Below are 402,660 nucleotides of genomic sequence, written 5' to 3' on the forward strand. Positions count from 1 at the left end.
AGATGTGTATAAGAGACAGCGCCACGTGAGGCGGCGGCGAACGCGGGGACCGACGCAACGTCGGAGCCCGGAGGTGTCAACTGATGGTTACAGCATTCATTATGATCAAAGCGAACACGGGCGAGGCGGATCGACTCCGAGACAGTATCGAAGCGATCGACGGCGTCCAGTCGGCGCATATCGTCGCCGGCGACGTCGACATCATCGCGAAAGCACAGGTCGAAACACCGGCTGCAGTCAAAGACATCGCTGCGACTCAGATTCAGGGAATCAACGGCATCGAGAGTACACAGACGTACATCGCAATGGACTAACAGCCAGCCGCGCGCCCGATCAGAAACACAAACGCACCCAAGTCGTCCTCAGACTGTCGGACAGCAGTCAGTGAGAAGCCGGTCGCGAATTCGCGGCCGATCTTCGAATCGTGCTGGCCGACAGTATCACTCGTCAGCAACCGCGTCGGCGACCACACCTGTGACCGCCTCGAGCACCGCCTCGGGCGGCTGGGTTGCGTCGATGCGGACGAACCGGGCGGGCTCACGCGCGATCAGGCGTTCGTAGTTCTCGGCCACTGACTCGAGGTAGTCGGCTCGCTCGAACTTGTTCGTTGCGCCGGCTCGTTTCGCGGCCGTCTCGGGGTCGATGTCGAGATAGATCGTCAGATCCGGGTCGATCGAGAACGGCTCGTGGATATCGACGACGTACTCGAGGGGGTCGTCGACGTCGAGTCGTGGCGACACCTCGAGGGTCGCCCCCTGATAGGCGAACCGAGAGTCCGAGTAGCGATCCGAGATCACGAGGTCGCCGGCCTCGAGTGCCGGTTCGATCACGCGCGAGAGGTGGGCGGCGTGGTCGGCAGTGTAGAGAAACAGTTCGGCGAGCGAGTCGGCGTCGTCGTCTCCGATCGATCGGTAGACGGCCTCGCCGTACCACGAGTCGTTCGTCGGTTCACGCGTGAACGTGGCGTCGGGATAGGCCGCCTGCAACCCCTCTCGAACCGTCGTCTTGCCGCTCCCATCGAGTCCCTCGAGTGTGACCAGCATGCTCGCACCTGCGGACGTGAGCTATTACAATCTGTCGAGAGTCGGCGGGGCCAAACCACGAAGGCGATCAGCTATTTATCGTTGTAGCGGCATGTTATTGGTATGAAGATCCTCGTCGCCGGCGGTACCGGGTTTATCGGCACAGCTCTCTGTTCGGAACTGCACGAGCGCGGCTACGAGGTGACGGCGCTCGCTCGCGACCCGCGCGGCAGTGACCTCCCAGCGGGCGTCGAGACGGCGACGGGTGATGTCAGTGCGTACGACTCCATCGCGGGGACGGTCGCCGACCACGACGCCGTCGTCAACCTCGTCGCACTGTCGCCGCTGTACAAGCCACCGGCCGGCGTCGATCACGAGACGGTCCATCTCGGCGGCACGGTCAACCTCGTCCGAGCCGCCGAAGACGGCGACGTCGACCGCTTCGTCCAGATGAGTGCACTCGGCGCGGACCCAAACGGCGACACCGACTACATCCGCGCGAAGGGGGACGCCGAAGCCGTCGTCAGAGACTCCCACCTCGAGTGGACGATCTTTCGGCCCTCCGTGGTCTTCGGCGAGGGAGCCGAGTTCGTCGAGTTCACCAAACAGCTGACGACGCCGTACGTGACGGGGCTGCCAGGTGGGGGAAAGACCAGATTCCAGCCGATCTGGGTCGGCGATCTGGTTCCGATGCTCGCGGACGCACTCGAGGACCCAACGCACGTCGGCGAGATCTACGAGATCGCCGGTCCACAGATCGTTACGCTCGCGGATGCGACGGAACTCGCGTACGCCGCCGAGGGCAAATCCGTCAGCATCGTCTCGGTCCCGATGGCGCTGGCGAAATTCGGGCTGACAGCGGCCGACCCGTTGCCGTTCGTCCCCTTCGGCGCTGATCAGGCCCGATCGCTCGAACAACACAACACCGTCGTCACCAACGACGTGACCGCATTTGGTCTGTCCGAAGACGACTTGTTGACACTCGGCTCGTATCTCGGCGTCGACGCCGACAGCGTACACGAGCCACGCCAGCAGTCCGTCTGACTCCCGTCTCGATTCGAGCCGTCTCGCCTGTCTTTTTCCTCCTCGAGTGCCCACAACACAGGCGTTTCTCGGTCAGTAGAACAACATAAAGCGCGGTTTCGCTACGGACAACAGTCCCGGGAACGGCCGAGTCGAGTCACGGGATCTCGGCCCCTGCTGTCAGTTCGATACACACAACATGAACGGTGACATTCACGGCAACAAAAGACTTATGTCCTTGATAACACTCGTTTCAATCCAACGGAGCCCCCTAACAAACAATGAAGCTGGCGATGATCGGATTCGGACAGGCTGGTGGGAAGATCGTCGATCGATTTCTCGACTACGACGATCGAACGAACAGCGGAATCGTCCGTGCGGCGATCGCTGTTAACTCCGCGAAAGCGGATCTCATGGGTCTCGAGAATATTCCACAGGAGAATCGCGTACTCATCGGCCAAGCCCGCGTAAAGGGCCATGGCGTGGGTGCAGACAACGAACTCGGCGCGGAAGTCGCCGAGGAAGACATCGATGAAGTCCAGAACGCCATCGATGCGATTCCGACCCACGAGGTCGACGCATTTCTGGTCGTCGCCGGCATGGGTGGCGGGACCGGCTCGGGCGGTGCGCCCGTGCTCGCAAAGCACTTAAAACGGATCTACACGATCCCCGTTTACGGACTCGGCGTGTTGCCGGGAACCGACGAGGGTGGTATCTACACGCTCAACGCGGCGCGGTCGTTCCAGACGTTCGTCCGTGAAGTCGACAACCTGCTCGTCTTCGACAACGACTCGTGGCGCCAAACCGGCGAGTCCGTCGAGGGCGGCTACGACCAGATCAACGAGGAGATCGTCCGCCGATTTGGTATTCTCTTCGGTGCTGGCGAGGTCGGCGACGGTCAGGAGGTCGCCGAAAGCGTCGTCGACTCCTCCGAGATCATCAACACGCTCTCGGGCGGCGGCGTCTCGACGGTTGGCTTCGCGAGCGAGGAAGTCGATCTGAACACGAGCGGTGGACTACTCTCGCGGTTTACCGGCGACGACGGCGGCAACGACAACTTAGACGCCGCGAACACGACCAACCGCATCACGAGCCTCGTCCGCAAGGCCGCACTCGGCCGACTGACGCTGCCGTGTGAGATCGAAGGCACCGAACGGGCCCTGCTCGTGCTCTCCGGTCCATCGGAGTACCTGAACCGGAAAGGCATCGAACGCGGCCGCAAGTGGCTCGAGGAAGAAACCGGCAGCATGGAAGTCCGTGGTGGGGACTTCCCCCGACAGGAGCCAGAAGTCGCCGCAGCCATCCTGCTCTCGGGCGTCACGAACGTCCCGCGGATCAAACGCCTCCAGCAGGTCGCCATCGAAGCCCAAGACAACATCGACGACATCCAACAGGAAAGCGAGGAGAACTTAGAGAGCCTCGTCGAAGACGACGAGGACGAACTCGAGCCACTCTTTTAGGCTCGAGGAGTCGTCCACGACTGACAACGCCAGCAACCGCAGTTGGGGGACCGATGCGAGCGCAGCCATTGAGACGGGGTCCTGGAGTCACGTCCCGCCGATCGCCGACCCATGCTGGCGACCGGCGAGACATCGTGACAACAGTCCGTCTGACAGTTGGTCCGACGTGTTTTTGCCTGCACCCTTGTTACACCTGATCGATGCACGCCGTCGTCCCGTTTGCTGCCACCGACCCGAAAACGCGGCTCGCGTCAGTGCTGTCACCCGCTGAACGGTCGACAGTCGCTCGAGCCATGCTCGCGGACGTTCTCACCGCAATCGTGGAGGCAGGGGCGGAGCCGACGGTGGTGTCGACGGCCCCGCTCGACCTCGACACACTGTCACTCGAGGCCACCATCCGAGACGCCGTCTCGGTGACAGTCGACGACCGACCGCTGACCGAAGCCGTCAACGCACGACTGCCGGCCAGTCACGATGCTGCGCCCACCGCCGTTATCATGGCCGATCTTGCGCTCGCGACGCCCGACACGCTCGAGCGCTGCTTTTCGCACGATACTGACGTAACCATCGCACCGGGACGAAGCGGTGGCACGAACGCGCTCGTCGTTTCCCACCCCGATTTTCGGGTGGACTACCACGGGGCGTCGTATTTGGACCACTGCGAAATCGCTCGCGACGTCGGGACGAGCCTCGAGACGGTCGACTCCTTCCGGCTGAGCACGGACATCGACGAACCGGACGACCTCGTCGAGGTGCTCATCCACGGTACCGAGGCCGACCGCGCGCCCGCTTGTCTTCGGGAGTTGGGATTCGCCCTCGAGACGCGGGACGGCCGCGTCGGCGTTGCTCGACTCGAGGAGACGAGACGCGAGTAGGGTGGCCCGACCGAAGTGAAGCGCTTATCTGCTATGCGGTACCACTCCGACGTAATGATTGCCGGGGCGAGCGAGTACGGTGTCGACGTTTCGATCGACGACGCAGCGGTCGCTGACCTGCTTTCGGTCACGCCCGACGACGTCGACGCGCCCGAGGCGTTGACGTTCGCCCGGAACGTCTTCGTCCCGCTGACGACGGCGTGTCGCTACACCTGTACCTACTGCACCTACTTCGACGCGCCCGGACAGGCCTCGCTGCTTAGCCTCGAGGAGGTCCGCGACATCTGCAAACGGGGAGCCGACGCGGGCTGTACGGAAGCCCTGTTTACGTTCGGCGACGACCCCGACGACCGCTACACCGAAATCTACGATCAGCTCGCCAAGTGGGGCCACGACTCGATTCACACCTATTTGCGCGACGCCTGTGAGGTCGCCCTCGAGGAAGGACTGCTTCCCCACGCCAATCCGGGCGACCAGACCCGCGAACAGCTGGCCACTGTGGCCGACGTCAACGCCAGCATGGGCGTGATGCTCGAGACGACCGCCGAGGTCGGTGCCCATGCTGGTCCCCGAAAGAAAGAACCGGGCCAACGGGTGCGAACTATCCAGAATGCGGGCGAACTCGACGTCGCCTTCACCACCGGGATCCTCGTGGGCATCGGCGAGTCCTGGCGCGACCGCGCGGAGAGTCTGCTCGCAATCCGCGACCTCCACGAGCGCTACGACCACATTCAGGAGGTGATCGTCCAGCCGGTCGTGAACAACGAGCGCTGGGATGAGGGCTCGCCCGCCTTCGAGACGATGCGTCGGGTGACGGCGATGGCCCGCGTGGCGCTGCCCGAGGAAGTGTCGGTGCAGGTGCCGCCGAATCTCGCGCCCGCCCGCGACCTGATCGACTGCGGCGTCGACGACCTGGGCGGTGTCTCGCCGGTTACGGACGACCACATCAATCCCGACTACAAATGGCCCGCACTACGCGAACTCGAGGAGATCGCCGATTCCGCGGAGCTACCACTCAGCGAGCGACTGCCGGTCTACGAGCGGTTTCTGCCGGCCGACCTGCGAACCGACGCGTTCGACGGCGTGGCGGCCGACGGCACAGCCGGCGCGAGTGGTGGCCGGAACCCGGATACAGATCGCGAGTGGATCTCACCGACGATTCGCGAGGCGCTCGAGGCCGACGACGCCGCCGGCGAGCGGTACCGAACGGTGCTGCGCGGCGAGTAGACGTTAAAAATAGTCTTCGTGAACCGCGAGTCCCTCGCTCTCGAGCACCGGTCCCTCGACGGTCGTCGTCGCGTCAGACCGAGCGACTACTTCCTCGCAGGCAATCTCGATCACGCCGTCGTCTCGAATGTCTGCGAGCGAGTCGACGGAGACACTGTAGACGACACGGTCGAGTCCCGCATAGGCGATCGCGCTCGCACACATCGGGCACGGCTCCGTGCTGGTGTACATCGTACACGCCGCGCGCTCGTCGGCCTCGAGTTCGCGTGCGGCCCATCGGGCCAGTTTGAACTCCGGATGGGCGGCGATGTCGTCGTCTGTGAGCGTCGTGTTCTCGGCCGTCCGAACGACGTCGTCGTCGACGACGAGCAGTGAGCCGAAGGGGGTGTTGCCGTTGTCGACTGCGGTCCGTGCGAGGTCGATCGCCCGTCGAACGCCGGCTTCGTCCGTGGTCATAGCTCATCGAACGTCACCAATGGGCTTCGACGCTCCGGTTTTGCGACACCGCCTCCAGCAGCGTCCGGCCCGACAATCACACAGCGTTATCCCCTTTCGAGCGCGGAGAGTCGCGTATGCACGTCGATCTGAGCCACCCGATCGAAACCGGGATGCAGACCTACCCCAACGACCCGCCGGTCGTCGTCCAGCCACACGCGACCCACGAGGAACACGGCGCCAGCGTCGCTGCCCTCGAGTGTGGCAGCCACACCGGAACGCACGTCGACGCCCCGGCACACATCGACCCCGACGGGAACACGCTCGAGGCCTACTCGCTCGAGCGGTTCGTCTTCGACGCCATCAGAATCGACTGTCGCGATCTCGGGGCTCGCGAGCCGATTCCGGCGAGTCGGATTCCCGACGTCGACGCCGATCTCGTGGTGTGTTGGACGGGGTGGGATGTCCACTGGGGGACCGAGCAGTATCTCGAGCATCCGTATCTCTCGCCGGCCGCGGCAGAGACGTGTGTCGAGCGCGGCTTCGACGTCGCTGTGGACACACTCAACCCTGATCCAACGCCGACGGCCACCGCCAGCGTGGCCGAACCCAACGGCTTCGTCGCACACCACACGCTGCTGGGCAACGGACAGTTGATCCTCGAAAACATAACGAACCTCGAGGCCGTCGATGATCGGTTCGAACTTCGGGCGTACCCGCTCGCGCTCGACAGCGACGGCGCACCGGTGCGGGCTGTCGGCGTGACGGACGGAACATGACCAGCTAGGACCGGACGATCCGGAACTGATCCGGCGCGGCTTCCTCGAGCGTGGCATCTGCTCGGAGTTTCACGATCCTGCCCGTCGGCTGGGGTTCGACCTCGGCGGGAGCGTCGACCGACTCGAGGGTACCGAGTAACTGCGCTTTCGGCGGTTTCTGGGCGGCGCCACAGTCATAGATCGTGAGCAGGCCGCGATCGCTGTCCTCGCGTTCGTAGACGACTACGTGGGCGTGGTTGGGGAGTCGCCAGCTGGCGTCGTCGGTCTGAAAGAGGTGGTTCATGTCGGTGGCAATGGGTGGCAGTCACAAAAAATGCTCCTACCGCCGTCGTGATCGAGCGCCGACAGCGACGATCAGTCGTCGGCCGGCGGCGCGCGCTCCTCGGGCGTCAGAATGGGTGTTCCGTCGGATTTCGGCCCCAGTCGCGGGCCGAACGGCGGCTCGTCGGGGTCGATAATACGGCGCGTCTCGTAATCCGTCGAGCGCTCGACCGGCACCCGACCGATCGAGGAGATGAGGTCGACGTAGTCTGCAAACGAGCGATACTCGCCGTACTCGCCGCCGGCGCGTTTGGTAATCTCCTCGGAGAGGATCGTCCCCATAAAGTCGTCGGCCCCACAGGAGAGCATCTTTAGCCCCTGCTCGTCGCCGTATTTGACCCATGACGACTGGATGTGGTCGATGTTGTCGAGGAACAGTCTCGAGACGGCGATCAGGAGTTCGTCCTCGTCGATGCTCGCGCCGCCGGAGACGACGTCGTGTTCGTAAAGCGGTGTGTTCTGGTGGACAAACGAGAGCGGAACGAACTCCGTGATCGCGCCGTCGACGCGCTCTTGAAGCTCACGGACTCGTTGTAGGTGCATCGCGCGGTGAGCCTCGTTCTCGACGTGACCGTACATGATCGTCGCCGTCAAGCCCAGACCGACGTTGGCGGCGGCTTCCATCGCCTCGAGCCACCCTTCTGTACTGATCTTGCCGGGACAGATCACCTCACGGACCTCTTCGACGAGGATTTCGGCAGCCGTGCCGGGCACCGTATCGAGGCCGGCCGCTTTGAGTCGGCCGTAGACCACCTCGTAGGACCAGTCGGTCCCCCGCCGGGCGTGATAGGCCTCTTCGGGCGTCATCGAGTGGACGTGGACGCCGTCGACGCTCATCGCCGAAATCTGGTCCGTGTAGGTGCCGGGATCGATTTCGTACGCTTCGGGCGGCTTGTAGTTGACTGCCTTCGGCTCGGGGTGGGCCTCGAGGACTTCCAAGTGTTCGTCATCGAGTGCGAACGCGGGGTGAAGTCCGGAGACCGACGTCACCTCGTAAACCCCTCGATCGACGGCGTCGGCGACGATTTCGCGAGACTCCTCGGGCGTTTTCGTGAACCCTGCGCTTTGCAGTTCGGTATCGCGTTCGAACGTGTGGGCGGCGTCTTTGAAGTTACAGAACAGACAGCCCACGTTACAGGCCGTCGTGACGTTGTTGTTCAAGTTGGCGACGAAGGTGACCTCCTCGCCGACGACGTCGGCACGTCGGCGGTCGGCAGCCTCGAGCACCTGCTCTTTGCGCGTCTGGTCGATACCGTCGACATCCGTCCCGGTCGTGAGTAACTCGATCGCGTCGTCGACCGTGAGTCGGTCGCTAGCACGAGCCTTCGTGAGTGCGTTCTCGAACGACTGGTCGGTTTCGGGGACGTGGTCGAACGTGAGGTCTGCCTCGGTCACCGGTCGCTCCATCGGCGTATCAATACCAGTACAGCGAGAAAAGCGTGATGGATCGCCGGGTCGGGCGTCGAACTCCGTTGTTCGGGTGGGCGAACCGATACTGAAACCTTCTTAGGGTCCGGCCACGGCAACTCGGGTATGAACTGCGGCGGCGGCGACAGCCGAAGGTGTCCCGTATGACGAGTGTCAAAGAGTTTCGCATCGACGAGGCAGCGACTGACGACGAACTCGGCCGCGGCTCGTTCGTTTTCACCGACGCCTACTCGGTGTTCGACTGGGGCCAGATGCCCGATTCGATCCCCGAGAAGGGCGCGAGCCTCTGTACGATGGGCGCGTTCAACTTCGAACGCCTCGAGTCCGAAGGCGTCCCGACCCACTACCGCGGTGTTGTCGAGCATAGCTCGACAGACCGTCGGACGCGGTCCGACGATGTTGTCGAAAACGGCGACGTCGTCCCCCTCGAGGACGCCTCGAGTCCGCCCTGGGAGATGGCGATCGACCTCACGCAGGTTCCTGATCTCCCCCACGAGGGTCGCGAGTACGATTACGACCACTACCACGAGGCGGCTGGCGAGAACTACCTGATCCCGCTCGAGGTCGTCTTCCGCAATCGCGTCCCCGTTGGCTCGAGTCTGCGACGCCGAACCGATCCCGACGACCACGGCCTCGCGTTCGACAGCTGGCCCGAGGAAGCCGTCGACCTCGAGGAGCCGATCGTCGAGTTCTCGACGAAATACGAGGAAGGCGACCGCTATCTCGACCGCGCGGAGGCCGACGAAATCTCCGGCATCGCATCGATCGACGACCTCGAGTCGGTCGCACTCGAGGTCAACCGAATCATCACCGAGCAGGCCGACTCCGCCGGGCTGGTTCACGAAGACGGCAAGATCGAGTGTCTGTACTATCAGGGCGAGATCCGCGTCGCGGACGTCGTCGGCACGTTCGACGAGAACCGCTTTAGCTACGAAGGCACGCAGCTCTCGAAGGAAGTGCTCCGACAGTACCACAAGCGCACACAGCCCGACTGGGTGCAGGCCGTCGAAGCGGCGAAAGCCGAGGCTAAACGAGAGGATATCGCTGACTGGAAATCGCTCTGTGACGTCGAGCCCGAGCCGCTCGAGGACGATGTCATCGAGACCGCTCGCGACCTCTACTGTGCGGGTGCCAACGCCTACATGGACATGGAGCTGTTCGACGCGCCGCCGCTCTCGAGTGCGATCGGTGCCGTCCAGCGGCTCTGATACGGAGTGCTGTCCCTGTCCTGCCGACCGCCACACGGGTCGGCGACCGGCGGTCAGTGACGACAGTAACCCGTATGAGACGACACTCCAGCCGACGACTTTTCGGTCGCTCCGAACCGGGCGACGATATTTGGGTGCTCGAGTCGAGTACCGTCTATGCAAGTCACAGTGTACGGGCCGCTTCGAAGCGCGACCGGCGAGAAAACGGTGGGCCTCGAGTTCACGGGGGTAACCGTTTCGGATGCACTAGCCGAGTTCACCGCTGTGTACCCGCGGGCAACACCGTACCTCTACGACGGCGACGAGGTGCGCTCGAGCGTGCGGGTGACGGTCAACGGCGAGCGCGCGGCCCTCGAGGCCCCGGTGTCGAACGACGCCGAACTGACGCTGATGCCGGCCGTGCAGGGGGGCTCTGCCGCCAGCTAAGCCGACTTAGAGATCGTACTGCTCGCGAACTAGGTGGTCGATCCCACGCTCCTCGAGGACGGCCATCGGGGCGAGCAGGTCGAGTTGGACGACGCCGGGGAGGCGACCGATCTGGACGCCGCCGGTGAACGTACACCGCGAGCGAACCTCGCCTTCGCTCATCTCGAGCAGTTTCGTCGCCCGGTCGAAGGCGTTTTGGGTCGCGTCGTTGACCGTCGCGCCGGAGCCGATGACCTGAATCGGGCCCATATCGTCCTCGAGGTCGACGCCGTGCTGGTCGGCGAGGTCGTGGCCCGCCTCGCGTTCCTCGTCGCTATAGGGTTTACTGATGAAGGGCAGATCCTCCTCGGGTGGTAGCAAGACCGGGCCATCGAGTTCGAGGCCGTCGATGACCTCGACGTCCATGCGGACGGTGCCGCTGACGTCGGTCGTGTGCAAGGAGAGTTCGCCGTCGCCCTGATTGGCGTGGAGGTCGCCGACGTAGATCCCGGCCCCGTCGACTTTGACGGGACAGATGAGTGTCGCGCCGGCCCGAACCTGCGGGATGTCCATGTGGCCATCGGTTCGGTCCTCGAGGTCGGCCTCGCTCTCGATCCCGTAGTCGTGGTCGGCCCCGATGAGGAACTGGCCGAAGTCGCCGGCGTTGTGCGAGTCGGGCATCGTGACCGGCGGCGTCGTCCCGACGTTGCCGATAAACGGCCGCAGGCGCCCAAGCGTGCCGGGCATCTCGCCGGGTTCGTACAGCAAGATGGGATGCTGACGTGAGTTCTCGGGGATGTCCATCACCTCGTCGGCGTTCTCGGCGAGGTCGTGGGCCGCGTCCTCGTCGAGCGTGATGCCGACGGTGCCGTCGTCGTCGAAGGCGACGGTGTAGCCGTACTCGAAGCCAAAGGAGGAGGCGTTCGCGCCACACTCGGCGCACTTGATCGCCTCCTCGCCAGTGCCCTCGACGATCGTCTCGGGCCACGTGGTTCCACATTCAGGACAGCGGTGGTCGACGAACGGATCGTCACCGAACGCGCCCTCGCGTTCGGCCATCGAGCCCGTACTCGTCGCCATGCTCGTGACCTCGACGTCGTGGATGTGGAGCGCGACGGCGTCACCGACGGTCGCCCCCTCGACTCGGATCGGTCGCGTTACCTCGTGGCCGCCGCGGAACTCAGGGGTGATCATCGGCCCCCAACAGCCCGGCGGCGTATACGTCTCGATCGTCCCGCCGTCCGCGACGGTTCCCGCCCACTCCTGATCGGGGCCGACGAGGCCGAGCGTGTACTGATCGACGAATAGCTCCTCTTCGATTTCTCGTTGTGCCATACCATACCAAAATATGCCACCGACGTCGATAAGCCTACTGTCACCGAGGCGGAATGATCTGTGGACAATGGTAACGATAGATTCGTTCAAGTGTGATGCGTGCATCCAGTCGGATAATGGTTGACCTCACGGACGACGACCCACCCGAGTGTCGACAGTGTGGCGATTCCGTTGCATCGGCGTCCGAACAACGCGTCGTCAGCACCGTCGAGGACGGCACGGCGATCCACCAGTATTTCTGTAGCGACGCCTGCCTCGAGCTCTGGGAGGCGTAGCCAACGCGACACGGGTCCGAAAAAACGCTCGCCGACTGGCCCAGCTACTGGTCGTTCGCGACGACGCTGCCGATCCCGTCGACCGGCCGATCCGGCGTGAACTGTTCGATCTCGTCGGGCAGGCCGAGCTGGTAGCCAGTGCCGTTCTCTCGAACCGACGTTCGGCCACGGTGGACCGAGACATCGCCGTTTAAGTGGAGTTTGACGGCCTCGAGCAGCGCGTCTGCCTCGAGTGGCTGGCCGCGGCGTTTCATCTCCTCGAGATCGGCGTCGTCGGGGACGTCGAACGCGCGCTGGGTGATGATCGGTCCCTGATCGAGGTCGGTCGTCACGTAGTGGGCGGTCACGCCGGCCACGCGGACGCCTTCTTCGACGGCCTGTCGGTACGCCTCCGCGCCGGGGAAGGCGGGCAGCAGGCTCGGGTGGACGTTGATGATGCGGTCCTCGTAGCGGAAGACGACGTTCGGGCTGAGAATGCGCATGTATCGCGCCAGTACGATCAGATCGACGTCGTACTCACCGAGGAGGTCGAGCAGCGCGTCTTCGTTCTGCTGGCCGCCATCGTCACCGATGTCGTGAAACGGCACGTCGTAATGTTCGGCAAGCGGCTGCAGGTCGTCGTGGTTACCGATGACGACGCCGATATCCGCCCCAAGCTCGTCGTTCGCCCACGCCTCGAACAGCGCCTCGAGGCAGTGGCTCTCTTTCGTGACGAGGACGGCGATCTGTTGGGTCTCGCGGTCGGCGGGGAACCGAACCTGTACGTCGAGGCCGAGTTCGTTGCCGAGGTCGTGGAGGTCCTCGCGCAGTGTTGCTTCCGTACAGACCATCTCGGAAGTGTCGACGGCGAGATACATCCGGAAGACGCCGTCGCGAACCGCCTGATCGAGGTCTTCGATATTGATCCCGCGCTCGAACAGGAGACTGGTCACGCCGGCGACCAGCCCGGTATCGTCGTCTCCGATAACGGTAATCTCTGTTACGTTCGTCGTCATCGCAACCACCTCCGCTCGAGCGAAATCTGGTCCATCAGTACGAGTTTCAGTCTACGTGTGGTCAAAAGTCCTGCTTTCTGCCGATGATTCTGCGAGCAGACCAGTAGCAAGATAGCACCATCTGGCAGTCTCTCCACTCGATAATCGTTCAGGTTGGCCGAAAACGAACCACTGGGTGACGGTTCCCGGCAGTCTGTGCGGGGCCGACTTAGGCGAGATCGCGTGCGCGACGGCGCAACGCCGACTCGAGGGTCGGCTCATCGGCGAGTGCCTCGAGTTCGGCGGTCGCCCGACAGTCGGCAAGCCCCTCGAGTGCCTGTCGACGGAATTCACCGCGGAGCCCGTCTAGCTGGACGATAACCGAGAGGGTCAGTCGCTCGTCGCTCTCGATCAGTCGGTCGATCGCGTCGCGACGGTGGGTGTGGTGGACAGTCGATTTGACGGCGGTCTGGAATGGGGTGGACATGGTGTGGGGAAACTGCTGGCTGGTCGTACGACGGGGCGTCTGTGCGTCGACCGCGGCGGGTTAGCGCATCGCGTCTCGAGAGACGAACGCCGAGCCGGTCGCTTTGATCCACGTCTCCTCGATGGAGCCGGCGGTCACGGTCGAATAGATCGTACAGACGTCCGGGCGGTGGTCGTTGCGCTCGAGATACGCCTGATAGCACGGCGAGATGTCGCTAGGCGAGGTGTCACCAGCGGCCGGTGGCTCGGCTGCATCCGCTTGGTGTTCGCCGTCGGTGTTCCGCTCAGTCATTGGCGAACGGTGTCAGTCTGCAATGCCGAGTTCCTCCGTCTGCTCTTGCTGGTCGTCGACGTCGGCGTCGTCGGCCGCGTCCTCGGCCTCGGACTCCGGCGGTTCGAACGTTGGGAACCGATCCGCGAACGCCGACCAGTCGGCCTCGAGTTCGTCGTCGGTCAGCAGACAGTCGGCGAGGTCGTCTCGCAGCGACTCGTGGTCCATCTCGGTACCGATCACGACGAGCCGAACGTTGCGGTCGCCCCATCGGTCGTGCCACAACTCCTCGAGTTGGGGGGTTGCCTCGAGGTGGTCGCGTCGCTCGTCGGCCGGCAGCGTGTCGATCCACTGGCCACCGGGGCCGACACGAACTGATTGGCCGGCGACGTTGAACGTCAGCGCTTCGTCTTCTCGGGTTGCGAGCCAGAAGTGGCCTTTCGCGCGAACGACTGCATCGGGGAACGCATCGAGCAGGTCGGCAAAGCGCTCGGGGTGGAACGGTCGACGCGCCTCGAAAACGAACGAGGTGACGCCGTGTTCGTCTTCGGCCGACTCGTGGGGCTCTTGTAGTTCCTTGATCCAGCCTGCAGACTGGCTCGCGTCCTCGAAGTCGAAGCGATCGGTCTCGAGGATGTTGTCGGGGTCGATCCGGCCGTGTTCGGTGCGAACGATCTCGGCACGGGGCTGGAGCACCTCGAGCGTGGATTCGACCTTCTCGAGGGTTTCCTCGTCGACCAGATCACACTTGTTCAGCACTAAGACGTCGCAGAACTCGACCTGCTCGACCAGCAGGTCGCCGAGGTGCTTTTTGGTTCCATCGTCGTCGAGGATCTCGTCGGACTCCATCGCGGTGTGGAACTGGTGGGCGTCGACGACTGTGACGGTCGTATCGAGGTGACAGCCCTCGAGCGGCTCGATGCCGGTCTCCTCGTAGAACTCGGTGGGATCGAGATCGGACTGGTCGAAGCCGAGCGTCAGGGTCTGGGCGACGGGCAGCGGCTCGGCGACGCCGGTCGATTCGACGATGATGCCGTCGAACGCGCGGCGCTGGGTAAGTTCGCCGATGGCATCGAGCAGATCGCCGCGGAGTTCACAGCAGATGCAGCCGTTGGAGAGTTCGACTAGCTCCTCGTCTTCGTCGGCGATATCAGAGGATTCGGCGACGAGGTCGGCATCGACGTTGACCTCACCCATGTCGTTGACGAGCACGGCGAGGTCCCGATCGTCGCTCTCGTGCAGTACGTGGTTGAGAACGGTCGTCTTACCGGCGCCGAGGATACCGGACAGCACCGTGACGGGAATCGAGTTGTCGGACATTCAGTTAACAACACGAACTCGGTGCTAATAGTAGTTATTATCCTATTCGGTATAGTTATTAAGACGGCGACGGAACATCCGTCCGATGTTCGAGTGCGTTATCGTCGGCGGTGGCATCCACGGCACGTACGTCTGTCAGCGACTGCTCGAGGACACGCCCCTCGAGCGCGACGATTTACTGATAGTTGACCCGCACGAGCGCCTGCTCGAGTCGTTCCGCCGGAAAGCTGACGCCTGCGAGATGGACGAACTCCGGTCGACGTTCGTCCACCATATCGGTACGGAGCCGTTCGGCCTCGAGAGCTTCGCCGAAAGCCGGTGCCGGACGGACGAACTCCTGCCGACGCCGGGCTATCCACAGCGGCCGACGCTGTCGCTGTTTCTCGACTACGCCGACTACGTGATCGAGGGCTCCGACCTCGAGCGGCTCCACCGTCAGGCGAGCGTCGACGCAATCCGTCGGACCGAACGCGGCGATGGGCTCGTTCTCGAGACGACAGCAGCCGACGGCGCTGGCTCGAGCGAGGCGATCCGGACCCGAAACTGCGTGCTGGCGATCGGCCATGGCGGCCGCTACCGGAAGCCAGCGTGGGCAGATGGTGTCGACTCGGTCACCCACGTCTGGGACGGGTTCGACCCTGAGACGCCTGCCGAGGAGACGATCGTCGTCGGCGGCGGGATCACGGCCGCCCAGCTTGCGACCTGTCTCGCCGAACGCGAGCGCGAAGCGGTGACGCTCTGTTCGCGCCACGAACTTGAGACTGCGACCAGCGAGGCGGACCCGCGCTGGATCAACTGGAACCACATCGAGAGCCAGCTTCATCGCCATCCGCCGGGTTCGAAGGCCCGTTCCGACATCGTCCGCGAGGCGCGCAACGACGCCACCGTTCCGCAGACACTGCTCGAGCGCCTCGAGACGGTGGCCGACGACGGACCCCTGTCGGTTCGCTACGGGGACGTCCGCTCCGCCCGCGAAGTGGACGGCCAGGTTCGCCTGCTGCTCGAGACCGGGGGCTGTCTCTCGGCCGACCGCGCCGTGCTGGCGACGGGGTTTGCACCCGTCTTCGACCATCCGTTCGTCGACCGCCTCGCCGACGAGCTGGGCCTCGAGCGCGGCTATCGCGGGATGCCAGTGCTCGACGACGAGACGTTGGTGTGGTCGCGAGCCGACGGTGGCGAGTCGTCGCTGTTTGTCACCGGCGCGCTGGCGGCCGGCACTGTCGGCCCCTTCGCGGGAAACATTGCCGGCGCGCGGCGTGCGGCCGACCGGCTGACGGACGCGGTCGCGACGACGGACAGGCTTCCGCTGGCTGCCGACTGACCCTGCGGATCGGTCGATGCGCACTCGAGTCATCGACTGTGAGACGACTCGATCGTCACGCGCTGTGCGACGTAGTATCCGTACCGTTTTGTACGCGTGTGTAGTATTGTGCTCCATGAGCAAGATCAGGCCGCCCGAACTCGAGGAGCGACTGGAAAACGGTGAGTCGCTGTACGTCCTCGACATTCGCCCGCGCAAGACCCACCAGCGCGACCGCATCGACGGCAGCCAGAACATCCCCGTGTACGACGACCTCCGACGTGGCGACGAGACTGAGTTTCGACAGTCCCTGTCGAAGGTTCCGAACGGAAAGCCGGTTGTCACGGTCTGTAAGGCCGGTGTCGTCGCAAAGAAGGCGACGTCGATACTCGAGGCGGAAGGCTACGACGCCGTGACGCTTGCTGGCGGGATGCGCGGCTGGAACGGCTACCAGAACGGCTCGATCGGCTATCGGCTCTCGTCGCTGCTCAGGGGGCTGCTCCCGTAACGACCGTTATGCCACCCGGAGTCGAATCGTGATGCCATCGGGGTCCGTCAGTTCGATTCCCGCTGCAGCGTCGTCGACCGCCACGGTCGTGTCTGCGAGCGCCTCTCGAACCGTCGTGAGCGTCGATTCGTCCGGGACGACGAACTCGAACCAGGCCAGTCCACGACCGCCTGCCGGCTGTGACCGACCGTTCCACGTGTTCACGCCGAGATGATGGTGGTACGTCCCGGCCGCGAGAAACACCGCTGACCGTGCTTCCGTCTGGACGGTGAGTCCCAACGTGTCGACGTAAAACTCCCGTGCCGCCTCGAGCGACGACGTTTCCAGATGGATGTGGCCGACCGTCGTCCCGGGAGGGGCGTCTGTGCGTCCGTCCGATTGTGCAGCAACTTCGGCGAGGTCGAGGCCCACGGTCCCGATCTGGACCGTGCCGTCGTCTGCACGTGGCCACTCCTCCGCTGGTCGGTCCGTGTAGATCTCGATGCCGTTGTCTTCGGGGTCGGTGAGATACAGCGCTTCGCTCACGTAGTGGTCGGACGCGCCGTCTAATTGCCAGTGTTCCCGGATTCGATCGAGTGCGGCACCCAACGCGGTGCGCGAGGGAACCTTGAACGCGTTGTGAAAGAGCCCTGCCTGCTCCCGACGACGAGGTGGTGCGTCCTCGTCCTGTTCCAAGACGAGCAACGGCGTCTCGCCAGCACCGAGTATTGCTGTCGTTTCCTGTCGTGTCTGCACCGCGAGGCCGACGACGTCTCGGTAGAACTCGATCATCGCCTCGAGATCAGTGACGACTAGCGCGGTGCGCCCGATCCGTGCCGTATCGGGAATAAGCGGGGACGTAGTCATTGACAGATACGATGTTGGTGCGTGGCCCATATGGTCCTTTGTGGACAGTGCGTTTACCAGCTATAGTAGCCACTGTACGTCACTGCACACCTGATCGCACGACGCTGTGCGATCAGTGTGTACATCGGTTCAGTTGTTACTATAACAGCCATGTTATCGGCTCGAGGGCTCGAGCACTGTCGACTGCCCGGCCCGGAGCGCACGAGCACTGGGTTCGACTCGCGTGGGTATCCACGAACGTGCATGACAGACGCAAGGCGAAAGCGTTTTTGAGCACGGTTACGGGGTATCAGGTAATGACTGGCTATACCGCGACGGTGACCGTCCGACTCAAACACGGCGTGTTAGATCCCGAAGCCGAGACCACACAGCAGGCCTTAGAGCGGCTGGGCTTCGAACTCGAGGATCTGCGCGCTGCGGACCGCTTCGAGGTCGACCTCGAGGCCGAGTCGGCCGACGCCGCGAGCGAGCGCGCAAGCGAGATGGCAGAACGACTGCTCGCGAACCCGACCATCCACGACTACGACGTGGAGGTCGACGAGCGGTAGATGACGGTTTCGATCATCCGTTTCGGCGGCTCGAACTGCGACCGGGACGCCGAACGCGCCCTCGAGCACCTCGACATCGACGCCGAAATCGTCTGGCACGAGGACGGCCTCCCCGAAGACCCCTCGGGGATCATGCTGCCCGGCGGGTTCTCCTACGGTGACTACCTGCGCGCGGGAGCGATGGCTGCACGTTCGCCGATCATGGAAGAGGTCCGCGAGGCCGCCGCCGACGGCGTCCCCGTCCTCGGCGTCTGTAACGGGGCTCAGATCGGCTGTGAGTCCGGCCTGACCGAGGGTGCGTTTACGACCAACGAGAGCGCGCGCTTCCAGTGTGAGCACGTCTACCTGCGCGTCGAACGCGACGACACGCCGTGGACGGCTGCCTACGAGGAAGGCGACGTCATCGAGATCCCAATCGCCCACGGCGAAGGGCGTTACGAGATCGACGACGACCGACTGGCCGAACTCGAGGACGAGGACCGCATCATCTTCCGCTACTGCGACGAGAACGGCGAGACGGGGCCCGATGTGAACCCGAACGGCTCGAAACACAACGTCGCCGGCGTCATCGGCGACCGCGAGACCGTCGCGGTGTTGATGCCCCACCCCGAGCGCGTGACGCTGCCCGACGTCGGCCCAACCGACGGACAGGGCGTCCTGCAGGGCTTCGAGTCGGCGTAGAACACTCTCATCGACGGCGGACGGTTTTTTGTCGCTGATCGCTCGAGCGACAGCGATCGCGTCTCGAGTCGAGGACACACTCGAGAGACGACTCCGAGCCACAGTAGGGAGAAACACGGGGCCAATCCGATGACTCCGAGCAGCAACGGGGAGAAAGATGGGATTGGCTCGACGGCTCGAGCGCCCTACCGCGTCAGCGGCTGGTTGAAGCTGCGTTCGCGTTCAAGCACGACCTCCCAGGTGCCTTCGCACTCACAGGAGACCTGTTCGAAGACGGTGGGGTCCTGTCGGAGGTCGAAATCCTTGATCGCCTTCTGGACGCGGTCGTCACACTCCGTGCAGTTGTGTGGGCCACGGTCGGAGCCGTGGCCGACGGGGTCCGAGACGACGATGGCGTCGACGTCGGCTGTCTGCTCTAAGACGTGGGCGACCGACCAGAGCCACGGCGGCCGGTAGCCGTCGCGGAAGTAGAGTTCGTCGACCATCGTGTAGCGCTGGACGTTACACGGGTTCATCGAGACGGTGTGACAGCCGTCGACGTCGGCACAGCGCTCGACCGAGCTGATCATGTCTTCGACGGCCTCGGATTCGGTAAGAAACGGCGGCTTCATCAGGAGATAGGCTTTGATCCCCGCGTCGGCGTCGTCGCCCGCCTCCGCGTCAGCCTCGGCGGCTTCCGCGCAAGCATCTTCGAAGTCCGCGAAATCGAAGTACTTGTTCACGCAGTCGTGGCGCACACGGTCGGTCGCCGTCTCGAGGCCGATCGCGATGTCCGTATCGATGCCGTGGCGGGTGAAGTCGCCGATCTTCTCGCGGTCGACGAAGTCCGGCAACGACTCGAGGACGATGCGCTCGCGGTCGGCGAACGTCTCGCCGATGGCGCGGCGGGTGTCAGCACCGACCTCGCGTTCGTCGAGGAAGGAACCCGAGGTGTAGATCTTGATGAGTTCGGCTGGCTCGTCTGCGTTGTCGGCTTCGTGCTCGAGACAGACGTCGATCTGGTTCATCAGGGCCTCGTGGGAGACGGAGCCGCCGTCAACGCTTTCGGCGACGTAGCCACACATCGTACAGCCGCCGGCGCGAGCCCAGCGACAGCCGCCGGTGTTGAGGATGATCGTCAGGCTGCGTTTGACACCGCCGGGGGTGTTGTCTTCGTCGAGCCAGACGCGGGTTGGCTCGTGGGGATCGTAGCTCGCCTCCTTGCGCGAGCGGATCTCCCGCATGACCTTGTTGTGGGCGTCCATGCCCTTGCCCTGCTCGTAGACGTCGGGCGTGGGTTTACTCATTGTGGGGAGAAAGCGGTCCAGCGCCTAAAGCGCCTTCGTCTAGGGCCGACAGCGGTCGTTTCGGTCGGACCCCGCTCCGACTGGGTCTCGTTGAGACGCGATCAGTTTCGGGTGTTCTCCACACGCCCGTCGCTCGTCAGCCGTTGTTTCGTGGCCGACCCACTCTCGAGTGGGCGCGGCTAGAGGCGCATCTCGCGCGTTTCGACGGCGTCGCAGGTCGGACACATGAACTGGTACGTGACGCGGCTGCCCGTGGTGCTGACACGCCAACTCCCGTCGGCATCGATGTAGCCACACGCCGAACATTCGAGGTCGGTTTCGTTGAATCGGTCTCGGAGTTGCTCGAACGGTGATCTTGCGCTGGACATGTGTCATCATATGTCATGGAATATCATAATTGTTTGGGACAACTAACGGACAGGTCCCAAACCCGAACGATCCCCGTGGTTCTTAGGATGATGCCGCGCGAAAGGCAGGACATGGAACACGCCGATACGGAGTATGGGGGTGGCGGTCGTCCGACGGCTGCGGCCAGCGCGCTCGAGGCAGTCGTCGACCCCGTCGTCGCCGTCGCTGATGGGACGATCACGTACGCGAACGCGGCTGCGCGAGATGCGTTCGAACTGCCGACCGACGAGCGAACGGGCGAGTGGGAGCCGACGGCTGTTCTCGAGTCGTGGTCCCGACTCGAACCGGAAGTCGACGAGACGACGGTCGGCACAGTTCGGACGGTTTCGCTGGAGCGTTACGACGTGCGTATCCACCGTTCCGTCGACGGGGCGACGATCACGTTCGAGCACAGCGAGCGCGAGGCTGGCGAGTCGAGTCATGCGATGGACGAGTTCACACCCGTTGGCGAGAGCGACCGCGCGGTCAAAGATCGCGCGATCAACGAGGCCCCCGTCGGGATCACCATCTCCGATCCGGATCTCGAGGACAACCCGTTGGTCTACGTCAACGACGCCTATCAGGAAATGACTGGGTACAGCTTCGACGAGGTCGTCGGCCGGAACTGCCGATTCCTGCAGGGCGACGACTCGAGCGAGACGGCGATCGCCGAGATGGCAGCCGCAATCGACGAGGAGCGTCCGGTCACCGTCGAACTCGAGAACTACCGGAAAGACGGGACCTCGTTTTGGAACGAGGTCACGATCGCGCCCGTCCGTGACGCGGACGGAACGGTGACACACTACGTCGGCTTCCAGAACGACGTGACGGCCCGCAAACGAGCCGAGTTCGAACTCGAACGACGGACCGCGGAACTCGAGTACATCTTAGATCGCGTCGAGGGCCTGATTCAGGACGTCACCGACGTCGTCGCGGGGTCGACCACCCGCTCCGAGCTCGAGGCCGAAGTCTGTGATCGGATCACGGCGGAGCCGGCCTACGACGGCGCGTGGATCGGCGAACGCAACCCCGCGACGGGGACCATCGACGTTCGCTCGAGCGCGGGCGGCTGTCCCGAAACGGGCGTGTCGGTCGACGCCGACCATCCCGCCGCGGCCACGCTCGAGGAGGGCGTTGCCACGACCGAGACGGTCGAAGACGCGTCGTACGCGTCGTTCCCGCTGGCGTACAACGACATCGAGTACGGCGTCCTCTCGGTCTGTACCGGCGACGACCGGGAGATCGGCGACCGAGAGACGGTCATCCTCTCCGCGCTCGCCCGCGCGGTCGCAAGCGGCGTCAACGCCCGTGAAACCAGTCGCGTGCTCGAGACGGACGCCGTCGTCGCCGTCGAACTCACCCTCACTGATTCGTCCGTCGCGTCGGCGGCCCTCTCGGCTGCGGCCGACTGTCGACTCGAGTACCGCCGCTCGGTCCACCGCACAGACGACGAGACGGCGTCGCTGTTTACCGTCACCGGCCCCGACGCCACCGCCACCGCGCTCACCGACGCTGTCGCGGAGATCCCCGATCTGAACTGTCGCATCATCGTCGAACGCGACGCCGAATGTCTGATTGAACTCTCCGGTGGCGACGACCTCGTCGGCTGGCTCTCCGAACGCGGCGTTCGCACGCAGTCGATCGAAAGCGAAGACGGGCGGACCGAACTCACCCTCGAGATCCCTCGCTCGGCGAACGTTCGCTCGGTCGTCGAAGCTGTCGAAGACCGGTATCCTGGCACCGATATCGTCTCGTTCCAACAGCGCGACCGCGACCACGAGACTCGCCAGGAGTTCGCCGCCCGTCTCGAGAGCGACCTCACCGAGCGTCAGTTCGCCGCGTTACAGCGGGCGTACCTGAGCGGCTACTTCGAGTGGCCCCGCCCGACGACGGGCGAGGAACTCGCCCAGTCGATGGACGTTTCGCGACCGACGTTCCACGAACACCTGCGAACGGCCGAGTCGAAGCTGTGTCAGGCCTTTTTCAACGATACCCAATCTTCGGGCTGAATATGCAGGCTGAATGCCCGTCTTAACCGGCTGTAGTGCGGAGTTATGCCGCTGGACGGTCGCCGGCGTTTATTTACTGGCCGGTGATAGCCCGCGGCATGCTCGAGAACACGTCGTCGATGCCACTGCAAGTCGGTGGCGGGAGTTTCCTGTACTGGGCGTTGATTTTTTTCATACTCGCGATCGTCGCCGCGGCGGTCGGCGCTCGCGGTGTCGCGGGTATCTCGATGGAGATCGCTCGCATCTTCGTGTTGATTTTCATCATCCTCGCGATCGTCGCCCTGTTGTTGTGACGCCCATCGGCGGCGACCACCCTGTCGCCCGCTCGAGACTGCACGCAGTTACGACTCGGCGACCCCCCGCTCGCTGCTCGCTCGACGGAACCCCCGGTAGCCGTCCCGGTCTCGCACGAGGCCGCCGCCGACCGATGTAACGGTATGTGGTTACGCAGGGGTGGGAACGACTAACAGGATGGAGGCCGAATTAACGAACGAGGAGTTACCATGACTGAACTCGGCGGTTTCCAAGATAGGGTTGCTCGCGTCGATCTTTCGGACGGGTCGGTCGCCTACGAGTCGATCGACGACGAGGACGCACGGAAGTATATCGGCGCGCGCGGGCTGGGTGTAAAGTACGTCTTCGAACAGGGGCCGGACGTCGACCCGCTCGGTCCCGAGAACCTGCTTGCGTTTATGAACGGGCCGCTCTCGGGCACACAGGTGACGATGAGCGGTCGAATCGCCGTCTGTACGAAGTCGCCACTGACCGGCACCGTCACCGACAGCCACCACGGCGGCTGGTCGGGCGCACGCCTCAAATGGGCCGGCTTCGACGGCCTGTTGTTCGAGGGCGAAGCCGACGAGCCAGTCTACGCCGTCGTCGAGGATGGCGAACTCGAGCTTCGTGACGCCTCCCATCTCTGGGGCAACGGCGTCCACGAGACGCGTGATACGATCGAAGAAGAGGTCGACGGCTCCTACGGCAAGAACCTCTCGATTATGGCGATCGGCCCCGGTGGCGAGAACGAGGTCAAATACGCCTGTATCATCAACGAAGACGATCGGGCATCGGGCCGCGGTGGCACGGGCTGTGTGATGGGGTCGAAGAACCTCAAAGCGATCGTCATCAAGTCCACGACGAAGATGCCCCAGCCTGCCGATCCCGAGACGTTCAAAGAGGGCCACCAGCAGGCGATGCAGGCGATCACGGAATCCGACGTTACCGCACCCAACGAGGGCGGGCTCTCGATGTACGGGACGAACGTCCTGATGAACATCGGTGAGGAGATGGACGGTCTCCCGACGAAAAACGGCCGGTACACCTCGACCGAAGCCATGCGCGACGCGGAGGGCGCCGATATCGACGCCGAACGCGTCTCCGGGGAGAACGTCCGCGAGAACATCCTCGTCGACGAGCCGACCTGTCACTCCTGTCCGGTCGCCTGCAAGAAGGAAGTCGAAGTCCAGACGATGCACAAAGGCGAGGAGATGAACGTTCGGATGGAGTCCTACGAGTACGAATCGGCATACGCCCTCGGCCCGAACTCCGGTCACACCGACCGCGACGCCGTTGCGCTCATGATCGACCGCTGTAACGACATGGGTATTGACACCATCGAGACGGGCAACATGATGGCGATGGCGATGGAGATGTCCGAGGAGGGCAAACTCGAGGAAGGCGACCTCGAGTGGGGCGACGCCGAGACCATGGTCGACATGATCGAACGCATCGGCCGCCGCGAGGACGACCTTGCCGACCTGCTCGCGGAGGGACCACGCCGGGTCGCCGACCGGAAGGAGGCTCACGACAACTCGCTGGCCGTCAAAGGACAGACGATCGCCGCCTACGATCCGCGCTGTATGAAAGGCATGGGAATCGGCTACGCCACCTCGAACCGCGGGGCCTGCCACCTGCGTGGCTACACGCCGGCGGCCGAAATCCTCGGTATTCCTGAGAAAGTCGATCCCTACGAGTGGGAAGGGAAAGGCGAACTCACCGCCGCCTTCCAGGACCTCCACGCGATCTCGGACAGCTTCGACATCTGTAAGTTCAACGCCTTCGCCGAAGGCATCGAAGAGTACGTCCTCCAGTACAACGGGATGACTGGCCTCGACGTCGGCGAAGACGAACTCATGCAGGCCGGCGAGCGCGTCTACAACCTCGAACGCTACTACAACAACCTCGTCGGCTTCGACGGTGCGGACGACTCGCTGCCGGCACGCTTCCTCGAGGGCGGCATCCCCGGGCAGGGCGCAAGCGAAGGCGAGTACTGCGAACTCGAGGAGATGAAAGCCGAGTACTACGACCATCGTGGCTGGGTCGACGGCGTCGTTCCCGACGAGAAACTCGAGGAACTCGAGATCGATATCGGGCCGGGAACGGGTGTCAGCGCCGGTGACTCGCCAGCACCAGCCGACGACTGATCGCCGCCACCGGATCGAAACGTCCTTTTTCTCGACGCCTGTCGGTTGTGCTAGATGTCTCCGAGCCGGCTCCTTCGCCTCCAGCTGGTCGTCTCGATCGTCCTCCTCGTCGGCCTCACACTCGCGTTTCTCTGTGGAATCTGGCTCGTCAGTTACGGCCTCCTCGAACTGCTCGAGACCGGCGCACTCGAGGTGGTGACGATTGGGGCTGCCGCCTCGCTGACCGTGGCCGCCGTTGCTGGGCTCGGAGCGGTCCGAGGTCGCCGTGGGTCCGATCGTCTTCCCCGTCGACGCCTGACGGAACTCGGTGGCGTACTCCTTCCCAGTACTGCCGTCCACGCGGTGTGGATCTTTCCCGTCGTGTGGTTCCTCATCTACATGACTGTCGTGTTCGTCGCCCCCAACTCGCAGGTACTCGCGACGATCGGAAGCGCCAGCTTGCTCGCCGCGATTGCCGCCCTCGAGTACAGACACGTCGGGACGATCGAACAGGCCGCCGGTGCCGTCCCCATCGCGCCCGACGACGCGCCACGGGTCCATCAGATTGCGACCCGGGTTGCGACGCTGTACGACGTTCCCGTCCCAACGATTGCGGTGTCCGACCGTGAGGCTCCCGAGGCGATGGCCGTTGGGCTCCGCCCCGGAACCGTCCACCTCGTGCTCTCGCTCGGGACACTTCGGGCACTCTCGGACGACGAACTCGAGGCCGTGATCGCCCACGAACTCGCTCACGTCGCCAACCGAGACGCGATGGTGATGACGGCCGCCTCGGTGCCGGTCGTCCTCGCCGAGGGGATTCGGACGCGTCTCGACGACGACAGTTCAGGAGCGGTCGTGACCGTCCCACTGGCTGCCGTCGCCAGCGCAACGGCGCTGCTCGGTCGGGTCGTCACCGCGGGTCTCTCGCGAGCCAGAGAGCGAGCGGCCGACCGGGCCGCGGCCGAGGCGACAGGTTCTCCCGCGGCACTTGCGAGTGCCCTTCAGACCCTCGACGATCGGATCGACGAGCTTCCATCGCAGGATCTTCGAGCGGTCTCGAGTGTCTCCTCGCTGTCGATCCTGTCGCTCGAGGAGGAGACGGGCGAGAAACTGATGCTCGGCCCCGACGGCGACGTCGAACCGTCTTACTGGTGGCTCAGGACGCGACTACAGCGGCTGTCGAACTGGCTCTTTCGAACGCATCCGTCGACGCCCTCTCGGATCGAGTCCCTGAAAACGCTCGCTGGCGAGTCCCGATAATCGTCGCAGCCAGCACCTGTTACGAGTGTGAAACGGGACGGAAAAACGGGTAGCCGATCTAGAACGTGAGAGAAACAGTGTCACATGTGACGTGTGGCCGGTTGGCCGTCCGCTGTGACGGAACTCGAGCAGTGCCGTGGAACGAATCAGTCGTCGGCAACGGCGAACCCGCCGTTGTCCGCCTCGGCATCGGGTTTCGTGATCTCGATTTCGACGTCGCCGCCGTCGACGGAGACGAGCACGTCGTCGAAACACTTGCGATACTCGGTCGCGTGTTTGCCGGAGGTGTTGATCCGGACTCGCTCTTCGACGAGGTCAGCCTCGGTCAGCTTCTCGACTTTCCGGTAGGCCGTCGACATCGGGATTTCACACTGCTCCGAGAGCTCTGTCGCAGTCAGCGACTCCTCGCTCGTCGCTTCGAGAATGTCCCGGCAGGCGTCGTCGTCCAGTGCAGCGAGTACCGCATGGGCGTCGATGGATCGGTCATCTGCGAGCAGACCTCGCTTGGATGGAGAGTTCGTCGCGGACATTGTGTTCACTCCAAGAGAGTAACGCGACCCTCTCGAAATAACGCCCAATAAATACAGGGTGCTTTATATGGGGTTCCGAAAATATGCGCTCCGAGCGGGCGTCTCGAGCGGGCAGGCGGCGCGGGCGACGTGCCGGCACTCGTCGATGATCCGTCCCGGGGGTTTAGGAGGTTCCGTTCCCAACATTGGGTGATGGTTTCGGGGATCCGCGCGGAGATCAAGATCGACGACCCGGCTGGTTGTGCCGTGACAGCTGCCTCTTCGGCTGCACAGGGACGCGTCCAGTCGGTCTCGAAGAGTGCGAATCCGGACGCACCAGCGCGTGTTTCCGAGGAGTTCATGCTCGAGGCCGAGACGTACCCGGACACCTTCGACACCGACGTCGAACTGTCACCGGTCTTTTCGTATGGCTCGAGTACCGTGTATCGGTTCAGTCGCGACCTCGACCGCGGCTGTCCGTGTGACTGTATCGAACGCCACGACTCGCCGGTGATCGATGTTCGGACCCGTGGCTCGTCGCTGTTTCTGACGTTTCACGCGACGGATATGGCGAGCTTACAGGCGATTATCGGCGATCTACAGGACCGATACTCGAACCTCGACGTGCAGCGCCTCCTGCAGTCACAACAAGAGCACAGCGAACAACACCTCGTTTTCGTCGATCGAAGCGAACTGACCGCCCGCCAACTCGAGGTGCTCGAGACGGCCCACCGGATGGGCTATTTCGAACATCCGAAACGGGCGAACGCCGGGGAGGTCGCCGACGCACTCGGGATCACCGGGACGACGTTCACCGAGCACCTCGCGGCCGCACAGACGAAACTGCTCGATGCGATCCTCCAGTACGACGAGTCTTGATCGACGGGGCTCGTCGGCTACGCCCCTATCGCCACGATGATCGACAGACGCCGAGGTCGCGTCGTCGAACGGAGGCGCACCCAGCCCGGGCGTTCAACTCCCAAGTAAAGAACCCTTCGGCTACTACTGGATTTCGACGGCGAACCGCAACCCTATATATAGGTACCGCACAGCTATGTATGTAGACATTCACCGTTTCACACGATCTTGACCCCTCATGAGCAGATACGAATTTACCTGTCCCGACTGCACACAAGCGATCGAGGTCAACGAGGCGATGCGAGAGGCCACGTTGGAACACGGCTGTCCGGTCTGTGGTGCCGATGTCACGGCCGGAGACTTCGCCGCCGAACAACCGACGAACTGAGCACTCGAGACCCGATGGCTGTCGTCGTTACTCTTCGCGATCGATCGCCGTCCGTCGTCCGTTAAGCGACTCCGGCACGAGTCGGTAGAGTTCGATATCGAGTTCGTCTTTCTGCTGGGCCCATATTTCGAACAGTGGCCGCTTCGTTTCGCCGTACTGGGCGATCTGGTCCGGCGTCAACTCCGCCGGTGGGATGTTCTCGAGTGCCCCCGTCGCGATGATGCTTCGGTAGGACGACTCCTGCTCGTCGTAAACGACGATCCGGGCCGCCGGAGAGGCGTCGAGAAACGCCCGCTTTTCGCTTTCCGGTGTCGACACCAGTCGGATGTAGAACTCCCGGTCCTCGTCGTTGTATCCGTACGAAATCGGGATCGCGTACGGCTCGTCGGTGCGTGCAAGCGAGAGGACGCCGGTCTCGTGGTGGCCGAGGAACTCGTCTATCGCCGCATCGGTCATATCGGTCTCCTGGTCGATAGCCATCGTCTCAGTGCATCGAGAAAGGGTAAACATGCTCTTTATAGTTGCCATCGACTTCGGTATCCGCCTGCCCTCCGGCATTCGGGACGTGAGACAGCCTACGAATCGTGCGGCTGGCCGCTGTCGGTTCCGATACAGACCGCTTCGCGGATCTCGAGGGCCGTCTCGAACGTCGCCTCGCGGTCGGTTCGCCGGCCGATCCGCAACAGCTGTTCCTCGTGGGCACGACGGATCGCCGACAACTCGCGGTCGGTGACCTCGAGGTCGTCCGCCAGCGACTCCCAGTGGCCCCATTCGACCAAAAACAGCTCGCGGTCGTCGTCCGCCTCGAGCCGTTCGTACGCCCGACGATACTGCTCGAGTCGTGGGCTCAGCAGCTCTTGGGCTCGGTCAACGAGCGCCGGTAGGCGGGACGGAGGCACGCTCGCTTTCGCCGCCGTGAGGACGAGCACCTGCCCGTCGATCGGGTCGCCCGTGCCTGCCATCTAGCCACCCGCCCGCATCGCCTTCTGTGCGAACGCATCGACGAGGTCCTCGAGCACCTCTGATTCGCCGGTGAACTCGATGGTGATCTCGGTCAGCGTTAACGACGGCCCGACGGCGACCGTCTCCGAGGCGAACGTCGCCGTCCAGCCGTCGCCGGAGACGGTGTCGTCTGCGACCTGCTCGCCGCCAAGGCCCGTCAGGTACCGAACCGTGAGCCGTTCGGAGATACCGCGAAACGATCGCTCGACACGTGCTGTCATACCTTCGATATGGCTCTCGACACCGATAAATTCGAGCCTGCTGTAACACTCGAGCCCCCGGGGACGAAAACACTCAGACGGTCTGCGCTCGATCTCGGGTGGCGGGATCGGGACTCGGCGGGCCGTGACCAGCAGTCCGTCTCAGACGACCGCTCGGAACGCCACGACGGCGGCGACGCCCGCACACAGCGCCAGCAGAATGCTCTTGGTGCGCCACATGACGACCAGTACGACCGCTGCCCCACCCCACTCCGCGGGGCCGCCGGCTGCGAGTTCCGGGCCGAGGATCGCGATGACGATCGCCCCCGGGAGGACGTCGAGTCCGGCCTGTACGCGGTCGCTCACGTCGACGCGGCGGACGAGCCAGATGCCGCCCGTCTTCGCGACGACGGTGACGACGGCCATCGCGAAGATGACGGCCACGACGAGCGGGTCGAGCGAGAGCGCGCCGTCGAACGGTGTCTCGAGTGCGAGCAGGCCCACCGTCTCACTACCCGTCATGCCGGATCACCTCGAGCAGCGCCGCGGTGAGTCCGCCGAGCAGGATGTACCACTGCCCCGAGAGGAGTTCGGCGGCGACGACGCTCGTTGCGAGGGCGACGATCCACGGGGCCAGCGTCGATCGGCCGTCCCAGAGTTCGACCACGAGTGCGACGAAGACGGCGACGAGGATGAAGTCGACGCCGTAGCGGTTCGGGTCGCCGACCGAGCCGCCGGCGACGGTGCCGAGGATCGTCGAGACGACCCAGAACAGCCAGAGTGCGATGCCGCTGCCGAGCAAGAACGCGCCGCGTCCGTTGCCGGCTCTGAACTCGCGCATCGTCAGCGCCCAGTTCTCGTCGGCCATCAGACAGAGGCTGCTGTAGATCTTCGTCGGCGAGAGGCGGCCGAGCCACGGCTGTAACGCCGCGCCCATCAGCGAATACCGCAGGTTGACGGCGAAGGTCGTCACGACGAGTGCAGCGATCGGGATCGGCTCCGTCCAGAGTTCGACGGCGATGATCTGAGCCGCGCCGGCGAACACCGTTGCGCTCATCAGCGTCGCTTCCGCGACGCTCAGTCCGGCCTGACTCGCGAGGACGCCGAAGGCGACCCCGTAGCCGGCGACGCCGAACGCGATCGGAACACAGGTGAGAAAGCCGGCACGAAGTCCCGACAGCCCGAACGTCACGGGTTCGGACTCCGGCTCCGTCGGCTCCTCGCCACGCTCGCCGCTCGTCGCATCCGACTCTCGAGGGGACTCCCCACGCTGCGTTTGCTCCATTACGACGCTCTAGGTCACTCTCGGAGCGTCGGTGCCTAAATCGTTCTCGGAATCGCCCTCAGGCGGGCGGATTTCGAGCCCAGCGGTATCACCGTTCGGTCGCCGGCTCCCGCCGGCGTGCTGCCGAACGGCCACGGAAACGCGCCCGACCAACCGTCGACTCGAGGCTTGCCTTACCCACCCGCAACCGGCGGAAACACCGACAGCGTATCGCCGTCTTCGAGTCCTGTCTCGGGGCCGGCCATATGCACCACGTCGCGGCCGTTTTTCAGCACGCTCAACTGTGGTTTGATCGCCAGTCCCTCTGGACCGTCCTCGAGCAACTGCCCCTCGAGGCCCGCGTACTCGGTCTCGAGGGTGGCGAGGACGTCACCGACGGTCTTCGCGTCGTCGAACGCACGCCGCTGTGTCTTCTCCCCGACAGCCTCGCGAAAGGTCGCGAAAAACCGCAACTCGAGTTCCATACTGGATGGATGGGGGCAATTGGCATAAGTTCGGGTGCCACCGTGTGCTCACGCCGTCGACGCCGCCGGCGCGGTGGTGTACGTGACGGATTTGACATCGGCGCGCTCGAGCGTGTCGTCGATCACGTCGGCACCGAACGCCGCCGCTGCGTCGGCATCGTCGGCCTCGACGACGACGGTAATCGAGAACTCGAGGGTAATCGTGTACGGATCGAACGGCGCGGTCGGATGTTCGTACACCGCCGCGTCGTCGACCGTCCACGCGGTGACGGTGCCGTCGTCCTCGAGGCGCTCGAGCGTCGCGGCGAGTTGCTCGGTGGCGTCGTCGCGAGCGGTCGTATCGCTCCCGCCGTGTAAGGTGATGAGCGTCGTGCCCTCCCGCGAAACTGCAAACTCCATACCCAACTCTATCAACTGAAGGGATTTGAACGCTTGGGATAAACTCACACTGCGCAGCAGAACTTGCGAGGCGGTGTTTCGATCTCGGTATCACTCTCGAAGGTCGTCGTAGAGCTCCCCCAACTGCTCGAGGGAGTGGTCGACCGACAGCATCGACCGCCGCCGGCGACAGAGATCCGAGAGCCGGTCGTGTTCGGCGAGGGTGCGATGGATCGCCCATCGGAACGCCTCGAGATCACCGGGGGCGTACCGGTAGCCGGTTTCGCCCTCGATGACGCTGTCAGTGAGCGCGCCCGCATCGACGGCGACGACCGGCGTGGCACACGCGGTCGCCTCGAGGGCGACCAGCCCCTGCGTTTCGACCGGGCTCGGGAAGACGAAGACGTCGAGCGCCGAGTAGAACGCCGGCAGCTCCTCGCGCTCGAGAAAGCCGAGGAACCGAACGTCGGCGTCGACCGTCACGGCATGGGCCTCGAGGGCGGCTCTGTCGGGGCCGTCGCCGGCGAGCACGAGCGTGTAGTCGGTTCCGTCGACGGCGTCGATCGCCACTGTGAGGTTCTTCTCGGGTCCGTGGCGGCCGGTGTAACCGAGCAGTGGCCCTTCAGGGAGGGCGTACGCGTCGCGAAACGCCGTCGGATCGACCGGGCGAAACAACTCGGTGTCGATACCGTTCGAAATGACTGTGACATCGACATCCGGCGCGATGTACTCGAGCAGTCGGCGTCGGGCGAACGACGTCGGGGCGACGACGTGATCGACGCGCTCGAGGAACGTCCGCTCGTAGGCGCGGTGTGCTCGCTTGCCGATGTCGACGAAAGCCGGCGGGACGTGCTGTTCGATACGGTCGTCGAGGAGGGTGTGATAGGAGGCGACGACGGGGATGTCACGCTGTCGAGCGAAGCGAACGCCCGTCGCCCCGACGGTGTAGGGCGTGTGGACGTGGACGATATCCGGCGTCTCGAGGCCGTCGTGGATCGCCGGGAGTCCGAGTCGGTACCGTGGATACAGCGGCGCGCCGACGCTCGGGACCGCGTACTCGTCGGTGTCGGAGTCGTACCCCTCCATTTCGGGGAAGACGACGGCCATCGAGCCCCGGCGACGGCCCCACCGCTCACGCCAGAGCGTGATCGTGTAGGTGACGCCGTTGACCGTCGGCAGATAGAGATCGGTAAACGCGGCGACGGTTCGGGTCCCAGCCATCGGCTGCCGTTCCACGGGGTCGTGCAAATCGGTTGTGGAACCGATAGAGACTGCCTCGAGTGCCACACACCCGGGGCATGTCGCCTCTCACAGTGGGCTGTCGATCCGAAACGCGACGTCGTGATCCGAGAGCAGCGATCGCATTCGCCGCACGCCGCCGTGGGTATCCCACCCTTCGGAGGTGTAGTGTTTGTACGGATGGCGCAGCCACGAGTACTCGCGATGGGCGAACACGTCCACCGCATCAGTGTCGGCGACGAACAGCGCGACGTGAAGTTGCCACGTCGCAAACGGTGATGCCCGCCGTACCCAACTGCCGGCCGACTGTCGGCCATCCCGGTGGACTTTCAGCGAGGCGACCGGTTCCGGCGCAAACGACATCGTCTCGAGGTCGGATCGAAACTCGCCGAGGCCGTACTCGATCGTGCCGACGTACTCGTCGGGGTGTTGGAGACACTGGGCGAAGCCCCCGAGCGGTTCTTTGATTCGGTGCAGTGTCGGCAACACGCGACGGCGCACGCGCGTGGTCAGATCGATCGCGTGGGTGTGATCGGACCGGCAAGTGCCGTCGCGTTCGTCTGTCGAAGCCACGATACTCCTATCGAGTATGGGCCCAAAACCATTGTGGTCCGGGGTTAGAGGTCCTGCATCCGGATTCCGTCTTCGACCAGTCGTGCGTTTCGCTCTCGGTCGAGGCGCTCGCCGAGGCCGTCGTGGGCGTACAGTTGGGCGATCACGTCAGCGTAGAGCGTCCGCCACGCGATGGCGTAGATCGGCGACTGGCCCCACGCCCGTAGCTCCGGCACCAGCTCGTCGTAGGTCTCGTGGCGCTGTTCGAACCGGTCGATCGCCTCGAGCACGCGAGCCGCGGCTTCACGGTCGTCCTCGGCGTTTTCGATCGCCTGATTCAGTCGCTGCTCCCAGCCGGCGACCGCTTCTTGCATGTCCGTTCCAGCAACCTCGTCGTCGGCTGGCAGGCGTTCGAGCACCGGTTTTGGCACGCCGAGTGAGATGTCGTCCATACCTCGAGGTATGGCGCCGGCTGTCAAGAAACTACGGCCACGTCGCGAGCATGATCTCGTCGACGAACGCGTCGTCGATGCGGTACTGCGCTTTGTGCTCGCCCTCGCGTTGCCAGCCGTTTGCTTCGAGGAACTCGATCGCACCCTCGTTCGTCGCGGGCACGTTCTGGTAGACCTTCCGGTAGCCGGCGCTGTCGGCCCACTCGAGGCCGTACTCGAGCAGTCTCGACCCAATCCCGTGCTGGCGCAGATCGGGTGCGATGCCAACAGTGAGTTCGGCGGTGTGCGACAGCGACGGCAGTTCGTTGGCATCGAGATGCAGCCAGCCGACGACGCTCGCGTCGTCGGTTGCGAACGGAGTTTCGTCGTCGGTTTCGTCGTCAGTGTCCGTCTCCGGCTCGAACACCGCGACGAACACGACCCGCGAACGATCCTCGTTCGCCCGTACGAGCGCCGAATCGCCCTCGAGTTGGGTCGCGACGTTCTCGGCGACGATGTATGTCCCCTCGGCTGCGACCTCGCGCATCGTCTCGATAACGCCCCGTCGGTCTTCTTCCCGTGCCGCCCTGATCGTTACCGTTCCGTCCTCGAGTTCGACAGTAATCGGCGTCGTCGAAAGCGCAACCCGGTACTTACCGCCGGATTCGGTCAGATACCCCTGCGTCTGCAGTGCCTCGAGACAGGACTCGAGGCTGTCCATCGGGGGACAGATCGGTTCGGTGTACGACCTCGAGCGGGCGGGTTTCGAGTGGGCCGGCTCCGACTCGAGTCGGATCGATCGCGCCAGTTCGTCGGCGGTGACGGCCCCGTGTCGCTCGACGTACTCGTAGACTGCTCGCTGGACCTCGGTGTCGAACGACAGCGTCGGGTGAACGCTCATACGACCCCCACCGCCGACGACCATCTTTAGTATGGGCACTGTATCCGCAAGCACGGGGTCGACGACGGGCCTCGAGAGGCGGCTCTCCGTCCCCATCCGCCTGTTGTGACCACAATCGACAGCGATCCGGCAACCGAGCAATCCCGTGACACCGAGGAAAAACGGGCTAGAACCGGCATCTGTGCCCATCAGAACCGCGTTCCCTGATACGAATCTTTTTACTCAGCGCCAGCATTGAGATTCGTGGACAACCATCATGTTAGTAGCCATCGGCGTTTTCGTTGACAATTACCACGCCACTCGAGGGCTGTATCGATGACCGAACACGACATCACGCTGTCGGTCAACGGCACCGAACACGACCTGACCGTCGAGCCGCGAACGCTGCTCGTCACCGCGCTCCGGGAGGACCTCGGCTACACCGGCGCGAACGTGGGCTGTGAGACCGCCCGCTGTGGCGCGTGTACCGTCCGCGTCGACGGCGAGGCGATCAAATCCTGTATGCGGTTTGCCGTCCAATCGGACGGCGCGGAGGTCGAAACCGTCGAAGGACTCGCCGAGAACGGCGACCTCGCGCCGTTACAGGAGCAGTTCCAGGAGAACCACGGGCTCCAGTGTGGGTTCTGTACGCCCGGGATGCTCATGACGGCGGATACGTACCTGAAAGACGCCGACGACCCCTCTCGAGAGGAGATCCGGGAGGCGATCGAGGGGAACCTCTGTCGCTGTACCGGCTATCACAACATCGTCGACGCGATCGAGGCGACGCTCGAGCAACGGGAGGCGAGCCATGAGTGAGAGCGACCACCCTGCGGAAAAGCGCGGCTTCGGCGACCCGATCGAACGCGACGAGGACGTCCCGCTGCTGACGGGCGAGGCGACGTACACCGACGACATCCAGCTCCGGGGGACGGCGCATCTGGCGATCCGCCGCTCCGATCACGCACACGCCCGCATTCTCGAGGTCGATACGAGCGCGGCCGAAGCGATGGACGACGTCGTCGCGGTTTACACCGGTTCGGACGTCGAGGACAGCGGCGTGCCAAACACCATCCCGACAGCGTGGATGCTCCCCGGGCTCGTGACGCCACAGTATCGCATGCTCGCCGTGGATAAAGTCCGCCACGAGGGCGACGGGATCGCCGCCGTCGTCGCCGAAACGCCACAGGCGGCCCGCGACGCGCTCGCAGCCATCGACGTCGAGTACGAGGTGCTCGAGCACGTCACGGACCCTGTCGAGTCGGTCGAGCGCGACGTGGCGCCGGTCCACGAGGAGGCCGAGGACAACGTCGCCTTCGACTTCGAACTCGGCGACGCGGACGCCGTCGACGAGGCCTTCGCTGACGCCGACCGGATCGCGAGCGTCGACCTCCGACAGCCGCGGCTCATTCCGAACGCGATGGAACCGCGGTCGGCACTGGCCGACTGGGACGTCGCGACCGAGAAACTGCGCCTCTGGATGACGAGCCAGAACCCCCATCTGCACCGAATGCTGCTGTCGGCCGGTACGCTCGGGGTTCCAGAGAACAAGATCCAGGTGATCGCCCCCGAGGTCGGCGGGGGATTCGGCAGCAAGATCTACCACTATCCCGACGAGGCCGTCACGGCCTGGTGTTCGATGCAACTCGGCCGACCGGTGAAGTGGAAAGCCAGCCGGATGGAGGGCTACGTCACCGACTGCCACGGCCGCGACCACACGACGAGCGCCGAAATCGCCGTCGACGACGACGGAACCGTCCGCGGGATTCGCGTCGAGACCCACGCCGGGCTGGGCGCACAGCTCTCGCAGTTCGCCACCGCCACGCCGTCGTATCTGTACGCGACGATCCTCTCCGGCGAGTACGCCATTCCGGCGATCCACTGCCGGGTCATCGGCGCGTTCACCAACACGACGCCGGTCGACGCCTACCGCGGGGCCGGCCGCTCGGAAGGCATCTACGTGATCGAACGGCTCATGGACGTCGCCGCGCGGGAACTCGAGATGGACCCCGCCGAACTCCGGCGGACGAATCTCGTCCCGCCCGACGAGTTCCCCTACGAGACCGCCGCGGCCGTCGTCTACGACAGCGGCGAGTACGAGCGGGCGATGGACAAGGCACTCGAGCACGTCGGCTACGACGACCTGCGAGAGCGACAGGCCGAACTCCGCGAGGAGGGCCGCTATCTCGGCATCGGCGTCGCCAACTTCGTCGAGTCGGCCGGGCTCTCGCCGTCGGGACTCGCCGGCGACCTCGGCGCGCAGGCCGGTGGCTGGGAGAGTTCGATCGTACGCTTCGATTCGACGGGAACCGTCACGGTCCTCGTCGGGACGGCCGATCAGGGACAGGGCCACCGCACGACGTTCGCCCAGATCGCCGCCGAGGAACTCGGCGTCCTGTCTCTTATACACATCNGCCGAAGCGCCTCCGTCGGCGGCGGGGCCATCGCTCGCGGCGCACGCGAGGTGCGCGAGAAAGCCCGCGAGATCGCCGCCCACCAACTCGAGGCCAGCGTCGACGACATCGAGTTCGACGACGGCGAGTTCCACGTCGCGGGTGCACCCGACCGCTCGTATCACATCCAGGAGATCGCCGCGGAGGCGTATCTGGGCCACGACCTGCCCGAGGAGATGGACCCCGGCCTCGAGGCGACGAACTTCTACGACCCGGAGAACTTCACGTTCCCCTTCGGCACGCACGTCGCCGTCGTCGAGGTCGACCCCGAAACGGGTGGGATCGACCTCGAGCGTTACGTCGCGGTCGACGACTGCGGCGAGATCATCAACCCGATGATCGTCGAGGGACAGGTCCACGGCGGCATCGCACAGGGGATCGGCGCGGCGCTGTACGAGGGAGCCGCCTACGACGACGACGGCCACCTCCTGACCCGCCGGATGGACGAGTACGCCGTCCCACACTCGACGTACGTGCCGGACTTCGAGACCGACTACACGGTCACGCCGAGCCCGCACAATCCCATCGGCGTCAAAGGCGTCGGCGAGTCGGCGACCATCGCTGCCGCGCCGACCGTCGTCTCCGCCGTCGTCGACGCCCTCGAGCCGTTCGACGTCGATCACCTTGATATGCCGATCACACCGGAAGCGGTCTGGCAAGCCATGGGAGGTGAGGAGTGATGTACGCGAACGACTTCGAGTACTACCACGCCGAAAGCGTCGCCGAGGCTGTCGACCTCCTCGAAGAGCACGAGGGGGCCGAACTGCTCGCCGGCTCACACGGCTTGCTCCCCCGGATGCGGACCGGAGAGGAGGCCCCGCCGGTACTCGTCGACATCAACGCAGTCGACGGACTCTCGAGTATCGAGGTCACCGACGGCGACCTTTCGGTCGGCGCGCTCGTGACCCACGCGGAACTCGCCGACTCTGACCTCGTTCGGGAACACGCACCAGCACTCGCCGACGCGGCAGGCGAGGTTGGCGACATTCAGGTCCGAAACGGGGGAACCATCGGCGGTAACCTCGCCCACGGCGACGCGCGAACGGACCACCCCGCCGCCGTCCTCGCACTCGGCAGTTCCCTCGACGTGACAGGCTCCGACGGCGACCGCTCGATCGACGCCGCCGACCTCTTTACCGGCCACTTCGAGACCGCCGTCGGGGAGCACGAGCTCGTGACCGCGCTTCGGATTCCGATCGAAGACGGTGCCTCGAGTACGTATCACAAACATCGCAACCCCCTCTCGGGCTACCCGCTCATCGGGGTTGGTGCGTGGGCACGGATCGACGGCGAAACGATCGAACGCGTTCGCGTCGCTGCCACGGGTAACCTCTCTCACCCCCGACGGCTGTCCGCCGTCGAGGCGGCGCTCGAGGGCGAAGCGCTCGAGCCGGCATCGATCACGGCTGCGGCAGAACAGACGACGGCGCTCGATGACGACGAGTTCCGACCGGATGTGCAGGCGTCGCCAGCCTACTGCCGCCACCTGCTGTCGGTCAACACCGAACACGCCCTCCGGGACGTCCTCGACGTCGACGGGGAGTAACGGCACCGAACGACCGCGGCGCGTCACTCGAAGCCGTTTTCGAGAGTGACTCGAGGAACCGAGATCGTTAGCAGCCACGCTGTTCTGCCCGGATGACAACTGTCCGATGAGTGTCCACGACGGGATCGCTGGCGCAGCAGTCGATTCTATATCTCAGTATATCGTTTATCGATGGGGATTGTCGAGCGATTCGACCTGAACCGCGGCTCGAGGCCTTGCTGGAGCTGCCATCCGTCCTGATCGCTTGCCAGCCATCCGCTGTGCCACCAGCGTCTCTCACGCTAGCGACCGACCGGACATCGGTGTTCGGTCGAGACACAGAATCGGGTTCGACCTCCCGATCGCGTGGTCGCACATCCACAAACGGTTCGGCGTAGGCAGTGTCGTCGCCACTGTCCACAGTGCATACTCGGTCACACGACGGGAGCGCGGGTCGGAGCGAACGACGTGAGCGAGACCCGCGGACAGATGCGTGAGGACATCGTATTATCGTACGCACGCGCCAGCCGGTGAAGACGTACACTGCGGGGTACTCGCCGTTTTTCGCTTCGAACTGGGTTACGACCGTGCGTCGCTGCCGTGGAACGTGTTGATCCTGTCGGACAGAACTATTCATACATCGATCGCGTCTCACGGCTCGTCGCCTTCGGCGACGACCGTTCGCATGCGATCGAGCAGTCACTGGCTTCTGTCCGATAATATGAATAGCACCACTTCGACCCTCGATGAGCGACCGCGTCGAGACCTGTTTTCGTGCCTCGAGTCCGGGTAAGGGGTGCCGTAAGTACCGCTCCAGCCGGTCGGTCGATCGAGACTCGGTAATAAATCCTATAGTGCGATACAAAATTCCCAGTCATCGGCAGCGAGTCCTCTCCCGTAGTTCGGTAGTTTGGGGGACATATCCGCTCTAAAGAGGGTTCAGAATCGATTGTCGCCACTACCTTTATACCCGCCAATCGACTTGTGAATAGCAATCGGTCATGGTAGCCCCCGAAAACAATGAGTAATTCGAGACAGTTCGGGCCAGAACCTGCACAGCTCCTGTTAGTCGAGGATAACCCGGGAGACGTTCGCCTGACTAAAGAAGCCTTCAAACAGGGTCGTATCGAAAACGACCTCTATGTCGTCTCCGACGGCAACGAGGCACTCGAGTTTCTCCACAGGCGCGGCGAGTACGCCGACGCACCGCGGCCGGATCTCATCCTGCTGGATCTCAACTTGCCACGAAAAGACGGTGAAGACGTGCTCGAGGAACTCAAAGACCATCCGGAACTGCGCTCGATCCCGGTGATCGTCTTGACGAGTTCGCGTGCCGAAGAGGATGTCGTCAGATCCTACGAACTGCACGCCAACGCGTATCTCACGAAGCCAGTCGATCCGGACGAGTTTATCGAAACCGTCCGTGCGTTCGAAAAGTTCTGGTTCTCGGTCGTTCGACTTCCGCCAGAGGATGAGCGTTCATGAGTGGGACGAATACCCGATCCGAGTCGACCGTCGACGCCGACACTCTGGAGATCCTTCTCATCGAGGATAACCCCGGCGATGCACGCCTGATTCAGGAGATGCTTCAGGGAACTGAAGAACTCGCACAGCGTCTCAGTTCGGACGAGACTGCGGGGCGAACACCGGAACTCACCTGTACGTCCCGCCTCGAGGACGGCCTCGAGTTGCTCGAGGAGTCGACCGTCGACGTCGTGTTGCTCGATCTGAACCTGCCAGACAGCGAGGGACTCAGAACGCTCGAGACGGTCCATACGGAGCGCGAGGAGATACCCATCGTCGTCTTGACTGGTGTTCGTGACCAACAGGTCGGCGTGCAGGCCATCCAGCGTGGGGCACAGGATTTCCTCGTCAAAGACGAGGTGACAAGCGAGTTGCTCGTGCGGACGATCCACCACGCGATCGAGCGGGCCCGTCAGGAGCGTGAACGCCGTCGCCAACGCGAGCAACTCGAGGCCCTGAATCGTCTCAACCGGATCGGCCACGATATCACGCACGCGATGATCACGACGGAGACACGGGCGGACTTAGAACAGCGAGTCTGTGATCGACTCGCCGAATCCGACGCCTACCGGTTCGCGTGGATCGGCGGCGTCAACCCGGGGAGCGATCGCATCGTTCCGAAAGCCGCTGCCGGCGTCGAAGACGGCTATCTCGATTCCGTCTCGATCAGTATCGACGAAGACGACGAAACCGGGCAAGGGCCGACTGGAACGGCGCTCCGAACCGGCACAGTACAGGTGATGAACGACGTCCAGATGGACCCCGAGTTCGAGCCGTGGCGTGATGCGGCGCTCGAGCGAGGGTACCAATCGTCGGTTTCGATTCCGATCACCTACGAAGACCTCGTCTACGGCGTGTTGAACGTCTACTCGGCGTCGCCGCGTGCGTTTGAGGGAGCGGAAACCACGATCCTTGCTCGAATCGGTGATGTGATCGCCCACGCGATCACGGCGATCGAACGAAAAGACGCCCTCGTCAGCGACGCCGTGATCGAACTCGAGTTCCGCATCGATACGCTGGCCGAGCCGTTGATCGGGTTGTCGGAGGGCGACTCGAGTCGGATCAAACTCGAACAACTGATCAGTGGCGACGAGACGCTGCTCGCCTACGGATCGGCACAGGGCGTCGATCAAGAGGCGTTCCGCGACGCGGTTGGAGACACTGAGGGGTTCAGCGAGGTTCGATTCCTCACCGTCAGGCGTGACGAGTTCGAGTTCGAACTCGTCGCCCCGGCTGCGGTCTCGTTGTTCGAGACGATCGCGACCCACGGCGGCCGGGTGCAATCTGCGACGATCGACGACGGCGAGTTCCGCTTCGTCGTCGAACTCCCCCGAGGCCGGGACACCCGCCAGATGATCGAACTCATCAACGAACAGCGCGACGACGTGACGTACCTCGCCCAACGAACCAGCGAGCGCAGCGAGCGTGACGAGTCGGGGTCGGCCTCGGTCCTCGAGGAAGACCTCACCGAGAAACAGCGTGCAGCCCTCGAGACGGCCTACTTCGCGGGCTATTTCGACTGGCCCCGCGAGAGCACCGGCGAGGAGATCGCCGACCGACTCGGTATCGCGCCGGCGACGTTCAACCAGCATCTCCGGACGGCCGAACGGAAGTTCTTCGATTCGGTGCTGGGCGAGTAGTTCGGACGCGGCTTCGAGGATCGACACTGTGTTGTGGCGGGTCGAGTGATGCAGCCGGCAGTAGTCCTTTCAACGGCTCTTTTCTGGTTTGATCGTCGAATTAATTCGACAACAGTACCAGATGTGATTTACAATACCCCTTCGTTAGCTGACGTATGGTGAATCCAACCACGCCGGTGTACAGGCGACGAGCCGTGTTGAGTTCGATCGGAGTCGGCACCGCAGTCGGCCTTGCGGGCTGTCTCGGCGGCGACGATTCGGAGTCCGGTGATGACACCGACAACACGGCTGACGGCAACGGTGATGGGGACGATACGAACGGCACTGGAACCGATGACCTCGACCTCGAGGCTGCGGAGTTCCCGGCCGATCAGGAGTGTGCGGTGTGTAGTATGACTGCTGCCGACCACCCGGACTGGAACGCACAGGCGGTCCACGACGACGGCCATCGGGAGTACTTCTGTTCGTCGGGCTGTCTGGCCGCCTACTACGCCGCACCCGAGGAGTTCGGCGGCCCCGACAGCGAGATCGAGGGCGTCTGGGTCACCGAGTACGAGACGGGCGAGTTGATCGACGGGACGGAGGCGTCTTTCGTGCGGGTGACCGACCCCGACGACGTCGACGACATCATGATGCGGAATCCGACGCCGTTTGCCGATCGTGCGGACGCCGAAGCGTTTATCGACGAGTTCGACGCCTACGACGAGGACGACATTATCACCCTCGAGGAGTTCGACATGGAACTGGCGGAACTGTACCGAAGTCAGTTCTTCGAGGATGACGATGGTAACGGCCATAACCAGAGTCTACGCGCCGTTTAGCCCGGCTACGAAGTCCAAAGACACAACCGTTCGACGACCCCGAGACGATACCCGTGTCTTCCCACAAGCCATCCAGTTCCGGCCCGCTCGAGACGTGGAACACGCCACAGGAGACGACCGTCTGTCTCGTTTCGTTCGGTGACTGGTTGGCCCCCTCGCTGGCGCCGGTCCTCGTTGGGGTGATCGTCCTTGCTGTCTCGGGAACGCTGGTCCTCTTTTTCATCGGGCTGTTCGGATACCTGCAGCGACGGACGACACAGTATCTCGTGTTGCTGGTCGTTCTCGGGGCACTCGTCGTCCGGTCGATCGTCGGTATGGGAACCGTACTGGGACTCGTCCCGATGACGGCCCATCACCTTATCGAACACAGCTCCGACGTGTTCATCGCGGCGCTGTTGCTCTCCTTGATCATCTGGTCCCGACCGACCGATCGTTCCTCGAGGGAGACAACGTCCGGCGACGAAAACCAGTGATCCCTATCGACGATTGCACCAGACGCTACTTGGGGATCTGCTCCATACCGTCCACCAATGACCCGACGCAGCGTTTCTGGGGGCGAGGCCACGGGTACACTGGCCGCCGCGATGGCTGTCCGGCACAGTTGGGCGGGGCCGAACCGAACTGAGACGTGGCGTCCTCGCCGCGAAACGGGTATCGACCGCGACGACTCGCCGACGATGACGTCAGTCGGTGACCAGCTCACGGTTAACCGATGAACGGTCCGTTCTCGACCGCGAGCCTCGAGCCTGTGGTCTTCCAGCAGTGTTACGACCCGTCGCTTGACCCGGCGGTGATCGAGCCGGTGGGACTGGCCGTCTTCGGGCTCATCGGACTCCTCGGCGGTGCTCACTGTCTCGGGATGTGTGGGCCGCTCGTGACGACGTACTCGGATCGGATGCGAGCACAAAACGACACCTCGACGAGGCGAAACGAGGTGACACTCGGGATGGTTCGCCAACACGCGCTGTTTAACCTCGGGCGAGCGGGGAGCTACGCCGTCCTCGGTGCGGTATTCGGGCTTGCCGGCTCGGTCGTCTTCATCACGCCACAGACCGTGACGGTAGTCGCCACCGATGTCCACGCGATCGCCGGCATCCTCGTCGGGGCAGTGATCATTGCGATGGGCGTTCACTACCTGTTCGGCCGCGGCTTACTCGGCGGCTCGGTCAGCATTCCGTTCCTCGAGCCCGTGCTCAACCGCGTTCACGGGTGGCTGATCGAACACGTCGACTCGTGGGTTGGCGACACCAGAATCGCCGGACTCGGCGCAGCCCACGGGCTGTTGCCCTGTCCGTTGCTGTACCCGGCATTTCTGTACGCGTTCGTGCAAGGCTCTGCGACCGGCGGCTTTCTGGCGCTGGCTGCACTCGGACTCGGGACCGTGCCGTCGCTGTTCATTTATGGCACCCTGTTTCAGTCGCTCAGCGTCGAGACCAGAATTAAACTCCATCGCGTTCTCGGGGTCGCCTTCCTCGCGCTCGGGTACATCCCGCTCCAACACGGCCTCGCGACGCTCGGCGTGTTCCTGCCCGCGATCCCGCTTCCGCACTACCAGCCGCTGTAGGGACGCCGACTCGAGCGACTACGGAAGCCGAGCGCTCCGATAGATTCTCGCGACATCCGTATCGACCGCCGAGAGCGAGACGATGTCGTCCTCGGAGAGGTCGTCGTACTCGTCGACGTACTCGAGTGCAGTTGACCGATTGCCGTACGGTCGCGGATCGATGCGCATCGGATCGTCGGCCCGTTGTTCGTTGTGCTCGAGGACGTAGACGGCGTCGAAGCCGTCGATAAGCCGTTGCATCTCGAACTCGGTGACCCAGACGCCGACGATCTCGGCTTCGGAGCCGCCGAAATGCGTCGGCTCGGCGTAGTAGGCGAACATACAGCCGGGGCTACAACACATCATGCCGACGCCGTCCTCGTGGGCGACTTGACAGTTTCGCTCGGGGTAATCGGTCACGGTCATCGAACAGACGCCACACATTTGATCGTCGCTGAACTCCTTTGGCTCGTCGACTGGGTGCTCAACGGTGAAATCGAAGCCAGCGTCCGGATCGGCGACGTTCGGGTCGCCGCCATCGTCGTCGGAACAGCCGGCGAGCACGCCCCCAACGCCGGTGGCACACGCTGCGAGCAGGCGTCGGCGACTCCGTGAGACTCCGTGGGATCGTCTCATCGGTCGGTCAGGTCACGTCCCGAGGCTGTCGATCAGTTCCCGCGTCACCGAGTCGTGGTCGAATCGCTCTCCGCCGTGGGCCTCGGCGAACGCATCGGCATCCTCGGCCGACGTGAAGCCAATGAGTGACTCGCCCATCGCGCCGAAGACGTCGCTGTCGACGACGAACTCGAGGTCCGTTGCCGAGGCGTTGGCCTCGGCCTCGAGGTGGGCGCTGATGAACTCGATGCCCTGTTCGTCGGTGAGCTCCCAGTCGACCGCCGAGTAGTCGGTCAGGTACAACACGATCGGTTCGTAGCCGGCCTCGAGTTGATCGAAGTAGTACTCGTAGGCACAGGCGCTGCTGCAGTAGTGGACGACGCCGTCTTCCGCACTGGGAAGGTCGTCATCGTCGTAGAACGCGTGTCCGGACGGGCCGGGATGGCTCTCGATCACCATGCTACAGACCGCACAGTCGTGGTCGCTTTCGATCGCAATCGGATCGGGTGCATCGTCGGCGTCGTCGTCACCAATACAGCCGGCGACGACAACGGTGCCCGCGACGCCGGCCGTCCGAAGGAACTGTCGCCGATGCGTGTCGACCGTCGTTTTCGTCCACCGGTCGAGCCGTTTCATACCCGCGAGTTCGAACGCCGTCGCATTAGTGAATCTGGTACGATTGCCGTATCGAGCCCCGCCAAATCCTTCGATAACCGAACCAGATTTCCTATTGTTCGGTGGCACCCACAACCGGGTATGGCCGGGACTACGCGGTATCTCTTGCTCTCACTCGCACTCGGCGTGTTGCTGGTCGGCGGTGCCGGACTGTTCGTCGTCGATACCGGGTCGACATCCCCTGATCCGGTGCTGTTCGAAGATACGGTCAGAATGGGCGTCACCCTCGAGAACGACCCCGACGGTGGCGACGACATCGAGGTCCCGAAAGCGCAGGTGTTCTACTCGCAGTACGAGTACGTCGTCGGCTATCAGGGCCTCGAGCGCTTCGTCGACGACCGCCAGCAACCGGGCCATCAGGAGCGCTTTGGGTATCCGATCGCCGTCCACGTCTCCGATTTCAGCGAGACGGATATCGAACTCACGGACGACGGCTATCCGACTGCCGACGGACGGGTCGGCTGGACTGACGCCGAATCGGCCGCGTTCGTCGTCGGCAGCGACGCCGCGACGCCCGCCGGCGAAACGGTGGTTCCGTTTTCCGAGCGCGACGACGCCGAGACGTTCGCCGAAGCCCACGGCGGCGAGGTACGAAGCTGGGAGCAACTGCTCGAGTCCGACTTCGAGATCGACGACGCCGGAGCCGTCCGCGACCGGGTCGACGACCGTCACGACCGCGCCGACGGACAGGCCGCGGCCTCGAGGGAACTGCTCGACCGACCCGAAGCCGTCGTCGTCGGCGAGGACGCGGAGACGATTCAGGACGCCGTCGAGATGGCTCCGGCGAACACGACGGTCGTCGTCCCCGCGGGAACCTACGAGGAACACGTCGACCTCGATCGCCCGCTCACGCTCGCCGGTGAGGGGAACGCGACGATTCAGGGTGACGGAACTGGGACGGTCGTCTCCGTCAGCGCCGATCAGGCCGCCGTCACGGACCTCCAGATCACCGGCGTCGGAAATGCGACCCGTCCTGCGGACCGAGAGACGACCACAGACAGCAGCGAAGACGTCCTCGAGATGGCTTACGGACAGGGCGACGCCGGCATCGAGGTCGACGGCGCAACCGAGACGCTGGTCGAGAACGTGACGATCGAGACGCCGGCCAACGGGGTGTTGCTCCGAGACAGCCCCGAGGCCGTCGTTCGAAACGTCTCGGTCTACGGCAGCGACAACTGGAGCGACGGCTACATGGGCGTGATGACGATGCGTTCGCCGGACGGCGTCGTCGAGAACTCACAGTTCGTCGACGGCCGTGACGGCATCTACACCCACCGATCACACGGCCTCGTCTACCGGAACAACACGCTCGAGCGAAACCGGATCGGCGTCCACCTGATGTACACCTCGAACGTGTTGATCGCCGACAATCGGATCAGAAACGCGGGCTCGACCGGAATCGACGTCATGACCAACCCCGAGCACAACGCGATCGTCGGCAACGAGATCCAGCATACCTCTCGAGGCCTCCTGATGGCGGGCTCGCGATCGTCCGTCGCGGAGAACCTCATCACGGATACGGACGTTGGGGTCGCGGCCGGCGCGGGTAACTCGATCTACGAGGACAACGTCATCGCCGGCAACGTCGACGGGATGCAGGCGAATCACCTGCTGCCGACCAATCAGGTCGTCGGCAACGACTTCGTCGGCAACTACCGCCACGCGACCGCTCGAGTGGGTGTCCTTCGTATCTGGACGGAAGACGGCGCGGGCAACTACTGGCACGGCGCGGTCGGACAGCCAGACGAGACGGTCCTCGATCGGTCGTACTCGCCGACCGATCCCGTCGACGAACGGCTCCACCGCGTCGGCGGAACACCCACGCTCGCTCAGGCACCCGCATCCAACGCCCTCGCCGCGCTGGAAGGCTCCGTCTCCGGGATGCGAACGCAGAGCATCATCGACACGGCCCCGCTCTGTGCGCCGTCGAATCCCGAGTTGCTCGAGCGAACCGAGTGGGACGCACCCGAGCGCGAGTGTGGCGAGTCGGCCGCGGAATAAGTGGCTGTACGGGATCAGGCCCCGCGCGGTTCGACTGCCGACGGACTCTCCTTCTCGAGCGACCGGTTCGAGGCGGCGACGACGCCCATCGAGATCCCGGTCGCCAGGAGACTGATGCCGACGAGCAGACCGATCGCCCACGCCGCGCTGGCCGGGAAGCCAGCCCAGAGCAGCCCCGCGAGCACGAGCGAGAGCACGCCGCTTGCGGCGACTGCTGCGCGTCCGGGTCGGTTTGCCATTCGAAACGACAGCCACAGCTCTGCGATGCCGTCGACGAACAGGTATGCAACGAGCAAGAGTGTCAGGCTCGCGAGCGCAACGACGGGATTGACGAGCAAGAGGAGGCCGGCGACGACCGACACAACCCCCAGCGCCAACTGCCAGAGCGCCCCCGTCCAGCCACGGACGGTGAATGCGTGAGCGCCGTGGACGATCCCCCCGAGAACGAGCAACGCCCCGAGCCCGAGGGTAATCGAGATCCCGGTGGCAAACGGGAACACGATCGCGAACACGCCGATCAGCGCGATCACCCCGCCGGCGATCGCAAGCATCTGCCAGCCTTGCTCGGGCTGGTACTCATCGGCTACACTGTCATCTGCTGTTGCTGAACTCATCTCCTGTCACCGCTGATACAATGGTCGTGAGAGTAGATAACGGATTTCTACGGGTTGACAGTAGTTCACGGTGGAAGATCAGTCACGAAACGGACTGAACTCGGCTCCTCGAGGCCGTCTCGACGAGCGTGGGGGACTCGAGACGCGCGTGGTCAGTCCGAGAGCCCGGACGACAGATCGGTCGTTTCGGTCGGCGCGTCTCGACGGCCGACCCACCGCCGGGCCCGTCCGGTGAGGTTCTTTGCCAGCACTCGACCCGCAAACGAGGGGGTCCGCCGCTGGCGTCGATAGTAGAACTCGCCGAGTTGCGCATCGGGCACGGTCTGTGGCTCGAACGTCGGATCTCGCAGGCTGTTGATTCCCTCGACCAACAGCGTTATCTGAAGCGCGACGAGCCGATCGAAGACGTCCCAGAGAGTGTCACATCCCTCGAGTGAGACCTCGTCGTAGGCGACGATCTCACCGCCATCGATCGACTCGTTCAATCGCTGTAACGTCGCGCCCGCGCGGTTCTGTCCGTCGTGGAAGATGGCCGGCGGGCCCATGCCGCGATATCGACGAATGTCTGCTGGATGGAAACTCAACACGCCGTACTCGGGGGCGGTCAACACTGCTCCACGAACGAGCCCGAACCCGAACCGGACCACGACATCACAGTCGGCGGCGAGCCGGTCGACGACATCGTCGGGAAGTTCGGTCCAGCCGTCTTCGGTCTTCGGGACACACGGGACGTACTCGGCATCGGCGAGACAGTCGACGGTTTCAATCGAGTGTCGGTGCCAGAGTCGTTGTTCGTCTCCGAGCACCCGGCCGAGACTGCGTTCGGCGAGGACGAACGTCCACGCTTTCTCCCGTCGGAAGACATCGACAAACTGGACGACATCCTCGAGCCCGATCCGTTGTTTCGTGTTCCACGATTCGGCTTCGGACTCCGTGTCGACGTCGTTGTGAACGACCAGCGAAACGGTGACATCGGTTTCGTTTTGCAGGCGTTCGATGGCACGCACCTGCCACTTGTAGAGAAACGGTTCGGTCAGAATACCAACCGTCGCTGGCTCGGCCTCGGACATATGTGTGCCCGGATGCGGATCGGCGGTTTAGTTATCGATTGCATTTGCCATCGCTCTGTATACAAAACCGATAGCCTACGGATCGTTTACACCAGCCGTTTCGACAAAACAGAACGTTATCCGTCACTCGCACACTCGAGCAGTCGCCCGTTCGAGTGGCCTCGAGAGACGCTCGTTGTTACTTCTCTTCGACGTGGCGAATCTCACAGGCGATGCCACGCGTGCTTTCGGCCATCTCACGGCCGAACATCTCCGCGCGGCCGACGGCGAACGCGTTCGGCCCCTCGACGACGACCTCGTCGCCGACACGAATCTCCTCGTCGGCATCGACGACACCTGGTGCAAGCACGCTGCCGTGGGGAACGAAGCCGTCGATCTCGACGCGTTTGGTCGGCGCGTCGCTGTCAACCCACCGTTTCGCTCCCTCGAGCGTGAACGAAAGCGTCCCGTACTGGGGCACCATCGTCGCGAGCTGGGTGTCTTCGCGGTCGCGAACCTGAATCTTCGGGTAGCGACTCGTCGTCTGAATGTCGGTAAAGAGGTCGTCGCCCGCGCCGTCGCCGAGCAGATAGTCCGCGATGGCACGGACGGTGTTGTGCTCGCGTTCGCGCTTGGCGTACTTCAACTCGCCCGACAGCGCCGACGAGAGATTCGCGAGCGACTCGTCGTCGGTCGGGTGGCCGCCCTCGGGGACGGTGTAGGTAATCTCGAGGTCGAGTGCCTTTTCGACGCGGGAAACGATATCGCGGTAGCCTTCGTCGGGGACGTGGGCGATAATCTTCGGGTACTCGTTACGTTCAAGATAGCGCTCGAGGACGGTACTCACGAACTCCTTTTCGTCTTCGGACCAGCGGCCCGTGACGACGGTGTCGTACTGTTGGGCCGGGTAGGTCGTCTCGAGTTCCTGTGGGACGACGCCGATTGGACTCGTCATCGAGACCAGATGGCCGCGCCACTGGACGGCGTCGTGGAACTGGCGATGGCTCTGGGACTCGCTGTAGGGTTTCGTTGCCGAGCAGGGGACCAACACGAGCGGGTTCGAAAACCGGTTGCGATAGCGGGTCGTCACGCGGTCGGCGAAGCGCTGGATCTCCACGCGACGGATCGTGTCCTCGGTCGCCGCCGAAATCTGGGCGTCCCGGAGGATCGGCGTGCGTTCCTCGAGATACCCCCACTGGGCGTCGAGTTCGCGCATGGCGGCGGTGAGCCACTGGTCGTGGCGGGCCTGTCCCTCGACGTAATCGCGGAGGCGACCGTCTCGGATGCGCCGGCGGACAATGGCGAGTTCGGCAGCGAGGGCGTTTCGGTTGTGTTCGGCACAGTCCTCGCGAGTGAACTCCTCGCGGGGCTGCTGGCAGGCCGGACACGAGCAGGGCAGTTCCTCGAGGTCCTCGAGGAAGTAGGCCTCGTCGGTGGTCAGATAGCGGCCTTCCATTCCCTTCACAACGGCTGCGGTCTCGTCGAAGCAGTCGACGCCAGCGTAGGCGAGTACGGCGACGTTGCGCGGCGTGGCGACGCCGGAAAACAGCAGTGCGGTGTCGGCGGGGATCGCCTTGCGGGTGTTGACGACGGCCTCGACGAGCGCCGCACCGTGGCCCGTGATCGACTGGACGTCGGAGACGGCGTAGGCGTCCGTGTCGTGGTCGTCAGCGTGCTCGCTCGAGATGACGGCGACGCTCGGGTAGTCGACGTCGGGGTAGTCGACGGCGAACGACTCCTGGACCTCCGGGGCCGTGCCGCCGGGGAACGCCCGGTGGGGAAGGACGGTCAGCGTCGACTCGTCGCCTTCGGGAACGTCCCGATCGGCGCTCCAGAGCGAGCCCGCATCCTCGAGGACGTCGTCGACGAGTGCGGGGGTCGTCAGGGGCGACTCGAGGCGGAGTTCGCCCACGCGCGCGGCCCCGTCGCGTGCGTGTACTTCGAAGTAGTCGGTCATACCCGATATGACCGGGGAGCGCGAAAGAGACTGTCGATAGCGAGCGAGCGCGAGCGGGCGCTGGCGACGGCTTCGAGAGGTAAACCAGACCGCATACGATAGCCGACCTCCGACTGTTCGTATGCTCGCGATTTCACGGACGGGATGGCTGGTCGTCGCCATCACCGTCGTCCTGTTCGGGTCTGGCGCGCTCTTTGCCGCCGATGCCGGAGCCTCCTCGCCCGATCCGGTCGAGTTTGACGACACCGTTCAGGTCGGCCTCTCGCTCGAGGACCAGTACGCACTCGAGGAGGACGTCAGGCTTCCGCGCGCGCAGGTATTCTATTCGAAATACTCGTACGTCGTCGGCTATCAGGGGGTCGAACGGTTCGTCGACGACCACCAGCAGACGACACACACCGAACGGTTTGGCTATCCGTTGGCGGTGTACGTCTCCGACTACAGCGCCGTCGATGTCGAACTGCGCGAGGACGGCTATCCGGTCGCCGACGAGAACCCGCCGTGGATCGACGCGGAGACAGCCTGGTTCGTCACTGGCGGTGACGCGCGCTCACCGGCCGGCGAGACGGTCCTGGCGTTTGCAGACCGCGACGACGCGACGGCGTTTGCAGACCGCTCCGGCGGCGAGGTGCACACGTGGGACGACGTGCTCGAGTCCGACTTCGAGATCGACGACGCCGAGGTCGTCCGCGACCGACTCGATGATCGACTGGCCGAAGCCGACGACACGGGCACACAGGCCGAGTCGCTTCGTGACCGCCCCGTTTCGACCGTCGTCGGCGAGGACGCGGAGACGATTCAGGACGCCGTCGACGACGCGCCGGCGAACACGACCGTCGTCGTCCCGGAGGGACGCTACGAGGAACAGATCGAACTCGACAAACCGCTCACGCTCGCCGGAGAGGGGGACGTGACGATCGCCGGCCCGGGCTGGGGGACCGTCGTGACGGCGACGGCCGATCGGACCGCAGTTACCGGCCTCGAGATCACCGGCGTTGGAGACGAAACGTCCGGGGTAGACGGCGTGCCAGATCATGCACCCGAGGAGCGAGGCGACGGCTGGGACGACGAACTGACGACCCACTACACTGGCGGCGATGCCGGGATCGCCATCACCGAGGGGGCCGACAGTCTGGTCGCCGACGTCACCATCCGGACGCCGTCGACGGGCGTGTTGCTTCACGACAGTCCGGAGACGGTCGTCCGGAACGTCACCGTTGAGGGGAACGAGGTCTCGAGTGACGGACGGGCCGGAATCAACGCGATCTACTCGGCGGCGGTCATCGAAGACTCGACGATCCGTGACGGTCGTGACGGGATCTACACCCACGAATCACAGGAGATCGTGATCCGAAACAACACGCTCGACGGAAACCGACTCGGTGTCCACCTGATGCACACTTCTGATGCAGTGGTCGCTGGCAACGAGTTCCGCGAGCAGGACACGACGGGGATCTACGTCATGACCGGCCCCGAACGGATCGCGATCGTCGAGAACACGATCCGAGACACCGAGGTCGGGATTATTCCCGATAGCGACGACGCCTACGTCGCCTCGAACATCGTCGAGGGCAATGACGTCGGTATCCGACAGAACACGGCCGCCTCACTGATCGAGCACAACGTCATCGCCGGCAACATCGTCGGTGTCGAGGAACGGTCGGTGTTGCCGACGAACCGGATCGTTCACAACGATTTCGTCGGCAACTACGACCACGTTCGCTCGTCGGGTGGCCCACTTCGTATCTGGAGTCACGACGGCGTCGGCAACTACTGGCAGGGGGCGACGATGCTGTCGTCCATTGGTGAACACCCACCGTCGTACTCGCCCACAGACACCGTCGACGAACGCCTCCATCTGACCGATGGAACCGCGATGATCGCTCGCGCGCCGGCACTCCAAGCCGCCTCCGGCCTCGAGGGCATGGTTCCCGGCCTGCGAACCGGTGCGGTAACCGATTCGACACCGGCCTGCGAACCGAACAACCCCGACCTGCTCGAGCGAACGGCGTGGGCCGAGCAGGCATGGACCTGCGCGCAATAGTCCACACCGAATCTACGATACTGAGTTCCCGGTCACGCCGGAACTGACGGACTGCAGACCGTCTCAGACACGCTCGAGGGCGGTCGCCGTTGCGGAGGTGTGACCGCGGTTGAACGAGAGAACTTTGATCTCGAGGACGTCACCGACGTCGAGCCCGTCAGGGAGGTCTTCGACGAAGACCACGAAGCCCTCGATCTTGCAGACGGCCTGTCGCTGGCCGGAGTGGTGTTCGGTGAACTCCTGTACGGCGACCTGCCTGACGTCGCCGATCTCGACCGGTGGCTGTCGCTTTTGGGCCGCCTTGTGGCGTTCGTATGACGCCTGTTGTGCCGCCGACTGGCTGCGACCCCGGAACCGCTTGAATAGCCACGATCCGAACACGACGATAACGATCATCCCGAGCAACAGCGACGTTACCCCAAGCATACTCGAACCAGACGCCGCCCACGCCTTTGGTGTTCTGGTGTGGGGCGGCTCGATCGCTGCTCGGAATCGTCGCAGTTCTCGTCGCCACTGAGACGGATTGCTGTCCCGACGTCCCGCCGACCACCGACCCGTGCTGGCGATCAGCGGGACGTGACTCCAGTAAACCGTCTGACAGTCGAGAGAGAACACTGATGAACGATCGTGCAAATTTCGCCGCTACCCTTTTAGGCGTTCATCCGTTGGAATACGACGTGACTGACCCTCTCATCGGTTCGACTGACGGCGAGTTCGATAGCTCCGTGAGTATGGCGATCGTGACTGCGGTCGCGTCCGAGCGCGGCGTTTCCCCAACCGAGTTGCCACCGTTATACGAGTGGATCAACCCCGACGCGCTGGATGCGCTTTTCGAGCCGACACGATCCAGCGGGCCGCGCCACGGCCATCTCGAGTTTACGTACGACGGCCACGAGATCGTCCTCGAGTGTGATGGCACGCTCGAGATTACGATCGATGGAACGCGAGTCATCCACCAGCGGCGTCCCACGACAGCCGAGTCGGCCGGTGTCTGAGACAGGCTGTCAGGGGTAGCCCGCAGGACGGTCGGGACACACCGACATGACGAACGCCAGCCCGTATGACGGACGTCCCATCTGAAGAAGAACTCAAACGGCACCGTCGCTGTGATGTGCCGTCTGTTCACGCTGAACCGGGCGTCGACACGGTTTCTCGCGACTGGCTGCCCGTTCAGTTCGTGGCGTCGACGACGGTCTCCAGATCCGAACTGATTCGGTTGATATCCGGGTCCTCGCCCCGGTAGCTCCGTTCGACGTAGCCGTCTGGATTGACGAGAAACGTCACCGTGATATGGGCGAACTCCGCCATTGGCCCCTCTCCCTCTTTTTGGAAGCGGATTCCCAACTCCTCGTTGACGACTGCATCAGCTTCCTCGTCGTCTTCCGGCCGGAGATAGTGCCAGTTGCCCGCCTCGAGGTCGACGCCGACCATGTCGGCGTGTTCGCTGAGTTCCTCGGGCGTGTCTCGCTCCGGATCGAACGTGATCGCCAGAAACCGGACCGAATCGCTGATTCCGCGCTCGAGGCTCCGGGCTTGTACCGATGCCATGGCGTTCATCAGCGGAATACATTCGGCCGGACAGGTCGCATAAAAGGCCGTGCAGACGAAACATTCGTCCTCGATCGTCGCGGTGTCGACGACCGTCTCCGCGAGCGGGTCCGGAAGTTCGAACGACGGGAACGCGTTTCCGTACGTCGGATACGCGAAGTCGTCACCGTACTCGAGTTCGTTTTCCGGCGGCTCGAGGACGGCGTGTTCTGCTGTGTCGTCACCGCTGATTCGCTCGGTCAGACAGCCGGCGACGAGTGCGGTGGTGAGAGCCCCTCCAGTAGCGAGAACGTCTCGGCGATGCATCGGTCGAACGTAGGGGCGAGGCCGTGAAGTAGCGTCTGGTGCAACCGTCGAAGAGTCTCACGAAACGAGGCGAATCCGGCCCGTGTGATACGGATACCCATCCGCCAGTACCACCGGAATTGCACCCGTTTTGCGGGCCTACCGGGTGTTCGAGGTTACGGGTGGTCTGCGTGGTCTTTCTCTCTCCTCGTCGGCTGTCGAGGCGACGAAACGATACGGAGAACAGACCTAAACTGTACTCGAGTTTTCTCGAAGTGGATCACGAACGGTCTCGAGAGTGACCGAACGAACGAGGACCACATCCGTTGTAGCGTTCAAATCGCCCGTGTAGAAAGTTACTGTCGGTTAAAATATCAAATTATCTATGAAAAGAGTAATGGACTCTTTGTGTCTCAAAACGAGATGTAGATGCCTTCTGCAACAGACCAAACGCTTCGACCGTTTTTGTGGCGCGCAGCCAACCTGTATTCCGACACGGAGATCGTCTCCCGAAACCACGACGGCATGCAGCGATACACCTACAGCGAGTACGACGATCGGACGGCCCAACTCGCGAACGCACTCGAGGAGTACGGGATCGAGGACGGCGACCGCGTCGGAACGTTCTGCTGGAACCACTCGCGGCACTTCGAGACGTACTTCGCCGTCCCCTCGATGGGGGCACAACTCCATACGATCAATCCGCTGCTCCCCGACGCACACATTCAGTACATCGTCGACAACGCGGACGATCAGCTGATCTTCGTCGACCAGTCGCTCGCGCCGAAACTCGCAGGTGCGGTCGCTGACGCCGACGACGAGTTCGACGGTGTCGAGTTCGTCGTCATGGGCAGCGAGGAGTCCGACGACCTCGAGTCGACTGCCTACGAGTCGTTCATCGACGGCCACTCGAGTGACTACGACTGGCCCGACATCTCCGAGGAACAGCCCGCAGGGATGTGTTACACCTCGGGGACGACGGGGAACCCGAAAGGCGTCGAGTACACCCAGCAGATGCTCTGGAGCCACACGATGGCCTCCCAGACGCCACAGGGGATTCCGATGGCCGACGACGACGTTGTCATGCCCGTCGTGCCGATGTTCCACGTCAACGCCTGGGGGATGCCGTTTACGGCGACGGCAGGCGGTGCCAAGCAGGTCTTCCCCGGTCCCTCTCCCGATCCGGAAGACCTCGCGGGCCTGATCGAAAACGAGGGCGTGACGATCAGCGCCGGCGTCCCGACCGTCTGGTTGGGTCTGATGGAGTACTGCTCGGAGAATCAGGTCGACCTCTCGACGCTCGAGACCGTGATTGTCGGCGGGTCGGCAGCCCCGAAGTCGATGATCGAGTGGTTCGACGATCAAGGCGTCGAAGTGCTCCATGCCTGGGGGATGACCGAGATGGCACCGATCGGCTCGGTTTCGCATCTCAAAGCCGACCTGCAGGACGCAGACTACGAGACGCAGGTCAACAAGCGCAGCAAGCAGGGACTGATGGTCCCCGGCCTCGAGTTCAAGGTCATCGACGAAAACGACGAGGAAGTCGACTGGGACGGCGAAGCGTTCGGGGAACTGTGGATGCGCGGCCCGTGGGTGACGACGGAGTACTTCAAACGGCCCGAGGCGAACGAAGCGGAGTTCGAGGACGGCTGGCTCAAAACCGGTGACGTCGTCACCGTCGACGAAGACGGCTACATCGAGATCGTCGACCGCGAGAAGGACGTGATCAAATCCGGCGGCGAGTGGATCTCCTCGGTCGCCCTCGAGAACGCGATCATGGCCCACGACGACGTCTCGGAGGCAGCCGTCGTCGGTGTCCCCCACGAGCGCTGGCAGGAGCGACCAGTCGCGTTTGTCGTCCCGACGGAGGACGCCGACCGCGAGGCACTCGTCGACGAAGTCACCGAGATGCTCGCCGACGAGTATCCCAAGTGGTGGCTGCCGGACGAAATCGAGTTCATCAAGAACGTGCCGAAGACGGCGACGGGCAAGTTCTCGAAGAAAGATATCCGCGACGAGTACGCCGACCAGTCGCTCGTCGACGGACAGGTGCCGGAAGACGCCGCGCCGGATCGCGACTAACGACGCGAACCGAGACAGGAGTTCGTCTTACTCGAGGTCGTCGACGAGGTCGCTCGCGACGCCGGTGTAGCCCGCCGGCGTCAGGGCGTGAAGTTCCTCGCGGACGGTCTCGTCGACCTCGAGGTCGTCGAACATGTCACGGAAGTCCTCGATCGAGACGTCTTTGCCGCGTGTGACGGCTTTGACGCGCTCGTAGGCGTCCTCTTGGCCCTCGCGTCGGAGGATCGTCTGGACGGCCTCGCCGATAATTTCGGGGGTCGACTCGAGGTCTTCGCGCATGACCTGCTCGGTCGGGACGACTTTCGAGAGTCCCGCCGACGTTTTGCCGTAGCCGATCAGACAGTGGGCGAACGCGGCACCGATGTTTCGTTTGACCGTCGAATCGGAGAGGTCACGCTGGAGTCGGGACGTGGTGATGTAGTCCGCGAGGAAGGTCAGATCGGAGTTGGCCTTCGAGAGGTTGCCCTCGCTGTTCTCGAAGTCGATCGGGTTGACCTTGTGAGGCATCGTCGACGACCCTGTTTCGCCCTCGACGGCCTCCTGTCCGAGGTAGCGATCGGAGACGTAGAGCCACACGTCCAGATCGAGGTCGAGGAGCACGTCGTTTGCGCCACGGAAGGCGTCGAAGACGGCGGCGAGGTCGTCACACGGGTTGACCTGCGTCGTGAGGGATTCGAACTCGAGGCCAAGTCCCGTCACGAACGCCTCGGCGAACGCCGACCAGTCGACGTCGGGGTAGGCGGCGACGTGGGCCGCGTAGGTTCCGGAGGCCCCGCCGAGTTTGCCGCTGAGTTCGTCGGTCGCGCGTCGAATCCGACCCGTTGCACGACCGAGGCGGGCCGCGTAGACGGCCATCTCCTTGCCGAACGTCGTCGGCGTCGCGGGCTGGCCGTGAGTGCGGGCGAGCATCGGGAGGTCGCGATACTCACGGGCCATCTCGGCGAGTGTCTCACGGACGTCGTACAGCGCCGGCAGGAGGACCTCGTCGACGGCGTCCCGGACGAGCAGCCGGTGGGCGAGGTTGTTGACGTCCTCACTCGTGAGTCCGAAGTGGATCCACGCCGAGGCGTCGCTGTCCTCGGGCAGGCGGTGGCGAACGAAGTACTCGACGGCTTTGACGTCGTGGTTCGTCGCGTCGAAGCCGGCGTGGCCCTCAGTCTCGAGTTTCTTGATCAGTTGGGCGTCCTCCTCGGCGAAGTGTTTGTAGAGCCCGCGGAGGTGTTCGCGCGCCTCGAGGCCGAGTTCCAGCGGCGTCGCCTCGAGGTCGGCCAGCGCGATCAGGTACTCGACTTCGACGCGAACGCGGGCTCGCATGAGCGCGGCCTCGCTCGCATACGGCGAGAGTGGTGCAGTCCGACTGCCGTAGCGACCATCCAGCGGCGAGACGGCGTACAGGGCGTCAGTCTCAGTCATTGTGCGAGTCTTTCCAGCGCGGTCCAAAAGCGTATCGAAACGCCGAGCCCGAAGGGACCACGAGTATGCATATCTCGAGTGAACAGTGGGGAAATGGTGCCGTTGTAATACATAAACGTGGATAGATTAGTGATCCAGACCGCAACCACTTTGTCGCTTGCAGGCGGGAGTCCGACCATGACGCGAATCGCCGGGATGGCCGGCAACCGAGGGCGCAACCTGTTGAACATCGCCGATAGACAGCCGGGCGGAGCCGAACTCGCTGTGATCCTCACCAACAGCGAGGACGCACCGGTACTCGAGGCCGCCACAGAGCGCGGGATTCCGACCGAGGTCGTCCCGCTCGAGGATGACATGAGCCGCGCCGAACACGAGGAAGCCGTGCTCGAGGCACTGGCCGACTACGAGTTCGACCTCGTCTGTCTCGACGGCTACATGCGCATCCTCTCGGAGACGTTCCTCTCCGAGACGCCGACGACGCTGAACGTCCACCCATCGCTGCTGCCGTCGTTCCCCGGCATGGACGCTTGGGGCGACGCACTCGAGGCGGACGTCTCGGTGACGGGCTGTACGGTCCACGTCGTCACTGACGCGACCGATGACGACGGCGCGGTCGTCGACAGCGAGGTCGACGGCGGCCCGATCGTTACACAGGAGCCGATTCCGGTCTACGAGGGCGACGACGCCGACAGCCTGAAAGAGCGCGTCCTCTACGAGGGTGAGTTCCGCGCGTACCCGCGTGCGGTGAAGTGGTTCGCCGAGGATGCCGTCGACGTGGACCTCGAGGCCGGTGCGGTTACGGTCGACGCCGACGTGGCGAGCACAGAGAGCGACGACCACGACGGCCTGGCCGCACGTCGACTCGTCTCCGACGACCGCGCGGACACGCTTCGCTACGGGGAGAACCCACATCAGGACGCCGCGGTCTACGCCGACTACACCTGCGACGAGGCCAGCGTCGTCCACGCCGACCAGCTCAACGAGGGCGCGAAGGCGCTGTCATACAACAACTACAACGACGCCGACGGCGCGCTCAACCTGATCAAGGAGTTCGACGAGCCCGCCGCCGCGGTGATCAAACACACCAACCCCGCCGGCTGTGCGACCGCCGACTCGCTGGCCGACGCCTACGAGAAGGCCCTTTCGACCGACCCGATGAGCGCTTTCGGCGGCATCGTCGCAGTGAATCGCGAGTGTGACGCCGACACCGCCGAACTGATCATCGACTCGTTCAAGGAAGTCGTCGTCGCACCGGGCTACACCGACGACGCCCTCGAGGTACTTTTTGAAAAGGATAACCTGCGCGTCCTCGACGTCGGCGAACTCGGCGAGCGAACCGAACGCTTCACCGAGAAGCCACTCGTCGGCGGTCGACTCGTGCAGGAACGCGACCTGCAGTCGATTTCGGTCGACGACTTAGAGGTCGTCACCGAACGCGAGCCAACCGACGAGGAACTCGAGTCGATGGTGTTCGCGTGGCAGACACTCAAACACGTCAAGTCGAACGGCATTCTCTTCACGAAAGGCACTGAGACGGTCGGTGTCGGGATGGGACAGGTCTCACGCGTCGACGCGGTGCGACTCGCGGCGATGAAAGCCGACGAGCACGCAGAGGGCAAGGACGCTGAGGGCGCGGTCATGGCTTCGGACGCCTTTTTCCCCTTCCCGGACGGTATCGAGGAGGCCGCGAAGGCGGGTATCGAGGCGGTCGTCCAGCCCGGTGGCTCGGTCAACGACGACGACGTGATCGAGGCTGCGAACGAACACGACATCGCGATGGCGTTTACCGGCCAGCGGAGCTTTAGACACGACTGAACCGAGTGAGGGCATGTGTAAGCTCGACGGACGAACGAAGTGATGTCCGTCGGTGCTTTAGACACGACTGAATCGAGTGCTTGTCTGCTCGAACTCCGAAACAGCCGACTCGATCAGGTGTGGCGTCGTCGCTCGAGCGCGAGTCGGTGGCGGGCGAATCGCGAGCCGTGGACGATCGCAACGCTGAGCGCGTAGTAAAACCCGAGCAGCGTGAGAAACACGACAGTCTGGTTGAGACCCGGAATCGAGAACAGGACGCCTAATCCGAGCGGCTCGAACAGCACTGCTCTGACCGCGGCCACGGGCGCGTAGACGAACAGCCGAAACACGACCTCGAGCGCGGAGAACACGGTCGCCGGAAGCGGGATCACCTGCTTAAACGAGAGCACGGCGATCGTCGCTGGAACAGCGACGAGTGCCAAAAAGACGGCACCGACGGGGTGGGCGGACAGCCAGTGCCGTGTGGACTCGAGTCGACTCACACCCGGTTGTAGTTCGTTGACAGCAAAACGGTTTCTATGCAGGTCACCAGTCTGTGGACCGATACAGACACCGCTCCGGCCGGTGTTGGAGCTGCAGTGTGTGCCACTTGCGACGCAACTGCAGACGGTCGCGGCCTGCTACCGTGGGTGACGCGACTGCAGACGATCGAGACACGGTACCGTAGGTGACGGGTGGGTAGAAAGTTCATATAGCCGGCCCATCCAGTACCATCTATGTCACAGCGCATTCGCTCGGCAGTCTCTCGACGGCAACTGCTCGCCGGCGTGGGGACCGGACTGTCGACAGTGGCCATCTGGGGGCTTGCCCCGCTGGTCACGAGCGGGGCGCTCCCGGACAGGCGACCGGAAATTATCGGTCATCGGGGTGCGGAGGGGCTTGCCCCACCCAACACGCTTGCGGCGATCCAGCAGGCACTCGAGGTCGGCGTCGACGGGGTGGAACTCGACGTCCGACAGACAAGTGATGGGGAGCTTCTTTTGTTTCATGATCCCGTCCTCGACTGGAACTCGACCGCCCAGGGCTGGGTTCAGAACACGCCGTGGAGTGAGATTCAGGGCGCACAGATCGATGGCGAGTCGCTCGTGACGCTCCCGGACGCACTCGAGATGCTCGTCGACGCCGATGTCTCGCTATATCTCGAACTCAAAGACGTGGGGTACACCGACGCCGTCCTCGAGACGGTCGCGGAGTACGAACTGCTCGAACGACTCACGGTTATCGCCTTCGAGACGGCTGCGCTCGATCCAGCACAGCGACGTGGCGTCTCGACGGGACTGATCGGCTCGGCACCGACGGCGCAGCTGGCAACCGACGCCGCCGACTACGGAGCCGACGGCGCGTTCTGTCATTACGCGCCGCATCTCGCATCGGAGTTCGTCGACGATGTCCGTGCCCAAGGGCAGACGGCCGGCATCTGGAAACTCGTTGATACGAAAGAAACCGTCCGCGATGCGCTCGAGGTTGGCCCCGACGTGTTCGTCACGAACCGTCCCGATTACGCGTTCGACGAACTCGAACAGCGCTGAGTCGACGGCGTCGCTCTCGAGTTCGGTGTCGATACCGTGAGTGATCTCACAGTCAGCGAAGCCGCTTGTCGATGAGGAACGAAAGAACGGCGCGAAGCGGATCGCTGTTAGTCGTCAGCAGGAACGGCTCGCTGATTCTGCGGATCGGCCATCGCGAGCACGTCGTCGAAGAAGTCGAGGGTGTCCTGTGGGCCGGGGTTGGCTTCGGGGTGGTACTGGCGGGTGATGATGTCGTGTTCGACACCGTCGAGGCCTTCGGGTGTGTCGTCGTTGACGTTGATCTGCGTGACCTCGAGATAGTCGCCGGGGTCGGCAACCGTGTAGCCGTGGTTCTGCGTCGTCATGACGACGCGGCCGGACTCGAGATCCATCACAGGCTGGTTGACGCCGCGGTGACCGAACGTCATCTTCTCGGTCGTACCGCCAAGCGCCTCGGCGACGATCTGCTGGCCGAGACAGATGCCGGCAACGGGGGTGTCTTCGACGAACGCGTCGACGAGGTCGATCGCCGCCTCGTAGTTCGCAGGATCGCCGGGGCCGTTCGAGATGAACAGGATGTCGGGGTCGACGGCCTCGATGTCTGCCTCGGTCGCGTCGTGGGGCAGGACGTGGACCGTTGCGTTGCGCTCGACCAGCGAGTCGACGATCGAGCCTTTCGCGCCACAGTCGACCAGCGCGACCGTGTCGCCGTCGTTGTCCTCGCCGTGGACGACCGTCTCGTCGACGCTGACCTGTGCGCCGATCTCCGTGTGGTCGCTCATGGCCTTGCACTGTTCGAGTTGCTCGAGTGCGTCTTCCTCGGTGACGTCGTCGCCGACGGCGATGCCACATTTCATCGCGCCGCCGTCACGGATGTCGGTGACGATCTCACGGGTGTCGAGATGGTCGACGGCGGGGACGTCCTCGCTCTCGAGCCACTCGGTGACGTCGTCGGTGAGTTCCTTTGCGAGCACGGCGCGTGGGTGAACGCGGTCGGACTCGAATCGTTCTTCACGGACGCCGTAGTTGCCGATCAACGGGTACGAGAAGGTCAGGATCTGTTCCTCGTACGATGGGTCGGTCAGACTTTCTTCGTAGCCGGTGTATGCCGTCGTGAAAACGAGTTCGCCACGAGCTGTGCCGGAAGCACGACCACGCCCCTCGAGTACGTGGCCTCCCTCCAGTGCAACGTAGGCTGCTGTCATTACGATCTACGTATTGGAGCAACAGCCATAAGTGTTGTCTTCGAAGCTGAGTTACGAAATTCGTAATCGGTAAGTGCGTGTCCGGCATAGTCACGCATCTCAATGGACGAGCTGGACCGACAGATTCTCGATATCCTCCGGCGAGATGCCCGGACACCGTACACCGAGATCGCCGACGAGGTCGAGACGAGCGAAGGGACCGTTCGCAACCGTGTCGAGCGGATGATGGACGACGACATCATCGAGCGGTTTACGATCTCGACGCGGACGGGTAACGTCAAGGCGATGCTCGAGATCGGTGTTGCGGTCGACGTCGACACCAAAGCCGTTTCCGAACGGATGGCCGAATGGGAAGAGGTCGATTTCGTCTGGATGGTCTCTGGCGAACAGGATATCGTCCTCGTCGTCGACGCGGCGGACACACGCGGCGTCAACGATCTCATCACGCAGGCTCGCGATCAGGAGGAGGTCGTGAGCACGAAGACGCGACTCATTCTCGACGAAGAGTTGGGTTAGTCGGAGCCGGCGTTCGATTCGGTCTCGATTTCGGTTTTCTCCTCGCCCGGTGGCGTCCCCACTCCCGGTGTCGGCCGCTCGAGTGCGTCGATCACCTGCTTTCGGTTGTGGATCGCCCGATAGCCCCGGCGCAGTGCGCGGTCGGGCCACGAGCGGGAGACACGTGCGCGCACCCGCCCGTCGCGGATCGCGTCGACGATTGCCTCGGGTGTGAGTCGGTCGGCTTCGACGACCGTGTACGCCCGGCCCACCTCGAACGGGTAGTGGGCGTCGCTGCCGCCGATCAGCGGGAGGTCACGTTCGGCCGCCAACTCCTCGACGAGCGGTCGTGAACGGGGATGTTTGCCGTTGACCTCGATCGCGTCGAAGGGAACGTCGGCGAGTTCTCGCACGGTACTGTTTCGAAACGGATGCGCGACGATCGCGGCGCAGTCGCGGTCGTGTGCCAGTGCGACCGCCTCCGCTGGGGAGAGCGCGCCGGGTTTCGTCGCCGCTGGCGGCTCGGGCCCGACGACGAGGACGTGGCCGCGATCGGTCGTGATCTCGATTCCGGGCAGCGTCTCGACGTTCGGGGACGGATCGAACGCCGTGTAGTAATCGTGATTGGTCGTCACAACCCCATCGAGACCGCGTTGGTCGGCCATCGCGGTGAGCAGACGAACGCCCAGCGGGTCGAACCGATCGCCGAGCGCCCGATGACCGTGGAAAAAACGCGTGTGGGCGTGCAGATCGACGGTGTACACGGGAACGCAGACGCCGGACAGACCCTTTTATCCTCGGCCGGCGTTTCCCGGAGTATGCAACCGGAGGGATCGACCGGCGCTCGAGCGGCCGATCGCATGCTCATCCTGAATCCCGAAAGTGGGAGCCAGAATCACGTCGACGACGTGGTCGAACTCGGCGGCGAACACGGATTCGACATTCGAAAGACCGAGGAGAGCGGCGACGCGAAGCGACTGGCCCGCGACGCCGCCCCCACCGCCGACCTCATCGCCGCAGTCGGCGGCGATGGAACGGTCAACGGCGTGGTCAACGGTATCGCTGCCGCCGACGAACTCGAGACGACGACGCTCGCCGTCGTGCCCGCCGGAACGGGAAACAACTTCGCGACGAACATCGGCATTCAGGGGATCGAGCACGCGTTTACGGTACTCGAGGAGGGACGACGCCGGTCGATCGACGTCGGAGCGGCGAATGATCGACGCTTCGTCAACTCCTGTGTCGGCGGCATCACCGCTGAAGCGAGCCGCAAGACGACCGCCGAGAGCAAGGCAGATCTGGGCGTACTCGCGTACGTGAAAAACACGCTCGAGACGGTGGGATCGTTCGATTCACTTCCGCTTCGGGTGGAGACTGCGGCGGGGCCGAACGGGAGACGAACACAGGCCTGGACGGGAAACGCCACGTTCGTCCTCATCGGAAACTGCCGACGGTTTACGGGCGCACGAACGGCTCAGGCCAACGTCGAGGACGGCCTGCTCGAGGTGACGATCGTCGAAGACGTCCCGGCCGTGAACTTGCTCGGCGAGGCGGCGCTCAAGCGACTGTTCGGCGGGGATAGCTCGTATATCGTTCGTCGGCGAACCCCGTCGCTCGTGATCGAGAGCACTCGGGACGCGATCACGTACAGTCTCGACGGTGAGATGCTCGAAACCGAAACGCTCTACCTCGAGACGAATCCGCGGACACTCAGGGTCGCCGTCGGCGACGGCTACGAACCAGATCCGGACGACGGCGTCCTGTAGGTGCTGTCGTGTTCCAGTACGGCCAGCACACTCGGTCTGACAGAATCAGTCACAGTCCGTTCATCGGTCTTGGGGTGCGTTCGACTGACGACGGACGCTCAGTTTTCGAGTTCCGTGTGGAGAGCCGATACTGGTTTCAGGAGTCGACGTAATTGGAAGAGTATGAGCACGCCCCGAGAGGATATAGCACACGACAATGCAAGACAGGACGTGATCGCCGTCGACGAAGACGACACCGAACTCGAGTTGGTCAACCGACTCGAGGCACACACCGGCGAGGGCATTCGCCACCGGGCGTTTACGTCGCTCGTCTTCGACGGCGACGGGAACGTCTTGCTCGCCCAGCGAGCGCCCGAGAAACGCCTCTGGGGGACGTACTGGGACGGGACCGTCGCCTCCCACCCAGTCGCAGGCCAGAGCCAGACGGAAGCGACCCGGCAGCGACTCGAGGAAGAACTGGGGATCACACCCGACCAGTACGACGACCTGCGGTTGACCGACCGCTTCGAGTACAAACGCTATTTCGAGAACGCAGGCGTCGAACACGAGGTCTGTGCCGTCTTGAAGCTCACGCTGTCGGACCGCAGTCTCGACCCCAACGAAGACGAGGTGGCCGGACTGCTGTGGGTGCCCTACGAGCGCCTCCACGACAACCCGGAGTGGTATCGCCAGCTTCGACTCTGTCCGTGGTTCGAAATCGCGATGCGGCGTGACTTCCGCGACGACGAGTAACGACCCGACCGACCGCCCCCGGCTGTGGTGAATCGAGTCCGGGGTGTGCTGCCAGTCTACAGAACGCAAGGCAGCGTGTCTCGAGGCAGGCTCACTGGGTGGTGTCCTCGTCTCATCGGGACCCAATCGCTTCTCCCTCGAGTCGTACTGTCGACGGCCCCGAAGCACGCTCTGTGATAACGAGTGACAAGCCTTATTACATCGCCCTCCGTAGCGTTGGGTGAGGGCCGACAGAATCGGTCCGTGTGACGAAATGAGTTCCCCACAACCGGAGAAAACCGAGACGCACGAAGTCACGCTCTCTAGAGACGAGCAATGGGTCACCCACCACATGCTCGCGAGCTATCTCGACGAGTCGATCGACGAGGGCGAATCCGCCCCCGAATGGATCCTCGAGTCGATCGACGCCGTCGAGGCTGGTGACCGAACAACGGTACTCACCAGCGCGCAGGCCCGGAACCTCTACGATGCGATGACTTCGTATGTCGATGATGGGGCGATCCCCGAGCGAGACGCCGTCCACGGATCGACCGTCGCGGACCGACTCGAGACGCGTCTCGAGTCGGTCGAGCCGACGAGCCAGTAACAGTCTGCGTTTTTAGGGTCGGGTTGTCGCCCAGACAGCCGTCAGGGCAAGGAACAGCGCTGGAATCAGCGGCAAGATCAACAGTGCAAAGCGGTAGCCAACGCCCGGTGGCCACAGGTGAATCGCGACCGGGGCGATAAAGAAGGCGACGACGATCATCCCGACGACGACCCAGCCCCGCCAGTCGAACTCTCGGTCAGCGGTCTCGGGATGGGCTGGGCCATCGCTCCAGTCGTCGTCCGGTGATTCCGCTCGCGCTCCATCGTCGTCGAATGCGGACGGATCGTGGACGTAGCCGTCGTCGCTCGAGCTCACAGACGTCTTTTCGAGCCCGTGGTCAAAGCCCTCACGGTTCCGGAACGAACCGACTTACTCGAGTTCGCTGTCGGGGCGGACGACGACTTTGCCGAACCCTTCGCGGTTCTCGATGATCTCGTGGGCGCGTTTACTCTCGCTCATCGGCAGCTCCTCGCGGATCGCCGGCTCGAAGGTACCGTCCCAGACGAGTTCCATCACGTCGTCGACCTGACCCGGTGTGGCCATCGTCGAGCCGATGATCTCGAGTTGATTCCAGAAGATCCGTGGGATGTCCGTCTCGGGGTTGCCGCCGCCGGTGCCGCCACAGGTGACGAGCCGCCCGCCTTTGGTGAGACTCTTCAGAGAGTCCTGCCACGTGGGTGCACCGACGTGTTCGACGACGACGTCGACGCCGCGCCCGCCGGTCTCCGAGCGGACCCAGTCCGCGAAGTTCTCCTCTTCGTAATTACAGACGTGGTCTGCGCCGTGTTCTTTGGCGTACTGCAACTTCTCTTCGGTGCTGCCGGTGGCGTACACTTCCGCGCCCGCGTAATCCGCGATCTGCAAGGCAGCGTGGCCGACCCCACCGCTGGCGCCGAGGACGAGTACCGACTCGCCGGCCTCGAGGTCCGCGCGGTCGATCAGCATCCGCCAAGCGGTCTGGAAGACGAGACAGCTCGAGCCGGCGACTGCCCAGTCGACGTGGTCGGGAACCGGGATGAGGTTGTCCTCGGAGATTGCAGCGTACTCGGAGTGGATGCCGGTGACGTGCTCGCCGATGATGTGATAGCGTGGATCGAGCGTCGGGTCGTCCATTCGGAGATCGCCAACGCCGGCCGAGAGGGCGACGTGGTCGCCTTCCTCGAACCGGGTGACGTCCTCGCCGACCTCTGCGACGACGCCGGCCCCGTCACTGCCCGGAATGTGAGGCATCTCGAGGTCGATGCCCGGCATTCCTCGACGGGTCCAGATATCGAGGTGGTTGAGTGCCGCCGCCTTTACGTCGACCAACACTTCGTCGCGGTCGATTTCCGGGTCGGGGTACTCGCCGTACTCGATAACGTCCGTGTCACCGTGTTCCGTGACTTTGACTGCTTGCATACACGAGGGGCAACGCAAACCCGCGTCATAATACTTGGGCTATGCTGTCGGGCAGCACGATTTCCTCGGTGCGTTTTACAGGCCGGCCTGTGAACGCCATGGTATGAACGAACGGGACGAGCGTGCAGACGACGAGACGACGCCGTCGAACGACGAGCCACCGGCGCAAACGGACCACGACGAGACCGACGAAACGGATGCGGATGCCGACGGCGACAGTCGCTCGCTCGGCGTTGGCGTCGTCACCGTCGCGACGGACCGAGCCATCGGAAACGATGTCGCCGGCGAGACGATCATGACACTGTTGAAAAAGGACGGCCACGAGATCGTTATTCGAGAGCACGTCGAAACCGAGCACGATCAGGTCCAGTCTGTCGTCTCGCGGCTGCTCGACCGCGACGACGTCGACATGATCGTCACCGGCGGCGCAACCAGTGTCGAACCCGACGACATCACCATCGAAGCCGTCGAACCACTGCTCGAGAAGGAGCTGACGGCGTTTAGCGAGCTGTTTACCACGCTGTCGTACGACGAGGTCGGTACTCGCGTTATCGGCGCACGAACGATCGCGGGCGTCGCCGATGGCATCCCGGTCTTCTGTCTTCCCGGCAACGAGCCTGCGGTTCGGCTCGGTCTCGAGGGCATCATCTTACCCGAGATCCACCATCTCCTCACGCTCGCTCGAGCAACGGATGACGACGCCGACCCCGGATCGGACGGTGAGGGGGACGATCTCGAAGTGGAGGGTGCCAACGGAGACGAAGCCGATGTGAGCGCCGACGAGTCGGAATCGAAGTCGGAGCCGGTGGACGACGAGGGAGACCGAGACGATCTCGAGACCGAGACCGAACGCGAGGGGAACTGAGATGGGCGCTGCTGACGATGGCCAAGATGAGCCCGCCGACAAAGCGGCCGTTCGTGAGCGTCTTTGGGACGACCTTGAGGACAGCGGCGAGGCCCGGTTTCCGTTCCCGCCACACGGCCGGATTCCGAACTTCGCCGGCGCGGCCGAGGCGGCCGACCGACTCGCCGCCCACCCCGAATGGCAGGCAGCGTCGACGATCAAGGCCAACCCCGACGCCCCACAGCTGCCGGTTCGACGGCAAGCGCTTCGGGACGGAAAGACGGTCTACATGGCCGTCCCGCGGCTCGCAGACGAGCAGTGTTTCCTAAAACTCGATCCCGACGAACTCGAGGATTACGACGCCGCCACCACGGTCTCGGGGTCGTCGAAACACGGCGAGCAGGTCGGTCCGGACGCACTCGAGGAGATCGAACTGATCGTCTCCGGCAGTGTCGGCGTCACCGACGACGGGGGACGAATCGGGAAAGGCGAAGGCTACAGCGACCTCGAGTACGCGATTTTGCGCGGCCTCGAGCTCGTCGATTCGGAGACGCCGGTTGCGACGATGATCCACGAGCGCCAGCTGATCGACGAGCCGGTTTCGATTGGCGACCACGACGTCTCGATGGATCTGGTCGTCACTCCCGAGCGGACGATTCGGCCCGACGGCCACGAGCAGCCGACCGGGATCGACTGGGAATTGCTTTCGGACGACCGACTCGAGGAAATTCCGGTGTTACAGCGGCTCCGAGACGGTTACTGACTGGTGAACGAATCGGTCCGAGACGCGAAAAACGTTCGCGCCTCGGGTGCCACCCGCGGGGTCCGACACGGGCCGGTGCAGGAAGCCCGCGTCGGGACCGGGAAACGGAAACGGTGTGGCAATGGTGGGGGAAGGGTGCTGTGGTGGGGTTGCTGGAAGTCACGGGAACAGGCAGTGGATGCCTTGGTGGGGTCTGCCCGTCGACCTCCATCCATCGCTACCGCCGGGTACTATTTTAACGGGGGCGACGGTATACGACCCTTGTCCCGGATTCCATCGAATTCAATCCGTGTTTACTCGACGTAATATCGGCTCGAGAGCGTTCACCGCTGGCATATAACCGATAAGAACGGATTTCGGCGGCTGATACTGTCGGACAGCACTATTCGAAGATCGGTCGCGCGACTGCGTTCGTCACCCTCGGAGACGGCCGCGAATTCACGACCGACGTCTTATTGACTGCTGTCCGACAGTATGAACAGCCGATCAGCTGGTCAGTTCGTCGGCCACGACCGCGGCGTCCATCAGCTGTGGATCGACGGCGAGGTCGAGCTGTCCTTTGATGAAATCCGGAATCGTCTCTCGTGCGTAGACGACCGTTCGAATCTCGTCGTTGAGATCGCAGACGATCGGGATCGTCGTCGCCTCGCTGACATCGGTCAGGACGTACAGCTCAGCCTCGAGGACACCGGCCTCCTCGAGCGTGGGTCGCGAGAGGACGCCCGTAACACGAGCGACATCGGCACCCGCGGCCTCGAGCGCCTCGCCGATGTCGTCTTCGTCCGGGCCGGCGACGATAGCGTCCATGCTCATTCGTACTCGATCGTTGCGGGCGGTTTGTGGGTTACGTCGTAGACGACGCGGGCGACGTTCTCGTGGCCGCCGGTGATTCGAGACTGGATGCGCTGGAGGGTCTCCCAGTCGATCTCCTGTGCGCGCGCGGTCATCCCATCTCGCGATTCGACGGAGCGAACGGAGACGACCCAGCCGTGGACACGGTTGTCGCCTTTGACGCCCGTCGCCTTGCCGATGACGGCCGCGAGGGCTTGCCACGGCTCGTACTCCTCGAGTTCCTCCTCGACGACGTGACAGGCGAGGCGCGCGACCTCGAGTTTCTCCTCGGTCACTTCGCCGATGACGCGCACGGCGAGGCCGGGGCCGGGGAACGGCATCCGCTCGGCGACGATTTCGTCGAGTCCGAGATGGCGGGCGACCTCGCGGACTTCGTCCTTGTAGAGGTCACGGACGGGTTCGACGATGCCATCGAAGTCGACAACGTCCGGCAGGCCACCGACGTTGTGGTGGGACTTGATGCCGCCTTCGCTCTCGATGCGGTCGGGGTAGATCGTCCCCTGGACGAGGTAGTCGGCGTCGGCGTCTTTGGCTTCGCGCTCGAACTCGCGGATGAACTGCTCGCCGATCACCGCGCGTTTCTCCTCAGGGTCGGTGACGCCGGCGAGGGCCTCGAGGAAGCGGTCTTTGGCGTCGACGATCCGCAGCGACTCCATGTAGTCGAACGTCTCGCGGATCTGGTCTGTCTCGCCTTTGCGCATCAGACCCGTGTCGACGTAGACTGGGGTGAGCTGGTCGCCGATGGACTCGTAGGCCAGCGCGGCGGCGACCGAGGAGTCGACACCGCCCGAGAGGGCGATGACGGCGTTTGCGTCGCCGATTTCGTCTTCGATCTCTGCAACTGCCTCTGGAACGAACGTCTCAGTGTCTACCATCAGTGGGTTACCTCGGTTTCGGTGTCTGCGGCTGCGGATTCCTGTTCGGTGTCGTCGGCGCTGGTTGCCCGCTCGAGGACGGCATCAACGAGGCCGACAAAGGGTGGGCTCGGCTGGCCGGGGCGGGACGTGTACTCGGGGTGGAACTGCGTCCCGAGGAAGTAGGGATGGTCCTCGAGTTCGAGGATCTCCATCCGGTTGCCCGCCGTGCCGGAGAACGTCAGCGGCTCGTCGTCGAACTGGTCGAAGTACTCGGGGTTGACCTCGTAGCGGTGACGGTGGCGCTCGGTACAGGAGGTGTCATCGTAGAGGTCGTAGGCCAGCGTTTCCGGTTCGATGACGGTCGTGTGCTCGCCGAGGCGCATCGTGCCGCCCATGTCCTCGACTTCGTACTGTTCTGGAAGGATGTCGATGACCGGGTGTGGGGTGTCTTCGACCATCTCGGCCGAGTGGGCCCCCTCGAGTCCCAGTACGTGGCGGGCGTACTCGACGACGGCCATCTGGAAGCCAAGACAGAGACCCAAAAACGGCACGTCGTTCTCGCGGGCGTAGCGCACGGCTTCGATCTTGCCCTCGGAGCCGCGCATCCCGAAGCCGCCGGGGACGATGACCCCATCGACGTCCTCGAGTTGGCCGTCGTGACCGTCGGCCATCTCGTCGGCTGACACCCAGTGGACGTTCACGTCAGCGCCGAGTTCGAAGCCAGCGTGTTTGAGCGACTCGTGGATCGACATATACGCGTCCTCTAAGTCGTACTTGCCGACCAGCGCGACGTCGACCGACTCGTCTTTCTCGGACGTGACGATGTCGCGCCACTCGTTGGCGCGCTCGCCCGGTGGCAGTGCCTCATCGTCGAGGCCGAAGTGCTCGAGCACGTACTGATCTAAGCCTTCCTCCTCGACCATCAGTGGGACGTGATAGACGTCCTCGACGTCCGGGTTCGAGAACACCGCCTCGGTGGGGATGTCACAGAACAGCGCGATCTTCTCTTTGGTCTCGGGGTCGAGTCGGTCTTCACACCGGCCGACGATGATGTCGGGCTGGAGACCGATCGAACGGACCTCCTTGACGCTGTGTTGGGTCGGTTTGGTCTTCTGTTCGCCGTTTTTCGAGTACGGGACGAGGGTGACGTGCGTAAAGAGGACGTTCTCCTCGGGTTCCTCGTGGGCGAACTGGCGCAGGGCCTCGAGGTAGGGCATCCCCTCGATGTCGCCGACCGTGCCACCGACTTCGATGATACAGACGTCGGTGCCTTCGGCGGCCTCGCGAATGCGCCGTTTGATGTCGTTGGTGATATGCGGGATGATCTGGACCGTCTTCCCGAGATAGTCGCCGGCACGTTCTTTTTCGATGACGTGCTGATAGGTTTTCCCGGTGGTGATGTTGTGGTCCGAGGTCATGTCGATATCGAGGAACCGTTCGTAGTTCCCCAGATCGAGGTCGACCTCCCCGCCGTCTTCTAAGACGTAGACCTCGCCGTGCTGGTAGGGATTCATCGTCCCTGCGTCCACGTTGAGGTACGGATCGATCTTGACCGCGGTGACGTCGAACCCGGCGTTTTTCAGGAGTCTGCCAGTGCTTGCGGCTGTAATCCCTTTGCCCAGTCCCGACATCACACCGCCGGTGACGAAGATGAACTTGCTCCCCAGATCGGGGTCATAATGAGTGTCCGATTCCGTCGGCATACCGAGTGTCCGTGTGAACGGTTGAAAACGATTTCGGGACCGGTCCGTCACCGGCAATCGCTGTCATTCTTGAGTGTGACAGGTTCGCCGGCCGTCTCGTTCGCCCGAACTGTTTTGTGCGCTGATAGCAACGGGTCGTCTGTGGCTACGCACGACCGCCAGCCAGAGCCAGCGCCCACCGTCGCCGACCCCGACCTCGCGTTCAAAGCCGGCTTTGGGTTCTATCTCGGGGTGCTCGTCGCCGGCCTGACCGCGATCGTCGGGGTCCTCACAGACGCAGCGACGGCGACGATCCTCGCCACCGCACCGAGTACGCTGACGGCCGTCCTCCTGCTCGTCTTTATTTTCGGTCATCGGCTGCGTGGCCTCCCCGAACGAATCGGCCAGTCTCGCCGTCGACGGCTCGTGTGCTATCTCCCCGCGGTCGCGTTCGCGGGCGTATTCGTCGTTCCTGCCGTCACGTCACTCGAGTCCACAGCTCGACTCGGGACACTCGCGATCGCACTCAGCCTGCTCAGTGGGGCCGTCGCCGTCGGCGTTTCACGAATGGCCCGAAATCGGTACGTCGCCGCGATGACGCCCGACGAGTCGGTCACAACGTGGACGTACCACCACGCCGGCTACCGAACGAGTGAGTGGGTCGTCACCGGCGGGATGGCGCTGCTGGTCGTCGCCGGCCTCGCACTGGTCTGGAACGGAAGCTGGATCGGCCTGCTCTGGGCGGGGTATGGACTCGTGTTCGTCCTCTCGAGTCGCTTCGGCTGGTTCGATACCTGGTACGACATCGACCCGAGCGGTCGCTGGGGCGCGCCGTCGATCCACGCCCACGTGGCCGGCCTCGTCCTCGAGCAGTCGTTTGCCACGAAACTCATCCCCTGGGCTGCGATCACCGACGTCTCCCTTACCGACGACGAACTCGTCCTCGAGCGCCGCTGGCTCGACATCCGCTGTGACCGCGCGGCGATCGACGATCCCGAAGCCGTCCTCGATGGAATCAAACGCGCACGCGATGGACGCGAGCCATCGACCGACGCTCGAGTCGCACGAACAGATAACACGAAGTAGTGTCCGTGTGACGGCAGCGATATGACGGATCTTCGTGTCACCGTTGGTGAGCGGGAACTGGTAGCGACCTGGACCGACGACGCGCCAGCGACGAGGGCCGCACTCGAGGCCGCGTTGCCCGTCGGGGGCGATGGCATCCGCTGGGGCGACGAACTCTATTTCGATCTCACACTCGACGTCCCGCTCGAGAACGCCAGCGACGTGGTTCCGGAGGGAGCGATCGCCTACTGGCCCAGCGGCAACAAACTCTGTCTGTTCTGGGGCGAGACGCCAGCCAGCGTCGACGGCGAACCGCGCGCTGCTGTGCCCGTTACTGTCGTCGCCCGACTCGAGGCCGTCTCGGCGCTCGAGACACTCGACGGTGGTGCACAGGTGCGACTCGAGCAAGTAGGGTAAAAAGAACCCGCTGCGGGTGGTGCGTTATTTGCCCCAGAACGGGTCACGACTGCGCTGGTTGTCAAGATACATGTTCAGCGCCTCGAGTTCGTCACCGGGAATCTCGCTCGCCAGTTCCTGCTCTAAGATCTTCGCGTGTTTCTCGGGGATCTCGGCCCAGAGTTCGTCGTCCTCTTCGATCTGGCGGCCGACAGTTGGGCCGTCGATGGCGACTGAGACGCGGTTGCCGGCACGGGCTTCGTCGACGTCCTCACCCTGTTCTTGAATCCCTTTGACCTGTCCGACGCGTTCGGGTTCGTTGCCGTCGAACTTGACGACGTTCGTGTTGTTCTGGATCGTCCCCGAGTTCACCTCGACGCCAACGACCGCCGGATCGTTCTGGCGGAAGGTATGGTCGGGCAGAATGCGAAACCGGGCGGGCCGAACGATGTTGTCGAGGATCGTATCCTGCTGGGCGCGCTCGAGTTCCTCGATGTGCTGTTCGTACTCCTCGATGAGCTGATAGATGACTTCATCGGTGAACAGTTTCACGTCCTCGATCTCGGCGCGCTGTTCGGCGTCGCTGAGCACGTCGACGTTGAAACCAAGGATCGCCTGCTGTTTCGAGTCTTCAGCCGTCGAGGCGACCGAGATATCACGTGGGGCGATGTCGCCGACCTCCGCGCGGACGATGGGGACTTCGGCCTCGTCCAGGGCGTCGGCCATCGCCTCGAGGCTGCCGAGCGTGTCGGCTTTGACGACGACGCCTTGCTCTTCGGTGTCGACGGCGATGTCGGCGAGTTCGGCTTCGACTTCCGCGATGACTTCCTCGAGGTCGCGGTCGCGGACGACTCGAACCGGCGCGCCGGCCATCGCGTCGGCGAGTTCGGGCGCGGCGACTTTGATCCCCGAGGCGGCCGACACCTCGTCGACTTTCTCGAACCGACTTTCGGTTCGGATCTCGGCGAGCGGCCGGGGCTGGAGCAGCGCCCGAACCTCGGTGACGATGGGCTTGTTCATTCCGCCGACGACGATCGTGTCGTCGGCTCTGATCGTTCCGTCGTAGAGGACGGTGTCGATCGTCGTCCCGAATCCTTTCTCCTCTTTGACCTCGAGGACGGTACCGACGCCGGGGCCAGCGACGTCGATCTCCATCTCCTCTTTCATGTAGCGCTGGGAGAGCCCCATCATCACGGTTAGCAGGTCGGGGACGCCCTCGCCGGTCATCGCCGAGACGGGGACGACGCCGACGTTGCGCTGGAAATTCTGGACGCGCCAGTAGAGGTCGGCGGAAAATCCCTCATCCGAGAGGTTGCCGATGATCTCATAGAGGTTTTCGTCGAGTCGCTTGCGAACGCGGTCCGACTGGGATTCGTAGGTGTCGTTGATCGGCGAGTCCTCGTTGACGTTCCAGCCCGGGACAGTGTCGATCTTGTTCGCCGCGACGATAAACGGCGTCTGTGAACGTTTGAGAATTTCTAAGGCCTCGAGCGTCTGAGGCTGGAAGCCGTCGTTGACGTCGACGACGAGGATCGCGATGTCGGCGAGGGCCCCACCCCGGGAGCGAAGCGTCGTAAAGGAGTGGTGTCCTGGCGTATCGATAAACAGCAGGCCGGGCAGGTCGAAATCGTCCGGGTCGACGAGATCGCCCGCGATGGTGGAGATGATATCCAGCGGCACGGCCGTCGCGCCGATATGCTGGGTAATCGCTCCTGCTTCACCCTCGATAACCGCAGAGCCGCGTATTTTATCGAGGAGACTGGTCTTACCGTGATCGACGTGTCCGAGCACAGCGACGATCGGTGTTCTGAGAGATGTGGGGTCGCGCGTATCCGTATTCGACATGATGAACCACCCGAGAAGGTCTTGTCTAAAGCGTCCGCAGGACGGTAGTTAAACCCATCGTCATCCGCGTTTGTCGACTGACAGGGAAACTGAGGAACACGACTGTACTCACTGGCGACAACCGATGACGTCCGTCATACGGACCCCGTGGTTTTTAATACCGATTAGTAAATACGGGTATGCATGAGCGATATACTCGCTGAAAACCTCTCGGGCAAATCAGTCATGGGTTCCGACGGCGTCGAACTCGGACTCCTCTACAACATCACGATGGACATCAAATCGGGCAAGCTCCACGACCTCGTCATCGACCCCGACGAGGAACTCCCAACCCGATCTGTCGACTTCGACGTTGACGAACGCGGCCGGTTCCGCGTGCCCGTCAACCGTGTGCAGGCAGTGAAAGACTACATCGTCGTCCAGCGCTAACGGTATGTACGTTCTCGACTCCTCGGCGTTTATTCACGATTTTCACACGACAGAACAGACTGCAACGATTCCACTCGTCCGCGAAGAACTCGAGGACGAGAGTGCCTATCGCTACGATGCGATGGAAGGCTCGGGGATGCACATTCACATCCCGAACGGCGACACCACCGAAAAGGTCGAACGCGCAGCCAGAGAGTCGGGTGATCTCGACGTGCTCTCGAAGACCGACATCCGACTCGTTGCGGCGAGTTTCGAACTGGATGCGACGCTCGTCACGGACGACTACGCGATGCAAAACGTCGCCGAAAAGCTCAACGTCACCGTCGACGTGATCGCTCGAGAGGGAATCGACGAACAGCGCCACTGGCAGTATCAGTGTCAAGGCTGTGGACGCGAGTTCGACGAGCAAAAAGATCGGTGTCCGATCTGTGGCTCGGGGCTGTCACGAAAGAACCCGTCATAACCGCACCGAGTCGACTGTTTTCCGGCGTTAGAGATACATCGGCAGAAAGATCACCGCGTTGTAGCAGCCGTGGACCAGCGCTGGCACCAGCAGGTTCTCCGTTCGCTCGTAGATCGCGCCGAGAATCAACGAGAGTACGAACAGCAACGACAGGCTTGCAAGCAGTTGCCCCGCACCCGCGGTGGCATACGCTGAGATGTGGACGAGCGTGAAGACGACGCTCGCGACGACGATAGCACCGGGCCGGGAGAACCGTTCGTACAGCGACTTCTGGATCAGGTTTCGGTAGAGCAGTTCTTCGAACGGGCCGACGAACAGGATCATCGAGGGGATGATCACGAGCAACAGGTCGGGGTTTTCAGCGACTCGCTGGGTCGTGGTGTGGTCGGAGCCTTCGATGCCGACGGCCGTCATCAGCGACGAAATCCCCAGATTCGCCGCGAGTATCAAGAGCAGTCCACCAACAACCCAGCCAACCGTCCACAGCGTCGGGGCCTCGAGGTCGATAAACGAGCGCTCCCGGCCACGAAACGCGAGATAGCCAGCCGCGACGCCACCGAGCCCGACGGCAAAGGAGAGGTACTCGACGACGGTCCACTGCAACTCGGTCGGCTCGCCGGCGAGCAGTTGCACTGGGAGCGACAGGAACACGGCTGCGATCGAAATCCCGATGAGGCCGACGAACGCAAGCACCAGCATCTCGCCGGTCAGTCCGAGCCGGCGTTTCACACCCCGACTCGAGAGGCCAGCAGCGTCGGCGACGGCGATACCAACGGTTCCAGCCGCCACGAAAAAGGCCGCAAACAGCAACGAAATCGACCAGCCAAGCCCCGGTAGGACGACCGAGGCGAGCACTCCTTGCGTGATCACGTACCCCGACAGAAGCACGACGAGGAGACTCGAGCCGGCAGCGGCCGGCCCGGCGAGACGACGCTCGAGGAGTTCGTGCCGGCGTGTGAGGAACAGCCCTGTCGTGAGCAGAGCCCCGGCCGCGGCGATCCAGAGCGCCGGTTCGTCGATCCCGTCGCGGGCGGGAATCAACAGTGCGGCGGCAGTGAGGGCGGCGAGGACGGTGCCGACTGTCGGAACGACGGCCGACGGTAGTGGGTCGCCATCGTCCTCGCCCTCGACGGCCTGTGCGGTGTCGCTCATACGTTGGTGTTCGCGTGCGTGTTCATAGGCCCACCGCAACCGAGCGACCGGCCGCCGCCGGGCACGTCACCCGTCGCCACTCGAGGCTCGCTTACCGTTCGACGCGGAGCGACGTCTTTTCGGCGACGGCCTCGGCTTCCTCGAACTCGCCGCCACCGAGCAGGCCGCGGGTCGCCTTCTTGGCCCACTCGACGGCGGGCTGTTCGAACGTGTTGACGGCGTAGAGTTCGCCTGCGAGCACACAGGCGGCCTCCAGCCCGTAGAGCAGTCCGCCCAGTTCGTACTCGTCGACGCGCTCGAGTTCGAGCCGGACGTTTGGGCGGCCGGCCGCCGCGAGGCTGGCTTCGGTCGCGTCGAACTCGGCCTCGAGCAGCTCGCCGAGTGTCGAATCGCCGAGATAGGCGAGGTCCTCGACGTCGGTCTCGGGGATCGCTCGATCCGCGGTCTCGCCCGGCGAGACGAACGTGACGAGCTTGTCCCGCGGCCCGGCACGATACAGCTGCAGTTGGGAGTGTTGGTCGGTGACGCCGAGGGCGCGCACCGGCGTCTGGCCGAGGTCGTCCTTGCCGAGGCTCTCGGCCCACAGCTGTGCGAACCACTCGGCGGCGGTCTCGAGCGACTCCGCGTACGGCACCATCGCGTTGATCCCGGCACCGCGCTGGTCTAAGGCGTAGGTCGTCGCGCCGTAGGCGTAGGCCGGACACTCGAACAGCGAGCCCGACAGCGTCTCGGCTTCCGCAGCGGCCCCCTCGAGAAGCGCCTCGAGGTCGTGGCCACAGACTTCTGCGGCGACCATGCCGACCGCCGACAGCGCCGAGAACCGACCCGGCACCCCGTCGGGGACCTTTAGCGAGGGGAGGTCGTGGCGGTCGGAGAGATCACGCAGCGGGCCGGCGTCGCCGGTCGTGACGATCGTTCGCTCGGTCCAGTCGACACCGGCCGACTCGAATTCGTCCCGAACCACGAGGAAGTTCGCCAGCGTCTCCGCCGTCGTCCCCGACCGCGAGACCACGTTGATCGCCGTGTTTTCGAGGTCGAGTCGATCGAGCTGGCTCGAGACCCATTCGGGATCGACGTTGTCGAGGTAGACGGCCTCGGTGTCGCTTTGGTCAGCGAGTGCGTTCGTGATCGTCGCCGCACCGAGTGCGCTGCCGCCGATGCCGACCGTAATGAGGGTGTCAGCGTCGGCGACCGGCTCGACAGCGGTACGGATCTCGTCGGGGTCCGTTCGCTGTGGGAGGTTCAGCGCTTCGTAGCCGTGTTCGTGATCGTCCATGCCGCGCTCGATGCGCTCGTGGGCGTCTGCAACCTGTGTGTCCAGTCGCTCGAGGGCGGCTCTCGAGACGCCCGGCGAGGCGACCGATGCCAGTGCGTTGCCGATATCGACGTGCATACGAGAGCAGGCGACCGCCGGTGCTAAAGGCGTTCCGTCACGCAGTCGGCAACGGCAAAAAAACGATCCGAAACGTCGGTGGGTTAGTCGTCCGATTCGTCGCCGTCGACGTCGACTTCCACGATGTCGACTTCCGAGTCGGCGTCGGCTGTCGCAGCCGCCCCACGAGCACGCTCCTCGAGCGCGAATCCGGCAAGGCCAGCAGCGACCATGCCGATTCCGACCGCGCGAGTACTGCGGACGTACCACGGCTTCGGCTCTAGTTCGGAGACGTTCTCGAAGCCACGGTGCCAGCATTTCAGCGACAACGACAGGCTTCGTTTCGGAGCCAGTGCCGTGAGGAGTCCGTACAGGGCACTCGAGGCGTAACAGAGTTTCAGCAGTTTCGAACAGACCATACAGGGGATACTCAGACCCGACCCATAAGAGTGGTTTCGGTCCCCGTCGGCTGGGAACCGGATCGCGGACGAGACAATCGAAAGGCGAAACCCGGAAACCAGTCCTGTGCGTACGACCCAGCATGACCGAAACAACGGGCACGTTTGTCGTCACCCACGCCGAGGCCGATTCGGCCGTCGTCCGTGACGTCGAGACCGCACAGGTACACACGCTGTCGTCGAACCCCGGCCTCGAGATCCACGACATCCTCGAGGCGACCATCGCGCCGGAGCCACCGCTCGAGGTGACATGGCAGCTCGTCGACGTCGAGGACAGACGCACAATCGAGTTGGTCGACAGCGACCTCGAGCCGACCCAGCACGCAAAAGAACTGGCAGCAGACGCCGAGATCGGCGATCTGATTCAGGAAGAGCGAGCCGGGACCGGCGAGATTCATATCTTTTGTGTCCCAGCTGCCGACGTGGAGGCGGCGGCGACGGACGTCCTCGAGGACGAGGAGACGATCGCTCGAGCGGCACGTCTCGAGGCGGTCCGCGTCGAGGTCCGTCGAGCAGTCGACGATGGTGTGTTGAGCGTCCGCTATCTGCCGGATTGAGTGTGACAGGCCCGACAGGTACACGCACTGTCGGATCGGGAGTTCCGACTCGACTGTCGTTTCGATCCGATTCGACCGAGAAACCCCCGGACTCGGGCTCAACGGGCAGCAACCCGTCGTAAATCCTGATATAATTCTGTTCAGGACATGCTGTAGAAATTGAGAAGGCTTACACGGGCTGACAGCCAGTGGTCGGATATATGGGGTATTTCGACGTACCGGAGATCAATTACACCCGGTACAGCAACCGCCAACTCGCGGCGGTACCGCTTGCGGTTCTTGCGGTTGCACTGCTCGTCCTCACTGGCTCGTTTCTCATGACGGGAACGCCAGTCCAGTTGGGGATGGACTTCGCTGGCGGCTCGGAACTGACCGTCCAGACGACTTCCTCGGAGGAGGAAATCGCGAACGCGTTCGACGAAGAGCCCGAGTCGGTGCAGGCGGTTACAGCGCCTGAGACGGACAACCAGTACATCGTTCAGTTCACCTCGACCGATCTCTCGAGTCTTACTGAACAAGCCGAACAGAACCTCGAGCAAGACGGCGATGCTGATATCGTCCAGCTCGAGTCGACGGTCTCCGAAAGCTTCGGTGCACAGACCCAGCAAACAGCCCTACTGGGGATCGCTGTTGCGTTCCTCGGCATGAGCGTCCTCGCGTTCTTGCTGTTTCGGACGTTCGTCCCGTCGATCGCGATCGTTGCCTCGGCGTTTTCGGACCTCGTGATTCCGCTCGCCTTCATGTCGATTACGGGCATCTCGCTGTCGCTGGGGACCGTCGCCGCCCTGTTGATGTTGATCGGCTACTCGGTCGACTCGGACATCCTCTTAAACAACCACATCTTGCGGCGTGGTGGGAGCTTTTATGAAAGCACCAATCGCGCGATGGAGACCGGTGTCACGATGACGGTGACGTCGATGGCGGCGATGCTCGTGATGGGTATTTCGGCGTGGTTGTTCGGCGTCGAACTGCTGGCATCGATCGGGATCATCCTCTTCGTTGGGCTCGCAGCCGACCTGATGAACACCTACATGCTTAACCTGAGTTTGCTTCGCTGGTACAAGTTCGAGGGGATCAGATCATGATGGGGCCAGTGAGTTTCATCAAGGAGTACTGGCGAATCCTCCTGTTGGTGACCTTCGTCGCCGGTGCACTCCTCGCCCTGTTCATTCCGGGCGGCATCATGGCCGACGACAGTCTCGTCGAAGATAACGAGATCAACGACAATCCGACGAACCTCGAGTACGGGCTCGGTCTCGACGGCGGGACACGAATTAGCGCGCCCGTTGTCGGGATGACCGCCGAAGACATCGACGCAGGTGCCGTCAACGAAGAAGACGGCTCCGTCGATCGAGAACGGCTCACCGAGATCGAGAATACGTTGTACGACAACGATGAGTTCGAACTCGAGACGGGTGACGCACGCGTCAGCGTCGACGACAGCGGCACCGTCCACGCCGAAATCTTCGACCCCGACGTCACTGAAGCGCAGTTCGCTGCGGCACTCGGCGAAGCGGGCGTCGACGTCGACCCCGACGACATCCGCAACGGGGTCACCGAGGAGACACGAAACCAGATCATCGAGACGATCGACTCGAGGATCAACGCGGCCGGACTCTCGGGTGGTTCCGTCTACGACTCGGCCAGACTCGGCGGCGAGTACTACATCGTCACCGAAGTGCCGGACATGGACCCCGACGAACTTCGCGAGTTGCTCTCCGAACGAGGGATCGTCGAAGTGGTCGCGTATCATCCAGATGAAAACGGCACACAGCAAAACGAGACGGTGCTGACCGGCGCCGATATCGCAACGGTCGATCCGCCACAGCCCGACGAGCAAGGTCCCGGGTATGTCGTCCCAGTCGCCGTCGACAGCAACGCCGCGCCCGGATACCAAGACCGGATGAACGAACTCGGCTTCACCGGTGAGGGAGTCCAACAGTGTTCACTGCGTGGTGACGGCGAGACGATCGACTTCGATCACGAGGGCGAACAGTACTGTCTGCTCACCGTCGTCGACGGCGAGGTCGTCGACGCCCACAGCATGGGGCCGTCGCTTGCGAGTAACATGGCCGACGGAAGCTGGGCGAACGATCCGAGCTTCCAGATGGGTGCCCAGACTCAACCACAGGCCCAGTCACTCTCCGTGAACCTCCAGTCCGGCGCGATGCCAGCGACGCTCGATTTCAGTCAGGACGAGACCTACTCGCTGTCGCCCGCGCTCGCCGACCAGTTCAAGCTCTACTCGCTGCTGATCGGCGTGCTGTCGGTGTTAACCGTCAGCGGAATGGTCTTCCTGCGCTACCGGGACATCCGGGTCGCCTCACCCATGATCGTCACCGCGATGGCAGAGGTGGTGATCCTGCTCGGCTTCGCGGCGCTGATACGCATGCCGCTTGATCTCTCCCACGTCGCCGGGTTCATCGCGGTCGTCGGAACGGGGGTGGACGACCTCATCATCATCGCCGACGAGGTGATGGACGACGGCGACGTCAACTCCAAGCGGGTGTTCGAATCCCGTTTCCGCAAGGCGTTCTGGATCATCGGCGCGGCCGCCGCGACGACGATCATCGCCATGTCGCCACTGGCCGTGTTGGGCCTCGGTGACTTGCGTGGCTTTGCCATCATCACCATCCTCGGCGTGCTGATCGGGGTGCTCATCACCCGGCCCGCCTACGGTGACATCCTCCAGCGGCTGATGACCGACAAATAACCGCGTTCGACTGCCGCTTTTCCTACCTCTCGAGTCAGGTTGGGACGACGTTCGTCACGCCGATGCTCTCGAGGAGCAGCCAGCCAATGAACAGACCGTACAAGACGAGCAACAGCCAAGCTTCCCGCCGTGAGAGCAACATATCCGTCCGGGCGATGGTAAAGAAGACGATCGTCGCGAGGATCAGAAACGCCATCATCGGAACGATGTGGGCGAACGTGATCGCCAGCGTGCCGGCGACCAACACCCCCACCGGCACCGCAACGAGCAGATCGAAGACGTTGCTGCCCAACACGTTCGCGAGACTGACCGCCGGCCGATCTGCCCGGGCGGCAGCGACACTGACGAACGCATCCGGCACGCTCGAGCCGGCAGCGACGACGGTCATTCCCCAGAGAAACGCGGGCGTCCCGAACGCCTCGCCGAGCCCGATCGCGGATCGAACGAGTCCTTCGACGCCGACGATGATTACTACCAGCCCGAGGCCGAACCACAGCCAGGCAGCGACCAGATCGACGTCGGAATCGGCCCTGATCGTGTGTTCGGCGGTGTCGAGATACTGGGTGAACACGTACAGTCCGTACAGCAACAGCGGGAACAACGCCAGCGACCGGGTGATGTTCCCCTGAAGCCCTGCTCCCTCGAGTGGGTTGTAGATCACGGCCAGCGAAAACGTCAACAACAGCGCAGCGACCGCGAGCATGTAGAACAGCGCCTCCTTATAGACCAGATCCCGACCCGTCGCCATCGTCCCGCTACCGACGAGCACTGCCGCGGCCGGGATAACCAGCAGGTTGAACACGGCGGAGCCGACGATCGCACCGACGCCCAGTTCGAACTCGCCGTGGAGCAGCGTGGCGAGGATGACGCTGACCAGTTCCGGCATACTCGAGCCCGCAGCGGCGATGACCGCACCCTGCACGACCGGCGGCACGCCGTAGCCCGCGGCGAGCCGGTTGGCCGCGGTCTCGAGCCACGTGCTTCCCTTCCAGACGACGGCCGTCGCGACCACGGCAAGGCCAAGGAGCGCGATCACGTCGAGCATATTTCAGAAGTGTGTCGAGTGAGCGTATAAAACGGTCGCCAAGAGAGATCCACGAGTTAGAACTGTTCGAGGCCCGTCTGCTGGGCCTCGGCGAGTGCGCGCTCGCAGGTCGACCACGACGCGCGGGCACACGGCGGGAGGTCGCCGTGTTCGTCGACGTAGGACTCGAGGAACGTCTGTGTCGTTGGATCGCTGGGATAGCCGCTGCCAACGGGACCGTACTCGTCGGCGAGCGCCGCCACGTGGGCGTCGCGTTCGACTTTCGCGATGATACTGGCGGCACCGACGAGTGTCGAGTCGTCGTCAGCGCCGTGGCGGGCGTCGATCTCGAGGTCGTTCGGGGTCGAACAGGCGTCGGCCACCCGGCGAGCAAAGCGGTCGGCGTCGGTGTCACAGGCGTCACAGAGCCCCGAAACCGAGTCGTCACGGACTCCCGAAAGCACCTCGTCGATCGCCTCGGCGTGGGCCGTGACCGCAAGCGAGTTCATGTCCGTCTCCGGGTCGTCGATTCGCGTCGTCGTAATCTCGGCGACGCCGACGGCGATCTCGTCGGCCTCGCGGATGAGTGTCGCTAACTCCTCACGTCGGGCGGGTGTGAGGCGCTTTGAGTCTGCGATGCCGTCGGGAAGCACTGTTCGATCCTCGAGGAAGACGGCTGCAGCGAACATCGAACCGAGCGCCGGCCCCTTACCTGCCTCGTCGACGCCGAATGGCATACGACATGGCTCAGCGGCGGCGATAAAAACCGTTGTGACTCGTGGGTCACACAGCCGGACTCCTGTCCGTGAGTGCTGGTGTGCCCACAGGACGGTCGCGGGCACACCGGGATGCGTTTCGCCAGCCCGTCTTACTCAGCGGCCTGCGCGGTGTCGTCCGAGTCGTCGGCTCGCGGCTCGTCGTGGAAGTACGCCTCGAGTTCGAACGGCTCGTCTTCACCTTCGACGCCGAGTACGTCCAGCGCCGTCACCTCGGCGTCAGTCTCGAGCAGGCCGGCCAGACTCGGTACCGTCCGGCCCTCGTCGCTGCTGATGAGTTCCTTGATGTAGAGGCCGCCCTCGCCATGAACCCGGACCTCGGCCCGTGTCGGCTCGAGCAGTTCGCCGTCGATGTCGTAGACGGTTCGTTCGCGCGTGAGCGAGGCTCGCCGGTGGTCGACGCGCTGTGGTGTGTCCTGATCGACCGTCGTTCCCGTGAGTTTCTCGAGTACCGCCTCGAAGTCGGCTTCCTCGATGGGGTCGGCGAACTCGACATCGGCCCGGTACTGTTTGCTCGCGTCGTGTTCTTTGACACGCTCGACCATCTCGTACGTTGCCAGTCGCAGTCCCTCGACTTCGACCGCGCCCGCCGCGGCCGCGTTGATCTCGCGCTCGAGTTCGGCCGGGTCGGGGTCGCGCACGTTCGGACGCGTGACCTCGAGGACGAACGGCCGCCCACCCTCGAGCATCAGGGCGTCGACGTCCTCGCGGCCCGCGCCGTGGAAGGTGCCTTCCTCGCCGTCCATCGCCTCGACCACGTGTGGCCGGACGACCTGCTCGACGCTCGTCTCGTACATATAGCCCGAGCCACCGCAGTAGTCACAGGGCTCCTCACCGTCGTCGCCCAGTTGAACGCCGCTGCCGCCACACTCTCGACACGGCCACTCAGTCTGTGGAATGTCGCGCTCGAGTTTGCGATAACGGCCGTAGACGAACGCGGGATTGACCTGCACGTCGACGGCGTGGCTCGTCACCGAGTCGGATTCGATCGCTTCGAGCGGGTCGAACGCCTCGAGGTCGATGACTGCGAGCACATCTGGGCGGTCGAAGTCGACGTCGGTGCCCGTTTTCGCGCCGACGCGGCGGCCGACCTCGCGGTTGCACTCCTGTTTGAGCATCTCGCCGACATCTGGCTCGAGGCCGGCATCCTCCCGAAGGAGGCGTTCGTTTTCTTCGACCAGCGGCGGCACACGGGTGCCGACCTGATAGGTGGCGAAGTCGACGCCCTCGAGGGCGTCGACGATCGTTTCGGCGATGGCATCGAACGTCCCACAGTATCCCTCACAGACCCAACACTCCTCTGGGGTGGCGGGATCGAAGTCGTCGTCGTCGGCCATCGCGACCGTCGTCCGGAGCGCCCGGCCGCGTTCGGCGTTGGTCAGTCCGAAACTCCGCTCGGCAACGGGTCGACCGAGACAGGAGTCACAGACCGCACCCGTCTCGAGTAATTCGCGGGCGTCTTCGGTGATCATAGACGGGAGTCGGGCGGCCGCGGGTAACACGTTTTCCCTTCGGACGGGCCGGCTATCCCGGACGTTCAAATGGTGTGGGTCCTATCACAGGACATGAACGACTCTCGACTTGACCGGCGTGGCTTTCTCGCACTCGCCGGGAGCGGTCTCGCTGGGGCCATCGCTGGCTGTTCTGAACCCCGGGTCGACAACTCCATGGAGGGCAGTTCCTCCGCCTCGATCGACCGGGACACCGTCGCCGAGGGCTCGGTCTACACCGAGGTCTATCGCACAGTCATCGACTCGGTCACACAGGTCCAGGTCGCCGGCATCAGCGACCCGGAAAGCGGGAGCCAGCGCCGTGGACAGGGCTCCGGCTTTCTCATCGACGACTCCCACGTCGTGACGAACGACCACGTGATCGACGGCGGCGAGTCGATCGATCTGCAGTACATCAACGGCGACTGGACGGGGACCCGACTCCTCGGGACTGACCGCTACAGCGATCTGGCTGTCCTCGAGGTCGACCACAGTCCTGAGACGGCAACTCCGCTGTCGCTGGCCACGGAACGGCCCGTTGTTGGCCAGAACGTGCTCGCGATCGGCAACCCCTACGGCCTCGAGGGCTCGATGACGAAAGGCATCGTCAGCGGAGTCGATCGAACGATCAATCCGCCCGACCGCGAGTTCTCCTTTTCGAACGTCGTCCAGACCGATGCCGCGGTCAACCCCGGGAACAGCGGCGGCCCCCTCGTCGACATGAACGGGAACGTCATCGGCGTCATCAACGCCGGCGGCGGGAACAACATCGGCTTTGCAATCTCGGCAGCGATCACCAGCCGGGTCGTCCCCGCGCTCATCGAGAACGGGTCGTACGACCACCCGTACATGGGTATCGGGATCATGACCGTCGATCGCCATATCGCGGAGGCGAACCACCTGCCGGAAGCGACCGGCGTCATCGTCACGCACGTCGCCGACGGTGAAGCCGCAGATGGCGTGCTCGAGGCGGCGACACCGCCACGGCCTGACACCCCCGTTCCGACCGGTGGTGACGTGATCTTCGCGATCGACGGCGAGCCGATCCCCGACAGACACGCGCTCTCGACGTATCTCGAACTCGAGACCAGTCCGGGCGAGACGATCGAGATCGACCTCTGGCGCGACGGCAGTGAAACTACGGTCTCGTTGACACTCGGCGTTCGACCCCCGCTCGAGTAGGCAACGGTCGTCTTGTGACCGTGCTCGAACTCTCCTGGGGCGGCCATCCCGTCGACAGCCGTGTCGATCCCGGTCGAAACCCTCACCTACACCGACCAGTGACACGACGCCGTTGGGGACCTCAATCGTAGTCCTCCCGTACACGTCGTCACCGATTTCGTTCACAGATCCGTGACTGAACGATCTGAACTGGGACGGAATCGGATGCTACCGTTGCTGTCGCCCGGATTATCGTGACGATAACAATAGGTGAAAGACTGGTAGCTGAATCCGGAGCGATCACCCATCGCCTGAGACAGATGAACACTGACGCCGATAGCTTCCCCCGCACTGACGAACCGGCGATCGAACTCGACCATGCGACCATCGAGAACGAGAACGCACCCGATGAGTGTGCGATCTTCCCGCGGGAGGCAACTGAAGACGAACTGATGACCCACTGGATCACCGCCCACGACGAGTCGTTCGTCTCGCTCGAATCAATGCGCTAGTTGATAATGCACCTGGAGAACTCCGTTACCGCTGTCGGGTTCTGGCTCGGCACTCTCCTGCCGGTCGCCTACTTCCCCGTCTTTCTCTCCGGGATCGACTCGACCGGCTCGCTCTCGGTCTTCCTCGCGCTCCTTGCACTCCACGTGACCGCCCTCGTCATCGGCCACGACTACCCCGGTTCGCGCTCACAGTGACCGACACACTCCTCTCGGTCGTGACTCGGTCGGGTGACGTCTCGCTACCACAACTGTACGTGTGGCGTCTCGCAGTTGGCACAGACCATCGCCAGATTCTCCTTGTACGTATCCCGCGTCAACTCGCCCTCGGCGCAGTACGGACAGGGTCGCCCCTCGAGCAGTCTGAGGAGTCGTGGCTCGTCGCGGCTCGCCCGGGACGACTGTGATTTCGCCATATAGGTACCCCATACCCGACCGACGGGAAACGGTTGGCCATGCCTATGCAATGTTCGTTCTCGTGACTATGCCCACAGTCGCTGTCGCAGGATCGCCTGCGAAACCGGCGCTGTTTGCGAGTTTTCACAGTATGGTGTTCGTACACGCGACCCGGACGCCGGCTCGAGAAATCGTGGCGGCTATCCCACTCGTTGTCCTCTCTTCGGTATGCGCCAGTTCGTACTCATCGCTCACGACGTGCCGACGACACCCGACTTCTCACTCGACGACCTCGCCGGCGGGGCCGGTCGCCTCGACGCGCTCTGTCGGTCGATCACCGCCTCGTTTGTCACCTCCCACGGCATTCGGGACAACGTCCGTACACATCTCATCGTGCAGGACGAACTCACGATCACGTTCGACGGCAGCGAGCTGCGGCGGCTCAATCCCGACGAACGCAGCACCGCGGCGCTCGTGCGCAAAGCCCTCGAGCACCGCGAGGACGCCATCGGCGCGCTCCCCGCCGAGCCGAGTCCCGGCATCGAACTCTACCGCCGCGGCTTCGAAGCCACCCTCGAGGCCATCGCTGCCGACGGGCCCGTCGTCCAACTGCACGAGGACGGCGACGCCGTGGTAGACGCTGATGGGCTCGAGGACCCAATCTTCGTCCTCTCGGACCACCACGATTTCACCGCCGAGGAAGAACGGGTGCTCGAGGGGGCCGTCGACCAGCGGATTCGACTCGGCCCGGAGCTGTTACACGCCGATCAGGCGATCACGGTGGCCCATCACTATCTGGATACGGACGGCTACGAGCGATTCTGAGCGGTGTAAATCGCCAGCAAGCGCCCCGATTAGAGAGGGCGAAAGCGTTATACAAATCGGTGGCGTGACTTCGACTGCGGGCCGGTGGGGTAGCTTGGTATCCTTCGGCCTTCGGGTGGCCGTAACCGCAGTTCGAATCTGCGCCGGCCCATTTCTGCCCGCGAATTCTAACCGACGAGCGAAGCGAGTCGCGTTCGTGAGTGGGCAGAAATGCAGCCAAGCAGATTCGAACACGCGAGTCGCAGCGCGCGAACGAAGTGAGCGCGACCGTCTCGCATCTGTTCGAGTCTGCACCGACGTCTTCTGCTGCGCGAGATCGAGGCGAGCGTCCCGAAACCCTGCAGTCACGACTCGTCACGTGCTGTTTCGACCCAGTCGGGAGCCACAGGATCGACATCCGTTGTCTCGAACTCGTACGTAATCTCGTGTGGTTCCGTCTCGTCAGCGACGACGCTGGTCAGCAGATATTGCAGATACGTCTCAGCACGGGTGGTGACCTCCCACGAGACGGCTGCGGACGTCACCGCGTGCGTGTCGTTGTCGACCGCGACGGTGCCCGACGCGTCCGTAATCCGATACGCCTTCGCCTCGTCGAACCAGCCTCCTTGTGGCTCGTAGATTGCCGTCTCGTCGGTTTCTTCGACTCGGTCGTACGCCGCGACGTGCAGACTCCGGGTGAACACCGAGGCCGATCCTGAAATATCGTCTGCCAGATCTTCGGACGCGTTCTCTCGCACCACGAGAACGACACTGTCACCGTCTCGTTCCGTGGAGATGAGCGCTCGAGTCTCGTCGCGTTCGATGGACTCGAGTCGACGGTCGACGGTCGAGTCGTCATCGAGCACTATTCGACCGTACGTCGCTTCACCGGGTGTTTCCTGATAGGATTCCGAGCGAACACCGTCTTGCGTCAGAGACTGGTACCGAGCCCCGTCGCCGGTCACGACGCCCTCGAGTTCGAGCGTCGACGTCCCATCGACACGTAGCGCTGCGGAGACGTGGTACTCGTCAGCATCGGAGACCGAAAACCGCTCACTCGAGGCCAGCGCCGCGTGGGATTCGTCCGTCGAAACGGGATACACCGCCGTAAAAACGAGCCCGAGACAGACGAGTGCCAGCACGCCGATCACGACACCAGCGGTTCGCCAATCCATATTTCGATCATTTTCGGGGAGGTAAAAAAGATAGCGAAGTCATGCACCCGGGTCAGCGCACACTGAGACGGACTCGAGCGAGCGACTTACGACTTGCTGACAGCGCCAAAAACCGTGGACGGTGTCTACACCGACTCACACGAAGCCGCACTCGAGTTCCTAGCTATAGATCCCCATCGCGTCGATCTGCTCTTGATACCGGTTTCGGATGGTGACTTCGGTCACTTGTGCGACGTCGGCGACCTCGCGTTGGGTCTTTTTCTCGTTACAGAGCAGCGCGCTCGCGTAGATCGCCGCGGCGGCGTAGCCGGTGGGTGACTTGCCCGAGAGCATCCCCTGTTCGGCCGTGGTGTCGATGATCTCGTTGGCTTTGGCCTGCACCTCTTCGGAGAGGTCGAGTTCGGAACAGAACCGCGGCACGTACTTTTTCGGATCGACGGGTTCCATCTCGAGGCTCAGTTCTTGGGAGATGTACCGATACGTGCGGCCGATCTCCATGCGGTCGACACGCGAGACGGCCGAGACCTCGTCGAGCGAGCGTGGGATGCCCTCCATCCGGCAGGCGGCATACAGCGTGCTCGTGGCGACGCCTTCGATCGAGCGCCCGCGGATGAGGTCCTCGCTGAGCGCGCGCCGGTAGAGGACGCTGGCGACCTCGCGCACCGAGCGCGGGACGCCGAGTGCGGAGGCCATCCGGTCGGTCTCGGAGAGGGCGAACTGGAGGTTGCGCTCGCCCGCGTCTTTCGTTCGGATGCGCTCTTGCCATTTGCGCAGCCGGTTCATCTGGTTTCGTTTGTCGGAGGACAGCGAGCGACCGTAGGCGTCTTTGTTCTTCCAGTCGATCGTCGTCGTCAACCCCTTGTCGTGCATCGTCTGAGTCGTCGGCGCGCCGACGCGGGACTTGCTGTTACGTTCGGAGTGGTTGAACGCGCGCCATTCCGGCCCGCGGTCGATGGCCTCTTCCTCGAGGATCAGCCCACAATCTTCACAGCTAACCTCGCTTTCGTCGGAGCTTCGGATGAGTGAACTCGAATCACACTCAGGACAGGTCCGAGCGCCCTCCTGCGCAGTTGTTTCGTGCTCTGTCTCATCGTCACGCGTTTTCTGGCGAGTCGGGCGCTTCATCGGTTATGTAGAGACAGTCGCCGGAGAGGGTTAAATACTGTGAGCGCTCCCAGCCACCCGAACCCGTCGTCTCCCAAGTGCCGAATCGGCGTTACACTCCTTCAAATACCTAATATCGGCTTATTAGCTGTGTAGGAACGGCCGTCAGATCGTGTCACGTGTCACGAACGGTCCAAGACGGCTGACTGTCATCTCTAGTCCACGGGCACCGACCGCGCGAGTGTCGACTCTCGGGGTGTTGGTTTCGAGACGAAACTGGTCTGGTGGCCGAGCGGACAGACGGCGACCACGGGTGCGCCGCGAGCACAACTGTTACCGGCCTTCGGTCCGTCTCGCGACCAATGGCCGATGGAGTTGACACTGCAGTCGACGAGCTTGGCGATGTCGCCGAACGACGGAACGAACTCGCAGCCCGCGTGCGAACACACGCGGGAACGATCGCTCGAGAGCTCGCCGTCTTCGAAGGTGGCGACTACGGACAGCAGACGTTCGAGACCGATGACGGCAGCTGGACGCTCAAATACGAGGCCGGCGATGTCCAGTATCTCCGATACGACCCGAACTCGGGCTCTGCGGTCTACGTCGTCTCGAGCAAGCAGCCACCGGACCCGGAGGACCTCGAGAGAGCGATGGCCGACTACGAGGCGTTCGTCGTGGCCTACAACGAGTACGCCCGATCCGCTGCCGGACTGCTCGAGGACGTCCCCGACGAGTTCCCCGCCGTCGAGTCGACAGCCGAACTGGTCGCCGAGCGCGACCGGATCGTTGACCGGATTCGGGACGTCGGAGATGCGATGGCGAGCGAGCTCTATCGGTTCGAAGGCGAGTACGGCACGTACGCGACGACGGTGTCGGGAACCCGCTGGGAGCTCAAGTGGGACGGCGATATCGCTGCCTATCTCCGAGTCGGTGGCTCGGACGGCGTCTACTTACTCTCACAGTACAGCCCGCCGGCTGCCACCGACGTACGTCGGTTCGCTGGTGACGTGGTCGCGTTCGTCGAGGCGTTCAACGACCACGTCGACGACCTCGAGGCGGACCTCTCTCACGTGTCATTCGACGACCATACATAAACGGCGCGGCTGTTCGATGACCATACGCGGGTGTAGGGTAGCGTTACGATCTGTTATGGGCGTTCTACACTGCGACGACCCGAGTAAACGAGAGGACAATCAGGGCAACTGACTGAGCTGTTTTTCGGTGTTTGGCTCCCCGTTCGATTCGTAGCATGACGCTATCACGACGCTCAACAATCAAGGCGATCGGTGTTATTGGCGCGGGAGCAACGCTCAGTGGGACAGCACTGGCCGTCAGCGAGCACGAGGACGACGAACGGGACCCCGAGGAGATGCCCGAGGACGAAGATGTCGGCGCGCTTCGCGTCGGTCACTTCTCGCCGGATGCGCCCAACGTCGACGTGTTGATCGACGGCGAACAGATCCTCGCGGACGTCGCATACGATGAGCTCTCGCCGTATCTCGAAGTCGCACCCGGAACGTACACGGTAACGATTACGGCGGCCGGCGATCCGGAGGCCGTCGTCTACGAGGAATCCGTCTCGGTCGATGCCGAGTACTATACGGCTGCCGCAATCGGCGAACTCGAGGGCGACGAGAACGGCGACGAGACTGCTCTCGACGAGAACGGCAACGGTTACGAGAACGGCGACGAGACCGCCCTCGACGAGAACGGCAACGGCTACGAGAACGGCGACGAGTACGACGACGAGGTCAGCGACTGCGAAACGGGTAACGGCTACGACGACGAGCCGAACGGCGACGAATACGACGGCGCTGACGACGAGACGGCTGCCGAAACGGAGCCAGCAGACGACGCCGACGAGATGGACGAACCTCTCGAAACCGGGACGTTCGATGTCTTGTTGCTCGTGGATGCCAGTCCGGACGACGTCGAAGAGGGAACCTCACAGGTTCGAGTCGTCCACGCATCGCCCGACGCGCCGACCGTGGACGTGCGTAACGCGGCAGATGGGGCACCACTCTTCGAGGACGTCTCGTTCGGCGAGCCATCCGGCTACCTGCCGCTCGAGCCCGGATCGTACACCGTCGACATCGCGCCGGCCGAAGCAGACGACGCCGAGGCTGATGAGACCGGCGTCGACGACGCGGGCGTCGACGACACTGAAGCCGACGAGACGGAGGCTGCGGACACAGCCACAGACGAGGACGGCGTCGACGACGCCGAACAGACCGACGCGGTCGCCTCGGCCGATCTCGAGCTCGAGGAGAACACGGCGTACACGGCGTACGCGATCGGCTACCTCGAGGACGCGGCTGCCGATGCGGACGAGCCAGTGACTGACGAGGAGGACGGGCTCGCTGCTGAGGATGAGATGGGCGACGACGACGAGATGTCCACCGATGACACTGAGATGGACGACGACGAGATGGGCGAAGACGACGAGGTTGGCGAGGACGAGCGACCGTTTACCGTCCGTGTCGCTGTCGACGGCATGATGGCCGACGACGAGCCGGAACTGGAGGAAGACGTCGGTGTGGACGACGAACCGGACGATGAACCCGGCGTGGACGACGAACCCGACCTCGAGGACGAAGCGGACGAACCGGTGGACGACACCGAGCCGACAGACGAGTCAGCTGAAGACGACATGACCGACGACGCGAGTGACGAGCCGGTCGCGGCTGACGACTAATCTCGGACGGCCACGCAGAAATCAGCCACTTCGAACCGTTTTTTCGACGCGATCGGTGGCGAGTAGCCGCTGTTTTGGCTAGTGACCCACGTGACTGTCGCGTGCTCCCCAGCAGTGTCCTCTCGAACCCGGTAGCCACCGCTCAGACGGCCTGCTGTCCCGAATACGCTGTGATGGGTCGGGAATCGGCGGGCTATGCCGACAGCAGTCCGTATCTGGCACACAGGCGGTCGATCGCGCGACAGCGAGTACGCTCCGCTGGCCGAGAGCTGAAGTCGAGAACGGTCAGGAGTAGGCGTGTTAGACGTCGACGTACTGATCGACCCACTCCTGTCGGCGCTGGAGTTCACGTCTGCCTTTCGGCGTCAGCGCGTAGTAGTTCGTCCGCCGATCGAGTTGCCCTTTCTCGACGAGCTCTTTTTCGACGAGCGTGTCGAGATTGGGGTACAGCCGGCCATGGGTGACCGGCTGATCGATATAGTGGTTGATGTCGTCAAGAATCTCCTGCCCTGACGGACGGTCTTTTCCTGCGATTACGTACAGCAAGTCTCGTTGGAACCCAGTTAGCTGATCCATGGATCACCCTCTGAGTAACGACCTTCACCGATCCGTGGCTTTGTTATAGAGCAGGTACGAACGGTCCGTCGGCCAGAACGCACCACATAGGACGGAAACCGACCGCCTTCACTGGGTTCTGCTCACACACGCCCGTATGACACGGCGCTTTTGCCGATGACCCCCGTACGAGCCGGTATGCCACCCGAAGATCCACTCGCCTGGAAAACCCTCGATCGGCAGGTAGCCTACACCTGTCCGGGCTTCGATGTCGTTAACGAGTCCGTTCAGTTGCCCGACGGCACCGAAACCGAGTACGACTATCTCTCGGAGCCGGCGAGCGTCTGCATTCTCCCCTTTACCCCCGAGGGCGACGTCGTCTGTATCGAAGAATGGCGACAGGCCGTCTCCCGCATCAACCGTGGCCTCCCCGTCGGCGGTATCGAACCCGACGACGACGATCTCGAGGCCGCTGCCCGTCGCGAACTCGCCGAAGAGACCGGCCACGAAGCCGGCCGTCTCGAGCCGCTGGTGACTGTCGAGCCGGCAAACGGGATCGCCGACGCCGTGTTGCATGTCTTCGTCGCCGACGGCTGTCGACCGACGGCCGACCAACAGCTGGATCACAACGAGAGCATTCGCGTGACGCCACTCGAGTTCGAGACGGTACTCGAGGCCGTCCGAAACGGCGAGATTCGGGACGGACGGGCCGTCCTCGCGATGTCGTACTATCAGCTGTTCGAGGGCGACACGCACGAGCCGGAGCGGTCGCCCTGAGCACGGCTGCGACGGAGACGGTGGCTGTCGGCGACGTCGGCCACTCGAGTCGCTGGCAGTCGAAATCTTCACTGACTTACGTCAGACGGCCCAAGCAGCGAGCAATGCGCGAGTATTTCGAACTCCGGGACACCGACGTTGGCGGTCGAATCGGCGAACTCACCGTCCCACGGGCCGGTGTCACCGTCGAGACACCGGCGCTGTTGCCCGTTATCAATCCGAATCTGGACACGATCGCTCCCCGTCGGCTCGCCGATGAGTTCGGCGCTGAAATCCTGATCACGAACTCGTATATCATCCACGGCACGGACGACGTCCGCGAGCAGGCGCTCGAGGACGGCCTCCACGACCTGCTCGATTTCCCGGGCGCGATCATGACCGACTCGGGCTCGTTTCAGCTCTCCGAGTACGGCGAGATCGACGTCACGACCGAGGAGATCCTCGAGTTCCAACACGCGATCGGCTCCGATATCGCAACGCCGGTGGACATCCCGACGCCGCCGGACGTCTCCCGCGAGCGCGCCGAGGCGGAACTGGCGACCACACAGGACCGCCTCGAGATCGCCGACGAGATTGACACGGGCGAGATGCTCGTCAGCGCCCCCGTGCAGGGCTCGACGTATCCGGACCTCCGCGAGGCCGCGGGGCGACACGCCGACAGCACCGACCTCGACGTCTTCCCGGTCGGCGCGGTCGTCCCCCTGATGAACGACTACCGCTACGACGACATGATCGACGCCGTCGCGGCCGCCAAACGCGGACTGGGGGCCGACGCCCCCGTTCACCTCTTCGGGGCCGGCCATCCCATGATGTTCGCCCTCGCCGCGGCGATGGGCTGTGATCTGTTCGACTCGGCCGCCTACGCCCTCTACGCTCGAGACGATCGCTATCTCACGGTTCGAGGGACACGCCACCTCGAGGATCTGGATTACCTCCCGTGTTCGTGTCCCGTCTGCACGAGCCATTCGCCCGACGAGTTGCGCGCGCTGCCCGACGACGAACGCGAGACGGAACTCGGCGCGCACAACCTCCACGTCACCTTCGAGGAGATCCGCCGGATCAAACAGGCCATCCGCGCGGGCAATCTGCTCGAACTCGTCGAACAGCGCGCCCGCGCCCATCCGACGATGCTTGACGGCTACCGAACCCTGCTCGACCACGCTGCCCAACTCGAGCGTGCCGACCCCGTCTCGAAAGGATCCTTTTTCTACACCTCTCACGAGAGTGCCCGCAGACCCGAAGTCCTGCGCCACCACCAGCGTCTCGACCGACTGTCGGTCCCCGACTCGCTGTTTCTTACCGAGGGCGACGCCGCTGGCGGCGACGAGTTCGACGACTCCTGGCGGGTCGAGCCACCGTTTGGCCCGTTCCCGCGGGCGCTCTCGAAGAGCTATCCGTTGACTGCCGAGTTGCCCGACCGAACGGATCGTGCCGCACTCGAAGCCGCCGCGGACGGTGTGGCCCGACTCGCTGCAGCGAATCCGGACGCCGAGTTGACACTGGGGCATACGGGATGGCCAGCGGGCGTCCTCGAGGCGCTCCCGGACGGCGTCGAGCGAATCGATCTGACGGCCGGTCGATCGTAACCACACGTCACAGACAGGGTACAGCACTCCGTCTCACTGTTCGAGGTGTGAACCAAACTGTATATTCCGTACAGGACCTAACGCTCACCTGTGCTCGATCTCTCTCCGACGAACGTCTTTTTGGGCGTCTTTCTTCTCGCCGTACTCGGTGGGCTCGGGCTGTTCGTCGTCGATGCGGGATCGACGACCCCTGACCCCGTTGCGTTCGACGACACGGTCCCCGTCGGCCTCACGCTCGAAGACGAACGTGGCCTCGACGCTGCCGTCGAACTACCGCGTTCACAGGTGTTTTACTCCCAGTATCAGTACGTCGTGGGCTACTACGGCGTCGAGACGTTCGTCGAGACCCACCGACAGACGGAACACGAACAGCGGTTCGGTCATCCACTGGTGGTGTACGTCTCCGACTACAGCGACACCGGGATCGAGCTAACGGACGAGGGCTACCCGACGACCGATCGACAGCCCGCGTGGACCGACGCCGAAGAGGCGTGGTTCGTCGTTGACAGTGAAGCCCGAACACCGGGCGGCGAGACCGTTATTCCGTTTACGAACCGAGACGACGCGACGGCATTCGCCGAGGCACACGACGGGACCGTCTACGACTGGGAGGCCGTCCTCGAGACTTCATTCGAGCGTGACGACGCGACGGTCGCCCGCGACCGCGTCGACGACGACCAACAGCGTGCGGACGACCGTATCGATGCCACTGCAGCGTACTCCGAACGACCGACATCGGTCGTCGTCGGCGAGGACGCAGACACCGTCCAAGAGGCCATCGACGCCGCACCGGCGAACACGACGGTCGTCGTCCCGGACGGAACGTACGCGGAGACGATCGAGATCGATCGACCGATCACGCTGACCGGCGAGGGCACCGCGACGCTTGACGGCGGCGGAAACGGCACGGTCGTCACGGTCACCGCCGAGCGAGTCGCCCTCGAGAACCTCGAACTCACTGGCGTCGGGGACGTCACGAGACAGGGCGAGGACCTGCCTGTCGAGATCGATGAGGATGAGTGGGATTCGACGTTTACGCAGTACTACGCCGGTACGGATGCCGGAATCGCAGCCTACACCGCCGATGAACTTCTCATTCGGGATATCCACATCGAAACGCCCGCGAGCGGGGTGATCGCCTACGACAGCACCGACGCCGTCGCTCAGAACATCACGGTCGACGGTCCCGATGATCCCACCGACGGACTCGCCGGCATGTTGCTGTTTCAGTCGCCAAGCGTGATCGAGGACTCGACGTATCAGGGCGGGCAAAACGGGATCTACCTCTACCGCTCTCCGTCCACGGTCGTTCGGTCGAGTTCGTTCGATGGCCACCGACTGGGAATCCATCTGATGCATACGGATGATACCCTCATGACGGACAACGACCTGCAAAATCAACACAGCGCCGGTATCTACGTCATGACGGGGCCCGAGCGAAACGCGATCGTCGGCAACACGATCACCGAGTCGGCAATCGGGATCAGCGTCGGCGGCAGCGATACGTACATCGCCGACAACCTCGTCGCCGACTCCGAACTCGGCATGCGTATCGATACGACCACATCGATCTACGAAGCAAACGTGTTCGCCGGCAACGATGTCGGCGCAGACATCTCCGCCATGTTGCCGACGAACCGCGTCGTCGGCAACGACTTCGTCGCCAACGGCGACCATGCAAGCGCAACGTCGGGGCCGCTTCGGATCTGGAGTCAGGACGGCGTCGGCAACTACTGGCAGGGCGCGGCGACCATCGCCGACGACGGCCATGCTGATCTCTCGTATTCGCCGACCAACGACATCGACAAGCGACTCCACCTGACCGACGGCGTCCAGACACTCACTCGAGCACCGGCACTCCGGGCCCTTGCTGGCCTCGAGGGATCGGTGCCCGGGATGCGGACTGGCAGTATCGTCGATCAGACACCGACCTGCGAACCGAACAACCCCGACCTGCTCGACCGAACGGCGTGGGCCGATCAGGCCTGGACTTGTTATGAAACGACATACCACGAGCCATGACTGACGACACAGCGATACTCGAGGCGACTGGCATCGACCACGACTACGGAACGGTCTCCGTGCTTCAGGACGTCTCAGCGACCATCCAGAGCGGAGCCGTCACCGCACTTATTGGCCCGAACGGCTCTGGCAAGACGACGTTTATTCGTGGCCTTGCCGGCCTTCACGAGCCGACGGGTGGCGAGTTCACGTATCACGGCCCCGACACGGCACGGCAGATCGGCTATCTTCCCCAGCACCCGTCGTTTCGACCCGGCTTCACCGTCATCGAAACGCTGCAGTTTTACACTGCACTCGTCGGCGCAGATGAGGCGGATGCGATGGGGTATCTCGAGCGCGTCGGTCTCGCAGACGCGGCTGACCGCCCCGTTGAGGCGCTTTCGGGCGGAATGACGCGGCTGCTCGGAATCGCACAAGCGACGGTCGGCGATCCGCCGGTCGTCATCCTCGACGAACCCGGCAGCGGACTCGATCCGGGAATGAGTATGCACGTCTTCGATATCGCGGCGGATCTGGCCGACGACGGGATCGCAGTCTTGCTGAGCTCACACTATCTGGAACTCGTCGAACGAGTCGCAGACCACGTGTTGGTCCTCTCGAACGGCCAACTCGTCGAGCAGGGCTCGATCGAACAGCTCCACTCGAAGTTGGATGCCGACTCGCTGCGATCGGTCTACGAGACCGCGGTCGGCGGCGATCTCAGCACGGTCCACGTACAGGGTGAGCGCGCATGAGCGGCGACGTTCAATCGACGACCACCGGCACGGCTGTTCAAGACGGCGAGACGGGTGGCGAACACGCCCACCCAACGGCACCCGGCTCGAGCCAACTCTTCAAGACGATCGTCGGCCGCGAGCTTCGGACGATCGCTCGGACGCGGATGTTCTTCGTGCTCGGGATCGCGTTCGCCGCCGTCTTGCTGGGGGTCGCCTGGGTCGGCGGCAGCGTCGAGGCCGGCTACGTCCCGACCGTCGTCGACCTGCTTACCCCACTCGAGTTAGTCGTCCCGGTCGTCGCCATCGCCTTCGGCTACCGGGCGATCCTCGGCGACGAACAGCGCGGCGAACTCGACGTCCTCGAGACGTATCCCGTCTCGAACCGCGAGATCGTACTGGGCGTCTACGCCGGGAGGGCGGTCGGCCTGCTGACCACGATCATCGTGCCGCTTGTGATCGTTGCGGCCATGGTCGTGGTGTTCGAAGACGACGGACTCTCGATCTACGCGACACACTCCGGTGCCGACTCGCCGATCCTGTTCGGTCGATTTATTGTCCTGACGCTGCTGTTCGCGCTGACGATTCTCGCCGTTGCGATCGCGATCTCGGCGCTCGTCAGCGGCACCCGGAGTGCGCTGGCGCTTTCGGCCGTTGCCCTCGTCGGGCTGGTGATCGGGCTGGACCTGCTGTTGGTCTATGGGTTCTCGATCGGGTTGATCGGTGACTCGGCGTTGATCCAGTCGCTCGCGATCAGTCCACTCAGCGCCTATCGCGGGCTCGTCTTCGAGAGCGTCGTTGTCGTCGCGGCGGGGACCGGGCCGGCGGTCGCCTCACCGATCGCGAGCATCGTCGGTCTCGTCGTCTGGCTCGCAGCGTCGCTCGGTATTGCGACGTGGGCGATCGGTCGGTAGCGACCGAGCGCCCTCAAACTGACAATTGTAGACGAGTTGGGCTCAGTATACCTCGAGTGAACGACTCCATCCTACTCACTCGCGGCTATCGCTGCTCGTTCGTTGAGGAAGGGAAACTCTGTTTATTGGTGAAAATAGCGACAGCGACTACATCAGAGACATGACGAACTCCTGTGTGATGTCGTCGTGGTCGTACACTTCACCGCCGTACTCCTCCTGAAACGACTCGGCCTCGTCGGCGTCGCTGAACGGAAGAATCGACGCCCCCATCGCCCCCTCAACGTCGCTGTCCGCGACGAGGGTGAGCCCCGTGACATCCGCAAAGGCGTCGGCCTCGAGGTGGCGACTGATCGTCTCGTTTTCATCGCTCGGGTCGATTGTGTAGTCGACTGATGAGTAGTCCGTCAGGTGGATGCCTTCGGGGTCGGCGGTGGACTCGTTGTCGAAGGTGAACGCGTACGTACACAGCGAGCTACAGAACTGTGCCGGACGGTCCTCGTCGAATACCTCTGTTGGGTCCTCGTAGTGAGCCTGTCCAGCCGGGCCGGGATGGTTCCCAATGACCATCGTACACTGATCACAGCTCTGGTCCTCGTCGATACTGATCGGGTCGGGAGCGCTCGCTTCGTCACCGTCGAGACAGCCGGCGATCGAACCGAGACAGACGGCCCCCACGCCACCCAAGACGGCTCGCCGAGTCGTTTTCCGATCCGTACCGAGCGCTGTTGTCGGGTCGTTCATACCGGTTTTTGGAGGGGTCAGAGTAAACCAGATGTGGTCTAGTTCACGAAACGTCGGCTCCCCCAATGTTATTTGACCGGTGAAAGCCGACCGATAGGTATGTCCTCGAACCAGCGGCTGCCTGTCGCGGTCCCACCGAGCGTTCGTGCGCTTGGTCTCTGTCTCGTCCTCGGGGGTGCCGGCTGGCTCACCGGATTTGCGGCGACACTCGCCGTCGAGGGACACCTGCTCGTCGTCGGCTACCGTGCACAGACCGTCACACAGCTCGCGTCGTCGGTCGCGTTCAACGTCGTCGGTGCTGGCGGGCTTGCCCTGACGTATCTGCTAGTTCGTCGCAGTGGATTCGATCGTGAGTTCATCCTCGAGTTTATCCGGCTTCGCAAACCCGATCGCTGGGTGCTGGTGTGGGTTCTCGCCGGGCTGTTCGGTGCGTTCGTCGTCGCGATCGGCTATCAACTGCTCATCGACGTCATCGACCCGTTCGGTGCAGGGAGCGAGGGCACGACTCACTCTGGCATCGAACAGGGACGTGAGTATCCGTTCCTGTTGGTACTCGGGATTCCGATCGCGATCTTGCTGACTGGGCCCGGCGAGGAACTCCTCTACCGTGGCATCATCCAGTCACGCCTCAGTGAGACGTTCCCCACGGCACTGGCAGTCGTGCTCGCCGCAGTCGTGTTCGCAGTCGTCCATTTCCCCGTGTATCTGGGGAGCGATCTCGGTGCCGTCCTCATCAGTCTCGGAACCGTCACGACGCTTGGCCTCTATCTCGGCGTCCTCTATGAACTGTCGGACAACCTCATCGTTCCAGCCCTGATTCACGGTGGGTTCAACGCTGTCGTCTACCTGCAGAACTTCCTTCAGTACGTCTGACGTTTTCCAGCGCCTAACGACGCGGGACGCGGCGTCTCGAGACGAGCCGCGGTCACTTCTTCGAGTCTCGCTCCCGTCCGTCGGGCTCTCGCTCGACAGTCACTCTATCGCCGCTTGCCGGAGCGGTCGTCGACGCCGCCGGCTCGCTGCCACTGTTGGAGACTGACCGACCGCCGCGGTCAGCACCGAGGCGTCGTCGCACGACGGCTCCGGTTCCGATCGTTGCAACGCCCAGTATCACGACTGCGCCGAGGACTGGGACGAGCTGGCTCGAGCCGACGACGAGCGTTCCGACGACGAGGGCCGGCCACGGCGACGGCGTGTCGACACTGAGCCGCGAGGGGAGCCAGTCGCCGACGGCGATGACGCCGTAACACCCACCGACGACGACCAGCACGCTCCAGAGGAGCACACTCGGGATGGCGACGATCGCGCTGAGCGCCTGCCCAACCGGCGAGACGAGCACGGTCGTAAAAAACAGCGGCATCGAAGCGATGATGAGCGCGCCGAAGAAGACGACGAAGCCGGCCGGAAACGCACGCATCGGCCGAGTGGCGAGTTCGTCGCGGATCGAGCGCGTACTCGAGGGAGATCGCTCGAGCAGGAGCCAGCCAACGCCGAGTGTCAGCACCATCCAGCCGCCCGTCACCCCGAGTGCTCGAGTGATGTCGGGGACGGCAACCGCGAACACGCTGTCGCTTACGAGTGCTGTGGTGAGCGAGAGGGACGTGGCTGGGTCGCCAGCGCCGGGGACAACGGGAGACACGGAGTGGTGTATACGTACTTCAGGACCGATAAAAGCGGTGCGGTCGTCGCGACCGACGACCGAGTCGGCGGTCGAACGGGTGAACGAACGGGGCCAAGCACAGTGGAGCGGATCAACACCGATTTGGTCGGCGACAGCCAACGACCGGTATGAGCGATGCGATGATCGACTATCTCTATCCGGAAATCGCAACGACCGTGCTGTTCGTGCTGGCGATCCTCGGGATGATCGCACTGCTGTATATTTCTACCCGGTGGTAGGTGCCACACGGCAAACGCCGGCCCGCTGCCCCGACCGTGACGTGGCAGATCAGGCCTCGAAGTGGCTGACTCGCTCGGGACTGATCGAGATGATGACCCGTTCGGTTTCGATCGGGTTCGGATACTCGTCTTCACCCATGTATCGGTGCGCGAGGTCGTCGATGTGCTCTCGTGCGCCGTCCGTGGTGAGGTCGTCGACCTCGCCCGTAACCGAGAGCATCCGATACGGGTTGTCCGGGTCCGTCATGCTGACGGCGACGCGCGGGTCGTTGCGGACGTTCTTTTCCTTTCGCCGATCCCGTTCGGTGTTCACCAGCAACCGCTCGGCGTCGGCGTCGTAATCGATCCAGACGGGGGTCACATGCGGCGCACCGTTCGGCAACAGCGTCGCGACGTGGGCAAATGTTTGCTTTTCGAACAGGTCCTGAAACTCGGTTGGAATCGATGCCATGCTCGTCGTACGCGAGCCTGTTACTAATTCACACTCCCTGAAGCACAGGCATACACAGCGATCACCGTCTCTCATCGGGGTGAATCGATCCGATACAGATAACTCACTCGCTCGTTGTCACTCGGAGTATGGAGTACCTCCTGTGGGTTGCCATCGCGCTCGTCGCCTACGGACTCATTCCGCCGCTGACGAGCGTCGTCACGACGGCTGTGCCGCCAGCAGTCGCCCTGTTTTTTTCCACGGCGATCTTTCTGACCCTGACACTCGGCGTCCTCGTCGTGACCGACACTGCTGATCCTGCGTACGCGACGACGACGGCCGCGGGATACGTCTACGTTGCCGGCCTCTTTCTCGCCGTCGGCATTCTCGCGTACTACTCCGCCCTCGAGGCCGGGCCGGTCAGCGTCGTCGTGCCGATCTATGGGCTGTTCATCGTCGGCAGCTCCGTCGTCGGCATCGTCTTTCTCGGCGAGGAGTTGACCGGCACCCGCGCTGCCGGCATCGCGGTCGCCGTCCTCGCGATCTATCTGGCGGCGAGTGGTGATCGCTGATGCGACGGTATCTTGCGCTCTCGGTGGTTGCCTGTCTCACGTACAGTCTCGTCGCACCGCTGCTCTCGATCGCGATGACTGACATTCCGAGTACGACCGCCGTCTTCCTCTCGAACTCGGTGATGCTCGTCACCGTCGGAGCCGTGATCGCCGTCCGGCGGCTTCCAGTTCGTCCCTACCTCACCCACCGATACAGCCCGCATATCCTCGCGATGGGGTGTCTGCTGGCTGTTGGCCTGTTGAGTTACTATCGCGCGCTTGCACTTGGCCCCGTCAGCGTCGTCGTGCCGATTTTCGGGCTGTTCATCGTAATCAGTTCGTTCGTCGGCATCCTCGCGTTCGAAGAGGCGGTGACGCCCCGAAAGGTCGCCGCCATCGCAGCGAGCGTGCTCGCGATCGTGTTGATGGCGATCTAAAGACCAGTCGCGGCGTCGAAAAGCGTCTCGTTACTCGAGCAACGCCGCGAGCGTCGTCTCGAGCGCCGCAGCGGCCGCTCGAACCGCCTCGACGCGGACGTACTCCCGCGGTGCGTGGGCGACGGCCCCGTTGTCGTCGGCGAGCACGCCGGGGCCGAAGACGACCGTCGGCGCGTCCGCCGCGAAGTACGACGCTTCCGTCGCCGCGGTGAACGGTCGCACGTCGCCGCCGGCGGCGTCGGCGAGCAGGTCGACGACCCGCGCGTCGGGGTCGGTCTCCCAGGCCTCGAGAAACGGCGTTGGCCGGTCGGTAAACCGGAACTCGACGCCGATGTCGTCGGGCACGGCCGCCTGCAACTGGTCGGTCAGCGCCTCGTGGAACCCCGCAGCCGTTTCCGGGGGCACGCTTCGGCGGTCGACCGTCAGCGCGCAGTCGGCCGGCACCTGATTGGTCGCTTCGCCACCCGTGACGACCGTCGGCGTCAGCGTCGCCGCGCCGAGTTGGGGATGCGTCGGTGGCGCGTCCTCGCGCTCGCCGAACGTCCGGATCGCCTCGAGGACGCCCTCGAGGGCGGCGACGGCGTTGATTCCCGTCTCTGGCTCGGCCGCGTGGGCGTTGGCACCTGTCAGGTGGATCGTGCCCTGAAAGCGACCTTTCGCCGCCGTGCAGACGTCGAGGTTCGTGGGTTCGCCGACGATCACGGCGTCGGCGTCACGCGTGGGGCAGTCGTCGCCTGTCACGAGTTCGTACGCGCCCGTCGAGAGCACTTCCTCGTCAGGGGTGATCGCGAGCGTGACGCGGCTGTCGGCGGGCTCGACGGCGAAAAACGCAGCTAACAGCGCCGCGAGTGGCCCTTTCGCATCACAGGAGCCCCGCCCACGGATCACGTCGTTTCCGCCGGCTTCCGTCCCCGCTCGGTCGCGTTCGAAGGGGACGTGTGGCGAGACAGTGTCGATGTGGGTGTTCAACACGACGTGGGTGTCGGCGTCGGCCGGACCGCGGGTCGCGAGCACGTTCCCGCCGTCGTCGACGCGAGGGTCGATGCCGTGGACCTCGAGCGTCTCACAGAGGTACTCCCGCATCGGGGAGACGTCCTCGTGGGAGGCCGTCTGGACGGCTGTCTCGAGGAAGTCGACGGGGTCGAACTGGTGACTGCTGTCGGTGGCCGCCGCGTCGGGTCGGTCCCCAGTCACTGTTCGGCCGGCGACTCGAGGGCGACTTCGCCGTCGAACTCGTGTTCGACAGGGCCGGCGAGCGTTGCCCGCCCGCGGTCGTTGAAGCTTACCTTGAGTTCGCCACCCGGCGGCGAGACGGCGACCGGATCGGCGTCGGTGCGCCCGAGTCGGCGCGCGATGACGGCGATGGCGACCGCGCCGGTGCCACAGGAGTCGGTTTCGCCTTCGACGCCGCGCTCGAAGGTCCGTTGGCGGAAGTGACCCTCGCCGTCGGGGCTGGCGATTGTGACGTTCGTGCCCTTCGGGAAGACGTCAGCGTGGCGAACAGGTGGGGCGACCGACTCGAGATCGACGTCGTCGACGTCGTCGACGAACGCGACGGCGTGGGGAACGCCGGTGTTGACGACGGAGACCTCGAGGCCTTCGATCGACTCCTCGAGGACGGGGTCGTCGGCGTCGATGGGGATGTCTTCGGGCGCAAACGTGGGTGTCCCCATCTCGACGGTGATGCCGTCGGGAGTTCGATCCGCGCGGAGGGTGCCTGCCTGCGTGTCGATCATGACGCTGTCGGTGTCAGTGCGTTGCATGGCCCACTCGGCGGCACAGCGGGCGCCGTTGCCACACATCGGTGCCGTCGAGCCGTCGGGCTGGACTAGCGTCATGACGACGCGTGGTGGGTTGAACTGCTCTTCTAAGGCGAGATAGAGGATCCCATCGGCACCGACGCCGGTGTCGCGGTCACACTCGCGTTTGGCGAGTGCGGCCCGATCGGGGACGTATTCGGCCGCGTGGATGATCAGAAAGTCGTTGCCGGTGCCGTGGTATTTTTGGAATGGAACGGTCATCGTTCGGATACGCTGTATTGCTGTCGGGGTCGGAGCCGATTCAGGGTCGGCTGTCTGCTTTGCATGTTCTCGCTCGTCGTGGTGGGTGAGCGCGTCATCTGCCACCGTCGAGACGATCGAGATGAATCATCTCTCGCGTTCGACGCTGGTAACGTCGTCGATCGTTTCGCGTCGGCGAGCGAGTCGCGCGACGCCGTCGTCGATGACGACGGAGGCGGGCCGGGGCCGGGAGTTGTACTGATTGGCCATCTCGTAGCCGTACGCGCCGGCGTTGCCGATCGCGAGGAGGTCTCCGCGTTCGCTCTCGGGGAGTTTGCGGTCCGTACAGAAAACGTCCCCGCTCTCGCAGATCGGGCCGGCGATGGTCTGTGCCGTCTCCTCGCGGCTGCGTTCGGTGTCACTCGAGTCGGCAGTGAGATTTCGAATGGGATGGTACGCGTCGTACATCGCGGGCCGCAAGAGCGTCGTCATGCCGGCGTCGACGCCGACGAGCGTCGTCTCGCGTGCGTCTTTGACCGTATTGACTGTAGTCAACAGGACGCCAGCGTCGGCGACGAAGTAGCGCCCGGGTTCGATCGTCAGTTGCACATCCACCTCGCCGACTGCCTCGCGGGTCGCGTCGGCGACCGCCTCGAGATCCAGCGGCTGTTCGTCCTCGCGGTAGGGGACGCCGAAGCCGCCACCGATGTCGAGGAACTCGAGGTCACCAACGGCCGCCGTGACTGATCGGGCCAGCTCACCCATCCGCGAAACGAACTCCCGGTGGGCGTCGAGCTGGTCGCTCGAGACACCAGAGCCGACGTGGGCGTGGATACCGACGACGTCGAAGCCACGGTCGGCAGCATCCGCAAGCACGTCGACGGCGCGTTCGGCTGGGACACCGAACTTCGCGTTCGCACCCGTCTGGACCTTCTCGTGGTGGCCGGCCCCGATCCCGGGGTTGACTCGGAGACAGAGTCGTCCGTCGTAGCCGCGCTCTTCGAGGCGGTCGATCGTGTCCTCGGCACCAGCAGTGATCGTCAGCTCGGGGTGCGCTTCCCAGGCCTCGACAGCGATATCGAGATCACGGGCCGGCGGGTTGACGGCCGTGTAATGGACCTCGGCCCCGCTGTCGGTAACGGCGAGTGCACGCGTGAGTTCGCCCGCAGACGCACACTCGAGGCCGACTCCCTCCCCGTGAAGCGTCTCGAGGACATCCTTAAGCGCGTTTGCCTTCACCGCGTAGAGAATCTCGGCGTCGGGAAACGCTGATTCGAGTCGGCGTGCATTTTCTCTGACTCGATCGAGATCGAGAACGTACAACGGCGTCCCGTACTCCCCCGCAAGGGACTCGAGTCTCGTCGGCTCCCACGCTGTCAGCCGGCGAACCGCCGGCGATCCCTCGAGTGTCGTCATTACCGCGTGTACGCAACCGCTCGACCTCAAGGCTTTGGATTCACGAGCGGTGAGCGCGGTCCCCCTCTCTCGCTTACTCGGCCGGCTGTGGTTCCGAGACCGGCACCTCGTCCTCGATGACCGTTCCGTCGGGTAACTCGAGTTCGGGCTCTCGGCCGACGGTGAACAGCCGTTCGGTGAGGGTGAGTTCCTCGGCTTTCGGGCTCGGCTTCTCGACGGCCTCGTAGTCGACGACAATGCCGCCAGCCTCGGGTTCGGCGGCGATACGGACCGTACACAGCTGGTAGGACGGGTAAAACACTGGCGGGAGGATGCCGGTGATCCCGTCGCGTCGATGAAGACGTTTGAGCCACGTCCCGGTGTTGACGGCCACGCCGCCCTCGAGTTCCTGCAGTCGCGGGCGGTGGGTGTGGCCGTAACAGAAAATGGCCGTCTCCGGGTCATCCTCGAAGACTTCGCGGGCTGCCTCCGCGTAAGGCGTCTCGGCATCGACGGTGAGTTCGGTCTCGAAGATCCCGAACCGGCTGACGGTCTTCCTGACGTCTCGTCGGATGAAATACAACGGGATCCCGACGAGCATCACCAACCCGGTGATCGTGACGTTGATGGCGAGCAGGAACCAGACTGCCGTGCCAGCCGTGCCGAACTGGCTGAGGAAGCCGGTCGTTCGCTCGACCGGCATCGACCAGATGCCTGCAAGGTCAAGGCTCGTCAGAATGACGAGGAGGATGCTGATGTTGAACAGCAACAGAAACGGGACCAGCGCGTACCGAAGCAGCGGGTTCATTTCGCGATAGAAGTACTTCGAGAGGAGCCACACCGGCATCCGTTCGGTCGGCGTCACTGCCTGAACGTCTTTCAGCCAGTTGTATCGGCCCCGATCCGAAAGCTGTCCCGCCCGACTGGTGACGAGCGTGTTGTAAAAGTACCCGAGCGGCGTGGCGTACGGATTCCCCCAGTCCTCGATCCGGTTGTTGGGGTCTTGCTGGTGGCCATGTTCGAAGTGGATCGTCCGGCTGCCGACCGGCCGCGTGATCGACTGCTCCTGGACGAGGTCGACGTTGTACTCGGCAAAGCGCTCGACGTACTCGTCGTAGGCGGCCAACTCGTGGTCGTGATTTCCCGGGAGCATCGTGATCGGGATGTTTTCCCCGGTCGCCCGGAACTGCTCGAACAGCTCCGGATACGTCTCCTCGAGCGCGTCGAACTTCTCGATTCCCGAAATCGTGGTAAACTCCCAGAGGCCGAACGCGTCGCCGTTGATCACCAACTCGGCCGGTTCGTCGGTCTGCTCGAGTCGCTCGAGAAACGCCAGCAACTCATCGAGAAACTCGACGTGCTCGAGTTGCTCGTCGCCACCGATGTGGAGATCGCTGATGACGTAGTAGACCCGGTCCTCATCGGTCGTTCCCATTGGGCCAGCCTTTCACTCAGGTGTAAAAACGGTTTCGTGTCGTCCCGCGCTGTCGCACAGTCGGTGCTGGTCCGACGGCTGTGAGCGGTTGGGGTTACTCTCGGAGCGTGTCTTCGCGCTCGGTCGCCTCGAGAGTCTCCGTCTGAAGGTCGGTCGCGACGACGGCGGGCTTGTACGCGCCACCCTCGAAGAGGTCGTGGTCGCTGATCGAGGACTCGACGAAGCGGGTAAAGGCGCGTCGGTCGGCGGGCAGTTCGCCGTAGAGCACTTCCTCCTCGACGAGGTCGTACACCGGAATGCGCGGCGTCAGCAGCGTGTTCTCGCCGACGACGCTGTTCTCGCCGACGACGAAGCCGCTCGTGACGCGACAGCCAGCGCCCAGCGAGACGTTGTCCTCGATGATGACTGGTGCGTTCTCGACTGGCTCGAGCACGCCACCGATCAGGGTGTTCGCGCCGAGTTTGACGTTCGCGCCGATCTGTGCACACGAACCCACCGTATCACAGGAGTCGACCAGCGTGCCGTCGCCGATGTGCGCGCCGATGTTGACGAACGCGGGACTCATCAGGATGCAGTCCGAGCCGATGTGGGCACCGCGGCGGACGACGGTCCCGTCGGGCGTGTTGCGGCTCCCCCGGTCGCCGTAGTCGCTCGAGTCCGCAAGTGGAAGGACGTCGTTGTACGTGACGCCGCCGTACTCGCGGGGCTCGGTCGCGCGCAGGCCGAAGTTGAGCAGAATGCCCTGCTTGACCCACTCGTTTGCCTCCCACGTGTCGCCGTGTTTCTCGGCGGCGCGGATCTCGCCCGCCTCGAGGGAATCGAGGAAAGCGTCGAGGGTGGCATACGCGTCCTCGCCGGCGGAGTCGGCGCTGACGTCGTCGTTCTGGTACTGTTCCCACAGCTCCGTGAGTTCGCTCTCGAGTGCGCTCATTCGGCAATCACGTCCGCAAAGTCGTACCAGCCTGCCTTTTGTCCAGCGATCCACACCGCCGCGTCGACGGCACCCGCCGCGAAGACACCTCGATCCTCGGCGCGGTGGGTGAGGCGTAGTTCCTCGTGGTTGCCCGCGAGGAGCACTTCGTGTTCGCCCGTGATGTTCCCGCCACGGAGCGCGTGGACACCGATTTCGCCGGCCTCGCGTGGCTGTTCACCTTCCCGGCCGTGCGTTCGCTCAGTGAACTCACCGTTGGCTTCGATCTCTGAGAGCAGGCGGTTTGCCGTACCACTGGGCGCATCCCGTTTCGCGTTGTGATGCGTCTCGACCAGTTCGACGTCGTACCCCGGCAGGTTCTGGACGGCCTCGCCGACGACGTTCAGCAGGGCCTGGACCCCGCGGGCGAAGTTCGGCGCATGAAGAACGGCGATCTCCTCGCTTGCCTCCTCGAGGGCCTCGAGGTGGGCGTCGTCGAAGCCGGTCGTACCAGTGACGAACGCGACGTCGGCCCCAGCGCAGGCCGCCGCGTACTCGACGGCCGACTCGGGACCAGTGAAATCGATGACGGCCGTCGGCTCGCGCTCGGCGAGCAGCGAGTCGAACTCGTCTGCGGACTCGATCTCGACGCCGTCGACTGTCTCCCCGTCGGGGCTTCGGGAGACGGCGAAGACGACCTCACAGTCGGCGTGGTCGTCGACGGCGGCGATCACTTCTCGCCCCATCCGGCCCGTTGCGCCGGTGACACCGACTCGGACCGTCATCGATCGGCCTCTCCGCTCCCGTCAGCTACCGCAGTCGGTTCGGCCTCGAGATCAGCGAGAACGGCCTCGAGGTCGGCGCGGTACTCCTCGGAAAGACGGGTCAGCGGCGACCGCATTCGGGCCGGGCCGTAGCCGCGAATCTCCATCGCTTCCTTGACCGGGATCGGGTTGGTCTCGACGAACAGCCCCCGGAACAGCGGGCCGAGTTCGTGGTGAATCGCTCGAGCGCGGTCGTAATCGCCGTCGAGGGCCGCACCGACCATCGCACACGTGCGCTCGGGTTCGATGTTCGCGGCAACGCTGATGGTGCCCGTGCCGCCGACGGAGATGGTCGGCAGGGTGAGTGCGTCGTCGCCCGAGAGCACGGCGAACTCCTCGTCGACCGTCCGCTCTGCGATCTCGCCGATCTGGCCGAGATCGCCGCTTGCTGCCTTGAACCCGGCGATGTTCTCGTGGCTCGCGAGTTCGACGGCGGTGTCGGGTTCGATGTTCTGGCCCGTCCGCGAGGGGACGTTGTAGACGATCTGTGGGAGATCGACCGCGTCGGCGATCGTTCGATAGTGCTCGATGAACCCGCGCTGTTCTGGCTTGTTGTAGTACGGCGAGATCAGGAGCAGGCCGTCAGCGCCGGCCTCGGCGGATCGCTCGGAGAGTTCGAGCGCTTCGCGGGTGTTGTTCGAACCGGAGCCCGCGATGACGGGAACGTCGTCGACGGCCTCGATGACCGCTTCGACGACCTCGACGTGTTCGTCGTGGGTCAGCGTCGCGGATTCGCCCGTCGAGCCGACGGGAACGAGTCCGTCGACGCCGGCTTCCTCGAGTCGCTGTGCGTCGGCCTGCAGGGTTTCGAAGTCGATACTCTCGTCGTCGTTGAACGGCGTACACATCGCGGGGAAGACGCCGGTGAAGTCGATAGTGGATGTCATCTATTGCTGTGTGGGTCGGTCGTTGGATACTTGATTATGATGGTTCACGCGTGGGGTGTCCGACTCGAGGGCGCTCGAGTCAGACTGGCTCCGGCTCGCACCCGGGACGGGGTTGCTACGCCCGCCTCGAGCACACCTCAGGCGTGTTTACGTTTCGAAAAGTGAGAAACGGCGTCGCTCACGACGGAGCTGTCGGTTCGGCGAGCGACGTGACGCATGATTGCTCCGTCGTCCTGAACAACCTTAGCCGTTGTGTCTTTTATCGACCCGTGTGTGTTGCAGTATCGTGTCACCTGCGCCCGGTTTTCGGGCCGATTCCCGCTTCATTTATACTTCTCGATTACTTACCGCTGGGTATGCGAAATACACAGCTGAAACTCAGGATGGCAATCGTCGGGACCATCCTCTTTGCCCTCTACTTCGGCGCTGCCCTGTTCTTCTCGGCAGCATGGGGCGTCCCGCTGATTCCCGTCCTCCTCATCAGTATCGTCGTCCTGCCCGCCGCCCAGTATAAGTTCGGCAAGTGGATGGCGCTCCGTGGCACCGAGGAAATGCCCAACGAGGGTCGCTATCGCGAGGTCCACCAGATGACTGAATCGCTCTCGCGAGATATGGGACTGGACAAGCCCAAACTCGTCGTGCAGGATATGGGCGTTCCGAACGCGTTCGCGACCGGGCGCAAAGGCGCTGGCGTCGTCTGTGTCTCGACCGAGCTCATGCAGTTGCTCGACCGCGACGAACTCGAGGGCGTCATCGCCCACGAGCTGGCCCACCTGAACAACCGCGACACCATCACGATGATCCTCGGCCAGTCAGTTGGGATGGTCGTGAGCTACGCGGTGTTCTTCCTCGTCCGCGACGACAACAACTTCTTCGTCGCCTACGCCGCCTCGATCGCCGCCCAGATGCTGACGCTGATCTTCGTGATGGCGATCTCGCGCTACCGCGAGTACGTCGCCGACGCCGACGCTCGCCAGCACATCGGCAGCGGTGATCCCCTCGCACGCGCACTCGAGAAGATATCCCGAGGTTCTGAAGGCCGCGAGTCGACGGTCGACGACAACGTCAACGCGCTCTGTATCTTCAACTCCGACAAAAGCCTGTTAGCACAGCTGTTTGCGACCCACCCGCCGACCGAAAAGCGCATCGAGCGCCTCCGCCGCTAACAGCCGACCCGTCTCGTTTGTCGGCTGGCCCAACGCAGTGACCGCAGTTCGGTCGCATCGACCGACGTAATTTTTTACACCCACCGATAACAGTATATCACGTGACGGAAATTCATCCCGGTCAGCGCGTCGCCGTTCTCGTCGACGCCCAGAACCTCTACCATACGGCACAGAGCATCTACAGCCGCAATATCGACTACTCTGCGCTTCTCGACAAAGCCGTTCAGGATCGCCAGCTCACTCGCGCCATCGCGTACGTGATCCGCGCGGAAGCGCCCGACGAGGAGAGTTTCTTCGAGGCACTCGTCGATATCGGCTTCGAGCCCAAAATTAAGGATATCAAAACGTTCGCCGACGGCACCAAAAAAGCGGACTGGGACGTCGGCATGAGCCTCGACGCAGTCACACTCGCCAACCACGTCGACACGATCGTCCTCTGTACCGGCGACGGTGACTTCTCGCGGCTCTGTTCGCACCTGCGCCACGAGGGCGTCCGCGTCGAAGTGATGGCGTTCGAATCGTCAACCGCCGACGAACTCATCGACGCGACCGACTCGTTTCTCGACCTCGGCGAGCGCCACGAAACGTTCCTGCTCTGAGCTCGCCTCGAGTCTCAGGAGCGATTCGAGTACCGGCGCTGTGAGATGCCGATCAACAATGCGTAGCCCGCAATAAAGAGGGTCACACCCGTCAAGAGATACATCATCGTCCCCGAGACGAGGGTGGCCGGGCCGGCCAGCGTCAGGGTGCCAAACGCAAGCAACACCACCCCGAGCACGATTTGCGTCACATCCATGCGATACTGTAACTCCGTGATCGAGTATTATAATAGTCGCTATCTTGTTTTTGTTACGCAGCGTAGACGTTCAATCTGTCTGGACGGTTCGATCACATCCGCATACAGCCTCCTGTCTCGATCACCCGCGGCGGGATCGGTGATCGACGGGCCGTACCGACAGCAGACGAGGTCGAAGGGCTTTCGACGGCCCGCATCGAACTCCTCCCAATGAGCGAGCCAGCCGACGGGAACGGGCAGACGGGACTGCCGAACCTCCGGACGATCGCGGACTACCAGTTCGGTGCCGGCGCGGGCGAGGCACTGTTTCCACCCACCGAATCACTGACGATCAAACGCACCACGTCGGGCCGTCCCCAGCAGGTCCACGCCGACGCCGGTCGCCTCGTGTCTTTCGGCACCGACGGCCGATTCACCCTCGGTCTCGAGGGCGGCCGCCGACTCCACGACGCCCTCGAGCACCCGGCCTATCGTGTCGTCGTCGACGACGAGAGCGAACCGTTCGTCCGCGACGAAAAGAACGTCTTCGCGAAATTCGTTCTCGAGGTCGGCGAGGAGATTCGGCCGGGCGACGAGGTGCTGGTGGTCCACGAACGCGGCGAACTGATCGCGGTCGGGACGGCACAGCTCGGAGCCGACGCCATCGAGGACTTCGACACTGGGGTTGCCGTGGCCGTGCGCGAAGGCGCGCCTGCAGAGTAGTCCTCACATAGCGGACCTGTAATCGAGATCTCGAACAGGTAGTCCGTGGACTGCAGTATTATATAGTATTGGGACTATTACACAATACATGTCCGAGTCAGTAGATAGTGGCGACGTAGAGACGTTAGGAATCGTGCTCGAAACCAGTGATCCCGAGCGCGCATGGAACGCCTTCCGTCTCGGAATTACTGCATTAGAAGCCGGAAAAGACGTCTCCGTGTTCCTCCTCGGTGAAGGCGTTGAAGCTGAGGAGAGTACCGACGACCAGTTCGACGTACGAGATCGAATGGACGTGTTTGCGGATTCCGGAGGGGAGTTGCTGGCGTGTGGGACGTGCTTAGAGATCCGAAACAGTGAGGAGAGTGAGCGCTGCCCAATCTCGACTATGGGAGATCTACTCGAGGTCGTTACGACTGCTGACCGGGTGCTGACTATCGGCTGAGCATCGTCACGGACCAGAGGCGTCGCAAAGCACTCGTCGAAGGTCTCGAGCGGCACGTGTGTCTCAGTTCGGACGCCGAACGACAAAGTAAAAGGTCGCGGGTGGCGACGTGTCGGGTATGTTTGGAGGAGGCGGCGGACTGAACCCGCGCAAGATGGAACAGATGATGAAACAGATGGGGATCGACGTCGAGGACATCGAGGCCGAAGAGGTCATTATCCGAACCGACGAGTACGATCTCGTCTTCGACAACGCTGAGGTCACGAAGATGGACGCCCGCGGGCAGGAAACGTATCAGGTCATCGGCTCGCCGGAACAGGTCGAATCCGGCACGGCCGGTGCCATCGCTGGTGCCGACAGCGACGATGACGCCTCGAGTGCGATCCCTGACGAGGACGTCGAACTCGTCGCGACCCGGACCGGCGTCAGCGAGGACGAAGCTCGCGAGGCACTCGAGGACAACGACGGCGACCTCGCCGCAGCAGTCGGTTCTCTCGAGTGACGATCGCGTGAGTAGCGATCCAGATACCGACGAGACAGCCGAGGCGGACCCAGCGAGCGAGGACGTAGGCGACCGCGTGCCCGTCTTGCTCGTCCGGGGCGATCGCGAGTATCTCGTCCAACCCGGCGGCGAGCAGGGAACCGACCTCGGCGTGCTCGAGGTGCCCGCGGACGTCCAGCCGGGGGAGACGATCGAGACGCATCTCGGCGATGCGTTCCAGGTGCGTCGGCTTCGCGGCCCGGACCTGTTTCACCACTTCGAGCGCACGGGTGCACCGATGGTGCCCCGCGATATCGGCCTCGTGATCGGCGAGACGGGAATCTCCCGTGGCGACCGCGTGCTCGACACCGGAACCGGCACGGGCGTGCTGTCGGCGTCGATGGCACGCGCTGGAGCCTCGGTCGTCACCTACGAACGCAACCCGGAGTTCGCCGAGGTCGCCCGCGAGAACATGGCACTTGGCGGTGTCGCCGACGCCGTCGATGTCCGGACGGGCGATCTAACGGAGGAACTCGAGGAACTCGAGGACGAGTCGTTCGACGTCCTCACGCTCGATACGGGCGATGCGGCGTCGATCGTCGCCCACGCACCAGAGCTGCTGGTCGAGGGTGGCTTCGTCGCGGTCTACAGCCCCTTCATCGAATCGACTCGAGCGGTCGTCGAGGCGGCTCACGAAGCTGGCCTCTCGAACGTCCGCACGCGCGAGACAATCCAGCGAGAGATGCAGTTCGACGATCGGGGCTCCCGACCGTCGACCGCGCCGGTCGGCCACACGGGGTATCTAACGATCGCCCGGAACGTCTAGTCCAGTTCGATACCGGCATCCGTTTTGGACGCGAGTCGGCAGTCGACGAGTGGCTCGAGAACGGCGACCAGTCCGAACGGAGAGACAGCTAAGCCACACCTTCGGCGGTGTGACTCCGCTGTACGCCGGGACTAGTGGCGTATCCGAAGCGTACTGCAGATACTCATTCGAATACGAGTTCTGAATCGTGGCGACTGTTCGCAACCTTCTTTATTCGCTCGCCTGTCTGCGAACATAGAGATGGCTGTACTCTGGCTGGACGAGATCAGTGCCGGCGACTTAGAGAAAGTCGGCGGCAAAGGCGCCTCCCTGGGCGAACTTACGGGTGCTGGGCTGCCCGTGCCGCCGGGATTCGTAGTAACTGCCGGAACCTATCGATCGTTTATCGAAGAGGCCGAAATCGACGACGAACTGTTCGACGCCGTCGATGTCGACGTCGACGACTCGAGCGCGCTCGCCGAGGCGGCCGACCGCGCACAGGAACTCATTCTCGAGACACCGTTCCCTGACGACCTGCGCGAGGAGATCCTCGAGTCCTACAGCGAGGTCGGTGACGGCGAGGCGTTCGTCGCCGTTCGGTCCTCGGCGACGGCCGAGGACTTGCCCGACGCGTCGTTTGCGGGCCAGCAGGATACGTACCTCAACGTCACCGAGGAGGCACTGCTCGATCGCGTCCGCGAGTGCTGGGCGTCGTTGTTCACCCAGCGGGCGATCTACTACCGACAGGAACAGGGCTTCGATCACTCGGTGGTCAACATCGCCGTCGTCGTCCAACAGATGGTCGACGCCGAGAAGTCGGGTGTGATGTTCACGAGTCATCCCTCGACCGGCGATCCGACGATGATCATCGAGGCCGCGTGGGGACTCGGCGAAGCCGTCGTCTCCGGTGCCGTCTCACCGGACAACTACATCATCTCCCGCGATGACCGCGACATCGACGTTACCGTCGCCGAGAAGAAGGTGATGCACGAAAAAGACGAGGAGACCGGACAGACCGTCGAGCGAGCGGTGCCCGAGGCGAAACGGAACGAACGCGTCCTCAGCGACGAGGAGATCGAACAGCTCGTCGAACTCGGCGAACGGGTCGAGACCCACTACGACAATCCACAGGACGTCGAGTGGGCAATCGTCGAGGACGAGGTGTTCATGCTCCAGTCCCGTCCGATCACGACGATCAGCGAGAGCAACGGTGAGGCGACAGCCACTGGCGCCGCCATCGACGTCTCGGAAGGCGTCACCGACGGCAGCGGGACGGCAGCCGCCAGCGGCGGTGAGTCCTCGAGTGTGAGTGCAACCGGCAGCGTCCTCGTCGACGGACTGGGCTCGAGTCCGGGCACGGTCAGCGGTGCAGCACGGATCGTCAAAAAGCTCGACGACCTCGCTAAAGTCGACGACGGAGACGTCATCGTGACCGAGATGACGATGCCGGATATGGTGCCAGCGATGAAACGAGCCGCCGGGATCGTCACCGACGAGGGCGGGATGACCAGCCACGCCGCGATCGTCTCCCGTGAACTGGGCGTCCCGGCGATCGTCGGGACGACCAACGCCACAACGGTCTTAGAGGACGGACAGCTCGTCACGCTCGACGGCGACAAGGGTGCGGTCCTCGAGGGGAAGACGGTCGACGACGACGAGGAGACCGAGCCAGTCGAGGAGGTTCGCCCGCAGTCGCCGGTCAAGCCGATGACCGCGACCGAAGTCAAGGTCAACGTTTCGATCCCCGAAGCCGCAGAGCGTGCGGCCGCGACGGGTGCCGACGGCGTTGGTCTCCTGCGGACCGAGCACATGATCCTCTCGCTGAACCAGACGCCGGAGAAGTTCATCGAGGAACACAGCGTCGACGCCTACATCAAAGAGCTTATCCAGGGGATTCGCACCGTCGCCGACGAGTTCTATCCACGACCCGTTCGCGTGCGGACACTCGACGCGCCGACCGACGAGTTCCGACAGCTCGAGGGTGGCGAGGACGAGCCCGAAGAGCACAACCCGATGCTTGGCTACCGCGGCATCCGGCGATCGCTCGACCGGCCTGACGTCTTCGCTCACGAACTCGAGGCGTTCCGCCGGCTCTACGAGATGGGGTATGACAACGTCGAGATCATGCTCCCGCTGGTCAACGACGCCGAGGACGTCTACCGCGCAAAGGAGCTGATGAAAGACGCCGGCATCGACCCCGACAAACGAAAGTGGGGTGCGATGATCGAGACGCCGGCCGCCGCCCTGTCGATCGAGGGAATGGCCGAGGCTGGCATCGACTTCGCCTCGTTCGGCACGAACGATCTCACCCAGTATACGCTTGCAGTCGACCGGAACAATGAGAACGTCGCCGATCGGTTCGATGAACTCCACCCCGCAATCTTGCGGCTCATCGGCACCGTCATCGAGACCTGCCGTGAACACGATGTCGACACGAGCATCTGTGGGCAGGCCGGCTCCAAACCGGAGATGGTCCAGTTCCTCGTCGACGAAGGCGTGAGTTCGATTTCGGCGAACATCGACGCCGTTCGCGACGTCCAGCACGAAGTCAAACGGACCGAGCAGAAGCTGTTGCTCGACTCGGTTCGCTAATCCCGGCCACACCTCCGATTCCGGGTTGAATCGAGCCACGACACGTCGTTTTTTCGCGGCACCGTACTCGACAAACAGAACGCATAAATCGGCCCGAACCAACGTACGTGATATGCAAATCGAGCCGCAGGCGTTCGATCGGGTGCTCTCGTCGATGTGTACGGAGCCACACCCGGACGCACGCGAGGCGGCCGAGCGGTTTCTCGCGACGAATCCCGGCGATCCCGGCACGTATCCGACGATCGCGACCCTCGAGGACGAGGCGGTCGCGATGCTCGGCGAACTCACCGGCCTCGAGGAGCCGGCCGGCTACATCGCAAGTGGCGGGACGGAGGCGAACATTCAGGCCGTTCGGATCGCTCGTGAGCGGGCCGAGACACGGACGCCGAACGTCGTCATGCCGGAGTCGGGTCATTTCAGCTTTCGAAAGGCCGCCGACGTCCTCGGCGTCGACCTCCGAATCGTCCCCACGGACGAGACGTATCGGGCCGACCTCGAGGCCGTCCGCTCGTGCGTCGACGAACAGACGGCGCTGGTGGTCGGCGTCGCGGGAACGACCGAGTACGGCCGCGTCGACCCAATCTCTGAACTCGGCGACATTGCGGCGTCGGTCGATGCCATGCTCCACGTCGACGCCGCGTGGGGTGGGTTCGTTCTGCCGTTTACCGACTTCGAGTGGCATTTCGGCCACGCCGCGGTCGACACGATGACGATCGATCCGCACAAGATGGGACAGGCCGCCGTTCCCGCCGGTGGGCTGCTTGCTCGCTCGGATGAGTTGCTCGATGCGCTCGCCGTCGACACGCCGTATCTCGAGTCGACGTCGCAGGCGACGCTGACCGGCACTCGATCGGGCGCTGGCGTCGCGAGTGCGGTTGCAGCGATGGAGACACTGTGGCCCGAGGGGTATCGCAATCAGTACGTTCGGTCCCAGCGAAACGCCGACTGGCTCGCCGACGCGTTTGAACAGCGCGGCTACGATGTCGTTGCGCCGACGCTGCCGCTCGTGGCGGTCGACGTGCCCCGATCGACGTTCGATGCATTGCGCGCGAACGGGTGGCGCATCTCCCGGACTGCAACCGGCGAACTCCGGATCGTCTGTATGCCCCACGTCACTCGCGAAATGCTCTCTTCGTTTCTCGCCGACCTCGACCGGCTCGAGGCCCCTGTGAGTGTCCCGAAACCGGGCGACGACTGAGATGGCGATGGACCGATTCGATCTCGTCTCGACGCTCGGATTCGTGGTGTTGATCGCGTCGTCCGTCGTTCTCGAGGGCGTCGTGGTGGCGGCCGCACTCGGTGGGTTTGCGCTCTCGCTCTCGAGTTGGCGGCTGTACGCCGGCCACCCTTGGGAGGCACTCGCCTGGCTGGTCTGGGTCGGTGCGGCCGTCGTGCTCGTTATTGCCCCCGGTGGCGCGGTGTTCCTGATCGCGTTTTTTGGCTGCCTGCTCACTGGACTCGGGCTCTTGTTCGGGAGTCGACTGGGACTGTTGCCGGCGATCTGGGATGGAGACCGCGGCGGCCGGGACCGCGCTGAGTAGCCTCGAGCGACGCCGGTCGAAAACCGGCGGGTTTTACGCCTGCCGCCGATTCAGCATGAGTATGCACAACGACGAGTTTCCGACGGACAGGCCTGCGGTTGTGACCTGTGGGTTACCCTACGCCAACGGTGACTTGCATATCGGTCATCTGCGCGGCTATATCGGTGCGGACACGTTCACCCGCGCACTCGAGACGCTCGGTCAGACAACCGCCTACGTCTGTGGCTCGGACATGCACGGCACGCCGGTCGCCGTCAACGCCGAGAAAGAGGGTATCGACCCCGAGGAGTTCGCTCTCGAGTGGCACCACCAGTACGAGGAGACGTTCCCCAAGTTCAACGTCGAGTTCGACAACTACGGTCACACCCACGACGAGACGAACGTCGAGACCACCCAAGAGATCGTCCGCACGCTGGACGAGGAAGGCCACATCTACGAGAAGGAGATTCAGGTCGCCTACGACCCCGACGCCGACCAGTATCTCCCCGACCGCTACGTCGAGGGGACCTGTCCCTACTGTGGCGAGAAAGCCCGCGGCGACGAGTGTGACGAGGGCTGTCAGCGCCACCTCGAACCGGGTGAAGTCGAGAACCCGACGAGTACGATCACGGGCAACCCCGCGGAGTACCGCGAACGGACACACAAGTTCTTCGAGGTCTCCGAGTTCGCTGACTACCTCACCGACTTTCTGGACGGCCTCGAGGGCACCTCGAACGCGCGCAACCAGCCCCGTCAGTGGATCGAAGACGGCCTGCAAGACTGGTGTATCACGCGGGATATGGACTGGGGGATCAATTATCCCGACGGTGACGACGAGGAAAGCGACCTCGTGCTCTACGTCTGGGTCGACGCCCCGATCGAGTACATCTCCTCGACCAAACAGTACACCGACCGCGTCGGCGCTGCAGAGTACGACTGGGAGGACGTCTGGCGGGCAGACGGGGACATCGTCCACTTCATCGGCCGAGACATCATCCAGCACCACGCGATCTTCTGGCCGGCGATGCTCGAGGGCGCAGGCTACAACGCGCCGCGTGGGATCGCCGCCACCGGCTTCATTACGATTAACGGCAAGGGACTCTCGACCAGCCGCAACCGGGCGATCTGGGCCAAAGAGTACCTCGAGGAAGGCTTCCACCCCGATCTGCTGCGCTACTACCTGATGACGACGGGCGGCCTCCAGCAGGACGTCGACTTCTCGTGGGACGCTTTCCAGGAGAAGGTCAACGGCGAACTCGTCGGTACCGTCGGCAACTTCTGGTACCGCTCGCTGCTGTTTGCCTACCGCAACTACGAGGGGACACCCGACACCGAGGTCTCCGACGACGTTGCCGAGCGCATCGAGGGTGCCATCGGCGAGGTTCGCGAGTCGGTCACCGACTACTCGCTTCGCGGCATCGGCCAGGCGGCGACGCGACTCGCCCAGTTCGGCAACGAGTACATCCAGCGCAACGAGCCCTGGAAGCTCACCGACGACGACCCCGAGCAAGCGGCACAGGTCATCCGCGACTGCGTCCAGATCGCCAAGGCCGTCGGGGTCCTCTTAGAGCCAATCGCTCCCGAGAAGGCCCAAAAGCTGTGGGAACAGCTGGGTGAGGACGGTGCGGTCGCCGACGCTCACCTCGAGGCCGCCCTCGAGGCCCCGCCCCGAACCTTCGATGAGCCCGGCGAACTCTTCGAAAAGATCGAGGACGAGCGCGTCGAGGAACTCACCGAAAAACTCGAGGCCCGCGTCGAGGCCGCGACGGACGACGGTGACGACGAAGCCGAAACCGAAAGCGACGACACCGACGCGGACGAAGCCACGGATATGGCAGACACAGACGACCTCGAGCCACTCCTCGAGGACCGCATCGGATTCGACGACTTCCAGGACCTCGACATCCGCGTCGGCCAGATCGAGGCGGCCGAAGGAATCGAGGGCGCAGACGACCTCGCACGCCTCGAGGTCGACATCGGCTTCGAGACGCGACAGGTCGTCGCGGGCATCAAACAGCTGCACGACCTCGAGGAACTCCCCGGCGAGAAATGCATTCTGCTGGCGAACATGGAGCCGGCGGAACTGTTCGGCGTCGAATCGAACGGGATGATCCTCGCTGCTGGCGATGAAGCCGACCTGCTGACGACCCACGGCGACGCCGTGGTCGGCGAGAAGGTCCAGTAAGCGACCCATCATTCCGAAGACACTGTCTTCGATACACGACGGTCGCTGTCCGGGTGATCCGTGGCTGTCAAACAGCACCGCAGCAACGGTAAAGAAAAGAACTCGGATGTGAGTTAATCACCCATCTTTTTTACCGTGCTCGCGCTACGTCGAGCTATGAGAAACGCAAAAATCGTCTGCACGCTCGGGCCTGCCTCGAGCGATCGGAAGACGATCGGGAACCTCGCGGACGCAGGGATGTCAGTCGCTCGGCTCAACGCGAGCCACGGTACGCGTGCGGATCGAGCCGACCTGATCGACCGCGTTCGTACTGTCGACGGGAACCGGGCGGAACCGGTCGCGGTGATGCTCGACATGCAGGGGCCGGAAGTCCGAACTGCGCCGCTTCCCGAAGGAGAGACCGTCACCCTCGAGACGGGCTCGGAGATCCGATTCGTCGAGGGTGAAGACGCCTCGTCCGAGGAGATCGGCCTCTCGTTGTCGATCGACGCCGTCGAAGCGGGTGATCGGATTCTGCTCGATGACGGACTGATCGAGACGACCGTACTCGAACACGACGGCGACGCGATTCGCGCTCGAGTCGATACCGGCGGCGAGTTAGCCGGCCGCAAGGGCGTGAACGTCCCGGGCGTCGATCTCGATCTGGATATCGTCACCGAGGACGATCGCAAGGACCTCGAGTTGGCCGCCGAGAAAGAGGTCGACTTCGTCGCGGCGAGTTTCGTCCGTGACGCCGAGGACGTCTACGAAGTCAGTGAGGTCCTAGAGGAACTGGGGGCCGAAATTCCGCTGATCGCGAAGATCGAACGCGCGGGTGCAGTCGACAACCTCGATGAGATTATCGACGCCTCCTACGGCGTCATGGTCGCCCGCGGCGATCTGGGCGTCGAGTGTCCGATGGAGGACGTCCCGATGATCCAGAAACGGATCATCCGCAAGTGTCGCAACACGGGCTCGCCGGTGATCACGGCGACGGAGATGCTCGACTCGATGGTCCACGCTCGCCGACCGACGCGGGCGGAGGCGTCGGACGTCGCCAACGCCGTCCTCGACGGCACCGACGGCGTCATGCTGTCTGCCGAGACCGCGATCGGCGACCATCCGGTGGCCGTCGTCGAGGCGATGGACAGCATCGTCCGCGAAGTCGAAAACTCCGACGAGTACGCCGAGTTGCTCGAGCAACGCGTCCCCGCCGCGGGCGAAGCGCGGACGGATGCACTGGCTCGGTCGGCGCGATTCCTTGCGCGTGACATCGGTGCGGACGCGGTCGTGGCCGCGACGGAGTCCGGCTACACGGCGCTCAAGACGGCGAAGTACCGTCCCGGCGTCCCGGTCGTCGCCTCGACACAGAGCCACGGCGTTCGCCGCCAGCTCGCGCTGTCGTGGGGTGTGACGCCGCTGTACGCGAACGTCTCGGATCAGGGGGCCGATGCCGTCGTCGAAAAGGCCGTGCAAGCGGCGCTCGATGCCGGCGTCGCCGAAAGCGGCGACACCGTCGTCGTCCTTTGTGGGATGATGACCGAACTCGAGGGTGCGAACACGACGAACATGATGAAAGTCCACGTCGCAGCAGAGGCGCTGACGACTGGGCGCGTCGTCGTCGAAGGTCGGGCAACCGGGCCGCTGGTGCGGCTCACCGACGGCGACATCACCGAGATCCCTGACGGGGCGATTCTCTCGTTGCCGGCCGATTTCGACGAGCAGTTCGAGGGCGACCCGACGAGGATCGGCGGGATCATCGACGCCCAGCGGGGGCTGACCGGCTATCCGGCGCTGGTCGCTCGAGAGATGGGGATTCCAATGATCAGCGGTGCCGATCCCGCCGGGCCAGCCGATGGTGATATCGTGACACTCGATGCCGAACGCGGTGTCGTTTACGGCGGCGATATCGGTCACCGAGCCGACCGACGCTAAGCGGGGGCGACTCGAGCCGACCGCTCGGACCGCGGGTTTTTGATGCCGGGCCGACTACACCCGGGTATGGCAGACGACACGTCCGGAGCCGGCAATGCCGACGACGGCTCTCGGGACCCGTCACCGGACTCCCCGGACGTCCACGACTCGAGCACGGGACGGGACGGGACGACGGAACGCTGGGACGAACGCGAGTTCGATGACCGAACAGGCCACGACGGACGGATCAGCGTCGACACGAGCCGTTCGTCCACCGAAGTCGGCGGCCCCGACGACGAGTATCGAATCCCGCTTGACCTCTCGGAGACCTCGGACGACGACCCCGACGACGCCGAAGCCGACCCGTACGGTCCGGAGCCCAGTTCGACGCCGGTCGAAGCCGGCGACCCCGAACTCGAGAACGTCCTCTTCGTGGTTCTCGGTGCGCTGGCGATGCTGCTCGTCATCTTTCAGGTCGTCTCGATCCCGCTGTAATCTCGCCAGGTGGTCAGTCGATCCGTCGCATTCGCGATTTGTGGGTTCGACTGTCATCCCAACGAGATGCCTCGGCAACCTTTAATTCGGGTGAGAACTTAGCTCGGCACATGCTCGAACTCCTCTTCGAGAATCTGCCCCTCGTGCTCCTGATCGCCGGGCTCATCCTGATGGGACTCGAGGCGCTCTCACCCGGGGCCCACCTCATCGTTATCGGCGTCGCACTGGTCGGTGCCGGGTTGATCGGTGTGCTCTTTCCGTCTCCGCTGAGTCCATTCATCTTGGCGGCGCTCACGCTCGTCATCGGACTCGCTGCGGCGTACGTCTACCACGAGTTCGACTTCTACGGCGGCAAAGGCACCGCCCAGACGACCGACTCGAGTTCGCTTGCCGGCTCGACGGGCTACGTCACCGAGACCGTGACGACCCGAAGCGGTGAGGTCAAACTCGACCACGGCGGATTCGCGCCGTACTACAGCGCCCGGTCGACCAGCGGCACGATCGAGGAGGGTGACGAGATTATCGTCCTCGATCCCGGCGGTGGGAACGTAGTTACGGTTGAATCGCTCGGCGCGATCGGCGAGGACGAAATCGATCGCGCGCTCGCGGAAGGGGCTGCCGACTCGAGTTCACGAACCGACGATCAGGTCGATGACCAGACCACAGCCGAGACTGACACAGCGGCCGAAACTGAGACGGAGAAATCGAGCTAACGAGTCAGAATCAGCCCGATATGTTGCTAAAATAAGGGAACGCTTTTCCCGTCACCGCCGTAAGACCGGGATATGGTCCTGGAACTACCATTGCAAACTGGTGCCGGTGGTGCCTTGCTGTTCGTCGGTGCCCTTGTCCTCCTCGTTGTTATCGCCGCACTGCTCAGTGCAGTCGAGATCGTCGACGCATACGAGAAGCGAGCGCTGACCGTCTTCGGTGAGTACCGCAAACTCCTCGAGCCGGGTATCAACTTCGTCCCGCCGTTCGTCTCGAACACCTACCGGTTCGATATGCGAACGCAGACACTCGACGTTCCCCGACAGGAAGCGATTACGCGTGACAACTCGCCAGTGACGGCCGACGCCGTCGTCTACATCAAAGTGATGGACGCCAAGAAGGCGTTCCTGCAGGTCGATGACTACAAGCGAGCAACCTCGAACCTCGCGCAGACGACCCTGCGTGCCGTGCTGGGTGACATGGAACTCGACGACACGCTGAACAAACGCCAGGAGATCAACGCCCGCATCCGCCAAGAACTCGACGAACCCACCGACGAGTGGGGGATTCGCGTCGAGAGCGTCGAGGTCCGTGAAGTCAACCCCTCGAAAGACGTCCAGCGTGCGATGGAACAACAGACCTCCGCAGAGCGCAAACGCCGCGCCATGATTCTCGAGGCACAGGGTGAACGCCGCAGTGCCGTCGAGAAGGCCGAAGGTGACAAACAGAGTGAGATCATCCGCGCACAGGGTGAAAAGCAGAGTCAGATCCTCGAGGCACAGGGTGACTCGATTTCGACCGTCCTGCGCGCCCGCTCGGCCGAATCGATGGGCGAACGCGCGATCATCGATCAGGGAATGGAGACCCTCGCCGAGATCGGCCAGAGCGAGTCGACGACGTTCGTCATGCCCCAGGAGCTCACCTCCATGGTCGGTCGCTACGGCAAACACCTCTCTGGCAGCGACGTCAAAGAGGACGGTCAGCAACTCGAGAGTCTCGAGTTCGACGACGAGACGCGCGAACTGATCGGACTGGACGACATCGCCGAGATCATCGGCGAGATCGACGAGGAAGCCGAGATGGATCTCGAGGCGATGGAGAAAGAAGCCCAAGCGATCAAAGAGGGCAAGGATGCCGGAACCATCTCCGATCCGGACGAGGTCATCGAGGAGATGGATCAGGAGTTCGTCGGTGACGAAAACCCTGACCGAAACGCATAGATCGTCCAGAAAGTCAGTTTTCGGCGCATAAGACGGAGCGAAACCTGTTTTAGCACTCGTCTCATTTCGGGAGATACGCATAGCATGACGAATCCTGATGGGATCGACGAGGGAAAACGAGCGACGCTCCGTCGCTTTGCGGCGCTTGGTGCCGCATCGCCGCTTGCCGGACTCTCCGCGCCAGCAGCGGCTGACACCGGCGAAAGCGACGCCCGTGATGCGATCGTCGGCTATCTCTCAACGACGCCCGGCGCTCACTTCTCGAAAATCCGAGACGATCTCCAGCTTGGGACCGGCGAGACCCAACACCACCTGCGCCGCCTCGAGGAACTCGAGGCGATCGAACGCTATCCGGATGGCGATTACAAGCGCTTCGTCCCGGCGGATCGATTCGACGCGTTCGAAAAGCACGCGCTCGGCTACCTCCGCCGGGAGACGCCGCGTGGGATGTTGATCGAACTCCTTCGGAATCCGGAGACGACGGCCGGCGATCTCGCGACGGCACTCGATGTCTCGGCCCCGACGGTGAGCAAGTACGCCGGCGAACTCGAGGACGCTGGCCTCCTCTCGCGCGAGGACGGCTACGCCGTCGAACGGCCCGAGACAGTCCTCGTGTTGATCATTCGTCACGCCGACTCGTTCGGCGAATCATCTCGACAGCTCGCCCAAAACGCGGATCAGTTCATCAAGTATCACGGCTAGAGTCGTACTACCGGTGGTAAGATTGGATTACACGCGAACACGGCCCACTGACTCCGTCAGGCCGGCATGCTGACGTCCACCTCGCTGTGTTGGTACGGTAGTGTACGACCGAGTGGTGTGTGATACTACCGGACAACAGTCAGTCTGAGAGTGCAGTTGTGACGACGAGACCGAGACGGTGAGCGGCGTGCGTCGGCCGAAAAACGAGTCGAACTCGAGGGCGCGTTAAATGTTGACCTTCCACGTCGTGCTTGAGGAGTAGCCCCACTTCTCGATTTCGACGTCGAAATTGCCGTTCTGGAGCGCCGTAATGTTCGAGCCGACCTCTTTCGCCGTCATTCCCAGTTCCTGTCCGATGAGGCGAGATTTGAAGTAGGTCTTCGTGCCAGCGTTATCTCGGAGATACTGGAGGATCTGACGTTGTTTGCTCGTGAGGTCGGTGGCCATTGCAGTGCTCATACATCACTGTATGACGGGACCACGCTTAGGGGGTTTGGTACGTGCAGTTAACCCGCCGCCTGCCTGCGGTTTTCGGGGTGAGTAACGAGCCAATAACCGGGTAGAAAGGTTTCGTTGGTACGGCCGGTTAATGTATTTCGATCCCAGAGTATCATTGAAATGTGACTATCCGGCCGGATCGCCAGCAGCTCACACCGATCACAACACGCCAGTCGTCTCGGCGCTGATGCCGTCAGTAGCACCGACTCTCGTCGGTCGTCCGGGTCACGTCACCGGCAGCGACGAACGGGCCGAACGCACAGGCTACGGCCTCTCCGAGTGCCTGTGTCCGACTCGTCAGGCCGGCCGTGAGCACGCCGGCAGCGCCGTCGGCCTCGGCGATACCGTCTGTACCGAGTCGGTCGTCCATCACCGGCCCCAGTTCGGCCCCCGCCTCGAGTCGGGCGGCGACCTCGTCGGGAAGCGACAGCGTCGGACCGCCACCGCGTTCGAGGCGCTCGCCGTCGGTTACAGCGGCCCACATGATCAGCGACAGTCCGGGAACGCCCTCGAGTCGGGCAACACCGCCCTCGAGGCCGACACCGTAGTCGGCGTCGGTCGCCTCGAGTGCCCGTCGAGCACGAGTTTCGGCTCCGGTCACGGTTTCCTCGATCGACCACGGCTGTTCGGGCACACCGGAGTCGACCGCGACGGCGGTCACCGCCGGCTCGAATCGCTCGAGTGTCCGTTCGACTGCATCGACTTTGACCGGGTTCGTGCTTCCAACCGCGAGATCCATACGCGCGGTTCGGACGGGCCGGGTTTGTGAACTCCGATCCGGCGACGTTTCTCCGCTTTAATGTTTTGATCGTTAATGCTAGTTCCCGCGAATTACCCGTTCTCGAGAGCTGTCGGGTTACGATTTCGAAACCCTTAACCATCGAGTGTCAGAACGAGGTATGTAACGAATCCGTCCGGGCTTTTGCAGCCAGTTCGGCCGGTGAGCACTTGCCATCGTATGCCCAACACGACATCAAACACCAGAGTACGACGTACCGGACCCGAAACAAACGAAGAGACGACAGAAAGCGAACAGAACGATCTCGCCTGCCCCGAGTGTGCGGGCAACCTCGTTGTCGACGACGAACACGGCGAAACCGTCTGTGAGGACTGTGGCCTCGTCGTCGAAGAGGACTCGGTCGACCGCGGCCCCGAGTGGCGCGCGTTCGACGCCGCCGAGAAAAACGAGAAGTCCCGCGTGGGCGCACCCACGACGAACACGATGCACGACANCCGCGGCCCCGAGTGGCGCGCGTTCGACGCCGCCGAGAAAAACGAGAAGTCCCGCGTGGGCGCACCCACGACGAACACGATGCACGACAAGGGGCTCTCGACGAACATCGACTGGCGGAACAAAGACGCCTACGGCAACTCGCTTGGTTCGCGCCAGCGCGAGAAGATGCAGCGCCTTCGCAAGTGGAACGAGCGCTTCCGCACGCGTGACTCCAAAGAGCGCAACCTGAAACAGGCCCTCGGTGAGATCGACCGGATGGCCTCCGCGCTCGGTCTCCCGACGAACGTCCGCGAGACTGCATCCGTCATCTACCGACGCGCACTGGACGAGGACCTGCTCCCCGGCCGCTCGATCGAAGGTGTCTCCACGGCCTGTGTCTACGCTGCTGCCCGCCAAGCTGGCGTCCCCCGCAGTCTCGACGAGATCGCCGACGTCTCCCGTGTCGAGAAAAACGAGATCGCTCGCACCTACCGCTACGTCGTTCGAGAACTCGGCCTCGAGGTCCAGCCGGCCGACCCCGAAAGCTACGTGCCACGGTTTGCCTCCGGACTCGACCTCTCCGATGAAGCCGAACACCGCGCCCGCGGCCTGCTCCAGAACGCCAAGGAAAAGGGCGTCCACAGCGGCAAATCGCCGGTCGGCCTCGCCGCCGCCGCCGTCTACGCCGCCGCACTGCTGACCAACGAAAAGACCACGCAGGCTGCCGTCAGCGACGTCGCCGACATCTCCGAAGTGACGATTCGAAACCGGTACCACGAACTCCTCGAGGCCGAGGAGACGCTGGGACTGGCCTGACCGGCAGGTATCGACCCGCCCGTCGATCGCTTCGAAAGCCCGATCGTGAGAGGTATCGATTCGAACGCGTCAGCGTAGCGGTTTTACTAGGCGAGCGTGCAAAGGCCTCTAAGTGATTGATGGCCGTGGCAAGGGGTAGCATGCGATCACAGGAGTACGTGCAGCTTCACGCGCTGCTTCGAGAAATACGCTCGAGCGTCGAGACGGACCGAGATGCGACAGCGGCGTTCGCCGCCTACGACGCCCAGCCCGTCCGGCCGACACACGTCCACCGTTCGAAAGCGGCCCACAGACGGGCGATTTTTCTGCTCCTCGCTGGAATCCGCGACACGCTCGAGGCACGCACCACCACGGAAGTCGCGGTCTGAGCCTGTCCTGTCGGCGAGAGGTGACTCGGCGTGACGGCGACCGACGCATGAGCCCACCGCCAGTGCCTCGAGCAGACGCCTTTTTGTCGATCCGAACGACTCTTTGCACATGGACTTCGAATCGTTCGTTCTCGCTGCATCGACCGCTGATCTCGCCGACGAACCCGCTGCCCGCGAGCACGCAGACGCGATTGAATACCGGATGGATCTCGCCGCCGAGCCACTGGCTGCCCTCGAGGCGTATGATGGGGACGGCGAGTTGCCGATTCTCGCCACGAACCGGGCCGCGTGGGAGGGCGGCGAGTGGGACGGTGACGACGAACGCCGCCTCGAGGCGCTCGCCGAGGCGACCGCTATCGACGCCGTCGAAGCGATCGATATCGAACTCGAGGCGATTTTGGCTGGTGACGCCGACGACCTCCTCGAGACGGCCCGCAAGCGCGGCGTGGCCGTGGTCGCCTCGGCCCACGACTTCGAGGGCACGCCAACGCGTGGCGAAATGGTTTCGACGCTGACGGAAGCACACAAGTACGCGGACATCGCCAAGATCGCCGTGACCGCCGAGTCCCACAAGGACACCCTCGCCGTGCTCGCAGCGACCGAACAGCTAACCGCCCACGGCGACCCCGTTGCGACGATGGCGATGGGGGAACTGGGCAGTCATACGCGTGCCGTCGCGCCGGTTTACGGATCGCGAATCGGTTACGCGCCCGTTGATCCCGCCGACGCGACCGCGCCGGGACAGTACGATCTCGAGACCCTCTCGAGGCTGGTCGCGGACCTCAGTTGAGCGCCACGGCGCGCGTAAAACGGCTGCACATGTGAACGCATTCGTTGGTGCGGATCAGTCACGCAGCCGTGACTATACCGATGCAAAGACTTTCACGATCGGTAGTAACGATAGCGTTGTCGCCCTCGTGGTGGGTACGGCAGGGGTTGGGGCTGCGGCTCCCGGCCCGAACGCGACGTCGATGGATGTCGACGCCGACGATCGATCAGTCGACGTGTCGAACTGGCTGACACCGAACTGGAACGACCCGGATTCGGTCGACGACTCACTGTCGGGTGACGAGCGGCTGTCGTTCGTCGAACGACTGCTCACGAACGTGTTCTCCGGCCTGTTCGACACGCCGGAGCAGACGGACCGTTCCGCAGTTCCTGGCGACGATTCGTGGACTGACTCGAGCGACGACCCCCTCGAGCGCGACGACGGTGACGCGGACGGCGACGAGACGACGACCGACGAATCGGATGTCGTCGACGACACAGACGCGGACGCTCCTGCGGAATCGAACGACGAGGACGCTGGTAATGAGTCGTCTGCCCCAGTCACCGATGAGAGCGAAACGGACGACATCGAGGACGCCGACGAGACGGACGACGCTGATGAGTCCGACGACGCGGCCGAGACCGACGGCGTCGACTCGAGTGGGGATGATGCCGACTCGGACGAAAGCGAGATCGACGACGACGAGTCCGCTGCCGACGACACCACGGACTCGAGCGCGTCCGACGACGGCGACGAAGCCAACGAAGACACCGTGTCGGATGGCGATGACGGCGACGACAGCGAGACGACCGACGAAGACGCCGACACCGCGGCCGACGGCACGCTCGATCGCGCGCTCGTCGAACAGTACGTCCACGACGGCATCAACGAGGAACGAACCGCTCGCGGCCTCGAGGCGCTCGAGTTCGACGAGGACTTACAGGAAATCGCACGCGGACACAGCGAGGACATGGCCGAGCGCGGCTACTTCAGCCACGAAAGCCCGGAGGGCGACTCGTTCGCGGACCGGTATGCTGCCAACGGCTACGAGTGCCGAGCGTACACGGATGGTGGCGCGTACTACACGGGTGGCGAGAACATCGCCTACACGTACGTCGACCAGCCGGTTCGAACGGACTCCGGCGACGTCGTCGAGCACACGACCGAACGCGAACTGGCCGACGGCCTCGTCGACCAATGGCTGAACTCGGATGGCCATCGCGCGAATCTCCTCGCCGACCACTGGAACAACGAAGGAATCGGCATCGCCGTGACCGACGACAACCGAGTGTACGCGACTCAGAACTTCTGCTAGCGACTAACAGTCGACTTGTCGGCTCTCTCGAGTCGACTTGAGGTCGCGTCAGATATGATCGCGGCTCGACTGATCGACAGACGAGACGAAAAGAGAAATCGGAATGTTAAGGGCGCGGGTCCCCTAGCACAACGTACGATGACATGGCTCCGTGCGATCGCTGCCGCTGGCCTCTCGGTTCTGATGCCCGGTGCGGGCCACGCCCTGATCCGTGATTGGCTCCGTGCGCTAGTCTTTGCTGGGCTGTACTTCTCGGCGATCTGGTTCTTTTTCCCGACGGAGATGATCGCGGCCGCTGGTTCGATGTCCGAGGCGATGGACATCCTCTCCGCAGAGACTGATACGATCGACCAGTTCGTGCTCTCGTTTCTCGTTCTGTTTGCAGCGATCGACGCCACGTTCCGGGCGGCCGGCTTCCCGCCGACCAGCAACAACGACGGCGATGGCCCATCTTGTCCCCAGTGTGGCAAGGAACTCGACGACGACCTCGAGTTCTGTCACTGGTGTACGACCCGGTTAGAGCCACTCGAGCCGGACGACGACGACGGCACGCAGACTCGAGACGAGACGCCACAGCCCTGAACTGACCACGGTGTCGCCATTCGTGGGGGTGACAACGGCGGTCTCGAGTCGATAGAAATTCGATGCTGAGTCCCGACGGTCGCCAGTTCGAATACGGAGTCGAAAATACGGCCGTCCCTGCTGCCGTACAGCCGGTTTACTTCTCGATGATGCTCTCTTCGACGGCCTCGCCGAAGTGGCGGGCGGTGTCCTCATAAAACAGTTTGAGTTCGTCACCTGCCTCGAGGTCCGTCACGGCTTTCCGACCGTCGCGCGTGGCGACTTTGATCGTCTCTGCGTTCTGCAACAGTGTCTCGACGCGGTCGCCGTCGTCGGTCTCTAAGGCGACTCGGAACATTGGCCGTTTCTCGATTTTGACACGGCCGACGATCGCTTCGCGGGTGTTGCCCGCGAGGTCGACGACCTGCACCTCGTCGCCACTCTGGAGCTCCGAGAGGTATTTCGTGCCACCGTCGGGCGTGCGGACGTAGGCGTGGACGGCACCGGCGTTGACCCGGAACGGGCGGGAGGCGACGTACGGCGAGTCGGCCGTCTCGGCGTGGACGAACACGAGGCCGCGAGCCATCGAGCCGACGAGCATTCCTTCGTCGTGTTCGAGCAGGTTGCCCGTATCGACACAGACCCGGTCTGCGCTGCCGATCTGTTCGACGTCGAGCACGTCGGCGTACTCGAGATCCAGCGATTCGCGTTCGGCCTCGTCGCGGACCTCGACGGTCTTGCGGATCTCGTCGGGGTCGTCCGAGTCGAGCAAGACCGAATCGGAGCCGATCTCGAGCGTTTCGAAGGCTGTCTTGGCCTCTTCGGCGCTGGTGACGCCCGCGACGAGGTCGGTCTCCTCACCGATGCGAGCGATCAGGTTCTCGAGGGGAATAATCGTCCAGTCGTCGCCGATGACGATGGTGTAGTCGGCTTCCTCGGCGGCGGTTTCGGCGAAGTGTTCGTACTCCTTGGCGAGGATGCGGACGTACGCGCCGCGCTCTAGGTCGCCGTCACGACGGAGCGTCGAGAGGTCCGCCGACCCGGAGAGGTCCTCGGGGAGGTCGATCGTCGCGTCGCCCTCGCCGTCTTTGCCGACGATGACGGCGTCGGGCCGTTCGGTCGGTTCGGCCTCTTCGACGTCGTCATCATCCGCGTCGATATCGTCGACCAGCGTTACGTCCCCGTCGGTGCGAAACGCCGCGACGTTGATGTCGCCGAGTTCGCGCACGCGGGCAACGTCTGCTTCGTCGACCAGTACCCAGTCTGCACCCGCCTCGAGCGCGGCGGTGATCCGCGCGCGGCGGTCGTCCCAGTCACCGACGGCGTCGTCGGCTTTTACCCAGACAGATCGCGTCATAAATCGACCGACGAAGGGCACTGGCTTGAACGTGGCGAATGCCACAGACCTCACCGCGATGTGGGCGGTGCCGACGCCGGACGGCTTGGATGAGCTGGAGCCCGAAACCGCCGAACGCAGCGAAACGTTGAGAACGCTTGCGCCCCTCTCTCGGGATAATGACTGCGTACGAGGCGATCTGTTTCGATCTCGACCGAACGCTCTGTGAGCCCACACAGGACGCCACGACGCTGCTCGAGTCGGCGTTCGATCGGGCCGGCGTCGACCCGTTCTGTACGCCCACAGAGCTGCGGGCGGTCGTGCCGTCGCTGCCGACGGCTCAGACGGATCAGGAGTTCTATCGGAACCTGTTCGCCGAAGCCGCCAGCCGTGCTGACGTCGATCCTGCCGTGTCCGAACCGCTCACAGCGCAGTATCTCGAGGTGCAAGACCCGACTGCCGTCCGATTCCGTCCCGGCGCGAAACGCGCCCTCGAGCACGCCCGCGAGCACGGACCGGTCGGTCTCATCACGAACGGTGGCCGGCCGACACAGACGAAGAAACTCGAGGCGCTCGATATCGCGGACGCCTTCGACGTCCGCATCTTCACCGACCCGAGCGCCGGCATCGAACCGAAACCGAGTACAGTGCCGTTCGAGCGGGCGCTTTCGGACCTCGACGTCGCCGCCGACGCGGCGGTCCACGTCGGCGATTCGTTGCACGCGGACATCGCGGGCGCCAACGCCGTCGGGCTCGATTCGGCGTGGGTCGACACCGGACACGACACCCTCGACGGCACACCCCACCGGCCGACGTACGAACTCACGTCGCTCGAGGCGTTCGAGACGATCATGTGACGGGGCGACGGATGCGAGCTACTGCTCCGGAAGGAGGTCCGTGTGGACGACAGCCCGATACTGGCCGTTCGACGCTTCCTCGAGTCGCTTGAGCAACGCTGTTCCCTCGCCGAACGCCTCGGGAAGGGCAAAGGGGTCGTCGTCCGCATCGTCGCGTTGGGCACAGCGTCTGACGAACGCGGCCAGTGCCGGATACGTTCCCGGCCGGGCGTAGACGACGCCGATATCCTCGGTCACCTGCTCGGTCCAGCGCTCGAGTAGTCGCTCGGTCTCGCGTCGCGGTTTTTGCTGCGTTTCGGCCAGTTTCGTGGCATCGACCTCGCTTTCGCCAAGGACCTCGTCGAAGGCGGCCTGCAGTTCGTCGGCGTTGTCCTCGATCGACGGCGCGTCTGCGTCGGCCTCGAGCAACGCGACGAACGCCTCGAGTTCCGTCCGTCGAACGGCGACCGGATAGACGAAGTCGTGGGTATCCTTCGGGAGTGTATACGACCGCCCCTCGACCCCCTGTTTGCCGGTGCTCGATTGCCCGAGCATCAAATCGAGTAGTCCCATGCCTGAAGCAGGTGCCGGGAGTCGAATAAGTATTCCGTGGCAGTCGCAGTTCAGACGCGCCACTCGAGTCGAAACGGCCGTGTGTCCTACCACGAATCGCCGAGTGCCGCCTTCGCGCCACCGTAGCCGCTCGCGGTCGTCCACGTCCGACCGCTCTCACCGTGTTCGACCTCGTAGCTGCCACCACAGACACCACAACGGTACTGATCGGGTGCTTTCACCGGCTTCGAGGCCCGATGGCGGGGTGCTCGCCAGTCACAGTCGTCCTCGAGACATCGCAGGACGTACCGTGGCACAGCGAACCGCTGACAGTGACGCGGCGCGTCGAGTGTCGCCGCCAGGTCGCGAAATCGCGGGCCATGACCTGACTCGCCAAAGCGCTGAAACTCCCAGGCGTGGACGAGTTCGTGCCTGACGACGCCCGCAAACGTCGGCCACTCGTAGGCTTCGTAGGCCTGTCGTGTGAGGACGATCGTCGCCACCTCGCGGTCTCCGTCCCACCGACACGCGCCCGCACGTCGACGAGCACGCGTCGTCACGGTCCACTCGAGGGCGTCGCGGTCGATCTCGAGACTGTGGTCGTCGATCACCTCACGAGCGTGAATGCGGGCTCGAGCGACGAGTTCGTCGTCGATCGTGAGGCCAGTGTCATCGCCGTCGGTCACGGGCGGGGAAACGACGTGGGCGCTCGAAACCCTTCCGGTGGAGACCGTCAGAAACGGGAGATACTTCGTTCAGCCGTCCCCTGATCCTCGGTATGAACCCAACCGACTCCCTCCCGGAGCCCCGCGATCCCGATCCGAGCGCGCCCGTCCACCCCGCCGGAGTGGTTCTACCTGCCGTCGCAGAATCCCCACTGGACGAACGAGCGCCGTGGCTCGAGCGATACGAAATCGTCGACGCGCTCGCGATCCCGGGAACCGAGACGCCGCTGTATCTGACTGCCTCGGAACTCGCCATCACGACCACTGGCATCGGCAAAAGCGACGCGGCGACGACGGTCACTGCGTTGCTCGCGAGTCCGGGCGTCGATCTCGACTCGGCGTACGTCGTCTCGAGCGGTATCGCGGGCTCCTCGCCGGAAACGACGGCGCTCGGCTCCGTCGCGATCGCGGACGCGGTCGTCGACTGGGATCGAAAACACCGCTGGGATCGACAGGGCACAAGCGACACCGAAACCGTACCCGGGACCGGCTCCGAGAGCACGCCGATCGACCTGCTGGCGTATCGACCCCGCGACTACGTCCATCACCTCGAGCCGGCCGTCGTCGACTGTGCGCTCACTGCTGCGGAGACTGTCGCCCTCCGGACGGACGACGCCGCACGCGACTACCAGACCCAGTACCCGGCGGCGACGGAGGCCGGACCGTCGATCGAGCGCGGGACGACCGTCTGCGGCGACGAGTTCTGGCACGGCCCCAAGTACGCGCGGGAAGTCGAGTGGCTCTGTGGGGCCTACGGCGTCGCCCCCTACGTGACGACGCAGATGGAAGACGCCGCGACGGCGACTGCTCTCGAGCGATTCGATCGGGGTGAGCGCTATCTCAGCGTGCGCGCCGTCGCCAACTACGACCGACCGGCCCCCGGCCAGTCCGTCGAGGAGAGTTTCGACGGCAACTCGGCGAGTCTCGAACTGGCGATCGACAACGCCGCCCGCGTCGGCTCGGCGGTCATCGAGGCGCTCGTCGCGAGCGATCCGCTCGCGATCGGCGACAGCGAGAAGTAGAGGGTCGTCTAATTAGGCCTCGAGCGCGAGGCCGGCTTCCGTAAGCGCTTCCTCGGTCGAGAGATCGTCGTGAACGACGCCGGCTACGGCGCGGGCGATCGCTTCGGGATCGTCGTGCTGGAAGATCGATCGCCCCATCGAGACGCCTGCGCCGCCGGCGTCCATCACACCGCGGACCATTTCGATCGTCTCGCGGTCGGTTCCTTTCGAGCCGCCGGCAATGACGACCGGGAGCCGGGTCGACTCGACGACGTGCTGGAAGCTCTCGGCGTCGCCGCTGTAGCCCGTTTTGACGATGTCCGCGCCGAGTTCCTCGGCGAGTCGGACTGCATGCCCGAGCGCTTCGGGATCTTCGGAGTCGACACCCGGACCGCGCGCGTAGGCCATCGCGAGCACTGGCATCCCGAACTGTTTCGCGGTCGCCGTGACTTCCGAGAGCTGGGCGATCTGGTCTGGCTCGTGGTCCGAACCGACGTTGATGTGGAAGGAAACGGCGTCAGCGCCGACGCGGACGGCCTCCTCGACGGTGCCAGTCATGCGCTTGTCGTTTTCGTCGGGGCCGATCGTCGTCGAGCCGTTGAGGTGGACGATGTAGCCTTTCCCGTTTTTGTTGTCGTGGACGCGAGGCGCGATGCCTTTCTGCGTGAGGACTGCGTCGGCTCCACCGCTGGTGACGCCATCAATCGTCGATTCGATGTCTTTCAGCCCCTGGCAGGCACCGATCGTGATGCCGTGGTCCATCGGGACGATTACGTACGTGTCGTTTGTGCCGATTCGATCGAGTCGTGCGTCGATTCCTGTCGTAGTCATTGCGGGAGTGTAGCAAGCTTGCCGTTATGGCTGTTCTGGTTCCGGGGCATCGATCTCGATATCGTTACCCTCATTGCCACCGCGGATCGCACCGCGTTTGAGTTCCTCGGCTTTGGCCTCGAGCGCCGGCGCGGGGTCGTCGCTTTCGGCGACGATGTCGATGAGCGCGCTGCCGACGATGACGCCATCCGCGCCGGCTTCGATGATCTCGGCCGCGTGGTCGCCCTCGCTGACGCCGAAGCCGACCGCCTTCGGAACGCCGTCGGAATTCGGTTCCGAAACGTCGTACTCCTCGAGCCGGGTCAGGCTGTCGTGGGTCGCGTTCGAGACGTCCGCGCGCGCGCCCGTCGTCCCGAGCCGGGCCTGCACGTAGACGAAGCCCGACGCCTGCGACATGATCCCCTCGAGTCGGTCGCCCTCGGTCGTCGGCGCGACGATGAAGACGAGGTCGAGGTCGTGGTCGTCACAGGCCTCGCGAAGCGGCTCTGACTCCTCTGCGGGCAGGTCGGGAACGATGATCCCCGAGAGGCCGGCCTCGGCCGCACGCTCGACGAACGGCCGCACGTCGGGTTTGCTCTGCGGCGGCGCCGCATCGCTATCCGAGGCGCGTGGCGCCTCGCTGTCCCCGTACTGGAGGATCATGTTATAATACGTCATCACCAGCAGCGGGGCCTCGGTCTCGAGGTCGTCGACGAGTTCGAAGAAGCCGGCTGGCGTCGTCCCGGCGTCGAGCGCGCGGTTGATCGCCGCCTGAATCGTCGGCCCCTCCGCGATCGGTTCGGAGAAGGGCAGGCCGAGCTCGATCAGGTCCGCGCCACCGCGGTCGAGGGCTTCGACGTACGCTTTGGTGTCCTCGAGCGATGGATCGCCCGCGGTGAGATAGGTGATGAGCGCGGGGTGGTGCTCGCGGATGGCCGCTTCAATGTCGCTGCCGAACTGCTCGCCGCCGTCGGCTCGCAGTTCGCCGCTCGCGCTCGCGGGTTGCTCTGTCCCGTCGCTCCCCGCTCTCCGAGGATCGTCTTCCATCGGTCGTCGATCCTCGCCACTCACTGGCCAAACACCTCCACGTCCGGAGCCGCCTCGAGATCACGTTTCTCGGTCTCCTCGAGCACCGTTTCCAAGTCCTTGTCGCCGCGCCCGGAGACGTTGACGACGACGAGGTCGCCGAGTTCCTCGTGTGCCTCCTCGAGATACCCGAGTGCGTGACTCGACTCGAGGGCAGGGATGATCCCCTCGAGATTCGAGAGGCGGTGGAAGCCGTTGAGCGCGGCCTCGTCGTCGACGCTTGCGGGCGTCACGCGCCCGATGTCGACGAGATGGGAGAGTTCGGGGCCGACGCCGGCGTAATCGAGGCCGGCGCTGACGCTGTGAGATTCCATGATCTGACCGTCCGCACTCTGGAGGAGTTTGGTCATCGCACCGTGGAGTACGCCGTCAGTCCCCGTCGAGAGCGTCGCGGAGTTGGGGGCCAGCGCGTTTTCCTCGTCGATCTCGAGACTCGAGCCGCCGGCCTCGACGGCGTAGAGGTCGACCGCGTCGTCGGGGACGAACGCGTGGAACGTCCCCATCGTGTTCGAGCCGCCGCCAGCACAGGCGACGACGCTGTCGGGGAGTCGTCCCGCCCGCTCTCGAATCTGCTCGCGGGCTTCCTGGCCGATAACGGCCTGAAAGTCCCGCACCAGTTTCGGGAACGGATGTGGGCCGACGACGGAGCCAATCACGTAGTGAGTGGTCTCGACGGTCGTCGCCCAGTCGCGCATCGTCTCGTTGATCGCCTCTTTCAGCGTGCCGCTGCCGGCCGTGACGGGATTGACCTCCGCGCCGTTCATCCGCATCCGGTAGACGTTCGGTCGCTGGCGGTTGATGTCCGTCCGGCCCATGTAGATCTCACAGGGCATGTCGAGATGGGCCGCCGCCATCGCGGTCGCGGTGCCGTGTTGGCCCGCGCCGGTTTCGGCGATGATCCGCTCTTTGCCCATGTACTTCGCGAGCAGGACCTGTCCGAGCGCGTTGTTCAGCTTGTGTGCGCCACCGTGGACCAGATCCTCGCGCTTGAGGTAGATCTCTCGGTCGTAGCGCTCGCTCAGCCGCTCCGCACGCTGCAGCGGCGTCGGTCGGCCGCCGAAGTCGGCCATCCGCTCGCGGAACTCGTCCATGAAGCCGTCCTCGTTGTTGAGGACGTAGCGTTCGTAGGCGTCCTCGAGTTCCTGAACCGCTGGCATCAGTGCTTCGGGGACGTACTGGCCGCCGTAGTCGCCGAACGTCGCCTCGCTGTCACGCTCGCGGTAGTTGTCGTGGTCGCTCGTGCTCATCGATCGTCTCCGTGCTGGTGTGGCTGGTTGCTCATGTCTACGTGTCTGTGGCACCCGCATCGACTAGCTGTTGCGTGTTCTCGGTTACGTCGCTGTCGCCGCCGGCGTGGTCCATGATGGCGCTGCCGACTAACAGGGCGTCGGCTCCCGCCTCGCGCATTCGCTGGACGTCGGCTGGCGACGAAATCCCGCTTTCGGCGATCACCGTCACGTCGTCCGGCACGTGGGGCGCAACTGACTCGAAGGTTTCGAGGTCCACCTCGAGTCGACCGAGATCCCGGTTGTTCACCCCGATGATGTCGGCACCGGCCTCGAGGGCCGTCTCGAGTTCCGCGCGGTCGTGGACCTCCACGAGGGGCTGGAAGCCCCGCTCGCGCGTGGCGGTGATGAGGGCCTCGAGATCGTCGACGAAACGGACGATCAACAAGAGCAGATCGGCTTCGACGACGTCGAGTTGGTCCTCTCGGACGACGAAGTCCTTGCGGAGTACGGGGACGTCGACGGCCTCGCGGACGCGTGTCAGCGCCGCCGGCGAGCCACCGAAGTGGCTCGGCTCGGTGAGCACCGAAATCGCCGTCGCACCACCGTCGACCATCGCCTGTGCCAGTTCGACGGGGTCGTCATCACGGGTTCCGTCGGCGGTCGGACTCGTCGGTTTGACTTCAGCGATCACCGGGACACGGCCGTCGGCTTCTGCCCCAGCAATCGCGTCGGGCAGCGACTGCGCGTCTACAGCGAGTTGCGCATCTACGTCACCAGCCCGTTCCCGAGCAGCCTCGAGAATCGATGCGACTGCGGGAGCGAGCTCCGTCTCGGAGGTCATTATTGTACATCAACGTACTCATATGTACAAAAGCCTTGCGCCATACCCCGCCGACGTCGACGGCCGACCGCTGGCTGTGACCGGCGATTATTCAAGTCCCTACCCCCAAGGCACTCACATGGAGGACGTCACGGACGCCGGAATCTACGCGCGGGAATCATCGTATCTCGACCGATACGTCCAGTTCGGTGCCGCCAGTGGGCGCGTCCTGAGCGTATCGTTTCCCACGACACCCGAGGACAACGCCGAATCTGACCATCCCGTTCTCGACCGCATCTTCGAGTATCTCGACGGCCTCGAGGAGATCGAGTTCGACGAGGTACAGGTGGCGCTGACCGTGCCGACCGACCAGCGAGCCGTCTTAGAACAGGTTCGAGAGATTCCCTACGGCGAGCAAGTCGACGTCAGGGCGCTTGCCCGGATGACGCCCGAACTGGACCCGGATGACGAGGACGATATCATCCTCGTCCGAACGGCCTTAGACGAGAACCCGGCACCGATTCTTATTCCGGACCATCGCGTTCGCGACGGCCCGAGCGCTGCGCCCCCAGCCATCGAACAGAAACTGCGCTCGCTCGAGGGACTGTAGCGACACAGTCGCCGTGCTCGTCGTTCGTTTTCCGACGTTCATTCGGCGTACCAGACGGCATAGATGTACAGTCCGATGCCGGCGAAAACGGTGATCGACGACGCCTGTCCGATCGCTGGTGTGGCGGTCAGCAGGAACGCAAACTGGAGGAGTCCACCCACGACGAGACAGGCGGCTGCACCCACGATCGCAGAGCGGCCGCGTCCGCGACCAGCCTGTACATACAGCACCGCGCCGACGCCGACCGCGATCACGCCGAAGATGATCTCGGCTGCGATCACTGCCAGTGGATCGCCTGTGAACTGTCCGTAGACGAGCACCGCGAAGTAGAACACGATACCGAGGAAAATCAGTCGATGGGCCGACTCCGAGACGTCATCAAGGCCGTTCATACCCGTACTGAACGCCCCCCATGGCTTAGCTTTCGAGGGTTCGTGCCCACTCCACCTCGAGCCCCTCGTGGACGATGAACTCGAGGGCGTTGATCAGGTAGTGGGCGACGACGACCACGAGGAAGCTCCCGGTAAGGATGAAGATCCCTGCGAGGACGAAGCCGAGCGCGCCCGTGACGACGATGCCGACCGATCCCTGCATCCCGTGTCCGAGAGCGAACGCAACCGACGAGACCACGGCGAGCAACCACGGCGAAATACCGAAGCCGGCCGAGAGCACACCGATCAGCGCCGCCCGAAAGAGCAGTTCCTCGAAGACCGCGATGATGGGGAGCACAACCACTAACAGGGCTATCCAGCCCCGTGTCGACTCCGGTGCCAGCAGCTCTCGAAGCTGTTCGTCGTGTTCGAAGCCGAATCGAGTCGCCGCTGCGGCGGCGAGTTCGTTTGCGACGTAGAGAACGAGTCCGAAGACCGTCCCCAACACCAGTCCCTGCTCGAGATAGGCGGCTGAGAATTCGATTCCCAGCGCGTCGGCGGGAATCGCCGTGTAGATCACTGCGCCGAGCAAGACCAGCGCGAACAGTCCCTGTGAGAGCGCGACGTTTGCCAGGAGTTCGCCGGTCGACAGCGACCGAGGGTCGGTTTCAGCCGGCTGGCGATGTGCACCGGCGTGCTCAGACGTCATCTCTGCGGTCGGCCTCGAGGGAGCGTCCGAGAGGTCGATATCGGCGTCAGTCTCGGCCCTGAGAGCAGGCCCATGATCGTCACTCGAGTCGGCGGTGTCAGTCACACTGTCTGAGGTAGCCGCCGGTTCGTGTGGTGGTTCCGATGGCAGTTCCGACGACGACTCGGGCGCTGACCCGTTGCTGTCGTCATCGACAGCGGTTTCAGAAAACGAAGACTGTGTCAGGTGCGATAACCCAAGCAACAACACGAGGACGACGCCCGTAATTCCAGCGAACGTCGCCCACGCAGTCATCGATCGTTACTGTGGGCTCGGGTTCGACCCGCTTGCGGAGCCGACGGTACTCTGTCCCTGCTCGAACGCCGTGCCAGTGATCGACTTGAGCCGGTCGAGCAGCGAGTCCTTTTCGGGTTGGCCGATGAGGGCGACCTCGAGGACTTCGCTGATGTTCGAACACGGGATGATCTCGATCATCTCCTCGTACTCGTCTTCGATCATCACGTCCTGCTCGTTGGCTTTCGGGATGATGACCGTCTCACAGCCGGCCTTGGCGGCGGCCTCGATCTTGTGGGTGACCCCACCGACCGGGAGCACGTCACCACGCACCGACAGCGAGCCAGTCATGGCGATCGACTGATCGACCGGGATGTCCTCGAGCGCGGAGATAACGGCCGTTGCGACCGTAATCGAGGCGGAGTCGCCGTCGACACCACCTTCGCCGGCCTGGACGAACTGGATGTGGATGTCCTTCTCCGAGAGGTTCACGTCGGAGAACTTCTTGATGATCGCCGAGACGTTCTGGACCGACTCCTCGGCCATCTCCTTGAGTTGGCCGGTCGCGATGACCTGTCCGGGCCCCTGTGCAGGGGCGATTTCGGCCATCACGGGCAGCATGATCCCGGAGTCTTCACCCATGACAGCGAGGCCGTTAACGCGGCCCTCGACGCCGTCTTGGGTGACCTGCAGCTCGTAGTCCTTGCGCCGTTCGATGTAGTCGTCGGCGAGCTGTTGCTCGATCGAGCGCGAGCGGCGTTTGGCCTGCAGGACGTCTTCGCGGGTCGTGCTGTCGCGGTCTTCGGCGCGGGCGATGTCACCCGCGACACGGACCAGTCCACCGAGGCTGCGGAAGTGCAGCGTCAGGTGGTTCTTCCGGCCCGAGCGACGTTTCGCCTCGAGGATGAGCTCCTCGACGGCGTCGTCGGTGAAGTGTGGCAGGCGGCCGTCGCGTTCGACCTCCTGGGCGACGAAGCGGGCGTACTTGCGTCGCATTTCGGGGGTGTCCTCGATGGTGTCCTCCATGTACACCTCATATCCGTACCCTTTGACACGGTTGCGGAGTGCGGGGTGCATGTTCTCCATCGCGTCCAGGTTCCCCGCAGCGATCATGATGAAGTCACAGGGGACGGGTTCGGTCTGGACCATCGCACCCGAGGAGCGCTCGGACTGGCCCGTGATGGCGAACTCGCCTTCCTGGATCGCCGTCATCAGCTTCTGCTGGGTGCGGACGTCGAGCGTGTTGATCTCGTCGACGAACAGCACGCCCTTGTTGGATTTGTGGATCGAGCCGGGCTCGACGCGGTCGTGGCTCGGCGTCTCCATCCCACCGGACTGGAACGGGTCGTGACGGACGTCGCCCAGCAGCGCGCCGGCGTGGGCACCGGTCGCGTCCTCGAACGGCGCGGTGCGCTGGTTGCCGTTGTTGACGATCATGTTCGGCACCATCGCGTCGGTGCCACGGGATGTGTAGCGGAAGATCAGCCAGACGATCCCTGCCGCGAGGATGCCAAGCAGAATGCTGGCGGGGCTGAGAATCGCATAGCCGATAATGATCGCAATGATGACCCACATCAGGATCGAGCGCATCTGGTTGCGCTTGCGGGCTTCCTCCTTGTGGGCGTCGATGATCTGTTCGCCCTTGCCTGCGGGGACGGTTCGGACCTTCGGCGCGTTACCGTCGTCCGGGTTGTGATACACCAGGACATCTTGGAGGTCCTCTTTCGGAAGCAGCTGGCTCATCGCTTTCGCCAGCATCGACTTTCCGGTCCCCGGCGAGCCAATCATCATCACGTGCCGTCGCTGCTTGGCCGCTTTGATGATGATATCCCGTGCTTCGTCCTGACCGATGACCTGATCGACGAGTCGATCCGGGACTTCGATATCCTCCGTGGAGTCGATCTTGAGACCACCGAGGAGGTCGTCCTCGGCGATCTCGTCGTCTATCTCGACACCGGGATCGACTTCGACCGTACTCCCGAGGTCGTCGACAGTCTCGATATCGTCGTCCGCCTCGGTCGACTCGGGTTCGGGCTCGAACTCGTCGATCGGATCGTCGAACTCGTCACCGTTGCCGACGTCGTCACCTTGGTCACCGCCCTCCTCGAGCGGCGACCGGTCTCCCTGACGCGCTGGCTCCTGGTCCTGAGGCTGTGCCTGCTCCTCCTCAGGCGCAGCACCAGTAGCGTCTTCGGGAGGGTCGTCAACGTTCGTATCGTTACTCATAGAACTCTGTTCAGTATCTGGTTCGAAGGGATTGGCACTGATATACTTTCTCCATGCGGTGGATCGTGACAGTGGCTGAAACCGGCCCTCACAGCGCCCGACGGTGCCGATTGAGAATATCCGTCGTCGTTTTCATCCGATACGGTTATCGGAAAAATATGTGTCGATCGAAGCCGTGCGCGGTCGGCCACTCGAGGCGCCGACAAACCGGCGCGTTCGAATCACAAACTCGCCACGCTTATACACACTGCACGAACAGTTCACGGCATGAGCCGGGGGTTTTACATTGGCCGCTTTCAGCCGTTCCACAACGGCCATCTCAGTATGGTCGAACAGATCGCCGAAGACGTCGATGAACTCGTTCTCGGGATTGGAAGCGCAGACGACTCACACACCGTCCGGAACCCGTTTACGGCCGGCGAGCGGATCATGATGATCACGAAAGCGCTCGTCGACTCCGATCTTGTGACGTACGCGGTCCCCATCGAGGACTTAGAGCGAAACTCCGTCTGGGTAAGCCACGTCCAGAGTATGAGCCCCGATTTCGAGGTCGCCTACTCGAACAACCCGCTCGTCATCCAACTCTTTCGAGAGGCCAACATCGAGATCCGCCAGTCGCCGATGTTCAACCGCGAGGTGTTAGAGGGCACCGAAGTCCGCGAACGGATGATCAACGACGGCGACTGGGAGGCGCTGGTGCCCGAAGCTGTCGTCGAAGTCGTCGACGAGATCAACGGCATCGAACGCATTCAGATGATCAGCGGGTCCGATTCCGACGTGAACTAGTTCGGCGCCATCCGCGAGTCACACAGCGTTTTCAGCGGTCAGGTCGTATCCTCGCGCATGATTACGCTTGCGTCGGATTTCGGCACGCCGTATCCTGCGGCGATGAAAGGCGTCCTCTGTCAGCGAACGACGGCCAGATTGGTCGACATCGCCCACGACTTTCCCCGACAGGACGTTCGCGCAGCGGCGTTTTGGCTCCGAGAGGTGTTGCCGTACTTTCCGCCGGCGACCCATCTCGTCGTGATCGACCCCGGTGTCGGGACCGACCGTCACGCACTGGTGATTCGGGCAGGCGAGCACGTCCTCGTCGGTCCCGACAACGGCGTTCTGTGTCCCGTTGCACGACGACTCGCCGGCGACGGCGCGCTCGAGACGCATGTGATCGACGAGACACGCCTCGAGTCGGTGGCCCCAACGGGACAGGTGTCCGGCGCGAACGCGAGAGCGATCTCAGGGCCCGACGGCGACGCCGGGCCAGCGAGCAACACCTTCCACGGCCGAGATGTCTTCGCCCCCGCTGCGGCGGGCGTCCACGAGACCGACCGTGACGCGCTCGCCGACCTCGAGTGGCTCTCCCCGCTCGAGGACTGCGTCGAGCTCGAACTGCCCAAAGCGGTGCTCGAAGACGAGCGTGCACGCGGCGAGGTGCTGGTCGTCGACGGCTTCGGGAACGTCATCACGAACGTCCCCGGTCGGTTTCTCGCGGGGCGCGATCAGCTCGTCGTCGCCGACCATCGTATCCCCGTCGGCGAGACGTTCGCCGCCGTCGAACCCGGGGAGCGACTCGCAACGGTCGGGAGCCACGGCTACGTCGAACTCGACGTCAATCGGGGGCGTGGCGATGTGGCGTTCGGCCTCGAGGCGGGTGATCGGGTGGTTCTCGAGGAACGCGAGACAGCGCGCGAGGTGTGAGCCGGCTACACCGGAACTCGCTCGCCGCTGTGGTCCGGTTCGATCACGATCTCGCCGTCGGCGTACACCGACACGGTACAGTCGGCGAACGAAAACGTAATCGACCCGTCGCTGGCCCGTGAGCCGGCTTCGTACCAGTCGACCACCATCGTGTTCAGCGCGTCGGGATCGACACGCGCTGACAGCGACTCGAGATCGTCTGGTTCGACGTCGAGTATCGAGGAGACGGCCATGACGACCGCCGTGCTCACCGGCTCGTAATCCATGACAGCACACCGTGTGTGGTACGTCCCGTGACCCGTATCGTACGTGACTGGCCACTCAGCAGTGCCATCGACCGGTACTGACCGATCTCGAGCTGTTTTGGACATGATACAGTAGTCTATAACATTCGTTAACACTTAACAGTGTTGGGCCGGAGAATGTCTTCGAAATTCGTTACGAAAAACCGAGTGCTCGCGGTCGGCGTTATTCGGCGGCGATGATGTCGTCGATGCGGACGATCATCGTCGCGGCTTCAGTCGCGCTCTCGATGGCTTCTCGTTTGACGTCGGCAGGGTCGACGACGCCGTGTTCGAAGGGATCATCGATCGTGACGTCCTCGCCAGTGGTGATCAGTCCGGCACGACCCTCGGACTCGTGGGCGGCACGAAGGTCCACGAGTGCGTCGATCGGGTCCTGACCAGTGTTGGCGGCGAGCGTTCGGGGCACGATGTCGATCGCATCGGCGAAAGCCGTCACAGCGAGCTGCTTGCGGCCCTCGATGCCGGCTGCTTCCTCGCGGATCTTGTCCGCAATCGCGATCTCGGTTGCGCCAGCGCCGGGGACGACTTCGCCCGAGGCGAGTGCCGTTGCGACGACGTCGAGTGCGTCACCGATGGCGCGCTCGAGTTCGTCGACGACGTGTTCGGTGCCACCGCGAACGAAGACGGTGACGGTCTCGGCGGCTGCGCCGCCTTCGACGAACGCGAGGTCGTCGTCGCCGTAGTTCTCGGCTCGGATGCGGTCAGCCGCACCGAAGTCAGCTTCCTCGAGGTCCTCGAGGGCACCGACGCGGCGAGCACCCGTCGCGGAGACGATGTCTCGAGCGTCGCTGTTGCCGATGTTCTCGAAGACGAGGATGCCTTCGCCGGCGAGATACGAGGAGACGCGGTCGTCGACGTCTTCGGTCGTGAAGACGACATCAGCACCGCTTTCGGCGACTGCTTCGGCGTAGCCCCGAACCTCACTCTCTTCGGCGTCGATGGCCGTGTTGAGCTGGTCGATCGAGTCGATGGCGTACTCGGCGTCGATGTCGCCCGTGCGGACACCGAGTTCGACGTCGAGGACGGCGATCGAGGCGTCTTCGACCTCACGAGGCATGCTGCTGTGGGCCGGCTCCTCGTCGATGACGATTCCGGGGACGAGTTCCGTCGCGTTCGAGGACGCGCCGATCTGTGTGTGGACGGCAACGTTGTCGCGGGCGACACCGTCGTCGGTTTCGACGTGGCGGATCGCCTCGACGACCGTCTCAGCCAGCGACTCGGCGGTGAGGCCACCGGTTCCCTTGCCAGTCATGCTCGATTCGCCGACTTGTTTCAGGATATCGTCGTCGACGTCGGCCTCGTTAACCTGTTCGGCGATCGCCTCGAGGGCGATCTCGGAGGCTTCGTGATAGCCCTCGACGATCGTCGTTGCATGGACGTCCTGCTCGATGAGGTCTTCGGCCTCGCCGAGGAGGTTGCCGGCAATGACGGCTGCCGTCGTCGTGCCGTCCCCGACCTCTTCTTCCTGCGATTCGGAGACTTCGACGATCATCTGGGCTGCGGGGTGTTCGATATCCATCTCGTTGAGAATGGTCGCCCCGTCGTTGGTGATGACGACCTCGCCACCGGAGTCGACAAGCATCTTGTCCATCCCGCGTGGCCCGAGTGTCGTCCGTACCGCTTCGGCAACGGCCTTGCCGGCCATAATGTTCGACGACTGGGCGTCGCGACCCTGCGTTCGCTGACTATCCTCGCTCATAATGAACATAGGCTGTCCGCCCATGCGTCGCTGTTGTGCCATAGTTGAATCCTCACTAACTATGTCGTCAGCACTTCTATATAAACCTTTTGCTAGCACCCGTCCCCCGTCTGGCGATTGCGTCTCCTCGAGGGAGAGTCGTCGGGATCGCGTCAGCGCTCCCCCCGTTGGACGCCTCAGCGCCGAGTCACAAAGTATATACCATCATTTTTGTCTCATTACTGTATGGTTCGGTATCCTGATGGGCGGTGTCCTGACTGTGGGGAACGAGTATTCGCTCGAATTGACGGCTCCGTTCGCTGTTCGAACTGCGTCTTTCGTTCTGTGTCGGACAGTTCCAACGCACGTCTCGACAGTTGCCGTTCGTGAGAACTGTTCGGCTATTCGTTATCGGTTCCGTTCGATCACCCGTTTGATCGAATACGGCAGTCGAGAACCGTTCGTCCCGAACAGCGACTGTACCGCAGGCTAGCTGCTGGAGCATCCGATCACACAGTTATACCTGTTCAAAACGAACGCAGCGAAACCGACTTAGCCGATATATCGGAGATCGTCGTCCGTCGGCACGTCCATCTGCTGTTGTTGTTCCATCTCCTGAATCTTGCCCATGACCTCTTCCATCTCGTCGGCGCGCTCGTCCAGCGACTCGTAGTCGAGTTCGAACCCGAGCACGTCCTCGAGCACCTCGAGCACTGCGCGAGCGCTTTTGGGATCGACCAGATAGCCGCTGGTCTCGCCCATCAGACAGGCCGCGTCGAACCCGCGACGTTCACCCAGACCGAGCATCAGGCCCGAGACGCCGACGATACCGCCCGCCGGCTCGTCGTCACGGAACTCCACGCCGACGTCCTCGAGGTCCTCGAGCAGTGCGTCGTCGCTGACAGCACCGACGACGGCGTACTCGTCGATGAGTTCGCCGGTCGGGACGCCACCGAGTGCGTACACGTCGGTTGCCCCGAACTCCTCGGCGATGTCGAGGAACGCATCGGTCAGTACGTAATGTCCCTCGTTGGTCTGTGCCTGGTGATCACCAGTCAGCAGCAAGAGATCACGGCCGTCGGGAACGGAGACGGCGTACAGTTCCGCACAGGTAAGCTCCGAGACGCCGTCTTCGACGGTTACCTGTGGTGGGAACTCCGTCGAGTAGATGCGCCGTACGAGCGTGCTCTCTGCCTCGAGTTCCTCGAGCAGGTGCTCGACGGCGAGACTTCCGACATGTCCGACACCAGGCAGCCCCTCGACGAGGACGGGGTCGGTGACGTCGACCTCGGCAACTACGTCGATCTCGAGTTCGTCCATACCATATCAGCGATTGCGACGTTTAAGAGCGCGTCGGTACTCGCCGTATGGGTCGTTCGGATCGAACGGGGCTGGGGCGCTGTTTTCCGTCGCGCTGTTGCACTCCGGACACGTCTCAGAAAGGGTGTACACCGGGCGGTCGTGGACCTCGCGCCACGCCGAACACACCCGGATGTTCGATTTCATACGTTATTCGTCGTCCGTCCGTCGCTCGCGGTGGTACTGGCCCTCGCCGCCGTGGTCCTCGATGGCTGCGACCGCGCGTCGGGCGCTTTCCTCGAGTTGGGACTCGGCGGTTTTGTAGTTGGGCGCTTTCACTTTGATGCGGTACTCGGGGGCTCCGACGTAGCTGACCTCGAGGTCGACCTCTTCGGGCACCTCGCCGTTGCCTTCGGCAGCCGACAGCGCTTTGCGGATGCCGTCGACACCGCTTGGCGATGCGTTCTCCAAGTCGACGTAGCCGGTGACGTTGACGTACGGCACCGAGACGTTCTCGCGGGCCGTTTCGACGAGCGAGTCGATCTCGTCGTCAGAGAGGTCGGTCCCCTCGAGGGCCTCCTCGCCGTGGATCGCGGCCTGCTTGAAGCCATCATAGAGGCTTCCGTGCGCGCCGATCAACTCGTTGGCGATCGCAGTGTAGACTTCGTTATCGACGTCGTCACCGAGTGCAAGGCCCATCCAGTTGTCGGCCTTCTGCTCGTTTTTCCAGTCTTGGATCTTATCCGAGCGCTGGTGGTCGTTGACGTCTTTGAGCGAGAGGTCGATCTGCTCGTGGGACTCGTCGACATCGAGGACCTTGCAGACGACGATCTGTCCCTCGCGGACGTGATCGCGGACGTTCTTGATCCAGCCACTCGCGACCTCCGAGATGTGGATCAGTCCGCGCTTGTCCTGGTACTCCTCGAGATCGACGAAGACACCGAAGTCCTCGATTTCGTCGATCTTACCGACGACGAGTTCGCCGGGATCTGGCCAGCCGCTGTATTTCATCGTGACTCGACTGTTTCGACGATTTCGTGGTCGATCTCGGCTTTGCCGCCGGTCGGTCGGGCAAGCGTCGTCCCGCAGACGGCACAGGCGACCTCCGTGGAGGCTTTGCCGAAGACGGTCTGTTCGTTCTCACAGTCACTGCAGCGAACGCTGTAGAAATTTCCTGCCATTGTAATCACTCCTGGAACTCGAGTCGGCCGGCGCGCCATCCTTCGCGGAGGTGGGCTTTGCCACACTCGCTGCAACGGTACTTGAGGTTGGTCTTCTTGGTGGGCTTTTCGCCACCGGGGACCTTCGAGAAGCGACCGGAGTTACCGATCGTCGCGCTGTTACGACGCGTTCGGCGAGCGTCCCATTTCATGCCGGAGGAACGGCCCGATCGGGCTTTCTCGGCTTCGTGTTCGTGGTGTTCGTTACAGTGCGGGCAGTACGTATTGAATCGGCGTGGCATCTGCATGGTTATCTCACTTGGCGTGGGCTAAGACAGCGCTGTTTAAAACCCGTTTGGTTCGTCGTCGTCCGACACCGCGTTTCTCGAGATGCGTTCTCACCACATTCGGGATGCACTGTCAGGCGTCAGACGGTCTGCTCTCTCGAGTCCCAGCGAGAGGGTCGGGAATCGGCGGGCCATGCCGACAGCAGTCCGTATCCATCAGTATCCACACCGGTCTGTCTCGTTGTGACAGCCGGTTCAGTTCGCCCATCCCTTCGAAGCGTTTAATCGTTTCTCCTGTGAACCAGTGCCCATGAAGCAGCTCATCATCCACGGCGACCCCGGGATTCGAAAGGGTGCCATCATCGACTACGACGGCGAAGAGCTGGTCTGTTTTGGTATCAACCGAAACGGAGAGTGGCACGGTCCCGAAACGGTGCAGTTGTGGTGTACCGTCGGCACCGAAGACGAGTACGAAGACTACGAGAAGCGAAACTACGTCCCACACTTCCTCGATGTCGACCGTGTCGACGCCGACGCCGTCGACGTCATCCGTCCGAAGGCCGATTTAGCGCTTTAAGTCGGTCTCGAACCGACACGAACGACCTGAGAACGTCTGTGACACTTCGTCGGGACCGATTCCGGATGCGTAAGCAGCGAGAGAGGAATAGGCCGCGTCCCGGCCTGCATGGACGTAACCCAGTGTAGCAGTGTTGCATTACGTGCACGCGAGTGAACACACGGGAGACTGAATACGGTCCGTATGGATTCACGATGATGTCGAATAATTCGCTTCCCGAGGCAATCCAGACGCGTGTTCGTGCGTTGTTCTCGACGGCACGATTTAGTCAGTTCGCTGGCGTTGGCCTCGTCGGTGCAACCGTCGACAACGTCGCCCTGCTGTTGCTCGTCGAGTTGACTGTGCTCGGTCCAGTAGCCGCAAAGGTGTTGTCTTGGGAGCTTGCGATCGTGGTCATCTTTGCGATCAACGAACGGTGGACGTTCGCCGATTACGGCGCGATGACGCCGCGTGCACTGGGGAGACGATTTCTCCGCTCGAACGCGGTCCGGTTCGCTGGCTTTCTCGTGACGCTGACGGTGCTTGCGGGTCTGGTCCGCGGGTTCGGTGTCTGGTATCTGGCGGCGAATCTGGTCGGAATCGGAATCGGGTTCTTCGTCAACTACACCTGTGAGAGCCTCTACACGTGGAAGGTACATCAGGATGAACGGTAGAAATCCCCATACGGCAGCCGAATCACAACCCTTAATTAGTGCACTCCGTTATGATGTGATAGCGGGATGGGATAGCCAGGAGATTCCGGCGGGCTCATAACCCGCAGATCGGTAGTTCAAATCTACCTCCCGCTACTTTTCACGGATTCACCGAGACGAGAACTCTTCCTCTCTCGAGAACTCACCGACGAACAACAGGGAAAAGCGGTACCGACGGCTCAGCGACCGGCTGATGCGTTCGGTTTCGCGATGAGGGGTGCGTACGATTCGTGTTCGAACGTTCCAAGAACGGTTCCGTCGACCGTTTTGACGTGTGTGTACAACACGCCTTCCTCTTCAGCCGACTGAACCATCCCTTCGGCTCGAGTCATGTCGTATCGGCTCGCGAGCAGAATTGATCGGTCCGTCTCCGAGTCGATGAACTCGGTGACGGCGTACATATACCCCTGGATATCGCTGCCGTACGCCAAGTACTCGGTAAACTCGGTTGCATCGAAGGTACTCGCAAACTCCGCTGCATAGTTATCCGGAATGATGTGAACGAGCCCGAACGTGTCGTCGTCACCCATATCACGGCTGACGGTGTCGGTATGTGCAGCCATCACCGTAACGACCGACCAGCCGTCGTCACGGCGCTGTTCGGCGATCGCTTCCATATCCTCGAGTGTCTGTTTCCAGGCGTCGGTCTGGACCTCGTCTGGATCGCGTCGCCTGTCAGTCCGTGGATCTGAGACATCGTCGGGCATATCTTCCCGTCGGCAGGGAAATCTGTTAACTCTTTCCGAGCGGGAACGGTCCAGAACACGGCGTCGGTGAGAGATCGCGTCGGGCCACAGACGGTTTTGTCCGGCAGTATGAGTGGTCATTTCGGCCGCGGTGTGTACCTGCCGGCTAGCTGATACCGAAGCGAGTCTCCATGAGAAACGACAATGCCAGTATCAGGAGACTGCTGAGCAGTAGCTTCCCCGAGATCGTCAGTCGTCGGTCCGGTGGGGGCGGCTGCATCCACCGAACGGGTGGCAGCGTTTGGACGAACTGCTGAAATCGCGTCGACTCGCCTGTTTCGGGCAGCGAGTCACGATACTGAGTCGTCGGCTGTGGATCGACGTTGTCCGGGGAGGACGGCCAGAGCCGTACCGTCGCGTAGGCGAGCAACAGCCAGCCGCCGACGAACAGCAGATACTTCGCACGGACGAGGCCCCCACCGGTCGCGATTGCGATCACGACCGCACCGATTCCGGCGGCCGCCGTTACGGCGAGTGCGTACGTCACCGCATCTATCCAGATCCGAGCGAACACCCGCAGTCGATTCTCGAACGAGTCGGTCCGTGCCATTGTTACCTGTGGCGTCGGTCGAGGACGATGTCCGGATCGTCGTAGTCGGCAGTGTGTCGATGGCAGTAGCTTCGGTGACCGGTCCCGGAGACGTCGTGATAGACCGGGGACTCGCTCTGACAGACACTGCCAAACTCCTCGTCGAAGAGTGCGAGCGCGTCGTCCTCGTTGTGGTCGCGCATACAGGATGCGATCTCGTCCAGTATCGTCTGGACGCGCGCTGGAACGTCTCTGTCACCAAACAGTTCATCGTACGCCTCCTCGGCCGTTCCGAAACGTGTCTCACCGCCGAACGTGGCCCGGATTCGCTCGCGGACCGTTCGTTCGGCACGTTTGCGTTCCTCGAGCAGATCCCGAAGCGTGTTGAGCCGTGTCCAGAGTTCGTCGTCGAGGTCCTGATACGCTTCCGGCCGGATTCGTGCCGGACAGCGCGTGCTGAACGGACAGCCCGCGGGCGGATATCTCGGGTTCGGTGGCGTCCCGTGGAGCGTAATTCGATCGCGCTCGCTCGTCGGATCGGGTTCGGGAATCGCCGACAGCAGGGCGTGTGTGTATGGGTTCGATGGTGCCGTGAACAACTCCTCGGTCGGCCCAATCTCCATGATGTTGCCGAGATACATCACCGCAACCCGATCACAGAGATGTCTGACGACCGAGAGGTCGTGTGCGATAAACAAGTACGTGAGCCCGAACTCCGCTTGCAGATCCTCGAGGAGATTGATGATCTCCGCTTGCACCGAGACATCGAGCGCCGAGACTGGCTCGTCGAGGACGACGAAATCCGGCTCGAGCGCGAGCGTGCGGGCAATGCTGATCCGCTGGCGCTGGCCGCCCGAGAACTGGTGGGGGTACCGATAGTAGTGTTCACGCTGGAGGCCGACGGTGTCGAGCAGTGCTTTGACTCGCTGGCGTCGGGCGGACGGAGTCTGCCAGTCGTGGACATCCAGCGGCTCGCGGATGATCTCACCGATCGTCATCCGGTCGTTGAGACTCGACTCGGGGTCCTGAAACACCATCTGTGCATCGCGCCGCCATTCGTGGAGGCTGTCCCCCTCGAGATCCGTGATATCGACGCCGTCGAACAGTACCTCGCCGTCGGTCGCTTCCTCGAGTTGGAGGAGTGTCCGGCCAAGCGTCGTCTTGCCACAGCCGGATTCGCCGACGAGCCCGAGGGTTTCGCCACGGCGGATGTCGAAAGAGACACCGTCGACGGCTTTGACCGGGGTGCTTCCGAACAGCCCACCGTCGTCGTAGTACGTTTTCAGGTTCTGGACAGTGATCATCACATCCGAGTCCGGCCCGGTTGGGGCGTCGGTCTCGGAGACGGTCGCATCTCGGTGTACTTCTTTGCTCATTCGAGGTCACCTCCGTTCCGGGTCGCATTTCTCCGGCGATGCATCTCGACTGCCTGATCGGTCGAGAGCTGTGTCGGACAGTGCAGACAGGCCGCCGTGTGGTCGGGTTCGTCCTCGTCGACCGGGACCGAAACGGGGTGGACTGTCTCGCACTCGTCGATCGCTTCCGGACACCGCGGCGCAAACCGACAGGACGTCGCCGGTTCGTTCGGTGTCGGCACGTTCCCTTCGATGGTCTCGAGTCGGTCTCCGGTCTGTTGTCCGGGGATCGACCGGAGGAGGCCGCGCGTGTACGGATGGCTTGGGTCCGCAAACAGCGTGTTCACGTCGGCCGTCTCGACGACTTCGCCGGCGTACATGACGTTGACTCGATCGGCGATCTCCGCGATCACGCCCATGTCGTGGGTGATGAACATCATCGCGAGATCCCGTGTCTCCTGAAGTTCTGCGAGCAAGTCGAGGATCTGAGCCTGAATCGTCACGTCGAGCGCCGTCGTCGGCTCGTCACAGATCAACAGCTCCGGATCACAGGCCAGTGCCATCGCGATCACGGCCCGCTGGCGCATCCCACCGGAGAACTGGTGGGGGTACTCGTTGACACGGCGGCGCGCGTCGGGAATGCCGACGGCTTCGAGCAACGCTGTCGCTTCCCGCGTTGCTGCGTCGCCTTTGATTCCCTGATGGAGCCGTAGTGCTTCTTTGATCTGGTTTCCGACGGTGTAGACCGGATTGAGACTCGTCAGCGGGTCCTGAAACACCATCGCGATCCGGCCACCGCGGATGCGTCGCTGTGCCTCGCCGCTGAGGCGGGTGATCTCGATGAAACCGTCGGCGATCGCGTCCGGCGAGTCGGGGGTGCCATCCGTGATGAATATGCAGTCTCCCTCGTCGACGATGCCGAGTTCGTCGCCGTAGCCGGCCGCGACGATATCCGCAAGCGACACCTCATGGGCGTGCTCGTAGCCAAACGCGGCCGGTGTGGCGTCGATCTCGTTCCGTTCGAAGAGGTCGACCGGATCGTACGTCTCCTCGAGTGCACTGAGGTCGACCGTTCGGCCGGCGAACGTCGAGGCGTACTCACGGACCGTCTCGAGGTGGGTAAACCGAACGCTACTGCCCTCGAGGATACGGCCGGGTGCGTCGACGAGACGCATGAGCGATCGGGCGGTAACGCTTTTGCCCGAGCCGCTTTCACCGACGATTCCGACGGTTTCGCCCGGACGGATGTCGAATGAGATCCCATCGACGGCCCGAATGGTCTCCTTCTCGGTGAAGAAGGCCGTCTGGAGGTTTCGGACCTCGATGATCGGTGCGTCTCGTGTCGTCGTCCGTTCAGCGTGTTCGTGTAGAGACATTATCCACCACCTCCGGCTGCTGCAGCACCAGTGTCGTCGCTCCCACCGGTATCCGCCTCCGGATCGAGCGCGTCCCGAAGCCCGTCACCGAGGGCGTTAAACGCCGTCACGACGAGAACGATCATCAGTCCGGGGATCGTGGCGACGTGCCACGAGGACGTGGAGACGTACGGCTGGCCGTCGTTGATCAGCCGTCCCCATTCGGGCGTCGGCGCGTTGATGCCGAGACCGAGAAACGACAGCGCGGCCGTGAAGATGATCACGCCACCGAGCAGCAGTGAGCCGTAGATCATTATGTAGCCCGCAATGTATGGTGCCATGTGTTTGCGCATCGTGTTCGCCGGCGTCTGTCCGTAGCTCTTTGCGGCGTCGACCCACTCCTGTTCTGCGACCTGTAACGACGGGCCACGGATCGCCCGCCACATGCCGGGCCAGTAGACGAACGCGAAGATGAGTCCGAGTAACACCGCGCCGTCGAGTGGTTCCGCGAGGATATGATCACCCTCGTTGAAGATGACCGAGAGCATCATGACAAGCAAGAACGCGGGGATCGAGATGATCGTATCACTGGCGATGATCGTCAGCGTATCGGCCAGTCCCTTGTAGTAGGCAGTCACCAACGAGAGCGTGACTGCGATCATCCCACCGAGACCGATCGCCAACAGACCGATCATCAGCGAGGTCTGGGCACCGTATGCCAGATGCGTCAGCAAGTTCTGTCCACTCGGTGTCGTCCCGAGCGGTGCCCAGCGGTCGTACTCGTCGTAACTCAGTGGCCCGATCGTTTGCTGTCCGTTCGACTGGCTGTCGAGGTTGGCTCGTCCGACCGTAATCGCCTCTAGCTCACCGTCGTCGCCGACATAGTCGATTTCGTACTCGTACGGTGAGTAGATGTTCTGCTCGGCGGGACTCGGGCTGACAGCCGGTGCCCAGAGGGCCGTCACGATGAACAGTATCACGACCACCAGTCCGAGCAGTCCCCAGTAATGGGTTCGGAGCCGACGGACGGTGTCGTCACGCGGTGTCCAGTCGGCCTGTCGGTAGTGCTCACGGAAGATCGTGTATCCCTTCCAGGCCCAGACGATTACGGCGAGGGCGTAGGCGTACACTAGGAACGTTCGAATCCCCCACGCAACCGCCGGTGAGAGACCGAGGAACGTCCCCTCCCAGCTTCCGTCGGGGGTTCTGTAGCCCTGATTCGGAATGAGCTCTCGACTGGTGATCGTCGGAATCGACGACAACATCTCGAACGGGGTTACGACGGCAGTCTTGAGGATCGGTCCGACCGGCGTGAACGCCAAGAGGACTGCAACGGCGGCGAGGACACCCGTCACGGCGAGCCGCTCGAGAGAGCGCAGTGTTCGATCACTCACGCCGACATCGACGGCCTCCGCGAGAGACCACGGGAGGACGTGTCTCGTCAGGAGAACCGCCACGACGAACAGCATGAACAACGACAGAACGTCGCTGATGACGTACCCGAGGATGGGTGCCGTCGCGTCGCCGACGTTTCCACCGATCCAGCCGGGAATCGAAGCCAGTGCGCCGAGTACGAACGATACCATCGAGCCGAACTGTAGCACGCCGCTCATGAGCCGTCCGAACTCGAGGGCCACCAACACGGCGACGCCAGCGAACCAGATCATCGCTGGACGGGGGTGGTCTCTGAGTCGCTCGCGAAGCAGCGTTTCGTCAGTCTCCGACGTCGTTGTCTCAGTTTCCGTGTCGATCATCGGTCGTACCCCACTCGTGGATCGATAAGCGTGTACAGCAGGTCCTGCAGAATGTTCAGGAAGATAATAATCAGCGTAAAGATGAACAACAGTGCACCGGCAAGCGGCAGATCACCCTGCGTCATCGCCTGGAAGAAGGCGTTTCCGAGCCCGTTGATGTTGAAGATCGATTCGACGATCACGGAGCCGCCGATCAACAGGAAGGCTTCGTTGGTGATCACTGGAACCAGCGGGATCATCGCGTTTCTGAACACGTGTTTCCAGATGATGACTCGGTCTTTCAGCCCCTTCGCTTTGGCAGTCACGACGTAGTTCGAATTAATCGTCTCGAGAATGGCTGTCCGACCGATTCGCAGTTCCGCGGCCATCGAGGCCGATCCGAGAACCAGCGCTGGCGGGAGGATCAGTTTGATGTCGACCGCGAGTGCCCCCCAGTCGACGCCGGTCAGCAGTGGGACCGTAATCAGCCCCGTCTCGATCGAATTGATCGAGAGGAACGCTAGGTCGGGCGTTCCCGTGATACTCCTAATTTCGGGACCGAACGTATACCAGTCGAATCCGAGCCAACCGCCCCCGTGGGTCTGTCGCAACACCGCGAGGATCATAATACACAGCCAGAAGTTCGGCATCGCTTGCCAAAGGATGCCGCTCACGGAGGCTAGGTAGTCCCCACCGCTGTTCGGCCGCAATCCGGCGTAGAAGCCGAGCGGAATGCCGATAAACAGCGGGAGCAGGATCGCCCAGAACCCGAGCCAGAGGGTCGGTGGCCCAGTGATCGCGACGATCGTCGTGACGTCCGTCCCGGAGAAGACGACCCACGACTGGCCGAGATCAAATGTCAGGAAACTCGTTACGAAATCGAGATACTGCTCCCAGAGCGGATCGTTGAGGCCGAGGCGCTCTCGCATCCGTTCGGCTTCGGCACCTGTCGCCTGCGGACCGAGCCTTGCAGCTACCGGGTCAACCGGCCCCATCCGAAGCAGGACGAAGATGAACGTCATCGTGAGAAAGAGGACCGGAACCGACAACAGGAGCCGCTTAAAGAAGTATCTCCACCGGCTCATGGGAGATCACGATTAATTATGAATTCGTTTCGGTATCGAACGTGCATATTTATACTATTGGGTGGAATTTCTACGCGTATCTAAATATTCTGTTTCGTACGACGCGACGGACAAACGTCCTCAGGACGCGTTCTCGGCCGTTAGGCCTCGTCCTCGAGGTTCACGTGCCAGTCGAGGTAGAACCCCGTGGCCTCGTTTGGCATACGCGAGGTGTCGGTGTTTTTGGGCTCCAAGGCGAAGTGACCGTACGTAACGTTTGGCCAACTCCAGATCCAGCCCAGCGAGTACATCTCGACGTCACCGTCCTCAGCACGGTTTTGCATCGTCGCGAACTCCGTTTCCTGGTTGCTGACCTCGACACCGAGCCCGGAGAGCTTCTGTCGGGTCAGTTCGGCGAACTCGCCGAACGCCGGTTCGGACGCGTAGGTGGATGCGGTCAGCTCGTATGGATCGTCGTCGGTGAAACCGGCTTCCTCGAGGACGTCTCTGGCACCGTCCCGGTCGGTTTCGTCGACACCGTACGGCCACTCGTCGACCCACGATTCGTAGCCGTCTTGTCCGCTGGGCCACATGCCGGATGGGGTGAAGCTGTAGGCCTTGAAGCCACGTCCCTGGAACAGGTCCTCGATGACTTCCTCGTGGTCCGTCACGTAGGCGACTGCCTGTCGAACGGCCCGTGGGACGTTGGAGACGTTGAACGCGAGGTAGAACGTACTCAGTTCGGGAATCGCGAGATAGTTGACGGTATCGCCGTTCTCGAGTGGGCCGTACGTTCCCGATTCACGCCCGCTGTCGTCGGTCTCGGCGTCGATCAGGTCGGGATCGTACTGGGCGGTTGGAATCCCGAAGATGTCCGCGTTTCGTTCCATCGCGTAGGTGAACCCCGACTCGGGGTCCTCGTTGATCTCCCAGTGGACGGACTCGAGGGTTGCAACGGTGCCGTAGTAGTTGTCGTTGCGGACGACACGGACCTCCTCGTTTAACTCGAACTCATCGAGTTCGAAGGGACCGGTGCCGTTTGCAACATCGGTCTCGAACTCCTGATGGTCGACCTCACCGTCGTAACCCTCGATATCGCCGACGTACCCTTCAGGAATTGCGGCGAACGCGGAGTACGCGAGGATGTCCAGAACGGCCGGATTGGGTTCACGGAGCGTAATCTCGAACGTGTGGTCGTCGATGACCTCGAAGGCGATCGAGTCGGGAACGACACCGCCGTCGTCGTCTTCCTCGTACTCGATCCCGAGTCCGAGCGGCGTCTCGAGCAGGAAGTTGGCCCGTTCGCTGTACTCTGATTCGGCGACACGTCGGAACGAGTACTTGAAGTCGTCTGCCGTCAGGTCTTCGCCGTTGTGGAACTGCACGTCGTCTCTGATCGTGAACGTCCACGTCAGACCGTCGTCGGATGTCTCGACCCCCTCGAGCAGCTGGTTCTCGAGTTCTGCGACGCCGTTCGGGAACTGCGTCAGCGTTTCGTAAATCTGGTTGACGACGACACCGGAGGCCGTGTCGGTGGACATGATCGGGTCCAACTCGCTGAAGGTGCTGTTGATGAGATTGAGTTCGGTATCACCGTCGACATCCGTGTGGTTGTGCTGCTGGTGGTGGGCACCCAGCGACCCGGTCTTTGGCACGTCGACGTGGTCGTACCAGAATCGCTCCTCTTGGTTGTGAAAGAGCGGGAGGAGGACCATATCGTCTCGGACGGCCTCTTCGATCTCGATGTACGCGTCAGTTCGAATGGCTTCGTCTTCTGGTGCCGTGTTCGCCAACACCCGCTCCCAGGCGGCCTGTGCTTTGTCCGCGTTGTCGCTCACCTCGTATTCGCTGGTTTCGTCTTCGTCTTCGTCTTCCTCGCTGAGAAGGGCCGAACAACCGGCAAGACCAACCGATGCGCTCCCGCCGAGAAGAGCGAGCATCCGTCGTCGCGATCGGTCTACATCCTGTCCATCTTGAATATCGGACATAGATATGTGTTACCTACACATGATTGATAAACTTATCGAGTGTGTACCGTTCACGGCAGGGAATCGGCCGATAGGTTTTCGAAGGGGTGCTCACGCGAGCAATATCTCTGCTCCTTCCAATTACAGACGAATCGGTTATATATACTCACCGGTTTTGCTGTACTCTCGCCCATCGGATGCAATCCGCCGGCAACGACGACCATAGTCGGGAGCGGATACTGCTTTCGGAAACTTGAAAAGTAACTGACGCCCTCAGAAACCACTGTGACCGCACAATCGAAGTCGCGGTCGTTCATACAGTCCGCTGTCCCGACACCGGCAGCGGGTCGGTGATCGGCAGTAAATCGTTACAACAGTCTCCCTCAGTCGTCGCCGTGTTCGTCGATGATAACGACCTCACCGTCGATGACGTCGACGTTGATCAGCGTCTTGACGTCGTAGCCGGCGTCCGCAGCCTTGTTCTCGCCGCCGACTTTCTTGATGACCGCAACCGTATCGATGACTTCGGCACCGATCTCGTTGAGCGCCTCGAGGACCGATGCGAGCGTCCCGCCCGTCGAGAGGACGTCGTCGAGGACCAGCACGCGCTCGCCCTCGCGAACGTCGTTGATGTACATCTCGTTCTCCGAGTACCCCGTCTGCTGGGAGATTGCGACCTCGTCTTCGAGGCCGTACTGGCGCTTTCGGATGACCGTCAGCGGGATGTCGGTCATCAGCGAGACGGCGGTCGAGATGTGAATGCCCATCGCTGCGGGAGTGACAATCCGATCGACGTTTTCGAGTTCGGCTTTGCGAATGATTCGGATAACGATCTCCCGGAGCAGTCCCGGGTCGAGTTTCGGGACGCCGTCGCTGATGGGGTGGACGAAGTAGTGATACCCGTTTTTCTCGATAATCGGGGCCTCGAGAAGCGACCGTTTCAACTGATCCATGCCGTGGGTCGGTCGGTAGTGGAGTAAAAGTTGACGATCCGTCGGAAGCGTGTGATCCTCTCGGTCACCGCCGAGAGAGACGATCTGTGGTGTGATGGCGAGACACGCGGGTGGTCGACACCCGGTCGGGGCACGTGTTCCGGTCCGTTCGTTCAGACGGCGGCTGGAGCGATGTGCTGGACGATCGAGACCTGCTCGGAGAAGACGCCGGACTGATGAACGGGCGTCCGTCTCAGTCGTCGCGACCGTAACTGAGTTCCGGCGGCTGGTCGCCATAGCCGAGTCGCATATTGCGCTCGTGGTACATGTGGGCAATCGCGGTGCCCGTAACCGTCACAGCGATGACGCCAGTCCAGCCCAGATTCGAGAGCATCGTCAGCGGATAGATCTCGAGCCACAGCGCGGCGACCAGTGCACAGCTGATCGCTCCAAGCGAGAGGTAGAGTTCCCGCCAGGCGAACTCGTGGCCGGGGACGATCTCGAGATAGATGCTGAGGTCTTTCGTTCGGTCGGTCGCCCGGATGACGCCGTTGTCGGAGTCGAACACGAGGATTCCGGACTGATCCATCTTCGGGAGGTGGGTCTGTTGGAGCGTCGTGTAGACGCGTTTTCGCTGTTCTGGCGTCACCGCCTCGAGTGTCGTTTCGTACTCCCAAGCGGCGACCTGTTGGGCGAGATCGCCGAGTTCGACGGGGCGGCTGTCCTGTTTCAGATATTGGAGAACATAGCGACGTCGCTGGTTGCGCAGCACTTCGAAGATTTCGCCCTTCGAGAGGGTATCACGATCGTCCTGCTCGGGCTCGGTGGCCTGTCGTTTTTGCTGTTGTTGAGCCACCACGGATCACCTCGAGCCAGTAGGCGACGCCGGTTCGGCAAGCGATTCATCAATACGATCCACCATCGGACCTGTAACTACAGAGACATTCACAGTTGAACCCGATCGCATACCTGTTAATTTGTGCGATGAACGCCACCTATATAATACCCCTGACGGGATTATCAGTTGGGATATTCTGCTCGGTCGTCAGTGACGATGGCGGCGATCGAGGCGGCGATTTCGCCGCCGAGTTCAGCTTTCGGCCCTTCGTAGCGAGCCACGTCTTGCTCGTGGACGAACAGCGCTTTCGTCTGATCGGCCCCCATTACGCTCGCGTCGTTGGCGACGACGAACGCCAGCCCCGTTCGCGAGAGCGTCTCCCGTGCCTGTTCGATCATGGCCGCCTCCTCGCCCGACGTTTCGGCTTTGAATCCAACGATCGGCAGTTCCGGATACGTGGTTCGGATCTCGTCGATGAGCTTCGGCGTCGCCTCGAGATCGAGCGCCAACTCCTGACCCGAGCGGATCTTCTCGTCGCTCTCCTCGACGGTGTAGTCGCTGATGGCGGCCACCGAAACCAGCGTGTCGGCGTCCTCGCAGGCCACACGGGTCGCCTCAAGCATCTCGGCGGCGCTCTCGACGGATCGAACCGTCGCGTAGGGAATCTCGCCGTTGGGGTGGACCCCCTCCTGTGTGACCGGCTGTGGACCGACGAACCCGTGGACCAGCGTCACGTCGGCCCCGCGGGCGTAGCAGGCTTTCGCGATCGCTCGTCCCATCTTCCCCGACGATCGGTTCGTCAACACGCGCACAGGGTCGAGTGGCTCGCCCGTCGCACCGCTGGTGATGACGATGTGTCTGTCCTCGAGTGAGCCCGTGCCGGCCGCTCGAGCCACGTCACAGACGATCGCCTCTTCGCTTGCGATCTTGGCTTTCCCCTCCTCGATACGCGGGTCGACGAACTCGACGCCCCAGTCGGCGACGGTGTCGATGGCCTCGAGGACGCCGGGATGGTCGTACATCGGTTCGTGCATCGCGGGCGCGATGACGACTGGCGTGTCAGCGCCGAGTGCGGTCGTTGCGGTCGTCGTCACGGGGGTGTCGTCGACGGCTCCGGCGATCTTCCCGACAGTGTTTGCCGTGGCGGGGGCGATCAGCAAGACGTCCGCCCAGCCGTCGTACCCGCAGAGTTCGACGTGTTCGACGCTCCCCGTAATCTCCGTGACGACGTCGTTGTCGGTCGCGAACTCAACGGCCCACGGGTGGATGATTCCCTGTGCGCTGCCGGTCATCACACCTCGAACGGTGGCCCCCTGTCGTCGTAACTCGTGGGCCAGTTCGACCGTCTTGACGGCAGCGATCGATCCCGTCACCCCGAGCGCAACGTTGACTCCCTCGAGCATTCGTCTGCTAGTCTCTCTCGGGGTGTGTTAAGCGTAGCGAGGCGTCGCCGCGCTGCGTGGCGATGGCTACTCGTCTTCGACGAGGTCGATCCGCTCGGCCAGCCACTCGAGGGCCGCGTCGACGGTTGCGGGATCGGTGCCGGTCACCTTCAGCCGATTGTGTCGCTCCGTGGTCGGATAACTACCGATCGTCACGTCGAACCGTTCGCGAACGCCGTCGATGGCCTCGGTCATCGTCCCCTCCGGCTGGGGCGTGTACGCGACTCGCGAGATCGTCTCGCCATCGAACTCCGCGGCGACCTGTTCGAACAGCGCCTGCATCTCCGCGGGCACGCCCGGGAACGCGTAGACGCTCTCGAGCACGCAGCCGGGACAGAGCCCCTCCGGATTTAGCAGGGGTTGGCACCCAGCAGGCAGCGCCGCCCAGGCGTCGACATCGAAGTCGAGTTTCGCAGCCGTAACCGTCTCGGGATCGAGGTCCCGGTACGCCGCGACGGTCTCGATGACGTCCTGCCGGACGGCCTCGTCAACGACCAGCTTGCGGTCGAACGCATCTGCAAGCGCGTCGGCGGTGACGTCGTCGTGGGTGCCGCCGAGGCCGCCGGTCACGATCACGGCGTCGACGTCGGTCGTCCACTCGCCGATCGTCGCCGCGATGCGGTCGCGGTCGTCCGGGATCGTCAGGATTCGGTCGACGGTCGCGCCGCTGTCGGTCAGCCGGGCCGCAAGCCACTGTGCGTTCGTGTTCGCGATGTCCCCGGCGAGTACTTCGTCACCGACGGTGAGAATGGCGACCTCCATCGGTCGAATCGACGCACGCAGTCAGCAAAAGGATACGGTTGCGTCGTCTGGCTGACTTAGTCCTGCTCGACGCTCGGGTGCATCGTCGGCCGTTCGTCGAGCGGTTCGGCAAACGCCTCGAGCATCCGTTCTCGAGCCCGTCCGTCGCGCTTTCGCCGTTCTGCGTCGCTGATCTCCTCACAGCCCGGCGGAACCTGACGGTCGCGGCCGGTGAAATAGCCCTCGGGGGCGACCCAGTCGTGATAGAAGTTCGCGTCGGAGTCGTGGATTACGGCGAGTGCGACTTTCGCGCCGTGGCCGGCCGCGACGATGGCTTGGTGGGGCTCGTTCGCGAGTCGACCGGCAGCGTAGATGCCGTCGACGGCCGTCCGGCCGGCGTCGTCGACCGAGACGAAGTGTTTGCTCCCGCGCTGGATGCGACCGACATCGAGCGGGACGAGATACTCGCTGTCGGCCCACGAGGCCGCGATCACGCGCCGCGCCTCGAGTGGCTCACCACCCTCCGTCTCGAGGACGAATCCGGCCTCGAGATCGGTCTCGTCTGTTGGTTCGATACTCGTCACCCGTCCGAGTTCGATCGTCGCGCCCGCGGTCTGAGCCTGTTCACGCGTCAGGTCTAGATACCGGCGGGCGTCGACGCCGTCGGGGAAACCGGGGTAGTTCTCGAGGCTGGCGTTGCGCTCGAGGGTCGACCCGCCGCCGTCACCGGACTGTGTCCGGCTGCGTGGAGGAGTTCGTCCCCCGCTATCGATGACCAGCGTGTCCAGTCCCGCACGTGCCGTGAAAATCGCTGCGGCGAGGCCAGCGACGCCGCCGCCGACGATACAGACGTCTCGCATATCCCGGCGTTTCGAGTGGGCGATATATAGTAACAACTGAAACGAGTGACACACTGATCGAACAGCCGCCGTGCGATCAGGTGTGCACTGATTTTCAGTGGCTACTATAGAAGGTGCCGACTCTCGGTGTCTACTCAGCCGTGTCCGCCGACTGAACTGTCCGGATGGCAACTCTTACCTCTCGAGCCGTCGTACAGTCGCTGTGGATCGAATTCTCCTCAGTACGCTCGCCTATCGCTCGCCCGAGGAGGTGTTCCCCTACGTTCAGTCGTTTACCGACTACCCGCGGTACACGGATCACTTGAAAGAGGTCCGCGTCCACGGCGACGGCGGCGTCGGCTCCGTCTACGATCTCCGGCTGACGTGGTGGAAGCTCAGCTACACCGCCCGTTCGAAGGTGCGCAGTATCGACGCCCCGAACGCCCTCGAGTGGGAACTGATCAACAACCTCCACGCCAACGGCGAGTGGCGCGTCGAACCGGAGCCCGAGTCGGCTCCCGAGGGTGTCGAGACGGCGAGTCGAATCTACTTCGAAGCGTCGTATGACCCGTACTCGGCCGACAAAAACGTGCTGTCGCTGCCCCGGTTCGTCTCGCTCGACTGGGTCGTTCGGAAGGTCAAACCCAAGCTGCTGGCCGAAGCCGAGACCGTCGTCGAACGGCTGGTCGCGGATATCGAAGGGCAACAGCGCAACGTCGAGTTGACGGTTCACGAGATGCCATAGGGCGCAGTTATCGGCCCGCGATCGATGACTCCTCGAGAGTACGGCCGTCGTTGCGGCCGGCCCCGCAACTCGATCGAGCCGCGCGCTATCGACACCGCTTTGGCTCGTGGACCGGCCCGAAACACCGGGTTAGCTGAATTGAGAACCGGATACGGCGACCGGAACGCCGGACAATACGAGACTACCGGTCGCCAGCATCGAACTAGTACCGTATTTTTTTGCAACGGTGGCTGTAACTTTTGCCCCGATTGCCTGTATTCAGACTAGATACATGAGCGATCATCCCAACGACCGACCGAACAGTGACGTGCGATGGACGATGTTGGCCGCCAGTCGTGGGCAGTCACGACGTCGGTTCCTTCGAGCGGCGGCCGCTACCGGTGTGGCGGCCGGGCTCGGCGGCGTCGCCGCGGGCCAAGCGGACGAAACCGACTGGCAAACGATCGAACTCGGCGGGCGAAGCGATGGCTGGATCGGACGGTCGCCCGACGAAATCCAGGACGAGCAAAACCCGACGCTCGCGCTCGAGGCGGGCGAGACCCACGAGGTCACCTGGGAAAACCTCGATGGTATCGGTCACAACTTCGTCGTCATCGACGGGGCGGGCAACCACCTGATCGAATCGGAGATCATCGCCGAGGAAGGGGCGACCCAGACGGTCGAGTTCGAGGCCAGCGAGGAGATGGCGGAGTACTACTGTGGCCCGCACCCACAGACGATGCGCGGCGAGATCTCGATCGGCGAGCCAGCGGCCGATCCGGAAGTCGACGACGAACCCGAACGGTACTTCCCCGAGGGACCGACCGTCGGCGTCGATCCCGTCGCGGAGGGTCTGGTCGCGCCGACCGACTTCGCGGATCCTGACGGGAGCGAGTATCAGTTCGTCACCGACCAGACCGGCGAGATCTACGCGATCGGCGAAGACGGCCGCGAGGACGAGCCATGGTTCGATATCAGCGACCGGATGGTCGCCGTCGCCGAGGACTTCTACGGCGACGACTACGCCGACCCGGACCAGGACTACGACGAACGCGGACTGCTCGGCATCGTCTTCCACCCCGACTACGCGGAGAACGGCCGCTTTTTCCTCAACTACAGCGCGCCACCGGACGAGGAGATGCCCGAGAGCTGGTCGCACGTCCAGGTGATCGCGGAGTTCGAGGCCGACGAAGCCGGCGGTGCCGATCCGGAATCCGAACGCCGACTGCTGGAGCTCCAGCAACCGCAGTACAACCACGACTCCGGACCGATAGCGTTCGGTCCCGACGGCTACCTCTACATTCCTACGGGAGACGGCGGCGGTGCCGACGACAGGATGGAGGGCCACGTCGCCGACTGGTACGACGACAACGAGGGCGGCAACGGACAGAACACGACCGAGAACCTGCTCGGCGGGGTCCTTCGAATCGACGTCGACGAGACGGGCGACGCGGACGACCGTGCCTACGGCATTCCGGATGACAACCCGTTCGCAGCGGGCGGGGGCCTCGAGGGCGAAGGCCGAGAGGAGTACTACGCCTGGGGCCTGCGCAACCCCTTCGGAATCACGTTCAGCGAGGACGGTCGGCTGATCGTCGGCGACGCCGGACAGGTGCTCTACGAGGCTGCCTACGAGATCGAGCGAGGCGGCAACTACGGCTGGAACGTCAGAGAAGGCTCACACTGCTTTAGCACCGAGACGCCCGCGACGCCGCCGGCGGAGTGTCCGCTCGAGACGCCCGACGACGTCCGCGGCGGCGAACCGCTGATCGATCCCGTTGTCGAGTACCCGCAGGTCTACGATGGGCAGGGCGTCGGCATCGTCATCATCGGCGGTCACACCTACGAGACCGACGTGATTGAGGGCCTCGAGGGGAAGTACATCTTCGGCGACTGGACGAGCGATCAGGGTCGCGTACAACCGCTCGGCCGCGTCTTCGCCGCGGAGCCGACGGACGTCCCCGACGTCTCCGAAGAACGCGAGGAGTTCGGCGGTCGTCCACGAGACGACCTCTGGGACATGGAAGAGGTGCTGTTTGCAGGCAGCGAGGACGGGGGGTTCCATCACTTCGTCCGCATGTTCGGCCGCGGTGCCGACGGTGAAGTGTACGTGCTCGCCAACCGGAGAGGGGTTCCGGAGGGTGACACCGGCGTCGTCTATGAACTCGTTCCGGAAGGCGAGGGTGTCGCGATCGAGGAACCGGACGACGTACTGTCGGACGAGGACGACCCTGAGGAAGAGACCGAGAACGACGTCGCGCCCGACGAAGACGGCCTCGAGGACGAAGTGGAAAACGACGGTGCACCTGACGACGAGGACGGGGCCGAAGACGAGTGATCGAACCGGGCTGATTTCGGAGACGGGATCGTCACGCGCCGAGCGCCTCGAGTTCGACGAAGCCGCCCCCGTCACCCCGGACGTGATGGACCACGAAACCGATCCGATCCGAAGAGTGAGATCCATACCGCAGTTGATGACGGCTGAACAACAATATCCGGAGCGAGGGGCCGGAATTTTCACCTAGAAGGGAAACAATGTCCTCGTATGGACCACCAACGTCGTCAATTTCTCGATGATTTGCTTGCCACTGCAACACCGTCCGGCTTCGAAACAGCAGGGCAGCGCCTGTGGATCGAGTACGTCGAAGAATTTGCTGACGAAGTGCGAACTGACGAGTACGGAAACGCTGTCGCCGTCGTCGAGGGCGGTGAGCCGTCGGTCGCGCTGACGGGCCACAGCGACGAGATTGGCTTCATGGTTCGGGATATCGAGGACAACGGCGCGGTTCGAATGACCGCGATCGGTGGCTCGGATCAGACCGTCTCGAAAGGCCAACACGTCCGAATTCAGACCGCCGACGGCGTGGTCCCGGGGGTCGTCGGCCAGACCGCGATTCACCTCCGCGATACGGACAACGATTCGATCGACGAGATCGACGAACAACACATCGATATCGGTGCCACGGACGACGACGAGGCCGCAGAACTGGTCGAGCGCGGCGATCCGATCACGTTCGACCAGACGGTGTCCGAACTGGCAAACGACCGCATCGCAGCCCGCGGGCTGGATAACCGAGTCGGCATCTGGGCCGCCGCAGAAGCGCTTCGTCGGGCAGCCGAGGGCGACCTCGAGGCGACGGTCTATGCCGTGTCGACGGTTCAAGAAGAGGTCGGCCTGCAGGGTGCGAAGATGGTCGGCTTCGATCTCGCCCCCGACGCAGTCGTCGCGGTCGATGTCACACACGCCACGGACGCGCCGGGAACGCCGTCGGCCCGGAAAACGGGCGTCGAACTCGGCGCGGGGCCGGTCGTCGTCCGCGGGAGTGCGAACCACCCAGCGCTCGTGACCGCTGTTCGTGAGGTGGCATCCGACGCGGGAATCGACGTACAGTTGCAGGCGTCAGGGAACCGAACCGGCACGGACGCCGACGCCTTTTACACCTCTCGCGGCGGGATTCCGTCGCTGAACATCGGGATTCCGAACCGCTATATGCACACGCCCGCCGAACTGTTGGACCTCACCGATCTCGATGCCGTTGCCGACTTGCTCGCCGAGTTCGCGGCCGTCGCTCACGAACACGAGTTTTCGGTCGACGTGCGATAATCGCTGGCGGGCAAGCTGGTGCGTCTCTCCGCGGTCGTTGAGACGCATTGCTCTGTTGGTGTGAACACAACCGCGGAGTATTAACGGGATGACCTGTTAGACGTGTGTATGAGTAACGTGCGTGTCGCAGGTGTCGGCCTGACGCCGTTCGGAAGCACTCCCGAACGGACGGGTCGAGACCTCTTCGCGGAAGCGAGTATCAAGGCGTTCGAAGACAGCGGTGTTCCCCGTGAGGACGTCGACGCCCTCCTGTATGGGAACTTCATGGGCGAACTGTCGGAACATCAGGGTCATCAGGGGCCACTGATGGCCGAAGCCGCTGGCGTACAGGCACCTGCGACCCGCTATGAGTCCGCGTGTGCCTCGAGCGGGGCCGCCGTTCGGGACGCAGTCATGCGCGTTCGCAACGGCGAGGACGACGTGGTTCTCGTCGGCGGTGCCGAACGGATGACCAACCTCGGCACCGCGGGCGCGACGGAAGCGCTCGCCATCGCCGCGGACGACCTCTGGGAAGTGCGCGCCGGAACGACGTTCCCCGGCGCGTACGCACTGATGGCACAGGCGTATTTCGACGAGTTCGGTGGCGAACACGAGGATCTGGCCCACATCGCGGTCAAGAACCACGAGAACGCACTGACCAACGACAAGGCCCAGTATCAGCGCGCGATCGAGGTCGAAGACGTCCTCGAGGCCCCACAGGTCTCGAGTCCGCTCGGCCTGTACGACGCCTGTCCGATCTCCGACGGCGCTGCGGCCGTCGTCCTCACGAGCGAGGAATACGCCGACGAACACGACCTCGAGGCACCCGTCGCGATCACCGGCACCGGACAAGGCGGCGACCGCATGGCCTTACACGACCGCGAGCATCTCGCACGCTCGCCCGCCGCCCGCGAGGCCGGCGCGGAGGCCTACGCCGACGCCGGCGTCGACGCGACCGAGGTCGATCTCGCGGAGGTCCACGACTGCTTTACCATCGCCGAAGTGCTGGCGCTCGAGGCGCTCGACCTCGAGCCGATCGGCGAAGGAATCACGGCGGCTCGGGACGGCCGAACCACGGCCGACGGTGAGACGCCGATCAACCTCTCGGGCGGCCTGAAAGCGAAGGGGCACCCAGTGGGTGCGACCGGCGCGTCTCAGATCGCCGAGGTCGCGAAACTGCTCGCCGGAACACATCCGAACAGTTCGGCCGTCGAAGAGGCGACGACCGGCGTCGCCCACAACGCGGGTGGGACGGTCGCCAGTGCAACGGTCCACGTGCTGGAGGTGGTCGAATGACAGACCCCGAAACCGGCGTGCAAGACGCTGGCTTCGACGACTGGCTCGATGCTGCCGAAGAGGGTGACGCGTACTACCTCGAGTGTGCCAACGGCCACGGCTCGCTCCCGCCGCGGCGGGTCTGTCCCGACTGCGGTTCGACGGACCTCGAGGAGGTCCCACTGCCCGAGACGGGCGTGATCGAGACGTTCACCGTCACACACGTGCCGACCCCGGCGTTCGAAGAGGACGCCCCCTACGCGACGGCCGTCGCCGACTTCGGTCCCGTGGCGCTTACGGGACAGGTCGTCGGCATCGATCTCGACGCGATCGAGACCGGCCTCGAGGTCGAACTCGAGATCACGGTCTCGGAGACGACTGGCGAGCGCGTGATCGGGCTCAGTCCGATCTAAAACGACTACTCTTTTCTCGTTCGGTCGCCGTCAGTGCCGACGGATGACAGCTCCGCGGTCAGATACTCGACGAATTTCTCGGGGTGTTCGGCGTGGGGTAACAGCGTCGCGTAGTCGATCACGACGAGTTCGAGGTCGGCCGCATCGGCGAGATTCCGACCGTCACGCAGCGGCACGAGTTCGGCGTCACGGCCCCAGACGAGCGTGGTCGGCGTCTCGAGGGCGGCGAGTTCGGTCTGGAGGTCGAACTCGGGGTCGAGCGTGCCGGCGGCGAAGGAGGCGGGCGCGTAACGGGCACCCGGCTGGTGGGCACTCTGCCAGGCGTACTCGACCGTCTCATCGTCGACTCGAGACGCGTCGTAGTAGCCGTCGCGGTCGTAGAAGTAGCGAATCGAGGGCTTGCTCGCGAGCAGATTGAACAGCGTCGTCCCGACGATGGGCGTCCGGAGGAGGGTTCGCAGCCACGGCCGCTCGGTGGCGGTCTCGTCGGTCGGACAGATCAAGACGAGTTGCTCGAACTCACTTTCGGTGGCGGCATCGACAGCGAACGACCCGGTGAGCGAGGAGGCGACGACGATCGGCGTATCCGTGACGTCGCGGGCGAAATCGCGGATGAACTCGGCGTACAGCATCGGCGAGTAGACCAGCGGCGGCCGCTCGGAGCGGCCGAAGCCGGGGAGATCGACCGCGATCACGTGGTAGTGGTCGGCCAACTGCTCGACGATCGGCGCGAACTCCTGACTGCTCGCGGCGGCGTGAATCCCGTGACACAGGAGCATGTCCGGATCGTTGGGGTCGCCGGCGACGGTGTAGGCCGTCTCGATCCCGCGCCAGCGATACGTCCGCTCGACACCGACGATCGGGTTCTCGAGGTCAGTCGCACGGTTCGCTAGCAGCCGGTTCCCGAGGACTGCCGTGCCGACGGCACCGACGGCTGTGCCGAGGACTCTTCGGACGTTCATACCTGTCAGTAGCTCACCACCGTTCTTCAACCTGCGGTTTAGGTTCAGAATCTGCCGGCGAGAAATCCCCTACGTGTTCTCGACGCCGGCCTCGAGTTCGTCGATACAGTCTTCGACGGGGGTCAGCAGTTCGTCGGCGATCGTGTACGGATCGGTCTCGCCGTTACGGACGGCTTCGGCGAGGTCGTTGATTCCGCCGGCGTCGGCGAGTTCGTCCTCGAGGATGTCGTGGACATCCTCACGCAGGAGGGTGCGGATCTCCTCGGCGTAGCGCTGTCGAACCTTCTGGGCGTGGGTGCCGGAGTCGACCAGATACGTCTGGTGGTTCGCAAGTTCCTCGAGGAACGTCTCGACGCCGTCGCCTTTCGTGGCGATGGTTTCGACGATCGGTGCGGTCCAGCTCGATTCATCGTCGATGTCGCCCCAGTCGTCACCGTCGTCCATCTCGTCGGCCCCGTGGTGGCCGGTGCTGTCAGTTCCGAGACCAGTGCCGCTGCCGAGGTGAATCATCTCCTGAAGTTCCTGGACGGTTCGGTCGGCACCTGGTCGATCGGCTTTGTTGACGACGAAGACGTCGCCAATCTCTAAGATGCCGGCTTTCAGCGTCTGGATATCGTCACCGGAACCCGGCGGGACGAGCACGGCGACAGTGTCTGCGGTCCGGACGATGTCGATCTCGTTCTGGCCAGCGCCGACGGTCTCGATGATGATCTTGTCCTTGCCGAAGGCGTCCATCGCCTTGACCGCGTCTGCGGTCGCCGTCGAGAGCCCACCGAGCGTGCCGCGGGCGCTCATCGANTCGATGATGATCTTGTCCTTGCCGAAGGCGTCCATCGCCTTGACCGCGTCTGCGGTCGCCGTCGAGAGCCCACCGAGCGTGCCGCGGGCGCTCATCGAGCGCACGAAGACGTCCATATCGCCGACCGTCGAGGCCATCCGGATTCGGTCACCGAGCACCGCGCCGCCCGAAAACGGCGACGACGGGTCGATCGCGATCACGCCGACCGTCTCGCCGCGTTCTCGGTAGGTCTCGGCGAGTTTGTCGACGAGCGTCGATTTGCCCGCGCCGGGGCTGCCCGTAATGCCGACGACGTCGGCGTCACCCGTATGGGCGTAGAGTTCCGAGACGAGTTCTCGATACCCTGGCGAGCGATTTTCGATCTTCGAGATCACTCTGGCAAGCGCGCGGTGTTCGCCCTCGAGCAGACCCTCGAGTAAGGCGTCGTCGTCTGCGTTCATCGCTCGGGGGCGTTCTCGCGGACGAACTCGATCGTCTCCTCGATCGACGTCCCGGGGCCGAAGACGGCCGCGACACCCTGTGCTTTGAGTTCGTCGCGGTCTTCATCCGGAATAACGCCGCCGGCGAGGACGAGCGTGTCCTCTTTCGCGCCGTACTCCTCGAGGCCGTTCATGATCTTCGGGACGAGCGTGTCGTGTGCGCCCGAGAGGATCGAGATCCCGAGGACGTCGACGTCTTCTTGGACGGCCGCCTGAACGATCTCATCCGGCGCTTTGTGCAGGCCGGAGTAGATGACCTCGAAGCCGGCGTCACGGAACGCACGGGCGATGACGTGTGCGCCACGGTCGTGGCCGTCGAGCCCTACTTTCGCGACGAGACACCGAATCGACTCCTGCTCCTGTTCGCTGCTCATACCACTACTTCCCGAGCCGCCTGTTTGACTTTAACGGAAATTTGTGGGTGTTTTCTCGAGTGTACTGGCGGAGAACTGGTCCACACACCGGTGGATGTGAGCGATCGATGCCACAGCCGGCGAGCCGTGTCATGCAGCCGGTGGTCACTGGCAGGTATTCGGGTCACGGGGTGGTCTCGGACAGTCATGTTCGCGCAGAACTATTTTGAACCAAAGGCTAAAGAGCGAAACGACCGAACATTCCGGTAATGACTATCGTTCGTTTACTGCGGAGGGATCTCTCGTGGGCGTCGAAATAAAAGAAACCAGGGTGACCGACGCGGAGTTCGAGGAGATGAAGGGGTTCGTCTTCGAGTATCTCGCGGCCAGCGTGAAGAAAGAAGAGGAAGGTGGCCGCATGCGCTGGTACCCGTGGCACTCCGCCGAGTACCGACATAACCACATCCTCAACGTGGTCTCGCTGTCCGAAGAGATCGCGCGCAAGGAAGGCGCAGACGTCGACGTCACTCGCGTTGCCGCCCTGTTTCACGACGTGGCCAAACTCGAGACCGATCAGGAACTCCACGCCGAAGCCGGCGCTCGAATCGCCCGTGAGTACCTCGAGTCCCGAGCCGGGTATCCCGAGTCGTTCATCGAGCAGGTGTGTCGCGCGATCGAACACCACTCGTTTCAGGGCGATCTGACCGATCTCGCCCTCGAGACGCAGTGTCTGATTGAAGCCGACCTCCTCGATAAGGTCGGCGCAAACGGCACCGCGCTCATGCTGTTGCGCATGGGCTATGAGGCACGCACCCACATGGATGCCGGCGAGATGGTCGACCGCGTCCTAGAGCGCGGTTACGATGCCGCCTCGCGTGTCCAGAGCGAGACCGCAGAGAGCATCGCCCACCAGCGACTGAAACGCGTGACGTGGTTTCGCGAGTGGCTTGAGGACGAAATCGCGGCGATGGGCGACTGAGACGGACTGTTGTCCTCATGTCCTGACGCGACCGCGAGTCGGCCTCCAAGGTCGTTCGCTCACGAGCGAACGACCAGATAGAGCAGTCCACCCATCAAAAGCGGGTACACCAGCGCGGCGAGATACCATTCGAGGCCCATATACGGATCAGGACAGTGATGAGTACTGATTGTTTTGGTCGTCCCCAGTGAGTTGGAAACGGCGATTTCGCGCGACAGATCACAGACGGAGGCGTTCTCGGACGGCAGCCGACCCGAGTACACGACGGCACTGCGATCGGTGTGACACCGCTTCGGCCGGAGCGCTCCACTACAGCAGTGCTGTCCCACCGGTCACTAGGAACCAGACGCCGAACCCGGCCAACACGGCCCCGCTTCCCGCAGCGATCATCGGTGCGAAGGCATCGACGCGCTGGTCGGCCGCGACTAGCGCTGCCGGATAGACGACGATCCAAATCGCGATTCCCGCAAAGAAACCGGCCAGCAGCGATGGCGACCCCGTTTGGACGACGAACACGTCCTCGAGGGCGTCGCCAGCGCCGGGGACATACGAGAGGACATCGAGCGTCCCGGACTCGAGTAAACCGACGCCGACGGTGAGCCAGAAGCCGATCTGGTAGGGGTTGGTCAGCGAGAGCGCGAACGTTTTGCGAAAGCCTTTCGAGGCGTGATCGCCGCCGTCGGTAAACGATGTCGCGGCTCGTGCTTCCTCGAGCGCGCCGATGGCGAAATACAGCATGAGCAAGCCGCCAGCGAAGTAAAGTACGGGTCGAACGATCGGATAGCGGTCGATCACGGCCATCGCACCGGCGAGCGTGAGGACGAAAAAGAGCACGTCAGCGACCATTGCGCCGAGGCCAGCGCGAAAGCCGGCCGGCCAGCCGCTGACGACGCTCTCTTCGGCGATGATGGCGTTCATTGGTCCCGGCGGTGCAGCGAGTGCGAGGCCGAAGACGACACCCGCAAGCGCTGTCGTCAGTGCAGTCACGTCAGGGTACTCTCCGTTCGGCTGTCAGCGGTGAAAAAGCCAGTGACTTCGGTTTCGGCCGCGAGCGTCTCGAGGACCCTCGGACGGCGACTTTCATGTATCTGCCATCGGTAGCTGGTGGTATGGTCGAGATCCTTTCGGACGAGATTACCCGCTTTCTCCGTGCCGCTGGGCCAGCGCCCGACGATCACCTACGCGAGATGGACGACTACGCCGAGCAGGAGGGGTTCCCCCACGTCGGCCCCGAAGTCGGCGCGTTCCTCCGGTTTGTCGCCCGCATGAGCGACGCCGAACGAATCTTCGAGTTCGGCTCGGGCTATGGCTACTCGGCGTACTGGATGGCCGAGGCGTTGCCCGCCGACGGCGAACTCGTTCTCACCGAAGTCGACGACGACGAACTCGAGTTAGCTCGCGAGTACATGACTGCGGGCGGCTACGACGACCTCGCGCGGTACGAACTGGGCGACGCACTGGCGACGATCGAGCGCTACGACGGCCCGTTCGACGTGGTGTTGATCGATCACCAGAAACACCGGTACGCCGACGCCTTCGAGGCCGTTCATCCGAAAGTCCCAGTTGGCGGCGTCGTCGTCGCGGACAATGCGATCACCGCAGGTCCGATCGAGTTCGAGAAACTCCTCGAGATCGCAGACGGCGGAACGCCCGACGATGTCAACACCCACACACAGGGGATCGCCGACTACCTCGAGCGCGTCGGCACCGATCCGGCGTTCGAGACGATCGTGTTGCCGCTCGGAGAAGGGATCGCAGTCAGTTATCGGGTCGAGTAGTCGGACGTCTCACCCTCGAGGATCTGTTCTTCGGGCGCGTCAGCACTCGAGGTGGCACCGTACTCTCGGAAGCCGAGAAACGCCGTCGTCGATCCAGCAGCGAGCAGTGTCGCCCACGTGGCCGCGGTCACCGAGTGGATAACGAAGTCGGTGACGCCGGGGACGGCCGCACTGACCGTTGCCAGACCGACTGCGTGAATCCCGGCAACTGCGAGAAATGCCCCCCAGAGGGCAAACGCAAGGATCGCAAGCGTTCGTCGAGAGATGCGGGCCGCATACTGTGCGGTACAGAAGACCCCCGCAATAGCGACGAGCGTTGCCCCGACTGTCGGCACGAGTGCATCGGCCGCACCGACACTCCCGGCGACGCCAAAGCAGGCGAGCGATACGGCGAACAGCAGTCGGCCCGAACAGGTGGTAGTCGGAATCACGTCGTGCACCGCTTTGCTGGGACGAATAGGCGATCAGATATATAGCTGTTGGATTCTAGTGTGAACACGGCTCACACGATTCGGGGTCGTCGACTGCCGGCAGCGTCATCGAAAACGTCGCCCCCGCTCCGGGTTCGGTTTCGACCCAAATGTCGCCGCCGTGACGCTCGACGATCCGACGACACAGTGCCAGCCCGATTCCGGTCCCCGGATGTTCGTCGTGCGTGTGCAACCGCTGGAACACCTCGAAAATTCGCGTCGTCTCGTCCGGGTCTATCCCAATTCCCTCGTCGCGGACCGAGACGATCCACTCGGACCCGCTCTGTTCAGCCGAGACGTGGACCCGTGGCGGCTCATCACCGCTGTACTCGAACGCGTTCGACAGGAGGTTCTGGAACACCTGCCGCAGCTGATTTCCATCACCGCGAACACAGGGCAGCGACGACACCGTTACGTCCGCCTCCTGTTCGTCGATCCGAAGCGCGAGATCCTCTCGAGCGTCTTCAAAGACGGCTTCGAGGTCGACCGGTTCGAGTTCGCCCGCCCGTGTCTCGACGCGCGAGTACTCGAGCAGTCCATCGATCATCGCCGACATGCGCTCGGCACCATCGACCGCGTACTCGAGAAACTCGAGCCCGTCGTCGTCCAAGGCGTCGTCGTAGCGACGTTCGAGCAACCGCAGATAGCTCGAGACCATCCGCAGCGGTTCCTGCAGGTCGTGTGAAGCCGCGTAGGCGAACTGCTCTAACCGTTCGTTCGATGCCTCGAGTTCGCGTTGATACGCCTCGCGTTCGGTGACGTCGCGAACGATGCCAGCCCATTTGTTGCTACCATCCGCGGCGTCGGCTCGCGTGCGCTCACCGTCGCGCGGGGTGTCACTCGAGGTCCCCACAGCCGCATCCGGAGCCGTGTGCTCGGCCGTCGAAATCGTCGTCACGGTCGCTTCGATCGGAACCGGCGTCCCGTCTTTCGTCTCGAGTGTGGTCTCGAGCGTCGACGGCTCGTTGTCGTCGGTAGCCAGTTGCTTCGTCTGCTCGAGGGCGGGCTCGCTGCTAATGAGCGACGCGGGAGCACCGAGCAGCTCGTCGCGGTCGTAGCCGGTGAGCTCCGTATAGGCGTCGTTGACGGCCACGAATCGGTCGTCTTCGTCGAGGACGTAGATCCCGTCGTCGATGGTTTCGATGATCCGTTCGTACCGCTCGAGTTGTCGTTCCCGCCGTTTCCGAGCCGTGATATCGCGAAAGTACACCGACAGCCCCGTCTCCGAAGGGTACACCTGAATCTCCATCCACAGCTCGAGCGACTGAGAGTAGCGCTCCCAAGAGATCGATTCCTGTGTCGCCATCGCCTCCTGATACCGGTCTGCAAGCTCCGACCGTTTGCCGCCGGGGAACACCTCCCAGATCCGTTCGCCGACGAGGTCGTCGCTCGAGTGGCCAAGCAACTCCTCGGCGCGTTCGTTGACGTGCGTGAACCGCCACGACTCATCGAGTGCGTAGAACGCATCCGAGACGCGACCGAGGATCTCGCTTACCGTCGTCTCGAGGGCCATCGCGGTGGATTCAACGGCTGTCGATTTCGGTTGGTCGGGTACAGCGCTCGGCTCTGATTGCTCGACCGGCCGGACGATTCCCACGAACTCCGCGGTTCGACCGTCGGCTCGGAGACGGGTCAGCCGGAGGTCACAGCGAACTGTGTCACCAGCGGCGGTCCGGAGTGTTCGCTCGAGGGGAACGACGTTCGCTGTCCCATCGGGACGGTGCCCTCGAACGGCCTCCTCGAACTGCGCTGGCTCGAGTGACGGCAGAACCGTCGCCAGTCGTTCACCGAGAAGCTCCGAGCAGGAGTAGCCCGTCAACTCGAGGAAGGTGTCGTCGACTGCGACGAACCGGTCGTCGACATCGAGTCGGAAGACGCCACCGTCGACCGTCTCGACGAGTGCCTGACAGCAGCGACGCGCGGTCCGCTCGTCACCAGCCGACCAGCACTCTGCGCCCGACGACTCTGTTCGGTCGCTCATTGTCCGCACCACGCCACTCGGAGGCATAAGTCCAACGTCGATTCGATCGTGGGACCGCTGGTCGCCCCCGTTAGCGACCGCTTCCGGGCTGTGGGTCCACATGGGGGGCCGGCATGAGCGCTTCGAAGGGCTGGGAATCGAGCCACTCGAGGAGCTTCACGAGCTGTTCCGAGGCGGCGTCGAACAGCTGTGCGCCGATTTCGGGCGTCGCATCCGTCTGGTCGCCGAAGACGCCGTTTCGACTGTTCTCGATCGCATCGTAGAAGGTGGTCGCCCCGTGGACGCGTTCGGCGTCGTACTCGAAGACGGTGCCGCCGTCACGGGCGTCCTCGAGTCGATCATCGCGGACGAGGTGCTTGGCGATGTGCATGATCATGGCGGTCTCTTTGGGGCCACCGTGTGGACCGGGCGTCTCGAAGACCGCCTCGATCAGGTCGGGAATCGACTCGTCCCACATCCACTCGATAGCGTAGGCCGTGGCGTCGTCGTGGAGCCGCCGGCCGACCTCCCGGAGATGGGCGACGTTGCCGCCGTGGGCGTTGACGTAGACGATCCGGTCGATCCCATGGTAGGTAAGGTTCCGTGAAAAGCTCTCGACGAAGTCCCGAAACACCGGCGGCTCGACCCACATCGTCCCGTGAAACTGTCGATGGTGGGCGCTGACACCGATCGGTATTGGCGGGGTACAGAGATGCCCGGTCTGTTCGGTTGCCTCGCGGGCGAGTGCCTCCGCGATCATGTAGTCGGTCCCCTCCGGCAGATGAGGGCCGTGTTGTTCGGTCGACCCGAGTGGAACGACCGCAAGCGATTCGTTCGCGACGTACTCCTCGAGATCCGGCCACGTCTGCTGTGGGAGATACATACGTACTGCTCTGGCTGGAGTCTGAAAACTGTCTAGTACGATCGTCACACGGAGTGGAACTGTCTAGTACGCTCTTCATATGGGACGGACACCTGTCCCACAAGCGATACGCGTTCTCGTGGCCGGACTGATCGGCCTGTTCTCGTGGCCGAACTGATCTGAACTGATCGGCCTGTCACCACCGCGTTCGCTCATCACGGTCTCCGCTCGACTGATCGTCCGCCGTACCGACGCAGGCGCGGTCGGCGTATCGACGTGCCGAGAGACCGGGACAACTGGCAACTCGAGTTCTCAAACACCGGTTTCCGGGCATCGTGACGGTCTGCCTCGAGGACGATGATAAGCCTTAATAGAATATGGCCGCCGAGTTATTATATGGCAGTCGTAAGCGTCTCAATGCCGGACGAACTTCTCGAGCGACTCGATCAGTTCGCGGACGAACACGGCTACACTGGCCGTAGTGAAGTCGTCCGGGAGGCGTCCCGGAACCTGCTCGGTGAGTTCGAGGACACTCGCCTCGAGGATCGAGAGCTGATGGGAATCGTCACCGTGTTATTCGACTACGAGACGACCAGCGTCGAAGAGCGAATGATGCATCTGCGCCACGAGCACGAGGATCTCGTGGCCTCGAACTTCCACAGCCACGTCGGCGACCACTACTGTATGGAGCTGTTCGTCCTCGAGGGCGAACTCGAGGACATCTCGACGTTCGTCGGCAAGATCCGAGCGACCAAGGATGCGCTGACGGTCGACTACTCGGTGATTCCCGTCGACAGTTTCGATCCGATCTCACAGGATAGCTGAGATCGATTCCGGACGGGAAACGTGTCATTCGCTTCGACCGAACAGTATTGTTTTAGCGTTTGCCCACTCAATGGTCGAGCATGAGCTATCGGAAGGTCAATTACGAGGAGGTCGAGCAGGTCTCCAGTGCGATGCACTTTCTGAGTGATCCGCTCGAGACCGAGCGGGTCGGTGTGACGGTGGCGCGGTGTGACCCGGGCTGGAACAGCAAACCACACGACCACACGGACAACGATCACGAAGAAGTCTACGTGCTCATCGAAGGCGAAGCGACGGTGATCGTCGACGACGATCCGGTCGCCATGGAGACCGGGGACGCACTCTGGATCCCGCCAGCGTCGACGCGCCAGATCCGCAACGGGGACGAAGAGAGCGCGTTCGTCCTCGTCAGCGCACCGAGTATCAGCGACGAGGACGGCGACGACGGCGAGTGGCTGCTGTCGGGATTTGCCGGCTGAGCGCTCGAGTCCGTCGCCAGTGCGTCTCTCGGCTCAAGGGCGAGGCCTGTTCGTCCTAACATCGGAAGCGGTGGGGTTGCTACCATATAAAATCACGGATACAACGGAAACAGCGGAACCAAAGGATAAAGACATCCAACGAGACACGTCACGCAATGTCGGATTTCAGCTTCAAGCCGACCGGGAGTATCTTCAAAGAGCGTGAAGCGCTCTTAGAGGAGTGGACACCCGACGAATTGGTTGGTCGGGACGAAGAACTCAGGCAGTATCACGCTGCACTCCAGCCCGTGATCGAAGGCGAAACGCCATCCAACATCTTCCTGTACGGCAAAAGCGGCGTCGGGAAAACCGCTGCGACCCGGTTTCTCCTCCAACTGCTCGAGCGCGACGCCGGGAAGGTCGACGGGCTCGACCTCCACACCGTCGAAATCAACTGCGACGGCCTCAACTCCAGCTATCAGACGGCCGTTGCACTCGTTAACGAACTCCGCGATCCGACGAACCAGATCTCGAACACCGGCTACCCACAGGCCTCAGTCTACCAGTTTCTGTTCGACGAACTCGATACACTCGGCGGCACCGTCCTCATCGTCCTCGACGAGGTCGACCATATTCGAGACGATAGCCTCCTCTATAAGCTCCCGCGAGCGCGCTCGAACGGTGACGTGACGGCCGCACGGCTCGGCGTGATCGGCATCTCTAACGATCTCGACTTCCGGAATCAGCTCAGTTCGAAAGTCCGCTCGAGTCTGTGTGAGAAGGAGGTCTCGTTCAGCGCCTACGACGCGAACGAACTCTGTGAGGTGCTTCGCCAACGTGAGGCAGTCGCCTTCGAGAACGACGTCCTCGATACCGGCGTCATCGAGATGTGTGCCGCCTACGGCGCGAAAGACTCCGGTGACGCGCGACAGGCGCTCGATCTCTTGCTTGAGAGTGGCGACATCGCCCGCGAGACCAACACCGAACTGGTAACGGAAGCCCACGTCCGCGAGGCCAGAGAGCGACTCCAGACCGATCAGGTCGTCGAAGGGATCAGTAACTACTCGATGCACGGCCAACTCGTCCTGTGGGCGTTGACCATCTTAGAAGAGCAAGGACAGACGCCGGCGCGAACTCGTGACGTCCGCGACCCCTACGAAATGCTGTGTGAACGCGAAGGCAACGATCCTGTCTCCGACCGCGCAGTGCGTGAGTATCTCGCCGAACTCGAGACGCTCGGCATCATCTCCTCGACACAAGTCAACCGCGGGAAAGGCGGCGGAAAGTACAAACAACACGAACTCGATCAGTCCGTCTCGAGTGTGAAAGCCGGCCTGTCGGAGCTGTTGGATACCGCTGCGTGAGTGAGACGGTCTGCTGTACCGAGACACCCGCAGGGACGTTTCTACCCCACCACTTCCGCTGTTACTGGGCGACTGTGTGGCTCACACCCACCCCACTGCTTCCGCTGTTAGCTGAACTCGAGGTGACTCGAGGACTGCCGTTCCGGCCGGTACTGATCCACGAGACATATATAGAATTAAGTACTATAGCTAAAAACCATATCCGCATACCGTTTCTCACTAACTGCAAGGCACCCCCTCCCATGGGGGTGGTGCAGTCGTTTTCCCGCTAACAGCGGAAGCAGTGGGGTGGGTGGGTCCCACTGCTCGACAGTCCGCTGTGCTCGCAGGTCGACTCGCATGATGGGTTCATCCGCCCGTGACATCCCGTCGATATGCCAGTACGGCTTGCACAGTTGCCCCGCGGCTATATTGATCGTGCGATCGTATGACAGGTTATGGAGTTACTCGAGGACAGCATCGTCCCGAAACACGCACACGAGATCAAAGCCGAGGCGCGTGAGTTCGCGCGCGAACACATCGAACCGAACGCACAGGAGCACTTTCAGGACGGAACGTATCCCGAAGCAATCCTCGAGGCAGGTCAGAAGGCGAACCTCGTCGCACAGGACATTCCGGAGGAGTGGGGCGGGCGCGGGCTTGACCTCCCGCAGCTACTCGCGCTGACGGAGGAGTTCTATCGGGCGGATGCCGGGATCGCGCTGACTCTGCAACTGGCGAGTTTCGGCTGTGAGATCACGTACAAGTACGGCTCCGACGAGCAGTGTGCGGAGTACATCCGGCCGGTCGCGGAAGGCACACAGCGCTCCGGGCTCGCCGTCTCGGAACCCGAAACGGGCAGTGACCTCGCCGGAATGCAGACGACGGCCGAGAAAGACGGCGACGAGTACGTGTTAAACGGCGAGAAGTATTGGATCGGTAACGGCGTCGAAGCTGATTGGGTGACGGTCTACGCCCGAACGGGTGACGACGAAGATAACCGGTACGGCAACCACTCGATGTTCATCGTCCCCACCGACACCGACGGCTACGAGGCCGAACACATCCCCGAGAAGATGGCGATGCGCGCCTCGAAGCAGGCTCACATCGAGTTCGACGACTGCCGGATTCCCGAGTCGAACCTCATCGGCCACGAAGGGGCCGGCTTCATGATGCTCGCGGAGTTTTTCAACCACGGCCGTGTCATCGTCTCCGGCCACAGCCTCGGTCTCGCCGCCGCCGCCATCGAAGAGACCTGGGAGTTCGTCCACGGCCGCGAGGAGTTCGGCCGAACGATCAACGAGTTTCAGGCGGTCCAACACGGACTGTCAGACATGCTCATCGCGTTCGAACGCGCTCGAGCGCTCGCCTGGCGGGCCTGCGAAAAGGTCCACAACGGAGAACAAGCGGGCTACTGGGCGGCGTTGGCGAAGACGAACGCGACGGAGGCGGCCGTCGAAATCTCCGAACAGGGAATGCAGTTTCACGGCGGCCGTTCGGTCTTGGACGAGCGTCGGATCGCTCGCGTCTTCCGCGATGCCCGAATCCCCGTCATCTACGAGGGAGCAAACGAGATTCAGCGGAACCTGATCTACGGGCAAGCGCCCTGAGCGGACTCGCCGCCGCCAGCGGCTGGTTGACTCGAGTGTCGACAGCGAACGAACACACAGCCGTCACAACGGGCTGCTCAGCAAGTCGGTCATTGGCCGTGTCAGCGCAGTCGCTGGCACGCACGGACACGCGATCGGATGAGAACGGGGGGATCGCTCGCGTTCGACTCGGCCGATGACGTTCAGTTTTCGGGCTGGAGGTCTTCGAACGCCCCAACGAACTCGTCGTGGGATTGCATCTCCGAGACCGTCTTGTCGACACGGCCGCGGAGTTCGGAGACCCGCTCACAGAGCTGTTGATACTCGTCGTTATCCGCGAGTTCGTGCTCGATTTTCTCGGATTCCAGCAGTGCTTTCTTCGAGACGAGGGCGTAGTACTCTCGGATGTCCGATTCGTACTCCGATCTGCCGGCCACCTCGGCGACGATCTCGATGAGTTCGTCCTTCGAGACCGGCTTGACGAGATAATCGTCGAACCCCATCTCGATGATGTCGAAATCGGGATCGACTGCGGTTACCATCACGACTCGCGAGTCGTAGCCAGTGTCTCTGATCTTCGTCAGGACCTGATCGCCGGACAGCCCCGGCATCCGTCGATCCAGCAAGACAACCTCGACGGAATCATCCATCTTCTCGAGGGCTGCGTCCCCGTCGTAGGCCGTGTCGACGACCCATTCGGTCTCGAGCCATGCAGCAAACAGGTCTGCAAGACGCGCTTCGTCGTCTACGACGAGTATCTCGAGCGTCTCACTCACCCGTTGTCCCCTCCGTTCTCGTCATCGGTTGAAGCCACGACTTACCAATAGTACCTCCGGGTGATAAATCTCGCGACCATTTCGGTCGATGGCTGCCGACCTCCGAACGAACTGAACGCTGTCTCGAGTGGCAGTGTGACTCTATCCCACCGTCGACTAAAAGTGAAACCGGTGGCGATCACTCGGTTTCGCCACTGAGACGGGCACAGCGGCTACGATCGTTCCCGTGTTACTTGCCCTCGAACTCGGGGTCGTCGTCGCCGAAGAAGGCGTTGATGCCCTCGTGGACGTCCTCGGAGTTGACGACGTGGCCGAAGCCCATCGACTCGACCTCGAGGCCGGCTTCGTGGTTGTCCCAGCCTTTCTGCATCGCGCGCTTGGTAAAGCGCATCGCGAGCGGTGGGCCACCAGCGAGCTTTGCGGCGTACTCCTGTGCAGCCGTCTCGAACGCGTCCGGTTCGACGACCTCGTTGACGAACCCGAACTCGGCCATCTCGTCGGCGGGGAACCGCTCTGCCGTGAAGATGATCTCCTTTGCACGGCCCATCCCGACGATACGCTGGAGCCGTTGGGTTCCGCCCCACCCGGGGAGCAGGCCGAGGTCGAACTCGGGCTGGCCGAACTCCGAGCGCGAGGTCGCGATTCGAATATCGGCACACGTCGCAAGCTCCATCCCGCCGCCGAGACAGTAGCCGTCGATGGCGGCGACGACGGGCATCTCGATCTCCTCGAGGCGACCGAACGTCTCCTGACCGTACTTGGAAAGCTCGACCGCGTCGAACGGATCGGCCCCACCACCAGCGATGCTCATGAAGTCCGCGCCCGCGGAGAACGCCTTCGAGCCGGCACCCGTCAGCAGGAGGGCGCGCACGCTGTCATCGTCGTCGACGAGGTCGATTGCGGTGTCGAGTTCGTCGATCAGTTCGAGGCTGATGGAGTTCATCTGCTGGGGCCGGCTGAGTTCGATCTGTGCGACCTTGTCGCCGGGGTAGGTCAGTTCGATCGTGTCGAACTCCACCGCGCCGTCTTCCTCGTCCGCGTCATCGTAGAAGCCGCCTTCTTCGACGACGGTCGCGAGGTGGTCGAACGGCTCGTATCGTGGGTGTTCGGCGTCCTCGTACGCGTCCTCGAGCGCGTCAGCAAGCGCCGCGACACCGTACTCGTCGGCGAACTTCGCGGGGCCTTTCGGCCAGCGGCCGCCGAGTTTGACGGCAGTGTCGATCTCTGCCGGTGAGGCGACATCGTCACCGACGAGGTAGGCGACTTCGTTTGCGAGCGCGGCGAGCAGCCGCTCTTTGACGGTCTCGTTGAACAGATCGTCGTCCATCGAGACGTCCGCGCCGTCACCGTCCTCGTAGTCGTAAAAGCCCTTGCCGGACTTCTGGCCGAACTCCTCGTTTTCGACTTTCGCTTTCAGCGTCGGCGACGGCTCATAGCGCTCGCCCGCGACCTCGTGCATGTAGTCGAGGACGTGGTAGCCGACGTCGATGCCGACGTAGTCTGCGAGTTCGAAACTCCCCATCGGCAGCCCGATGTCGAACTTCGTCGTCGCGTCGACCTCTTCGATGGTGGCGACGTCGTCTTCGACGAGCCATGCGGCCTCGTTCATCAGCGGGACGAGAATGCGGTTGACGATGAATCCGGGGACGTCTTTACGCACGCGAACCGGCGTCTTTCCGATATCCTCCGCAAACGCCTCGATGACGTCGAGCGTGGCGTCATCAGTGTGCCCACCGGAGATGACCTCGACGAGATCCATCCGGATCGGCGGGTTGAAAAAGTGCATCCCACAGAACTCTTCGGCCCGGTCCGTAAACTCCGAGAGATCCGTGATCGAGAGACTCGAGGTGTTCGTCGCGAAGATCGCGTCGTCGGAGGCGACCGACTCGAGTTCCTCGTAAACGTCTTGTTTGATCTCCATTTTCTCTGGAACGGCCTCGATGACGACGTCGGCATCGCCACAGGCTTCCGCCATGTCGACGAGCGGCGTGATCCGTTCTAAGGTGGCGTCGGCTTCCTCCTGGGTAAGCTGGTCGTTCTCGGCGAGCTTGTCGAGCGACCACTCGATCTGTTCGTACCCGTTCTGGACGAACTCGTCGTTGATATCACGTAGATTGACGTCGTAGCCAGCCATCGCGACGACCTCCGCGATACCGTGGCCCATATTTCCTGCGCCGAGAACTGCGACGGTGTTGATGTCTTCCAGCTCCATGGTCATAGTTGCAATCGGCACGGGTTTCAACGTTTCCCTATTTCCTAAAGAAAACTATAGTTTCGTTTACTGTCGGTTACAAAGCTCTTTACCACTGGCCTAGGAACGTCTTGACATGGAATTCGGTCTCACCGAAGAACAGGAGCAGATTCGTGAGGAAGTCAGGCGATTCGCCGAGAACGAAATCGTCCCTGCAGCAGAGGAGTACGACGTCGAAGAGAAGTTCCCCCACGAGATCGTCGATGAGGCCGCGAAGATGGGGCTGGTCGGCTCGTCGATCCCGATGGAGTACGGTGGCGCGGGCTACTCGACGCTCGAGACGGTCCTCATCGCCGAGGAACTATTCTCGTACGATCCCGGGATCGCGCTCTCGATCATGGCGTGTTCGTTCGGGACCGAAGCCATTCAGGAGTTCGGGACCGAAGAGCAGAAAGAGCGCTTCTTAGAGCCCGTTGCGATGGGCGAGAAGATTTCGGGGGCAGCGATCTCCGAACCCGACACCGGGTCGGACGTCTCCTCGGTGTCGACGCGCGCCGAGAAAGACGGTGACGAGTGGGTCGTCAACGGCAACAAGATGTGGATCACCAACGGGACCGTCGGTGACTTCTTCGTCATGCTGTGTAAGACCAACCCCGACGCCGAGGGTCGGTACAACGGCTTCAGTCAGATCGTCGTCGAGTCCGACCGCGACGGCTTCTCGGCCGACAAGATCACGGGCAAGATGGGCATCCGCGCCTCGGACACCGCCGAACTCATCCTCGACGACGTCCGCGTCCCCGAGGAGAACCTCATCGGCACCCGCGACGCCGCCTTCATGCAGCAGATGCAGTTCTTCGACGCCACCCGAACCGGCGTCGCCGCACAGGGCGTCGGTATCGCGAAAGGGGCACTGCGCGAAGCCCTCGAGTACGCCCAGGATCGCGAACAGTTCGGCCAGCCGATCAGCGAGTTCCAGGCCGTCCAGCACAAACTCGCCGACATCGCGACCGAGACCGAAGCCGCACGGAATCTGACGTACAAGGCCGCCTGGAAGGTCGATCAGGGCGAGAACATCACCAAACTCGCCTCGATGGCCAAGGAGTACGCCTCACGCGTTGCCGTCGACGCGACAAACGAGGCCGTCCAGATCCACGGCGGGGCGGGCTACGTCAACGACTTCCCCGTCGAGCGACTCTACCGCGACTCGAAGATCACCCAGATCTACGAAGGAACCACCGAGATCCAGAAGAACATTATCGCGCGCGAACTGCTCGGCAAGGGCTTCTAGAGACGAAGTTTTGCGCTGCGGGTGCGCCCGCTGTGCACCCTCGGCAACAATTCGATGAAAAGCACTCCTCCGTTCTCTCCGCTCGTGTCACTCGCTCCGAGTCAGTCGTCGGCCCGCTCTCTCTGACTCACGGCCTTCGGCCGTTCGTCGTTTCGCGACGCGATGCGCCGCGCTTTCGTTCGCTCGAGTCGCGCTCCCGGCCAGTTGCCGTCTTCACCGTCGTCCAACGACGAACGCAACGACTGATCAGCCGTCAGCATCCGAGTCGGTATCACCGTCGTCGCTGTCCGAATCTGTGTCGCCATTGTCACGATCGAAATCGGTGTCGGTCCCGTCGGCGTCAGAATCGGTGTCAGTTCCGACACCGTCGAAATCCGTGTCTCCGTCGTCGCTATCGCTATCGGTATCTCCGTCACCAGTGGGTCGGCCCATGGTCGGTCCCAAAACGTCCGTGCTACTCGAGCCACCCGTCTCCGATTCCGTTGTCGCAGGGTCGACGGTGTGATCGGCATGGGTTGACGGCGACTCCTCGAGCACGTCCCCCTCGCCCTCGTCAGAAGCCGACTCGTCAGCGAGGACGTACAGCACGAGGGGTGGACCGACGTAACAGGCGATGGCAACCACTGCGAACCACGGATCGACGACCACGAGAATGCCGAAGATCGCGAGCGCTGCCGTCGCGGCCGTATGAACCGCGGTGGTGGTATAACGGCGGTAGAACAACCAGAGGCCACGGAGCCATGTCGTGACGGAAAGAGTCACCACCGACGATGTCATACGGATCGTACACCATCCACCGAGAAACCCCTTTGGCGCGCGAGCCCCTTTTACATTCAATGAGAGAATTCGTCTTCGCCCTCGAGTACGAGACGGACACGAACCCAGTGGCCGACGTCCTCGCCGAGTATCCGGCGGCATCGATTCGGTCGCTGTCGTGTCACGTCACCGCGGACAGCCTCTGGCGAGTCGACCACGCCGAGGGGCCGCCGGAGGCGCTCGAGGCGCTCGAGGAGGCCTACAAAACGGCCGACTTCTTCGCGGACTGTCTCGTCAAAGACGACTGTGGGGCCGAGTGTGAGGTGCAGGTACTCGATCGCTCGAGTGACACGCTGGTGGTCTACACCTACTGGGATCGCACGGAGGTCTGTACGTCGGTTCCCCACGTTGCCCTCGAGTATCTTGGCGAGGGACTGCTGTTCGAGACCTATCGCGAGGGGCGCCGGTACCGCTGGCGGATCGTCCTCGGGAGCGACGCGCCGATCCACGAGTTTTTCGACGCACTGGGCGAGGAAGTCGGCGAGTGTGCAGGGATGGAGATGCTGCGGCTGACAGAACTCGACCCCGAACGAAACGGTGTCGCCGCTGACCGCGACGAGTCACTACCGAGCGAACAACGGGACGCGCTGCAGGCGGCCGTCGAGTACGGCTACTACGAGACCCCCCGACGGATCGACCTCTCCGAACTCGCCGACCGACTGGATGTGCCGCGGTCGACGCTGTCTTACCGGCTTCGACGGGCCGAAGCCAGTCTCGCGACGGCGTTCGTCGCCAACGAAGAATCGCTCGAGGCACTACCTGCGGAGCTGTAAGCGATTCGAGGGTCGCCGACAACGGATCGGACGGAGCGACGCCGAAGTTGGCGCACGCCAAATAAGTGGTATGGGAGACGAGCGATTACTGGCAGCTAATGAGTGAGTCATCGCCGTCCACACCACCTGACTCGAGTCACACGCTCGAGTTGCGGGTGCCGGAGATGGACTGTCCGTCCTGTGCCGGGAAGGTGACAAACAGCGTCGAACGGCTGTCGGGAATCGACGGGATCGAGCCGCGGGTGACGAGCGGTCGCCTCATCGTCGAGTACGATCCGACGCAGACGAGCGACGCCGAAATCCGCGAGCGGGTCCGTGCGGCCGGCTACGAAATCGTCGACTCGGCGTCCGAACTGACGCTATCGGTCCCTGACATGGACTGTGCCTCGTGTGCCAGCAAAGTGGAGAACGCCCTCGAGAGCGCCGACAGTGTCGGCGAGATCGAGACGCGGCCGACGTCGGGCCGTGTCACCGTCTCAGTCGCCGACGGAACCGACCCCGAGTCGGTCGCCGACGCGATCGGCGCTGCCGGCTACGACGCAACGCCCATTCAGGACGGCACCGAGGTCGTCGCCGACGAGCAGCCGGTCTGGCAGAGCCGTCGAGCCATCGGGACCGCGGTCGGGGCTGCGGTCGTGACAGTGGGGATGGCTCTCGAGTTCGTCCTACCAGCACTCGATCCGACGCTTGGCACGGTTGCGGGCCGATCCTACGAACTCTCACACCTCCTGTTTATTCTGGCTGTGGTGGTTGCCGGCACGCCGATCCTGCGAAACGGCTACTACTCCGCGCGCAATCGGAGTCTGGACATCGACTTCCTGATGAGCATCGGGATCGTCGCCAGCGTGGCGGCCCACCATCCCTTCGAGGGAGCGATGCTCGCAGTGCTGTTCTCGGTCGCCGAACTGCTCGAGCGATTCTCGATGGATCGGGCCCGCGACTCGCTGCGGGAACTGATGGACCTCTCGCCGGAGACAGCAACCGTCAAACGCGCGGATGGTAGTGAGGAGACGATTCCGGCCGACGACCTCGCGGTCGGCGACACAGTCGTCGTCCGACCGGGTGAGAAGATTCCCGCCGACGGCGTCGTCCGCGAGGGCTCGAGTGCGATCGATCAGTCCCCGATCACGGGCGAGAGCGTGCCCGCGGACAAGGCAGCCGGCGACGAGGTGTTCGCCGGAACGATCCTCGAGTCGGGCTATCTCGAGGTCGAGGTCGAAAGCGAGGCCGACGAGTCGACGATCGCGCGGATCGTCCGGATGGTCGAGGACGCCGAACGCGAAAAGACCGAGCGCGAGCAGTTCGTCGATCGTTTTGCGAGCGTCTACACGCCGCTCGTCGTCGTCGGCGCGGTCGCGGCTGCGGTCCTCCCGCCCGTGCTCGTGGGTGCGTCCTGGAGCTACTGGTTTCTTGTCGGGCTCACGCTGTTGGTCATCGCCTGTCCCTGCGCGTTCGTCATTTCGACGCCAGTCAGCGTCGTCTCGGGGATCACCAGCGCCGCGCGAAACGGCGTCTTGATCAAGGGTGGAAAACATCTCGAGGCGGTCGGCGCGAGCGACGTCCTCGCGGTCGACAAGACGGGGACGCTGACCATGGGCGAACTCTCCGTGACCGACGTCATCGGGCTCGAGGGAGCCACCGAGACCGAGGTCCTCCGGCGTGCAAGCGCCGCAGAACGACGAAGCGAACACCCGATCGGGCAGGCCATCGTGGGCTACGCCGACGAGCAGGGAGCCGTGGCCGGCGGCGAGCACACGGTCTCGAACTTCGAAGCGCTGACGGGGAAAGGCGTCCGTGCCGAGATCGACGGCACGACCCACTACGTCGGCAAACCCGACCTCTTTGACGGCCTCGCAAATCTCGAGCACGTACATCGGACGACCGACGGAGGAACGACACTCGAGTCGCCCGGCGGTGGCCGGCCCCACTGTGAGCGCGAGGGCTGTCTGGACGTCCTGAGCGAGGTCGTGCCCGACCTCGAGGCCGAGGGCAAAACCGTCGTGATCGTCGGCACCGAAGACGGGCCCATCGGCGTCATCGGCGTCGCGGATCGCGTGCGTCCCGAAGCCGAATGGGCCGTCTCGAGCCTGCAAGCACAGGGTATCCGCGTCGTCATGCTCACTGGCGACAACGAGGGTACGGCCCGCGCGATCGCCGACGAGGTCGGCATCGGCGAGTACCACGCCGAACTCCTGCCCGACGAGAAACTCGAGTGGATCGACCGGCTCGCGGACGACCACGGCGGCACAGACGAGACAGGACGGGTCGCGATGGTCGGCGACGGCATCAACGACGCACCCGCGCTCGCGACCGCCGACGTCGGTATCGCGATGGGGGCTGCGGGCACGGATACGGCCCTCGAGACGGCCGACGTTGCGCTGATGGGCGACGATCTGACGCGCCTGCCGTATCTGTTTACCCTCTCGGGCAAGGCAAACAGCGTCATCCGCCAGAACATCTGGTCAAGTCTGGCCGTCAAAGCTGTTCTCGCCGCCGGCGCGCCGTTCGGGATCGTCACGGTGATCCACGCGGTCGTCATCGGCGACATGGGGATGAGCCTCGGCGTGACTGGCAACGCGATGCGACTGGCGAACGTCGAACCCGAAACGCCGCCCGGTATCGAGCACGAGGGTAACACTCGAGTCGAAACGCGTCCCTGACCCATGCCCCGTCGCGCGACTGGTGTCCGATCAGGTGGCTGAGTCAGTGTCGCTGGTACTGCCGTCCCCTTCCGTATCTCCGAACCGCTGGATGAACGCATAGACCGTGAGCACTACGGCCGAGTTCACCGCGAGCCTGAAAACGGGGAGACACTGGTCTCGTCGCGCTTTCCACGGCGTTCGCGGGCGCTCGTCTCACACGGATCGGACGTGTCTGTCCGCTCACCGATCGATCGCTTGCCAAAGCATACCGAGTCCCGGCCGCCCGTCGAGCCACCAGACGACGATACCGACCACAACGATGACGGCCTCGAGCCACAGCGTCGTCGCCTCGAGACCGACTCCCGGAATCGTCCCGAGGGGCTTGACACCGGTGTAGGCGGGCATCGGCGTGACGGGCCAGAGCAGAAAGCCGAGTTCGTGGTAGTCGCCCGAGATGACGTGCCACGGAACGTCAGTCGCGAGGTGCGAACCGTAGCCGATTGCGAAGGCGACGCCGAGGTGGGACCGATCGAACCGACGGGCGAGCAGCCACAGGAGCAAGACGAGCGGGACGGCAAACAGAAGCGAGTGGCCGATGGTGCGCCCGACGGGAACGACACTTGCCGAGGAAAGCGGCTTGTCGAGCAGATCCGGCACCGCCGCACCGACGATGGCGACCCCTGCAGGTGCTATCGACGGTGGTTCGCCACGATCGAACCGTGTGTACGCCGCATAGCAGCAGTAGCCGACGACGAGGTGAACGACCGGCTGCATCCGCTTTCACAGTAGTCTCTCTGTCATGCTAAATCCACCGTATAACTGTCCGTACCCTTCGTTTACGCCCACCTGCGTAGTTTGGTGTGCGGCCTATATCCGGCCAGCCCATACTGTTTCGTGATGACAAACCTACCGCCTGCCGACCACGGTGTACCGACGGCCGACGACCACGGCGGCGTCGATGGACGGCTGCCACAGGGCGGAGACGAAGCCGATAGCGACCGCGAGGTCCAGTACGACGTCGTCACGACGCCCGTCCTCGTCATCGGTGCAGGCGCTGCCGGGGCTCGAGTCTCCATCGAACTGGCCGAATCGGGCCTCGAGCCGCTCGTCATCGGCAAACGCGACTACGGCGACGCACACACGACGTGGGCCGCCGGCGGGATCAACGCCGCGCTCGGCTCGCTCGATCCCGACGACGACTGGCCGATCCACGCCGCGGACACGCTGAACGAGGGCCACCACCTGAACGACCCCGAGGCCGTCGAGCTAACGGCCAGACACATGCCCGACCGAATCCGAGAGCTCGACGAGTGGGGGGTGTCGTTCGCTCGGACCGACGACGGGAAGATCAACCAGCGCTACTTCGGCGCGCAGTCCTACCGCCGAACCTGTTTCGTCGGCGATCGAACCGGCGAAGCCATGCTCGAGACGCTGATCGACCGCGCGCAGGCGCTCGAGATCCCCTACCGCGAGAACGTGATGATCACGCGCCTGCTCTCTGATGGCTCCCGCGTCGATGGTGCGGTCGGCTTCGACATGGAGACCGGCGAGGGGCTGTTGTTCCGGACTAATCACGTCGTGCTGGCGGCAGGTGGGTTCTCGGCGGCCTATCATCGTCACTCCTCGAGAGACGACGAGAACAACGGCGACGCACAGGCGCTGGCGCTCGAGGCAGGGGCTCGTCTGCTCGACACGGAGTTCGTCCAGTTCCACCCCACTGGCATGGTCGGGGAACGCTACGGCGAGGAGTGGGATGGCCGACTCGTGACGGAAGCCGTTCGCGGAGAGGGTGGCCGACTCTACAACGCAGATGGCGAGCGGTTCATGGAGCGCTACTCGCCGGATCAGATGGAACTCGACGCCAGAGACGTCGTTGCACGCGCGATTGCCCAAGAGGTTCGGGAGGGGCGCGGAACCGAGAACGACGGCGTCTACCTCGATATCTCCCATCGCGACCCCGAGTACATCCGCGAGCGACTGCCGACGATGGTCGACCGATTCGCCGAGCTCGGCGTCGAAATCACGGACGAGCCGATGGAGGTCGGGCCGACGGCCCACTACACGATGGGGGGTGTCGATATCGACTTCCAGACCGGCGAGACCGGCGTCGACGGACTGTACGCGGTCGGCGAGGCCGTCGCGGGCGTCCACGGCGCGAACCGTCTCGGCGGCAACTCGCTTGCCGAAACCGTTGCCATCGGAAAACTCGTCGGCGAACACGTCAGCGAACAGGTCGCTGCCGACGACCACGACCCCACGATCACTGACGGCCAGCGAGCACTGGCCGAACGCGAGTTTGCCGCACTCGCGGAGCTTGCGGCCTCGGACGGCGACGTCACGCCTGAGACGCTGCTCGAGGAACTCGGTGACCTGCTGTGGACCCACGCCGGCATCCTCCGCGACGAGGCGGGGCTGCACGACGGGCTGGACCGACTCGAGGCTCTCCGCGCGCGGACCGCCGACCTCCGGGTCGACGGCGACCGCACCTCCCGGTCGTTCGAGTACGCCGTCGACCTCTCCGTGAGCCTCACCGTCGCCGAGGTGTTGCTCCGGACGGCCCTCGAGCGAACCGAATCCCGCGGCGCACACTACCGGGCGGATTACCCGGAAACGGAGCCTGACTGGCGACAGAACCTCGTCGTCGCTGCCGACGCGGGCGGGCTCTCGATCAAACGGCGCGGGGTCGCCGAACCCAGCGAGCCAGTCCGCGAGGCGCTCGAGGAAGGGTACGAACTCGACTATCACCATCTCGAGTGAGCACTCAGGCCTCGTACTCCGCCCAGATGTATCGCGAGGCGAGACTGCGGTACGGTCGCCAGGGGTCGGCGATCGCGCGCATCTCGGCTCGTGACAACGCTTCGCCGTCGTTGTAGAGGTGTTCGATCCCACGACGAACGGCGAGGTCACCCAGCGGCAACACGTCGGGTCGCTGGAGAACGAACATGAGGTACATGCGGGCGGTCCAGTCACCGACTCCTTTGATACGGGTGAGTTCGCGGCGGACGTCCTCGTTCGTGTGGTCTGCGAGCCCCTCGCGCGTGAGATCCCGCTCCTGAAACGCGCGAGCGGCGTTTTCGACGTAGTCGACTTTCGTTCGGGAGAGTCCAGCATCGCGCAGGTCGTCCCTCGATGCGGCGAGGACCGCCTCGGGAGTTACTTCGCCACCGAGGACGTCGAAGACGCGCTCGCGGACCGCAGCAGCACTCGCCGTCGACAGCTGCTGGTTGATGATCGACACGCAGAGGCGTTCGTACTCGTCGGGGTTCGGATCGAGCGGGTGTGGCTCGCGGCGGTCGATGACAGCCGCCATCACGGGATCGGTCCGAAGGACGGCCTCTGGATCGCGGTCGGGATCGGGGACGGACATTCTCAGTGAATCGTCGGCTCGAGTATGCAAAAGAACGTTGCTCGGTAGCGAACTGACTGAAACAGTGTTCGAGTGAGCCACTGGTGGTGCCGCCAGCAGTAATAGACCACTGTCCTCGCCTCGAGCACCATCAGCCGAATTCGCTGAGCAGACAAGCGATGATTACATCCTCGACCGTGCAAGCCAGAAAAGGGGTCGGAAGAAATAAGAAACTGACCGGCTGAGACGGCCCCGCTGACTAAAGTTCGACTCGCCCGGGTGGGTAATCGAGATGGCAAACGAGACACCCGACGACGGACCCGAACAGCGACGAATAACTACCGATCCCGAGCGAATCCGGGAGTGGGCGCAAGCCCACGACGCTGTTCCTGTAACGATTCGAGACAGCGACGATCACGGCTACTCCTTCGCCCGACAGGGCCAACTCGAAGCGGACCACGAGGAGTACACCTGGGACGAGTTCATAGAAACGTTCGACAACGAGAACCTGGTGTTCGTCTACCACGAGGACGACCCCTCGGGTGAGGAACTGGGCCACTTCGAAATCGTCGAACGCGAGGCGGCGTTCGATCGCGCGTCCCTTGGCCGCAACGAACTCGAGGATCAACTCCGAGAAGGCAAGACAGTGACGACCGAAATCGTCGAGACGCAGGTCGTCGAGACCGAGGTCGTCGAACGCGATACGATCGAGAGCGAGGTCGTCGACACCGAACTCGCCGAGCGCCGGGTCGTCGATTCGGAACTACTGAGCCGAGAACTCGTTGACACCGAGTTCGTCAGCGACGACGTCATCGAGGTGGTCACCGACGAAACGCGTCTCGAGACGATCGAGGAGATCGAACGCTACACGATCGAGAGCCAGGTGGTCGACGTCGACATCGAACAACGCGAGGAACTCGAGCACGACGAGATCGAGACGAATATCGAACTCGAGAGCGTCCAGCGCTCGATCCTCGAGAGCAATGTCGTGCGCGCAGACGTCACTGCGGACGAGGTTGTCGACCAAGAGGTCATCCGGAGCAAGCGCACCGAAGGCGACATCGTCCAAAGCGAACTGATCGAGCGCCGCACCATCGAAGAACAGATCGATGAACGGACGCAGATGCGCTTTACGCTTGAGGAGACCGAACTGCTCGAGTCAACGGTGGTCAGCAGCGACGTCCTCGAGGGCGAGATCATTGACGTCGAAGAGTACGGTGCGACCGACACGACGGCAGAAACGGAAGCCAGTGCAGGAACGGATACGCCGACCGTCGATACGCCAGTCGAACTCTCGAGTGACGATCAGGGCAAAGACGTCGTCGACGAGACGGGCCAACAAATCGGCATCGTCGCAGAAGTCGAGGGTCAGACGGCGTACATCGACCCCGAGCCGGGACTGACGGACCGACTCAAGGCACGACTAAACTGGGGTGGACACGGTGACGACGATTATCCCGTCGATTCGTCGGCGATCGATCAGATCACCGACGACGAAGTGGTCCTCGAGAGCGACGACGAGTAGTCGAAACAGCCGCTCTCGACCAGCTTACAGCTCGCGCTCGGAACGGTATCCGAGCGAGGCAGCCTACAGTGCCACAAAAACGGAACGCGAGTCAGCTGTGTCGCAGGGTCGCGTTATTCGAGGTCGAAGCGGTCGAGTTTCATCACTTTGCTCCAGGTGTCCACGAAGTCCTGAACGAACTGCTCCTCGCCGTCTTCGGCGCCGTAGACCTCCGCGATGGCACGGAGTCGGGAGTTCGAGCCAAAGATGAGGTCCACGCGGGAGCCTTTGAACTCGATGTCGCCCGTCTCGCGGTCGCGCAGTTCGAAGACGTCCTCGTCTTCGTCGGCCGCTTCCCACTCGTAGCCCATGTCGAGTAAGACCTCGAAGAAGTCGTTGTTCAGCGTCTCCGGCTCGTCGGTGAAGACGCCGAGGTCTGTGTTCCCGTAGTTGGCGTTGAGTGCGCGCATGCCGCCGACCAGCGCCGTCATCTCGGTGGTCGACAGCGACAGGAGGTCGGCTTTGTCGACCAGCAGTTCCTCTGCCGAGCGGTCCATCACGTCACCCTCTGTGTGATAGTTGCGGAACCCGTCGGCGTCCGGCTCGAGCCACTCGAAGGACTCGATGTCGGTCTGCTCGGCCGTCGCGTCGACTCGACCCGGTTCGAACGGCACCTCGACGTCGTAGCCGGCGTCTGCTGCGGCCTGTTCGACGGCGGCGGAGCCACCAAGGACGATCAGGTCGGCAAGCGAGACGCGCACGTCGTCGGACCGCGAGCTGTTGAAGTCGTCCTGGATCTCTTCGAGGACCGACAGCACCGTCGCCAGCTCTTCGGGGTCGTTGACCTCCCAGTTCTTTTGGGGCTCGAGCCGGACGCGGGCACCGTTTGCGCCACCGCGTTTGTCGCTGTCGCGGTAGGTCGAGGCAGACGCCCAAGCGGTCTTGACCAGCTCGGAAACGGACAGCTCCGACTCGAGGATTTTCGCTTTGAGGTCGGCGATCTCTTCCTCGCCGATCAGGTCGTAATCGGCCTCAGGGAGCGGGTCCTGCCAGAGGAACTCCTCTTCGGGAACCTCGGGACCGAGATACCGCTCTGTCGGGCCCATGTCACGGTGAATGAGCTTGAACCAGGCTTTCGCGAATGCTTCCTCGAGTTCCTCCGGGTTCTCGTAGAAGCGCTTCGAGATCTCACGGTAGTCGGGGTCAGCCTTGAGCGCGATGTCCGTCGTGAGCATCATCGGCGTCTGGCTGCCCTCCGGATCGTGGGCGGCCGGCGCAGCGCCCTGTGCCTCCTCGTCCACCGGTGTCCACTGGTAGGCACCGGCGGGACTCTCGTCGAGTTCGTACTCGTACTCGAAGAGGTTCTCGAAGAAGTCGTGGTTCCACTCGATTGGCGACTCGGTCCATGGCCCCTCGAGGCCGCTGGTGATCGTGTCGTCGCCTTTGCCAGTGCCGTACTCGTTGTCCCAGCCGAGGCCCTGCATGTCGATGGGTGCCTCTTCCGGGTCCGGGCCGAGGTTGTCGTCGGGAGCAGCGCCGTGGACTTTCCCGAACTCGTGTCCGCCAGCGATGAGCGCGACCGTCTCCTCGTCGTTCATCGCCATCCGCTTGAACGACTGGCGGATGTACTTCGCCGACTCCTCTGGATCGGGGTCGCCGCCCGGCCCCTCAGGATTTACATAAATGAGACCCATGTGGTCGGCTGCGAGGTCACCCTCGAGGGTGCCTTCTTCGTCGTGGCGCTCGTCGCCCATCATCTCCTCTTCGGGACCCCAGTCGACGCCCTCGTCGGCCTCGAAGGCGTCCTCACGCCCGCCGGCGAAGCCGTACGTCTCGAAGCCCATCGACTCGAGGGCGACGTTTCCGGACAGGACAAGCAGGTCGGCCCACGAGAGTTTGCGGCCGTACTTCTGTTTGACCGGCCAGAGGACACGGCGTGCCTTGTCGAGGTTGACGTTGTCGGGCCAAGCGTTGAGCGGTGCAAAGCGCTGTCGGCCACCGGATGCGCCCCCGCGGCCGTCGCTGGTCCGGTACGTACCTGCGCTGTGCCACGCCATCCGGATGATGAGCGGCCCATAGTGTCCGTAGTCAGCCGGCCACCAGTCTTGGGACGTCGTCAGCACCTCCGCGATGTCCGCTTTCACTTCGTCGAGATCGAGTGTCTCGAACTCCTCGGCATAATCGAACTCTTCGTCCAGCGGACCGGCTGAACGAGCGTTCTGATCGAGTGCCGCTACGTTCAACTTGTTCGGCCACCAGTCTTGGTCGGAACCAGTCATCGTTTGGCAATTGCTTCGAACGCATATTAAGATTCCCCAATCCGGTAAGGAACTCTTCGCTCTCGGCCAAGCGATTTATTGGATTGAGAAAATTTTTCTCAATAGTTGGGTTACGGGCTGTCGCTTGAGACCGAATATCCACCGCTGCAAGCGTGAAAGCAAGTCAAACCGAGTGCGAAACCGCACGGCTCGAGAGCGGACACGAAATCCAATGGAAAAGCCACTCGAGACGGCGAGCAACGACCGTCAGCGTTCGGCGACGCCGATAACGGCGGGTTACTCCTCTTCTTCGGGCGTATCGTGGGTGTCGCTGTCAGTCCGTCGACTGACGTCGACCTGATAGTTCTCGAGGATGTCACGACCGAGAATGACGGGGTAGTCCATGTGGCTGCGGTCTTCGACGCTTGCAGTGACCGTATGCTGGTTCCCGCCGACGCCGACGACAACGTCGACGACGGGACGGCTCTTTGCGGTCTTGCTGCTGCCGGACCGGATTCGGGTGATGGACTTGATCGGGCCAGCACCGATATCCGCTGCGAGACCCGTGTCGATGCTCGTCCGGGTCGCACCGGTGTCGGATTTCGCCATCACGGATTTCGAGCCGCTGGTTCCCGAGAGAACGATCTCCTCGGTGTAGCCGATGATGGCTGGCTCCGCGTCGGATTTGGACGACCGACTCGGCTGAGCCGTCGGTCTCGAGTCGTCGAGGACGTTCGAGAGCTCCTGGACGCGCTCGTCGTCGACCTCACCGCCAGCGCGCTCGATCGCGAGCTTTGCGATGTGGGGGGCCGGACTGACGTGGGTCGCCTCGTACAGTCCCTTGAATCCCGCCGTTGGATTGACCTCGAGGACGAACCAGCCGTCGTCGCCTTCGACGAGATCGACGCCGGCGTAGTCGAGTCCGATGGCGTCGGATGCTTGACGGGCCATCTCTCGGGCCTCCTCGGGGAGGTCGTCAGTCGCGTTTTCGACGGAGCCGCCGAGTGCGACGTTGGTTCGCCAGTCGTTGTCCGGGGCGTAGCGGTACATCGCGCTGATGATCTCGCCGCCGACGACGTAGACGCGAACGTCTCGGTGTTTGGCACCGTCACGGTCGATCAGTTCCTGTAAGAACGCATAGCGGTTGCCGACTTTCGCGTTGATCGGCTCGTCGTTGCCGACCTTCCACGTGCCGCCGCCGTGGGTCCCAATCGCCGTCTTGTAGACGGCCTCCTCACCGTATTTGCTTCGTGCGGCGTTGAGCTGCTCGCTGTTGAGCGCGAGGGTGACGTCCGGGGTCTGGACATCGTTCGCTGCGAGCGTCGTCGCCGTCGAGAGTTTGTGCATCGCCGTCAGGACCGTCGACGGCTCGTTGAGCATCGGCATCAGCTGTGCGAACGTGTTCGCAAGCCCGAGTTCCTCAGCGGGCTGTTCGGTGTTCGACAACAGCATTCGGTTCGCGATGATGTCGACGTCCGGCTCGAGGACGACGTCGCCGTCGGTGACGCTAACAGCCGTGTTCTCATTGCGAAGCCATTCAGTATCGTGACCCAGTGCCTCGACCGCGTTCAAAATCGCCTTTGTCTCTTTGCTCGTATGAAGACTCAATACCCCGACAGTGACAGGATCTGCAACAGCCATACGGAGGTACAGGGCAACGTAGGCAAAAAGTATACTGTCATCGAAACCGACAGAACTCTGAGGTGTCGAGGCACATGATCGCCCGACGGCAGCGGAATCGGCGGCAACGGCATGTGTGTTGTCTTCTCACAGACTGTCAGATACGGTGATGCGTTCGCCGGTCGGCCTCGAGGAACACCCTCCAGTACGTCTCCCCACCGGTCGCCTCACAGCTCACGTCATCGCCGATCGAATCGCACGCGGGTCGACGAGCCCACTCGCGACGGCGAGGACCGCCCACGTCACCGCGCCGAGTGCAATCGCACCGATCAGCATGACGGGACTCGAGACCAGTGGGGTCACGAGCAACACGGCGAGCGCCATCACGCCAGTAATGGCACAGATCAGCCCCATTGTCCGCGCCAGTCGGCGAAGTCGCAGGGACAGTTCCGAGTGGACGATATAGAGGTTCACCGCCACGTACACCGTATGTGTCGCGACGGTCGCAATCGCCGCACCAACGACGCCCATTATCGGAATCAACACGAGATTTAGCCCGAAGTTGGCTGCCGATGTCCCACCTTTGGCGATCGCCCGTGATCGAGCACGGCCAAGATAATCCAGACTGTCACTCGTCAGGTTCGTAATCGCCTGCAGGATGATAAACACGGCGAGGATTTGCAAGACAGGGACTGCACCCGCATAATCGCCGCCGAAAACCATCGTGATGAGCGGTTCCGCGACGATGATGAGTCCCGCCGTCGCCGGGATGTACAACAACATCGTATGCGAGAGCGACGTCTCGTAAATCTGGCGCGCCTGCTCGAGTTGGCCCGTCGCTTTCTGCTCGCCGAAGTTCGGCGAGATGGTAAACCCGAGCGATTCAGCCGGTGCGAGGACGAAATCCGAAATCTGCTTGCCGAGCGTGTAGAACGCGACCGCAGTCGGCGTCAGAAAGATGCCGACGAGAACGGTATCGATCTGCTTGTCGACGACGTTTGCGCTGCGTGTCGCCGTCAGCGGCACGCTGTACTCGAGCAGCCGCTTCGAGAGTCCCGCCTCGTACGTGTCGGCCGGCTCGTACTGGACGTAGAACTTGTAGTATAACAGGCCAAGCCCGATCACCGCCGAGATCGCATAGCCGACGATATAGCCGAAAAAGGCCCCCAGCGCACCCAGTCCCATGAGGACGAACCCGACTGCGAAGACAAGGCGAGCGGCGCCACTGATCGCCTGCACGATGGCGCTGTAGACGAGGTGATTGAACCCCTGAAAGGCGATTTGCGTGAACGTACTGAACGAGAAGACGGTGATGTAGATGACTCCCGCCGCAAGAAACGGGATCGCTGCTGGCTCACCCAGTGCGACCGCGATTCGTTCGTGAAACACCAACAGCAGATAGGCGACGAGCGAGATGATGACGATTTTGAACGTGATCGTCGTTCTGATCAGGTGCGGAATCTGCCCCGGCGCTTTCTCGCTGTACTCCGAAAAGTATCGGGCTGCGGACTTCCCGAGACCGAGATCCGCAACCAACTGAACGATCGCGAGCACCCCGATCACCCAGTACAGCGTCCCGTATCCGTCTGGATCGAGGAGATACCGCGCCAGCACGAACATTAATAGCGCACTCGAGAGCATATACACGGCTCGAGCGACGAGCGTTGCCTTGAATCCGTGAACGATGTGATCCAGTCTATTCATTCGAAATACAGGTCATGTGATGAGTGGTTCGACCGAACAGCGTGCGTGATCGATTGACTCGAGATGAGGAGTGAGTAGCAAATTGTAATGCGGTGACAACAGGTGTATGGACACGATACCACCGCAGATACTGTCGGTTATACTGCCCTTTTTCGGACTCCGACGGCGTCCGACCTCAGTGCACTGTCGTCTACTCGAAGTCTAGACGGCCCCCAACGCGTTCTCGGCCTGCTCAATCGATTCGAGGTCAGCCGTCGGTTTCGCTCGAGACACCCCTGACTGACGTGGTAAGTGCTACGTACCGTGTCCCATTCATACGGATTGCTGTCCCTGTGTCCCGCCGATCGCCAGCACGGGTCGGCGATCGACGGGCAGTGACGACAGGAAACCGTATCAGTCCGTGTACACGGTCTGTGATCCCGAACCGAGACGTGCCCCTAAAGGTACGACGAATCCCACCGTGTCGCTTTTCGACGGTTCCCACAGGCGTTACACTCGACGCGTCCCATTGCGTCCATCGCGTTATCGATCGAATTACAGTTTCCACAGAGCAGCGCGTACTGCTCCGTTCGATCGTCGCTCGTGTAGACGTTGTAAAACGGTGCTTTTGCCCCGCGAGAGGCTTCGCCGTAGCTCACGTAGACCGTTTCGCCGTCGACCTCGAGTTCGTCGACGGCTCCCCAGCCGCCCTCGCCGAGGTCGCTTTCGACGTAGACGTTTTCGGTAAACGTCTCATCGCCAATTTCGACCTCGCGCTGGCCCGCCTGCTCGAAGCCATGGTCTCGGTAGAACTCGTTGCCTCCCTCGTTGTCCTCGAGGACGAGCCCTTGGATCTGGTCGGCTCCTTCCTCGAGCAGTTTCTCCCGGGTCCGGACGAGCAGGCGGACACCCGTGCCACCGCCGCGGGAATCGGGGTCGATGTGTAGCCAGAGGATCCGACCGGTGTCGTATCGTTGGCCGACCAGATCGCTCTGAGAGAAGCCGACGATGGTTCCGTCGCGCTCGAGAACGAGAACGAGCGAGTGATCGTCCTCGAGTTCGTCGGCAAACGAGTCCCCGTACCACTGTTCGACAGCGTCGTCGATCGTCGCGTCACCGAGGAAGTCCGTATACGTCGACCCAAGCGAACGGTGGGCGATCGAGCGGATGTCGTCGATATCGGCAACGGTCGCTTCACGAATCTCCATGTCTGTGGCTAACACATCATCATACAAAACATATGCCCACGGGGAGACTTTTTCCCCGATCTTCGACCAATAGACTGACGGCTGGTTCCGTAAAATCAACACTGAGGGCGGCTCATCGGACCAACAGGAGAAGATTCACATGGCTTCCGGGGGAGACACTGCTATGAGCGACGACATCGACGAGCCGCCCGATTCGAACGGAGCAGATCGCACCGCCGAGCCGTTTACGTACAACGGTGGTCGTGTTGACCCCGGTGAGTCAGCAAATATTCGGTACGGTATCAGCGAGACGTATCTCGGCGATCCAGTTCGGATCCCCGTGACGGTGATCAACGGTGAACACCCGGGTCCGACCGTCTTTCTCTCGGCAGCGGCCCACGGCGACGAACTCAACGGGATCGAAGTCGTCCGCGAGGTCGCCCACGACTGGGATCACTCGAATCTCCACGGGACCTTGATCTGTCTGCCCGTAATGAACGTCCACGGCTTTCTCGCACAGGAGCGGTATCTGCCAATCTACGATCGGGACCTGAACCGCTCGTTCCCCGGCCGCGAGGGGTCGACGAGTGCACGGCGGATGGCCCATCAGATCTTTACGAACTTCATCGAACCCTGTGATATCGGGCTTGATTTCCATACGTCCACGCGCGGGCGAACCAACATGCTGCACGTTCGGGCGAACATGGAGAACCAGAAGGTGGCTCGTGTCGCCAAGGCGTTCAGTTCCAACGTCATCATCGCCGGCGAAGGACCATCGGGTACGCTCCGCCGGGAGGCGACGGCGGTCGGTATTCCGACGATCACCATCGAAATGGGCGAGGCACACCGGTTCCAGCGACAGCTGATCGACCGTGCGCTGACTGGTGTTGCAAGCGTCCTCGCCGAGTTCGGCCTCCACCCGGAGTCATCAGTTCACTGGCCCGGTTGGCGGACCATCATCGACGACGACAACGAGAAAACCTGGATTCGCGCGGACGCGGGCGGCATCGTCGACATGAAACGCGGCCGAAGCGAACTCGTCAAAGAGGGCGAGGTGATCTGTGTGATCACCAACCCGTTCAAAGAAGAAGAGGACATCGTCACCGTCGAAGCACCGTTTACCGGACTCATCGTCGGTGTCCTCGAAAACCCGGTCGTCTACCCGGGGAACCCGTTGTGCCACCTCGTTGGACTCACGCCAGACACACTCACGGCGCTCGAACGCGAACGGACGATGGAACACGCCGGCTCGGACCGTCGAATCTCGGAGTCGGCCCTCGAGTGATGCCCGCCTAATACTGTCGGATAGCACGATTCGAAGATCGGTCGCGCTCCTGCGGCTGTCACTCTCAGAGACGGCCGCGAATTCGCGACCGACGTCTTACTATAACTTCTGTCCGACAGTATGAGAACACGTCTGCGTGGAACGCGACGAGTTCGACCCCTGACTCCCTCGATTCAGAGTTGCTAAATAGATTAACTCGGAAGCGACGAACTTTTCGTGATCAACCGGTCAGCGGGAGCGACAAAAGTAACTTCTATACCCCAGCGGTCTAACGAACCACATGAGCGTATGAGTCAGTCTTACAATCGCGGTCTCATCGAGGACTTCGGTCGCTGGAAGGAGTTCTCGGCCGGCATGTGGGCGTGGATCTTCCACAAGTTCACCGGGTGGATGCTGATCGGCTACCTGTTCACCCACATCGCCGTGCTGAGTAGCGCCGTCACCGGCCCCGAAGCGTACACGAACACCATTCAAGGTCTCGAAAGTCTCTTTATCATCCGAGTGCTCGAGGTTGGACTGCTTGCGGTGGCAGTCTTCCATATCCTGAACGGACTCCGACTGCTGATGGTCGACCTCGGCGTCGGACTCGACGCACAGGACAAGAGTTTCTACGCCTCACTTGTCCTGACGGCGATCATCACCATCGCAAGCGTTCCAACCTTCATGGACGGGGTGACGATCTAATGGCGGAACGATACTCCTCGTTCACGCCGGGCGGGACGACGTGGCTCCTCCAGCGGATTACGGCGGCCTTCTTAGTCGTCGTGCTCGCGTTCCACTTCTTCCTCTTGCACTTCGTCAACCACGCGGCGGACGTGACGTTCGCCAGCACGCAAGCCCGAATGGAAAACGTCGGTTACTTCCTGACGATGGTGCTGTTCCTGGTCGCCGGGACGTTCCACGGCGTCAACGGCGTCTACAACGCGCTGGTCAATCAGGGACTCAAAGGTACCCAAAAGAAAGTCGTGCTTGCAGTCCTTACCATTGCGAGCGTGGCGCTCATCGCGCAGGGGACCTACGTTGCACTCGTCATGGCGGGGTGGACCTAATATGAGTACTCAACAACAGAAACCGGAAACGCAGGAGTCGCCGGACGACTCGGAGATGAACGGCACGGAGTCGCCACAGCAGGAGCGACTCGAGAAGAAAGAACGCAGCATGGTCGACGAGCGATCGGCCGACGAATCCGACCTCGAGGGCGATACGGTACACATCAAGGTGTTCCGGTACGACCCCGAAGTCGCAGACAAACAGGAGCCCCGCTTCGACGACTTCCACGTTCCGTTCAAAAAAGGGATGACCGTCCTCGACGCGGTCATGTACGCACGGGACACGTACGACTCCTCGTTGACGTTCCGCCACTCCTGTCGACAGGCCGTCTGTGGCTCCGACGCCTTCTTCGTCAACGGCAAACAGCGACTGGGCTGTAAGACACAGATTTCGGAACTCCAACAGCCGGTTCGAATCGAACCGCTACCCCACCAGGAGGTCGTCAAGGACCTGGTCGTCGATATGGACCACTTCTACGACCAGATGCATGCCGTCGAGCCGTACTTCAAAGACGAAGATACGCCCGACGCAAGCGACCTCGAGGAACAGCGCCAGTCCCGCGAGAACCGCGAGAAGGTCAAGATGTCGACGCGCTGTATCTGGTGTGCCTCGTGTATGTCCTCGTGTAACATCGCGGCCGGCGACAACGAGTATCTCGGTCCGGCGGCGATCAACAAAGCCTACCGGTTTGCGATGGACGACCGCGAAGGCGACGAGATTAAAGAGCACCGACTCCGTATCTTAGAACAGGAACACGGCGTCTGGCGGTGCCAGACCCAGTTCTCCTGTACCGAAGTGTGTCCCAAAGACATCCCGCTCACCGAGCACATTCAGGAGCTCAAGCGGGAAGCAGTCAAGAAGAACCTGAAGTTCTGGTAAACCATGTACGAACACGACGTTATCGTGGTCGGCGCCGGCGGCGCTGGCCTCCGGGCTGCGGTCGCAGCGGACGAGGCAGGTGCGGACGTCGCACTGGTCTCGAAACTTCACCCGGTTCGCAGCCACACGGGTGCGGCTGAGGGTGGCATCAACGCTGCCCTGCAGGAGGGTGACGACTGGGAACTCCACGCCTACGACACGATGAAAGGGTCCGACTACCTAGGCGACGCCCCCGCAGTCGAGACCCTCGCGAAAGACGCCCCGGAAGACACGATTCGACTCGAGCACTGGGGGATGCCGTTCTCCCGTGAAGAGGACGGCCGTGTCTCCCAGCGGCCGTTCGGTGGGCTCTCGTACCCCCGGACGACCTACGCCGGTGCCGAAACCGGCCACCACCTGCTGCACGTGATGTACGAGCAGGTCGTCAAACGCGGCATTCAGGTCTACGACGAGTGGTACGTCATGGACCTCGCAACCACCGACGAAGACGACCCCAACGACCGCGAGTGTCACGGCGTCGTCGCCTACGACGTCCAGTCGGGCAAGATTGAAGGGTTCAAAGCGAATCAGGGCGTCGTCCTCGCGACCGGTGGCCCCGGACAGGCGTTCGACCACACGACCAACGCCGTCTCCTGTACCGGCGACGGCCACGCGATGGCCTACCGCGCAGGTGCCCCACTCGAGGACATGGAGTTCATCCAGTTCCACCCGACCTCGCTGCCGTCGACGGGTGTGCTCATCTCCGAGGGTGTCCGTGGCGAAGGTGGCATTCTTTACAACAACGAGGGCGAGCGGTTCATGTTCGAACACGGCTATGCGAACAACTCCGGCGAACTCGCCTCCCGCGACGTCGTCGCGCGTGCCGAACTGACCGAAGTCAACGAAGGCCGCGGCGTCAACGACGAGTACGTCCACCTCGACATGCGACATCTCGGTGAGGAACGGATTCTCGACCGCCTCGAGAACATCCTCCACCTCGCGGAGGACTTCGAAGGCGTCGACGGTCTTATTGAGCCGATGCCGGTCAAGCCCGGCCAGCACTACGCCATGGGTGGCATCGAGACCGACGAGAACGGACAGACCTGTATCGACGGCCTCTATGCGGCCGGCGAGTGTGCCTGTGTCTCGGTCCATGGCGGCAACCGACTCGGTGGCAACGCACTGCCAGAGCTGATCGTCTTTGGCAAGCGCGCTGGCTACCACGCTGCCGGCAAAGATCTCGGCGAGCCACAGATCAAGACCGGCTACGGCGACGATGTCGAGGACGAAACCGACGCCGACCTGCCGGTCGCACCCGGCGCATCCGGACTCGACCAGTCCGGTGGCGTCGCTGCAGACGGTGGTGTCACGGCCGACGCCGAAGGCATCTTAGAGCGGACCGTCGAGCAGACCCGCGAACAGATCGATTACCTGATCGAGAAAGACGACGGCGTCCAACACGCCGAAATCCGTGCGAAACTCCAGAAGGCGATGACCGACTACGTCAACGTCTTCCGTACCGAGGAGGGGATCAAGAAGGCGCTGAAGATCATCCGTGAGTGTCGCGAAGAGTATCAGGACGTCTACGTCGACGACCCATCGCGCACGTTCAACACGGACCTCCAGCAGACGATCGAAACGCGCAACCTGATCGACGTCGCCGAGACGATTGCACTCGGCGCGCTCGTGCGCAACGAGTTCCGCGGTGCCCACTGGCGTCAGGAGAACCAGATCCGCGACGACGAAAACTGGCTCAAACACACGCTCATCTCGTGGGACGACGGCGAGCCGTCGATCTTCTATCGCCCAGTAATTCTCGAGGGCGAAGACAAGACCTACGAGCCGAAAGTCCGCAGCTACTAACGACTCCACGCCGTTTTCTGCGGTTTTATCGCCGACCAGTAGCCCTAAGCCTGCCGACGGGCTATGCTGGATCGAATGTTACTGTCGGGGACGGTTGTCGCTGATTCTGAAACGGTAATTCACGACGGGGCAGTCGTCGTCGAGGACGACGTGATCGTCGCTGTTGGGGACCGAGAGACCTGTCTCGAGCGGTATCCGGACCACGCTCACGAGTCATACGACGTGCTTATGCCGGGGACCGTCGGGGCACACGTCCACTCCGTCCAGAGCCTCGGTCGGGGGATCGCCGACGACACCGAGTTGCTCGAGTGGCTCTCCAAATACGTCCTCCCGATGGAGGCGTCGCTGTCGGCCGAGGAGATGCGGACGGCTGCCGAACTCGGCTATCTCGAGTTGATTGAGAGCGGGACGACGACCTGCATCGATCACCTCTCGGTTGCTCACGCCGAGGAGGCGTTCGAGGCAGCCCGCGAGCTGGGAATCCGTGGCCGGCTCGGGAAGGTAATCATGGACAAGGATTCACCGCCGGGGCTGTTAGAGGACACTGACGAGGCGCTCGCCAAAAGCGAGCGACTCATTCGCCGTTACCACGGTATCGACGACGGTCGAATCCAGTACGCCGTAACGCCGCGATTCGCCGTCAGCTGCACCGAGGCCGCCCTTCGCGGTGCCAGAGCGCTCGCCGACGCCTACGACGGCGTGATGATCCACACCCATGCAAGCGAGAACCGCGGCGAAATCGAGGCCGTCGAGGAGGACACCGGCCGGCGAAACATCCACTGGCTCGATGAGGTCGGGCTGACCGGCGAAGACGTCGTCCTCGCCCACTGCGTCTGGACTGACGACTCGGAGCGGGCGGTGCTCGCGGAGACCGGCACCAACGTGACCTACTGTCCCTCTTCGAACATGAAACTCGCAAGCGGTATCGCGCCGATTCTGGACTATCTGGATCGGGGCATCAACGTCGCGCTGGGCAACGACGGCCCGCCGTGTAACAACACGCTCGACCCGTTCACGGAGATGCGACAGGCCTCACTGCTTCAGAAAGTCGATCGCCTCGAGCCACAGGCACTGCCCGCGAAGACGGTGTTCGAGATGGCAACGACAAACGGCGCGCAGGCGGCGGGCTTCGACCGCGTCGGGAAACTCCGCGAGGGGTGGAAAGCCGACGTGATCGGCCTCGAGACGGACGTGACCCGCGCGACGCCCATCCACGACGTGCTCTCGCATCTAGTGTTCGCTGCTCACGGCGATGACGTTCAGTTCACGATGGTCGGTGGAGAGATGCTCATGCGCGATGGCGAGGTTCTCGTCGCCGACGCCGCTGCGATTAGAGCGCGGGCTCGCGAGTTTGCTGCCGATCTGGATCTCGACTGATAGAACTCGGTTCGACAGCCGACGTATGGGAGTCGAGGCCGCTCAGAGCCCAAGCGAGTCGAGCACGTCGATACTGATGTCTGCAGCTTGGACCAGTTTGTAGCCCACATAGATGCCGATGATTCCCATCAGTCCCGGGAGTTCCGGTGGTGCCGGTATCGGGACATCGAACAGCGCAAAGAACGCGCCGGTGAGCGTGCCGGTCAGTAACCCGAGCGCGATAAGTTCGTAATTCATACCGGTGAGGCGGGTCGGTGACGACAAAAATACACTGACTTGCGCGCGCACCTCTCGAGGAACTCTCGTTTTCGAAACCGAACGGGGTCACGAAACCGCACGCAGTGGCCGCCCTCGAGCCCCGGATTTCGACGACTGACGAAGCCTAGTTTTAATATCGTCGAACTACTGAGCGCGTAGTATGCACTACGACGGACAGGCACGTTCGAGTGTATCGATTCCGACCGATCTCGAGTCGCCGCGAGCGAAACTCGTCTACCTCTATCTGTCCACGTGGCCGACGGCGACGACGGAGGAACTCTGTACCGCGCTCGAACTCACCACTGGAACCGTCCTTTCGATTACCACCACGCTTCGGACTCGAGGCTATCTCGAGCGGACGGAGTCGGGGTTCGAACTCGCTTGAACGCGATTTACCGAGCGGTCTCACGCGATAGGTGCCATCTACGACCCATCAGAATGGCGAGTGGAGGGCCGATTGAACAGTGCAGGCACGCTGTGTGCAGCGAACCCGGTCGTCGTCGGACGGACTAGAGTTCGATCCGTTCGACCAGTTGCTCGTGGTTTTCGTTCGTGTTGACCGCGACGATCCGAATCTGTTCTTCGAGTCCGGAGCCGTTGAGTTTCGCTTTCAACAGATTGTCGACCTGATAGACGCCGGCGGCGTTGGTCATCGCGATCTCGACCATCACGGGTGTCGTCTCCCCTTCCTGCAGCGAGACGCGACTGATCGCCTGACTCGAGAGGGTGTTGATGCCGCGGCCGCCGTGTTCGTAGGGAATCCGCGAGCGACCACGCTCCATATCCAGTGCGTCGGCGACGCGAATCACGCCCGCTTCGGTCGTCAGCGGCGTCTCGGATCGATGGTGACAGAGAATCGCGTGGAGCACCTCGCCTTTGACGCGGACCGTTTCAGCGACATCGTAGAACTCGGGGAGCACGCGGTCGAGGATGTCCGACGCCAGCGGAATCGAGTAGTAGGCGTGTTGATCGCGATGGACGACGTGGCCGACGTCGTGCAGCGTCGCCGCGAGCGCGATGATGACCGATTCGTCTTCCTCGGCAAGCCCCTGCTGACGTGCGCCGTTGAAGTCGACGTCGCCGGCTTTGAGCAGGTCGTACAGACATAGCGCTCGGTTGCGGACGATCTCGATGTGTTTCGTCCCGTGATCGTTGTACTGCATCCGATCGACCGCGTTGACGTTTTGGGCCTCGAGATACGTCTCGATCTCGTCGTCTTCGGTAATGAACTCGAGGACGCGGTTGAGTTTTGCGTCGGGGAAATTGTGGTCGGCGTCAGGGGAGTAGACACGACGTGCGCGCTCGTCGGCTGCGACGTCGTCGCCGGCAGAATCGCTCATACGGGAACGTCGGTTGCAGACTAAAAAAGCCCTGCGGCAACTGACGTTGGGGTGGAACTGGCGTGTTCTGACAGTCGATAAAATGAGTGTGAATGGCCGCACTCAAACGACAGTAAGTGCGCCACTGCTGGCTGAATACTGGTGGGGCCGTTATGCTGCGTCTTCGACAGCGGCCTCGACCTCGTCGTAGTCGGGTTCGACGCCGGGGTCGTCGCTGACCCACGCGTAGGTGACCTCGACGTCGCCGTTGACGACGAAGACCGAGCGCTTTGCGACGCCGTAGACGCCGAGATCAGCGAAGTCCATCTCGATGTCGTAGTCGGCAATAACGTCCTTGTTGTAGTCGCTGAGAAGGCCGAACTCGAGGCCGTTCTGGTTGCGGAACTCGTTCAGTGCGAACGGGGAGTCACGGCTGACGCCGTAGACGGTGGCGTCGAGGTCGTTGAACGCGGCCAGACGGTCCTGGAACGTACACATCTCGTCGGTGCAGACGCCGGTGAACGCGCCCGGGAAGAACGCGAGGACGACCGGTGCCTCGTCCTCGAGACGCTCGGAGAGCGTAAAGGAGTCGACGTCGCCGTTTGCAAGCGGTACGGTGAAATCTGGTGCAGCATCGCCGGTTTCTGGCATCACTGGTTGCTTACGGGTAAGCCGGAAAGACAGTTTCGTTCGCGGAACTGGTCGCTTGCGACCACTGCTACCCGTACGCTACGCGTGGTCGCGTATCGACACAACTCCGAACTGACAGTTTGACGGCACTCGATCCGGCTTCGATCACGCTCGCACGAGATTATATTACTATGTCGGCCAGGTTGTAATTAGTTCGATAACCCGGCTCAAACGGACTGTCGTCGAGACTTGCCATACTGAGTGGTCCAAAAAGGTTATAATTGCCAGCGGGTAAGCCATGTATAGAGATGGTAGCCGAAATCGCACCGCTGTTCATCCCCGGCGCACCCGGGGGGCCGGAACTACTGATCATCCTTTTCATCGCCATCCTGCTGTTCGGGGCGAACAAAATCCCGAAGCTGGCTCGGTCGACTGGCGAAGCCATGGGCGAATTCCAGAAGGGGCGTGAAAAGGTCGAAACGGAACTCGACGAAATGCGTGAATCGGGCTTCAAGGAGGACGAGGATGAAGACGACGACTTCGTCGACACGGAGCCGGTCACGCAGGAGGACGAAACCGAAACGGAAACGGAAACCGAAACGAACTAACACGTTTTTCTCGAGTGGGGGCGTGTGGCCTAGCGGAGAGGGCAGAAGGTTCCTAACCTTCTGATCGTGGGTTCGAATCCCGCCACGCCCGTGCAGCGAGCCACGGGGTGGCGAGCGAACCGGCATGGTGGGATTCGAACTCGATCGAGGCTCTGCAAGCACCAGCGACGAGGTTCCCGGGCGTAGTTTGAATCCCGCCGCGCTCGCTTTCTCCTTGCGTTTGTCGAACGCGGACGTGAATGGTTCTGAGAACATCCGACAGAAAGTATCTCCGAGTCCCGCCACGGATGGTGGAGATAGGAGTAACGGCTGGTTGGCACAGCCATCGACGTACCTATTTGAGAAGAAAACTGGTGCGTTCGCACCTCAAGAACAGATCACGTCGTAAACCACAATATCCCAACGGCGGTCGGGAATCCCACGACTTCAGTCGTGTGGAGGATGTCAAGCTGGGGTGTGCTGGCCGAAGAACGTGATGTTTCCGACGACGAGTAGTGCGCCAGCGCCGATGGCGACGACGGCGACGGAAAGGTGAAGCGGGAGGACGATTGCCAAGAGTGCCCCGACGACGGCACCGCCGACGAATCCGGCCTGCAACACGCCGATAGCGAGCGCAGCGATCGGACGCCCTCTCTCCGCGTACAACCCAGCCACGACGGCGGTCTCGAGGGTTGCGTGTCCAGCGATGACGAGTGCACCGGCCAGCCCGATGGTCGAACCGCTCTGGTAGAGCGCAACCAGTGCGACCCCTTCGATCGTCCGGTGGGTGACGAGGGTGCCCAACGCCAGTTCTGCGTGGTGGTCGTGCTCGGCGTGGGTCGTGAGCGATCGCGTGAGGAACCCGCCGCCAACGAGCCCGGCGACGGCAACAGTTGGGTACTCGGCCACCGCTGACAGCCCGAGTGTCACGCCGAGGATGACGAGCAAGCCGCCGAGACACCGATCGAACAGCGTGTGGTGTCGCGCACGCAGCGACGTTTCCGTGAGAATTACTGCCAGACCACCGAGGATGCCCACCGAGACCACGGCGACGACGACCGCCGCGAGCGACAGGGGATCGCCGTTGCTGGGCTGGTCGGCTACCACCTCGTGGGCCTGAACTGTCGTCGATCCCACAGCGACGAGCGCGAGCGCTGCCGCTATCGCGAGCCGCAAACGGCGGCCACCGACGGCGGATCGACGTGTCTCGGTCGTCATCGCCACGGGTTCTCGAACAGATCCGCACGGACGTCGGCCCCGACCTCGAGCGTGCAGTCGGATGCCGGCGTGGCGATACACGGCAGGACGTAGTCGTTCGCGAGGTGACGACCCTTGAGCGCGCGCGGCTTTCGGCGGTGGGTAATCTCGCCCTCGAGACACCGTGCGGTACAGGTCCCGCAGACGCCGGTCCGACAGCCAAAGGGAAGGCCAACGCCAGCGACATCGGCGGCCTCGAGGATCGACTCGTCGGGCGACGCCGTGATCGTCTCGTGACGACCCGAGCGCCACTGGAGGGCCACCGGAACGGTCGGGGTCACTGCCACACGTCGCTGGTGCAGTCGCCACCGGGCCAGCGAATCTCGTGGGCGCGAGCGGGACCCGCTGGCAGGTCGCCGAAGTCGACCAAGAAGTCCTCGTCGAGTTCGAGCGTGCCCTGTTCCTGATCAACGTCGGCTTTGAGCATCACCGAGCCGTGCTCGGCCTCCTCGGGGAAGAACATATCGTCCCAACTCGAGTACAGCGACGTCGTCCAGTAGAGACGGCGTCCGTCGAGGCTCAACTGCACCATTTGGGGCCCAGCGACCAACTCACGGCCGTTGACTGCCTGTTTCTCACCGAAGTAGCCGCCGATCGAGATGGAGTCGGCGTGTCGCGGATTCGCCGGGTCCGAGATGTCGTACATCCAGACCTCGCCGTGGAGCCAGTTTGCGCCGAACAGATAGCGGTCGTTCATCGAGATCAGGATGTCCGTCGGAAGCGCGGGGACCGGCATATCCCAGCCCTCGAGGTCCCGTCCCTCGAAGTCGATGACCTTCTCCGCGCGCCACTCGCCATCCTCCTCGAAGAAGTGGAAAATGTTCGAGGAGAGTGCTGCGTTGACGTAGCCGTGGGTCGATTCCGGATTGTGACAGAAGCGCACCTCGAGGGGAACCAGTCCTTCTTCCCCGAGATCGATCGTCTGCTCGACCGTCCGGTCCGTCCAGTTCCAGAAGTGTAACCGCTGGCCGTACTTCCCGGCCTCGACGTCCTCGAGGTCGAACCCGGGCTGGTAGGTCTTCGGCGCGGCCCACTCCGAGGAGATCATCACGTTCTGGCGTGGCTGGTACCAGAAGTCGTAGTTCATCTCGATCTCACCGGGTTCGTCCCAGCGACCTTCGAGTTCGAGGTTTTCGTCGAGGAGGAGGAAGCCGCCGGGGAGGTCGCCGTCGGCGTTCCCGAGCATGCTGATCATCACGCCGCCGCCGGCCGGACAGTGAACGGTGTGTGGCGACGAGAGATCGTACTCGTGGATGGCCTCGGGCTCGATGACGTCGACGATTTCGGGGCCGTCGTCGGCGAGCGTATCGACGATGTGGATCCGCGAGGAGCGGTTCCCGGGAACGACCAGGTACCGTCGCTCGAGGTCGCCGACGTGGCAGGACGACGAGCAGGCGTTCCAGCCGAAGTGATGGAGTTCGTCGCCTTTCGTGGGCATCGAGAGTTGATCGACGATTTCGCAGTACGTCTCGGAGTCGGGATCGAGGTCGACGACGGCGAGGAAATCCGGTTCGTCGACGTCGCTACCCGTGTAGAGGCCGACGACGTAGGCGCGCGTCTCCCGTTCGGATTCCTCGATAGCCGCCTGCGGCGTCGCGTACCCGGGCCCTTCGACCTCGTGGTCGTGTTCGTGGTGGTGGTCGTGCGTGCTGTGCCCGCCAGACGGGTGCGAACTGTCGCTCATCGGCTTTCACCAGCTACTACTAATGTCAGTCGTCGGGACGCCGTTTGCCTTCAATAGTATCGACCAAGAGTCGAAGATAGTGGCACGGTACAACGACACAATAGACGAGTGGTCGAGCATCGACGTCGAACCGTCGAGACACCCCCAGACATCTTAGCCTTCGAAGTCGAACGTGCACGGGACTGGCACGGACTCGAGTGTCGAGCGCCGATAAGCCTATCAGGTGACCAAATGACCGTTATCGCCGACATCACCGTCCCTGCGGACGCGTTCGTCTTGGGACGCGCCCTGCGGGACGTCCCGAACGTAGAGGTCGAACTGCAGCGTGTCGTCCCACTGTACGAACAGGTCGCCCTGCTGCTGTGGGTCGTGGAGGGCGACCGGCGAGCAGCCGAAATCGCCCTCCGTGACTCCCCGGAGATCGATGTCGTTACCATGATCACAAATACGGCCGGCGGAACGCTGTTCGAGGTCGAGTGGGCGAACGATCTCGACGGCGTCGTCCGGGCGCTCCGTGAGTCCAGAGCGCGGGTGCTCGAGGCCTCGGGAACGGCGGAAAGTTGGGACTTTCGGCTTCGGTTCACCACTCACGAGAACCTGTCTCGATGTAATATCCTCCTCACGGAGGACGGAATCCCCGTGACGTTGCGTCACCTGTACGATCCGGCACACCTTCCGAAACCGGAGTCGCTATCGACCAAACAACGCGATGCGCTCCTGACTGCCTACCGTAACGGTTACTTCGAGGTTCCACGGGGGATCACCCAGACCGAACTCGCCAAGCGACTGGACCTCAGCGATAGCGCCTTCTCCCAGCGAGTTCGTCGGGGTGTTGCCTCACTCATCGAACAGACGCTGCTCTCCGAGGAGCAGCCACGACGGTGAGCAGGCCTCGAGACTCGACAAACCACGCCCCCGTCCTCGAGCGGTATCGATGCCGTCGAACTGCTCGCCGTCGTCGGCCCCCTCGAGACGTGACCCCGTTCCGGTTTCCCGAAGTGTTTAACCTCGTTTGCCCGCAACATGAGAGCAGTGTTTGTTCAATGATGACTGTTCCCACTGTCTGCGGGTGGTTCGATGAGCGATGAGACGTATCTCGATCGGTTGGTCGACCGAGATCAGCTCCGGTCGTATCTCACGGATGCACTCGGCCCGGCCGACCGACTCGAGGTCGAACGCGTCGACGCCGGTCACTCGAACGAGACACTGTTCGTGACGTGGGGCGGCCAGGACTTGGTCGTCAGGCGGCCGCCGCCGGGGAAGACCGCCGACACGGCCCACGACGTCCTTCGGGAACACCACGTCGTCGACGCGTTACAGGAGACGGCCGTGCCGGTTCCGACGACCGTCCTCGCGTGCGACGACCACGAGGTCATGGGCAGTGATTTCTACGTGATGGAGAAACTCGAGGGCGACGTCATCCGTACCGAGGAGCCGTCGTGGCTCGCGCGCCCGGACGCCCGCAGACAGCTCAGTACCGAACTGGTCGATACGCTCGCAGCGATCCACGACGTCGACTACGAGGCCGTTGGCCTCGGCGAATTCGGCTATCCGGAGGGGTTCACACAGCGACAGGTCGACCGCTGGGGCGAGCAGTTCGAGTGGGCCCGGGAGACGACGGCCGACCATCGCGACCTCCCAGCGCTCGAGCGGATCACGGAGTGGCTGCAGGCGAACGTCCCCGAAGACCACCCGGAGACGCTCGTGCAGGGCGATTACAAACTCGACAACGTGATGTTCGCTCCTGCCGACGAGGCGGTCGCGGCGGGTGACGATGCGGCCGCCGACGCCAGGCCCGAAGTGATCGCCGTCTTCGACTGGGAACTGGCCACGCTCGGCGATCCGTTTACGGACCTCGGCTGGATGCTCTCGTTCTGGCACGACGAGAACGACCCTGACCCACCCGTCGAAGGGCTGTATCCGACGCTGACGGCACGCGAGGGCTATCTCACACGTAGCGAGCTGATCGAGCGCTACGAGGCACAGACCGGCCGTCCGTTCGATACTCCTCGCTTTTACACCGTGCTCGCGACCTACAAGATGGGCGCGCTCGGCGAGATGTTCTTCCGACGCTATCTCGAGGGCAACAGCGACGACCCACTGTATCCGAAGATGGAGGACGGCGTCCCACGGCTGCTCGAGCAGGCGACGGCGATCATCGACGGCGAGTACGACATCTAGTCGGCTGCAGATCGAACGGAGATCGGCTCGAAAAAACGAATCAGTTGGATCGGACGCGGTCGTCAGTTCGACTACCGCGACGTCCAGCCGCCGTCGACAGCGAGTACCGAGCCAGTAACGTAGCTCGCGGCGTCGCTCGCGAGGAAGACCGCCGGTCCGGCGATCTCTTCGGGCTCGGCGAAGCGCTCGAGTGGCGTGCGATCGATGATCGACTGGCGGAGTTCCTCGTTTTCTTGCAGGCCGGTCGTGAGTTCCGTCGCGACGTAGCCCGGCGCGATCGCGTTGACGCGTACGTCGGGCGCCCAGTCCATCGACATGCTCTTGGTGAGGCCGACAAGGCCGTGTTTCGAGGCGACGTAGGGGTGCTGGCGCGGCAGGCCGACCAGTCCGCCGACGCTGGCGACGTTGATGACCGAGCCGCCGTCGCTCTCGAGCAGCGAGTCGGCCGCCGCCGTCGTCACCTCGTACGCCCCATTGAGGTTGACGTCGAGGACCCGATCGAAGCTCTCGGTCGAGACGTCCTCCGGCCGACCGAGGGCATCTGCTGGATTGAAGCCGGCGTTGTTGACGACAACGTCGACGTTGCCGAACTCGGCCTCGGCTCGGTCGATGGCGCTCGTGACGGCATCCGGGTCGGTGACGTCAGCCGAGACGGCAAGTGCGTCGCCGCCGTTGGCTTCAATCTCGTCCGCCACAGCCTCGATTTCGTCGGTCGAGCGGGCCGACGGGACCACCGCGGCCCCGGCGTTTGCGAGTTCGACGGCAATGGCGCGGCCGATGCCGCGTCCGCCGCCGGTTACCAGTGCGACACGTCCGGAGAGGTCGAAGAGGTCACTCATCGTCTACCACCATGTCGATCCGATCGCGTAGTCCTTTCTTGTCGAACTTGCCGGTCGCCGTCTTCGGAATGGATTCGACCGTCCTGATCTCGTCGGGGAGCCACCAGTCGGGCTGGTCGAGTTCGGCTGCGAGATAGACCTGTAGTGTCTCCTCGTCGGTATCGCGTCCCTCCCCGAGCACGACGCAGGCCAGCGGCCGTTCCTGCCACGTCTCGTGGGGCACGCCGATGACGGCCGCCTCGACGACCGCCTCGTGAGCCATCAGCGCGTTCTCGAGTTCGATCGAAGAGATCCACTCGCCGCCGCTTTTGATGACGTCTTTGGCGCGGTCGACGACCTCGAGGTAGCCGTCCTCGTCGACGGTGACGATATCGCCGGTTTTGAGCCACGACTTTTCGAAATCGTCTGCGGTCGCGTCGGGTCGGTTGTAGTACTCCGAGACGACGGTGGGCCCGCGAACCCAGAGCTCGCCGACGGCCTGCCCATCCCACGGAACGTCCTCGCCGGCATCGTTCACGACGCGCATCTCGAGGCCCGGCGAGAGCAGTCCCTGCTTCTTGCGCTTGTCGTACTTCCGGCCGCGGTCCCAGTCGTCCATCTGCGATTTCGGCCGGGAGACCGAACCGATGCTCATCGTTTCGGTCATCCCCCACGCGTGTTCCATCGTGACGTCGAACTCGTCTGCGTACCGGCGCATGACGTCTTCGGGGGCCGCGCTGCCGCCGACGACGATCCGCTCGAGAGAGGAGAGGTCGCCGCCGTGTTCGTCGATGTGCTCGAGGAGGTTGATCCAGACCGTCGGGACGCCGGCGGTTAGCGTGACGCCCTCGCGTTCGATCAGTTCGAGCAGGTCGGCAGACGTCGGAGACGGGCCGGGATAGACCTGGGTCGCGCCGGCCATCGTCGCCGCGTAGGGGAACTCCCAGGAGTTGACGTGGAACATCGGCACGACCGGCATCACAACGTCGCGCTCGTCGATGTTCAGCCCCGCGGGCGTCATCACCATCATCGCGTGGGCGTAGATCATCTTCTGGGTGTACTCGACGCCTTTCGGTCGCCCGGTCGTCCCGGACGTGTAACACATGCCAGCAGGAAGGTCTTCCTCGAGCGGTGGCAGCTGCTCGTCGGCGATTGGATCGTGCGCATCGAGCAGGTCCTCGTAGGCGACCGCGTCGATCTCGGTGTCGGGGACGGCGTCGGCCATGACGACGACCTCGTTGACCGGGAGGTCGTCCCAGAGTCGTTCGATCGTCTCAAACGGGTCCCCCGGATCGACGAACAGGATGTCGTCGGCGGCGTCCTCGACGATGTGGACGATGTCCTCGTCGCCGAGCACAGCGTTGATCGTGTGCAACTGCGCGCCCGATAGCGGGGCCGCGAAGTAGGTCTCGAAGTGCCGATGATGGTTCCAGCCGACCGTGCCGATCCGATCGCCGGGGCCGAACCCGCGGTCGACGAGCGCGGCAACCAGTGATCGCACACGAGTACCGAACGCGGCGTACGTGTAGTCGGTGATCCCGTCATGGGTCCGGGAGACGACCCGCGTCTCGGGGTAGAGATTCGTCGGCCGCCAGAAAAACGGCCGGAGCGTCAGGTCGGTCATCCTAGGCGACTTCCTCCGGTGAGACGGCGAGGTACTTCTCGAGGAGATCCTCACGCGCTTGAATCTCCTCGACCGAGCCCTCGAAGACGATCGAGCCGGTGTCGATGACGTAGCCGCGACTCGCCAACTCGAACGCGAAGTTGACGTTCTGCTCGGAGAGCAAGACGGTTACGTCCTCTTCGACGACCGCCTGAAGCATCTCCTGTAAGTCGTCGACGATGACCGGGGCGAGCCCCTCGGTCGGTTCGTCGAGCAAGAGCAACGAGGGGCGTTGCACGAGCGCGCGTGCGACGGCGAGCATCTGCTGTTCGCCGCCGCTCAAGTTCTGGGCGTTGCTCGTTCGCAACTCGTCGAGGATCGGGAACAACTCGTACATCTCCGCGACCGGTTTCGGGTCGGCCGCGAGTTTGTGCGCGAGGACGAGGTTCTCGTGAACCGAGAGGGTCGGGAACACCCGTCGATCTTCGGGCACCAGATTGATGCCGCGCTGGTTGAGCTTATCGGGCGATTTCCCGACGATGTTCTCGCCGCGGTAGACGATCGAGCCGCGCCGCGGCGGCGTCACGCCCATGATCGATCGCATTGTCGTCGTCTTCCCGGCCCCGTTGCGGCCGAGCAAGGCGACGACTTCGCCCTCGGCGAGCTCGAGTGAGACGCCGTGGAGGACGTGGCTATTCCCGTAGTACGTGTCGATGTCGTCGAGTTCGAGTACTGTCATACTGCCTCACTGCCAAGGTAGGCTTCCGTCACGCGTTCGTCGGAGAGGACCGCCTGTGGATCGCCGTCAGCGAGGACCGCCCCGTCGGCGAGGACGACGATCCGATCGGAGATGTCGGTGACGACGTCCATGTCGTGTTCGGTGACGACGAACGTCGCGTCGATATCCTCGTTCAGTTCGTGGATGAGTGAGACGATCTCTTTCGTCTCGGTCGGGTTCATTCCGGCCGTCGGCTCGTCGAGCAAGAACACTGTCGGCTCGATCGCGAGCGCGAGGGCGATCTCGACGTTGCGCTTTTCGCCGTGGCTCAGTTCGTCACACGTGACCTCCGCCATGTCGGCGAGGTTCGTGAGTTCGAGTAACTCGTCGACATCCGCGTTGAGTTGCTCGTCATTGGCCGCCCGCGAACGGATATCGAGCGTCCGCCCCTCGTGGGCGATCCGAGCGACTTGGACGTTCTCTCGAACCGTTAGCCGCTCAAAGACGTTCGAGATCTGGTACGACCGCGAGAGGCCGCTTTGGGCCACCTCGTGTGGTGGGGCGTCGGTGATATCCGCGAGTTCGCCGTCCTTTTGGAGCCAGATCTCCCCCGAAGTCGGCTCGAGCACCCCCGTCAGCAGGTTGTAGAACGTCGTCTTTCCGGCCCCGTTTGGGCCGATGATACTGGTAATCTCGTCTTCCTCGAGTTCGAGCGAGACGTCGTTGACGGCGACGAGGTCACCGAACTGTCGTCGCAGGTTTTCGGTCTTGAGAACTGTCGTCATTAGGTAGCACCTCTCTGGCCGATCGATCGCAGACGATTCCACACCGATCGAAGTCTCGCGACGATCACATCCCTCGCATTACGGAGCTTTGTGGTGATCGAGTCGCCGACAAACGACGCTGCAGCGCCAGCACCGTCGCGTTCGTACACCGTCTGGACCTCGAGAAGCCATGCGTGGAGCATGACCAGCCCACCGACAGCGCCCTGCTTGAAGTAGAGCACGACGAGGATGAGCATGACCCCGAAGAAGAACTCCCAGTGGGCCTCGAGCGCCGGGTAGCGGCTGATCCCCCAGCGGACGTAGAGGTAGATGAACGCGCCGACGATCGGCCCGGCGAAGAACGTCGCACCACCGATGACGGTGGCGACAACGGCGATCGCGCTCTGTGTCCAGTGGGAGTGATACGGCGAGGCGACGCTCGCCAGTCCCGCGATCAGGACACCGGCGACTCCGACGAAAACCGCCGAGAGGATGAACGTCATCCACCGGTGGTATCGAACGTCGACGCCGAGTGCAGCGGCTCGATCAGGACTCTCGCGGATCGACTTGCAGATCGTCCCGAACGGTGAGTTGACGATCCGCCAGAGGGCGTACGTCGACGCGAGGACGATCGTCAGCGTCAGGTAGTAGTAGACCCGTCGATCGCCGAGTCTGAACTCGAGGCCGCCGAGTTCGACGAACCCGAGCAGGACGAGGACACCGTCGGTGCCGTTTGTCAGTCCGGCGGGGTTCTGGACGATCAGCGAGTAGCCGAGCATCCCGAACGCCAGCGTGATCAACGCAAAGTAGATCTCCTCGAGTCGGACGGACAGCCAGCCGACCGGGATCGCGATCAGGACGACCAGCAGGACACCGACGAGACCGCCGATAACGAATGTCACGAGCGGCGCGACGCCGCTGCCGAGCGCGTCTGCGATCGTCGGCTGGAGGTCCCGGATGACGATTGCGAGCCCGTAGGAGCCACCGGCAAAGAACAGCGCGTGGCCGAACGAGAGGAGGCCGGTGTAGCCGTACAGGAGGTTAAAGGCAAGCGCGAACAGCGCGATGATCATGAACTCGGTGAACAGGTACACTTGGAAGGAGGGACCGAGTCCGATCAGGACCAGTCCGACCAATCCGAGCAGGGTAAATCGCTCTCTGGTCCAGCCGTTCTGGACAGCTTCCCGGCCGAACGTACCGATCCGCGCGCCGATGCTGTTGTCTTGTGTACTCATTCGCCGAACCCTCCGAACAGCCCTTCTGGACGGAACAGTAACACGAGTACCATTGCGAGGAACGGAATCGCGATGTGTCCGGCCGCCATGAACTGCGGCCCGAGTGCTTGCATCATACCGACGAACATCGCTCCCACGAACGCCCCTGAAAGCGAACCGAGGCCGCCGATGACGACGATAATGAACGCGTCGATAATGACTTGATCTCCGAGTGCTGGACTAACGGATTGCAGCGGTGCAGCGAGTGCTCCGCCGAGTCCGGCGAGGAAGCTTCCGAAGAAGAACACCCCGGTGTACAGCCGCGGGACGTCGACCCCGAGAATCGAGGCCATCTCCCGGTCCGACGATGTCCCGCGCACGAGTGCGCCGAAGTACGTCTTCGTGATGAACACCCACAGACCGAGCATGACGACGAACGCAGCACCGATAACGAACAGTCGGTAGGCGGTGAACGTACCGCCTCCGACCGACACGGAGAAATCGAGTGCTGCCGGTGCGTCCACCGAATACGGCTGTGAACCCCAGATGAAGCGGATCACTTCGTGGATGATGAGGACGAAGCCGAACGTGACGATCAACTGGTCGAGGTCTCCCTCGAGTCGACCGTACAGCGGCCGGATCGTACTGACCTCGATGAGAACGCCGATGACTCCAACGGCCGTCGCGCCGATAACGACCGCGAGCCAGAAGTTGCCGATCAAACTGTTCGTCACTGCCAGTGCGACGTAGGCCCCGATCATGTAGAAGGCCCCGTGTGCGAAGTTCAGTACCCCCAACACGCCGAAGATCAAGCTCAGACCGACGGCGATCAGGAACAGGCGACTTCCGAGGCTGAGACCAATGATAACGTCTGACAGCCCGATAAATGCAATTGTATTCGTCATTCTTGTATAAGTGTCATGTTGTATAACAGCGGCGACGGGTTCGTTAGACCCCCGAAGGGAGGTCGGAGTCGCCGAGTGCGTCGTTTACCACGTCAGGTGTGGCTTCGTAGACCTCGACCGGATCGAGGACGTTGCTTTCCCAGTCGTCGTCGTAGCTGACCGTTCCCCAGATCGAGGGCACGGTTGCCTGATTCGTCTCCTCGTTGAACCGGTAGTCGCCGACCGGGCCGGAGTGTTCCATGCCGGTGAACGTCTCCACCAGATCGTCCGCATCGGCGCTGCCGGCCGACTCGATAGCCTCCTTGTACAGGTACACTGCCCGGTAGGCACCCTCGGCGTTGTACGTCGGAAGGGTCTCGTACTCGTCGTAGTACCGATCGCGGAACGAGTTGTTCTCGTCAGTGTCCGGGACGAACGGGTCGTACCGCGTCGAGGCGTACTCACCTTCGGGAAGCGGCGATCCATCCGCGGGCAGATCCGTCCCCATACCGACGCTGAAGAGGGTGTAATCGATCTGGTCGAACCAGCCGGCGCTCTCGGCCTGTCCGAGGAACGTCGTCAGGTCGGCCCCCCACAGCGGCGTGATGACGCCGTCCGGCTCTGCATCCATGATCGAACTGATGTACGGCGAGTAATCACCCGTCTCGAGTCCGGGGTACTGTTCTGCCGTGAACTCTGCGTCGACGCCGAGTCCCTCACAGAACGCCTGGAAGTAGTCCCAGGTCTCGTATCCGAACGCGTAGTCCGGCCCAATCGTCGCCCACTCGGTCGCATCGAGTTCCTCAGCCGTCCGTGCAGCGCCGTAGATGTCCTGTGCGAGGCTGTTTGCGTTCCGGAAGACGTAGTCGTTTCCGACCGAATCCTCGTGTTCACCCTCCGGTGACGTCAGAAACGGCGTCGCCGCGTGTGTGACCATAAACGGAATCTGGAACTGGGCGACCTGTGGTGCCAGCGCCTGTGCGACACCACTGCTGTCCAGCCCAAACAGGCCGTCGACACTCTCCTCTTCGATCAGGCTCCGCATCTGGCGGCCTGCCGTATTGGCGTCACTTTCCGTGTCACGGGAGATGACGGTAACCTCTTCACCGTCTATTCCACCGTTGTCGTTGATTTCATCGACAGCAAGCTCGTAGCCTCGAGCTCCCTCCTCACCATACAGTGACGCAAACCCGGAGGTGATGTAGAGTGCACCGAGCGTGATCCCGTCGTCGTCGCCTCCACCGAGACAGCCTGCAACCGTCGCGAGCCCAGCCCCGGCAGCGGTCGTCTTCAGAAACGTTCGCCGATCGACGCCCAGTGAGTTCGGTGCTGTTCGCGACCCATTGTTCTCGTGACCATTCCTCATGTTATTGCTAACCACAGACAATCACGAACTCAACTCCGTATGATGGATATAAATAAATTATGTTAATAATCTTATATTGTATTTATTGTTGTCATGATATTGGTGGTGATTGACGTACTCTCGTTAGGACTCGACACAGATCTCTCGACGGGATTAACGCCGATACGGACACATGTTGGAAGAGTAATATTAGAGGTAGTGGCACACATGTCAAACTACTCAGTAATCAATCACGGAGGTGACGATCAGTCGACGTTGTTCGCACCACACCCGTCATTCTACGGGCTTTTCGGCCGCGGGGTTATCAGATGTGGTAATCTGCACGTGACTTTTTTGAAGGGGGAACAATAGGTTGAATTCAATGGCTATTGACGAGGCCGACCACTCAGATGCCGGGAATTTTTCTGACGACGAAGCATCTGAATCAGCGTCGGTGGACGAAAAATCCCACGAGTCGGACTCGGATCCGGGCGTCCGCGTCGGAGCGTACACGTGGGCGGATTTCATGGCAGAACACGGCTACGGTGACGAGGTTTCTGCACTCTATCCCGACGATTCTGAATCCGAGGTCGACGACCAACTCGGACTCGATACCGACGAAGCGGTCGAACCGACAGTTCCCAGCGGGGACGACTGGACTCGAGTCTCGTTCGATCCAACCGCCTATCTTGGCAGACATCCGGACACTCTCGAATCAGTCATCGCCGATCCCGCGAAGCCAAACGCCGAAATCCTGCAGGACGCGTTCCTCGAGTACGTCGACCCGGAGACGACACCCGTCACGAAAGACGTCTGGACCTGGGAACACTACAAGTGGGAGTACTACTACGAAGACGACGGCTCCCGCCCGCGGGATGCAGACGGCGAGATTATTCGACACGACGAAGAAGACGCGCTCGGTTTCGACCCGGACACTATCGAACAGCGACTGTTCGCTGGCGACGAGGCCGCGATGGTGTTGGACGACCTCGTCGAGGAACGAACCGTCAACATCCAAGACGAACTCGACGAAGACGACTTCTTCTCGACGGCTTCGGGCAACACGACCGTCACCAACCGCTACGACCTTGAGAAGGCCGTCCCGATGGACAAGAAGACCCACTTTCGGGAGGTCGAACGTTACTGGGTCAACAAACCCTACGCGTGTGTCGTTATTTTCCATTCGGAGAAAGAAAACGAGAAGAAGTACTACATGATCGAGCCGTACCGAAACGAGATCGAGCAGGAACTCCAAGAGTTCCTCTCGGGCAAACTCCGGACGGCGATCAAATACTCCGAGGACGGCATCAAAGAGAAGGCGACCGAGGACGGCCGCCGAGCGGTCATCGAAGACGAAACTCGCCGCCTCCTGAAACGGTACGATCTCTTCGAGAAATCCTCCGGACGGACGAAAAAGAGCCTCCTCGAAACGCTGCAGACGTTGCTCGACGACGACGAGGACACCGAGGACGAGGAGGCAGGTCCGAAACCGCTCGAGGGACTCTCTGTCCGGCCCGAGCCCGCGATTCTTGAGGACGATCCGGACACGCTGTCGGAGTATCAGGTCGAAAAGCTCCTCTACCTGCTCAAGCGTAATTTCATCGGCTACGAGCGCATCGACGGCATCAAACACGACATCAACGTCGAGGACATCTCCGTCGACGGCTACAACTCCCCCGTCTTCGTCTACCATTCGGAGTACGAGCAGATCATCTCGAACATTTATCATGGTGAGGACGAACTCGACGACTTCGTCGTCAAACTGGCCCAGCGCTCGGGCAAAGGGATCAGTAAACGGCTCCCACAGGTCGACGCGACCCTCCCCGACGGTTCGCGTGCCCAGTTGACGCTGGGGCAGGAGGTCTCCGACCACGGGACTAACTACACCATCCGTCAGTTCAAGGACGTTCCGTTCACCCCGATCGACCTCATCAACTGGAACACCTTCAGCCTCGATGAGATGGCATTTCTCTGGCTCGCCATCGAGAACCACAAGAGCCTGATCTTCGCCGGCGGGACAGCATCCGGGAAAACGACCTCGCTGAACGCTGTCTCGCTGTTTATTCCAAGCAGCGCCAAGATCGTCTCCATCGAGGACACTCGCGAGGTCGAACTCCCACAGCGAAACTGGATCGCGAGCGTGACGCGGCCGTCGTTTACCGACGACGAGCAGGGTGACGTCGACGAGTTCGACCTGCTCGAGGCCGCACTGCGCCAGCGACCCGACTACATCGTGATGGGTGAGATCCGTGGTGAGGAAGGCCGGACGCTGTTCCAGGTCATGTCGACGGGCCACACGACGTACACCACGTTCCACGCCGACTCCGTCGACGAAGTCCTCAAACGATTTACGACGGACCCGATCAACGTCTCGAAGACGATGTTCACCGCGCTGGATCTGGTCTCGATCCAGACGCAGACGCGGGTGCAAGGCCGGAAGGTCCGCCGGAACAAGTCGCTCACGGAGATCAACCATTACGAGGCCGAACACGACGAGATCAACGTTCAAGACGTCTACCAGTGGCAGGCCGAAACCGACGAGTTCCTCAAGATGGGGGACTCCAACACCTTAGAGGAGATCCAGTTCGACCGCGGCTGGAGCAAAGAGAAACTCGAGGAGGAACTGTTCAAACGCGAGGTCATCATCGCCTACCTCATCAAAAACGGGCTCAACACGTACGCGGAGGTCGCGGCGACGGTTCAGGCGTTTATCAACGATCCGGACACGATCTTGACGCTGATCGCGAACGGCTATCTCGAGGACAGCCTCGAAGACCTCCGCGAGATGGAGAGCGTCCTGATCGACGTCGATCAGGAGAAAGAGGAACTCGTCCCACGACCGGAGGCGACCGACGAGACCTACAACCTCTCGATGGACCTCTTAGAGCGGGCCGAGGAGTCGCTGTTCGAAGAGTACCGCGGGAAGGTCCCGAGCGGCCTCGCAAGCGCGCTCAGTGGGATCGAACAGGAAGAGACGATCGACGTCGATCGTGCCGATACCGACGAGTTCGAGTTTGCCGGCGAGGTCGACACCAGCATCGACGAGGAGACGTGGGAACTGGGCGATAGCTCGAGCGCGTTCGACATCGACTCGAGCGAGGAGCCCGACGAACCGGCTTGGCTCAGTGATGACGCTGCGTTCGACATTAGTGACGAAAGCGAGGCGACCACGAGTAGCGACGCTGCGACAGCCGACGCCGAGACAGGTGACACCCCCTCGACGGGCTTCGATCAGGACGCCCCTCCGGAGACCGCGACTGACGGGCCAGCAGCTGACGGCGCACTACCAGCGCCGAGTACGGAACTCGAGTCGTCTCAGTCGACTCCCGAGGCCGACAGCGAGTCGGCAGCCGACACTGAGACGCCTTCCGACGCACACGCTGAGGGCGGACACGATCAGTCTACGACAGCTGCCGACTCGACGGCATCGTCGACCGACACGACCGACGACACCGAGTCGACGAGTCGCCCTTCGGACGGTCCCACGGACGAGGACCTCGGCGGTCTCTTCGACGACATGGGCGATGCAGTCGAAACGCTCGAGGGCGACCCGGATCACACGACGGCCGAGTCCACAGATACCGACACAGCCGCGGACCCGATGATCCGAGAGGACGACTTCGAGTCGATCTTCGACCCCGACTCGGCCGACGATGCGGTCGGCGATTTCAGCGACCACCTCGAAGAAGCCGAGGCTGATGACCCCGAGTCGGAGACGGACGAGACGTCCGGCGGCGACACGGCGACTGGTGACGGTTCGGAGTCGTCCACCGCTGCCGACGCGACAACGGAGCCGTCGATAACGATCGACCTGCCGCCGACCGAGGGCGACAAACCGGATGCAGGTGCCGACAGTAAGTCCTCTCAGGCCGAATCCGCTGACGACTCCGATGGTGAGTCGACGACTGAATCCAGTGGTGAGTCGATCTTTGCAGCTGATGACTCCATCTTTTCCGACGACGGAGCGGACGAGACAGACGACGCCTCGCTGTTCGACGACAGGAGCCGTCCGGCCACGACGGACGATTCGATTTTCAGGCAAAGCGACGAGGCTGACGACGAGGACACGGACGAACCCGATGAGGAGACCGACAGATGAGTTTACAAACCGATACCAGCGGCGGGGATGGAACGCTCTCGGGTGGCTCCGACATCCTTGGTGAGACGTTCTACCCACTGTACGCCCGGCTGTTCAGCGAGGATAGCGAGTTCGTCGGCGACGTCGAGACGAAACTCGCACAGGCCCGGATGACCGATACGGTCGAACTCTACCTCTCGCGGGCGCTCGGGATCGGCTTCATCAGCGGGCTGGCGCTCTGGCTGCTTGGCCTCCTGCTCGGCTACGGACTGTTCGCAACGGGACTCATTCAGGTCGACGTGATCATCGGGTTCCCCGTCGGCAGCGAGACGGTCCTCGCGATCATCGATACGCTTCGAATCCCGGCGCTGGTCTTCGTGACCGGCCTCGTCTTCGGCTCGATCGGCTTCGGGATCGGCTTCGGCTCGCTGGTCGCGATCCCCTACTCGCGTGCGTCGACTCGCAAACGCGAGATCAACATGCTCCTGACCGATTCGGTGTCGTTCATGTACGCGCTGTCGGTCGGTGGCCTGAACCAACTCGAGATCATCGAGGCGATGGCCCAAGCCGACGACACCTACGGCGAGGTGGCAATGGAGTTTCAGAGCATCGTCAAAGAGACCGAGTACTTTGATATCGACTACCGAACGGCGATCAGAAAGCAGGCGCTCGAAACACCGAGTGACGAACTCTCGCAGTTCCTGACGGACATGCTCTCGATCGTCAACAGCGGCGGCGACATGGAGAGCTTCCTCGAGGACAAGAAAGAAAAGCACCTGCGAACCGCGAAACAAGAACAGGAACTCACCCTCGAGACGCTCGAGTTGTTCGGCGAGATGTACATGACGCTGTCGCTGTTTCCGCTGTTGTTGATCATCATCATGGTCGTCATGCAGATGATTCCGCAGGCGGACGTGACGAATGAGATGCTGTATATGACCGTCTACGGACTGATTCCGCTGATCGGCATCGCGTTTCTCGTCTTGGTTTCGACGGTCAAACACGACGAGCCGGGTGATGGATTCCTCTCGATGGGAGAGACGGACCAGCGAGTCGAAACCCAGCGGGACCAGGGGCTGTTGAACCTCGGCCTCGTCGAGCAGTTCACTGGCGAGCACAGCGTCTTCGACCGGATCAAAAACCGTGAGGGGACCTACGAGACCAAAGAGGTGCTTCGGCGGCCACACATCTTCTTCCGGGACAATCCGCTCTTTACGCTCGCGTTGACACTGCCCGCCTCGCTCGTGATCGTCGCCACGGCAATGGTCAACGGCTCGGCACCGACGTCGTGGGACCAACTGCTCGGCAACGCCGTCTGGGGGACGTTCATCTACGTCTACGTCCCGCTGTACGTCATGGCGATCCCGCTCGCGATTTTCCGCGAGTGGAACGTTCGTCACCGAAACGCCGTCGTCAGTCAACTCTCCGAAGACCTCCGGAAACTCTCGAGTTCGAACGACACCGGGCTGACCTTGCTCGAGTCACTGAAAGCCGTCTCGGATACGACGAGTGGCAAACTCGCCCGCGAGTTCGAGATGATGCACACGAAGGTCAACTACGGGACGAGTCTGAAACAGGCGTTTATCGAGTTCAACAACAAGTATCACATCCCGCGACTCGCCCGAACGACCCGACTGATCACCGAGGCACAGGAGGCGTCGAACCAGATTTCGAACGTCCTCCGGACGGCCGCCCGCGCCAGCGAGAACCACGACGATATCGAACGCGAACGCAAGTCCCGAACCCGAATGCAGGTCGTGATCATCATCATGACGTTCATGACCGTCCTCGCGGTGATCGCGATCCTCAAAACGCAGTTCATCGACACGATGGCCGGCCTCGAGTCGACCAGCAGCGACTCCGGTGGCGGCGGTGGTGAACTCGCACAGGCCGATCTGAGCGAGAACATTCAGGTCGATATGCTGGCGGTGTTGTTCTTCCACGCCGTGACGATGCAGGCGATCATCTCCGGGTTCATCTGTGGCTACATCCGGGATGCCGACCTACTCAGCGGGCTGAAATACGCGGTTGCACTGGCAACGATCGCACTCGTCGGCTGGACGCTGGTGGCCTGAAATGAGTCGAAAACGAACGCAGAACGGATCGAAGCGCACTCGAGGCCGACGCCAGCGGACGGTCTCGCTCTCGTTGCGTGATCGTGGCCAGACCACGCAGGATTTTGCGGTCGGGATCGGCGTGTTCATTCTGGCCGTTGCCTTCGTGTTCTCGTTTCTCCCCACGATTCTGACGCCGTTCGACTCGTCGGTCAGCGGCGGGCAGACGGCGCAGGCGGATCGGATCGCGGATCGGCTGGTGCACAATCTGTCGGATTCGGATACGTCACCGAACGCGATCAACGACACTGCATTCAACGAGACTGATGGTGAGTTAGAAGATCGCGTTGGCCTTCGAACCGCAGGCGATCAAGTGAGCGTGCAGATCGAACAGCTCAACGAGAGCGAAACGGTCAACGACATGGTGATCGGAGACCAGTACAACGGCCAGTCAGCGGCCAGTTCGGCTCGGATCGTGACACTTGATGATAACCCAGAGGGCTGTGAAACAGCGTGCCGACTCGTCGTGAGGGTGTGGTAACCATGTCCCGAATCGACCCCACACACGACAGTGACCGAGGACAGGCCTACACCCTCGAGGGGTTCATCAGCGCGATGGTCGTCCTGATGGCGATCCTGTTGGCACTGCAGTCGGTCGTCATCACGCCGACGACCGGTGGCCTTGCGGATCGGACGGTTCAATCTCAAGTTCAGCAGGAGACCCAAGATGCGCTCGTCGTCGCTGCGGCGGCAGACGATGGTGACCTCTCTGCGATGGTTCGGCACTGGAACGACTCTGAAGAAGAGTTCCACAATGCGAGCGAAAGCGACGATGTACCAGGCTACTACAACGCCTCGAATCAGACGGAACTGTACGATGAGTTCGTCCTCGGGGAGATCCTCTCGGATCGATTCACGGAGCGCGGGATGAGTTACAACATCGAACTCGTCTATCAGGACCAAGATGGTGAGTTTGATACAGACACTAGTACGTATCTCGTTTATCAGGGCGAGTCCGAAGCGGTAACTGCGAGTTACATGGTGACGTTATTCGACGATCAAGAACTCGAAGACGGGACGGAACTGGGGGAGGAGAATCACGACTACCCAATTCCTCGAGCAACTGATGGTGACTCCAAAGTATACAACGTGGTGGAGGTGCGCGTCGCCGTATGGTAACTGATCGCCTTCGAGAACGTCGAGAGCGAGATCGTCCGTGTGAGTCTAGTCGAACCGAGCGCGGACAGGTGATCCTCATCGGTGCCATTGCACTCGCGTTCATCATCCTCGGCGTCGTCGTCGTCTTCAACGGCGTCGTCTACACTGAGACGCTGTCGTCATCTGAGACGGGCCAAAGCGCGACCACCGCCGAAGCGACGGAACTCGAGGTTACACAGGGAGTTGCGTGTGTCCTCGATCGCGAAGACATGGCGTCGGGTGGAGTATCGATAGAAAACATAGATGGGAATGAGCTGACGGACGACGATCCTGAGGCTGCGAACGACCATTGGGACGATACTGCTGGCGCAGAGATCGAGACGTTCAGCGACCAGTACCGCAACGCGACAGCTCACTCGAGACCAGCAGTGGTGGCTATCGACGACGATCCCGACTTCATCCTCGATGGGGATAACGTCATATTGGATGGTGACCTGACAGTCACGATTACGTACGATACCAACGACCTCAGGTACGAACGAACGGTCGACGTCAATCCGGAGGCGTGTCCATCATGATCGGACGCCCCCACGATGGGACGGACCGCGGGATGTCGATCGCGCTCACGCACGTCCTGACGATCGGGATCACGACGATCCTCATTGCGATGCTGTTGATGAGTGGCAGTACGATGCTGGATTCGGAAACTGAACGGTCGACGCAGACGTCACTCGAGACCATCGGCGAACGGTTGGCCGGCGACATCGACAACGTCGATCGGGCCGCATCGACGGACGACAGCGTAACGCTCACTACTGACCATCCACAGACGGTGACGAATTCGCGATACACCGTCGAGTTACTCGCGGCAGCTCAGTGTGACGACGCACCCTTGCTCGATGGAGACGAACCCTGTCTCAAACTCTCGGCCACCGACATCGACGTGACGGTGTATATCCCAGTCGTGATCGATGCCGACATTGGTGACGAGCAGTCGGCATCGGGCGGTTCGATCGAAATTAGCTCCGACGGCGACGTGATCGAACTCACGGAGGCGAACCGATGATCGACCGCCGAGCCGACTCGAGAGCGAACGACCGGGCAGTCTCGGAGGTCGTCGCCTTCGTCCTCGTCTTCGCGATTATCCTCGGTTCCGTCGGTATCCTGTATTCGACCGGGTTCCAGGCGATGGACGACTATCAGGAAAACGAACAACTCGTCAACGCCGAGCGGGCGATGGACGCGCTTGCGGACAACTTCAACGACGTCATCCGGTACAACGGCGTCAATCAGCGTTACGGCGAACTCTCGCTGCGTGATGGGGCTGTCAGGACAAGTGACAGTGGAACCAATCTCGACATTTTGATCGAGAAAGGTGGTGAGAACAGGTCAATTGCTGACAGAGATGAGACGAAGCTCTCTCAGTATTACACTACCGACGAAACGCTCGATTTGGGCGAGTTCGCTTATACGTCGGATGGTGATCGGATCGCCTACGAAGGCGGTGGCCTCGTCCGTGGCGATGACTCCGAAGACTGGAGTCTCGTTCGTAAACAGCCCCACATAACGTGCAGCGATGATCGCGAGGCAGCGGTCATCTCACTCGTTACGATCTCGGCGGACGACCGATCGGTCCAGAGCAGCAGCGGACTGGGCGTCACGATGTCCGTCGAAAACCGCAGTAGTGCGGTTTACACCGACGATGTCGATAGCGTGTCCATCACCATCGAGGACGACGATACCGCATACAACGACGCGTGGGATTCGACTCTCGACACTGATCGTGGCTGGACGGACAACGACAACGGAGACGATCTCAGACGAACGTGTCCTGCCGACCGAGTCGTCGTCACCATCGTCGAAGTCGATCTTGAGTACTGACGCCGACTACGCTCGCTCCCAGTCGCCGGTCAACATCGCTCGGAGGCCGGCTCGAGCCGCCAGCGCTTCGACCCGAGCGGCACGCTCGTCGACGGTTCCGCCAGTCTCGAGATAGAGCCCGTTCGAAAGCTGCTGGGGGGCGATCATCGACGTCCCGTCGGGGTGTGTCGGAGAGTCGTTCAGGACGGCTTGGTCGTCGGCTGCGTCGTCGAGCTGCCAGGGAACGGAGAGGCCGGAGAGGCCGCGATCGAAGAGATATGCCGCAGCGCTGTGAAGCGCCTGATCCGAACTCGAGTGGCCGATCGCGCCGATCGACCCACGATCGTTGAAAAATCGAACGACGTACTCGGTGTCGTCGTCCACCGTCGCGTCCCCGTTTGCGCGGCTGTCATCGACGCCTATCGGGGTGGCTGATTCGGCTGTCGACTCTCCATCGGCGTCTTCGCGGGGTGGCTCGGAATCGGCTGGCGGCTCTGGCCGGCGGTCGGCCGCTTCGCTGTCGTCGTCGGAAATTTCGCGTTCGGAGAACTGCACCGAGACAGCGGTGTCAGTATCGGATTCGAGCGCACCAGCCGGCTGGTCGTCGCCAGTGTCGGCGAACGAAGCGACGAGTTGCTCGAGAAACCGGTCGGTGGCGGATTCGAACTCCGTGCGGTAGGCGTCGCCCTGTTCGGTTGCCGCCATGAGTTCCGCGGAGATCGTCTCAACGAGCGTCGGTCGGTCGACGGCGAGCTGGCGGGCGACGAACTCGCGGGAGTGGCGCTTGAGACGACGAGCACTGGCGTCGCGCGAGTAGTGTGTGAGTGCGGGTTCGTGGTCGGGAAGCGCTGCCCGACGACAGGCCAACTGTTCGATGTCGGTCGTGCCGGCGAGCAAGAGAAAATCACGACCGTTGGTGTAGATCGCGCGGTCGACGCCCGTCCAGGCCATCGCCTCGAGGAGGGCCACGGCACGGGATTTGTTCAGTGAGTCGTCGAACGCCTCGACGGCGACGAACAGCGCCGGGATTCCACCGACCGAGCAGACGTACTCAAGTGGTGTCTCGTCGACGGTCGTGTCGGTCACACACGAGTCGGCGTGGACAGTCCAGCCGAGTGTCTCGAGAAAGGGGTCGATGAGCCAGAGACGTGTGTCTCGCTTCGTCGCCGGTGGTGTCGAATCGACGACGACCGCAGAGCGGCTGACAAAGGCATGGAGGTCAAGCGGAGGCATTATCGACTATTCGGAGTGCCAGTATGTAAGCCTCCGCGTGTGTTTCATTCTGTCGAAGAACGCGTCCACACTCGAGGAGGGGTGCTGCCCGACAGTCACCAGTACAGCCGCCGTGTGTACCAGTTCGGACTGAGTGTTGTGATCCGACGAACTCACTCGGGAGTGAGTCCGTTCGTTTCCATCGGCTCTCGATGATAGATCCGGAGACGGGAATCACGAACGGTAAACGCGGATTTGAGCGTTGGCGGAATCGTCTCCGCTTTTCCGATGACGAGCGTGCCGTCGCGGCGGATCGATCGAGCGATCGTTCGGAGCATCGACTGTTTGTACTCGTTGTCGATGTAGATAAACAGGTTCCGACAGATCACGAGATCGAACCCCGTTTTGGGCTCGTCGTTGATCAGATCGTGGCGTTCGAAGGTGACGTTGTGTTTGATGTCGTCGCTGACCCGGAAGGTGCGGCCATCCCGGTCGACGTACGCGGTGTAGTCGTCGAGAAACCCGAGTTGCTCGTCGAGGTCGACGGTTCGAGACGCTTCATAGACGCCGTTTCGGGCCGTCTCGAGCGCCGGTTCGCTGATGTCCGTCCCGAGGATTTCGACGGCTGATTCGTCGATGGCGGGATCGTCGTGGGCGAGCATTGACACCGAGTACGGTTCGCGCCCGTCGGCACAGGCAGCACTCCAGACACGAACGGTCTCGTTGGCGTCGGTCAGCGCTACTAAGACGTCACGGATTCCCGACCAGACGTCGGGATTGCGAAAGAACCCGGTGACGTTGATGCTCAATGCGTCGAGCAGCGCCTCCTGCTCGGCGGGGTCGTCTCGAAGCGTCTCGAGGTACGCCGAGTACGTGTCACTCTGAGTTCGGCGCATCCGCGAGGAAAGTCGCCGATCGAGGTAGCTGTCGTTATAGTGACTGGTCGCAAACGCCAGTTCGGCTTCGATGTACGCTAATAGTTCGTCGAAGCTGTCGCCGGTCACAGCTCTAGCACTCCGTTCTCGACACCTTTGTTGGCGGTCTTGACGACGAGCGTCCCTGTGCCGGGTGTGAACTCGACGGTTCGGCCGTGTTCACCGCCGACGTCTTCGGCGACGAGCGGAACACCGAGTTTCTCGAGTTCCGCTCTGGCCGCGGCGATGTTTCGCTGGCCGACACCCTCGCCGAAGCTTTCGAACTCGAACATATCGCTGCCGCCAGCGAGTTTCGCCTCGACGGCGATGTAGCTGGCCCCGTCTTCGACCATCCGCCGGAGTAGTGCGCGGATCGCGGTGTCGGCGTACTTCCCGGGTTTGCGATCGCTGTTTTCGGCGGCATCACCGTCGGGCAACATGGCGTGTGCGAGGCCGCCGATGCCGCTGTCGGGATCGTACAATGCAATCGCGAGACACGACCCCAGTCCGTAGGATTTGAGCGTGTCGTCGCCTTCGCTGACGGCGAGTTCGGAGATGCCGACCTGTACCGGCGTCGGTGCACCCGGCTCGCTTCCGTACGTCTTCATGTGTTATCGAGTTCCTGAAATTCGGCTGTCGTCGGGGTGTCCTCGATTCGATCGACCTCGAGGTCGTTCAGCGCCCGCTCTAAGTCGTTTTCGTCCGGAATCGCGTACACTTCGCAGTCGAACTCCTTTCCGTCCGCCATAACGACGGTGTCGAAGACGAACGTAAACTCCTGGTTCTCGCCGAGTTGGATAATCACGGGATCGACGGCTGCGGCACCGATGTCGTGGATGAACTCGGGTGGGGAGTGATCGATCGTCGTATCCAACACGTTCGCCCAGCCGTCGAGAAAGCCACTCGCCATGATGTTGCCGAGTTCGGTGATTGCACTCGTTCCCATCTCGCCGAAGCCGTCCTCGTCGACTTCCATGGGGACCATTGCGTCGACGATTTCGTGGGCCGACTCCTCATCGAACAGAAAGAGGAGATAGCCGCTTGGCAGCCCATCGAACTCGAATGCGACGCCGACGAGCGTTTCGTCCGGCAACTGTTCGGGAATCGTCTCGAGCGAGACGAAGTTCAGCCGTCTGATCTCGACGCTGGTGTCGATCCCAGTCAGTGTTGTCGCTGTCTCAGCGATCTCTTCGGCACCGCGTTCGGCCATGCGGTCGAAGCCGTCGAGTTTGTCGTACTCGATGCCGCCGCTGGTTCGCAGCCGATCGAGCAGCGACGCCATCGACTTCCGTTTGGGGAAGAGATAGTGGCTGAATCCGATTTCGGTGCCGACGGTTTCGATCCGGCTCTGAAAGAGCAAGGCGAGGTCGTCGTCGTCAGGTGCCTCCTCGATGTCGCCAAAGAAGCGGTCCGCGGATCGCCCCTCGACGAACTCGGGGGTCGAGACGTCGATCACGGCCTCCAGCACGTCGGCCCAGCCGTCGACGAATCCACTGTTCATGATGTGGCCGACCTCGGTTGCAGCGCTCCGTGTCATTTCGTCGAACTCGTTGTCGACATCGACGTCGTCCGTGTTCGATTCTGCGAGTAACGCTTCGATGATACGAAACGCGTTCTCGCGGTCGAAGACGATCATCGAGTAGCCCTCGATTGCGCCAGTCAGTTTGACCCGAACGCCGACTTTCTCCGTCGAGTCTTCGAAATCGCGGCGGATCTCCCGACCGCGCATGAAGTTGAGCTTCGTGACGCCGACTTGTGTCTCGACGTCGGTCATATGCGTCAACCGACCCGCGGCGAGCCCGGCCCCTTCTCGAGCCATCCGGTAGAACGTGCCGAGTGCGTTGACGTCGAGTTTCATGTCGACGGTGTTTCCATGTTGTTGACCATTTCGACGAACTCCGCTAACTCGGGGAACGCGTATATTTCGGCCTCGATCTGATAGCTCGGCACGGTCAGGTCCGAGTCGAAAAACAGGGCGAGATCGTCGTTCCCGAGATTGGCCGTTCGGGTGACGATATCGCCCGTCTGTGCGTAGACGAGTTGTGGCGCAGTGATGTCGATCGCGCGACCGAGAACGTCGGCCCAGCCGTCGATGAAGCCACTTGCCATCATGTTCCCCATCTCTTCGACGGCGCTTCTGGCCATCTTCCCCGAGACGTCGGAGATATCATCGACGACGTCACGCAGCATGATCGCCGTGATTTTTTTCGCACTCGCCTCTGGGAAAAGGATGAGGATGTGCCCGTGTGGTGGATCGAGCAGTCGGACGCGAACGCCGACTCGTTTTCCGGAATCGAGCTGTGACTCGATGTCGTCGACGTCGATGAAGTTCGTTTTGGTGACCTCCATCTGGGCGTTCTCGCCCGTCAGTTTACTCATGTTGTCGGCGACGCCGTTCGTCCCGACTTTTGCCATTTCGTTGATAAAGCTCAGCTTTCGAATGTCGACCATTAGCGTCATAGATTACTCCGTGGATATGGGTGTTCGTTCATTGTCATAATGTCGTCACGTCGAGAATGTTGACTACCTCTCCCCGTCCCCGTACTGTTGCACCGCTGAGCCCCGGAATCCCGCCCATGAATCCCTCGAACGGCTTGACAACGACCTCCTGTTGGCCGCGAACGCGGTCGCAGTGTAACACGACCGGGCGGACGTCGTCTCGGATACGGACGAGCATCCCGTCACCATCGTCCCCTTCGTGTGGCGTCTCGAGTGCGTCGTCGAGTTGGATCACCGAATACGCGTCGTCGTCGTCAGGGAGGACGGCGCGGCCGTCGACCTGTTCCAGTCTGTCGGCGGGTTCGATATCCAGAACGGATTTCGTCGGAATACCGAACACTTCGTCGCCGCTCTCGAGGAAGAGCACGTCGTCAATCGCAACCGTCACCGGAAGCGTCATCGTCACACGTGTGCCCTCGCCGCGGTCGCTGTCGATCGACACCGTCCCATCCAGATCCTCGATCGTTCGTTTGACGACGTCCATCCCGACGCCGCGACCGCTGATATCAGTCACTTCGTCGGTTGTCGAGAGTCCCGGATGGAAGATGAGGTCGGCCGCCTCCGCATCCGAGAGGTCGGCTGCTTCCGACTCGGTCAGCACGTCGGCATCGATGGCCTCGGATCGGAGTCGGTCGGGATCGAGCCCGCTACCGTCGTCTTCGACCGTAATCGTCACACCGTCGCGTGAGCGATCGGCGCGGACCTCGACGATTCCCGTGCGGGGTTTCCCGGCCGCCTCACGCTCGTCGGGTGCTTCGATCCCATGATCGACGGCATTACGGATCAGATGGGTCAGCGGATCGCCGATTCGGTCGAGAATACTCCGGTCGAGTTCGACGTCCTCGCCAGTCAGTTCGAACTCGACCGCTTTGTCCTGCTCGCGTGCGATGTCACGGACGACACGCGGGAGCCGGTTGGTCACCGACTCGAGTGGCACGAGTCGGACGTCCATCACTGTCTCCTGCAGTTCCGTCGTCAGATCCGAGAGGTCGTCGAGTTCCGTCTCGAGTGCAGCGACCTCCTCTCCGTCGGTGACGGCGTCCCGAAGTCGGACGCGCGTCGTGACCAGTCCCTCGACGAGGGTGAGCAACGAATCGATCTGGTCGACGTCGACTCTGATCGACTGGCTCTCGTCGGTCTGGTCGTCGGTGTCCGTTCGATCGGGCGAGTCGGGAAGCGTAACCTCCGGAATCCCGAACGTCGGCTCGTCGATCCGTCTGATGACGTCGTCGTCCTCGCTTTCCGTCTCGGTGTCGTCATCGAACGACGCCGTGGACCCCTCCGAGAACGTGGCTACACTCGTCTCGCCGGTGTCGTCGGCATCGAACTCCTCGCCGAACGCGTCATCAGAAGCGAAGTCGTCTCCGAACGCGTCGTCGAAGTCATCGTCACCGAACGCATCATCGAACGCGTCACCGTCACCGAACGCGTCGTCGAAGTCATCATCACTGAACGCACCATCGAGGTCATCGTCACCGTCGTCAAACTCGTCGTCCGGCTCCGTATACTCGGTGTAGTTCCCGAACGCCTCGTCACCGGCAAACGGATCGTCGGCCGATTCGTCCGCGAGCGAATCCGTCACGTCGACGTCGGTCGTGTCGTCGCCCTCGAGTGGGGTATCCGTCTCCGTTTCCACCGCCGATTCGGCGTCAGCGTCGGCATCTTCCCCGCTGCTGGCGGTTGTGTCGAGTGCTGAATCCGCTTCCGGTGGTGTCGACTCGGCTGCTGGCGTCGTCGGCTCGTCTCGGCCGTCTTCCGGCTGGGATTCGACTGAATCGGTGTCGACAGGTGTCGGCTCCGAATCGATATCGACTGCCGTCTCTCCGTGGGGTTCCGAGTCGGTTTCGTCCGACTCGAGCAACACGTCGTCGATTGACTCCTCGGTCGGTTCTGTGTCGTCGACGAGGCCAGTCTCATCGATCGGCTCCGTTTCGTCGAGGAACGAATCGTCGTCGACGTCGACGTCCTCGCCGAGGAGGTCGTCCATTCCGACTTCGTCCTCGCTGTCGAACTCGTCGAACTCGAGTTCGTCGAGCTCATCCTGAAGTTCATCGAAGCCGACCATCTCGACTTCGTCTTTGAGTTCGGCGAACACGGCGCTGGCGTCATCGACATCGTCGTCATCGGCCGCGGCCGACGGCGAATCAGCCGGTTCCGGCTCGGTGGCGGCCGCCCCGTCCGGCTCGTCAGCAGCGTCGGATGGGGAGTCATCAACGTCTCCTTGGGCACTCAGGTCGTCCTCACCGAGGAGGTCGTCGAACGCACCGGCGTCACCCATGTCGTCGAAGACATCGAGTTCGTCGTCGTCGATGTCTTCGACCATCTCGTCTAAGTCGTCGAACTCGTTGAACTCCTCGAGCAGTTCGTCGACCTCGAGTGACTTGGCTTCGTCCGACGAAATTCCGTCACCGGGGGCCGGCTGTGGGTCGGCAGCGGGGGCCGTCGCTGACGGCTCGGCGGTCTCGAGCGCGTCGAACCGGTCGGTTACGTTGATCAGTTCGAACGCCGCCACCTCATCAACCGGCTCGAGGCCGGACGTGATCGCGGCGTCACCGACTGCGCTGGCGAAGACGGCATCGACCCGGTCGTCGCCGGCGTCGATATCGCTTCGGGGTGGGTCGGTACCGAGCAGTTCGAACGCATCGATCAGCGCATCGACGACGAGGACGCCGGTGTTGACGTCGTTGCGCTCCGTGAGTCCGAGTCGAGTGAAGTAGATCTCGTGTCCGTCGTCCGTCGGCGGATCGACTCGCTTGAGAGCGGCGTCGATCTCCTCGGCCGACGGCGTCGTGATCGGTGTCGGCTCCGACTGGATGTCGAGCTGTCCACGGAGCGTTTCGATCGTCGCCGACGGATCGGTTTCGGTCTCGCCGTCGGCGGCAACCTCGTCGATCATCGTCTCGAGTTCGTCGACGCCCTCGAAGATCGCGTCCATCAGTTCGGGTGTCACCTCGATCTCGTCCGCCCTGACGGCATCGAGCAGATCTTCGATCGCGTGTGCGAGATCACTCGCGGCCTCGAGGCCCATCGCACCACAGTTGCTCTTGAGCGTGTGTGCGACACGGAAGATACTCTCCATCGCCTCGTCGTTGGTCGGCTCGCGCTCGAAGGTGAGCAACGCGTTGTTCAACTCCGTAATTCGGTCTTCGCTCTCTTGGACGAAGTCGCTCAAATAATCAGTCATCGGTCTCACCATCCGTGTTGAACGCGCCGACGATCGTTTCGACGAGGGCTGGGGCGGGCACGACGGTATCGACGCAGCCCGTTTTGATTGCTTGACAGGGGATTCCAAAGACTGGACTCGTCGCTTCGTCCTGTGCGATGGTGTGCCCGCCAGCGGCCTTGATCGCCTCGATCCCGGCGGCACCGTCTGCACCCATGCCGGTCAGGACGATACCACAGAGCCGGTCGTCGACCTGTTCGGCCGCCGTCTGCATCGTGACATCGATCGCTGGCCGCACGCCATGGAGGGGATCGCCGTCGTCGAGGCGCAAGCGGAGCCGTCCGCCGACGTTACTCGTCACCTCGAGGTGGGCATCGCCCGGAGCGACCGCGACTTCACCGGATCGGAGCAGCTCGCCGTCGGCCGCTTCTCGGACGTCGTACTCGCTGCGGGAATCGAGGCGGTGGGCAAACCGCTCGGTAAACTCCGCGGGCATGTGTTGGACGACGAGCACTTTCGCCTCGAGATCGGCCGGGAGGCGTTCGAACAGCCCTTCGATGATCTTCGGTCCACCTGTGGATGCACCGAGGACGACAGTTGGATTCTCTGCGAGGGTGGCTGTGTCTCCGACCAGTGGGTGGGTGCCATCGTTGGCGCTACCTGTCGGTTCGCTCCCGAGCCCGGTTTCGGCCGACGGATCGGGGCCGGGGCCGGTGGGAGGATGCGATGTCGTTTCGGTTCGGGCCAGTGGGTTGGAGTCGGCTTCGCCGGTCCCGGCGACTGCCTGACTCGTCGTGCCTGCGCCCTCGACGGAGGCCGACCGCGTCGCGTATGCGGAGGCGGCAGCGCGGGCGAGAGCAACGGATGAGGCGTTCGCATTCGCGAGTTCGTCGACTTTCTCGACGACGTCGGTGGTCAGATGAGTCACCGTCCGCGAGTCCGATCCGTCGGGTTTGTGCAGGAAATCAACTGCCCCTCGCTCGAGGGCGTCGAGCGTGGCTTCCGTCCCGCGGTCGGTGTGGACGCTGAGCATGAGGATCAGCGCCGGGTTCGTCGCCATGATCTGCTCGACAGCGTCGATCCCGTTGCATTCGGGCATTTCGACGTCCATCGTGATGACGTCTGGATCGTACGTTGCTGCGAGGTCGGTCGCTTCGCTGCCGTTCGTTGCCGTCTCGACGTTGTAGCCAGCCGTCGTGAGTGCGTTGTCGATGACTGTCCGCATAAACGGCGAATCGTCGACAACGAGTACTCGCGTCATGCCGCAACGACGTCTGAAAGGGCCTTTCTGACGCTGTGTTCTTCGAACGGCTTCGTGACGTACCCGTCTGCGCCAGCCTTCACGGCGAGTTTCATTTTTTCACGTTGCCCGACACTCGTACACATGATGACCTGTGCGTCCGGGTCGATCTTCTTGATCGCCGCGGTCGCCTTGATCCCGTTTGCTTTCGGCATCACGATGTCCATCATGACGATGTCGGGGTCGTGTTCTTTGTACAGTTTGACTGCTTCGGCGCCGTTGGACGCCTCTCCAATAATGCGGTAGTCCTGTTCCAAAATTTGGCGCAGTAAATTCCGCATAAAATGAGAGTCGTCCACGATGAGCACCCCTGTCGACATTCAGTAGTACACCAACCGCTGATAACAATACGACTACCATAAATGCTGTCTCCCTGTTATCAAGTCTGATAAGCACCGGATACGGAGTGCAGACGCCACTCAACGTCGACATCCTCGGTCCGGACGCTGTCGGAGTGGCCCCTACTCTGGTCGGTTTCGATGGCTGGATGCCTGCAAGAGGCGCTCGACATCGACCAGCGGCGTTACCTCGATGACGACCGTATTGGGCAACGTCGACCCGTCGTCCGTTGTTGCTTCCGACTCTGCTGACGACAGCAGTCCGCCACCGCCAGTTTCGGCCGTGTGACCGGTCTCCGATGGCGTGGTGACACTGGATTCGTCGGCGTCGTGCTCGTGTTCTTGCTCGAGAAGTGCCGTCACGAGCGGATGCTCGAGTGTGTCACCGGAGAGTCGCCGGTCTTCGATGGCCGTTTCGTCGAGAATATCGCTTTCGGGTATCGACTCGACACCGATGACATCGTCGACTCGGAGCGCCACGGACTGTTCGTCTGCCGGTCGGTCGAGCACGAGGAGGCGCTCTCGGCCGTCCGTGGTCCGTTCCTCGTCGCTCGGAAAGTGAACGCCGGGATCGACCACTGCGGTGACCTCTCCACGGAGGTCGACCATTCCCTCGATGGCGGGCGGTGTTCGCGGGACCCGTGTCACTTCGTCAGGGCGTTTCGCGAGTGTTCTCACCGCATCGACCGAAACGGCGAGCCGATGGGGGCCGCTCTCGAAGAACACGAACCGTTTGCGTTCCTCGTCTGGTTCGTCCGTCCCATCCGCGTGTTCCTGCTGTTGGCCGTCAACACCGTCGATATCGATTCCGAGAAGCTTTTCGGAGAGATCCGGGGCCATGTTCTTGGTCGTGTATCAGGTGCCATGAATAAAAACGTTGACTCCCGTTGTGTGCGGGGTCGGCGAGCGGCGCTCGTTTTTATATCGAACTCGTCGGGTTGTGTCAGCGCTCGACCATCCGGAATCTTTATTCGATACCGGTCGAAGTACGCACCAGCATGGTATCGGCGAGCAACCACGACGATTCCGACGACGGCGACGGTCCCATCACCGTTCTCACGTTCGACCTCGAGGCCGAACGATACTGCGTCAGGGCTGCTGCCGTCGCGTCCGTCCTCGGCGTGGCGGACGAACAATCGATCGGGTCGGCAACCGACCCGTGGAACGCAGGCACGGTCACGCTTGCCGGTGAGCGAGTCAGAGTTATTGACCTCCCACGGGCGTTTACGGCCGTCTCGCGGACGACCGCGCGAATCGCCGATCCAAAACTACTCGTCTTCACCGCGACCGACGCCGACGATGCCCACTACGGCTGGCTCGTCGACGACGTTGACGCCACCCGAACGGTCCGTCAGGACCGCCTCGAGCCGACACGAACGAGTACCCGGCTGGCACACGTCAAAGGCCGTCTCGAGATCGACGGCGACGACGTCATCTGGCTCGACGAACGGACGATCCACGACTGACGACGTCGGTCCGAGACGACACGCGAGTCGACCGGGCTGACTACCGCATTCCGGGCGGCGGTCCGTCGTCGGAATCGTCCTCGAGTTCGACGTCTAACCCCAGTTCCTCGCGTTGTTTTCGAAGGCGTTTGACCTGCCGGTAGTAGTAGGCAGCGCCAGCGCCGCCGATCACGACGACGGTCGCCACGAGGCCGATGAACAACGGAATGTCACGGTCGAGGTAGTATCGCAGTGAGATGGTGCTGTCGACGTCCTCCCACGTCAGCCGCTCGTGACTGTCGACGATTTCACGGTCGTAGCCGCTCGGATTGACGCTCCCGAACAGGAAGTTCGACGTCCGATGGTCTTCGGGGATCGTCACCTCGTACGACCCCTCCATGTACGCCGGCAACGTGAACGTCTTGCGCCCGGCATCGCCCGAAAACGCGAGCGTTCCGTTGCCGTCGGGAACTCGAACGTCGGTGCTCGTATCGCTCTGTTCGATATCCAACTCCGAGCCCGTCATCTCGGTCCCGTTTGGATGCCAGTAGCGGACGCTGTGGATGTCAAGCGCCCGGTCGCTGTAGATGTTTGAGCGATACAACGACAGCTCCTCGGTGTCCTCGAGGTCGTAGACGGCACGGAACTCGCCGTTGCTGATGATACTGCCGCCCTCGATGTCGATGGCGACGTCTGCGTCGCTCTCTCGGAGATCATCGTACTCCTGTTCGCGGTCGAGTTCCTCGTCGGAGATACCGCTGAAGAGTGCCGTACAGCCGGCTGCGCCGACGAGCAATCCGACCGCGAGAACTGCAAGAACGAGCCGTCGGTTCATTTACGGAACAACACAGCGGAGCTCCGCTGGCAGGTACTCGCCGACGCTCGCCAACAGGCCCGGTGGGTCGGTGTCTTCGGTGCAGATGACACTCTGTTCTAAGAGGCCGAGTCGCTCGACGGTCACGTAGTCCTGTGCGTGCCCAGCACGGTTGAGCGTTGCTCGAACCTCCGCACGGGTGGCGCTGTTGACGTTGAGTCGGCCGTTGCCTCGCGTCCACTCGTAGAGTCGATCCTGAGCCGCGTCGGCGAGCCGTGATGGCTCGTCGTCGCCGCCGTAGACGAACTCGAGGGGCAGGTGCTGGACCAATCCGTACCGTTCGCGGATCTGTGCCGGCGATCCCTGCCCGAGTCCGAGTTCGTCGGTCGGGATTCGGACGCCCTCGCCCTGTCCGGCATCGAGCACGAAGCCGTCGTCGTCCCACGACTCGAGGGTGCCGACGTACGTCTCGCCGGCCTCGAGGTCGGGAACGATCTCGCCGAACTCCTCGCCGAGGACGTTTCGGGCGACGGTCGCGTCGTCGCCCTCGATCGTGACCGAGGGAAAGTCATCGTGGCGGACACCGAGTTCGAACTCGACGTCGAGGTCGCCGATCTCGTTGTCGACCAGCGAGCGAAGCGAGTCGAGCGAACGCTCGCGGGCGTCGCCCTCGACGTAGAGTTTGGTTGCAAGGACGACCATTAGGCGTCCACGTCGATGTTGAGTTCGTCCTCGAGTGCCTCGAGGCGGTCGTCCATCGAACTGACGAGTCGGTTGTTGTCCATCGATTCAAGCGGCGAGCCACATTCGGGGCACTCGAAGCCGAAGTCCATCGCCTCGCCGAACTCGAAGCGGATGGAACAGATCTCACAGAGATAGAACTCGTGGTTGCGCTCGTACTCTCGACGGTCCGCTAAGGCGTCGTGGAGGCGGTACATCTCTTCCTCTAGGTTCTCCGGGATGTTGTCGTACTCGAAGGTCCAGAGATAGGTGAGCCACCCCGAATCCTCATCACGCAGCCGTCGATAGGTGGCGAGGTCGTTTTCGTACAGGATAAACAGCGCGCGGCGTACGTCGTTCAACTCGAGATCGAGTTCCTCAGCAAGCTCTTCGTCGGTCACTTCCCCGTCCGGCGGCGCTGCCGCGACGGGCATTCCCGTGGGACCGACCAGCTCGTGTAGGTACTTCTGGATAACCGGATCCTCGAGCAGGTCCTCAAAAGCCATTACCTACGTGTAACGCCGTCGGTCCATTAAGTCTTGTCAACTACCCCGCGTCGGGGGAAGGTACAGGAGGGTGGACAGCAGTTCTCGAGACGATGACTACCGACACCGACAGTGCCTGTCGGGGCGGGACGCCGTTCTCGACGGTCCATCGCCTCGAGTTCGACGTCCCATGGCCGCCGAAACACGTCGCCGCGTACGTGATCGACGGCCCCGAGCCGATCCTGATCGACGCCGGCGCGCCGGGCGAAGAAGCGAAACGAACCCTCGAAACTGGCCTCGAGCGCGTCGGATACGCCCCCGAGGAGATCGACCACGTGCTCGTGACCCATCCCCACAGCGACCACATCGGACAGATCCCGCCGCTCCGTGCCGGCGGTGCGACAATTCACGCGCCAGCAGTCGCGCTCGAGCGACTCGAACGCGAGCCGGCGGCCGTTCGCTCGAGCGTCCGTGAGGCAGCCGTCTCGGCGGGCTATCGCGGCGCGGCGCTCGACGAGGCCGTCGACGATCACATGGCGTCGTTTCACCGGGACCGCGAACTGCTCGACCCCGATTCGACGGTCTCGATCGATCCGGGATCGACGGTGTCGGTCGGCAGCCGCGAGTTCACGACCATTCCCACGCCGGGTCACGAAACCAGCCAGCTGTGTTTCGAGACCACCCTCGAGGAGACGACCGTGCTGTTTACCGGCGACGTCCTTATCGAACCGTTTCGCGCCGTCGCGTTTGACGTCGGCCTCGAGACGGGTGCCTACGACGGCCTCGAACGGTACGCGGAAGCGATGGACCGCCTCGAGGGGACGACGGCGACACACGGCATTCCCGGTCATGGCCCCGTTTTCGAGGAGCCACGTCGGGTCGTCGAACGCACGCGCGAGCGCCTGGAGACGTTGATCTCGGAGACTCGAGACGCGCTTGCTGCGATCGAACCCGCCACGCCACTTTCGGTGGCCGAACAGCGGGTCGGCAGCGTTCGACACATCGCTTCAGTGATCGATACGATGGCCGCACTCGGCACGCTTGAGCGACGGGACGTGGTTGCCGTCGATTGTGTGGACGGCGTTCGACAGTACCGAACAGTCTGAGTGACACGCGTCGTGTCGCTCACTCGGCGGATTCCGCGTCAGCGCCGTCTCCCGACTCGCGGCGCGTGTTCCAGACGGTTGCGACGATGACGAGCACGAGCGCCATCGCAAACCCATAGAAAATGCCCATCGCGACCGCTGTCGGAAGCGGGTGATTGGTCGCAAGCAACACGACAACGTTGAGGACGACGAGGAGTGGGCCGAGCATGAACCACTCGATCGGCGTCCGTGGAAGCGACATCGAGGACCCCATACAGACTCTGTCTCCCCGACCGCAGAAAAACTATACTGTCGGCCGTGACCGGCTTTGAATGTCGGTTTCAGCGGCTTCTCTGTACAGACTCCACAGACGTCGCGATGGGGCGAGCCTTGGGAGATCGATCCGGAGATCGGTCTGTGTCGTCCAGCCCAGTGAGCCGGCTACTCCTCGTCGGCCGATTCGACGCGTTTGCCCGTCTCCATCGGAATTACTCGTCGATCTGCGTCGTCCCACTCGCGCTCGAGTTCGCGGCCCTCGAACAGCCGATCCAAAAAGACGGCCAGTCCGGCGACCTCCGAGTGAGGCTGGTTGGTGACCCCGACGTTCCAGTCGGCCTCTTCGTAGACGTCGAAGGGAACTTTTTCAGCGCCGACGACCACGAGCAGTGGCTCGCCGGCATCCTGATGGGCGTCTCGAATCTCGCCTTCGACGTCCTGGACGCGCTCGCCGTACATCGTGAGGTGGACGATCTTTCCCGCCCAGTTTCGGAGCATCGCTTGCGGCGAGTCCGTCAGTTCGACGTCGAAGGGGCCGCCGAAGCGGTCAGTGATGTCCGCGACGGTTGCCTTCGACTGGCCAGCGTTGTCCGGGAAGCAGACGCGGTCGGCACCCAGTGCCCGCGCGGTCAGCCCGACGTGGGTCGTCATTCGCTCGTCACGGCCGGGGCGGTGACCGAGCCGGAGGATGACGACCTCGGCTGTCTCGTTCATGCTCGACTCTTCTGTTGTCTCTCATATGTGGGTTCGGTTTCCCGCGTCTGGAGTTTCCAGTCAATCTCTCACCAGTCGCTGCCGTGGCGCGGAGACGGTGGTCGGATGGCAAGCGCGCGACGGAGCCGTCGCTGACGGTAGGCTTTTTGAGGGGCCTGCCGTAGCGTAGCACATGCTGTGTGACACTCTGTCGAAGCAGGTGGTGGGATGGTAACGCCCGTTCGAGAGTGGATCGCGAACGCTCGAGAGGACAAATGGGGCGTGATCGTCGACCTCGTGTTTGCGATCGTCTGGGTGACGATGGTCGATCTCATTTTCCAGGTGATCGACGGGCCGACGTGGGCGTACTACATGCTCATGCTCGCCGGCATCGTCGCGTACTTCGGGCTGTTCTGGAACCTCGAGCTCGCAAAAGGGGGCCAAGAGCAAGACACCCGTCAGTGACGAACAGTTCGAACTTCTGACCGCTCTCGAGGGAACTTCGGGAGCGACACTGCAAAAAAAGAACGAGCAACGACGACGCAGTTACTCTTCTCGGATGTCGACAACGAGGACGGGGATGTCCGTCGACCGAAGGGTTCGCTCGGCGACACTGCCGAGTAAGACCCGTTTGACCCCGCCACGGCCGGCCGATCCCATGACGATCATGTCGACGTCGTTCTTCTCGGCGTAGCCAGCGATCCGGTCATGTGGCTGTCCGGCACCGACCGACTCGATGACCTCGAGGCCGTGTTCGGCGGCACGCTCGGCGACCGAGCCGGTGGCCGCATTGGCACGTTCCTGGATTTCGGGCATTTCGTCGTACTTGCCCTGTCGAATCCGGTCGACCTGTTCTGCGCCGAGTCCGATGTCCATCGCGCTTGTGTCGATGACGTACAGTGCGTGGACTGTGGCGTCGTATTTGGCTGCGATGTCGATTGCGTGCTCGACAGCGTTCTCTGCAACGGTACTACCGTCGGTTGGGACGAGTATTGTATCGTACATTGATCAGTCGTCAGCGGTGACGTCCTCTGCGGATTCCATCTGTTCCATCGGCTCTGGGCTGTGACACTGTCGGACGAGACGTTTGACGTCCTGAGGAGGGTTCTCAGTGATCAGCGAGACGATGATGATCGCAGCGAAGGCGAGTGGCACGCCGACCAGCGCCGAGGCGACACCTGGCACGATTGCGGCGAGTTCCGAGGAGACGGCGCCCTCGACGCCGGTGTACATCGGAATCGCAGTGTCGTTTGCGATTGCACCGAAGGAGACGACTATACCGGTGACCATCCCAGCCAGCGCCCCTTCTCGAGTGGCGTTCTCCCACCACAGACCGAGGAAGAACACCGGGAAGAACACACAGGCTGCGATTGCGAACGACATCGCGACCATTTCACCGATCAGTGCGGGCGGGTTCAGCGCGACGAGTGTCACGAGAATCCCGATGCCGAGGATCGTCGATCGGCCGACGATCATCTGTTCGCGCTGGGTCGACTCCGGTTTGTAGAGGTTCGTGTAGATGTCGTGTGCGGCTGCCGACGACGCGGAGATGAACAGTCCCGCAGTCGTCGCCAGTGCGGCAGCGACGGCACCAGCGGCGACGAGGCCGACGAGCCACTCGGGAAGATCCGCGAGCTGCGCCGTCAGCGCGACGAGTGCGTCACTGTCTGCAGCAGGCATTCCCATGAAAGTGTCTGCAACACCCTCGGTCACTGCCGTTTCAGCACCCGGCTGTGCTGGGTCTTCGTACAGCAGTCCGCCGAAGACGGCGTACACTGCAGTCCCCCAGTACAGGATACAGATGAACAGCAGTCCCCAGACGGTCGACCAGCGGGCGGTCCGCTCGTTGTCGACCGTGTAGAACCGCACGAGGACGTGTGGAAGACCACACGTCCCGAGGATCAGGCTGACCGTCAGCGCGACCCACGCGTAGAAGGTACTGAATGCGAACGGCTCGGCGAACTGCTGGTTGAGCTCGTCGATGAGCATGGCCGTCTCCGGACCGGTCTCGAGGTACGGGAAGACGGTCGACCAACCCTGCGACCAGCCGACGGCGTAGAGGCCGAGCGTGAACGCGATGATGAGGATGACGTACTGGATCGCCATGTTCTTCGTCGTTCCGAGCATGCCCGAGAGCGCGACGTAGGCGATCGTGACACCCATGAAGATGACCACACCGGCCTCGTAGGACAGGCCGAGGATGTACTGTGCCATCAGGCCCATGCCACTCCCTTGACCGATCGCGTACACGAACGCGATGACGAGCGTGGTGAACGCAGCGAGACCGCGTGCGCGTTGGGAGTAGAACCGGTCACCGACGAAGTCGGGTGCGGTGTACTTCCCGAAGCGGCGGAACTGTGCGGCCATGAAGATCAACAGGATGAAGTACCCCGTCGTCCAGCCGACGACGAATCCAAGGCCGTAGTACCCTGCTGTCGCAATCAGCGCTGCGACACCGAGGTACGATGCGGCACTCATCCAGTTTGCACCGATCGCCATCCCGTTCTCGATGGGACCGATAGATCGACCGGCAACCCACAGTTCGTCGACTGCGGCGACCCGGAAGAAGTATCCAACACCGAGGAACAGCACCATCATCCCGATAACGGTCAGCGCCGGAATGAGCTTGAAACCGGGGTCGAGTGCGGTTTCGTACTGCAGGGGAACCGACTCTATCATTGTTCACCTCCGTCCGTGGCGGTTGCGGCCGCACCGGTCTCCTCTTCTGTTTCGTGGCTGATACCGTACTTCGTGTCCAGTTTGTCGCGGTACCAGGCGTAGACTGCCGACAGCACCAGCGCAGCGGCCGGGGCGACGATTGCCGTCAGGAAGAAGTTGAGCGGGTAGCCATTGAGTACTCGAGTCTCGGTCATAAACTCCGGCGCGAAGTAACTCGCCGTCACCGGGCCGAAGACGAACGCCAGCCAAACCGCAAACAGCCCGAAGATCATCTTCAGGTTGTCCCGCATGAACGGGGTCGCTGGCTTGAATAGATTGATCTCTTCGTCTAGGTAGTCGACGGTCTGTGCTCCTTCTGTGCCCGTGGCGGTTCCGCCGTCGGGTTGTGGTTCGTTATCTCCCATTCGCTTCTCCTCCAATGTCGTGTGATTCAGTCGGCACGTCGCCGTCCGTGTCGACGGTCCGTCCCAATCTGTGAGTGATATTCTCTGTCATGTGTTTTGACCCGTGTTCGTGTCGTGCGTGGTTGGTATCTGAAAGAAAGGGTCCCCGAGTTAGCCTTCGTTAACCTGTGCTGCGATGTCGTCGACGACTTCGGGGTTTCGCAGTGTCGATGTGGTTCCGAGTTCGTTACCGCTTGCGATGTCCTCGAGCAGGCGGCGCATGATCTTTCCGGACCGAGTCTTCGGCAGCTCGGGCGTGAAGATCACTTCTTCGGGCTTGGCGATCGGGCCGATCGAATCGAGGATTGCGTCGACTGCTTTCTCCTCGAGTTCGGCACCGGGTTCGGAGCCGTCTTCGGGGATGGCGTAGACGTAGACGGCTTCGCCTTTGACCTCGTGGTCGCCGCCGACGACGGCGGCTTCGGCGATCCCTTCGACGCCGACGACGGCCGATTCGATCTCCATCGTGCCCAGTCGGTGACCGGAGACGTTGATCACGTCGTCGACACGACCGAGGACGGTGATGTAGCCGTCTTCGTCGATCTTTGCGCCGTCTTCGGGGAAGTAGACCCACTCGTCGTTGTCGGGGTCGGAGTACTCCGTCCAGTACTCGTTGACGAAGCGCTCGTCGTTCCGGTAGAGCGTCCGGAGCATGCCGGGCCACGGCTTCTGGACCGTCAGATAACCTGCCTGACCAGCGTCGACTTGCTCGCCAGCCTCGTCGACGATCTGTGCGTCGATGCCGGGTAGGCCGGGACCGGCCGCACCGGGTTTCATATCACAGACGCCGGGGAGGGTCGTGATCATGTGCCCACCGGTTTCGGTCTGCCACCAGGTGTCGACGATCGGACACTCGCCGCCACCGATGTTGTCGTAGTACCATTTCCACGCGCGTGGGTTGATCGGCTCCCCGACGGTGCCGAGCAGGCGCAGCGAAGAGAGGTCGTGCTGTTCGGGGTACTGCTCGCCCCATTTCATGAACGCACGGATGGCCGTCGGTGCGGTGTAGAAGACGTCGACTCGGTTTCGCTCGATGATGTCCCAGAAGCGGTCCTTCTCTGGGTAATCCGGCGTCCCCTCGTACATCACGGTGGTCGTTCCGAGCGCGAGCGGCCCGTAGAGGATGTAGGAGTGACCCGTAATCCAGCCGATGTCGGCCGAACACCAGTAGGTGTCTTCGGGTTTCAGGTCGAGCACCGAGTGGGACGTCCACGCGGAGTACGCGAGGTAGCCACCCGTCGTGTGTTTGACGCCTTTCGGTTTGCCCGTCGTTCCCGACGTATACATCAGGAACAGCATGTCCTCGGAGTCTCGAGCGACCGGCTCGACGCTTTCGCCGGCGTGCTCGTCGATGAGCTCGTCATAGTCGTGTTGAGTCTCCGAGAGGGAGTGTTCGAGGTCGTCACCGAGTCGGTCGACGACGACGGTCGTCGTCTCGTGGTCGACGTCCGCGAGACCCTCGTTGGTCTTCGAGATGTGATCGAGTGCGTCACCGCGGCGGTAGTAGCCGTCACAGGTGACTAGGTACTCGCTGTCGGCGTCGTTCATTCGGGTCGCCAGCGCGTCGGCCGAGAAGCCGGCGAAAACGACGCTGTGTGGCGCACCGAGCCGGGCACACGCGAGCATCGCGATCGGGAGCTCGGGTACCATCGGCATATACAGCGTGACGACGTCGTCTTCCTCGACGCCGAGGTCACGCAGCGTTGCCGCGAACTCGTTGACCTCGTTCAGGAGGTCACCGTACGTGTACGTTCGCGTCTCGCCGAGTTCTCCTTCCCACTTGATCGCAGCGCGGTTTTTCGCCCCGTCCTCGACGTGGCGGTCGAGACAGTTCTGCGAGGCGTTGAGCTTTCCGTTCGTGAACCACTGGTAGCTCGGTGCGTCCGATTCGTCTAAGACGTCGTCGTAGTCTTCGTCCCAGTCGAGAAACTCCGCAGCGCGCTCCCAACACTCCGGCCAGTTTTCGTCGAACTCCTCATAGATCCCCGGGTCCGAAACGTTCGCCTGTTCGACGAACGATTCGGGCGGTTCAAACGTGTCTTGTTCCTCGAGTCGAGCCTCGAGGCTGCCATCCTCCTGTGACATGATACAACAATTCAATATGCTACTACCATAGTAAAGCCGGCATCTAGTTGTGCAAAATCGGGCCCCATTCAGGGAGGTAATATAGGGAATATTGACTGTAATAGGAGGGAATATCTGTGTGTATGGGGTCGAATCCCGTTCTGATCGGGCGCGCGACACGGCCGGTGGCGGCGAACGCGGCCGACGACGGCTGGAGGCGGACGTAACAATCCCACCGAACTCTAGAGACTTAGCATCGCAGCCGACTCGCGGAGACGCGTTCGACCGGACGACTGGACTGGATGCCAGACGAACGGGTTCCCGACGTGGTTATCATCCCCGAGGACGGCCGCGACTTCGCGACCGACATCTCACTGACGGCTGTCCGACAGTATTAGTCGCTGGCGGACGGTTCGATGTCCTCGCTGGAGGGATCGTCGAAGAACGTCCGCAGGAGTTCGTGTTGGCCCTTCCGGAGATGATTGTGCAACGTCGGTGAGGAGACGCCCATCGCGTCAGCGATCTCCTCGGCGGTGCTCTCGCGCGGCCAGTCGTAGTAGCCGCCGAAGTACGCCGCCCGTAGCGAGGCCTCCTGTCGGTCTGTGAGGCGGTCCTCGAGTCCCTCACGGAACTCGCGGGCAGTCTGGACGGTTCGTTCGGCTTCGCGCTTGCCGACCAGTTCCGAGTTGGGGAAGCCAGAACGCAGGCCGGCGAGAATCGTCCGCAAATCGGCGTCGGCTGCCGATTCGGCCGTGATCGTCGTCACGCCGCCTTCGGTGACGGCGTCGACGACCGTGACGCCGTACTCGGTGAGCGTCAGCGTCGGCGACGATCCTTCGACGATGAACTCGACGCGCCAGCCGTCCTCGTCGGTCTCGACCAGCCGACAGTCGTCGATGCCGGGGTCGTCCGCCGCGAGATCGAAAACGTCCGCCGGTGAGGCGTTCTGTAGCCGCACGTAGTACAGCTGTGTCGACTCGGAGATCGGGACGAGCGAGTCGAGTTCGAACCGACAGCCGAGTTGCTCTGAGGCGTCGACGAAAAACGAGTCGTCGTCGCGACAGGCGAACTCGAGTTCGACGACGCGATCCGAGAGCAGGAGGTTCCGTCGACGGATCGCGGCGATCGCATACCCGATCTGCTTTCCGATCGTCGTGAGCCACTGGCGTTCGTCGGCGTCGAACGCCTGTGGTCTGTCGGTTGCGACAGTCAGCGTGCCGTATACCGTGTCGCCGTATGGGAGTGGGACACGCGCGAGTGCGCCCTCGTTGCCGACCTCTGCACTGCTGTCGACGCCGCCCTCGACGGCGAGGTCCACACCGGTTGCAACCGACACCGTCGTCTCGCCGTCGTCGGTCGCCGCCCCATCGGTCCACTGCTCAGGAACGAGGCTGTCGACGGCTGTCGGATCGATACCGCTCGAGGCACGCCAGTCCGTCCGCCGCTCCGTCACTGTCGCCCGGTCGATCCAGGCGTACGTGTAGGCTTGCCCGCCGGTCAGTGCCGCACAGGTCCGTGTCTCGACTTCTTCGTGGTCGGTCGACTCGAGGAGCGACCGCGCGACGGCACGGTGGGCCCGGGCGACCGCATACCGTCCCTCGAGTTCGTCACGACGGGATTGAACGGTCTCGAACGCCTCGTGGGAGGCCGAAACGTCGCGAACGAAGACGGCGAAGCCACGGTGGCGGCCCCGGTCGTCCCGCAGCGGCGAGATAACCTCGGTCGCCCGGAACTGTGAGCCGTCTTTGTGCACGCGCCAGCCCTCGGTTTCGGAGCCGGATTCCTCCAGTGCCGCCGACAACGCCTGTTCGGGGACGCCATCGTCGACGGCCGCGTCCGTATAAAAGGTCGAGACGTGTGTCCCAACGATTTCGCCGGCCCGGTAGCCGAACATCGACGCTGCGCTTCGATTCCACCGTTCGACGTAGCCGTCGACATCGAGTCGGAGCAGCGCGTACCGGTCGCTTGCAGCCAGCAGCAGGCGAATAACGCTGTCATCGCTCACCATCGGTTCGTCCCGCGTCCTCGAGCGACTGTGTGCCGGTCCGGACGGTCGCTCGACGGCGTCGAAGGCGTCGACGATTTCCGCGTCCGTCGGCTCGGCGAGATACGGCTCGAGCGCTTCGAAACTCCCCCAGCCGCCGACGGTTTTGACGACTCTGGGGTTGACGGCGTGGTCGACGAGCGCAGTGTGGGCGAAATACTGGCGCAGGTCGCTCGTCGAGCAGTCGGCCAGCGCCGGCAGTTCGTACAGTTCGCTGGCCCGGTCGGCGACATCTGAAACCAGCATCTGGAGTCGACGGGCCGTGACGGGGAAGATTCGATCGTCAGTCGAGAGATCGTTGCTTCGTGCGTATCGACGGAGTTCCCGTTCGACGTGGGTCGGCAGGTACGCCGTCCGATCCGCGCCGTCATCGACGGCCGGCACACGAATCAGATACCGCGGCGGATCGATCCGAACCTGTTCGATGCTGTCGATAGTGAGTTCGGTGAGTTCTGTCGGCCGAAGCCCCACGTCACCACAGAGACGAACGACGAGCGCTTCGCGGTACGTTTCGGCGGCGTCGAGGAGCGACTCGTAGTGCTCACGCGAGAGGTCCGCCGAGTCGGTCACCTCGAGATCCATACTTCGTGGTTTCTAACGACACGAATATAATTGTGTCGGCAATCACACTGTTTGCGACACAGAATCGAGTTCCGGTCAGCGTCGACGCGATATTCTACTTCGCGGTATTTGAAAGTTCGAAATCAGTTCGACTCTGTCACTCCTCGCCGATCTCCGCTTGGATCTCGCCGACGATCTCGGGGTTTCGGAGCGCGCTCGTATCCCCGAGTTCGTGGCCGTTCGCGACGTCCTCGAGCAGGCGGCGCATGATCTTCCCCGAGCGTGTCTTGGGGAGTTCGGGTGTAAAGAGAATCTCCGTCGGCCGCGCGATCGGACCGATCGCCGTTTCGATGCTGTCGATGATCGCCTCGCGAACCGCCGCGTCGTCGTCGTAGCCGCCTTCGGTGCTCACGTAGGCGTAGACGTCCGTTCCGTTCGTCTCGCTCGAGCGACCGACGACGGCGGCTTCGGCGACGCCGGCGACGCCGGTGATCGCGCTTTCGATCTCGGTCGTACTCAGTCGCCGGCCGGAGACGTTGATCACGTCGTCGATGCGGCCGAGCACGGTGATGTAGCCGTCCTCATCGATCCGGGCGGTGTCGCCGCTGAAATAGCGCCAGTCATCGGTGTCCGGGTCGGAGAAGCGATCCCAGTACTCCGCTTGGAAGCGCTTGTCGCCGTCGTACAGCGTTCGGGCCATGCCCGGCCACGGCCGGGCGATGGTGAGATAGCCGGAGTCGCCGGAATCGACTTCGGTTCCGGTGCTGTCGACCACACGGACGTCCATTCCGGGGAGGCCCGGCCCTGCTGCGCCGGGTTTCATCTCGCTGACGCCCGGCAGCGTCGACACCGTTACGGCCCCCGTCTCGGTTTGCCACCAGGTGTCGACGATCGGACACTCCTCGTTCCCGATGTGTTCGTAATACCAGTTCCACGGTCGTGGACTGATCGGTTCGCCGACGGTGCCAAGCAGGCGCAACGAGGAGAGGTCGTGTCCGGCGGGATACTCCGATCCCCATTTCATGAACGCGCGAATGGCCGTCGGCGCGGTGTAGAAGATGTCGACCGCGTTTCGGTCGACGATCTCCCAGAGCCGATCCCGGTCGGGGTAGTCGGGCGTTCCTTCGTACATTACGGTGGTCGTCCCGAGTGCGAGCGGCCCGTAGACGATGTAGGTGTGGCCCGTGATCCAGCCGATATCGGCCGCACACCAGTAGGTGTCCTCGGGTTTGACGTCGAGGACGGCGTGACTCGTCCAAGCCGCGTGCGAGAGATACCCGCCTGTCGTGTGGACGACGCCTTTCGGCTCGCCGGTGGTGCCCGAGGTGTACATCAGAAACAGCATATCCTCGGCCTCTCTCGGCACCGGATCGATGGTTTCGCCCGCGAACGTCTCCCGAAGTTCGTGGTAATCGTACTCGTCGTCACCGAGGACGTGTGGGAGGTCGTCACCAAGTCGGTCGACGACGACCGTGCTAACGTCTTGCTCGAGTTTCAACCGGGCGTTGTCCGCCTTGCTCTTTTGGTTGAACGCATCGCCGCGTCGGTAGTAGCCATCACAGGTGACCAGAAACTCGCTGTCGGCGGCGTCCATTCGCGTCGCCAGCGCGTCGGCCGATAAGCCGGCGAAGACGACGTTGTGTGGCGCACCGATCCGGGCACACGACAGCATCGCGATCGGCAACTCAGGGATCATCGGCAGATAGATCGTCACAACGTCGTCTTCCTCGACGCCGAGGTCACGCAGGGCCGCGGCGAACTCGTTGATCGCGACGTAGAGATCACGATAGGTGTAGGTCTTGCGCTCCCCGTGTTTGCCCTCCCAGCGGATCGCCGTGTGGGTTTTGCGTCCCGACTCGAGGTGCCGGTCGACGCAGTTTTCGGCGGCGTTGAGCGTTCCGTCGGGAAACCACTGGTAGGACGGGGCGTTCTCGTCATCGAGAACGGTCTCGTACGGCTTGCGCCACGAGAGCAAGTCGGCCGCCCGTTCCCAGCACTCGGGCCAGTTTTCCTCGAACTCGTCGTAGATCCCCGGATCCGAGACGTTTGCCTGTTCGACGAACGACGGCGGAGGGCTTCGGGGCGATCCGGTGAGGACAGGACGGTCATGTCCACACCCGTTCCGATCGACCATAGTCGTTCGAACCGAAGACAGTCAGCGGAATAAACGTTCCTCCGAACCATGTCCGGCCGACGGATCGACCGCCGACCAGTTAGTGTAACTCGAGGAACCGTCGGTCGTCACCCCGGTCGCCGACAGCCGGATAGAGCACGACGAAGTTTCCGTCCGTCGCCGTCGAGACCTCCGTCGGGAGTGTCTCGAGTGCCGGCTGCCATCCCATCGTCCTGCGGCGCGCGCTGATCGGAACGACGAGGGCAGTCTCGCTGACATCCTCGCGGAGCCGGGTCGAGACGTCGTCCCAGCTCTCGACCCGCTCGAACGTCGCGGGGACGTCCGGTCCACCGATCTCGAACAGGTGCTTGAACTGCTCGGGCGAGTCGTCGATGACGAGTGCGCGAATCGGCGCACCAACCTGTGTCGCGAGATGCTCGAGCGTGTGGACGGCCTCGTAGAACCCGTCGTTGTGCTCGATTCCCGGCGGAAGGATGGCGACGACTTCAGTCGTCGTGTTCAGCGGCTGGCGAACGTGCGAGATCAGGACGAGCTGTGTCGACCGTGCGAGAACCTGATCGATCACGTGACCGAAGATCCGACGGTGGCGTGGAGTGCCGTCCCAGCCGATCACCAGCGTCGTGATCCGGTTTTCGAGGGCGGCGCGGACGATTCCTGACGCGACGTTTCGCTCGACACGGGTTTGGCGCTCGACGGGGACCTCGGCACCGGCCGCGTACGCCTCGAGTTCCTCGAGCGTGGATTCGATCGCAGCGACATCGGCCTCGGCTTGTGAGCCGGGCCGAGCAACGCTCAGGGTGTACAGTGGCTGGTCGTCGTCGGCCTCGCGAACGAGCACGGCAAGATCGAGCAGTGATTCGCGGTACTGGGAGGTACGTGAGAACGGAACCATCACTCGCTGTGGCGCAGTTCGCGGATCGTACGCCGTCTGTTCGGACGCACGGACGATCGACCGGCCGTAGCGATCGACGATCGCGGGGCTGAGAACGCCGACGACGAGGATCATCAGCACGACGGCGTTGAGCATCGCCTCGCCAAGCAAGCCCTGATCGAATCCGATGAGCACGATCGCGAGTGCCGCCGCGGCCTGCCCGATCGAGAGTCCGAACATGGTCATCATCTCGGCGGTGGTGTAGCCGTAGCGCCGCGCGGTCAGCCAGGCCGCAGCGTACTTCGTCGTAAGGACGAGCGCGACGAACGTGGCGGTTATCAACAGCGCCTCGAGGCCGCTGGTCAACACGCGGACGTCGACGAGCATCCCAACCGAGAGCAGGAAAAAGGGGATGAACAGCGCGTTGCCGACGAACTCGATTCGGTTCATCAACGGACCTCGTTGGGGGATCAACCGGTTGAGGACGAGCCCGGCGAGGAACGCCCCGACGATGTGTTCGACGCCGGCGAGTTCGGCAAGCGAGGCACAGACGAACAGGACGGCCATCACGAACAGGAACTCGACGGAGCTCTCCTGGTCGACTGTCCGGAAGAACCATCGCGCGAGTCGCGGGACGAGCAGCCAGACACCGGCGAAAAAGAGGGCGAGACCGCCCGCGAGCTCGAGCCAAAAGCGCGGTCCGAGCCCGCCGTCGTCCCCGGCGATGACGACAGCGAGGACGAGCAACGCGAGCGTGTCGGTGATGATCGTCCCACCGATCGTCGACGTGACGCTCTCGTTTGTCGTGATCCCGAGCCGGCTGACGACGGGATAGGCAAGCAGCGTATGAGAGGCGAATATGGCCGCGAACAGTGCTGTCGCGCCCATCGAAAGCCCAAGTGCGTAGTAGCCCACGACCATCCCGATGGCCTGTGGGATCACGAACGACAACAGCCCGAAGACGAGACTTCGCTCTTTGTACTCGATGAACTGTGTGAGGTTGATCTCGAGGCCCGCGACGAACATCAGGTAGACGATTCCGACCTCGCCGAGCAGCACGATTGTCTCGTCGCGCTCGAGGATTTCGAATCCGTTCGGGCCGATTGCAGCGCCGACGACGATGATCCCGACGAGTCCCGGGAGACGATACCGGTCCAACACCAGCGGCGCGACCAGAAAGACGATCATCGCGACCCCAAAGATGAGAATCGGATCGGTAACGGGAAGCGTCGGCGCAGGGTCCATCAGCCGTCGCTCCCGCCGGTATCACCCGAGTGTCGCTGACACTGCCCACTCGCGGCCGTCATTGCGTGGCGAGCACGACAGACGGGTTATTCGATCGTCGAGTCGATGTCCGAAACGTCCTCGGGATCGACCGTCGCACCGGGTTCGCGAACGACGTACACGTCGTAGCGCTGATCGTTTGCGACCGGGCTCCCAACGCTCGACTGCGGTGCGATCACCGAGCCAGCGTTCTCCGAGCCGATGAAGACGACCGATGCGTCGATTTCGCCCGCGATTCGACGGATCTCACGAACGACGTTCGTCGTCGACGTCGACGTCGGTTCGTCCGAACTCACGCGCTCGGTGTGGACAGTTGCCTCCGGTGCGACCTCGTCGGCTCGCACGTTCATCCCTGCTTCGATCGCTTCGGGGTCGAACGGCTCGCCCTCTGTGATCCAGCCCCGTTCTCGAGCGTACTCGGCGTCGTCCGGAATGACCGTCAGCACGATGACCTCCTCGTCGAGTAACGCTCCGAACGTGGATGCTTTCTCGAGGGCAGTTTGTGCCAGTTCCGAACCGTCGAACGGGACGAGTAACGTCATACCTCTATCTCGTACGACAGCCGAGGTAAATGTTCGGTCTCCAACAACCGGGACCCGGTCGCCCTCAGGTGGACTCACCGTCAATGATCAGCACCGGCCGGGTCGTGGATCTGACGACGCGGTCGACAGTGCTCCCGAGCAGCGCCCGTCGGAACGACGAGCGGCCGCGAGCACCGATCACGATCGCACTCGCGTCGTGCTCATCCGCGTACGCGACGATTTCTTCGTACGGAACGCCCGATCGAATCGTCGTTTCGACTGAGACGCCAGCATCGCCAGCGGCCTCAGCGAGGGCCTCGAGGGACTCGGTTGCCTGTTCGCGTTGTCGCTCCCTCACTTCCTCGGGGTCGACGATCGCGTTGTCGTACTCGGTTCGACGCTCGAGGACGGCGATCCCGTACAGCGTTGCATCGAACCGGGTGGCGAGTTCGACCGCATGCGAGACGGCTTCGCGTGCCGTCTCGCTCCCATCGGTCGCAACCAGAATCGACTCGTACATGCGGGTACATACGGCACACTCCCAGTAAGTCCTGTCCTTGTCTCCGTTCCCGACCGGAGCCGCCTCTGGAATCGAAATCTCGTAGCACTATATGATGGCGTTCGTACGGCCACGTATGACTGAGGAAGTCCCGGTCAAGTTCACGGATCTCCTTCTCCTCGGAGTCGTCTCGCTCGGTGGCGGGATTCTCATCGCGTCATTGATCCTCACACCAACGCTCTCCACACAGTTTATCAGCGTCATTTTCCTCGGCACGATGTTGCTGGCGTTTTTCCTGTTCATTCCGGTGCTTGGGGTGCGGCTGTTCCTCGAAGAACGGAACGACGAGTCGGAGTAGCAGTCGGGCGATCCGTCGTCGTCACTGCTCGCCGATCACCGATCCCACCACCCCGTGATCGGCCGCAATCGTCTGCGAATCGAAGCCGTCTACAGCGCCGGTCAGCGGCGGGTGGCGTTGCTATCGGGCATCGTCGAGTGGCGCACTGGCCCGTTCATATCGGCGCGCTCCGACGGCGGTGGTGCCATCGTCGAGTAGCGTGTCCCACTGCCACCGGACGTGTCGTGATTCCGGTCCGACCCGAGGCTCCCATCGAGCAACCCGTCGTCCGCATCCGACTCGGCCCCGTCTTCGGTCGTGTCGTCCTCACGCTCGCTCTCCCCGCCGGCAGCGCTGGTGCTCGCCTCCTCGAGTCGGTCTCGAAGCTGCTCGAGGTCGTCACCGATCCCGTCGAACGAAGACGCCATCGCCGATCGAAGCTGGTCACCGAGTTCGCTGGACGACTCTGCCCCGCCTGTCTCGGCGTCGTCGCAAGCGGACGTGTCGTCACCGTCACGTTCGAGAATATCGTCGAGGCCACTGGCCTCGCTCACTGTCTCGGCGGCCGACTCGATCGTCTCTCGGACGCTCCCGTCGTCGTTTTCGGACTCGTCAGCCGTGTCCGCTTTAGCGTCGGCCTTCGGTTCGGAGTCGTCGCCCGCCGCGCCGTCGCCAATCGACTCCCGTAACTCGCCGACGGCTCCCTCGAGTGCGCTCTCATCGCCCCTATCAGCAAGTTTCGAGAGGTTCAGCAGTCGCTGTAACGTCTCGACCTGTTCCGGATCGCCCTGTGCGATCGCCGCCGGAATCGAATCCGGTTCCGTCCCGTCCGGGAGCGTCTCGAGATCGACTGCCTCGAGCAGGTCGTCCGGGTCGGCCGACTCGAGCAGGTCGTTCGCCTTCGCCGCGGTCTCGAGCAAGTCCGTCTGGGCCGCGTCGTCGTCTTCCCCGTCGGCCTCGTCTGTCGAGACAAGCGAGCCGCTGGACGCATCGGTCTCGTGCAGTACCTCGTTGACGTGTTCGCGTAGTTCTTGGCTCATCTGTCGTGTCTCGCGTCTAAAGCCGCATCTCGAGGCGACGATTTCGATCGACTACTTGGCTTCCGCGTCCGCCTCGTCCGCTGATTCGGCGTCCGACTCGTCGTCGGTCACCGTCGCGACGATCTCGTCGGTCATCTCCTCGCGGCTGAGGTTTGCCTTCACACCGACGTCCTTTGCGACCGATTGCAGATCGTCGTAGGACATCACCCCCAAGAAGTCCGTGAGTGTGTCTTTCCGGAGCCCTTCGATATCCTCGGCCGACGGTTCGGAGTCGTCTTCGCCATCCTCCTCGGCGTCGGTCGTCTCCGACTCATCGCTTTCGTCCGCCGTATCCTCCTCGGCGTCGGTCGTCTCCGCCTCGTCGCTTTCGTCCGCCGTATCCTCCTCGGCGTCCGGTTCGTCATCCCTTTCCGTCTCGGCGTCGCCGTCCTCCGTCGTTTCATCGTCCTCGGATTCGTCCGCATCGTCGTCCGTGAGGACGTCGTCGAGTCCGCTGGCCTCGCTTACGTCTTCGGCGACTGACTCGACCGTCTCTCGAGCATCAGTCTTCTCGCTTTCTTCGTCAGCGGCGTCGCTCTCTACGTCGGCTTCACCCGCTTCGTCCGCCGATTCGTCTTCGCCGGTATCGCTCTCGAGGAGTCCCTCGAGGCCACTCCCCTCGGTCGCACCCTGTGCCAGCGATTGGACCGATTCCTTGGCGTCGCTTTCGTCGACCGTCTCGCGGAGGGCGTCACGGATCGCCGTCGTGAGATCCGACTGCAGCTCTTGGCGGTCTTTTTCGGCTTCGATCCCCTCGGCGATCGTCTCGTGGATCGCGCGGCCGATCGATGACCCCAGTTCCCGACCCGCTCGCGCGCCAAACTCACGACCGACCGCGGCACCGATCTCGCCGCCGTCGATGCCGTTTTCGATGGAGCCGTCACCGAGCAGATCGGTCACTGCGACCTGATTGCTCACCTCCTGGGCGACCAGCTGCTTCAGCCCGGCGTCACTCATCGAACTCACCTCGAGGCGGGACATCCGATCCGTCGGAGAGCAGTTGACACGATAGCATGGTCACTCTTCTTCCTCGTCTTCGTCCGTGGCCGCAGTGTCGTCGGCTTCAGCGTTGTCGTCCTCAGCGGTATCGCTTTCCCCCTTACCTTCCGTGTCGTCGCCGTCGTCTTCTGCCTCCGGCTCTGCATCGCCTTCAGCTTCCTCTGCTGGTTCGTCTTCGGCTTCCTCTGCTGGTTCGTCTTCAGCTTCCTCTGCTGGTTCGTCTTCAGCTTCCTCCGCCGGTTCGTCTTCAGCTTCCTCCGCCGGTTCGTCTTCAGCTTCCTCTGCTGGTTCGTCTTCGGCTTCCTCTGCTGGTTCGTCTTCGGCTTCCTCCGCCGGTTCGTCTTCGGCTTCCTCGTCGGGACCGAGCAGTTCCTCGACGACCAGCTCACCGATCGTTCGGCCGACTGATTCGCCGACCTTTCGACCGACGAGTGCACCGATCTGACCGCCGAGTGCTTCGCCGAGCGGCTTCTCTCCGTTGATTTCGTCTTCCCACTGCGTTCCCTCGACGAGCTCATCGACGTCAACGTTCTCGGCGATCTTTCCGTAGTCGATTCGCTGGGTCACTGATTTCGATTGCTCACTCATGATGACGCCTCCGTCTGTGACGCTGCGTCGGACTGGGAGTCTGACTCGACTTGCTCGCGATCCGGCTCGAGCTGCTCGATCAGTTGCTCGATTACCCGGCTGACGACCGTTGCCACGAGGTCTTCGATCGGGAAGCCGGGGATGAGCCCGAGTAGCTTCTCTTTCAGCCAGCTCCAGGCGTTGGCGATCCGACCACTGGACTCATCGTCTGTCGCTTCGGTCTCTTCGGTCTCGGCTTCCGGTTCCTCGGCATCGGTTTCCGATTCGTCACCGCCAAGCCCGAAGAGTCTGCTGAGCAGTTCTTTTGGCTTGCTCGCCAGTCCGCTGAGGAGCGCTTTCGGTTTCTCCAGCAGGCTGCTGAGCAGTTCCTTCGGCTTGTCCAGGAGTGACGAGACTGCGTCTGAGAGGCCGCCAGCACCATCGAGAAGGCCGGTCACTGCAGACAACAGGTTCCCGAGCAGGTTACTCTCGCCTGGACGGGCTGAGACGTCGAGCGTCACCGGGTTCAGGTTCACCTCGAGGCCAAGCAGATCGAGGAACAGGCCATCGAGATCGAGATGGAGGACGCCGGACGCGTCGTCGTCCTGGTAGACGTCCTCGGCATCTTCGACGTGGTACTCGGCTGACTCCTCGTCGGCTTCTTCTTCGGCTGATTCCTCCTCGTCGGCTTCTTCTTCGGCTGATTCCTCCTCGTCGGCTTCTTCTTCGGCTGATTCCTCCTCGTCGGCTTCTTCTTCGGCTGATTCCTCCTCGTCGGCTTCTTCTTCTTCGGCTGGTTCCTCCTCGTCGGCTTCTTCTTCTTCGGCTGGTTCCTCCTCGTCGGCTTCTTCTTCGGCTGGTTCCTCCTCGTCGGCTTCTTCTTCACCCTCGTCGGCTGAAGATTCCGTCTCACCTTCCTCGTCGGTCGTCGATTCATCGTCGCCCGCTTCCTCGCTCTCGTCTTCCGCCGTCACTTCGGCCTGGCCGCCGTCGGTCATCACCCTGTGGTCTGGCGATCTCGCCTGCTTGTCGACGTAGCGGTTCCTCGAGCAGGTATGGACCGCCACGGGATCCGAACACTCTTCGGATCCATCTCGTTCTTGGCTCAGTGTCATTCTACGAAAACAAGACGGCAGACGGCATTGTGGGGATTGGCCTTGCGTGTGCGACTGCTGCAGTGACCAGCTTAAAGGAAAATCGATCAGTCGTCTGACCTGCTTACTCGAGCGACCCAACGCGAAGCGCGTACTCGCCGCGCCGGTCGCCCTCGTCGTGATACTCGACGGGCTCTTCGATCGCGGCGATGGTCTCGCCGTCGACGGCAGCGGCGGTCGCGATTCCCGCGAGCGAGTCGACGCCGGTCGGGCCGGACTCGAGGTCGAACCAGCGAACGGCGTGGGTCTCGGGGTCGCGAACGCGGAAGTTCTGGGCACACGGTGTGACGAGCGTGTCGCCGTCGGTAGCGAGCCCGTGGACGAACCCGCCCACCTGTTCGTCCCACAGGAGGTCACCGTCGGCATCGAACGTCACGATCCGATGCTCGTTCGGATGACGGCCCTCGGTCTCGCGGCGCTCGAGGGCATAGGTGTTCCCAGTGACGAACGCGACTCGGCCGTCGTTCGCGTAGACGTGGTTTGGGTAGGCGTACAGCGTCTCACCGTCGATTTCGGTTTCGACTGCCAGATCGACGGCCCAGCGCTCGGCCCCGGCGGGGCCGAGCAGATAGCCGCGCTTGTCGCCGTGACTCGAGACCGCGATCACGTCGCCGTCGAACGAGACGTCGCCGACGCGTCGGTCGCCCTCGGTGCCAGGGTCCCAGGTCCACTCGAGGTCGCCCGTGTCCGTCTCGAGGACGACGAGGCCGTTGTCGTGGTCGCCCATACAGCGATTGTAGCCGACGGCTAAGCGGTCACCGTCGGTGTCGAGATCGATCGCGATCGGCGAGGCGTCGGTCTCGTAGGTCCAGCGAACCGAGCCGTCGGGGTCGAACGCGTAGACGGTGCTGTGCCACTGGCGGCGCTCGCCGTCGCGCTCGTAGCGCCTTGCGGCCGCGTACAGTCGGTCTCCGTCCGTCTCGAGCGAGACGACGTAGGGCAGGTAGAAGACGCTGTCTTTGACCGCAGTGCCGATGTCCGCGGCAGTATCGTACTGCCAGCGTTGTTCGCCCGTCTCGGCGTCGTAGACCGCGATCGTTCCCGTCTCGCCGCGACCGGCGACGACGACGGCAGCAGCGCTGGCGGCCGTCTCATCGTCCGAAAGCGTCGTAATCCCGACGGCGTGATCCGGATGGGTAACAGTCCAGCGGGGCTCGAGGGAGTCGGCCTCGTGGGCGGTTACGGTTCCGTCCCACTCGCCGGTGACGACGAGGTCGCCAGTCGTGGCGACCGCAGAGCGAGTCCACATGTGCCGGCTGCGAGCCGGTTCGATCTCGCCAAGCGGTCGTCGTTGGAGCGATCGCTCGTGCTCTGGTTCGGAGCCAGCGGTTCCAGCCATGCTCACTCCTCGACTGGGAACGTCTCGTGGAGGGTGTCGTGGGCCTCACCCATCCCGTCGACGATGCTCTCACCCTGAACACTCAGCCGCTCGACCGCACGCTCTGCGTTGCGGACCTCGAGCAGTCGACCCCGGGTGTAATCGTACTCGGGGTCCTCGCTGGCCATGGCTGCGACTTCCTCCTCCAAGTCGACCAGCGCCGCATCGAGGTGGCGCTGGATCTCTGCAAGGGTGTCAGCCTCAACGAGGCCTTCGATGGGGCCCTCGAGATGGCCCTCGAGTTCTTTCTCCGCGTGTTCGCGGGCGCTCTGGTCCCCGACGCCGAGGACGTTCATCAATCCGAGTCGTAGTGCTTCGATTTCGTGACAGCTCATATCTAGTTCTGTGATTTCGTGGTCGTGGGTTGGTCGTGTGTCTATGCGTCTGCTACAGCGTCTGGTCGACGAGGTCGCTCACGATGCGGTCCCGATCCAGATGATCTGCGACGAGTCGTTCGGCATCCTCGGCTGCGACGTCGCCGTACCAGATCCCGTCAGGGTAGACGGCAACCATCGGTCCGTCGCCACAGCGACCGAGACAGGACGACCGCGTAATGCGGGCATCGCAGTGCTCGGAGTCGCGAGCTTTCTGGCGAAGGCGCTCGAGCACCGCGGGCGACCCCATGTCGGCACAGGTCCGGTTCGTACAGACCATGACGTGCTTCTCGGGCGCGTCGTGGGTGTGTGGTTCGTTGTCGACGTCCTCTCGATCCGCATGTGCGTCCTGATGAGCCAGCGCCCGGAGCATGGCCCGTGCGCCGCCGACATCTTCTTCGTAGCCCTCGAGGTCGACTTTGTACTTGCACGTGTCACAGGACATCTCGACGCTATCGGTTCGAGCCTCCTGCCAGCGGTCGGCGAAAACGTCGAGCAGTCGCGAGTCCGTGCCAAGTGGGTCGCCCGCCAGCGCGTCGACGTACGGGTAGTCGTCGTCGAACTCTGCGGTCCAATCCCGGACTCGCTGGGTGAGGACGCCGTCGCCGAGCATGTAGGGGAGGACGACGACCGCGTCGGGACGGTGCTTCGAGAGGCCGTGGAGGGTGTCCTCGAGCGTCGGCTCAGTGACGCCGATAAACGACGCTTCGACGCGGTCGAACGCGCGGCCTTCATACAGCAGTCGGGCCAGCTTGTGGACGTCGCCGTTGGCATCCGGATCGCTCGAGCCGCGCCCACAGACGACGACGGCAACGTCGTCCTCGGTGCGGTCGACGCTGAGTTCCGATTCGACCACACCGGCGCGGTCGTCGAGCAGGTCCAGAATCGCCGGATGGATACCCAGATGCGCGCCGTTTCTGATCTCGACGTCGTGGGTCGCTCGAGCCTGTTCGATCGCCAGCGGCACGTCGTTTTTGACGTGGCTCGCGGCGAACAGCGAGCAGTGGACGACGGTTACCTGTGATGTGACAGCTGCAAGCCCCGCGATAGCGTCGTCGATCGCCGGCTCTGCCAGTTCGAGAAACGCTGCATCGACCAGAATCCCCAGTCGCGACTCGAGGCCGGCAGCGAGCTCTCGAACCTGTTCGTTCGACTTTGCTCGACGGGAGCCATGCCCCACCAGGAGGACGGCCTCGTCGTCGAATGCGGACGTGGATCTGGAATCGTCGGATTTGCTCATCAGTTGTTGGTATGGGTGGATACTGAACGCGGTTCGAACACGGCGCTCGGGGTGGTTACTCGTCGTAGCTGTCTGCCTGCTCGATACTCCACTCGAGTTTTCGACGCCGGCTCGGCGCGAACAGGCCAGTTGTCTCGCAGCCTTCGTAGAGCCACGTGCCAAACTCGGGGACGGCATCGTCGTCGACGCCGAACCAGTAGCCGCCCGAGGACGTCTCCGAAAGCTCGCCGATGGGTGTGTCGACCGGACAGTCGGCGAGCAGTTCCCGTGTCGCCTCGAGCAGCGTGCGGTCGTCGTGAACGAACGAAATGCCGACAGTGCCACTCGAGGACTTGAAACAGATCGTCCCACAGCCCTCGAGCAGGCCGCGAAGGAGCTCTCGCTCGTGACTCGAGAACGCGCCAAAGCGGTAGTTGCCGCGGCCGTCGACAGGTAGCGAGAGTGCGCTGGCGCGACCCAGCAGCCCCTCGCTATCCTCGTCCTCGCCGATCGAGAGCGTGTACTCGTCTTCCGTGCGCGTAATCGACGTGTCGTGGGCGTACTCGCGGCTGCTCGTCTCGTGGTCGATGTCGCCGCCCGCGATCGCGGCGAGCACCTGCGCGGATTGCTCGTCGGTGGTCACGACCTCGAGATGCTCACGGCGTCGCCGTTCGCTGTTCGTGGTTCTCGCTTCGCTCCGAACCACGCGCCCACTGCCGGCGACGTGCCCCCAGAGGTACGCGCTCGCAGGATGGCCCACAAGCGGGTCGGCTGGAACCTCGATCTCGAGGGCGTCGTCGGTCATCGATTCGGCATCGCTCATTCGCCCACCTCCTCGACGATGATCGCGTCCGTCGGGCAGGCCGCGGCGGCCTGCTGGGCTTCCTCAATGCGGTCGTCGTCGAACGTCGCGACGACCCGCTCGGCGGTGTCGGTGACCTCGCCCTCGCAGTCGTAGACCGGATCGGCGTCCGGATCGACTGTCGCGAGGCCGTCCTCGCCCTCGACAAATCGCGGGTCGCGGGTCAGACAGGCGAAGATGCCGTCGCAGGCGTCCTTTTCGATGGTAACTTCGTATCGTGGCATGGTCAGTAGTCGTATTTGGTCTCGTAGCCACGCGGCGTGACCATCCGGTCGTCCCAGACGTAGGTGTCCTCGGTCCCGACGACGATCGTCGTCGTCATGTCGATGATCTCGCTCTCGCCCAACTCCTCGAGTTCGCCGAGATCGGTGATCATCACCTGTTCGTCCTCGCGGCCCGCGCCGTGGACGATGCCGACCGGCGTGTCTTCGTCGCGGTGGGTCAGCAGGATCTCACAGCACTTCTCGAAGTTCTCCCGGCGCTTGCGGCTCCAGGGATTGTAGATCGTGATAGTGAAGTTCTCGCTCGCGACCGCGTGCAGTCGGGACTCGATTTCGGGCATCGGAACCAGATGATCCGACAGCGAGACGGAGACGGTGTCGTTGACCAGCGGTGCGCCGAGGCGGGCCCCACAGGACTGGGCCGCCGGCACGCCGGGGACGACCTCGAAGTCGACCATCGACGCCGTCGCGCCCTTGGACTCGAGGATCTCGAGTGCTAGCCCCGCGAGCGCGTAGACGTTAGGGTCGCCGCTGCCGACGATCGCCACGTCGTTGCCCGCGAGCGTGCGGTCGATCGATTCCTCGGTGCGCGAGACCTCGCCACACATCGGCGTGTCGTAGATGTCGTCGGCCTGCTCGGTGATCTCGTCCGGGATCAGTTCGATGTAGGTGGTGTAGCCGACGATGTGGTCGGCCTCGAGCAGGGCGTCCTTGGCTCGTTTGGTCATCCCCTCCGGATGGCCAGGGCCGAGGCCGACGGCGATCAGCTGGCCGGGCTCGGCGTCGAAGTCTTCGATCGTCGCGCCGACTTCCTGCTCGTTCGACTCGTCGTCGGAACTCGAGGCGCCGCATTTGGAGCTACTCGAGGACGAGGAACTGGAACTCGAGGCGCCGCATTTCGAACTCGAGTCGTCGGTGGTCTCGCTCGACGAGGCTCCGCATTTGGAGCCGCTCGAGGTTTCCGTGTCGGTCGTCGAAGCGCCACACTTGGAAGTCGATTCGTCGTCAGCGTCCGCGTTGGTGTCAGTACTCATGGATGTCGTGGTGATTAGTAGTCAGAAGTCGTTGACGTCACGCCCGCCGCGCGGGGTGACGAGATACGTTCGGTCGTCGTTGCGCCAGGTGTCGGTCTCGTGGGTGCCGATGATCAGCGAGGTGCCCATCCCCGAGACCTTGTCGTCGTGGTCGACAGCCTCGCCGAGCGTCGTAATGAACTCGCTCTCGCCGTTTCGGCCGGCATCCTCACGGCCGGCGTCGTTGACGATGGCCACGTAGGCGTCGTCGGTCCGCTCCTCGCGGACGATCTTGACGGCCTTCTCGTAGTTTCGCCAGCAGTTGTAGAGGACGATCACGAAGTCGCTGATCGCGGCTGCGCGCAGTTTTTCTTCGATCTCGTCCCAGCCGCGCCACTTATCGGACAGCGAGATCGTACAGAAGTCGTTACACAACGGCGCGCCGACGTTCGCCGCGCCGCCGAGTGCCGCCGTGAGACCGGGGACGATCTCGATCGGCACGTCCGTCGCGCCCTCCTCCTCGGCCATCTTGAAGATGAGATCCGATTTGCCGTAGACAGAGGGGTCACCGCCCGAAACGTGGGCGACGTCTTTCCCCTCGCGGACGTAGTCGAACGCCGCGCGAGCGAGTTCTATCTGCCGTCCCATCGTCGAGCGGACGATCTCCTGTTCGACCCCGTTCTCTCGAACGGCGATCCCATCATCGCCGAAGTCCTGTGGCAGCGTTCCGTCCTCGCGCAGGAATTTTTGATAAAGACTCGAGGCGATGACCACGTCCGCCGATTCGATGACCTGCTTTGCTTTCGCGGTCATGTGACCAGGCAGGCCGGGACCAATGCCGACGACGGAGAGGGTGCCGTGATCGTCGGGCGTTCCGTCGGCCACCGAATCCGAGGTGTCGCTCTCGCTCATCGCCCGATCGCCACCGTAACCTCGTTCTCGTAGCCGGTCTTCTCGAGGACCAGTTCCTGTTCAGCACCGCCCGCGATCGCGGAGGCCTCCGAGACACCGGGCCAGCCGATCAGCTCCTTCGATTTCGAGGGCGTCGGCCCCTCGTGGTCGAGCAGGGTTTCCTTGTCGAACGCAACGACGCCGAGATCGAGTTCCTGAGCCGCCTCGAGCAGCCCCTCCTCGTCTTCCTTTCGAGTCGCCGTGGCGACGAACTCGACGTCGTCGAAGTCGTAGTCGGTCTGCGCTATGGCTTGTTCCCACGCGGCGAGGAACGACTCCGTGCGCGCGCCGGAGACGCTCCCGGTGCCGATCACGACGCCATCGTCCTTGTTGCGCTTGAGGACGGTGACGTCGTCGCCGACGAGGACGGCCTTCGGGCCCTCGAGTCGGGCGACGGGGCCGAGGTTGTCGTCGAGGACGGCGAGATTCGTCTTCACGGTCGAGTCGCCGTTGACGACGTGGGTGTCCATCGCCTTCGCGCGGGATTCGACACCTTGCTTGCCGGCGGCCTCGCTCGCGGTGGTCATCGCCGGGATCGCACCCATCGTCGCCAGATCCTGTGCGACCTGATTCGCGCCGTGGTGGCCGCCCGTGATCGGGATGGCCCACGTCAGTTCCTCGTCGACGACACAGATCGCGGGGTCGTCCCACTTGTCGTCTAACAGATGGGCCGTCTTGCGCATCGCGATTCCGGAGGCCATCAGGCCGATAAAGCAGTCGTACTCGCCCCAGTGGGCCTCGAAGACGTCACCGTGATACTCGAGGATCTCGATCGTCTCGTAGCGATCCTCGAGTTCGGTTTTGATCTCTTCGGCCGTGTCCATCTTGCGCCCGAAGGAGACGATCGCGATCTCCTCGGCGACTTCGCCGTCCGAATCCGGCGTCGAACAGTGGCCGCCCGAATCTGTACTCGAGTCGTCAGTCCCGTCCGCGTTCTCAGTTCCTGAACTCATTGTCGAACCTCCATCGTACCGAACTCGTCCGTTCCACGCCGAATCGACCCGTCAAGTCCACCGCGGGGGAGGGACTGAAAGGGGCCAGCCTCGTCGGCGAAGGCGGCCGAAGTAAGCACTGCAGGGAGCGAGCACCGCGAGCGACCGAAGCGCACAGCGAGGCCCCCGAGTCGACGGGGCTGGGGGCTTTCACCGTGTTTGCGGTACCGCGCTCGACTCTCCTCAGTCATCGCTCGCCTCCGGTTCACTCGCGTTTTCAGCCGAACCGTCCGAAGAACCGCGATTCGCCCAGTCACCGTAGAGGAACGAGCGCTCGTAGCCCGCGCCAGTCACGGCGTCGCCGATGACGACCAGCGCCGAGGCGCGGTAGCCCGCCTCCTCGACCTTGTCCGCGATCGTCCCGATATCGCCGACGATGATGTCCTCGTCCGGCCACGAAGCGTGGTAGATCACGGCGACGGGCGTCTCGGGGTCGTGGTCGTCTGCGAGTAGTCGCTCCATCGTATCGCGAACGGCGTGTGTGCCGAGGTAGATACAGGTCGTTACGTCGCCCATCTCCACGAACTCGGAGATGTGGTCTTCTTCCTCAGTCAGCGTCTTGCCCTGTGGCCGAGTGAACGCGACGTGGTTCGAGACCTCGTTGAGCGTCAGCTGGGTCCGCAGCGTCGCGCTGGCCGCGAAGGCCGACGTGACACCCGGCACGAAGTGGGTCGGCACGCCCTCGTGCTCGAGCGCGTCCATCTGCTCGAGTGCAGCCCCGTAGATGGCGGGGTCGCCACTGTGCAGGCGGACGACGTTCTCGCCGTCCTCGTAGGCGTCTCTCATCAGCGGAATCAGTTCCTCGAGGTCTTTCCCCACGGAGTTCACGAGGTCGGCGTGGGCGCAATACTCGTTCAACAGTTCGCTGTTGACCAGCGACCCGGCGTGAACGACGAGGTCGGCTGCCTCGAGCAGTTCCTTTCCGGCAACGGTCAGCAGTCGCGGGTTGCCGGGCCCGGCCCCGACGAAGGGAACGCCCTCCTGCTCGTCGCCGGCGCTGTGCTCGAAGATTCGGTCGTCCAGTTCCTCGCGACGGCGCTCGCCCTGTGCGTCGATCGCCTCCTGCGGGTTGCCGCCCTCCGCTGGAACGGCGCTGTCTGTCTCGTCGGTCGTATTCGTGTTCGTCATTTTAGTGGCCTCCACAATCGCCGTGTGCACAGCCTTCGGCCAGCTCAAGATCGACAAGCGTTCCCCCGTCCGCGACCGGCTCGCCGCTCGTCGACTCCTCGTCGCTCGAGGAGTCCGTAGCATCGGTCTCGAACGCTGCCGTCGCCTGTTCGATCTCGAGATCAGCCTTCTCGGCGTAGGCGAGCGTATAATAGTCGCGCTCGTCGATCTCGGACGGATCGTCCGTCACCATCGTCTCGCCCTGTTCCATGAACAGCCGGCGGCCGTAGGTCACCTCGTAGCCGGCCTCGAGGAGTCCCTCGTGGGTCGCCGGTGCGTCGGTGACTTTGAACAGAATCAGCCGATCCGGCCCCGTTGGACTCGCCCCGTTTGCGGCCTCGCGAAGTGAGAGACCTGCGCCGGCTTCGATCTCGACGCCCATCGCGGTCGCAAACGCCGTCACGGCGCTCACGCCAGGGACGATCTCCAACTCGACGTCGGGGTGGAACGCGTCGATCGTCCGCCGGAGATGGCCGAACGTCGAGTAGACGTTCGGGTCGCCGAGCGTGACGAAGGCGACGTCACCGTCGCGTGCGTTCGGGGCGATCTCGGCGGCAGCCTCCTTCCACGCCGACCGCAGCTTTTCCTCGTCTTTTGTCATCGGGAAATCAAGGTCCCCGATCTTCGACTCGTCGACGTGCTCGAGTGCGACGGATCGCGAGAGTCGGCCCGGCGAGTAGACCACGTCGGCCGACTCGAGAACGTTTTTTCCGCGAACGGTCACGAGGTCGGCCTCGCCGGGGCCGAGACCAACGCCGTAGAGCGTCATTGCAGGCTCCCTCCGTCGTTATCCTCGCCGCTCGCTGTCGCGCTCCCAACCAGCATGTAGACCGGGTTGTCCGAGTCAAAACTCGTCGCGCCGGCGAGTTCGTAGCCGTGGCTCACCTGAAACTGGACGACCTCCTCGAGAATCCCGCGCTTGCGGAAGGCTTCCGTCGCTCTGCCGGCGACCTCGAGTCGCGAGACGTTCATGACGATTCGATCGACCTCGGTGTCGACGGCGTGGTCGAGGACGGCCTCGAAGTTTCGACTGCCGCCCAGAAAGAGCGCGTCAGCGTCGGCGGGTACTCCCGCCGGCGCTTCCGTGTTCCGCAGTTCGACATCCGCTCGAATCGCGTCCTCGTTGGCGGCCAGATTCCGCTCGGTCGTCTCGAGGCGTTCGGGTTTCCGCTCAAGGGCAGTCACTCTCCCGGCCCGCTGTGCGGCTTCGATCGTGATGGCTCCCGTACAGGAGCCGACCTCCGCGAAGTGGTCGTCGGCCTCGAGTGCGAGTTTCGAGTGGACAACGGCCCGGACCTCCGGCTTGGTCGGCCCGGCCTTCGCGTCGTGTGGCAGCGCGATAGGTGGCATCATCCGGTGGAACAGCGGCCGTCCCTAAAACAATTTTGTTTGTTGTAGATCAAGCTGGATTGTCAAACTAAGGATGCGGTAGAGCAATTTCACTTGTAAGTGTGACGTTGAACGTCCCGCTGTCCGATCTATTCGCAGCCGGAACAGGGTCCAGCGTCCGCCACAGTCGTGACTGACTCGAGTGACGGACATCGAACCGATGATCGCACATTTCAGGCCGAGAGGAACGGCTGCCGTCGTTATCGAGCGTCGTCGAGTGTCTCGAGGAACCGATCGAACGCCCCGCTTTCGGGGTGGACGTGGACGTAGGTGCCGAGCGAGTTGTACTCGGTCAGCCCATCGTGCCCGCCGTCGATGCCGTCGCCACGCACCGTCTCGAAGGCAAACCGGGCGTCAGCGTCGACGTCGGCACTCGAGTAGTGGAACTCGTGGCCCCGAATCCGATCGCCAGCGTTGGCCGTCAGCGTCCCTTCGGTGGCCTCGAGTTCGACGTGATCGAGCGCCTGATAGCGGTCGTGCATGGTTACGTCCGCCGGGAGGATGCCGGCCATCTCGCTCGTCTCGCCATCGGCTGTCGTCAACGACTGGCTCATGGCCATCAGCCCCCCACACTCGCCGAGTACCGGGAGTCCCTCGCTGGCCAGCGTTCCGAGTTCGGCGAGCGTGCCAGCTGCCTCGAGTTCTGCGGCGTGGAGTTCGGGGTACCCGCCCGGCAGATAGACGCCGTCACAGTCGGGGACCGGATCGCCCGCGACCGGCGAGAACGTGACCAGATCGGCCCGTTCGCGAAACCGCTCGAGGGTGGCCGGATACCGAAAGCAGAAGGCGGCGTCGTCGGCGACGGCCACGGTGGCGTCGACCGATTTGGGTTCGTCCTCGACTGCCGTTTCGGGGGCAATCGCCTCGCTCGCCACCGCAGCCAGCCGCTCGGCCGAAAGCGAGTCGGCGGCCTCCCGCAGCGCCTCGCGCGGCAACGCAGCCTCCGCGCCCATCTCGAGGCCGAGGTGTCGGTCCGGGATCTCGAGGTCCGGATTCGGCGGGATTCGCCCGAAGTACTCGAGATCGTCTGGCAGCGCGTCGCGGATTCCTTGCTCGTGGCGGCCGCCGTGGGCGCGCTGGGCGACGATGCCGGCGACCTCGATCTCGCGGCCGATCGTCTCGGCGTACTGTTGGAAGCCAAGCGCCGTCGCCGCGACGCTTTCCATCCCGGCTTTCGCGTCGACGACCAGCACGACCGGGAGGTCGAGGGCTTCGGCGACCATCGCCGTGCTCGAGCCGTCGCCGTCGTACAGTCCCATCACACCCTCGACGACGCAGATAGCGGGGGACGACGTCCCCCGGGCAGACGGGTGTGACCTGTCGACGTCGCCCTCGCCGCGGGCGTAGTTGCGTCGAAGACCATCTTCGCCACAGAGCCACAGATCGAGCGTGCGGGAGGGGCGGCCGGCGATCGCTTCGTGGTGGCTCGGATCGATAAAATCCGGGCCCGCTTTGGCGGGCTGGACCGCGTAGCCGGCGTCCTCGAGGGCCTGAATAATTGCGAGCGTCGCGACCGTCTTCCCGACGCCGGAGCTGACGCCGCCGAGGACGAATCCGTTCATCATTGTACTTTCGTTCGGACAACTCAACTTGAATCCGTCGGTGAGCGGCGTCGGATACCCGAAACGAACGTGTGGATCAGACGCGTTCGCCGAGCGGCGGTTCGGAACGGACTCGAGTGACGAGCTGGTGACATTTAACCAACGGGTTTAACCGATCGAATCGGGTACGACCGGTCCCCGATTTCCATGACCGACGAACCCGCGTCCCTGACCGACCACCACCTTCGAGAGGCGCTTCGACACCTCAAGGAAGCCCAAGACGGCGACCTCCGAAAGACGAACGCGATCGCGCTCGAGCAGGTCTCGAATACGGTCTCGATGGTGCTTCGCGAACACAGCGAAGACGGCGAGTGATAGTCAGACTGGCTGTCGCACCGCGAGAACGATCAAGTCCGAAAACGGTGTGTCTTCTTTCCCGCTGCCGCCAGCGTGTTCGGACAGCTCCGCGAGCGTAAAGCGGTGGATCTGCTCGTTATCGTGGGTCAGTTTCTCGAGGACCAACGCCTCGAGGTCCGGTTCGGCCCCCTGCTCGAGCAGGAACTCGGCGATATCGCCGGGCATCCGATCGTACGGCCGCGGGAGCACGAGCAAGTGGCGTTCGTCCGCCGTCACGGCGGTTGCGAGTCGGTCCATGTCCGCCTCGAGGTCGCCGCTTTTGTGTAACGTGACGAATTCGGTGTCCTCCATCGGCGTCCGGGCGCGGCTGGCGGCCATCTGGATCGAGGAGATGCCGGGGACGACGCGCACCGGGCTCTCGGGATCCTCGCGTTCCACGGCGTCCTGACGAGTCTGCGAGTCAGGGCTCGTGGAACGCGCTTCCACGGCGTCCTGAACCTTCCCGACGAACTGATACCCGGAGTGGTTGGGATCGCCCATCGCGACGGCCGTTCCCGACTCGCCGTCGGCGACCCGGTCGGCGAATTCCTCGAGCGCCTCGGCTTCGTCCTTGTAGCCACAGGTCAGCAGATCGGCGTCGGTCAGGTCTTCGACGAACTCGACGACGGTCGTAAAGCCGACGATGACGTCGGCCTCGCGGATCGCGCGTTCGCCTCGCGGCGTGAGATACTCCTGATTGCCCGGCCCGACGCCGACGGCGTAGACCGGGTCGTCAGTCGTTTCGTCGATGTCGGGTTCCGGCGCTGCCGCGGCGAACGTCGCCGGGTCCGGCCCCGACTCGAGGTCGTACTCGTCGCTCATTCGTCATCCACCCGTTGGGAAGCCGTCAGTTCCAACTCGAGGTCCGCAGTCCGGACGTCTTTTGCGACGTGAATCAGTTCGTTCGTCAGCGCGGCCGCGAGTCCGCTGCCGCCGCGACGACCGACGTTGGTGATCGCCGGCACGTCGTAGGTCTCGCTGACCTCGCGGATGCGCTGGCGGCTCTCCTCGGCTTTGACGAATCCGACCGGGGTCGCGACGATTGCCGCAGGGCGTGTGCCGTTTTCGATACAGTCTGCAAGCGCGAACGCGGCCGTCGGGGCGTTTCCGATCACGGCGATCGCACCGTCGTAGACGCCCTGTTTGTCGAGTTCGAGCACCGAGGCAGCGGTCCGGGTCATGCCCGTCTCCTTGGCCAACTCAGCCCCGTTTCCGATCGCCTTGCGCTTCTCGCAGTTGTGGCCCCGGCCGGTGATCCCGGCCTTCGACATCGTGATGTCCGTAACGATGGTGGCTTCCTCGAGGACGGCCCGCGCGCCGGCCCGGACGGGGGCGTCCTCGTCGTCGCCCACGTCGTCGCTCCCGGTGAACTCGATCAGGTGCTGGAACTCGATGTCGCCCATCGAGTGAACCGACTTCTGTCGAATCCGGTCGGCCAGCGTCTCGTCCGGCACGAACTGGCGGACGATATCCATGCTCGTCTCGGCGATATCCATCGCGTTCTGTGTGGTCGCGCCCAGATCCGCGTACTCGTCCTCGAAATCTTGCTCAGTCATCGTTGGTTACCTCCATCGCAGAATTGGTCGTCCGCGCCTCGAGATCACCTTCGACCTCGAGGTTCAGATCGCGCAGTTGGTCGACCGTCTCGTCGTCGGCGTCCCAGAGGTCGCGCTCGATAGCTTCGAGCAGGGTGTCCGTGATGGACTCGAGCGCCCATGGGTTCACCTCGCGCATCCAGTCCTGGCGATCCTCGTCGAACGCGAACTTTGCGGCGACGTCTTCCCAGAGCGTGTCGCTCACGACGCCAGTCGTGGCGTCCCAGCCGAGGGTCACGTCGACCGTCGTCGAGAGGTCGCCAGCGCCTTTGTAGCCGTGTTCCTCCATCGACTCGAGCCAGTCGGGGTTGAGCACGCGGGCGCGCATCGCCTTGCGAACTTTCTCCTCGTTCGTGTAGACGTCGACGTTGTCCGGATCAGAGGAGTCGCCGACGTAGGAGGCGGGCTCCTCACCCGATATCTCCGACACCGCGGAAATGAACCCGCCGTGGAAGGCGTACCAGTCCGAGGAGTCGAACTCGTCCTGTTCCATCGTGTCCTCGATCTTTACGGTGGCGTCGACGCTCGAGAGTCGCCGTTCGAAGGCGACGTGGGCGTCCGATACCCGACCGCGCGACCCCATCGCATAGCCGCCCCACTGGACGTAGACGCTCGCGAGATCCGAGCGGTCGTCCCAGTTGCCCTCATCAACGGCCTTGTTCGTGCCGGCTCCGTAGCCGCCGGGTTTCGTCGTGAACACGCGGTGTTTCGCCGCTTTTCGAGCCTCTTTCTCGTCCAGTCCGTCGTCCTCGAGGTCGGCCTGCTCTTCCTCGACGTGTTTCTTCACGTAGTTCATCTCGTGGGGTTCGTCAAGGTCGACTACGGCATCGACGGCGTCGTGGATGACACCCGCCGCGGCAGGGAACGCATCCCGGAACAGCCCGGAGACGCGCGTGGTGACGTCGATTCTGGGTCGGTCGAGTTCCTCGAGTGGGATCGGCTCGACGTCGTCGATCCGGCCTGCGTCGGTCCACCGGGGTTCGACACCCATCATCGCGAGCACCTGCGCGATCGTCTCGCCGCGGGTTCGTACCGTGGGGGTCCCCCACGCCACGACGCCGATCTCCTCGGGATAGTCGTCGTTTTCGTTGTAGTGGCGCTCGAGGACGCCTTCGGCGACCTCGCTTCCGACCTGCCAGGCGGCTTTCGCGGGCACCTTGCGCGGATCGAGCGTGTAGAAGTTCCGCGCGGTCGGCAGCAAGTCGACGCCCCCACGGGTCGGCGCGCCCGACCCACCCGGCGGGACGTACTCGCCCGAGAGTGCGTCTGCAGTTCGCGGGATCTCGTCTTCGGCCCCCTGCACGCGGGGCTGGGCCCCCTCGCAGATGTACGCGAGGGCCTTCCGCAGGTCGTCGTGAGCGCCCGGCTTCGCCCGCGCGTCGCCGATCGTCTCGAGATCGACGATCATGAGGTTGATGTTGACTTCATCGTCAGGCCCGCCCTCCAACTCGGAGACGGGGACGTCGAAGTCGTGTGCGGCCAGCGTCTCGAGCAGGCCGACACTGGTATCATAGACCACGTCGGCGGCCTCGGCGTGGGTCTGTCTCTTATACACATCTCTGATGGCGNCGCTCAGAGATGTGTATAAGAGACAGGAGATACTCCACGAGGCGCTCTCCGTCCGGCGGCTCTGACATCGTATGGAGCCCGAGTCGGATCTGAGTTGTCTTGACGTCGGTGAGATACTCGTGAATCCGTTCGACGAGGGCGTCGATCGCGAGATCCTCACCCTCGACAGCTCCCTCAGCCAACGTCGAGCCGGCCTCGTCGGGGCCGCGGACGTCGGCTTTCTCGTCGATGGTGCCCGCGATTCCGAGTTCGACTGCGAGATCCAATTCCTCGACTGTCTCGCGCATGAGGTCCTCGAGGTGCTCGCCGTCGTCCGCACGGGCGTCCTCCATCCCGGCCTCGCGGTACTGGTTGGCGAGTTCCTCGAGTTCCGAGAGCTCGTCGTATGTCCCCGCGTTTCGCATGACGGGCGTCAGGTAGTCGACGATGGCCGCATAGGAGCGCCGCTTGGCCTGCGTTCCCTCCCCCGGATTGTTGACGATGTAGGGGTAGACGTTCGGAATGTCGTCGATCAGCTGATCCGGCGCGCTCGCGCCGTTGAGTCCGACCGTCTTGCCGGGGAGCCACTCGAGGCTGCCGTGGGTTCCGAGGTGGACGAACCCGTCGACCTCGAACTCGTTTCGGAGCCAGCCGTAGAAGGCGTAGTAGTCGTGGGGTGGCTGCAGGTCCGAATCGTGGTAGACTTTCGAGGGGTCCATCCCGAACCCACGCGGGGGCTGAACGGTGACGAGCACGTTGCCGAACTCGACGCCCGGAATCGCGAACGGCCGGTCGGGGACCTCGCCCCACTCCTCGAGAACGTTCTCCTGAAATCGCTCGTCGGCATCCGAGAACCACTGCTCGTAGGTGTCTGCGGAAACCACGTCGACCGACAGGTCGCGAACGTCCTCGGGCGCGACCCAACGGTCCTCGAGGGTGAGCTGGGCGGTCAGTTTTTCGACGAGCGTCTGCCCGTCCTCGGGCATGTCGTCGCCCAGCTCGTAGCCGCGGGCCTCGAGTTCCTCGAGCAGATTCACGGTCGACTCCGGGGAGTCGAGTCCGAACGCGGTCCCGATCCCGTCGTCGCTCGGCGGGTAGTTGTGGAGGACGACCACAACTCGCTTGTCCTCGTTCGGCGTGTGTCGCAGTTGCGCCCAGTTGACCGCCAGCCGGGTCGCGTGGTCGACCCGATCCTCGATCGGGTAGTGGTGTTTCGGCGCGCTGCCGATGCCGGCCTCGTCGTCGGTTCGCTCTTTGCCTGAAATCGGGTGCGTGATGACGTTGCCGTCGAACTCCGGTAGCGCCACGGAGAGGGCGAGTTCGAAGCCCATCACGCCGGTGTCGCTGGATTCGTATCGCGAGCGCGAGCGCATCGTGGTGACCGTCTGCAAGACCGGCACCCCGAGCCGGTCGAGGAAGACGTCCTCAGCACTCGAGCCCTCATTGCTGGCGCTGCGGCCGCGCTCGTCCATCGACAGTGAGAACATAAACGAGGAGAGGACGGCGTCGACGACGGGCTGGCCGTCAGCATCGATGAGCCAGTTGTCGGTCACCCATTCTGCATCCTCTTGCTCCTCGGTGTCTGTCGCCGGGTTACAGAAAATCGGCAACGCGTTCGCACCCTGCTCCTCGAGCGCCCGAACTTGGGCGTCGACGTAGCGGGTGTTCTCGTGGGTCCAGTGGGATTCGTAGAACCAGACCGCGACCGTCGGCTTGTCGGGGTCGTGGGTCTCGAGCAGGCCCTCGTACTCGATGCCCGGATAGTCGGGGTGGTAGACACCCTCTGTGGGGAGGCTCGTCGGCTCGTCGTAGTCGACGTCGCGGCCCTCGTACTCGGCGGCGAGGAAGCGACACAGGTTCGCCGTGTTGATTGTTCCACCCTTCTCGAGATACTCATAGGCGAGGTCGCGATGGGCCGCACTGACCGTCGTGTCCTCGACGGCGTAGGCGTCGCCGGTCGCCTTGACGATCAGCGGAACGCCCGCGTCCTCGAGTGCGCCCGTCGCGTACTCGTAGCCCGGCATGCTGTCTTCGGCCCCGTGCAGCCAGAAGACGGCTGCCGTGGCGTCGGTCAATTCCTCGACGAACTCCTCGATGTCGGCCTCGCTTTCGAGGTCGCTTTCCGAGCGGACGACCAGCTCGACGCCCTCGAGACGCTCGGCGGCTCGTCCGATCGAGCCGAGTTCGTTCTCCGTCGCGGTGTAGATCCCGATCCGTGCCATCGCGTTTTTAAACCTCTATTGTATTAGCGCAAGTATGGTTGCAGACGCTGGGGACAAAAAGTTGTCGTCACTTCCCTTTCCGGCGATCGTCGGGCAGGACGAACTCAAACGCGTGCTGCTCGCCGTCGCGGCGGACGACGGGCTCGACGGCGCACTTATTAGTGGTGAGAAGGGGACCGCGAAGTCGACCGCCGTTCGGGGACTCGTCGATCTGCTCCCCGAACAGCAAGCCGTCGCCGACTGCCCCTATGGCTGTGCGCCCGACGACTCGAGTCAGCAGTGTGCGGACTGCCGAACTCGTGATCGCGAGGAACTGCCGGTCGAGACGCGACCAGTCCCGCTCGTAACGCTCCCGCTCGGGGCGACTCGAGACCGCGTCGTCGGCACGCTCTCGGTCGAGGACGCACTAGCTGGCGAGGCCGACTTCGATCCCGGCCTGCTGGCGCGTGCAAATCGCGGCATTCTCTACGTCGACGAGGTGAACTTACTCGACGACCACCTCGTGGACGTCATCCTCGACGCTGCTGCGAGCGGCATCAACACCGTCGAACGCGATGGGATCAGCCGCTCACACCCGGCCGAGTTCACCCTCATCGGGACGATGAACCCCGAGGAAGGCGACCTCCGTCCGCAGCTTCGTGATCGCTTCGCCCTCCAGGCGACTGTCGAAGGCTGTCGAGACCTCGAGGACCGCGTGGAGATCATCGATCGAGCACTTGGAGACCGCGGCGACGACGATCCGATGGCGTGCACCGACGCAGTCGAAACGCGCCGCGAGGAGCTTGCCACAGCCCGTGATCGGCTCTCGAGCGTGACGCTCCCGGCCGAGTTTAAAACGGAGATCGCCGGGCTCTGTCTCGAGGCCGGCGTCGACGGCCACCGTGGCGACGTCGCAACGGCCCGAGCCGCAAAGACGATCGCCGCACTCGAGGGCCGGACAACGGTTATCGAGTCGGACGTCCACGAGGCCGCCCGCTACGCGCTGCCCCACCGACTGCGGAGCACGCCGTTCGAAGACGAACCGGAACTCGAGGACATCCTCGAGGATCGTTTCGACGAGGGAGGGGCGGATGAGGGAGAGGGAGAGGGCGACGCCGCAGATGACGAGAGCGAGGCCGACGCCGACGGGGACGGTGAGACGGGAAACGAGTCCGGCGGCGAGGATCATAACGACGACCGCGACGACGCCGATTCAGGGCCCGAGGACGGAAGCGATGGCGGTGACGACTCGAGCAACGGGCCCGACAGCGATGGCGATGACGATCGCTCCGACAACGGCGGCGGCGCAGCCGGCGGTGACTCGTCTCCCGCCGACACCGGCCCTGACGAGGGCGGCGACGCCGGCGACGCTGATGATTCAAATGACCCGGAGTCGGAAGGGGACGACGGCGACAGCGAGGACGAGGCCCAGCCGCTGGTGCCCGGCCAGCAGCGCGCCAAGATCGCCGACGTCGGCGAGGCTCGAGCACCTGACCTCGAGTCGCCGGCCGTCGAGAGCCGCGACTCGACGGCTGCCGGTGGCTCACGCGCGAGTACGACGCCAAGCGTCGACAACCGTGGGGCACGCGTCCGAACCGAACCCGCCTCGGGCGACGGTGCCATCGACGCGGCGGCGTCGGTTCGATCGGCTGCCGCCCGTGGGAGTTCGCGCGTCGAAAAAGCCGATCTCAGACAGTCCGTTCGGGCCGGCGAAACGTCGGTGACCATCGTCTTCGCCGTCGACGCAAGCGCCTCGATGCGACCCGCGATGGAGACCGCCAAAGGCGTCGTCCTCGAGCTGTTGCGAGACAGCTACCAGCAGCGCGATCAGGTCGCGTTCGTCGCCTTCGCGGGCGACGATGCCGAGGTTCTCCTGCCCCCGACCGACAGCGTCTCGCTCGCCGCCCGCCACTTAAAGGAGCTGCCGTCAGGGGATCGCACGCCACTTCCCGCCGGACTCGAGACTTCGAGACAAGTGCTCGAGCGCGCGGAGACGGACGCCTCGGTCGTCGTGCTCGTGACGGACGGACGGGCGAACGTCGCCGACGGGAGCCCGACGGCGGCGACACGGCAGGCTGCACGCGGGCTCGCGGCCGACGAGGCGACGGTGATCGTCGTCGACGCCGGCGACGACAGCCGGGCTGGCCTCTCGGAACTGGTCGCAGCGGAAACGGACGGCGACCTGGTCGATCTCGAGTCGCTGTCGCTCGAGACGGTTCGGTCAGCGGCAAATCGAGCCGCGTCGGACGAGTCGTAACGCTTCCGGGGCCAGTGGGTCATGGTACCCATACACACTGCGCCAGCGCCGGTGTGGATCAATACGTCTTTGACCCCCGTCGATCGTTATCCGACGAGTCTATGACTGACGAGGGGGACAAACACGCAGACAGGGACGCTGGCGACGGGGTCGACCGCGACGTTAGCGACCATATCGAGTACGGGATCGATGACCGACCGCCGTTGGGTGAGTCGACGGTGCTTGGCATCCAGCATTATCTGACGATGGTCGGTGCGAACATCGCGGTGCCACTGATTCTGGCGAGTGCGATGGGGATGCCGGGCGACGTGACGGCCCGCTTTATCGGCACGTTCTTCGTCGTCTCGGGGATCGCGACGCTGGCCCAGACGACGTTCGGGAACCGCTACCCGATCGTGCAGGGTGCGCCGTTTTCGATGCTTGCACCCGCGCTGGCGATCATCGCCGTCGTCACCGCTGGCGGCGTTGGGGGCGCTGGAACCGACTGGCAGGCCGCATTAGTCCAACTGCAGGGGGCGATCATCGTCGCTGCGACCGTGCAGGTCCTGATGGGATACTTCGGGCTCGTCGGCAAACTTCAGCGGTTTCTCTCGCCCGTCGTCGTCGCCCCGACGATCGCACTGATCGGGTTGGCGCTGTTCGACGCGCCACAGATTACGTCAGTCGACCAGAGCTGGTGGCTCCTCGGACTGACGCTCGTGCTCATCGTCCTGTTCTCACAGTATCTCGACATCAAACACAAAGCGTTCCGCCTGTACCCGGTTATTTTGGCTATTGCGATCGCCTGGATCGCCGCTGCACTGCTGTCGGTTGCCGGCGTGCTTGGAAGTGGCCATCCGGGACACGTCCCGCTCGGTGATGTCACCGAGACATCGGCCGTCCTGCCGATCTACCCGTTCCAGTGGGGGACCCCCGAGATCACGACCGCGTTCGTCATCGGAATGTTCGCCGGCGTGCTCGCCTCGATCGTCGAGAGCATCGGTGACTACTACGCTGTGGCGAATATGACCGGCTCCGGCGCACCCAGCGAGAAACGGATCAACCACGGCATCGGCATGGAGGGGCTGATGAACGTCTTCTCCGGCATCATGGGTACCGGCGGCTCGACGTCGTATTCGGAAAACGTCGGTGCGATCGGGCTCACCGGCGTCGCCTCCCGCTACGTCGTCCAGATCGGCGCAGCGATCATGCTCGTCGTCGGCTTCATCGGCTACTTCGGCCAACTGATCGCGACGATCCCCGACCCGATCGTCGGCGGCCTCTTCATCGCGATGTTCGCGCAGATCGTTGCCGTCGGCATCTCCAATCTCAAACACGTCGACCTCGACTCCTCGAGAAATGTCTTCGTCATCGGCTTTGCGCTGTTCGTCGGGCTGGCAATCCCCGAGTACATGGCCAACTTCGGCTCGACACTCGAGTTCCGCGATGCGGTCGCACTCGAGGCGACGCTCGCGCCGCTGCTCGAGGCGGATGCGGTCGCCGGCACCGCGATTGCGGGCACGCTCGAGGCAGCGATACAGGCGTTCGTCGATACGGTGTTCATCATCGGCTCGACGGGGATGGCCGTCGGCGGGCTTGCCGCGCTCGTCCTCGACAACACGATTCCGGGCAGCCGCGAGGAACGCGGGCTGGCCGAGTGGGACCGTCTCACCGAAGACGACGCCGAGTTCGAGACGTTCTGGGAGCGCTGGACCGGTTCGGACGCCGACACAGATCGTCGAACCTGACGACGGCTGCCGGCTGGCGTTTTCGCACAGTGTGTGCAACCCGTCGAGCTATATGGCCAGCGCCCTACAATCGGTAGCAATGGCAACACTTTCGCTCGACGACGGCACACTCTGGTATGAGACACGCGGCGACGGCCAGCCGCTCGTGTTCATCCACGGCGGCTGGATGAACGGGCAGGCGTGGGCCCCACAGGTCGAGCGCTTCGCCGACGAGTATCAGGTCGTGACACTCGACGTCCGCGGCCACGGCAAGACCGGAGCGACCGACCCAAGCCAGTACTCGATCGAACTGTTTACCGACGACCTCGAGGTACTGCTCTCGGAACTGGATCTCGAGGCACCGATTCTCTGTGGGCTCTCGCTTGGCTCGATGGTCGCACAGGAGTTCCTCGACCGACACCCGGACCGGGCCGCGAGTGCCATCCTCGGTGGTGCGGTTCGCTCGATGCCGCCGGTGGACCTGCCAACGGGACTGAAACCGTTCCTCTCGCCGCTGCCAGCAGTGACGACCTCGCTGTCGATGATGGGGCCGGAGACGATATTCCGGTCACTGCTGGTGTCGATTCAGGCGACGACTGGCGAGCAGTGGCTGTCGGTCGATCCGGCAGTGCGAGCAGCGGCGATGGATGCCGTCGGCGAGATCTCTCGAGACGAGTTTCGGAAGGTGTTCGGCGCACTCTACCGGTACGAGCCGTCCGACCTCTCCCACGTCGAAACGCCGACGCTCGTGGTCCACGGCGAGCAGGAAGCGCCGCTGGTCAAACGGCAGGGCCGCGAACTCGTCTCGGAGCTCGCCGGTGAGCACCTCGAACTCCCGAACGCGGGCCATCTCGTCAATCAGGACCGGCCGAACGCGTTCAACACCGAGGCCGCAGCGTTCCTTGAGCCAATCGCGCGGTAGGGTCAGTTCCCCTGAAAGTCACGATTCGCCAGCCGATACGATTTGGCACTGAGTGGAAGACGTTGCCGTGCAAACAGCTATCAAGCACCAGCCCAATGGAACAAGCGGTGCTCCACCGACCGCACGTACCCACTTATGAGCAGCAATCGTCCGGAGTCCGACGCCATCAACAGTACCGTACCACCGAACGAACACTGGTCGAGCGTGTCCAAACACGTCGTCAACAGCTATCTCGAGGCCAACAACGCCCTCCTCGCTGCGATGGGGCTCTCGCCCTCGAGTGAGAGGCAGATGGGGACGCTGACGGCACGACACAGCCCTGCGACCACGGACGCCCCAATCAGAGAACTCGCCTTCGGCGACGACGCGTGGCTAATGGAACGGTCGGTCGACAGCTACGACGACCTTGCCGTCGGTGACTACGTCCGATTTACCAAGCCCATCGACGACACCGACGTCTCCGCGTTCGCCCATATCTCGGGTGATACTAACCAGCTTCACTTGGTGAAGTCGTTCGCCGAACGAACCCAGTTCGGCGGGCGAATCGCCCACGGCACGCTCGTCGCCGGCACGATCAGTGCGGCACTGGCTCGTTTTCCCGGGCTGACGATCTATCTCTCACAGGACCTCGAGTTCCGAGCGCCGGTCGAGGTCGGCACGACGGTCACCGCCACCTGTGAGATCGTCGAGGAACTCGGAGCGACACGATATCGCCTGCACACGTCGGTCGAGACCGACGACGAGGTGACGGTGATCGATGGCGAGGCAATCGTCGTCATCAAGGAGTCCCCCGAGAACTGATCGCGTCGGTGCGACCCACGCTCAGTCTCCCGACCAGCAGCAACAGGGCGGGCTTCGGTCGATTTCGCTCACGCTGTGCCTGTCGGCCATCCGCCGAGAGTCACCCGCGTCGAGCACCAAATTACCGTGGAAGAATAATGATACCCGTTCGTCCCATAGTCGTCTCCGATGACTCACTCAGAACCGTCCACGAGAACCGTCGCGGTCTGTCGCGCCTGTGACTCGGTGTACGTCGCCGAACAACAAGCCGACGGCACGATCAGACCGATCGGTGTCTCAGACGACTGTACCTGCGGTGAGGGCGACTTCTGTCGGATCTCGATGCCGGACGATGCCGGCCCGACGGTGGCACGGTCCTCGAATTAACGCCGGTGTGAGACGGGGACGGGAACACGAAAAGCGGGAATCATAAATACGGGGAGTCGTACGAGTTATACGAGAATAGCCGTGGCAACCGAACCTTCGCCGTTTCCCCGCCCGATCGGCACCCGACAACGATTTTCTGCGCTCCTTGCAGCGACTGCACTCGGAGTCTACGTGCTGTTGATCATCGGTGCAACGACGTCGCTTACGGATGCAGCATCGGCGTGTTCGACGTGGCCGACCTGTCATGCCCCGACTGATCCGCTGAGCCAAACCGAACTCGCGATCGCCTGGGGACACCGTCTCGCCGCCGTCGTTGTCGGCGTCCTCGTCGCTGCGACGGCCATCGCCGCCGTCCTCGGCGACGTCTCGAGTCGCGTCCGAGGAGTGCTCCTCGCCGGTGGCGCCCTCTACGTCGTGCAAGTCGGCGTCGGCGGCGTGACGGCCATCGCCGGCCCCGCCGCTATCGCCCCCGGCCTCCACCTCGCGCTCGGACTCGTGATCTTCACGCTCGTCGTCCTCGCGCTTGCGTGGGACCTCGAACTCGCCACTGGCAACGAAAACGACACGATCGACACACCTGCTCCCTTCGAGCCCGAGCCGGCCGGCGACGGAACGGCGGCCGCCGCTCGCTCGCTTCCGTCCGGCGGCCTCGCTCGAGCCCGGCTCACCGCGTTTGCGTACTTCAAGATGATGAAGCCACGGCTGATGTGGCTGCTCTGTCTCGTCGCCGCCGCAGGCATGGCACTCGCCGCCGGCCCCGAACTGACACGCTGGACGATCGTCGCCACGCTCGGCGGCGGCGTCCTCGCGATCGGTGCCTCGGGAACGTTCAATCACGTCCTCGAGCGCGATGTCGACCAGCGGATGTCCCGGACCGCAGATCGACCGCTGGCGACCGACCTGATCCCAGTTCGCAACGCACTGGCGTTCGGTGGCCTGTTAACCGCTGCCTCACTCGGTGTCTTCCTGACTATCAACCGTCTTGCGGCCGCGCTCGGCCTCGCTGCGATCGTCTTCTACAGCGTCGTCTACACGCTGTTGCTCAAACCGAACACGGTCCAAAACACGGTCATCGGTGGCCTTGCAGGCGCGCTGCCAGCACTCATCGGCTGGGCGGCCGTGACGAACGAGATCGGAATGCCCGCACTCGCGCTCGCGGGCGTCATCTTCCTCTGGACGCCGGCACACTTCTACAATCTCGCGCTGGCGTACAAAGACGACTACGCCCGTGGTGGCTTCCCGATGATGCCCGTTGTCCGCGGCGAGACGACCACCCTGTCTCTTATACACATCTCTGATGGCGCGAGGGANCTCAGAGATGTGTATAAGAGACAGGCTCTATGCCGCAACCGTTGCGATCTTCGGCGGGATCTTCCTCTGGGCGGCGATCGTGCTTCACTTCGAGCAGACCGAGGACGCGGCGTTCCGGTCGTTCCACGCCTCCAACGCCTTCCTCGGTGCCGTGTTGGTCGCGATCCTCGTCGATGCGCTTGTCCTCTCAGTCTCGGTGTTCTGATCACTCACCCCCATCGACGCCGAACCGCACGTCCTAACAGTGGTGCAGCCGTAGATCCAGCCGAATGCACCGCCGTTCGTTTCTCACACTGGCCGGTACGGGGGCGACGCTCTCGATCGCCGGCTGTACAGCCTTCTTCGAGGCATCGCTCCCCGAGCAACTCGAGGGCACAGATCCCGATGCCGACCAGCTTCCGGTCCCGACGATCGCCAGCGGGCCCGTTATGATCGACGTCTACGAGGACTTCGGCTGTCCCGCCTGTCACGATTTTCAGGCCGACGTTTTCCCCGACCTCGAGGCACAACTCCTCGAGACTGAGGAGGCGACCTACCGACATCGCGACTTCCCGATCCCGGCCGACGACCAGTCGATTGCGATGGCCAACGCCGCTCGAGCGGTGCAGGCCGAGACGATGACCGAGGACGAGCCTGCCGGCGAGTTCTTCGCGTACAAGCAGGCGGTACTCGCGGCCGACGACTGGAGCGAGGACGCACTCGCTGCGCTCGCCGCGAGTGAGACCGACGCCGACCGCGGCGCAGTCGCTGACGCGCTGGCAGACGGAACGTACTACCCGACGCTCGTCGCCGACTGGAACCGTGGCGACGAAGCCGGCGTCGAAGGGACGCCGACCGTCATCGTCGACGGCGAGCAGATCGAGGACGCCTTCGAAACCGACGAGATCGTCTCGAGCGTCGACGACGCGTAGCGCAACCGCCCGAACTGACGGCGGCCAACGGGACACGACCGCGACTTCGCGTGCGGTCGCGTCAGGAACCGACCCGCGCTCACCGATTGCTGGAGAGCAGTCGATTGACGTTTTCGTCGCTGCCGGCGATGATGAGGGTGTCGTCGTCCTGAATAACGAACGCTGCGCCGGGATTCGTCAGCAACTCGTCGTCCCGTTCGACTGCGACGACTGTACACCCAAGCTGTTCGCGGATCTCGAGTTCGTCGAGACGCTGTCCGGCGAAGTCGGATGCCGTCGTTCGGATGATCTCGAACTGTGTTTCCGGGGCCAGAATCTCTTCGTCCTCGAGCAACACCGACGAGAGCATTCGACCGGTCACCGTCGACAGAGCGAGGACGTATTCGGCACCCGCTCGGTAGAGTTTGCGAACGGTTTCCGTCTCGTTCGCTCGCACGAGGACCTCGACCTCCGGGGCGACCGTTTCGAGGACGAGCGTCGCGTAGATCGCCGTCGTGTCGTCATCGAGTGCGAGAACGACTGATCGGGCGTCCGTACAGTCAATCTCGGCGAGTGTTGTGTCGTCTGTGATGTCACCGACGACGTCGACACCGTCGGACGCCGCCTTATCGACGACCGTCTGTGGAATCGCTGCGTCAGTCAACACCTCGCTGACAGTGTGTCCCACCTCTCCGTAGCCACCGATGATCACGCGCTGTGACCGGGTTGCCGAGGGTGAGACCGTTCTCGAGGTCAGTTCGGTCAGCGCGTCGTACTGGCCAGCGACGAGCAAGATCGTGTTCTCGTCGATCACTGTCTCGGGGTCCGGAACGGGCACGAACTGCCCCTCGAGCCAGACACCGATGACGTTGATACCCATTCGGTCGTGGATGCCCGACTCGGCGATCGTCTGTCCCGCGATGTCACTGTCGTCTTCGACGAGCAACTCGGTGATCTCGAGGTCCTCGCCGAGTTCGATCGTCTCCCGGAGTTCTTCGGTGACGGACAGCGCCGCTTTCTGTGCGAGGCTGTGGCCGAGGACCTGCCGCGGCCGAACGACGGTATCCGCACCGGCATACCGGTGATAGGTCGCCACCGACTCGTCTTCGGCGACGCTGACGATGGTGATATCGTCTCGGAGTTCGCGCGCAGTGAGGATCACTTCGGGATTGGCCTCGTCGGAGACATCGATCACGATGGCACGAGCCTCGCCGATGTTCGCCGCCCGGAGCGTCTGTTCTTGCTCCGGGTTGCCAAGCATCGTCTCGATGCCATCGTCGGTGAGTTCTAGTACCGTCTCCGGGTCGTCCTCGATGAAGACGTACGGGACGTCCGCGGCCTCGAGTTCGTTTCTGAGGACGTCTTCGCGTTCGGTGTGCGAACAGATGATGACGTGATCGGTCAACTCGGTCGACTCCGCCGGCTGTCTCGCCAGCGCTTGCTGAAAGAGTGGGACGACGAACAGCGGCAAGGCGAGAAAGACGAGCAACACGCCAGTGAGGTTCATCCCGATCACGATGACAGTCATCACGTTGGTGGTCCACGTGTCAGCATCGCCGCCGAACCCGGCGGTTGTCAGGATCTCGATGACGGTCTGTGCCGACTGGAGCAGCGTCCGGTGTTCGCCCTCGAACGTCGCCATCGCCCACTGATAGACGAGGCTGTAGACGACCACGACGCTGAACACGACGGCGAGCGAGAGCCCGATCCGTCGCCACCACGCATTCATCGAGCCACGCTCACGTGTCGTCGCTTCGGACCGAGTCGATCCGCTCGCGGTGGTCGTCGCTCAACTCGAGGGAGACTGCACCGACGTTTTCGGCGAGCTGGTCGGTCGTTCGTGCGCCGACGATCGGAACGCACGTAAAGCGATCCTGATCGATTAGCCACCGCAAAGCGACCTGTGCCGGGGTCGCGTCGACCTCGTCGGCGACGGATTCAACGGCCTCGAGGACCGCCCAGGCCTGCTCGGTCGCGTAGTAGTCGTCGAACATGTCGTCGAGACTGCCACGCGAGCCGTCCGGCGCTTCGACGCTCCCGTCCTCGGTGCGGTTGTACTTGCCCGTCAACAGGCCGCCACCAAGCGGCGAGTACGGACAGACCGCGAGCCCCTGATCCGCACAGACGTCGAGGTAGTCGCCGACGGCGTCGTAGTGGGCCGCGTTGACCATCGGCTGGGTGACGTCGAAGCGCTCGAGGCCCGCGACGTCGCTGGTCCACAGCGCCTTCGTCAGTTGCCAGGCGGCCATCGTCGAGGCACCGAGGTAGTGGACTTTCCCCTCGCGGACGAGTTCGGTGAGCGTCCGGAGCGTCTCTTCGATCGGTGTGTCCTCATCCCAGCGGTGGATGTAGTAGAGATCGAGGTAGTCGGTGCCGAGTCGCTCGAGGGTGCCCTCGATCTGAGCGCGGATGTGTTTCCGACCCAGTCCGGCGTCGTTCGGGCCGGGCTCGCCTCGTCCATCGAAGGGGAAGTAGACTTTCGAGGCGATGACGACGTCCTCGCGGTGGTGGCCGCGGTCGGCGAGCCAGTCACCGATCCACTGCTCGCTCGTGCCGTTCGGGGTGCCGTAGACGTTCGCCGTATCGATGAAGTTGATACCGTGGTCCCAGGCCGCATCGAGCAGTTCGTAGGCCTCTTCACGGTCGGTTTCGACGACGCCACTGGTCTCGCGGCCGAACCGCCAGGTGCCAAAGCAGAGGTTCGAAACGGTCAGCCCCGTGTTGCCGAGCGTAGTGTACTCCATACGGATGAGTTCACGTGCGAGGGGCAAAACGGATAGGGAAGCGGCGAGGATATCACCGCTTACTGGACCGACGGCAGTACCGCCTCCTCGTAGAACTCGAGCGTCGGCTCCTGCTCGGGGCCGATCTGGTGGACGTAGACGTGATCGTAGCCGGCGTCGATGGCCTGTTCGATGCTGTCGATGTGAGCCTGCGGGTCCGGGTCGGTCGTGGTGCCAGCCTCGGCGATGTCCTCGCGGTCGACCAGCTGGGCTGCCTGCTCGAAGTGGGCCGGCGTCGGCAGCTCCTGTCCGAGTTCGCCCGGAATCGAGCCGTTGGGCCAGTACTCGAGGACGGTCTCGATCGCTTCGTCCTCGGTGTCGGCGTAACAGCCGTGAAGCTGGGTGTATCTCGGCCCGTCGCCGCCGGCGTCCTCGTAGGCCTCGACCGGCTCTTCTTTCGGGCCGGAACACCACAGCCCGTCGGCGTTCTCGGCCGCCCACCGAGCCGTCTGCGGCCCGAACGCGCTTGCGACCGTCGTCGGCTGCTCGTCGGGGCAGGTGTACAGTCGCGCGTTCTCGACCGTGTAGTGGTCGCCGTGGTGGCTGACCGTCTCGCCGGACCAGAGCTTGCGCATAACGCCCATCGCCTCGTCCAGCATCTCGAGGCGGACGTCGTGTTCGGGCCAGCGTTCGCCCGTGACGTGTTCGTTTAGGTTCTCGCCGGTGCCGACGCCGAACGTAAAGCGGTCGCCGAACAGTTCGTCGACGGTCGCGACGGCGTGAGCGACGTTTACGGGGTGGATACGGATCGTCGGGCAGGTGACGCCGACGCCAACGTCGATGTCGTCGGTCGCCGTTGCAATCGCGCCGAGTGTTGACCAGACGAACGGCGATTCTCCCTGCTGGGACACCCACGGGTGGAAGTGATCCGAAATCGAGAGGAAATCGAAGCCCGCGTCCTCGGCGCGCCGGGCGATGTCGACGAGTTCGTTCGGGCCGTGTTCTTCGCTCGAGAGCGTGTAGCCGATCCGGGTCATTTCGGGCGTGCTACGGCGAATTTCCGGGTAACGGTTGAGCCTGCGAGCGCAACATCCCGACACAGGAAAATACCCACAGTGACCGACGAAATCGAACCCCTTACCCGCCCTGCGTTGATACCGGCCCGTATGGAAGCCGAAGCCGTGGTCGAAGCGCGAGGCCTCGAGAAGTCCTACGGCGAGACGGTGGCGCTGTCGGGGGCGTCCCTTGCCGTCGAGGCCGGAGAGGTGTTCGCGTTGATCGGCCCGAACGGGGCGGGAAAGACGACGCTCGTTCGCGCACTGACGGGAACGACCGAGCCCGATTCGGGGCAGGCACGTATCATGGGCGAATCGCCGACGGCTGTCGACCGCGGCCGCCTCGGCGTGCTCCCGCAGGACTTTACGCCACCCGATCGACTCACCGCTCACGAACTGCTCGCCTACTATGCGGGGTTGTACGACGACGCGCGTGATCCGGACGACGTCCTCGCCGATGTCGGTCTCGCCGACACGGGCGAGACGTGGTACGAAGACCTCTCGGGCGGCCAACAGCGTCGGGTCTGTGTCGGTGCGACGCTGGTCAACGATCCCGACGTCCTCTTTCTGGACGAACCCACGACGGGGATCGATCCTGCCGGTCGCCGGACGGTGTGGCGACTGATCGAAGACCTCGCCGCGAGCGGAACAACGGTCATCCTCACCACCCACGACATGGCCGAGGCCCAACGGCTGGCCGACCGCGTTGGCTTGCTCGCCAGTGGCTCGGTCATCGCCCGCGGGACGCCCGACGCGCTCGTCAGCGACCACGGCGGCTCGAGCCGACTGACTATCGAGACGACCGCCGACCCGGCGGCGTTCGACGACCTCGAGCACCCGGTCAGTCGACCCGAACGTCACCGCGGCCGCAGCGCGGAAAGCGCCGTCGTCGTCCGCGATATCGACCCCGAAGCGATCGCGACCGTCGTCGACTATCTCGAGCGCCGATCGCTCGAGTACACCGGACTGACGTGGGCCGAACCCGACCTCGAGGACGTCTATCTCGCACTGGCCGATCGGGCGGAACTCGAGCGGACTGCTGCGGTCGACGACGTGGCCGACCAGTCAGATGCCGTCGAAGCGGGTGAGACGGCATGAGCCGTCTCGGTCGCATCCGTGCCGAAACCAGCGCTGGCTGGCGCTCGTTCGTTCGTCGCCGGACGGCGGTCTTTTTCACGTTCTTTTTCCCGGTGATCCTGATCGTTATTTTCGGTGCGCTCGTGCGGACGGACCCGGCGGACGGAGGGCTGTTCGCGGAGCCGGCAGCCTACTACGTCCCCGGCTATCTTGCCGTCGTCGTCCTCTTTACCCCACTGTCCCGGATGGGCAGCGAGGTCGCCCGTCACCGTGAGGGCAACCGCTTCGAAAAGCTCGCAACGACGCCGCTGACTCGCGGGGAGTGGCTGCTCGCGCAAACCGCCGTCAACGCCGTAATTATCGGTCTCGCGAGTCTGCTTATTCTCGGACTGGTTATCATCTTGACAGGGGCAGAGATCGTCTTCGCACCGATCCTGATCGCCTACGTCCTCATCGGCGTCGTCTGTTTCTGTGGGCTCGGCGCGATACTCGGGAGCTACACCGACTCCCAGGACGGGGCCATCGCCGCGAGCAACGCCATCGGCCTCCCGTTGCTCTTTCTCTCGGAGACGTTCATCTCGCTCGAGCAGCTCCCCGGGTGGTTCGAACCGTTCGTGAACCTCTCGCCGCTGACGTACTTCGCTCGCGGCGTTCGAGCGGCGACGTACGCCGAAGCCGGCGTCGCCGACGTGGCCGGAATCGATCCCGTACTGGCGAATCTTGGGATTCTCGTCGTCGTCGCAGCAGTCGTGTTTGCGATCGGTGCCCGGTCGATCCCCCGGACCGACTAATCGACGGCACGCGTCTCGAACGCGTTCGAATAGCGCTCGAGTGTATTTTCGGGACGATGAAGGCGGTTAGCGTGTGGCCGGCTCGTCTGCCTGCGCCCGTGGGAGTGTAAACGAGACCGTCGCTCCCTCGCCGGGTTCGGAGTCGATCCAGATGTTGCCATCGTGGCGTTCGATGATGCGCTCACAGAGGGCGAGACCGATGCCGCTTCCAGCACTTTCGTCGACAGGGTGCAACCGCTGGAAGATCTCGAAGACGCGGTCGGTGTCGTCGGGGTCGATTCCGATTCCGTTGTCACGGACCGAAATTACCCACTCGCTGCCAGCACGGTGGGCCGACACGTCGATCCGTGGCGGCTCATCCCCCGAGTACTCGATCGCGTTCGAGAGCAGGTTCTGGAAGACCTGTCGCAACTGGTTCCCGTCACCTTCGACACGAGGCAGCGATGCCGCGGTGATCTCGGCGTCGTGCTCATCGATCTGGACGCCGAGGTCCCGGCGGACATCCGCCAAAACGTCGTCCAGTTCGATCGGTTCGAACGGCTTACCCTGCGTCTCGATCCGTGAGAACTCGAGCAGCCCAGCGATCATGTCCCGCATCCGCTCGGCCCCGTCGACGGCAAACTCGAGAAACTCTTGCCCGTCCCCGTCGAGGTCGTCGCCGTATCGATCCTCGATGAGTTGGAGGTAACTCGAGACCATCCGCAGCGGCTCTTGGAGGTCGTGGGAGGCGGCGTAGGCGAACTGCTCTAAGCGTTCGTTCGACTCCTCGAGGCGGCGACGGTACTCTTTTCGTGTGGTGATGTCTTGGACCATGAGCATCCCGGCGAACACCTCGCCATCGTCGTTGCGAACCGGAAGCGTGTGCGTGAGGTGGTCACGACCCTCGTAAGTGAACTCGAAGGTGTGTTCCTCGCCCGCCAGTGCGGCTCGGAACTTCGGCTCGATGTCGTCGGCGACGTCGTCGGGATACTGATCGTAGATGCAGGTGCCGATCAGCTCCGACCGGGAGATGTCCAGTTCCTCGAGCATCTCGCCGCCGGCGAGCGTATACCGGAGGTCGTCATCGAAGAGGGCGACGGCCCCGTTCGGGAAGTGATCGACGAGGGTTCGGTAGCGCTGTCTGCTCTCCTCGAGTTTTCGCTGACGGGCTTTCCGTTCGGTGATGTCCCGCACGACGCCGATCCGTCGCCGTTCCTCCGACTCCTCGTCGACGTGGGTCGTAAGCGTCGCCTCCGTCTGGACCCGGTCGCCGGCCGCCGTCTTGAGAGCGCTCTCGATTTTCGTCTCGTCCGGTTCGGGAGCCAGATTCCGTGCGCGTTCGATCACGTCAGCGTCGGCGACGAGCGAGGCGTGTGCCCCGAGTAACGCCGTCCGCGAGTAGCCGGTCAACTCGGTGTACGCCCGGTTGACCATCGTGAACCGATCCTCGTCATCGACCGTGTAGATGCCGTCGTCGACCGCCTCGACGATCGTCTCGTATTTCGATAAGCGCCGCTCGCGCTCTTTCCGGTCGGTGATGTCGACATCGATGCCAACGATGCCAACGACCGCCCCATCGGCGTCTGAGACAGGCACCGCGCGAGCGTGAATCCATCGCGTCTCGCCGTCATCGGTACCGATCCGGAACTCCTCGTCGTACTCGCGTTCGGGCAGCGCCAGATACCGGGTTCGAACCCGCTCGCGGTCATCCGGGTGGACGACCTCGAGAAACGAGAGGGGGTCCTCATAGAGCGAGTCGCGACTGCGGCCGTAGACGTCCTCGTAGGAGGGGTTGATGTAAAACAGCTCAGTCGGATCGGCACCGGCCAACCAGATCGTCTCCTCGAGGTGTTCGGCGAGCGTTCGGAACTGCTGTTCGCTCTCGCGGAGGGCAGCCTCCATCTGTTTGCGGTCGGTGACGTCGCGCGTGACGCCGACCCGTCCCGTTTCGCCCTCCATCTCGAACAGGACGAACTTGTTCTGTACGCTTCGGGGGTCGCCGTTCGGGCCGATGACGGTCGTCTCGAACGCCACTGCGTCGTCCTCACCGGCGACGAGGTCGCGCCACTCGTCTTCGTCCGTGTCGACGAACCGATCGCCGAAGAAGACGGAGCCGTGAGCGCCGAGCAACGCAGCCCGCGTGTGCTCGCTCATCGAGACGAACGCGTCGTTGACGAAGACGAACCGCCCCTCGCTGTCCGTGATGTAGACGCCGTCGCGGACGGTTTCGACGAGGCGTTCGAACCGCTGTAACTGCTGTTCGTACGCTCGCCGGTCGCTCACGTCTCTGAAATACACCGACAGTCCCGTCTCCGATGGGTAGAGGTTCACCTCGAGCCACGCGTCGGCCGTCTCGGAGTACGCCTCGAACGAGGTCGACTCCTGTGTCGCCATCGCGTTCCGATACTCGGTCTCGAATCGGGTCCCGACGGCGCTCGGAAATGCCTCCCAGACGGTTTCACCGACGAGTTCTCGATCCGCGACGTTGAGCAGCGCTGCAGCGTGGTCGTTGACGTACGTGTAGGTCCAGTCCGTATCGATCGCGGTGAACGCGTCGGTGACCCGGTCGAGCATCGTCTCGAGTTCGCTCTCGAGGTGTTTTCGATCGGTGACATCCCTGACGACGCCGACTCGTTTTTCGGTGCCGTCGTCTCCGACGATGATGTCGAACCGACTTTCGACCGTCCGCGTCTCGTTCGGCCCGGCGATGATCGTCTCCTCGAACACCGGACTCTTCGGCCCACGGGCACCCACCCGTTGTTCGGTCTCGACGGTGCTGAACGTCTCGCCGAACACGTCCGATGCGTGCCTGCCATGAAGCTCCAGCCGGCTAAATCGGGTCAACTCGGCGAACGACTCGTTTACCAGTTCGAATCGTCGCTCGTCGTCGAGGACGTAGATTCCGTCGTGGGCCGTTTCGACAGCCGTCTCGTAGCGCTCGAGTCGTCGGTCCCGATGGAACTGTGTCGTCACGTCTTCGATGGCGAAGACGACGCCGTCGAGTGCGCCGTGATCGTCGAACAGTGGGGCGCCGTTGACCGAGATCCAGATGCGCTCGCCGTTCGGGCGCAAGACACCACTGATCTGATCGAACAGGGGTGTTTCGCTGTCGACGATCCGTGAAAACGGCAACTCGTCTGCCGTGAGTTGGTCGCCGTCAGGACTGATTTCGTCCCATTCGGGGTCGTCGAACCGGCAGTCGGTGATCTCCGCCTCGGTCCGGCCGAAGATGTCCTCGACCCGGTCGTTGGCGAACTGGATCTCGCCGTCGGTGTCGACGACCGTGATGCCAATCGGGCTCGTTTCGGCGATGGTGTCCGTCAGCGCCACCGCTTCGTGTTGGCGTCTGTTCGCTTGTCCGCGTTCGATCGCCGACGCGAGAACGTTCCCAACGGCTTCGACGAACGCAACGTCGCCCTCGTCGAAGTCGCGTCTGGTCGTCGCCTGCGTTTCGAGAACTCCCCACGGTGCAGCGGCGGTTCCGATGACGACGCAGAGTCCGCTGACGGCGTCGTGAGCACGAGGCAACTCCGTCTCGGAAAACCGGTCTTCGATTCGGTGATCGGTGACGACAGTCGACTCACCCGTCTCGAGTGTGTAGCCGGCCTGTGAATCGGCCGTCGCAGCGACCGTCGTCGAGTCGTCGGACGCGTCAGTCTCGTCCCATCCATACCCCTCCCGTAGCAGGAACACGCCCGCATCGGGTCTCGACTCGAGGACGGCACACGTCTCCGTGTCGACCGTCGTTGTGATCGTCTCCGCTGCCTCTCGAAACAGTTCCTCGAGATCGTCGAGTTCGAGTGCTCGAGTCCCAAGCGCAGCGACGGCCTGCTGCTGGCGAACGCACCGCTCGAGTGTTGCTTCGGGACGGGGGGACGACGAATCCATGTCGCTCGAGGTAAGCGCCAGTCGACCGTAAAGGCTCCCCTCGGACAGGCAACCGAACGCCAGTCGACGCAGTCGTGGCGGCCGTTGGCCGATCTCACATGCGGTCGGCGAAATCCCAGCCGTACACCACCGCGGGCGCAATCGTGATCGTCACCTCGTCGCGCTCCTCGCTGAGCAGGTTCCGTGCCAGCTCCGACGCCGTCCCGACGTGATAGCGCTCGAGCAGCGCCCGAAGCGCCTCCTTTTCGGGGTCTGGTTCGACCGTCGCGGTCCCTCGCCCTCTGACACCCGTGTACGGCGGCTCGTTCGTCGACACCTCGAAGGCGACCTCGGGTTCGGACTCGAGAAACGAGACGATGTCCGCCCCTGCCGACGTCGCACACTGTAGCTGCCAGTCGTCCTCGGCGGCCCCGTCCTCGAGTCGATACCACAGCGAACACATCCAGAGGTTGTCCTGTGGGGTCCGACAGGCGACTCTGATCGGGGCCGTCGTTTCCTCGAGCAAGTCGGTGATCGCTGACGGTGAGAGCGTGCCGCGAACGTGCATAGCTGTGCCAACGGACTCGAGGATCAAAATAGCGACCCGAAACGCGGTCAGAACAGCGGGGCGATCACGATCCCGAACTCGTAGCTGTAGATGTGATTGAGCATCAGGTACGTGACGACACCCAAGACGAGACTCAGAATCCACGAGCCGGCGGCGATGCGGCCGACCGTTGCGTGGGCGGTGTTTCGCAGTTCCGCCGGAGTGTGGGTCAGCCCGAGGATCAGCGCATAGAGGACGACCGGCACGGCGACGATCGAGAGGATAATGTGGATCGCCAGCATGATCAGATAGGCGTAATAGACCAGCTGTGGGCCGTCAAAGAGCTTATCGCCCCCGCCACCGACGCGGGTCAGGTAGACGACCAAGAACAGCAAGATCAGTACGAACGCCGTGATCATCGACAGACGGTGTTTTTCGACCTCGCCGGCACGAATCCAGTACCAGCCGGCGGCCAGAAAGACGGTCGTCGCCGCATTGATGACTGCGATGGCATGGGTGAGTAGGTTGACCTGTCCCTGCGTGAGATCCGGATAGATCGGAAGGTCGAGAAGGAACGTTCCAATGACCAGCGCATAGCCGACGATCGTCAGCGCGATCGTGGCAGCCAGTGGCTGTTCTCGAAGCCGTCGTCTCGCGGTGGCGGTTGCCATTATGCTGCGTTAGGACAGGTCCCGTATCTGTCTTGCTGTTCCCGGGACCAACACTCGAGGGCAGCCAACACGACACGACAGCCATCGTGACGCCGCCGCATCCCCCGCACCGATCAGTCGGACGTGTTCTCGAGCGTGATCGAGCCGTTCGGTTCGACGGTAACGTCGTAGCCACAGAACGGGAACGAGACTTGCCCGCCGGCTCGCGGCGTGCCGTCGGCCCGCGGGACAAAGAGGAGATCGAGTGCTTCCGGATCGACGGCAGCGTGTAGCGATTCGTACGTCGGTGGACGCAACTGTTTCGTCGGAATCCCTTCCGCCTCGGCGATCGCTTCGATAACTGCCTGACTCGGTTCGTTCCACTGTGTGTTGTCGGCGTGATCGCCGCCCCCCTCAGTCATATAGCAACTGTATCAAATCCGGTGAAATAAAACTGTCTTTCTTAGACGCATTTCTGACAGGAACGACGCTCTCGACGGTCGGTGCCGAAAATCAGTTCCGCGTATATTTGCGTAGAAACGCGGGTATCCGACCAATCGTAGCGACACATATATACTCGATAATCATTACATTCTCGAGATTATAATTGTCGGCTAGCTGATGTGGATCGCCGGTTTCCCCGGCCGGCTGTTGCCGGCCACGTCGTCACCGTCGGACGCCTGACGGACGACGACATCGACGTCGAACTCGTCGGTGAGCAGCCACGCGCTGCGCTCTGCGATCGCTAGCTCGTCTTCGGCCTCGAGTAGCTGCTCGAGTTCCGTCCGGCCGACGTGGTCGATCAGGTCGACGACGAACGTCGCGACGGCTTCGCGGTCCGCCTCGAGGTCGGCCTCGAGCAGTTGGTCGACGAGCGAGCCGGCAGCGACGTCGTCGAACGTCTCGTCGACGTGGTCGGTGAGCCGTTGTGCCACGTCGTATTTCCAGTCCTGAGCGACGACGAGTTCGATTCGTTCGGGTTCGTCGATCGCTGCAATGTCGACGATATCACGGACGTCCGCGAGCGTCGACTCGACGAACTGTCGCTCGAGTCGGTACTGACTGGCGCCGTGGTCGGGTGTCGGCCAGTCAGCTTCGACGACCAGCCCGTCGCCGCGGAGTTTGTTCCAGAGTTCCTCGCCGAGATGGGGGGCCATCGGCGCGATTAACGCCGCGAGTGTGAGCAGACCACGTCGATAGCTCGCCTCGTGTGGCCGGTCGTACGCTCGATATCGCCGGAGCAGGCGGGCCAGCTCCCGGATCTCCGTTGCGGCGCGATGGAACCGGAACCGGTCGTACTCGTCGGTTACGGCGGCAATCGTCCGGTCGATTTCGCGGGCGATGTACTCGTCGTAAGCCTGTGTTTCGACGCGCGTGTCGCGCTCCTCGACGAACGTCGATGCCATCTCGTAAAGCGTCTGCTGGAGGTCGTAGGCCCCGCGGACGTTGTTTGCGGTCCACTCGAAGTCCTGTTCGGGATGGGCTGCAGAGAGGACGAACAGCCGCGTCGTCTCCGCGCCGTACTCCTGTGGCGCGACGACGTTGCCTTTCGAACTGGACATCTTCTCGCCGTCGTACAGCACCGTGCCCTGACTTTTGAGCTCCGTGATGGGCTCGCGTCGGTCGAGCAGGCCCAGATCGGCCAGCGCTCGCGTGAAGAATCGCGTGTAGAGCAGGTGGAGGATCGCGTGTTCTTCGCCGCCGACGTAGACGTCGACCGGCAGCCACTCGTCGGCGCGGTCGGTGTCGAAGGGCGCGTCCTCGAGGTCGGGCGAGAGAAATCGCAGGTAGTACCACGAAGAATCGACGAACGTGTCCATCGTGTCCGTTTCGCGGCGGGCCGGGCCGCCACACTCCGGACAGTCGGTCTCGCGGAACGACTCGTGTTCCTCGAGTGGGTTCCCCGTGGTACGAACGAACTCGGGCAGTTCGACGGGCAGGTCCTCATCCGGCACGAGCACGTGACCACAGTCCTCACAGTGGACAACGGGAATCGGCGTCCCCCAGTAACGCTGGCGGGAGATCAGCCAGTCGCGCAGTCGGTAGGTGACGTCCGCCTCGACCGCGTCGTGGTCGGCGACGATCCGTTCTCGAGCCGTCTCGCTCGCCACGCCGTCGTACTCACCGCTTGCCTCGAGGACACCCTCGCCGGTGTAGGCGGCGTCCTCGAGGTCGATGGCGGCGTCGTCGGAGACGATCACGCCCTCGATCGGGAGGTCGTGTTCGCTCGCGAAGGCGTGATCGCGCTCGTTGTGGCCGGGAACGCCCATCACCGCGCCAGTACCGACGTCCTCTAAGACGTAGCCGGCGACGTAGACGGGCAGTTCCTGCCCGGTGAGCGGGTGAATCGCCGTCGCATCCGTCTCGAGGCCCGACAGGCCGACCTCGCTCGGATCGCGTTCACGGACGTCCTCGATGTAGTCAGCGACCTCGTCGTCGGTTTCGGCGAGCGCTCGAGCGAGGTCGTGGCCGGGCGAAACCGCGAGATACGTCGCGCCGTGGATCGTCTCCGGTCGGGTGCTGAAGACGTCGACGTCGCCGTGATCGCCGACCGCGAACGTGATCCGTGCCCCTTCCTGCCGACCGATCCAGTTGCGCTGAATCTCGCGGACGCCCTCGGGCCAGCCCTCGAGGTCCTCGAGGCCGTCGTGGAGTTCCTCGGCGTAGTCCGTGATCGTGAAAAACCACTGGTCGAGTTCGCGCCGGCCGACAGGTGTCTCACACCGCCAGCAGACGCGCTCGACCTCGCGGCTTTCGGCGTCGCCGCTCGCTGACGCCGATGATTCACTGTGTTCGACCTCGCGGTTCGCGGCGTCGCCGCTCGCAGACTCCGATGATTCACTGTGTTCGACCTCGCGTTCCTCGACCTGTGCGGCGGCGAGGACCGTCTCGCAGTCGGGACACCAGTTGACCGCCGCCGAGTCGTACTCGACGAGGCCCGCCTCGTAGAAGCGCTTGAACAGCCACTGGTTCCACCGGTAGTAGTTCGGCTCGCAGGTGGTGATCTCGCGAGACCAGTCGTAGCCAAAGCCCATGGTCTCGAGTTCTTCGCGCATCCGGCGGATACACGCCTCCGTCCACGATTGGGGGTCGGTCTTGCGCTCGAACGCGGCGTTTTCGGCGGGCAGCCCGAACGCGTCCCATCCCATCGGGTGGAGCACATCGTCGCCTTGCATCCGTCGATAGCGTGCGTAGGCGTCGGTAATCGCGTAGTTTCGAACGTGGCCCATATGGAGCGTGCCGGATGTGTACGGGAACATCCCGAGAACGTAGGTCGGGTCCGTCGCATCCTCTGATAGCGTGTAGACGTCGTCGCGCTCCCAGACGTACTGCCAGAACTCCTGGACTTGCGCGTGATCATAATGGTTCGTCATAGTAGCGAGCAGCCTTGGGGAGTACTGGGTGTGCCGGCTATTTCATTGTTCGGCTCATTGTCGGCCCCTCGAAGCAGTCTTTCCGTAAATCGCCTCGAGCATCGCCGAGGTCACCACCGGACACGGGGCTGTTGGCTACGCGTAACAAAACCTCTCGAGCCGGTTCGGTCGGACACTGAATGGCGCGCCCCTCCCTCGAACCGGAGCCGACAGCGTCGACCGTGCTCGTGACCATCGTCGTCGTCTTGCTTACCTTCGCGGTTCTCGGAGCCGTCTTGCTCCCCGCCGTGGGCAGTGACCGACCGAACTCGGCCGACGACAGCGAGCGTGGCCTTCCAGCCGGTGACTCGAGCGACGATCCAGCGTCGACCGCCGAGAATCCCACCGACGAATCTGACTCGGATGCGAACACGGGCGACGAGACGTCACTCGAGATCGACGACGACCCGAGTGACAATGAGGGCGAACCGAACGGCGGGGTTGTCGACGGCGGCGACTCGGACCCTCCGTTCGACGGCGAGCCCTCGAGTGGCCCGGAAGATGGTCCAGTCGATGACTTTGAGTCGTTTCCCGAGGCGTTCGACGGGACGGACGACGTGAACGCCGGCGACGATGACGACGGCCCACCGGGCACCGCTGGACCGCCCGAAGATGCCGGTCCACCGGAGGGAACCGGTGCGCCCGACGACGTCGGCCCACCGTGATCGATTCGGCGACTCCTGTCGTCGCTACGCCGTCACGGCCGTTCGAGACCGGGACTCGAGCGAGCGACAGTCGACAGCGATTGCGGGCAAAAACCGGAACGCGCCCGTGCCCGTCGGCCGGTCACTTCGTCCCGGCCGCCGTGCCGGTTCTGACGGCCGTCCCCGCTGCGTACGCGATGTACGCGGCGAGCACTGCCATAATGAGCCCGCCTGCCACGTTGTTCCAGACGAGGGCCTGAGACGCGACAGCGAGCCCCTCCGTCGCGACCTGTCCCGCGAACGCGAACGGGGCGACGAGGGTCCACAGGGCAAGCAACGCGACGAGCGACATCACGCCGGTGCTGGTCCTGTAGCCGTTGGTGATCCGGTAGTAGTTGTACCCCGCGAGCAGGAAGATCGCACCTCCGATCAGCACGTTGTTCCACGTCATGGACGTGGCGGCAGTGTAGAACGCCGGTGTGATGGCGATCCACAGGCCGATCAGGGACACGATCCCGCTGAGCCATTTTTGGCCCTCGGGTTCTCCCTGTGCTCGAGTGCGTGGCTCTCCAGTCGGGTCGTTGGTTGTCGATTCGCTCATGATACTCCCCAGTCGAGCGATGGTCGAGTCGGGGCAAAAAGTGCCGTGACTGTTCACGCCTGCTCGAGGCCGGCCGGTCGAAACCGCCAGCCCGCTCCACGGATATCTTCGACGACCGTGCGTGCCCAAGACCCTGTTTCGCGTCGGCAATCAGGGACTGGCCGCCCCGCCACGGCGTGGGTAGTCGCGGATTACTGCACTAAATGCTCATCGGGCTGTGACCTTGCCGTCCCCTCCCCGCTCGAGGCCGGGTCCACGGTGGCGACCGACTCGCCGGCGTCGGCCGCGCTGTCAATCCACTGGGTCGGTTTCTCGAGGACGTAGTCCCCGAGCACGAGCAGATCGAGACCCATGCCGTAGAAGTCCTTGACCGCTTCTGTCGGCGTGTTGACGATCGGCTCGCCGTGGTCGTTGAACGAGGTGTTCAACAACACCGGGACGCCCGTGATGTTCTCGAACGCCGAGAGCAAGCGGTAGTACCGCGGGTGCTGGTCCTCGCGGACGGTCTGTGGGCGCGTCGAGCCGTCCGCCGGATGGACGACGGCCTCGAGGTCGTCTCGCTTCTCCGGGCGAACGTCGAACGCGTCGATCATAAATGGCGCGGGCTGGCCGTCGACGAGGTACTCCTCGGCGGCCTCCTCGAGCATCGACGGGGCGAAGGGCCGCCACTCCTCGCGGTGTTTGACGAACCGGTTGACCCGGTCGCGTGAGGCGGCGGTTCGCGGATCGGCGAGGATGCTTCGGCCCCCGAGCGCTCGTGGCCCCAGTTCCATCCGGCCCTGAAACCAGCCGACCAGCGCGCCGTTTGCGATGCGCTCGGCGACGTACTGCTCTACATCGTCGGGCTCGGCGTACGCGATTTTGTTCGTCTGTAGCCGCGATTCGATCTGCTCGCGGTCGTACTCGGGGCCGAAGTAGACCGTCGACAACGGCTCGACCGACGCGGGGTCCTGTCCGATCCAGCCCGCACCGAGTGCGAGTCCAGCATCGTGGGCGACGGGCTGGACGAACGTCTCTTCGACGACGGTCTCCTCGCGAACCCGCTTGTTGAGCTTACAGTTGAGCGCGACGCCGCCCGCGAGCGCGACGTTCCCGCTTTCGACGACCCCCGAATACGCCTGCACGATATCGAGGACGATCTCCTCGGTGAGTTTCTGTGCCGTATACGCCAGGTCTTTCTCCCACTGGTCGAAGTCCTCCGGCGACGCCTTTCGCGGGCGATCGAAGACCTCCTCGAGTAACTCGACGCCGTGGCCGGTACCCCAGCGTTTGGTCACCTCGGTCACGTCGTAGTCTGCGCCGACGTCGATCAAGTCGCGTAGCGTCCGCTCGATTTCCGGGTTCTCCTCGCCATAGGGGGCGAGTCCCATCACTTTCCCTTCGCCGTTGAACATCCGATAGCCGAGATACTCCGTAATAACCGCAAAGAAGAGGCCGAGACTGTTCGGATGGTCGTACGTGTGCACGCGCGTCAGCCCGGATTCGTCGCCGCGCCAGACGACCGTCGAGTCGTACTCGCCTTTCGCGTCGATCGTGACGACGAGCGCCTCGTCGAACCCTGAGGGATGGAACGCGCTGGCGGCGTGACAGCGGTGGTGGGAACGCAACTCGATCGGCGGCACCGGCGTGTCGATCTCGGCGAGCCGGCGCTCGATCTGTTTCGTCGGAGCCAGTCGACTCTGGGCTTCAGTGACGATCGTGTTCTCGAGTGCGGAGAGCTTTCGCGTCAGGCCGGGGGCGCGGAGGGCGTCAGTGAGGTAGTGTGAGCGAATCCGGGAGCGGAGGCTGGGGTCGTACGGCAGCAGGATTGTCTCGAGATCGTCGAACTCGAGGTCGCGGTACTCGAGACAGGCTTCGATCGCGTTCGTCGGGAACGTCTCGGTGGCGTGTTTCTCCCGGGTCAACCGTTCCTCTTCGATGCCAAAGACTGGCGTTCCATCGTCGAACAGGACAGCACTGGGGTCGTGCTGTCCGTACAGTCCGATTGCCGGTTTGAACGCGAGTCGATAGTCACTCATCTTCTTTAGCTGTCTCGTCTCGCCGACTGATACTATACTCCCCTTAAACCACACTCTCGAGTGGGGTTTGGATGCCGATTGCGCGTCGATCGTAGCCGCTCAGTGGCGGCTCATCCCGGACGATCCGGGATGGTCGACACACAGGAGCGGAGTGGACCGAACGCGGTGATCGGTTCGTCGACAGTGTCATCACCGAACGTGGTCGATATCGGGCGGTGTGGCCTGTCTCTTGGGATCGTTCATCTGAGCTAAACGGTTTTAGCAGCCGTATAGTGATCTGTGCCGTTGAGAAACAGTCTGACAATGAACCGAACCGTGCGTCACAACTGTCCGAGTCGTCCATCTCACAGACGAGTATCAGCGTTCTAATCCAGATCGAGTATGCGTCGTAACGTCCGACAACAGCGTTCAGAGACACGATCGATTCAGACGAGTATCCAGATACTGCTCACTCTCAGCGGCGTGGTGTTGTTAGCCGCGGGATTAGTCCTCGCTGCGAGTGGTGGCTCCGTCGGCGGCGCGCTCGGCTCGGTCACCGACGAGTGGGGAGACTCCCAGTCGGACGACGGGACCGAGACCGTTGACTCGGAGACGGACACTGACGTCGACGATGCAAACGGTGCTGACGAGGAGGCCGACGAAGCCGACAGTAGCGACGGCACATCGGACGAACAAGACGGAGGTGATGGCGACGACACGGACGACAGCGACGACGAGACCGACGAATCCGATGCTGACAGCGACGACACGGACGACAGCGACGACGAGACCGACGAGTCCAGTGCNGATGGCGACGACACGGACGACAGCGACGACGAGACCGACGAATCCGATGCTGACAGCGACGACACGGACGACAGCGACGACGAGACCGACGAGTCCAGTGCTGGCAGCGACGACACGGACGACGCCGACGACACACACACACTGACAACGATCGTCGAAGACGACGACGGTGACCTGATCGAAGACGCCGCCCTCGAAATAGACGGCTCCGGATTCAACGGGGACGCGACAACCGACGACGACGGCGAAGCCGAGTTCGACGACCTCGAGGACGGCGACTACACCGTGGCCGCCGCCGCAGACGGCTACGAGACGGCCGAGACGGACGTCGAGATCGATGGCGACGACGAGACGATCACCCTGACGCTCGACGCAGCCGACGATGACGACGAGATGAACACGCTGACGGTGGTTGTCGAGGATGACGACGGCGACCCGATCGAAGACGCCACCGTCGAAGTCGAGGAGGACGTTCGGTTCTTCCCGGACACAGTGGATGATGCGGAGACCGACGAGGACGGCGAAGCGGAGTTCGATCTCGAGGACGACGACTACACGGTGATCGCCACCGCAGACGGCTACGACGAGGCTGAAACAGATATCGAGATCGACGGCGACGACGAGACGATCACCCTGACCCTCGAGGAGGACGACTAACCCGGCCAGTCCCGGCCACGCTCGCCGACGGATGCGCTGGCAGAGATCATATACCGGGATACGAAGCGAGAACTATTTTGTGCCCAAGCGGTGTAGGACCGGTCTGTGAGTGACCGATCAGACGGTGACGCTGCGGCGCCGATGGACGCCACTGAGTCGATGGCGGCGATTTCTCGAGCGCTGCCCGACGCCGAGCGTCGCCGACTGTTAACGGCGATCAGTGGCGCTGGCGTCGTCGCAATCGCGGGCTGTACGGATGACGACCCTGCTGAGGACGACGTAGCGACCTACGAGGTCGTCTATCTCGACCACGACGAGACGGTCGCAGTTCGAGCGGACGAAGACCTGCTCGCTCCAGCACTCGAGACCGGCGTCGAGATTCCGTACTCGTGTGAGGTCGGCACCGGTGGCCAATGTACCGGAGATACGACGGCGATGCCACCGAGGTCGTCAGCCACGATGGCAACGATTTCCTGACGGACGACCAGTTCGAGGACGGCTGGGTGCTGACCTGTGTTGCCTCCCCCGAGGACGATTTCGAACTCGAGGTCGCCCACCTTGCTGACGAGTGATCGACGTCGCCGTCGGCGCTGGGCTGCTCTCTCGGCGCTTCGCTTGGGGCTGGCGGAGTCCGCCCGGCCTCGAGGACGAGCGCAGCCGTGAGGATGACAACCCCTACAACGGGATCGTCGCGACCTCGTCCGACCCGCAGACCGGGCACGTCGTGTCGTCAGCTGTGAGTGTCGTCCCGCAACGCCGGCACTCGTAGTGAACGAGCGCGTGTCGATCCGCATCGGTGTACTGTTTGATCCAGTCGATAATCATGTGGATTCTATGACTGTCGTCGGTCAGTGAATCACGTTCATCCCGGCAACAAATACTTTGTGGATATTTGTACCATTATTCGTTCTAGGACTAGACATATATCTAAAATAAAGGCGTTTCGAGAGATATATCTGGAAGAATGAGCGCCTGTGTCGGAAAACAGCGGCTCTCTCGTCGATACTCGAGCCGTCGGAATCGGCGCTACAAACGGGTCGGGCCGATCATTCGACCGTGACGCTCTTTGCGAGGTTGCGTGGCTTGTCGATCGGTCGCTCGAGCAGGTCCGCCGCGTGGTAAGAGAGCAGTTGCAACTGGACGTTTGCGAGCAGCCCCGCCCAGACCGGGTGGGTCTCGGGAACCGACAGCTTCGCGTCGGCGACGTCAGCGAGGGGGTTGTCGTCCGGGCCGACGGCGATGATCGGCGCGCCACGGGAGTTGGCCTCGATCGCGTTCGTCTTCGTCTTCTCGACGCCGCTGCCGGTCAACACCGCGATCACCGGCGTCTCGTCGGTGACGAGCGCGAGCGGCCCGTGTTTGAGTTCGCCCGAGGCGAAGCCTTCCGCGTGCTCGTAGGTGATCTCCTTGAACTTCAACGCCCCCTCGAGCGCGACGGAGTGGCCGAGTCGGCTGCCGATGAAGAAGTACGACGTGCTGTCTAAGGTCTCCTCGGCGAGTTGCTCGGCTGTCGTGGTTTCGAGGACGGTCTCGACGTGTTCCGGGAGGTCCGCGAGTGTCTCGAGCATCGCGTCGCGGTCGTCGGCGGGCGTCGCCGTCGGCACGTCAGCCGCAAGCCGCTGGGTGAGCAACGCGAGCGTGACTGCCTGCGAGGAGTAGGTCTTCGTCGCCGCAACGCCGACTTCCGGGCCGGCGCGGATGTAGATCGCGTCGTCGGCCTCACGGGCGGCCGTCGAGCCGACGACGTTTGTGACGGCGAGCGAGCGTGCACCGCGAGCGGTGGCCGTTCGAACGGCATCGAGTGTGTCAGCCGTCTCGCCGCTTTGGGTGACGGCGACGACGAGCGTGTTCTCGTCGACGGGTCCCGACGTCGCCTCGTACTCGCTCGCACGGAGGACTTCCGTCGGAATTCCTGCGGCTCGCAACAGCTGTCCACTGTACATCGCAGCGTGATAGGAGGTCCCACAGGCGACGAACTGGACGGTTTCTACGTCCGCAAACGAGCCGGCCGGGAGCTCCTCGAAGGCGACCTCACCGTCTTCGATCCGGCCCTCGATCGTGTTCGAGAGCGCGGTCGGCTGCGAGTTGATCTCTTTTAACATGTAGTGGTCGTACTCGCCTTTCCCTGCATCCTCGGGGTCCCAGTCGACGGTGTCGACCGCTCGCTCAACCGGCGTCCCCTCGAGGTCGCTGATCCGGTAGGAGTCGGGCTCGAGCACGACGAGGTCGCCGTCCTCGAGGTAGATGACCTCGTCGGTGTGATCGAGAAACGCCGGGACGTCGCTGGCGAGGAACCACTCCTCGTCGTCCAGCCCGAGCACGAGCGGCGAGCCTTTCCGGGCGGCGTACACCGCCTCCTCGCCGTCGACGATCGCGGCGATCGCGTAGCTGCCCTCGAGCGTCTCGACGGCCCGTCGAACCGCCAGTTCGGTGTCGCCGGTGGTCTCCCGGTACTCGTCGATGAGATGGGGGATCACTTCCGTGTCGGTGTCGCTTTCGAACTCGTGGCCCTTCGCTTTGAGCTCCGTTCGAAGCTCGTCGTAGTTGTCGATGACGCCATTGTGGACGACAGCGACGTCGCCGACGGTGTCCGTATGCGGATGGGCGTTCTCGTCGGTCGGCGGCCCGTGAGTGCTCCAGCGCGTGTGGCCGATGCCCATGTTCCCGTTCGGACGCCCACTCAGGGTCGATTTCAGGTCGGATACCTCACCCGAGCATTTGTGGACCTTGACGCCGGAGCCGTTCTGGACGGCGATGCCGGCAGAGTCGTACCCTCGGTACTCGAGGTTCTCGAGCCCGGACAGGAGTGTCTCTGCTGCGTCTCCGTGACCGATACGCGCGATGATGCCACACATTAGTGGCTCACCTCCGTTCGCGTGGCGGCCGTCGACCACGTCACATCGCCGTCCGAACGGGATCGAACGGGACGGGCTGTGCACGTGACGGTCGTATCCAGTCGGTTCGGGGCGGCTGCCTGTGATGCAGTACGCGTGTATGTCATTGTTGTCACCGACCCGTGTTCGCCGATTACCGGCCGTCGGGTCTCTACACACATCAACTCGGAGAGCGCCCATTACTATACCACGAATAAGACAGTCGCTTTCGGCTGTGTATGCCAGCGCTCGGTTGCAGATTTCACAATCAACGTCAGACACGTATCGGTGTGGGATGCAACCCACGAGCGTCGCCAGGGTCGATCCGATCTCGAAGTACGCGTGACACACGCCGATTCCGCGACGAAAACCGGCCGATACCGTAAGCCGAGGGTCGGAGCCAGCCGACTCGAGCCACAAGCGACTCGATCAAAACCGTTCACGAACTGATTTCGTACTGTTGTGGCGTCACCGAGGACGGCCGGTGGCGAACGCACGGTTCACACACGAATCGCACTCGAGTGCGTGGACAACGAGTGCCGACGGTGACGGTGTGATCGGTTCAAACTGCGTCGGTGTCCGCTGTCCGTGTCGAGCAGTTCGGATCGCGACGTGGTTACGGAACCGGGTTCTCGACGTCGTCTGACTCGGTTTCGTCGGGTGACCGGTCGGACAGGATGATGACGTTCTCTCGGCCAGCCGATGTCTTTTCGATCATCCCGTCGTCGTGCATCTGCGAGCAGATCCGGCTGACTTTCGACTTCGACCACCCGGTCTCTTCAGCGATTCGGTGTTGGCGAATGCGGCCGTGGTTTGCGATGAGCAGCCGAACCACCAGTCCCTCGTCGCTCAGGAGTTTCGAGGGTGTGTCGGGTTCGAAATACTGGTCGTATGACTGGGTCTCGGTGGGTGAGCTGTTGGTCGGTGTCGATTCGGTCGCTCGCTCGCCTGTCGCTGCTGGGTCGGCCGCTGTCGCCGATACTGGGGCATCTGTCGCGATATCGACAGTTCGGTTCGACACTGTCTCGGCGAGGCGGACACCGACCAGCCCGCCGATCAGTAAGAACAGCACCACGATCAGGGCAGCTTCCCAGAGCGATGAAACCTGCAGCAGTGACATCCACGAGAACAATCCTCCGGGCAGATCACTCGCTCCGAGGACTGGCGATGCGGTCGTCTGTCCGTCGAGATGGGAACTCAAAGCCGACACGCTGTCGGTCGAGATCGGCGTGTAACTCGACCGGAGCGTGGTTCCGATTCCGATCTGGGAAGTTGATACCATGGGTTTCGCGGTTTTGAGACGGCCGGTGCGTGGTCGACCACTGCAACTGTGACCTCGCCGACCGCACTGGTGATTCGGACGCTGGTGCCTTCATTATGGATTCGCATATCCTCGTTTAACAACGGTTTAAACGCTCAGACGGGCGATTCGAGGCGAAACGACTGTAGCGGCCGCAACCCCCTCCGAAAGCGGTGTTCTCGTCGGATGACGCTGCTACAACCGGTTTATTCGAGGTATAGTAAACCCACCACACGGAGTTGGCCGGATTGAGGACTACCCGTGAGTTGCGGACGGCATCGGACCGGAGCCACCGTCGCACTCGTGTGACGGTCCAGTGACACCGAATCAGCCATGACCACGACAATCAGCAACACCGAAAAGCGAGCGAGCGACCGAGCGACCGATCAGTACTCACTGCAGACGGGTGACGACGGAACAACCCTCCAGCATACCGAGCAACCGCTTCGGGAGGCAACGATCTGTGTCGTCGGACTCGGCTACGTCGGACTCCCGCTTGCAGTCGGGTTTGCACAGTCGAACTACCGCGTCGTCGGCTACGACATCGACGAATCGACAGTCGACCAGCTCCAATCGGGCGTCGACACGACCGGCGATCTCTCCGATGACGCGATTCAGGACGGCGATATCTCCTACACAACCGACGCGAGCCAGATCAGCGATGCAGACTACATCATCATCGCCGTCCCGACGCCGATCGATGAGGACAACCGACCCGACCTCAGCTACATCGAAAGCGCGGCGACCACCGTCGGCTCGAAGATGAACCCCGGGAGCACAGTTATCCTCGAGTCGACCGTCTACCCCGGCTCGACGCGTGACGTCCTCGTCCCGGCACTCGAGGACGCATCCGACCTCACCGCAGGCGAGGACTTCTTCGTCGGCTACTCGCCCGAGCGCGCAACGCCCGGCGACGACGCACACGGCCTCGCAGACGTCGTCAAGGTCGTCAGTGGACAGAACGAAAAGGTGCTCGATGACGTGGCGACGCTGTACGAGTCGGTCGTCGACGCAGGCGTCCACCGAGCCCCATCGATCGAGGTCGCCGAAGCCTGCAAGGTCGTTGAGAACACCCAGCGAGACCTCAACATCGCGTTCGTCAACGAACTTTCGATGGCACTCGAGCGTCTGGATGTCGACGGACAGGCGGTCCTCGAGGCCGCGGGCACGAAGTGGAACTTCCACGATTACCGACCGGGTCTGGTCGGTGGCCACTGCATTCCCGTCGATCCGTACTTTTTCACCTACCGGTCGGCTCAGGAAGGGTTCGAACCGGAACTCATGCAGATGAGTCGAAAGGTAAACGAGTCGGTACCCGACCACGTCGCCGAACTGACGATCAAGGCGCTCAACGAGTGTCACAAGACGCTTCGCGAGAGTCGGGTGCTGGTGCTTGGGCTGGCTTATAAACCCGGCGTCGGCGACGTTCGAAGCTCGAAGGTCGAAGCCGTCATCGACACCCTTCAGGAGTACGAAATCGACATCGAAGGCTTCGATCCGTTCGTCGACGACGAGACGATCGAGGACCGCTTCGGAATCCACGCTCAACAGCGACTCTCGTTCGAGGGGATCGACGCCATCATGCTCGCGACTCCGCACGAGGAGTTCGAGGGACTGGATCTCGAGGCCGTGTCGACTGAACTCGCCGAGAATCCCGCACTGATCGACGTCACTGGCACACTCGAGGAAGCCACAGCCACCGACGCGGGGTTTGTCTACCGCCGGTTATGAGCCCTCGGAGTCACCCCGCCGACAGCGGAGCCGAATCGGCGACGCGGCGCATGCTGTCGGCTGCCGTCGCCGGTCGACACGGGACGCACATCATGGAGGTGGCGTGACGATGCGAGTCGTGGTGACGATCCAACATCCCGGCCACGTCCACTTCTTTCGCCATCCCATCGCGGAGTTGCGCGCCCGTGGCCACGAGGTCCACGTCTTCGCCCGCGAGAGTGACGTGGCGATCGCACTCTTAGAGGCGTACGACATCGACCACGAGGTACTGGCCGGCGAGTCGGACTCGCTGCTCTCGCTGGCGGCCGTACAGGCGACCTACGAGATGCGACTGCTGGCCCGGGCGCGACGGATCAAGCCGGACGTGATCACGGCGATCGGTGGCGTCGCCGCTGCCCACGTGGCGTCGGTGCTGGGCACGAAGAGCGTCGTGTTCTACGACACCGAACACGCGACGCTCATCACGAAACTCGCCTACCCGTTCGCGGACGTAATCTGTACGCCATCGTGTTACCGCGGCGAGATCGGCCCGGCCCAGCGGACGTATCCGGGGTATCACGAACTCGCCTATCTCCACCCCGACCGCTTCGAGCCTGATCCGACAGTCCTCGAGGACGTCGGGCTCGAGCCCGACGACCGGTTCGCTCTCGTCCGACTCAGCAGTTGGGAAGCCTCACACGACGTCGGCCACGGCGGGTTCGACGACCCACGCGAGGTCATCGATCGGCTCGAGGCCGCGGGCTGTTCGGTCCTGCTGACCGTGGAAGGCGAGCCCCCAGCCGACCTCGCATCCTACCAGTTTCGGACGTCGCCGGAGCGAATGCACGACCTGCTCGCCGTCGCCGACGTGGTCGTCAGTGAAGGGGCAACGACCGCCGCCGAGGCAGCGGTGCTCGGGACGCCGGCGATCTACGTGAATCCAGCGTCGCTCGGCTACACGGCTGAACTCGAGGCCGAGTACGGGCTGTTGTTCGGGTTCAACGGCTCGGATCGCCACACGCGCGCACTCGAGAAAACGAGCGCAGTTCTCGAGGCGCCCGCCGAGACGTGGACACGGCGGCGCAAGCGCCTGCTCGAGGATCGGATCGACGTGACGGCATTCGTCGTCCGACAACTCGAGACGGTCACGGAGCCACAGGCGTCGAACCGATCACCATCCGCAACCAACCCGAGCGAATCATGAAGGTCCTCCAGTTGGTTACTTCCCCGCGGCCGTTTTTCGACCAGCAGGTGTCGGCACTCGAGGCGCGTGGCGTCGACTGTACCGTCTGTAGCGTCCCCGGCGCACACCGCGGCGATTCGACCCGCTCGCCGACGGACTACCTGCGGTTTTACCCGAAGATCCTCTCGGAACTTCGCTCCGGTGAGTACGATCTGGTCCACGCGAACTACGGGCTCGTCGCGCCGTTCGCTCTCGCACAGCCGATTCGGCCAGTGATCCTGACCCTGTGGGGAACGGACCTGATGAGCGAGCAGTCGTGGCTGCGCTCGCTCAGCCAACACAGCGCCCGCCACGCGACCGCGACGGTTGTTCCCACCCGAACGATGGCACGCACACTCGAGGCCGACCACGAACTCATTCCGTTCGGCGTCGACACGGAGCTCTTTCGACCGATGCCCAAAGCGGCGGCCCGGGACCGTATTGGCTGGGACACCGATCGACCGATCGCGCTCTTTCCGTACGACTCCAGCCGTGGCGTGAAAGATTACGCTCGCGCTCGTCGGCTCGTCGACCGGGCCGACATCGACCTCGAACTCCGTACGGTCACCGGGGTCGACCATGATAAAATACCCGCCTATATGAACGCAAGCGATGTTCTGCTCGTTACCTCAAAGCGAGAGAGTGGGCCGATGGTTGTCAAAGAAGCCGCCGCATGTAGCCTTCCGGTCGTCTCGACCGACGTTGGATTCGTCCGCGAGACTGTCGGAGACGTGCACAACTGCGTCGTCAGCGACGACGACGACGCGTTGATCGACGGCCTCGAGGCCGTCATCGAATCGGACAGCAGAGCTAACGGCTGCGACACGATCGATGGACTCGGCATCGAGGCGCTGGGCGAGAGCCTTCACGGGCTGTATCGTCGCGTCCTCGGTCGAGACGAGCCGACGAGTCGCCGAACGGAGGCCGGCCATGGGATATAAATCGATCTCGGAACTTCGTCCGTTCCGGCTCGACACCGTCGCGGCGATCGCCGGTCTCCTGATCGCACTGGCACTGCTCCCACTGCGGTTTTTCGCGTCACAGCTGTATCTCAACACCGTTCCAATCGTCCTTGGGACTGCGTGTCTGCTATATCTCATCGGCCTCTATCACCGGGAGAACGCATCGACGATTCCGACGCTGCCATCGCCCGTCTCGATGGCGCTTCCGGCTGCCGTGCTCACCGGGCTTTCAGCCTTGGTGGTCCTGACGACAGTTCAGGGGACACGGACCGCGCTCTTTTTCGGGCTGGCGAGCGTCGTCGGGACGCTCATCGTCGGCCAGATCGTGTTCACGAGCGACCGGGATTTCAACCCGGGGCTCCTCCTGTTTCAGATCGTCCTCTTTGCGGTCGTCTTCCGGTTTACCGCGCTGTATGCGACGACGGGGTACGTCGGTATCGACGTCTGGACCCATGCGGAGCTCACACACGCGATCCTCGAGGAGCGGTCCGTCGCCGGGATTTCCGACGACAAACACTACGCCTCCCCGTTTTACCATCTGCTGGTCGCCGCCTCCTCGCTGCTCTACGATGTCCCGTTTCGCGTCGCATTGTACCTCTCCGTCGGGATCGTGATGCCACTCTCGGTGTTGCTCGTCTACGCGACCACGAACCTCCTCGTCTCACAGCGATGGGCAACGCTGGCGACGGCGCTTTTTGCGTTTGCGAGCCACGTCTCGATGTGGGGGCTTCATCTGATCCCAACGAGTCTGGGGCTGGTCTTCTTCCTCGGCATGGTGTATGCGTTGATCCGAGTGATGCGAATCGAGTACACCGTGCGTGACTTCTCGTTGCTGTTGTTGATGAGCGTCGCCGTCATCCTCACCCACCAGGTGTCGACGTTCATCATGCTCGTATTGTTACTCGCAGCGTTTCTCGCACAGCTCGTCTTCGAGGTCGGGCCACTCGGACTGACGCGGTTCGACACGAGCGTCTTCCGGGCCAAAAAGCCGGTCAACCTCGTCGGGCTCGTTGCTTTCAACATCGGGCTGACGATCTTCGTCTGGTCGCTGACACCCTATCGTCAGCAGTCGTTTCTCGCGACCGTCCTGAGCTACTTCAGCCAGACCCTCGAGGAAAGTGCCGGCTTCCTCAACATCGCAAGCGATACCTCGGCCGAGACAGCCGACGCGGGTGCCGAGGCGGCACCGACACTCCTCGAGCAAGTCGTTCCCTACGTCGACGCCCTTGGCTTCCTGTTCTTGCTCGGCGCGACGTTCGTCGGCTGTCTGTACGTCGTTCACAGGCGACGGGCCGAACAGTCCGTGTTCACGCTCTTGTTGGCCGCGGCGTTCATGCTGGTGTTCGTCCTCGGGTTGCCGATGTTCGGGATCAGAAACTTCATTCCGACTCGCTGGTTTGCGTTCCTGTTTGCACCGATGGCGATCCTCGGTGCGATCGGGCTTCGAACGCTCAGTCAGAGCCTCAAGCCCGGGGTCGTCGTCTCCGTCCTCCTGTTGTTCGTGCTCATCTATCCGGGTGCGATGATCTTCGCGGTCGAGAGCAACGTCGACAACCCGGTCTTTGACGAACAACACGAACGGCTCGCTTACGACGAATCGGAACTCGCTGCCGTCGAGTCGATCGGTGCCATGACCGGCTCGCCGAGCGGTCAGGAGATCCGTCCGGATCAGCAACTCCACACTGATCATCCGTACCAGACGGTGTTCAGTCGGACGGGCGCGTATCCGTCGACGACGACAGCGACGGTGCCCGACGGGGGTGTCGCCGAGCACGATTACGTCGTCTATCGGTCGGCACAGTCGACCAGTGCGACGTACTTCAGCGACGCCGACGGAAGTGGCCGGATCGAACAGGTCACCCAGTCACGGCTCTGTGGGCCGGCACAGGCCACCCTCTACACGAACGGTGACGTGACGATGTGTGCGGCTTCGCCGGCCTCTCGGTGACGGATTCGGCGGGCTGCCAGCGGCGGTTGCTCACGTTGGATATCCACTCAGAGGGCTGTTGTTCCGAGTTCTCGCCGATTGCCAGCCACGGATCGGTGACCGGCAGTCACTGACGACGACACTCCTTCTCAGCAACTCACTGGTTCTCGAATGGGTGGTCACATGGTCTCGTTCACGCGCCACAGTGTCCACCACTGAGCGTGTCTCTTAGAGCCATCAACTGACGATGTCGGTCGCCGTTCGAACCACGACTCGAGGACAGATCCTGAAGGCGTGTTCGATCCGTCAGTAGCCATCTTCCACCGACCGTTCGGATCTCCGTTCTCGAGTGAACTCCACTGGACAACGGCTACCAGTCACAGCTCGATCATCATCGACCCCACCGAACCAGTCCGCCTCGAGGATCGATCGACGCTGGGACACCGACAGCTACTCGAGTTCGATCGGGAGCTGAACCGTCCGATACGCGTTCTCGGCCGTTGGCGATGCTGGCGGCTCACCGTCGTAGAGCAACAGCGTCAGCCGAAACTCCTCGCCGTCCATCGACGGTGTGATCTCGAGTGTCTGCTGCTGTGTGTCGCCGTCGTCGACGGTCGCCGACTGCCGGGTGAGTTCTGCCGTTTCGTGGACGGTCACGTCGTCACCGTCGTAGCTTACCCGCTCGAGCAAGACGACGGTCGTGTAGGTTCGCTCGTCGTGTTCACGGTTGGTGATCGTGGCCTGTAGCTCCTGGGGTTCTCCAGCGGTGTACGACGACTCGTACATGGTTTCGGTCTCGCCAGTGACGGGTTCGGTATCGACCGCAAACTCGGTGAACCCGTCGTGTTGTGGTGGGTTCGCGATCGCAAAGCCGCCGCTCGCAACGAGGAGGAGCAACCCAATCACGATCGCCACGTTGTACGGCCGCGTGCTCGTCTGGTCGTACGCGGTGGGTCGTCGCTGGGTGAAGAACACGGCCTCGAGAGAGAGCGCAGGCGTAAACCGTTGGGCCGGTGGACACCGATAGCGAGATCCGATCGCGATCAGTGACAGCACGACGGTCGTCACCGCGATTCCAGACAACACGGTTTCGAGCATCAAACCCCCTGGGGTCACGGACGTCAGAAGGGCAATCGCCGAGACGAGTGCAACGCTAAAAACCGTTGACAGGACGAATCGCTCAACCGTCTCCAACCCGCCGGTTACCAGCAGTGGATTTCCGAGTCCTGTTTTCTCTTCGTCGAACGACTGATAGTCGTCGTTCGGCCGATCCGGAAACATGGCTGAAACGAGCGCATACCCGGGGAAAAAGAGGAGTAGCGGAATCAGCAACAAAATCCTTGCAGGTCCATCGATGCCAGAAAATACCCCGAGCGTGAGTGCGCCAGTGACCACGATGACGACTGCGAGGTCTGAGAACCACCAGTGAGTATCGCTCATATTTCCGAGACTCGGTGTGGCGATGGTTTATTATCGCCCAAGTAAGCCCCGTCCGACCGGGTCGATATGACGTCCGTCAGACGGAGACCTATAATTCTCTCGAGAGCTATTCTGACCGGCCTTCGTCGGACGGCTTTGAACAGTTGTAGAAACAGAAACAGTCGTAAATTGGGTAGAAGATTGGCGAATATATTCTACCAAATCTAGCGAAATAAATACGGGGCGAATATCTGGATATACCTGTAATAACCACTGAGGCCTGTGTTATAGTGGTTTTGAAAAACTATGAAGAGCGAATCCGATCGCTGAAAATACTGAAAGTATAATTCAGCAGAATGTACGGATCAAATCCTTTATTACCCACTTCTGATTAGGGAGGATCGGTGCGATGAAATCGACATATATCAGCTCAGAACAACAGGGTGAGGCAGATTCGAGCGGTGAATCAGCGTGTGCTGCCGAAGAGCCTGCGTTCTCGAAAGACGAAATCTTCCATCTCCTGCAAAACGAACGTCGTCGGCTGGTTCTTCGATACCTCCGTGATACGGACGGCCCGGTTCGCATGCGTGATATTGCAGAGCAGGTCGCTGCGTGGGAACACGAGACGACTGTCGAGGCGCTCACATCGACACAGCGCCAGCGAGTCTACATCCCCCTCTACCAGTCACACCTCTCGAAGCTCGACAAGGCCGGGATTATCGATTATCAGCAAAACCGTGGTATCGTCGTTCGAAAACCGCTTGCTGACCAGATCGATCAGTATCTCCAGATAGAGCCGTCCGTCGACTCGACGGACAAAGCGGAGTCGGGCACGGACTGGGACGATTACTATATCAGCGCGACAGTCCTCTGTTATGTCGTCCTGATCGGCGCCGTGATCGAACTGCCGTTTCTCTCGTTGCTCTCCGGGATCGCGCTGAGCGCGTCGATTCTCCTCCTGTTTACTGTGTTGACTATCAGCCGTCTTCTCAACTGAGCGCGGCTAGCGCGTAATTTCTGCGGGCTACTGTCACGATCACGGACATCGGGATCAATAATTGAGGGCCGTGACGACGACAATCCGTATTAGAGCGTGATCGACGGAATCGAAACCATCCCTGTGACGATCGCGAGTGCCAACACGGCCACCGCCGCAAGCGCGATCAGTGTCGCAAGCACAACCGAGACCGTCCGCAACGAAGACCACGGCATGGCCGATGGCAGCCGCGACTCCGTGCTCGCATAGGATGTCTGACACTCGATCATCCCTTGGCTCCTGTCGAACTCGATGTATCCCGATGTGTCGAGTTCCGGGAGCCGATCCTGATGGAGTTTCTCGTGTACGGTCGCCCAGGTGTCGATGGAGGGCTGTGCGGGCCGTATCAGTTGATCGGTAACTTCATCGACAGTCGTCGGCGTTCCCATCTCGTCGAGAACACCGACCAGCGCGGCATCCGACTCGGGAATGAACTCCAGCGCACGCTCTGTTACTTCGTCTGTCTCGGCGAGTTCGTTCGGTGGAGAGTAATAGATAGTCACCCCCGACGTGGTGTCTGCATCTCCCGGTCGCTCTTCTGGAGCACTGTCCGCTGAAGAGCGCAACCAAGACGGTGTCAGACGCATATTCCACGCTAAAACCCATTGGTATATAAGTATTCTCACGGTTCCACGATTACGGAAGAACTATCTCCTTCTTAGAGTGTTTCATTCCAGCATTTCATGCGATTCTACAGAGAACTATGTGTTAATAGCCTGTTAGCTATCAACTATTGTTACTCTTCTCGGATGTGGTATTATGGCTGAGACTGTGGGGGGCTGACCGCTGAAACCAACTTCGGTTTTGGGCCCGACCAGCCCTCAAGCCAGCCTCGAAGATCGGTGAGTCGTAGCTTGTGTCGGGCCGGAAGCGGGTGGACGGCCGTTGCATCGCCGAGCAGCCGTTGATCGAGGTCGTCTCGATCGAACAGGACCTCGCGATTCGGCCACGGCGGTTGAAACGACGGGAGAAACGGCGTCTTTCGGCGCACGAACCCCTCAACCTCGTTGAAGAGGTGGCTGTCGTGTGGCCGGTCTGGCGGTCGATGTCGCAAAATGTCCGCGTCGAGCTGTTGGCATGCCTCGAGAAAGGTCTCGGTCGTTCGATACGCCGGCGGCGTCTGAAGGTGCCAGTCGACCAGTTCGCGATCCGTCGCCAGAAACGAGGTCACGAAGTGGTCTGAGAGGTGGTTGTGAAACGGGATCGACGGCTGGTTGGCGATGCCGACGCAGGTGAGTGTGTTCTGTACCGTGTCCGCACGTGCGCGTCTCGAGTCGAACTCATCGGCGATCGCGTTCCGGACGAACGGCTCCGGATCGGTGTCGAACGGCGTTCGTTCGGCGAGTTCGCGACTGGCTGTGCGGTCGTATCCGAACTTCTCGAGGAGCGTGTCGATGGGGTCCGGATCGGGGTCGAGTCGCCCGAGTGGAATCCGTTTATCGAGAACGTCGATGGTGTCCTCTGCGGTGAAGTGGCCGCGGAAGAACGTATCACAGAGAAGGCCGTGATACATCGTGTCGACGGCCATTTCGTCGGTGTAGCCGGCGTGATGGATATGAAGCGACTCTTTGATCCCCTGCGAGTAACGGATCTTCGACTCGTCGGGACGAAGGTAGCGCTCGTCCGGCGCAAATGCAGTGTGATCCGAGTCGTACTGGGCGGCAAGCCGTCTCGCTCCGTGGACCTCCTGTGCATCCGGCGACCCGACCGTGTAGCTGTGCTCGATATCGGACACTTGCGAGAGGATGATCCGCGAGTCGTAGCCGGCCGAGAGAAGCACGCCTTTTCGCCCGGGCAACGACGACCGCCGGCGAAATGCCCGGTCGAGTCGTTCGGCGAGTTCGGTCGCGTACTCGAACTCCTGTGGCTGGTAGACGAATCGGTGGAATGACTCGACCGAGTCTGCGGTTAGGGAGCTATCGATCGGGAGTCGAGTGAGTTCCTCGACCGCGGTTTTTTCCCCGAGGATGACGCCGAGATGGAGGAACTCGAGGACGCCGCGTCGATCGATCGTTGGCTCCGTGATCGTTCGACCGACCGCAGCGGCGTCCGTTCCAAAGACACGAACCCCGGGATCGTCGGTGTAGAAACACTCCCGCGATCGAACCGGGTCCGTGGCGACGAGGGCACCGTCGCTGCTTGCGGTGTCGAGAACCGCGAGATACGAGCCGTTGAGTGCTGAGAGGGCGTCGCGTCCATCGGTCTCATACTGCTCTATGAGCCAGCGTGCGGCGTTCGCGCCGTCATCGGGGACGTACACTTCGCCCCAGATGACACAGATTCCGTCGTCGCCGGTGTATCGCGCGCTCCAGCCGGGCGTTCCGAGGTCGGCATCCCTGATTCCGACCGTTACCGTCGGTCCAGCAACGATCTCGTCGAACTCATCGCTGGATCTGAACCGGTCAAACGTCTCGATACCGCCGAACACCCCGAAGAGTTCCCTGTTCATCGTCGAAGATCACCGTACACGATCGAGAAGTGCGCTGTCGACCGAAGCCAACAGCGCACCCGCATACGCGCAACTGGTCTTCTCTCTGATCGTGTCGCCATTAACTATGCCACCGTTAAGCGCTCAGTCGGCCGGCGAACGCTGCTGTGAGCGACGCCGTTGCACGACTATCAAATCCATAATAATGGTCGCGCTGCCGAGAGTGTCGGCTACCAATGTCACAGAACCGAATGACGCGACGACGGGCGCTCGCACTCGCGGGCGGTGCTGGCCTCGCCGGACTGGCGGGCTGTACTGATCGTCTCGAGTCAGTCTCGGACGGTGCCGATAGCGAATCCCCGAACGAGGACGATGCGGGCCGATCGGCCGCTGCGGCGCTCGCCGACGGTATCCCCTCGCTCGAAACCGAGTACAACAGTCGCGAGCAGTATCGACAGCCGGGTGACTCCTTCGACGACTTCAGCGACCTCGAGGGCTGGGAGGTCGTCCAGGGGTCCGGCGAAGCCGACGAAGACGTCGTCTACGACGGCGACCAGAGTTTCAAACTCCAGTCGGACGGCAGCGAGAACATCATCGCAGAACGCAGCCTCTCGGGAGAGGACCTGACCGACATGGATCTCTCCTTTGCTGTGCGGACAACGACTCCCCAAAGCATCACCATCAACCTCCGGCTTGTCGACCGGTTCGGAAGCGCCAAAGTCTACTCGCTTCGGGAGATTACGTACCGAAGCCCGGATATTGGCTGGTTCCGCTCGAGTCCGGGCGTCTTCGAGCAAAGTCAGTACGAACCGACGATGAACCAGCTCGAGACCCTCCAGCTACAGGTTCTGCATTCGATGGACGAAGCGGAGGTCTGGATCGACGACCTGCGGACACACGAGACGCCCGATCAGGGGTACGTCATGCTGACCTGGGACGACGGCGACCGTGACTACTACGACGTCGCCTCTCCGCTGCACGACGAGTACGGCTTTCGAACCGTTCAGGCACCGGTGCCGAGTTGGACGGAACAGGGTCGTGACGGAATCATGTCGGTCTCGGAACTGCAGGAGCGCCAAGAGGCGGGCGATCAGATCGTCGTCCACGGCACGCACACGCCGATTCACGAGTACGAAGATGGGAACGAGATGGAGTCCCGACTCCGGTTTGACAAACAGTGGTACATCGACAACGGGTTCGAGGGTGCCGACTACATCGTCTACCCGCACAACAGCTACAACAAGACGAGCCTCGAGCACAAGACCGACTACCACTACTGCGGCGGGTTCAATCAGGCTGGAAACGTCAACACGACGAACGTCTACGGCTTCGATCCGCTTGCACTGCCACGGACGATCGGCAACGACCTCGAGATTTCGAAACGCTGTGTCGACCTCGCCGCGGCGCACAACCAGTGTACGATCTTGAACTTCCACACGTTCGAATCGCACAACACGATGCCCGAAGACGACTACGAGGCGCTGCTCGAGCACATCGACGACGCCGACGTCGAAGTCATCACGTTCGACGACCTCTGGGAGATGCGGACCGCCCAGCACTACTGATCTTTCTCGTTGCTCGTCGTCGACTGCGGTCCGCTTGTCGCTATCGTTCTCTGCAGATTAACAGACACCCGTCCGTTCGTAGAACCGCCGGACGCGCTCGTCAGCCAACAGCGGCCCGTGGACCTGAATGGATTTGAGCCCGGGGTAGCTGTTCGCCTCGATGACGCGAAACTCGCCGTCGGACCCGGTAACGATGACATCCCAGCCGATATAAGGCACGAACGAACAGGCGTCGGCCATCTCGAGCAGTTGCGCTCGAATCCGTTCCCAGCCCGGGATCAGTTCCCCGTCGACCGGTGTGCCGGTGTCGGGGTGGGTCGTATGCCACTCGACACGACCATCGGTCGATGGCTGTGCACCAGGGCCGAGTTCGCCTGTCTCGAGGTCGATCGACGCCGAAAGCCCGCCCTGCGTGAAGTTGTCGAGTGGGGCCGACTCCGTCGTGCCGATTCGGTGAATCGCCGCAGCGATGAACGGCTCGTTTTCGACGTCGTCGTACATCGTGATGATCCGGAGGGTGTTCGGCGTCTCCGGATAGCGCGCGGTCGCAAACGAGCCCTGTTCGACGAACGCACAGACGAGATACTCCTCGAGGCCGGCGACCAGCGACCGAAACTCTGCCCCGGTGTAGTGGTCGTCGTTTACCCGGTACCCGTCGTCGGTGTCCGTACACAGGAACACGTTGTTCCCGCCGCCACCGTGGGCCCATTTGAGCACCAGTCGCCCCTCGTCCTCGAGTCGGCTGACGACTCGCTGGGCGGCATTCGCCGTCTCCGAGGCCGGTTCGTGACGCCCTTCGGCCGGGGCTGAAGCCGCCCCTCCGTCAGTCACTTCTCGATGGGGGGTGCGCGAGTCGACGGAGTGATACGTTCCGTCGCGGAGCATGCCGTAAACGGTCATTCGTCGCTCGTCGAACGGCTGTAACACCCGGTGAAAGAGGAGTTTGTTCGACAGGGCGACCGACCACGTGCCGTTGATCCGTTTCGTTCGCACGTAGCGCTGGTAGTCGCTGACGTACGACTCGTAGGTCGATTCCTCGAGGTCGTAGACGGCGTCGGACTGGCTGAGAAAGCCGCGACGCCAGAGCCAGAGCCGGCGACGGAGCGATGGTGTCGTCGTCGAGTCGCGTTCGGCGGCGGCGAGTCCCTGCAAACCTCTGGCCGTATGGTAGAGCGATCGGATACTCACGAGTACCCATGCCAGCGTGAGTGTCTTAGTTACGGATAGGTAAAGACCGTTTCAAACACGAACAGGGTGACGACACGCCGATTCTCGAGGGGGCTGCCGGCGTTCGTCGGATACCGCCAGTCGTCCAAGGTGTCGGCCACAACGTCCGCACACCGAGGGATGACGGCTGTGCCCGACTACGACGTCGTCATGAGGACACGCTGTGACAGCAGCGTCCAGACCAGCACGGTTGTGACGAACAGAATCAGGACTGTTGTGGCGACCGGGACCGGTCGCCGTCGGACACCGGACCCAGCGGCCCAACAGAGACCGGGGACGTGACGCGCCGAGATCGACGCCGTGCGGGCGTGCCAGAGGCCACGCAGCGGTCGCCCGTCGGCGAAATACTGCTTCGCGAGGATGAGTTCGTGTGTCGATCTGATCTCGTAGCCAGCCGTTTCGAAGTACTCCACCTCAGCTTCGTACGTCGAGAGATACTGCTGGCTGGCGTCTTTGATCACGTCTGCAGGGGGCGTGCCGGTCTCTTCGCGCCGAACCAGCGTGTCGTCGACGTGGGCGAGCTTGCCGTGCTCGAGCAGCCGGAGACAGAACTCGGGGTCCTGAAACCGGTCGAGTGTCTCGTCGAACCCGCCGGCTGCTCTGGCGACACTCGTCTCGACGAGCAGCGTCGACCCGGCCCCCGGCTGGACGTTGTCCGCCAGAATCTCGCCGGCCAGTTCCTCGCCGCCCTCTCTGGTCGGCGTTTCGTCACCGCGAGCGAGGACGGACGCAACAGCCGTCCGCAGTCGACCGCTCGTCCCCGAGAGTTCGAACGCCGACTCACAGTATGTGCCGACCCACTCGTTCGAGCGGTTTTCGAGACACTCGAGTTGGCGCTCGAGTTTCTCGGGATGCCACACGTCGTCTGAGTCGAGAAAGGCGACGTACTCCCCGCCTGCGTGCTCGAGTCCCGTATTTCGGGCGACGTTCGCTCCTTGATTGGTCGCGTGGACGACGGGGCGAACCCGCGGATCGTCGTAGCTGGCCAGTACCGACCCCGTCTCGTCGGTCGAACCGTCGTCGACGACGACGACCTCGAGGTCGTCGACCGTCTGTGTGAGGGCGCTGTCGATCGCTCGGGGAAGCGTCGTCGCTCTGTTGTACGTCGGAATAATGACGCTGACACGAGTCATTTGCCGGAGCTACCCGTCGCCACCGCATTATTATCGAGTGGGTAAACCCGACACGGCAGTCGTGTGAGTGGTCTCCGCCGTTGGGCACACGGTTCCAGCGCCCTCGAGCGGGCTGGCGCTGGCCGGCGAGTTGTGCGTCTAACGACTCTATAAGAAAGGATAGCTGGATCATTGACGGCGGCAATGACGAATCGAAACCGACGATCGTTCGTGACCACCGTTGCCACGGCGGGGACGCTTGGTCTGGCCGGCTGCCTCTCGACGATCTCCGAGTGGCGCGGGTCGGACGACGGGCCGATAGCCCAGCAGCCGTCCGACCGAACCGGTGACGACCCCGAACGACTCGGCCTTCCGGGCGAATCGATCGATCGCTTCGAGGACCTCGAGCAGTGGCGGTCGATGATCGATGCGGGCAGCCTCGAGGCTGCGACGGACGAACCGTACACGGGATCGCAGTCGGCTCGTCTCACCGCGGACGACGAGACCGAGTACGCGGCGATCTATACGACGACCGGCGGGATCGACTTGCGCGAGCAAAACCTCTCGCTCGCGGTCAACTTCACCAGCCGCGAGCAGCTCCACCTCTCGCTCGAACTGTTCGCCCCGAACGCACAGCATGCATACACGATGGCGCGGACGCTTACTGGTCCGACCGATCGGTGGGTGCGCGTCGATTTCGGAACCAGCCGTGTCGACGGACAACCCGACCTCGCAGACGTTCGTGAGATCCGGCTGACTGCCCGTCGACGGGGCGACCACACCGGTCCCATCGCGTGTCGGGTCGACGATCTACGAGCGGTCGATCGCCCCGAGACGGGGTCGGTCATGTTGCTGTTCGACGGCACGCTCGAGAGCCACTACACGACCGCGTTCGAACGGATGGAACAGTACGGCTACGCGGGCGTCGAAGCAGTGATCCCCGAGGCCGTCGGCGACACTCGAGACGGCCGACTCACGCTCGATGCGCTCTCCGAACTCGACGACGCCGGCTGGGATATGGCTGCGCGGCCACGCACCGGGGCGAACTTCATCCACGAGTATAGCCCCGAACAGCAGGCGGACCTGATCGAGCGGACGAAAGCCTCCCTCGAGCGATGGGGGTTCGATGCGGGTGCGAAACACTTCATCACGCCGCGAAACGTGCTCGGACCGGAGACGATCGATCTCGTTAGAGAGTACCACGAGCAGGCGTTCCGGTACGGCGGCGGGCCGAACGGACTGGCGCTGACGGACCCCCACAACGTGGGTGTGTTCTCCGGCGCTGCCGGCTCGGAGACGTACACGTACATCGACCACGCCGCCGCGTACGGCCAACTCGCGGTCTTGCACTTCGAGGAGATCGGCAACGACGGGTTCGACGAACAGGCGTTTGCGGCCCTCCTCGAGTATCTCGACGAACAGGAGATCAACGTCGTCACCGCGACGGACCTGCTGGAGGGTGCCTGATGTATCGCGGCGCAACCATCGGTGTCGTGATCCCCGCCTACAACGAGGAAGGGTTCGTCGGCGATGTGATCCGTGAGATGCCGTCGGCCGTCGATCGACTCTACGTGATCGACGACCAGTCAACCGACGGGACGTGGACCGAGATCCTCGAGGCCGCCCGGACGGACGCACAGGCACGGTCAGCCCACAACACCGCAAGCGAGCCGCTCGTTGCAGACGGTGGTGCGTCCGCGCTCACGACTCGAGCGTCGGTGCACGACCCGATCGGTCGGGTCGTCCCGATTCAACACCGCGAGAACCGCGGGGCCGGCGGCGCGATCAAGACGGGCTATCTCGCCGCCCTCGAGGACGGCGTGGACGCGACAGTGACCGTCGATGCCGACGGACAGATGGACCTCTCCCAGCTGCCACGGCTGCTCGATCCGATCGTCGAGGGGGAGGCCGACTACGCGAAAGGAAACCGGCTGCTCTCCACGGAGTACCGCGCGGCGATGCCGCGCTTTCGGTTCGTCGGGAACGCGATCCTGACGTTCCTGACGAAGATCGCCTCGGGCTACTGGAAGACGATGGACCCGCAGAACGGCTACACGGCGATCTCCCACGACGCGCTGGCGGCGGTCGACCTCGAGAACCTCTACGAGTACTACGGCTACTGTAACGATCTGCTCGTCAAGCTCAACGTGCAGGGCATGCGCGTCGCCGACGTCGCGATGCCGGCCGTCTACGGCGACGAGGAGTCGAGTATCACGTACTCCGATTACATTCCGAAAGTCTCCACGATGTTGCTTCGGAACTTCCTGTGGCGACTCAAAACCAAGTACCTCGTCCTCGATTTTCATCCGCTTGCGCTGTTCTATCTCATCGGAGCCGGGACGGCCGCCGCGGGCGTGGGTGGGGTGGGACTGAGCCTGCTTTTCACGCTGCTCGGTGCTGGCGTTTCGATCGCCCAGACGAGCACCGTGGTCGCTCTCGTCGGAATCACGCTGTTGTTGTTCGCGATGGTGTTCGACATGGGCGAGAGCGAACAGTTAGAACACCAAATTCAGTAACGACGCCGTCCACGACGCATCGTTTGCAATCACGCCTCCGGCGTCTCCGTTTCTTATGGATGCTCGAGCGACGTGTTGACCGTCTTTCTCAGGTGAGTCAGCCGAGACACTCTCGGTTCGCAGTTCGACTGTCAAGCAGACGGCGCGAGGCGGCTGTCACGAGTTAGAAACTGGCGTCGAGGAGCCCAAGCGCGAGTCCCGAGACGAGCAGGGAGAGGCCGCCGACGAACAGCAGGATCTGCAGCCAGTTTCGTGTCGTGTCTCCGCTCAGCCGCGCCTCGAGGCGGCTGTGAATCGAGTCTGCCCTCGAGCCGATCGGATCGGGGAACGCCGCCAGTATCTCGAACGGCTCGGTGGGGTCAAGCGCGCCGACGAGCAACGCGAAGGCGAGAAAGATCACGAAGCCGACCGGCGGGACGACGGCGAGGGCGAGCCACGGGCCCGGAAGCGCCGTCGTGAGCGCGACGATGGGGACGGCTGCGAGGAGGGTCGTCAGGATGACGCGCCCGAATCGGGCGTCGGCAAGCGGATCGAAGCCGACGAGTCGCGCGCTCCAGCAGTGGAAGGCGAACATTGTCCCATAGCCGACGCTCGTTGCGACGGCGGCACCGTGCATGCCATAGCGCGGGATCAACACGGCGTTGAGGGCGACGTTGATCGCGGCCGCAGCGCCGGTCGCTGCGATCGGATACCGAAGCGTTCCGTTCCCTTGTGAGACGGCGAGGATCGGCCGTGCGAGAGCAAAGCCGAGCGCGCCCGGCAGCAACAACAACAGCGGCGTGATCGCCGGTTCGGCCTCGGCACCGAAATAGATCGGGACGGCGACGTCCGCGAGCGCTGCGAGTCCGACCGCCATGACGGCCGTCAGCAGAAACGTGTATCGTGTCGTCCGGGAGGCGAGGTCCGTGATCTTCCGGTAGCGGTTGTTTGACCACAGCTCCGACGTCGAGTGGACGTACACGGTCTGCAGCGCCAACGGGACGAACCAGAGGAACTCAGCGAGCGTGAGCGCCGCTCGATAGTTCCCGACTGCCGAACTCTCGGCAAAGCGCTGGAGCATTACGATGTCGATGTGATAGAGCGACATCAGCAAGAACACGAGGACGATACTCATCGAATTGAACGTAAGCATCTGCTTTCGCGGAAATCGCGCCGTCGGTCGACTGAACACACACGACAGCGAGATTCGGCGGTGGACGAGTACCAGTCCAACGGCGGCGACGAGTATGCTCGCAAACAGGTGACCAGCGAGGGCCCCCATCACGCCGTAGCCGACGTAGACGAGCGGAATCGCAACCACGACGAAGCCGACCTTGTCGAGGACTTTCAACGGCTCCGAGTAGCGCTCGAGGCCGAATCCCATGAGCGTCTTCCGGGCGTAGTCGCGAAACTGCGCCGTGATGACGAGCGCGGCCAGCGCGTAGAAGTAGATCGTCAGTTCGTCACCGAACGTGAGGCCAACGATCCCGAACTGGGCGGCCCCGACGAGCAACAGCGCGCCGACGACGGCGAGTACGACTGCCAGTCTGAAGTAGAAGCCGACGACGTGTTCGCTCCAGTTCGCTGCAGCTCGGTCTTCGGCGAGGAACTTCCGAACGCCGTCGGTGATTCCGGAGCTGACGAAGATCATGTAGATGGCGAACACCGACAGCAGGAAGGCGTACTCGCCGAACGCCGACGCACCAAGGAATCGATACAGCAGCGGCGTCGAGAGCGTCGTAATGATCAGCACGATGATTTTGGAGCTGACAACCGAGAAGACGCCGCTCGCGATGCTCCTGTTCACGGTCTCCCCCCGGACATGCCGCGTCGACCGCCCGGTGTCGACGGTCGGCTGGACTGTCGACGATGTCGATATCCCGCCTGCCAACCGTCCGGGCGGTCGACACACGCCCCTGACCGCACTACGACAGTATCAGTATCCGACACACTCACGATAGCACAACGCTGGCACTGGCGAGGCCTTATTATACGGAGGATAAACGGCCGACGTCGCGGTTGAGACGTGCTGTTGTGCGAGACCGCGACTCAGTACGTGTTCTCCCAGGTCGTGACGCCGTCCGCACCGAGGTCACGGATGCCGCGGTCCAGATGGTTCTTTTTGAACGTCGGGTTCTCGGCACTGCTGTAGAGGCAGACGGCTTCGCTGTTCGTCGTCGACTTGAGGACCGAATCTCTCACGAGCGAGTTGGTGCCGAGGTCGACGTAGGGGTACTGGCTGGCTCGCAGTTCGCTGTTATAGACCGTCACGTCGTCGGCCATGTTGACGATGGCGTTTCGGTCGACACCGTCGCGACCGAGCTGGGAGATGTCGACGTGGCTAAAACGACAGTTGTCCCGTTCACAGCGAATGCCGTCGCGGAAACCGCTGGCGTCACCCGCTCGACCGGAGATGGTGAGGTGTTCAGCGAGCACCTGCTCGGTTCGGTCGCTGTTTCGAATCCACAGCGGATACCCGCCATCGGTTTCGTGGGTGATCTCCGTGTCGACGATCGTCGTCGCGCCACACTCCGGCGAGAGGACGATCCCGTGGTTGACGGCCGAGCCGTGGAGTCGAACGTGAACGTTGTCGATTCGGGCACTCTCACACGAGTTCATCACCGAAATCGCGTGACTGGTTGGTTTGGGCGAGGCGTTCTCGACCGCCGCACCGTAGATCTCGAAGTCACGACCGTTTTCGATCCGAATCCCACGCTGGGAGCGGTCGTCGGGCCGCGTGTCGTCGATTTCGACGGTCGGCCACCGGATCTCGCTTCCCTGACCGCCGACTCGGATGTTCGCGCCGTTGCTGTTTTTGTAGTAGCCACCGTGAACGACGATCTTTCCGTCGCCACCGGCCGCATAGAGGCCGTTGTTCGGGAACGCACCGAGCGCACAGCGCCTGAACTCGAGTGTTCCGCTGTTCTGGTTCGCCTCGATTCCGATGGGGCCACGCCAGCGGTTGCCGGCGTTCGGGGTGTTGTTGACCCACGCGGCGCCACCCGGTGCCCGGAACCGTTCGACGATCCCCCAGCCGTCTGCGGACGTGATGTTGAACAGTCCAGGCCCCCACGTCCCGCTGTCGTGTTGGCCGCGGATGATGATGTCTCGAACCTCGAGTCGATCTGAGACGTACGTTTCGATCGTTCGAATCCCCGTCTCCGGGGCTGTCTGATCGACGTCGAATCCCTCGAACCGGAGCCGTCGACCGGGGCGATAGGAGACGCCGAGGCGAAACAGTCGATACTGCGGACCGTCGAACTCGTGGTAGTTCGCCGGGACCAACGTCGCGTTCTGGCCGACCATTCCGAAGTTGTCGAACCCGGTGAATCTGAACTGCTCGTCCATATAGTACCGCCCTTCGGGAAAGACAAGCAGTGTATCGTCTGCCCGTAACTCATCGAGAACGGGCGTGATCGGTTCGGTACCGGTGTTGTCCGCGCCGGCCTCGACGACGTCGATGACGGTCCCGTAATCGTCGTAGTACTGTCCGAACGGGTCCGACGCGCCACTGGCAGTCGACGTCAGTCCAAGCGCCGCGGCACCGACGGCCGTAACACCCTGTAAAAACGTTCGCCGTGATCGGCGTGAATTAGGTCGGTCCTCAAGCAACGATCGTTCGTTCGAATCATCAAATGACTGAGAATGAGGAGACCCTCCACGGTCCGAATTTCGCATCCCACTTCGTTCCGACATTGATAGTCATTTCAGTATGAGTAATGAGACGGTTCAGTAACTATGGGTTCGGATAGCAACTTTTTAAGTTCGAGTCGCGAACTCGGCTGTCAGCGTAGATATTTGTGTTTCGATATGATCAACGATATTACAGCGTGCAATCGGCCTCACTCGCCTCGAGATTGGGCGATGATTCCACTTTCACAGGTAGCGTTTAACAGTCACGTAAGCTATAATAACCACTGAAAGTCGAGGTACATCTCGGAGGGTCACTCGTAGTCAGTTGGCGTTCGGTCGTTTTCGATCGTGCCGGCGATCAGATCCGAGATGGCACGGCGAAGTCGCTGTGAGACCGCCGAATCGGAGATCTCGAACTGGTCTGCGAGGTCGTCCTGTGTACACTCCCGTGGAACGTCGAAGTAGCCAGCGTAGTACGCCAGTGTGAGAATTTCGTACTGCTGTTCGGAGAGTACGTACGTGCCCTCATCGGAGACCGACGAATCATACAGCTGACTCACGCGAAACGAGATCCCGTAGCTTCGACAGCACGATCGGAACGCGGCGAGCGCATCACGATCCGGGAGATGAACGCGTGCAACCCACCCACCGGTGGTGCTCGTAACGGTAAAGACGAACAGGTCACCCTCAGTACAGCGGTCCGGAATAATTTCGATGTCGGTCTCGGTCGTCACGCGGTAGATCACCCGGTTTTCAAAGGTTGCGACGCGCGTCGGGTTCGAAATCGTGTGGTCCGCCTCCATCGCCCCCTCAAGTGCGGCGTAGTCGTCGCCGAAAGCCGAAATAAATTGGGTGTCCCGTCCGCCGGTCGGTGTGGTGTACTCATATCTGAGCGTCGTATCCGGGTGGCGCTTGATCGTCGGTACCAACACCAGATCGTCGTGAGAGAGGTGAATTTCAGCGATAAATCCCATAGAGATGTTGTAACGTCTGTACTGTCGAATTCAGGGGCCTTATTTATCGAAGCCGTATCCGACACTTGCAGCAGCTGAAATCGTCCGTCTCGGCGCGGTTCAGTTCAGATAGCCGAGATCCGCCAACCGATCCGTCACCGCTTCGTCCGGCGCCGTCTGGTCGTGCCCATCCGGGTTGTCGTAGGCTGGATATGACATCGAATCGATGTCGTCGACGATCGGGACGACGGTCCCGTCCATGCGGTCGCTGACCGGCACCCCCATCGCAGCCATGACCGTCGGTGCAACGTCGAACAGATGGACGTGCTCGAGCGACTGCGCTTCGTCGATCCCCTCGCCCAGCGCAACGAAGACGCCGTCGAGTTTGTGGTTCCACGGCTCGACCGGGCCGAAGTACTCGCCGTCGCCGAGTTGCTCGGAGAGGGCGTGCTCGAACCCGTTGGGAATCGTCACGATATCGACGGCGTCGTCGACGTGGTCGCCGTGGAAGTACCGCTCGCGGGGGGCGACCGTCTCGAAGAACGGCTCTCCGTCGGGCGTCTCGATTCCCTGAAGCGTCCGGATGAGGTCTTCGCGGACCTCATCGTACTCCTCGGGCGGAACGACGCCCTCGGGATCTCGGCCCTCGAGGTTGATCCGGACCCCGAGTTCGGTTCGAGCACGGACGTACGCCGTCGATGCAGCGAAATCGACCTGCTCGTTCGCCGTCCGAGAGACACCGCCCGGTGCGTACTTCTTTGCGACCTCCGCGAGACCGACCTGCTCGAGGGCGATCCTGAGTCGACGAGCGGTGATCCCGAACCGCGCCGCGACTGCGGCGAGGCGGGCGGCCGTTCCGGGCTCCCACGTGTCGTACTCTTCGCCTTCGCGGAGTCGCCGTCGCATCGGCGTCCACGACGGCATCCCCTTCCCACCCGTCGTCGTCTCGATGTAGCCCTCGTCGCGGAGGAACTCGTTGAGTCGGAACTCGTAGCCGTCGTACGGCCCCATGCCGTGGTCGCTGACGAGGAAGATCCGGTCGGGGTCGTGTGCCTCGAGGATCGTGGCGATCTGTTCGTCGGTCGCCTCGTAGACCGCCTCGACCATCGCCTCGTCGCCGTCGAACTCGTGAAACACCGTGTCGGTCTTCTGGAACTGGACGAAACCGAGATCCGGTTCGAACTCGTCGACGAGATACCGGAACGCCTCGCCACGCATCCCAACGAGTCGCCGATACTCCGCGATCTTTTCGGCGTCGGTGACCGAGTCGTCGTCGCGGGTGTAGTTGGGATAGATACGGTAGTCGCCGATCGCCTCCCGAACGTCGTCGAGCAGCCCCGAGGGGTGACAGCTGGGGTCCTCAGGGCCGAGAAAACCGGGAATCACCGCGCCGTCGAACTCGTCGGGTGGATACGTGACGGGGGCGTTGACGACGACGCTCGAGCGACCGTGTCGGTCCAGTAACGTCCACAGCGGATGTTCGCGAACGTCGTCGTTGCTCGTGACGTGCCAGTCGTAGCCGTCGTAGCCGACGAAGCCGATCGTCCCGTGTTTGCCGGGGTTGACTCCAGTGTAGATCGACGGCCACGCACTCGGCGTCCACGGCGGGATCTGTGACTCGAGCGGGGCCGTCACGCCCTCCGAACAAAGGCGCTCGATGGTCGGGATGCGATCGTCTTCGAACAGTCGCTCGAAGACCGGCAGACAGCCCGCGTCGATGCCGATCACCAGCGTCTCCAGCCCGCTCGAGTCGCTCGCGGTAGTCGTCGTCGATGCCTCGTCGTCACGGTCGAAGGTCCCACTCATCGTTCCATTGGTCTCGTGTTGACTCCTGTCTTCGGTCGACCGCTACCGGGCTTTCCGGTAGCGACGTCGGTCGATACCGCACGTGATCTACCCGAAGTGGGGCCGACGAGACACTTCATTATCGGTTCGCTAAAACGGCTGTAAACCCGAAAATCGGGCATCTGACGGACTCGTGTCTAGATCGACACATCCCGCCTCGGTACCGCGAGGCCCGACGCCTGTTCGCCGTGGGTCACGTGTCCGCTTCGATCGCGTGCTCGAGGATCGCCACGGCATCGGCTGCTAACTCCTCGGCTCGCGACTCGGTTCGGGCCTCCGCCGTCACTCGAACGATCGGCTGGGTTCCGCTGGCTCGCACGAGCATCCAGCCGTCGTCGACAGCGATGGAGACCCCATCGAGCGTCTCGACGTCGTCGTAGCGTTCGTGGACGTGCTCACGAACGCGGTCCATCACCGCGGCTTTCGCTTCGACCTCGAGTGCCGTTCGCCGGATCGGATACGTCTCGATGTCGGCGACGAGTTCAGAGAGCGGCCCGCGTTCGGCGGCGAGTTCGACGAGTGTACACGCCGCGAGCGGGCCGTCCGGACAGAGCGTCTCTGTCGGCCAAATCCACGCCCCGCTTGGCTCGCCGCCGAAGACGACGTCCGGCCGTTTCGCTTCCTCGGCGACGAACACGTCGCCAACCGGCGTTCGCGTGACCGACGCTCCAACCGCTGCGAGCGTGTCGTCGACGGTCATGCTCGTCCCGACGGGTGCGGCGACGACGTCGCCATCGCCCGCGGCCTCGCGTGCGAACAGCGCGAACAGCACGTCCTTGGGAACGAACGCGCCAGTCTCGTCGACGGCCATCATCCGGTCGGCGTCGCCGTCGTGGGCGATTCCGAGGTCGGTGGCCGTCGATTCGACCAGCGACGAGAGGCCGGCGAGCGTCTCTCGAGTCGGCTCGCTCGGTCGGCCCGGGAAACTCCCGTCCTGTTGGCCGTTCAGCGTGACGACGTCACACCCCAACGCAGCCAGCACGCGGGCGGTGATCCCGCCAGTTCCGTTGCCGACGTCGACGACGACACTCGGCGGATCGTCGATCGACACCGCGTCGGTCAGTTCGCTGGCATGGTGTGCTAACACACCGTCGAGTGACTCGAGTGCGCCCTGTTCGTTCCAGGGTTTGAGGTCGTACGCCTCACGGTCGATCCGTGTCGCGATCGCCTCGCGCTGGTCGGGACCAAAGGCTTTGCCCGACGCCGTCCAGAGTTTGATCCCGTTGTCCGGCGCAGGGTTGTGCGAGGCCGTGATGACGACTCCCGCATCCGCGTCCGTCCACGGAACGGCTCTCGCAATCGTCGGCGTTGGCGCGACGCCAACCGTGACGACATCCGTTCCACACTCCCGTACGCCGGCGATCAATGCCTCAGCGAGGATCGTCCCACTCTCTCGAGCATCCCGTCCAACCACAACGCGCTCGTAGCCCTCGGAGGCGACCGCCCGCCCCACGGCGAGTGCGAGGTCGGCTGTCACATCGTCTCCAACTGGGCCTCGGATTCCGCTCGTTCCGAACATACCTGTCCCCTCGAGGAAACGGGGATTACTATAGGGCCGCTAACGATCTGATTGCGGACTATGGTATCAGTAAGACGCGTCTCACGGCCAGTTGTGGGTTCGAATCGATGGGAGGCGCTCTCGAGTTTGGTCAGTGAGAGACGTAGTTCGACCGCTACCAGACTTAATTTCACAAAAAATAGTTGTAATGTAGTCTTGAGCGGATTCGAACCGCGCAGACTCGAATCCTCTCGTCTGCTGGGCTCGAACCGCCGAGGATACCTGCTGCTCACGAGTTTGTTCGCAGCAGAAGTAGTCCCGGGCGGATTCGAACCGCCGTCATAGGCTGTCTTCCGTGACGGACCAAACCGAACACGTCCAAAGGCCCATATGATTGGCCACTACACCACGGGACTTCTCACTTTGTTTGTCGACCCGCGTACCTCGCAGTTCTACCGGAACTGCTCGCCACCACGGGACTTCACTCGCTGGATAGACCACCGTCGTACAATAGTGTTACCTTTCGTCGCGAGGCGACACCACTATTGTTCCTTCTTCTACACGCCGGTGACAGCTCCGACAGAGCGTGATCACGTTGTCCATCGTATGTGCAGCGTCGGGCTGGTCGAACGAACGGACAGGCTGTCGATGATGGACATCCGGGTTCTGTCCGAGTTCATCGGCGTCTGCCCCACAGTGTTGACACTCGTAGTCGTCGCGCTCGAGTGCCTGCCGCCGAATCCGCCACCACGTCTGTCCATATGGAATCGGGCCACCCTTCCACTGGTGATGGTCAGGGCCAATAACGTTCTCCGAAAGCCACGTCCCGTAACACTCGAGTGTACAAAAGAAGCCGCGCGTTTGCTCCTCAAGTCGCGCCGGCCGAACTTCAAGTTCGGTGTCACATGACCGACAGTGGACTGCTACTCGGTCCCCTTTCGTCGATGGATTCGCCGGAAGAAGCCCGTCCGCGGCGTCGACACATGCCGGGCAATAGACGCCGTCCTTGTTCGACGGATAGTAGTCGAACTCCTCGCCACACCGTTTACAGGACGTCGTCTCCATCGCATCGCTCCAGTTGCCGTTGTGTTCGCCGGCGTTCGGATTACAGTCGTCGCAGAACTCCCGTCTGGCCTTCGGATCGTAGAACTCGAGTCCGCACCCACGACACGTTCGATTCGGCAGTGACTCGCCGTGGACTTTCGTGTGGTGCTGGCGCATGCCACGCTCCGTCGAGAGCCTCTTCCCGCACGTCGGACACTCCATGCCGGCGTTGGCCTCGTCATCCCATTTAAACTCGAGGAGGACCACACGAACGATAGCCGTCGCTAACGTCGGACACTCCGTCAAAAAGCGAGTGATTCGAAACGTCAGTTAGCGGCGTTACAGGTAGCCTTCGTCGGCCAGTCGCTCGATGCCTTCCTCGAGTCGCTCTGCACTCGCGGCGTAGGAGATTCGGGCGTAGCCGGGCGTCCCGAACGCGCTGCCGGGAACCGTCGCGACGTGGGCGTCTTCGATCGCGCCCTCACACCAGGCCTGATCGTCGTCGTCGACGGGGAGCATCATGTAGAACGCACCCTCGGGGACGGCGACGTCGACGTCGTGTTCGTCGAGCAAGTCGACGACGAGGTCGCGCCGTTCCTCGAACGCCTCGGTCATCTCTTCGACGGCCTCGTCGGTGTTCTCGAGGGCTTCGATACCGGCGTGCTGGACGAAGTTCACCGCGGAGGAGACCGAGTGGCTGTGGAGTTTGCCGGCCTGATCGATCAGGTCCTCGGGGCCGGCGAAGTAGCCAAGCCGCCAGCCGGTCATCGAGTACGCCTTCGAGAAGCCGTTGACCGTCACGGTGCGATCGGCCATGCCCTCGAGCGTGCCGAGGCTGGTCGGCTCGACGCCGTAGGTGATCTCCTTGTAGATCTCGTCGGAGATGACGGTGATGTCGTGTTCGACGGCCAGATCGCGAACGCCCTCGAGTGCGGCGTCGGAGTAGACCGCGCCGGTGGGGTTCGACGGCGAGTTGACGACGAGCAGTTCGGTCTCGTCGGAGACGGCCTCTGCGAGGTCGTCGAGCGCTGGCTCGAGTTGGAAGTCAGCGTCGGAGAGGTCGACGCGCGTGAGGTCGCCGCCGGCCATCTTGACCATCGCCTCGTATGAGACCCACGCGGGATCGAGCAGGACGACCTCGTCGCCGTCTTGAATAAGCGCCTGCACGATCTCGTAGAGCGCCTGTTTCGCGCCGGGCGTGACGATGATCTCGTCGGCCGTGTGATCGAGGCCGTCGTCGGCCAGTTTGTCGGCGATCGCTTCGCGAAGTTCGAGAATGCCAGCCGAGGTCGTGTAGCCGGTGTGGCCGGCGTCCATCGCATCCTGTCCGGCGTCGGTGATGTTTTGGGGCGTCGGGAAGTCGGGTTCGCCGACGGAGAGGTCGACGACGTCTGCGCCGTCGGCCTCGAGTTCGGTCGCGAGGGCGGAGATCGCAAGCGTTGCGGACGGTTCGACTCGGGTTACGCGGTCAGTGAATTCCATCGTCATTGTTGATCTGGATCGGGGAGTTGTGCGACGAGGTCGAGTGCGCCGTCGACGGCTTTCGCCGCGTTTGCGACGCGTTCGCGTGCCTCGGCGGCGGACATGCCGGGACCCGTCACGCCGAGAGTTACGGGGGTATCACGCTCGAGACTCACGTCAGCGAGTCGCTGAGCGGTCGCGTCGGTGATCACCTGATCGTGATCGGTGTCACCTGTGATGACCGTCCCGATGACGGCCACGGCATCGACTGCCTCGAGTCGGGCGAGTCGGTCCGCCGCCAACGGGGCGTCGTAGACGCCCGGGATGGTGACCGTGTCGTGTACTTCGGCACCGGCGGCTTCGGCCGCCTCGAGGGCCTCTTGTTCCATCTGCTCGGTGATCGGGCGGTTGAATTCCGCGACCACCAGTCCGAGCGTGGTCATAGGCGAGCGGTAGGGTGGGCGGGTAAAAGAGGTACCGTTATCGAGTAACAAACTCGAATAATCAATCACGATAAATCACCTCAGTCGACGGAACGGACAGCTATAAGCCACTGAACGTCACTGCACTCCAGATCGCATGACGGCTCTGCGATCTGTGTGTCACTCGTTTCAGTTGTTACTATATCGGGGTTCGAACCGTGTCGTGCTATTGAGAACCCTTAAGCGCGGCCACGGTCAACCGGCGCGCAATGACAACGCTTCAGACGCCGGGGCCAACGCTTGGCGTCGTCGGTGGGGGACAGCTCGGACGAATGCTCGCCGAGGCAGCGTCGCCGCTCGGCGTCGAGGTCGTCGTGCTCGATCCGACACCGGACTGCCCGGCCGCACCAGTCGCCCGCGAGCAGATCGTCGCCGACTTCGACGACGAGGCGGGGATTCGCGAACTCGCCGCCAGCGCGGACGTCCTCACGTTCGAAATCGAACTCGCGGATCAGGACGTCTTAGAGCGCATCAGCGAGGATACGGGGACGCCCGTACACCCGAAGCCGAAGACGCTACGGACGATCCACGACAAACTCGTCCAGAAACAGGAACTCGAGGACGCCGGCGTTCCGGTGCCGCCGTTCCGTGCGGTCGACGACGCCGACGACATCCGCGCGGCGATCGACGACTACGGCGCGCCGGTCATGTTGAAAGCGCGGACTGGCGGCTACGACGGTCGGGGCAACGTCCCGGTCGAATCGAAAGCAGACGCCGAGGACGCCCTCGAGTCGGTCGCCGGCCCCGCGATGGTCGAAGCGTTCGTCGAGTTCGAACGCGAGGTGTCGGTGATCGCCGTCAAAGGCGACGACGAGGTCGCGACCTTTCCACTCGGCGAGAACATCCACGTCGACGAGATCCTTCGAGAGACGATCGTCCCCGCACGCTCGAGTGAGGCCGTCTCCGAGCGCGCATACGAGGTCGCGCGTGACGTCCTCGACGTGATGGACGGGCGGGGCGTCTACGGGATCGAACTGTTTGAAACGAGCGAGGCGCCACGCGCCTCGGAAGACTCGAGCGGGCAGGGCCCGCGAGAGGGCGACGGTGAAATCCTGCTCAACGAGATCGCCCCGCGTCCGCACAATTCGGGCCACTGGACGATCGAGGGCGCACAGAGTTCCCAGTTCGAACAGCACGCCCGGGCCGTCCTCGGCTGGCCGCTCGGCTCGACCGAACTGCGCTCACCAACCGCACTCGCGAACCTGCTGGCTGACGTCGAAGAGAATCAGGACGCACGGCTGCGAGACATCGACGAGATCCTCGAGACTCCCGGTGCACACCTCCACTGGTACGGCAAGCGCACGTCCCGTCCGGGCCGCAAGATGGGTCACGTGACGGTTTCGGGTAGCGACCCGGATGCCGACGTCGAGGCTCTCCTCGAGACCGCGCGCGACCTCGAGTCGACCCTCACGTTCACGGCGGAGTAGTTTCGGGCGGATTGAAGTCACCTGCCCGACCATCTTCTCCTATGAGCGACAGCGTTAGCGACCTGATCGACCGTCTCCACCGCGAAGCCGAGCAAGACCGCCCGAACGACGAAACCCCGGACGTCGGGATTGTCATGGGTAGTGACTCGGACCTCGAGGTCATGATGACCGGCGGGAAACGCCGCGGGGCCTACGACGCCTTCGTCGACGAACTCGGCTTCGCCGAGCAGACCGACTACGAGAACCCGCCGGAAGAGCGCTTTACCTTCGAGACGTACGTCACCTCGGCTCATCGCACGCCGGATCTGATGACGGCGTATGCCGAGACGGCCGAGGATCGCGGCCTCGAGGTCATCATCGCCGGCGCGGGCGGGAAGTCGGCCGACCTGCCGAACATGACGGCTTCGATCGCCTACCCGCTGCCGGTGATCGGCGTCCCCGTCCAGGAGAAATCCGTCGACAGCGTCATCGGGATGCCAACCGGCGCGCCGCTGGTCGCCGTCGACGCCGGCAAATCGTTCAACGCCGCGCTCTCGGCGGCCCAGATTCTTGCCCGCCAACACGAGACCGTTCGTGACCGACTCGTTTCCTACCACGACGACCTCCGTGAGGGCGTCGGGACCGTCTCTCGAGACCTGCACGATCAGGGGACGGAAACGTTCTCGAGCGAGTAATCCCGTCTTATCTCGGCAGCCCGCCGTTCGTTCAAACGCAGTGACTAGTTTCCCCCTCGAAAACTCTGGACGGGCTCCTGACACGAGTTAACTACGTAATTTATCACGAAAGACGGCGCTGGAGTCCGTCTTCTGCCGAAAAACGAACAATCAACCCTTATATGCGTGCGGTTTGAACCCTCGAACGTTACGGAGATGAATGATTGGATCGCAATCGGGGCCTTGGCGCTCGTTGGACTACTGATACCGCTCGGAATGATGGCGGTATCGTACCTCTTGCGGCCGTCTGTCCCCGAAACGAGTAAACGCGCCACCTACGAGAGTGGCGAGATTCCGACCGGCGGGACGCGCATTCGGTTCAACATCCAGTACTACATGGTTGCGCTTCTGTTCCTCGTTTTCGATATCGAGACCGTCCTTCTGTTCCCCTGGGCGGTCGTCTACCTGGATGCCGTCGAATCGGACGCCGTCTCGCTGCTCGAGATCCTCGGGCCGATGCTGTTGTTCGTCGCCATCTTGATGGTCGGACTCGCATGGGCATGGCGCACCGGTGCAGTACAGTGGGCACGGACACCCCGTCAGGCAACGTCTGGCAGTGATCGACAATGAGTAGCAACAATCCACGGCAATCGATCCACGACAGCACCGCACCGTCGACGGATACCCGCGACTCGCGGATCGGCGAAGGACCGGACGACCGGTTCAACTCCAAACTTCGGGAGGCGTTCGGCGCATCGCCGTTTATCCTCACGAAGTTCGATCAGTTCATGAACTGGGTCCGGGGTAACTCGATGTTCATGCTACAGTTCGGGATCGCCTGCTGTAGTATCGAGATGATCCACACCTACGCGATCAAACACGACCTGGATCGCTTCGGTGCCGGTGTACCCCGCGCCTCGCCGCGGCAGGCCGACGTGATGATCGTCCCCGGGACGATCGTCTCGAAGTTCGGCCCCCGCATGAAGCGCGTCTACGACCAGATGCCCGAACCCAAGTTCGTCGTCGGGATGGGATCGTGTACGATCTCTGGCGGCCCCTTCCAGGAAGGCTACAACGTCGTCAAAGGTGCCGAAGAGATCATCCCGATCGACATTCACGTGCCGGGCTGTCCGCCCCGGCCAGAGGCGCTCATCTACGGCGTAGCCAAACTCCAAGAGCGGATTCGAAACGGCGAGTCGTCCCCAGTCGTCGTCAAGCCGTACGAACTCGAGCAGTTCGGCGACTTACCGAAAGACGAACTCGTGCAGAAACTCGCGAGCGAAATCGACGAGGACGACCTCGTTATGCGGTATAACTGGGCTGATTCACCATGAGCACGGAACTCGAGCGACAGCAGCCAACCGAGGTCAGCGAAGACGATCTCGAGGTTTTACTCGGTGATCGCGCGCTCGGTCGCGACGACCATCTCAATGCGCCGGGATTCGTGATCCGACCCGATGACGTTCAGGATGTCCTGACCGACCTCCGGGACGAAGCCGGCTTCGATCACCTCTCCTGTCTCACTGCCCAGCAGTATTCGGATCGGTACGAATCGATCTACCACCTTAAAAAGTACGCCGATCCGACCCAAGAGGTCTCGGTGGTCGTCCCGACGTCGACCGACGACCCCGTCAGTCAGTCGGCGGAACCCGTCTTCCGGACGGCAGACTGGCACGAGCGCGAGGCGTTCGACCTCGTTGGAATCGACTACGAAGGCCATCCCGACCCACGACGGATTCTCCTGCCCGAAACGTGGCAGGGCCATCCGCTCTCTGAGGGCTACGATCAGGAGAAACCACAGATCGTCACACTGTCGGAACACGCCAATCCGATCCAGCCCGACCACCACGACGAGGAGTCGGACACGATGTTCTTGAACATCGGCCCACACCATCCCGCAACTCACGGTGTGCTCCACGTCAAGACGGTGCTGGACGGCGAGACGGTCGTCGACGTCGATCCCGACATCGGCTACCTCCATCGGTGTGAAGAGCAGATGTGCCAGCAGGGCACCTATCGCCACCAGATCATGCCATACCCCGACCGCTGGGACTACGTCTCGGCTGGTCTCTTAAACGAGTGGGCGTACGCCCGCACGGCCGAGGATCTGGCGGATATCGAGGTACCCGAATACGCCCAAATTATCCGGACGATGAGCGCCGAGCTGTGTCGGATCGCCTCACACATGCTCGCGCTCGGAACATTCGCACTGGACGTCTACGGCGACTTCACCGCCGTCTTCCAGTATGCGTTCCGCGACCGCGAGGTCGTCCAGGACATCCTCGAGGACCTCACCGGCCAGCGGCTGATGTTCAACTACTTCCGACTTGGCGGCGTCGCCTGGGACCTGCCCGAACCACGCGATGAGTTCATCGCGAAGACGCGGGACTTCCTCGACGAACTGCCAGCGAAAGTCGACGAGTACAACGACATGATCACCTCGAACGAGATTTTCCAGATCCGGTGTCACAACACCGGCGTTCTGGAGCCCGAGGAGGTCAAAGACTACGGCTGTACGGGTCCCGTCGCCCGTGGCTCCGGCGTCGACTACGACCTGCGCCGTGACGACCCCTACGGCTACTACGAGAACCTAGAGTGGGACGTCATCACCGAAGACGGCTGTGACAACTACGCGCGCGTCCTCGTTCGGATGCAGGAAGTCGAAGAGTCAGCCAAGATCATCGAGCAGTGTCTCGACTTGCTCGAGGACTGGCCCGAAGACGAACGCGACGTGCAGGCAAACGTGCCCCGGACGCTCAAACCGGACGCCGACACGGAAGTCTACCGTGCGGTCGAAGGCGCGAAAGGTGAACTGGGGATCTACATTCGATCGGACGGGACGGACAAACCCGGCCGGTTCAAGATCCGCAGTCCGTGTTTCTCGAACCTGCAGGCGCTCGAGGCCATGTCCGAAGGGGAGTACATCCCCGACCTGGTCGCCTCGCTCGGTAGTCTCGACATCGTTCTCGGGGAGGTGGACCGGTAAGTATGGTTGGTGAAGGTGCAACGCTGCCGTTACAAACCGACACCGTGTTGCTTCCCGAACGAGTCGGAGAGTTGACCGGCTTGGACCAGTTCGGCGTCGGCGGTGAACTGCTCGCGGCGTTCCTCGCGGCGTTTATCGTCGGCAATATCATGCTGGCGATGACCGGCGTCGCCGGTCCGTGGGCGAAACGAAAGATTACCGCCGCGTTCACTGACCGAATCGCGGTCAACCGCCTTGGTCCGGCCGGCTTGCTGATCATTGTCGCCGACTCCGTGCGACTACTCTCGAAAGAACTCATCATCCCCGAAGACGCCGATCGGCCGGCGTACGACCTCGCGCCGATCGTTATCGCCTCGTCAGCGCTGCTTGGCTTTGCCGTGATCCCGATGGGCAGTGGGATTCACCTCGCAGACCCTGAAGTTGGGCTCGCGTTCGTCTTCGCGGTCGCCGGCATCGCCAGCATCGGGCTTGTGATGGCCGGCTACGCGTCGGCGAACAAGTACTCGATGCTCGGCGGCCTGCGAGCGGTCGCACAGAACGTCGCCTACGAGATCCCGCTGGTCGTCACTGGGATGTCGGTCGTCATTTTCGCCGGCACCTTACAGATGAGTGCGATCGTCGAGGCACAGGCACAGACGCTCGTCTCGCTCGGCGGCCTCGACATTCCGGCGTGGTACGCGCTGGTCAACCCGTTCGCGTTCGTGCTCTTTCTGGTGGCGAACTTCGCCGAAGTCGGCCGCAACCCCTTCGACACGCCCGAAGCGCCGACCGAAATCGTTGCTGGCTACCAGACCGAGTACTCGAGCGTCTACTTCGTGTTGATCTACCTCGGGGAGTTCATCCACATCTTCCTCGGTGGAGCGATCATCGCGACAATTTTCCTCGGCGGCCCGGCCGGACCCGTGTTGCCAGGTATCGTCTGGTTCATCATCAAGATCTGGGCGGTGTTCTTCCTGACGCAGTGGCTTCGGTCGGCGATTCCACGTGTCAGGATCGACCAACTTATCGAGATCGGCTGGAAGGGACTGCTCGTCCTTTCGTTCGCTAATCTCGTCATCACTGCAGTAATTGTGGGGCTGATTGCATGATCGGACTACTCAAATCCATGGCTACGACGATGAAACACGCACTGGATGGCTCGACGTTTACTGTCGAGTATCCCGAGACTGCACCGGACGTCTCCCCCCGGTTTCGGGGCGTCCACAAGTTCAGCCAAGAGCGCTGTATCTGGTGTCGTCAGTGTGAGAACGTCTGTCCGAACGATACGATTCAGATCGTGATGGATGACAAGCGCAACGGCGAACAGTACAACCTCAACATCGGACAGTGTATCTACTGTCGGCTCTGTGAGGAGGTCTGTCCCGTCGATGCGATCTTGCTCACGCAGAACTTCGAGTTCACCGGCGACACCAAACACGATCTGGTCTACAACAAAGACCAGCTGCGAGCCGTACCGTGGTACAAAGACATCGACCCGCTCGAGTCACGCGAACCTGACCGGGGTGCGTGGATTGGCGAGGGGGACGGAGACGTCGATTACCAGTAACAATGATGGAAACGATCGCGTTCGCACTGTTTGCGTTCGTGACGCTTGCCAGCGCACTGGGTGTGGTCCTCTTTCGGGACCCATGGCACTCGGCGCTGATGCTTGGTGTGACACTGCTTAGCGTCGCGGTGTATTACGTGATGCTTGCAGCCGAGTTCGTTGCGATGATGCAGATTCTCGTCTACGTCGGCGGGGTGCTCATCCTCATCACCTTCGCGGTGATGCTGACCCAGCGCGACGAGCAGGCGTCCGAGGAGGTGGCACAGCCATGACGACCGGCCCACAGCTCCGGCTTGGGAAATCGCTGCTCCCCGGGGTGCTCGCCGTTGGCCTGTTCGGGTTGATGGCGTTGATCGTCCTGAACACGTCGTTTTCGACGATGGCAACCGCCGGCTATCCGGACGGGATCTCGATCACGTCCGAAATCGGCTACGCCATGTTCAACCTCGAGGTGTTGCAGTCGACCGACGGCTCGATCGGCGCGACCGAGCCGTTCCTCGCGGCGTTCTTGCTGGTTGCAATCACCCTCGACGCCGCACTCGACGCCTCGCTCGTCCTCGCAAAACGAGAGGAAGACGGCGAGCCAGTCTCACCGCTTGGGAGTTCGAGTCCGGAACACACCGAGCAGGCGACCGACTCGAGTCGGTTTAGCCGCTCGGGATCGACGACTGACGGTGGCGCGTCCGGCACTGACTCGAGTGGAGGTGACGACCGATGACGGTCGCACTCGAGTACTACGTGCTGTTGTCGATAGCCCTGTTCTGTATCGGGCTGTTCGGCGTGTTGACGCGTCGTAACGCACTGATGTTCCTGATGTCCGTCGAGCTCATGCTGAACGCGGCGAACATCAACCTGATCGCCTTCGCGTTCTATCACGGCAACCTCACGGGGCAGGTGTTCGCGCTGTTTACGATGGCGCTGGCCGCCGCGGAGGTCGCTGTCGGACTCGGGATCATCCTGGTGTTGTACCGTAACTTCCGTGATGTCGATGTCACGGTTCCGACGACGATGAGGTGGTAAGATGGCAGGAACAGGAATTTTCAGTTACGCTCCGGCGATCGCACTGTTCCCGCTCGTGGCGTTTGTCGTCGCTCTGGTGTTCGGCAAGTATATGCCGAAGAAAGGGGCGATTGCGGGCATCTTCGCGACGGCAGGCTCGTTGGTACTGTCGCTTGCGATGCTTGCAGCCGTCGCGGGTGGCGAAGTCTATCATGAAACGATCTACGAGTGGACGTCCGGCGCCGTCGCCAGTGAAGTCGGTGCCGACGGCATCGAATTCACCTTCGGCATTCTGATCGATCCGCTCTCGGCGCTGATGTTGGTGATCGTCTCGCTCGTCGCCGTCCTCGTCCACGTATTCAGTCTCGGGTACATGAACGCGGAAGGCGAGACGGGACTGCCGCGATACTACGCCGAACTCGGGCTGTTTACGTTCAGTATGCTCGCGTTCGTCTTCGCGGACAACCTGCTGATGGCGTTCATGTTCTTCGAACTCGTTGGCCTGTGTTCGTATCTGCTGATCGGCTTCTGGTTCCGAACGAAGTCGGCCCCATCGGCGGCGAAGAAGGCGTTTCTGGTCACCCGATTCGGGGACTACTTCTTCCTGATTGGGGTCGTCGCGATCGCGGCCACGTTCGGGACGGTTGCCTTCGCCGGCGACGACTCGTTCGTGACGGCAGCCGAGACCGCAATCGACGACGGCACACAGCTGTTCGGCTTCGACGCCCAGACGTGGGTGACGATCACCGGACTACTGGTGCTGGGTGGTGTCATCGGTAAATCCGCCCAGTTCCCCCTACACACCTGGCTGCCGGATGCGATGGAAGGTCCGACCACTGTCTCCGCCCTGATTCACGCGGCGACGATGGTCGCGGCCGGTGTCTATCTGGTCGCCCGGATGTTCGGCTACTACGCACTCAGCCCGACGGCGCTGGCGATCATCGCCTTCGTCGGTGGCTTTACGGCACTGTTTGCGGCGACGATGGGTGTCGTCAAAGACGACATCAAACAGGTGCTCGCGTACTCGACGATCAGCCAGTACGGCTATATGATGCTGGGACTCGGCGTCGGCGGCTACGTCGCTGGCGTCTTCCACCTCATGAACCACGCCTTCTTCAAGGCGCTCCTGTTCCTCGGTGCCGGGGCCGTCATCATCCTCATGCACCACGAACAGGACATGTGGAAGATGGGGGGCCTCAAGGACAAAGCGCCGGTCACCTACTACACGTTCCTCGCGGGCGCGCTCGCGCTCGCCGGAATCATCCCGTTCTCGGGCTTCTGGTCGAAAGACGAAATCCTCTACGACGCCCTGATCGTCGGCTTAGAGGAACCGGTTATCCTCGCCGCCTACGCGATGGGACTGGTGGCTGTCTTCTTCACTGGCTTCTACACCTTCCGGATGGTCTTCCTGACCTTCCACGGTGAGCCTCGTTCCGAGGCAGCCGAGGACCCACACCCGGTCGGCTGGGCGGTCAAGGTCCCGCTGATCACGCTCGGTGTCCTCGCGCTCGTGGCCGGTATCGCAAACCTCGCGCCGGTCTACAAGCTCACCGGTATCGAACTGACCTTCCTCGAGTCCTGGCTCGACGGCGAGTACGGGGCCGTGGAAGGACTGACATACAGCGCCTACGGTGAGTTGCTGGCGTACGAAGCCGGCACGATCGGCACCGAACAACAGACGGTGTTGATCGCGGCTGGTGTGTCCCTGCTACTTGCGTTTTCGGGTGCCGGCGTGGCATGGAAGCTGTACAACGTGCCAGAGCCGTCACGTCACGTGACGAAACTCGGCGGTGCCTACACCGTCTTGCGAAGCAACTACTACCAAGACGAGTTTCAGGTCTGGCTCGCAGAAGGGGTCACACAGCCGATTGCACGAGCGGCGGACCGCTTCGATCGGACCGTCATCGACGGAACGGTCAACGGCGTTTCGTCCATCAGCTTGTTCGGCAGTAACCGTGTGAAACGCCTCCAGACGGGGATCGTGACAAACTACGCAGCACTGCTGGTGGCCGGATTCATCGGCTTACTGCTCGTGCTCGGACTGTACGGAGGGTGGTTCTGATGATGATTGAAGCACTAATCGCGGTCGCACTGGTCGGCGCACTGGTCACGTTCGTTGCGCCGAATCGCATCGCAGGCAAACTGGCGTTCGCGATCAGCCTCGTGCCCGTCGTGCTCAGCCTCTGGCTGTTCACGGCCTTCGACGGCAGCGGGAACGCCTTGCTCGAGGGATCACTCGCCTTCGAATCGCAGTACGAGTGGATCCAACTCGGCGAGTACTCGATTTCGTGGTTCGTCGGGCTTGACGGTATTAGCCTCCCGCTTGTCGTCCTGACGACGATTCTCACGTCGGCTGCGATCATGAGTTCGTGGACGCCGATCGACGACCGCGAGTCTCAGTTCTACGGGCTCGTCCTGTTCATTGAGGCGAACCTGATCGGCGTCTTCGCCGCGCTCGATTTCTTCCTGTGGTTCATCTTCTGGGAGGCAGTCTTGATCCCGATGTATCTGCTGATCGGTATCTGGGGCGGCCCACGCCGGAAGTACGCCGCGATCAAGTTCTTCGTCTACACGAACGTGGCGTCGCTCGTCATGTTCGGTGCCTTCATCGCACTCGTCTTCGGACTCGGCGACTCGGTGACGTCGTTCGCACTGCCCGAAATCGCGACGGCGATGCTCAACGGAGGCCCCGACGGGTTCCTCGGCCTCGAGGGCACGACGCTCACCTCGGTGGTGTTCATCGCGATGTTCCTTGGCTTTGCAGTGAAGGTGCCGGTCGTCCCGTTCCACACGTGGCTGCCGGACGCCCACGTTGAGGCTCCGACGCCCGCTTCCGTGCTGTTGGCGGGTGTCCTGCTGAAGATGGGGACCTACGCGCTGCTCCGATTCAACTTCACGATGTTCCCCGGACAGGTCGAGACGTACGCCGTGCCGATCGCGGCGATCGCCGTCATCAGCGTCATCTACGGCGCGATGCTCGCACTCGCACAGACCGACCTGAAACGGATCGTCGCCTACTCGTCCGTCTCGTCGATGGGCTACGTCATCCTCGGCCTGATCGCCTACACCCAGTTCGGGGTCGGCGGGGCGACGTTCCAGATGGTCTCACACGGCTTCATTTCGGGGCTGATGTTCATGGCCGTCGGCGTCATCTACAACGCGACACACACCCGGCTCGTCACTGATATGTCGGGAATGGCAGACCGGATGCCGATCGCGGTTGGTATTCTCATCGCCGGTGCGTTCGGCTACATGGGCCTGCCGCTGATGTCCGGCTTCTACGGCGAGTTCACGATCTTCTTCGGGGCCTTCCAGGCCGACTTCGCGTACGCGCCGCTGTTTACGTCGCTGGCGATGTTCGGCATCGTCATCGTCGCTGGCTACCTGCTGTTTGCGCTCCAGCGAACCGTCTTCGGGCCGTACGAACTCGAAACCGACTACGAGGTGGGCCGAGCACCGCTGCACGACATCGTGCCGATGTTCGTGTTGCTCGGCATCATCATCCTCCTCGGTGTGGCACCCGACCTGATCTTCGAGATGATAACCGATGCAGTCGATCCGATCCTGAGTGGAGGTGAACAGTAATGGCGGTGTTCCAACTCCCTGAGTGGATGGCACTCGCACCGGCATTGATCATGGCTGTGACCGCGCTGGCGCTGTTCGTCTTCGACAGCATCTCGCCGCGGTCGACGAACCGGTCGCTGCTTGCTGGAACCGCAGCGGCCGGCTCACTCGCATCACTGGCCGTCGCCGTCTGGTTCAGTACTGCCGGCGTCGGGACGCCCACGATAGACGGCGGTCTCGGCGAAATCGAGCCGATCCACGGGCTCGTCGTCGACCAGCTCGCGCTGTACTTCATGATCGTTGTCGCGATCGTCACCGCACTGGTCGCCGTCGCAAGCTACGACTATCTTGTCGACCACGCCTATCAGGCCGAGTACTACTCGCTCGTCATGCTCGCGGCGACCGGCATGTCGATGATGGCCGCCGCAAACAGCCTCGTGACGATCTTCATCGCCCTCGAGCTTGCGAGCCTGCCGTCGTACGCACTCGTGGCGATCTTGAAAGACAACCGTGGGAGCGTCGAAGCCGGGCTGAAATACTTCTTGATCGGCGCGCTCTCGTCGGCGATCTTCGTCTACGGGATCTCGCTGGTCTACGGCGCGACCGGCCACCTGTATCTGGCCGACATCGCTGCCGTCATCGAAGCCGGCGGGGCGGACGGCTACGGCAGCCTGCTCGGGCTCGGTATTCTCATGCTGATCGGTGGCTTCGCGTACAAAACCGCGAGCGCGCCGTTTCACTTCTGGGCCCCGGATGCGTACGAGGGCGCGCCGGCTCCGATCAGTGCGTTCCTCTCATCGGCATCGAAAGCCGCTGGCTTCGTGATCGCGTTCCGCGTGTTCACGGAGGCATTCCCGGTCGCGGCGACACAGGAGCTGATCGGTCTCGACTGGACGATCGCCTTCGTCATCCTCGCAATCGTTACGATGACGATCGGGAACTTCGCGGCGGCGACTCAGAACAACGTCAAGCGGATGCTCGCGTACTCCTCGATCGGCCACGCTGGCTACGCGCTGATCGGGCTGGCGGCCCTCTCGGCCGACGGTGGCGAGCTCGTGATGGGTGCCGCGATGATGCACTTGCTCGTCTACGGCTTCATGAACACGGGCGCGTTCCTGTTCGTTGCACTCGCCGAACACTGGGACGTCGGCCGCACGTTCGAAGACTACAACGGCCTCTCGGCACAGGCACCCGTTGCGTGTGCCGCGCTGGTGGTCTTCATGTTCAGCCTCGCCGGTGTGCCGCCGTTTGCCGGCTTCTGGAGCAAGTACTTCCTCTTTACCGGCGCGATCAGTATCGGCAGCACCGCCATGCTCGCCGTCGCTGCCGCGCTGGTGGTCAACAGCGCACTCTCGCTGTACTACTACTCCCGACTGGTCAAAGCCGTCCTGATCGAGGACCCACTCGCAGACCGTGGCGCACTCGACCAGCCGACGGGCCTCTACGCTGCGATCATCGTCGCCGCCGTGATGACGGTCGCGTTGCTCGCCGGATTCGGACCGATCGCCGAGGCCGCAACTGACGCCGCTGCTGCAGCGCTCGCCTGAGCGCGCAGCCGGTAGCTTTTACCCGTCTCGGTGGCAAGCCGGCATACATGGTTTTCCGGCTCGTACTCGGGTGTGGAACCGTCGGTCGGAAAGTCGTCGAACGGTTCCACGATCGCGGCGACGCTGCTCGAGACCGACTCCTCGTCGTGACCGACGATACGAGCACTGTCGAGACGCTTCGTGACGAGAGCGTGCTCGCTCGAGACGCCGATCCGACCGACCCATCTGTACTCGAGCCCCTCGAGTCTCCGGACGTCGTCTTCGTTGCCAGCGATCGCACCGACAGCAACCGAGCCATCCTCGAGCACGCTCGAGCACGGTTCCCGGAAACGTCGATCGTCGCCTATCTCGGTGGGAACGCGACCCCGGCCGACCGGGACGCGTTCGAGACGCTTGCAGACACAACCATCGATGCCGAGACGGCGATGGTCGATCACGTCCTCGAGAGTGTGGCCCGGCCGTCGGCAGACGCCGCGATCGGCCTTCGAAAACAGCTGGCGTCGATCGATGGCCGACTGGCGGTCGTCATGCACGACAACCCGGACCCGGATGCAATCGCCAGCGCCGTCGGCTTAGTCGACATCGCCGCGGAAGTCGGCGTCGACGCTGACGCCTGCTATTTCGGCACGATCTCACATCAGGAAAACCGCGCGATGGTCAACCTGCTCGATCTCGACCTCCGAAATCTGTCGCCGACGGATTCGCTCGAGGGCTACGATGCGTTTGCACTGGTCGATCACTCCCGACCCGGTGTTAACGACCAGTTGCCCGACGATTTGGCCGTCGACATCGTGATCGACCATCACCCACCTCGCGGCCCTGTCCCCGGCGCGTTCGTCGACCTCCGAGAACACGCGGGGGCAACCAGTACCGTCCTGACGGACTACCTCGATCGGTTCGAAATCGAACCCAGCGTGGCGACAGCGACGGCGTTGCTCTACGGCATCCGAATCGACACGAACGACTTCACTCGAGAGGTGTCGCCGGCGGATTTCAACGCCGCCTCAGCGCTCTGTCCGTACGTCGATGCAGCGGTTCTCGAGCAGATCGAGCAGCCGACAGTCGAAGGCGAAACCTTAGAGACGATCGCTCGAGCGATCAAAAACCGCGTTCAGCGAGAGTCGGTCGCCGTCGCAAGCGTCGGGCGGATCAGCGACCGGGACGCGTTGCCACAGGCAGCCGATCAGCTACTGGCGATGGAGGGCGTCGATACGACGCTGATCTTCGGATTCCGCGACGAAATGGCGTTTCTCTCGGCACGATCGCGGGCGTCCGACATCGATCTCGGCGAGGCCCTTCGAGATGCGTTCGATCGGATCGGCAGCGCCGGTGGACACGCCGATATGGCCGGTGCACAACTCGATATCGGCATTCTTGGCAGTGCGAACGACGAAGACGAAGTCGAGTCGATCGTCAGTGTCGTCGAGGAAGTGATCACGAACCGGTTTTTCGAGGCGATCGAGACCCAACCCGGGGCGTCGGTTGGTGCCTACACCCAGACCAGCCAGTGGCTGTTTACGATCGACGACGGTGACGTCGAACACGAAGAGTCCGTCTAGTGTCGGGGCCGGGCGGGAGGACAGTCTTTTGCTCGGGGAGACCGTTGAGCTACCTATGGATGTCATGTCGGACAGGAGCAAGCCTCGAGTCGAGGAGTACATGACGCGCGACGTGGTGACGGTCGCCCCCGACTCGACCGTCGGTGACGTTGCGACGCGAATCGCCGAGAGCGACGAACACAGTGGCTTCCCTGTCTGTGAGCGCCGCCGCGTGGACGGGTTTATCAGCGCCCGTGACCTGTTGCTGGCGGACGATGACGATCCCATCTTCAAGGTGATGGCGACGGACTTACTCGTCGCCCATCCCGATATGAAAGTGACCGACGCGGCCCGCGTTATTCTCCGATCGGGTATCCAGAAGCTCCCCGTTGTCGACGACGCTGGCAACCTCGTCGGCATCATCTCGAACGCCGACGTGATCCGCAGTCAGATCGAGCGGGCAACCCCCGAGAAGGTAGGGAAACTGATGCGTACGTTAGAACAGATTCACGACATCAACCTCGAGCAAGAGCGCCGAACGGTTCCGATTGCGGCACTCACGCCCACGCAGGGGCGCGTGTACGCCGACGAACTCGAGGGCCGGCGCTACGAACTCGAGCACGGACTGGCCGAACCGCTGGTCGTCATCGACAACAACGGAACGCTGCTGCTGGCCGACGGTCACCACCGGGTGCTCGCAGCGGATCGGCTCGATATCGACGAGATGGACGCCTACGTCATCGTCATCGACCAAGTGGTCGATCTGGGCATGGCCAACACGGCGAAAAAAGAGAATCTGGAGCGAATCGACGATATCGAAGTCGTCGACTACGCCCGCCACCCACTCGTCCAGACGACGAAGCGGCTGCAGTCAAAGCGGTAGTACGGTGGTTTACGGCCCGGTTTTCGGGTCTATCGGTCGTTGACTGTTGTTCGACGGACTGACTGTCCGACCGGTTGGATACTGGTGAGGATTATCCGTGCCCGGCCAGTAGGTCGCTCGATGACTGATGCCGGCGTCGGAACACCTGAGCGAGTCCTTATTGCAGGAGCGAGTGGCGACACTGGAACCGAACTACTGTCCGTGCTACGGCCGACTGCACTTACTGTTCGCGCGTCGACACGCTCGTACGAACACGTCGACACCCTCGAGCGACTCGGTGCCGACGAGGTGATCGTCGCCGATTTCTTCGAGTCGGGCGAGACGGTTGCTGCCGTCGAGGACTGTGATATCGTCTACTGTGCGGTCGGGACGCCACCGAGTTGGCGACACACGGTCGGTGGCAAGTTAGTCGATCGCACGGGCGTCATCAACCTCGTGACCGCGGCACTCCACGCGGGTGTCTCCCACTTCGTCCTCGAGAGTGCGATCGGCGTCGGAAACTCGAAAGCGGGGCTTTCGGTGCCGGCTCGCCTGCTGATCCGTGGCTCGCTGCGAGCCAAGCGGGATGCCGAGGACGTGTTGTCCCGATCCGGCCTGCCGTATACGATCTTTCGGCCGGGACGGCTGACGAACGACCCGCCGACAGAAGAGCCGGTCGTCGGCGTCGGCGGCACCTCCGTCTCGGGGTCGATCCCTCGAGCCGATGTCGCCCGCCTCATGGCCGTGGCACCGTTTACGCCCGCGGCACGAAACCGAACCTTCGAGGTCGTCAGTCGCGACGGACTCGCCGAACGGCCACGAAACGTCGTCAGCATCGACTGGGCGTTCGACCGTCTCGAAGAGTTCGAGACGACCACATGGGACGAGGACTGACGGTCGTCTGCGCCCGACTGTGATAGTAGCCACTGAACGTCAGTGCACACCCAATCGCACGACTGGAGCGCGGTTTGGTGCGAGACCCGCGGACAGTGCGATCGGTGTGTAAACCGTTTCAGTTGTTACGATCGCGCGCTACTGTCGGACAGCAGTCAGTGAGACGTCGGTCGCGAAGTCGTGGCCGATCTTCGAATCGTGCTGGCCGACAGTATCACAGCACCGTTGTCGAGAGCAGACCGACGACGCCGGCGAGCGTAAAGCCACTGCCGGGAATCGAGAGCAGGCCGCCGAAGATGAGATAGAGCACGCCGGAGCGCTGTCGGTCGGCGAGCACGGTTGGTTCGCCCCCGGTCGTAATCTCGAGCCAGTCGTCGCCGGCGACCGTAACCGGCGTGTGTCGGCCGCCGTCGTGGTCGCTCGACTCCCGGACGGTGCCGCCGAAGACGTGAACGTCGTGTCCCGCCTCGAGGCGCTGCTCTCGGTACTGACGGCTCTCGTCGGTCGGAGCCACAGCCTTGGGTAGTTCGGTCGTCTGCAACCGGTCTCTTTCGTCGGGCGAGAGCGCGCTGTGGTCTGTCCACGTCGTCTCCGAACGCACCCAGTCGGTGCCCGAGAAGACAGCATTGGCTGGATCGACTACGACACGGTCGACACCGTCTTCGACGGCGAAGGGCACGCCCGCTGACTGCCGGCCGTCGACCGTCCAGATCGGTTCACCCTCCTCGTCGCTGCCATCGCGAGCGCGTGACTGGACGGTGTATGCCAGACACGTCGTGCCGGTGATCGGTGCCTCGAGTGTCTGACCGTCGTGTTCCTGTGCGGTTCCGCCGAACTCGACGAAACCGCTCGTCTCGGGGACGGCACGGAGCGAGACTGGTCCGGCCGCACGAAGCGTTCGTGCGGTCCGGACGCGACTGGCACCGACTGCGGCGATAGACAGTCCACCACCCAGAAGGAGCAGACCGAACAGCGTCACACCCCCCATCACGAGGAGATCCGTCGACGACATGCCCAACCGTTACGCATCGGTGTGCATAACTCTCGCGACACCGGCCGGCGTCACGGAGCAGACAGCCGTCCTCGGCCGTCGTATCCACCCTCGAGCGCACGCCTTGCGGTCGGGTACAGCACTCGGCCGAACGGTACAGTTACCCGCCCACACGGTGATGGCTGTCGTATGACGAGCTGGATTGGCGATCTCTTTGGAAGCGATGTCGGCTGGACTCATCTCGAGGCGCTCGTCGATATCGGGAACCGGATGGCCGGCAGCGACGGCGAACGCGAGGCCGCAGAACTGACACGTGACGCGCTGACGGATGTCGGCGCGAGAAACGCCCGCCTCGAGTCGTTCGACATTCAGGGCTGGACGCGCAGTGAGAGTTCGATCGAAGCCGGCGAGACGACCCAAAAGTGCATCGCACTCCCGCGCAGTCCGTCCGAGCGCGTGACTGCGCCGCTGGTTGATCTCGGCTACGGCCTTCCGGAGGATTTCGAGACGGCCGACCTCGAGGGCACGGTCGTGATGGTCAGAAGCGACATTCCGGAGTACGCCGAACGCTACATCCACCGCCGGGAGAAGTATTACCACGCCGTCGATCACGGGGCCGTCGGGTTCATCTATCGTAACCACGTCGAGGGCTGCCTGCCGCCGACTGGGAGTGTTGGGACCGAGTCGAATCCGATCGGCGAGATTCCAGCCGTCGGCGTCTCGAGCGAGGTCGGGGCGCGACTGGCTCGCCGGTTCGACGGCGAGGAACTCACGCTTGCGGTCGACGCCGAAATTCACGAGACAAGCAGTCAGAACGTCCACGCCGAACTCGGCCCCGACACCGACGAGCGCGTGCTCGTGACCAGCCACGTCGACGCCCACGATATCGCGGAGGGTGCACTCGACAACGGCGCTGGCACGGCGATGCTCGTCGAACTCGCGAACGCGCTGGCGAGTCGTGAGGCCGACCTCGAGACTTGCGTCGAGTTCGTCGCCTACGGGGCCGAGGAGGTGGGTCTGGTCGGCTCCGCCCGCCACGCCGAGACGGCCGACCACGAGACGATCAAAGCGATCGTCAACAACGACGGCGTCGTTCGTGACCGAACGCTTTCGATGACGACCCATGGGTTCGACGGCCTCGAGGCCGCCGCAGACGCCGTTGCAGACCGCTACGATCACCCGATCGAGACGGTACCGAAACTCGGTCCCCACAGCGATCACTGGTCGTTCGTTCAGTGGGGCGTGCCGGGCACTCACGTCACGTCGACATCGGACGAGGTCGGCCGCGGTTGGGGCCACACTTTCGCCGACACCATCGAGAAACTCGAGCGACGAACCCTCCGGGAGCAAGCGATCTTGCTGACCGACCTCGTCGTCGAACTGGCGAGTGCGGACGTCACCGTCGTGCACCGAACGCCCGACGCCATCGCTGCCGACCTCGAGTCACAGGGGCTCGCCGAGGGGATGCAGATCACGGGCGACTGGCCGTACGAGTCGTAGTCGCTCGGGAGTCAACCGCACACTTTTTTCAGGTCCGCGCAAACGGTGAGGCATGGACGCCGCGTGGGCCGAAGCCGAACAGCCAGTTGTCGGAATCATCGAGCGGGCGTGTACGGACGACAGTGACGATGCCGGCACGCGGCTACTCCGCGTCGACAACGGCCTCGAGGGACTCGTTTCGGACCACGGTGGGACGATCGCTCGTGGCACCCTCGAGGACGTGCTCGAAACCGACCCCTCACTGATGGTGGCTGCAGGGGCGTCGACGCTTTCAGCGATCGCTCGAGCCGACCCCGACGCTCCCGTCCTCCCCGTTGGGGACATCGTCGGTCTCGAGACCGTCAACCGGGACGTGCTGCCGGACGCGCTCGCAGTCGCACTCGCCGGCGACGCGACGATTCGCCAGCGGTCAGTGCTGGGTGTCGACGTCGACGACGGGACGACTCGAGACGGTAACAACACCCCTGCGCGGGCGCTGTTCGACGTCACGCTCGTGACCGACGAACCCGCGCGAATCTCCGAGTACGGTGTCTCGAGTCGCGGCGAATCGGTGGCGACGTTTCGAGCCGACGGCGTCGTCGTCGCGACGCCGGCAGGCAGCCGTGGCTACGCCAGTGCCGTCGATGCGCCGCAGCTCTCCTCGGCCGTCGACGCCGTCGCTGTCACGCCGATTGCACCGTTTGTCATGCAGACGTGCCAGTGGGTGCTCCCCGAGGACGAGCTCACGCTCACCGTCGAGCGCAACGATACGCCGGTCAGACTCGTCGTTGACGACCGGCCAGCCGAGACGGTCCCCGTCGACACAGCGGTCACGATCGCTGCTGACGGCGCGCTGTCGACGCTGTCCGTGCCCGACCTCGAGTCAGAATAGGTGACCGACGGGACCCTAGCTGTTGTGAGGTTCCTCGTCGCGGTGATTGTCCGGGTTGAGGGTCTCGCGGGCGTCGTTCTCCCGCTCGTCGGATTTGTGTTCGATATCCTGCCGGCGCTGTGCTTCGTCTTGGCGTTCTCGGGCCTCTTTCTCCGCTTCGGTGAGTCCCTCGTCCTCGTCGTCGGCCTCAGGGTCCTCGTGTGCCAGTTCGACGTCTCGTCCGTGTTCGTCTTTCCCAATCTCGTCGGTAGAATCGGACATGCTGATCCCAATAGGGCTACCGTCGAGTCCCGAAAAGACGTTTGGCTTGCGAGAGTCGGCGCAAGAGCACGAGATCTGTCGGCGGCGCTACCAGGGCTCGCCGGAAGCGAGATCGATCTCGCTGTCGCCCTTTGCAGAGGGACAGATCTCAGCTAATACGCAGTCCGCACAGTCGGGGTTCCGGGCCGTGCAGGTCGCCCGGCCGTGATCGATACAGAGGTGGGTAAACTGCTGCCAGTAGCCTTCGGGGACGATTCCCATCAGGTCCTGTTCGATCGGCTCCGGGTACTCCTCCTCGGTCAGCCCGAGTCGACGCGAGAGTCGCTGGACGTGCGTATCGACGACGATCCCTTCGACAACGTCGTGGGCGTGTTGCAACACCACGTTCGCGGTCTTCCGGCCGACACCCGACAGTGCCGTGAGCTCGTCCATCGTATCCGGCACCTCGCCGTCGTGGTCCTCGAGAATCGTCGTACAGGCGCTACGGATGTATTTGGCCTTGTTGTTGTAGTAGGTGATCGAGTTCAGGTCCTCAGCGAGTTCCTCCTGTGAGACGGTTGCGTAGTCTTCCGGCCCGTCGTACTTCTCGAAGAGGTGTTTCGTCTCCTTGTTGACGCGCTCGTCGGTACACTGTGCCGAGAGCATCACCGCGATGAGCAACTCGAGGCGATTCGAATACCGCAGCGAAATCGTCGAGTCCGGATACGCCTCCTCGAGGCGTGTGATGACTTCCTCGGCCTGTTCTGCGCGGCTCTCGAGCGGGGTTCCCATTGCGCGTTCGTTGCGAGAGCGACCATTTGACCCTGTCGGTCAGCGACGGCGCGGGCTCGAGGCCGCGTCGTCGCCGACCCACTGTTGGCGGACCCACTGACCCGTTCGATCTAGATATATCGGAGATAAATACATTCTATAATCCGTGAGTAATTGACTGATGCCGTGTGTCAGTGTCGACGGAGACGGCTAACCGAGATGTACTCGAGCACACGACGTTTCGACACGGGGAGACAACACAACGGGCGGTGACGTGGTCGATGGACGAGCCATCGAGTACGGCGCGTTTTTGAGCGTGAGTTGCCGAATTACCTGTCGGTCGTCTTTGGAACTCGGCGTGCACCAGTAGCACGCTGCCATCGCCGACGCCCTCGAGTCGATGTGGCGGCGACCAGCAATCGACCGCTGACTCGAGCGCCTCGGCCGAGCGATCCTGCTTCGAAATAGCATACGGAAATTGATAGTAGTTAACTATTACTAAAATATCGTCATGTGTATCCGTGCGCTATCCATCGACTTGGCAGGCCGTCTCCGTCCGTCGGTTTCGTTCGACGATGCAGTCGCGGCTGTGCTGTGGTACCAAGCGTTAGTAGTCCCCAACTCGTACGCACGCATATGCCGAAAACAGCGCCGTTCGAGGAACACACCGACCGGTACGAAGGGTGGTTCGAGGCACACGACACCGTGTATCAGTCCGAACTCGAGGCGCTGGAACGTTTGGTGCCGTCGCCGGGCTACGGCATCGAAATCGGCGTCGGCAGCGCGCGCTTTGCCGAACCGCTCGGGCTGTCGGTCGGGATCGATCCGGCCGAGGCGATGCTCGAGTACGCCCGCGAGCGAGGGATCGACACCGTCAGAGGTGTCGCCGAAGCGCTCCCGTTCGCAGACGACGCGTTCGAGACCGCGCTGATCGTGACGACGATCTGTTTCGTCGACGATATCCCGCAGACGCTGGCCGAAGCGGATCGGATTCTCGAGCCGTCCGGACGGCTCGTGATCGGATATATCGACAAGGACAGTCCCGTCGGCCAGCGCTATCAGGAGACCAAAGACGAGAATCCGTTCTACAGGGACGCGACGTTCGTTTCGACCGACGAACTCGTCGCGGCCCTCGAGGCAGCCGGGTTCACCGAGTTCGAGTTCGTCCAGACCATCTACCACTGGCTCGACGAGGTCGATGGCCCCGAACCGATCGAGGAGGGGTACGGTGACGGCTCGTTCGTTGGAATCAAAGCGACTCGGTGACAGTCCCGTCGTTGCTCGACTACTGTGAAGGGCAGACAGAAGCCGCCCTCAGAACAGTCGCACGTCGCCGGCCACGAGCGCTCGAGAGAACGAGTCGAGACGCTCGAGTTCGGCGGTGACGAGACGACGTATCTCGCCGTCGTCGCGTGTCGTCGTCTCGACTTCGACAGCGAGTGGCTCCGTGACTGGCGCGCCGATCTGAGACAGGAGTGTTACGGCGGCGTACTCGGCACCGAGGTCGTCGGCGATCCCATCGCAGATCGAATCCGGATGTCCGACTCCTTTCGCTCGACGAACGCTGTCGAGCGTGATGTGAAGGGATCTTGCTCGAGGTGCATAACGGTCCACGAGGTGTCAGCCGTGAACCGCCACGGGCGCGGTGGCCCGTGGCTTCCCGTGGATTAGTCTGACACACCCGCGACACCATCGGCGTGGTGGCCTCTGGCGGTGTCGTGGGTCACGGTCGGCTGGTTCACACAGCCCGATACCTGCCGTCGCAACTTCCGCACGTTGGGAAGTGTCTTGAGAGCAGGCACATTCCGATTCAGTTTCGCCAATCCTTTCTTGGCGATGTTGATGGCCGCATTCCGGTCGGCATGGTCTTGCCGCCTACACTCCACGCACTTGAACCGCTTCTTGTTACGGTTTGCACGAGTCGTATGCTCACACTCCGTGAGTGAACACGCCTGACTCGTGTATTCTGGGGTGATTTCGTCAGACGGGATGCCTTGGAACGCGGCTTTGTACGTGATGAACTCTCGAAGTTTGCGGAACGGAAGTGAGTGAAGGCGGCGGTTCATCCGTGTTCCGTAGTCAATCGAGTCCCGCATCTCTTTGAGGTCTTCAAAGACGATGCACGGTTTCTCGAACCGTGACACCCACTCCACGACTTGGCGTGAGACCTTGTGGAGTTGGCCGTGGACGAACCGTTCCTCCTGCTGCTCGAACGCACGGTCGAACGAGGATTTTCCGTTGTACTGCATCCGCTTTCGTATCGTGAAATACCGATGCCGCTTCTCCTTGATTTCAGGGAAGTCGATGACTACCGAATCAACAATGTCGTCCTCGTGGAGGACAGCAAGCGCAACGCAATCCTCGTTAATATCCACACCAACCACCGTTCGTGAATCCTCTTTGTCACGGACTTCGGCCTCAGTGTGGGTAGTGTTGATGTGGAGTTCGTAGTTACCGTTGCGATTCATCGCTTCTGCCGTCCCGACCCGCCAGTCATCGGATTCGATGGCGTTACGGAGTTGTTCGAGGGCGGCGGGAGAGCCGTACAACGTGCCTTTCACCGGGTTGTACGGTTTCGCGCTGATACGGTAGCGGATGCAGTCATCTTCGGGGAACAGGTTGTAGCCTTCCTCGTAGTTCGACCGGAGCGGGTACGCGCCGTCTTTGGTGTAGCTGGGTTGGTTGTAGTCGTCGTACTCGTAGTAGTTTTCAATTGCTTCGAGCGATTTCTGTACGACAAGTTGTGCGGTGTTGTTCACGAGATTGGCATTTGACTCTAAATCCTGCCGAATCTCGTCCCAGTCCTCACCGTTCTTTGCCCGCTGAATGGTTTCGTTGTAAACCGAGCGGGCTTCGAGGAAGGCGTCGTCCAGAAGTTGCTGACCGCTCTCGTCGGGTTGGAGTTGAAAGACGAGTGTTTTGGTCAGCGACTTCTGCATACGCTAATCGTCGTACTGCGGTCTTGTAAAGGTATTGAGTCCGGTTGATAGGTTGGACGAGTGTCGGGCTTCACCCCCGACCCCGGTGGGGCGGGGTACTCGCCCTCGTTCATCTACTATAGACAGAGGACGGTTATGTCTAGAGGGTGAGGCCCTAAACTATCAGATCGTCTGACTCACCAGTACAGCCAAATGGGTTCGTTGAGTAGCCCGTTCTATGACTGCCATCGAACTCGAGGGGCTCACGAAAGATTACGGCGAGGTCCTCGCAAACGACGGGTTGACGTTCAGCGTCGACACGGGGGAGGTCTTCGGCTATTTAGGGCCGAACGGCGCTGGCAAGACGACGACCATTCGGATGCTGCTTGGCTTTATTTCGCCGACGGCGGGGTCCGGACGGGTGCTGGGCCACGACATCCAGGACGAACGGGCACTTATCGAGGCCAAACGGCAGATCGGCTATCTCTCCGACGAGCCAGGGTTCGACGAGCAGGCGACCGGCGACGAGATCCTCGAGCTCCACGCCGCGGTCAAAGGCGACGAGCGAAGCGACGAACTGCTCGAGTTGTTCGACCCGCCGATGGATCGGAAGATCCGCGAGTACTCGCGTGGGAACGTCCAGAAGCTGGGACTCGTGACGACGTTCATGCACGATCCGGAGCTCGTGATCTTAGACGAGCCAACGAGCGGTCTCGACCCGCTGATGAAACAGCGCTTTGCCGAGTTCCTCCGACGCGAGAAAGAAAACGGGGTGACGGTCTTCTTTTCCTCGCACATTCTGAGCGAGGTGCGACGGCTCTGTGACCGTGTCGGCATTATTCGCAGCGGCGAACTCGTCACGATCGAACCCATCGAGACGCTGCTGACCCGAAGCGGGAAAGCAGTGCGGATCCAGAGCGAGGCACCGATTCCGCTCACGGTGCTCGATATCGACGGCGTCCACGACCTCGAGACGAGTATCCCCGGTGATGTGGCCGATGTCGATCCCGACTCGGCGTTTACCGAGTGTACGTTCACGTACACTGGAGACATCAACCGACTCCTCACAGCGCTCTCCGAGTACGAACTGTTGGATCTCTCGATCGAGGAAGCGCCACTCGAGGACGTCTTCCTGCGGTTTTACGGGGGTGAGAACGATGTTTGAGTTCCTCCGATACGACGGACGAAAGCGCATCAAGGGCAGTCTGTATCTGTCGGTTGGGCTGGCGGTGCTGGCGGGAATGATCATCTGGATCTATCCCTCGTTTCGGGACACCTTCGATGAAGACGAACTCCTTGCCGCCTATCCACAGGAGATCATCCAGCTATTCGACGTACAGACGATGACCTCACTCGAGGGATTCCTCGCGTTCGAACTCTACGTCTTCGGCTGGGTGATCCTGCTTGGGCTTTACTTCGCCTACAGCGCTGCGGGTGTGATCGCCGACGAAATCGACCGTGGCCGGATGGATTCGCTACTGGCGATGCCGGTGTCTCGTCGCCGGCTACTGACTGAGAAGTTCGCTGCGCTTGGCGTTCCGATCGTCATCGTGAACCTCCTGTTGCCGCCCGTCGTGCTCGGCGGCGGCTGGTTGATCGGCGAATCGATGTCCGTGATGGACGTGTTCGCGGTCCATCTCCTCTCGATTCCGTATCTGTTCGCCTGTGCTGGGATCGGGCTCATCTGCTCTGTCGCCTTCGATCGCTCGGCGATCGCCCAACGGGTCGCACTCGGCGTTACGTTCGCCCTGTTCTTGATGCAATCGGTGCTTCAGGGAACCGATTACGAAGCGATCGGAGCGCTCACACCGATGGAGTACTTCAATCCGAACGAGATCCTGCTCGAGGGGACGTACGATCTCGGCAACGCTGTAATTCTTCTCGCCATGACAGTGCTGTTCGTCGTCATCAGCCAGTTCTGGTTTGTGCGAAAGGACATCTGAGACGGTTCGCACCCTTTGAAAGGGGCCCGGTGTGTGCGGACCGAAGGGATAGTATAAGGATGATACATGAGAGAGATGGCATATACCATGTCATCGTCACGCTCCGATGTCGGCGGCAGTCTGTTGGTCCCGGTTGCAAACCCCGAGACTGCTGACCGACAGCTCGATACCGCAATCGACATCGCGACCGACCGTTCGTACCGCGTTCTCCTCGTCTATATCGTCGACGTCCCCTCACAACTGTCGTTGCAGGACGGTCGGCGATACCTGCTCGAGGACGACGACGAGGAGATGCTTGCGGCAGCGGCGGCGCGTGTCGAGGACGCCGGAGTCCCCGTCGACAAACGGATTCGGATGGCTCGTGGAGTCTCGACGGGGATCATCGGCGCTGCAAAGAAATACGACGTCGATACGATTCTGATGGGGTGGCGGGGACGGCCACCGCGCCAGGACATCATTTTGGGGAACCACATTGACAGAGTGCTGCGAGACGCCGCGTGTGACGTCCTCGTCAAACGGATCAAGACGCCGACGCCAGCCCCCATCGAGAACGTGCTCGTTCCAGTTGCCGGTGGGCCACACGAGAGTCTCGCCACCGACGCAGCCGCCTCGATTGCCCGCCGAAACGACGCCGCAGTCACGCTGTTGCACGTCCGCGAACCGGACGGTCCCGAACGGACTCGAGCGGAAGCGAAAACGCTGCTCGCGCAGGCTGCAGCCGCGTTCGATGACGGGCTGTCGATCGACCGGCAGATCGTCGAAAGCGATGATGTCGACGCGGCAATTACCGACCGGACCAGCGAACACGAGGTCACCGTCCTCGGCACTTCACGTGGTGGCCTCATCCAGCGTGCGCTTCTCGGGACGACCTCCGAAGCAGTCGGGCGACACGCTGCTAACACGGTTATTCTGGCCAAGCGCCACGATCCCGTCCCGTCGCGACTGCGCCGACTGCTCTCCTGAGACGGTTTCGTGTCGTCACTGACCGCCGATCGTCGACCCGTGCTAGCGATCGGCGGGACATCGGGACAGCAATCCGTATGACTCGGCGACTCGAGCGCGCTCGAATCCCTGCTCGATGAGCACGGGCTGGTATAGTAACAACTGAACCGATGTACACACTGATCGCAGAGCCGTCATGCGGTCTGGTGTGCAGTGACGTGCAGTGGCTAGTATAGCTTCTTACCGATCGCGCTCGTAGCGGAAGCCAATGGATGGCACGATCTTGCTCCCGGTCGATCCCGACACCGATTCGACGGCGGCGACCGACTGCGCCATCGCGAGTGCACGCCAGACTGACGCGACGATTCGTGTCCTGTCCGTTCTCGAGTTCCACGACCTCGAGTCGCTTCCGGCTGCCGAAACGGCATCGCTTCGAGCGGCGGCCACACGGCGCGCTCGGGCGGCGGTCGACGCGGCGGCCGAACGCATCGAGAACGCCGGCATCCCTGTCGTTCGGGACCGCTGTGAGGGAGTCCCGTATCAGGAGATCGTGTCGCTCGCCGCGCAGACAGACCCCGGACTGATCGTGATGGGAACCCGCGGATCGACGACGGCCGACGAGCCCGACCCTCGAGTCGGGAGCACGACCCAACGGGTGCTCGCGCTGTCGGCCGTTCCGGTACTTGCCGTGCCACTCGACAGGCAGCCGTGGCCTGACACGGCCTCGGCCGGATGCAGCCGCGTTGTGATCGCGACCGACGGGAGCGACGCCGCCGAACGCGCTGCCGACTCCGCCCTCGAACTCGTGGCGGCTGCGCGTGGCGTCGTCGACGTGATCTCCGTCATCGACGAAACCGCCCCCATACTCGAGGACGCGCCAGCATCCGTTCTCGAGCTGCGTCGGGAGGGCGGTCACGACGCGATCGAACCGATCGCCGTCACGGCGCGTAGTCGTGACCTCGAGGTGCGGACCGATGTCCTCCGCGGGGTTCCACACGACGAACTCGTGTCGTACGCGAGTGCCGTCGATGCCGACCTACTCGCGATGGGTGCACGCGGGCTCGCCGTCGGCGGGGACCCCGTTCTCGGCGGAACGACGGCACGTGTCCTCGAGCGCGCCGATAGACCCGTGCTGGCGGTTCGGTAAGTATCCCGTTCCAGCTCGTGGTACTCGGAGACAGGATTATCCCAACCGCACGAGTAAGAGTCGTATGGTCGAGCGTGTTCTCGTCGCGTACGATGGGTCACCACCGTCGAACGACGCCCTCGAGTACGCCTTCGAGACGTTTCCCGAGGCCGACATGACGGCGTTACACGTCATCGAGGTGCCGGAGTCACACGTCGCGATTCTCGAGGGGCCCGAGATCCGGCCACCCGTGACCGAGCGACTCCGCGAACATGGGATGGACGTCCTCGACGAGGCGATGGAACTCGCGGCCGCATATGGCCGTGCCCTCGAGACGGAGATCCTGACGGGAAAGCCGGATCGTCGGATCGTCGACTACGCAACGCAGGCAGACTATGACACGATCGTTATCGGGAGCCACGGGCGGGAGGGCATCTCACGTGTCCTGCTCGGAACCGTCTCAGAGGATGTCGTTCGCCGAGCGCCGATGCCCGTCGTTGTGGTTCGCTAGCGACGAAGCTGTCGACAGCATATTTGTGTTGGCTGTCCGAACTGACTGTATGGACGGCTGTTCGAGCGATCGCCGGGCCCGTATCGAGCGATGAAGGGGTACTACCTCCGCTATCTACAGGTGCTCGTGCAGTTTGCACCGATCGCGGTCGCGCTGGTTCGGGATCGACGGCGATTCCTGTTGTTCGGTCCCTCACGCCGGGTGTCGGCGGAAACACACCGACAGCGTGCCGACCGACTGACCGGCACGATGCTCGAGCTCGGCCCGGCGTTTATCAAGGTTGGGCAGGTGCTGTCGACGCGTCCGGATATCGTCCCACCGACGTACGTCGAGGCGCTGTCGACGTTACAGGACGAAGTCCCCGAGGATGCAGGCGGCGATCCGCTGGCCGTCGTCGAGGCCGAACTCGGCGACGAACTCGACCTCGAGACCCTCGAGCCGGTTGCGGGTGGCTCGCTCGCGTTCGTCTACACTGCCGTATACGACGGCGACCGAATCGCCCTGAAAGTCAGACGACCGGGGCTGGTTCCAGTGATCGAGCGTGACCTCCGCGTCGTCAGGGGGCTCGTCCCGCTGTTGTCGCTCGTTGCCGACGAGCACCAGCAGTACTCGATCGAGAACCTCGCCGACGACTTCGAGAACATCATCCTCGAGGAGCTGGATTTCGAGCGCGAGGCGTCGATCATGGCCGAAATCGAAGACAACCTCGCGGACACCGAGCGGGTCGTTGTCCCCTCGACGTACGACGAGCTGTGTTCGGATCGTGTGGTGGCGATGGAGTACGTCGAGGGGACGAAGATCACTGACGACCGCGCCCTCGCCGAGGTCGGTATCGAACCCACCGAAATGGCGACCCTGATCGCCCGTACGTATCTGCGGATGGGACTCGTCGACGGCGTCTTTCAGGCCGATCCACACCCGGGCAATCTCGCGGTGACCGATGCGGGACGGCTGGTGATCTACGACTACGGCATGAGCCAGCGACTGACGCCACAGGAACAGGCCGATCTGACGAGTCTGTATCGAACGCTCGTCCGCCGTGACGTCGACGGGCTGTTGAACACGCTCATCGCCCTCGAGATCCTCGCTCCCACGGTCGATCGGGCCGCCGTCCGACAGATACTCGAGTTAGTGATCGAGAACCTCGAGGGGCGTTCCGTGATCACTTGGCGTGCGATCATCACCGAGCTGTTTGCGATGCTTCACGAGTTCCCGTTCCGAATCCCGCCGAACGTGATGTTGCTCATGCGGGCCGGGACGGTCGGCGAAGGCGTCTGTCGGAGCCTCGATCCGGAGTTCGACTTCCTGGGTGTCACGCGCTCGTTTCTCGTCGATCACGGCTTCATCGAAAGCGAGTTCGAAGCGCTGCTTGCCGACGTCCGGACGGACCTCCGCGAGTCCGCGCCCGTCCTCGCTCGAGCGCCCGCCCGGTTCGATACTGTCTTCGGACAGCTCGAACGCGGCGAACTCGTCGTCAGAACCGATCCAATCGAGCCGACACGTGGCGGCGATCCGGCGGTCGGCTACGCGGTCGTCGCTGGTGCGTTGCTCGTCACGTCGGCGATCTTGACGTTTCACGAGTTGCCACTCGAGGTTGCGAGCCTACTCGGCGCGCTCGTCGTGTTCGGACAGTACGTTCGCCGACGCTGGACGTGGTAAGGTCGACTCCCATCCGCCAGTGCCGGCGCGACCACCGCAGCGACACCGCGGAACTCGAGGCCACAGACTGTGCGACACACCGTCGATGTGGGGGATTCTTGTCGCTGTCGCACCAACAGCCGCCAATGGACAAAATCTCCTACGAGTATACGTTCGGGATGGACGAGACGGCCATCGACGAAACGCTACAGGATCACGAGGTCGGCGTCCTCGCGCTCGCGGACGACTCGAGTGCGTACGCCGTGCCGGTCGCCTACCACTACGACGGCTCGTCGCTGTACATTCGGCTGACGAGCGACGGCTCGAGTACGAAGATGGCGTTTCTCGAGGCGACGGCCGACGCCTGTCTCTGTCTGTACAACATCGAACGGGCGGATACGTACTGGAGCATCATCGTCAGAGGGCCGGTACGGAAGCTCACCGACGACGAGCAGGCGGCGTTCGACGAGACGGCCGTCAACGAGTCGTTCCGACAGCTCCCGGTCTTCGATCAGGATGTCGAGGACCTCGATGTCGAGATTTACGAACTCGAGATGGAGACGGTCACCGGCCGGGAACGCGGGGCCTAACGGGGGCTCTGTCGTTTCCGGAACGCCGATTTTCCCAGTACATATATATGTCCGTTTCACGAATATGTTCGTATGAACGTACTCGTTCCCGTCGACGAATCCGACCCGGCACGAGAGGCAGTCGAACACGCCGTCACGACGTATCCGGACGCCACGATCACGGCGCTGCACGTAATCAACCCGTCGATGGCCATGTATCGCGGGGAGATGGCGTACAACTACGAACGCCTCATGGAACTCGAGGAGGAAGAAGCTGAAACGCTGTTCGAAACGATCGAGCAGATCGGTGCGGAACACGACGCGTCGATCACGACGGAGCTCATGGTCGGCACGCCCGCCCGCAGCATCGTCTCGTTCGCGACGGACAACGACGTCGATCAGATCGTCCTCGGCAGTCACGGCCGATCCGGCATGTCACGCGTGCTACTGGGCAGCGTTGCCGAACAGGTCGTCCGTCGTGCGACGGTGCCGGTAACCGTCGTCCGATAAGCCGCGTCACCTCCTCTCGCCAGCGCTGTCGGGCCGTCCCGTCGATAGCGAAGCGAGTGTCTGCGTCGGTCAAATCGCCTCACTCAGGGGGTGCAACGCCCGAAACGTTGTCCGCCGGTCGTTCGTGCCGTTCGATCTCGTCGCCGCCTCCCGTACAGATGCTTTCCAGCGGATACTAGTTATATTTCCATACGATCCGATATAATGAATATGTCAATGTCGGTGGAGCTTTCAGTCGATGGGAACACCATGTGGGGTACTTAGCTGTCCGCGTTCACGGTCCGACTGTCAGATCTATGACCGAGTGCCAGATTCGAGCCGAGGACGGAAGCACACGTTGTCCGTGCGCGACGGACGACATCCTCCGACTCCTCGCAGATACCCGCCGCCGGGAGATTATCACGACGCTGGAATCCTGTGACGACGACCGAATGTCGCTACCGAGGCTGCGTTCACAGTCCACGACGGGACACGCTGACCCGGACTCCTGGCATCGAGCGATCCATCACATCCACCTGCCGATGCTCGACGATCATGGCCTGATCGACTACGACAGCGAAGCCGAGCACATCCGGTACTATCACTGCGAACAGGTCACAACCGCCCTCGAGGCGCTCGAGGCGCACTGACGACCGATACTGGAACTGTTCGAGAACATGAGTGGGTCCCACAGTCACGCCGAGAGTTATCAGGGTGCACGTGCTATATTCGGATACCGTGATGTCGCAGACAACGTTTGGCTATCTGACCGCGGCGAACGCACCGTTGTTTACCGACCTCTACGAGTTGCGGATGCTACAGGCGTACATCAATCAGGACCACAACCCGACAGCGACGTTCAGCCTGTTCGTCCGCGACCTCCCGCCGAATCGAGGGTACATGATCGCCGCGGGCCTCGAGCAGGCGATCCATTACATCGAGACGCTTTCGTTCGGCGAGCGCGCGCTCGAGTATCTGTCCGAGGAGGGGTTCGATGAGGCGTTCCTCGAGTACCTGTCGGGGTTCGAGTTCACTGGTGAGGTGCGCGCGCTGCCGGAGGGGACGCCGGTTTTCGTGAACGAGCCGTTGCTCGAGGTGACGGCACCGATCGCACAGGCACAGTTACTCGAGACCGCCGTGATCAACCAGATCGGCTATCAGTCGCTCATCGCGACGAAAGCGAGCCGTATGCGAGAGATCATCGACCGGAACGGCGACGGACAGCAGCTGATCGATTTCGGCTCCCGACGCGCACATGGGACGGACGCCGGCTTGAAGGCGGCCCGCGCCGCGTACATCGGTGGCTTCGACGGCACCTCGAACGTCGCCGCCGGGGAGGCGTTCGAGATCCCGACCTCCGGGACGATGGCCCACTCGTGGGTCCAGAGCTTCGAGGACGAGCGCGACAGTTTCGAGACGTTCGTCGACGAGTACGGGGACGAGAGTGTCTTGTTGATCGATACCTACGACACCGTCCGCGGGGCGGAGCTCGCAAAGGAAGTCGCCGACGAGGCAGGGGCGTCGATCCGCGGCGTTCGCCTCGATTCGGGCGACCTCGCGGCGCTCTCGCAGGATGTCGATGCGGTACTCCCCGATGTCGACCAGTTCATCTCCTCGGGCATCGACGAGTCCAAAATCGACGACTTCTTCGAGCGAGGTGGGGTCGGCGCGGGCTTTGGGCCGGGTACCGCGCTAGTGACGAGCACCGACGCCCCGAAAGTCGAGGGAGTCTACAAACTCGTCGCCGTCGAACGCGACGGCGAGATGCGGCCGACGATGAAGCTCTCGACGGGGAAAGTCACCTACCCCGGCGCGAAAAGCGTCCGCCGCACCGAGTCCGACGGCCGGTACACCGGCGACGTCATCGGACTTCGGGACGAGGACCTGCCCGGCGAGGAGCAACTCGTCACCGTCATCGACGGCGGCGAGCGCGTCATCGGCCTCCCCGACCTCGAGACCAGCAAAGCCCGAGCGCGGACACACAGACGGAAACTCCCCGACTCGAGCCGTCGACTCGAGGACCCCGAGCCCTACGACGTCCGAATCAGCGACGAACTACAACAGGAAACCGAGGAGCTACAGCGGGAACTCGAGGCTCGGCGTACGGAGTAGGGACCCGACGCAAAGCGCCTCTAGTTGCTCGTCAGCACCGGAATCGGCGACCGTCGGACGACACGCGCGGTCGTGCTTCCGAGCAGTCGGCCCGAACCCACAGCGCGGCCGCGGGTTCCCATCGCGACGAGGTCGGCGTCGGCCGCCGAAACGTACTCGAGCAGTTCATCAGCGGGAACGCCCCGACGAACAGCCGTGGTGGCCTCGAGGCCGCGCTCGTCGGCCATCTCGGCGACCGCCTCCGTCGCGTTCTGCCCGCCCGTTTTGAGTAAGCCGATGATGCTCCGCGGGGCGTCCTCGAGGTCGTAGGTCGTCGTATCGATTACGTAGACGGCGTGGACGCTGGCGTCGTATTTCTCGGCGATCTCGAGGGCGTTTTCTGCGGCGCGTTCGGCGGCGTCGCTCCCGTCGGTCGGAATCACGATCCGTTCGTACGGCCCGCCGGCTTCAGGGGTGTCGTCGCCGTCGTCTGTCATCCGAACCGACAGCACCGGGACGTCCGACAGCGCGACGACGCGCTCGGTGGTACTCCCAAGCCGAGCCCGGTCGACACCCGTTCGGCCGTGTGTCCCCATGACGATCATGTCGACACCCTGCTCGTCGGCGTACTCGAGGATCGTTCGGTGTGGGACGCCCTCGCGGACCTCTCGAGCGGCCATCAGGTCGTGGGCTTCGGCTTGATCCGTGATTCGAATCGTCGCTTCGCGGCCCTGTCGCTCGGAGGGGGCGTAGAGTTCCTCGCGGTCGTCGTCGGCGATTCCAGCCGGCGTCTCGCCGGTCTCGACGACGTAGAGGCTGTGAATCGTCGCCTCGTAGGTCTGGCCGAGCTCGAGGGCGTGATCGATCGTCGCTTCGGCACCGGCGCTGCCGTCGGTCGGAACGAGGATGGTCGTGAACATAGCGGCTCGTTCGAGACGGACGCCTATCAAACGCACCCGTACTCTCAGCGAGCGCAATCTGTTCGAACGCAAACGTGACTGCGACCGGCATACGGACTGCGGTCGTCACTGCTCGCCGAGTACCGATCCGACCCCAGTACTCGGGACAGCAGACCGTCTCAGGAGTGGTCGTAGGCCCCTTCTGTGAGCTGAATATCGGAGATCGACGGCGGGGTGTAGTACCGGACGATGTGGACGTCGTACGTCGCATTTGCGGCGACACCGCCGGCGACGCTCGTCACTGGCTGGGCAATTTCGCCGACGTTATCGGTGCCGAGGAAGACGACCGACGGCCGGATCTCGTCGGCAACATCAGTGATTTGGGCTGCGATCGCCGCCGGCGCGCCGTTGTCGGTTCGCTCCTCTCGGAACGTCGCCCCGGGTGCGATATCGTCGACCCCCTCACGGAGTCGTTTGGCGACGTAGGAGACGCTAAACGACTCGGGTTCGCCGGGTTCGTACCAGCCAACGTTCGTTGCGTACGCCTCGTCGTCGGGGATGACCGAGAGGGCGGTTACGTCCTCGTCCAGCGCCTCGCCGTACTCGGACGCCCGCATCAGTGCTGCTTCTGCCAGATAGGAGCCGTCGAACGGGACGAGAAACGTCATGTGTGTCGTGTGTTCGCGCTCGGCGGGCAACAATCTTTGCCACTATGACAGTAATACGACTGGGGCTCGTACGTTTGCGATATGAGCGAGCGTATCCTCGTCCCACACGACGGCAGCGGACACGCCGACGCCGCACTCCGCTTTGCACTCGAGACATTTCCGGACGCCTCGGTCGTCGTCCTCCACGTCGTCGAACCCTTTGCAGACCACACCGACGCCGGGGTCGAAAACGGTGGTCGATGGCGGAGTCGTGCACGTGAGTACGCCGCGGATGTCTTCGACGATGTCGATGACACTGCGGCGGCGTTCGAGACCACCGTCGACACGGTGTGGTGGTACGGGCGACCGACGCACGTGATCGTCCAGTACATCGATGCTGAGGGTATCGACGAGGTCGTGATGGGGAGTCGTGGCCGCAGCGGGATCGACCGGCTGCTGCTCGGCAGCGTGGCCGAAACGGTCGTTCGACGTGCATCCGTTCCCGTAACGATCGTTCACGGAACGGACTGAGACGAGCCGACGGCAGGCGATCGACGGGACATCGGGACAGCAATCCGTCTCAGCCCATCGCTCGAGCGGTCACCGGATGACCGTAACTGGAACGGGCGACCGTCGGACGACGGTCGCTGCCACGCTGCCGTAGAGGGCCTGATTCGACTCGAGTCGGCCGTGTGAGCCGAGCACGATGTGGTCGACGCCCTCGTCGGTCGCGTACTCGAGGATGAGTCGCGACGGCTCGCCGATATCGGACTCGGTCGTGACCGATCGGTCGGCGTCGGCGGCGACGTCGGCGACCGCCTCGAACAGCCGCGCAGTGGCGTCGTCGACGGCACGGTACCATGCGTCCGTGCCGATCAGCGGTTCGTAGGACGACTCGAGGTCGCCGCTGAAGTCGGGTTCGAACAGGTCAACCACGTGGTAGGCCGTGATTTCGGCGTCCGGAAACGCCCGGAAGGCGTGTCGAAGCGCATCCATCGAGAGTGGCGAGCCGTCGACCGGAACGAGAACCGAACTGGGCATACGTCTGCTTCCGGGTGGAGTCGTATATACGTACTGTCGACTCCGCGCGACGGCCTCGAGCCCGTCCGTTTTTCACCTCCGTCGGTGGACGACTCCTATGGCATCGATCGATCTCCCCGACCCCGAGACGGACGGCTCGACCAGCGTCGAACGAGCGATCGCGACCAGAACGAGTCGCCGATCGTTCGCCCGCCCGCCGCTCGAACTCGCGGACGTTGCACAGCTCCTGTGGGCCGCACAGGGCGTGACCCATGTCCGCGACGGCGTCGAGATGCGTACTGCGCCGAGTGCGGGGGCGACGTACCCGCTTGTTGCCTTTCTCGAGGTCGCACCGGAGGGCTGTGCGGCGCTCGACGCAGGACTGTACCGATACGAGCCGGGAGCCCACCGCCTCGAGGCCACCGTTCAGGAGGCAATCCACGACGCGCTCACGGAGGCGGCGCTGGGACAGGCGGTCGTGCAAGCCGCGCCGGCGACGATCGTTCTCGCCGCCGAGGCCGAGCGAACGCGCCGACAGTATCCTGACCATGGCGATCGGTACGTCCACATGGAGGCGGGCCACGCCGCACAGAACGTCCACCTCGTCTGTGAGTCGCGAACCCTGCAGAGCTGTCCCGTCGGCGCGTTCGACGACGACGCCGTCGCTGCCACGCTCGAGTTGCCGGCGCGACTCGAGCCGTTGTATCTGGTACCCGTTGGGAATCGGCCGGCGGACCAGTAGCAGCGGCGAGCCCTGTCTTACGAGAGGTGCTGTTCGAACCAGTCGGCTGCCACGTCGGCGACCTCCTCGAGCTGGCCGGGGCCGTCGAAGAGGTGGCCTGCGCCCGCGACGACGTGGAGATCGTGTTCGCAGGTGAGTTCGGCGGCGGCCTCACGGTTGCGTTGGAGCACCTGCGTGTCGTCGCCGCCGACGATGAACAACGAGGGAGCGGTGACGTCCGCGAACACCTCGGTGGCGAGGTCGACGCGGCCGCCACGGGAGACGACGGCGTCGATATCAGTCGTGGGACGCGCCGCGGCCCGTAGTGCCGACGCTGCACCAGTGCTCGAGCCGAAGTAGCCGTAGCGAAGTCCCGCCGTCGCCGCACGCGTCCGTAGCCACTCAGTGACCGCGACGAGTCGGTCGGTCAACAGGGGAATGTCGAAGCGGTTCTCGCGATATCGGTCTTCGTCCTCCGTGAGCAGGTCGAACAGCAGGGTTCCAAGCCCTCGCTCGCGGATGACATCCGCGACGTAGTTGTTCCGCGGGCTCTTTCGACTGCTGCCGCTGCCGTGTGCGAAAACGACGAGCCCGTTCGCGCCGTCGGGGATGATGAGCTCCCCCTCGAGTTCGATGTCGTCGACCGGAATCGTCGTGTCGTTCGCAGCTGTCATGGAGTGGTCTCCACCGCCCGCTGTCTTAGTGCTGTCATCGGTCGACTCGAGAGACCGTTCTCCATTGTCATCTGTCGATCTCGCTCCCGTCGGTGGCCGTGTTGTGTGGCTGGAGTCGAGGTCTCGAGTGCGTTAGTCGATATCGATCTGTTGTCCCTCGCGTTCGCCAGGGTCGCATTTAGGGAGCGTAATCGTGAGCACGCCGTTTCGATACCGGGCCTCGACGGCGTCCTCGTCGACTGGGTCCGGCAGTCGAACGGAGCGACGCAGCGACTGTCGAGACCGTTCGCTTTTGATGTAGAACTCCTCGTCTTCGTCGGTCGTCTCCGCCTCGCGCGTTGCGGTGATATGGATCGTGGTGCCGGAGAGCCGAACGCCGATCTCGTCTTTCTCGAAGCCGGGCACGTCAGCCGTCAGGACGAACGCCTCGTCGTGGTCGGCCAGATCGATCCCCATCGACGTGACTGCTGTCTGTGACTGCCCGAACTGGTCGAGATCCCACATCGCCAAGGATTCCTCTAACTGTCGTTGCAGGCGTTCGAACTGCTTTTCGAGTGCTCTGAACGGATTGTTGTCTGTACTCATGCGTATCACGGGGTCGAACCCCTAGCGTGGAGTCCGACGCCATTCGTGTTAAGCATTGCAGGCGTCCGAAGGACGAACAGACTGCCCGCCATCGTTTTGGATATGGGGTGTGTTATCACGACTATATGAAACTCGAGGCGACCACGGTTGATATCGGCACGAGCCGGCCACTCGTCCTCTTGAACACCATCGACGCGGCTGAGCTGGGTGCCCATCCGATCGACCGTGTTCGAATCGAGCACGCCGGCCAGACGACCACGGGAATCGTCAAGCGAACCGATGAACTGGTCGAGGCAGGCACCGTCGGCATGACCGAACCGCTCCATCACGTTCGTGGCACCGTCGACGTCACACTCGCCGGCGCGCCACAGTCGGTTCGGTACGTCCGCAAGAAACTCGACGACATCGAACTCGAGGCCCACGAACTCGAGACGATCGTTCGGGACATCCACGAGAACCGCCTCTCGGACGTCGAACTCAGCGCCTACGTCTCGGCGGTGTATACGAACGGCCTCTCGCTCGAGGAGACCAAACACCTGACGGAAGCGATGACCGACGTCGGCAAGCAACTGAGTTGGGGACACCCGGTCGTCGCCGACAAACACTCGATCGGTGGCGTCGCCGGGAACTGTGTGACGCCGATCATCGTCTCGGTCGTCACGGCGGCGGGACTGACGATGCCGAAGACGTCCTCGCGAGCCGTCACCTCGCCCGCGGGAACGGCGGACGTGATGGAGGTGTTCTGTGACGTCGAGTTCTCGATCGACGAAATCGAGTCGATCGTCACGGAGACCAACGGCTGTCTCGTCTGGGGTGGTGGCGTCGACCTCTCGCCGGTCGACGACGAGATCATCCGCGCTGAAAACCCGCTATCGGTCGATCCGGCGGGCCAACTCATCGCCTCAGTGCTCTCGAAAAAACGCAGCGCCGGCTCGACACACGTCGTCATCGATATCCCCTACGGCGAGGGGGCGAAAGTCGAGAGCCTCGTCGCCGCACGGGAGCTCGCGGACGATTTCAAACGCGTCGGGACTCACCTCGAGGTCGACGTCACCTGTGCGATCACCCACGGCACCGATCCGATCGGACGCGGCGTCGGACCGACACTCGAGGCCCGGGACGTCCTCGCGGTCCTCGAAGGCGACGGGCCGGAATCACTCCGACTGAAGTCGGTGCGACTCGCCGACATGCTGCTCGAGCACTGTGGCGTCGACGCGTCGGCGACTGACATCCTCGAGTCGGGACGCGCACTCGAGCGATTTACGCGGATCGTCGCCGCACAGGGTGGTGATCCTGTGGTCGAATCCGACGACCTCGAGCCGGGGGCGGAGTCGACGACCATCCGTGCGGATCGCGCCGGGGTTGCCACGCGTGTCGACAACCGACAGCTCTGTGATCTCGCCCGCCGGGCGGGTGCCCCCCTCGACAGCCGTGCCGGGCTCGTCATCCATCGGCGTGTGACCGACTCGATCGAGACCGGTGACCCGCTGTATACGATCCACGCCGAGACGCCGGCCAAGCTCGCGGAGGCCGAACGGCTGGCCGAACGACTCGAGCCGGTTCGCGTTCGGAGTACGGCGGACGCGCTCGTCGAGCGTCGGTGAGAGGGAGGTGTAACTTATTTGGCCGACCCAGTGGTGGAGACCGTACAGCATGTACGACACGATTCTCGTCGCGACGGACGGGAGCGACTCGGCGAACCGTGCGGTCGAGCAGGCTCTGGACCTGGCGTCGATGTTCGACGCCGAGTTGTACGGTATCTCGGTCGTCGACACCCGACGATACGGCGACTCGATGCTCTCGGGCTCGAGTGGCGTGATCGATGATCTGAGCGACCGCGCCGAGGAGGTGCTTGCGGGACTCGAGGCCCAAGCCGACGTCGGCGTCACGACCACCGTCCGACGTGGCCGTCCACACGAGGAGATCGAACGCTATGCCGACACGGTCGATGCGGATCTGATCGTGCTCGGCAACCGCGGCCTCGGGGCCAGTGGCGAGATCGGCAGCACCGCAGAACGCGTCGTCAGGTACATCGATCGGCCAGTACTGACAGCCTAACCTCGCCTCGAGCCCGCAATCTATCAGCGAGTCGGGTACAACCTATTTTACAACGTTCGACATGGGTATCGCCACGCCAATGTACGAGACGATTCTCGTCCCGACCGACGGGAGCGACCCGGCGAATCGGGCAGTAGAGCACGCACTGGAACTCGCAGACAGGTACGACGCCGACGTGCACGCGATGTACTGCGTCGAGACTCATCGCTACGGTGAGACGGCGCTGAGCAGTGCTGAGATCGTTCTCGATCGACTCGAAGAACAGGGAGCTGCGATGCTCGGGGAGATCAGTGACCGGGCGGACAACATCGGGATCGACTGCAGCTGGTCGGTCTGTCACGGCCGTCCGTGGGAGGCCGTCTCGGAGACGGCAGCCGACCTCGATGCGGATCTGATCGTGATCGGCCATCAAGGGCAGAGCCACACGCGAACGAACAAGATCGGGAGCGTCGCCGAGCGGATCGTTCGAACTGCGGATCGGCCAGTGTTGACCGCCTGAGCCAGCGACAGCCGGCGACTCGGCAATGGGTCGGTTAGGCCCGATCGCGAGCGGGAACGGACGCCGAGAACAACGCCTCCGTGTGTCGTTGCTGTAGGTCGAACCGAGTCGTATGCACTCACCAGCTCCGCCAGCCCGGTCGATAGCGGCCTACGAGACGCTTACGGATCGGCGTCTCCTCGAGCGACTCGCCACGCTCGCAGCGACGCTCGAGGACGTCCGGGTGTTGCACGTGAACTCGGCGGCGAGCGGCGGCGGCGTCGCGGAGTTGCTCCGGTCGATCGTCCCCGTCTGTACCGACCTCGGTGTCGACACCGATTGGCTCGTCATCGACGCCGAGGAGTCGTTTTTCGAGGTGACCAAAGCCCTCCACAACGGACTGCAGGGAGATGCGACGACGCTGACCGACGAGATGAAAGCGACCTATCGCGCCGTCACCGAGCGAAACGCGGCGACGATCGACGAGGCGTACGATCTCGTCGTGCTCCACGACCCACAGCCGCTCGGCATGGTCGAACCGCTCATGGAGACGATGCCGGATACGACGATCGTCTGGCGCTGTCATCTGGACCTGAGCGCGCCCGCAAGCGAGCCACTCGCGTTCGTCTCGAACTACATGGAACACGTCGATCACGCGATTTTCAGTCGGGCCGCCTACGAGACGACGGTTCCCGTCCCGTCTTCGAGTGTGATCCATCCCTCGATCGATCCGCTGGCGGCGAAAAACGAGGCGCTCGACGACGCAACCGTGGCGGCCGAAAGCGAGCAACTCGCCCCCATCTCGTTCGACACACCGCTCGTGACACAGGTGTCCCGTTTCGACCCGTGGAAAGACCAGCTCGGGACACTCGAGGCGTATCGTCGGCTCACGGATCGGATACCGGACGCCCAGCTCGCACTGGTCGGGAGCATGGCCGATGACGATCCGGAGGGGGGAGAGAGACACGAGCAGGTCGCGGCCACGGCGGCAACCGATCCCGACGTTCACGTCCTGACTGACCTGTCGGATACGGCAGTGAACGTCTTGCAGCGTCAGTCGGACGTCGTCGTCCAGAAGTCGCTGCGGGAGGGGTTCGGCCTCGTCGTCTCGGAGGCGCTCTGGAAGCGCACACCAGTCGTCGGCTCGACCGTCGGCGGCATCCCGCTCCAGATCGAGGACGGCCGCAACGGCTATCTCGTCGAGCCCGACGACGTCGTCGGACTCTCTCGCCGGGTCGAACAGCTCCTCCGGAACGACGTGCGTCGGCTGGAGTTCGGGCAGTACGGACGGGAGGTCGTCCGCGAGCGGTTTCTGCTGCCCCGACAGCTCGCCGAGTTCCTCACGGTCGTCGCCGATCTCGTGAGCCGGCCGTCCTGACTGGACTCGAGAGCATGATGACGAGCCAATCGTTTAACTCGGTTCGCAGCGAATAGCGCTCCATGAAGCTCCTCGTAGCTGTCGATGGCTCCGAAGCGTCCGAGAACGCCCTCACCTACGCTGCCACGCTTGCGGATGCAATGGACGGGTCGATCACTGTCGTCCACGCGGCCGACCCTACCGTCCACGACGAGGGTGGGAACGAACCGGACGTATCGCTCTGGGATGCAGACCAGCGACTGGTCCTCGAGAGCGTCGCCGACGTCGAACAGCGAGGGTTGGATCTCCTCGACGACGCGTCTGCCGTCGCCGACGACCTCGGTCACGATGTCGCGGTCGAACTCCTCTATGGCAACCCGGTCGCGGAAATCGCTGACTACGCCGAAGCCGAGGGCTTCGACACGATCTTCGTCGGCCACCGTGGCCGTTCGGAGCGTGCCGGGCTGATGCTTGGCAGCGTTGCGAAGTCACTCGTCGAACGGGCGACCGTTCCAGTGACCGTCGTGCGCTGACGTCGTCTGCGACCCGGAAACTAAACTCGTGGCGGCGATTATTCCTCGAGTAGCCAGCCGAAGCGCTTCTCCCAGAACTCCTCGCCCGGTGGCTTTTTCGTCCGGCCGTAGGTCTTCTCATCACGGATCTGTCGCTCCAATATCTCTCGTGTCTCGTTGAGCGCGTGGCTCGCGCCATACCCTTCTCCGGAGGCCATAAACAGCCCTCGATCGGTGTGCAATCGGATACGGGCGAGCAACAGCGGAACGCCGCGGCGTTTCTCGTCGTGTTCGTGGAGATGGACTTTCGCATCCAGAATGTTCATCCCATGGTCTTTGTCGTCGAACGCTTCGATCATTGCGACGATGTTCTCGTAGGTCGTGTCATCGATCAGATCGACGCCGTAGATCTGCACCCCTCGATTCCCGCCGGCTTCCCACGTCAGCGCCTCGAGAACGTCGGTTTTCGTCAGGATTCCGTGCGGGGAGCCGTTTTCGGTGACGACCAGCGACGAGGCGTCGACGGCGAACATCTCCTCGACGGCGACGTCGAGCGTTTCGTCCGGCCGGATCGTTCGGACCGGCGAGGCCATGAGGTCTCGGATGGGGAGGTCCAGCATCCGATCCGACTCCCCCTCACGGGAGCCGAAGCCGCCACCGCGAGAGCGGCCGGCGCTGGACGAAATCTCGCCACCGAACGGGTCCGTCCCGGCTCCATCGCCGCCCTGACTCGTCACTTCGGCACGAACCGTCAGGTCGGTCACGTCGTAGAGGCTCAAGACCCCCGTTGCCGTCCCGTTGTCGACGACCGGCAGATGCGTGATCCGATTCTTGCGGAAGACATTGAGTGCGCTTCCGAGGGTTGATCCCGGATCGAGCGCGATGAGATCCCTCGTGGCAGCCTCCGAGACGGTCGCCGCATCGAGAAACGGGGTGACCTTCTCGAGGATCGCGTCGACGGTGACGATGCCCTGCAGTTCTTGTCCCTCGAACACCGGAAGCAGCTGTGAGTCGCTGTCGATCATCAGCTGTGCTACGTTCCGGATGTCCTCATCCGGCGTGAGCCGTGGGACGTGCCAGACCAGCGAGCCGAGCTTTTCGTTGGGTTGGCGATGCGAGGTGGCGAGTTGTCGTCGCGTGACGACGCCGTCGAACGACTCACCCCGCACGAGGACGCCTCTGGTCTGTGAATCCTCGAACGTTCCGACGAGCTTCGAGACTGGGGTGTCCGGGGTGAATTCGACGTACGATTCCGAAACGATGTCTTCGATATCCATGTGTACTCTGTTGATCTGCGTGGGTGTGTTGTCTGTAAGACGGTACGTGGTCGATGCGAGTCAGCGATCTCGGCACTGAGGTGGGGTATTCGAGAGAGACGCTCGAGGCAGGCGACTGCTCGCATCGCGGCTACGACTCCAGATACGCCATCGCCTCCTCGTCCGACACTTGACCGAACCGCTCGTAGAACTGCCCGACGCCCATGAATCGACTCGGCGTCTCGAGACAGACGACCGCGTCCGCCTCGGCCTCGAGGGCGGCGATCGAATCCGGCGGCCCGACCGGCACTGCCAGCACGATCCGCTCGGCGTCGGTTTCGCTGAGCGTCTGGAGACAGGCTCTGACTGTCGATCCCGTCGCGACGCCGTCGTCGACGACGACCACGGTTTTCCCGGTGAGATCCGGCGGGCCACGGTCGCCACGGTAGCGTTCGGCCTTCCGGCGAGCGCTTTCGGCTTCCTCCTCGCGCCGTCGCTGGAAGTACGCCTCGTCGCTGTCCGTTCGCCCGATCGCGTCCTCGTTTCGCCAGACGCTGCCATCGCTGGCGACGGCACCGATGGCGTACTCCGGATTGCCCGGCGCACCGATCTTCTTCGCAACGACGATATCGAGCGGGATGGCGAGTTCGTCGGCGACCGCGCGCCCGAGCGGGAGCCCCCCTCGCGGGATCGCAAGCGCGATATCCGCGTCGACTCCTCGCTCACGGAGTTCCGCCGCGAGACGCTCACCCGCGTCCGTTCGGTCTCTGAAGCGTCGAGATCCTGCCATCGCCTCTACGTGAGCACGGGTGACGGTATATAATAGCCGGGTACTACCATCGTGACGAACATGTCTGTCCGGCACTGTTTCGGGCCGGGAGCGAAGACCGGTCTCGAGCCGGGAGCGGCTTCGCCACTGATCGGGTCGTCTTCCACGTCCAGTAGAACAAAGGCTGTGGCTGCTGTACCGGGTGCCATGTACGAGGACGTGCTCATCGCCACTGACGGCAGCGATATCGCAACGGATGCGGCGGCAGTCGGCATTTCGATCGCACAGGCGCTCGACGCGACGGTACACGTACTGTCGGTCGCCGACAAGGCGCGTGACAACGACACGAAACACGAAAAAGCGGCCGACGCGGTCGTCGCCGACGCCGTCGAGGCGGGGTGTGTGGCCGACTCGGTCGTCCGTACGGGACGGCCGGCGACCGAAATTCTGGCCTACGCCGACGAGGCTGCTGTCGACGCCATCGTCGTCGGGACGCACGGCCGAACCGGCCTGCGACAGGCGCTGCTCGGCAGCGTCGCCCTCGAGGTGATCCGCGATGCCCGCCGCCCCGTTCTCACGGTCGGGCGTGAAACGATCGACTCCAGCGACGTTCGGATCGACGACGTTTGCCTCGCTACTGATGGCTCTGCGGGTTCGACAGCGGCGACCGCACACGCACTCTCGCTGGCCGAGGCCTGCGATGCGACCCTGCACGCGCTGTACGCCGTCGACGTCCGCGCCGACGCCGACGAGATTCGACAGAACTTCCTCGAGCACGGCGAGACGACAACGGCAGCGATCGAGACACGAGCTTCCGACCGCGGCCTCGAGACCCGACGGACGGTCACGGAGGGCGAGGCACACGACGCCATTCTCGACTACGTCGACGCCGAATCCGTCGACGTACTCGTTATGGGTACGGAGAGCAAATCGAACCTCGAGCGCCTCGTGCTGGGCAGCGTCTCCCAGCGGGTGGTGCCGGCTGCGAGCGTCCCCGTGATGACGGTCCGGACAGCCGAGGAGTGAGCGACTGAGACCGCTGCTGTCGGCGTCGTCGCTCGTCAGTGCTGGTCATCGTAACAGTAGATAGTACTGCCATTTCTTTATTTGGAATCATGCCTGGAACTGAATCAGGCAATCCGGTAACTACGTGTGCGTACTGTTCGATGTTCTCCAGTACATGACATTCAGATTGTGCTGTCGCCATAACTGCTTATAAATCAGGGAGACATCTCTTCTCTATGACCGATTCAAGTAGCGATGAGTTCGACCCAACAGCACCAGATCAACGAGAGATCGGTCGTGAAATGGTTGACGACAGTACGGGACTCGGTTCGGTGATGGCCCACGCCTATCGCGGAGAGATAGACCGAGTGGGGACGTGGCGCCAGCGCCTCGACGAGACGACGACGTGGGCGGTGACGCTGATGGCAGCAATCTTGACGTGGGCGTTTTCGAGTCCCGATAACCCACACTATATCTTGCTGATCGGGATCGTTGTTGTCACCATCTTTCTGGGAATCGAAGCACGGCGGTACCGGGACTACGACGTCTTTCGCTCTCGTGCTCGAGTCATCCAAGAGAACCTGTTCGCAAACGCCCTCGATCCGTCCCAAGGCATTGAAAGTCACGACTGGCGAGCGGAACTGAGCAGGGATTATCGCAGGCCGACGCTGAAAGTCTCGGTATACGAAGCACTCGCAAACCGGCTCCGGCGTGTGTACCTTGCGCTGCTCAGTGTCCTCTTGGTCGCGTGGGTCTTCAGGATTACAGCGTTCGCGCCGCGCCAGGACTGGCTGACAACCGCTGAAATCGGCCGTATCCCCGGAATTGCTGTGGTTGCCGTTGTAGGTGTGTTCTACGTCGTACTCCTTGGCGTCACCTTCTGGCCCCACGAGCGCCATGCCAAGGGTGAATTCCGTGAAGGAGACCCGGACGACTGGAAAGAGACGGACGGATAAATTCGTTCCCTGTACTGAACGCGAGTTTCACACCTCACACTGAATAAAGAAACCGTGCTACCAACTACTGGTAAAACTCGGGATGGGGCTCGATCGCCTCGAGTTTGGGCGGTGTGCGCTGGCGGACGACGAACACGTCGTAGGTCTCGTCGCCGGCGATGTGGACGCCGACGCTCGTCAGCGGCGTCACGACACGGCCGACGTTGTCGCTGCCGAGAAAGACGACGCTCGGATCGTGTTCCAGTGCCAGCCGTTCGATATGACCGGCGATCCGGGCCTCCGGTGGGAACTCGCGGATCCGTTCGAACTCGAACGACGCCTCCGGCGTGAGTGACTCGACTCGAGCGCGAAGGCGGTCGACGACGGCACTGACGTCGTACGCGTCGTCCTCGCCGATCCAGCCCTTCTCTCGAGCGTATCGTTTTCGTTCCGGGACGACGGTGACGGCCACCACGTCCTCCTCGAGTGCGACGCCGTACTCCGCTGCTCTGACGAGCGCGGCTTCCGCGAGCTCCGACCCATCGAATGGGACAACGAACGTCATACGTACGGTCTCTATGGCTGGCCCAATAACTTCGAGGGCTGGATCGAGACCGGGTTTGGTGGGCCACCGGACGGTCGGCGGTCCGCTGGGACTGACGACCGGTGCCGTCTGATACGGTTTGCTGTCGTCACTGACTGCCGATTGCCGACCCATGCTGGCGATCGGCGGTAAACAGGGACAGCAATCCATCTGAGCCGGCCGCCGAGGTGGCGCGCTCGTTCGACGGCCGAACGAGCCGGCTTCGGTCGACTACTCGAGTCGAAATATCAGAGTAGCATTATATTCGACACGCGATACGGTTGGTAATCCGTGCTTTTCACCCGGAAATGTTTACAGACATATGCCTGTAATCGGTGATGATAGTATACCGTTATATGAGGGGTGAAATAGCATCGTACGGCCGGACCCGGCTGAGGTCGATGGTAACACGATATTTCCCATCATATTAGTGTCAATACGACGATATGGATCGAGTCGGGTTCCGGTCGAGTGGGCGATTGCGGGGCCGACCGGACAGCGGGCCGCTGACACCGACGCCCCATCCTCGAAAGGCGCCGTTATGCATTCCCGATGACCCGTACAGTTATTGAGAGCGTTGCCGGAGTCTCTCGGTATGTCTGTGCGTCTCGAGGGGATCGATTCGGTGTTGTTACCGACAGACGGCAGTGACAGGGCGCTTGCTGGAGCGAGACGTGGCACCGAGCTGGCTGTCGCAACCGGGGCGGATGTCCACGTGCTCTCAGTCGTCGATACGTCGGAAGCCAAGCCCGACTCGTCGGCTCTCGGACGCGATGAGGACGAGGCGGTGGCGGCGATCGACGCCGACGCCGACGTGGCCGTCGACGCCGTCGCACGGATGGTCCGAGAGACGGCACCAGCGCTCGAGGTCACGACGACGGCCGAGCGTGGCACTCCGTTTCGGGTTATCGACAGCTACGTCGAGGCGGCCGACATCGACCTGATCGCGATGGGGACGAAAGGCCGAACGGGACTCGAGCGGGTGACGCTTGGCAGCGTGACCGAAAACGTCCTGCGAACGGTCGCCGTTCCGGTGTGTGCGGTCCCACTGGGCGCGGCCGACACACCGCTGTCTTCGACACAGACCGAGACTGTCCTCCTCCCGACGGACGGCAGCGACGGGGCGGCGGTCGCCGTCGACTGGGGACTCGAACTCGCGACCGTTTTCGATGCGATGGTCCACACGCTCTACTCGGTCGACACGAGTCGGTTTCCATCGAGGACGGAGCCGACGGAGCTCCTCTCGACACTCGAGGACGAAGGACGGGCCGCACTCGAGGCCGTTCGCGAGCGAGCCGTCGACGCCGGTGTCAGCGTGATGGGGACGGTTGCGAGTGGCCCGCCAGCGAAAGTGATCCTGAACTACGCCACGGAAAACGAGATCGACCTCATCGTGATCGGGACACACGGTCGCTCCGGTATGACACGGCACCTGCTGGGAAGCGTCACGGAGAACGTCGTCCGGAACGCCGACGTGCCGGTCGTCTGTGTGCCGATGCGTGGCGACGATCGTCGCCACTGACTCTCAGTGCACGCGTTATTCGCTTTCGACAGTGATGTCTCCCACCTGCGTTTCCTCGTGGTACGTACAAATATAGGTCGTCATCTCCGTCGTTGCGACGACACCCTCGATCGACGCTTCCTCCCCCTCTTCGCTGACGTCGTCGCTCTGATACTCGTCAATAATGTCGTCGTTCTCGTCACGGATCTCGAGGTTGTGCTCGACGCCATCGGCGTTGACCCACCTGAACGTGTACTCTTGGCCCTCGATGAGCGTGATCGTCGGGTTCTCTTCGCCCTCGATGATCGCCGGTTCGATGCCGCCCCAGTGGGAAATCTGACCATCGAAGTAGAACTCGTCGACCTCACCCCAGTCTTCGGCCGCGCCGTTACCGTTTTCGTCTTCCTCGCCGTTGCCGTTCTCCTCGCCGTTTCCACCACAGCCAGCAAGCACTGCCATCCCGGTTGCACCCGCGATCGTCAGCGCTGTCCGTCGAGAGAGTCGCTCGTTCTCTGCCATCGGTATTTAAAACATCCTCTTGTTTCTTAATACCCGTTCACTGCGTGACAGAAATTCGTGAACATAGATCTAACAGCCACGAGGACGCTACCGACTGGTGATACGGACTGCTGAAATCACTGCTAACGTTGGGATGGTTCGGACTCGAGTGCGTGCTCGTGGACCGACGGGCCGTCACCGTCCTCGAGTCGCCAGCTGTTCCCGTTGCGGTCCAACAGCCGGGTATCAGTACAGCGATCACACCGAACCGGGTAGACGGAGTCGTTCTCCGCCGTGACAACGACCTCGTGGGTCCAGGGGTGGCGCCAGTCGTGGCCGTACAGGCGACACTGCCAGTTGAAGGGGCCCATATCATGGGCTACGTTCGCACGGTTTGTAACTCGTTGGGATACCAGCGACGATCACGACACGAAGACGCCAGATCGGGGTCAAGCTACTTTTCGGCGGCCGTGGAAGTGGGCTCGACATGTACGAGACAGTCCTCGTGCCGACTGATGGGAGCCCGATAGCGGACAGTGCAGGCGCGTATGCGATCCGACTCGCTGAACGGTTCGATGCGACGATACACGTCGTTCACGTCGCCGAGCGGGCGCTCATCGGCGGCGCTGACGACGGCGAGCAAGCAGTCGACGACCTCGCCGACCGCGCGGCGGCTCGAGACCTCGAGGTGACGACGGCGATCCGCGACCCGGAGGGTGACGTCTACCGCGTAACTCATCGCGTACGCCGAGACAGAAGCCGTCGATCTGATCGTCATAGGAACCCACGGTCGCGGCGGTCTCGATCGGTTCCGCCTCGGCAGTGTCGCCCAGCGAACGCTACAGGAGTCGCCCGTTCCGGTCGCGACGGTCCACGAGGAGACGAGCCTCGAGGCCGACCTCGAGCGACTCGTGGTGCCGACCGACGGGAGCCACAGCGCGGCGACCGCCCTCGAGCACGCGATCGCGGCGCCCGAACGGGTGTCGGACAGTCAGTAGCGATCGAAGTACCGATCCTGAACCTTCACGAAGGCGGCCATCAGCAGTGCGAACACCGCCGCAGCGATCCCGATCTGAGCCCAGTGGACGAGCGCGAGCGGCTCGACGTCGAACAGGAGCTGTCCGGTCGAGGTGTAGAGCACGAGCAGCTGCAACACGACCGCGATGCCGACCGCGGCGACGAGCCAGTTGTTCGAGAAGAGTCCGAGCCCGTATCGGAACCGAACCGCCTGAATACGGACGATCTCGAATACGACGAACCCGGTGAACACCATCGTCTGGGCGAGCTCTCGGCCGACCTCGTAGCCGGGACTCCAGCCCAGCACTGCTCCCGTCACGTCATAGCCCGGAACCAGCTCGCCGTAGAAGTTGAGCGTAAACAGCGGGAGCAGACAGACCGTCATGAAGATCGCGATGCCGACGATCGAGGTGACGATCCGGTCGGTGATAACACCCTCGTCGGGCGGCCGAGGCTCCCGTTCCATCACGTCGTCGGCCGCGGGGTCGACACCCATCGTGAGCGCGGGAATCCCGTCGGTGACGACGTTGATCCAGAGCACCTGAATCGGCGTGATCACGAGTCCGAGTCCGGCGAGCGTCCCCGTAAAGATCATCGTCACCTCGCCGCCGTTGCCCGATAAGAGGTAGTTGACGAACTTACGGACGTTGTCGAAGATCCGTCGACCGCCTTTGACGGCATCCCGGATCGTCGCGAAGTTGTCGTCGAGCAAGACGATATCGGAAGCTTGTTCCGTGACGTCGGTGCCACGAATCCCCATCGCGATCCCGACGTCGGCGTTCTTGACGGCGGGCGCGTCGTTGACGCCGTCGCCGGTCATCCCGACCGTGTGGCCTTTCGACTGGAGCGTCTTGAGAATGCGTGTCTTGTGGTCGGGCGAGGTGCGGGCGAAGATGTCGACGTCGTCGACGATCTCACGCAGTTCCTCGTCGCTGATCTCCTCGAGTTCGGGCCCCGTCACGACACGCGTCGATCGCAGGCCGACCTCCTTGCCGACCGCCCGCGCCGTGACGGCGTTGTCGCCGGTGATCATCACGACGTTGATGCCGGCGTCCAGACAGCCTTCGATCGCGCCCGGAACCTCCGGCCGGGGCGGATCGAGCATCCCCTGCAGACCAAGGAAGACCATCTCTTGCTCGAGGGATTCATCGGGCGTTTCTGTCTGGTCGTCAGGAACGTCGGGCCGGTAGGCAAACCCCATCACGCGCAGGGCGTCTTCGGCGAACGACTCGGTCTGTGCCTCGAGTTCCTGCCGGCGTTCGTCGGTGAGGTCGACGAACTTGCCGTCGACGAGTTCCCGGTCACAGCGCTCGAGGACGGTCTCGGGTGCGCCTTTCATATAGGCGACTATCTCGCCGTCGGGCGTCTCGTGGACGGTCGTCATCCGTTTTCGCGCGGAGGTGAAGTCGACTTCGCCGAGTCGGGGGTAGGCCTCGTCGAGTTCGTCGTGGTCGAAGCCGGCCTTTTGGGCGGCGACGAACAGTGCGATCTCGGTGGGATCGCCGAGATACGTTCGTTCCCGTCCGCCGGACTCGCCAGCTTCGCCGTCGTCGGCATCTCGTTCGCGGGTGCCGACGTCGACGTTGTTACAGAGCATCCCACAGCGCATCACCTCCGCGACGCGGTCACTGTCGACGGGCGTGTCGTCCCGTCGGAACTCGCCCTCGATGTCGTAGCCGGTGCCGGTCACCTCGTAGGTTTCTCGGTTGGCGACGATTCGCTGGACGGTCATCTCCTCTTCGGTGAGCGTCCCCGTCTTGTCCGTACAGATGACGTCGACCGAGCCAAGCGCCTCGACGATCGGCAGCCGGCGTACGAGCGCGTTCTGGTCGGCCATCCGCCGCGCACCGAGGGCAAGCGAGAGGGTGACGACCGCGGGCAGCCCCTCGGGCACCGCCGAGACGGCGATCCCGACCGCCGTCAGGAAGACCTGCAGCGGCGGCGTATCCCCGATCACGAGTTCCGTGACCGCAATGACCGAGACGATGCCGACGACACCGAGTGCGATGAGTTTGCCCAGCCGGTCCATCTCCGCCTGAAACGGCGTGTCCCGTTCCTCGGCTTCCTCGAGCGCGGTCGCGATCTGGCCGATCTCGGACTCGGGGCCGGTCTCGACGACGACCGCCATCCCCGAGCCACGCTCGACGACGGTGTCCTTGTACAGCATGTTCTCCCGCTCGGCGAGCGAGGTCTCCGTGTCGACCTCGCCGACTTCCTTCGAGACACCGACGCTCTCGCCCGTCAGCGCCGCCTCGTCGACGCTCAGATTGGATTCCTCGAGGAGCCGGGCGTCAGCCGGGACGATATCGCCCGACTCGACGAAGACGATATCGCCGGGGACGAGCTTCGTGGCGTCGAGTTCGGTCTTCTCGCCGTCCCGTCTGGCCATCGCGTACGTCGTCGACATCTCCTTGAGCGCCTGAATGCTCTGTTCGGCGCGGTAATCCTGCAAAAAGCCGAAGACGGTGATGAAGACGACCACACCGGCGATCACTCCGGCGTCGATCACGTGGCCGACGAGCGCCATCACCGCCGCCGCGACGATCAGCACCCAGATCAGTGCCGGCTTATACTGGTCGATGAAGATCTGCAGCGGTGAGATTGCCTCCTCGGCTTCGATCTCGTTCGGTCCCTCGCGCTCGAGGCGTTCGCGTGCGTCGTCCGAGGTCAATCCCCGTTCCGACGTCTCCAGTGCTGCATAGACATCCTCGAGCACCCTCGAGTGCCAGTCGCGGTCCGACGCTGGTTCGGGTCGCTCGTCTTGTGCTGACCGTGACACGTGTATCTAGGTGGTATCTGTCGTGGAGTATTTAATCGCATTCCCGAATGAGACGTCTCGACTGTCGAGCTGTCCCCACACGAGAGCGGGCCAAATCGATTTATACGCGGTTGATGTAGGCGCGGGTCACGATGCTCGAAGAGAAAATCGCGATCGTGACCGGCGGCGCAGTCGGCATCGGCAAGGCAATCGCCGAGCGATTCCTCGCGGACGGTGCAACCGTCGTCATCGCCGACATCGACGAGAAGACGGGCGCGGCGACGGCCGACGACCTCGGCTGTGCGTTCGAACACTGTGACGTCCGCGACTACGAACAGGTCGAGGCGCTCGTCGAGGGCGTCGTCGAGACATACGGCGGCCTTGACGTCATGGTGAACAACGCCGGGGTCGCAAGCGTGACCTCGGTCGAGGAGATGGACCTCGAGGAGTGGCGAGCCGTCGTCGAGACCAACCTCGATGGCGTCATGCACGGGACGAAAGCCGCGCTGCCCCACCTCAAGGAGACGGACGGGTCGATCATCAATCTCGGCTCGATCTACGGCCTCGTCGGCGGGAAAGGTGCAGCCTCGTACTCCGCGGCGAAAGGCGGCGTCGTCAACTTCACCCAGCAGGTCGCGATCGACTACGCCACCGAGGGCGTCCGCGTCAACAGCATCTGTCCGGGCTTCGTCGAAACGCCGATGACAGAGGACTTACTCGAGGACGAGCGCTTCTACAGCTATCTCGAGCAGAAAACGCCGATGGATCGGCACGGTCAGCCGGAGGAAATCGCACCCATGGCCGCCTTTCTGGCCTCCGACGACGCATCGTACATCACTGGGGCGAACATTCCGGTCGACGGCGGCTGGACGGCCTTCTAAAGCCGCCATCGGTGCCCGGCTCCGGCAGCCGCTGAGAGGCGGACGCAAGATTAACATGATCGACGGTGTAGGCCCGACCGTATGTCCGAAACAGTCCAACGGCTCGACCCCCTCGATCGCCGACCACTGTCGGATAAGACCTGTCTCATTACCGGCTCCTCGCGCGGGATCGGTCGGGATATTGCGTTCGAGTTCGCGCGCTGTGGCGCGGACGTCGTCGTGAACTATCGCAGCTCCGATGAGAAAGCACAGGCGGTGACCGAACGAATTCGGGCGAACGACGAGACAGCGATCGCCGTCGGTGCCGACGTCTCCGATCCGAACGACGTCGCCCGGATGGCAGAGGAGGTCCACGATGAACTCGGCTCGGTCGACGTCCTCGTCAACAACGCCGGCATCACGATCGACCGGAAGTTCGAGGATATGACCTACGAGGACTGGAGCCGAGTGATCGAGGTCAACCTGAACGGGACGTTCAACTGCACCAAAGCGTTCTACGACGACATCAAAACGGCCGATCAGGGACGACTGATCAACATCTCGAGCGTCGTCGGCCAGCAGGGCAACTACGGCCAGGCCAACTACGCCACGTCGAAGGGCGGCCTCATCGCCTTCACCCGGACGATCGCCCTCGAACTCGCCAGACACGGCTCGACGGCGAACTGCGTCGCGCCGGGCTTTACCGAAACCGACATGCTCGAGAAGGTCCCCGACCGCGTGCGCGACCAGATTCGAGAGGACATCCCGCTCGATCGGTTCGCCGATACCGAAGACATCGTCGGGATGGTTCGATTCCTCGCCGGCGACTACGCCGATTACATGACCGGGCAAGTCATCGGGATCAACGGCGGGATGGAGTGGTAGAGACGGCCCGTATATCGGAGCAGTGGCGCCGTCGGTTTCGATTCGGGCCACTGGGCGGGTGGTATTATGTCGGCTGCTGGCGTATGGCACTCTATGAGCGAACGCATTCTCGTCCCCTACGACGGCTCGCCACAAGCGACGGATGCCCTCGAGTACGCCCTCGAGACGTTCCCCGATGCATCCGTAACGGCACTCAACGTTGTGCCCCTTCCCGAAGGTTACTGGGCTGCGTTCGAAGACACCGAACACCGGGCCGCCGACATCGACCGGGCCCACGAGCGCGGACAGGACGTCCTCGAGGAGGCGATCACGGTCGCAGCAGAACACGACCGTGACCTCGAGACCGAGGTTGCGACTGGGAAACCGGCTCGAGAGATCGTCGAGCAGGCGGAGACCGACGAGTACGAGACGGTCGTCATCGGCAGTCACGGCCGAGAGGGCGTCTCACGGGTGCTGCTTGGGAGCGTCGCGGAGATGGTCGTGCGTCGGTCACCGATCCCCGTCGTCGTCGTCAGATAGCCGTCTGTCGTCAGTTGCTGGCACGGAAACGACTAAGGCGAGTCGAACGAGACGTTTGCCCAACTCAATGTCCGCACCGGATCACGCCGTCGACCCTGTTCGTTCGATTCTCGTCCCGACCGACGGGAGCGACGCCGCTCGGGCTGCCCTCGAGCGCGCGCTCGCGATCGCCGACCGAGAAGACGCAGTCGTTCACCTGCTGACGGTCATGGACACCAGCGACGGGCCGCTCTCGTTCGGCATCGCGGACGTCCACGAACTCGAGGCGTCGAAAGAACGACTGCTCGAGGAGCTCACCGCGAGCGCCGACAGGTACGACGTCGAGGTCACTGGGGCCGTTCGTCGAGGCCGTCCTGCCGACGAGATCCTGAGCTACGCCGACGAACACGAGATCGACCAGCTCGTGCTCGGTCGGACCGGGCGTGGCGCGGTCACAGAGGCGCTCCTCGGCAGTACGGCAGACCGCGTCGTTCGCACGGCGACAGTCCCCGTCCTCGTCGTTCCCGACGCCACCGTCGGCGGCGACTGACCGGGCCGCCCCGTCGATCACGGCGCGTAGCTTTACTATCGTCACGCTCGAACACCGGGATACGATGTCGCGATCGATTCTCGTCGCACACGATGGCTCGTCCCACGCACAGGCTGCACTTGAGTACGCACTCGAGATGTTTCCGGACACACGACTCGTGGTCTTTCATGCGATCGATCCGTTCGAGCTCACGCCCGACGAAGACCGACTCCCGCCGTTGACCGAAGACTGGCTCGCGGAACAACACGACGAGGCGGCGACGCTCTTTGCGGACGCGCTCGAGGCCGTCGACACGGAGGGCGTGGTGATCGAGACCGAGACGGCGGTCGGCTCGCCGGCACAGACGATCGTGGCTGCCGTCGAAGAGACCGGCGTCGACGGGATCGTCATCGGCAGCCGCGGTCGGGGGAACGTCGCCGAGGCACGGATGGGGAGTACGGCCGAACTCGTCGTCAAGCGTGCGAGCGTGCCGGTGACGGTCGTCCGATAACACCGAGATCGTCACTCCTCGGGTGTGTCCCGAACGACCGTGACGGTCACCGGCGACCGGGCGACGACCATCTCCGCGACGCTGCCGAGCAACAGACGGGAGGGGCCCAGCCGCCCGTGGCCGCCGAGAACGATGCCGTCGATGTCGTGATCCTCGACGTAGTCGATGATTTCGCGGGCGGCGTCGCCGGTCACACTTTCGGTCGTGAGATCAGCGTCGTGTTCGTCGGCCAGTTCGCGAACTTCCTCGAAAACGAGTTCCTCCTCTTCAGCCGCCCGTTCGAACCACGCTTCGGAGCCGTGGGGCGGTTCGTTTCTGACGTCGACGGGTGTCATGGAGCTATAGCCGGGCTCCGACGGGTCGATCACGTGTAGCGCGACGACGGTCGCGTCGGAATGGGTGTCGAACGCGTATTCGAGTGCCCGTTTCGAGAGCGGCGAGCCGTCGACAGGAACGAGTAGTTGACGAGACATCACCATCCCGTACTTCGCGTAGTCTCAAAAGAGTATGCAGGGATGGACAGCCACGCTCGAGCGTCGAAAACGGCTCCCTCGAGTCACGATCAGCCGGCTGACGGCAGCCCTTTATCCGTCTCGTCGGTGTACGGCCGAGCGCTTGAGATGAACTACAAGGAATTTATCGGGCAGGTCCAGCACCGACTCGAATACGCACAGTTCGGACAGGCCGTTCGGGCGACCAGAGCCGTCCTGACGACGCTCGGCGAGCGCTTACAGGAGGGCGAGGCCACCGATCTCGCCAGCCCGCTGCCGATGGAGATCGATCGCTATCTGACCCACGCCGAACACGGTCAGCGGTTCGACTATCAGGAGTTCCTCGACCGGGTCGCCGACCGCGAGGGTGTCGACCGCGCCGACGCGAACTACCACGCCCAGCAGCTGTTGGCAGTCGTCGCGGAGGTCGTCCCCGCGGGGAACCTCGAGAAGATCGACGGGCAACTACCCGAGGAGTTCGATCCACTGTTCGAACTGATCGAGACCGCCGAGGGGTGACCACCAGCGAGCAGCGACCCATGACAGAGAACAACGCGCCAACGAGGTGTGGGGGCGTCACGAACGACCCACCGGGACCGATCAGCCGCGTCTCCCGGCCGAAGACGGCCGCTCGAGAGTGGTACAGCCGGATTAGCGGCTGGTACGACTGGGTCGCCGATCCGTTCGAAGCCCCCGCCAGAACGGCCGGGCTCGACCTCCTCGCTGTCGAGTCGGGCGAGCGCGTGCTCGACGTCGGCTGTGGCACCGGCACCGCCCTCGTCGCGCTCGCTCGAGCCGTCGAGCCGGACGGGGCGGCCGTCGGACTCGACCTCGCGGACGGGATGGTCCGTGCCTCAAGGGACGCACTCGCCGATGCCGACCTCGAGCGTGGTGTCGTCGTGACTGGCGACGGCGCGGCGTTGCCGTTCACAGCCGACACGTTCGACGCCCTCTTTGCGAGTTACGTTCTCGAACTCTTCGAGACGACCGAGCTACTGGCTGTGCTGGCGGAGTGGCAACGCGTCCTCGCACCCGGCGGTCGGCTCTGTGTCGTCTCGCTGTCCCGTCGCGGCGACGGCCCGGCGACGTGGCTGTACGACCGCGTTCACGAGACGGTCCCGACGGCTGTCGACTGCCGGCCGATCTACGTGCGTGATACGCTTTGTGAGGCCGGGTTCCGGGTCGACGAGACGCGCACGGGGACCGTCTGGCGGCTCCCGGTCGAGATCGTTCTCTGTCGGCTCGAGTCCTGAGCCACCAGTCACGATCCTGTGACACTCACTCCGCCGTGGGCGCGCCCCGAACGAGCGTCACCGTCAGCGGCGAACGGTGTGCGACCCGCTCTGCGACGGAGCCCGTAAACAGCCGCGCCGCAAGCGATCGACCGTGGCTGCCCATGACGAGTTGGTCGGCATCGATCGCCTCGGCGTAGTCGATGATTTCTGCGGCCGGGTCCCCAGCGACGGTTTCGGTGTCGATCGTCACCCCGCGATCCTCGGCCAGCGTCGTCGCCGACTCGAGTACTGTCTCGGCGCGGGTTTCGTGCTCATGGAGGAGTTCCTCGAGATAGGTCCCTCTGACGGCGTCTCGAGGCCGGTCGAACGGAACCTCGAGCACGTGGAGTCCCGTGTGTGTGGCGTCGGGGAACGTCTCGAGGGCGTACTCGAGGGCATCCGT

The 402,660-nt window shown here is 63.0% G+C and carries 401 protein-coding genes, 4 tRNA genes and 4 pseudogenes; 198 read left to right on the forward strand and 211 right to left on the reverse strand.

Annotated elements, in window-relative coordinates; translation table 11 throughout:
- Nucleotides 1–83: 83 nt before the first annotated feature.
- Nucleotides 84–314, forward strand: a complete 231-nt coding sequence (locus C495_RS09840) for an Lrp/AsnC family transcriptional regulator (protein ID WP_008162452.1) — start codon at nt 84–86, stop codon at nt 312–314.
- A gap of 126 nt (nt 315–440) precedes the next feature.
- Here C495_RS09840 and tmk read toward each other — a convergent pair whose 3' ends face one another.
- Nucleotides 441–1,043, reverse strand: a complete 603-nt coding sequence (tmk, locus tag C495_RS09845; RefSeq protein WP_008162453.1) for a dTMP kinase — start codon at nt 1,041–1,043, stop codon at nt 441–443.
- A 102-nt stretch (nt 1,044–1,145) separates the two neighbouring features.
- Here tmk and C495_RS09850 point away from each other — a divergent pair, with 102 nt between their 5' ends.
- From C495_RS09850 to cofG, 4 genes are all read left to right on the forward strand, one after another.
- Nucleotides 1,146–2,066: a complex I NDUFA9 subunit family protein gene (locus tag C495_RS09850; RefSeq protein ID WP_008162454.1), complete on the forward strand. Its 921-nt coding sequence runs from the start codon at nt 1,146–1,148 to the stop codon at nt 2,064–2,066.
- A gap of 260 nt (nt 2,067–2,326) precedes the next feature.
- On the forward strand, nt 2,327–3,505 hold the full coding sequence (locus tag C495_RS09855) for a tubulin/FtsZ family protein (RefSeq protein ID WP_008162455.1): 1,179 nt from the start codon (nt 2,327–2,329) through the stop codon (nt 3,503–3,505).
- A 200-nt stretch (nt 3,506–3,705) separates the two neighbouring features.
- Entirely contained in the window at nt 3,706–4,380 is a 675-nt protein-coding gene (cofC, locus tag C495_RS09860) for a 2-phospho-L-lactate guanylyltransferase (protein ID WP_008162457.1), read from the forward strand.
- Between the two features lie 54 nt (nt 4,381–4,434).
- Entirely contained in the window at nt 4,435–5,607 is a 1,173-nt protein-coding gene (gene cofG / locus C495_RS09865; RefSeq protein ID WP_049890297.1) for a 7,8-didemethyl-8-hydroxy-5-deazariboflavin synthase subunit CofG, read from the forward strand.
- Between the two features lie 3 nt (nt 5,608–5,610).
- Here cofG and C495_RS09870 read toward each other — a convergent pair whose 3' ends face one another.
- Entirely contained in the window at nt 5,611–6,063 is a 453-nt protein-coding gene (locus C495_RS09870) for a nucleoside deaminase (protein WP_008162460.1), read from the reverse strand.
- Between the two features lie 116 nt (nt 6,064–6,179).
- Between C495_RS09870 and C495_RS09875 the strand changes: the two genes are divergently transcribed.
- Nucleotides 6,180–6,821: a cyclase family protein gene (locus tag C495_RS09875; RefSeq protein ID WP_008162462.1), complete on the forward strand. Its 642-nt coding sequence runs from the start codon at nt 6,180–6,182 to the stop codon at nt 6,819–6,821.
- 4 nt (nt 6,822–6,825) lie between these two features.
- Here C495_RS09875 and C495_RS09880 read toward each other — a convergent pair whose 3' ends face one another.
- Both C495_RS09880 and cofH read right to left on the reverse strand, forming a co-directional pair.
- Nucleotides 6,826–7,104: a hypothetical protein gene (locus tag C495_RS09880; protein ID WP_008162464.1), complete on the reverse strand. Its 279-nt coding sequence runs from the start codon at nt 7,102–7,104 to the stop codon at nt 6,826–6,828.
- 71 nt (nt 7,105–7,175) lie between these two features.
- On the reverse strand, nt 7,176–8,549 hold the full coding sequence (gene cofH, locus C495_RS09885) for a 7,8-didemethyl-8-hydroxy-5-deazariboflavin synthase subunit CofH (RefSeq protein WP_008162466.1): 1,374 nt from the start codon (nt 8,547–8,549) through the stop codon (nt 7,176–7,178).
- Nucleotides 8,550–8,713: 164 nt separating this feature from the next.
- Between cofH and C495_RS09890 the strand changes: the two genes are divergently transcribed.
- Both C495_RS09890 and C495_RS09895 read left to right on the forward strand, forming a co-directional pair.
- The gene (locus C495_RS09890) at nt 8,714–9,778 is read left to right on the forward strand and encodes a phosphoribosylaminoimidazolesuccinocarboxamide synthase (protein ID WP_008162468.1); all 1,065 of its coding nucleotides are present in this window, start codon (nt 8,714–8,716) and stop codon (nt 9,776–9,778) included.
- Between the two features lie 156 nt (nt 9,779–9,934).
- Nucleotides 9,935–10,204, forward strand: coding sequence for a MoaD/ThiS family protein (locus tag C495_RS09895; protein WP_008162470.1), 270 nt, complete (start codon nt 9,935–9,937; stop codon nt 10,202–10,204).
- Nucleotides 10,205–10,210: 6 nt separating this feature from the next.
- Here C495_RS09895 and C495_RS09900 read toward each other — a convergent pair whose 3' ends face one another.
- Nucleotides 10,211–11,518, reverse strand: coding sequence for an acetamidase/formamidase family protein (locus C495_RS09900; RefSeq protein WP_008162471.1), 1,308 nt, complete (start codon nt 11,516–11,518; stop codon nt 10,211–10,213).
- 116 nt (nt 11,519–11,634) lie between these two features.
- Between C495_RS09900 and C495_RS18105 the strand changes: the two genes are divergently transcribed.
- Nucleotides 11,635–11,793, forward strand: a complete 159-nt coding sequence (locus C495_RS18105) for a DUF7576 family protein (protein ID WP_008162474.1) — start codon at nt 11,635–11,637, stop codon at nt 11,791–11,793.
- 44 nt (nt 11,794–11,837) lie between these two features.
- Here C495_RS18105 and C495_RS09905 read toward each other — a convergent pair whose 3' ends face one another.
- From C495_RS09905 to C495_RS09920, 4 genes are all read right to left on the reverse strand, one after another.
- Nucleotides 11,838–12,788: a formyltetrahydrofolate deformylase gene (locus C495_RS09905; RefSeq protein WP_008162476.1), complete on the reverse strand. Its 951-nt coding sequence runs from the start codon at nt 12,786–12,788 to the stop codon at nt 11,838–11,840.
- A gap of 208 nt (nt 12,789–12,996) precedes the next feature.
- On the reverse strand, nt 12,997–13,254 hold the full coding sequence (locus C495_RS09910) for a hypothetical protein (RefSeq protein WP_008162477.1): 258 nt from the start codon (nt 13,252–13,254) through the stop codon (nt 12,997–12,999).
- A gap of 60 nt (nt 13,255–13,314) precedes the next feature.
- Nucleotides 13,315–13,545, reverse strand: a complete 231-nt coding sequence (locus C495_RS09915; RefSeq protein WP_008162479.1) for a DUF7511 domain-containing protein — start codon at nt 13,543–13,545, stop codon at nt 13,315–13,317.
- 12 nt (nt 13,546–13,557) lie between these two features.
- Entirely contained in the window at nt 13,558–14,844 is a 1,287-nt protein-coding gene (locus C495_RS09920; protein ID WP_008162481.1) for a GTP-binding protein, read from the reverse strand.
- A gap of 85 nt (nt 14,845–14,929) precedes the next feature.
- Between C495_RS09920 and C495_RS09925 the strand changes: the two genes are divergently transcribed.
- Nucleotides 14,930–16,165, forward strand: coding sequence for an FAD/NAD(P)-binding protein (locus C495_RS09925; protein WP_008162483.1), 1,236 nt, complete (start codon nt 14,930–14,932; stop codon nt 16,163–16,165).
- A 115-nt stretch (nt 16,166–16,280) separates the two neighbouring features.
- Complete coding sequence (locus C495_RS09930) at nt 16,281–16,652, forward strand: rhodanese-like domain-containing protein (RefSeq protein ID WP_008162485.1); 372 nt, start codon at nt 16,281–16,283, stop codon at nt 16,650–16,652.
- Nucleotides 16,653–16,658: 6 nt separating this feature from the next.
- On the opposite strand, the gene C495_RS09935 is transcribed toward C495_RS09930, so the two are convergent.
- Entirely contained in the window at nt 16,659–17,498 is an 840-nt protein-coding gene (locus C495_RS09935; protein WP_008162486.1) for a VOC family protein, read from the reverse strand.
- 296 nt (nt 17,499–17,794) lie between these two features.
- Between C495_RS09935 and purS the strand changes: the two genes are divergently transcribed.
- Both purS and purQ read left to right on the forward strand, forming a co-directional pair.
- On the forward strand, nt 17,795–18,046 hold the full coding sequence (purS, locus tag C495_RS09940; protein ID WP_006066375.1) for a phosphoribosylformylglycinamidine synthase subunit PurS: 252 nt from the start codon (nt 17,795–17,797) through the stop codon (nt 18,044–18,046).
- A complete protein-coding gene (gene purQ, locus C495_RS09945; RefSeq protein ID WP_008162489.1) occupies nt 18,047–18,727 on the forward strand; it encodes a phosphoribosylformylglycinamidine synthase I in 681 nt (226 codons plus the stop codon).
- Between the two features lie 185 nt (nt 18,728–18,912).
- On the opposite strand, the gene C495_RS09950 is transcribed toward purQ, so the two are convergent.
- Together C495_RS09950 and C495_RS09955 are read right to left on the reverse strand one after the other, a co-directional pair.
- A complete protein-coding gene (locus C495_RS09950) occupies nt 18,913–20,013 on the reverse strand; it encodes an archaeosine biosynthesis radical SAM protein RaSEA (RefSeq protein WP_008162491.1) in 1,101 nt (366 codons plus the stop codon).
- Between the two features lie 179 nt (nt 20,014–20,192).
- Complete coding sequence (locus tag C495_RS09955; protein ID WP_008162493.1) at nt 20,193–20,381, reverse strand: HVO_0649 family zinc finger protein; 189 nt, start codon at nt 20,379–20,381, stop codon at nt 20,193–20,195.
- A gap of 111 nt (nt 20,382–20,492) precedes the next feature.
- Between C495_RS09955 and C495_RS09960 the strand changes: the two genes are divergently transcribed.
- From C495_RS09960 to C495_RS09975, 4 genes are all read left to right on the forward strand, one after another.
- Nucleotides 20,493–22,409, forward strand: coding sequence for a bacterio-opsin activator domain-containing protein (locus C495_RS09960; protein ID WP_008162495.1), 1,917 nt, complete (start codon nt 20,493–20,495; stop codon nt 22,407–22,409).
- A gap of 98 nt (nt 22,410–22,507) precedes the next feature.
- Nucleotides 22,508–22,702 carry a DUF1328 family protein gene (locus C495_RS09965; RefSeq protein ID WP_008162497.1) on the forward strand — a complete coding sequence of 65 codons (195 nt, stop codon included), beginning with the start codon at nt 22,508–22,510 and terminating at the stop codon, nt 22,700–22,702.
- Between the two features lie 210 nt (nt 22,703–22,912).
- Nucleotides 22,913–24,832 carry an aldehyde ferredoxin oxidoreductase family protein gene (locus C495_RS09970; RefSeq protein ID WP_008162499.1) on the forward strand — a complete coding sequence of 640 codons (1,920 nt, stop codon included), beginning with the start codon at nt 22,913–22,915 and terminating at the stop codon, nt 24,830–24,832.
- Nucleotides 24,833–24,886: 54 nt separating this feature from the next.
- A complete protein-coding gene (locus C495_RS09975) occupies nt 24,887–26,071 on the forward strand; it encodes a M48 family metalloprotease (RefSeq protein ID WP_008162501.1) in 1,185 nt (394 codons plus the stop codon).
- A 146-nt stretch (nt 26,072–26,217) separates the two neighbouring features.
- Here the strand turns inward: C495_RS09975 and C495_RS09980 are convergent, their stop codons facing one another.
- Nucleotides 26,218–26,601, reverse strand: a complete 384-nt coding sequence (locus C495_RS09980) for an ArsR/SmtB family transcription factor (RefSeq protein WP_008162503.1) — start codon at nt 26,599–26,601, stop codon at nt 26,218–26,220.
- 192 nt (nt 26,602–26,793) lie between these two features.
- Between C495_RS09980 and C495_RS09985 the strand changes: the two genes are divergently transcribed.
- The gene (locus C495_RS09985; RefSeq protein ID WP_008162505.1) at nt 26,794–27,459 is read left to right on the forward strand and encodes a helix-turn-helix domain-containing protein; all 666 of its coding nucleotides are present in this window, start codon (nt 26,794–26,796) and stop codon (nt 27,457–27,459) included.
- A gap of 217 nt (nt 27,460–27,676) precedes the next feature.
- Nucleotides 27,677–27,826: a DUF7560 family zinc ribbon protein gene (locus C495_RS09990; RefSeq protein ID WP_008162508.1), complete on the forward strand. Its 150-nt coding sequence runs from the start codon at nt 27,677–27,679 to the stop codon at nt 27,824–27,826.
- Nucleotides 27,827–27,853: 27 nt separating this feature from the next.
- Here C495_RS09990 and C495_RS09995 read toward each other — a convergent pair whose 3' ends face one another.
- From C495_RS09995 to C495_RS10045, 11 genes are all read right to left on the reverse strand, one after another.
- Nucleotides 27,854–28,306, reverse strand: a complete 453-nt coding sequence (locus tag C495_RS09995; RefSeq protein ID WP_008162510.1) for a pyridoxamine 5'-phosphate oxidase family protein — start codon at nt 28,304–28,306, stop codon at nt 27,854–27,856.
- 95 nt (nt 28,307–28,401) lie between these two features.
- Nucleotides 28,402–28,788, reverse strand: a complete 387-nt coding sequence (locus tag C495_RS10000) for a hypothetical protein (protein WP_008162512.1) — start codon at nt 28,786–28,788, stop codon at nt 28,402–28,404.
- Nucleotides 28,789–29,049, reverse strand: a complete 261-nt coding sequence (locus C495_RS10005; RefSeq protein WP_008162514.1) for a hypothetical protein — start codon at nt 29,047–29,049, stop codon at nt 28,789–28,791.
- Nucleotides 29,050–29,190: 141 nt separating this feature from the next.
- On the reverse strand, nt 29,191–29,550 hold the full coding sequence (locus tag C495_RS10010) for an AzlD family protein (RefSeq protein WP_008162516.1): 360 nt from the start codon (nt 29,548–29,550) through the stop codon (nt 29,191–29,193).
- Nucleotides 29,540–30,313 carry an AzlC family ABC transporter permease gene (locus C495_RS10015; protein ID WP_008162518.1) on the reverse strand — a complete coding sequence of 258 codons (774 nt, stop codon included), beginning with the start codon at nt 30,311–30,313 and terminating at the stop codon, nt 29,540–29,542. Before C495_RS10015 ends, C495_RS10010 begins: the two co-directional genes overlap by 11 nt.
- Nucleotides 30,314–30,486: 173 nt before the next feature.
- Complete coding sequence (locus C495_RS10020) at nt 30,487–30,777, reverse strand: ubiquitin-like small modifier protein 1 (RefSeq protein ID WP_008162519.1); 291 nt, start codon at nt 30,775–30,777, stop codon at nt 30,487–30,489.
- A gap of 48 nt (nt 30,778–30,825) precedes the next feature.
- The gene (locus C495_RS10025; RefSeq protein ID WP_008162521.1) at nt 30,826–31,176 is read right to left on the reverse strand and encodes a hypothetical protein; all 351 of its coding nucleotides are present in this window, start codon (nt 31,174–31,176) and stop codon (nt 30,826–30,828) included.
- Nucleotides 31,177–31,266: 90 nt separating this feature from the next.
- Nucleotides 31,267–32,376, reverse strand: coding sequence for a glycosyltransferase (locus tag C495_RS10030; protein ID WP_008162523.1), 1,110 nt, complete (start codon nt 32,374–32,376; stop codon nt 31,267–31,269).
- Between the two features lie 87 nt (nt 32,377–32,463).
- Nucleotides 32,464–32,967, reverse strand: coding sequence for a hypothetical protein (locus C495_RS10035; RefSeq protein WP_008162524.1), 504 nt, complete (start codon nt 32,965–32,967; stop codon nt 32,464–32,466).
- Nucleotides 32,968–33,011: 44 nt separating this feature from the next.
- Nucleotides 33,012–33,398: a hypothetical protein gene (locus C495_RS10040; protein WP_008162526.1), complete on the reverse strand. Its 387-nt coding sequence runs from the start codon at nt 33,396–33,398 to the stop codon at nt 33,012–33,014.
- A 31-nt stretch (nt 33,399–33,429) separates the two neighbouring features.
- The gene (locus C495_RS10045) at nt 33,430–34,278 is read right to left on the reverse strand and encodes a GNAT family N-acetyltransferase (protein ID WP_049890301.1); all 849 of its coding nucleotides are present in this window, start codon (nt 34,276–34,278) and stop codon (nt 33,430–33,432) included.
- Between the two features lie 315 nt (nt 34,279–34,593).
- On the opposite strand from C495_RS10045, the gene C495_RS10050 reads away from it, so the two are divergent.
- The 8 genes from C495_RS10050 to C495_RS10090 all read left to right on the forward strand — a co-directional run bounded on the left by C495_RS10050 (nt 34,594) and on the right by C495_RS10090 (nt 43,784).
- Nucleotides 34,594–35,076 carry a (2Fe-2S)-binding protein gene (locus C495_RS10050; protein ID WP_008162528.1) on the forward strand — a complete coding sequence of 161 codons (483 nt, stop codon included), beginning with the start codon at nt 34,594–34,596 and terminating at the stop codon, nt 35,074–35,076.
- The gene (locus C495_RS10055) at nt 35,069–37,390 is read left to right on the forward strand and encodes a xanthine dehydrogenase family protein molybdopterin-binding subunit (RefSeq protein ID WP_008162530.1); all 2,322 of its coding nucleotides are present in this window, start codon (nt 35,069–35,071) and stop codon (nt 37,388–37,390) included. Before C495_RS10050 ends, C495_RS10055 begins: the two co-directional genes overlap by 8 nt.
- On the forward strand, nt 37,390–38,256 hold the full coding sequence (locus tag C495_RS10060; protein ID WP_008162532.1) for an FAD binding domain-containing protein: 867 nt from the start codon (nt 37,390–37,392) through the stop codon (nt 38,254–38,256). Before C495_RS10055 ends, C495_RS10060 begins: the two co-directional genes overlap by 1 nt.
- 999 nt (nt 38,257–39,255) lie before the next feature.
- The gene (locus tag C495_RS10065; protein WP_008162534.1) at nt 39,256–39,720 is read left to right on the forward strand and encodes a response regulator; all 465 of its coding nucleotides are present in this window, start codon (nt 39,256–39,258) and stop codon (nt 39,718–39,720) included.
- Complete coding sequence (locus C495_RS10070) at nt 39,717–41,399, forward strand: bacterio-opsin activator domain-containing protein (protein ID WP_008162536.1); 1,683 nt, start codon at nt 39,717–39,719, stop codon at nt 41,397–41,399. The genes C495_RS10065 and C495_RS10070 overlap by 4 nt, the downstream gene beginning before the upstream one ends.
- Nucleotides 41,400–41,554: 155 nt before the next feature.
- Entirely contained in the window at nt 41,555–42,220 is a 666-nt protein-coding gene (locus C495_RS10075; RefSeq protein ID WP_049890267.1) for a nitrous oxide reductase accessory protein NosL, read from the forward strand.
- 53 nt (nt 42,221–42,273) lie between these two features.
- The gene (locus tag C495_RS10080) at nt 42,274–42,693 is read left to right on the forward strand and encodes a DUF7471 family protein (RefSeq protein WP_008162540.1); all 420 of its coding nucleotides are present in this window, start codon (nt 42,274–42,276) and stop codon (nt 42,691–42,693) included.
- Between the two features lie 239 nt (nt 42,694–42,932).
- Nucleotides 42,933–43,784, forward strand: a complete 852-nt coding sequence (locus C495_RS10090; protein ID WP_008162545.1) for a sulfite exporter TauE/SafE family protein — start codon at nt 42,933–42,935, stop codon at nt 43,782–43,784.
- An 18-nt stretch (nt 43,785–43,802) separates the two neighbouring features.
- On the opposite strand, the gene C495_RS10095 is transcribed toward C495_RS10090, so the two are convergent.
- Nucleotides 43,803–44,399, reverse strand: a complete 597-nt coding sequence (locus tag C495_RS10095; protein WP_008162547.1) for a nitrous oxide reductase accessory protein NosL — start codon at nt 44,397–44,399, stop codon at nt 43,803–43,805.
- Nucleotides 44,400–44,411: 12 nt separating this feature from the next.
- On the reverse strand, nt 44,412–45,014 hold the full coding sequence (locus C495_RS10100; protein WP_008162548.1) for a nitrous oxide reductase accessory protein NosL: 603 nt from the start codon (nt 45,012–45,014) through the stop codon (nt 44,412–44,414).
- Nucleotides 45,015–45,134: 120 nt separating this feature from the next.
- Between C495_RS10100 and C495_RS10105 the strand changes: the two genes are divergently transcribed.
- The gene (locus C495_RS10105; RefSeq protein WP_008162551.1) at nt 45,135–47,054 is read left to right on the forward strand and encodes a NosD domain-containing protein; all 1,920 of its coding nucleotides are present in this window, start codon (nt 45,135–45,137) and stop codon (nt 47,052–47,054) included.
- Between the two features lie 14 nt (nt 47,055–47,068).
- On the opposite strand, the gene C495_RS10110 is transcribed toward C495_RS10105, so the two are convergent.
- The 3 genes from C495_RS10110 to arcS all read right to left on the reverse strand — a co-directional run bounded on the left by C495_RS10110 (nt 47,069) and on the right by arcS (nt 50,674).
- Nucleotides 47,069–47,668: an HdeD family acid-resistance protein gene (locus C495_RS10110; RefSeq protein WP_049890268.1), complete on the reverse strand. Its 600-nt coding sequence runs from the start codon at nt 47,666–47,668 to the stop codon at nt 47,069–47,071.
- A 152-nt stretch (nt 47,669–47,820) separates the two neighbouring features.
- Nucleotides 47,821–48,738: a formyltransferase family protein gene (locus tag C495_RS10115; protein ID WP_008162554.1), complete on the reverse strand. Its 918-nt coding sequence runs from the start codon at nt 48,736–48,738 to the stop codon at nt 47,821–47,823.
- Between the two features lie 178 nt (nt 48,739–48,916).
- A complete protein-coding gene (gene arcS, locus C495_RS10120) occupies nt 48,917–50,674 on the reverse strand; it encodes an archaeosine synthase subunit alpha (RefSeq protein ID WP_008162556.1) in 1,758 nt (585 codons plus the stop codon).
- Between the two features lie 121 nt (nt 50,675–50,795).
- Here arcS and C495_RS10125 point away from each other — a divergent pair, with 121 nt between their 5' ends.
- Nucleotides 50,796–52,718: a NosD domain-containing protein gene (locus C495_RS10125; protein ID WP_008162558.1), complete on the forward strand. Its 1,923-nt coding sequence runs from the start codon at nt 50,796–50,798 to the stop codon at nt 52,716–52,718.
- A gap of 63 nt (nt 52,719–52,781) precedes the next feature.
- On the opposite strand, the gene C495_RS10130 is transcribed toward C495_RS10125, so the two are convergent.
- Entirely contained in the window at nt 52,782–53,144 is a 363-nt protein-coding gene (locus C495_RS10130) for a TRAM domain-containing protein (RefSeq protein ID WP_008162560.1), read from the reverse strand.
- Between the two features lie 191 nt (nt 53,145–53,335).
- Here C495_RS10130 and C495_RS10135 point away from each other — a divergent pair, with 191 nt between their 5' ends.
- Nucleotides 53,336–53,713 carry a HalOD1 output domain-containing protein gene (locus C495_RS10135; protein ID WP_008162561.1) on the forward strand — a complete coding sequence of 126 codons (378 nt, stop codon included), beginning with the start codon at nt 53,336–53,338 and terminating at the stop codon, nt 53,711–53,713.
- A gap of 175 nt (nt 53,714–53,888) precedes the next feature.
- Here the strand turns inward: C495_RS10135 and C495_RS10140 are convergent, their stop codons facing one another.
- The gene (locus C495_RS10140; protein WP_008162563.1) at nt 53,889–54,572 is read right to left on the reverse strand and encodes an SCO family protein; all 684 of its coding nucleotides are present in this window, start codon (nt 54,570–54,572) and stop codon (nt 53,889–53,891) included.
- A 408-nt stretch (nt 54,573–54,980) separates the two neighbouring features.
- Between C495_RS10140 and C495_RS10145 the strand changes: the two genes are divergently transcribed.
- The gene (locus tag C495_RS10145; RefSeq protein WP_008162565.1) at nt 54,981–56,633 is read left to right on the forward strand and encodes a long-chain fatty acid--CoA ligase; all 1,653 of its coding nucleotides are present in this window, start codon (nt 54,981–54,983) and stop codon (nt 56,631–56,633) included.
- A 27-nt stretch (nt 56,634–56,660) separates the two neighbouring features.
- Here C495_RS10145 and purB read toward each other — a convergent pair whose 3' ends face one another.
- The gene (gene purB / locus C495_RS10150; RefSeq protein ID WP_008162566.1) at nt 56,661–58,046 is read right to left on the reverse strand and encodes an adenylosuccinate lyase; all 1,386 of its coding nucleotides are present in this window, start codon (nt 58,044–58,046) and stop codon (nt 56,661–56,663) included.
- Between the two features lie 177 nt (nt 58,047–58,223).
- On the opposite strand from purB, the gene purH reads away from it, so the two are divergent.
- Nucleotides 58,224–59,861 carry a bifunctional phosphoribosylaminoimidazolecarboxamide formyltransferase/IMP cyclohydrolase gene (gene purH, locus C495_RS10155; RefSeq protein ID WP_008162568.1) on the forward strand — a complete coding sequence of 546 codons (1,638 nt, stop codon included), beginning with the start codon at nt 58,224–58,226 and terminating at the stop codon, nt 59,859–59,861.
- Between the two features lie 113 nt (nt 59,862–59,974).
- On the opposite strand, the gene C495_RS10160 is transcribed toward purH, so the two are convergent.
- A complete protein-coding gene (locus C495_RS10160; RefSeq protein ID WP_008162570.1) occupies nt 59,975–60,343 on the reverse strand; it encodes a hypothetical protein in 369 nt (122 codons plus the stop codon).
- 234 nt (nt 60,344–60,577) lie between these two features.
- On the opposite strand from C495_RS10160, the gene C495_RS10165 reads away from it, so the two are divergent.
- Nucleotides 60,578–61,390, forward strand: a complete 813-nt coding sequence (locus C495_RS10165) for a glycerophosphodiester phosphodiesterase (RefSeq protein ID WP_083902475.1) — start codon at nt 60,578–60,580, stop codon at nt 61,388–61,390.
- A gap of 107 nt (nt 61,391–61,497) precedes the next feature.
- On the opposite strand, the gene carA is transcribed toward C495_RS10165, so the two are convergent.
- The gene (gene carA / locus C495_RS10170) at nt 61,498–62,574 is read right to left on the reverse strand and encodes a glutamine-hydrolyzing carbamoyl-phosphate synthase small subunit (RefSeq protein WP_008162574.1); all 1,077 of its coding nucleotides are present in this window, start codon (nt 62,572–62,574) and stop codon (nt 61,498–61,500) included.
- A gap of 102 nt (nt 62,575–62,676) precedes the next feature.
- Between carA and C495_RS10175 the strand changes: the two genes are divergently transcribed.
- Nucleotides 62,677–63,090 carry an Lrp/AsnC family transcriptional regulator gene (locus C495_RS10175; RefSeq protein ID WP_008162576.1) on the forward strand — a complete coding sequence of 138 codons (414 nt, stop codon included), beginning with the start codon at nt 62,677–62,679 and terminating at the stop codon, nt 63,088–63,090.
- On the opposite strand, the gene C495_RS10180 is transcribed toward C495_RS10175, so the two are convergent.
- Complete coding sequence (locus C495_RS10180; RefSeq protein WP_049890269.1) at nt 63,087–63,833, reverse strand: PHP domain-containing protein; 747 nt, start codon at nt 63,831–63,833, stop codon at nt 63,087–63,089. The two genes, C495_RS10175 and C495_RS10180, sit on opposite strands and share 4 nt — an antisense overlap.
- 54 nt (nt 63,834–63,887) lie before the next feature.
- Here C495_RS10180 and C495_RS10185 point away from each other — a divergent pair, with 54 nt between their 5' ends.
- The 3 genes from C495_RS10185 to C495_RS10195 all read left to right on the forward strand — a co-directional run bounded on the left by C495_RS10185 (nt 63,888) and on the right by C495_RS10195 (nt 66,153).
- On the forward strand, nt 63,888–64,835 hold the full coding sequence (locus C495_RS10185) for a diacylglycerol/lipid kinase family protein (protein ID WP_049890306.1): 948 nt from the start codon (nt 63,888–63,890) through the stop codon (nt 64,833–64,835).
- A 162-nt stretch (nt 64,836–64,997) separates the two neighbouring features.
- The gene (locus C495_RS10190; RefSeq protein WP_008162581.1) at nt 64,998–65,567 is read left to right on the forward strand and encodes an NUDIX hydrolase; all 570 of its coding nucleotides are present in this window, start codon (nt 64,998–65,000) and stop codon (nt 65,565–65,567) included.
- Nucleotides 65,568–65,820: 253 nt separating this feature from the next.
- Nucleotides 65,821–66,153 (forward strand): DUF7853 family protein, encoded by a 333-nt coding sequence (locus C495_RS10195; protein ID WP_049890270.1) that lies wholly within the window; start codon nt 65,821–65,823, stop codon nt 66,151–66,153.
- A gap of 12 nt (nt 66,154–66,165) precedes the next feature.
- Here C495_RS10195 and C495_RS10200 read toward each other — a convergent pair whose 3' ends face one another.
- Entirely contained in the window at nt 66,166–66,468 is a 303-nt protein-coding gene (locus tag C495_RS10200) for a hypothetical protein (protein WP_008162584.1), read from the reverse strand.
- 54 nt (nt 66,469–66,522) lie between these two features.
- A complete protein-coding gene (locus tag C495_RS10205; RefSeq protein ID WP_008162587.1) occupies nt 66,523–67,551 on the reverse strand; it encodes a zinc-binding dehydrogenase in 1,029 nt (342 codons plus the stop codon).
- Nucleotides 67,552–67,654: 103 nt separating this feature from the next.
- On the opposite strand from C495_RS10205, the gene C495_RS10210 reads away from it, so the two are divergent.
- Both C495_RS10210 and C495_RS10215 read left to right on the forward strand, forming a co-directional pair.
- Nucleotides 67,655–68,416, forward strand: a complete 762-nt coding sequence (locus C495_RS10210; protein ID WP_008162588.1) for a MogA/MoaB family molybdenum cofactor biosynthesis protein — start codon at nt 67,655–67,657, stop codon at nt 68,414–68,416.
- 1 nt (nt 68,417) lies between these two features.
- A complete protein-coding gene (locus tag C495_RS10215) occupies nt 68,418–69,158 on the forward strand; it encodes a 5-formyltetrahydrofolate cyclo-ligase (protein ID WP_008162591.1) in 741 nt (246 codons plus the stop codon).
- Nucleotides 69,159–69,644: 486 nt separating this feature from the next.
- On the opposite strand, the gene C495_RS10220 is transcribed toward C495_RS10215, so the two are convergent.
- The 3 genes from C495_RS10220 to pyrG are packed head-to-tail and all read right to left on the reverse strand — an operon-like array spanning nt 69,645 to nt 72,570.
- Nucleotides 69,645–69,971 carry a DUF7126 family protein gene (locus tag C495_RS10220; protein WP_008162592.1) on the reverse strand — a complete coding sequence of 109 codons (327 nt, stop codon included), beginning with the start codon at nt 69,969–69,971 and terminating at the stop codon, nt 69,645–69,647.
- A complete protein-coding gene (gene guaA, locus C495_RS10225; RefSeq protein ID WP_008162594.1) occupies nt 69,968–70,885 on the reverse strand; it encodes a glutamine-hydrolyzing GMP synthase in 918 nt (305 codons plus the stop codon). Before guaA ends, C495_RS10220 begins: the two co-directional genes overlap by 4 nt.
- A complete protein-coding gene (pyrG, locus tag C495_RS10230) occupies nt 70,885–72,570 on the reverse strand; it encodes a glutamine hydrolyzing CTP synthase (protein WP_008162596.1) in 1,686 nt (561 codons plus the stop codon). Before pyrG ends, guaA begins: the two co-directional genes overlap by 1 nt.
- A gap of 141 nt (nt 72,571–72,711) precedes the next feature.
- Between pyrG and C495_RS10235 the strand changes: the two genes are divergently transcribed.
- Both C495_RS10235 and C495_RS10240 read left to right on the forward strand, forming a co-directional pair.
- On the forward strand, nt 72,712–73,635 hold the full coding sequence (locus C495_RS10235) for a hypothetical protein (protein ID WP_008162598.1): 924 nt from the start codon (nt 72,712–72,714) through the stop codon (nt 73,633–73,635).
- A gap of 21 nt (nt 73,636–73,656) precedes the next feature.
- Nucleotides 73,657–74,031, forward strand: a complete 375-nt coding sequence (locus tag C495_RS10240; RefSeq protein ID WP_008162600.1) for a cyclophilin-like fold protein — start codon at nt 73,657–73,659, stop codon at nt 74,029–74,031.
- A 24-nt stretch (nt 74,032–74,055) separates the two neighbouring features.
- Here the strand turns inward: C495_RS10240 and infB are convergent, their stop codons facing one another.
- Nucleotides 74,056–75,855, reverse strand: a complete 1,800-nt coding sequence (infB, locus tag C495_RS10245) for a translation initiation factor IF-2 (protein ID WP_008162602.1) — start codon at nt 75,853–75,855, stop codon at nt 74,056–74,058.
- Nucleotides 75,856–76,038: 183 nt separating this feature from the next.
- On the opposite strand from infB, the gene C495_RS10250 reads away from it, so the two are divergent.
- Nucleotides 76,039–76,284, forward strand: a complete 246-nt coding sequence (locus C495_RS10250) for a PRC-barrel domain-containing protein (protein WP_008162604.1) — start codon at nt 76,039–76,041, stop codon at nt 76,282–76,284.
- A 4-nt stretch (nt 76,285–76,288) separates the two neighbouring features.
- Nucleotides 76,289–76,747 (forward strand): NOB1 family endonuclease, encoded by a 459-nt coding sequence (locus C495_RS10255; protein ID WP_008162606.1) that lies wholly within the window; start codon nt 76,289–76,291, stop codon nt 76,745–76,747.
- Nucleotides 76,748–76,774: 27 nt separating this feature from the next.
- Here C495_RS10255 and C495_RS10260 read toward each other — a convergent pair whose 3' ends face one another.
- The 3 genes from C495_RS10260 to C495_RS10270 form a co-directional block, all read right to left on the reverse strand.
- Nucleotides 76,775–77,899, reverse strand: a complete 1,125-nt coding sequence (locus C495_RS10260) for a CPBP family intramembrane glutamic endopeptidase (protein ID WP_008162607.1) — start codon at nt 77,897–77,899, stop codon at nt 76,775–76,777.
- Nucleotides 77,900–77,990: 91 nt separating this feature from the next.
- Nucleotides 77,991–79,292, reverse strand: coding sequence for a hypothetical protein (locus C495_RS10265; protein ID WP_008162609.1), 1,302 nt, complete (start codon nt 79,290–79,292; stop codon nt 77,991–77,993).
- Between the two features lie 83 nt (nt 79,293–79,375).
- Nucleotides 79,376–79,690, reverse strand: a complete 315-nt coding sequence (locus C495_RS10270; protein WP_008162611.1) for a hypothetical protein — start codon at nt 79,688–79,690, stop codon at nt 79,376–79,378.
- 122 nt (nt 79,691–79,812) lie between these two features.
- Between C495_RS10270 and C495_RS10275 the strand changes: the two genes are divergently transcribed.
- From C495_RS10275 to C495_RS10285, 3 genes are all read left to right on the forward strand, one after another.
- On the forward strand, nt 79,813–80,286 hold the full coding sequence (locus tag C495_RS10275; RefSeq protein ID WP_008162612.1) for a DUF5812 family protein: 474 nt from the start codon (nt 79,813–79,815) through the stop codon (nt 80,284–80,286).
- A gap of 200 nt (nt 80,287–80,486) precedes the next feature.
- Entirely contained in the window at nt 80,487–81,371 is an 885-nt protein-coding gene (gene secF, locus C495_RS10280; protein ID WP_008162614.1) for a protein translocase subunit SecF, read from the forward strand.
- A complete protein-coding gene (locus C495_RS10285) occupies nt 81,371–82,999 on the forward strand; it encodes a preprotein translocase subunit SecD (RefSeq protein ID WP_008162615.1) in 1,629 nt (542 codons plus the stop codon). Before secF ends, C495_RS10285 begins: the two co-directional genes overlap by 1 nt.
- 34 nt (nt 83,000–83,033) lie before the next feature.
- On the opposite strand, the gene C495_RS10290 is transcribed toward C495_RS10285, so the two are convergent.
- The 3 genes from C495_RS10290 to C495_RS10300 all read right to left on the reverse strand — a co-directional run bounded on the left by C495_RS10290 (nt 83,034) and on the right by C495_RS10300 (nt 86,271).
- Complete coding sequence (locus C495_RS10290; protein ID WP_008162617.1) at nt 83,034–84,044, reverse strand: sodium:calcium antiporter; 1,011 nt, start codon at nt 84,042–84,044, stop codon at nt 83,034–83,036.
- Nucleotides 84,045–84,100: 56 nt separating this feature from the next.
- On the reverse strand, nt 84,101–84,760 hold the full coding sequence (rnhB, locus tag C495_RS10295) for a ribonuclease HII (protein WP_008162619.1): 660 nt from the start codon (nt 84,758–84,760) through the stop codon (nt 84,101–84,103).
- A 131-nt stretch (nt 84,761–84,891) separates the two neighbouring features.
- The gene (locus C495_RS10300) at nt 84,892–86,271 is read right to left on the reverse strand and encodes a tRNA pseudouridine(54/55) synthase Pus10 (protein WP_008162620.1); all 1,380 of its coding nucleotides are present in this window, start codon (nt 86,269–86,271) and stop codon (nt 84,892–84,894) included.
- A gap of 93 nt (nt 86,272–86,364) precedes the next feature.
- Here C495_RS10300 and C495_RS10305 point away from each other — a divergent pair, with 93 nt between their 5' ends.
- The 3 genes from C495_RS10305 to C495_RS10315 all read left to right on the forward strand — a co-directional run bounded on the left by C495_RS10305 (nt 86,365) and on the right by C495_RS10315 (nt 88,157).
- Nucleotides 86,365–87,471 carry a S1C family serine protease gene (locus C495_RS10305; RefSeq protein WP_008162623.1) on the forward strand — a complete coding sequence of 369 codons (1,107 nt, stop codon included), beginning with the start codon at nt 86,365–86,367 and terminating at the stop codon, nt 87,469–87,471.
- A 299-nt stretch (nt 87,472–87,770) separates the two neighbouring features.
- On the forward strand, nt 87,771–87,962 hold the full coding sequence (locus C495_RS10310) for a DUF7511 domain-containing protein (protein ID WP_008162625.1): 192 nt from the start codon (nt 87,771–87,773) through the stop codon (nt 87,960–87,962).
- 6 nt (nt 87,963–87,968) lie between these two features.
- Nucleotides 87,969–88,157 (forward strand): hypothetical protein, encoded by a 189-nt coding sequence (locus tag C495_RS10315; RefSeq protein WP_008162627.1) that lies wholly within the window; start codon nt 87,969–87,971, stop codon nt 88,155–88,157.
- Between the two features lie 44 nt (nt 88,158–88,201).
- Here C495_RS10315 and C495_RS18110 read toward each other — a convergent pair whose 3' ends face one another.
- On the reverse strand, nt 88,202–88,375 hold the full coding sequence (locus C495_RS18110) for an HVO_A0556 family zinc finger protein (protein WP_008162629.1): 174 nt from the start codon (nt 88,373–88,375) through the stop codon (nt 88,202–88,204).
- A gap of 208 nt (nt 88,376–88,583) precedes the next feature.
- On the opposite strand from C495_RS18110, the gene trmY reads away from it, so the two are divergent.
- Both trmY and C495_RS10325 read left to right on the forward strand, forming a co-directional pair.
- The gene (gene trmY, locus C495_RS10320; RefSeq protein WP_008162633.1) at nt 88,584–89,180 is read left to right on the forward strand and encodes a tRNA (pseudouridine(54)-N(1))-methyltransferase TrmY; all 597 of its coding nucleotides are present in this window, start codon (nt 88,584–88,586) and stop codon (nt 89,178–89,180) included.
- Between the two features lie 78 nt (nt 89,181–89,258).
- Nucleotides 89,259–89,331 (forward strand) — tRNA-Pro (locus tag C495_RS10325).
- Nucleotides 89,332–89,524: 193 nt separating this feature from the next.
- Here C495_RS10325 and C495_RS10330 read toward each other — a convergent pair.
- Both C495_RS10330 and C495_RS10335 read right to left on the reverse strand, forming a co-directional pair.
- Nucleotides 89,525–90,334, reverse strand: a complete 810-nt coding sequence (locus C495_RS10330; RefSeq protein WP_008162635.1) for a hypothetical protein — start codon at nt 90,332–90,334, stop codon at nt 89,525–89,527.
- Nucleotides 90,335–90,493: 159 nt separating this feature from the next.
- Nucleotides 90,494–91,459, reverse strand: a complete 966-nt coding sequence (locus C495_RS10335; RefSeq protein WP_008162637.1) for a transcription initiation factor IIB — start codon at nt 91,457–91,459, stop codon at nt 90,494–90,496.
- Nucleotides 91,460–91,800: 341 nt separating this feature from the next.
- On the opposite strand from C495_RS10335, the gene C495_RS10340 reads away from it, so the two are divergent.
- Both C495_RS10340 and C495_RS10345 read left to right on the forward strand, forming a co-directional pair.
- Nucleotides 91,801–92,532: a hypothetical protein gene (locus C495_RS10340; protein ID WP_008162639.1), complete on the forward strand. Its 732-nt coding sequence runs from the start codon at nt 91,801–91,803 to the stop codon at nt 92,530–92,532.
- A gap of 155 nt (nt 92,533–92,687) precedes the next feature.
- Nucleotides 92,688–94,133 (forward strand): DUF4397 domain-containing protein, encoded by a 1,446-nt coding sequence (locus C495_RS10345; RefSeq protein ID WP_008162641.1) that lies wholly within the window; start codon nt 92,688–92,690, stop codon nt 94,131–94,133.
- Between the two features lie 300 nt (nt 94,134–94,433).
- On the opposite strand, the gene C495_RS10350 is transcribed toward C495_RS10345, so the two are convergent.
- The gene (locus C495_RS10350; protein ID WP_008162643.1) at nt 94,434–94,709 is read right to left on the reverse strand and encodes a PadR family transcriptional regulator; all 276 of its coding nucleotides are present in this window, start codon (nt 94,707–94,709) and stop codon (nt 94,434–94,436) included.
- 177 nt (nt 94,710–94,886) lie between these two features.
- On the opposite strand from C495_RS10350, the gene C495_RS10355 reads away from it, so the two are divergent.
- The 5 genes from C495_RS10355 to C495_RS10375 all read left to right on the forward strand — a co-directional run bounded on the left by C495_RS10355 (nt 94,887) and on the right by C495_RS10375 (nt 100,700).
- Nucleotides 94,887–95,465 carry an NUDIX hydrolase gene (locus tag C495_RS10355; protein WP_008162644.1) on the forward strand — a complete coding sequence of 193 codons (579 nt, stop codon included), beginning with the start codon at nt 94,887–94,889 and terminating at the stop codon, nt 95,463–95,465.
- Between the two features lie 104 nt (nt 95,466–95,569).
- Nucleotides 95,570–97,051 (forward strand): tRNA guanosine(15) transglycosylase TgtA, encoded by a 1,482-nt coding sequence (tgtA, locus tag C495_RS10360; protein ID WP_008162647.1) that lies wholly within the window; start codon nt 95,570–95,572, stop codon nt 97,049–97,051.
- Between the two features lie 90 nt (nt 97,052–97,141).
- On the forward strand, nt 97,142–99,073 hold the full coding sequence (locus C495_RS10365) for a NosD domain-containing protein (RefSeq protein ID WP_008162650.1): 1,932 nt from the start codon (nt 97,142–97,144) through the stop codon (nt 99,071–99,073).
- A complete protein-coding gene (locus C495_RS10370; protein WP_008162652.1) occupies nt 99,070–99,807 on the forward strand; it encodes an ABC transporter ATP-binding protein in 738 nt (245 codons plus the stop codon). Before C495_RS10365 ends, C495_RS10370 begins: the two co-directional genes overlap by 4 nt.
- On the forward strand, nt 99,804–100,700 hold the full coding sequence (locus tag C495_RS10375; protein WP_008162653.1) for an ABC transporter permease: 897 nt from the start codon (nt 99,804–99,806) through the stop codon (nt 100,698–100,700). Before C495_RS10370 ends, C495_RS10375 begins: the two co-directional genes overlap by 4 nt.
- 147 nt (nt 100,701–100,847) lie before the next feature.
- Here the strand turns inward: C495_RS10375 and C495_RS10380 are convergent, their stop codons facing one another.
- Nucleotides 100,848–101,441: a nitrous oxide reductase accessory protein NosL gene (locus tag C495_RS10380; protein WP_008162655.1), complete on the reverse strand. Its 594-nt coding sequence runs from the start codon at nt 101,439–101,441 to the stop codon at nt 100,848–100,850.
- Nucleotides 101,442–101,540: 99 nt separating this feature from the next.
- Here C495_RS10380 and C495_RS10385 point away from each other — a divergent pair, with 99 nt between their 5' ends.
- Entirely contained in the window at nt 101,541–102,314 is a 774-nt protein-coding gene (locus tag C495_RS10385) for a CPBP family intramembrane glutamic endopeptidase (protein WP_008162657.1), read from the forward strand.
- A gap of 52 nt (nt 102,315–102,366) precedes the next feature.
- Here C495_RS10385 and C495_RS10390 read toward each other — a convergent pair whose 3' ends face one another.
- Together C495_RS10390 and C495_RS10395 are read right to left on the reverse strand one after the other, a co-directional pair.
- Nucleotides 102,367–103,080 (reverse strand): hypothetical protein, encoded by a 714-nt coding sequence (locus C495_RS10390; protein ID WP_241430600.1) that lies wholly within the window; start codon nt 103,078–103,080, stop codon nt 102,367–102,369.
- Between the two features lie 309 nt (nt 103,081–103,389).
- Nucleotides 103,390–103,791, reverse strand: coding sequence for a PPOX class F420-dependent oxidoreductase (locus tag C495_RS10395; RefSeq protein ID WP_008162662.1), 402 nt, complete (start codon nt 103,789–103,791; stop codon nt 103,390–103,392).
- A gap of 128 nt (nt 103,792–103,919) precedes the next feature.
- On the opposite strand from C495_RS10395, the gene C495_RS10400 reads away from it, so the two are divergent.
- Nucleotides 103,920–104,342 (forward strand): EamA family transporter, encoded by a 423-nt coding sequence (locus C495_RS10400; protein WP_008162663.1) that lies wholly within the window; start codon nt 103,920–103,922, stop codon nt 104,340–104,342.
- Complete coding sequence (locus tag C495_RS10405; protein WP_008162665.1) at nt 104,342–104,758, forward strand: EamA family transporter; 417 nt, start codon at nt 104,342–104,344, stop codon at nt 104,756–104,758. Before C495_RS10400 ends, C495_RS10405 begins: the two co-directional genes overlap by 1 nt.
- Nucleotides 104,759–104,788: 30 nt before the next feature.
- Here the strand turns inward: C495_RS10405 and C495_RS10410 are convergent, their stop codons facing one another.
- The 7 genes from C495_RS10410 to dapA form a co-directional block, all read right to left on the reverse strand.
- Complete coding sequence (locus C495_RS10410) at nt 104,789–105,952, reverse strand: M20 family metallopeptidase (protein WP_008162667.1); 1,164 nt, start codon at nt 105,950–105,952, stop codon at nt 104,789–104,791.
- Nucleotides 105,949–106,779, reverse strand: a complete 831-nt coding sequence (gene dapF / locus C495_RS10415) for a diaminopimelate epimerase (protein ID WP_049890307.1) — start codon at nt 106,777–106,779, stop codon at nt 105,949–105,951. Before dapF ends, C495_RS10410 begins: the two co-directional genes overlap by 4 nt.
- 126 nt (nt 106,780–106,905) lie before the next feature.
- Entirely contained in the window at nt 106,906–108,174 is a 1,269-nt protein-coding gene (lysA, locus tag C495_RS10420) for a diaminopimelate decarboxylase (RefSeq protein ID WP_008162670.1), read from the reverse strand.
- 73 nt (nt 108,175–108,247) lie between these two features.
- Nucleotides 108,248–109,588 (reverse strand): metallophosphoesterase, encoded by a 1,341-nt coding sequence (locus C495_RS10425; RefSeq protein WP_008162672.1) that lies wholly within the window; start codon nt 109,586–109,588, stop codon nt 108,248–108,250.
- A gap of 94 nt (nt 109,589–109,682) precedes the next feature.
- Nucleotides 109,683–110,519, reverse strand: a complete 837-nt coding sequence (locus C495_RS10430) for a 2,3,4,5-tetrahydropyridine-2,6-dicarboxylate N-succinyltransferase (protein WP_008162674.1) — start codon at nt 110,517–110,519, stop codon at nt 109,683–109,685.
- Nucleotides 110,516–111,283 carry a 4-hydroxy-tetrahydrodipicolinate reductase gene (dapB, locus tag C495_RS10435; RefSeq protein WP_008162675.1) on the reverse strand — a complete coding sequence of 256 codons (768 nt, stop codon included), beginning with the start codon at nt 111,281–111,283 and terminating at the stop codon, nt 110,516–110,518. Before dapB ends, C495_RS10430 begins: the two co-directional genes overlap by 4 nt.
- The gene (dapA, locus tag C495_RS10440; RefSeq protein ID WP_008162678.1) at nt 111,280–112,209 is read right to left on the reverse strand and encodes a 4-hydroxy-tetrahydrodipicolinate synthase; all 930 of its coding nucleotides are present in this window, start codon (nt 112,207–112,209) and stop codon (nt 111,280–111,282) included. The genes dapB and dapA overlap by 4 nt, the downstream gene beginning before the upstream one ends.
- Nucleotides 112,210–112,565: 356 nt before the next feature.
- On the opposite strand from dapA, the gene C495_RS10445 reads away from it, so the two are divergent.
- Both C495_RS10445 and C495_RS10450 read left to right on the forward strand, forming a co-directional pair.
- Nucleotides 112,566–113,375: a M48 family metallopeptidase gene (locus tag C495_RS10445; protein WP_008162679.1), complete on the forward strand. Its 810-nt coding sequence runs from the start codon at nt 112,566–112,568 to the stop codon at nt 113,373–113,375.
- A 101-nt stretch (nt 113,376–113,476) separates the two neighbouring features.
- Complete coding sequence (locus C495_RS10450; RefSeq protein WP_008162681.1) at nt 113,477–113,974, forward strand: LabA-like NYN domain-containing protein; 498 nt, start codon at nt 113,477–113,479, stop codon at nt 113,972–113,974.
- Nucleotides 113,975–113,988: 14 nt separating this feature from the next.
- Here C495_RS10450 and C495_RS10455 read toward each other — a convergent pair whose 3' ends face one another.
- Complete coding sequence (locus C495_RS10455; RefSeq protein WP_008162684.1) at nt 113,989–114,171, reverse strand: hypothetical protein; 183 nt, start codon at nt 114,169–114,171, stop codon at nt 113,989–113,991.
- A 210-nt stretch (nt 114,172–114,381) separates the two neighbouring features.
- Here C495_RS10455 and C495_RS10460 point away from each other — a divergent pair, with 210 nt between their 5' ends.
- The 13 genes from C495_RS10460 (at nt 114,382) to C495_RS10520 (ending at nt 127,919) form a co-directional block, all read left to right on the forward strand.
- Entirely contained in the window at nt 114,382–114,873 is a 492-nt protein-coding gene (locus C495_RS10460) for a PUA domain-containing protein (RefSeq protein WP_008162686.1), read from the forward strand.
- Between the two features lie 88 nt (nt 114,874–114,961).
- Complete coding sequence (locus C495_RS10465) at nt 114,962–115,315, forward strand: DsrE family protein (protein ID WP_008162688.1); 354 nt, start codon at nt 114,962–114,964, stop codon at nt 115,313–115,315.
- A 118-nt stretch (nt 115,316–115,433) separates the two neighbouring features.
- Nucleotides 115,434–115,817 (forward strand): nascent polypeptide-associated complex protein, encoded by a 384-nt coding sequence (locus C495_RS10470; protein ID WP_049890271.1) that lies wholly within the window; start codon nt 115,434–115,436, stop codon nt 115,815–115,817.
- A 7-nt stretch (nt 115,818–115,824) separates the two neighbouring features.
- Nucleotides 115,825–116,622 carry a methyltransferase domain-containing protein gene (locus C495_RS10475; protein WP_008162692.1) on the forward strand — a complete coding sequence of 266 codons (798 nt, stop codon included), beginning with the start codon at nt 115,825–115,827 and terminating at the stop codon, nt 116,620–116,622.
- A gap of 240 nt (nt 116,623–116,862) precedes the next feature.
- Nucleotides 116,863–119,193 carry a phosphoenolpyruvate synthase gene (gene ppsA / locus C495_RS10480; protein ID WP_008162695.1) on the forward strand — a complete coding sequence of 777 codons (2,331 nt, stop codon included), beginning with the start codon at nt 116,863–116,865 and terminating at the stop codon, nt 119,191–119,193.
- A gap of 112 nt (nt 119,194–119,305) precedes the next feature.
- Nucleotides 119,306–120,391 carry a tyrosine decarboxylase MfnA gene (gene mfnA, locus C495_RS10485; RefSeq protein WP_008162697.1) on the forward strand — a complete coding sequence of 362 codons (1,086 nt, stop codon included), beginning with the start codon at nt 119,306–119,308 and terminating at the stop codon, nt 120,389–120,391.
- Between the two features lies 1 nt (nt 120,392).
- On the forward strand, nt 120,393–120,734 hold the full coding sequence (locus C495_RS10490; protein WP_049890272.1) for a hypothetical protein: 342 nt from the start codon (nt 120,393–120,395) through the stop codon (nt 120,732–120,734).
- A gap of 61 nt (nt 120,735–120,795) precedes the next feature.
- Entirely contained in the window at nt 120,796–122,898 is a 2,103-nt protein-coding gene (gene metG, locus C495_RS10495) for a methionine--tRNA ligase (protein ID WP_008162701.1), read from the forward strand.
- Nucleotides 122,899–123,054: 156 nt separating this feature from the next.
- Nucleotides 123,055–124,812 (forward strand): pyruvate kinase, encoded by a 1,758-nt coding sequence (gene pyk, locus C495_RS10500; RefSeq protein WP_008162703.1) that lies wholly within the window; start codon nt 123,055–123,057, stop codon nt 124,810–124,812.
- A 66-nt stretch (nt 124,813–124,878) separates the two neighbouring features.
- Nucleotides 124,879–125,286: a DUF7312 domain-containing protein gene (locus tag C495_RS10505; protein WP_008162706.1), complete on the forward strand. Its 408-nt coding sequence runs from the start codon at nt 124,879–124,881 to the stop codon at nt 125,284–125,286.
- Nucleotides 125,287–125,396: 110 nt separating this feature from the next.
- Entirely contained in the window at nt 125,397–125,999 is a 603-nt protein-coding gene (locus C495_RS10510; protein ID WP_008162707.1) for an NfeD family protein, read from the forward strand.
- A 72-nt stretch (nt 126,000–126,071) separates the two neighbouring features.
- On the forward strand, nt 126,072–127,217 hold the full coding sequence (locus C495_RS10515) for an SPFH domain-containing protein (RefSeq protein WP_008162709.1): 1,146 nt from the start codon (nt 126,072–126,074) through the stop codon (nt 127,215–127,217).
- A gap of 84 nt (nt 127,218–127,301) precedes the next feature.
- Nucleotides 127,302–127,919: a winged helix-turn-helix transcriptional regulator gene (locus tag C495_RS10520; protein ID WP_008162711.1), complete on the forward strand. Its 618-nt coding sequence runs from the start codon at nt 127,302–127,304 to the stop codon at nt 127,917–127,919.
- A gap of 225 nt (nt 127,920–128,144) precedes the next feature.
- Here the strand turns inward: C495_RS10520 and C495_RS10525 are convergent, their stop codons facing one another.
- Both C495_RS10525 and yjjX read right to left on the reverse strand, forming a co-directional pair.
- Nucleotides 128,145–128,378, reverse strand: a complete 234-nt coding sequence (locus C495_RS10525; RefSeq protein WP_049890274.1) for a DUF7123 family protein — start codon at nt 128,376–128,378, stop codon at nt 128,145–128,147.
- A gap of 232 nt (nt 128,379–128,610) precedes the next feature.
- A complete protein-coding gene (gene yjjX, locus C495_RS10530) occupies nt 128,611–129,156 on the reverse strand; it encodes an inosine/xanthosine triphosphatase (RefSeq protein ID WP_008162715.1) in 546 nt (181 codons plus the stop codon).
- A 219-nt stretch (nt 129,157–129,375) separates the two neighbouring features.
- Between yjjX and C495_RS10535 the strand changes: the two genes are divergently transcribed.
- From C495_RS10535 to C495_RS10555, 5 genes are all read left to right on the forward strand, one after another.
- On the forward strand, nt 129,376–130,446 hold the full coding sequence (locus tag C495_RS10535) for a transcription initiation factor IIB (RefSeq protein WP_008162718.1): 1,071 nt from the start codon (nt 129,376–129,378) through the stop codon (nt 130,444–130,446).
- A 140-nt stretch (nt 130,447–130,586) separates the two neighbouring features.
- Nucleotides 130,587–130,814 (forward strand): UPF0058 family protein, encoded by a 228-nt coding sequence (locus tag C495_RS10540; protein ID WP_008162720.1) that lies wholly within the window; start codon nt 130,587–130,589, stop codon nt 130,812–130,814.
- Nucleotides 130,815–130,923: 109 nt separating this feature from the next.
- A complete protein-coding gene (locus tag C495_RS10545; protein WP_008162722.1) occupies nt 130,924–131,604 on the forward strand; it encodes a type I 3-dehydroquinate dehydratase in 681 nt (226 codons plus the stop codon).
- 130 nt (nt 131,605–131,734) lie between these two features.
- Nucleotides 131,735–132,898 (forward strand): CAP domain-containing protein, encoded by a 1,164-nt coding sequence (locus C495_RS10550; protein WP_241430601.1) that lies wholly within the window; start codon nt 131,735–131,737, stop codon nt 132,896–132,898.
- A gap of 138 nt (nt 132,899–133,036) precedes the next feature.
- Nucleotides 133,037–133,480 carry a zinc ribbon domain-containing protein gene (locus tag C495_RS10555; RefSeq protein ID WP_008162726.1) on the forward strand — a complete coding sequence of 148 codons (444 nt, stop codon included), beginning with the start codon at nt 133,037–133,039 and terminating at the stop codon, nt 133,478–133,480.
- A gap of 136 nt (nt 133,481–133,616) precedes the next feature.
- On the opposite strand, the gene C495_RS10560 is transcribed toward C495_RS10555, so the two are convergent.
- The gene (locus tag C495_RS10560) at nt 133,617–134,816 is read right to left on the reverse strand and encodes a 3-dehydroquinate synthase II (protein ID WP_008162728.1); all 1,200 of its coding nucleotides are present in this window, start codon (nt 134,814–134,816) and stop codon (nt 133,617–133,619) included.
- 158 nt (nt 134,817–134,974) lie between these two features.
- Between C495_RS10560 and C495_RS10565 the strand changes: the two genes are divergently transcribed.
- Nucleotides 134,975–135,652, forward strand: a complete 678-nt coding sequence (locus C495_RS10565; RefSeq protein WP_008162730.1) for an HAD family hydrolase — start codon at nt 134,975–134,977, stop codon at nt 135,650–135,652.
- 18 nt (nt 135,653–135,670) lie between these two features.
- Here the strand turns inward: C495_RS10565 and C495_RS10570 are convergent, their stop codons facing one another.
- Both C495_RS10570 and C495_RS10575 read right to left on the reverse strand, forming a co-directional pair.
- Nucleotides 135,671–136,204 (reverse strand): hypothetical protein, encoded by a 534-nt coding sequence (locus C495_RS10570; RefSeq protein WP_008162731.1) that lies wholly within the window; start codon nt 136,202–136,204, stop codon nt 135,671–135,673.
- An 86-nt stretch (nt 136,205–136,290) separates the two neighbouring features.
- Entirely contained in the window at nt 136,291–136,869 is a 579-nt protein-coding gene (locus C495_RS10575; protein WP_008162733.1) for a SprT family zinc-dependent metalloprotease, read from the reverse strand.
- A gap of 92 nt (nt 136,870–136,961) precedes the next feature.
- On the opposite strand from C495_RS10575, the gene C495_RS10580 reads away from it, so the two are divergent.
- Nucleotides 136,962–137,930 carry a phosphorylase family protein gene (locus C495_RS10580; protein WP_008162735.1) on the forward strand — a complete coding sequence of 323 codons (969 nt, stop codon included), beginning with the start codon at nt 136,962–136,964 and terminating at the stop codon, nt 137,928–137,930.
- Nucleotides 137,931–137,942: 12 nt separating this feature from the next.
- Here the strand turns inward: C495_RS10580 and C495_RS10585 are convergent, their stop codons facing one another.
- From C495_RS10585 to trpC, 4 genes are read right to left on the reverse strand one after another with little or no spacing between them, the layout of a single operon-like run.
- Entirely contained in the window at nt 137,943–138,740 is a 798-nt protein-coding gene (locus C495_RS10585; protein WP_008162737.1) for a 2-amino-3,7-dideoxy-D-threo-hept-6-ulosonate synthase, read from the reverse strand.
- Between the two features lie 24 nt (nt 138,741–138,764).
- Nucleotides 138,765–139,766 carry a tryptophan synthase subunit alpha gene (gene trpA / locus C495_RS10590; RefSeq protein ID WP_008162739.1) on the reverse strand — a complete coding sequence of 334 codons (1,002 nt, stop codon included), beginning with the start codon at nt 139,764–139,766 and terminating at the stop codon, nt 138,765–138,767.
- Between the two features lie 20 nt (nt 139,767–139,786).
- Nucleotides 139,787–141,052: a tryptophan synthase subunit beta gene (gene trpB / locus C495_RS10595; RefSeq protein WP_008162741.1), complete on the reverse strand. Its 1,266-nt coding sequence runs from the start codon at nt 141,050–141,052 to the stop codon at nt 139,787–139,789.
- Between the two features lie 37 nt (nt 141,053–141,089).
- Nucleotides 141,090–141,875 carry an indole-3-glycerol phosphate synthase gene (trpC, locus tag C495_RS10600; protein ID WP_008162743.1) on the reverse strand — a complete coding sequence of 262 codons (786 nt, stop codon included), beginning with the start codon at nt 141,873–141,875 and terminating at the stop codon, nt 141,090–141,092.
- A gap of 118 nt (nt 141,876–141,993) precedes the next feature.
- Here trpC and C495_RS10605 point away from each other — a divergent pair, with 118 nt between their 5' ends.
- Nucleotides 141,994–142,464, forward strand: a complete 471-nt coding sequence (locus C495_RS10605) for an MGMT family protein (RefSeq protein ID WP_008162744.1) — start codon at nt 141,994–141,996, stop codon at nt 142,462–142,464.
- 38 nt (nt 142,465–142,502) lie between these two features.
- Here the strand turns inward: C495_RS10605 and C495_RS10610 are convergent, their stop codons facing one another.
- The 3 genes from C495_RS10610 to lonB are packed head-to-tail and all read right to left on the reverse strand — an operon-like array spanning nt 142,503 to nt 146,043.
- Nucleotides 142,503–142,856, reverse strand: coding sequence for a hypothetical protein (locus C495_RS10610; RefSeq protein WP_008162746.1), 354 nt, complete (start codon nt 142,854–142,856; stop codon nt 142,503–142,505).
- Between the two features lie 25 nt (nt 142,857–142,881).
- Nucleotides 142,882–143,838: a CPBP family intramembrane glutamic endopeptidase gene (locus C495_RS10615; RefSeq protein WP_008162748.1), complete on the reverse strand. Its 957-nt coding sequence runs from the start codon at nt 143,836–143,838 to the stop codon at nt 142,882–142,884.
- 6 nt (nt 143,839–143,844) lie between these two features.
- Nucleotides 143,845–146,043: an ATP-dependent protease LonB gene (lonB, locus tag C495_RS10620; RefSeq protein WP_008162750.1), complete on the reverse strand. Its 2,199-nt coding sequence runs from the start codon at nt 146,041–146,043 to the stop codon at nt 143,845–143,847.
- 267 nt (nt 146,044–146,310) lie between these two features.
- Between lonB and C495_RS10625 the strand changes: the two genes are divergently transcribed.
- Nucleotides 146,311–146,829: a nicotinamide-nucleotide adenylyltransferase gene (locus C495_RS10625; protein ID WP_008162752.1), complete on the forward strand. Its 519-nt coding sequence runs from the start codon at nt 146,311–146,313 to the stop codon at nt 146,827–146,829.
- 57 nt (nt 146,830–146,886) lie between these two features.
- Nucleotides 146,887–147,741, forward strand: a complete 855-nt coding sequence (locus C495_RS10630) for an SAM hydrolase/SAM-dependent halogenase family protein (protein WP_008162754.1) — start codon at nt 146,887–146,889, stop codon at nt 147,739–147,741.
- A 5-nt stretch (nt 147,742–147,746) separates the two neighbouring features.
- Here C495_RS10630 and C495_RS10635 read toward each other — a convergent pair whose 3' ends face one another.
- The 7 genes from C495_RS10635 to C495_RS10670 all read right to left on the reverse strand — a co-directional run bounded on the left by C495_RS10635 (nt 147,747) and on the right by C495_RS10670 (nt 152,491).
- On the reverse strand, nt 147,747–148,112 hold the full coding sequence (locus C495_RS10635; RefSeq protein ID WP_008162755.1) for a HalOD1 output domain-containing protein: 366 nt from the start codon (nt 148,110–148,112) through the stop codon (nt 147,747–147,749).
- A 97-nt stretch (nt 148,113–148,209) separates the two neighbouring features.
- The gene (gene thsA / locus C495_RS10640; RefSeq protein WP_008162756.1) at nt 148,210–149,754 is read right to left on the reverse strand and encodes a thermosome subunit alpha; all 1,545 of its coding nucleotides are present in this window, start codon (nt 149,752–149,754) and stop codon (nt 148,210–148,212) included.
- Between the two features lie 522 nt (nt 149,755–150,276).
- Entirely contained in the window at nt 150,277–151,044 is a 768-nt protein-coding gene (locus C495_RS10650) for a proteasome assembly chaperone family protein (RefSeq protein WP_008162758.1), read from the reverse strand.
- A 6-nt stretch (nt 151,045–151,050) separates the two neighbouring features.
- Complete coding sequence (locus tag C495_RS10655) at nt 151,051–151,230, reverse strand: RNA-protein complex protein Nop10 (RefSeq protein ID WP_008162759.1); 180 nt, start codon at nt 151,228–151,230, stop codon at nt 151,051–151,053.
- Between the two features lie 3 nt (nt 151,231–151,233).
- Nucleotides 151,234–152,034 carry a translation initiation factor IF-2 subunit alpha gene (locus C495_RS10660; RefSeq protein WP_008162760.1) on the reverse strand — a complete coding sequence of 267 codons (801 nt, stop codon included), beginning with the start codon at nt 152,032–152,034 and terminating at the stop codon, nt 151,234–151,236.
- Complete coding sequence (locus tag C495_RS10665; RefSeq protein ID WP_008162761.1) at nt 152,031–152,204, reverse strand: 30S ribosomal protein S27e; 174 nt, start codon at nt 152,202–152,204, stop codon at nt 152,031–152,033. The genes C495_RS10660 and C495_RS10665 overlap by 4 nt, the downstream gene beginning before the upstream one ends.
- A gap of 5 nt (nt 152,205–152,209) precedes the next feature.
- The gene (locus C495_RS10670; protein ID WP_008162762.1) at nt 152,210–152,491 is read right to left on the reverse strand and encodes a 50S ribosomal protein L44e; all 282 of its coding nucleotides are present in this window, start codon (nt 152,489–152,491) and stop codon (nt 152,210–152,212) included.
- A gap of 289 nt (nt 152,492–152,780) precedes the next feature.
- Here C495_RS10670 and C495_RS10675 point away from each other — a divergent pair, with 289 nt between their 5' ends.
- The 3 genes from C495_RS10675 to C495_RS10685 all read left to right on the forward strand — a co-directional run bounded on the left by C495_RS10675 (nt 152,781) and on the right by C495_RS10685 (nt 153,835).
- Entirely contained in the window at nt 152,781–153,047 is a 267-nt protein-coding gene (locus C495_RS10675) for an HAH_0734 family protein (protein WP_008162763.1), read from the forward strand.
- Nucleotides 153,048–153,244: 197 nt separating this feature from the next.
- The gene (locus C495_RS10680) at nt 153,245–153,700 is read left to right on the forward strand and encodes a GtrA family protein (protein ID WP_008162764.1); all 456 of its coding nucleotides are present in this window, start codon (nt 153,245–153,247) and stop codon (nt 153,698–153,700) included.
- A 60-nt stretch (nt 153,701–153,760) separates the two neighbouring features.
- Nucleotides 153,761–153,835: transfer RNA gene (locus C495_RS10685), tRNA-Met, on the forward strand.
- An 83-nt stretch (nt 153,836–153,918) separates the two neighbouring features.
- Here the strand turns inward: C495_RS10685 and C495_RS10690 are convergent.
- The 12 genes from C495_RS10690 to C495_RS10745 form a co-directional block, all read right to left on the reverse strand.
- A complete protein-coding gene (locus tag C495_RS10690) occupies nt 153,919–154,446 on the reverse strand; it encodes a DUF7529 family protein (RefSeq protein WP_008162765.1) in 528 nt (175 codons plus the stop codon).
- 145 nt (nt 154,447–154,591) lie between these two features.
- A complete protein-coding gene (locus C495_RS10695; protein WP_008162766.1) occupies nt 154,592–155,035 on the reverse strand; it encodes a DUF7555 family protein in 444 nt (147 codons plus the stop codon).
- A gap of 2 nt (nt 155,036–155,037) precedes the next feature.
- The gene (locus tag C495_RS10700; RefSeq protein WP_008162767.1) at nt 155,038–156,390 is read right to left on the reverse strand and encodes an ABC transporter ATP-binding protein; all 1,353 of its coding nucleotides are present in this window, start codon (nt 156,388–156,390) and stop codon (nt 155,038–155,040) included.
- Nucleotides 156,387–157,745: an ABC transporter ATP-binding protein gene (locus C495_RS10705; protein WP_008162768.1), complete on the reverse strand. Its 1,359-nt coding sequence runs from the start codon at nt 157,743–157,745 to the stop codon at nt 156,387–156,389. The genes C495_RS10700 and C495_RS10705 overlap by 4 nt, the downstream gene beginning before the upstream one ends.
- Nucleotides 157,745–159,478, reverse strand: a complete 1,734-nt coding sequence (locus C495_RS10710; RefSeq protein WP_008162769.1) for an ABC transporter permease — start codon at nt 159,476–159,478, stop codon at nt 157,745–157,747. The genes C495_RS10705 and C495_RS10710 overlap by 1 nt, the downstream gene beginning before the upstream one ends.
- Nucleotides 159,475–160,542: an ABC transporter permease gene (locus tag C495_RS10715; protein WP_008162771.1), complete on the reverse strand. Its 1,068-nt coding sequence runs from the start codon at nt 160,540–160,542 to the stop codon at nt 159,475–159,477. Before C495_RS10715 ends, C495_RS10710 begins: the two co-directional genes overlap by 4 nt.
- 140 nt (nt 160,543–160,682) lie before the next feature.
- Nucleotides 160,683–162,461 (reverse strand): ABC transporter substrate-binding protein, encoded by a 1,779-nt coding sequence (locus C495_RS10720; RefSeq protein ID WP_008162774.1) that lies wholly within the window; start codon nt 162,459–162,461, stop codon nt 160,683–160,685.
- 410 nt (nt 162,462–162,871) lie between these two features.
- A complete protein-coding gene (gene hpt / locus C495_RS10725; RefSeq protein WP_008162776.1) occupies nt 162,872–163,441 on the reverse strand; it encodes a hypoxanthine/guanine phosphoribosyltransferase in 570 nt (189 codons plus the stop codon).
- Nucleotides 163,442–163,673: 232 nt separating this feature from the next.
- Nucleotides 163,674–164,276 (reverse strand): DUF7344 domain-containing protein, encoded by a 603-nt coding sequence (locus C495_RS10730; protein WP_008162778.1) that lies wholly within the window; start codon nt 164,274–164,276, stop codon nt 163,674–163,676.
- A gap of 164 nt (nt 164,277–164,440) precedes the next feature.
- On the reverse strand, nt 164,441–165,661 hold the full coding sequence (gene coaBC / locus C495_RS10735) for a bifunctional phosphopantothenoylcysteine decarboxylase/phosphopantothenate--cysteine ligase CoaBC (protein WP_008162780.1): 1,221 nt from the start codon (nt 165,659–165,661) through the stop codon (nt 164,441–164,443).
- 66 nt (nt 165,662–165,727) lie between these two features.
- Entirely contained in the window at nt 165,728–166,462 is a 735-nt protein-coding gene (locus C495_RS10740; protein WP_008162782.1) for a competence/damage-inducible protein A, read from the reverse strand.
- A 56-nt stretch (nt 166,463–166,518) separates the two neighbouring features.
- Nucleotides 166,519–167,301 (reverse strand): FAD-dependent oxidoreductase, encoded by a 783-nt coding sequence (locus C495_RS10745; protein WP_008162785.1) that lies wholly within the window; start codon nt 167,299–167,301, stop codon nt 166,519–166,521.
- A gap of 202 nt (nt 167,302–167,503) precedes the next feature.
- Here C495_RS10745 and C495_RS10750 point away from each other — a divergent pair, with 202 nt between their 5' ends.
- The 5 genes from C495_RS10750 to C495_RS10775 all read left to right on the forward strand — a co-directional run bounded on the left by C495_RS10750 (nt 167,504) and on the right by C495_RS10775 (nt 173,275).
- Nucleotides 167,504–168,025, forward strand: a complete 522-nt coding sequence (locus C495_RS10750; protein ID WP_008162787.1) for an SRPBCC family protein — start codon at nt 167,504–167,506, stop codon at nt 168,023–168,025.
- Between the two features lie 271 nt (nt 168,026–168,296).
- Nucleotides 168,297–170,342: a PQQ-dependent sugar dehydrogenase gene (locus C495_RS10755; protein ID WP_008162789.1), complete on the forward strand. Its 2,046-nt coding sequence runs from the start codon at nt 168,297–168,299 to the stop codon at nt 170,340–170,342.
- Nucleotides 170,343–170,549: 207 nt separating this feature from the next.
- A complete protein-coding gene (locus C495_RS10765) occupies nt 170,550–171,608 on the forward strand; it encodes a M20/M25/M40 family metallo-hydrolase (RefSeq protein WP_008162793.1) in 1,059 nt (352 codons plus the stop codon).
- 108 nt (nt 171,609–171,716) lie between these two features.
- A complete protein-coding gene (locus C495_RS10770) occupies nt 171,717–172,883 on the forward strand; it encodes a thiolase C-terminal domain-containing protein (protein ID WP_008162795.1) in 1,167 nt (388 codons plus the stop codon).
- Nucleotides 172,880–173,275: a Zn-ribbon domain-containing OB-fold protein gene (locus C495_RS10775; RefSeq protein ID WP_008162796.1), complete on the forward strand. Its 396-nt coding sequence runs from the start codon at nt 172,880–172,882 to the stop codon at nt 173,273–173,275. Before C495_RS10770 ends, C495_RS10775 begins: the two co-directional genes overlap by 4 nt.
- Before the next feature lie 5 nt (nt 173,276–173,280).
- Here C495_RS10775 and C495_RS10780 read toward each other — a convergent pair whose 3' ends face one another.
- The 3 genes from C495_RS10780 to C495_RS10790 all read right to left on the reverse strand — a co-directional run bounded on the left by C495_RS10780 (nt 173,281) and on the right by C495_RS10790 (nt 175,889).
- Complete coding sequence (locus C495_RS10780; protein WP_008162798.1) at nt 173,281–174,237, reverse strand: alpha/beta fold hydrolase; 957 nt, start codon at nt 174,235–174,237, stop codon at nt 173,281–173,283.
- Between the two features lie 69 nt (nt 174,238–174,306).
- On the reverse strand, nt 174,307–175,476 hold the full coding sequence (locus C495_RS10785; protein WP_008162799.1) for an ArgK/MeaB family GTPase: 1,170 nt from the start codon (nt 175,474–175,476) through the stop codon (nt 174,307–174,309).
- Nucleotides 175,473–175,889 (reverse strand): cobalamin B12-binding domain-containing protein, encoded by a 417-nt coding sequence (locus tag C495_RS10790; protein WP_008162801.1) that lies wholly within the window; start codon nt 175,887–175,889, stop codon nt 175,473–175,475. Before C495_RS10790 ends, C495_RS10785 begins: the two co-directional genes overlap by 4 nt.
- A gap of 283 nt (nt 175,890–176,172) precedes the next feature.
- On the opposite strand from C495_RS10790, the gene C495_RS10795 reads away from it, so the two are divergent.
- Nucleotides 176,173–176,847 carry an HD domain-containing protein gene (locus C495_RS10795; protein WP_083902476.1) on the forward strand — a complete coding sequence of 225 codons (675 nt, stop codon included), beginning with the start codon at nt 176,173–176,175 and terminating at the stop codon, nt 176,845–176,847.
- Between the two features lie 309 nt (nt 176,848–177,156).
- Here C495_RS10795 and C495_RS10805 read toward each other — a convergent pair whose 3' ends face one another.
- Complete coding sequence (locus C495_RS10805) at nt 177,157–177,834, reverse strand: LysE family translocator (protein WP_008162805.1); 678 nt, start codon at nt 177,832–177,834, stop codon at nt 177,157–177,159.
- A 122-nt stretch (nt 177,835–177,956) separates the two neighbouring features.
- Here C495_RS10805 and C495_RS10810 point away from each other — a divergent pair, with 122 nt between their 5' ends.
- Complete coding sequence (locus C495_RS10810) at nt 177,957–178,625, forward strand: O-methyltransferase (protein WP_008162808.1); 669 nt, start codon at nt 177,957–177,959, stop codon at nt 178,623–178,625.
- On the opposite strand, the gene C495_RS10815 is transcribed toward C495_RS10810, so the two are convergent.
- From C495_RS10815 to C495_RS10825, 3 genes are all read right to left on the reverse strand, one after another.
- Nucleotides 178,610–179,065 carry a hypothetical protein gene (locus C495_RS10815; protein ID WP_008162810.1) on the reverse strand — a complete coding sequence of 152 codons (456 nt, stop codon included), beginning with the start codon at nt 179,063–179,065 and terminating at the stop codon, nt 178,610–178,612. The genes C495_RS10810 and C495_RS10815 overlap by 16 nt on opposite strands.
- A gap of 46 nt (nt 179,066–179,111) precedes the next feature.
- The gene (locus C495_RS10820; RefSeq protein WP_161605564.1) at nt 179,112–181,076 is read right to left on the reverse strand and encodes a PAS domain-containing sensor histidine kinase; all 1,965 of its coding nucleotides are present in this window, start codon (nt 181,074–181,076) and stop codon (nt 179,112–179,114) included.
- 70 nt (nt 181,077–181,146) lie between these two features.
- Complete coding sequence (locus C495_RS10825) at nt 181,147–181,938, reverse strand: creatininase family protein (RefSeq protein ID WP_008162816.1); 792 nt, start codon at nt 181,936–181,938, stop codon at nt 181,147–181,149.
- Nucleotides 181,939–182,313: 375 nt separating this feature from the next.
- Between C495_RS10825 and nikR the strand changes: the two genes are divergently transcribed.
- The 4 genes from nikR to C495_RS10845 all read left to right on the forward strand — a co-directional run bounded on the left by nikR (nt 182,314) and on the right by C495_RS10845 (nt 186,132).
- Nucleotides 182,314–182,742, forward strand: a complete 429-nt coding sequence (gene nikR / locus C495_RS10830) for a nickel-responsive transcriptional regulator NikR (protein WP_006066624.1) — start codon at nt 182,314–182,316, stop codon at nt 182,740–182,742.
- Nucleotides 182,743–182,822: 80 nt separating this feature from the next.
- Nucleotides 182,823–183,200 (forward strand): cupin domain-containing protein, encoded by a 378-nt coding sequence (locus C495_RS10835; RefSeq protein WP_008162818.1) that lies wholly within the window; start codon nt 182,823–182,825, stop codon nt 183,198–183,200.
- A gap of 155 nt (nt 183,201–183,355) precedes the next feature.
- Nucleotides 183,356–184,543, forward strand: a complete 1,188-nt coding sequence (locus tag C495_RS10840; RefSeq protein WP_008162821.1) for an orc1/cdc6 family replication initiation protein — start codon at nt 183,356–183,358, stop codon at nt 184,541–184,543.
- Nucleotides 184,544–184,980: 437 nt separating this feature from the next.
- Nucleotides 184,981–186,132 carry an acyl-CoA dehydrogenase family protein gene (locus C495_RS10845; RefSeq protein WP_008162823.1) on the forward strand — a complete coding sequence of 384 codons (1,152 nt, stop codon included), beginning with the start codon at nt 184,981–184,983 and terminating at the stop codon, nt 186,130–186,132.
- 182 nt (nt 186,133–186,314) lie between these two features.
- Here the strand turns inward: C495_RS10845 and C495_RS10850 are convergent, their stop codons facing one another.
- Together C495_RS10850 and C495_RS10855 are read right to left on the reverse strand one after the other, a co-directional pair.
- On the reverse strand, nt 186,315–186,887 hold the full coding sequence (locus C495_RS10850; RefSeq protein ID WP_008162824.1) for a HalX domain-containing protein: 573 nt from the start codon (nt 186,885–186,887) through the stop codon (nt 186,315–186,317).
- 229 nt (nt 186,888–187,116) lie between these two features.
- A complete protein-coding gene (locus C495_RS10855) occupies nt 187,117–189,099 on the reverse strand; it encodes a 3-hydroxyacyl-CoA dehydrogenase/enoyl-CoA hydratase family protein (protein ID WP_008162826.1) in 1,983 nt (660 codons plus the stop codon).
- 115 nt (nt 189,100–189,214) lie between these two features.
- Here C495_RS10855 and C495_RS10860 point away from each other — a divergent pair, with 115 nt between their 5' ends.
- A complete protein-coding gene (locus C495_RS10860) occupies nt 189,215–190,366 on the forward strand; it encodes an acyl-CoA dehydrogenase family protein (RefSeq protein ID WP_008162827.1) in 1,152 nt (383 codons plus the stop codon).
- A 101-nt stretch (nt 190,367–190,467) separates the two neighbouring features.
- Here C495_RS10860 and C495_RS18485 read toward each other — a convergent pair whose 3' ends face one another.
- Both C495_RS18485 and C495_RS10865 read right to left on the reverse strand, forming a co-directional pair.
- A complete protein-coding gene (locus C495_RS18485) occupies nt 190,468–190,593 on the reverse strand; it encodes a hypothetical protein (RefSeq protein ID WP_275039967.1) in 126 nt (41 codons plus the stop codon).
- 19 nt (nt 190,594–190,612) lie between these two features.
- The gene (locus C495_RS10865; protein ID WP_008162829.1) at nt 190,613–191,143 is read right to left on the reverse strand and encodes a hypothetical protein; all 531 of its coding nucleotides are present in this window, start codon (nt 191,141–191,143) and stop codon (nt 190,613–190,615) included.
- A gap of 59 nt (nt 191,144–191,202) precedes the next feature.
- Between C495_RS10865 and C495_RS10870 the strand changes: the two genes are divergently transcribed.
- Nucleotides 191,203–191,955 (forward strand): helix-turn-helix domain-containing protein, encoded by a 753-nt coding sequence (locus C495_RS10870; protein ID WP_008162832.1) that lies wholly within the window; start codon nt 191,203–191,205, stop codon nt 191,953–191,955.
- A 98-nt stretch (nt 191,956–192,053) separates the two neighbouring features.
- On the forward strand, nt 192,054–194,615 hold the full coding sequence (locus tag C495_RS10875; protein ID WP_049890278.1) for a heavy metal translocating P-type ATPase: 2,562 nt from the start codon (nt 192,054–192,056) through the stop codon (nt 194,613–194,615).
- 222 nt (nt 194,616–194,837) lie between these two features.
- Here the strand turns inward: C495_RS10875 and C495_RS10880 are convergent, their stop codons facing one another.
- The gene (locus C495_RS10880) at nt 194,838–195,371 is read right to left on the reverse strand and encodes a metal-dependent hydrolase (protein ID WP_008162837.1); all 534 of its coding nucleotides are present in this window, start codon (nt 195,369–195,371) and stop codon (nt 194,838–194,840) included.
- A 123-nt stretch (nt 195,372–195,494) separates the two neighbouring features.
- Between C495_RS10880 and C495_RS10885 the strand changes: the two genes are divergently transcribed.
- Complete coding sequence (locus tag C495_RS10885) at nt 195,495–197,354, forward strand: L-aspartate oxidase (RefSeq protein ID WP_008162838.1); 1,860 nt, start codon at nt 195,495–195,497, stop codon at nt 197,352–197,354.
- 4 nt (nt 197,355–197,358) lie between these two features.
- On the opposite strand, the gene C495_RS10890 is transcribed toward C495_RS10885, so the two are convergent.
- Nucleotides 197,359–197,964: a DNA-3-methyladenine glycosylase family protein gene (locus C495_RS10890; RefSeq protein ID WP_008162840.1), complete on the reverse strand. Its 606-nt coding sequence runs from the start codon at nt 197,962–197,964 to the stop codon at nt 197,359–197,361.
- 271 nt (nt 197,965–198,235) lie between these two features.
- Between C495_RS10890 and C495_RS10895 the strand changes: the two genes are divergently transcribed.
- Nucleotides 198,236–199,468, forward strand: coding sequence for a hypothetical protein (locus tag C495_RS10895; protein WP_008162842.1), 1,233 nt, complete (start codon nt 198,236–198,238; stop codon nt 199,466–199,468).
- A gap of 113 nt (nt 199,469–199,581) precedes the next feature.
- Here C495_RS10895 and katG read toward each other — a convergent pair whose 3' ends face one another.
- From katG to C495_RS10915, 4 genes are all read right to left on the reverse strand, one after another.
- Nucleotides 199,582–201,726 (reverse strand): catalase/peroxidase HPI, encoded by a 2,145-nt coding sequence (gene katG / locus C495_RS10900; RefSeq protein ID WP_008162844.1) that lies wholly within the window; start codon nt 201,724–201,726, stop codon nt 199,582–199,584.
- A gap of 276 nt (nt 201,727–202,002) precedes the next feature.
- Entirely contained in the window at nt 202,003–203,346 is a 1,344-nt protein-coding gene (locus C495_RS10905; protein ID WP_049890279.1) for a RimK family alpha-L-glutamate ligase, read from the reverse strand.
- 213 nt (nt 203,347–203,559) lie between these two features.
- Nucleotides 203,560–205,029, reverse strand: coding sequence for a flippase (locus C495_RS10910; RefSeq protein WP_049890280.1), 1,470 nt, complete (start codon nt 205,027–205,029; stop codon nt 203,560–203,562).
- Between the two features lie 437 nt (nt 205,030–205,466).
- Entirely contained in the window at nt 205,467–206,216 is a 750-nt protein-coding gene (locus C495_RS10915; protein WP_008162850.1) for a GNAT family N-acetyltransferase, read from the reverse strand.
- Between the two features lie 163 nt (nt 206,217–206,379).
- On the opposite strand from C495_RS10915, the gene C495_RS10920 reads away from it, so the two are divergent.
- From C495_RS10920 to C495_RS10945, 6 genes are all read left to right on the forward strand, one after another.
- A complete protein-coding gene (locus tag C495_RS10920) occupies nt 206,380–207,480 on the forward strand; it encodes a succinylglutamate desuccinylase/aspartoacylase family protein (protein WP_008162852.1) in 1,101 nt (366 codons plus the stop codon).
- Between the two features lie 288 nt (nt 207,481–207,768).
- Nucleotides 207,769–208,164 (forward strand): succinate dehydrogenase, cytochrome b556 subunit, encoded by a 396-nt coding sequence (gene sdhC / locus C495_RS10925; protein WP_008162854.1) that lies wholly within the window; start codon nt 207,769–207,771, stop codon nt 208,162–208,164.
- Nucleotides 208,164–208,529, forward strand: a complete 366-nt coding sequence (locus C495_RS10930) for a succinate dehydrogenase hydrophobic membrane anchor subunit (RefSeq protein WP_008162857.1) — start codon at nt 208,164–208,166, stop codon at nt 208,527–208,529. The genes sdhC and C495_RS10930 overlap by 1 nt, the downstream gene beginning before the upstream one ends.
- Before the next feature lies 1 nt (nt 208,530).
- Nucleotides 208,531–209,409 (forward strand): succinate dehydrogenase/fumarate reductase iron-sulfur subunit, encoded by an 879-nt coding sequence (locus C495_RS10935; RefSeq protein WP_008162858.1) that lies wholly within the window; start codon nt 208,531–208,533, stop codon nt 209,407–209,409.
- 3 nt (nt 209,410–209,412) lie between these two features.
- Nucleotides 209,413–211,251, forward strand: a complete 1,839-nt coding sequence (locus C495_RS10940; RefSeq protein ID WP_008162861.1) for an FAD-binding protein — start codon at nt 209,413–209,415, stop codon at nt 211,249–211,251.
- 75 nt (nt 211,252–211,326) lie between these two features.
- Nucleotides 211,327–212,628, forward strand: coding sequence for a 5'-deoxyadenosine deaminase (locus C495_RS10945; protein ID WP_049890310.1), 1,302 nt, complete (start codon nt 211,327–211,329; stop codon nt 212,626–212,628).
- A 42-nt stretch (nt 212,629–212,670) separates the two neighbouring features.
- On the opposite strand, the gene C495_RS10950 is transcribed toward C495_RS10945, so the two are convergent.
- The gene (locus C495_RS10950) at nt 212,671–212,865 is read right to left on the reverse strand and encodes a XapX domain-containing protein (RefSeq protein ID WP_008162866.1); all 195 of its coding nucleotides are present in this window, start codon (nt 212,863–212,865) and stop codon (nt 212,671–212,673) included.
- A gap of 181 nt (nt 212,866–213,046) precedes the next feature.
- Between C495_RS10950 and C495_RS10955 the strand changes: the two genes are divergently transcribed.
- The gene (locus C495_RS10955) at nt 213,047–213,271 is read left to right on the forward strand and encodes a hypothetical protein (RefSeq protein ID WP_008162868.1); all 225 of its coding nucleotides are present in this window, start codon (nt 213,047–213,049) and stop codon (nt 213,269–213,271) included.
- A gap of 124 nt (nt 213,272–213,395) precedes the next feature.
- Here C495_RS10955 and C495_RS10960 read toward each other — a convergent pair whose 3' ends face one another.
- Together C495_RS10960 and C495_RS10965 are read right to left on the reverse strand one after the other, a co-directional pair.
- Nucleotides 213,396–214,226 (reverse strand): HD domain-containing protein, encoded by an 831-nt coding sequence (locus C495_RS10960; RefSeq protein ID WP_008162869.1) that lies wholly within the window; start codon nt 214,224–214,226, stop codon nt 213,396–213,398.
- Nucleotides 214,227–214,376: 150 nt separating this feature from the next.
- The gene (locus C495_RS10965) at nt 214,377–214,856 is read right to left on the reverse strand and encodes a redoxin domain-containing protein (protein WP_008162872.1); all 480 of its coding nucleotides are present in this window, start codon (nt 214,854–214,856) and stop codon (nt 214,377–214,379) included.
- Nucleotides 214,857–215,143: 287 nt separating this feature from the next.
- On the opposite strand from C495_RS10965, the gene tatA reads away from it, so the two are divergent.
- The 3 genes and pseudogenes from tatA to C495_RS17290 all read left to right on the forward strand — a co-directional run.
- Nucleotides 215,144–215,443: a twin-arginine translocase TatA/TatE family subunit gene (gene tatA, locus C495_RS10970; protein ID WP_008162873.1), complete on the forward strand. Its 300-nt coding sequence runs from the start codon at nt 215,144–215,146 to the stop codon at nt 215,441–215,443.
- An 18-nt stretch (nt 215,444–215,461) separates the two neighbouring features.
- Nucleotides 215,462–215,534, forward strand: a tRNA-Arg gene (locus C495_RS10975).
- 132 nt (nt 215,535–215,666) lie between these two features.
- Nucleotides 215,667–215,831, forward strand: a pseudogene (locus C495_RS17290) (RNA-guided endonuclease TnpB family protein); the annotation flags it as partial.
- Nucleotides 215,832–215,887: 56 nt separating this feature from the next.
- Here C495_RS17290 and C495_RS10980 read toward each other — a convergent pair.
- The 3 genes from C495_RS10980 to C495_RS10990 are packed head-to-tail and all read right to left on the reverse strand — an operon-like array spanning nt 215,888 to nt 218,363.
- Nucleotides 215,888–216,640, reverse strand: a complete 753-nt coding sequence (locus tag C495_RS10980) for a hypothetical protein (RefSeq protein ID WP_008162876.1) — start codon at nt 216,638–216,640, stop codon at nt 215,888–215,890.
- Nucleotides 216,637–216,960, reverse strand: a complete 324-nt coding sequence (locus C495_RS10985; protein WP_008162877.1) for a 2Fe-2S iron-sulfur cluster-binding protein — start codon at nt 216,958–216,960, stop codon at nt 216,637–216,639. The genes C495_RS10980 and C495_RS10985 overlap by 4 nt, the downstream gene beginning before the upstream one ends.
- Complete coding sequence (locus C495_RS10990; RefSeq protein ID WP_008162880.1) at nt 216,957–218,363, reverse strand: selenium-binding protein SBP56-related protein; 1,407 nt, start codon at nt 218,361–218,363, stop codon at nt 216,957–216,959. Before C495_RS10990 ends, C495_RS10985 begins: the two co-directional genes overlap by 4 nt.
- Nucleotides 218,364–218,594: 231 nt before the next feature.
- Between C495_RS10990 and C495_RS10995 the strand changes: the two genes are divergently transcribed.
- Nucleotides 218,595–219,248 (forward strand): helix-turn-helix domain-containing protein, encoded by a 654-nt coding sequence (locus tag C495_RS10995; protein WP_049890311.1) that lies wholly within the window; start codon nt 218,595–218,597, stop codon nt 219,246–219,248.
- Between the two features lie 192 nt (nt 219,249–219,440).
- On the forward strand, nt 219,441–220,544 hold the full coding sequence (locus tag C495_RS11000) for a phosphotransferase family protein (protein ID WP_008162883.1): 1,104 nt from the start codon (nt 219,441–219,443) through the stop codon (nt 220,542–220,544).
- A gap of 71 nt (nt 220,545–220,615) precedes the next feature.
- On the opposite strand, the gene C495_RS11005 is transcribed toward C495_RS11000, so the two are convergent.
- Genes C495_RS11005 through C495_RS11035 form a run of 7 tightly spaced genes read right to left on the reverse strand, consistent with a single transcriptional unit; the run spans nt 220,616 to nt 227,911 of the window.
- The gene (locus C495_RS11005) at nt 220,616–221,383 is read right to left on the reverse strand and encodes an SDR family NAD(P)-dependent oxidoreductase (RefSeq protein WP_008162885.1); all 768 of its coding nucleotides are present in this window, start codon (nt 221,381–221,383) and stop codon (nt 220,616–220,618) included.
- The gene (locus C495_RS11010; protein WP_008162887.1) at nt 221,376–222,986 is read right to left on the reverse strand and encodes a long-chain fatty acid--CoA ligase; all 1,611 of its coding nucleotides are present in this window, start codon (nt 222,984–222,986) and stop codon (nt 221,376–221,378) included. Before C495_RS11010 ends, C495_RS11005 begins: the two co-directional genes overlap by 8 nt.
- Nucleotide 222,987: 1 nt before the next feature.
- Nucleotides 222,988–223,704 (reverse strand): ABC transporter ATP-binding protein, encoded by a 717-nt coding sequence (locus C495_RS11015; protein ID WP_008162888.1) that lies wholly within the window; start codon nt 223,702–223,704, stop codon nt 222,988–222,990.
- A complete protein-coding gene (locus C495_RS11020; RefSeq protein WP_008162891.1) occupies nt 223,701–224,468 on the reverse strand; it encodes an ABC transporter ATP-binding protein in 768 nt (255 codons plus the stop codon). The genes C495_RS11015 and C495_RS11020 overlap by 4 nt, the downstream gene beginning before the upstream one ends.
- The gene (locus C495_RS11025; protein WP_008162892.1) at nt 224,468–225,682 is read right to left on the reverse strand and encodes a branched-chain amino acid ABC transporter permease; all 1,215 of its coding nucleotides are present in this window, start codon (nt 225,680–225,682) and stop codon (nt 224,468–224,470) included. The genes C495_RS11020 and C495_RS11025 overlap by 1 nt, the downstream gene beginning before the upstream one ends.
- Nucleotides 225,679–226,566 (reverse strand): branched-chain amino acid ABC transporter permease, encoded by an 888-nt coding sequence (locus C495_RS11030; protein WP_008162895.1) that lies wholly within the window; start codon nt 226,564–226,566, stop codon nt 225,679–225,681. The genes C495_RS11025 and C495_RS11030 overlap by 4 nt, the downstream gene beginning before the upstream one ends.
- 43 nt (nt 226,567–226,609) lie before the next feature.
- Nucleotides 226,610–227,911 (reverse strand): ABC transporter substrate-binding protein, encoded by a 1,302-nt coding sequence (locus C495_RS11035; RefSeq protein WP_008162898.1) that lies wholly within the window; start codon nt 227,909–227,911, stop codon nt 226,610–226,612.
- A 361-nt stretch (nt 227,912–228,272) separates the two neighbouring features.
- Between C495_RS11035 and C495_RS11040 the strand changes: the two genes are divergently transcribed.
- Genes C495_RS11040 through C495_RS11070 form a run of 7 tightly spaced genes read left to right on the forward strand, consistent with a single transcriptional unit; the run spans nt 228,273 to nt 237,061 of the window.
- On the forward strand, nt 228,273–231,989 hold the full coding sequence (locus C495_RS11040) for a type II/IV secretion system ATPase subunit (RefSeq protein ID WP_008162900.1): 3,717 nt from the start codon (nt 228,273–228,275) through the stop codon (nt 231,987–231,989).
- Complete coding sequence (locus C495_RS11045) at nt 231,986–234,043, forward strand: type II secretion system F family protein (RefSeq protein WP_008162902.1); 2,058 nt, start codon at nt 231,986–231,988, stop codon at nt 234,041–234,043. The genes C495_RS11040 and C495_RS11045 overlap by 4 nt, the downstream gene beginning before the upstream one ends.
- 1 nt (nt 234,044) lies before the next feature.
- Complete coding sequence (locus C495_RS11050; protein WP_008162903.1) at nt 234,045–234,563, forward strand: DUF7287 family protein; 519 nt, start codon at nt 234,045–234,047, stop codon at nt 234,561–234,563.
- Nucleotides 234,564–234,565: 2 nt separating this feature from the next.
- The gene (locus C495_RS11055; RefSeq protein ID WP_008162905.1) at nt 234,566–235,201 is read left to right on the forward strand and encodes a DUF7288 family protein; all 636 of its coding nucleotides are present in this window, start codon (nt 234,566–234,568) and stop codon (nt 235,199–235,201) included.
- Nucleotides 235,195–235,758, forward strand: coding sequence for a hypothetical protein (locus C495_RS11060; RefSeq protein WP_083902477.1), 564 nt, complete (start codon nt 235,195–235,197; stop codon nt 235,756–235,758). Before C495_RS11055 ends, C495_RS11060 begins: the two co-directional genes overlap by 7 nt.
- Nucleotides 235,755–236,246: a DUF7266 family protein gene (locus C495_RS11065; protein ID WP_008162909.1), complete on the forward strand. Its 492-nt coding sequence runs from the start codon at nt 235,755–235,757 to the stop codon at nt 236,244–236,246. The genes C495_RS11060 and C495_RS11065 overlap by 4 nt, the downstream gene beginning before the upstream one ends.
- Nucleotides 236,243–237,061: a DUF7289 family protein gene (locus C495_RS11070; RefSeq protein ID WP_008162911.1), complete on the forward strand. Its 819-nt coding sequence runs from the start codon at nt 236,243–236,245 to the stop codon at nt 237,059–237,061. Before C495_RS11065 ends, C495_RS11070 begins: the two co-directional genes overlap by 4 nt.
- Nucleotides 237,062–237,067: 6 nt before the next feature.
- Here C495_RS11070 and C495_RS11075 read toward each other — a convergent pair whose 3' ends face one another.
- The 9 genes from C495_RS11075 to C495_RS11115 form a co-directional block, all read right to left on the reverse strand.
- Nucleotides 237,068–238,273 (reverse strand): hypothetical protein, encoded by a 1,206-nt coding sequence (locus C495_RS11075; RefSeq protein ID WP_008162913.1) that lies wholly within the window; start codon nt 238,271–238,273, stop codon nt 237,068–237,070.
- Nucleotides 238,274–238,425: 152 nt separating this feature from the next.
- Complete coding sequence (locus tag C495_RS11080; RefSeq protein WP_008162915.1) at nt 238,426–239,256, reverse strand: CheR family methyltransferase; 831 nt, start codon at nt 239,254–239,256, stop codon at nt 238,426–238,428.
- Nucleotides 239,253–239,774: a chemotaxis protein CheD gene (locus C495_RS11085; protein ID WP_008162916.1), complete on the reverse strand. Its 522-nt coding sequence runs from the start codon at nt 239,772–239,774 to the stop codon at nt 239,253–239,255. The genes C495_RS11080 and C495_RS11085 overlap by 4 nt, the downstream gene beginning before the upstream one ends.
- On the reverse strand, nt 239,771–241,024 hold the full coding sequence (locus C495_RS11090) for a chemotaxis protein CheC (RefSeq protein WP_008162918.1): 1,254 nt from the start codon (nt 241,022–241,024) through the stop codon (nt 239,771–239,773). Before C495_RS11090 ends, C495_RS11085 begins: the two co-directional genes overlap by 4 nt.
- Nucleotides 241,021–241,626: a chemotaxis protein CheC gene (locus C495_RS11095; RefSeq protein WP_049890281.1), complete on the reverse strand. Its 606-nt coding sequence runs from the start codon at nt 241,624–241,626 to the stop codon at nt 241,021–241,023. Before C495_RS11095 ends, C495_RS11090 begins: the two co-directional genes overlap by 4 nt.
- A 34-nt stretch (nt 241,627–241,660) precedes the next feature.
- The gene (locus tag C495_RS11100) at nt 241,661–244,849 is read right to left on the reverse strand and encodes a chemotaxis protein CheA (RefSeq protein ID WP_049890282.1); all 3,189 of its coding nucleotides are present in this window, start codon (nt 244,847–244,849) and stop codon (nt 241,661–241,663) included.
- Nucleotides 244,842–246,089, reverse strand: coding sequence for a chemotaxis-specific protein-glutamate methyltransferase CheB (cheB, locus tag C495_RS11105; RefSeq protein WP_008162924.1), 1,248 nt, complete (start codon nt 246,087–246,089; stop codon nt 244,842–244,844). The genes C495_RS11100 and cheB overlap by 8 nt, the downstream gene beginning before the upstream one ends.
- Entirely contained in the window at nt 246,086–246,448 is a 363-nt protein-coding gene (gene cheY, locus C495_RS11110) for a chemotaxis protein CheY (protein WP_008162926.1), read from the reverse strand. The genes cheB and cheY overlap by 4 nt, the downstream gene beginning before the upstream one ends.
- Before the next feature lie 141 nt (nt 246,449–246,589).
- Nucleotides 246,590–247,306: a chemotaxis protein CheW gene (locus C495_RS11115; protein ID WP_008162928.1), complete on the reverse strand. Its 717-nt coding sequence runs from the start codon at nt 247,304–247,306 to the stop codon at nt 246,590–246,592.
- Nucleotides 247,307–247,464: 158 nt separating this feature from the next.
- Here C495_RS11115 and C495_RS11120 point away from each other — a divergent pair, with 158 nt between their 5' ends.
- On the forward strand, nt 247,465–247,932 hold the full coding sequence (locus C495_RS11120; protein ID WP_008162929.1) for a chemotaxis protein CheW: 468 nt from the start codon (nt 247,465–247,467) through the stop codon (nt 247,930–247,932).
- 40 nt (nt 247,933–247,972) lie between these two features.
- Here the strand turns inward: C495_RS11120 and C495_RS11125 are convergent, their stop codons facing one another.
- From C495_RS11125 to C495_RS11135, 3 genes are read right to left on the reverse strand one after another with little or no spacing between them, the layout of a single operon-like run.
- Nucleotides 247,973–248,746: a DUF5803 family protein gene (locus C495_RS11125; protein WP_008162932.1), complete on the reverse strand. Its 774-nt coding sequence runs from the start codon at nt 248,744–248,746 to the stop codon at nt 247,973–247,975.
- Nucleotides 248,747–249,427, reverse strand: coding sequence for a DUF2110 family protein (locus C495_RS11130; RefSeq protein ID WP_008162933.1), 681 nt, complete (start codon nt 249,425–249,427; stop codon nt 248,747–248,749).
- On the reverse strand, nt 249,427–249,951 hold the full coding sequence (locus C495_RS11135; RefSeq protein WP_008162935.1) for a transcription factor TFIIE subunit alpha: 525 nt from the start codon (nt 249,949–249,951) through the stop codon (nt 249,427–249,429). The genes C495_RS11130 and C495_RS11135 overlap by 1 nt, the downstream gene beginning before the upstream one ends.
- 92 nt (nt 249,952–250,043) lie before the next feature.
- Between C495_RS11135 and C495_RS11140 the strand changes: the two genes are divergently transcribed.
- Nucleotides 250,044–251,036 (forward strand): MBL fold metallo-hydrolase, encoded by a 993-nt coding sequence (locus tag C495_RS11140; protein ID WP_008162937.1) that lies wholly within the window; start codon nt 250,044–250,046, stop codon nt 251,034–251,036.
- Between the two features lie 19 nt (nt 251,037–251,055).
- Here the strand turns inward: C495_RS11140 and C495_RS11145 are convergent, their stop codons facing one another.
- Together C495_RS11145 and C495_RS11150 are read right to left on the reverse strand one after the other, a co-directional pair.
- A complete protein-coding gene (locus C495_RS11145) occupies nt 251,056–251,289 on the reverse strand; it encodes a hypothetical protein (protein ID WP_008162939.1) in 234 nt (77 codons plus the stop codon).
- A 167-nt stretch (nt 251,290–251,456) separates the two neighbouring features.
- A complete protein-coding gene (locus C495_RS11150; protein WP_008162941.1) occupies nt 251,457–252,005 on the reverse strand; it encodes a tRNA (cytidine(56)-2'-O)-methyltransferase in 549 nt (182 codons plus the stop codon).
- Nucleotides 252,006–252,212: 207 nt separating this feature from the next.
- Here C495_RS11150 and C495_RS11155 point away from each other — a divergent pair, with 207 nt between their 5' ends.
- Complete coding sequence (locus C495_RS11155; RefSeq protein ID WP_008162943.1) at nt 252,213–252,449, forward strand: hypothetical protein; 237 nt, start codon at nt 252,213–252,215, stop codon at nt 252,447–252,449.
- An 81-nt stretch (nt 252,450–252,530) separates the two neighbouring features.
- Here the strand turns inward: C495_RS11155 and C495_RS11160 are convergent, their stop codons facing one another.
- The 9 genes from C495_RS11160 to C495_RS11200 form a co-directional block, all read right to left on the reverse strand.
- Nucleotides 252,531–252,989, reverse strand: a complete 459-nt coding sequence (locus tag C495_RS11160) for a universal stress protein (RefSeq protein WP_008162945.1) — start codon at nt 252,987–252,989, stop codon at nt 252,531–252,533.
- Nucleotides 252,990–252,992: 3 nt separating this feature from the next.
- On the reverse strand, nt 252,993–254,663 hold the full coding sequence (locus C495_RS11165) for a solute symporter family protein (RefSeq protein WP_008162947.1): 1,671 nt from the start codon (nt 254,661–254,663) through the stop codon (nt 252,993–252,995).
- Nucleotides 254,660–255,067, reverse strand: a complete 408-nt coding sequence (locus C495_RS11170; RefSeq protein WP_008162948.1) for a DUF4212 domain-containing protein — start codon at nt 255,065–255,067, stop codon at nt 254,660–254,662. The genes C495_RS11165 and C495_RS11170 overlap by 4 nt, the downstream gene beginning before the upstream one ends.
- A gap of 150 nt (nt 255,068–255,217) precedes the next feature.
- Nucleotides 255,218–257,191, reverse strand: coding sequence for an acetate--CoA ligase (gene acs / locus C495_RS11175; protein ID WP_008162950.1), 1,974 nt, complete (start codon nt 257,189–257,191; stop codon nt 255,218–255,220).
- A gap of 373 nt (nt 257,192–257,564) precedes the next feature.
- The gene (locus C495_RS11180; RefSeq protein WP_008162952.1) at nt 257,565–259,796 is read right to left on the reverse strand and encodes a bacterio-opsin activator domain-containing protein; all 2,232 of its coding nucleotides are present in this window, start codon (nt 259,794–259,796) and stop codon (nt 257,565–257,567) included.
- 136 nt (nt 259,797–259,932) lie between these two features.
- Nucleotides 259,933–261,909: an acetate--CoA ligase gene (acs, locus tag C495_RS11185; protein WP_008162954.1), complete on the reverse strand. Its 1,977-nt coding sequence runs from the start codon at nt 261,907–261,909 to the stop codon at nt 259,933–259,935.
- Nucleotides 261,910–261,988: 79 nt separating this feature from the next.
- Entirely contained in the window at nt 261,989–264,025 is a 2,037-nt protein-coding gene (locus C495_RS11190) for a cation:proton antiporter (protein ID WP_008162956.1), read from the reverse strand.
- Nucleotides 264,026–264,111: 86 nt separating this feature from the next.
- Entirely contained in the window at nt 264,112–264,606 is a 495-nt protein-coding gene (locus tag C495_RS11195) for a universal stress protein (protein WP_008162957.1), read from the reverse strand.
- 64 nt (nt 264,607–264,670) lie between these two features.
- Complete coding sequence (locus C495_RS11200; protein WP_008162959.1) at nt 264,671–265,105, reverse strand: universal stress protein; 435 nt, start codon at nt 265,103–265,105, stop codon at nt 264,671–264,673.
- Between the two features lie 115 nt (nt 265,106–265,220).
- Here C495_RS11200 and C495_RS11205 point away from each other — a divergent pair, with 115 nt between their 5' ends.
- Complete coding sequence (locus C495_RS11205) at nt 265,221–265,442, forward strand: hypothetical protein (RefSeq protein WP_049890313.1); 222 nt, start codon at nt 265,221–265,223, stop codon at nt 265,440–265,442.
- Between the two features lie 101 nt (nt 265,443–265,543).
- On the opposite strand, the gene C495_RS11210 is transcribed toward C495_RS11205, so the two are convergent.
- From C495_RS11210 to C495_RS11290, 17 genes are all read right to left on the reverse strand, one after another.
- Complete coding sequence (locus tag C495_RS11210; protein WP_008162962.1) at nt 265,544–266,461, reverse strand: hypothetical protein; 918 nt, start codon at nt 266,459–266,461, stop codon at nt 265,544–265,546.
- A 51-nt stretch (nt 266,462–266,512) separates the two neighbouring features.
- Nucleotides 266,513–267,457, reverse strand: coding sequence for a putative sodium/potassium/calcium exchanger (locus C495_RS11215; protein WP_049890314.1), 945 nt, complete (start codon nt 267,455–267,457; stop codon nt 266,513–266,515).
- A gap of 60 nt (nt 267,458–267,517) precedes the next feature.
- A complete protein-coding gene (locus C495_RS11220; protein WP_049890283.1) occupies nt 267,518–268,087 on the reverse strand; it encodes a hypothetical protein in 570 nt (189 codons plus the stop codon).
- Nucleotides 268,084–269,064 carry a hypothetical protein gene (locus tag C495_RS11225; protein ID WP_008162967.1) on the reverse strand — a complete coding sequence of 327 codons (981 nt, stop codon included), beginning with the start codon at nt 269,062–269,064 and terminating at the stop codon, nt 268,084–268,086. Before C495_RS11225 ends, C495_RS11220 begins: the two co-directional genes overlap by 4 nt.
- A 220-nt stretch (nt 269,065–269,284) precedes the next feature.
- Nucleotides 269,285–270,559: an outer membrane protein assembly factor BamB family protein gene (locus C495_RS11230; protein ID WP_008162969.1), complete on the reverse strand. Its 1,275-nt coding sequence runs from the start codon at nt 270,557–270,559 to the stop codon at nt 269,285–269,287.
- A 2-nt stretch (nt 270,560–270,561) separates the two neighbouring features.
- Nucleotides 270,562–270,933, reverse strand: a complete 372-nt coding sequence (locus C495_RS11235; RefSeq protein ID WP_008162971.1) for a DUF3209 family protein — start codon at nt 270,931–270,933, stop codon at nt 270,562–270,564.
- A 52-nt stretch (nt 270,934–270,985) separates the two neighbouring features.
- Entirely contained in the window at nt 270,986–272,212 is a 1,227-nt protein-coding gene (locus C495_RS11240) for a CbiX/SirB N-terminal domain-containing protein (RefSeq protein WP_008162973.1), read from the reverse strand.
- A 55-nt stretch (nt 272,213–272,267) separates the two neighbouring features.
- The gene (locus C495_RS11245) at nt 272,268–273,014 is read right to left on the reverse strand and encodes a hypothetical protein (protein WP_008162975.1); all 747 of its coding nucleotides are present in this window, start codon (nt 273,012–273,014) and stop codon (nt 272,268–272,270) included.
- On the reverse strand, nt 273,011–273,277 hold the full coding sequence (locus C495_RS11250) for a ferredoxin (protein WP_008162976.1): 267 nt from the start codon (nt 273,275–273,277) through the stop codon (nt 273,011–273,013). Before C495_RS11250 ends, C495_RS11245 begins: the two co-directional genes overlap by 4 nt.
- A gap of 2 nt (nt 273,278–273,279) precedes the next feature.
- The gene (gene cobJ, locus C495_RS11255) at nt 273,280–274,308 is read right to left on the reverse strand and encodes a precorrin-3B C(17)-methyltransferase (RefSeq protein WP_008162979.1); all 1,029 of its coding nucleotides are present in this window, start codon (nt 274,306–274,308) and stop codon (nt 273,280–273,282) included.
- 21 nt (nt 274,309–274,329) lie between these two features.
- The gene (locus tag C495_RS11260) at nt 274,330–275,199 is read right to left on the reverse strand and encodes a precorrin-3B C(17)-methyltransferase (RefSeq protein WP_008162981.1); all 870 of its coding nucleotides are present in this window, start codon (nt 275,197–275,199) and stop codon (nt 274,330–274,332) included.
- A complete protein-coding gene (cbiG, locus tag C495_RS11265; RefSeq protein ID WP_008162984.1) occupies nt 275,196–276,191 on the reverse strand; it encodes a cobalt-precorrin 5A hydrolase in 996 nt (331 codons plus the stop codon). The genes C495_RS11260 and cbiG overlap by 4 nt, the downstream gene beginning before the upstream one ends.
- A complete protein-coding gene (locus C495_RS11270) occupies nt 276,188–276,421 on the reverse strand; it encodes a hypothetical protein (protein ID WP_008162985.1) in 234 nt (77 codons plus the stop codon). Before C495_RS11270 ends, cbiG begins: the two co-directional genes overlap by 4 nt.
- On the reverse strand, nt 276,414–277,358 hold the full coding sequence (locus C495_RS11275) for a cobalt-precorrin-4/precorrin-4 C(11)-methyltransferase (RefSeq protein WP_008162988.1): 945 nt from the start codon (nt 277,356–277,358) through the stop codon (nt 276,414–276,416). The genes C495_RS11270 and C495_RS11275 overlap by 8 nt, the downstream gene beginning before the upstream one ends.
- Nucleotide 277,359: 1 nt before the next feature.
- On the reverse strand, nt 277,360–278,166 hold the full coding sequence (locus tag C495_RS11280; RefSeq protein ID WP_008162990.1) for a cobalt-factor II C(20)-methyltransferase: 807 nt from the start codon (nt 278,164–278,166) through the stop codon (nt 277,360–277,362).
- Entirely contained in the window at nt 278,163–278,750 is a 588-nt protein-coding gene (gene cbiT / locus C495_RS11285) for a precorrin-6Y C5,15-methyltransferase (decarboxylating) subunit CbiT (RefSeq protein WP_008162992.1), read from the reverse strand. The genes C495_RS11280 and cbiT overlap by 4 nt, the downstream gene beginning before the upstream one ends.
- 236 nt (nt 278,751–278,986) lie before the next feature.
- The gene (locus C495_RS11290) at nt 278,987–280,348 is read right to left on the reverse strand and encodes a cobyrinic acid a,c-diamide synthase (RefSeq protein ID WP_008162993.1); all 1,362 of its coding nucleotides are present in this window, start codon (nt 280,346–280,348) and stop codon (nt 278,987–278,989) included.
- A 186-nt stretch (nt 280,349–280,534) separates the two neighbouring features.
- Here C495_RS11290 and C495_RS18115 point away from each other — a divergent pair, with 186 nt between their 5' ends.
- On the forward strand, nt 280,535–280,702 hold the full coding sequence (locus C495_RS18115) for a hypothetical protein (protein WP_008162995.1): 168 nt from the start codon (nt 280,535–280,537) through the stop codon (nt 280,700–280,702).
- Between the two features lie 3 nt (nt 280,703–280,705).
- Here C495_RS18115 and C495_RS11295 read toward each other — a convergent pair whose 3' ends face one another.
- From C495_RS11295 to C495_RS18630, 4 genes and pseudogenes are all read right to left on the reverse strand, one after another.
- On the reverse strand, nt 280,706–281,545 hold the full coding sequence (locus C495_RS11295; protein WP_008162996.1) for a cobalt-precorrin-7 (C(5))-methyltransferase: 840 nt from the start codon (nt 281,543–281,545) through the stop codon (nt 280,706–280,708).
- Nucleotides 281,542–282,279, reverse strand: a complete 738-nt coding sequence (locus C495_RS11300; RefSeq protein WP_008162997.1) for a precorrin-8X methylmutase — start codon at nt 282,277–282,279, stop codon at nt 281,542–281,544. The genes C495_RS11295 and C495_RS11300 overlap by 4 nt, the downstream gene beginning before the upstream one ends.
- Nucleotides 282,272–283,858: pseudogene (locus C495_RS18625) on the reverse strand (cobaltochelatase subunit CobN); the annotation flags it as partial. The pseudogene C495_RS18625 and the gene C495_RS11300, both read right to left, overlap by 8 nt.
- Nucleotides 283,859–283,865: 7 nt before the next feature.
- Complete coding sequence (locus C495_RS18630; RefSeq protein ID WP_394295665.1) at nt 283,866–286,088, reverse strand: cobaltochelatase subunit CobN; 2,223 nt, start codon at nt 286,086–286,088, stop codon at nt 283,866–283,868.
- 34 nt (nt 286,089–286,122) lie between these two features.
- Between C495_RS18630 and C495_RS11310 the strand changes: the two genes are divergently transcribed.
- The 7 genes and pseudogenes from C495_RS11310 to C495_RS11340 all read left to right on the forward strand — a co-directional run bounded on the left by C495_RS11310 (nt 286,123) and on the right by C495_RS11340 (nt 294,341).
- A complete protein-coding gene (locus C495_RS11310) occupies nt 286,123–288,324 on the forward strand; it encodes a VWA domain-containing protein (RefSeq protein WP_008162999.1) in 2,202 nt (733 codons plus the stop codon).
- Between the two features lie 101 nt (nt 288,325–288,425).
- Entirely contained in the window at nt 288,426–290,051 is a 1,626-nt protein-coding gene (locus C495_RS11315; protein WP_008163001.1) for a uracil-xanthine permease family protein, read from the forward strand.
- A gap of 79 nt (nt 290,052–290,130) precedes the next feature.
- Entirely contained in the window at nt 290,131–290,952 is an 822-nt protein-coding gene (locus C495_RS11320) for an alpha/beta fold hydrolase (protein WP_008163003.1), read from the forward strand.
- Nucleotides 290,953–291,087: 135 nt separating this feature from the next.
- On the forward strand, nt 291,088–291,753 hold the full coding sequence (locus C495_RS11325) for a MaoC family dehydratase (RefSeq protein ID WP_008163005.1): 666 nt from the start codon (nt 291,088–291,090) through the stop codon (nt 291,751–291,753).
- A 168-nt stretch (nt 291,754–291,921) separates the two neighbouring features.
- Nucleotides 291,922–292,119, forward strand: coding sequence for a hypothetical protein (locus tag C495_RS11330; RefSeq protein WP_008163007.1), 198 nt, complete (start codon nt 291,922–291,924; stop codon nt 292,117–292,119).
- Nucleotides 292,120–292,200: 81 nt separating this feature from the next.
- Nucleotides 292,201–293,635, forward strand: a pseudogene (locus C495_RS11335) (heme o synthase).
- A gap of 223 nt (nt 293,636–293,858) precedes the next feature.
- Nucleotides 293,859–294,341 carry a DsbA family protein gene (locus C495_RS11340; RefSeq protein ID WP_008163011.1) on the forward strand — a complete coding sequence of 161 codons (483 nt, stop codon included), beginning with the start codon at nt 293,859–293,861 and terminating at the stop codon, nt 294,339–294,341.
- Between the two features lie 79 nt (nt 294,342–294,420).
- On the opposite strand, the gene C495_RS11345 is transcribed toward C495_RS11340, so the two are convergent.
- From C495_RS11345 to C495_RS11355, 3 genes are read right to left on the reverse strand one after another with little or no spacing between them, the layout of a single operon-like run.
- Nucleotides 294,421–296,049, reverse strand: coding sequence for a potassium channel family protein (locus C495_RS11345; RefSeq protein ID WP_008163013.1), 1,629 nt, complete (start codon nt 296,047–296,049; stop codon nt 294,421–294,423).
- 10 nt (nt 296,050–296,059) lie between these two features.
- Nucleotides 296,060–297,064: an aldo/keto reductase gene (locus tag C495_RS11350; RefSeq protein WP_008163015.1), complete on the reverse strand. Its 1,005-nt coding sequence runs from the start codon at nt 297,062–297,064 to the stop codon at nt 296,060–296,062.
- A 59-nt stretch (nt 297,065–297,123) separates the two neighbouring features.
- On the reverse strand, nt 297,124–298,080 hold the full coding sequence (locus C495_RS11355) for a TIGR03557 family F420-dependent LLM class oxidoreductase (protein WP_008163016.1): 957 nt from the start codon (nt 298,078–298,080) through the stop codon (nt 297,124–297,126).
- Between the two features lie 129 nt (nt 298,081–298,209).
- Between C495_RS11355 and C495_RS11360 the strand changes: the two genes are divergently transcribed.
- Both C495_RS11360 and C495_RS11365 read left to right on the forward strand, forming a co-directional pair.
- Nucleotides 298,210–299,196 carry an ABC transporter ATP-binding protein gene (locus tag C495_RS11360; protein ID WP_008163018.1) on the forward strand — a complete coding sequence of 329 codons (987 nt, stop codon included), beginning with the start codon at nt 298,210–298,212 and terminating at the stop codon, nt 299,194–299,196.
- Nucleotides 299,193–299,966, forward strand: coding sequence for an ABC transporter permease (locus C495_RS11365; RefSeq protein ID WP_008163020.1), 774 nt, complete (start codon nt 299,193–299,195; stop codon nt 299,964–299,966). The genes C495_RS11360 and C495_RS11365 overlap by 4 nt, the downstream gene beginning before the upstream one ends.
- Before the next feature lie 66 nt (nt 299,967–300,032).
- Here the strand turns inward: C495_RS11365 and C495_RS11370 are convergent, their stop codons facing one another.
- From C495_RS11370 to leuS, 5 genes are all read right to left on the reverse strand, one after another.
- A complete protein-coding gene (locus C495_RS11370) occupies nt 300,033–303,833 on the reverse strand; it encodes a PAS domain S-box protein (RefSeq protein ID WP_008163022.1) in 3,801 nt (1,266 codons plus the stop codon).
- A 94-nt stretch (nt 303,834–303,927) separates the two neighbouring features.
- The gene (locus tag C495_RS11375; RefSeq protein ID WP_008163024.1) at nt 303,928–304,380 is read right to left on the reverse strand and encodes a hypothetical protein; all 453 of its coding nucleotides are present in this window, start codon (nt 304,378–304,380) and stop codon (nt 303,928–303,930) included.
- 47 nt (nt 304,381–304,427) lie between these two features.
- On the reverse strand, nt 304,428–305,030 hold the full coding sequence (locus tag C495_RS11380) for a DUF420 domain-containing protein (RefSeq protein ID WP_008163026.1): 603 nt from the start codon (nt 305,028–305,030) through the stop codon (nt 304,428–304,430).
- 113 nt (nt 305,031–305,143) lie between these two features.
- Nucleotides 305,144–305,431, reverse strand: a complete 288-nt coding sequence (locus C495_RS11385) for a HalOD1 output domain-containing protein (RefSeq protein WP_008163027.1) — start codon at nt 305,429–305,431, stop codon at nt 305,144–305,146.
- Nucleotides 305,432–305,623: 192 nt separating this feature from the next.
- On the reverse strand, nt 305,624–308,383 hold the full coding sequence (gene leuS, locus C495_RS11390; protein ID WP_008163028.1) for a leucine--tRNA ligase: 2,760 nt from the start codon (nt 308,381–308,383) through the stop codon (nt 305,624–305,626).
- Nucleotides 308,384–308,562: 179 nt separating this feature from the next.
- On the opposite strand from leuS, the gene C495_RS11395 reads away from it, so the two are divergent.
- The gene (locus tag C495_RS11395) at nt 308,563–309,087 is read left to right on the forward strand and encodes a hypothetical protein (RefSeq protein ID WP_008163030.1); all 525 of its coding nucleotides are present in this window, start codon (nt 308,563–308,565) and stop codon (nt 309,085–309,087) included.
- Between the two features lie 121 nt (nt 309,088–309,208).
- Here the strand turns inward: C495_RS11395 and C495_RS11400 are convergent, their stop codons facing one another.
- Both C495_RS11400 and C495_RS11405 read right to left on the reverse strand, forming a co-directional pair.
- On the reverse strand, nt 309,209–309,667 hold the full coding sequence (locus C495_RS11400; protein ID WP_008163032.1) for an SPW repeat domain-containing protein: 459 nt from the start codon (nt 309,665–309,667) through the stop codon (nt 309,209–309,211).
- Nucleotides 309,668–309,858: 191 nt separating this feature from the next.
- Nucleotides 309,859–311,685: a carbamoyltransferase family protein gene (locus C495_RS11405; protein ID WP_008163035.1), complete on the reverse strand. Its 1,827-nt coding sequence runs from the start codon at nt 311,683–311,685 to the stop codon at nt 309,859–309,861.
- A gap of 381 nt (nt 311,686–312,066) precedes the next feature.
- Here C495_RS11405 and C495_RS11410 point away from each other — a divergent pair, with 381 nt between their 5' ends.
- The 4 genes from C495_RS11410 to C495_RS17860 all read left to right on the forward strand — a co-directional run bounded on the left by C495_RS11410 (nt 312,067) and on the right by C495_RS17860 (nt 313,897).
- Entirely contained in the window at nt 312,067–313,128 is a 1,062-nt protein-coding gene (locus C495_RS11410) for a carboxypeptidase-like regulatory domain-containing protein (RefSeq protein ID WP_008163037.1), read from the forward strand.
- Between the two features lie 105 nt (nt 313,129–313,233).
- A complete protein-coding gene (locus C495_RS11415) occupies nt 313,234–313,605 on the forward strand; it encodes a 2Fe-2S iron-sulfur cluster-binding protein (RefSeq protein ID WP_241430602.1) in 372 nt (123 codons plus the stop codon).
- A complete protein-coding gene (locus tag C495_RS18365; RefSeq protein ID WP_241430603.1) occupies nt 313,542–313,700 on the forward strand; it encodes a 2Fe-2S iron-sulfur cluster-binding family protein in 159 nt (52 codons plus the stop codon). The genes C495_RS11415 and C495_RS18365 overlap by 64 nt, the downstream gene beginning before the upstream one ends.
- Nucleotides 313,697–313,897, forward strand: a complete 201-nt coding sequence (locus C495_RS17860) for a hypothetical protein (protein ID WP_161605565.1) — start codon at nt 313,697–313,699, stop codon at nt 313,895–313,897. The genes C495_RS18365 and C495_RS17860 overlap by 4 nt, the downstream gene beginning before the upstream one ends.
- A 277-nt stretch (nt 313,898–314,174) precedes the next feature.
- Here the strand turns inward: C495_RS17860 and glmS are convergent, their stop codons facing one another.
- Both glmS and C495_RS11425 read right to left on the reverse strand, forming a co-directional pair.
- Nucleotides 314,175–315,983 (reverse strand): glutamine--fructose-6-phosphate transaminase (isomerizing), encoded by a 1,809-nt coding sequence (glmS, locus tag C495_RS11420; RefSeq protein ID WP_008163041.1) that lies wholly within the window; start codon nt 315,981–315,983, stop codon nt 314,175–314,177.
- A gap of 634 nt (nt 315,984–316,617) precedes the next feature.
- Complete coding sequence (locus tag C495_RS11425; protein ID WP_241430604.1) at nt 316,618–317,121, reverse strand: helix-turn-helix transcriptional regulator; 504 nt, start codon at nt 317,119–317,121, stop codon at nt 316,618–316,620.
- A gap of 513 nt (nt 317,122–317,634) precedes the next feature.
- Here C495_RS11425 and C495_RS11430 point away from each other — a divergent pair.
- The 4 genes from C495_RS11430 to C495_RS11445 all read left to right on the forward strand — a co-directional run bounded on the left by C495_RS11430 (nt 317,635) and on the right by C495_RS11445 (nt 323,143).
- The gene (locus C495_RS11430; RefSeq protein ID WP_008163043.1) at nt 317,635–319,032 is read left to right on the forward strand and encodes a nucleotide sugar dehydrogenase; all 1,398 of its coding nucleotides are present in this window, start codon (nt 317,635–317,637) and stop codon (nt 319,030–319,032) included.
- A 109-nt stretch (nt 319,033–319,141) separates the two neighbouring features.
- A complete protein-coding gene (locus C495_RS11435) occupies nt 319,142–320,215 on the forward strand; it encodes a DUF354 domain-containing protein (protein WP_049890285.1) in 1,074 nt (357 codons plus the stop codon).
- Entirely contained in the window at nt 320,212–321,174 is a 963-nt protein-coding gene (locus C495_RS11440) for a glycosyltransferase (protein WP_008163045.1), read from the forward strand. The genes C495_RS11435 and C495_RS11440 overlap by 4 nt, the downstream gene beginning before the upstream one ends.
- The gene (locus tag C495_RS11445; protein WP_008163046.1) at nt 321,164–323,143 is read left to right on the forward strand and encodes a hypothetical protein; all 1,980 of its coding nucleotides are present in this window, start codon (nt 321,164–321,166) and stop codon (nt 323,141–323,143) included. The genes C495_RS11440 and C495_RS11445 overlap by 11 nt, the downstream gene beginning before the upstream one ends.
- Nucleotides 323,144–323,572: 429 nt before the next feature.
- Here C495_RS11445 and C495_RS11450 read toward each other — a convergent pair whose 3' ends face one another.
- Nucleotides 323,573–324,562 carry a DUF1616 domain-containing protein gene (locus C495_RS11450; protein ID WP_008163047.1) on the reverse strand — a complete coding sequence of 330 codons (990 nt, stop codon included), beginning with the start codon at nt 324,560–324,562 and terminating at the stop codon, nt 323,573–323,575.
- A gap of 388 nt (nt 324,563–324,950) precedes the next feature.
- Between C495_RS11450 and C495_RS11455 the strand changes: the two genes are divergently transcribed.
- Nucleotides 324,951–325,538: a DUF7344 domain-containing protein gene (locus C495_RS11455; protein ID WP_008163048.1), complete on the forward strand. Its 588-nt coding sequence runs from the start codon at nt 324,951–324,953 to the stop codon at nt 325,536–325,538.
- Nucleotides 325,539–325,627: 89 nt separating this feature from the next.
- Here C495_RS11455 and C495_RS11460 read toward each other — a convergent pair whose 3' ends face one another.
- Together C495_RS11460 and C495_RS11465 are read right to left on the reverse strand one after the other, a co-directional pair.
- The gene (locus tag C495_RS11460; protein WP_008163049.1) at nt 325,628–326,080 is read right to left on the reverse strand and encodes a hypothetical protein; all 453 of its coding nucleotides are present in this window, start codon (nt 326,078–326,080) and stop codon (nt 325,628–325,630) included.
- Nucleotides 326,081–326,334: 254 nt separating this feature from the next.
- Nucleotides 326,335–328,026, reverse strand: coding sequence for an asparagine synthase-related protein (locus tag C495_RS11465; protein ID WP_008163050.1), 1,692 nt, complete (start codon nt 328,024–328,026; stop codon nt 326,335–326,337).
- 215 nt (nt 328,027–328,241) lie between these two features.
- Here C495_RS11465 and C495_RS11470 point away from each other — a divergent pair, with 215 nt between their 5' ends.
- Nucleotides 328,242–329,570, forward strand: a complete 1,329-nt coding sequence (locus C495_RS11470) for a polysaccharide deacetylase family protein (protein ID WP_008163051.1) — start codon at nt 328,242–328,244, stop codon at nt 329,568–329,570.
- A gap of 57 nt (nt 329,571–329,627) precedes the next feature.
- Here the strand turns inward: C495_RS11470 and C495_RS11475 are convergent, their stop codons facing one another.
- Nucleotides 329,628–330,758 (reverse strand): sugar-transfer associated ATP-grasp domain-containing protein, encoded by a 1,131-nt coding sequence (locus tag C495_RS11475; protein ID WP_049890286.1) that lies wholly within the window; start codon nt 330,756–330,758, stop codon nt 329,628–329,630.
- A 176-nt stretch (nt 330,759–330,934) separates the two neighbouring features.
- Nucleotides 330,935–331,930, reverse strand: coding sequence for a glycosyltransferase family 2 protein (locus tag C495_RS11480; protein ID WP_008163053.1), 996 nt, complete (start codon nt 331,928–331,930; stop codon nt 330,935–330,937).
- A 183-nt stretch (nt 331,931–332,113) separates the two neighbouring features.
- On the opposite strand from C495_RS11480, the gene C495_RS11485 reads away from it, so the two are divergent.
- Nucleotides 332,114–333,376 (forward strand): polysaccharide deacetylase family protein, encoded by a 1,263-nt coding sequence (locus tag C495_RS11485; protein WP_008163055.1) that lies wholly within the window; start codon nt 332,114–332,116, stop codon nt 333,374–333,376.
- Nucleotides 333,376–334,425 carry a glycosyltransferase family 2 protein gene (locus tag C495_RS11490; protein ID WP_008163056.1) on the forward strand — a complete coding sequence of 350 codons (1,050 nt, stop codon included), beginning with the start codon at nt 333,376–333,378 and terminating at the stop codon, nt 334,423–334,425. Before C495_RS11485 ends, C495_RS11490 begins: the two co-directional genes overlap by 1 nt.
- A 163-nt stretch (nt 334,426–334,588) precedes the next feature.
- Here C495_RS11490 and C495_RS11495 read toward each other — a convergent pair whose 3' ends face one another.
- The 9 genes from C495_RS11495 to ribH form a co-directional block, all read right to left on the reverse strand.
- Nucleotides 334,589–336,211: an oligosaccharide flippase family protein gene (locus C495_RS11495; RefSeq protein WP_049890287.1), complete on the reverse strand. Its 1,623-nt coding sequence runs from the start codon at nt 336,209–336,211 to the stop codon at nt 334,589–334,591.
- A gap of 242 nt (nt 336,212–336,453) precedes the next feature.
- A complete protein-coding gene (locus tag C495_RS11500; RefSeq protein WP_241430605.1) occupies nt 336,454–338,100 on the reverse strand; it encodes a twin-arginine translocation signal domain-containing protein in 1,647 nt (548 codons plus the stop codon).
- A 248-nt stretch (nt 338,101–338,348) separates the two neighbouring features.
- A complete protein-coding gene (locus C495_RS11505) occupies nt 338,349–339,011 on the reverse strand; it encodes a helix-turn-helix domain-containing protein (protein ID WP_008163069.1) in 663 nt (220 codons plus the stop codon).
- Between the two features lie 99 nt (nt 339,012–339,110).
- Nucleotides 339,111–340,796 carry an alkaline phosphatase family protein gene (locus tag C495_RS11510; protein ID WP_008163071.1) on the reverse strand — a complete coding sequence of 562 codons (1,686 nt, stop codon included), beginning with the start codon at nt 340,794–340,796 and terminating at the stop codon, nt 339,111–339,113.
- A 232-nt stretch (nt 340,797–341,028) separates the two neighbouring features.
- The gene (glmM, locus tag C495_RS11515; protein ID WP_008163072.1) at nt 341,029–342,354 is read right to left on the reverse strand and encodes a phosphoglucosamine mutase; all 1,326 of its coding nucleotides are present in this window, start codon (nt 342,352–342,354) and stop codon (nt 341,029–341,031) included.
- Between the two features lie 292 nt (nt 342,355–342,646).
- Nucleotides 342,647–342,749, reverse strand: a tRNA-Gln gene (locus C495_RS11520).
- Between the two features lie 100 nt (nt 342,750–342,849).
- Nucleotides 342,850–343,599: an HNH endonuclease gene (locus C495_RS11525; protein WP_049890319.1), complete on the reverse strand. Its 750-nt coding sequence runs from the start codon at nt 343,597–343,599 to the stop codon at nt 342,850–342,852.
- A gap of 117 nt (nt 343,600–343,716) precedes the next feature.
- Nucleotides 343,717–344,865, reverse strand: coding sequence for a pyridoxal phosphate-dependent aminotransferase (locus C495_RS11530; protein WP_008163076.1), 1,149 nt, complete (start codon nt 344,863–344,865; stop codon nt 343,717–343,719).
- Nucleotides 344,862–345,281, reverse strand: a complete 420-nt coding sequence (ribH, locus tag C495_RS11535) for a 6,7-dimethyl-8-ribityllumazine synthase (RefSeq protein ID WP_008163077.1) — start codon at nt 345,279–345,281, stop codon at nt 344,862–344,864. Before ribH ends, C495_RS11530 begins: the two co-directional genes overlap by 4 nt.
- Nucleotides 345,282–345,529: 248 nt before the next feature.
- On the opposite strand from ribH, the gene C495_RS11540 reads away from it, so the two are divergent.
- The 16 genes from C495_RS11540 to C495_RS11615 all read left to right on the forward strand — a co-directional run bounded on the left by C495_RS11540 (nt 345,530) and on the right by C495_RS11615 (nt 361,336).
- Nucleotides 345,530–346,747, forward strand: coding sequence for a 5-(carboxyamino)imidazole ribonucleotide synthase (locus C495_RS11540; RefSeq protein WP_008163079.1), 1,218 nt, complete (start codon nt 345,530–345,532; stop codon nt 346,745–346,747).
- 41 nt (nt 346,748–346,788) lie between these two features.
- On the forward strand, nt 346,789–347,421 hold the full coding sequence (locus C495_RS11545; RefSeq protein WP_008163081.1) for an AIR carboxylase family protein: 633 nt from the start codon (nt 346,789–346,791) through the stop codon (nt 347,419–347,421).
- 195 nt (nt 347,422–347,616) lie between these two features.
- Nucleotides 347,617–348,030, forward strand: a complete 414-nt coding sequence (locus C495_RS11550; RefSeq protein ID WP_008163084.1) for an NADH-quinone oxidoreductase subunit A — start codon at nt 347,617–347,619, stop codon at nt 348,028–348,030.
- Nucleotides 348,027–348,734 (forward strand): NADH-quinone oxidoreductase subunit B, encoded by a 708-nt coding sequence (locus C495_RS11555; RefSeq protein WP_008163086.1) that lies wholly within the window; start codon nt 348,027–348,029, stop codon nt 348,732–348,734. Before C495_RS11550 ends, C495_RS11555 begins: the two co-directional genes overlap by 4 nt.
- Nucleotides 348,731–350,386, forward strand: a complete 1,656-nt coding sequence (locus C495_RS11560) for an NADH-quinone oxidoreductase subunit D (protein ID WP_008163087.1) — start codon at nt 348,731–348,733, stop codon at nt 350,384–350,386. The genes C495_RS11555 and C495_RS11560 overlap by 4 nt, the downstream gene beginning before the upstream one ends.
- A gap of 2 nt (nt 350,387–350,388) precedes the next feature.
- The gene (locus tag C495_RS11565) at nt 350,389–351,474 is read left to right on the forward strand and encodes a complex I subunit 1/NuoH family protein (protein WP_008163089.1); all 1,086 of its coding nucleotides are present in this window, start codon (nt 350,389–350,391) and stop codon (nt 351,472–351,474) included.
- Nucleotides 351,471–351,932, forward strand: a complete 462-nt coding sequence (locus C495_RS11570; protein ID WP_006066757.1) for a NuoI/complex I 23 kDa subunit family protein — start codon at nt 351,471–351,473, stop codon at nt 351,930–351,932. Before C495_RS11565 ends, C495_RS11570 begins: the two co-directional genes overlap by 4 nt.
- Before the next feature lie 2 nt (nt 351,933–351,934).
- Nucleotides 351,935–352,204: an NADH-quinone oxidoreductase subunit J gene (locus C495_RS11575; protein ID WP_049890288.1), complete on the forward strand. Its 270-nt coding sequence runs from the start codon at nt 351,935–351,937 to the stop codon at nt 352,202–352,204.
- Complete coding sequence (locus C495_RS11580) at nt 352,201–352,650, forward strand: hypothetical protein (protein ID WP_008163094.1); 450 nt, start codon at nt 352,201–352,203, stop codon at nt 352,648–352,650. Before C495_RS11575 ends, C495_RS11580 begins: the two co-directional genes overlap by 4 nt.
- Nucleotides 352,647–352,952 carry an NADH-quinone oxidoreductase subunit NuoK gene (nuoK, locus tag C495_RS11585; RefSeq protein WP_008163095.1) on the forward strand — a complete coding sequence of 102 codons (306 nt, stop codon included), beginning with the start codon at nt 352,647–352,649 and terminating at the stop codon, nt 352,950–352,952. Before C495_RS11580 ends, nuoK begins: the two co-directional genes overlap by 4 nt.
- A gap of 1 nt (nt 352,953) precedes the next feature.
- On the forward strand, nt 352,954–354,993 hold the full coding sequence (gene nuoL, locus C495_RS11590; RefSeq protein WP_008163097.1) for an NADH-quinone oxidoreductase subunit L: 2,040 nt from the start codon (nt 352,954–352,956) through the stop codon (nt 354,991–354,993).
- On the forward strand, nt 354,993–356,516 hold the full coding sequence (locus C495_RS11595) for a complex I subunit 4 family protein (RefSeq protein WP_008163099.1): 1,524 nt from the start codon (nt 354,993–354,995) through the stop codon (nt 356,514–356,516). Before nuoL ends, C495_RS11595 begins: the two co-directional genes overlap by 1 nt.
- Entirely contained in the window at nt 356,516–358,042 is a 1,527-nt protein-coding gene (locus tag C495_RS11600; RefSeq protein WP_008163101.1) for an NADH-quinone oxidoreductase subunit N, read from the forward strand. Before C495_RS11595 ends, C495_RS11600 begins: the two co-directional genes overlap by 1 nt.
- A gap of 47 nt (nt 358,043–358,089) precedes the next feature.
- Nucleotides 358,090–359,601, forward strand: coding sequence for a DHH family phosphoesterase (locus tag C495_RS11605; protein WP_008163103.1), 1,512 nt, complete (start codon nt 358,090–358,092; stop codon nt 359,599–359,601).
- A gap of 55 nt (nt 359,602–359,656) precedes the next feature.
- Nucleotides 359,657–360,463: a CBS domain-containing protein gene (locus tag C495_RS11610; protein ID WP_049890289.1), complete on the forward strand. Its 807-nt coding sequence runs from the start codon at nt 359,657–359,659 to the stop codon at nt 360,461–360,463.
- Between the two features lie 120 nt (nt 360,464–360,583).
- Nucleotides 360,584–361,336: an SDR family oxidoreductase gene (locus C495_RS11615; RefSeq protein ID WP_008163106.1), complete on the forward strand. Its 753-nt coding sequence runs from the start codon at nt 360,584–360,586 to the stop codon at nt 361,334–361,336.
- Between the two features lie 214 nt (nt 361,337–361,550).
- On the opposite strand, the gene C495_RS11620 is transcribed toward C495_RS11615, so the two are convergent.
- Nucleotides 361,551–362,348: a hypothetical protein gene (locus tag C495_RS11620; RefSeq protein ID WP_008163108.1), complete on the reverse strand. Its 798-nt coding sequence runs from the start codon at nt 362,346–362,348 to the stop codon at nt 361,551–361,553.
- A 168-nt stretch (nt 362,349–362,516) separates the two neighbouring features.
- Between C495_RS11620 and C495_RS11625 the strand changes: the two genes are divergently transcribed.
- Together C495_RS11625 and C495_RS11630 are read left to right on the forward strand one after the other, a co-directional pair.
- Nucleotides 362,517–363,827: a M28 family peptidase gene (locus C495_RS11625; RefSeq protein ID WP_008163110.1), complete on the forward strand. Its 1,311-nt coding sequence runs from the start codon at nt 362,517–362,519 to the stop codon at nt 363,825–363,827.
- A 52-nt stretch (nt 363,828–363,879) separates the two neighbouring features.
- Nucleotides 363,880–364,698, forward strand: a complete 819-nt coding sequence (locus tag C495_RS11630; protein ID WP_008163111.1) for an NAD(+)/NADH kinase — start codon at nt 363,880–363,882, stop codon at nt 364,696–364,698.
- A 15-nt stretch (nt 364,699–364,713) separates the two neighbouring features.
- Here the strand turns inward: C495_RS11630 and C495_RS11635 are convergent, their stop codons facing one another.
- Both C495_RS11635 and nth read right to left on the reverse strand, forming a co-directional pair.
- On the reverse strand, nt 364,714–364,959 hold the full coding sequence (locus C495_RS11635; RefSeq protein WP_008163113.1) for a hypothetical protein: 246 nt from the start codon (nt 364,957–364,959) through the stop codon (nt 364,714–364,716).
- Nucleotides 364,960–365,046: 87 nt separating this feature from the next.
- A complete protein-coding gene (nth, locus tag C495_RS11640; protein ID WP_008163115.1) occupies nt 365,047–365,730 on the reverse strand; it encodes an endonuclease III in 684 nt (227 codons plus the stop codon).
- Nucleotides 365,731–366,345: 615 nt separating this feature from the next.
- Here nth and C495_RS11645 point away from each other — a divergent pair.
- Nucleotides 366,346–366,975 (forward strand): class I SAM-dependent methyltransferase, encoded by a 630-nt coding sequence (locus C495_RS11645; protein WP_008163117.1) that lies wholly within the window; start codon nt 366,346–366,348, stop codon nt 366,973–366,975.
- Between the two features lie 48 nt (nt 366,976–367,023).
- Here the strand turns inward: C495_RS11645 and C495_RS11650 are convergent, their stop codons facing one another.
- Both C495_RS11650 and C495_RS11655 read right to left on the reverse strand, forming a co-directional pair.
- Nucleotides 367,024–367,323, reverse strand: coding sequence for a hypothetical protein (locus tag C495_RS11650; RefSeq protein ID WP_008163120.1), 300 nt, complete (start codon nt 367,321–367,323; stop codon nt 367,024–367,026).
- 53 nt (nt 367,324–367,376) lie between these two features.
- Nucleotides 367,377–368,648 (reverse strand): RNA-guided endonuclease InsQ/TnpB family protein, encoded by a 1,272-nt coding sequence (locus tag C495_RS11655; protein WP_008163122.1) that lies wholly within the window; start codon nt 368,646–368,648, stop codon nt 367,377–367,379.
- Between the two features lie 217 nt (nt 368,649–368,865).
- On the opposite strand from C495_RS11655, the gene C495_RS11660 reads away from it, so the two are divergent.
- The 10 genes from C495_RS11660 to C495_RS11705 all read left to right on the forward strand — a co-directional run bounded on the left by C495_RS11660 (nt 368,866) and on the right by C495_RS11705 (nt 377,957).
- On the forward strand, nt 368,866–369,792 hold the full coding sequence (locus C495_RS11660) for an ABC transporter ATP-binding protein (protein WP_008163124.1): 927 nt from the start codon (nt 368,866–368,868) through the stop codon (nt 369,790–369,792).
- A complete protein-coding gene (locus C495_RS11665; protein ID WP_008163125.1) occupies nt 369,785–370,570 on the forward strand; it encodes an ABC transporter permease subunit in 786 nt (261 codons plus the stop codon). Before C495_RS11660 ends, C495_RS11665 begins: the two co-directional genes overlap by 8 nt.
- A gap of 87 nt (nt 370,571–370,657) precedes the next feature.
- Nucleotides 370,658–371,533 carry a universal stress protein gene (locus C495_RS11670; protein ID WP_008163127.1) on the forward strand — a complete coding sequence of 292 codons (876 nt, stop codon included), beginning with the start codon at nt 370,658–370,660 and terminating at the stop codon, nt 371,531–371,533.
- 247 nt (nt 371,534–371,780) lie between these two features.
- A complete protein-coding gene (locus C495_RS11675) occupies nt 371,781–372,659 on the forward strand; it encodes a universal stress protein (RefSeq protein ID WP_008163130.1) in 879 nt (292 codons plus the stop codon).
- Nucleotides 372,660–372,723: 64 nt separating this feature from the next.
- Nucleotides 372,724–373,149 (forward strand): universal stress protein, encoded by a 426-nt coding sequence (locus tag C495_RS11680; RefSeq protein ID WP_008163132.1) that lies wholly within the window; start codon nt 372,724–372,726, stop codon nt 373,147–373,149.
- 90 nt (nt 373,150–373,239) lie between these two features.
- Complete coding sequence (locus C495_RS11685) at nt 373,240–374,808, forward strand: ABC1 kinase family protein (RefSeq protein WP_008163133.1); 1,569 nt, start codon at nt 373,240–373,242, stop codon at nt 374,806–374,808.
- 125 nt (nt 374,809–374,933) lie between these two features.
- Nucleotides 374,934–375,377, forward strand: a complete 444-nt coding sequence (locus tag C495_RS11690; RefSeq protein WP_008163135.1) for a pyridoxamine 5'-phosphate oxidase family protein — start codon at nt 374,934–374,936, stop codon at nt 375,375–375,377.
- Between the two features lie 72 nt (nt 375,378–375,449).
- A complete protein-coding gene (locus tag C495_RS11695; RefSeq protein WP_008163136.1) occupies nt 375,450–375,866 on the forward strand; it encodes a universal stress protein in 417 nt (138 codons plus the stop codon).
- A 296-nt stretch (nt 375,867–376,162) separates the two neighbouring features.
- Entirely contained in the window at nt 376,163–376,495 is a 333-nt protein-coding gene (locus tag C495_RS11700) for a DUF7344 domain-containing protein (protein ID WP_008163138.1), read from the forward strand.
- 91 nt (nt 376,496–376,586) lie between these two features.
- Nucleotides 376,587–377,957, forward strand: a complete 1,371-nt coding sequence (locus C495_RS11705; RefSeq protein ID WP_008163140.1) for a nicotinate phosphoribosyltransferase — start codon at nt 376,587–376,589, stop codon at nt 377,955–377,957.
- 20 nt (nt 377,958–377,977) lie between these two features.
- On the opposite strand, the gene C495_RS11710 is transcribed toward C495_RS11705, so the two are convergent.
- Both C495_RS11710 and C495_RS11715 read right to left on the reverse strand, forming a co-directional pair.
- Nucleotides 377,978–378,856, reverse strand: coding sequence for a universal stress protein (locus C495_RS11710; protein ID WP_008163141.1), 879 nt, complete (start codon nt 378,854–378,856; stop codon nt 377,978–377,980).
- Between the two features lie 158 nt (nt 378,857–379,014).
- Entirely contained in the window at nt 379,015–379,503 is a 489-nt protein-coding gene (locus tag C495_RS11715) for a universal stress protein (RefSeq protein WP_008163142.1), read from the reverse strand.
- An 81-nt stretch (nt 379,504–379,584) separates the two neighbouring features.
- On the opposite strand from C495_RS11715, the gene C495_RS11720 reads away from it, so the two are divergent.
- On the forward strand, nt 379,585–380,013 hold the full coding sequence (locus tag C495_RS11720) for a universal stress protein (protein ID WP_008163144.1): 429 nt from the start codon (nt 379,585–379,587) through the stop codon (nt 380,011–380,013).
- Nucleotides 380,014–380,082: 69 nt separating this feature from the next.
- Here C495_RS11720 and C495_RS11725 read toward each other — a convergent pair whose 3' ends face one another.
- Nucleotides 380,083–380,523, reverse strand: coding sequence for a universal stress protein (locus tag C495_RS11725; protein WP_008163145.1), 441 nt, complete (start codon nt 380,521–380,523; stop codon nt 380,083–380,085).
- Nucleotides 380,524–380,620: 97 nt separating this feature from the next.
- Here C495_RS11725 and C495_RS11730 point away from each other — a divergent pair, with 97 nt between their 5' ends.
- Nucleotides 380,621–381,244, forward strand: a complete 624-nt coding sequence (locus tag C495_RS11730; protein WP_008163146.1) for a SagB/ThcOx family dehydrogenase — start codon at nt 380,621–380,623, stop codon at nt 381,242–381,244.
- 17 nt (nt 381,245–381,261) lie between these two features.
- Here C495_RS11730 and C495_RS11735 read toward each other — a convergent pair whose 3' ends face one another.
- Together C495_RS11735 and C495_RS11740 are read right to left on the reverse strand one after the other, a co-directional pair.
- Nucleotides 381,262–381,897 carry a dienelactone hydrolase family protein gene (locus C495_RS11735; protein WP_008163147.1) on the reverse strand — a complete coding sequence of 212 codons (636 nt, stop codon included), beginning with the start codon at nt 381,895–381,897 and terminating at the stop codon, nt 381,262–381,264.
- A 132-nt stretch (nt 381,898–382,029) separates the two neighbouring features.
- Nucleotides 382,030–382,482 (reverse strand): Hsp20/alpha crystallin family protein, encoded by a 453-nt coding sequence (locus tag C495_RS11740; RefSeq protein WP_008163148.1) that lies wholly within the window; start codon nt 382,480–382,482, stop codon nt 382,030–382,032.
- Nucleotides 382,483–382,607: 125 nt separating this feature from the next.
- On the opposite strand from C495_RS11740, the gene C495_RS11745 reads away from it, so the two are divergent.
- The 5 genes from C495_RS11745 to C495_RS11765 all read left to right on the forward strand — a co-directional run bounded on the left by C495_RS11745 (nt 382,608) and on the right by C495_RS11765 (nt 386,908).
- Nucleotides 382,608–384,086 (forward strand): AMP phosphorylase, encoded by a 1,479-nt coding sequence (locus tag C495_RS11745; protein ID WP_008163149.1) that lies wholly within the window; start codon nt 382,608–382,610, stop codon nt 384,084–384,086.
- 49 nt (nt 384,087–384,135) lie between these two features.
- Nucleotides 384,136–384,540 (forward strand): universal stress protein, encoded by a 405-nt coding sequence (locus C495_RS11750; RefSeq protein ID WP_008163150.1) that lies wholly within the window; start codon nt 384,136–384,138, stop codon nt 384,538–384,540.
- A 79-nt stretch (nt 384,541–384,619) separates the two neighbouring features.
- Entirely contained in the window at nt 384,620–385,039 is a 420-nt protein-coding gene (locus tag C495_RS11755; protein WP_049890291.1) for a universal stress protein, read from the forward strand.
- Nucleotides 385,040–385,151: 112 nt separating this feature from the next.
- Nucleotides 385,152–386,396 carry a glycosyltransferase gene (locus tag C495_RS11760; RefSeq protein ID WP_008163152.1) on the forward strand — a complete coding sequence of 415 codons (1,245 nt, stop codon included), beginning with the start codon at nt 385,152–385,154 and terminating at the stop codon, nt 386,394–386,396.
- Between the two features lie 62 nt (nt 386,397–386,458).
- A complete protein-coding gene (locus C495_RS11765) occupies nt 386,459–386,908 on the forward strand; it encodes a universal stress protein (RefSeq protein WP_008163154.1) in 450 nt (149 codons plus the stop codon).
- 38 nt (nt 386,909–386,946) lie between these two features.
- Here C495_RS11765 and C495_RS11770 read toward each other — a convergent pair whose 3' ends face one another.
- Nucleotides 386,947–388,164 carry a CBS domain-containing protein gene (locus C495_RS11770; RefSeq protein ID WP_008163155.1) on the reverse strand — a complete coding sequence of 406 codons (1,218 nt, stop codon included), beginning with the start codon at nt 388,162–388,164 and terminating at the stop codon, nt 386,947–386,949.
- Nucleotides 388,165–388,294: 130 nt separating this feature from the next.
- Nucleotides 388,295–388,933 (reverse strand): phosphoribosyltransferase, encoded by a 639-nt coding sequence (locus tag C495_RS11775; protein WP_008163157.1) that lies wholly within the window; start codon nt 388,931–388,933, stop codon nt 388,295–388,297.
- Nucleotides 388,934–389,119: 186 nt separating this feature from the next.
- On the opposite strand from C495_RS11775, the gene C495_RS11780 reads away from it, so the two are divergent.
- Nucleotides 389,120–389,938, forward strand: a complete 819-nt coding sequence (locus C495_RS11780; protein WP_008163159.1) for a universal stress protein — start codon at nt 389,120–389,122, stop codon at nt 389,936–389,938.
- A 215-nt stretch (nt 389,939–390,153) separates the two neighbouring features.
- The gene (locus tag C495_RS11785) at nt 390,154–390,873 is read left to right on the forward strand and encodes a DUF2270 domain-containing protein (RefSeq protein ID WP_049890292.1); all 720 of its coding nucleotides are present in this window, start codon (nt 390,154–390,156) and stop codon (nt 390,871–390,873) included.
- A 64-nt stretch (nt 390,874–390,937) separates the two neighbouring features.
- Here the strand turns inward: C495_RS11785 and C495_RS11790 are convergent, their stop codons facing one another.
- Nucleotides 390,938–391,417, reverse strand: coding sequence for a universal stress protein (locus C495_RS11790; protein WP_049890321.1), 480 nt, complete (start codon nt 391,415–391,417; stop codon nt 390,938–390,940).
- 613 nt (nt 391,418–392,030) lie between these two features.
- On the opposite strand from C495_RS11790, the gene C495_RS11795 reads away from it, so the two are divergent.
- A complete protein-coding gene (locus C495_RS11795) occupies nt 392,031–392,957 on the forward strand; it encodes a universal stress protein (RefSeq protein ID WP_008163163.1) in 927 nt (308 codons plus the stop codon).
- 15 nt (nt 392,958–392,972) lie between these two features.
- On the opposite strand, the gene C495_RS11800 is transcribed toward C495_RS11795, so the two are convergent.
- Entirely contained in the window at nt 392,973–393,455 is a 483-nt protein-coding gene (locus tag C495_RS11800; protein WP_008163164.1) for a cupredoxin domain-containing protein, read from the reverse strand.
- A gap of 122 nt (nt 393,456–393,577) precedes the next feature.
- Nucleotides 393,578–393,805: a hypothetical protein gene (locus C495_RS11805; protein WP_008163165.1), complete on the reverse strand. Its 228-nt coding sequence runs from the start codon at nt 393,803–393,805 to the stop codon at nt 393,578–393,580.
- A gap of 116 nt (nt 393,806–393,921) precedes the next feature.
- On the opposite strand from C495_RS11805, the pseudogene C495_RS17295 reads away from it, so the two are divergent.
- Nucleotides 393,922–394,432, forward strand: a pseudogene (locus C495_RS17295) (universal stress protein).
- Here C495_RS17295 and C495_RS11815 read toward each other — a convergent pair.
- The gene (locus C495_RS11815) at nt 394,426–397,230 is read right to left on the reverse strand and encodes a cation-translocating P-type ATPase (RefSeq protein WP_049890294.1); all 2,805 of its coding nucleotides are present in this window, start codon (nt 397,228–397,230) and stop codon (nt 394,426–394,428) included. The pseudogene C495_RS17295 and the gene C495_RS11815 overlap by 7 nt on opposite strands.
- Before the next feature lie 131 nt (nt 397,231–397,361).
- On the opposite strand from C495_RS11815, the gene C495_RS11820 reads away from it, so the two are divergent.
- The 5 genes from C495_RS11820 to C495_RS11840 all read left to right on the forward strand — a co-directional run bounded on the left by C495_RS11820 (nt 397,362) and on the right by C495_RS11840 (nt 400,492).
- A complete protein-coding gene (locus C495_RS11820; protein WP_008163168.1) occupies nt 397,362–398,090 on the forward strand; it encodes an SDR family NAD(P)-dependent oxidoreductase in 729 nt (242 codons plus the stop codon).
- Between the two features lie 81 nt (nt 398,091–398,171).
- Nucleotides 398,172–398,954: a 3-oxoacyl-ACP reductase family protein gene (locus tag C495_RS11825; protein WP_008163169.1), complete on the forward strand. Its 783-nt coding sequence runs from the start codon at nt 398,172–398,174 to the stop codon at nt 398,952–398,954.
- A 93-nt stretch (nt 398,955–399,047) separates the two neighbouring features.
- On the forward strand, nt 399,048–399,473 hold the full coding sequence (locus tag C495_RS11830) for a universal stress protein (protein ID WP_008163171.1): 426 nt from the start codon (nt 399,048–399,050) through the stop codon (nt 399,471–399,473).
- Between the two features lie 67 nt (nt 399,474–399,540).
- Nucleotides 399,541–400,002 (forward strand): universal stress protein, encoded by a 462-nt coding sequence (locus C495_RS11835; protein ID WP_008163173.1) that lies wholly within the window; start codon nt 399,541–399,543, stop codon nt 400,000–400,002.
- Nucleotides 400,003–400,066: 64 nt separating this feature from the next.
- On the forward strand, nt 400,067–400,492 hold the full coding sequence (locus tag C495_RS11840) for a universal stress protein (RefSeq protein ID WP_008163175.1): 426 nt from the start codon (nt 400,067–400,069) through the stop codon (nt 400,490–400,492).
- A gap of 11 nt (nt 400,493–400,503) precedes the next feature.
- Here the strand turns inward: C495_RS11840 and C495_RS11845 are convergent, their stop codons facing one another.
- Nucleotides 400,504–400,965 (reverse strand): universal stress protein, encoded by a 462-nt coding sequence (locus tag C495_RS11845; protein WP_049890322.1) that lies wholly within the window; start codon nt 400,963–400,965, stop codon nt 400,504–400,506.
- 147 nt (nt 400,966–401,112) lie between these two features.
- Here C495_RS11845 and C495_RS11850 point away from each other — a divergent pair, with 147 nt between their 5' ends.
- Together C495_RS11850 and C495_RS11855 are read left to right on the forward strand one after the other, a co-directional pair.
- Nucleotides 401,113–401,502: a DUF2267 domain-containing protein gene (locus C495_RS11850; protein WP_049890323.1), complete on the forward strand. Its 390-nt coding sequence runs from the start codon at nt 401,113–401,115 to the stop codon at nt 401,500–401,502.
- Nucleotides 401,503–401,522: 20 nt separating this feature from the next.
- Nucleotides 401,523–402,236 (forward strand): class I SAM-dependent methyltransferase, encoded by a 714-nt coding sequence (locus tag C495_RS11855; RefSeq protein ID WP_049890295.1) that lies wholly within the window; start codon nt 401,523–401,525, stop codon nt 402,234–402,236.
- A gap of 25 nt (nt 402,237–402,261) precedes the next feature.
- Here C495_RS11855 and C495_RS11860 read toward each other — a convergent pair.
- On the reverse strand, nt 402,262–402,660 hold a 399-nt coding region (locus C495_RS11860), incomplete at its 5' end, for a universal stress protein (protein ID WP_008163183.1).

Source organism: Natronorubrum sulfidifaciens JCM 14089, assembly GCF_000337735.1.
GTDB lineage: Archaea > Halobacteriota > Halobacteria > Halobacteriales > Natrialbaceae > Natronorubrum > Natronorubrum sulfidifaciens.

Excerpts from the sequence above, each read along its gene's own strand:
- C495_RS11730 (WP_008163146.1), top strand. The coding sequence starts at position 380,621 with ATGGCATCGATCGATCTCCCCGACCCCGAGACGGACGGCTCGACCAGC.
- C495_RS09890 (WP_008162468.1), top strand. The coding sequence starts at position 8,714 with ATGACGAGTGTCAAAGAGTTTCGCATCGACGAGGCAGCGACTGACGAC.
- C495_RS10240 (WP_008162600.1), top strand. The coding sequence starts at position 73,657 with ATGACGGATCTTCGTGTCACCGTTGGTGAGCGGGAACTGGTAGCGACC.
- C495_RS11780 (WP_008163159.1), top strand. The coding sequence starts at position 389,120 with ATGTACGAGGACGTGCTCATCGCCACTGACGGCAGCGATATCGCAACG.
- C495_RS10285 (WP_008162615.1), top strand. The coding sequence starts at position 81,371 with ATGGGGCCAGTGAGTTTCATCAAGGAGTACTGGCGAATCCTCCTGTTG.
- trpA (WP_008162739.1), bottom strand. The coding sequence starts at position 139,766 with ATGGAAGACGATCCTCGGAGAGCGGGGAGCGACGGGACAGAGCAACCC.
- C495_RS10315 (WP_008162627.1), top strand. The coding sequence starts at position 87,969 with ATGCACCTGGAGAACTCCGTTACCGCTGTCGGGTTCTGGCTCGGCACT.
- C495_RS10650 (WP_008162758.1), bottom strand. The coding sequence starts at position 151,044 with ATGGACGAACTCGAGATCGACGTAGTTGCCGAGGTCGACGTCACCGAC.
- C495_RS10490 (WP_049890272.1), top strand. The coding sequence starts at position 120,393 with ATGGCGATGGACCGATTCGATCTCGTCTCGACGCTCGGATTCGTGGTG.
- C495_RS10870 (WP_008162832.1), top strand. The coding sequence starts at position 191,203 with ATGAGAGAATTCGTCTTCGCCCTCGAGTACGAGACGGACACGAACCCA.
- C495_RS10865 (WP_008162829.1), bottom strand. The coding sequence starts at position 191,143 with ATGACATCGTCGGTGGTGACTCTTTCCGTCACGACATGGCTCCGTGGC.
- C495_RS11530 (WP_008163076.1), bottom strand. The coding sequence starts at position 344,865 with ATGACGATGGAATTCACTGACCGCGTAACCCGAGTCGAACCGTCCGCA.
- C495_RS11610 (WP_049890289.1), top strand. The coding sequence starts at position 359,657 with ATGGATGTCATGTCGGACAGGAGCAAGCCTCGAGTCGAGGAGTACATG.
- C495_RS10565 (WP_008162730.1), top strand. The coding sequence starts at position 134,975 with ATGACTGCGTACGAGGCGATCTGTTTCGATCTCGACCGAACGCTCTGT.
- C495_RS11655 (WP_008163122.1), bottom strand. The coding sequence starts at position 368,648 with ATGCAGAAGTCGCTGACCAAAACACTCGTCTTTCAACTCCAACCCGAC.
- C495_RS10355 (WP_008162644.1), top strand. The coding sequence starts at position 94,887 with ATGCCACCCGAAGATCCACTCGCCTGGAAAACCCTCGATCGGCAGGTA.
- C495_RS10370 (WP_008162652.1), top strand. The coding sequence starts at position 99,070 with ATGACTGACGACACAGCGATACTCGAGGCGACTGGCATCGACCACGAC.
- C495_RS10340 (WP_008162639.1), top strand. The coding sequence starts at position 91,801 with ATGGCCGATGGAGTTGACACTGCAGTCGACGAGCTTGGCGATGTCGCC.
- metG (WP_008162701.1), top strand. The coding sequence starts at position 120,796 with ATGCACAACGACGAGTTTCCGACGGACAGGCCTGCGGTTGTGACCTGT.
- C495_RS18365 (WP_241430603.1), top strand. The coding sequence starts at position 313,542 with ATGTACCGGAGATACGACGGCGATGCCACCGAGGTCGTCAGCCACGAT.
- C495_RS10105 (WP_008162551.1), top strand. The coding sequence starts at position 45,135 with ATGGCCGGGACTACGCGGTATCTCTTGCTCTCACTCGCACTCGGCGTG.
- C495_RS11805 (WP_008163165.1), bottom strand. The coding sequence starts at position 393,805 with ATGGGCCCCTTCAACTGGCAGTGTCGCCTGTACGGCCACGACTGGCGC.
- C495_RS10040 (WP_008162526.1), bottom strand. The coding sequence starts at position 33,398 with ATGGACGACATCTCACTCGGCGTGCCAAAACCGGTGCTCGAACGCCTG.
- C495_RS09960 (WP_008162495.1), top strand. The coding sequence starts at position 20,493 with ATGGAACACGCCGATACGGAGTATGGGGGTGGCGGTCGTCCGACGGCT.
- C495_RS10855 (WP_008162826.1), bottom strand. The coding sequence starts at position 189,099 with ATGGAGCTGGAAGACATCAACACCGTCGCAGTTCTCGGCGCAGGAAAT.
- C495_RS11195 (WP_008162957.1), bottom strand. The coding sequence starts at position 264,606 with ATGACGTTACTCGTCCCGTTCGACGGTTCGGAACTGGCACAAACTGCC.
- C495_RS11150 (WP_008162941.1), bottom strand. The coding sequence starts at position 252,005 with ATGAACGAGACAGCCGAGGTCGTCATCCTCCGGCTCGGTCACCGCCCC.
- C495_RS10520 (WP_008162711.1), top strand. The coding sequence starts at position 127,302 with ATGACGAATCCTGATGGGATCGACGAGGGAAAACGAGCGACGCTCCGT.
- C495_RS10845 (WP_008162823.1), top strand. The coding sequence starts at position 184,981 with ATGGAGTTACTCGAGGACAGCATCGTCCCGAAACACGCACACGAGATC.
- trpC (WP_008162743.1), bottom strand. The coding sequence starts at position 141,875 with ATGACCTCCGAGACGGAGCTCGCTCCCGCAGTCGCATCGATTCTCGAG.
- C495_RS11635 (WP_008163113.1), bottom strand. The coding sequence starts at position 364,959 with ATGTCCGATTCTACCGACGAGATTGGGAAAGACGAACACGGACGAGAC.
- purB (WP_008162566.1), bottom strand. The coding sequence starts at position 58,046 with ATGACTGAGACTGACGCCCTGTACGCCGTCTCGCCGCTGGATGGTCGC.
- C495_RS11500 (WP_241430605.1), bottom strand. The coding sequence starts at position 338,100 with ATGTCGGAACGAAGTGGGATGCGAAATTCGGACCGTGGAGGGTCTCCT.
- C495_RS10840 (WP_008162821.1), top strand. The coding sequence starts at position 183,356 with ATGTCGGATTTCAGCTTCAAGCCGACCGGGAGTATCTTCAAAGAGCGT.
- C495_RS10610 (WP_008162746.1), bottom strand. The coding sequence starts at position 142,856 with ATGAACGGCCTTGATGACGTCTCGGAGTCGGCCCATCGACTGATTTTC.
- C495_RS10260 (WP_008162607.1), bottom strand. The coding sequence starts at position 77,899 with ATGAGCGACACCGCACAGGCCGTCGAGGGCGAGGACGATGGCGACCCA.
- C495_RS11760 (WP_008163152.1), top strand. The coding sequence starts at position 385,152 with ATGCACTCACCAGCTCCGCCAGCCCGGTCGATAGCGGCCTACGAGACG.
- C495_RS11090 (WP_008162918.1), bottom strand. The coding sequence starts at position 241,024 with ATGAAACTCGACGTCAACGCACTCGGCACGTTCTACCGGATGGCTCGA.
- C495_RS11225 (WP_008162967.1), bottom strand. The coding sequence starts at position 269,064 with ATGACCGACGGCGGCCAGGCCGAAGTGACGGCGGAAGACGAGAGCGAG.
- C495_RS09955 (WP_008162493.1), bottom strand. The coding sequence starts at position 20,381 with ATGTCCAGCGCAAGATCACCGTTCGAGCAACTCCGAGACCGATTCAAC.
- C495_RS10110 (WP_049890268.1), bottom strand. The coding sequence starts at position 47,668 with ATGAGTTCAGCAACAGCAGATGACAGTGTAGCCGATGAGTACCAGCCC.
- C495_RS11565 (WP_008163089.1), top strand. The coding sequence starts at position 350,389 with ATGGTTGGTGAAGGTGCAACGCTGCCGTTACAAACCGACACCGTGTTG.
- C495_RS10790 (WP_008162801.1), bottom strand. The coding sequence starts at position 175,889 with ATGAGCAGCGAACAGGAGCAGGAGTCGATTCGGTGTCTCGTCGCGAAA.
- C495_RS10655 (WP_008162759.1), bottom strand. The coding sequence starts at position 151,230 with ATGAAATCGAACATCCGGGTGTGTTCGGCGTGGCGCGAGGTCCACGAC.
- C495_RS11360 (WP_008163018.1), top strand. The coding sequence starts at position 298,210 with ATGGAAGCCGAAGCCGTGGTCGAAGCGCGAGGCCTCGAGAAGTCCTAC.
- C495_RS11275 (WP_008162988.1), bottom strand. The coding sequence starts at position 277,358 with ATGACGAACACGAATACGACCGACGAGACAGACAGCGCCGTTCCAGCG.
- C495_RS10210 (WP_008162588.1), top strand. The coding sequence starts at position 67,655 with ATGAACGAACGGGACGAGCGTGCAGACGACGAGACGACGCCGTCGAAC.
- C495_RS10190 (WP_008162581.1), top strand. The coding sequence starts at position 64,998 with ATGAGCACGCCCCGAGAGGATATAGCACACGACAATGCAAGACAGGAC.
- C495_RS11125 (WP_008162932.1), bottom strand. The coding sequence starts at position 248,746 with ATGAACCGACGGCTCGTTCTTGCAGTTCTCGCGGTCGGATTGCTCGTC.
- C495_RS11600 (WP_008163101.1), top strand. The coding sequence starts at position 356,516 with ATGGCGGTGTTCCAACTCCCTGAGTGGATGGCACTCGCACCGGCATTG.
- dapB (WP_008162675.1), bottom strand. The coding sequence starts at position 111,283 with ATGACGGTCCGAGTCGGTGTCACCGGCGCAACGGGCCGGATGGGGCGA.
- C495_RS10780 (WP_008162798.1), bottom strand. The coding sequence starts at position 174,237 with ATGAACGTCCGAAGAGTCCTCGGCACAGCCGTCGGTGCCGTCGGCACG.
- C495_RS10825 (WP_008162816.1), bottom strand. The coding sequence starts at position 181,938 with ATGTATCTCCCACAGCAGACGTGGCCGGATCTCGAGGAGTACGTCGCG.
- cofH (WP_008162466.1), bottom strand. The coding sequence starts at position 8,549 with ATGGAGCGACCGGTGACCGAGGCAGACCTCACGTTCGACCACGTCCCC.
- C495_RS10100 (WP_008162548.1), bottom strand. The coding sequence starts at position 45,014 with ATGAAACGGCTCGACCGGTGGACGAAAACGACGGTCGACACGCATCGG.
- C495_RS11580 (WP_008163094.1), top strand. The coding sequence starts at position 352,201 with ATGACGACCGGCCCACAGCTCCGGCTTGGGAAATCGCTGCTCCCCGGG.
- C495_RS10220 (WP_008162592.1), bottom strand. The coding sequence starts at position 69,971 with ATGAGCATGGACGCTATCGTCGCCGGCCCGGACGAAGACGACATCGGC.
- C495_RS10700 (WP_008162767.1), bottom strand. The coding sequence starts at position 156,390 with ATGAGCAAAGAAGTACACCGAGATGCGACCGTCTCCGAGACCGACGCC.
- C495_RS11505 (WP_008163069.1), bottom strand. The coding sequence starts at position 339,011 with ATGGGATTTATCGCTGAAATTCACCTCTCTCACGACGATCTGGTGTTG.
- hpt (WP_008162776.1), bottom strand. The coding sequence starts at position 163,441 with ATGGATCAGTTGAAACGGTCGCTTCTCGAGGCCCCGATTATCGAGAAA.
- C495_RS10890 (WP_008162840.1), bottom strand. The coding sequence starts at position 197,964 with ATGTCCGTCCCCGATCCCGACCGCGATCCAGAGGCCGTCCTTCGGACC.
- C495_RS10140 (WP_008162563.1), bottom strand. The coding sequence starts at position 54,572 with ATGCATCGCCGAGACGTTCTCGCTACTGGAGGGGCTCTCACCACCGCA.
- C495_RS11010 (WP_008162887.1), bottom strand. The coding sequence starts at position 222,986 with ATGACCGACCTGACGCTCCGGCCGTTTTTCTGGCGGCCGACGAATCTC.
- C495_RS11170 (WP_008162948.1), bottom strand. The coding sequence starts at position 255,067 with ATGGGAGATAACGAACCACAACCCGACGGCGGAACCGCCACGGGCACA.
- C495_RS10445 (WP_008162679.1), top strand. The coding sequence starts at position 112,566 with ATGCGAAATACACAGCTGAAACTCAGGATGGCAATCGTCGGGACCATC.
- C495_RS09880 (WP_008162464.1), bottom strand. The coding sequence starts at position 7,104 with ATGAACCACCTCTTTCAGACCGACGACGCCAGCTGGCGACTCCCCAAC.
- C495_RS11570 (WP_006066757.1), top strand. The coding sequence starts at position 351,471 with ATGATCGGACTACTCAAATCCATGGCTACGACGATGAAACACGCACTG.
- C495_RS11400 (WP_008163032.1), bottom strand. The coding sequence starts at position 309,667 with ATGAGCGAATCGACAACCAACGACCCGACTGGAGAGCCACGCACTCGA.
- C495_RS10215 (WP_008162591.1), top strand. The coding sequence starts at position 68,418 with ATGGGCGCTGCTGACGATGGCCAAGATGAGCCCGCCGACAAAGCGGCC.
- C495_RS10430 (WP_008162674.1), bottom strand. The coding sequence starts at position 110,519 with ATGAGCGCACTCGAGAGCGAACTCACGGAGCTGTGGGAACAGTACCAG.
- C495_RS11075 (WP_008162913.1), bottom strand. The coding sequence starts at position 238,273 with ATGCCTCCGCTTGACCTCCATGCCTTTGTCAGCCGCTCTGCGGTCGTC.
- mfnA (WP_008162697.1), top strand. The coding sequence starts at position 119,306 with ATGCAAATCGAGCCGCAGGCGTTCGATCGGGTGCTCTCGTCGATGTGT.
- C495_RS10465 (WP_008162688.1), top strand. The coding sequence starts at position 114,962 with ATGTCCGAGTCAGTAGATAGTGGCGACGTAGAGACGTTAGGAATCGTG.
- C495_RS11315 (WP_008163001.1), top strand. The coding sequence starts at position 288,426 with ATGACTGACGAGGGGGACAAACACGCAGACAGGGACGCTGGCGACGGG.
- C495_RS09840 (WP_008162452.1), top strand. The coding sequence starts at position 84 with ATGGTTACAGCATTCATTATGATCAAAGCGAACACGGGCGAGGCGGAT.
- C495_RS11440 (WP_008163045.1), top strand. The coding sequence starts at position 320,212 with ATGAAGGTCCTCCAGTTGGTTACTTCCCCGCGGCCGTTTTTCGACCAG.
- C495_RS11060 (WP_083902477.1), top strand. The coding sequence starts at position 235,195 with ATGGTAACTGATCGCCTTCGAGAACGTCGAGAGCGAGATCGTCCGTGT.
- C495_RS11320 (WP_008163003.1), top strand. The coding sequence starts at position 290,131 with ATGGCAACACTTTCGCTCGACGACGGCACACTCTGGTATGAGACACGC.
- C495_RS11120 (WP_008162929.1), top strand. The coding sequence starts at position 247,465 with ATGGTATCGGCGAGCAACCACGACGATTCCGACGACGGCGACGGTCCC.
- C495_RS11455 (WP_008163048.1), top strand. The coding sequence starts at position 324,951 with ATGAAATCGACATATATCAGCTCAGAACAACAGGGTGAGGCAGATTCG.
- C495_RS10670 (WP_008162762.1), bottom strand. The coding sequence starts at position 152,491 with ATGCAGATGCCACGCCGATTCAATACGTACTGCCCGCACTGTAACGAA.
- C495_RS11140 (WP_008162937.1), top strand. The coding sequence starts at position 250,044 with ATGACTACCGACACCGACAGTGCCTGTCGGGGCGGGACGCCGTTCTCG.
- C495_RS10020 (WP_008162519.1), bottom strand. The coding sequence starts at position 30,777 with ATGGAACTCGAGTTGCGGTTTTTCGCGACCTTTCGCGAGGCTGTCGGG.
- C495_RS10030 (WP_008162523.1), bottom strand. The coding sequence starts at position 32,376 with ATGGCTGGGACCCGAACCGTCGCCGCGTTTACCGATCTCTATCTGCCG.
- C495_RS09920 (WP_008162481.1), bottom strand. The coding sequence starts at position 14,844 with ATGTCCGACAACTCGATTCCCGTCACGGTGCTGTCCGGTATCCTCGGC.
- pyrG (WP_008162596.1), bottom strand. The coding sequence starts at position 72,570 with ATGCCGACGGAATCGGACACTCATTATGACCCCGATCTGGGGAGCAAG.
- C495_RS10680 (WP_008162764.1), top strand. The coding sequence starts at position 153,245 with ATGTCGAATAATTCGCTTCCCGAGGCAATCCAGACGCGTGTTCGTGCG.
- C495_RS10745 (WP_008162785.1), bottom strand. The coding sequence starts at position 167,301 with ATGCGAGACGTCTGTATCGTCGGCGGCGGCGTCGCTGGCCTCGCCGCA.
- C495_RS10930 (WP_008162857.1), top strand. The coding sequence starts at position 208,164 with ATGGCGGAACGATACTCCTCGTTCACGCCGGGCGGGACGACGTGGCTC.
- C495_RS11005 (WP_008162885.1), bottom strand. The coding sequence starts at position 221,383 with ATGAGTGACCTCTTCGACCTCTCCGGACGTGTCGCACTGGTAACCGGC.
- C495_RS11575 (WP_049890288.1), top strand. The coding sequence starts at position 351,935 with ATGATGGAAACGATCGCGTTCGCACTGTTTGCGTTCGTGACGCTTGCC.
- C495_RS11215 (WP_049890314.1), bottom strand. The coding sequence starts at position 267,457 with ATGAGTGACGCCGGGCTGAAGCAGCTGGTCGCCCAGGAGGTGAGCAAT.
- C495_RS10580 (WP_008162735.1), top strand. The coding sequence starts at position 136,962 with ATGAACCCAACCGACTCCCTCCCGGAGCCCCGCGATCCCGATCCGAGC.
- acs (WP_008162954.1), bottom strand. The coding sequence starts at position 261,909 with ATGGTCGATCGGAACGGGTGTGGACATGACCGTCCTGTCCTCACCGGA.
- C495_RS11405 (WP_008163035.1), bottom strand. The coding sequence starts at position 311,685 with ATGAGTGACTATCGACTCGCGTTCAAACCGGCAATCGGACTGTACGGA.
- cheY (WP_008162926.1), bottom strand. The coding sequence starts at position 246,448 with ATGTCGACAGGGGTGCTCATCGTGGACGACTCTCATTTTATGCGGAAT.
- C495_RS10820 (WP_161605564.1), bottom strand. The coding sequence starts at position 181,076 with ATGAGCGACCGAACAGAGTCGTCGGGCGCAGAGTGCTGGTCGGCTGGT.
- C495_RS10470 (WP_049890271.1), top strand. The coding sequence starts at position 115,434 with ATGTTTGGAGGAGGCGGCGGACTGAACCCGCGCAAGATGGAACAGATG.
- rnhB (WP_008162619.1), bottom strand. The coding sequence starts at position 84,760 with ATGCCATTCGGCGTCGACGAGGCAGGTAAGGGGCCGGCGCTCGGTTCG.
- C495_RS11645 (WP_008163117.1), top strand. The coding sequence starts at position 366,346 with ATGCCGAAAACAGCGCCGTTCGAGGAACACACCGACCGGTACGAAGGG.
- C495_RS11130 (WP_008162933.1), bottom strand. The coding sequence starts at position 249,427 with ATGGTCGTCCTTGCAACCAAACTCTACGTCGAGGGCGACGCCCGCGAG.
- tmk (WP_008162453.1), bottom strand. The coding sequence starts at position 1,043 with ATGCTGGTCACACTCGAGGGACTCGATGGGAGCGGCAAGACGACGGTT.
- C495_RS10070 (WP_008162536.1), top strand. The coding sequence starts at position 39,717 with ATGAGTGGGACGAATACCCGATCCGAGTCGACCGTCGACGCCGACACT.
- C495_RS10375 (WP_008162653.1), top strand. The coding sequence starts at position 99,804 with ATGAGCGGCGACGTTCAATCGACGACCACCGGCACGGCTGTTCAAGAC.
- C495_RS11365 (WP_008163020.1), top strand. The coding sequence starts at position 299,193 with ATGAGCCGTCTCGGTCGCATCCGTGCCGAAACCAGCGCTGGCTGGCGC.
- ribH (WP_008163077.1), bottom strand. The coding sequence starts at position 345,281 with ATGACCACGCTCGGACTGGTGGTCGCGGAATTCAACCGCCCGATCACC.
- ppsA (WP_008162695.1), top strand. The coding sequence starts at position 116,863 with ATGGCTGTACTCTGGCTGGACGAGATCAGTGCCGGCGACTTAGAGAAA.
- C495_RS10615 (WP_008162748.1), bottom strand. The coding sequence starts at position 143,838 with ATGACTGCGTGGGCGACGTTCGCTGGAATTACGGGCGTCGTCCTCGTG.
- C495_RS10265 (WP_008162609.1), bottom strand. The coding sequence starts at position 79,292 with ATGCACGTCGATATCGGCAACGCACTGGCATCGGTCGCCTCGCCGGGC.
- C495_RS11000 (WP_008162883.1), top strand. The coding sequence starts at position 219,441 with ATGAGCGATGAGACGTATCTCGATCGGTTGGTCGACCGAGATCAGCTC.
- dapF (WP_049890307.1), bottom strand. The coding sequence starts at position 106,779 with ATGACCGTTCCATTCCAAAAATACCACGGCACCGGCAACGACTTTCTG.
- C495_RS11700 (WP_008163138.1), top strand. The coding sequence starts at position 376,163 with ATGACCGAGTGCCAGATTCGAGCCGAGGACGGAAGCACACGTTGTCCG.
- C495_RS09870 (WP_008162460.1), bottom strand. The coding sequence starts at position 6,063 with ATGACCACGGACGAAGCCGGCGTTCGACGGGCGATCGACCTCGCACGG.
- C495_RS11835 (WP_008163173.1), top strand. The coding sequence starts at position 399,541 with ATGTCCGCACCGGATCACGCCGTCGACCCTGTTCGTTCGATTCTCGTC.
- C495_RS11100 (WP_049890282.1), bottom strand. The coding sequence starts at position 244,849 with ATGACTGATTATTTGAGCGACTTCGTCCAAGAGAGCGAAGACCGAATT.
- C495_RS10965 (WP_008162872.1), bottom strand. The coding sequence starts at position 214,856 with ATGCCAGAAACCGGCGATGCTGCACCAGATTTCACCGTACCGCTTGCA.
- C495_RS11210 (WP_008162962.1), bottom strand. The coding sequence starts at position 266,461 with ATGAGCCAAGAACTACGCGAACACGTCAACGAGGTACTGCACGAGACC.
- C495_RS11560 (WP_008163087.1), top strand. The coding sequence starts at position 348,731 with ATGAGCACGGAACTCGAGCGACAGCAGCCAACCGAGGTCAGCGAAGAC.
- C495_RS10945 (WP_049890310.1), top strand. The coding sequence starts at position 211,327 with ATGTTACTGTCGGGGACGGTTGTCGCTGATTCTGAAACGGTAATTCAC.
- C495_RS10980 (WP_008162876.1), bottom strand. The coding sequence starts at position 216,640 with ATGACGACCGAGACACGTCGATCCGCCGTCGGTGGCCGCCGTTTGCGG.
- C495_RS11200 (WP_008162959.1), bottom strand. The coding sequence starts at position 265,105 with ATGTACGAGTCGATTCTGGTTGCGACCGATGGGAGCGAGACGGCACGC.
- C495_RS11325 (WP_008163005.1), top strand. The coding sequence starts at position 291,088 with ATGAGCAGCAATCGTCCGGAGTCCGACGCCATCAACAGTACCGTACCA.
- C495_RS11755 (WP_049890291.1), top strand. The coding sequence starts at position 384,620 with ATGTACGAGACGATTCTCGTCCCGACCGACGGGAGCGACCCGGCGAAT.
- C495_RS10255 (WP_008162606.1), top strand. The coding sequence starts at position 76,289 with ATGTACGTTCTCGACTCCTCGGCGTTTATTCACGATTTTCACACGACA.
- C495_RS10770 (WP_008162795.1), top strand. The coding sequence starts at position 171,717 with ATGAGTAACGTGCGTGTCGCAGGTGTCGGCCTGACGCCGTTCGGAAGC.
- C495_RS11850 (WP_049890323.1), top strand. The coding sequence starts at position 401,113 with ATGAACTACAAGGAATTTATCGGGCAGGTCCAGCACCGACTCGAATAC.
- C495_RS11270 (WP_008162985.1), bottom strand. The coding sequence starts at position 276,421 with ATGACTGAGGAGAGTCGAGCGCGGTACCGCAAACACGGTGAAAGCCCC.
- C495_RS11775 (WP_008163157.1), bottom strand. The coding sequence starts at position 388,933 with ATGGCAGGATCTCGACGCTTCAGAGACCGAACGGACGCGGGTGAGCGT.
- C495_RS10835 (WP_008162818.1), top strand. The coding sequence starts at position 182,823 with ATGAGCTATCGGAAGGTCAATTACGAGGAGGTCGAGCAGGTCTCCAGT.
- C495_RS11765 (WP_008163154.1), top strand. The coding sequence starts at position 386,459 with ATGAAGCTCCTCGTAGCTGTCGATGGCTCCGAAGCGTCCGAGAACGCC.
- C495_RS11015 (WP_008162888.1), bottom strand. The coding sequence starts at position 223,704 with ATGACAGTACTCGAACTCGACGACATCGACACGTACTACGGGAATAGC.
- C495_RS11030 (WP_008162895.1), bottom strand. The coding sequence starts at position 226,566 with ATGACGAATACAATTGCATTTATCGGGCTGTCAGACGTTATCATTGGT.
- C495_RS10175 (WP_008162576.1), top strand. The coding sequence starts at position 62,677 with ATGGACGAGCTGGACCGACAGATTCTCGATATCCTCCGGCGAGATGCC.
- C495_RS11055 (WP_008162905.1), top strand. The coding sequence starts at position 234,566 with ATGTCCCGAATCGACCCCACACACGACAGTGACCGAGGACAGGCCTAC.
- C495_RS11705 (WP_008163140.1), top strand. The coding sequence starts at position 376,587 with ATGTCGCAGACAACGTTTGGCTATCTGACCGCGGCGAACGCACCGTTG.
- C495_RS10405 (WP_008162665.1), top strand. The coding sequence starts at position 104,342 with ATGCGACGGTATCTTGCGCTCTCGGTGGTTGCCTGTCTCACGTACAGT.
- tgtA (WP_008162647.1), top strand. The coding sequence starts at position 95,570 with ATGCGCGAGTATTTCGAACTCCGGGACACCGACGTTGGCGGTCGAATC.
- C495_RS11785 (WP_049890292.1), top strand. The coding sequence starts at position 390,154 with ATGACCGATTCAAGTAGCGATGAGTTCGACCCAACAGCACCAGATCAA.
- lysA (WP_008162670.1), bottom strand. The coding sequence starts at position 108,174 with ATGACGACACTCGAGGGATCGCCGGCGGTTCGCCGGCTGACAGCGTGG.
- C495_RS11135 (WP_008162935.1), bottom strand. The coding sequence starts at position 249,951 with ATGGCTTTTGAGGACCTGCTCGAGGATCCGGTTATCCAGAAGTACCTA.
- C495_RS11375 (WP_008163024.1), bottom strand. The coding sequence starts at position 304,380 with ATGCACGTTCGCGGCACGCTCTCACCGTCAGCGATCACCGACTTGCTC.
- C495_RS10660 (WP_008162760.1), bottom strand. The coding sequence starts at position 152,034 with ATGAAATACAGCGGCTGGCCAGATCCCGGCGAACTCGTCGTCGGTAAG.
- trpB (WP_008162741.1), bottom strand. The coding sequence starts at position 141,052 with ATGAGCACGAGCGACCACGACAACTACCGCGAGCGTGACAGCGAGGCG.
- C495_RS10090 (WP_008162545.1), top strand. The coding sequence starts at position 42,933 with ATGAACGGTCCGTTCTCGACCGCGAGCCTCGAGCCTGTGGTCTTCCAG.
- C495_RS10585 (WP_008162737.1), bottom strand. The coding sequence starts at position 138,740 with ATGACTACGACAGGAATCGACGCACGACTCGATCGAATCGGCACAAAC.
- C495_RS10455 (WP_008162684.1), bottom strand. The coding sequence starts at position 114,171 with ATGGATGTGACGCAAATCGTGCTCGGGGTGGTGTTGCTTGCGTTTGGC.
- C495_RS10385 (WP_008162657.1), top strand. The coding sequence starts at position 101,541 with ATGTCCTCGAACCAGCGGCTGCCTGTCGCGGTCCCACCGAGCGTTCGT.
- C495_RS10075 (WP_049890267.1), top strand. The coding sequence starts at position 41,555 with ATGGTGAATCCAACCACGCCGGTGTACAGGCGACGAGCCGTGTTGAGT.
- C495_RS11660 (WP_008163124.1), top strand. The coding sequence starts at position 368,866 with ATGACTGCCATCGAACTCGAGGGGCTCACGAAAGATTACGGCGAGGTC.
- C495_RS11240 (WP_008162973.1), bottom strand. The coding sequence starts at position 272,212 with ATGAGCAAATCCGACGATTCCAGATCCACGTCCGCATTCGACGACGAG.
- C495_RS10510 (WP_008162707.1), top strand. The coding sequence starts at position 125,397 with ATGCTCGAACTCCTCTTCGAGAATCTGCCCCTCGTGCTCCTGATCGCC.
- C495_RS10060 (WP_008162532.1), top strand. The coding sequence starts at position 37,390 with ATGTACGCGAACGACTTCGAGTACTACCACGCCGAAAGCGTCGCCGAG.
- C495_RS09895 (WP_008162470.1), top strand. The coding sequence starts at position 9,935 with ATGCAAGTCACAGTGTACGGGCCGCTTCGAAGCGCGACCGGCGAGAAA.
- secF (WP_008162614.1), top strand. The coding sequence starts at position 80,487 with ATGGGGTATTTCGACGTACCGGAGATCAATTACACCCGGTACAGCAAC.
- C495_RS11680 (WP_008163132.1), top strand. The coding sequence starts at position 372,724 with ATGGTCGAGCGTGTTCTCGTCGCGTACGATGGGTCACCACCGTCGAAC.
- C495_RS11340 (WP_008163011.1), top strand. The coding sequence starts at position 293,859 with ATGATCGACGTCTACGAGGACTTCGGCTGTCCCGCCTGTCACGATTTT.
- C495_RS11430 (WP_008163043.1), top strand. The coding sequence starts at position 317,635 with ATGACCACGACAATCAGCAACACCGAAAAGCGAGCGAGCGACCGAGCG.
- dapA (WP_008162678.1), bottom strand. The coding sequence starts at position 112,209 with ATGACATCCACTATCGACTTCACCGGCGTCTTCCCCGCGATGTGTACG.
- nuoL (WP_008163097.1), top strand. The coding sequence starts at position 352,954 with ATGGCAGGAACAGGAATTTTCAGTTACGCTCCGGCGATCGCACTGTTC.
- C495_RS10895 (WP_008162842.1), top strand. The coding sequence starts at position 198,236 with ATGGCAAACGAGACACCCGACGACGGACCCGAACAGCGACGAATAACT.
- C495_RS09855 (WP_008162455.1), top strand. The coding sequence starts at position 2,327 with ATGAAGCTGGCGATGATCGGATTCGGACAGGCTGGTGGGAAGATCGTC.
- C495_RS10015 (WP_008162518.1), bottom strand. The coding sequence starts at position 30,313 with ATGGAGCAAACGCAGCGTGGGGAGTCCCCTCGAGAGTCGGATGCGACG.
- C495_RS10025 (WP_008162521.1), bottom strand. The coding sequence starts at position 31,176 with ATGGAGTTTGCAGTTTCGCGGGAGGGCACGACGCTCATCACCTTACAC.
- katG (WP_008162844.1), bottom strand. The coding sequence starts at position 201,726 with ATGACTGGTTCCGACCAAGACTGGTGGCCGAACAAGTTGAACGTAGCG.
- C495_RS11425 (WP_241430604.1), bottom strand. The coding sequence starts at position 317,121 with ATGTCACTGCTGCAGGTTTCATCGCTCTGGGAAGCTGCCCTGATCGTG.
- carA (WP_008162574.1), bottom strand. The coding sequence starts at position 62,574 with ATGACAGCAGCCTACGTTGCACTGGAGGGAGGCCACGTACTCGAGGGG.
- C495_RS10380 (WP_008162655.1), bottom strand. The coding sequence starts at position 101,441 with ATGAACGACCCGACAACAGCGCTCGGTACGGATCGGAAAACGACTCGG.
- C495_RS10665 (WP_008162761.1), bottom strand. The coding sequence starts at position 152,204 with ATGGCAGGAAATTTCTACAGCGTTCGCTGCAGTGACTGTGAGAACGAA.
- C495_RS10915 (WP_008162850.1), bottom strand. The coding sequence starts at position 206,216 with ATGGAGATTCGTGAAGCGACCGTTGCCGATATCGACGACATCCGCTCG.
- thsA (WP_008162756.1), bottom strand. The coding sequence starts at position 149,754 with ATGTTCATTATGAGCGAGGATAGTCAGCGAACGCAGGGTCGCGACGCC.
- C495_RS11205 (WP_049890313.1), top strand. The coding sequence starts at position 265,221 with ATGACTGAGGAAGTCCCGGTCAAGTTCACGGATCTCCTTCTCCTCGGA.
- yjjX (WP_008162715.1), bottom strand. The coding sequence starts at position 129,156 with ATGGATCTCGCGGTTGGAAGCACGAACCCGGTCAAAGTCGATGCAGTC.
- C495_RS10275 (WP_008162612.1), top strand. The coding sequence starts at position 79,813 with ATGACCGAAACAACGGGCACGTTTGTCGTCACCCACGCCGAGGCCGAT.
- C495_RS11745 (WP_008163149.1), top strand. The coding sequence starts at position 382,608 with ATGAAACTCGAGGCGACCACGGTTGATATCGGCACGAGCCGGCCACTC.
- C495_RS11380 (WP_008163026.1), bottom strand. The coding sequence starts at position 305,030 with ATGGCAACCGCCACCGCGAGACGACGGCTTCGAGAACAGCCACTGGCT.
- C495_RS11370 (WP_008163022.1), bottom strand. The coding sequence starts at position 303,833 with ATGGATTCGTCGTCCCCCCGTCCCGAAGCAACACTCGAGCGGTGCGTT.
- cofG (WP_049890297.1), top strand. The coding sequence starts at position 4,435 with ATGATTGCCGGGGCGAGCGAGTACGGTGTCGACGTTTCGATCGACGAC.
- C495_RS11465 (WP_008163050.1), bottom strand. The coding sequence starts at position 328,026 with ATGAACAGGGAACTCTTCGGGGTGTTCGGCGGTATCGAGACGTTTGAC.
- C495_RS10135 (WP_008162561.1), top strand. The coding sequence starts at position 53,336 with ATGAACGATCGTGCAAATTTCGCCGCTACCCTTTTAGGCGTTCATCCG.
- C495_RS18105 (WP_008162474.1), top strand. The coding sequence starts at position 11,635 with ATGGTTGACCTCACGGACGACGACCCACCCGAGTGTCGACAGTGTGGC.
- C495_RS11795 (WP_008163163.1), top strand. The coding sequence starts at position 392,031 with ATGTCTGTGCGTCTCGAGGGGATCGATTCGGTGTTGTTACCGACAGAC.
- C495_RS11230 (WP_008162969.1), bottom strand. The coding sequence starts at position 270,559 with ATGGCTGGAACCGCTGGCTCCGAACCAGAGCACGAGCGATCGCTCCAA.
- C495_RS10095 (WP_008162547.1), bottom strand. The coding sequence starts at position 44,399 with ATGAGACGATCCCACGGAGTCTCACGGAGTCGCCGACGCCTGCTCGCA.
- C495_RS10065 (WP_008162534.1), top strand. The coding sequence starts at position 39,256 with ATGAGTAATTCGAGACAGTTCGGGCCAGAACCTGCACAGCTCCTGTTA.
- C495_RS09905 (WP_008162476.1), bottom strand. The coding sequence starts at position 12,788 with ATGACGACGAACGTAACAGAGATTACCGTTATCGGAGACGACGATACC.
- C495_RS10115 (WP_008162554.1), bottom strand. The coding sequence starts at position 48,738 with ATGTCCGAGGCCGAGCCAGCGACGGTTGGTATTCTGACCGAACCGTTT.
- C495_RS11715 (WP_008163142.1), bottom strand. The coding sequence starts at position 379,503 with ATGACGTTTCTCGTCCCGTTCGACGGCTCCTATCTGGCAGAAGCAGCA.
- C495_RS10605 (WP_008162744.1), top strand. The coding sequence starts at position 141,994 with ATGGAGGACGTCACGGACGCCGGAATCTACGCGCGGGAATCATCGTAT.
- C495_RS10920 (WP_008162852.1), top strand. The coding sequence starts at position 206,380 with ATGAGCGACGACATCGACGAGCCGCCCGATTCGAACGGAGCAGATCGC.
- C495_RS11145 (WP_008162939.1), bottom strand. The coding sequence starts at position 251,289 with ATGGGGTCCTCGATGTCGCTTCCACGGACGCCGATCGAGTGGTTCATG.
- C495_RS11485 (WP_008163055.1), top strand. The coding sequence starts at position 332,114 with ATGACGAATCGAAACCGACGATCGTTCGTGACCACCGTTGCCACGGCG.
- C495_RS10570 (WP_008162731.1), bottom strand. The coding sequence starts at position 136,204 with ATGGGACTACTCGATTTGATGCTCGGGCAATCGAGCACCGGCAAACAG.
- C495_RS11720 (WP_008163144.1), top strand. The coding sequence starts at position 379,585 with ATGAGCGAGCGTATCCTCGTCCCACACGACGGCAGCGGACACGCCGAC.
- C495_RS10875 (WP_049890278.1), top strand. The coding sequence starts at position 192,054 with ATGAGTGAGTCATCGCCGTCCACACCACCTGACTCGAGTCACACGCTC.
- C495_RS11620 (WP_008163108.1), bottom strand. The coding sequence starts at position 362,348 with ATGTCGTCGACGGATCTCCTCGTGATGGGGGGTGTGACGCTGTTCGGT.
- C495_RS10400 (WP_008162663.1), top strand. The coding sequence starts at position 103,920 with ATGGAGTACCTCCTGTGGGTTGCCATCGCGCTCGTCGCCTACGGACTC.
- C495_RS10860 (WP_008162827.1), top strand. The coding sequence starts at position 189,215 with ATGGAATTCGGTCTCACCGAAGAACAGGAGCAGATTCGTGAGGAAGTC.
- C495_RS11085 (WP_008162916.1), bottom strand. The coding sequence starts at position 239,774 with ATGAAGACGTACGGAAGCGAGCCGGGTGCACCGACGCCGGTACAGGTC.
- C495_RS10010 (WP_008162516.1), bottom strand. The coding sequence starts at position 29,550 with ATGACGGGTAGTGAGACGGTGGGCCTGCTCGCACTCGAGACACCGTTC.
- C495_RS10880 (WP_008162837.1), bottom strand. The coding sequence starts at position 195,371 with ATGCAGCCGGTCGTTCACCTCGTCGTCGGCTACTGCTGCTATGCGGCG.
- C495_RS10270 (WP_008162611.1), bottom strand. The coding sequence starts at position 79,690 with ATGGTCTGTTCGAAACTGCTGAAACTCTGTTACGCCTCGAGTGCCCTG.
- C495_RS10525 (WP_049890274.1), bottom strand. The coding sequence starts at position 128,378 with ATGAGCACTGCAATGGCCACCGACCTCACGAGCAAACAACGTCAGATC.
- C495_RS09915 (WP_008162479.1), bottom strand. The coding sequence starts at position 13,545 with ATGACTGAGCGGAACACCGACGGCGAACACCAAGCGGATGCAGCCGAG.
- C495_RS11470 (WP_008163051.1), top strand. The coding sequence starts at position 328,242 with ATGTCACAGAACCGAATGACGCGACGACGGGCGCTCGCACTCGCGGGC.
- C495_RS10425 (WP_008162672.1), bottom strand. The coding sequence starts at position 109,588 with ATGGGAACGACCGATGAGGACCGGGTCTACTACGTCATCAGCGATCTC.
- C495_RS11695 (WP_008163136.1), top strand. The coding sequence starts at position 375,450 with ATGAACGTACTCGTTCCCGTCGACGAATCCGACCCGGCACGAGAGGCA.
- C495_RS11510 (WP_008163071.1), bottom strand. The coding sequence starts at position 340,796 with ATGAGTGGGACCTTCGACCGTGACGACGAGGCATCGACGACGACTACC.
- C495_RS10460 (WP_008162686.1), top strand. The coding sequence starts at position 114,382 with ATGAGCGAGCCAGCCGACGGGAACGGGCAGACGGGACTGCCGAACCTC.
- C495_RS09990 (WP_008162508.1), top strand. The coding sequence starts at position 27,677 with ATGAGCAGATACGAATTTACCTGTCCCGACTGCACACAAGCGATCGAG.
- C495_RS11670 (WP_008163127.1), top strand. The coding sequence starts at position 370,658 with ATGTCATCGTCACGCTCCGATGTCGGCGGCAGTCTGTTGGTCCCGGTT.
- C495_RS11480 (WP_008163053.1), bottom strand. The coding sequence starts at position 331,930 with ATGACTCGTGTCAGCGTCATTATTCCGACGTACAACAGAGCGACGACG.
- C495_RS11690 (WP_008163135.1), top strand. The coding sequence starts at position 374,934 with ATGGACAAAATCTCCTACGAGTATACGTTCGGGATGGACGAGACGGCC.
- C495_RS10050 (WP_008162528.1), top strand. The coding sequence starts at position 34,594 with ATGACCGAACACGACATCACGCTGTCGGTCAACGGCACCGAACACGAC.
- C495_RS11630 (WP_008163111.1), top strand. The coding sequence starts at position 363,880 with ATGGACGCCGCGTGGGCCGAAGCCGAACAGCCAGTTGTCGGAATCATC.
- cbiT (WP_008162992.1), bottom strand. The coding sequence starts at position 278,750 with ATGATGCCACCTATCGCGCTGCCACACGACGCGAAGGCCGGGCCGACC.
- C495_RS10755 (WP_008162789.1), top strand. The coding sequence starts at position 168,297 with ATGAGCGATCATCCCAACGACCGACCGAACAGTGACGTGCGATGGACG.
- cheB (WP_008162924.1), bottom strand. The coding sequence starts at position 246,089 with ATGACGCGAGTACTCGTTGTCGACGATTCGCCGTTTATGCGGACAGTC.
- C495_RS10740 (WP_008162782.1), bottom strand. The coding sequence starts at position 166,462 with ATGGAGGTCGCCATTCTCACCGTCGGTGACGAAGTACTCGCCGGGGAC.
- C495_RS09975 (WP_008162501.1), top strand. The coding sequence starts at position 24,887 with ATGTCTCCGAGCCGGCTCCTTCGCCTCCAGCTGGTCGTCTCGATCGTC.
- C495_RS10045 (WP_049890301.1), bottom strand. The coding sequence starts at position 34,278 with ATGAGCGTTCACCCGACGCTGTCGTTCGACACCGAGGTCCAGCGAGCA.
- C495_RS11595 (WP_008163099.1), top strand. The coding sequence starts at position 354,993 with ATGATGATTGAAGCACTAATCGCGGTCGCACTGGTCGGCGCACTGGTC.
- C495_RS11035 (WP_008162898.1), bottom strand. The coding sequence starts at position 227,911 with ATGAGGAATGGTCACGAGAACAATGGGTCGCGAACAGCACCGAACTCA.
- C495_RS11790 (WP_049890321.1), bottom strand. The coding sequence starts at position 391,417 with ATGACGTTCGTTGTCCCATTCGATGGGTCGGAGCTCGCGGAAGCCGCG.
- C495_RS09950 (WP_008162491.1), bottom strand. The coding sequence starts at position 20,013 with ATGAGTAAACCCACGCCCGACGTCTACGAGCAGGGCAAGGGCATGGAC.
- C495_RS10715 (WP_008162771.1), bottom strand. The coding sequence starts at position 160,542 with ATGAGCCGGTGGAGATACTTCTTTAAGCGGCTCCTGTTGTCGGTTCCG.
- C495_RS11300 (WP_008162997.1), bottom strand. The coding sequence starts at position 282,279 with ATGACTGAGCAAGATTTCGAGGACGAGTACGCGGATCTGGGCGCGACC.
- C495_RS09980 (WP_008162503.1), bottom strand. The coding sequence starts at position 26,601 with ATGTCCGCGACGAACTCTCCATCCAAGCGAGGTCTGCTCGCAGATGAC.
- C495_RS10710 (WP_008162769.1), bottom strand. The coding sequence starts at position 159,478 with ATGATCGACACGGAAACTGAGACAACGACGTCGGAGACTGACGAAACG.
- C495_RS10540 (WP_008162720.1), top strand. The coding sequence starts at position 130,587 with ATGCGATCACAGGAGTACGTGCAGCTTCACGCGCTGCTTCGAGAAATA.
- cofC (WP_008162457.1), top strand. The coding sequence starts at position 3,706 with ATGCACGCCGTCGTCCCGTTTGCTGCCACCGACCCGAAAACGCGGCTC.
- C495_RS10950 (WP_008162866.1), bottom strand. The coding sequence starts at position 212,865 with ATGAATTACGAACTTATCGCGCTCGGGTTACTGACCGGCACGCTCACC.
- C495_RS11350 (WP_008163015.1), bottom strand. The coding sequence starts at position 297,064 with ATGGAGTACACTACGCTCGGCAACACGGGGCTGACCGTTTCGAACCTC.
- C495_RS09900 (WP_008162471.1), bottom strand. The coding sequence starts at position 11,518 with ATGGCACAACGAGAAATCGAAGAGGAGCTATTCGTCGATCAGTACACG.
- C495_RS11045 (WP_008162902.1), top strand. The coding sequence starts at position 231,986 with ATGAGTTTACAAACCGATACCAGCGGCGGGGATGGAACGCTCTCGGGT.
- C495_RS10555 (WP_008162726.1), top strand. The coding sequence starts at position 133,037 with ATGACATGGCTCCGTGCGATCGCTGCCGCTGGCCTCTCGGTTCTGATG.
- C495_RS10690 (WP_008162765.1), bottom strand. The coding sequence starts at position 154,446 with ATGCCCGACGATGTCTCAGATCCACGGACTGACAGGCGACGCGATCCA.
- acs (WP_008162950.1), bottom strand. The coding sequence starts at position 257,191 with ATGTCACAGGAGGATGGCAGCCTCGAGGCTCGACTCGAGGAACAAGAC.
- C495_RS10305 (WP_008162623.1), top strand. The coding sequence starts at position 86,365 with ATGAACGACTCTCGACTTGACCGGCGTGGCTTTCTCGCACTCGCCGGG.
- C495_RS11725 (WP_008163145.1), bottom strand. The coding sequence starts at position 380,523 with ATGCCCAGTTCGGTTCTCGTTCCGGTCGACGGCTCGCCACTCTCGATG.
- C495_RS10250 (WP_008162604.1), top strand. The coding sequence starts at position 76,039 with ATGAGCGATATACTCGCTGAAAACCTCTCGGGCAAATCAGTCATGGGT.
- C495_RS11155 (WP_008162943.1), top strand. The coding sequence starts at position 252,213 with ATGGTAACGCCCGTTCGAGAGTGGATCGCGAACGCTCGAGAGGACAAA.
- C495_RS10630 (WP_008162754.1), top strand. The coding sequence starts at position 146,887 with ATGATTACGCTTGCGTCGGATTTCGGCACGCCGTATCCTGCGGCGATG.
- C495_RS11545 (WP_008163081.1), top strand. The coding sequence starts at position 346,789 with ATGAGCGACAGCGTTAGCGACCTGATCGACCGTCTCCACCGCGAAGCC.
- C495_RS09995 (WP_008162510.1), bottom strand. The coding sequence starts at position 28,306 with ATGGCTATCGACCAGGAGACCGATATGACCGATGCGGCGATAGACGAG.
- C495_RS11295 (WP_008162996.1), bottom strand. The coding sequence starts at position 281,545 with ATGAGCGACGAGTACGACCTCGAGTCGGGGCCGGACCCGGCGACGTTC.
- C495_RS10935 (WP_008162858.1), top strand. The coding sequence starts at position 208,531 with ATGAGTACTCAACAACAGAAACCGGAAACGCAGGAGTCGCCGGACGAC.
- C495_RS09930 (WP_008162485.1), top strand. The coding sequence starts at position 16,281 with ATGAGCAAGATCAGGCCGCCCGAACTCGAGGAGCGACTGGAAAACGGT.
- C495_RS11710 (WP_008163141.1), bottom strand. The coding sequence starts at position 378,856 with ATGTTCACGACCATCCTCGTTCCGACCGACGGCAGCGCCGGTGCCGAA.
- C495_RS11310 (WP_008162999.1), top strand. The coding sequence starts at position 286,123 with ATGGTTGCAGACGCTGGGGACAAAAAGTTGTCGTCACTTCCCTTTCCG.
- purH (WP_008162568.1), top strand. The coding sequence starts at position 58,224 with ATGACGCGAATCGCCGGGATGGCCGGCAACCGAGGGCGCAACCTGTTG.
- C495_RS10350 (WP_008162643.1), bottom strand. The coding sequence starts at position 94,709 with ATGGATCAGCTAACTGGGTTCCAACGAGACTTGCTGTACGTAATCGCA.
- C495_RS10130 (WP_008162560.1), bottom strand. The coding sequence starts at position 53,144 with ATGCTTGGGGTAACGTCGCTGTTGCTCGGGATGATCGTTATCGTCGTG.
- C495_RS11675 (WP_008163130.1), top strand. The coding sequence starts at position 371,781 with ATGGATGGCACGATCTTGCTCCCGGTCGATCCCGACACCGATTCGACG.
- C495_RS11260 (WP_008162981.1), bottom strand. The coding sequence starts at position 275,199 with ATGAGCGAGAGCGACACCTCGGATTCGGTGGCCGACGGAACGCCCGAC.
- C495_RS10310 (WP_008162625.1), top strand. The coding sequence starts at position 87,771 with ATGAACACTGACGCCGATAGCTTCCCCCGCACTGACGAACCGGCGATC.
- C495_RS11665 (WP_008163125.1), top strand. The coding sequence starts at position 369,785 with ATGTTTGAGTTCCTCCGATACGACGGACGAAAGCGCATCAAGGGCAGT.
- C495_RS10635 (WP_008162755.1), bottom strand. The coding sequence starts at position 148,112 with ATGTCCAAAACAGCTCGAGATCGGTCAGTACCGGTCGATGGCACTGCT.
- C495_RS11165 (WP_008162947.1), bottom strand. The coding sequence starts at position 254,663 with ATGATAGAGTCGGTTCCCCTGCAGTACGAAACCGCACTCGACCCCGGT.
- C495_RS11235 (WP_008162971.1), bottom strand. The coding sequence starts at position 270,933 with ATGAGCTGTCACGAAATCGAAGCACTACGACTCGGATTGATGAACGTC.
- C495_RS11220 (WP_049890283.1), bottom strand. The coding sequence starts at position 268,087 with ATGAGTGAGCAATCGAAATCAGTGACCCAGCGAATCGACTACGGAAAG.
- C495_RS11450 (WP_008163047.1), bottom strand. The coding sequence starts at position 324,562 with ATGAGCGATACTCACTGGTGGTTCTCAGACCTCGCAGTCGTCATCGTG.
- C495_RS10775 (WP_008162796.1), top strand. The coding sequence starts at position 172,880 with ATGACAGACCCCGAAACCGGCGTGCAAGACGCTGGCTTCGACGACTGG.
- C495_RS11685 (WP_008163133.1), top strand. The coding sequence starts at position 373,240 with ATGAAGGGGTACTACCTCCGCTATCTACAGGTGCTCGTGCAGTTTGCA.
- C495_RS11800 (WP_008163164.1), bottom strand. The coding sequence starts at position 393,455 with ATGGCAGAGAACGAGCGACTCTCTCGACGGACAGCGCTGACGATCGCG.
- cbiG (WP_008162984.1), bottom strand. The coding sequence starts at position 276,191 with ATGAGTTCAGGAACTGAGAACGCGGACGGGACTGACGACTCGAGTACA.
- trmY (WP_008162633.1), top strand. The coding sequence starts at position 88,584 with ATGCGCCAGTTCGTACTCATCGCTCACGACGTGCCGACGACACCCGAC.
- C495_RS11840 (WP_008163175.1), top strand. The coding sequence starts at position 400,067 with ATGTCGCGATCGATTCTCGTCGCACACGATGGCTCGTCCCACGCACAG.
- nuoK (WP_008163095.1), top strand. The coding sequence starts at position 352,647 with ATGACGGTCGCACTCGAGTACTACGTGCTGTTGTCGATAGCCCTGTTC.
- arcS (WP_008162556.1), bottom strand. The coding sequence starts at position 50,674 with ATGACCGACTACTTCGAAGTACACGCACGCGACGGGGCCGCGCGCGTG.
- C495_RS11025 (WP_008162892.1), bottom strand. The coding sequence starts at position 225,682 with ATGAGTACACAAGACAACAGCATCGGCGCGCGGATCGGTACGTTCGGC.
- C495_RS10765 (WP_008162793.1), top strand. The coding sequence starts at position 170,550 with ATGGACCACCAACGTCGTCAATTTCTCGATGATTTGCTTGCCACTGCA.
- C495_RS09910 (WP_008162477.1), bottom strand. The coding sequence starts at position 13,254 with ATGTCCACCCCATTCCAGACCGCCGTCAAATCGACTGTCCACCACACC.
- C495_RS09925 (WP_008162483.1), top strand. The coding sequence starts at position 14,930 with ATGTTCGAGTGCGTTATCGTCGGCGGTGGCATCCACGGCACGTACGTC.
- C495_RS10885 (WP_008162838.1), top strand. The coding sequence starts at position 195,495 with ATGACAAACCTACCGCCTGCCGACCACGGTGTACCGACGGCCGACGAC.
- C495_RS11555 (WP_008163086.1), top strand. The coding sequence starts at position 348,027 with ATGAGTAGCAACAATCCACGGCAATCGATCCACGACAGCACCGCACCG.
- C495_RS11845 (WP_049890322.1), bottom strand. The coding sequence starts at position 400,965 with ATGTCTCGTCAACTACTCGTTCCTGTCGACGGCTCGCCGCTCTCGAAA.
- cobJ (WP_008162979.1), bottom strand. The coding sequence starts at position 274,308 with ATGAGTACTGACACCAACGCGGACGCTGACGACGAATCGACTTCCAAG.
- C495_RS10145 (WP_008162565.1), top strand. The coding sequence starts at position 54,981 with ATGCCTTCTGCAACAGACCAAACGCTTCGACCGTTTTTGTGGCGCGCA.
- C495_RS11345 (WP_008163013.1), bottom strand. The coding sequence starts at position 296,049 with ATGAATGCGTGGTGGCGACGGATCGGGCTCTCGCTCGCCGTCGTGTTC.
- glmM (WP_008163072.1), bottom strand. The coding sequence starts at position 342,354 with ATGTTCGGAACGAGCGGAATCCGAGGCCCAGTTGGAGACGATGTGACA.
- C495_RS10000 (WP_008162512.1), bottom strand. The coding sequence starts at position 28,788 with ATGGCAGGCACGGGCGACCCGATCGACGGGCAGGTGCTCGTCCTCACG.
- C495_RS11290 (WP_008162993.1), bottom strand. The coding sequence starts at position 280,348 with ATGAACGGATTCGTCCTCGGCGGCGTCAGCTCCGGCGTCGGGAAGACG.
- C495_RS11525 (WP_049890319.1), bottom strand. The coding sequence starts at position 343,599 with ATGGAGTGTCCGACGTGCGGGAAGAGGCTCTCGACGGAGCGTGGCATG.
- C495_RS11750 (WP_008163150.1), top strand. The coding sequence starts at position 384,136 with ATGTACGACACGATTCTCGTCGCGACGGACGGGAGCGACTCGGCGAAC.
- nth (WP_008163115.1), bottom strand. The coding sequence starts at position 365,730 with ATGGGAACCCCGCTCGAGAGCCGCGCAGAACAGGCCGAGGAAGTCATC.
- C495_RS11830 (WP_008163171.1), top strand. The coding sequence starts at position 399,048 with ATGAGCGAACGCATTCTCGTCCCCTACGACGGCTCGCCACAAGCGACG.
- C495_RS11550 (WP_008163084.1), top strand. The coding sequence starts at position 347,617 with ATGAATGATTGGATCGCAATCGGGGCCTTGGCGCTCGTTGGACTACTG.
- C495_RS10205 (WP_008162587.1), bottom strand. The coding sequence starts at position 67,551 with ATGCAAGCAGTCAAAGTCACGGAACACGGTGACACGGACGTTATCGAG.
- C495_RS10335 (WP_008162637.1), bottom strand. The coding sequence starts at position 91,459 with ATGAAGCGCCCGACTCGCCAGAAAACGCGTGACGATGAGACAGAGCAC.
- C495_RS09985 (WP_008162505.1), top strand. The coding sequence starts at position 26,794 with ATGGTTTCGGGGATCCGCGCGGAGATCAAGATCGACGACCCGGCTGGT.
- C495_RS11065 (WP_008162909.1), top strand. The coding sequence starts at position 235,755 with ATGATCGGACGCCCCCACGATGGGACGGACCGCGGGATGTCGATCGCG.
- C495_RS10290 (WP_008162617.1), bottom strand. The coding sequence starts at position 84,044 with ATGCTCGACGTGATCGCGCTCCTTGGCCTTGCCGTGGTCGCGACGGCC.
- C495_RS10995 (WP_049890311.1), top strand. The coding sequence starts at position 218,595 with ATGACCGTTATCGCCGACATCACCGTCCCTGCGGACGCGTTCGTCTTG.
- C495_RS10345 (WP_008162641.1), top strand. The coding sequence starts at position 92,688 with ATGACGCTATCACGACGCTCAACAATCAAGGCGATCGGTGTTATTGGC.
- C495_RS11095 (WP_049890281.1), bottom strand. The coding sequence starts at position 241,626 with ATGACGCTAATGGTCGACATTCGAAAGCTGAGCTTTATCAACGAAATG.
- C495_RS10625 (WP_008162752.1), top strand. The coding sequence starts at position 146,311 with ATGAGCCGGGGGTTTTACATTGGCCGCTTTCAGCCGTTCCACAACGGC.
- C495_RS11070 (WP_008162911.1), top strand. The coding sequence starts at position 236,243 with ATGATCGACCGCCGAGCCGACTCGAGAGCGAACGACCGGGCAGTCTCG.
- C495_RS11330 (WP_008163007.1), top strand. The coding sequence starts at position 291,922 with ATGACTCACTCAGAACCGTCCACGAGAACCGTCGCGGTCTGTCGCGCC.
- C495_RS09850 (WP_008162454.1), top strand. The coding sequence starts at position 1,146 with ATGAAGATCCTCGTCGCCGGCGGTACCGGGTTTATCGGCACAGCTCTC.
- C495_RS11280 (WP_008162990.1), bottom strand. The coding sequence starts at position 278,166 with ATGACGCTCTACGGCGTTGGTCTCGGCCCCGGCGAGGCCGACCTCGTG.
- C495_RS10810 (WP_008162808.1), top strand. The coding sequence starts at position 177,957 with ATGGTCGAGATCCTTTCGGACGAGATTACCCGCTTTCTCCGTGCCGCT.
- C495_RS11855 (WP_049890295.1), top strand. The coding sequence starts at position 401,523 with ATGACAGAGAACAACGCGCCAACGAGGTGTGGGGGCGTCACGAACGAC.
- C495_RS10705 (WP_008162768.1), bottom strand. The coding sequence starts at position 157,745 with ATGTCTCTACACGAACACGCTGAACGGACGACGACACGAGACGCACCG.
- C495_RS11115 (WP_008162928.1), bottom strand. The coding sequence starts at position 247,306 with ATGGCCCCGGATCTCTCCGAAAAGCTTCTCGGAATCGATATCGACGGT.
- C495_RS10125 (WP_008162558.1), top strand. The coding sequence starts at position 50,796 with ATGCTCGCGATTTCACGGACGGGATGGCTGGTCGTCGCCATCACCGTC.
- C495_RS11735 (WP_008163147.1), bottom strand. The coding sequence starts at position 381,897 with ATGACAGCTGCGAACGACACGACGATTCCGGTCGACGACATCGAACTC.
- C495_RS11615 (WP_008163106.1), top strand. The coding sequence starts at position 360,584 with ATGACTGATGCCGGCGTCGGAACACCTGAGCGAGTCCTTATTGCAGGA.
- C495_RS18110 (WP_008162629.1), bottom strand. The coding sequence starts at position 88,375 with ATGGCGAAATCACAGTCGTCCCGGGCGAGCCGCGACGAGCCACGACTC.
- C495_RS09965 (WP_008162497.1), top strand. The coding sequence starts at position 22,508 with ATGCTCGAGAACACGTCGTCGATGCCACTGCAAGTCGGTGGCGGGAGT.
- C495_RS10990 (WP_008162880.1), bottom strand. The coding sequence starts at position 218,363 with ATGAGCGACAGTTCGCACCCGTCTGGCGGGCACAGCACGCACGACCAC.
- sdhC (WP_008162854.1), top strand. The coding sequence starts at position 207,769 with ATGAGTCAGTCTTACAATCGCGGTCTCATCGAGGACTTCGGTCGCTGG.
- C495_RS11385 (WP_008163027.1), bottom strand. The coding sequence starts at position 305,431 with ATGACTGAGGGGGGCGGCGATCACGCCGACAACACACAGTGGAACGAA.
- C495_RS10005 (WP_008162514.1), bottom strand. The coding sequence starts at position 29,049 with ATGACAGCACGTGTCGAGCGATCGTTTCGCGGTATCTCCGAACGGCTC.
- C495_RS10955 (WP_008162868.1), top strand. The coding sequence starts at position 213,047 with ATGCACTACGACGGACAGGCACGTTCGAGTGTATCGATTCCGACCGAT.
- C495_RS11355 (WP_008163016.1), bottom strand. The coding sequence starts at position 298,080 with ATGACCCGGATCGGCTACACGCTCTCGAGCGAAGAACACGGCCCGAAC.
- C495_RS18115 (WP_008162995.1), top strand. The coding sequence starts at position 280,535 with ATGACCGACGAACCCGCGTCCCTGACCGACCACCACCTTCGAGAGGCG.
- coaBC (WP_008162780.1), bottom strand. The coding sequence starts at position 165,661 with ATGCTCGAGGGAGTCAACGTTGCGCTCGGGGTGACGGGATCGATCGCT.
- C495_RS11020 (WP_008162891.1), bottom strand. The coding sequence starts at position 224,468 with ATGACGACAGTTCTCAAGACCGAAAACCTGCGACGACAGTTCGGTGAC.
- C495_RS10195 (WP_049890270.1), top strand. The coding sequence starts at position 65,821 with ATGAGTTCCCCACAACCGGAGAAAACCGAGACGCACGAAGTCACGCTC.
- C495_RS11770 (WP_008163155.1), bottom strand. The coding sequence starts at position 388,164 with ATGGATATCGAAGACATCGTTTCGGAATCGTACGTCGAATTCACCCCG.
- tatA (WP_008162873.1), top strand. The coding sequence starts at position 215,144 with ATGGTAGCCGAAATCGCACCGCTGTTCATCCCCGGCGCACCCGGGGGG.
- C495_RS10905 (WP_049890279.1), bottom strand. The coding sequence starts at position 203,346 with ATGGCTGTTGCAGATCCTGTCACTGTCGGGGTATTGAGTCTTCATACG.
- C495_RS11740 (WP_008163148.1), bottom strand. The coding sequence starts at position 382,482 with ATGAGTACAGACAACAATCCGTTCAGAGCACTCGAAAAGCAGTTCGAA.
- C495_RS11825 (WP_008163169.1), top strand. The coding sequence starts at position 398,172 with ATGTCCGAAACAGTCCAACGGCTCGACCCCCTCGATCGCCGACCACTG.
- purS (WP_006066375.1), top strand. The coding sequence starts at position 17,795 with ATGACTGGCTATACCGCGACGGTGACCGTCCGACTCAAACACGGCGTG.
- C495_RS10515 (WP_008162709.1), top strand. The coding sequence starts at position 126,072 with ATGGTCCTGGAACTACCATTGCAAACTGGTGCCGGTGGTGCCTTGCTG.
- C495_RS09970 (WP_008162499.1), top strand. The coding sequence starts at position 22,913 with ATGACTGAACTCGGCGGTTTCCAAGATAGGGTTGCTCGCGTCGATCTT.
- C495_RS10940 (WP_008162861.1), top strand. The coding sequence starts at position 209,413 with ATGTACGAACACGACGTTATCGTGGTCGGCGCCGGCGGCGCTGGCCTC.
- leuS (WP_008163028.1), bottom strand. The coding sequence starts at position 308,383 with ATGACGAACCATTATGATCACGCGCAAGTCCAGGAGTTCTGGCAGTAC.
- C495_RS10960 (WP_008162869.1), bottom strand. The coding sequence starts at position 214,226 with ATGAGCGATTCTGCCGGCGACGACGTCGCAGCCGACGAGCGCGCACGT.
- C495_RS11180 (WP_008162952.1), bottom strand. The coding sequence starts at position 259,796 with ATGGATCTCGAGGTGACCGACTCGGCGGACCTCTCGCGTGAGCACTAC.
- C495_RS10505 (WP_008162706.1), top strand. The coding sequence starts at position 124,879 with ATGGCAGACGACACGTCCGGAGCCGGCAATGCCGACGACGGCTCTCGG.
- lonB (WP_008162750.1), bottom strand. The coding sequence starts at position 146,043 with ATGAGTAACGATACGAACGTTGACGACCCTCCCGAAGACGCTACTGGT.
- C495_RS11540 (WP_008163079.1), top strand. The coding sequence starts at position 345,530 with ATGACAACGCTTCAGACGCCGGGGCCAACGCTTGGCGTCGTCGGTGGG.
- C495_RS10395 (WP_008162662.1), bottom strand. The coding sequence starts at position 103,791 with ATGGCATCGATTCCAACCGAGTTTCAGGACCTGTTCGAAAAGCAAACA.
- C495_RS10300 (WP_008162620.1), bottom strand. The coding sequence starts at position 86,271 with ATGATCACCGAAGACGCCCGCGAATTACTCGAGACGGGTGCGGTCTGT.
- nikR (WP_006066624.1), top strand. The coding sequence starts at position 182,314 with ATGGCAGTCGTAAGCGTCTCAATGCCGGACGAACTTCTCGAGCGACTC.
- C495_RS10675 (WP_008162763.1), top strand. The coding sequence starts at position 152,781 with ATGAAGCAGCTCATCATCCACGGCGACCCCGGGATTCGAAAGGGTGCC.
- C495_RS11250 (WP_008162976.1), bottom strand. The coding sequence starts at position 273,277 with ATGCCACGATACGAAGTTACCATCGAAAAGGACGCCTGCGACGGCATC.
- C495_RS10910 (WP_049890280.1), bottom strand. The coding sequence starts at position 205,029 with ATGAATAGACTGGATCACATCGTTCACGGATTCAAGGCAACGCTCGTC.
- C495_RS10545 (WP_008162722.1), top strand. The coding sequence starts at position 130,924 with ATGGACTTCGAATCGTTCGTTCTCGCTGCATCGACCGCTGATCTCGCC.
- purQ (WP_008162489.1), top strand. The coding sequence starts at position 18,047 with ATGACGGTTTCGATCATCCGTTTCGGCGGCTCGAACTGCGACCGGGAC.
- C495_RS11395 (WP_008163030.1), top strand. The coding sequence starts at position 308,563 with ATGGCGCGCCCCTCCCTCGAACCGGAGCCGACAGCGTCGACCGTGCTC.
- C495_RS10165 (WP_083902475.1), top strand. The coding sequence starts at position 60,578 with ATGTCACAGCGCATTCGCTCGGCAGTCTCTCGACGGCAACTGCTCGCC.
- C495_RS11490 (WP_008163056.1), top strand. The coding sequence starts at position 333,376 with ATGTATCGCGGCGCAACCATCGGTGTCGTGATCCCCGCCTACAACGAG.
- C495_RS09875 (WP_008162462.1), top strand. The coding sequence starts at position 6,180 with ATGCACGTCGATCTGAGCCACCCGATCGAAACCGGGATGCAGACCTAC.
- guaA (WP_008162594.1), bottom strand. The coding sequence starts at position 70,885 with ATGGTAGACACTGAGACGTTCGTTCCAGAGGCAGTTGCAGAGATCGAA.
- pyk (WP_008162703.1), top strand. The coding sequence starts at position 123,055 with ATGAGAAACGCAAAAATCGTCTGCACGCTCGGGCCTGCCTCGAGCGAT.
- C495_RS10185 (WP_049890306.1), top strand. The coding sequence starts at position 63,888 with ATGCAACCGGAGGGATCGACCGGCGCTCGAGCGGCCGATCGCATGCTC.
- C495_RS10330 (WP_008162635.1), bottom strand. The coding sequence starts at position 90,334 with ATGGATTGGCGAACCGCTGGTGTCGTGATCGGCGTGCTGGCACTCGTC.
- C495_RS11245 (WP_008162975.1), bottom strand. The coding sequence starts at position 273,014 with ATGAGCGATGCCGAATCGATGACCGACGACGCCCTCGAGATCGAGGTT.
- C495_RS11820 (WP_008163168.1), top strand. The coding sequence starts at position 397,362 with ATGCTCGAAGAGAAAATCGCGATCGTGACCGGCGGCGCAGTCGGCATC.
- C495_RS11605 (WP_008163103.1), top strand. The coding sequence starts at position 358,090 with ATGGTTTTCCGGCTCGTACTCGGGTGTGGAACCGTCGGTCGGAAAGTC.
- C495_RS11190 (WP_008162956.1), bottom strand. The coding sequence starts at position 264,025 with ATGGACCCTGCGCCGACGCTTCCCGTTACCGATCCGATTCTCATCTTT.
- infB (WP_008162602.1), bottom strand. The coding sequence starts at position 75,855 with ATGTCGAATACGGATACGCGCGACCCCACATCTCTCAGAACACCGATC.
- C495_RS11160 (WP_008162945.1), bottom strand. The coding sequence starts at position 252,989 with ATGTACGATACAATACTCGTCCCAACCGACGGTAGTACCGTTGCAGAG.
- glmS (WP_008163041.1), bottom strand. The coding sequence starts at position 315,983 with ATGTGTGGCATCATCGCGCGTATCGGTCACGGAGACGCAGCAGAGACA.
- C495_RS11445 (WP_008163046.1), top strand. The coding sequence starts at position 321,164 with ATGGGATATAAATCGATCTCGGAACTTCGTCCGTTCCGGCTCGACACC.
- C495_RS11625 (WP_008163110.1), top strand. The coding sequence starts at position 362,517 with ATGACGAGCTGGATTGGCGATCTCTTTGGAAGCGATGTCGGCTGGACT.
- C495_RS11040 (WP_008162900.1), top strand. The coding sequence starts at position 228,273 with ATGGCTATTGACGAGGCCGACCACTCAGATGCCGGGAATTTTTCTGAC.
- C495_RS10720 (WP_008162774.1), bottom strand. The coding sequence starts at position 162,461 with ATGCTCGCTCTTCTCGGCGGGAGCGCATCGGTTGGTCTTGCCGGTTGT.
- C495_RS09935 (WP_008162486.1), bottom strand. The coding sequence starts at position 17,498 with ATGACTACGTCCCCGCTTATTCCCGATACGGCACGGATCGGGCGCACC.
- C495_RS11050 (WP_008162903.1), top strand. The coding sequence starts at position 234,045 with ATGAGTCGAAAACGAACGCAGAACGGATCGAAGCGCACTCGAGGCCGA.
- C495_RS11435 (WP_049890285.1), top strand. The coding sequence starts at position 319,142 with ATGCGAGTCGTGGTGACGATCCAACATCCCGGCCACGTCCACTTCTTT.
- C495_RS10695 (WP_008162766.1), bottom strand. The coding sequence starts at position 155,035 with ATGGCACGGACCGACTCGTTCGAGAATCGACTGCGGGTGTTCGCTCGG.
- C495_RS10560 (WP_008162728.1), bottom strand. The coding sequence starts at position 134,816 with ATGACGCGATCTGTCTGGGTAAAAGCCGACGACGCCGTCGGTGACTGG.